We start from the raw sequence: 461,373 nt of genomic DNA, 5'->3' as shown, positions 1-461,373 counted from the left end.
GCGACGCCTCCGGGTGGGCCCCCATGGCCATGGCGCCGCCGTAAGTGCGGGCCAGCCGGCCCTGCCCGTTGAGGAGCGCCAGGTCACGGCGGATGGTGGAGGCGGTCACCTCGAAGCGGGCGGACAGCTCCTCTACGGAGGCCAAACCGGTGGTGACGGCGAGGTGGTAGATCTCCTCGCGCCTGGCATTTGCCGACAACATTCCCGGTCTCCTTCGCATGGGCGTGGTTACCATGCTAGTTCCGGCCCCCGGCAACTCGCCGGAGCCTCGCCCTGCGCGGAATGCGCAACGGCCAGTCAGCACTCTGAGCTGACCGGCCGTTCAGAGAGCTCCAACCCCGGATTCGGGTTATCTGTCCCTCAGGTTCTCTTAGACAGCTTCCTCGCGCGACGGCGCCAGGTCCACTGCCTGCCGCAATGCCTCAAGAAGAGACTCGTGATCGGCAATGTTCTTGCCCGCGATGTCGAAAGCCGTGCCGTGGTCCACCGAAGTGCGCACTACAGGGAGACCAACGGTGATATTGACGCCGTTCTCCAGGCCAAGCACCTTGACCGGGCCGTGGCCCTGGTCGTGGTACTGCGCTACCACCAGGTCGAAGTCACCGCGGCCGGCGAGGAAGAAGAGGGTGTCGGCCGGAAGGGGGCCGAATGCGTCGATCCCGTCAGCCTGGGCCTTCTCGATGCCCGGCTGGATCTTCTCCGCCTCTTCGCCGTAACCGAACAGTCCGTTCTCTCCTGCATGCGGGTTGATGGCGCACACGGCGATTCTCGGGTTTTCAATGCCCGAGGCCTGCAGAAGCTCGTGTCCACGCTTGATGGTCCGGTAGACGAGGTCCCCGTTGATCTTGGCGATCGCGTCGATAAGGCCGATGTGGGTGGTGACGTGGATGACGCGCATCTTCGGGGCAGTCAGCATCATGGAAACTTCCTCGGTGCCGGTCAGTTCGGCGAGGAGTTCGGTGTGGCCGGGGTACTTGTGTCCCGCGGCGTGCAGGGCTGCCTTGTTCAGCGGCCCGGTGCAGATCGCATCCACTCGGCGGTCCATGGCCAAGGCAACAGCCTTCTGGATGAAGAGGAATGAACCGTGCCCGGCGGCTGCTGATAGCTCGCCCCATGCGAGGTCCTCGGGAATGCAGCCGATATCAAGCACGTCGATGGTGCCTTCGTCGAACAGGGCCTCGGACGGTTCCGACACCTTGCGCAGGGTCAGCGGGCTCGAAACGATGTCCGCGGCGAGCTGCAGGCGGCGAAGGTCGCCGACGACGAGCATACGGGCCTTCGATCGGAGTTCCGCGTCGGCCAGGGCTTTGACGATGATTTCCGGGCCAATGCCGGCCGCATCGCCCATGGTGATGGCAACAATCGGGCGTCCCATTATTTGATACTCATTTCAGTCGTTGTGCAGTGAGAAATTGTGTGGTCCGGGCCAGCGTTCCGGCGTCCCCGAAGGCACCGGCCTTGGTGACCAGCAGGGGGAGAGGATCAGGCAGCAGGCTCATCACGACGCCGGGTTCGATCTCACCCAGGACGGTGAAGCTGCCGGCACCGAGGGCCTTCAGGACTGCCGTGGCCGTCTCCCCGCCGGTCATAACGAGGGCGTCGCAGTGCCCGATGCCCGCAGCGGTGGCTCGGGCCAAAGCTTCTGCAACCACCAGTGCCTGCGATTTGTCCACGGTCCCCATCGGATCCGGCGTGAGGACAACATCGTTCCGGGTCATCGCCTGGGCAACCTCGCGGGCCACCGCTGGCTCCTCCAGTAAGTCATGGTCCAGCTTGATATGTTCAGCGCCGGCAGCAAGAAGTGCTTCGGTTTGCCGCCGCGCAAGGCCTGAGTAACTGCCGATCACGGTCAAGGTCCGGTTGACGCGCCGCATCTGCGTGTTCCGCGCACTTATTCCTTCTTTCCGCGCAGCAATGTGCCCCGCCAGCCCGCCGGAACCGACCAGGAGTGCCGGGAAGTCCAGAAGGCCTGCTGCCGCTGCGATGGCTTTCAGATCCTGGTCAGAAGAGGCGTCCAGAACGACGGCGTCAATTCCGCGTGACTGCACGTCACTTAGGTGCGCTGCGAGTTCCGCCGGCGTGCGTCCGGGTTTTTCGGCCACCACTTCGGCGGTGAGACCACCGGCGGCAAGTGCGCCTGCGACGTCGCCACGGAAGCTTCCTTCAGTGTTCTGCACGCCGCCCACGTGGACGAAGCCGCCCACAGTGGTCCTTCCCGTGCCCCCATAAGCCGGAGCCACAATGGCCAGACGCTTGCCGCGGACCTGGGTGATCCCCGCCAGCGTTGCGGCGACCTCGGCGCCCACATTGCCCCGGAGCAACGAGTCGATCTTTTTGAAGACCCGTCGATCCTGGCCCAGGGCACGCCCGACGGCGGAGGCTACAGTCGAGGCTGCCTCCTCCGCGGCCAGGTAGCGGCTCTCGGTGTTGATCGACAGGATCTCAGCTTCGGGCCAGGTGGAGTCGACGTCCAGGATGACGGAACTGGTGTGCGTGGGTCCGTAGGCTGCGGCAGCATCGGCCGCTCCCGTCAGGTCGTCGGCGATGATTGCCCAGCGCGTGGCTGCGTGGGTGTTCATACTGCTGCAGGCACCTCAGATGATGTAGCGGTGGCTTCTTTGGCCTTGAGGCGCTTGGCGTACCAGGCAACGATGAGCGGGCAGCCAATGGCGGTGACCACAACGGACGCGGCAACCAGAACGGTGGCGGGTCCGGCAGCGGGGAGATACGCAGGGTTGGCTGCAGCTACCAGCATGGGGACTGTTGCAGCGTTTCCGGCGGTGGTGGCGGCAGCCAGGCCGGCGAGTCCGGTGCCCCCGCTCAGCTTGTCAGCGAAGAAAAGTACGGCGCCGCCGACGATCAGCACGAACAGGCCAAGCGCCACACCCAGAAGGCCGGCACTGAGCACCTTCTCGAGGTTCAGGCCAAAGCCCAGGGCGAGGGCGAAGAACGGAATAAGAACGGGGGCTGCAGAGGAAAGGAACTTACGCATGGCCGGGTCGAGGGTGCCCAGCAGCACTCCGAGGAGCAGGGGGATGATGGCGCCTACGAGGGCCTGCCACGGGAAGGCCGAGAGGCCGGCCACACCGAGTGTGAGCATGGTCAGGAACGGGCCCGATTCGAGCGTCATGACGGAGTAGGCAGCAACGTCCTTGGGCTTGCCGTACTGGCCCATAAGAGCCATGTACATTCCGCCGTTGGTGTCATTGAGTGCTGCCAGGATGGCCAGGACGGACAGGCCTGTAAGCAGACCGCCATCGATGGGAAGTTCGCCCAGGAACCTGCCGGCGATGATGCCGATGATTACGGCGAACAGGACCTTGGCGCCGAAAAGGACGCCGCCCTTTTTCAGGATGTAGGGCGTGGCCTTGATATCGATGCTTGCACCCATGCATACGTAGAACACGGCGAGGATGGTGGTGCCGCCGGTGAACAGCGCACCTGTAAACGAACCGAAGAATTTAGCGGAATCCGGTGCGAAGGTGGCCAGAAGGGCACCGATGAGCAGCGGAATCAACATCATGCCGCCGGGAACTTTTTCCATGCTGGCCTTGATCGGAATAGACATTAATCAACCTCATTGTTGTGGGGGAGGGGGGCTCGGCCCGGGTTCCGATTATGATTTAGATCATAGAATGCCTGCGCGCTTAGCGCAAGCACTGTTGCGCGAAACGCGCACGGCCGTGACTCCTCCGAACGCGGCGCTACGTTACGGGCGGGTAGTAGGGGATGTCCGGTTCTGCAGGATTACACAGGTCCACGACCTAACATGGCCCACATGAAGGATGCCCGGGACGCCCGCTCTGCTGCCGTTGTGATCAACACTGGTTCACGCCGGGGAGCAGCGGCACACGAACTTGCGCTGGACGCGATGCGAGGGGCCGGCGTGCCGGTCTCCTCCGTGCACCCCGTGCACTCCGGGGCGGACTTGGCCGGGGCGCTGGATCAGGTGATGGCGGACGGGCACGATCTGGTGGTTGTCGGCGGCGGTGACGGGACGGTGTCCTATGCGGCCGGCAGGGTGGCGGGCACCGACGTCGTGCTCGGCGTTCTTCCGCTGGGCACCGCCAACGATCTCGCCCGGACCCTGGAGATCCCGAACAATCTTGCCGAGGCGTGCGCTGTCATCGCCCACGGGAAGGTGGTGGATATCGATCTGGGCCGGGCCAACGGCCAGCCTTTCCTCAACGTCGCGTCCGTTGGCCTGTCGGTGGGTGTCACCGAAGCTCTCAGCCCCCGCCTGAAGCGGTATATCGGGCCGTTGGCGTACGGCATTGCTACCCTGCGCGCTTATGCCCGGCACAAGGCGTTCCGGGCACGTCTCGAGTTCCCGGAGGGGGACCACGAGCCGATGGAGCTCGAGCACCTGCTCCAGGTGGCCGTAGGCAACGGCCAGCATTACGGCGGCGGGAACATGGTCTCCCCGACGGCGGGGATCGACGACCACACCCTCGACATCTACGCCATCCCGCTGGCACCCCTCCGGGAGCACGTGAGCATTGCGCGGCTGCTCAAAGACGGCAGCTTCGTCGAACACGACAAGGTGTACCACCTGACCAGCCGCCGCGTCCGGCTGGTCACCGAGCCCCCGCTGTCCGTGAACCTCGACGGCGAAATCGCCACCACCACGCCGGCCGACTTCACCATCCAGCGCAACGCCGTCCACGTGGTGGTGCCCCAGGGAAGCACCAGCGCATTGTTCGACGGACCGGGCGCCGCATGAACATGGAGCCGTTTCAGAGGTAGTCGCCGGCCCGTTCGCGCGCAACTTCGAGCAACGTGGATTGAAAGGCGACCTCCGCCGGGGCGTAGACCTTGTCCTGCCGCTGCGCGAGCAGTATCCGCCGCAGCGGCGCGGCGGCACCGAGGCTGAGTACCCTCACATCGGGGTGCTGAAGTGACACGGCGGTCCTGGGCACCATGGCTACGCCCATTCCGACACTGACCATGGCCTGGGCCTCCTGGTAGTCGTTGGCCAGGAAGCCGATGGTCGGTTCGAACCCGGCGTCGTGGGCGGAACGCTGGAGGACCTCCACCACCGGGTGGGCCTCCGCGCGCACAATCCATGACTCGTTGCGCAGTTCGCCCATGCTGACCTCCTCCCTCTCCGCCAGCGGGTGGCCGCGGGCCACCAGGATCACCGTGCTCTCCTGGAAGACTTCCGTGACCCGGATGGACTCGTCCTGGAAGGTGTTCCAGGGGTAGTCCCAGAGCAGGCACAGCCCCGTGACGCCGGACTCCAGATCCGCAACGAGTTCGTCGAAGCGCGCGCTGCGCAGGGAGAGGCTGATGGCCGGGTAGCGCTTCTTGAACGTCCGGATGACGATGGGCAGGAAGGAACCGGCCAAGGTGGGGAAAGTGCCTACGGTCAGGGACCCCTGTTTCAGTCCGGCGATCTGGCCGAGATCGGACTGGGCTGCCTTCATCTGCCGGACGATCTTCCGCGCGTGCCCCGCAAGCACCTGGCCGGCCTCGGTGGGCACCACACCGCGGGAGCGGCGGTTGAGCAGGGGCTGCCCCACCTCCTGTTCGAGCTTGCGCAGCTGCTGGGAAACGGCCGAGGGTGTGTACATCATCAGCTCGGCTGCGGCGGTGATGGAGCCCTGTTCGACCACCTCCAGCAGCAGAGCCAGCCGCCGGATATCGAACAACGGCTGCTCTTCTTCGTGAAGCATCGCTTTACCCTTCTGCTGATTTCGTTCATTCCCTGCAGGGAGATGGAGAAACGGCGCTGTCCCGCGGCGGAATCACCGGAGCTTCTGCTATAGAAAGGACAGCTTTGCCCTTTCACCACTAATGAATGAAGAAATACTACATACCCTCTCAATTATTGAACATTGTCCTAAAGTGTGATCTGGCTCAATCTCTTCTCAGGCCCTCAACAAACTTTGAGGCGAAGGAGAGGTGGGAATCGATGAAGATCGAAGCGGAATGGATGCGCGGAGGCACCAGCAAGTGCTGGGTGTTCGAAGCAGGGCATCTTCGGGAGGGCGGCACCAGCCTGGATGTGCTGCTTCCACGGCTGTTCGGCAGCCCCGACCCCCGGCAGATCGACGGCGTGGGCGGGGCCACCTCCACCACCAGCAAGGCGATCATCGTGCACCGGCCTGCCGGCGGGGACATCGACGTCGAGTACACCTTCGCCCAGGTCGGCATCGAAGAAGCCGGCGTGGACTGGGGCAGCAACTGCGGAAACGGCTCAGCGGTTGTGGGCCTCTACGCGATCGAGAAGGGGTTGGTGGTTCCCACCGCGGACGTCACCCGGATCGTCACCCGCAACACCAACACGAACCAGGTCATCGTCCAGCGGGTGTCCACCCCGGCAGGTGCCCTTCCCCTTGTCCCGGACGGGCACATGCCAGGAGTGCCGTTCCCCGGCTACGCGGTGGGGCTGGGGTTCCAGGACCCTGCCGGAAAGACCACCGGCGCCCTGCTGCCCACCGGCGCAGCAACGGACACCATCACCGCGGGCGGATCCCGCTGGACAGTTTCAATGGTCGACGCCGGCGCCCCCGTTGTGATGGTCCGCGCAGAGGAGCTGGGCCTGGACCCGGCCCGCTACGGGAATTGGCGGCCGGGAGTCGAGCTGCAGCTGGAGACCTTGGAACAGATCCGGCGGCAGGCCGCCGTCCGGATGGGGCTGGCCGCCACGGCCGACGGCGCCGCGCGGGCAATCCCCAAGCTTGCCGTCGTCGCCGCCCCCGCGCCGGCGGACCGGAGCTGCGACGTCAACGTCATGATGCTTTCCATGGGCAAGCCCCACCCGGCGTTGGCCATCACCGGCAGTATCGCCCTCACCCTGGCCGCCCGCACTCCCGGCACCGTGCTGCACGCCATCACGGGCGGGACAGCGGGAAACACACTGCGGCTGCGTACCCCGGCCGGGGTGATTGAGACCTGGAGCGAGGAGCACAACGGAACCCTGCTCGTCGGCGTCGACCGCACCGCCCGCACCATTGCCACCACCATCATCCACCTCCCCGAGGTCTCGGCCAGCCCAACAGCTGCCGCCCTCGCGGGAGCCACTCAATGAGGAGTAAGCACCATGACTAGTACCCTGAACCGTCCCGCTGCCCCCAAGGGTGGCGCCGACGAAAACCGCCCTGAGCGTCCCAACCGCCGCCGCCGCCGTATCCTACTGATGGCGGTGGCCGGTCTAACGATCCTGGGTCTGGCTGCCCTCGTTCTGGGGGGTGGCATCCTCAACCCGGCGGCCACCCCGGAACCGGAGCAGAGCATGACCGCTATCCAGATCATCCCGCTCGTCATCCTCGTGGTGATGTTCGTGGTCGCCACAAAATGGCCGCTGAACATCGGCGTGATGGGGCTGGTGGCGTCCTTCGGCGTCGGCTACTTCATGCTCGGGATGACGGACAAGCAGATCCTCGAAGAGTTCCCGGCCAGCATCGTCCTGACGATTATCGGCGTCACCTATTTCTTCAGCATGGCCCAGCGGAACGGCACCATAGACATCATCGTGCAGACGTGTGTTCGCCTTGTCCGGGGCAAGACCCTGCTGCTGCCCTGGGTGTTCTTCCTGATGGCTGCCGCGCTGACCGCATTGGGCACCTTCTCGCCGGCCGCCGTCGCGCTGCTGGCACCCGCGGCCATCGGCTTTGCGTACGAGTCACGCATCCACCCCGTGGTGATGGGAGCCTTTGTCATCAACGGCGCCCACGCCGGCGGCTTTTCGCCGCTGTCCGTGGCCGGCGTGCTGGTGCACAACATCGCCGTGGAGAACGGCTTTCCCATCTCGCAGGGCTCACTGTTCGTTGCCAGCTTCGCCTTGAACCTCATCCTCTCCGTCCTGACCATCGTGCTGTTCGGCCTCCTGGGCAAGCTGCGCGACGGCGACGGCGGCCAGCTTGCCGACGTCGACACCGCCCGGACCGGCCGTCCCCACGGCCAGCAGATCCTCACGCTGGCCCTGATCGCCGCGATGCTGGTCTGCACCCTGGGTTTCCACATGCCCATCGGTTTCGTTGCCCTGTCCGCAGGCCTCCTGCTGGCGCTGGTCAACATCAAGGAACACCAGACGTTCATTGGCGGCGTCTCCTGGTCCACGGTCCTGCTGGTGGCCGGCATGATCACCTACGTGTCCCTGCTCCAGCACGTGGGCGTCATCGACACCCTTGCCGAGCATGCACTGGCACTGGGTGCACCGCTGCTGGTTGCACTGGTCCTCTGCTACGTCATCGGCGTGGGATCAGCCTTTGCCTCCTCCACGGCTTTGCTGACCGCCTTCATTCCGCTGGCCGGGCCGCTGCTCGCCACGAGCTCCTTGAGCGCCTCCGGGACCGTTGCGGCCCTTGGCCATCGCAGCCACGGTGGTTGATGTTTCGCCCTTCTCCACCGACGGTGCGCTGGTGGTTGCCAATGCCCCCGAACATGACCGGCAGCGCGTCTACAAGCAGCTGATGGGCTACGCCGGGGGAGTGGTGCTGGTGGCTCCTGCCCTTGCCTGGGCCATGCTGGTACCCACCGGCATCATGTAAAAGGTCCTTCACTCCTCCCGGGATGGCATTCCGCAGCAGTGTTTCCCAACACTGCCGCGGAGTGCCATCTCGCTGTTCTGGCGTCCAGGCCTTCAGCGCAGACCGGCGGTATGCCCGCCTTCTCCCGAGACCCAGTCAAAAACCGGCCCGGCGCGCGGCGTCAATGGACGCGGCCAGGAGTGACAACCGCTGCTCAACACTGGCTGCTGGTGGTGCGGAAACCTTCAGCCCCCGATAGGCGCCTGGTTCAGTGCCTTCGCGGGCGCCTTCCAGCACGGCTGCCATGGAACGGATGGCCCCTGACGTCAGCAGGGACGCTGGTTCCACCGGAGCCGGCGGGAGATGGGTATCGTCCCACGCCCCGCCGTAAGCCGTGGCCTGGGATGAGCAGCCGGAGAGAACAACACCTGCCAAGACGCCTGCCTGCAACGCCAGTTCTACATGCCGGTCCGGTGCGTTGGTATCACGGCCCTCAATGACCGAGCGGGCCCAGTTCACGGTGACACCTGCCCCCGTGCCCGCGGCAAGTACTGCTTCAATTTCCTGATCCAGCTGCAGGAAACCCTTTACCGGCGGGTAGTGGCCGGAGGCAGCGTCGCAGTGTTCCAGAACAGGCCGGGCACCGTCCCAGTCATACTCCGCCAACTGCTTAAGCGAGTCAGCCAACGCTTCAACGGATGCTGTTGTCCTGGTGAAAGTTCCGATCTCCCCAACCGAAAGACGGGGAGCGCTGTACAGGTGCACCGCGCGAACCGCTTTACGGCCCAACGTCCGGTTCAGGGTGCGTACCGCCTCAGCCGCAGCGGCAGTTCTTTCCAGTGCTGCGCGTTTTCCTTCCAGGTCGGCCGAGGCCAAGCCAAAGCCAACGGAAGCGCCGAGCCGGTCCATGGTGTCCGGAATGGTGGTGAGCACAAAGCTGAAATCGGCGGGGAGGTGGCCAATCTGCTGAACCAGCCAGTCGCCGTCGTACTTGTGCAGCTTTCCCGTGGCGTAAAACGGAATCTCCAGCCCAGTGACATGCGGCAGGGCCGCAGCGCCGGACAGAAACGCGGCCTCAGCCACCGGATCACGGCCGTCCAGGGCCGGAGCCGCGGTGTAGCTGCTCAGAATCAGCCCCGCTCGGCGGGTCACGTCAGGTTCACGGCTGAAGACTCCGGCAAGGCCACCGGATTCGTGAGCGTTCCCACGCCTTCGATGTCCACCGAAACGGTATCGCCCGGATGGAGCTCGAGGACCGTTTCGTCAGCAGCCCAGGGGGTGCCGGTGAGGATCACGTCCCCGGGGTAGAGGGTCATAAACCGGGAGCAGAACAGCAGCAGCTCCGCCACGGAAAAAACCATGCGGGAGGTCGAGGAACTTTGGACCACCCCACCGTTGATCCTTGTGACGAGGCGAAGGTCCTGAAGGTCCCTGATCTCGTCCAGTGTCACCAGTTCAGGCCCGAGCGGGCAGAACGTGTCCAGGCTCTTGCCGCGCGTGGACTGCACGTCGGCTGCCTGCAGGGTCCGCGCGGAGACGTCATTTGCCACCGTCACCCCGGCGACTGCTGCGAGCGCTTCTTCTGCGCTGTGCGCATCCTTCAGCACACGGCCTACGACGACGGCGAGTTCACCTTCGCAGAGGACGGTCCCGGCATGTGCCGGGTCAAACGTGATGGGCCCGCCGTCGCCTGCCAGGCTCCCGGGAAACTTGCCAAAGACCAGGGGGATGCGTCCCGGTGCCCGCCGGTCCGGGGCGGTGCCTCCGGCGGGCCCGGGGGACAGTGGGGGGCCGTTCTCTTCCCGGGAGCCGGGCCAGTAGTTTTCCCCAATGCCGATGAGCTGCCCGGGCAGGCGGACTCCGGGCAGCAGGGCGCAGGCCATATACGGGCGTCCCTCCGGCCCGGACTCAGCGATTTTCAGCGGAAACCGCGGCATTCAGTGGCTCAGGTGTGAGGCATAGACACGCAGGCGCGGGTGCTGGAACACCACGTCCGGCGGGCCCTCTGCCACGATGCCGCCGTGTTCCATGAAGATCACCCTGTCCGCCACCTCCCGCGCGAACTTCATTTCGTGCGTCACGATGACCATGGTCATACCGGTTTTCGCGAGCTTGGCCATGATCTCCAGGACCTCGTTCACCAGTTCCGGATCCAGTGCGGACGTGGGCTCGTCGAAAAGGATGGCCTTGGGATCCATCATGAGCGCGCGGCAGATTGCCACCCGCTGCTGTTGCCCGCCGGACAGGTCGGCGGGGTACGCGTCCGCTTTGTCCTCAAGGCCAACCGAGCGGAGCTTTTCCAAGGCACGCCCCTGCGCGTCCGCCCGCTTCTGCTTCTTGGAGATCACCGGCCCTTCCAGGAGGTTCTCCAGAACCGTGCGGTGCGGCCACAGGTTGAACTGCTGGAACACCATGGAGATTTCACGCCGCAACCACGTCAGCCGGAACTGGTCCAGGACGCCAAGCTTTCCCCGCGCGTTCGGGGTGTAGAACACCTGCCGGCCGTCCACGTGGATGCGTCCGGCGTCCGGTACCTCCAGCATGTTGATGCACCTCAGCAGGGTGCTCTTCCCGGCGCCGCTCGGGCCGATGATGGCCACCACTTCACCGGGAAGGATCCGAAGGTCTACGTCCTTCAGGACCTCGCGCGAGTTGTAGCTCTTGGTGAGCCCGGTGATGCTGATCATGCCATGCTCCTAACGGCTTCGCGCACCTGTTTGGTGGTGCCCATCTTGCGGCCCATCTTCTTTTCAATGACGATCTGAAGGACCATCAGCAGGCTGGTCATGACCAGGTACATTGCCGCCACGACCCCCAGGGTTTCCATGACGTTGTACGTGGAGTTGTAGGCCTTCTGGCCCTGCAGCATCAGGTCCGGCACTGTGATGACGGAGATCTGGGCGGACTCCTTGAGCATGATGATGCAGTTGTTGATGTACGGGGGAGTCATGAGCCGGATGCCTTCCGGAGCTGTCACCCGCACGAACTTCTGCAGCGGGTTCATGCCTACGGAGTCCGCCGCTTCCAGGTGGCCGGTATCAACCGATTTGAGCCCGGCCCTGATGATTTCCGAGAAGAACGACGCCGAGTTCAGGCTCATGGCGATCAGGCCTGCCGTGAATGCGTCCATGGTCAGTCCGAACGGCTTCGTGTAGTAGAAGAAGAACAGCGACAGCATGAGCGGCAGGCCGCGGAAGAACCAGACATAGGCAGCGGCGAAGATCCGCAGTGCGCGGACCCTGGAGAGCCGCAGGGTGGCGATGACGTAGCCCAGGACGGTGGCGCAGACGATGGCCGCAGCAACGATTCCCAGGGTTGTCAGTGCGCCGGTCAGAAAGATCGGGAAGTATTCGGCTGCAACAGAGCCGGGCTCGGAGATGTTCATGGCAAATTACGCGGCGGGGATCTCGACCGTGAAACCGAACCACTTCTGGTTCAGTTCCTCCAAGGTGCCGTCAGCCTTGAGCTCTTCGATGATCTTGTCCACTTTGGGCTTCATTTCGGTGTCGTCCTTGGGAAGGCCGACACCGGCCGGCTTCATTCCGTAGACATCACCGACGATTTTGAGCTCCGCGGCGAGCGGGGAGTTCTTCATGAAGTTCTCAGCCGCGATCCGCCCCGTGGCAAACACATCGATCCTGCCGGCGGCAACATCCGCGAAACCTTCGGGGGCGCCGGGATAGGCTTTGAGCTCTTTGAAACCGCCGATGCCCTTGACATCGGATTCGGTGCCTGAGCCGCCGATGGCGCCGACAATGAAGCCGTCCAGCTTGCTGACCTGCTCCACCGAGGTGTTGTCCTTCTTGACAACGGCAACCGCACCGTCCGCCAGGTAGGGGGTGGAGAAAGTGATGGACTGCTTGCGGGGTTCGGTCATGGTCAGTCCCGACATCACGGCGTCGAACTTTCCGCTGTTCAGTCCGGGAAGCAAGCCCGTCAGCTGGCCTTCGACAAATTCTGCTTCCATGCCCAGCTTGTCGGCGATCAGCGTGCCCACCTCGATGTCGAAGCCGGTGAGTTTTCCGGCCTCCGAGAAAGTGATGGGCCGGAAGGTGCCGCTGGTGGCGATGGTGAATTTTTCCTTCGGAGCCGTGTCCGCCGAGGCGGAGCTGCTGGCCGAGCAGCCGCTGGCGGCCAGGGTGAGGGCGGCCAGAGCCGCGACGACGGCGGCTTTGCTAGTGCGTGAAAACATGCGTTGCTTCCCACTTTCAGTAATCCGTTGCCAGTGATGGTTGCTGACAGGGAAGACGCTATGGGCTCCGTGTGTCCGGGGATCGCCTGCTTCGTTTCGACTATGTTAATTGTGAATTCTGTAGACAATTTTACAGTTAGCTGGCCGTGCGGTCCCCTGCGGGCTTCACGCTGTGCTCGAGAACCAGAGCCTCCAGCAGCTCGGCGAAGGCGAGGGCGGTCAGCTCACCTCCCGGAGGGGCTATCACCTGCACGGACAGAGGGAGCCCTTCTGCAGACAAACCCACCGGCAGTGACACCACGGGGCAGCCTGTCAAGGTCACGGCCCGGCAGGGTCCCATGACTTCCCAACCCTGCAGTTGCCGGCCGTCTACATCCAGTACGCCTTCAACGTCCGCCGCGGGGCCCCCGGCCACCGGAAGCAGGACAACGTCCACCGCATTGATCTGGCGGAGAGCCTGCCGGCGCGCAGACTCGGCGGCTGCCCACGCCAGGCCCGTGTCCGCGGCGGAGGCCCTGAGCGATTCCCGGATGGTCTCCAGGTTGCGCCCGGATACATTGTCCTCCTTGCCGGCGACGGCAGCGGCATGATCGAGCATGGGGTCAAGCGCGCGCAAGCGGTTGTAGGCAGGCAGGCACTCCGCCAGCAGGTCGGGCTGCTGCTCTACCGCGTGACCCGCCGCGGCAAGCGCAGCTGCCAGCCGCCCCATCAGCGCGCTGACTTCGCTGCGGACCGGACCAAAGACGCGGCCGTCACTCCATGCGACACGGAACGCGGCGCTTTGTCCGGTTCCCGCGCCTGCTTCCACGCCGGACATCACACGGTAGGCCACCTGCAGATCACGCACCGAGCGCGCAAGCGGGCCGATCGTCTGGAACGAGCCCTGCATTCCCGGGCTGACCGCGGGCAGCACGCCTTCAGAGCCGAAGTTTCCGCCAAGCCCCGGCACCTGCCCTTCGCCGGGCAACGCTCCAATTCCTGGACGCAATGCAACAATTCCGACGCACTGGGCCGGCCATCGCAAAGATCCGCCGAAGTCTGTTCCCACACCCAGCGCGGAGATGCCTGCCGCGATCGAGGCGGCTTCCCCGCCGCTGGAACCACCTGGGGTCGCGGCCGGAAATCGGGGGTTGCCGGTCCTGCCGTTCAGCGGACTGTCACAGGTGACCCCGAAGGCAAATTCCGGGCAGTTGGTTTTTCCGATCAGGATGGCGTCGGCGTCCAGCAGCCGTTGCACCGCGGGGGCCGTGGTTGTTGCCGTCGTGCCGGCAAACGCGAGGCTGGCAGCTGTTACCGGAAGCCCGGCAACAGCGATCACGTCCTTGACGCTGAAAGGCACTCCTGCCAGCAGGCCCAGCGGTTTGCCGGCCGCACGGCGGGCATCGAGGGAGGCGGCCGCCGCGGCCGCGCCCTCCCAGTCTTCGGTGATGAAAGCATTGAGCGCGTGTCCTTTTTCTGAGCTGGCGCTTTTTCGCGCGGCGGCCACCACCTCAGTGGCAGTCAGCACGCCCGCCTGCACCGCCTCGGCAAGGGCGGTCGCGTCCTGGTAGCCGGCGTTGATGCTGCTCAGCAGCGAGGGGCTCATTGTGCAGCGGCCAATGTGTCGCTTGCGCCCTGTCTTTCCAGGTAATCCCGTTCGCCGTGTTCTTCAAATTCACGCCGGATGCGCTTCGGGTCCCCGGAGCGGAGGCACTCCAACAGCTCCGCATGCCGGTCGCAGCCTTTGGTGAGGTCGCCTTTGGTCCGGGCCTCGTTCAGGACGTTGGCTGCCATGCAGAGCTGCATCTGTAACATCAGGGTCCGGTACGTGTCGCTGAGTCTCCGGTGCCCGGCCGCGTCCACCAGTGCCGTATGGAAGTCAACGTTCGCCTGGATGACTGCAGCCTGGTCTCCCCGTTTGGCCGCAGAACGCATGGCTTTCATGATCGGGTCGAGGGCCGCATAAGTGGACGGATCCCTTTTTGCCAGGAGGCGGTCCAAAGCGAACATTTCCAGAGCGCGCCTGAGGGAGTAGATCTCGTCGATGTCCGACTCTGTCATTGCCACCACGCGGTAGCCCCGGCGTGGCGACTGTTCCAGGAGGCCCTCGCTCTCAAGGGTGCGCAAGGCCTCTCGGAGGGGAGGGCGGGAGATCCCGAGGCGTTCGGCCAGCGGGGGCTCGTTCAGTTTGTCGCCCGGCGCCAGCTCTCCGCTCACAATCAGCTTTCGGATCTCATTGGCAGCAAGGGAGACGAGGCTTTCCTGGACAATCATGATCCAAGACTACTGTCTACACATTCACCGGATGAAGAGGGGACGGTGAGTTTACACAGGGTTTACACGCGGCGTACTTTCGTCAGATTGTCTACAGTATTCTGAAGTCCTTTACTGGAGAAGGATGTTGTGACATGGGAAAAACGGCAACTTACGCGCATTCACTCCGTCGGGGGTCTGCGTGGATAGATCCCTTTATTGTGCTGTTGCTGGCCACCCTTGTGGGGGCGGCTTTGTTTCCGCCACCCGACGCATTTGGCCCTGTCCTGTCCACCGCCGGTGGCATCGCGGTGGCCATCCAGTTTTTTCTCAGCGGGCTGCGGCTGCCGCCGTCAGTGGCACTGCAGGGGCTGAAAGCCTGGCGGTTGCACGTGGTTATCGTGTCGTTTTCGTTTGTTGTTTTTCCTCTGCTGGGTTTCGGCGTGGCCGCCGCAACATCCTGGTACCTCACCCCTGAACTCGTAGCGGGGTTGCTGTTCTTGACGATGCTTCCCACCGCAGTGCAAACAGCCACCACTTTCACCGGAATTGCAGGAGGGAACACCGCGGCGGCCATTTGCGCGGCGTCCATCTCGAACTTGCTCGGGGTGCTGGCTACGCCCCTCATGGTGGCCCTCGCCATGGGTGCATACAGCGGAATGAATGCCACGTCGGCTGTCAGGATTGGGCTGCAGATCGTGGCACCGTTCATCGTGGGCCAGCTACTCCACAAACTGACAGTCAGATGGACGGACCGCTGGGCTCCTGCGCTGAAAGTGGTGGACCGCGGCGCCATCCTCCTGGTGGTTTACGGTGCGTTTGGTGCCGCAGTGGCGGGCGGACTCTGGCAGAAGCTGGCGCCTGCCCAGCTGGTGGTGACGGGAAGCATCTGTGCAGTCATGCTGGCCCTTACACTCGTCGTCACTTCTTGTGTGGGTAGGAAGCTCGGCTTCGCCCGCGCTGATGCGACGGCCATCATGTTCTGCGGGTCAGAGAAGAGCCTTGCCGCCGGGCTCCCACTTTCGGCGATCCTCTTCCATGGGCCGCTGAGTGGAGTGGTGATCCTGCCCGTGATCATGTACCACGCCATGCAGCTGCTGGTTTGCGCCGGTGTTGCCCGCCGGCTGGCAAGACTCCAAAGCAGGACATTCACCAGCGAACCTGTTCCTGCGCGCGTTTAGAAGCTTCTTAACGAAGGAATGTCCGGGCCTCATCGGCGTTTCATTGCGGAAGCGGACGTACCATTTTGGGCATGGCTCGTTTTGGGATGAAGATGGCATGCACTTTCCTGGCGCTTTGTGGACTGTTGGTCACAGGAATGGCTCCGGTGGCAGCGGCTCCGCCACCCGGAAATACGGACCTGGTGGGCAACGACGTTTCCTGGCCCCAGTGCGGCAAGACCCTTCCCAGCGGGCAGGCGTTCGCGATCGTGGGCGTGACCGGCGGGCTGGCCAACAACACCAACCCCTGCCTCGCCGAGCAACTCACCTGGGCCGCCCACTCTACCGGTGGAACCTCGCAGCCCAAGGTTGCTTTGTACGTTAACACGGCCAATCCAGGACATGCCGGCTCCTGGTGGCCCTCGTCCAACGTCTACAAGGACGTGAAGGTGGCGAACCCCTATGGGACCTGCGCAGGCGCAGTCGACCTCGCCTGCTCATACATGTATGGGTATGCGAAGGCTTACGACGACGGCACTGACCGAGGCGTGGCGACCCCCGGCAAATATTTCTGGTGGCTGGATGTTGAGACCGGCAACAGCTGGCAGACCGGCACAGTCGGCACAGCCCTGAACCGGGCGGACCTTGAAGGGATGGTCGCCTACTTCAAGAGCATCACCGCCGGGAATGCGGGCGCCGGCGTCGGGATCTACTCCACTGGCTATCAGTGGGGAACCATCGCCGGGACCGTGCCCTCCAGCAGCTCCCTCACGGGGCTGCCAAGCTGGCTTGCAGGGGCCAAGACCCTGCGGGGAGCGAAGTCGAACTGTTCTTTGCCGGGCCTGACGCCCGGCAGCTCGGTGACAGTGACGCAGTATGTGTCGGCCGGACTCGATTATGACTTCTCCTGCCGATAGGCAGCGCCTCGATTCACGGCCGACGCCGGACTTAAGTCTCTGTTCCGGGGGGACCGCTCCGGCGTAGGTTGGGAGCGGGTCCGGAAGATCCAGGGCCCGCATCCAAGGGGGCATCATGACCAGGCCCGGAGTTTCGGCATTCAGCGTTCTGGGGGTCGGCGCACTTTTCGCGCTCGCAGGCTGCTTCGGCCCTCCTGCGCCGGCGCCCACGGGCACCTCCGCCGCCCCGACCTCGACGGCGGGCCCCACCACCTCCCCGAGTCCGACGGCGAGCCCCTCCACGCCGAGCAGCCCGTCAGTCACGCCGACCGCGACGGCGACTGTCCCGCCGTCGTCCGCGCCGCCGTCGTCCGCTCCCGCTGGCCCGACGGCGACACCGACCGCGGAGCCTACCTTCACGGGGTTCCCGGAGCAGGTTGGCCCGCTGACGGTCTACTACGTGGCCATCGGCGACAACGGCATCTCCGGGCCTTTGATCGGCTGCGGTGACAGCCTCATTGCCACGACCACAGCCCCGGTGCGCTTCACTGACCAGGTGGGCCCCAGCGTCGGGACGTTGCTCGCGAACAGGAGCCGCGACGTCGGCCTGTCAGGGCTAGTGAACGTCCTGTACCAGTCCAACCTCACGTACCTCGGCGGCGAACTGGTGGGCAGCACCATCACCATCTACCTCTCCGGGCAGTTCATGCTCGGAGGCGTGTGCGACATCCCGCGCGCCAAGGCACAGCTGGAGTACACAGCCATGGCAGCGTCCGCGGCCACGAGCGCCGAGGTGTTCGTCAACGGCCGCCCCATCGACGAGGTGCTCAGTCTCAAATAGACAGGCTGACCCTGCCGCCGTCGTGCCGTGGACCGATCGGCACGGCGGTTGGGCCCAGATGTCGCAACGTTCCCCGCGGCTACCCGGCTTCCGCCTGCTCCCAGTGCCGCCGGAGCAACTCCGCCAGCCGCTCAGGTTCAATCCGGTGTGGCGGGTCGAAGTGGTGCCGCTTCGGGAACAGCTCCAGGTGGAAGTCCGGGAAGAAGACCCTTGAGAGCCGGTTGGCAATTTCGCCGTAGTCATCGGGATTACTCAGGCCGCCAAGGGCGAAAAAGACTGGCTGCCGAAAGGCGGCCAGGCGCGCCCTGTCCAGGTCATAGGTCTTAAAGGTCCGCAGAAACGCCCTGATGCCCGCGGGACGCTTGGCCATCCACGGCGGCGGGGGATCCGGCGGCGGCGGCAGGACGACGTCGGACTTAACTCCCAGCCTCATGAAGGCGCGCATGAACTGCTCCGGCGGGAGGGTTTCCAGCTGCTCGTACTGCTTCCAGAGCTCAGTGTGGGCAGGGCTCCAATCCCAGGCTCCGGCCCACGCCGGTTCCAGCAGCGCCAGGCTCAGCAGCCGGTCCGGGTGCTTGGCCGCGAACGCCAACGCCGCCGCTCCGCCGCCTGAATAACCCACCAAATGGAACGTTTCCCATCCCTGGGCCTCGGCCTCGCGCAGCACACCGTCGATTTCGGTGTCCAGGCTCCAGTCCGGCGGGGGAGAGTCGCCGGCGTACAGCTCCAGGTCCTTGGCGACGGCCTGTACGTCCGGTCCGAGCGCCGTGATCAGCGCACCATACGCTGCTTCGGCGGGGAGCACGCTCCCGGGAAGAAGGATGGCCCGAATTGGTCCCATGGCAGGATGCTACGCCGGGCAGGGCTCTTTGGGGAGCACGCGCTTGGCGGTTCACTGTCCGGCCTCTATCCAGCTGGCGAGGATTGGCGCAATATTGCCCCTATGAAAAAACTTATTGTGGCTAGTTTCGCAGCGGCAATGATGGCGCTTGGCGGAATCACCGTGGCAGCCCCGGGTAACGCAGCGGCTGAGTCAAAACCCATCGCAGGGCAAATCATGGTCAAGTTTCGCGATAATGCCGCTGCACCCGGCGTACTGCGCCAGCATGGCCTTAGCCAGGGCCCGGCTATTGGCAGCACTGGCGCCCACCTCATCAAAGTACCGGCCGGAAAAGAATCCGGGCTTATCGCCGCCCTGAGCAGAAATCCGGCCGTTGAATATGCCGAGCCGGACGAGCTCGTGACGGCCACTACGGATTACTTCGATCGCCAGTATGCGCTGCAGAACGAGGGTAAGTCGTTCTGGAACACCGCGGGTGACACAGAGGTACCCGCAGGTACCGCGGACGCCGATGTGGATGCCGTCGAGGCGTGGACCGTCGCCAAAGGAATCGGCGTCAAGGTTGCCATCGTTGATTCAGGTGTGGCGTTCAATCACGAGGACATTTCCGAACAGGTCGTTGACCGGATCAACTTCAGCGACAAGAAGATTGAGGCAGAGGAGGACTACGACAGGTACGGCCATGGGACCCATGTGGCCGGTATTGTTGCGGCCAAACACAACAGCGTCGGGGTCTCGGGTGTGTGCCCGGAATGCGAGATTCTGGATGTTAAGGTGCTCAACGACGCCGGCACCGGTTCCAGTTCACGCATTGCCCAGGGCATCGACTGGGCGGTGGCCAATGGCGCCAAGGTGATCAACCTGAGCCTCGGGCAGCGCGTTTCATCACGCACCCTTGAAGCTGCCGTCAATAACGCATGGAATCAGGGTGTGCTGATAGTCGCCGCTGCCGGTAACGCCGGTACCCAAGCCCAGATCTATCCTGGCGCGTATTCCAAGGTTATTGCCGTGGCAGCAACCGACAACTTTGACAACAAGGCATCCTTCTCAAGCTATGGCAAATGGGTGGACATGGCGGCGCCGGGGGTCAACGTTTATTCGACTTTCCCGTACTACAACTTCGCCCTGCAAGGCCCGACGATCCCTTACAAACGCTCCCTGGACTACGACATTGCCAGTGGCACATCCATGGCCTCACCGATCGTCGCCGCGGTTGCGGCGCTCGTCTGGAGCAAGGATCTTACCGCCAGGAACGACGTGGTCCGCGGCAAGGTCGAGTCCACCACAGATAGAAAGGCTGGCACTGAAAGCTATTGGAAATACGGTCGGGTGAACGCCTGCCGCGCGGTACAAGCGTTAGGTTGTGGCGCACCCTGAAACCCTGAGCCCTCTATCACCACCCTTGCCGCGGCGACCCTGATCTTTGACCTCCTGGGGCTGATGGTGAACCGCTCCAAGGGCGCGTCCATCACAGGTGGCAAAACCCTCGAAGCCGCCGTCGTTTGAGCGCATGGGCCGGTGCACCCCGGAGGTGTACCGGCTCCGACGGCGGATCTTGCAGGGATAGAGGGTTGCCTCGAAAGGTGCGGGTAGTGATAGAGGGTTGCCCCGAACTTGCAGTTAGTGAGAGAGCGTCCTGGGGGCTTTGGGGGCTTGGGCGACTTTCGGGGCTTTGGTGGCCTTGGGAGCTTTGGGAGCTTTGGGGGCTTTCGGCGGCAGGGCGGCGACGTGGTCGTACGCCTTACTGATCCAGGCGCGGACGCGGGCGTCGTCGCCGTCGCCCTCTTCATTCCAGACTTCCGGCAGGCCGGTGTAGCCGCCCATGGGCCGCTCCGCCGGCCCGAACGGCACAGTCCGCTCGGTGCTCTCGAGGACGTCCCGGTCCTCGTCGGCAAGCTTCACGCCGATGGTGGGCCCGAACAGCCCAGCGAACATGTTGCCGTTCACGAACGCCCCGAGGTTGCCGAACATCGGCTTCACCGCCACCTCCGGATGGTCGGGGACCACCGACCGGAAGCGTTCCTTGTCGGCGTCGGACGCTTTTGGCATCTCCATGGTTCGTCTCCCGGGGGTTGGGTGCAGCGCGGATCTGTTGGCAGGATATGCCCGCGGCGCCGGGAGGTACAGCAGCGAGATACAGGACCCCCGAACGGTCGGTGGTAAATGGTCTCCGGAAACTCCTGTACAGTTGATTTTGTTGTTGTGTTTATGCAGTTGGTAGTTCAGGCAGTACGCGTGGTCGAAAGTCCACGTTCTTCTGAAGTAGCGGTTTTGAACACCCCACACCGGAGGACCCGAAAGTCGGGACTTTTCCTCCACCTTCACGAAGGACAAAAATAATGGCTACTGGTACCGTCAAATGGTTTAACGCCGAAAAGGGCTTCGGCTTCATTTCCCCCGATGACTCCTCACAGGACGTTTTCGCTCACTACTCCGCGATCGCCTCTTCCGGCTTCCGCTCACTCGAAGAGAACCAGAAGGTTTCCTTCGAAACCGAGCAGGGCCCCAAGGGTCCCCAGGCCGTCAACATCCAGGCACTCTAATTCATTAGAGATTCTGGGGCCTTAGGGTTTCATTTTCAAAAGCAGGGCCGGTCAATGACCGGCCCTGCTTTTTTGTGTCCTTTTTAACACAAGCGTGCTTATTCATCGGGGTTGGGACTGCGCACGTCCTTCTCTCCGATGTCCGCAGCGCCCAGGGCCGCTGCAGCTGCAGAGTGGACGGGTTCGTGCTCACGCACGCGGATCTCGGGGTGGTGGAGGTCCAGGGCCGGCCGTTCCGAACGGATCCGGGGCAGCGAGGTGAAGTTATGGCGCGGTGGCGGGCAGGATGTGGCCCACTCGAGGGAGGCGCCGAAGCCCCAAGGATCGTCAACTTCCACCTTCTCGCCGCGGCGCCAGGTGACGTACACGTTGAAGAGGAACGGAAGCATCGAGGCACCCAGCAGGAACGACGCGTACGTGGAGAACTGGTTCATCCACATGAAGTTGTCCTCCACCAGATAGTCGGCGTAGCGGCGGGGCATGCCCATGACGCCGAGCCAGTGCTGGATGAGGAACGTGCCGTGGAAGCCCAGGAACAGCATCCAGAAGTGGATCTTGCCGAGCCGTTCGTTCAGCATGGTGCCGGTGAACTTGGGCCACCAGAAGTAGAAGCCCGCGAACATCGCGAACACCACGGTGCCGAACACCACGTAGTGGAAGTGGGCCACCACGAAGTACGAATCGGAGACGTGGAAGTCCAGCGGCGGGGATGCCAGGATGATGCCGGTCAGCCCGCCGAACAGGAACGTGACGATGAAACCCAGGCTCCACAGCATGGGTGTCTCGAACGTCAGCGAACCGCGCCACATGGTGCCGATCCAGTTGAAGAACTTCACGCCGGTGGGCACTGCGATCAGCATGGTCATGAACGCGAAGAACGGCAGCAGGACCGAGCCGGTCACGTACATGTGGTGGGCCCACACCGTCATGGACAGGGCCGCGATAGCGATGGTTGCGTAGATCAAGCCCTTGTAGCCGAAGATCGGTTTGCGGCTGAAGACCGGGAAGATCTCCGAGACGATCCCGAAGAACGGCAGCGCGATGATGTACACCTCGGGGTGGCCGAAGAACCAGAACAGGTGCTGGTACAGGACGGGCCCGCCGTTTTCCGGATCATAGATGTGGGCGCCGAACCTGCGGTCCGCACCCAGGGCAAACAGTGCCGCGGCCAGCGGCGGGAAAGCCATGATCACCAGGATGGACGTGACCAGGGTGTTCCACGTGAAGATCGGCATCCGCCACATGGTCATGCCGGGGGCGCGCATGCAGAGAATGGTGGTGATGAAGTTGACCGCACCGAGGATGGTGCCGAAGCCGGACAGGACCAGGCCGAAGACCCACAGGTCACCGCCGACGCCGGGACTGAAAAGTGTGTTGGACAGCGGCGTGTAGGCAAACCAGCCGAAGGACGCGGCGCCCTGGGGCGTGATGAAGCCTGACATCGCGATGGTGGAACCGAAGAGGAAGAACCAGAATGCCAGCGCATTGAGCCGGGGGAAGGCCACGTCCGGGGCGCCGATCTGCAGCGGCATGACGAAATTGGCGAACCCGGCAAACAACGGTGTCGCGAACATCAGCAGCATGGCGATGCCGTGCATGGTGAACAGCTGGTTGTACTGCTCCTTGGTCTGGAGGATCTGCATGCCCGGCTGGAACAGCTCCGCACGGATCAGCAGTGCCATCACGCCGGCGAGCAGGAAGAACACAAACGATGTGATCAGGTACATGTAGCCGATGGTCTTGTGGTCCGTGGTGGTGATCCACTTGACCACAATGCTGCCTTTGCGCCGGGGTACCAAGGCCGGCGCGGCGGTATCGGCGAGACCTTCAGCTGACTGTCCGGTGATGGCCATTTTCTACCTCACAGATCCCTGTGCAGAGCACGTGGGCCGCTTTCTGAGCCCCTATATTGCAGGCTACTCCGGTAGCGGGGCGCCCGGGAAGAGTCCGTAGGAACCTACCTCACGCCGCGTGTTCAGGCACCCGGGCCCCGGACGCAGGACACCCCCGGCAGTTGCTCCTGCCGGGGGTGTCCATCGCTCAACTGAACTGCCTGGATCAGGCTGCTGCGACCGTGCGTGCGCCTTCGATGGCGTCGAAGACGCCCTTGATCTGCTCAACAACTTCGGCGTCGTCCTTCGGGTGCAGTTCGGCGAAGCGGACCATGGAGCCGGGGACGGCGAGCTTGACGTCCTCGAGGACCTGGGCGCCGGCGATGCCGACTGCCTTGCGGGCTTCGTCCTGGGCCCAGACGCCGCCGAACTGGCCGAAGGCGGTGCCGACGACGGCGGTGGGCTTGCCGGTGAGGGCGCCGGCGCCGTAGGGGCGGGACAGCCAGTCGATGGCGTTCTTCAAGGACGCGGGCACCGTGCCGTTGTGCTCGGGGGTGATCAGCAGCAGGGTGTCAGCGTCGTTGGCAGCGGCGCGCAGGGCTGCGGCGGCCGCCGGGACCTGGCCTTCGACGTCGATGTCCTCGTTGTAGAACGGGATGTTTCCGAGGCTCTCGTGGATGACAACGTCAACCTGCTCGGGAGCGTTCAGCGCGATGGCTTCGGCCAGCTTCTGGTTGGTGGACTCGGCGCGGAGGCTGCCGACAAGGGCGAGGACCGTGTTCGTGGACATGTGTACTCCTGGGTTCGGCTGCGGCCGCGCCAGCGGCCGGCGACGTGTGTAGGTTTCTTGGGGGTGTTGCTGTACGGATCGGGGCCCGCGAGTCTGCCCTAGCGGGAAACGACGGAATGTTCATGCATATGCATATAAGTTTGCAGGAGATTGGTTGAATTGTCAACCTTGGCAACCGGGTGATGCCAGCCGGTGCCTGGCGGCACGTCCACATGCCGGGGGCGTTAGTGCAGTCCCATGGCGTTCCGGACCTCGTTCAGGATGTGCTGCATGGCGGTTTCGGCGGTAACGGCGTCCCCGCTCGCCACGGCCGCAGCAACATCCTCGTGGGCCTGAAGGGCTTCGTTTTTCGGTTTGAACGGCATCAGTCCCTGCCGGGTCCGGCTGGTGAGCACCTCGGCCACCATGCCGTCCAGCGACATGAACATCTCATTGCCGCAGCTCGCCAGCAGCAGGCGGTGGAACTCGATATCGGCCGCCAGGAACGCCTCCAGTTCTCCGGCTTCGCCCAGCCGCCGCAGATCCGCCGCGAGGGAAACCAGCCTGGCGCGCTCGGCGGCGCTGGCACGGCGGGCCGCCCCGGCCGCTGCGATGGGTTCGACGGCGATGCGCAGCTCGGTGAGGCTGCTGTACTGGATCTCGCGGCGGTCACCGGCGAGGCGCCACCGCACCAGTTTGGGGTCGAATACATTCCAGAGCCGCCGCTCCTGCACCACAATGCCCACCCGACGGCGGGAGTAAACCAGGTTCATGGATTCCAGGACCTTCATGGTGTCCCGGGCAACGGTGCGGGAAATCCCGTATTCCTGCTGGAGGTCCTCCAGCGTAAGCCGGCTTCCCGGCGGGAGGCTGCCGGACGCAATGGCCAGGCCCACCGCCTCGAGAACGCGCTCGTGCATGGCAGGGGAGGCCCCGCCGTCGTGCGTGTTGTCCGCGTCCTGAAGTGTCGCCGTCGACATCTTTCCTGCCTTCCTCTGCGCTGTGCGCCCTCCCAGAATACCGAAGGAATCATCAAAGGTATGACTTGTGACACGCAAAGATAGTATCTTTGCTCACAAATGGTGATACCTTATCTCCCGGCGCACTTTCCAAGCGGTGCGCTACGAGGTTTCTTTCACTAAGCCAACGGCGTCTTCTTCGGAGGTAAAACATGCACAACCCAGCCACGCACCTGGTGGTGATGGGCGTTGCCGGTTCCGGCAAGTCCACCATCGCGGCGGCCCTCTCCCAGCAGCTCGGCTGGGCCTGTGCCGAGGCGGATGAGTTCCATCCCGAAGCCAACATCAGCAAGATGACCCAGGGGATTCCCCTGCAGGACGAGGACCGCTGGCCCTGGCTGCAGCTGATCCAGGACTGGATGACCGCCAAGGCCCAGGCCGGCGAAAGCACCGTGCTGACCTGCTCCGCCCTCAAGCAGAGCTACCGCAGCCTTCTTGCCGACGCGGAGGGCAGGGTGCTGTTCCTGCACCTGGACGGTGCGGCAGGCCTGATCGGCGAGCGGATGCAGGGCCGCGAAGGCCACTTCATGCCGCCCACGCTCCTGCCCAGCCAGTTCGCCACCCTTGAACCCCTCACCGACGACGAACTGGCCACCGGAAGCCTCCGGCTGGACATTTCCAAGTCCCCGGCGGAGCTTGTCACGGCCATCATCGCCGCACTGAAGCTCCCCTCCGCTCACGCTTCCTAATAATTCACACCCCCAACAAGTTCCAGTTTCAAAGGAGAACCATGGTCATCGAAGGATGGACCCAAACACTGGGAGCAGGCCCCCTGCTCCTGATCGCCGCGGCGTCGATTGTCGTGCTGCTGGTCCTGATCATCCGGCTGAAGATGCACGCGCTTGTCGCACTGATCCTCATCAGCCTCGCTACCGCTTTCGCCACCGGCATCCCCGCCAACCAGGTGGTCCCGGTCCTCATCAACGGCTTCGGCACCACCCTTGGCACCGTGGCACTCCTGGTGGGCCTGGGCGCCATGCTCGGCCGGATCGTTGAAACGTCCGGCGGCGCCAAGGTCCTGGCCGACTACCTGATCGGCGTCTTCGGCGAGAAGCGTGCCCCCTTCGCCCTCGGCCTGGCCTCCCTGATCTTCGGCTTCCCCATCTTCTTCGACGCCGGCCTGGTGGTCATGCTGCCCGTGGTCTTCGCCGTCGCCCACCGCCTGGGTGGAGGAGTGCTGCGCTACGGCCTTCCGGCTGCCGGCGCCTTCTCCGTCATGCACATCTTCCTGCCGCCGCACCCGGGTCCGGTCTCCGCCGCAGCCTTCTTCGACGCCAACATCGGCCTGGTCATGATCGCCGGCCTCATCACCGCCATCCCCACCTGGTACGTCACCGCCTACCTCTTCGGCCTGTGGACCGGCAAGAAGCTGGTCCTGCCCGTCCCGGAAATCCTGGGCCACGCCAGCGCCGAAGCCGAGTCCCACCCGCCGCGCTTCCGCACCATCGTGGGGCTGCTGCTCCTGCCGCTGGTCCTGATCTTCCTCAACACCGGCCTGAACACCCTGGCCTCCTCCGGCGTCCTGTCCGAGGACGTCAAGAAGGAACAGTGGTTCCAGATCCTGCGCACCATCGGTGAAACCCCGGTGGCCCTGCTCATCGCCGTACTGGTGGCTGTGTTTGTCCTGGGCAACCGCCGCGGCAAGGACGCGTCCGCCATTGAGAAGCTCCTGGAATCCTCGCTCGGCCCGGTCTGCTCGGTCATCCTCATCACCGGCGCCGGCGGCATGTTCGGCGGCGTCCTGCGCACCTCCGGTATCGGCGCCGCACTGGCCGACGTCCTGGGCAACCTGGGCATCCCGCTGATTGTGGCAGGCTTCCTGATCTCCGCGATCCTGCGTATCGCCCAGGGCTCCGCCACGGTGGCGCTGACCACCACCGCGGGCCTGATCGCCCCGGCGGTGGCACTTGCGGGACTGAACGGCATGCAGGTTGCCGCGCTGGTCATCGCCGTGGCCGCAGGTTCCGTGGTGGTCTCGCACGTCAACGACTCCGGCTTCTGGCTGGTGGGCCGCTTCTTCGGCATGGACGTCAAGACCACCCTGAAGACCTGGACCGTGATGGAAACCCTCATCGGTGTCATGGGCTTCGCCATCGCTGCGGTCATCTTCCTGCTGGCCGGGATAGCCGGTTAGCGCTCTGGCCCCAGCCAACGGCTGACAGAAGTGCTGCGCGGGGCGGCCGGTGGGAACACCGGCCGCCCCGCCGTCGTTGTGCCCAACGGCACTCCATTCGGGAACGAACCAATCAAAGGACACCCCTTGACCCCTCGCACCATTGTGATCACCGGCGCCAGCGACGGCATCGGCGCAGCAGCCGCCCGGACGCTGGCAAAGGCAGGGGAGCGGGTGGTGATCGTCGGCCGTTCCGCCGAGAAGACCCAGTCCCTCGCCAAGGAACTCAATGCCGACTACTTCGTCTGCGACTTCGCCGACCTCGCCCAGGTCCGGACCCTTGCCGCGCAGCTCGAGGAAAACTACCCGCGCATCGATGTGCTCGCCAACAACGCCGGCGGCATCATGGGCAAGCACCTGCGCACCGTGGACGGCAACGAATCCACCTTCCAGATCAACCACCTGGCGCCGTTCCTGCTCACCACGCTGCTGATGGGCACGCTCACGGCCAGCAACGCCAAGGTCATCAACACCGCCAGCGGCGCCAACAGCTTCGGCAAGCTGGACCTCTTCGACCTCAACGCCGAGCACACCTACTCCACCAACCGCGCCTACGGCACGGCCAAACTCGCCAACATCCTGTTCACGTCCGAGCTGCACCGCCGCTTCGGTGAGCAGGGAATCACGACGGCGGCGTTCCACCCGGGTGTTGTACGCACCAATTTCGCGGCAGAGTCCACCAGCCCATGGCGGCACGCCTACAAGACACTGCTGAACCGCTTTATGCTCACCCCGGACCAGGGCGCCGACACCCTGCTCTGGCTGATCAACGGCACCGCCGGCACCGACTGGATCTCCGGCGCCTACTACTACAAGCGCGCCCTCGCCAAGGCGAACAAGCAGGCCTACGACGCCGAACTCGCCCGCGGGCTGTGGGATGCGAGTGAAGAGCTGGTCAAGGTAGCCGTCTGACCGTCATCACGGCCACTAGGCGCCGGCGGCCAGGGCTTCGCCGATGATCCGGGCGCCCTCCGGAAACGCGCCCGGATTCGGGCCGGAATAGTTCAGCCTGATGTACGGTCCGGCGGGTTCGGCCGGGAACCATTCCGTGCCGGCGGCGATGATGACCCCTGCATCCTCGCAGCGGCGGGCCAGCTTCGCGGCGTCGGTCCCGTCCGGCAGGCGCAGCCACAGGTTCAGCCCGCCGTGGGGGAGGCCTTCGAGGTGGGCCTGCGGTACATGCTGGCGCAGGCTGCCGGCCAGAAGGTCCCGGCGGGACAGGAGCTGCTGGCGGAGGCTGCGCAGGTGCGTCTGCCAGCCGGGCTGGGTCACCACATCCAGGGCAGCCGCCTGCAGGAGCCCGCTGACGTACATGGACTCGGCCGCTCGCTGGGCAAGGATCCGCTCGCGGGCAGGGCCCCGTGCGATGACGGCGGCGATGCGGATCGCCGGGGACACACTCTTGGTCAGCGACCTGATGTAGACCACATGGCCGGAGTCGTCCCGCGAGGCTACGGGCACGGGGCTGGTGGAGATCCCGAAGTCGTGCGCCCAGTCGTCCTCCACCATAAAAGCTCCGTGCCGGCGCAGCAGCTCGAGGACCTCCTCGCCCCGTCCCGGAGCCCACTGGGCGCCGGTGGGGTTGGAGTAGTTGGGCTGGGCATAGAAGACCCGCGCGCCCGTCTCCTCAAAGGCGCGGGCCAGCTCGGCCGGATCGGGTCCTTCCGGGCCGCTGGGCACCGGCACCACCCGCACGCCCGTCTGGGCTGCCGCCAGGATGGCACCCCAGTACGTGGGCGACTCCATCAGCAGCGGCTGGCCGGCGCCCACCAGCGCCCGGAAGATGGAGCTGAGCCCGCTCTGGCTGCCCGGCAGCACAATGACGTCGCTCGGCGTGGGCGGAGTGATCCCGGCCGGCGTCGAGGCGCCGAGCTCGTGGGCGAACCAGGACTGCAGTTCCGGGAGCCCGGCCGCAGGGGGTCTCGACAGGGCGGCATCGCCACGTGCGGCACGCGTCAGGGCGGCCCGGACCAGCCGCTCCGGCAATAGCTCACGGTCCGGATACCCCGAATGGAACGCGATGGCGTTGTTCGGCACGTCGCGCATCGTGTTCGAACTGGAGGGCAGCACCGACTGCGGGGAGCCGAGCGCGGCAGTTTGCCAGCCGTAATCCGAAGGGCGTGCGGTTCGGACGGCGCGCATGAAAGTGCCCACGCCCGGCCTGCTCTCGATCAGGCCCTGGGCCGTCAGGGCCTGGAGGGCCTTCTGCACGGTCACCGGGCTGGCCTGGTACTCCGCCACCAGTGACCGGGTGGACGGCAGCCGGGACCCTGGGGGAGCCGCTTTCATCCACTGGTGCAGTGCCAAAACGATCCGGGAACTGCTATCGTTGTTCATGAAAGACAATAGTAGCGCTACTCTCGGCCTAAGCCCAGTGATACTGCCCCGGTCCGCCACCGGGATCTGGTGGGGACTCCTGGGAGTGGCCGCCTTCTCATTCACCGTGCCGTTCACCCGGCTGGCCGTCTCCGGCCTGTCGCCGCTGTTCATCGGGTCCGGCCGGGCAGTGGTGGCCGCGGTGCTCGCCGCCACGGCGCTGGCACTGACCCGGCAACGGCTTCCTTCACCCCGGATCTTGGCCCGGCTGGCGCTGGTGGCCGGGGGCGTCGTCGTCGGCTTTCCGCTGCTGACCTCCTTTGCCCTGACCTCAGTGGAAGCCGGCCACGGCGCCGTGGTCATCGCCCTGCTGCCCGCGGTCACCGCCACGGCTGTGGTGCTCCGTACCGGTGAGCGTCCGCCCGCAACGTTCTGGGCCGTCCTGGCCCTCGGCTCGCTGGCCGCCATCACCTTCGCCTTTGTGCAGGCAGGCGGAATCGGGCGGCTGCAGTGGGCGGACCTGCTGCTCCTGGCCGCAGTGGTTGCCGCGGCCATCGGCTACGCCGAGGGCGGGCTGCTGGCGCGGGAGCTGGGGGCATGGCAGACCGTCTCCTGGGCACTGGTCCTGGCCTCGCCGCTGATGGTGTTCCTGGCGGCACTGGCCATCGCCGACCAGCCGCAGGAGGCCTCACCCCTGCAATGGGGCGCCTTCGCCTACCTCGGCGTGGTGAGCATGTTCCTGGGCTTCTTCGCCTGGTACCGCGGCCTCGCCATGGGTCCGATGGCCCAGGTCAGCCAGATCCAGCTCGTCCAGCCGGTCCTGAGCATCTGCTGGGCGGCACTGCTGCTGGGGGAGGCCCTGACCTGGAGCACCGTCATCGGCGGCCTGGCGGTCATAGCCTGCGCCGGCGCAGCTGTCCGCGTGCGGCTTGTCCGCCCGCGCACGCCCACCGCCGAGATTCTCCCCGACCGAATCCCCACCCCCTGACAGGACCCTGCCATGTACATTCCATCCCACTTCGCTGCCGATCCCACCGACGTCCACCGGCTCCTCAGCCGCCCCGCCGCAGCCAACCTGGTCACCATGACGGCTGACGGCCTGCAGGCTACGCTGCTGCCCTTCGTTTACGATCCTTCCGTGGGCGAGCATGGTGCGCTGCATGCCCATGTGGCCCGGAACAACCCGCAGTGGGCCGCCGCGCCGATCGGCGAGGCGATGGTCATCCTGCAGGGACCGGACGCCTACATCTCGCCTTCCTGGTACGCCTCCAAAGCCGAACACGGCCGCGTGGTGCCCACCTGGAACTACTCCACGGCGCATGTCTACGGCAGGCTGGTCATTCATGACGACGCCGGCTGGCTGGACCGCCACGTCCGGCAGCTGACGGGCCTGCACGAGGCGGACAGGGACCAGCCCTGGACCGTGGACGACGCGCCGGAACGCTTCATCGCCGGGCAACTGCGCGCCGTCGTCGGCATGGAACTGGTCATCACCAGGATCGAAGCCAAGGAGAAAAACAGCCAGAACCGCTCCGACGCCGACGCGGCCGGGGTGGTGGCGGGACTTCTGGCCGGCGGGCTGGAAGCCAGCGCCGCCGCCGTCGGGCGTTGCCGCCGGAACGGTTGAACGGGAACTAGGGGGTTGCCCTGACCCGCCCGGTGGATTCGCGGAAGATGAGTTCCATGGGTGCCAGTGTGGTGCCGTCGTCGGTGGGCTGCCCGCCGCGGATCCTGGCGATCAGTTCGCCCATGCTCCGGGCGCCCAACGCCTCCACGTCCATGTTGACCGTGGAAATAGACGGGATGAAGTACTTGGATTCAGCCATGTCGTCCCAGCCGAAAACACTGACGTGGTCCGGCACCCTGATGCCGTGCTCGTGCAGCGCGCGGATCACTCCCATGGCCATGGTGTCGTTGGCGGCCACCACCGCAGTGACATCCGGCAGGGCTGCGATGTCCTGGCCGGCGGCGTAACCGGAGGCGGAGGACCAGTCACCGGCGGCGACGCCCAGCGATGTCAGGCCCAGCTGGGCAATGGTTTCCTCATAGACCGCCAGGCGGTTCCGGGCCGATGGCCAGGCTGAAGGTCCGGCCACATGGAAGAAATTCCGGTGGCCCAGGGACGCAAGGTGTTCCACGATTTTGGCCGCCGCGGTGCCGTCCGCCAGGCTGCCGCGGGCACGCATCCGGTTGTCGTACTCACCGGCCACCACCATCGGCACAGTGAGCGCCTCGTCGGGGGATGTACCGAGCTTTGCGGGCCGCGGAACAAACGAGAGGATGCCGGCGATGTCATCACCCGCGAGCAGTCCTTGCAGCCGGGTCGCGCGGGCCTGGGCCGTTCCTTCCATGGCCACCACGTCGATGCGGAAGCCGGCGGCGTGCGCCACCTCCGCGGCGCCGTTGAGCATGCGGAGGGGGAAGTACAGGGACGCCTCCGGAACCACCACCACGAGGCGGTACAGCTCGCGGGAACGCAGGGACCTTGCCGCGAGGTTCGGTGTGTAGTTGAGCTCCGCCAGCGCCTTTTCCACCCGCTCCAGCGTGGCGGGTTTGAGCGTGGCTTTGTCCTTCAGGTAGCGGGACACGGTTTGGTGCGATACGCCGGCCAGTTCCGCCACGTCGTAGATGGTGGGTGCCTTCGACCGGCCCGGTCCTATTGCTGACTGCACCATGGCGTCCCTTCAGATGTTCTTCCAGCGGCCGTCGCGGGAGGGATCCGGCTCCAGCCTAATCCCTCCCGCTCCGCCGCTGCCTACGCGGGCGTCCGTGGCTCAGGCGGGTCCGCCTGAGTCCCATTTCTGCAGCATGCCGCACATGCCGAAAACCCGTTCCGGAGTGGCCGGTGCTGTCCGGGACACGCCCGCATCCTTGAAGTGGCTGAATCCGCCGTTGGCCAGATCCGCCAGCCACTGTTCCGTCCGGGCCGCTTCCGGCGCGATCTTCTCGCTCCAGAGCTCCTGCCAGCCCGGGACACGGGACTGCACCAGCCGGACGGCGTCGCGGTGGAAGCGTTCGACGGCGGCGAGGTCGCCTGCCTGCGCCGCCTCCTTCAGCCGGTGGTAACCGGCCAGCGCCGCGTCCCGCCGGGTGCGTGCAGCGTCAGCCACGGAGTCCGATACTCGGCCCGGGCCGCCGTCGAGCGCTGCGGTCCGGGCATACCGCTCCGGATCGGCCACGATGTCCGCCTCAAAGGTCAGCACGGCGTCGCCGGCCTCGGGCAGCCCGCCGTTCTGCATGATGGCGAGGATGTCCAGGTTGCCGGTGTTGATGATCCGGTGGATGGTCCCCGGGCTGAACCACAAGAGGTCGTTGGGCGCCAGCTCGTGGGATTCACAGCCTGAGGCGGTGATGGTTTCCACCCGCCCGGTTCCGCCCAGGACCAGATAGGCCTCGGTAGAGGCGGTGTGCAGGTGCGGGGAGCCGCCGCAGACGCCGTCGGCCGCTTCCCAGTCGTAAACACCGAGCCGGGTGAGGGCCACCGCGCCGGGAAACGCCTGCCGGGTGACGGTCATGCGGTGGCCTCCACTGGCTGCTGGCGCAGTGCGTCCCCGGCCACCGCTGCGAGGGCGGCGAGCCGCCCGGCGTCCGAGTCGCCGTCGGCGATCACCACGGCGTACCGGTTCTTCATGGTGGCGCCGGCGGCGAAGGTGACTTCGGCGCTGAAGAAGGGGGCGGGACCGAAGCAGGCGAAGGGTTCGGACCGGGCGAACCATTCCGGCGGGTGCTGGGCGTTGGCGGTGTCGTCGGCGATCAGCACGGTGGAGTAACGGCAGCTGTCATCGTGCTGGCCAACGAAAGCGAGCCACGGTCCGCGGGTGCCGCGCAGCGCCTCGCCGGTGGCCCCGCCCGGGCCGGCGATCCGGCCGCCGGCGAATTCGCGGGGTCCGCGCCAGAAAAGTCCGCCGTAGCCTGCGTTCTCGCGGCCCTCGGTGGTGGGGGAGCCGATCTGGATATCGGCCCCGGAAACATTGGTCATTTCGGTGTCGAAGACAAGCGTCCAGGAGTCTCCGTCAACGTTCGGGCTGATCCGGATGCTCCGGATCTCATCCACCACGTGTTTCCCACCCTGGGTCCACCAGCTCAGCGCGTGGGTGAAACTGAACGCGCCGTCGTCGAGCCCTGCGTCGATCACCCGCTCGTGCCGCATGGCGCCGTTGTTGGGCAGCCACGTGTAGTCTTCGCCGCGGCGGAAGCTGGGGCCGCCCCAGAAGTTGTCCTCGCCGAAGTGCGGCAATGACCAGGCGATGCCCTTGTGCCACACGTGGTCCCACGGGCGGTAGACGCTGACGGTTTCCCCGGCGGTGGTGCGCAGCGGATGGAAGAACGGCCGCGGCGATTCGCGCTGTTCGTCGGTGGCGTCGTAGGTGTAGGTAGCGATCTCCAGGTCCCCCAGCGAAACGGTCAGGGACTGGTTGTCATCGCGCCAGGAAAGGGCGGTTGAGGTGTTCATGCGTTGAGTGCTTCCTCTTGTTTCCAGGGTTCCAGGTGGCCGTCCATGCGGGTATAGAACGGGCTGGCTGGGTCGATCTGGCCTCGGGCAATGGTGGTTCCGCTGACGCTGGACGCGTAGATCGCAGCGGCCAGTTCCATGGTGGCGTAGGCGTCCGTGATGGAGACCGGCGCGGCCTCGCCGCCCTGCAGACTCCGGACGATGGCGGCGTACTGCGCCACGTGCCCGCTGGGCTGGTCCGCACCCTGGGCCCAGAGTCCGACGACGGCGTCCTGGCCGGGTGCCGGGGTCACCGTCCAGTGGTGGTTGGAGTAGCCGTAGAGATGGTCGAGTTCCACTGTCGCGTTCTCGTAGTCCAGCCTCAGGTAGGAGGTCTCCCGCGGCGAAATCACGGAGTTGATGATGGTGGCGATCGCTCCGGATTCGAACCGGACCACAGCGGCGGAGGCATCCTCGGTATCGGTCTTCCGGGCGAGTTTGCCGGCGAAGGCCGTGACCTCGGCCCAGGGACCCCACAGGTGGAGGAGGAGATCGAACTGGTGGATGCCGTGGCCCAGGGTGGGGCCGCCGCCCTCCACGTCCCACAGCCCGCGCCACGGGACGTCGAAGTACGGCTGGTCACGGAACCAGAGCGTGTTGCACGTTCCGACAAGCTGCCTGCCGAGGGCGCCGGAGCGCTGCAGGGCAAGCAGCCGTTGGGCGCCGGAACCGAACCGGTGCTGGAAGACGCAACTGAGGGATCCGGCGGAGGCGGCTTCGGCGGCTTCGAGCTGCCGCATCTCGCTCAGGGACAGGGCCGGCGGCTTTTCAATGACGGCATTCAGTCCGTAGGAGAGCGCCTCAAGCGCCAGGGGGAAGTGGCTCGACGGCGGGGTGCAGATGGCCACGAGATCCAGCCCGCCGCCGTCGGCCGCCTCTGCAAGGCTGGCCGCCGTGCGGGTGATGCCCCACTTGGCCGCGAAGGCCTCCGAGCGCGACGGGTCGATGTCGATGGCCACGGCCAGCTCAACGCCCGGCTGCTGCTGCAGGGCTTCGGCATGGGCGTTGGCGATGCCCCCGGTGCCGATGAAGGCGACGCGGATGGTCTTGGTGCCTTGGGTGTCAGTCATGGTTACTTCCGGAGTGAGGATGAGAGTTCGTCGATGAAGGGCTGGGCTGCTTTTTCCGGGGTGGTGCGCTCGAAAAGGATGTCCGAGGTGTAGCGGCTGAGGATGTCCGTGATGGTGCTTCCGCCGGCAGGGGTGATGGGCGGGGCGGGCCGGACTTCGTCGGCGATGGCGTCGGTGAAGCTGATGGCGGCCTTGTCCGTGGCGTTCAGTTTGGGCGCGATCGCTTCACGGATCTTGGTGTTGGCCGGGATGCCGCGTTCGGTGAGCATGATGTCGCCGGCGGTCTGGCTGTTGGTCAGGTAGTTCAGGAACTTCTCCGCCGCCTTCTGGTGCTTGCTGCGGGAGGAGACCGACCAGAACATGGAGGGCTTGTAGTAGGCGCCGGCTTCCTTGGACGTTGATTCGCCGGGCAGGCGGAGCAGTTTGAGCTCCTGGCCGGCGGCGCCCGAGTAGGCGGTGAGCTGGGTGCTGAAGACACCGGCAAAGCCCATCTCGTTCTTGGCAAGGGCTGTCTGGTTCAGGGAGGCCGAGGCGTTTTCGATGATTGCCGAGGGCTTGGGGCCGGCGCCGGACTTTGAGAGCTCCAGGGTGTGCTTCCAGAACGAGACCAGGGTTTCAGGCTTGATGACAACCTTGCCCTCGTCGTCGTAGAGCCGGTCACCGTTCTGGCGGGCCCAGATGTAGATGTCCTGGTCGCCGTACTGGACGCCGACGCCGGTGCGTGCCCCGCTGGCGCTCACCTGCTGGCCGATCTTCCGGTAGTCCTCCCAGGACCACGTGGTGTCATCGGGCATGGCCACGCCGGCCTTGGCGAGGACGCTGGGGTTGGCCGCAATGCAGAAGGTGGCAACGCCGGTGACCAGGCCCACCAGTTCGCCGTCCACCTCACCGCTCTTCAGCGTGTCCGGATCGATGCCGGAGGTGTCCAGGCCGGTGAGCTGCTTCATGTCCAGCAGCGCGCCGCGGTCGCCGTATTCGCGGACGTACTTCTCGTCCATCTGGATGATGTCCGGCGCATCGTTGGCCGCCACCTGGGTGGCGAGCTTGTCCCAGTATCCGTTCCAGTCGCTGTATTCGCCCACCACCGTGATGTTGGGGTTTTCGGCCTGGAAGGCGTCGATGACCTTCTGTGTGGCCTTCTGGCGGGCATCGCCGCCCCACCAGGTGAACCGGATGGTGACCGGCCCGGTCTCTTCTGCGGCGGGCGTGGCGCCGCCGGCGGCGCAGCCGGACAGGGCGAGAACCGAGGCGGCGACGGCGGCTGAGAGCTTGAGGTAGGTCCGGCGGGTGGGACTGTGGTTCATGGGGTTCCTTTCGGGAGCGGCGTCGACGTCGGCGCCTTAGGTGGTGGGGGCTACTTGATACCGGTGGTGGCGATGCCCCTGACCCGGAATTTCTGGCCGGCCATCGGGATGCAGGCCCGGGAAACGGCGCAGTTTTCCCCTGGGGTAGTAGTTGGACGCATGTTGGTTCCTCACTCGGCAGGACGATCCACGGCGACGTGGGCGGTCTTCCGGTTTCAACGGCGATGTTGCCTTGGACGCGGATGGCAGTGCGTCCTGAGGGACGGTATGCCGGCTTCCGACTGGAAAGTGATCGGTAACACAATTATGGTTATCGATCACTTTTCTGTCAACAGGTGATCAGTCACATTTTTCGTCCGGGCCTTTCGGGGGCACGGCGAAGGGGCGGGTTATGGCCCGCCCCTCGTTGTGTCGATTCAGTTGTCGTCGGTGGAACGGGTTTTGTGGCGTCAGCTGGCGAGTTCCGCACAGACGTCGATCGACGGGCCGGACGTGCTTATCAAGGTAAATACGCCGTCAGTGCCGATAGTGAAGACGATTTGGCCGGTGTAGTGGGTCGTCGACGGTCCTGCAGGCATGTCGCTGGGGAACATGATCAGGCCGTTGTGTCCGGTGGCTGTCACGGTCTGCGTGCCATCGGGGTTGTACACGGTTTCCGTGACTGATCCGTCGGTCCTGATGGTGAGGGACTCGCCAGCTTCCCGCTTGCCGGGTTTGGTTCCGTAGTTCGTATAGGTGTTGACGGTGCCCTTGCCGGCAGACAGGAGGCGAACCACGTTGCCATTCTCGTCGACGAACTCCTTCGTATGAGTAATGGTGCCCGTCCACGAAAATTCGAGGTTGAAGTCGGGACATGCCAAGCCTTTTTTCAGAAAAATACTGTTCGCCTCGGCGGCTGAAGCCGGCTGAGCCGGAACCAGGGCGGCTGCGGCAAGTGCCGAGACTGCCAAGCTGCGAGTAATGCTGCTGGTCTTCATGGTATTTCCTTTCGAAAAGTAAAGCGGGTTGGTTTCTTTAGAGTGGCCCCGAGGACTTAACCGGTCCTTAATAGCCCGGGAACACTGGACCCTCTGCCTGCCCCGGGAGCATGATGGGGGTTGATGCGGCCCGGAGTTTTAGGGTGCATTGGGTGTCAGGGCGGGCGCTGCGGGGTCGCTGGTCGGATGAGCTCCGTTGTGCCGGGCAGGGTCAGGGCCGGCGTATGCGGCCGGTCGGTGAGGGGTGCTCGGCGATGAGCGCACTGTGGATCAGGGTTCTGGGCCCTTTGAAGGTCATTGCCGGCGGCACGCCCGTGTCAGTGGGCAGTGGGAAGCTGCGGATAGTCCTTGAAACTTTGGCGCTGCGGGCGAATTCGGTGGTCCCCGCCGACTTCCTGGCAGAGGCTGTCTGGGACGGCCGCCCGCCTGCGCAGCCGGGCCCGCAGCTCCAGGTCTATGTGGCAAACCTCCGGCGTCTGCTCGAACCCGATAGGCCCAAAGGCGTGGCTTCCCAACGGCTTGCAAGTAAGCCCGGCGGCTACCTGCTCGCAGTCGGCGAAGATGAACTCGACCTGCTGCAGTTCCGTGCGCGGGTCGCGGCCGGAGAGTCCGCGGTGCAGGCGGGAGACCTCACCGGGGGAGGGGAGCAGCTGCGCCAAGCCGTTGAGCTCTTCACGGGCCCGTCCTGTCCGGACCTTGCCGACGTCGAACTTCTGGGCCCGGACCTGGACGAATTGGAGGAGGCCCGGCTGGACGCGCACCAGGACCTCATCGACGTCGAGCTTGCCCTGGGCCGGCACGGCACCTTGGTAGGGGAGCTGACGCGGCTGGTGCAACAGCATCCGTACCGGGAACGGCTGTGGGCCGCGCTTGTCCTCGCCCAGTACCGCGCCGACCGGCAGGCGGATGCCCTGGCGGCCTGCCGTGAAGCGCGGACCATCTTCGCCGCGGAACTGGGCATTGATCCCGGTACCCGCCTGCGGGAGCTGGAAACGTTGGTGCTGCGGCAGGATCCTTCCTTGGCCGCCCCCGCCGCCAACGGCCACCGCAGAATCCGGCAGCGGCTGGACAACCTGCCTGCCGGGCTCACCCCATTGGTTGGCCGGGAGGCGGAACTGGCGGACGTATGCTCGCTCTACCGCTCGGAGGGCTGCCGGTTGGTGACAGTCACGGGTCCGGGCGGGACCGGCAAAACCCGGCTGGCAATGGCGGCGGCCGCGAAGCTCGGTCAACGGATGGCCGACGGCGTGGGCTGGGTCAATCTCGCCCCGCTCACTCAGCCGCAGCAGGTTGCCGGTGCCATCGCCGAGACGCTGGGACTGGCGGACCAGGCGGGTGAAGATCCCCTCACGAGCGCGTCCCGGTTTCTGCGTACACGAAGGCTCCTGTTGGTCCTGGACAACTTCGAGCACCTCGAGGAGGCCTGGCCGGTGGTACTGGACATGCTCACGGCTGCCCCCGAACTGAGGATCCTGACAACCAGCCGGCGATGCCTTGGGCTTCGTGCCGAGTACGAATACGAACTCGCGCCGCTGGCCCTGCCGCCGCTGGACCCACCCCTGCCGCCGAGCGAACTGCGGGACGTTCCGGCCGTGAACCTGCTCCTCACCCGCGGCCGGGCAGTCCGCCCGCACTTCGACGTCGACCGCGGGAACGCTGGTGTACTGTCCCGCTTGTGCCACCGCCTGGACGGCCTTCCGCTGGCCATTGAGCTGGCAGCCGCCCAATTGCGGCAACGCAGTGAGACCGAGCTCCTGGCTGACCTGGAATTCAGCCTGGCTGCTTTGCCGGCAGCGTTCCGTGACCTCCCGGACCGCCAGCGGACACTGACGGCAACCATCGCGTGGAGTTACAACATGCTGGGCATGGCTGAGCGTCTGCTCTTTGACCAGCTCGGCGTTTTTGCCGGCGATCCGACAGTGACGGCTGTCGGCGCGATTGGTGGTGCCAGGGGGGACTCCGGGCCTGTGCTCAAGGACATGCCGGCCGAGGACGTGTTGGCAGCGCTCGCGCGCCATAGCCTGCTGCGGCGGTACACCGATCCCACGGGACAAAGCCGCACGTCGATGCTGCATTCGATCCGTGAGTTTGCCCGTGAACGGCTCTGTCTGCTCGACGACCCGGCCGCGGTCCGGCGCCGGCACGCCGAGTATTATCTCGGTGTGGCTGAGCGGATGGCCCCGCAGCTGTGGGGCTCCGGCCAGGTGAAGGCCTTCCGGCTGTTGCACTCCGACGCCCTGGACCTGCGGACTGCCCTGCTGTGGGCCACCGGGTCCGGCGGCTCCGCGGACGTGGCCCTTCGTCTGCTCGGGAGCCTCTGGCACTACTGGGAGCTGACCGGGGACGTGGCCGAGCAGCACCGGATTGCCGTGGCGCTCATGGAGGAGGTTGCGGACGCTGCCCCGTCGGTTTTGGCGCCAGCATTGAGTGGGACGGCGACGTTGTGCTGGATGGTGGGCCGGTACGACCAGGCGGCCCACTTCCACCGTCGGGCGCTCCAGGCTTTCCAGTCAGCGGGGAACGGTGCCGGCATGGCCTGGACCATCATGTGCCTGGCGACGCAGGCCGCCCAGCAGGACGACTCGCTGACTGCCCACAGGCTGGCCACAGAAGCGTCGCAGCTGCCCCAGGCCAGCCCGCGCACCCGCGTTGCCGTGTTGATCATCCTGGGGCTGTTGGCCTTCTACTCTGGCGATAACGCCCGGGCGCTTGACTTGTGCCGTGAGTGCGTCGAACTGGCCAGGCCTCTCGGCGACCGGGCGCTCCTGGGGAACGCCCTGGTCAACTTCGCAGACGCCCTGGAGCAGGCGGGCGATTATGACGCCGCCGAGCAGTCCCTGTACGAGGCGCTCGGCACTGCCCTGGAGTTCGGGGCCCAGGGCTACCTCGTGGCCTTCCTCGAATCCCTCGCCGGTGTCTACACGGACCAGCACCGGATTGAAGAAGCCATCCGGGTGCTGGGCGCCGCCGCCGCATACCGCACGGACCGGGCCCTCCCGCTCGCAGAGGCTGAACGCCGGCGGATAGAGGCGATGACAGACAAAGCGCGTGCCGAAGCCGGGCCTATCCGGTTTGGACTTGCCTGGGCTTCGGGCAACGCTCTGACCCTGGCGCAGGCGGTCCAGGAGGTGCAGCGCGGCAGGCATCAGGGGGGTGGGAGCTTAGCTGCCGATCAGTCGCAGCATCCAGAGCCCACAGATCAGGAAAATGCGGTGAACCCCGCCCCATGGTGACCTGGTCTAGCCGAATTCGGCACGTTCTGCCGGGGCCTGGTAGTCGAGGTGGCGCTTGATGTCCTCGAGTTCCGCCGTGAGAACGTCTACCCGGCGCTTGTACCTGCGGAATTCACGTTTTTGCCGTTTTGCTTCCAGATATGCCCCCACCAATGAGGCCAGCCCCAGCGGCAGGGAAATAACAAAGGCCCACCCGGCTGCCACTAAGAATTCCGTCGCCACTGGAAGGGCGGCCTGGAAGTCGACCACCTGGTTGACCGTGCCAACCACTCCGCCGAGGAAAGAGTCCAGGGGCTCCATAAACTGACCCACCATGGGGGTCTCCCCCAGGGTAGGAGCATTAAAGCGGTCCTCAGCCCTGGCGCTCCAACGGGAGTCGCCCACATGGGTGAGGACGTAGATGCCTGCCCCGGCGCTGGCCACCATAAAAACGAGCACGGAACGCAGTGCAGCCAGATCGAACCGGCGCGGGTTCAAGAAGATCACCAGCAGCCCGACGGCGATGGCAGAAATCCACGTGAGGGCCTTGAGCCAGTCGAGGCTTACCCCGCTCAGTACGTCCACAGTCACCGCAATTCTCTAGAACTTCCAGTGGTGGAGCTTACCGGTCCGTGCCCGTGGGGTGGTGGAGCCAGCGGCGCGTTTTGCGGCAGGTCTGGACAATCGGCGAAATCACCTTAACCTTGAAATTGATAAGCATGCTTCCCATTCGTTTTTGAGGAGTGATTCTGATGCGCAAGACTTCAGCACTGGCGCTGGCAGCAGCGGGCTCCCTGGCTTTGGCGGCCTGTACGGGCGGTGGCACCGGACCGAGCCCGTCGCCGTCGGTCACCACCAGTGCAGCGGCCGCAGACAAGGTCTATACGGAAGACGAACTGCGCGAACTCATCGCCGGTACACGGGATGAGGAGGGCAACGAGCTGAAGCTTTACTCCCCGGAACAGGTGCAGCAAGGAGGCAACATTGCCAATCTGTTAATGAGCACTGCGAAGGTGGAGCCTGCGGACTGCAAATCGATCGCCTCCGCGGGGCTCCTGGACAAGGTTGAGGAAGGCGACGTTGCCGTGGCGCTCTCCGAAAGCGCCCAGCCACGCACCCTGTCGGCGCAATCGGGCAGCGAAGGCCCGGACGCCGTCGAACTGCTTCAGGACATCAGCGCCAAGATGGGGCAGTGCGCCAACTTCACCGTGGAGGCCCTCGGCCAGCGCTATGAGGTCTCAAGTGAAGAGCTGCGGGCGGACACCGATGGGGAGGAAACCTTCGCGACCGTCAGCACGCGGAGCAGCGGCGAGAAGCTGATGCAGGTTTCCGCTGCCGATGGCAGGCTCCTGGTGGTAGCCACCAAGGGAGGATCGGATCTGGCCGATGACGACCAGAAGGAACTCGAGGACCTGGTGAACGGAGTTCTTGCCAAGGCCAGCGGCGGGAACGGAACAGCCACCGCCTCACCCACGGGCACGTCCACAAGGACCACCAGCCCGACGTCGACTGTCACCGTTTCGCCGACTCCCACCGAGACGGACGGCACCATGACGCCCGGGCCCACTGTCACCGTCACGGCAACCACCACGCCTTAAGGGGAGGGCGACGGCGGCACCCGGGGGAGTACCGCCGTCGGCCTTTCACTGCCTTGTCACCCGCCCTGCGGTCTGCTTAGCCGCCGAACCGCGCGTAGGTGCTGATCACGTTGCCCTTGCTGGTCCGGTACTGGTCTTTCAGGCTGAGCCTGGTCAGCGGGTCGCCGTCCTGGAAAAGGTGCCGGCCGCTTCCGGCCACCACGGGGTGGGTCATCAGGGTCAGTTCATCCAGCAGCCCGGCGAACAGCAGTTGCCGCGTCACTGAGATGCTGCCCATCACGGCAATCTCGCCGCCGTCGCGTTTTTTCAGTTCTGCGACAAAGTCTTCGAGCGGGCCTTCGATCAGGTGCGAGTTCTGCCACTCCAGCGGTTCCTTCAGTGTCCTGGAGGCCACGTGCTTCCCGATCGGGTTGATGAAGCCCGCAAAGTCCTGGTCCGCGGTGGCGTTGGGCCAGTAACCCGCCCATTCCTGGTAGCTCACGCGGCCCAGCAGTACGGTGTCCACGCGCTCCATCATGCCGGTCATGCCCTTGCCCAGGTCCTCGTCGAAACTGTCGAACTGCCAGAGATTCGGCTCCGACACCACCCCGTCCACGGAGTGGAAAAGGCCAGCAGTCAGTTTGCGCATGGGGACCTCCAAAAGGTGTCAACGGCAGGTGCGGACCGGCGGCGGTGCCGGTCACTCCACGGTAGATGGAGGCCTGCCGATCGGGAAGGCCAGCCGCGTAAAAGTTAGGTTGGTCACCACCACCTGCGTGTTGCGCAAATCCACGGGCAGACAGTCGCATACTGGACTTTGATGCGGCCACCAGCCGCACCCCCCGGCCAGGCAGGAGGAAGTGCATGGAACCCCTGAAAAAGATCGTCAAGAACCAGTATTTTCCTGCTGCCGCGGTACTCGCTGCCGTGGTGCTCTTCTGGGTCATCGCCGCGTTCGGCGGACTCTCCCTGCTCCACAACAACCAGCCGCCCATGGCCACCCTCACCTGGATGCTGTTCGTCTACGCCGCCGCCGTCCTGACGCCGCTTGCCGGAGTCCTCGCAGGGATGAACCTGGTCCGCCGCTGGCTCCGGAACCGCGAGGCTGCAGCCGCCTACGCCGTTGACGAAGCCGCGTACGACGACGACGCTGAGCCAGCGCTGGAAGCGGCACCTGCCGCTGAGGTAGCCGAGGATCAGCCCGAGCCGCAGACTGCCCCCAGCCAGCACGCAACGCTCCAGCCCAAGAGTCAGGCGATCAAGAAGCCGGCGCAGTCAAAGCAGCGCAAGAAAGCCGCCTGAACCCGGCAGCCACGAATTACAGGGACAGCTCCACGCGGTTACGGCCTGCTGCCTTGGCAGCGTACAGCGCCGCGTCGGCTTCACCCAACAGGGTATTAACGTCGGCCTGATGCCCGGCTGTGAAGGCAGAGATCCCGGCACTGAGCGTCAGGCGCCCCGTCGGATCCCCTGAATGAATGATTTCCAGCCCGTGCACCGTGTCCAGTGCCCTTTCCATAAAGGCTTTGGCGCCATGCCCCGTCTGGTGAGGCAGGACCAGCAGGAACTCCTCGCCCCCGTACCGGTACACGCCATCGCTGGTGCGGGCGTTGTCAACCAAAGCGGTAGCGACTGCCCGCAGGGCGAGATCACCCGCCTGATGACCATAGATGTCGTTGTACCTTTTAAAGTTGTCCACATCGCACATGGCCACGCAGTAATGCTCGGCGTAACGCAGGCTGCGGGAGTGCAGCTGCTCGAGGTCTTCGGAGAGCTTCAGCCGGTTGTGCAGCCCGGTCAGAGGATCGGTCCTCGCCTGCTCGGACAGCACCTTCCGGTAGTGCGCCAGATCGGCGTGCAGCGTGGTCACCCGCAGGGCTACCAGCAGCCGGGCATGCAGGACGAACGGGTCCAAAGGTTTGGTGACGTAGTCATCTGCTCCCGCCTCAAGCCCGGCCAGCACGTCGTCCCGGGACCCCTGCGACGTCAGCAGCACAACATAGGTGTAGAGATCCGATTCCCGCGAGCGGATGGCCCGGCAGAGCGCAAGCCCGTCCAACCCCGGCATCATCCAGTCCGTGACCACCACATCCGGTTGGTGCTCCACGAACAGCGCCCACGCTTCGTCGCCGTCCGCCGCGGTCAGGCACTCATGACCTGAACGTTCGACGGCGGCCCTTGCCACCAACAGTGAGCCCGGATCGTCATCTGCGACCAGAACCTTCATGGCGCCACGTCCAGGGCTATGTTCAGTTCAGAATCCACGTTCACGAGTTCCGCCTCCAGCCGGCCGAGTAGTTCCTGCCCGGCATCCTGATGTCCGCTGTGTCCCATCGCCTCCAGCTGGCCGCATATGGCGGCTACGGCGGTGGCGCCAATATTGGCAGCAGCACCCTTCAGGGCGTGGGCAGCCTGAACCAGCCGCGGCCCGCCGCCGTCGTTCACGGATTCGCGCAGTGCGGCGAGCCGGGCAGGCACATCCTTCCGGAATGCCTCCGCAGCAGCAGGCAGCAGGCCGAACCCGTCGTCCGGGCCGAGGTCACGCAGGATAGCCAGCCGGTCCGCGTCCAGCGCCTGCGAAGATGCACCGGTGACAGCCAGCAATTGCGGTGGCATTGGATGTGGGGCCAGCCGGGGCACCCAGCGGGCCAGCGTGGCTTCCAGCTCCGCAGCGTCCACAGGCTTGGCGAGGTAGTCGTCCATGCCAGCGGCGAGGCAGCGTTCCCGGTCGCCGTCCAAGGCGCCGGCGGTCATGGCGATGATGGGAAGGCGGCTGTGCATCCCATCCCGCGTCCGGATGATCCGGGTGGCCTCGAACCCGTCCATCACCGGCATGTGGCAGTCCATCAGGACGGCGTCGTAACGGGTACCGGCTGTGGCAGCTACGGCTTCGGCGCCGTCGGCCACCACGTCCACCGAGTAGCCGAATTTCGACACCGTGGCGCGGGCCACCAACTGGTTGACCTCGTTATCCTCCACCACCAGGATGTTTCCCCGGGACGCTTCCTCGGGGGACAGGTTGCCGGGCGCCGGCTCCCGCGCGGCACCTGACGCCGCATGTGACGCCCCGTGCGGAGCCGGGTCGCCAGGCGTGTGCAGCTCACGCGCGGACATCAGCCGGATCAGCCGGTTGTAGAACTCGGAGCTGCGGACGGGCTTCATGAGCCATTCCCGGACGCCGGCGTCGGCGATCGAGGCTCCGTTGACCTGCATGGTGGAGGTCAGAATGATCAGCTCTATGTCCGCCAGTTTGGCGTCGGCCTTGATCGTGCGGGCCAGCTCGAGGCCATCAGTTTCAGGCATGCAGAGGTCGAGCACGGCAAGGTCGAATGGTTCCCCGGCCGCTGCAGCCTCACGTGCCCGGACCAGCGCCGACCGTGCGTCCGGAACCGCCTCCGGCACCAGCTTCCAGCCGCGCAGCTGGGATTCCAGCACCAGGCGGTTGGTGGCGTTGTCATCCACCACCAGAACCCGCAGCCCCGTGAGGAAGCCGGCCGTGGGCACCGGACCCGTTGCCGCGGGCGCAACCGGCAAAGGAATCCGGAACCAGAAGGTGCTGCCCTCGCCAGGCACACTCTCCAGCCCTATCTCGCCGTCCATGGCCTCGGTGAGCCTGCTGCAGATGGCCAGGCCCAATCCGGTTCCGCCGTAGCGGCGGGTGGTGGAGGCATCCGCCTGCGAGAACGATTCGAACAACCGCGCATGATCCGCAGGGTCAATGCCGATTCCCGTATCGCGGACTTCAAAGCAGACCACGGCCGTGGACGCGACGGCGGGGGTCCCGCCAGCCGGGTCGCCCGCTATTTTCACGCGGATGGATACCTCGCCCGTGGCGGTGAACTTCACAGCGTTGGACGCAAGATTCAGCAGGACCTGCCGGATCCGGCCGGCATCACCGTGCAGCCGGGCGGGGACCTCGGGTTCGCAGTACGCGATGAGCTCCAGGTTTTTGGCCTGGGCAGGCTCGGTGAGCAGGCCAGCCACTTCCTCCACCAGGAGCCGGGGATCAAACGGGCGGAAGTCAAGGTCAACCTTTCCCGCCTCCAGCTTTGAGAAGTCCAGGATGTCGTTAATGAGGGCCAACAGGGCCTCGCCGGCACCCTTGACGCCCTGCGCATACTGCTTCTGTGTTTCGTCCAGCGGTGTCTCCAGGAGCAGCGCGGTCAGCCCCACCACGCCGTTCATGGGAGTGCGGATCTCATGGCTCATGGTGGCCAAGAATTCGGATTTCAGGCGGCTGGATTCGAGTGCTGCCTCCCGCGCCGCCTGCAGCTCCTTTTCAGCTGCCCTGCGCAACGTGATGTCCCTGGCGATAGCTGCAATCCCGCGGATGTTCCCGCCTTCGCGGATGGGGGAGATGGTCACGGACACCGGGATAACCTCCCCGTCCTTGCGCAAATGCTCGGTTTCGAAGCTCATGGCCTGGCCACTTTCGCTGAGCTGCTCGAACACCTCGTCGTCCGCGTCGGTGCTGCCTGGCGGGAGAAGCATGCGCGCGTTGTGGCCTATCGCTTCCGAAGCCGTGTAGCCGTATTGCTGCTCGGCCCCGGGGTTCCAGCTGGTGATGATCCCGTCCGGGGTGGTGCTCAGGATGGCATCCCTGGAGGAGTTCACAATTGCGCCGAGGCCTTCCAGCTCCGCTGTCCGGACGGCGACCTCGTTCTCCAGCCCGTTGGTCAGGGAGAGGTTCTCGATGATGATCAGCACCTGGCGGACCAGGATGATGACCACGGTGACCCGGGCAACCACCAGCAGGAACGAGCTCATTTCGTCAACGTGCGGGGCGGCGATCAGGACAACGGCCACCAGGATCGGTGGGTAGGGAAGCAGTTCCTGGGCCAACGCAAACGCCCGGCGGTCCGGCAGCGGCTTCTCGGCGTAGGGGAGCAACGGCGCAAGGGCAATAAGGAGGAAAGCGCTGATCCAGCCCAGGGCAAGCGGCGAACCGGTGACTCCGGTGACGCCGTCGAACGTTAACCGCACGTAGGTGCTGTCGGTGATGGTGAGGATGAGCAGGCCGCCGCCGAAGCAGAGCCAAGGGAGCCGTTCGCCGGACTGGCGGCGCATCCCAAGCACCAGCACCAGCGACGTGATGATCACGTCAACAACCGGATAGGCCATGGTGGTGAGCCGGGTCAGGAGCTCGCCCTCCGAGCTGATGGCCGTCTCCAAGGTGGTGTACCAGCTGATCACCAGCACCGAGCCGGCGATGACCGCGGCGTCCAACACTGTCCGGAGCAGCCCCACCCGGGTGGTGCCGCCGGGCCTTCTAAAGCTGAAAAGGGCGACGGCGGCGGGGACTGAGTAGCTGATGAACAGGGCGTCCGCCAGGGACGGGAAAGGGTACATGTGGTTGTTGGCGAGGCCGAAGAACGTCCAAACGGCCATACCGGCGGCCCAGACATAGGCGGCTGCCGACATCAGGGTCCACGCCCTGGCGTTCACGCCGCCGCGCACCGCAGCCCGTCCGCAGCTGAAACCGGCAAGAAGGGCGGCCATCAGGATGGCAAAGTCACCGGCAATGACCGCCGCGGGTGTGCCGTTGGTCGCGGCGAAGAACGTTCCGAGCACGCCCTGCAGCACTGCAGCAAGCAAGATCAGCCATCCCAGCGTGGCCTTGCTCCTACCGGCGGCGGGACGTGGCTCCAGGAGACCAGTCTGAGACACGCGGATCCCTCCCCATACATGCGCCTGCACCCACATTGAGACGAGACCGGGGCCGCCCGAGACCTGGGCGGAGGCGCATCCTGATGATATCCCTTAAGACTCAAAAGCGAGCGCCTCGAGCGCCTGCCGTGCGTTCAACAATGCCTGCTCGAACCGATGGCCCGGCTCCGGTCGCGAGAACAGGTAGCCTTGCAGCGAATCGCACTCAAGCCCGATCAGGTAGTTGGCCTGCTCCCGGGTCTCGATTCCTTCCGCGGTGACGGTCAGTCCCAGGCTGTGCGCCATGTTGATCATGGAACTGAGGATGGGGAGGCGTTCGTTCCCGGTCCGCACCATGGACACAAAGGTCTTATCGATCTTGACGATGTCCACGGGCAGGTCCTGCAGCCGGCCGAGGGATGAATATCCCGTGCCGAAGTCGTCCAGGGCTACCCTGGCTCCCGCTTGCCGGAGGCTGCCCAGTTGGCGGATCACATGGCAGTCGGCGTCGAAGAACACACTCTCCGTGACCTCCAGGACCAGCTGATAAGCAGCCACCCCGCTGACCTCGGCCAGACTCAGCACCCGCTCATCAAAATCAGGTGCCAGCAGCTGCACCCCGGACACATTGACGGACAGTGAACGGGACGGATCGGCCCGTAGCCAGGGGGCCACCCGTGCCAGGCTCTGGGCCATCACCTCGGTCCCGATCTCGTTGATCAGGCCGCTCCGCTCCGCCATCGGAATGAAGACTGTGGGAGGGATCCCCTCGCCGTCGCGGTTCCAGCGCGCCAGTGCTTCAAACTTGACCACCCGGCCCATGCGCGGGGAGACGATGGGCTGGAGGTCCACGGAAATTTCGCCCCGGGCCACTGCCAGCTGCAGGGCCGCCTCCATGTCGGTGCGCTGGACCAGGGCCGTCATCATGTCCGGATGGAACCGGAGGAACCGGTTCTTCCCGGCGGCCTTGGCCGCATACATGGCGATGTCCGCCTCACGCAGCAGCTCGGATGGGACCACCGCATCTTTGCCGATGGAAGCCAGGCCCAGGCTCAGGCTGGGCCGCAGCATGGTCCCTTCTATCCACACGGGGACATTCAGGCACCGGATAATGCAGGCCGCCGTGGCCTCCACGTCCGGGCATGCAGTCAGCAGCACCACAAATTCGTCGCCGCCCAGCCGGGCCACAACATCGGCGGTAGGGGTACAGCCACGAAGCCGGCGCGCCACCTCCACCAGCATGTCGTCGCCGGCCTGGTGGCCCAGGATGTCGTTGACCTCCTTGAAGTCATCCAGATCGATCAGCAGGACGTCAACGGACTTGAGGCGTGGTTCGCGCAGGGCTACAGCGAGAGCCTCGTTGAACACCGCCCGGTTAGCCAGACCGGTCAGCGGATCCTGGAAGGCCAGCGCCCTCAGCTGCTCGGCCTGCGCCGCAAGGTCCCGCATGGCCTGCTGAGCCTGCTCCTGTGCTTCGCGGCGCGGCGTCACATCGCGGAAGCTCCACACCCGGCCCGCAATCCGGTGGCCCACTTTCTGGGGACGCGAATACCTTTCGAAGGTCCGGCCGTCCACCAGATCCACCACGTCATGACTCTCCGCTGCGGGGTTGTCCGTCACCTCGGTGATCCGGGCCATGAAAGCCGCCGGATCCTGCACTTGGGACATCACCACACCCATGGCGGCCTCGTCCGACCCGGCTTCCATATACTCGGGCGGAATGCCCCACATCTTCAGGAACTGGTCATTGAGGCCCGCCACCTTGCCCGTTGAGCTGATGACCAGGATTCCGTCGGCGGTGGATTCGAGCGTGGCCGTCAGCAGCGACAAGGCCTCGCGCAGGTCCGCGTCCTTGCGGTGCCCAGTGCCGCGGAGGGAAACGAGCAGCAGCTGCGAGCCGTCGTCGTCGATCAGGGAGCCGGCCATCTCCGCGGCGAATTCGGTGCCGTCGCAGTGCAGGCCGTAGACCTCCCGCGGCGGCAGGGGTTCATCATGCTGCGCTGTCAAATGTTTCAGCAGCTGGGAGGTTTCGTTGCGGAACCCTTCGGCGAGGAGCCACCGGTGGCTGGTCCCGACCAGCTGATCACGCGGGTAGCCGAACAGCCTGGACGAGGCCGCGTTCGCGAGTCTGATGGTGCCGTCCTGATTGAGCACCAGGAGGGCGTCAGGGCTGGCATCCAGGAGCGCGCCGAAAGCAGGTACCGCAAAATCCTTGTTCTTTTGCCGCTTGGATCCCCCCATGCGCAACCACCCCCACGCACATCATAAAGTGCCGCCGCTGGCGACGGAACGTCAAAGCGTCTTTTCCGGGCGGGCGCGGCACGTCCGGCCGCTGCAATTGGCGCCGATTGCGGCCCCGGTAATCACCGGCACGGTTAAGAGTGACGCATTGTGGCCAGGCCGGCCGCCGGATCCACCCGGACAGGGGAATGACGTGCATTGGTGCCCAGCCCGCGGACCACCCAGCCCTCGGCCTGCCAGGCCGCTGCGTCCAGTACGTTGCGCGCATCAAGCATGACCCGTCGTCGCACCAGCGCGCCCGCCGCGGCAGGGGACAGCCGGCGGTATTCGTCCCATTCCGTCAGGAGCAGCACCAGTTCGGCACCCTCCAGTGCACGCGACGTGGCGGCCTCGAACCGCAGCTGGGGAAACCGCAGCCAAGCATGGTTGATGGCCTTCGGATCCGTCACCGTCACGTGCGCCCCCGCAGCCGCCAGCTGGACCGCGACGTCCAGGGCGGGCGAATCGCGGATATCGTCGGTCTCCGGCTTGAAGGAGGCGCCCAGGATGGTGACGGCCCGCCCCGAAAGCCCGCCGCCACACAGCTCTGCTGCGCGCTCCACGGCCCGGGCCCGCTGCCGCAGGTTGATGGAATCCACCACGCCCATCCACTCGTCCACCGGGTCAACGCCCAGGGCCGCCGCCTGCGTCCGGAGGCTGCGGATGTCCTTGGGCAGGCAACCGCCGCCGAAGCCCAGCCCCGCGTGCATGTACCGGCTGCCGATCCGGGGGTCCATGCCCATGGCCTCGCTGAGTTCTGCCACATCAGCGCCCGAGGCGTCGCACAGTTCCGAGATCGCGTTGATGAAGCTGACCTTGGTGGCCAGGTATGCGTTGGCAGCCGACTTGATCAGCTCAGCAGTCGCGAAATTGCACACCAGCCGGGGAATCCCCGCATTCAGCAGCGGCTCGTAGACGGCATCCAGGGCCGCAGTCACCGCACGCGGCGCGCCGGTGCGCGGGTTGAACGCCGCGGCACGGCCGCCAGCCACGCCGTACACCAGCCGGTCCGGAACCAGCGTGTCCTTCACCGCGGTGCCCTGCCGCAGGAACTCCGGGTTCCAGCCGAGCTGCACGTCCGGCCGCCCCGCCAGGACTCCCTGAAGCATGTCCACGGTGCCTACGGGCACCGTTGATTTACCGACGACGACGGCGCCCCTCGCCAGGTGCGGGAGCAGCGCCCCGGTGGCCGAGACGAGATAGCTGAGATCGGCGCCGCCGGACGTCTTGGCCTGCGGCGTCCCGACGCACAGGAAATGGACCTGGGCCGTGGCAGCCCGGGAGAAGTTGGTGGAGAACGTCAGCCGGCCGGTGGTGCGCCCATCCGCCAGGAGTTCGTCCAGGCCCGGCTCGAAGAAGGGAGCCTGGCCACGGCCGAGCTGCTCCACCCTGGCGGCGTCCACATCGATGCCCACCACGGTGTGGCCCATCGAGGCGAGGGTGGCGGCGTGTACAGCGCCGAGGTAGCCGCAGCCGATCACGGAAATTTTCACAGGGACGCTCCATTTCCGGAGATTGAAGGCATGCTGGACAAGACCTGGCGGTAGTGCTCCTCAAGCTTGCCGCACAGTGCAGGCCACGTCCGGTCCTGGACCGAGGCGTGGGCTGCCGCTGCGAACGCACGGCGCTTGGCGTCGTCGCCTATCAGGTCCATGACGTGAGCCCGGAAGCCCGCCAGGTCGCCGGGCTGGTACAGCCAGCCGGTGCGGGAGTTTTCCACCAGGTCCAGCGGGCCGCCGCGTCCCGTGGCTACCACCGGGACCCCGGACGCCATGGCCTCCTGGATGGTCTGGCAGAACGTTTCGAACTCGCCGGGGTGGACGAAGAGGTCAAAGGATGCCACAGCCCTGGCCAGTTCCTCGCCGCCGAGGAACCCCGTAAAGACCGCGTGCGGGAGGGCTTCCTGCAGGGCCGCCCGCTGCGGGCCGTCGCCCACAACCACGAGCCTGGTGTTCGGGACGTTGGCCAGCGCAGCCAGGTCCTCCACCTGCTTCTCGATCGCCAGCCGGCCCACGTACCCGATGATCCGCTCGCCGCCGGGGGCCACGGAAGCCCGCCACCCGGCGTCGCGCTTTCCGGGCGAGAACCGTGCGGTGTCCACACCGCGGCGCCACATCTCCACCCGCGGAATCCCGCGGCCGCGCAACTGGTTCAGCGCGAAAGTGGATGGCACCAGGGTTCGGGTGGCCAGCAGGTGGATGTTCTCCACCCGGTTCCAGGCCCAGTTCTCCAGGAACGGCACACCGTACCGCGCGGCGTAGCTGGGAACCTCGGTCTGGTAGATCGCAACGGTAGGGATCCCCAGCTGGTGGGCGGCCTGGACGGCCCGCCAGCCCAGGACAAACGGCGAGGCGAGGTGGACGATCTCGGGTGCGTAATCGGCAAGGATTCGCTTGACCCGGTACACACCGCCCATCGCCACCCGCACATTCGTGTACCCGGCAAGCGGAACAGCCGGGAGCCGGTGCACGCCCGCGCCGTGGACCACCTCGGGGGTTCCCGCGAACTCGGCGACAGCATGGGGTGAGGGCGCAATGACCAGGACGTCGTGGCCCTGGCCCTCCAGGTGCTCCAGCACCCGCAGGATGGAGTGGGTCACCCCGTTCATCAGCGGCAGGAATGACTCGGCAACAATTGCGATCCTCACCCCTCCACGGTGGCCCCGCGGCCTGACGCGGCGGGGGAGGAGGTGTGACGCCGAGGGAAAGGTTGGGTGAACAGGTGGGCTGCGCACAAGGAAAGCCGGTGCAGCTGCCCGCAAAATCGCGTCAACTGCACCGGCCAGTAGGACGAATATTCAGAACTTACAGATCTTCCTCATTCGCGGCTCCTTATTCCCGGCTGATTATTTCCGGGTTTACCGCCTATCGCTGGCCATGTTCCTTGAGAACAGCCAGCCGGCACCAATCATCAGAACGCCCAGCACAAGGTGGGCCCAGTTGTCCGTCATGTTCAGCGACAGGAAATTGGCCGCCGAATCCACTCCGACACTGAGCCCGAAAATTGCGAGGACGATGTACAGCGCGCCGGCGCCGATGAGGAAGTTCCGGGCGCCGTGTTCCGTGCGGGCCATGGTCAGGCCGGTTGCGCCGATGACCAGCTGCACAATATTGAGCAGCATGGAAACCTGGAACAGGCCGAGGAACATGGCATGGGAATCAGGCCCAAGGAACGTCAATTCGCTGTACTGGGTGGTAATGCCGGGGATAAAGCCCAGGATACCCACCAATAACAGAACAATACCCACACCCATGCCGGCGTTCTGGACGTCTGCGCGCCCAAAATGTACGCCGTGTGCGTGTGGGGATGCGGTAGTCATTTTCTGCCTCCAACCACTGATTGCGGACATACCAATTTTACGGCGGACCTGTGGAAAAAGCGCCGTTGGGGCCCCACGATGAGCTTGGTCTCTTAGGCCGAATGAGCCTGTCGCAAACCGGTGGGCGGGCCCGGCCGTGAAACTATGGAACACGATGAAACTGCGCGCTGATCAGACCGGAGACCGTGGCCTTCCCATGCCCTTGTGGCTGCAGGGAGCCATCGAAACGGCCCAGGCAGCCATCATCTCGGTCCTCGTGGTGGTGGCACCCATCGTGGCGGTCTGGGCTACGGCCGGATTCCAGAACACCGGCTTCGACGCCCTGGCCCGCCTCGCCGGCCAGGCCTGGCTGCTGATCCACGGTGTGCCCCTGCAGCTGGCCGATCTCGGCTCCGGCACCGCAGGCAGTCCGGGCTCCGGCATGCTGACCCTGGTTCCGCTGGGCCTGACCCTCATTCCGTTCCTGCTGGCCTGGCGTGCCGGGCGGCGCCTTGCCCGCGCTTCCTACACCGACCAGCTCTGGCAGGCGCTCCTCGGCTCCTGGCTGGTCTACTCGGCTTTCGGGGCGGCCACCGGCTTCATCTGCCGCACCCCGGACGTGGTCATTAACATCTGGTACGCCATGGTGATCCCGCTGATCCCGTTCGCGCTGGGCATGGTGACCGGCGCCCGCCGTGAGGCAGGCTCGTGGAGCCGGCTGATCGGCGTCGACGCCGTCGACTGGATCTCGCGCACCAGCCAGCACTCCCGCTGGGCCGGTTCCTATCTCGGGTCCGCCGCCAAGGCCGGTTTCCTGGCGCTCACCTCGGCGCTTGCGCTCGCGTGCGTGCTGCTCGCTGTGGACTTCTTCATCCACTGGAACCTGGTGATTGCGGTCTATGAAGCGCTCGACGCCGGCGCGGTAGGGGGCGCGGCCCTCACCATCGCGCAGCTCGGCTACCTCCCCAACCTGGCGGTGTTTGCACTCGCCTGGGTGTCCGGTTCCGGGTTTGCCATGGGCGTCGGCTCACAGGTGGGGCCGCTGGGAACCGCCGTGGGGCCGCTGCCGTCCATCCCGGTCTTTGCAGCCATTCCGTCAGGGCCCCTGGACTACGGTTTTGTGGCTTTGGTGGTGCCGGTCCTCGCCGGGATCCTCGCCGGGTGGTGGTTCCTGCGCGAAGGGGAAAACCACTTCGATGAGTGGCTGTCCATCAAACTGCGCTTCCGCTGGTTTACGGCCTCCGCGTCCACCCTGGCGCTGGGGCTGCTGATCGGCGCCGTCTCCGGACTCCTGGCCGCCGGGCTTGCCTGGCTGGCACGCGGCTCCGCCGGCCTGGGGCGGCTCACGTCCATCGGCCCTGAGCCGTTGTGGACAGGCCTCTGGATTGCCGCGGAGGTGGGCATCGGCGTCGTGATCGGTTATGCCGCCGGACCGTGGCTGGAACGCCGCCAACAGGTGGAAGAGGAAGCGGAACTGGTCCGCTGAGCCCCGGCTGCTAGCGAAGGCCCGGCAGCGAGCTTTCAAGCTGGACGCGGCAGTTGGACAGCGCCTGGTCTGTGAGGGCCTGCCGTGAGCAGGCCTGGAAGTCCCGGACCTGTTCGAAGAACACGGCAGTCACGAGGATGACCAGCACCATGACAAGCATGACCACCAGCCCGGAAATGGTGCCGGCAAGGACGAGTTTGGATTCCTTCAGCTTCGCGGAACGGACCAGCAGGATGATTCCGATGACCAGGCTCGCGACGGTCAGGATGCTGGTGAGCCAGAGGTAGCTGACGTCGAGCTGGTAGACAAAGAAGGCGCCCAGCACGGTGACAATGAAGATGCGGAACAGGTTGCGGGTCTTGCCCAGCGAGCTTTTGGCGGCTTCGCTGAGCGGCGGTTTGGTGCGCTGCTTTTCGGCCGGTTCCATGGAGGGGTTCATGTTTTCCAGCCTACGCGAGCCTGCCCATAAGCTAGACCCATGCGCATCGTAGTCCTCGTCTCCGGAACCGGCTCCAACCTCCAGGCTGTCATTGACGCCACAAAGTCAGGGGAGCTGGACGTTGAGATCGCAGCGGTGGGTGCCGACCGGGAGGGGACCTACGGTGTCGAACGCGCTTCCGAGGCGGGGCTGGAGACGTTCGTGGTCAACTTCAACTCGTTCCCCACCCGCGCCGAATGGGACGCGGCCCTGACCGCCCGGGTGGCTTCCTATGCCCCGGACGTGGTGGTCTCCTCCGGCTTCATGCGCATCGTCAGCGCCGGCTTCATCGCTGCCTTCAACGGCAAATACCTCAACACCCACCCCGCCCTGCTGCCGGCCTTCCCCGGTGCGCATGGGGTCCGGGACGCCATGGCCTATGGCGTGAAGGTCACCGGCTGCACCGTTCACTGGGCCGACGCCGGAATGGATACCGGACCCATCATCGCCCAGGAAGCGGTGGCGATTGAGGGCTCCGATACTGAGGAAACCCTGCACGAAAAGATTAAGGTGGTGGAACGCCGGCTCCTGATCTCCACCCTGGCTTCCCTCGCCGCAGCATCATCCACCGCAGCCCGAAGCTGATCCTGCGGGGACCTGCACAGCAAAAGGCGCCGCTTCCCTTTCGGGAAACGGCGCCTTTGCTGCTTGGTGCTCTGGTGGTCAGGCGCGGGTGCGGCTGCGTCCTGTCACTGCGCCGTAAACCAGCAGGACAATAACGGAGCCCAGAATGGCCAACAGCCATGTCCGGATATCGAAGAATTCAGCCAGGCCGCCGCCAAAGATCAGCGAGCCGATCCAGCCGCCCAGCAGGGCTCCTACGACGCCAAGTACCAGCGTCATGACCCAGCCGATGCCCTGCTTTCCGGGCAGGATGAGCTTGGCGATGGCTCCCGCAATCAAGCCCAAAATGAGAAATCCGATAATGCCCATGTTGCCACTTCCTTCTCAGTAAGTTGGTGCCAAACCCCCATGCCGACCCCCTCAGTTAATCAGCGTGCTTACCGTTCCGCAAGGTTTCAATTATCACGAGATGACCGCTATTTACTCCGGCCGTCAACAACCTTAACTGCTACTCCAGGCGGCGCTGCTTGGTCTCGGGGGAGAAGAAGGCCATCCACAGCACGGCGAGCAGGACCAGGCCCCCGGCCAGCGCGAAGGACGTGGCCAGGCCCAGCTCCGGCCAGAAGTAGTTCGCGAAGATGAGCGGGCCGAGGCCCGCGCCCAGCCGGGAGAACGTTGAAGCCCAGCCGAACCCCGTGCCGCGGAGTTCGGTGGGGTACAGCTCCGACACATAGGCATAAAGAACCGGGATGGCCACCTGCACCACAAACCCGAAGACCAGCAGCCAGAACACGGCAGCGGTGGGGATATCCACCACAAAGGCCACGATCACCAGGGTCAGTGCGGACAGCGGGCCCGTGATGGCCAGGATCCACTTGCGGCCGACCCGCTCCACGAGCAGCGCGGCCACGATGACGCCCAGCAGGCCGACGGCGGCCATGGACGCCGTCGTGAGGAACGCCTTGTACTCCGCGAAGCCGGCGCCGATCAGGATCCGGGGCATCCAGGTGAGGGACAGGTAGTAGACCAGTAGAATGCTGAAGAACAGGGCCCACGCAGTGGCGGTGATCTTCCAGTTGAACTGCCAGACCAGCTTGAGCTGATGCCACGCGCTGCCGGCCGAGAGCCGGGGGACTTCCTGCGCGTCCGGGAGGCTGTAGGCACGGGGCTCTGCGCCGGTAGCTGCCACCAGCTCATCGATGACCTTCGCCGCTTCCTCGCGCCTGCCCTTGCGGATCAGGAAGAGCGGCGATTCGGGGACGCTGCGCCGGACCCAGAAGACCAGGAGCGCGGGCAGGACCATCACCAGCATGGTCAGGCGCCAGTCGCCGAAAATGCCCACCAGGGCGGCGGAAACAAAACCGGCGAGGGCCGCGCCGATAGGCCACCAGCCATCCATGGCAGTCAGGACCCTGCCGCGCTGCTTCCGCGGCGTGAACTCACCCACCAGGGCGTAGTCCACGGGAATGCAGCCGCCCAGCCCGAAGCCGGCCATGAAGCGGAAAACGCAGAACCAGATGAAGTCGGGGGAGAAAGCGCCCAGCACGGTGAACAGGGAGAAGATCAGCAGGGTGGCCGTGAAGGCTTTCTTGCGCCCGATCGTGTCCGCGATGGTGCCCCATACGAAGGCGCCGAGGGCCATGCCGATCAGGTTGGCTGTGCCCACCCAGGCCACCTCGCCCGGAGCAAGCGCCCAGTGCGTGGAAAGCAGCGGAATCAGGATGCCGTTGAGCGTGACGTCCCAGGCGTCGAACATGAAGCCGAGGCCGCCGATCAGGAAGATCCTGCCCTGCACCTTCCACCGCCACGGCAGTTCCTGCACCACCTGTTCGCCACTGGGCACAGTCGTATAAGTATTCATCTCGGCCTCCTGCCTAAATCTTAGAGGCAACCAGGGGCGGAGCCGGCTCGCTGCTGCGACGCGATAAACTGGGCCGTATCCCCACCAACCGCGGCCATTGCCCGCGAGATAAGACGGAGACTTTTGTGAGCTTGCCGCAGCCTGACCGTGTATCCATCGACCGAGTCCCCATCCGCCGGGCACTGATTTCGGTTTACGACAAGACCGGTCTGGAGGAACTCGCCACGGGCCTGCACGCAGCGGGCGTGAAGATCGTCTCCACCGGCTCCACTGCCAAGAAGATCGCCGCGGCAGGCATTCCGGTCCAGGAAGTCGAAGAAGTCACCGGCTCCCCGGAAATGCTCGACGGCCGCGTCAAGACCCTGCACCCCCGCGTCCACGGCGGCATCCTCGCGGACCGCCGCGTCCCCGCTCACATGGAAACCCTCGCCGGCATGGAGATTGAAACCTTCGACCTCGTGGTAGTGAACCTGTACCCCTTCGTCGAGACGGTCAAGTCCGGCGCACCGCAGGACGACGTCGTGGAGCAGATCGACATCGGCGGCCCCGCCATGGTGCGTTCCGCCGCGAAGAACCACGCCGCCGTCGCCATTGTTGTTGACCCCGGCTTCTACGGTGACGTGGTCACCGCCGCCGCTGAAGGCGGCTTTGACCTGAAGACCCGGCGCAGGCTCGCCGCCAAGGCGTTCGCGCACACCGCGTCCTACGACAACGCCGTGGCCTCCTGGACTGCCAGCCAGTTCCTCGACGAAGACGGCGACGGCGTCATCGACTGGCCTGCCTACGCCGGCCTGTCGCTGGAGCGCTCCGAAGTCCTCCGCTACGGCGAAAACCCGCACCAGCAGGCAGCCCTCTACGTGGACAAGGCAGCCCCCGCCGGCATCGCCCAGGCGGACCAGCTGCACGGCAAGGCCATGAGCTACAACAACTTCGTCGACGCCGACGCAGCCCTCCGCGCCGCGTTCGACTTTGCCGAGCCGGCAGTCGCCATCATCAAGCACGCCAACCCCTGCGGTGTTGCCGTCGGTGCTGCCGACGCCGAGGACCCGATCGCGGATGCGCACTCCAAGGCCCACGCCTGCGACCCGGTCTCCGCGTTCGGCGGCGTCATCGCTGCGAACCGCACTGTCACCGCCGGGATGGCACGAACCGTTGCCGGCATCTTCACCGAAGTGGTCATCGCGCCGGCCTTCGACCCCGAAGCTGTGGAGATCCTGTCCCAGAAGAAGAACATCCGCCTCCTGACCCTTCCGGAAGGCTACGGCCGCTACCCGTCCGAGATCCGCCAGGTCTCCGGCGGCGTGCTGGTCCAGGTCGCAGACAAGGTGGACGCCGACGGCGACAACCCCGCCAACTGGACCCTTGCCGCCGGCGAAGCTGCTGACGCGAAGACCCTCGCGGACCTCGCCTTCGCCTGGACCGCCTGCCGCGCCGCCAAATCGAACGCCATCCTGATCGCTGCCGACGGCGCCGCCGTGGGCATTGGCATGGGCCAGGTCAACCGGCTGGATTCCTGCCGCCTCGCCGTGGAGCGGGCCAACAAGCTCGGCGTAACGGTGGAGTCCGACGTCGACGGTGCCGGCGGCGCCTCAAACGCCGACGCTTCGGGTGCTCCGGAACGTGCACGCGGGGCTGTTGCGGCTTCGGATGCGTTCTTCCCGTTCGCTGACGGCCTGCAGATCCTGATCGACGCCGGCGTCCGCGCCGTGGTCCAGCCCGGCGGTTCGGTCCGAGATGAGGAAGTCATCGCCGCGGCCAACGCGGCCGGCGTCACCATGTACTTCACCGGCGCCCGCCACTTCTTCCACTAACCAGGTAAAACAACGACGGCGCCTGTACCCGCTGAGGGGATAGGCGCCGTCGTTGTTTGCCTGCGTTTTCCTGCAACGCGGGGTCACTAAACACCCAATATCGAGGCTCGAGAGGGTCGAAAGTGACCCCGCGTTGCGGGTTACCGGGCTGTTTCGGCCTCGTCGTAAGCTGCCTTGATCTCGGAGCCCCAGTACGGGCCGTACATCACGGGGTGGGGGTTGTAGCCGTAGCTGTTGAGGGAGTTCTGCAGGCCGGTGGCGGTGTTGAACCATGGGCCGCCGGAGGAACCGCCGGTCATGTCACACGGGATGCCCTGGGTTTCGAACTGCGCGTTGTTCGTGTCGTTGGTGGCGGTCCCGGTGCAGCTCTTCAGCGATCCACCGTCGAAGGGGCGGTCGGCCGGGTAGCCGAAGGCCTGGTAGGTGAGGCCGCGGGGAGCATTGAACTCGACTCCTGACTCATTGACGGCATCAGCAAGGAGGGGAGCGCCGTCGAGCGGTTTGACCACGGCGAACCCGGTATCGAAGGCCATGTTCCCCGATTCTTTCCATCCGGCGGGGAGGTAGTAGGAATCACCGGTCCACGCGCCGTAGGGGGATTCGCCATTGTTGTAACCGGGCACAAAAATAAACCGGGTGGGCAGTTCTGCACCGCCGAAGAGGCAGTGCCCAGCCGTGGCCACGGTGCTCCCATTCTTGGACTTGACGGCGTTGCCGGAGCAGACGTAGTCCGCGCCGTCCAGGGTAAAGAAGACCTTGCCGATATGGTCCATTCCGCTCGCAGGCTGGGCGATGGTGGGTTTGCCCGCGGTGCCCTTGACTTTGGTGGCCTTGGCTTTTTCTGCTGCGACTGTGCTGGACCTGTTGCCGCGTTCCAGCGACTTATCTGCCAGCAGATCGCCCGGGAGCGCGGCGCGCATACGGTCAGCGGTCCAGTAGTCCGCGGCGCCGGTGCTGTCCACCTTGGCGCTGAAAACGGACGGTGTTGACTTGTCATCAGACGCAGCGGGGGCTGCTGCGGCGCCGCCGGTACCAACCAGTACCAGCACGGCCGCCGCGGAAAGGCTGAGGAAGCTGGCAGCCACAGACCGGTTGCGCGTCATTATTTTCCTGTCTAAAAATTGTCGGAGAGCTCCCAGTTGGCCCGCCGTTGAACCCATGTAACCTATCGAGAGCAGCCGGTTTTGTAAATAGAAGTGATGCCGTGGTGCTGGTCAAAATGGCTGGTGGAGGGTACTTTTTCCCTATCAATGAATCGTCCGATCTGGGCTCCGGACTTTATGTGAATTGGGGCCCTGCCGTGATTGCATTCTGGAAGTCCACCAAACGTTCTGCTTTGCACGGCCGGCACGTGGCCGCCGTCGATGAAGGGTCCCCGGACCCCGAAGCCTCCGCCGCTGCCTCCCAGCTGCGCGACGTCGACCCCGTCCACTCCTTCACCTCGACGCCGTTCACCTCTACAGAGGAACTGCGGCGCAGGGACTCAAAGTATGTCCAGCTGTGGCCCAGTGATATTCCCCACAAGCGCCGCTGAGTGAACCGTCCCCCCAAGCGGTAACGCAAGGCCCTCCCGGTGTACGGGTAGGGGTCAAAGCCGCGTCCTCGGGTAAGTTAATCCATGGTGAAATAGCCGGATTCTCAAAAAATCAGCCGACCTCCAGGGAGACGCCCGCGCATGTCCAAGATTATCTATACCCACACCGACGAAGCGCCGATGCTGGCTACTTATTCGTTCTTGCCGATCATCGAGGCATTTGCTTCGACCGCAGGTGTGGAGGTGGAGACCCGTGACATTTCGCTCGCAGGCCGCATCATCTCCGTGTTCGGTGACTACCTCACCCCGGAACAGCAGATCGGTGACGCCCTTGCTGAACTCGGTGAACTGGCAAAGAAGCCCGAAGCCAACATCATCAAGCTGCCCAACATCAGCGCTTCCATCCCGCAGCTGAAGGCCGCCATCGCCGAGCTTCAGGGCCAGGGCTACAACCTGCCCGATTACCCGGACAACCCTTCTTCGGATGAAGAGACCGCTGTCCGTTCCCGGTACGACAAGATCAAGGGCTCCGCCGTGAACCCGGTCCTGCGTGAAGGCAACTCCGACCGCCGCGCGCCGCTGTCCGTCAAGAACTACGCACGCCAGAACCCGCACTCCATGGGCGCCTGGTCCGCTGACTCCAAGACCAACGTTGCCACCATGACCGCCGACGACTTCCGCTCCAACGAGAAGTCCGTGGTCATCGAAGCCGACGGCACCATCGCCATCCAGCTGGTCCGCGAAGACGGTTCGGTGAAGGTCCTCAAGAAGCCGTTCCCCGTCCTCGCCGGTGAAGTCATTGACGGCACCGTGATGCGCGCCGCCGCCCTGGACGAGTTCCTCAAGGCCCAGGTTGCCCGTGCCAAGGAAGAAGGTGTGCTCTTCTCCGCACACCTGAAGGCCACCATGATGAAGGTCTCCGATCCCATCATCTTCGGCCACGTGGTGAAGGCCTACTTCGCCGAACTCTTTGAGACCTACGGCAAGCAGCTCGCCGCCGCCGGCATCAGCCCCAACAACGGCCTTGCCGCCATCCTCAGCAGCCTCGAGGACCTGCCGGAGGATGTCCGCGAAGGCGTCCAGGCGCTCATCAAGAAGGGCCTCGACGACGGCCCGGCCTTGGCCATGGTGGACTCCGACAAGGGCATCACCACCCTGAACGTCCCGTCCGACGTCATCGTTGACGCCTCCATGCCTGCCATGATCCGCAGCTCCGGCCACATGTGGGGCCCGGACGGCAAGGAAGCCGACACACTGGCAGTCCTCCCGGACAGCTCCTACGCCGGTATCTACCAGGTCGTTCTGGACGATTGCCGTGCCCACGGCGCCTTCGATCCCACCACCATGGGCACCGTGCCGAACGTTGGCCTGATGGCCCAGGCTGCCGAGGAGTACGGCAGCCATGACAAGACCTTCGAAATCCAGGAAGCCGGAACGGTCCAGATCGTTGACGGCTCCGGCAACGTCCTGGTCGAACACCAGGCTTCCGAAGGCGATATCTGGCGTGCCTGCCAGACCAAGGACCTGCCCATCCGCGACTGGGTCAAGCTGGCCGTCACCCGTGCCCGCGCCTCAAAGATGCCTGCCGTTTTCTGGCTCGACGAGACCCGCGCACACGACGCCAACCTCATCGCCAAGGTCCGCGAATACCTCAAAGAACACGACACCGAGGGCCTGCAGATCGAAATCATGTCCCCGGAGAAGGCAACAGCCTTCACTCTGGAGCGGATCCGCAAGGGCGAAGACACCATCTCGGTTTCGGGCAACGTGCTCCGCGACTACCTCACCGACCTTTTCCCCATCCTGGAACTTGGCACCAGCGCCAAGATGCTCTCGGTGGTTCCGCTGATGAACGGCGGCGGACTCTTCGAGACCGGCGCCGGCGGTTCCGCTCCGAAGCACGTCCAGCAGCTGCTCAACGAAAACCACCTGCGGTGGGACAGCCTGGGCGAGTTCCTCGCCCTGGCCGTGAGCTTCGAGCACCTGGCCACCACCACGAACAATGCACGTGCCCAGGTTCTGGCCGACACTCTGGACAAGGCAACGGGAACCTTCCTGTTGGAGAACAAGTCCCCGAGCCGCCGCGCCGGCGAACTGGACAACCGGGGAAGCCACTACTTCCTGGCCCGTTTCTGGGCCGAGGAGCTGGCCAAGCAGACCGAGGACGCAGATCTCGCTGCTTCGTTCGCGGCCATCGCCAAGGAGCTGTCCTCCAACGAGGAAACCATCGTGGGTGAACTGGCAGCGGTCCAGGGCTCCCCGGTGGACATCGGAGGATACTACAACCCCGATGACGCCAAGGCCTCAGCCGTCATGCGCCCGTCCGCCACGCTGAACAGGGTCATCGCCACCCTGGGCTAAGAGGCTCACCCAGCCTGACGAACACACAAATGCGGCGCCCCGGGAAACCGGGGCGCCGCATTTTTTGTTTTCGGCTGCCAAATCTCCTCGACTAAAGATGAACCCGGGTTGTGGCATCGGCCATCCTTGCCTAAAGTGCTAAGTACACTTAGCATCTCGGCATTCGCCGATGACTGCTGAGGTTGCCCATCCTGAGGAGAAGAATCCGTGCCTGAAGAAAGCAACATCCAGATCCCCGGTGTTCCCGCCAGCGAACCAGCCAGCCTCGACGAACCCACCACCCCGCGTGAGCCACTGCCGCCCAAGCCTGACCAGCAGGGCCCGGAGGCGGTCTCACCCACGGGAAGCCCCACCGGAGCCCCCGCGACGGCCCGCGCCCAGTCCGGACAGTACCTGACCACCGCGCAGGGTCTGCGCCTCGGCGATACAGACCATTCCCTGAAGGCCGGGTCCCGCGGACCCATCCTGCTGCAGGACCACCACCTCCGCGAAAAGATCACGCACTTTGACCACGAGCGGATCCCTGAGCGGGTGGTGCATGCCCGGGGCGCCGGTGCCCACGGGGTCTTCCGGTCCTACGGGACGGCAGCCAACATCACCCGCGCGGGCTTCCTGGCCAAGGATGTGGAAACACCGGTGTTCGTCCGGTTCTCGACCGTCCTGGGGTCGCGCGGATCCGCGGACACGGTCCGGGATACCCGGGGCTTCTCCACCAAGTTTTACACCGATGAAGGCACGTATGACCTGGTGGGCAACAACATCCCCGTCTTCTTTATCCAGGACGGCATCAAGTTCCCGGACATTATCCACGCCGGAAAACCCCACCCGGACCGGGAGATCCCCCAGGCCCAGAGCGCCCACGATACGTTCTGGGACTTCGTCTCCCTGCATACCGAGGCTCAGGCCCACACCATGTGGAACATGTCCGACCGCGGCATTCCGCGGTCCTTCCGCACCATGGAAGGCTTTGGCGTCCACACTTTCCGCTTCCTCAATGCCGAGGGAAAGACCACGCTGGTGAAGTTCCACTGGAAGCCCAAACAGGGCGTCCATTCGCTGGTCTGGGAAGAGGCCCAGATCATCAACGGCATGGACCCGGACTTCCACCGCCGGGACCTGGCCGATTCCATTGAAGCCGGCGCCTTCCCCGAATGGGAATTGGGCGTCCAGACGTTCCCCGACAACGAGGATCAGATGTTCGAGGGCATCGACCTGCTGGACCCCACCAAGTTCGTTCCCGAGGAACTGGCGCCGGTCCAGCCCATCGGCATCATGACCCTCAACGCGAACCCCACCAATTACTTCGCTGAAACGGAGCAGGTGGCGTTCCACCCAGGGCACCTCGTTCCCGGCATCGACGTCACCAACGACCCCCTGCTCCAGGTCCGGCTCTTTTCGTACCTGGACACTCAGATCTCCAGGCTGGGTGGGCCCAACTTCGCCCAGATCCCCATCAACCGCCCGCAGGCGCCGGTGAACGATATGCTGCGCGACGGCATGCACCAACAGGCAGTCCACGGCGGTGCAGCGCCCTACCACCCCAATTCCCTGGACGGCGGCTGCCCGTTCCTTGCAGGCCAGGATGTGGGAGCCTTCATCGACGTCCCCGAAGAGTTGGCAGCGTCGATCAAGGAACGCAAGCACCCCGCGTCTTTCAGCGACCACTACAGCCAGGTGCGCCTGTTCTTCCGCAGCCTTACCCCTTCGGAGCAGGACCACATCATCCAGGCCTACACCTTTGAACTGGGCAAGTGCTATGAGAAAGCCATCCGGGAACGGCAACTGCTGGCTTTGGCCAACGTGGACACGGACCTGTGCGCAGCGGTGGCGAAGGGCCTGGGCATGCCCGCACCGGCCGCCACCGAGGACGTTCCGGACTCCGAACCGAGCCCTGCCTTGTCCCAGTTGGGGAAGACCTGGCCTGTGGCGGGCAGGGTGGTGGGCATCGTGGCAGATGAGGGCAGCGACTTTGCTGCCGTCAACGCAGCACGCAAAGCCCTGGACGCCCAAGGCATCGTGCCTCTGGTCATCGCCCCGGCAGGCGGGTACCTGGGTGAGGAGGCCGACGGCGGCGTCCCCGTACAACGGACCTACCTCACCGCGAGGTCCACGGAATTTGATGCAATCATCGTTGCCGGTGCAGCCGCACCGGCTCCGGACGCCTCACCGGGCCGTGACGCGAAAGCCGGCGAGCCATGCGCTTCCGTAGCTGACCCCCGCGTGGTGCTCATGCTCTCTGAGGCGTTCCGGCATGCCAAGGCTCTCGGCGTGTGGGGGCAGGGTTCTGCGGCTCTGGACGCGGCGGGCATTCCTCCGGGCGCGGCCGGTATTGTCTCGGCAGACGGCCCGGAGGAACTGGTTGCCCAGCTCGCCAAGCTGCTGGCGAATCATCGCGTCTGGGAACGCTTTCCGGCCGAGGCATAGACCGAAAGCAGGCTGACTGGACCGGGAACTGACCGGGCTGACAGCAGGAGGGGAGCACCGCCGTCGTACGGTACGGCCGCTCCCTTCCCTGGCTCAGTCGTCTTTGCCCTTGCCTTTACCCTCGTTGCCCTTCGCGTTGTCCGCAGGGGCGGGGGCCGGGGCCGGCGGTGCGGCGCTTTCCTGGGCGGCCTTGGCAGCTGCGTCCGCGTCCGCCTTGGCTTTTTCCTCTGCGGCTTTTGCGTCCGCTGCGGCCTTCGCCGCCGCATCGGCGGCAGCGTTGAGATCCGCCCGGACGGCGGTGATAACGGTCATGATGGTCCGGCGGCGTTCCTCGGAAACCTGGCCGTTATCGGCCGCCGTCGAAAGCTCTGATTCCAGGCCGTCCAAGGCCGACAGCGCGGCGGCGTGGTCATTGGCCGCCGCGGCCTGGCTCACTCCGAGCACCCGCTCCTGAAGCTGCCTGGCAGCATCGCGCTGCAACCCCGTTTCTGCCGGACCGCAACTGGCGAGGGACGCCGCCAGCACCAGTGCGGCGGCACCCTGGATGAGGGCGCGCGCTATGGAACGCCGGCCGTTGGGCCTGAAAACTGTCACGGTTCAACGCTCTTCTGTAGTTCCTGGAGGTGGTCGCCCAAGGTGCCGCTGACCGTGGGGTAGGGCACGACGTCGGGGGTCACTTGCGGGGAGAGGCTCGCCGTAAGTATTGCTGCACCGGCGCCCAGGGCAAGGAAGATCAGGATTGCCACCAGCCAGAGCCGCCTGCGGCGTTTCACCCGCTGAAGCCACGTCTCCCCACCGGTTGATGAGTCGGTGGGACCGGTGACCCGATCCACGGTGCCGGGGTTTTCGTCGTCCAGGTCCGCCAGGGAAAGGCCGGGGGAGGGCAACTCTGAGGTGATGGTCGGCGGCCTGAACGGCATGGCCGGCAGCACCCGCGTGGGTTCCGGGGTGAGCTCGCCCGGCGTGGACACCGGCGAGACAAGGGCCTGACGCAGTACCGTCTCAACGTCTGCTGCTGACGGACGTTCCAACGGCTCGAGTGCCGTCATGGAGCGGATCAGGTCCGCCCACTCCGAGGGGAGATCCTCCGGAATCTCCGGCGCGCGGTGCAGCCTGGCGACGGCCGATTCCACCGCGCTGCCGGGGTATTCGATGGTCTGCTTGATGCATTCGAGGAGGACCAGCCCGAACGAATAGATGTCAGTGGCCGGCGTGAGCGGCGAGCCCATGGCCTGCTCCGGGCTGAGATAGGCCGCTGTCCCCACCATGGTGCCAGTGGCAGTCAGGCGTGTTCCGTCAACGATCCGCGCAATGCCAAAGTCAGTAAGTTTTGGCCGGATCGGCTCGCCCGGGCGGATCTGGACCAGCAGGATGTTGGCGGGCTTGATATCGCGGTGGATAACTCCGAGGCTGTGGACGTATGCGAGGGCGTCAGCGATCCCGGCGCCGATAACTGCGAGTTCGTCCAGCGGGACAGGACTGTGCCTGATGCGGCTCCGGAGGTCCTGCCCCTCCACCAGTTCCATGGTGAGGAAGGGGCGGGGCTCATCCGGGATCCGGGTGTCGATGCCGGCGTCGAAGAGCGTCACCAGGCTGGGATGGTTCAGGGTGGCCAGCAGCTGGATCTCTGCTTCCTGGCGCTTAAGTTCACCCGCATCCGGTGCCTGGGGAGCGAAGAGCTTCAGCGCCACATCCCGGCCCAGATTCTCGTCCCGCGCACAATAGACCGATGACATCCCGCCGCGACCGATGACCTCACCGAGCCTGTAACGTCCGCCTATCACTTCATTCTTGATGGAGCTGGGCGATTCCGCCACCATGACCGTTCCTCCCGGTGCGCTGCGGCACTTTTACACCCCAAATTATACGGGCGGGTAGGTTCCTCTGCTGACCTCCCGCTGGAGGTAAGGTACCCAAATTTCGGCCAGCCAACGGAGCCCCGGTGGTCCGGTCGAAGCCGCCGGGGCACGCCGACGGCCCGGCTGAGAAGTCTTCAGGACCTGCTCAGCCGGACCATCTGCAACAAGGTGAGTGCTGTTGGTTGAGTTCTCCGGTACTGCACCTCCTTTCAGGAACGCTCACTGGTGCCGGCGAACGGCGGGGTATTTTTCGGTTAGGAAATCTTGCGCTTCCGGAGCATCAGCAGCCCGGCGATCAGGAGGAGAAGGGCGACGGGGACAAACGTCATGTCGACGCCGGTCTTCGCCAGGGTGGTTGTGCCGCCCTGACCGGTGGTGCTGCTCATCGCGCTGCCGGTTGTTCCAGCCGCCGGTACGGAGCCGGTGATGCTGCCGGCAGGGACAACGGTGATTCCGGTTGTAGTCGTTCCTGCGGTGCCCGTTGTTCCGGTGCCGCCGGTGCCCGTGCCTGCACCCGGAGTGTCGATGCCGCCCGTGGTGCCGGTGGTGCCGGTGCCCGGGTCCGTGGTGTCGCCGGGCGTTTCGGTGCCCGGGGTTTCGGTACCGGGAGTCGTGCCGCCGTCAGTGCCGCCGCCGATGATTACCGATGCATCGAGATCAACCGCTGAACCATCCAGAACTCCGGTGTTGCCCAGGCCAAGGTCGACGTCAACGACGGCTTCCAGGCCGTCGCCTACGCCCGTACCGGGGTTGGTACCATTCGTGCCCACGCCCAAACCCAGGTCGACGGCTGCGACGACATCGGCCGTGGTGCTGCCGTCTGTGCTGCCGAGGACGCTGTCGCCGAGTCCGAGGTTGATGTCTGCGGCGGCTGCGACGTCGGCGGTGGTTCCGCTGCCGTCTGTGCTGCCGAGGACGCTGTCGCCGAGTCCGAGGTTGATGTCTGCGGCGGCTGCGACGTCGGCGGTGGTTCCGCTGGCGTCTGTGCTGCCGAGGACGCCGTCTCCAAGTCCAAGGTTGACGTCTGCGGCGGCTGCGACGTCGGCGGTGGTTCCGCTGGCGTCTGTGCTGCCGAGGAGGCTGTCGCCGAGTCCGAGGTTGATGTCTGCGGCGGCTGCGACGTCGGCGGTGGTGTTGCCCGCGTCGGTGCCGGTGAGGAGGCTGTCGCCGAGTCCGAGGTTGATGGCTGCGGCGGCTGCGACGTCTGCGGTGGTTCCGCTGCCGTCTGTGCCGGTGAGGAGGCTGTCGCCGAGTCCGAGGTTGATGTCTGCGGCGGCTGCGACGTCGGCGGTGGTTCCGCTGCCGTCTGTGCTGCCGAGGACGCCGTCGCCGAGTCCAAGGTTGACGTCTGCGGCGGCTGCGACGTCGGCGGTGGTTCCGCTGCCGTCTGTTCTGCCGAGGACGCCGTCTCCAAGTCCAAGGTTGACGTCTGCGGCGGCTGCGACGTCGGCGGTGGTGTTGCCCGCGTCGGTGCTGCCGAGGACGCCGTCTCCAAGTCCAAGGTTGACATCTGCGGCGGCTGCGACGTCGGCGGTGGTTCCGCTGCCGTCTGTGCTGCCGAGGACGCCGTCGCCGAGTCCAAGGTTGACGTCTGCGGCGGCTGCGACGTCGGCGGTGGTTCCGCTGCCGTCTGTGCTGCCGAGGACGCCGTCTCCAAGTCCAAGGTTGACGTCTGCGACAGCGACGACATCCGCCAGTGCCGACGGCGTTGGGTCACCCAGCAGGCCCAACGACGTCGTGTCTGAAGATGCCGCCGCCGAGACCAGGGCGGTGGCGGAAAGGTCCGGTCCGGCGGTGCTGTCCGCGGCGCTTGCTGCGGTGGCGCCGAAGGCAAGTAGCCCGCCGGCAAAGAGGGTGCTGAGCAGCCCCCTGCGAAGGTTGCAATCCATGGTTTTTTCTCCTGAAAAGTTGATTTGGGGGCGCCGAAACAGCGCCTCAAGGCCGCTTTCTGCCCATCAAAAAGGGCAGCAGGGCTCAACTAATCAGGAGAGGAACCGGGGTCGAACGACACCGGTGAAGGGGAATGCTGAGGTGAGGCGCTGATCGGGGCGTTTCCCGGCAGCAGAACGTCGAGGCTGTACTCGTCCAGCCAGGCGGCCGCGCTTGTGGGGCCAGACGGCGAAGCTCCGCTCCCAGCGCCCGAGGCAGGACCTGCAGGGGCCGGGGCCGGAGGCGTTGAAGGATCGCGCGTCAGCGAACTTACCGGGCCCGCTGAACGGATGGCAGCGCTGGTCATCGACGGACCAGACCCTGTCGCCGCAAGGCCGCCCTGTGGGACGAACGAATTGTATGAGGCGGTGCCTGGATCATGTGCAGGGACAACTTCACCTGCGGCAGGGGCCAATGCGGTCTCGGCGACTGTCGAGATCCTGCCGGAACCGGCAATGTCCCCTGCAGGCAGTCCGTCCAACGCGCCAGGCAGGGCAACCGGCAGCGGCGGCACAGTGCCACCGGTCAGCTCCACCACGGGCCGCAGCACAGGCTCAAGAACCGGCAGGGCCGCAGCGAGCGGAGGGGTGACAGTCTCAACGAGGGCTGCCGTAGCGGAGTCGGCTCCTGCGGCCACGGGGACGGCCAGGGCCGAGACGGTGTCTGCCGGAACAGCCTGATTCACAACGGGCACAGTGGCTGCGAGCTGATCGGCTGCACCTGCCACAGTTCCCACCAGGGGCTCCAGGAGCCCGGCGGAACCGGATGGCTGGGTTGCGGGAGAAACGGCGTCCTGGAGCGGCGCAACCGCGCCCGTCAGGGGAGCCGGGAGTGACGAAACGGAGGATGTCAGCCCGCCCAGAAGCGAGCCGGACTCGGTGGACGAGTCTGCCATCGCGGCAGTGGAAGAAAGCGTCAGCCAGGCAACCGTTGCCGCGCCTGCAAGGGCGAAGGGCCGGAGCGCACGCCATGGCGAACGAGCTTTAGCCATGCGTACCACCCCCAGTGCCGTTGAAACGGACGATTTCTACAGCGTATGACTTTCCTGTGCAACGCGTCTAGGGAAAAAGGGAATTTAACCAGCAAACTTACTAAATAGTTTATCGGGGCGTCGATAATCATCATCGGCACGACAATCCGGTTTACCGCTTAAGTCACCGACGCTTCCAGGCTAGGGCGTGACCTTAGTGCGCATCATTCGGGTAGCTGACGCCCAGCTGGCCGCGGACCCCGTCGAAGAGCCGCATGGTCTTGATCGAATCCTCCAGGGGCATGACAGGGCTCTCGGTGAGGCCCTGCTGGATACAGCGCGTCACCTCGCGGAGTTCGTAGGTGTAGCCACGGCCGACGACGTCGAACGGCTCCGTGCGCAGCTCGCCGAGGCCGATCCCCACCACAAGTTCCCGCGGGTTGTTGATGGAACCCAGACTCTGGAGGTACCCCAGGCTTCCTGCCACGGTAGCTGTGCGTGGCCCGTGCGCGAGGAGGGAGGAGGTCAGCTGGGCCTGGGCGCCGTGGTTGTAGCCGAGCGTTAGCGCATTCTGGGCGTCCACGCCGTCGTCGTTGATGAAACCGGTGGCACTGACGGTCTGGGGGAATCCCAACGTCCCCACGGCCCACAGCAGCGGGTACACCGTGATGTCAAGGAGGGCTCCGCCGCCGTCCTGCCGGGCCCACAGCCTGGAGGTGGGGGAGTAGGGGGCGGGAAAACCCAGATCGGCGGTCACCCAGTGCACATCTCCCAGTTCACCGGAGGCCGCAATCTCGAAGGCCCGCTGCATCGACGGCAGGAACCGGCTCCACACGGCCTCCATCAGGAAGAGCTTCCGTTCACGTGCTACCGCCACGAGCTCGCTGGCTTCCCTGGCATTGATGGTGAACGCCTTTTCGCACAGGACGTGCTTGCCGGCGTTGAGCGCGGCAAGCACGATCTGGTGGTGCTGCGCGTGCGGAGTGGCGACGTAGACCACGTCCACGGCTTCATCGGCGAGCAGCCGCTGGTAGCCGTGGACGCCGTCGTCGTCCCAGTAGGACCTGCCGAAACCATAGGCGGCGGCGAAACTCTCCGCCGTGTCCCGGCCCCGCGAGCTGACGGCATAGAGCTCGGCGTCTGTGAGCAGCGCCAGGTCCTGCGACACCGACCGGGCAATCCCGCCGGTGGCGATGACACCCCAGCGAAGGGTCCTTCCGGTGGCGGACTGCGGGTCCTGATCGGACTGGCTGGACAACCACGGCGTGGGAATTAGCGCGCTCATGGTGCCCATCCTCTCATTCAGACCACTGCCGACGTCGGATCAGCAGGGATCTCAGGCCATGGCCCGGGCAGGTTCCTCCGTGAGTTTGCCTTGCTGGAGCCGGAACCGGCGGTCAGTCTTGTTGGCAAGCGCCCTGTCGTGGGTGACCACCAGGATGGTGGTGTTGTGGTCACGGCTGAGCGCGCTTAGGAGCTCGATGATGTGGTCTCCGGTCTGCTCGTCCAGGTTTCCCGTGGGCTCGTCGGCCAGGATCAGCTTGGGTTCATTGGCCAGTGCCCGTGCGATGGCCACCCGCTGCTGCTCGCCGCCGGAGAGCCGGTTAATGCGCCGGACCTGCTTGTCGGGGTCCAGTTGCACCTGGGCCAGCAGGTCCCTTGCCCGCTCCAGCCGCTGCGCCTTGCGGATGCCGGCAAACTCCATCGGAAGCATCACGTTGTCCACGGCGGACAGGTTGGGGATCAGGTTGAACTGCTGGAATACGAACCCGATGTCCCGGCGCCGGTACTCGGTCAGCTTGCCGTCCGGCATGCCGGCCAGGCTGACGCCGTTGACGACGACGTCTCCGCTGGTGGGTTTGTCCAGCGCACCCAGGAGTGACAGCAGGGTGCTCTTGCCGCTGCCGCTTTTGCCCACAATGGAGGCCAGCGTGCCCTGCTCGAGGATGAAGCTGACATCGTTGACGGGTTTGATGGTGCGGTCACCGGAGTTGAACGTGCGTACCAGGTTCTTGACTTCAATCATGGCTATTCTCCTCGCAGAACTTCGATGGGACGGATGCGGGCTGTAAGCAGCGCGGGGATGAGCGCTCCGATGATGGCCACGCCAAATACCGCGGCGATTCCGGCGGCGATGACGCCGGGGGAGGCGCTTGCTGTGACGGAGGTCAGCAGCTGGGAGGCGCCGCCAAGGGGGCCGCCGGTTCCACCCGGGAACCCTGCCCCGCCGCCCGGCATTCCGGCGCCGCCGGCCGCGCCGGCCATGGCAGCCCCGCGCCCGGTGGTGGCCGCCGTCGTCGTCGTGGTGGTGTTGGTGCTGATCAGCGCCGAGGCGATGCCCCCGCTGGCGAAGGAGGCAATGGCCGCGCCTACCGCGCTGCCCATGGCCACCAGGACCAGCGCTTCAAGAACGAACTGCAGTCCGATGGTGCGGTTGGGGGCGCCGATGGCCTTCAGCACACCGATTTCGCGGCGGCGTTCGCGGACCAGCATCACCATGATCAGGAGAATGATGAGTCCGGCGGTGCCCAGGGCCGCCACGAAAGCGATGAAGGAGATGTTCTTGACGCTGCCGAGCGAGCTGACGGCGCTCTCCAGGTTCTGGCCCTGGGTGACGTCCGCTTTGTCGGTGCCGAGGGCTGTTTCCAGCGCGGCCTTGGCTGACTGGACGTTCTCCATGCTGTCTACAGTGACGATCATGGTGGACAGCTCGTCCGGCAGCCCGGCGAGCGTCTGCGCCGTCGGCAGCGTCACGTACAGGGCGTTGTTGCCGAACGTGGTGCCCGAATCGAACAGGCCGGACACAGTGTAGGTCTGGTCGTTGACGGTGAAGGTGGACCCGACGGACAGCCCGTTCTTCTCGGCCAATGTGGTTCCCAGCAGGGCGCCGGTGGAGGCTGCCGCGTAGTCGCCCAGGCCGGTGCCGTCGGTGATGGCCAGGGCCTTGCCCGTGGAATCCACCTCGGCTCCTATTCCGGTTGCGGTGATCGGGAGCGAGCGTGCGGGCTGTGTGGTGGTGCCAGTGGTGCCGTTGGCGGCCTGGTTCCGGCCGCCCAGCGTGCCGGCGTCCACGGCTGCAGTGAGGCTGGTGGTCAGCGTTGCGGCGGACGCGCCGCCGGGGCCGCCCTGAGCGCCGGCGGGACCTCCCTGGGTGCCGGCCGCAGTCTGTGCTGCCGCCTCGACGGCGTTCCGCAGCCTGAGGGAGGTGGTCCCGACGACGGAGCTGACGTTGGGAACTGCGGCTGCGGTGGCCGCCTGCCCGGTTGTCAGCGGTTCGCCGCCGCCTTCAAATCCCTGGCCTCCGGCCGGGTTGACGGTCAGGACGGTGCCCACAGAGGAATTCAGCTCCTGGACTTTGGCCCCAACGGCCTGGTTGGCCACCAGCATGGCGAGGGCGAGGCCGATCGCGACGGCAAGGACTGCCACCACCGCTGCCGTTCGCACTTTGTTTCTGAAGGCATTGCCAACACTTCGGGCAAGGACGCTCACTGTACTCCTAGGATCCGGGGCCGGCATCTGGCCGGCGTCTGCTCCTACCCTCGTGGCACTCGCTGTGCGGGAAAGCGGCTGAAGCTGTGATTGGCCTGTGAAACCGGTCCTGGAGTGCAAGAGCGTTCGGAAATTTGTTGCAGGGAGTGCAAGAGCGTTCGGGAATTTGTTGCGGGAAGTGCAAGAGCGTTCGGGAATTGGTTGCGGGGAGTGCAAGAGCGTTGGAAACGGCAGAATGCCCCGGCTCGAGTGCGGAGCCGGGGCATTCTGGTGAGGCGGGTGTTACTTGGTGATCGGGCCCAGTGCCGGATCGTCCACGTAGGCCGTCTTCACGTTGGCTGCCGTGACGATGACCGGTTCCAGCAGGTACGCCGGAACGGTCTTCACCGTGTTGTTGTAGGACTTGTCGTCATTGATCTCAGGCGTCTTGCCTGCCTGCAGGTCCTTGACCATGACGATCGCGTGCTCAACGAGCTTGCGGGTGTCCTTGTTAATGGTGGAGTACTGCTCACCCGCAAGGATGGACTTCACAGACTCAACTTCGGAGTCCTGGCCGGTGATGACCGGGAGCGGCTTGCCGGCAGCCTTGACTGACGTCAGGACAGCGCGGGCCAGGGTGTCGTTCGGGGACAGAACGCCGTCAAGCGAAGCGGTGCCGTAGCTGCCGGTAAGCAGCGTGTCAGCGCGGCGCTGGGCGTTTTCAGCTTTCCAGCCCTGGGTGACGGCCTGTTCGAAACTGGTCTGGCCTGAGGCAACCTTGAGGGTTCCGTCATCGATCTTCGGCTTCAGGACGCTCATGGCGCCGTCGAAAAAGACCTTGGCGTTGGCATCATCCGGGGAGCCTGCGAAGAGTTCGATGTTGTACGGTCCGGCCGGCTTCTTGGCCTTCATGCCGTCCAGCAGGGCCTGGCCCTGAAGTTCACCGACCTTGAAGTTGTCGTAGGCCACGTAGTAGTCCACGTTCTCGGTGTTCAGCAACAGGCGGTCGTACGCGATGATCGTGGCGCCGGAGTCCTTGGCCTGCTTCAGCTGGGTACCCAGCTGGGCGCCGTCGATGGCACCGACGATGATGACCTTGGCGCCCTTGGTGATCATGGCGCTGATCTGGTTCTGCTGTTCGGAGACGCCGCCGTTGGCGAACTGCACATCCGGCTTGAAGCCGGCGCTGGAGAGCCCGTCGTTGAACAGCTTCTCCGCCAGGACCCAGTTCTCACTGGTCTTCTGGGGGAGTGCGACGCCGATCGAGGAGCTTTGTTCGAAGCCTGCAGCTCCGGTGCCGCCGCCGGTGGTGCCGGGCTCGGTGCGGCCGCAGGCTGTCAGCGCCAGCGCCGCGATGGCAGCAACAGCTGCAGCCTTTCCTGCTTTACCAATCATTCGCATTGTTGGGTTCTCTTTCTCTGGGGGTTTGTGAATCGGAGGGTCTCTGCGTTCATGCTTCCCGGGCGATTGTTTCCTTGGTGGAGGTGACTTCGTCAGGCTGGTTGGGGTTGCTTGGCCCGCCGGAGGGTCGGTTGAAGTTGCGGGTCAGCAGGCCGATGATCGAGGTCTTGCCCTGTGTCTTGTTGTAGACGTCAAACGCGACAGCGATCAGCAGGACCAGGCCCTTGATGATCTGGGTGAGGTCGGCGCCGACGCCCAGGAGCTGGAGGCCGTTGTTCAGGACGGCCATCACCAGGCCACCGATGATGGACCCGATGACGGTGCCCACACCGCCGGTCACCGCGGCGCCGCCGATGAAGACTGCCGCGATGGCATCCAGTTCCCAGCCCACGCCGTCGAACGGTCCCGAAGCCGTGGAACGGCCCACGAAGATCATGCCTGCCAGGCCGGCCAGGATGGACATGTTCATCATGACCAGGAAGTTGACCTTCTTGGACTGGACGCCGGACAGTTCTGCCGCGTGGCGGTTGCCACCCACTGCGTAGATGTGGCGGCCAACGACGGTCTTGGAGGAAATGAAACCGTAGATCAGGACCAGGACCGCCAGGATCAGGCCGGGGATGGGGAAGGATGTGCCGGGCCTGCCGGTTGCGAACAGGTACGTCGCATACAGGATGGCGCCGCAGATCAGGACGAGCTTGAGGATAACAACCCAGGTTTCCGGAACTTCAGCGCCCAGGGCGATGGCCGTCCGGCGGCGGCGGATTTCGGAGAAGATCACAAAGGCGACGGCCGCCAGGCCGATCAGCAGTGTCAGGTTGTTGTAGCCGAGGTTCGGCCCCACCTCGGGAAGGTAGCCGGAACCGAGGTACTGGAAGTCGCTGGGCACGGGGATGGTGTTGGATTTACCGACAAACTGGTTGAATCCACGGAACAGGAGCATACCTGCCAGGGTGACGATGAAGGCGGGGATGCCCACATAGGCTGTCCAGAGCCCTTGCCACGCTCCGATCAGAGCACCGAGGAGCAGCCCGAGCAGCACGCCTGCATACCAGGGGATGCCCCAGTCCCTGATGGCCAGGGCGACAGTGACGCCGACAAACGCGGCGACGGAGCCCACGGAGAGGTCGATGTGGCCGGCGATGATCACCAGCACCATGCCGATGGCCAGGATCAGGATGTAGGAGTTGCCGTTGAAGAGGTTGATCACGTTGCCCGGGGTGAGCGTACGGCCCTCTGTGGTGATCTGGAAGAAGACGATCAGCGCAACCAGGGCGAAGATCATCCCGAATTGGCGGGTATTGCCGCCGAAGAGCTTCTTGAGCGCGTTCATTGTTTCAGTCCTTGTTTCTGGAAGGATCTGGAGGAATCCAGAGGGTCAGGCGGCTTTGCGGGAAGAAGTCATGAGTTTCATCAGGCTTTCCTGGCTCGCTTCCTCTTTGTCCAGGACACCGGTGATGGCGCCTTCGAAGATGGTGTAGATCCGGTCCGAGAGGCCCAGCAGTTCCGGCAGTTCCGAGGAGATCACAATGACGCCTTTTCCTTGGTTGGCGAGCTGCTGGATGATGCCGTAGATCTCGTACTTTGCCCCGACGTCGATCCCGCGGGTGGGCTCGTCCAGGATCAGCAGGTCCGGGTCCGTGAACATCCACTTGGCCAGGACCACTTTCTGCTGGTTTCCGCCCGAGAGCTTGGCCACGCCTTCCTCGACTGACGGTGTCTTGGTCCGCAGTGACTTCCGGTATTGTTCGGCAACCTTGAATTCCTCGTTGGTATCCACCACGCTGTTGTGGCTGATCTTCTTCAGGTTCGCGGACACGGTGGTGGTCTTGATGTCATCGAGCAGGTTCAGGCCCAGGGACTTGCGGTCCTCGGTGACGTACCCCAATCCGGCGTCGATCGCGTGGCGGACGGACTTCAGGGTGATCTCCTTGCCGTCCTTGTAGATGTGGCCGTTGATGAACCGGCCGTAGGACCGTCCGAAGACGGAGCGGGCCAGTTCGGTCCGTCCAGCGCCCATGAGGCCGGCAAAGCCAACGATTTCGCCGCGGCGGACGTAGAAGTTCGAACCCTTGCAGACCATCCTGTCCTGGATGGCCGGATGGCCAACAGTCCAGTCCTTGACCTCGAAGAACACTTCGCCGATTTTGGGCGTGTGGTCCGGGAAGCGGGATTCCAGGGTGCGCCCCACCATGCCCTTAATGATCCGGTCCTCGTCAACGCCGTCGGCTTTCACGTCCAGAGTTTCAATGGACTTGCCGTCGCGGATGATGGTGATGGAGTCTGCGATCTGCTCGATCTCGTTCAGCTTGTGGGAAATGATGATCGAGGTGATGCCCTTGCCCTTGAGGCCGAGGATCAGATCCAGCAGGTGCTGTGAATCTGATTCGTTCAAGGCCGCGGTGGGCTCATCCAGAATCAGGATCTTGACGGACTTGTTCAGCGCCTTGGCGATCTCCACCAGCTGCTGCTTACCGACGCCGATTTCCTTGATGGGGGTGTCCGGGTCCTCCCTCAGGCCTACCCTGGCCAGCAGTTCGGTGGAGCGCATCCGGGCTTCCGCCCAGTCAATCACGCCGCGTTTGGTGGGTTCATTGCCCAGGAAGATGTTCTCCATGATGGAGAGCTCCGGGATCAGTGCCAGCTCCTGGTGGATGATCACGATTCCGGCATGTTCGCTGGCGCGGATGTCGCGGAACTGCTGGATCTGCCCCTGGTAGACGATGTCGCCGTCGTAGCTGCCGTAGGGGTATACGCCGGAAAGCACCTTCATCAGCGTGGACTTGCCCGCGCCGTTTTCGCCGCAGATGGCGTGGATTTCGCCGGCCTTGACGCGGAGGCTGACTTCCGAGAGTGCCTTGACGCCGGGAAACTCCTTGGTGATGGAGCGCATCTCCAGGATGACCGGGTCGGTGTGCGTGGTGTGGGACGTCATTTGCCCTTACGCCTCCAATGCATGACTTCTTTGTCCGCCCAGCAAAGTGCGGGGGCGTCTGATGAAAAAGTAAACTTGATCACACCGGTTGTCGTCAAGTCTTGAACGCAATTGCCGGATAACAACTTGGACTACGTGCGCCGGATCCCGGCGTGTTGGAAGACCAGGGCAGCTGCGCCCAGGGCTTCCGCACGGTCCCCCAGCGAGGACATGGTCAGGGTGGTGGTCTCGCCGATCACCGGCACGGCATGCCGGATCAGCCCCCGCCGGATGGGGTCCAGGAGCAGGTTTCCCAGGCCTGCAAGGGGTCCGCCCACCACAATGACCTCAGGGTTGATCAGGTTGGCCACGTTCCCCAGGGCGCGGCCCACCGCCAGGCCTGCGTCGTCCACTACGCGCAGTGTCGCCGAGTCCCGGGCGAGGGCCTTGGCCACGATGTCGGCGGGCGTGAGCGGCCGGTCCTCACCGCGGCTGAGCAGTTCGATCATGGTGGTGGTTGAGGCGATGGTCTCAAGGCAGCCGCGGTTGCCGCAGCGGCACACCAGCCCCTGCTCATGGATGGTGGCGTGGCCGATTTCGCCGGTGATTCCGACATGGCCGTAGTAGGGCGCGCCGTTCAGGATCAGGCCCGCACCGATACCCGAACCGATCTTGAGGAACATCAGGTTGGTCACGCCGGTGTGGGGCCCCCACGTAACCTCGGACCAGGCACCCAGATTGGCGTCATTATCAACAAAGACGGGCATTTTGAGTGTGTCCTCCAGATGCTGGAGGATGTTGATGCCCACCCACTCGGGGAGGATTGCCCCCTGCGCGACGGTCCCTGTCCTGCGGTCGATGGGACCGGGAATTCCGACGCCGGCACCTACCACGGCGGTCCGTTCCACGGCGTTTTCGCGCAGCAGTTTATCCAGCAGCACCACCGCGGCCCGGATGCCCTCCTCGGACTGATGCCCCAGCGGGAGCATCACGGATTCCTCGGCGATCACGTGGTAGCTCAGGGAGGCCAGGACCACCCGCAGATGCCGCCGGCCGAAGTCGATTCCCACGGCCACCGCGCCGTTGCTGTTGAGCCGTACATTGAGGGCCCGGCGGCCCGAGCTGGTGATCGGCTCGGTGGATGCCAGGCCGGAATCCTGCATGACTTTGACGATGTTCGAAACCGTGGCGGTGGAGAGGCCTGTCTGGCGTGCAAGTTCGGCCTGCGTGGAGGGGCCGCTCATCAGGGTCTCGATGATCCGCTGCTGGTTCAGTTGCCTGAGGGCGGACTGGGACCCCGGATTTTTCGGCTTGCTCCTCGCTGAGCGCGATGTGGCGGACATGAAAAGAAGATTGCCCTACTTTGACTGTTGTAGTCAAGAAGTTAACGCAGCGCAGGTCCGCGCCACCGTGATCGAGCCGGGTGAAACTCCGGACTAGCTGTGCAGTTCCCGGTGCGCGCGGGCCAGTTCCACATACCGCGCAGCGTTCTGCTTCACTCCGTCGAATTCTTCATCGGTGAGTTCCCGCCGGACCTTCGCCGGGACGCCGGCCACCAGCGAGCGGGGCGGCACAACCGTTCCTTCCAGGACCACGGCGCCGGCTGCAACCAGCGACCCGCTGCCGATCACCGCACCGTTGAGCACCGTGGCGCCCATGCCGATCAGGCAGTCATCCTCCACAGTGCAACCATGGACGACGGCGGCATGCCCCACGCTGACCCCGGCTCCCACGCTGCAGGGGAAGCCCGGGTCCGCGTGCAGCACTACGTTGTCCTGCAAATTGCTGCCGGCACCCACGCTGATTGCTGCCGTGTCCGCACGCACTGAGACGCCGTAAAAGGCGCTGGAGTCCTCGGCGAGCGTAGCCCTGCCGATGATTGATGCCGTGGGGGCGACAAAGGCGGATGCGTGGACGGCCGGAGTGTTGCCGGCGAAACTGTGAAGAGGAGCCATAAGCCCAGCCTAGAACAGCATCCTGACCGGACAAGGTGGGAAGGCGGCCAGACAGTCAGTTAAAGACCACGGTCCGGTTGCCGTCCAGCAGGACCCGGTGCTCGGCATGCCATTGGACCGCCTGGGTGAGGGTGCGGCCCTCCACGTCCCGTCCCATCTGGACGAACTGTTCCGGGGTGCGGGCGTGGTCCACCCGGATGACTTCCTGCTCAATGATGGGTCCCTCGTCCAGGGCTGCAGTCACATAGTGGGCTGTTGCGCCGATCAGCTTCACGCCGCGGGCATGGGCCTGGTGGTACGGCCTGGCACCCTTGAAAGAGGGGAGGAACGAGTGGTGGATGTTGATGGCCTTGCCGGTGAGTTCCGCGCACAGCTCATCTGAGATGATCTGCATGTAGCGTGCGAGCACCGTGAGTTCGATGTCGTTCTCAGCCATGATGGCGCGCAGCTTGTCTTCCGCCTGGGACTTGTTGTCCGGAGTGACGGGAATGTGATGGAACGGGATGCCGTAGAACTCAGCAAGCCCGGCCAGGTCCTGGTGGTTGGAGACAATTGCCGGGATCTCGATGGGCAACGTCCCGGAACGCTGCTGGAACAGGATGTCGTTCAGGCAGTGGGCCGACGTACTGGCCATCAGGAGCGTGCGGACCTTCCGGCCAACGGCGTTCAGGCTCCACTGCATGCCGAATGCCTCCGCCACCGGTTCCAGTGCCGCGCTGAGCTCCGACCGGGCCGCCGTCGTCGTAACCTCCACGCGCATAAAGAAGTTCCCGGTGGCCGGGCTGCCGTATTGCTGGGAATCCAGGATGTTGCCGCCGGCCACCAGCAAGGCGCCGGCTACGGCATGGACAATCCCGGGACGGTCCGGGCACGACAGGGTTACTACATACGCTTGGTTCAGCTGCTCATCAGTCACGCGTAACAGCGTACCCGCGCGGGGTGCAGGGGTTTGGTACTGTGGTGGCGTCGCAACTGGCGTTGGGTGGCTAACCACCAGGGAGCGGCAATCACGAAGACCACGGATCGTACGCCTGGGCCGAGGGTCATGTTTTGCCGGAAAAGTGCTGCAACCCTGACGGGGAGCGGCACTCTCTTGTGCGCGTCTGTGCCCGCCATCTGGTCATCTGGGGACAGTGTGCAGCGCCAGCCGGTAGCCTGACCTTGCAGTGCCCGTATCCCTAGCCAGGAGTTTTTCGTGACCACTACCGCCACCACAACAGCCGAAGTCAGCAATCAGCCGCTGGCCGAGCTCGATCCTGAAATTGCCGCAGTCCTCGCCCAGGAACTTGGCCGCCAGCGCGGCACCCTGGAAATGATTGCCTCCGAAAACTTCGCCCCGCGCGCCGTGATGGAAGCCCAGGGCTCGGTCCTGACCAACAAGTACGCCGAGGGCTACCCGGGCCGCCGCTACTACGGTGGCTGCGAATATGTGGACATCGCCGAGCAGCTGGCCATCGACCGCGTCAAGGCACTGTTCGGCGCCGAGTACGCGAACGTCCAGCCGCACTCCGGTGCACAGGCCAACGCCGCCGCCCTCTCCGCGATGATCACCCCCGGTGACAAGATCCTTGGCCTCTCGCTGGCCCACGGCGGCCACCTGACCCACGGCATGAAGCTGAACTTCTCCGGCAAGCTGTACAACGTCGCCGCCTACCAGGTGGAGCAGGACAACTTCCGCGTGGACATGGACAAACTGCGCGAGCAGGCCATCGCCGAAAAGCCCCAGGTCATCATCGCCGGCTGGTCCGCCTACCCCCGCCACCTGGACTTCGCAGCCTTCCGTTCCATCGCCGATGAAGTGGGCGCCCTGCTCTGGACCGACATGGCGCACTTCGCCGGACTGGTTGCCGCAGGACTGCACCCGAGCCCGGTGCCGTACTCCGACGTCGTTACCTCCACGGTGCACAAGACCCTCGCCGGCCCGCGCTCCGGCGTGATCCTGGCGAAGCAGGAGTGGGCCAAGAAGATCAACTCCAATGTGTTCCCGGGCCAGCAGGGCGGCCCGCTGATGCACGTCATCGCAGCCAAGGCCGTGGCCTTCAAGATCGCCGGCACCGAGGAATTCAAGGAGCGCCAGGAGCGTGTCTTGGAAGGCGCCAGGATCATCGCCGACCGCCTCAACCAGGCCGACGTCGCCGAGGCAGGCGTCTCCGTCCTCACCGGCGGCACCGATGTTCACCTGGTACTCGTTGACCTCCGCAACTCGCAGCTGGACGGCCAGCAGGCCGAGGACCTCCTGCACTCGGTGGGCATCACCGTGAACCGCAACGCCGTGCCGTTCGACCCCCGCCCGCCGATGGTCACCTCCGGCCTGCGGATCGGCACCCCCGCACTGGCAACCCGCGGCTTCGGCGCCACGGAGTTCACCGAGGTGGCCGAGATCATCGCCACCGCGCTGAAGGCAGGCTCCGCTGCGGACGTTGAGTCGCTGCAGTCCCGCGTGGACAAGCTCGCCGCCGACTTCCCGCTCTACCCGCAGCACGAGCAGTGGTGAACCCGTCCATGGCGCAGACCGCCAAGATCCTTGACGGCAAGGCAGCCGCTGCCGCCATCAAATCCGAGCTGGCTGAGCGCGTCGCAGCCCTGAAGTCCCGCGGCGTCACCCCCGGGATTGCCACTGTCCTGGTGGGTGCTGATCCCGCGTCGCAGCTGTATGTGTCGATGAAACACAAGCAGTCCGTGCAGATCGGGATGAACTCGATCCAGCGTGAGCTTCCGGCGGATGCCACCCAGGCCCAGGTTGAGGCCCTCATTGACGAACTCAATGCGGACCCCGCCTGCCACGGGTACATCGTGCAGCTGCCGCTTCCCAAGCACCTGGACACCGACGCCATCCTCGAGCGGATCGACCCCGCCAAGGATGCCGACGGACTCCACCCGACCAACCTGGGCCGGCTGGTGCTCAACGTCAGCGGCGAGATCACCACGCCGCTGCCGTGCACGCCCCGCGGCGTCATTGAGCTCCTGGAGCGCAACGGCTACAGCCTCAAGGGCAAGCACGTCGTGGTGGTGGGCCGCGGCGTGACGGTCGGGCGGACCATTGGGCTGCTGCTCACCCGGCGCGCCGTGAACGCCACCGTCACGCTCACGCACACCGGCACCGAGAACCTTTCGGAGCTGCTGCGGCAGGCTGACGTCATTGTTGGCGCCGCGGGTGCCAAGCACATCGTCAAGGCTGCTGACGTGAAGCCGGGCGCGGCCCTGCTCGACGTCGGCGTCACCCGGGAGACTGACTCGGAAACCGGCAAGAGCAAGGTTCACGGCGATATCGATCCCGCCGCTGCCGAGGTAGCGGGCTGGATTTCGCCGAACCCCGGCGGGGTCGGTCCCATGACCGTGGCGCTCCTGATGACCAACGTGGTCGAGGCTGCGGAACGCCAGGCGGGAACCGCCTGATTCCAACGGGGAACCAGTAACGCCCGACGGCGGCACGCACCTTTTTCACGAAAGGAGCCGGCCGCCGTCGGCCGTTATATGCACAGCCACACCTGACTGCACGGCCGCACCGCCGAAGTGCAAGTCCCCTTTCACATTGCCTGACGCTCCACTAGTCTGCGGAGGGTGCGCAACAAAGCCATCGTGCCCTCCAACACCTCCGGCGGCGTTCCTGCCCGCCACCAGGCGGTCATCGAGGCCAAAGACCTGCGCAAAACCTATGGCGACGTCGCCGCCGTGGACGGCATTTCCTTCAGTGTTCCGGCGGGGGAGTCCTTCGGCCTGCTGGGCCCGAACGGCGCCGGGAAATCCACCACCATGAAAATGATCGGCGCCGTCACCCAGCGAACCTCCGGGACGCTGTCCATTATGGGCCTGGATCCGGACAGCCACGGCCCCGAAGTGCGGGCGCACCTGGGCGTGGTGCCGCAGCAGGACAACCTGGACGAAGAGCTGCGGGTCCGGGACAACCTGCTGGTTTACGGCCGCTATTTCGGCCTGCCCATGAGCTACCTCCGGCCGAAAGCCGACGAACTGCTGGCGTTCGCCCAGCTCACCGACAAAGCAAAATCCAAGGTGGACGCACTGTCCGGCGGCATGAAGCGGCGCCTTACCATCGCCCGTTCGCTGATCAACGAGCCTCGCATCCTCCTGCTGGACGAACCCACCACAGGGCTGGATCCGCAGGCCCGCCACATTTTGTGGGACCGGCTGTTCCGGCTCAAGGAGCAGGGCGTTACCCTGATCCTGACCACGCATTACATGGATGAGGCGGAGCAGCTGTGCGATCGGCTGATCGTGGTGGACAAGGGAAGGATCATGGCCGAGGGGTCCCCGGCGCAGCTGATCCGGGGGCATTCCACCCGCGAGGTGCTTGAACTGCGGTTCGGCTCCGAACGCAACGCCACCATCGGCGCTGAACTCCAGGGGATCGGTGAGCGCCTCGAAGCCCTGCCGGACCGCGTGCTGATTTACGCGCACGACGGCGAGGCGGCCCTTGAACAGGTTTCTTCCCGCGGCCTGAGGCCGCTGACATCGCTGGTGCGAAGGTCATCCCTGGAGGACGTGTTCCTGCGGCTGACCGGCAGGAGCCTCGTTGACTGAGGAGGTGGCCACCGGCGCGGCGGCTGGCACCGGTTCCCGCGCCCATTCCCCGGCGGTGGCCGCCGCCAAAGCGCGCCGGTGGGGCGCGTTCTACTTTGCCGAGCAGGTCCTCAGGGTTATGAAGGGCTACGGCTGGTCCATCCTGATGTACAGCGTGGGGCAGCCCGTGGCCTACCTGTTCGCCATGGGGGTGGGGCTGGCAACGTTGGTTGAGCCTGAAGACGCCGGCGCCTTCGGCGGGGTGAGCTACCTGGTCTTCATCGCCCCTGCGCTGCTGGTGTCCGCTGCTGTGATGACCGCGGCCAATGAGTTCACGTTCCCTGTGATGGATGGCTTCAAATGGCGGCGCGTCTACTACGGGCCGCATGCTTCACCGCTCACTCCGCAGCAGATCGCAGCCGGGCAGATCATGGCGGTGACGCTCCGGCTCCTGCTGCAATCCGCCATCTACTTCGGGGCCGTGGCATTGTTTGGCGCCGCTCCTTCCGGCTGGGGCTGGGTGGGAATCGTGGTGGCCACTCTTGCAGGGTTGGCCTTTGGCCTGCCCTTGATGGCCTACTCCGCGTCCATCAAGGACGACAAAGGCCAGTTCGCGATGGTCATGCGCTTCATCGTTATGCCCCTGTTCCTTTTCTCCGGGACCTTCTTTCCGCTCGAAACACTGCCCGTGGCTGTGCGGTGGATCGGCTGGATCTCACCCATCTGGCACGGTACCGAACTGGGCAGGGTCTTCAGCTACGGCTACGAGGAACCGCCGGTCCTCACCGTGGTGCACATCGGTGTGCTGGCTGCGCTCGCCGCCATGGGGTGGATCCTCACCAAACGCCAGTTCGTCCGGCGGCTCGGGCAATGAGCATCCTGACCCGCGGTCACAGCGCCGCAGAGGAGGCCCGGAACAGGACCTTCGGGCCGTTGTATTCGCGCAACGCCAAAGCCGTGATTGAGCGGGGGCTGATGGCCACCCGCAGCACCAACTGGCTGGTGATGCTCTCAGGCTTCTTCGAGCCCGTGCTGTTCCTCATCTCCATGGGAGTGGGGCTGGGCGCCATCGTGGGCACTGTGCAGGGCCCGGACGGTACTGCGATCAGCTACGCGGCCTACATCGCGCCGGCGCTGCTGGCCGTCTCCGCCATGAACGGCGCCGTGTACGACTCCACCTGGAACGTGTTTTTCAAAATGAACTTCGCCAAGCTCTATCAGGGAATGCTTTACACCTCGCTGGGGCCACTGGATGTGGCCGTCGGTGAGATCTTCCTGGCGCTGCTCCGCGGCCTGCTGTACGCCACCGGGTTCACGGCCGTGATGGGCGTGATGGGACTGATCACCACGCCCTGGGCCATCCTGATGATCCCGGCCTCCGTGCTGATCGCCTTCGGATTCGCGAGCCTGGGCATGGGGATCACGAGCTTTCTGAAGACGTTCCAGCAGATGGACTGGATCAACTTCATCATGCTGCCCATGTTCCTGTTCAGTGCCACGTTCTACCCGCTCAGCGTCTACCCGCAGTACGTCCAATGGTTCATCCAGGCCATGCCGCTCTGGCACGGCGTGGAACTGCTGCGCCAGATCAGCGTTGGCATGTTCACCCCGGCCACCGCGGTCCACATCGGGTACTACCTGGTGATGACCGCGTTGGGCATGCTCCTCACCACGGTCCGCCTCCGCAAGCTGTTCCTGAAGTGATTCCCTCCTCCGCCGGGCTGTCCCGGCAGAGGTCCTGTTCGCCCGGGGTGGAAGGTGCGCTGGCCCGCTGCGGCGTTTGAGACAATAAACCCATGCGATCCCTGAGTAACCCTCAATCCCCGTCCGGCCGGTCCAAGGGCGGCTTCTCCATGCTCCGGATCAGCGGCCCGGGGATGATGGTCTTTGTCATCGCTTTCCTGGTTGCCGTGATCTTCGCAGCTAACCAGAACGACGTCGTGGGCTGGGTTGTTGCCATCATCGCCGGCTTCTGGCTCGCGCTCGCAGCCTTCGTGGTCTTCAGCATCCAGAAGGCCGCCAAAAAAGCCGGCGCCAAGCTGACCGAAGCCCAGAACGCGTTCAACACCGCAGCCGGCCGCGCACCGACGTCGTCCTCTGCTGACCATGGCGGCACCCGGGTGGTCTCCGAGCGCACCGAAGCCGACGAAGTACGCGACCTCAAGCTGGACCACTCGTTCAAGATCGTGCAGGTGCAGATCCGCGTGGTGGAGCAGGAACGTGCCAAGGGAGCGGCGGGCGACCAGGAGACCATCCGCCGCGCGCTGGAGACCATCGAGATCACCGCCACCAACGCCCGGGACATTATCCGCTCCGCCGGCGGAACCGGCGACCCGGTCAGCGGAACCATCATCGACTAGAGTAGAGCGGGTGAGCTCGGCATTGAAGAAGGACCACCTTCGCATCGCATCAGTCAACGTCAACGGCCTCCGGGCTGCCTATAAGAACGGCATGGCGGCATGGCTGGAGCCACGCGAGGTCGATATTCTTTGCCTCCAGGAGGTCCGCGCCCCTGACGCAATCGTCCGCCAGCTGCTCGGCGAGGGCTGGCATATCGTGCACGCCGAAGCCGAAGCCAAGGGCCGCGCCGGCGTCGCGATTGCCTCGCGTGAGGAACCCCTGGATACCCGCAACGGCATCGGCGATGACTACTTCGCCACCGCCGGCCGCTGGGTCGAGGCGGACTTCCGGGTGTATGACACTTCCGGCGCCGCCAGCCAGCTCTCCGTGGCCAGCGCCTACGTACACTCCGGTGAAGTGGGCACTCCCAAGCAGGATGACAAGTTCCGTTTCCTCGACGTCATGAGCACCCGCCTGCCGGAACTGACCAAGCACAGCGATCACGCTTTGGTGGTCGGCGACCTCAACGTGGCGCACACGCCCAAAGACATCCGGAACTCAAAGGGCAACGTCAAAAAGGCAGGTCACCTGCCCGAAGAACGCGCGTATTTCGACCGCTTCTTTGGCGAGGAAATAGGCTGGCATGATGTCCACCGCAACCTCGCCGGCGACGTAGACGGTCCCTACACCTGGTGGTCCCAGCGCGGCAAGGCCTTTGACAACGACACCGGCTGGCGCATCGACTACCACCTGGCCACCCCGGCCCTCGCCGCTGCCGCTTTCTCGGCAGTGGTGGACCGGGCGCCCTCGTGGGACACGCGCTTCTCTGACCATGCCCCGCTGGTAGTGGACTACCGGCTCTAGTTCTTAAGGTACCGAACGAATGACCAGCTCAACCACACCGCGCAAGCGCATCCTTTCCGGCGCCAAGCCCACCGCCGATTCCCTGCACCTGGGCAACTACATCGGTGCCGTCCGCAACTGGGTGGACATGCAGTCGGCCTACGACGCCGTGTTCTTTATCCCCGATCTCCACGCCATTACGGTGGACTTCGATCCGGCTGAGCTGACCAAGCGGACCCGTGTGGTTGCGGCCCAGTACATTGCGGCCGGCATTGATCCGGACAAGAGCATCTTCTTTGTCCAGTCGCACGTGCCCGAGCATGCCCAGCTGGCGTGGGCGCTGAACTGCATCACCGGCTTCGGCGAGGCTTCCCGGATGACGCAGTTCAAGGACAAGAGCCAGAAGTCCGGAACGGATGCCGCCACGCTCGGACTCTTTGCCTACCCCACCTTGATGGCGGCGGATATCCTGCTGTACCAGACTGACCTGGTGCCGGTGGGGGAGGACCAGCGCCAGCACCTGGAGCTGACCCGGAACCTCGCCCAGCGGTTCAACACCCGGTTTGGCGAGACGTTCACGGTGCCCGAGGCCACCATCCTCAAGGAAAGCGCCAAGATCTACGATCTCCAGAACCCCGGCGCCAAGATGTCCAAAACAGGTGAATCGGCCAGCGGCTCCATCCAGCTGCTGGAGGACCCCAAGCTCGCGGCCAAACGCATCAAGTCGGCCGTGACGGACGCCGGCACCGAGATCCGGTTTGATCCGGAGGAGAAGCCGGGTGTGTCCAACCTGCTGACCATCTACTCCTCGCTGACCGGCAAGTCCGTGGCGGAGCTTGAAGCCGAATACGCCGGCAGGATGTACGGCCACCTCAAGGTGGACCTCGCCGAAGTCATGGTCGACTTCATCACTCCGCTGCGGAACCGCACCAACGAACTGATGGCGGACCCGGCCGAGCTGGACCGCCTGCTGGCGCAGGGCGCGGAGCGTGCGCGGGAGATCGCTTCGGTCACCCTCGGGAAGGTCTATGACCGCATGGGCTTCCTGCCTTCCCTGAGCCTGGCGGGAGTCCGCTAAAGCAATGCCGGCCGCGAGTAAAGCCAGCGAGGGAATGAGCGTAGGCGTCATTCTGGGATTCCCCCCTGCCATCGCTGAGGAACTCCAGCGCTGGCGGGCTTCCTTCGGGGATCCCATGGCGGGGATTGTGCCTGCACACATCACGCTGGTCACCACCACGCCCACCCATGACTGGGAGGCAACCCGTGAACACGTCCGCAGCGTTGCCCGGCGCCAGGCCCCCTTCATGGTCACCGTCGCCGGGACGGGCTCCTTCCGCCCGGTCTCGCCAGTGGTCTTCATCAACGTGGAGGAGGGCTTCAACCACTGCGTTGAACTGCACGAAAAGCTCCAGACCGGTCCGCTTGAGCGTGACCTCCCGTTTTCGTACCACCCGCACGTGACCATTGCCCACGACGTTGCCCCGGAAAGCCTCGACGAAGCCGAAACGGTGCTGAAGGACTATAGGGCCACCTTCCCTGTGGTTAGCATGGGACTTTACGAGCACGATGCTGACGGCATCTGGCAGCTACGGGAAGAACTGGACTTTGGGACCGAAACTGACGAGTACGAAGGCCCCAGGGGCACCGAAACAGTCGAGGACGCAGACGCCAACGCCGGCTGAGCCCCCGCTTCCTACGGAGCAGGCACGGTTGAAGCTTGCCGTCAGCCAGAAGCGGATGGCGTGGGGCAAAGCCAGAAGGTCCGACGGCGGCCCGGTGGCGAGCCTGCTGGCGATGGTGCAGTGGCTTCTTGCGCGGCTCAATGCCTTCCGGCCCATGCGCGCCTGGCAGCACTACAACCTCCAGCACGGCCCTTTGATGAGCGCGGGCATCGGGTTCAGGATGTTCTTCTCCATCACAGGCCTGCTGGCCACCGGCTTCTCCATCGCCGGCCTGGTGCTGCGGGGCCAGCCCGCCCTGCTGGACACCATCATCGGCAGCGTGGCCCAGAGCGCACCGGGACTGCTCAAAGTGGGTGGCGGCGAAGGCCTGGTGGACCCCAAAGACCTTCTGAACCCGGACGGCCTGGGCTGGACCGCTGTCATTGCTGCCGTGGTCACCGTCGTCACGTCGCTGGGCTGGATCGACGGTCTGCGCAACGGACTCCGGGGAGTCATGCAGCTGCTGCCGTTGCGGACCAACCCCATCCTCCTCAAACTGCGCGACGCCGGCACCCTCCTGCTCCTCGGCGTCGCCCTGGTGATCAGCGCCGGAGCCTCCCTGATCTTCGGCACTGCGGCCGGCTGGGTCGCGGATTTCCTGCAGCTGGATGAGGCAGTGGCTGGCCCGCTGACCAACCTGATCAAGATCGGCGTGCCCCTGACGCTGAACTGGGTCACCGCCGTCATCATGTTCCGCCTGGCCGGCGGACTCAAGCTGAGCCGCCGGGCGCTCCTGGAAGGCACCATCCTGGCCGGTGTGGGGACGGCGGCTTTGCAGGTCTTCAGCACCGAACTGCTCGCCGGGGCGGGCCGGAACCCCATCCTGGCTCCGTTCGCCATCATCATCGGGCTGCTGATCTGGTTCAACCTCGTCAGCCAGGTCTATCTGGTCGCGGCCGCCTGGTCCGCCGTCCGCGAGGAAGACCTCAGGAGCGCACCCGCTGCCCACGACAAGGCGCTGCTGGGCGCCCGGCAGGTCCAGCCCGGGAAAGTACCGGTGGAGCGGCACGCGGATTCAGGCGTCGCCGGGGCATCAGTCAGCAGTGCCACTGCGACGACGCCGGTGACTACTGCCCGGCGTCGAGGTATTGCTCGGCCCAGGCAGAAATAATCCGGGCGGCCCGCGCCGCCTGGCCCTTGCCCGTCAACAGGTGATCGCTGCCTTCCAGGGACACGAAGTTCCGGGGGTGCCGGGCCGTCTGGAAAATGGTGCTGGCGTTCTCGATGCCCACGGTGTTATCCGTGGGGGAGTGCATCACCATCAGCGGCTTGTGAAGCTGACGGATGCAGTCGGTGAGATCTGCATTCTCCAGGTCCTCCACAAAATGCTTCCGGATTTCGACGCGCTTCCCACCGCCGAGAATGACCTCCGCGCTGCCTTCGCTCAGGATCTTGTCCAGGGCGGCATCAAAGACGTGGGCCACGTGCTTGGGCGAGAAGGGGGCACCAACTGTTGCGACGGCGTCGAGCTCCGGGATCTGGCGGGCGGCCGAGAGCACCGCGGCCCCGCCGAAGGAGTGGCCCACCAGCAGGGAGATGGCCTTGCCCTGGCCGCGCATGAACTCTGCGGCCTTGACGGTGTCCGCTACCTTGTGGCTGAACGACCCCGAAGCCCACTCGCCGGCGGATTCGCCCAGGCCCAGATTGTCGAAGCGGAGCATGCCGATCCCGGTGTCAGCCAGGGCCTTGCACATCCGTGAGGCCGACGGACTGTCCTTGCCCAGCGTGAAGCCGTGGGAGAAGACACCCCAGCCCCGGACAGTGCCCTCGGGGACATCGATGATGCCGGACAGGAGTTCCCCTGTGGAACCTTCGAAGCTGACCTTTTCGGAACGGGACACGGTTCACCTTTCAGTTAAAGCAACGCGGGGTCACTTCCGGCCCAATAACCAAGGTTTATCGGGCGCGGAGTGACCCCGCGTTGCTCAGGTTCGGTAAAAACTAGATCTTGCGGGAGAGAATTGCCTGCTTGACCTCTGCGATGGCCTGCGTGACCTGGATGCCGCGGGGGCACGCTTCGGAGCAGTTGAAGGTGGTGCGGCAGCGCCACACGCCTTCCTTGTCGTTGAGGATCTCCAGGCGCATGTCACCGGCGTCATCACGGGAATCGAAGATGAAGCGGTGTGCGTTGACGATCGCGGCCGGGCCGAAGTACTGGCCGTCGGTCCAGAACACGGGGCATGACGACGTGCACGCGGCGCAGAGGATGCACTTGGTGGTGTCGTCGAAGCGCTCACGGTCCTCGGCGGACTGCAGGCGTTCCTTGGTGGGCTCGTGGCCCTTGTTGATCAGGAACGGCATGACTTCGCGGAACGACTGGAAGAACGGCTCCATGTCCACGATCAGGTCCTTCTCCACCGGCAGGCCCTTGATCGGCTCCACCGTGATGGGCTTGGACGTGTCCAGGTCCTTCAGGAGGGTCTTGCAGGCAAGGCGGTTGCGGCCGTTGATGCGCATGGCATCGGAACCGCACACCCCGTGGGCGCACGAGCGGCGGAATGAGACGCTGCCGTCCATCTCCCACTTGACCTTGTGCAGGGCGTCCAGCACACGGTCGGTGCCGTACATGGTGACCTTGAAGTCGTCCCACGTGGCGTCCTCGGACACCTCGGGGTTGTAGCGGCGCACGCGGAGGGTGACGTCAAACGTCGGGATCTCGCCCCCGCCGCCTACGTGTGCGGGCAGTTCGATCTTGGATGCTGGCTCAGCAAGTTCGGCGGACATCTTAGTACTTCCTCACCATCGGCTCGTAGCGGGTAAAGACAACCGGTTTGGTGGCCAGGCGGATGCCGGCGATTGCCTCTGCAGAGCCGTCCGCCGGGGCGTGGTCGTCCTTGTACGCCATGGAGTGCTTCATGAATTTGTCGTCGTCGCGCTCGGGGAAGTCCTCACGGAAGTGACCGCCGCGGGACTCCTCACGGTGCAGGGCCGCCACGGTCATGACCTTGGCAAGCTCCAGCAGGAAGCCGAGCTCAACGGCTTCGAGCAGGTCCAGGTTGAACCGCTTGCCCTTGTCCTGGACGGTGATGTTCTTGTACCGGGCCTCGAAGGACTCGATGTCCCGGAGCACCTGGTTCAACGTGTCTGCAGTGCGGAACACCTGCATGTTGGCATCCATGGTGTCCTGGAGTTCCTTGCGGATCACGGCCACCTTCTCGGTGCCGGTGCCGTTGCGGGCAATGTTCAGCAGCTCGATGGTGTAAGCCTCAGGGTCCTCGGGGAGCTCCACGAAGTCAGCCGTCTTGGCGTATTCCGCCGCGGCAATACCGGCCCGCTTGCCGAACACGTTGATGTCCAGCAGCGAGTTGGTGCCCAGGCGGTTGGAGCCGTGCACGGAGACACATGCAACTTCACCGGCGGCGTAGAGGCCCGGAACGATGGTGTCGTTGTCCTGCAGGACTTCGGTGGTGATGTTGGTGGGGATGCCGCCCATGGCGTAGTGCGCCGTCGGGAAGACCGGGACCGGCTCGGTGTAGGGCTCCACGCCGAGGTAGGTGCGGGCGAACTCGGTGATGTCCGGCAGCTTGGCATCGATGTGTGCCGGCTCCAGGTGCGTCAGGTCCAGGAGGACGTAGTCCTTGTTCGGGCCGCAGCCGCGGCCTTCACGGACCTCGTTGGCCATGGAACGCGCCACGATGTCACGGGGCGCAAGGTCCTTGATGGTGGGGGCGTAGCGCTCCATGAAGCGTTCACCCTCGGAGTTACGCAGGATGGCACCTTCACCACGGGCTGCTTCGGACAACAGGATGCCCAGGCCGGCGAGGCCTGTCGGGTGGAACTGGAAGAATTCCATGTCCTCCAGCGGGATGCCCCGGCGGAAAGCGATGCCCATGCCGTCACCGGTGAGGGTGTGGGCATTGGAGGTGGTCTTGAAGACCTTGCCGGCGCCGCCGGAGGCGAACACCACGGACTTTGCCTGGAACACGTGCAGCTCGCCTGAGGCGAGGTCGTAGGAGACCACGCCGGCTACGCGCTTCTGCTTGTAGGACGTGCCGTCCTCGCGGACTGCGTCCTCTTCAACGGTCAGCAGGTCCAGGACGTAGTACTCGTTGTAGAACTCAACGTTGTGCTTAACACAGTTTTGGTACAGGGTCTGCAGGATCATGTGACCGGTGCGGTCCGCTGCATAGCAGGCGCGGCGGACAGGCGCCTTGCCGTGGTCGCGGGTGTGGCCGCCGAAGCGGCGCTGGTCGATCCGGCCCTCGGGCGTGCGGTTGAACGGCAGGCCCATCTTCTCAAGGTCCAGCACGGCGTCGATGGCTTCCTTGGCCATGACCTCGGCAGCATCCTGGTCAACGAGGTAATCGCCGCCCTTGATGGTGTCGAACGTGTGCCATTCCCAGTTGTCTTCCTCGACATTGGCAAGGGCCGCACACATGCCACCCTGCGCTGCACCGGTGTGCGAGCGGGTGGGGTAGAGCTTGGTCAGTACTGCTGTTCGCGCGCGCTGACCGGACTCGATCGCGGCGCGCATGCCAGCGCCACCGGCACCGACGATGACGACGTCGTACTTATGGACCTGCATACTTGGGCGCTCTTTCTCTCAAAATTCGCAATAAAACAACGGGCGGGCGTTGCCTGCACCGCAAAACACAGCCCGCGGCCCACCGCGCGCAACAGACGTGTGGGGGCTACGCGGGGCAGAAGCCGCCAGGCAGCGGAACACCGTCAACCATGGGGCACGGGTTGAAGGTGAAGATCACCAGGGTGCCAAGGACGATGATCACGGTGGTGGCCGCGTAGAGGACGATCTTGAGCCAGAGCCGGGTGGAATCCTTCTCGGCGTAATCGTTGATGATGGTGCGCACGCCGTTGGTGCCGTGGAGCATGGCCAGCCAGAGCATGGCCAGGTCCCAGATCTGCCAGAACGGGTCCGCCCACTTGCCGGCAACGAAACCGAAATCGATGGCGTGGATGCCTTCGCCCACCAGGAGGTTCACGAAGAGGTGGCCGAAGATCAGCACCACCAGGACCACTCCGGAGAGGCGCATGAAGAGCCACGCCAGCATTTCGAAGTTCCCCTTGTTGGCGCCGGTGCGGCGGTACTGGGGCGAAATCTTCCCGCTGCGCGGGTTTTCGATCGTTGCAGTCATGGCTTAGTGACCTCCGAGCGCAAGGGAAAGGTGGCGGATGGAGAAGCCAACCATGACGACGACCCAAAGGGCCAGTACGGTCCACAGCATCTGGCGCTGGTACTTGGCGCCCTTCTTCCAAAAATCGACGGCGATGATCCGGAGGCCATTGAAGGCGTGGAAAACAATCGCGGCAACAAGGCCCGTCTCACCCAGGGCCATCAGCGGGTTTTTGTACGCCCCGATCACAGCGGTGTAGGCCTCAGGGGATACACGCACCAATGAGGTGTCCAGTACGTGGACCAACAAGAAGAAAAAGATCACTACACCGGTAATTCGGTGTCCTACCCAGGACCACATGCCTTCACGGCCGCGGTACAAGGTGCCAGCTGGTTTTGTCGGCACTGATAAACCTCCCTGCAACACAGCGGCGCTGGCATGAGATCCACGCGGGGGGAACGCCTGCTGCGAGAGCACTCGTAGCTCAGAGCCTAAATCTAGGCTTCGCTCATAGCTTATTCAATTTAGGAACTCCTTGGTGACCCGCAATGCCCGGATTTGCCGTCAATTGAGACCAACGACACATTCGGCGGGGCATTTCGGTGTCCTTTGACCTTCACGGAGGGGGACTCTGCCCGCCGTCAGCTAAAGTAGCGGTGATGAGTACAGACAAAGTGACAAGCCCGGATTCAGCCCTTAGCCGCTTTATTGCGGTGATTCCGGCAGGCGGAGTGGGGACCCGCCTCTGGCCCCTGTCACGAGCCGCAGCTCCCAAATTCCTTCACGACCTCACCGGATCGGGCAGCACTTTGCTGCGCGCCACCTACGATCGCCTTCAGCCCCTCGCGGGCCGGCGTGTCCTGGTAGTGACCGGCACTGCACACCGGGCCGCTGTGTGCCGCCAGCTGCCCGAGGTAGAGGAACAGGACCTTGTCCTCGAGAGCGAGCCCAAGGATTCCGGCGCCGCCATCGGCCTTGCCGCTGCCATCCTGCACCAGCGTGATCCGGACACCATCATGGGGTCCTTTGCGGCTGACCAGGTCATCAGCCCGGACGATCTCTTCCAGGACGCTGTCCGCCAGGCCATCCACACGGCCGCAGCCGGCAAGATCGTCACCATCGGCATTAAGCCCACCCACCCCTCCACAGGCTTTGGCTACATCCGCGCCGGCCGGGGGCTCAACATTGAAGGGGCACCCACCGCCCAGGCAGTGGTCGAATTCGTGGAGAAGCCCGACGAGGAAGTTGCCCAGCAGTACGTGGACAGCGGCGAGTACGTCTGGAACGCGGGCATGTTCGTGGCACCCGTGGCGCTGATGCTCAAGCACCTTGAGGCCAACCAGCCGGAGCTGTTCCAGGGCCTGCAGGAGATTGCCGAGGCCTGGGACACCCCGGAGCGCGATGAAGTGACGGCCCGGGTCTGGCCCACGCTGCCCAAGATCGCCATCGACTATGCGGTGGCAGAGCCTGCGGCAGCCGCGGGCGACGTCGCCGTTGTGCCGGGCACCTTTGGCTGGGACGACGTCGGGGACTTCGCTTCCGTGGGCCGCTTGAACAGCGCACGTGAAGTCGATGACGTCACGGTCATCGGCGAGGGCGCCCGGGTCTTTACCGAAAACGCCAGCGGCGTGGTGGTTTCGGACACGAAGCGCGTCATCGCCCTGATCGGCATCAAGGACGTAGTCATCGTGGACACCGGCGATGCACTGCTGGTGACCACCAAGCAGCACGCCCAGCGGGTCAAGGGAGCGGTTGACGCACTCAAGGCCAGCGGCGACACCGACGTTCTCTAGCCTGGCGGTATTCCGGACCCCTGAGGGGGCGCGTGCCGAAAAACGCGCGGCACAATCTGTAACGAGCAGGCTGTGATGACGCTATTCCGTGGACTCTCGCTAGAGTAAATGAGTGCGAAATTACACTACTGAAGCCGAGCCCACCACATTAGTGCGGCCATGGCTGGAGCCTCTCCTCCCGGAACTGCTCACTTTCCGCCGGGACCTCCATGCGCACCCAGAGCTTTCCTTCAAGGAATTCCGCACCACTGACAAGCTGGTGGAACGCCTCGAGGCGGCCGGCCTGTCGCCCCGCAGGCTCGAAGGCACCGGGCTCACCGTGGACATCGGCGAGGGCCCCATCGCCACGGCGCTCCGCGGAGATATCGACGCCCTGCCGATCATCGAGGAAACGGGATTGCCGTTTTCGTCCAAGAACCATGGCGTGACGCACGCGTGTGGCCACGATGTCCACACGGCCACCATGCTCGGCATTGCCCTGGTGCTGCAGAGCATGCACGAGGAGTCCCCGCTGGGCGGGACCGTCCGGATTATCTTCCAGCCGGCGGAGGAGACCATGCCCGGCGGTGCCCTGTCCTGCATAGAGCAGGGCGTCCTGGACGGCGTGCCGCGCATTTTCGCGCTGCACTGTGACCCCAGGATCGACGTCGGAAAAATCGGCACGCGTATCGGTGCCATTACGTCAGCTTCAGACACGATCAGGATCGAACTGAGCGGCCGCGGCGGCCATACCTCCCGTCCGCACCTGACCGAGGACCTTGTTTTCGTCCTGGCGCAGATTGCCATCAACGTTCCCGCCGTGCTTTCACGCCGGGTGGACGTCCGAAGCGGCGTCTCGGTGGTGTGGGGCCAGATCAACGCCGGATCAGCGCCCAATGCCATCCCCGGAACGGGCTACATGGCCGGGACCATGCGTTGCCTCGACCGCGATGCGTGGCATGACGCCGGCGAACTGCTGGACGAAGTGGTCAACCAGGTCGCAGCACCGTACGGCGTGGACGTGCACCTCGAACACACCAGGGGAGTCCCTCCTGTGGTGAACTCCGAGCACGAAACCGCGCTTATTGAGGCCGCGGCCCGCGCCGAAATCGGGGAAAGTGCGGTCACGCTGACGCCGCAATCCATGGGCGGCGAGGACTTTGCCTGGTTCCTTGCGGAGCTGCCCGGCGCCATGATGCGCCTCGGCACCAAAACCCCGGGCGGAGAAGAATATGATCTGCACCGCGGTGATTACATCGTGGACGAGCGAGCCCTGGGCCTCGGCATCCAGGTCCTCACGGCAGCAGCCCTCCGGTCCATCCGCGACCTCGAAAGTCCCAGCCTCTAGTTACCGGACGGCTTCAACGGACACTTCACGCCCCCCTCGGGGACGCGGGGTGTCCGTTCCTGCTTAACCGTGGGCGTGTCACATGGGTGCTGCGGATGCTGACCTGAATCCTAGTTAAGTTGTGCACAATTGAATTGTCCACTATCGTTCAAGGCGTGACTGACGCTCCCCGCCTGAACCACCAAGTGTGCTTTGCCCTTTACTCCGCTTCCCGGGCGGCGACAGCGGTTTACCGCCCCGTGCTCGAAGATCTTGGCCTCACCTACCCGCAGTATCTGGTGATGCTGGTGCTGTGGGAAGCCGAACCGCGCGGAGTCAGGGAGCTGGGGGACGAGCTGGGCCTGGATTCCGGCACGCTGTCGCCCCTGCTCAAGCGGCTGGAAGCGATGGGGCTCGTAGAGCGCAACCGGTCCGGCGAGGACGAACGCCGTGTCGCCGTCCACCTGACGGCCGCCGGACAGGCGCTGAGCAGCAAGGCAAACGCCATTCCCCAGCGCCTGGCCGAAGCAGCCGGACTGACTTCCGACGAGCTTGAACAACTTCGCACCACCTTGGAGCGGCTCACCGAGGCCCTGCACCACTCCCATTGACCACACCGAATTCCAGTACCTACCTCCTACAGGACGGACCATCATGAAGACTCTTTACACTGCCGAGGCACTGGCCTCCGGCGAAGGCCGCAACGGCAACGCGCGCACCAAAGACGGAAAGCTTGACGTCACCCTCGCAAGCCCCGTGGAGCTGGGTGGAAACGGCCAGGGCACCAACCCTGAGCAGCTTTTCGCGGCGGGCTATGCGGCATGCTTCCACTCGGCACTGCGCCTCGTCGGCGGCAAGGAACGCGCCGACCTGACCGATTCTGCCGTGGCGGCCAAGATCCACTTCGGCGCCCTGGACGGCGGCGCGGGCTACGGCCTGGCTGCTGAGCTGGAAATCGCCGTGCCTGCACTCGACCTCGCTACGGCAGAAGCCCTGGTGGCCAAAGCGCACCAGATCTGCCCCTACTCCAACGCCACCCGCGGAAACATGACCGTAGACATCAAGATCCTGGAGTTCGCCGCATGAGCACCAACACCGCAACCCTTCCCCGTACCTCCCGGGAGATCCGGCTGGCATCGCGTCCGCACGGCCGGCCCGTCCCGGAAAACTTCCGGCTGGCCGAGTCCGACCTGCCGGAACTGCAGGACGGCCAGGTCCTGGTCCGCAACCTCTTCATCTCCGTTGACCCCTACATGCGCGGACGCATGAATGACACCAAATCGTACTCAGCGCCGTTCGCGCTGGATGCAGCGCTCGACGGCGGCGCCGTGGGTGAAGTGACAGAGTCCCGGGCCGAAGGGCGCAAGGTGGGTGACGTCGTCGTCCATCAACTGGGCTGGCGTGAATTCGCCGTTCTTGAGGCCGATGCCACGGCGGTTGCCCGCACGGACCTTGCCCCGGCGTCGGCATTCCTCGGAGCGCTGGGCATGACCGGGCTGACGGCGTACGCCGGCCTGCTCAAGGTTGCCGAGTTCAAGCCCGGCGACGTCGTGTTCGTTTCCGGTGCCGCAGGTGCCGTCGGGTCACTGGTGGGCCAGATCGCCAAGGCCATGGGTGCCTCCCGGGTCATCGGCAGCGCCGGAACGCCGGAAAAGGTGGAGCGGCTCCTGGAGCTGGGCTTCGATGCCGCCTTCAAATACCGCGATGCACCGGTCGGCGAGCAGCTCAAGGCCGCTGCGAACGGCCAGGGGATTGACGTCTACTTCGACAACGTCGGCGGGGACCACCTGGAAGCGGCCCTGGCCGAACTCAACGTCGGAGGCCGCGTCGCCATGTGCGGTGCCATCGCGCAGTACAACGCCACAGAACCTTCTCCGGCTCCCCGGAACCTCGCTGTCGCCATCGGCAAACAGCTCACCCTCCGGGGCTTCCTGGTCAGTGGCCAGCGCCAGCACCGGGCCGAGTTCTTCGAGAAGATGGCCGCCTGGCTGGCGGACGGCTCAGTCCGCTACGACGAGACGGTGGTTGACGGTCTGGAAAACGCCCCGCAGGCGTTCATGGACCTGCTGGAGGGTGTAAATACCGGCAAGATGCTGGTACGCCTCTAGCCGCCGATCCCGCAGGTGGCGCGGCTGCCTACCCGTTGGTAACAAGTTCTCAACAATCTCCAGAATCGGGCCCCGATGTGGTAGCGGCTGTGGTGCAGCCCACTAAAGTGTGGTGTATCAGTGCGCTCCGGCGCAGTGCTGCGAAGCCCTCAGTGAAAACAGAATTTCAGTGTAGAAACGGACACTCATTGAATTCGAGTCGTAGCGCCACTCTCTCCCTGGAGGAAATTTGAAGAACACACTGCGCGCCCAGTTCAAACGCGGCTCCATCGCCGGCATGGCCACCGTGGGTGCCACAGCACTCCTGGTGACCGGCTGCGGGGCGGCACCTGAGGCAGGCAGCAACGCCACCGCGACCGCCAGCGACTACACAGGCTGCATCGTTTCCGACTCCGGTGGATTCGACGACCAGTCCTTCAACCAGTCCTCATACGAAGGGCTGAAGAAGGCTGAGAAGGACCTGGGCATCAAGGTCAACGAGGCCGAGTCCAAGACCAACAACGACTTCGAACCGAACCTGCGCGCCATGGTTACGGCCGGCTGCGACCTGACCGTCACGGTGGGCTTCCTCCTGGGTGACGCCACCAAGGCCCAGGCTGCGGCCAACCCGGACAGCCACTTCGCGATCATCGATTACGGCTACACACCCGCAATTGCGAACGTCAAGCCCATCATCTACGACACCGCGCAGGCAGCCTTCCTCGCCGGCTACGTGGCGGCCGGCACCACCAAGACCGGCACCGTCGGCACCTTCGGTGGCATCAAGCTCCCCACCGTGACCATCTTCATGGACGGCTTTGTTGACGGCGTGAAGTACTACAACGAGACAAAGGGCAAGGACGTCAAGGTCCTTGGCTGGGACAAGGCTGCGCAGGACGGCTCCTTTACCGGTGACTTCGACAAGCAGGACAAGGGCAAGCAGCTGACCCAGAACTTCCTGGACCAGGGCGCCGATATCGTCATGCCAGTTGCCGGCCCCGTCGGCAAGGGCGCGGGCGCGGCCCTGAAAGAAGCCAAAGCGGCCGGCAAGGACGTCAAGCTCATCTGGGTTGACTCCGACGGCTTCCTCACCGCTCCGGAATACAAGGACCTGATGCTGACCTCGGTCATGAAGCTCATGGGCGAAGCAGTGGAGAACGTCGTGAAGGAAGACAAGGACGGCAAGTTCACCAACACGCCGTACGTTGGCACCCTCGCGAACGACGGCGTGCAGCTGGCGCCGTTCCACGATCTTGAGTCTGCGGTTCCCGCTGAGCTGAAGACCGAGCTGGAACAGATCAAGAAGGACATCGCCGGCGGCACGCTGAAGGTTGAATCCGCAGCCAGCCCGAAGGTCTAAGTCCCTCCGCTAAGCGCCACGGCCCGTCCGGTCATCCACCGCACGGGCTGTGGCGCTTTTCGTTGAGCGGACCGGCTCCGTATCAGGCCGCAGGCACTAGGCTGTTGCTGCGGCCCCATCATCCGTCCGGGCATGGCCTGCCGGGACAATTCGAGATTGGTCAGGGTTTTGAAACTTGAACTCAAGGGGATCACCAAACGCTTCGGCTCCCTGGTAGCCAACGACCACATCGACGTGGTTGTTGAACCCGGGCAGATTCACTGTCTGCTCGGCGAAAACGGCGCTGGCAAGTCCACGCTGATGAACGTCCTGTATGGACTGTACGAGCCCACCGAGGGCCAGATCCTCGTTGACGACAAACCGGTCACCTTCCGCGGGCCGGGCGACGCCATGGCCGCCGGCATCGGCATGGTGCACCAGCACTTCATGCTGGTCCCCGTCTTCACTGTCGCCGAAAACGTCGCACTGGGGGCGGAAACCACGAAGGCCGGCGGATTCCTGAACCTGGATGACACCCGCCGGAAGATCAAGGAGATCTCGGACCGCTACGGCTTCGACGTCGATCCTGATGCCCTGATCGAAGACCTGCCTGTGGGTGTGCAGCAGCGGGTGGAAATCATCAAGGCCCTCGTCCGGGACGCCAAGGTGCTCATCCTCGACGAGCCCACTGCCGTACTCACCCCGCAGGACACCGACGAACTGCTGGACATCATGCGCCAGCTCAAGAGCCACGGCACCTCCATCGTGTTCATTTCGCACAAACTCCGCGAGGTAAAGGCCGTCTCCGACACCATCACGGTGATCCGGCGCGGCAAGGTTGTCGGTACCGCCGATCCCGGCGCCTCGACTACGGAGCTGGCCTCCATGATGGTCGGACGCGCAGTGAACCTCACCCTGGACAAGGCCCCGGCCAAGCCGCAGGAGACGACGTTCCAGGTCAAGGACCTCACGGTCATCGCGCCCAGCGGCCAGCACGTGGTGGACGGTATCAGCTTCGACATCGCCCGCGGCGAGATCATGGCCATCGCCGGCGTCCAGGGCAACGGCCAGACAGAGCTGACCGAGGCCATCCTGGGACTCCAGGAACGCGTTCACGGCTCCATCCTGCTCGACGGGGAAGAGCTCCTGGGCCGCAGCGTCAAGGAAGTCCTTAACGCCGGCGTCGGCTTCGTCCCGGAAGACAGGTCCGTGGACGGCCTGATCGGCACCTTCTCGATCGCCGAAAACCTGATCCTGGACCGGTATGACCAGGCGCCGTTCGCCAAGGGCATCAGCATGAGCCCCGCCAAGGTGCTGGAGAACGCCAAAACCCGGATCGACGAATTCGACGTCCGCACCCCGTCAGGTTCGCTGGCGGCCGGCACCCTGTCCGGCGGAAACCAGCAGAAAGTCGTCATGGCCCGGGAGCTCTCCCGGCCGCTACGGCTTTTCATCGCCTCCCAGCCCACCCGCGGCGTGGATGTCGGGTCCATCGAGTTCCTGCACAAGCGCATTGTGGCCGAGCGGGACCAAGGCACGCCCGTGATGATCGTCTCCACCGAACTGGACGAGGTGATTGAGCTTGCGGACCGGATCGCCGTCCTCTACAAGGGCAAAGTCGTCGGGATCGTCCCGGCCGGCACCTCGCGCGGCGTCCTCGGCCTGATGATGGCCGGAGTGTCCCCGGAGGCCGCCCTCGCCGACGCCGCGGGCAGCCCGGCCCGCCGCTCCACGGAAGACCCCGCCGACGTTCCGGCAACCACCCCAGCCCCCGCCGCCCAGCCCGTGCAGGAGCCCCGCTCCGGTGCCGTAGGAGACGACCATGAGTGAGAACAACGAGCCGCGCCGCCCGGCCGGCCCGGATCCGGACCGTGTTCCGGGAACGAAACCCGAGGAGCCGGCTGCTCCGGCGTCCACGCAGGACACCGCCCTGGTGACCTCACTGGACACTGCCGGCGGCGCGATGCGGCCATCCGCCGTTCCCGTATCGGCCCAGAGCGGGTCCCTTCCCGGTGGGGACTCGGACTCGGTCCTGCGCAAGATCTTCACCGGCAACGGCATCGTCACCATCCTCGCCGTCATCCTGGCACTGATTCTGGGCGGGCTGCTTATTGCCAGTACGGACGAGAGGGTCGCCGCCACATCGAGCTACCTGTTTGCCCGTCCTTCTGACTTCCTCACCGCCGTCTGGTCGGCCGCGACCAGCTCCTACGTCGCGCTCTTCCAGGGCTCGGTCTTCAACCCGCGGGGGAGCGGGATCGGCGGACAGTTCGCTCCGCTGATGGAGACCCTGACCATCGCCACCCCGCTGATTACGGCAGGCCTCGGCGTTGCCCTGGCGTTCCGTGCAGGCCTGTTCAACATCGGTGCCCAGGGCCAGATCATCATGGCCGGCATTTTGGCCGCCTGGGTTGGATTCGCCCTCCACCTGCCGGTGGGGCTGCACCTGCTGCTGGTCCTCCTCGCCGGCGTTATCGCCGGCGCCGTCTGGGGCGGCCTCGTGGGCCTGCTGAAGGCCAGGACCGGTGCCCATGAGGTCATCGTGACCATCATGTTCAACTACATAGCGCTCTACCTCGTCCGGTACCTGCTTGATTCGCCGGCGTTCCAGCGGCCCGGCGAGGCCACCCCGATCTCGCCGATTCTGGACGCCACCGCCGTGTATCCGCAGATCTTCGGCACCCAGTACCGCCTGCACCTTGGGTTCCTGCTGGCCATTGCGGCAACGGTGTTTGTGTCCTGGCTGCTGAACCGCTCCACCATCGGCTTCGAGTTCCGCGCAGTGGGGGCCAACCCGAAGGCGGCGCTGACCGCCGGTATCAACGTCCCGCGTGCCACCGTCCTGGTGATGGCCATCGCCGGCGGCCTCGCCGGACTGTCCGGCGTCGCGCAGGTCGCAGGCACCGAAAAGGTCCTGACCGACGGCGTCGCCGCAACCTATGGCTTTGACGCCATCACTGTCGCACTACTGGGACGTTCGACGCCGTGGGGCACCTTCGCCGCCGGTGTGCTGTTCGGCGCCTTCCGCGCCGGCGCGGTCCAGATGCAGATCCAGACCGGAACCCCCATCGACATCGTGCTGGTGGTGCAGTCGCTCATTGTGCTGTTCATCGCCGCGCCGCCGCTGGTCCGTGCGGTCTTCGGACTCAACGCCCGTAAGAAGAAGGCCGCAACCGCCGGCAAATCCCCGAAGGCAGCAACCACCGGAGGTGCAGCATGAGCACAACAGCAACCTCACCCGTCCCGGGAAAACCCGTCAAGCCGCAGCAGGGGAAACCACAGCCGGACGGCACCGGCGCCGCGGCATACTCCGGAAAGCCCGTCACCTGGAAGCTGCCGGTCACGCTGCTCGCGCTGGCCGTGGTCGCGTTCATCTTCTTTGGCCTGATGGGTCCACAGGCAACGGCCAAATTCGGCATCTCCTCCGGCGGCGACTTCTTCCAACTGCCGGCCATTGAAGTGCCGGCCTTCGGCGCAGGGATCCTGCTCTCCGTGATCCTGCTGGGCCTCGCGGGCTACGCCATGTTCCTGAAGACCAAGAACGCCCGGCCGCCCCGCTGGCTGCCGGTCGCTTTCACTGTCCTGTTCGTGGTGGCCTTCCTGATCTGGGTCGTCGGCGGCGCAAGGACCCCCAGCATCTCGCTGGCCGGCCTCATCGCCGGGTCCGTCACCCTTGCGGTGCCGATCGTTTTCGGCTCGCTGTCAGGTGTCCTGTGCGAACGCTCCGGCGTCGTGAACATCGCCATCGAAGGCCAGCTCCTGGGGGGTGCCTTCACGGCCGCCATCGTGGCCAGCCTGACGGACAGCCCCTATCTGGGGCTGCTCGCCGCGGCCGTCGCCGGTGCCCTGGTGTCCATGGTGCTGGCAGTCTTCAGCATCAGGTATGTGGTCAACCAGATCATCGTCGGCGTCGTGCTGAACGTGCTGATCTCGGGACTCACCGGCTTCCTGTTCAGCACTGTGATGCAGGCGGACAAGGACATGTTCAACTCCCCGGGCCGGCTGCCCATCATCGAGATCCCGATCCTGTCCAGCATCCCTGTCCTCGGCCCCATCCTCTTCAAGCAGTCCGTGGTGGGCTACCTGATGTATGTGGCCGTAGCTGTGGTGTGGGTCGGACTGTTCAAGACGAAGTGGGGCCTGCGGGTCCGTTCCGTGGGCGAACACCCGCAGGCCGCCGACACCCTGGGCATCAAGGTCAACGCCACCCGTTTCTGGAACGTCACCCTCGGCGGCGCGGTAGCCGGGATCGGCGGTTCGTTCTTCACCCTCGTGGCGATCGACAGCTTCACCAAGGAAATCTCCGGTGGCCGGGGCTTCATTGCCCTAGCCGCCCTGATCCTGGGACGCTGGAACCCGATCGGTGCGTTCTTCGCGGCGCTGCTGTTCGGCTTCGCCGACAACCTGCAGAGCATCGTGACGATCATCGGCACCCCGGTGCCTAGCCAGTTCATGGCCATGCTGCCCTACCTCGTGACCGTGTTCGCCGTCGCCGGGCTCGTGGGCAGGTCCCGGCCCCCGGCGGCAAGCGGCATACCGTACGTAAAGGGTTGACGGTGAATACCGTCGACGTCGACTGGGCCGCTCTCGAGGCCGCCGCAGTAGCCGCCATGGCCCACGCGTACGCACCGTATTCGAACTTCGCGGTAGGGGCGGCAGCCCTTACCGCGGATGGCCGGATCATCAGTGGCTGCAATGTTGAAAACGCCAGTTACGGCCTATCCCTGTGCGCCGAGTGCGCCCTTATAGGCAACCTGCACATGACCGGGGGCGGACTTCTCCGCGCCTTTTACTGCGTCGACGCCGGCGGGAACATTTTGATGCCCTGCGGCCGGTGCCGGCAGTTGCTGTACGAATTCCGGGCTCCCGATATGGAGCTCATGACCACCCAGGGAATCAGGACCATGGACCAGGTCCTTCCCGATGCCTTTGGTCCCCAACACCTGGAGGAAACCCGGTGACACAAACCCCGAACAAAACTGAAGCGTTCGACGCCGTCGACATCATCCGCATCAAGCGTGACCGGGGCGTACTGACCCCGGAACAGATCGACTGGACCATCGACGCGTACACACGCGGTGCCATTGCCGACGAGCAGATGGCCGCCCTGAACATGGCCATCCTGCTCAACGGCATGGACCGGGCTGAGATCTCGCGCTGGACGGCCGCGATGATCGCCTCGGGCGAGCGGATGGACTTCTCCAGCCTGCGGCAGGCCGACGGCGGCGTGAAGGCTACCAGCGACAAACATTCCACCGGGGGAGTGGGGGACAAGATCACCCTGCCGCTGGCGCCCCTGGTGGCGGTGTTCGGCGTTGCCGTGCCGCAGCTCTCCGGCCGGGGCCTGGGACACACGGGCGGCACCCTGGACAAACTGGAATCGATCCCGGGTTGGCGGGCAGCCCTGAGCAACGAGGAGATTCTGGCCCAGCTCCAGGACGTGGGCGCCGTGATCTGCGCCGCGGGCGCGGGACTGGCGCCGGCTGACAAAAAGCTTTATGCCCTGCGCGACGTCACCGGGACGGTGGAGGCTATCCCGCTGATCGCCTCCTCGATCATGAGCAAGAAAATCGCCGAGGGAACCGGCTCGCTGGTCCTGGACGTCAAGGTGGGCAGCGGCGCGTTCATGAAGGACGAGGCCCGGGCGCGCGAACTGGCCGAAACCATGGTGGCCCTGGGCAAGGACGCCGGCGTCAACACCGTGGCGCTGCTGACCAACATGAGCACGCCCCTCGGCCTCACAGCGGGCAACGCCATCGAAGTTGAAGAGTCCGTGGAGGTCCTGGCCGGCGGCGGGCCAGAGGACGTAGTGGAGCTGACGGTGCGCCTGGCCGAGGAGATGCTGGCGTGCGCCGGTGTTCACGACGCCGATGTCCGCGCCGCTCTGAAGGACGGCAGGGCCATGGACGTGTGGAACCGGATGATCGAGGCGCAGGGCGGCGATCCCCGGGCCAAGCTGCCGGTGGCCAGGGAATCCGAAACTCTTTACGCACCGGCCGACGGTGTCCTGGTTGAGCTCGATGCCCTGGCCGTCGGCGTCGCGGCCTGGCGCCTCGGTGCCGGGCGTGCCCGCAAGGAAGACGCAGTCCAGGCCGGGGCCGGCGTCCGCCTGCACGCCAAGCCGGGCGCGGTGGTGCGCGCCGGCGAGCCGCTCATGACATTGCTCACTGACACTCCGGAGAAGTTCGCCCGTGCCAAGGAATCCCTGGAGCACGCGGTGATGATCGCTCCCGAAGGCTCACGCCCGGCCCAGCAACTCATCATCGACCGAATAGCATAGGTAAATGCAGGCCATCAACGACTTCATCCTCGCCGCCGCCGGGCAGCCCTGGGTGTTGCTCGTGGTGCTGGCCTGCTGCATGATCGATGGTTTCTTTCCGCCCATACCCAGCGAATCCGTGGTGGTGGGCCTGGCCGCAGTGGCCGCCACCGCGGATGTCCCCAACCCTTGGATGCTGATGCTCGTCGCGGGGCTGGGAGCGTTCTCGGGTGACAACATTGCGTACCTCATCGGGCGCAGGGTCGGGACCCGGCGCTGGAGTTGGATGCGGGGCCCGCGCATGCAAAGCGGGTTCCGCTGGGCGGGCCACGAGTTGCGGAAGCGGCCCGCATCGCTGATCCTCGTGGCGCGCTTCATTCCCATCGGCCGCGTCGCTGTCAACCTCACCGCAGGCGTGACCCACTACCACCACCTGCGTTTCGTGGGACTGACGGTCCTCTCCGCCACGCTCTGGGCCGGCTATTCAGTGGGAATCGGGCTGTTCTTCGGGCAGTGGTTTGAAAACAACCACCTCCTCGGCGCTGCCATCGCCATCGTCTGCGCCGTGGGCCTCGGAATCCTCGTCGATCTGGTCATCAACCGCTTCAAGGGGAAGGTTCCGGTGGTGGAGCGGCTGAAGGATCCCGAAGCCTAGGGTTACGGGGACCTGACGTAGCGGATCACGTCTGCGGCATGCGACACTGAAGAGCGATTTACGTCACTTCCGGCTGCATCATTCGTCTAGGAGCAACACCCGCGTGGAGTTTATTAATGAGGCCGTGCTCCATGCGGCGGGCCAATGGTGGATCTACCCGGTCCTGCTGATTTTCTTCTTCATTGACGGCTTCGCCATGGTGGTTCCCAGCGAGACCCTCATTGTTGCCCTCGCGGCGTTTTCCCGCCACAGCGGCGAACCAAATCTCTGGATCCTTGGCTTCACGGCACTGGTCGGCGCCATCGCCGGCGACAATATGGCCTTTATGCTGGGCCGCAGGATCGGCCTGGAACGCTGGCGCTGGATGCGGCGGCCCAAAGTCCAGAAGGCCTTCGGCTGGGCAAGGTACGAACTCGAAAAGCGCGGCGCAGTCCTGATCTTCACCGCCCGCTACATCCCGTGGGGCCGCGTCGCGGTGAATTACGTCGCGGGCAGTACCGGTTTTGCGCACCGCCGGTTCTTCCTGCTGGACGCGTTTGCCTGTGTCACCTGGGTGGGGTATTCCATCGGAATCGGCATACTGGCCAGCTCGTTCCCCTGGCTGCACAACAACCCGCTCCTGAGCGCAGGAATTGCCGTGGTGTTCGCCATCGTCCTGGGCATCCTCATCGATCACCTCCTGCGCTGGTGGCACAAGCACCTTGCCCGCAACGACGCCGAAGTTGTGGACGAATGGCTCGACGGCGGCCGGGAGGGCGCCCTTCCTTCGCACGATCAGGCCCTGCTGGCCGCAACTTCGGCGGACGGCGAGCAGCCCGCAAAGTAGCGGCTGGCATATGCTGCCTGCCGACCCTAAGGTTGGAAGGTGACTGAGCCTATTGTTGATGCTGCCCCTGCCCTCGATTTCGACTTGAGGAGCCTGCCCAAGGTCTCCCTCCACGACCACCTGGACGGTGGTCTGCGTCCCGCCACCATCATCGAACTGGCTGGGGCTGTTGGCCACACGCTTCCTTCCACCGATCCGGTTGCCCTGGGTCAGTGGTTCCGTGAATCGGCGGACTCCGGTTCGCTGGTCCGCTACCTGGAGACTTTTGACCACACGGTGGCTGTGATGCAGACCAAAGAGGGCCTGTTCCGCGTAGCCAAGGAATTCGTTGAGGACCTCGCGGACGACGGCGTGGTGTACGGCGAAGTGCGCTGGGCACCTGAGCAGCACCTCCAGAAGGGCCTGTCGCTGGACGAAACAGTGGAGGCCGTGCAGGAAGGCCTCGAAGCCGGCGTCGACGCCGTTGCCGAGACAGGCCGCGAGATCCAGGTGGGCCAGCTGATCACCGCCATGCGGCACGCCGACCGCGGCCAGGAGATCGCCGAGCTCGCCGTCCGCCACCGCAACAGGGGCGCCGTGGGCTTCGACATCGCCGGGGCTGAAGACGGCTTCCTGCCGTCCCGGTTCAAGGACGCCTTCACGTACCTGGCCCAGAACAACTTCCCCGCCACCGTCCACGCCGGCGAGGCCGCCGGACTCGAGAGCATCCAGTCCGCACTCGTGGACGGACGCGCGCTCCGCCTTGGCCACGGCGTACGCATCGCCGAGGACATCATGGTGGAGTTCGAGGACGAAGACGGAGGGGAAAGTGCCGAAGGCGAGGACGACAGCATCGGCCTGGTCACCCTGGGCGATCTGTCCAGCTGGATCCGGGACCGCGGCATCGCCCTGGAAATCTGCCCCTCCTCCAACCTCCAGACCGGAGCGATCGCCGGGTTCGGCGAGGGCATCGAGAGCCACCCGCTGGACATGCTTTACCAGCTCGGCTTCAACGTGACCATTAATACTGACAACCGGCTGATGAGCGGGGTGACCCTCACTGACGAGTTCGAGCTGCTGGTGGAGACCTTCGACTACGATCTCGATGACCTGCTTGAGCTGACCCTCAACGCCGCCGAGGCCTCCTTCCTGCCCCTTGAGGAAAAGGAAGCCCTGGTGGAGTACATCAACGACACCTACGCCAACCTTGGCTGATCAGGCCCCCGTTGATCGGCTGGTCACGGTCATCGCCCAGCTGCGTGAACACTGCCCCTGGATGGGCGCCCTGACGCATGCCTCGCTGGTGGAGTACCTCCTCGAGGAGGCGTTTGAGGTTGCCGAAACCATCGAAACCGGCACGGACGATTCCGAACTCCGGGGCGAGCTGGGAGACGTGCTGCTCCAGGTGGTGCTGCACGCCCGGCTCGCCGAGGAACGGGGCGCGTTCACCTTCGACGACGTTTCCCGCGGTCTGACCGAAAAAATGGTCCGCCGCAATCCGCACGTGTTCCGGCCCGACGGGTCACTCCAGGACAGCTTCCCGGCCACGGTCGAGGAGATCGTCAAGAAGTGGGACGCCGTCAAGACCGCGGAAAGCCCGGAGCGGAACAGCCCGTTCGACGGGATACCGGAGGCCCTGCCTGCGCTGGCCAAGGCACACAAGTTCCTTGACCGGGCGGCCCGCGCCGGAGTTGAGGTGCAGCCGCAGGACAGCGGCGCCCCGGAACACCCGGTGGTGGGGCTTGTCCAAACCGCCACATCCGAAGCGGAACTGGGCGAGCTGCTGCTCGCCGTCGTCGGCTCCGCCCGCGCAAAAGGGTTCGACGCCGAGCGTGCCCTTCGCGGTGCCCTCCGGCAGTTCCAGCAACAGCAACCCCTGCCATCATGACGTCCGGGTGCTGGATAGGTTTCCGTAACCTGCACCACTCTCGACTACGCTAGTTCCTGACCAGGACGTCCCAGACTTTCCGCTAGTTCCAGCAGTTAGATTCCCTGTAAATCGCTTCACCAAAGGAGCAAATCCATGGCGCTTATCGATGCCATCCACGCCCGCGAGATCCTCGATTCCCGCGGCAACCCGACCGTAGAAGTTGAAGTACTGCTCTCCGATGGCCAGATCGGCCGCGCGGCAGTACCTTCCGGCGCCTCCACCGGTGAGCACGAGGCTGTTGAGCTTCGTGACGGTGACAAGGGCCGTTACCTCGGCAAGGGCGTCCAGAAGGCCGTTGACGCCGTCATCGACCAGATCGCTCCGGCTTTGACCGGCTTCGACGCCACCGACCAGCGCAGCATCGACCAGGCCATGATTGACCTGGACGGCACCCCCAACAAGGGCAAGCTGGGCGCCAACGCCATCCTCGGCGTCTCCCTGGCCGTGGCCAACGCTGCCGCCGCCTCCGCAGACCTGCCGCTGTACAAGTACCTGGGCGGCCCGAACGCCCACGTTCTTCCCGTACCGCTGATGAACATCCTCAACGGCGGCTCGCACGCCGACTCCGACGTCGACATCCAGGAATTCATGGTTGTCCCGCTGGGTGCGGAGACCTTCTCCGAGGGCCTCCGCTGGGGCGTCGAGGTCTACCACGCGCTCAAGGCCGTGCTCCAGGAAAAGGGCCTGTCCACCGGCCTTGGCGATGAAGGCGGCTTTGCCCCCAACCTGCCCTCCAACCGCGCTGCCCTGGACCTGATCCAGGAAGCCATCAAGAACGCCGGCTACACCCCGGGCAAGGACATTGCCCTGGCCCTGGACGTTGCCTCCTCCGAGTTCTTCACGGACGGTGCCTACCAGTTCGAGGGCAAGGCTCTGACCTCCAGCGAAATGAGCGCGTACTACACCGAACTCGTCGCCGACTACCCGCTGGTGTCCATCGAGGACCCGCTGGACGAGAACGACTGGGACGGCTGGAAGACCCTCACCGACGCCATCGGCGACAAAGTCCAACTGGTGGGCGATGACCTCTTCGTCACCAACCCCTCTATCCTTCAGCGCGGCATCGAAACCAAAACCGCCAACTCGCTGCTGGTGAAGGTCAACCAGATCGGTTCACTGACCGAAACGCTCGACGCCGTCAGCATGGCCCAGCGTGCCGGTTACACCACCATCACCTCGCACCGCTCCGGCGAGACCGAGGACACCACCATCGCCGACATCTCGGTGGCCACCAACGCCGGCCAGATCAAAACCGGCGCCCCGGCCCGTTCCGAGCGTGTTGCCAAGTACAACCAGCTGCTGCGCATCGAAGAGGAACTCGACGACGCCGCACGCTACGCCGGCCGCAGCGCGTTCCCGCGTTTCAAGGGCTAGTAGCCGCGTAAACCACTGACCGGTGGCTATGGTTGAAAGACCATAGCCACCGGTTTTTGTTTCAGCCCGGTTTTCCGCCGGCACCTGTTCCAGCCGGCAATTGTTCCAGCCGGCATTTGTTCAGCGCAGAGAGTTGCGGCCAGAGGCAGGCCGCACGTTTCAGGAGTGTCATGGCTACCCGCCGTCCCAAAGTCCCCAAGGCCGCCGCCAGAACCCCATCGGCAGCGGATGCCGCCAAGGACGCGGCAGAAGTCATCCGTGCCGACTTCGGCGGCACTGGCGCGGCCAGCGGTGCCGGTCGTGGCACAGCAGGCGGCGCAAAGGACAAACCCGCGGCCCCGAAGGGCGCCGCGGGTGCCAAGGCCAAGGCCGGCGCCGGCGCCACCCGGGTAAGCGGTAAGGCTGCCGTTGCAGGGGCCGGAGCCAAGAAGGACGATCCAACCCACGACGACGCCCATCCGGTTCCGGCGAAGGCGTTCTCCGGGCGGATGCTTGCCCTTGCCGTGGTCATGATTGCCATCACCATCATGCTCGCGCCTACAGTCAAAATCTTCTTCGATAAGCGCGCCGAGCTTGCTGCTTTGAGTGCCGATATTGAGGCCCGCCAGGCGGAGCAGGATGTCCTGCGGCAGCAGCTCTCGCGCTGGCAGGATCCGAACTACGTGAAACAGCAGGCCCGCGACCGCATTAACATGGTTATGCCGGGTGAATCCGGCTACTGGGTCTTCGGCAGCGATCTGCCGGCCGGAACAAGCAGTAGCCAGACCGCCACGGCAGCACAAGACCCCGCCGATCTGCCGTGGGTGGATTCCCTGTGGGAGTCCATCAGGCGTGCGGCCACAGACTGAACAGCTAGAGGAAGGATGGCCGCGCCAGTGGAAGAAAACACGGCAATTGCGCCGGAGATGTCCCGCCAGCCATCAGCACATGATCTTGAGGTACTCAGCAGGCAGCTGGGACGGCCGGTCCGCGACGTTGTGGAGATCCCGGCGCGCTGCGTCTGCGGCAATCCGCTCGTGGCGGCAACGGCACCCCGGCTGAGCAACGGAACGCCGTTTCCCACCACGTTCTACCTGACGCACCCCGTCATCACCGCGGCGGTTTCGAGGCTGGAAGCTGCCGGGCTCATGAACGACATGAACGAACGCCTCACCGCTGACGAGCCGCTTGCCGCAGCCTACCGGTCCGCCCATGAGGACTATCTGACGGCCCGGGCAGGCATCGGGCAACGCTCAGGCATCGGGGCCGTCCCCGAGATTGACGGCATCTCCGCCGGCGGAATGCCCACCCGTGTGAAGTGCCTGCACGTCCTGGTAGGCCACTCGCTGGCAGCCGGACCGGGCATTAACCCGCTGGGCGACGAAGCGATCGCGGGCATCAGTGAATGGTGGACCGCGGACCGTTGCTACTGCGATGGAGCATGGGACACCGCGGGGGAGGCCCCGTCACGGGACCTCAGCCGGCACGGACCGCAGGGCCTGCCGGACATCGTGGGCCGCCCCGCTCCGGTCCGGAAGTCCTCCGGCAGCGAAGGGGCAGCACCATGACCCGCGTCGCGGCAATCGACTGCGGCACCAACTCCATCCGCCTGCTCATCGCCGACATCGACCGCAGCAACGGGACCGCTAAGCTGACGGACGTGGTCCGCGAAATGCGGGTGGTCCGGCTCGGCCAGGGCGTGGACGCCACCGGTGAACTCGCCCCCGAAGCGCTGGAGCGCACCTTCGCGGCCACAGCCGATTACGCGGACATGATCCGCGAACACGGCGCCGAGGCCGTCCGGTTTGTGGCCACCTCGGCCAGCAGGGACGCCCGCAACCGCCAGGTCTTCGTTGACGGGATCCGGGAACTGCTCGGCGTGGAGCCGGAGGTCATCTCCGGCGACGAGGAAGCTGCCCTGTCTTTCGCCGGCGCCAGCAGTGTCCTGCCCATCCTCGACGGTGACCACGTCCTGGTGGTGGACCTAGGCGGCGGAAGCACCGAATTCGTCCTGGGCACCGCCAACGGCGTCACGGCAGGTAAATCTGTGGACATCGGCTGCGTCCGTCTGACCGAACGGCATCTGAGGAATGATCCCCCCACCGCCGAACAGGTCGCCGCAGCGACGGCCGACGTCGACGCCGCCATCACCCGTGCGGGACTGGACGTTCCGCTGGAACGCGCCACCGCCGTCGTCGGGGTGGCCGGTTCGATCACCACCATCACAGCGCACGCGCTGCGGCTGCCGGAGTATTCGCCTGAGGCGATCCACGGCACCGAACTGCCCATCACGGACATCGCGGCGGCCGCCACCGATCTCCTGGAAATGCCGCGGGCCGAACGGGGAGCACTGCCGTACATGCACCCCGGCCGTGTGGACGTCATCGGCGCCGGCGGGCTGGTGTGGCGGCGCATTCTGGAGCGGATGCATGAACTCAGTGCGGGACGCATCGTGACGGCCACCGCCAGCGAACACGATATTCTTGACGGTATTGCCCTGAGCCTGAACTGAACTTAGGCTCAGCCAACAAATTACACGGGGACCCCACATGACCAGAGCAACAGCACGGTTCCGACGGACCGCCTCAGCTCTTTTGGCGGTGACCCTCGCGGGCATCAGCCTGGCCGCCGGGCTCGCCCTGGCACCTGCTGCCCAGGCGGACGCCGATCGGGACAAACAGTATTGGCTGGCCGAAGCCGGCATCACCAAGGCCTGGGACATCTCCAAGGGCGCCGGAGTAAAGATCGCGGTGATCGACAGCGGGGTCGACGCCCAACACCCTGACCTCAAGGGTGCTGTGACCGGAGGTTTCGACGCCTCCGGCGCGGGCAGCGCCAATGGACAGAAAAGCCTGGGCATCAAGCCGGAACACGGAACCCTCGTGGCCACCATGCTGGCCGGCCGGGGCCATCAGCCTGCCAGTTCCACCGCCTCTCCGAGCCCCGCTCCGGCCGGTGCGGGACCTGACGGCATGGTGGGGGTGGCGCCGGAGGCTGAGATCCTCTCCATTTCCACCTGGCTGGGATCGGCAAACCCCGCCGGCAAGAGCGATCAGGACCAGATCCCCGAAGCCGTCCGCTGGGCTGTGGACAACGGGGCCAAAGTCATCAATATCTCCCTGGGAAGCACCACTCCGCAGTGGCCGCAAAGCTGGGACGCCGCTTTCCTCTACGCCGAACAGAAGGACGTGGTCATCGTTGCCGCGGCCGGAAACAGGATCGGCGGCAACCTCCAGGTGGGAGCGCCGGCCACCATCCCCGGTGTCCTGACGGTAGCCGGCCTGGACCGCAAAGGGGTGGCGAGCGTCGATTCGTCCTCCCAAGGAATCAGCATCGGCGTAGCGGCCCCGGCGGAAAACCTGCTCGGCGGACTTCCCAGCGGCGGCTACGCCGAATGGTCCGGCACGTCCGGGGCAACGCCTATCGTCGCCGGCGTCGCCGCCCTCATCCGTTCCAAATGGCCGGAGATGAGCGCCAAACAGGTGATCAACAGGATTGTCAGCACGGCCAAGGACGCAGGTCCTGCCGGCAAGGATCCGCTGTATGGCTTTGGTGTGCTGAACGCCGAGGCCGCCCTGAAGGATTCCGTCCCCGAGGCAGCGGCCAACCCGCTGGGGTCCATTTCCGATTGGATCAGGGTCCACCGCCGCGGGAACCTTGGCACGCCCGCCCCGGTGCCCACCGATGAAGTGGCCAGCGCGGTCCCCACGCTGCCTGAGCCTTCCGTGCCCGCAGCGGAGACGCCGTCCGGGCGTGACACTGCCGTCGGCGCCGCCGTCGTGATCGGCTCGGCAGGGCTGTTTGTGGCGATCATCGGAGCCGCTGCAGTACAGCTCCGCAGGGCCGCCCGAAACCCCGGCCTGGCGCGCGAGGATCCGGACACCGGGGCCTTCCATACCGTGGATTCCGGCCGCCAAACGTAGTTAGTGAAGATTTTCACAAACTGTTGTATCCTTGAAACCATGGCAACCTCCCCTCAGCTCCAGGACCGTCCCAGGGTACTCGTCGTCGGCGGCGGGTACGTCGGCCTGTACGTAGCCCTCAAACTGCAGAACAAGATCGCGAATGCCGGTGGCATTGTCACGCTCGTTGATCCGCTGCCCTACATGACCTACCAGCCCTTCCTGCCGGAAGTGGCCGGCGGCAACATCGAGGCCCGCCACGCGGTGGTGTCCCACCGCCAGCACCTGAAGCAGACCGAACTCATCCAGGGCAGCGTTACCTCGATCGACCACGCCAACCGCACCGCCGTCGTGGCGCCCGCGGACGGCGGCGGGCACATCGAGATCCCCTACTTCGACATCGTGATCGCCGCAGGCGCCATCACCCGCACGTTCCCCATCAAGGGGCTCGCGGACAAGGGCATCGGCTTGAAGACCATCGAAGAGGCCGTGGCCCTTCGCAACAAGGTCCTGGAGCGTATCGAAGTAGCTTCCACCATGACCGATCCCGCTGCCCGCGCCAAGGCTTTGACCTTCGTGGTGGTGGGTGGCGGTTTTGCCGGCATCGAGTGCATCACGGAGATGGAGGACCTGGCCCGCGCAGCGGTCAGGAACAACCCGCGCATCAAGCAGGAGGAAGTCCGCTTCGTCCTGGTTGAGGCCATGGGACGCATCATGCCCGAGGTCACAGCACCGCAGGCTGAATGGGTTGTGGAGCACCTCCGGAGCCGCGGCATCGAGGTCCTGCTTAACACCTCGCTGGACAGCGCCGAAGGCAGCCTGAAGCTGATCAACCTCCCGGACAAGAGCTTTGCCCAGGAATTTGAAGCCGACACCCTCGTCTGGACCGCCGGTGTGCAGGCCAACCCGATGATCCGCTCCTCCGACTTCCCGCTGGAACCGCGCGGCCGCGTCCGGGTCCTCCCGGACCTCCGCATTGCCGGCGACGAAGGCATCATCGAGAACGCCTGGGCCGCCGGCGACATCGCAGCTGTGCCGGACCTCACGGGCAGCGGCCTGCCGGACGGGACCTGCGTCCCGAACGCCCAGCACGCGCTGCGCCAGGCCAAGCGCCTCGCCAAGAACCTGTGGGCTTCCCGCTGGGACAAGCCGCTGAAGGACTACAAGCACAAGAACCTTGGCGCTGTGGCGGGCTTCGGCGAGTGGAAGGGTGTTGCCAACATCAGCCTTGTGGGCCGCATCGGCCTGAAGGGCCCGCTGGCCTGGCTTGCGCACCGCGGCTACCACGGCATGGCCATGCCTACGGTTGAGCGCAAGATCCGCGTGATCTTCGGCTGGATCCTCGCCTTCTTCATGGGCCGCGACACCACCCCGCTCGTCCACCTCGACAACCCGCGTGGCGCCTTCGCCGCTGCCGCCGCCCCGCCCAAGCCGGCAGCTGCTGCTGCCCCGGCGGCGGACACGCGGGAGGTCGCCGCAGCAGCCCAGCCCGGCTCCGCTGAGGCCACCAAGGTTGACCCCAAACAGTCGGTCACCGCTGACGCCAAGTAGCAGGCCAAGCGCCCTTTTGTAACGCCCGACGGCGGCTCACCCCTTGAGGGGGTGGCCGCCGTTTGGCGTTTCCGCCTTCTAGACTGGCACCATGACTGGCGAAAAGAACCTCCAGACCCTGCTGGCTGCACTTCACCCGGAGCTGCGCGACGGTGAATACGTTTATGTGCTCTGGCCGCATGGCAGGCCGCTGGCGCCCGGCATCGAAGCCGCTGTCCGCGAAGCCGAGGGCCTCACCGTGGTCCTTCCGCGGGCGGAGGCGGACAGCCTGGGCCTGCACTACGATTTTGTGGCCGCATGGATCACGCTGAAGGTGCATTCCGAACTCGAAGCAATTGGCCTGACGTCCGCCGTTGGCAGGGCCCTGACCGACGCCCATATCAGCTGCAACGTCCTGGCCGGGTTCCACCACGATCACCTCCTGGTGCCTGTCGCTGACGCGGCCCGGGCCATTGAAGCGCTGGCCGAGCTGTCCGCTGAAAGCCGGCACCAGCCCCGCCCGGAGCTGGTGCTGCGCGACGAAACCCAGGCTGACCGCCCCGCGATCCTGAAACTGACCGCCGAGGCCTTCGCCGTGTCGCCCGCCACGGGCCTTCCTGCCGTGGGGGAGCCGGTTGAAGTAGAAGTGCTGCGCCAACTGTTCGAGTGCGAGGAATACCTGCCGCAGTTCAGCATCGTGGCGGAACTGGACGGCGAGGTGGTTGCCCATGTCATCAGCACCCGCGGCTGGGTAGAGGAGCACGAATTGCTGGGGCTGGGGCCTATCGGCGTGACCCCCCGGCTCCAACGCCACGGCATCGGCAGTGCGCTGATGAACGAGACCATCGCGCGGGCCAACGCCGCCAGGGAGAGTGGCATCGCACTCCTGGGGAGCACCGAGTACTACCCGCGCTTCGGCTTTGTGCCGGCCACTTCCCTGGGTGTGCTGCCGCCCGAAGAGGTGTGGGCGGACAACTTCCAACTCCTGCCCCTGGCAGTGTGGCCGGGGGGAGTGCACGGCCGGTTCCGGTACGCCGAGCCCTTCAACCGTCTCTGAGGAGATACCATTGACCGGGCGCCCCAGTAGCCCAATTGGCAGAGGCAGCGGACTTAAAATCCGCGTGTTGTGGGTTCGAGTCCCACCTGGGGTACAGATTCTGAGTCCGGCCAGGCCCGCGGGCGCCTCTGAGGGGCGGACGTGAACGTCGTTGGCCCCTTCGCTGACGTTGATTTCGCATATGCAACGACTGTTATAAGGATGTGACCTCAGTCACTTATATCCGCCTCTGTTATGCATTAGCTTGAGTTAACTCAGGAACACCTGATCATCCGCGTCAAAGGCCGTTCGCACCTTTCGATCCAGGAGATTGTCAATGATTTCACTCCCCCCTGTGGCACCCCGCGTCGCCAAGCTCACAGCGCTTGGCGTGGGCGTCGCCCTTCTGGCCACAGCCTGTGGTGGTACCTCCACCCCAAGCTCGACGGAAACGGCTGCTCCCACAGCAGCAGCCGGCATTTCCTGCCCAGCTCCCAGCGCTACGGCCGGAGCCTCAACGGCTGCCGCTGCCGGCGGCCCCGTTCCCGCCTCAACCACCACCACAGAGACACCACTGAAGATCGGTTCGCTGTTGCCCACCACCGGTTCGCTGGCCTTCCTCGGCCCGCCCGAAATCGCCGGCGTCAACCTGGGCATCCAGGAAGTCAACAGTGCCGGCGGCGTGCTGGGCAAGCCCGTAGAGGTTATTCACCGTGACTCCGGTGACACCAAGACGGACATCGCGACCCAGTCCACCACCGCCTTGCTCGGGTCGGGCGTCAGCGCCATTGTTGGAGCGGCCTCCTCCGGCGTCTCCAAGACGGTCATCAACCAGATCACCGGTGCCGGCGTTATCCACTTCTCACCGGCCAACACGTCCCCGGACTTCACCACATGGGATGACAAGGGCCTCTACTGGCGCACCGCGCCCTCGGACGTCCTCCAGGGCAAGGTGCTGGGCAACTACATGGCAACCTGTGGCGCGCAGACTGTGGGCATGATCGTCCTCAATGACGCCTACGGCACCGGCCTGGCGAAGAACGTCAAGTCCGCCTTTGAGGCCGCCGGCGGCAAGGTTGTAGCCGAAGAGCTCTTCAACGAAGGTGACTCCCAGTTCAGCAGCCAGGTGGACAAGGTTATTGCGGCCAAGCCGGACGCCATTGCCCTGATCACCTTCGACCAGGCCAAGAGCATCGTTCCGCTGATGACCGGCAAGGGCATCAAGGCCACCCAGATGTTCCTGGTGGACGGCAACACCTCGGACTACAGCAAGGACTTCACGGCTGGCACCCTCAAGGGCGCCCAGGGCACCATCCCGGGTACCTTCGCCAAGGAGGACTTCAAGAAGAAGCTGCTGGCCGTTGATCCGGCACTGAAGGACTACAGCTACGCAGGCGAGTCCTATGACGCCGTCAACCTGATTGCACTGGCATCCGAGGCCGCAAAGAGCACCAAGGGCACCGACATCGCTGCGCAGCTCAAGTCCGTATCTGAAGTGGGCGAGAAGTGCATGGACTACCCGTCCTGCGTGACGCTGCTCCGCAACGGTAAGGACATCGACTACGACGGCCAGTCCGGTCCGGTGACGTTCTCTGAAGCGGGCGACCCCACGGAGGCCTACATCGGTATCTACGAATACCAGGACAACAACACCTACAAGCCGTCCAAGGAAGAATTCGGCAAGCTGTAAACGCCGCTCCTCAGATAGCCCAGAAAGCCCCCGTCCAGCCGGACGGGGGCTTTTTGCTGCCTCGGCCAGTCCGTCCCGGCCATGGTGCAGGTGGTGAGGGGAGCGTCTCTCCCAGGCCAGGGTGCGGGCGGCCGGTGGACAGGTCTCAAGCGCTCCTGTGGCAGACGCAGACCGGGGGTAACAGCGGGGCAGACGGAAGGGCCGCCACCGGACGGTGACGGCCCTTCAAGGACTTCTTGTGGCGGCTTAGACTTCGTCCGCCAGCGTACCGAGGTACAGCTGGATCACCTTGGGGTCCTTCATGAGCTCCCTGCCAGTGCCTGTGTAGGCGTCCCTGCCCTGGTCAAGGACGTAGGCCCGGTCGCAGATCTGCAGGCAGCGCCGGGCGTTCTGTTCCACCATGATGACCGATACACCTGCCCGGTTGATCTCATGGACACGCAGGAAGGTCTCGTCCTGTTTCACGGGGGAGAGGCCGGCTGACGGCTCATCGAGCAGCAGCACCGCCGGTTCCATCATCAGGGCGCGTCCCATGGCCACCATCTGGCGTTCACCGCCGGAGAGTGAGCCTGCCCGCTGGGCCCGGCGTTTTCCGAGCTCAGGGAAAAGACTGGTGACGAAGTCGAACCGCTCGTTGAAGTCCTTGGGCCGCTGGAACATGCCCATCTGCATGTTCTCCTCGATGGTCAGGGTGGAGAACACGTTGTTGTTCTGCGGGACGAATCCCACACCCTTGGTCACCAGCTTGTTGGCCTTCAGCCCGGTGATGTCCTGGCCGCGGACCACGACGGTGCCGGAGTGGACTTTGACGAGCCCGAACATGGCTTTCAGCAGGGTGGACTTGCCGGCACCGTTGGGGCCGATGATGCCGATCAGCTCGCCCTTGCGGGCCTCGATACTGCAGCCGTTGAGGATGTTCACTCCGGGAAGATAGCCGGCCACGAGGTCGGTGACCTTAACAACGGAGTCACTTGCTGTGCTGCTTGCGGCGGCCGCCGCGCTGACGGCGCTCATTTGGTGTCCTTCTTCCTGGAACCGGGATCATCGGATTCAGTGCCAATGACGTCAAGGGCGATGATGCCGGCGTTGTCTGTACCGACGATGGAGGACTCATCGGCCACCAGCTCGGCCGCCAGCTCCTTGATTCCCTCTGCATCGCCCAGATCGACGTCGTGGTGCGCGCCCAGGTAGGCGTCGATCACGGCGGGGTTCTTCATCACGTCCCCGGGAGGGCCTTCCGCTACAACCTTGCCTTCTGCCATGACCACCACCCAGTCGGCAATATGGCGGACCATGTTCATGTCGTGTTCGACGAACAGTACGGTCATGCCTTCGGCTTTGAGGTTCTTGATGTGGTCCAGGAGTGACTGGGTGAGTGCAGGGTTGACGCCTGCCATCGGCTCGTCGAGCATCACCAGCTTGGGCCTGACCATCAGCGAACGCGCCATTTCGAGCAGCTTGCGTTGGCCGCCGGACAGGGAAGCTGCGTAGTCGTCCCTTTTCGCGTCGAGTTTGAACTTCTCCAGGAGGACCTCCGCCTGCGCGGTGATTTCCTTTTCGCGGCCGCCCCACAACCCCTTGAACAAGGCGTGGGACAGCCGTTCACCGGGCTGCTGCGACCCGCCGAGGCGCATGTTCTCCATGACCGTGAGCTTGCCCATGACCTTCGTCAGCTGGAACGTACGCACCATGCCCATCCTGGCCACCTTGTACGGTGAAACGCCCGCCAGGCTGTTGCCTTCAAACTGCCACTTTCCGGAATTCGGTGTATCGAACCCGGTGAGCAGGTTGAAGAGCGTGGTCTTGCCGGCACCGTTGGGGCCGATCAGGGCTGTGATCTTGTGGCGCGGAATCTCGAGGTATTCGACATCCACCGCATTGATGCCGCCAAAGGAACGGGTGACATTCTCAGCCACTACGATCGGGTCCCGCTTCTTGCACCCGGGAGCGATATCGCCGGCCGCGATCGGACGGTCGTCCGTCATGTATTCGATGGTTTCCCGGTTCTCCGCCGCGCGGGGTTCTTCGCTGTGCTTGCTCATGCGAACGCCAGCTCCTTCTTGTTGCCAAAGACGCCCTGCGGCCTGAATATCATCAGCAGCATGAGGGCGACGCCTACCAGAATGTAACGCAGCTGACCGGCCTGGACCGTGTTCAGCCAGGTCACAGCCCCGGATTCAATCAGCCCGTAAAGGATGCCCTGGGTCAGTGAAAGTACCACCCAGAAAATCATTGCACCCACCACCGGTCCGAGCACAGTGCCCAGGCCGCCCAGCAGGAGACAGGTATACAGGAAGAACGTGAGCTCCGTGCCGTAGTTGGCCGGCTGGACCGCACCACGGGGGAGGGTGAAGACCATACCCGCGAGGGCGCCGAGAACGCCACCGATGACCAGGGCCTGCATTTTGTACGCGTAGACGTTCTTGCCCAGTGAGCGGACGGCGTTCTCGTCCTCGCGGATGCCCTTGAGGACACGGCCCCACGGGCTCCGCATCAGCAGCCAGACCAGGACGCAGCAGACGATCACCAGTCCCCAGCCCACAACGCGGATGAAGAGGTCCCTGTTGTTCATGCCGAAGTACGAGCCTTCGGGGAAGGGGTTCATCGAATAGAATCCGCCCTCGAAAGCCGCCAGGCCGTTGGCCGAGCCCGTCACTCCCGTGAGCTGGTTGGTCGTCACGATGTATCGGACGATTTCGGCTGCGGCGATGGTGACGATGGCGAGGTAATCAGCCCTGAGCCGCAGGGTGGGGATACCCAGCAGGAGGGCGAAAATGGCGGAACAGATAATGGCGATCAGCAGTCCCACAAAGAAAGGAACGCCGAACGTGAGGGTTGAGATGGCGAAGCCGTAGGCTCCGACGGCCATAAAGCCTGCCTGGCCGAAGTTCAGCAGGCCTGAGTAGCCGAAGTGGACCGCAAGGCCGAGGGCGGCAAGGGCGTACGCCGCCGTCGTCGGGCTGAACAGTTCACCGGCAGCGCTGGAAAGAATAAATCCGAAGTCCATGGCTGTCTCCTAACCCACGCGCTCGCGACGGCCCAGGATGCCCTGCGGCCGGAACAAGAGGACAACAATCATGATGAACAGTGCTCCCACGTATTTGAGGTCGGCGGCGAGGCCGAACACGGTGGTCAGCTCCACGAAGATGCCGACGATGATTGACCCGATGAGTGCACCCCAAACGGTCCCGAGGCCGCCGAGGGTAACGCCGGCGAAGATCAGCAACAGGATCTGGGAGCCCATATCGAACGTGACCCCGGGGCGGTAGTAGGCCCAGAGGATACCGCCGAGGGATGCCAGCATGCCGCCGGCCACCCACACGATGCGGATCACGTTGTCCACGTCGATCCCTGAAGCAGCCGCGAGGGCCGGGTTGTCAGCCACTGCCCGGGTTGCCTTGCCGAGGCGGGTCTTGAGCAGGACGATGCCCAGGATCGCTATGACCACGGCGCTGATCACCAGGGACCAGAGGTTGTTGGGCGAGATCGAAACCGGCCCGAGCTGTATTTCGGGACTTTGGGCGAACGGCAGTTGCTGCGTGGCCCCACCGAAGAAGAACTGGATGATGTACCGCACGGCCAGGGCGAGGCCGATGCTCACAATCATCATGGGCACGAGGCCGGTGCCCTTGCGCCGCAGCGGCTTCCAGAGTCCTGCGTCCTGGACGTAGCCGAAGAGGCCGCCTCCGAGCAGCGCCAGGATAAGTGCGAGCCAGAAGGGCATGCCCACGGCATTGAACATAAAGACCAGGACTGCACCAAGGGTGACCATTTCACCGTGCGCAAAGTTGGTCAGGCCGGTGGTTCCGAAGATCAGCGAAAGGCCCACGGACGCCAGCGCGAGGAGGAGGCCGAAGCTCAGCCCTGCGACGAGGCGGTTGAGGAGGTTTTGGCCGAAGTCCTGCTGCTGGACCACGATGCCTTTACCGAAGGCGAAAATGACAGACAGGTTTGAGGTCTGGCTGAACGTGACGCTGCGGGGGTTTTCCTGGCCTTCCGCGAGCTTGATGCCTTCCGGCAGGGTTGATTCGTCCAGTTCGATCTCGTAAGTGCCCTGGACCGGGACTCCGATGTTCCACGCGCCATTGGCGCCGGAGGTGGCAGTGCCTTCGAAGTCTCCGCTTTTGGCGGTGATTTTGACGTCTGCGATCGGGGCCCGGGTATCGTCGCGGAGGAAGCCGCTGATGTTGTTCTGGAATGTCTGGTTCGACGGGGATGGTGTCGGAGACGGGGAAGTGGCTTGTGATGCCGGAGCGACCACGAGCAGAATCACTACGATGGAGGCAAAAATAGCCCCGAGCGCCTTCAGCAATCCGCCGGGCCGTCTATGCGGCAAGCCTTTGGGTGTACTTCTCAAATTGAATAACCTCCACTTGGGGGGTGGGCCAGGCTGCGCCGTTGCAGCCCCTGCGAACGTCACGGGACGGACGCCAATCTGTGATGTCCGTCACCGTGTGTGGCCAATGTTACAGCGCGTCAGGGGCAAATCCGCCGGTCCGGGAAAGCTCTGCGGTCGCGATCGCATAACAACTGGGTCAATATGGTTGGCCGCCCGGCAGGGGGCGTGCAGCGAAACTTTTGTTGAACAGCGGTATTTCCCACCAGCGGCGTGCCCTGACGGGTTCCCGCGGGCCGCAGCAGCCGGCCTGATCCGCATCACGGTTGGGTTTCAGCGCTGTTGAACAGGGAACTTATTAGAGCGCAGGCACGTGGAAATTGGTAACGTGAAACCTGAATTCACGTATCGAACCCTTATTTGGAGGACACCAGCAATGGCACTTGGCGGAAACCCGATCTTCAACGGAAAGAATTTCCGTGGAGCAACGCAGGCGCCGCCTGTCCCGCAGGCGCCCTACGGACAGGCACAGTACGGCCAGCAGCCCTACGGACAGCAGTCTTACGGCCGCGCGCCCGGCCAGGTCATGGACGGGCAGGGCGGGTGGGCCCAGCAGCAGAACATGACTGACGAGCAGCTGCGGCAGATGTACAACCAGCCGGCCGCAGGTCCCGCGGACACCGGCCGGATGACTTACGACGACGTCATCGTCAAGACTGCGGCCTGCCTCGGGGTCCTGCTCGCCGGCGCCGCCGTGACCATGTTCGTCAGCATGGGGCTCGCATCCCTGCTCATGATTGTCGGCGCGCTCGGCGGCTTCGTCCTGGCACTGGTCAACACGTTCAAAAAGCAGCCTTCCCCGGCACTGATCCTTGCCTACGCCGGTCTCGAGGGCCTCTTCCTCGGCGGCCTGACCCGCGTCCTGGACACCATGTACCCGGGAGTCGGCCTGCAGGCCGTCATCGGCACCCTGTCGGTGTTTACCGTGACGCTCCTGCTCTTCAAGAGCGGCAAGGTCCGCGCCTCGCCCAAGGCCATGAAGTTCTTTATGATCGCCTTGGTCGGCTACGCGCTGTTCTCCGTGGTGAACCTGGTCATGATGGTGACCGGCCTGACATCGGAACCGTTCGGCCTGCGCAGCGGCATCATCGGCGTAGTTATCGGCATCCTCGCTATCGGCCTCGCCGCCTTCTCCCTGGTGATGGACTTCACCAGCATTGAAGCCGGCGTTCAGGCCGGTGCACCCCAGCGCTTTTCCTGGACCGCAGCGTTTGGCCTGACGGTCACGCTGGTATGGCTCTACGTGGAGATCATCCGCGTCCTGGCCATACTCCGCGGCGAGGACTAGCGCCCAGGGCGCCTTCCGCCGTCGTCATCCCTGAATCAATACAGAGGGTCTCCGCCAGTGCTCATTGCACGGCGGGGACCCTCTGTATTTCCCGGCTAATGCCCTACTGCAGGCGCATCGCCCCGGCGGCAGGGGTCACAGTAAAGATTTCCGGAGCCTTGTAGCCTGCCTCCGCGAACGCGCGTTCGACGGCGGCCCGCACCTTTTGCTCCTCCGCCAGCGGGGTCAGGGCAATAGCCGCGCCGCCGAACCCGCCGCCGGTCATACGGGCGCCGATGGCACCATTGGCGCGTGAGGTTGCCACGGCAAGGTCGAGTTCCGGACAGGAGATTTCGAAGTCGTCCCGCATGGAGGCGTGGCTGGCATCAAGCAGTGCACCGATTGCGCCGGGACCTTCGGTAGCCAGCAGCTGCACCGTCTGGAGAACACGATCATTCTCGGTCACCACGTGGCGCACGCGCCGGTAGGTGACGTCGTCCAGGAGGCCGCGGGCTTCCGCGAGGTCGCCGCTCTTGACGTCCCGGAGCGCTTTGACGCCCAGTACCTCGGCCCCGAGTTCGCAGGAGGCACGGCGCGATGCGTAACCGCCGTCGGCATGCGAATGGGAGACCTTGGTGTCGATGACCAGCATCACCAGGCCGGCAGGCTCTGCCTCGAACGGAACCAACCGGACGCTCTGGTCGCGGCAGTCCAGGAACACGGCGTGGCACTTGGCCCCGCGCAGTGACGCGGACTGGTCCATGATGCCGGTGGGGGCGCCCACGAAGTCATTCTCGGCGCGCTGGGTGGCGAGGACCATCTCCTCAGGCTCCAGCCCGGCCCCGGTCAGGTCGTTCAGGGCCGAGATGACAGCGCACTCGATGGCGTGTGATGAGGAGAGGCCGGCGCCCAGGGGGACGGTGGAATCGAGCAGCAGGTCCAGCCCGGGAACCGCGATGCCGCGCTGCTGCAGTGCCCACATAACGCCCAGCGGGTACTTCGTCCAGCCCTTGGCGGAGGCTGCATCCAGCGCACTGACATCGGCGCTGACCATCCCGTGGTCGCCGTACGTGGACAGGAGCCGCACTACGGAGTCCGGGCGGACGGCCACCGCCACCCGGGCGGTCTTGTCGATCGCGAACGGAAGCACAAAGCCTTCGTTGTAGTCGGTGTGTTCGCCGATCAGGTTCACGCGGCCCGGTGCCTGCCAGACGCCGTCGGGAGCCGTGCCGAACTCCCGCTCAAAGCGGGCTGCAAGCTCAGCAGGGGAACGGTCCGGAGTGCCGGACTGGGCCGGTGTCACCTCCGGATGAGGGGCGTCGCTCACGCGTGTGCTCCTTCGGTCCGGGCCGCCAACGGGGCGGCAAATACGGTAGCGGGGGACAGTGTGGACTCCGGGACGGTCACGGCGCGGAGCCGTTCCGCGACGCTTTCCGGAGTGGTGTCATTGATGAACGCGCCCATCGCGGCCTCGGACCCGGCAAGGTACTTGAGTTTGTCAGCTGCCCGGCGCGGCGAGGTCAGCTGGAGGTGCAGGTAACCGGCGGGGCGCAGGAGGTCGTCGAGTGGTGCCTGGTGCCACGCGGAGATATACGGCGTGGGCGTCGGGTAAAGGGCGTCGAGCCTCTTCAGGAGGTCCAGGTACACATGTGCCAGTTCGTCCTTTTCCTCCCCGCTCAGGGCTGCAAGATCGGGCACCTGGCGGTGCGGAACCAGATGGATTTCCAGTGGCCAGCGCGCGGCGAAGGGCACGTAGGCGCTGAAGTTCTCGCCTTCCATCACCATCCGGCTCCCGTCCTCCCGCTCCGCGCGCAGCAGGGAACCCGTCAGGGTCTGCCGGCCGTCGCAGCCATCATAGAATTTCCGCGCAGCGGCCCCAAGAACACCGGCCCTGGGAGTGATGTAGGGGTAGGCGTAGATCTGGCCGTGCGGGTGGTGCAGCGTCACGCCAATGTCGGCGCCCCGGTTTTCGAAAGGAAAAACCTGCTTGATGCCCGGCAGGGCGCTGAGTGCCGCGGTGCGCTGTGCCCAGGCCTCAACAACGGTCCGCGCGCGCGCTTCGCCCAAACCGCTGAATGATCCGGTGTGTTCGGGGGTGAAGGCCACCACCTCGCAACGTCCGTATGCCGGGCCGGTGGTGCCCCACTCCGGGGCGGAGGGGATGGGACCCAGAGCGGGGCCCAGCGAGGGGAAACGGTTTTCAAACACCACGACGTCGTAGTCCGGTGCTGGTATTTCCGACGGGTTGGCGGCGGTGGTGGGGCAGATGGGGCACTGGTCCGCGGGCGGGAGGTGGGTGCGGGTCTGCCGGTGGGCGGCCACAGCCACCCATTCGTCGGTGAGGGCATCGAAGCGGACTTCGCCCGGCTCGCCACGCTCAGGCAGCGGCCTGAGGTCCGTGGTGGTTTCGGCGGTGCGCGGCATGGGGACATCGGCGTCGTCGAAATAAATCAGCTCCCGGCCGTCGGCAAGGTTGGTGCTGGTGATACTTGTCATTGCGTTCCTTCGGGTGCTGGTGCCGGTATAAGTCCGGCCTTAGTGGCTGGTGGGTCTAAGCGGCTTCCGGGGCGATACGCAGCTGGCGGACGGCGCCGCGGAGGGCCGTTGCTGCGTCTGGGCTAAGTCCTGGATCGGTGATCAGGATGTCGACGGCGGACAGCGGGGCGATGCCTGCCAGGCCCACCATGCCGTACTTGGTGGCGTCGGCAAGGACAACCAGCTTCGCGGAGCCGGCGATCATGGCGGCGTTGACCTCTGCTTCGAGCATGTTCGGGGAAGTGATTCCGGCGTCCACGTCCATGCCGTGGACGCCCATAAAGCACAGGTCGGCGGCAATGGCCTTCGCAGCCTGGGCGGCCAGCGGCCCCACCAGCGCCTCCGATGGTGTTCTCTCGCCGCCCACGATCAGGGTCCGGATGCCATGGCGGGGTTGGCCGACGCTGCCGGCCCCGGTGCCGCCGTCGGGAGCGTCCGGCTGTGCGGCTGCAAGCGAGTGGGCCACCATGATGGAGTTGGTGGCAACGGTGATCCCCAGGTTGCGGGGAAGGATCCTTGCCAGCTCAAACGTTGTGGTGCCGCCGGACAGGAATACGGTCATGCCCGGCCGGATCAGTTCAAGGGCCGCTGCGGCGATGGCTGCCTTGGCATCCAGCTCCCGTGTGGATTTGACGGCGAAGCCCGGTTCGAGCGCGCTGAAGCTGTCGGTACGGGCTGCGCCGCCATGCACACGGAGGAGCAGCCCGCCGGCGTCGAGGGCGTCAATGTCCCGGCGAACGGTCATCTCGGAAACGTCCAGGCGGGCTGCCAGGGCTGCCACCCGGACGGTACCCGCGTCCATCAGCTCCTGGAGGATCAGGTGCTGGCGTTGAGCTGCCAACATGGTGTTCCTCCTGGGTCCGGGGTTTCGTGTGGCATGTCCTCAATGATCATCCCATATTTCGCTCAAAAAGAAATAGATTAACACAAAAGATAACATTGGCGTGTGATGGCAGGACCTTCCCGTGTCCCTGTACGGTGGTGCTCATGACTTCGATTCCAAGTGCGGACACAGGCGTCGCCACGGGCTTTCAGGCCTACGCCACCGGCAGGCAGTACGAGATCCGCAGGGGTGACGCCCTTGCAGTTGTCACCGAGCTGGCAGCCGGGCTGCGGCTCTACAGCCGCGCCGGCGTGGCGTTGACGGAAACCTACGGCGATGACCAAATCGCGCCCGGCGCCGGCGGCATCACCCTCGCACCGTGGGCAAACAGGGTGGAGGACGGGGTCTGGTACCTCAACGGCAAGAAGCAGCAGCTGGACATCACGGAGGTTTCGCGGAACAACGCGAGCCATGGCCTGCTCCGCAACGCGTCCTACAACCTGGTGGATGAGTCCGAGCATTCAGTGACACTGGAGGCTACGGTCTTTCCGCAACATGGTTACCCGTTCCTGGTACGGCACCGGGTGCAGTATTCCCTGGCAGAGGATCTGGGGCTGGAGGTCCGCCAGACCCTGATCAACCATTCCACAGCCCCCGCACCATTCGTCCTCGGCGCCCATCCGTACCTGCGGCTGGGCGGGACGGCCGTGGACGATCTGATCCTGACGGTAGCTGCTGACACCCGGCTGGTGGCCGACGAGCGCCTCATTCCGCGCAGCGCGGAGCCTGTCAGCGGGGACTCTGACTTCCGTGCCGGTCTCAGGGTGGGAGACCTCGACGTCGATGTCGCCCTGACGGATCTGGCGTTCGACGGCGGCACCGCCCGCCACACGCTGAGCGCTCCGGACGGCCGCAGTGTGACGCTGTGGCAGGACGGGTCCTGCGGCTACGTCCACGTTTTTGTGACCACCGAGCTGCCCGGCAACGAACGGGCTGTAGCGATCGAGCCCATGACCGGGCCGGCGAACGCCTTCAACTCCGGTGACGGGCTGCGGTGGCTCCCGGCCGGCGAATCCTTCGGTATCTCCTGGGGAATCAGCGCGGTCCTGGACCGGGCATGATGCCTGGCCGCCGTTTCGCATAAGGGACGTTGCTGAGGAAGTATTAGGCTATGACGCCAGCCGAGGATGCCACCCCATCACCATCGACCGCCGTCCCAGCGGTTGGACTGACCCGTCCGCCGCGGGTGCGGGGGGACCGGGAGCTTGACCAGGACATTCCATACGGAGTCCGGATCGCTGCCTCGTGGGCCTGGCGGATCGGCCTGATCCTGCTGGTGGCCGGCGCTCTCGTTTGGCTGCTCAGCCGGATCAGCTTCCTGATCATTCCGGTAATGGTGGCGGCCCTCCTGGCCGGCCTGCTGAGCCCGGTGGTGGGCTGGTTGCGGCGGAGGAGCGTTCCCAACGGTGCGGCCGTAGCCATTACTGTCGTGGGATTCCTGGGCCTGATCGCGGGCTCCCTTGCGTTGGTAGGGCGCCAGCTTGTTGCCGGGTTCAGCGAGCTGTGGAGCCAGGCGCTGACCGGGATCCAGCAGATCCAAGGCTGGCTTGCCGATGGTCCGCTGCACCTGACGGCGGCCCAGATTGACCAGTATCTGCAGGAGGGAACAGCCGCCCTGCAGAACAACAGCAGCAGCATCCTCAGCGGCGCCCTGTCCTTCGGAAGCACTGCAGGGCATTTCGCCGCCGGACTGGTCCTTGCGTTATTTGTGACAATCTTCTTCCTCCTCGAAGGTGACCGGATCTGGGCGTTCCTGGTCCGGTTGCTGCCCCGGAAGGCCCGCGCCGCAACCTTCGGTGCCGGCCGCAAGGGCTGGGCATCTATGGTCAGCTACGCCCGAATCCAGATGTTCGTCGCGTTTGTTGACGCCGTGGGAATCGGCGCAGGTGCCGCCATCATCGGTGTGCCGTTGGCGCTCCCACTGGGTGTGTTGGTGTTTATTGGCTCCTTCATTCCGATTGTGGGAGCGCTGGTTACCGGAGCCGTGGCAGTCCTCCTCGCCCTGGTGGCCAACGGGCCGGTCAATGCCCTCATCATGCTGGCCATCGTCTTGCTGGTCCAGCAACTCGAGAGCCACATCCTTCAGCCCCTCGTGATGGGCAAGGCAGTAGCCCTGCATCCGGTGGCCGTTATCCTGTCCGTGGCGGCGGGCTCCTACCTCGCGGGCATCCCCGGCGCCCTTTTCTCGGTGCCCATCCTCGCCGTAGCAAACTCAGCGATTCGCTACATCGCCGCCAGAACGTGGGAACATGAACAAGTGCTGGCAACGCCCGAAGGGCCTGTGACGCATGGGCCGGACTCCGATAACACCATTAAGGAAGTCCGGTTACCCGGCATCAGGTCCGGCCGCGGCAAGGACGCCGCAACCAGTACAGAAGCATCCACCCCTGCCGCCCGGGCCGCCACCACCGGCAAGGGCGCAGGAGCCGAATCCACCCAAGGAGAATAGTCCGTGAACACCCTCGATACCCTTCCCGTCACGCTGGACGATGTCCTGGAGGCGCAGAAGCTGCTCGAGGGGATTATTATGCGGACTCCTGTGGAGTCATCGCGTGCGCTCGGTGCCATGGTGGGCGGCGACGTCTACTTCAAGTGCGAAAACCTGCAGCGGGCCGGTTCATTCAAGGTCCGCGGTGCCTACGTCCGCATGGCCAAGTTGTCGCCTGAGGAGAAAAAACGCGGTGTCGTTGCCGCATCGGCCGGCAACCACGCCCAGGGTGTTGCTGTGGCCGCCAAGAGTCTCGGCATCAAAGCCCGTATCTACATGCCGCTGGGTGTGGCCCTGCCCAAGCTCGCAGCCACCCGCAGCCACGGTGCCGAGGTGATCCTCCACGGTCACAACGTGGATGAGGCCCTCGCCGAGGCGCAACGTTATGCCGACGAATCAGGCATGGTCTTTGTGCACCCGTTCGATAACGTGGACGTGGTGTCCGGCCAGGGAACCATCGGCCTGGAGATTCTCGAGCAGATCCCCAACGTTGACACCATCCTGATGGGCGTTGGCGGCGGCGGCCTGCTGGCCGGCGTTGCCGTAGCCGTGAAGGCAAGGGCACGGGAGCTGGGCCGCGAGATCCGCATCATCGGCGTCCAGGCGGAGAACGCGGCGGCCTACCCGCCGTCGTTGGCCGCAGACGCGCTGGTCCCGCTGAAGAAGGTCTCAACAATGGCTGACGGCATCGCCGTGGGACGCCCCGGTCAGCTGCCGTTCAGCATCATCCGCGAACTCGTGGACGACGTCGTCACCGTCAGCGAAGACTCCTTGGCGCGTGCCCTGATCTTCCTGCTGGAACGCGCCAAAATGGTGGTCGAACCCGCCGGAGCTGTGGGTGTGGCGGCACTGATGGACGGCAAGATCGAGAATCCGGGCACCACTGCTGTGATCCTGTCCGGCGGCAACATCGATCCCATGCTGATGCTCAAGGTGATCCAGCGCGGCCTGTCCGCTGCCGGGCGATACATGACCGTGCGGATGATGCTGGACGACCGGCCGGGGTCCCTGGCGACCATCGCCCGCATCATTGCCGAAAATGATGCGAACGTGACCGGCCTGGACCACACCCGTGTGGGCGGCTCCATCAGCATGGGCGACGTCTCCATCACGGTAAACCTGGAAACCAAAGGACACGAGCACTGCGAACAGGTCCTGGGGGCCCTCCGTGCGGAGGGTTTCCAACCCATAGTGGTGCACTAGGAGCAGCCATGCTGGACGCGTTGGGGGACGGAAAGCCCCGGAACAGGGAAACCACGGCTTCACGGGCCCGGGGCGGGCTGCTGGTGTCAGGCGGGTTTGTTGTCCTGCTCTTCGTCATCGAAGTGTTCAACATGCTGACCCTGCATGCTCTGAACCGGACTTTTGGGCTCAGGCCGCGGTCAGCTGACGGACTGCTGGACATTCTCACGTTCCCGCTGCTGCACGCCAACCTGAACCACCTGCTCTCCAATGCACTGCCGCTGATCGTCTTCGGTTTCCTGGTGTTCCTTTCAGGCCTCCGGGTGTTCCTGACGGCCCTCGCCTTCAGCTGGCTGGGATCCGGGCTGACCGTGTGGCTGATCGGCGACGGCGGTATCACGGTGGGTGCCTCGGGCCTGGTTTTCGGGCTGTTCGCCTTCCTGCTGGTCAGGGGATTCTTCAATCACAGCTGGCGGCAGATTCTTCTCGCAGTGGTGCTGTTCATGGTTTATGGCAGCATCCTGCTGGGAGTGCTGCCCATCATGGGCAGCTTTGTTTCCTGGCAGGCGCACCTCGGCGGGGCTGTGGGCGGACTGGTAGCCGCCCTGCTGCTGCGCCCCGCAAAAGCAAAAACGCCGGCCCCCTGAGGGGTCCGGCGTTTTCAGGCTTGGGTTTTAGCCGACGTACGGCTTGGCGGAGAGGATCTCCACCGTAATATCCTTGCCGTTCGGAGCGGTGTAGCTGAGCTTCTCGCCCTCCTTGTGGCCAACGATTGCCGCACCCAGGGGTGACTTTTCGCTGAAAACGTCCAGATCTGAATCGCCGGCGATTTCGCGGGAGCCCAGCAGGAACGTCTCTTCGTCGCCGGCAATCCTCGCAACAACGAGCATGCCGGGCTCAACGATTCCGTCATCGGCCGGTGCTTCCCCTACATGGGCGTCCCGCAGAAGGGCTGTCAGCTGACGGATACGGGCTTCGATCTTTCCCTGTTCCTCTTTGGCAGCATGGTAGCCGCCGTTTTCCTTGAGGTCGCCCTCCTGCCGGGCAGATTCGATCTTCTGGACAATATCCGCACGGCCAGCGCCGGAAAGATGGTCCAGCTCTGCCTTCAGGCGGTCAAAAGCTTCCTGGGTGAGCCAGGCTGCAGGCGCGCTGTTGGTGGTAGACACGGACTTCTCCTCTAGTGGTGATACATGCAAAAGACCCCGCCACGGTGGCCACTTGTGGAACTCAGTAACCAGCTCAGCGGGGTAAAGGGTATTGATTCATTGTAGTCAATACTGTGGATTTATCCCAACGGGTAAGCGTTGCAGATCACATCTTGCCACTCGGCCGGTCACGGAATCCAGCAGCTGTCCACCACGCCGGAAACCGACAGGGACTCCGTCCGCAGTGCCACGCGCTGGGCAACTGTCCTGCCGCCGTCGGCCGTTGCGTCTGCCTCACCGGGCGGGATGTCAACCACTTTCCAGCCCACCACGGCGAATTTGGAGTCGAGGGCCTTGATGGCGCATTTGACCGCCGTTTCCGGTTCCCGGGTGACCTGGAAATCGACCTCGGCCGCTGTGGCATCGATGGTCTTGAAGCCGATGTCCTTGAAGGTCACGTCGGAGACGGCGGAGGACGTGGAGACCCAGGCCATAAAACCAATCCCGACTGCCAGTGCACCCAGGGTAATGCCACGCTTGGCCGCGCGTGGCAGGGGTTGCTTTTTACTGCCATAACGATTGGCTAGGCTAGTGTCTGCAGGCGGGGACACTGTGGGCTGATCCTGGGTAGTCACCAATCCAGTTTAGTTCGGATCCGGGCCACGGCCGGCCGGTCCGGTTCGCTCCGCTGGTGAAGGGCCGCTCCGCCGGCAGTCCGCTTCACCGAGCCTCCCGCTCAGTTCAGTCTCAGTCCTAGTTCAATGCCAGTAGTGCCATTCACCGTCAGCCCAGTGCCCGTCCCGGCGGCCACAGAAGAATAAGGAGCCGTCCTTCGATGACAGCGTCCACCCAAACTCCGGCTCCGCTCCGGCTGCTTGCCGTACACGCGCACCCGGATGACGAGTCGAGCAAGGGTGCGGCGACCATGGCCATGTACGCCGCCTCCGGCGTGGAAGTCATGGTGGCCACATGCACGGACGGAGCCCGCGGCGACATCCAGAACCCCGCCATGGAAAGCGAACCCCACCCCAAGCGGGACATGGCAGGGGCGCGGCGGCTGGAGATGGAACAGGCCGCAAAGGTCCTGGGGATCAAGCAGCGCTGGCTCGGCTTCGCTGATTCGGGGTTGCCCGAAGGGGACCCGCTGCCGCCGTTGCCCGCGGGATCCTTCGCCCTCCAGCCCCTGAATCGCGCAGCGGCACCCCTGGTGCGGTTGGTCCGGGACTTCAAGCCGCAGGTGATTATCAGCTATGACGAAAATGGGGGATACCCGCACCCGGACCACATCATGGCGCACCGGGTGGCTGTGGAGGCGTTCGAAGCTGCCGGTGACCCGGACCGCTACCCGGACGCAGGAGAGGCCTGGATACCCAGCAAGCTGTATTACGACCGCGCGTTCAGTCCGGAACGGTTCCGGGCACTGCACTTCGCCCTCGAGGAGGCCGGCCTGCAGTCGCCGTACGCAGAGCGGCTGGCCGCGTGGCTGGAAACGGATGCCGAGGGCCACACCCCGCCACCGGGCACCCATTCCACCACCACCCAGATCGACTGCGGGGACTACTTCGAGGCCCGCGATGATGCTCTCCGTGCACACCGCACCCAAGTGGATCCGCTGGGGTTCTTCTTCGCCGTCTCACCCGAGCTGCAGCGCAGGGTGTGGCCGTGGGAAGACTACTCGCTGATCGAGGCCCGGATTCCAGTTGAATTCCCCGAAAAGGACCTGTTCGCCGGGCTAAGATAGATGCGGCAGGTTGTTCTATGCCGTGTAGAAAAGCAGTTCGGTGATCCTGGTCCGGTGGGCCGGGGTCCGGAATCCGTCGCCGGCTGCCCATCAGTTTCCACAGAAGGTTTGAACCGTGCATCACTTGCTCCTCACCCTGGCCACCACGCCCTCGCCGCTTCCCACGCCAGGCCTGCGCGAAGGCATTACTGAGGACCAGATCACCCCCGGCCTGTGGGGCTTCATCATGACGGCCTTCTTCGTCCTTGCCACAACGCTGCTGATTGTCGACATGGTCCGCCGCATTCGGCGCGTCCGCTACCGCGCCCAGGTGGAGGAAGAACGGCAGGCGGCGGCGGAAGCGGCTGACATCCAGGCTGAAGAGGAGCGGCATCCGTTAGAGGGCGGCGTTGAGGGCAGCGCGCTGGACGGCTCCGACACGAACCGCCCCGGCGCAAAGGACTAGCGGGGACCGGACTCCCGGGTCACCACAGGGCAGCGGCGCCGCAGACTTCGCCGGCGTGTTGCTCAGCTACGCAGCCCTGTCCGGTTCGGCCGACCACCGCCGCCTGGCTGACCATGTCCTCGCACTCCTGCCGCCGCTGACAAGCCGGGCGTCGCGGGCGGCCGGCTGGCTCCTGGCCATCGCGCAGGCGGCCCTTGTGGGACCGGTGGAGGCTGCCGTCGTCGGGCGTGACAGTCCTGAAAGGACTGCACTGCACCGGGAGCTGCTGAACGCGGCCAGCCCGGGACTGGTGATCGCGGTGGGGGACGGCAGCGCGGAGGACTACCGAACGGAGGACGACGGCGGCGCTGGTGTCCCGCCGTCGGACCCGACTTCCGGGGCCGGCCCCGTGCCTTTGCTGGCGGGAAAGCTGCCGGCGCCTGACGGCTCACCGCTGGTTCATCTGTGCCGCAATATGGTGTGCGAACGCCCTGTGGGGTCGCTGGAAGACCTGCGGACGCGACTCCGGGAGTTCAGCCCCTGACCCTTCGGTGCTGCCGCTGTTTACAGCGAGGGAACGGCGGGGTCAGTGGGCTCCGTTATTGAGGTTGCCCTGTCAACTGAGAACGGCGATGAGGATCGCCGCGAAATGGGCTCCGAACGCGAGCACCGTCAGCGCGTGGAACAGTTCGTGGAAACCGAAGTGCTCGTAGCTGATGTTGGGCTTCTTGAGGGCATAGAAGACTGCCCCGGTGATGTAGAGGATGCCGCCTGCGCAGATGAGGATGGCGGCCGGAACGCTCGCCGCGAAGAACTCTGGGAGGTAGAACAGGGATCCGCAGCCCAGGGCGATATAGATGGGCACGTACAGCCAGCGGGGGGCTTCGGTCCAGAGCAGCCGGAACAGGACCCCCAAGATCGCTCCGGACCAGATAACCCAAAGGAGGAGGACCGCTTTGGGCCGTTCCAGCAAGGCCCACGCAAGGGGCGTGTAGCTGCCGGCGATGACCAGCATGATATTGGTGTGGTCCAGGCGTTTCAGGACAATCTTCACCCCGGGGGACCAGTTGCCGCGGTGGTAGATGGCGCTGATGCCAAAGAGCAGGACACCTGTGGCTGCATAAATCGCCGAGGTGACCTTCCGGTCAAGCGTGGGAGCCAGCACTACCAGCACGATGCCCGCTGCGAGGGCAAGAGGCGCTGTGATGGTGTGTATCCAGCCCCGCCATTTGGGCTTGATCATCAGGAGTTCGGCCAGCCGGACTGCTGCGTCATCGACAGCGCTTGGGCCGCGGTCCGATTCGGGGGCGCGGCGGCTGTCGGGAGTCTGGCTGTTCATGGCTCCAGAATATCCTCCGTTCCAGTAAGTTACCTATGAGTAACAAGAAATCGGGGTTGTCGGCGCGGGGCTTGGCACCCTCGGGCGTGCCCCGGACGGTAGCCTAGGATGTGCAATGCCGTCGAACAGCTACGGAAGGCAGGTGAATCTCCTCGTGGAATTGCCCGGGTTCCTCTATGGCTTCTACGAGAGGCGGCTGCTCAGGGACCTCGCCGGAGACCGCATTCCCAGGCATATTGGCGTGATGGTGGACGGCAACCGACGCTGGGCCAAGCAGTTCAATGCGCCCACCAGCCAGGGCCACCAGGCCGGCGCGGACAAGATCCACGAATTCCTCGGCTGGTGCCAGGAGCTGGGCGTCAAGGTTGTCACGCTCTACATGCTCTCCACGGACAACATGAGCCGCTCCTCGGAAGAGCTGGACCTCCTCATGGGGATCATCGCCAACACGCTGGACCGCCTCGACGAGGACGCCAACATTTCGGTCAACGCCATGGGTGCGCCTGAACTCCTTCCCGATTACCTGGCGGAGCGGCTGAACAAGCTGACGGCGCGGACGCCGGTGCACGAGAAGATCCACGTCAATGTGGCAGTAGGGTACGGCGGACGCCGCGAGATCGTTGATGCCGTGCGGGAACTGCTGCATGACGCCGTCGCGAAGGGTTCGGATATTTCTGCGCTCGCGGACACTCTCTCCGTGGATGACATATCCCGCTTCCTGTACACCAGGGGCCAGCCTGATCCGGACCTGGTGATCCGCACCTCCGGGGAGCAACGGCTGTCCGGGTTCCTGATGTGGCAGAGCGCGTACAGCGAGTTCTACTTCTGCGAAGCCCTGTGGCCGGCTTTCCGGAAGGTCGATTTCCTCCGCGCCTTGCGGGACTATGCCGGCAGGCAGCGCCGCTTCGGAACATGAGGCGCCGCCCGCGGTCGTTCGCCGTTGTCCTGACCAGGGTGCAGGCTCCAGGCGTCCGGCCGTGACCGCCTGACCTCGCCTCACTCCTGTCGGTGCCGTTCATCCGGAATTTACCGGCCGGCAACAAGAATCGCCGACGGATGAAAAGGGAATTTATTGGCTGTGGATTTACGTTGTAACCATCAGCAGGCAAAACCGCCGGCTGTTCGGGGAGGCCAGTACATGGAGCGGATTTTCGCACCGGTTGTATGGGAGGCCGGATCCGGCCTTCAGGCCGAACCGCCTCACCAATAACAATTCCGGGCGTGTGCCCGGGGCTGGAGTCGATGTGGCTACTTCTGAACTACTGCCCGAGGCCGTTTCCGCGGGACAGAAAGCTACCTCTCGCGCCACGCGAGCTACCCCAATAACCGGTTCAGCAGATGAACGATCTGCGGCCGGTTTTGTTGTCTCCGGAAGGGAAGCCACCATTAGCAGCTTCGTTATTGACACGTCCGTTCTGCTCTCGGATCCGCGGGCGCTGCTGCGCTTCGCCGAGCACGAAGTCATTGTTCCCATTGTTGTCATCACGGAACTTGAGGGAAAACGGCACGACCCCGAACTCGGCTACTTTGCGCGCAAGGCGCTTCGGCTGCTCGATGATCTCCGGGTCAAGCACGGCGGCCTGAGCCAGCCCATCCCCATCGGGGACGACGGCGGCACGCTCATGGTGGAACTGAACCATGTTTCCGCTGAGGTACTGCCGTTGGGGTTCCGAAGCGGCGACAACGACAGCCGCATCCTGGCTGTGGCGAAGAACCTGGCCAACGAGGGCCGCAACGTGACGGTAGTGTCCAAGGACCTGCCCATGCGCGTCAAGGCATCCGCCATGGGGCTGACAGCCGACGAGTACCGCAACGAACTGGTGAAGGACTCCGGCTGGACGGGGATCGCGGAGGTGGAGGCCACCGAGGAAGAGGTCTCCACGCTCTACGGCCACGAACCGGTCTTCATCCCCGCCGCTGCCGAAATGCCCGTCAACACCGGCCTGGTGATTCTCTCCAACCGCGGCTCCGCCCTGGGCCGGGTTGGCTCCGACAAACAGGTCCGGCTGGTCAAGGGCGACCGTGACGTCTTCGGCCTGCATGGCCGTTCCGCTGAGCAGCGGCTGGCCATCGACATGCTGATGGATCCCGCCGTCGGAATTGTTTCCCTGGGCGGCCGGGCCGGCACCGGCAAGTCCGCTCTTGCTCTGTGCGCCGGCCTGGAAGCCGTCCTGGAGCGCCGCGAGCACCGCAAGGTCATCGTGTTCCGGCCCCTGTACGCAGTGGGCGGCCAGGAACTTGGCTACCTGCCGGGTTCCGAGTCGGAAAAGATGAACCCCTGGGCACAGGCGGTCTTCGACACCCTCGGCGCCCTGGTCAGCCAGGAAGTGGTGGAGGAGGTCATGGACCGCGGGATGCTGGAAGTCATGCCGCTGACCCACATCCGCGGACGCTCCCTGCACGACGCCTTCGTGATCGTGGACGAAGCCCAGTCACTCGAGAAGAACGTCCTTCTCACCGTCATGAGCCGCATCGGCCAGAACTCCAAGATCGTCCTCACCCACGACGTCGCCCAGCGCGACAACCTGCGCGTCGGACGGCACGACGGCATCGCCGCCGTCGTCGAAACCCTGAAAGGACACCCGCTCTTCGGCCACATCACCCTGACTCGCTCCGAGCGCTCGCCCATCGCAGCCCTCGTAACGGAACTCCTGGAGGGCGCCGAGATCTAGCCTTCCCGTGGGTGCCCGGGTCAACCCTCCTCAGCGTGCTGGTTCCTTCATCGCCTTTGACGCACGCTGCCGGAAGGCTGGCCCGGGCACCTCCGGCAGCTGGAACCGCGTACTTTTCTACGCCCCGAGGAACTTGGCGGCTGCTTCGTGGCCTTCCACCTTCACGGTCCAGTCCGGGCGCTTGAAGGTTTCCGGGGTGACACGGACATTCTGGACTTCCTTCATGACGCCGCCCCACGACTTGCGGGCGACCCCGTTGAGCTCATAGCCCAGCGCGCGCGACACGCCCAGTGAGGCGGCGTTCCAGACGGCGGCTTCCGACTCCGCCACCTCTCCTCCCAGCCAGTCAAACGCGTAAAGCACGACGGCGGCCCGCATCTCCTTGCCCAGGCCCTGGCCCTGGGCGGACTGCCTGAGCCACGAGCCCGTGCTCACGGTCTTCAGCGTTGCAAAGTCCTTCGCACCGATGTCCTGGCAGCCGATGAACTCCCCGTCGAGCCAGATCCCCAGAAGCAGTGTCCAGTCCTCAGGGGTGAATCCGCCCCGGCAGCGCCAGTACCACCGTGCCATGTTGGGCCCCAACTCCTCATCCGGAAGTTCCGTCCAGGGCATGCTGAAGGGATTCCGGCCCTGGGGATGGATGCCACTCCGGGCGGCAGCGACCGCGGCAGGTATGTCGTCGTCGGTGATGGGCCGCAGCACCAGCCGGGGTGTGGTCAGCGTGAGGCCAAGGACGGGCCAGAGAGAAGTCAGCGGGGTCATCAGGGAAGCGTAGCCCACTGTTCATCAGTGCCGGCCGCAAGCCGTCCTGGTGTCGCCGGCGCCCGTGGGGGGATTCGGTCCTTCGGTGGATTCAGGCGGAGATGTCCCAACTGATGTGGCGCCGGACGTCCGTGAGGTTCATGGACTCCGCCAGGAAGAGATCGTCCAGCATGTACTCGTCGACCGCGATGATTCGAAGCCAGTGTCCGTAGTCCGGCGTTGCGGATTCCAGAGATTGGCTTGCCACACACACGGCCGTCTGCAGGTCGATCCTTACCCGGTTCCTGCCGGGCTGGCACAGCGGGGCGGCAGAATCAGCGGGGCGGTAGGAGACCGTTGGGGTGACAAGAGCCTCGAGTGCCGGCCGTCCCTCGTGCTCGATCCGCCGGACTTCGCTGATTTCCAGCGGGTTGCTGCCCGGAAATTCCAGGGGCACGGGAGCGTTGCCGGCCAGCTCCACAGGATCGAGGGCAGCCGAAAAGCGGCCGTTACCGAAGCCTGGTTCGCCGTACGCAGCCTCGGGGCGGCGCCTGACCAGCCCGCCGTCGTCGTAAACGGGCGCCACCAGATGCGGGGGAAGCAGCCACGACTTCCGCGTGGCGCTGATGTAGAGCCCGTCCTTGGAATCATTGATTCCAGTTGTGCTGTGGAGGACCAGTCCGTCCGAGGTTTCCAGCCGGAGCGCGCCCGGCCTGCGCAGCCACGCGCGGACCAGCGGCGCATCGGCGTCGGGGGCCTCGGGAAATGGTTCGTCCCAGTATTCGAAGCGAAGGCTCTGCCATTTCCAGGGTGAAGACCTGCAGAGATTCCGGAACACCGTGGTCAGGTCCGCGGCCGGTTTGCCGCTGTCCGGATCCGGCCGGCGCCTGGTGTCCCATGTCGACATATCCACAGTTTACGCGTGGGCGCTGCCGCGCGGACCGGCGGAATCCAGTAGCATCCGAGGGGTGATCCGACGACTGGACGAACTTTGGGATGTGGCCCCGCTGGCCTTCTGGCTGGTCCTGGCAGCGTGCCTCTATTTTGTGGTGATGGCTGCCTGGCTGACCGTCATCGACGTGCGTCACCACCTGTTGCCTAACCGGATCGTCTTCCCGTCCTACGCAGTGGCTGGAGTGCTGCTTGTGACGGCCGCTATCGTCCTCGTGGTGGCCGGCCCCGGGGCCCAAGGGGCTGCACTTGAGGGTGGCGCGGAGATCCTGGGCGTACCGGCACTGCGCATACTTGGCGGGGGAGCGGTCCTCTGGGTCTTTTATTTTGTCCTGCGGCTGGTCTATCCGCCAGGAATGGGATTCGGCGACGTGAAACTGGCCGGAGTTCTGGGGATGTATTTGGGCTACCTCGGCTGGGGCCACGTCTTCGCCGGCACCTTTGCAGCTTTCCTGCTGGGTGGGCTGTGGTCCATTGCCCTGCTTGCGGCACGGCGCGGCACCCTGAAGTCGTCCATACCGTTCGGCCCGTTTATGCTCGCCGGTGCGGCTGCTGCCATGTTGCTGCCCGCCTGAGGTCTGCGGTTGCCGGCAAGATTTTCCCGGAGTGAGCGGATGCTTTGCGGGGCTCACCCGAGGTGAGCCGTTCCCCAGGAAGTCCGGGGCAGGAAGTTCCCGGACCATTGGACGCCTTTACGGCGCCCGCCCGATCGCAGCCAAGCTCGCGTTCACGCGACGTGTCCACCCGTTCACCAGCTTGTTCGCTGTGCTGAAGCATCAGTTCCCGGGTTATCCACATAGGCCTTAGTCCACACCGAAATTGTCGGTGCCCCGCAGGATGATGGGGGTATGGAAAGCATGACGGCGGATGAGGTGTTGGAGCGCATCATGGCATCCGCCGCTGTCCCCGTCGTTGCCGCTGTCCCCGTCGTTGCCGCTGGCCCCTTCGTAGCCGCCGGCCGCGTCGTTGCCGCTGACTGTGCCGTTGCCCCGTCCGCGTGCCTTGGGAGTTCCGGTGGCGGTGACTGTGATGACGGAGCCAAGGATGACGTAGCCCTGGGTGAGGTGCTGTTTCTGTCGGATCCTTTGCATCGGCGGAAGGATGATTGTCTGGACCGGTTGGCCGGGATTGCCCGGCTTGAGGCCCGGACGGCGGCGGAGAAGGTCCGCGTACTCGCGGAATTAGTCGAAGTCTGCACGGCGTTGGACCCGCCGGCGCTGTCGCCGAAGGAGGCCACCGCGCAGGAAATGGCGTTGGTCGCGGAGGTCGCCTGTGTTTTGACGGTCGGCGAACGGACCGCCGGGGCCCTGCTGGCCGAATCCCACGCCCTGATCACCGATTTGCCGTTGACCCTGTCCGCACTCACGGCCGGGGAAATCTCGTGGCAGCACGCCCGGGTGATGGTGGATGAGACCAGCAACCTTGACCGCGCCGCAGCGGGGGCGTTGGAGGGGCACTTCCTGGACCCTGACGCACCTAACCCGGCCCGCGGCCCGGTCGGGGAACTGGTCGCGTCCCGGTTCCGGCATAAGGCCCGGATCTGGCGGGAACGGCACCACCCGGTCAGCATCGAAAAACGCCACACCCGGTCTGTGGCGGACCGGCGGCTGGAATACCGCCCGGACCGGGACGGCATGGCCTGGCTCTCGGCGTACCTGCCCGCGGACCAGGCCGCCGGGATCTGGAACCGGGTCACGGCCGCGGCCCGGGCGCTGCAGGGCCCGGACGAGGACCGCACCCTGACCCAGATGCGCGCCGACACCACCGCGACCCTGCTCCTCGAAGGCACAGGTGAGATTGCCGGCCAGCCGGGTGGGGGCGGAACCATGGGTGGCGGCAAGGGCGGAAGTGCCGTGGGGCGGGTCCCGGTGCCGCGGGCGCAGGTCCTGGTCACCGTGCCCGTCATGTCGCTCCTCGGTGCCACGGATGAACCGGCGATGCTGGACGGGTACGGTCCGATCCCGGTGACCATGGCGCGCAGGCTCATCGCGGACGGCGCCACCTCCTTCCACCGGGTCCTGATCGACCCCCGGGACGGTGCACCGCTGGAGATCGGACGGACCAGCTACCCGGTCACCAAAGCCCAACGCCAATGGCTCAGGCTCCGGGATGGGAAGTGCCCGTTCCCTGGTTGCAGCAACGCCTCCCTGGACAACGAAGCGGACCATCTCCTCGCCTGGGCGCACGGCGGAACCACCGGGATCAGCAACCTCGCCCAGCCGTGCCCGAAGCACCACAAGCTCAGGCACAACACCGGCTGGACACCCGGACCCGCCACCACGACCGAACCACCGGGCTGGATCTCACCCACCGGCAGACACTACGCCAGCGAACAACCCGACTGGGAACCACCATTGTTACCGGAACACCTGCTTCAGGAGCTAAGCAGTCTTCAGTCCAGCGTTGCCGAAGCACGGCCATGCCCAGATCCTTGAATCGGCATGAACCAAAATCCAGGCGGGACGCCGAACGTTCGTTGGATAGCCTGACACACAGCAGGGGCGCCGCAACCCCCAAAGATTGCGGCGCCCCTGCGGGTCTATTTGTCCTGCGGGTCTATTTGAACTGCGTGAGTCAGGGAGTCAACAGCTCAGCCGCTGAGTTGTGCCGTCCGGTCGGCCGTCCCGTCCGGCCAATCCCGTCCTGCGGTCAGCCGGTCGGCCGTCCCGTCGGGTCGGTTGCCCCGTCCGGTCAATCGGCTATCCCTGTCAGCCTCCTGGTCCGTCACCGAGGCTGGGAAACGAGTTCGCCGTCGTCGTCCTTCATGACCTCAGAGCCGTGACCAGCATCAGCCTCGGAAGTGCCGTTCTGCTCGGGAGCAGAAGCCTTCCCGGCTTGTCCGCTAAGCAGGGCCAAGTGCTCCGCCTCCAGCCGGTCGGCTTCCTCTCCGCCCACAGCTTCACCGCGGGCCACCATTCCGGCAGTGTCCGAGAGCGGGATCTGCTTGAGTGTGATGGCCAGGAGCAGCGCCGCAGCGATGAATGGAATGAGGTACCAGAACACCGGCGCCAACGACTCGGCGTAGGCGTTGACGATGGCGTCCCGCAACTGCTCCGGAAGCTGGCTCAATGCCTGCGGATCCAGGGTGCTGGTGGACTGTGACGCCTGCTCTGCTGATGCGCCGGCCCCGGTGAACGCGATGGTCAGGGACTCGGACAGCCGGTTGGTGAAGATTGCACCGAAGACCGCCACGCCCATGGCTGCGCCGACTTCGCGGAAGTAGTTGTTGGTGCTGGTGGTGGTGCCGATCTGATCGGCGGGCACCGAGTTCTGAACCACGAGGACAACTACCTGCATGATCAGGCCGAGGCCTGCACCAAAGATGAACAGCTGGACGCAGATGACCCAGATGGGGGTGGATGCCGTCAGTGTGGTCATCCAAAGCATTGCAGCCATGGTGAAGGCGGCGCCAAGAATGGGGAACATCTTGTACTTGCCGGTCTTCGAGATCCGGATTCCCGAGTAGATGGAAGTGCCCATCAGGCCTACCATCATGGGCAGCATCAACAGGCCGGACTCGGCGGCGGAAGTGCCCGAGGACATCTGCAGGAAGGTGGGCACAAAGGCGATCGCAGAAAACATGCCCAGACCCAGGGTGAATCCGATGGCAGTGGCGTTGAGGAAGATCGGGTTCTTGAAAAGGCTCAGCGGAATGATGGGATCCTCCGCGCGGCGTTCCACCATCACGAAGGCAGCAGCGGAGATCACCAGTCCCGCGCCGAAGGCCCAGGTGAGGGGTGAATCCCAGCCCTCGTCCTTCTTGCCGCCACAATCCGTGAAGAAGATCAGGCAGGTGGTCGCGGCGGACAGCAGCACAACGCCCAGGATGTCGATCCGCTTTTCAGCCTTTTTGTTCGGCAGCGTCAGGGTGAACCAGGCGATGGCGAAAGCAGCGATACCGATGGGAATGTTGATGTAGAAGGCCCACTCCCAAGTCATGTGGTCCACGAAGAAGCCGCCGAGCAGGGGGCCTGCAACGGCGGAGAGTCCGAAGATGGCGCCCAGCGGGCCCATGTACTTTCCACGGTCTTTGGCGGGGACGATGTCCGCGATGATGGCCTGTGACAGGATCATCAAGCCGCCGCCACCCAGGCCCTGGATGGCGCGGAAGATCACGAAGCCCCAGAAATTGGTAGCCAATGCGCAACCAACCGAAGCCAGCGTGAACAGGGCGATCGCAACCAGGAACAGGTTGCGCCGGCCCAGAGTGTCACCGAATTTGCCGTAGATCGGCATCACGATGGTGGTGGCCAGCAGGTAGGCGGTGGTGATCCACGCCTGGTGCTCCACGCCGCCGAGCTTGCCCACGATGGTGGGCATTGCGGTGGAAACGATGGTCTGGTCCAGGCTTGAGAGCAACATGCCGGCAATGAGCGCGGAGAATATGATCCAGATGCGTTTCTGGGTCAACAGCAGCGGTCCGGCCGCTGCCTTGGGACTGACAGTGGTGCTCATGAGTGTCCTTCTGCGGGTAAGGGTTCTTCGAAGTTTTGGGAAAAGAGCTGGCGGGCGGCGGAGATGTTCTCCAGCAGCAGCTCACGGTAGGGGCGCGTATTGCCATCGGAGAAGTAGGTCCAGCTGCTCTTGCGGGCGATGTTCCCCAGGAGGACCACGGCCATCTGGACCACCGGATGCTCCGGGGCAACGCCTTCGCGGAGGGCCAGCACACGGGCGAATTCGGCCTCGCGCTCCTCAGTGGCGCCGATGATCCTCAGCATCAGCTGGGGTTCCTTCTTGATAACGCCGATCAGCTGGCGCGTTTCCTCTTCGGAGGCGGCCATGTTCTCGGACAGTTTCAGGGAGAGGACGATCAGGTCCTGGAAAAGCGTGGGGGAGATTTCGCCGGGCGCGGATGACCCGCCACGGGCAATGAAATCCTCGATGACGTCCTGCGGAATCTCATCGTCGACATGGCCAAGGATGGCGTCTTCTTTAGTGGGGAAGTAGTTGAAGAACGTCCGTCGGGAGATGTCCGTCTGCTCGCAGACTTCTTCCACCGTGTAGCCGTTCAGTCCCCGTTCGGCGGTCAGTTTCCGCGCGACGGCGGTAATGGCAGCGCGCGTCGCCGCGCGCTTCCGCTCGCGAAGGCCGCCCTCTATAACTGCACTTTGATTCACAAAGTATATGTTTGCACTATTCAGAATTAAGTGCAATTTTAGGAAGGCGGCGGCGCCGGGAGCCCAGTAGAGGTACGTACAGACCGCCGGAACCCGGTTAACGACGTCGGCCGCCCACCTTCATGCGGAAGGTGGGCGGCCGACGTCGCGCCTAAGCGGAGCGAAGCCAGGGAGGCGGCGGGGACTCAGGCCTTGTGCGGCGGGCGCGTCATGGACATAACGTCCAGTGCGGTGTCCAGCTGCTCTTCGGTCAGCTCACCGCGCTCCAGGAAGCCCATGGCGATGACGGTCTCGCGGATGGTGAGCCCTTCGGCGACGGCCTTCTTGGCGATCTTGGCCGCGTTTTCGTAGCCGATGTGCTTGTTCAGCGGGGTCACAATCGACGGCGAAGCCTCGGCGAGGAAGCGGGCGCGCTCCACGTTGGCGGTGATGCCGTCAATCATCTTGTCGGCCATCACACGGCTGGTGTTGGACAGCAGGCGGACGGACTCGAGCAGGTTGGCGGCCATGACCGGGATGCCGACGTTCAGCTCGAAGGCGCCGTTGGTGCCGGACCAGGCGATCGCGGTGTCGTTGCCGATCACCTGGGCGCAGACCATGATGGACGCCTCGCAGATGACGGGGTTGACCTTGCCCGGCATGATCGAGGAGCCCGGCTGCAGGTCCGGGATGGCGATTTCGCCGAGGCCGGTGTTGGGGCCGGAACCCATCCAGCGGAGGTCGTTGTTGATCTTCATGAAGGAGATCGCGATGTTGCGCAGCTGGCTGGATGCTTCGATGAGGCCGTCGCGGTTTGCCTGGGCCTCGAAGTGGTCGCGGGCCTCCGTCAGGGGGAGTCCGGTGTCAGTGGCGAGCAGTTCGATGACGCGCTCCGGGAAGCCGGCGGGGGTGTTGATGCCGGTACCAACTGCCGTGCCGCCCAGCGGAACTTCAGCGACGCGGGGGAGCGAGGCGTTGATCCGCTCGATGCCGTAGCGGACCTGGGCTGCGTAGCCGCCGAACTCCTGGCCGAGGGTGACCGGGGTGGCGTCCATCAGGTGGGTGCGGCCGGACTTGACGACGTCCTTGAACTCCACGGCCTTTCGCTCCAGCGACTCGGCAAGGTAGCCAAGCGCCGGGATGAGGTCGTTGATCAGGGCCGAGGTGGCGGCAACGTGAACGGACGTGGGGAAGACGTCGTTCGAGGACTGCGAGGCGTTGACGTGGTCGTTCGGGTGGACAACTTTGTCGCTTCCGGCGGCCTTGAGGGCGCGGCTTGCCAGCTCGGCAATAACCTCGTTGGTGTTCATGTTCGAGGACGTGCCGGAACCGGTCTGGAAGACGTCGATCGGGAAGTCGCCGTCGTACTTGCCGGCAGCTACCTCATCGGCAGCGTCAGCGATTGCCTTGGCAAGCTCGCCGTCGAGCACTCCCAGTTCAGCGTTGGCCTGGGCAGCAGCCTTCTTGACGCGGGCGAGCGCCTCGATGTGGGCGCGCTCCAGGGTCTTGCCGGAAATGGGGAAGTTCTCAACTGCACGCTGCGTCTGTGCACGGTACAGGGCGTTCACGGGGACGCGGACTTCGCCCATCGTGTCGTGTTCAATGCGGAATTCTTCAGTGGAAGTCATGGGGCTAGCTTAGGGCGATTGGCGGCCCGGGCTAAAACCGTGAACCGCATGCTACGGGCGGTGCGTTGGCGAGTGCCTAGAGCTCGCCAATGCCTGAAACCACGTTCGCCCTGCCTTCGACGAGGCTGTACGAGAGGCCGATGACAGCCGCCCTGCCCTTTTCGATTGCGTCCGAAATCACACGGGAGCTGTCCACCAGGCGCTGTGAAGTCTGCTTCGTATGCTCCACCACCATGTCATTGACCTCATGCTGGTCATTCCGCATGGACGTCAGCACCGAGGGGGTGATCCGCTCCACGAGGTCCCTGATGAACCCCGTGGGCATCTGACCCGTCTCGACTGCGTCCTTGGTGGCGCTGACCGCGCCGCAGCTGTCGTGTCCGAGGATCACGATCAACGGCACGCCCAGGACACTGACGCTGTACTCCAAAGAGCCCAGCACGGCGTCGTCGATGACCTGGCCGGCCGTGCGCACCACAAAGGCGTCGCCGAGGCCCAGGTCAAAGATGATCTCGGCCGCGAGCCGGGAGTCGGAGCAGCCGAAGATCACGGCAAAGGGATGCTGGTTTTCCACCAGCGAGGAGCGGCGTGAAGCATCCTGGTTCGGGTGCGAAGACTCGCCGTTGACAAAACGTTCGTTACCTTCGCGCAGACGGCGCCAGGCAAGGGCAGGGGTCAGGTAAGTAGCCACGCGCCTACTTTACGGTGCGCTACCGGCAGAGGGTGAAAGTGTGACGGCCGGACTGCCCTCCATGGACTTCACGACGGCGGCAGCCAGGACAGCGAACTCGTCCAGCTGCGCGCTTCCCGTCAGGACAACGGTGGTTCCACGGTAATCGAGCACCATGGACTTCTCGCCTTTGCCAGTGTCCCGCAGCTCCCATTCCTGACCGCCGGCGCTGCGCGTTCCCGTGACGGGGGCGCTCTTGGTCTGCTGGACAAGCCAGGTGGGGTTGGGCTGCCGGGTCTGGACCAGGCCGATGAAGGAATCCTTAGGCGTCAGGAAGCCGACTTCCCACGTGGGAACGCCGCTGCCGCTGCCAGACTCCCAGCGGGCGTAGTTTGACGTGAAGGTGTTGCCCGTATCCGGTGCCACCGGTGTGAATCCCGCCACATCCGTTGCGTTGCGGGCCACCTCGCCGACATTGATGTCGGGCCGGAAGCCGTCGCTCTTGGGAAGCGGATTCATCAAGACGATGGGCAGGAAGGCGGCGATGCTGACCACCAGGGCGATGATCATGCCGATCACGGATGCGTTGGCCCGCTTGGCCGCGGCAGCCGGAATGACGGGGCGTACGGGGCCGGATTCGCCCGCGTTGACGTCCCCGTGCCGGCGTCCGGAGTCGGTGGGGTCTGGCCCGGGGCTGGTTTTTTCCTGCATTTCACTCACCCCTCTATAGTCGCGCATGATCGGGCTCAACCCACATTCGGGAGCGGCGGACCTGCACAGATCCCATGTTGCGGAGCCGCGTCATGGCGCACCCGGAAGATGGCGCCGCGACTATGATCAGAAGCAGAGGAATCACCGCATGGCTGAATCCGGCCGAGCGGGTCCAATGATCGCCACTCGAAGAAGAGGTTCACGTGTCACCTACGCCCATGACCCAGCAGTATTCCACGATCTCCCCGTCCCTGGCCGTGGGAATCGACGAGCCGGACCGCAACCTTGCACTCGAGCTCGTCCGCGTCACCGAAGCCGCGGCCATCGCCGGTGGCCACTGGGTGGGCTTCGGTGATAAGAACAAGGCCGACGGCGCCGCCGTCGACGCCATGCGCTCCTTCCTTGGCACGGTCCACTTCAACGGCGTTGTGGTTATCGGCGAAGGCGAAAAAGACGAAGCCCCCATGCTGTTCAACGGCGAACACGTTGGTGACGGCACAGGCCCCGAGTGCGACGTCGCCGTGGACCCCATCGACGGAACCCGCCTGACCGCGCTGGGTATCAATAACGCACTTGCTGTCCTGGCAGTGGCTGAGCGGGGTTCGATGTTCGACCCCTCCGCCGTCTTCTACATGGAGAAGCTCGTCACCGGCCCGGAAGCCGCCGACATGGTTGACCTCCGCCTGCCGGTCAAACAGAACCTGCACCTGATCGCCAAGGCCAAGGGCGTGAAGGTCAACCAGCTCAACGTCATGATCCTGGACCGCGACCGCCACCGCCCGCTGGTTGAAGAGATCCGCGAAGCCGGTGCGCGCACCAAGTTCATCATGGACGGCGACGTCGCGGGTGCTATTGCCGCAGCCCGTTCCGGTACCGGCGTTGATGCCCTGATGGGGATCGGCGGCACGCCGGAAGGCATCGTTGCAGCCTGCGCCATCAAGTCCCTGGGCGGCGTTATCCAGGGCCGCCTCTGGCCCACCAGCGACGACGAGAAGCAAAAGGCCATCGACGCCGGCCACGATCTGGACCGCGTGCTCTCCACCAACGACCTCGTCTCCAGCGACAACTGCTACTTCGCGGCCACCGGCATCACCGACGGCGACCTCCTCAAGGGCGTCCGTTACTCCAAGAACACGGTCCTGACGCAGTCCATCGTCATGCGCTCAAAGTCCGGCACCATCCGCTTCGTTGACGGTGAGCACCAGGCCAGCAAGTGGGAAGGCTACGCCCGCAAGAACTGACTGGCCCCGCACCGGTAAACGCCAGAGGCCCTGGATCCACACGGATCCAGGGCCTCTGGCGTTGGTTGGGTCGGGTGAAACCCGGCGTTACGTCGTCTTCCGGGCCCGAAGGGCTGCCCTCAGCGAGATGATCCTGTCCCGCAACTGGCGGGTCAACTGGTAAGCGCTGTAGCGGAGCTTCTTCACCGGGAGATCCCAGGTTCCCGGGTAAGCCACCTCGTAGCCGCCGAAGGACTTCTTGAACGCGGTGAAACCTGCCCATTTGTGATCGGACGCGTTCTCCGGTGCAACCCCCCACAGATCGATGTGCTTCAGTCCACGGTCCTTGGCATCGGCCATCAATGTGACCAGGAGCGGAATCCCGGCGCTGAGTTTCCGGTGGGTGTCATCGAGGGCTGCATGGGCGTAGGTGCGGGTGTCAGCGGAGTCGTAAGCCAGCGCCGCGGCAATGGGTTCGCCGTGGAGTTCGGCCACGAACAGCGTCGCCGCGCCTGCCGGCATCAGGGATGTTGCAACCTGGGTCAGGTACTCGTCGCTTTGGGGCTTGAAGCCATTGCGGCGGGCCGTCATGTGCAGGAAATTGAGCAGGATCCCTATCTCCTCCGGATCCTGCGAGGTCCGGAAAGTGACACCTTTTTTGTGGATGTTCCGGTAGAGGTTCCGGTTAACCGGCTTCATCTCCGCCAGGACTTCCTTGAAATCACGGTCAAGGTCAACGATCCACGTGAGTTCAGGCTGCTGGTTCACTGGCGCAGGCTGCAGGCCCCGCCGGCGCAGTTCCGCTGCGGCGGACGCCGGCTCAAGCCCGGCGGAAACAGGCTCGATACGGACAAACACGGCCCCGATGGAACGTGCCGTTTCCACCAGGGCGGCAAGGGCGGCGTCGAACGCGGCAGCGGACGAGGCCACCGGCCCGTAAGGGGCGTACAGCACCTTGCCCGCAGCGTTCTTCTCCTCAACGGCCAGGAAACTCCAACCGGGGCCGGATTGCTGATGGATGGTGCGGCCGAGAGAGGACAGGGTGTCCCCCCAGGCCGGCGTCTGCAGGAAATACTCCACCGGTCAGGCCTTCATGGACGTGGTCACGGCGAAGGCAATGGCCGTTTCCTCCGACCCGGTCACGGGGTGGACGTTGACGGGCGCTTCGGAAGCCGGCAGGAAGGCGCTGCCGCCGCGGGCCAACTGCAGGTCGCCCTTGGGGGAGTCCAGGTAGATCGAGCCTTGGACCACAATCACGACGGCGGCTCCCGCCTGCGCCAGCGGAACCGGAGCGCCGCCGGGGGACAGTTCGATCCGCTGAAGCTGGAACTCGCGGAAGGGAGGCTGATAGAGCTCCTGGCCGAGGCCGGAAACTTCCGGTGTGAGCATCGGAACGGCCACCGGCTTAAACTCGACGGTCCGCAGCAGCTCGGGAACATCGATGAATTTCGGTGTCAGGCCGCCGCGGAGCACGTTGTCGGACGAGGCCATGACCTCCACGCCCAGGCCATGCAGGTAGGCGTGCACGTTGCCGGCCGGGAGGTAGACAGCCTCGCCGGGTGCCAGGGAGATCCTGTTGAGCAGCAGCGAGATCAGGACGCCCGGATCCCCTGGATACTTCTCGTTCAGGCTCACTACCGTGGAAAGCTCTGCCTGGTACGGCGTGAGGGGTGCTCCGGAAATCAGGACCGAAGCCACCATGGCAGTGGCGTGCGAGACTGCCATGCCGCCGGTCATCAGCCGTTCGAAGGCCCTGCGGATGCCGTTGCCTTCGTCGGGGTCCGCAAGGTCTTCAAGCAGCTGCCCAAGCACCGGCGGAATCTCCGTCCCCGCCAGGTCAAATGCCGCGGAAAGCCGAAGCAGGATCTTCCGGGTCTCTGCTGGGGCCCGGAACCCGCACAGCGCTTCGAACGGGGTCAGCGCGAAGATCATTTCCGGCTTGTGGTTCTCATCGCGGTAGTTCCGGTGGGGTGCGTCCAGCGCGACGCCCTCTGCGTTCTCCCGGGCAAAGCCGGCTTTGGCCTGCTCAATACTGGGGTGGACCTGGAGGGACAACGGCTGGGCGGCGGCAAGGATCTTGGTCAGGAAGGGCAGCCGGGGGCCGAACTCCGCCAAGGATTCGCTGCCCAGGAAGTGCTCCGGATCCTCGGCGATGAGCTGGTCCAGCGGAATGTCAGAGCCATCCGGCCGGCGGACCAGCGAAGCGTCGCCGGGGTGGGCCCCGATCCAAAGCTCGGCTTCAGGGTTGCCGGACTCCGGGCGCCCCAGCAGGCCGGCAATAGCCGTGGTGGAGCCCCAGGCGTAATCGCGGAGGGCATTTTCGATTTCGTACACAGCCGGTGTCCATTCTGGTCTACTGGTCGTCAGGTGTATGGGGCTTGCAAGGGAGGTGGGTTGGCGGTGCGGCAGGCGGTCACCTACAGAGGCGCGCACTGGCCGTTCGTGGCTACTAACGCGCGGAGCGTCTGTTCGTCGCCCATGCTCTTGAGCTGGTTCAGCAGCTCCTCGGTGATCGGCTCGCCGTCGGGTGTTGTGGTGACGGGAGTGAAGTCCGACGACGGGGCCGGCGTTTGCTGGGCGGGGTTCCATCCCGCTGCCAGCGGGGCAGTGGCCAGCAGCAACCCTGAAGCCTGCAGGCGTCCGCCCGCTGCGGATGCCTGGACCATCGAGTCGGCCTGCAGGCCGACGGCCCGCGTTCCCCCCGCCCCTGCAGCAGCCTGGGGTCCCGACGCTGAAGCGAGCAGTTGACTTACTTTGTCGTGGATGACATCGAAGTCCGGGACAGTGGAGAAGGAGGCGTCAAAATCGGGCGGCCCGATGGTGAGGCGCTTGACGTCCTGTCCCTTGGCTTTGATGGCCAGGTCCACGAAACTCCCCAGCTGCGAGGAGGAGATGTTCGAATCCACCACCTTGGTTCCGGCACTGGCGATGTCCTCGAACTTCGACAGGAGCGTCGCCGGATCCAGCTGCTGGAGCATGGCCTGCTGGACGCACTGCTGGCGTGCGATGCGGGCGTAGTCGTCAACGAATTCGCGTGAGCGGCCGTACCAAAGGGCGTGATAGCCGTCCAGCGTATTGTCCCCGGCCGGGATCCAGCCCAGCGGCATGCCGTGGATGCCGCTGGCCTCGTCAATGGTTTCGCCGCTGATCGGGACCCAGCCGCCGGCCTTGATCCGGATGCCGCCCATGGCATCGATGAGCTTGGCGAAGCCGTCCATGTCCACCAGAACGTAGGCCTGGACCGTGATGCCGAGGCTCCCCGAGACGGCCTCCAGCGTGGCCTGCGCACCCGGGTCTGCGACGCCGGGGTAGAGATCGGCGTGTTCGTTGGTGACTTCGGTGTTGATGGCGTTGATGAGGCAGCCATCGCCGCAGTCGTAGCCGTCCGGGTAGATCTGCCGCATGGGGGAGTCCTCGCTGAACTGGGCGTTCTGGAGGTTGCGGGGCACGGAGATGATGGCAGTCTGCCCGGTCTTGGCATCCACGCTGAGGACAGAAAGGCTGTCCGGACGGCGGCCCGTACGGTCGTCACCGGCGTCACCGCCCATCATCAGGAAGTTGTAGCGGCCGTCCACAGGCTCGATCGAAGGTCCTGCAGAGAAAATACTGCCGATGGCATTGCGGCCAACATTGAGCAGGTACGCGGCATAGCCAAGCGTGCCGCTGCTCAGGATCAGCGCAAGGACCAGTGCGATGCCCACGGCGGGACGGGCTTTGTGTGCCAACAGGACCGGGCGGATCAGCCGAAGGGTATTGATGAAAAGCAGTGCCCACCCCAGTGCGAGTGCCACGAGGGCCAGGACGATCACCAGGGAAGCGAACGGGTTGGCGATGATGTTGATCAGCAGGGACCGGTTCAGGAGCAACAGCAGCCCAGTGGCTACCAGCAGGGCCCACACAGCAAGCGTGACGCGGAGGGTAATGCGGCCGATCCTTCGGTCACCGGCAACAATCTGGGCACTGCCGGGAACCAGGAGGGTCATGAGGACCAGTACGAAGCCACGCTTGGTCCGCAGAGGTTCCGAGGCCGCGGACGGATAGCGCACGGGATCGGTCATGGAGGCCCCTGCTGAGGGCTGCTGTTCGCTTCTGGACATCTTCGGGATACCTTAGCTGCTGCCCCGGAGAACACCGTTGCCGTCAGCGAAAACCTCACTGACTTTCTGCCTGAGGTTCGCTCCCTTCCGGGTGGCCGTGTCGTTCAGCTCCTGAGCAAAATCGAGGAGATCGGCGCGGAGCGACGCGGCCAGTGTGTCCGTGCCTGCCGCCAGGATGCGGACGGCCAGGAGGCCGGCGTTGCGGGCCCCGGCGATCGAAACGGTGGCCACGGGGACCCCTGCCGGCATCTGCACAATGGAGAGCAGCGAATCCATGCCGTCGAGGGTCTTCAGCGGCACCGGCACGCCAATGACAGGCAGTGGCGTGACGCTTGCCAGCATGCCGGGAAGGTGTGCAGCACCGCCGGCACCGGCAATGATGACCCGCAGCCCGCGTTCGTGGGCGCTCTGGCCGTAGCGGATCATTTCGGTGGGCATCCGGTGGGCGGAGACGACGTCGGCTTCAAAGGGAATGCCGAATTCAGCCAGCGCATCGGCTGCGGCCTCCATCACAGGCCAGTCCGAATCTGATCCCATCACCAGGCCGACAAGCGGTCTGTTCGTTGTGTCTGCAGCGCCGGACGTGGATTCGATGGTCATGCGTTCTCCTCGGAAATCCGTACTGTTTCTTCAGCCGGCACCCGGCCGTCGCGGATGATGGCGGCCACCCTGGTGGCACGTTGCCGGACTGAGTCAACATCGGCTGTGGAACTGCCCACAAGGTTGACATGGCCAATCTTCCTGCCAGGCCGGACCGACTTGCCGTAGCAGTGGACCTTGGCCGCAGGCTCGCTGGCAAGGGCGGCAGGAAAGGCGGAGAACAGGTCCTGGTTGTCGCCGCCCAGGAAGTTCTTCATGACCACCACGGGTCCCAGCACGTCGGTGGCGCCGAGCGGAAGGTCCAGGACTGCGCGCAGGTGCTGTTCAAACTGGCTGGTCACCGAACCGTCCTGGGTCCAGTGGCCGGTATTGTGTGGCCGCATGGCCAGCTCATTGATGAGGAAGCCTGCTCCGCTTCCTGGTGTTTCGAAGAGCTCCACCGCCATCACGCCGGTCACGCCGAGTTCGCTGGCGATCCGCAGCGCGGCGTCCTCGGCCGCGGCGGCAACCTCCAGTGGGACGCCAAGGGCGGGAGCGATGACCTCGTCGCACACGCCGTCCACCTGGATCGTGTGGACTACCGGCCACGCACGGGCTTCGCCGCCCGGGGTCCGTGCCACCAGCGCGGACAGCTCGCGGCTGAAGTCGACCTTCGCTTCGGCGAGGAGCGGGCTCATGGCCTCGAACCACTCAGCGGCGCCGGCGGCGTCGTCGGCGGAGTCAATGATCCGCACACCCTTGCCGTCATAGCCGCCGCGGGGCATCTTGAGAACAACCGGCCAGCCTGTCTTATCGCCGAAGGCCACCAGCGCGGCGACATCGGGAACCGAAGCCCAGGTGGGGTTCGGCAGCCCCATGCCGTCGATGGCCGCCCTCATCACCAGCTTGTCCTGTGCGTTGACAAGGGCGTCCGGGCCGGGCTGCACGTTCACTCCGGCGGCCAGAAGCTCGCGGAGGTGGTCCGTCGGGACGTGCTCGTGGTCGAACGTCATGACGTCCAGGCCATCCGCGAAGTCGAGGAGCGTCTGCAGGTCTTTGTAGTCACCCACCGGCGAAGTGGATACAGCCGACACCGCCGAAACGTCCTCCGCCTCAGCGAGGACACGGAGTTCAAAGCCGAGGGCGGTGGCGGCAGGGGCCATCATGCGCGCAAGTTGGCCGCCGCCAACCACGCCGATTACTGGAAAAGTCACATATGCCAGCCTACAGAAAAGCTCAACGGATCCCGGCTTTCAGACGTCGCGGGGGCCGGATTTCGGGTAATCCTGCCCCCTTCCTGCCGGGCGGATGGGGCGGGCAGGCCAGTTTCCGGGCTAAAATGGTCTCTGGCCGTGTGGCCCACAATCCGACGGCCTTGGAGGGTCATGCTTAGCTCACTTGCAGAACGAATACGGGGACTGGCCTCGCTCTTTTGGCGTGAGGTCGCCAAATTCGGCGCAGTCGGCGGTGTGGCATTCGTCATAGACTCGGCTGTTTTTATCTGGCTGTTCACCGGACCGATGCACAACAGCGAGGTGTGGGCCAAAGCACTGGCTACGATCGTGGCCAGCATCTTCTCCTGGGTTGCCAACCGCTACTGGACGTTCCGTCACCGCAAACAGGCCAACGTGGCCCGCGAAGCAGCGCTTTTTGCCGTGATGAACGTGGTGGGACTCCTGATCGCCTCGGGCTGTGTCTGGTTCGCCAAGTACATTCTGGACCTGAACGACAAACCGTCCCTCTTCATCGCAGGCAGCGTGGTGGGACTCGTGCTCGGCACGATCTTCAGGTTCTTTGCCTACCGCTTCTGGGTCTTCAATGAAGAACTTGACCAGGAGCCGGAGTTCTCCCACGACCACGAGCTCATCGAGTCGCACCACCATGGGAAAGCAGTTGCCCCTGTGGCCGCCCAGTACAGCGCGCCGACAGAAGAGGAAACCGAAAGGCCGCGCCAGCCTTAGCGGGGTTCGATCGCTACTCGCCGTGGATACGTTCCGCCGACATCAGCTTGTCTGTCAGTTCCACGTCGGGGTGCAGCAGAACTACTGAGCCGCCGCCGTTCCAGGCGCCGAGCGAGTCTGCCAGTGCCGTTTCGAGGCCTGTGGCGGCGGGGACCAACAGCCGGACACCCTCGTCGTGCGGAGTGGCAAAGCCCGTGATCAGGTCCCGGTGGAGGTGCCGCACGCCGTCGTGACCCTGCACCGCGCAGCCGGTCTGTGACGGGTCGCTGTGTGCCAGGAAAACATCTCCATGCATGCGGACTTCGGAGGCGAAGTCGATGACTCCGGCAGGAAGGTCGCCGGGCCACCGCATGGCAAGGGCAGGCAGCGCCACGGCGATCACGGCGTCGAACTTTCCCTCGACCGTGCCGGGACTGTCTGTCACCAGCAGTTCGGCGTCGTCACCGTTAAGTACCGTTTCCATGCCCAGCTGCCAGGCGGCAAGCGCCCAGATCAGTGACTTCCAGTGGGCCGGCAGGGAAACGCTGAGCCGCATTCCAGGCTCGGCGTCCAGCTCATCCTGCAGGAGGTTGCTGGTCTTTGCCACCCAGTTGTCCAGGACCCTGCCGGAGAGTTCAACACGCTCGGAATCCGGCCCGTACCAGGTCAGGCGGGGCGACGTGGCGTGGCCGGAACGCAGGGACGTCATCAGTTCGATAACCGGGATGCTCATGGCTATATCTTGCCACGCACGCCTGCGGCCGGTCCCTGCCGGCTGCGCCTCCGGCTGCACCCTGCCTGGACCCTCCTGCGCCATGGCAGCGGCGGCGCCGCGCCGGGAGCCTGAGTCGAATCAGGCGGACCGCCGGGAGTCGTGTGATCTTCCTCACTCTGATTCGTCATTCCATTTGTCTTATTAGCTCGCTGCCTGTATTTTCTGCCGCAAATCAAGGGAACTTGGCAGTACGGGCCATCAGGGCGGCGCTATTCCCGCCCGACGCGCCCGGCTGGCTGAAAATCCCCGGGCGTGGCGTGCCCGGGCTTGGGCCGGAAAGTTGATTATTATCCCTCCGCGGCTTGACGCGCCTGTAGTTACACACGTGTAATTAGATACATAAGGCCACTGCGTAAATACAGGCACACAACCGAGTGCCCAGGGATTCAGGCAGAGGCTGCAACTTTCAGGAGGGTCGCATGGGGCAAGCAGAGCGTATCCATGAAAATGCTGTCGTCGCCGCTGAGGCGACGGCCAAATACCGTTCACGCGGCGTTCCAAGTGACTGGTACGTGGATCCTGCCGATCCCGGCGCGGCGGACCGTTACAACCGCAACACCAGCGACTCCCGCCATGATCAGGCCACGGCCTTTCTGGCGGCGCACGAAGCTCTTCTCGACGGCGGCCACGGCCAGGACGATGACGACCTGGACCCTCCGATGGAACTGCGTATCGCAGATACCATCACGCAGCCGGCGTGGATCGGATTGCCGCTAAGGCAGGACTTCGACGACGAAGGCGAACTCGGCTGGCAGACTGACGCATTGTGCGCACAGACTGATCCTGAGGCCTTCTTCCCGGAGAAGGGCGGCTCCACTCGGGACGCCAAGAAGGTCTGTGGCGCCTGCAACGTGCGGTCCCAGTGCCTTGAATATGCGCTGGCGAATGACGAACGGTTCGGCATCTGGGGAGGCCTTTCCGAGCGCGAGCGCCGGCGGCTAAGGAAGCGGGCAGTCTAATTCTTAAGGAAGTGCATGTCACTGCCGTTGTGGTGTCCCACAACGGCAGTGCCTATCTCCCCAGAACCCTGGCTGCCCTCGCGGACCAGACCCGGCCCGCGGACTCCTTCATCGGGGTGGACACAGGATCGCGTGACGGCTCCGCAGCGCTCCTGGAGGGGGCCTTCGGCGAAGCCAGCGTGACCAGTTTTCCGCACGGAAAAAGCGGAATGGGAGGCGCTGTACGGGCAGGGCTCGATGCACTCTCGCCGTGGGAAGGCCAGCCCGAGCGTGCCGGGACGGAATGGATCTGGCTGCTTCATGACGATTCAGCCCCGGCGCCGGAGGCGCTGGCCGAACTGCTGACAGCCGTGGAGCGCGCACCATCGGTGACTGTCGCCGGCTGCAAGCAATTGGACTGGCACGCCGGGCGCCGGCTCATCGACGTCGGGCTCTCCACCAGCCGCTGGGCGGAGCGGCTCACCCTCATCGATGCAGACGAACTCGATCAGGGTCAATACAACGGCCGCACGGACACCTTCGCGGTCAATTCGGCCGGCATGTTGGTACGCCGGGATATCTGGGAGCATCTGCGGGGGTTCGACCCCGCCCTGCCCGGCACCGGAGATGACGTCGACTTCTGCTGGCGCAACCGCCTTGCCGGGCACCGCGTGGTGGTGGTCCCCACGGCCAGGATGTTCCACGTGGCGCACAGGCCCCACGGACAGGGCAACCCCTCAGCTGCCCGCAAAGCCCAGGTCCATCTCCGCCTCACGCATGCCCCGCTGTGGAAGGTTCCGTTTCACGCAGTGGGTGCGCTCCTGGGCAGCATTTTCAAACTTGTACTCAGCATTGCGGTCAAAGACCCGGGCCACGGTTTCTCCCAGCTGGTGGCCACGTTCGCTGCCCTCGCCAGGCCCCGTGCCGTTGCCAAGGCGCGGCGGACGGCGGCCCGGACACGGCGGATCCGGCGTTCGGTCATCCAGAAGCTGCAGACTCCCCGGCGCGAAGTCTGGAACCACCGCCGTTCCCTGATGGAAGCCCTGGGCGCCGACAACTCCACACCCGACGGCCTCGTCCAGGACCCCCTCGCTAACCAGCCCACCGGCGATTCAGCTGATGACTTCGCAGCTCTGACCACCAGCGAACGGGGCTGGGTGGGGACCGGCGCACTCGCGGCATTCATGATCGCCTCAGCAGCCTCCCTCCTCGCGCTCAGTGGGCTGTTCCGCGCCGAGGCAGTCTCCGGTGGCGGCCTCATTCCGGTCTCCGCCACGTTGGGCGAAATCTGGCATCACGCCTCCAGCTGGTGGATCAGCCTGGGGGCCGGCCTTCCCGGCAGGGGAGACCCGTTCGGCTACGTTCTGTGGATCCTGGGGCTGCTCGGCGGGGGAGATGCCAACGCCGCCATGGGCTGGCTGCTGCTGCTGGCAGCTCCGCTGTCCGGACTGACGGCCTGGTTCGCGGCCGGCGCCCTGACGCTCCGGCGCCGCTTCCGCTTCGTGGCTGCTCTTGTCTGGGCTGCCGCACCGGCCTTGCACGTGGCCCTGAACCAGGGACGCGTGGGAGCCCTGGTGGCCCATCTCATGATTCCGTTGCTCGGACTGGCCCTCCTGCGCGCCACCGGCTCCGCAGTGGGCCACGGCCGGTTTGCGGTGCCGGTCCCCGGTGATCGGCGTTTCACCGAGAAACCGCCTGTCCGGCCCGGAATCAACGGCATGCCCTCCTGGACGGCCGCAGCCGCCGCGGGGTTGGCGCTGGCTGTAGTGGCCGCGTCGGCGCCTTCCGTGCTGATACCGGCCGCCGTCATCATTGTCATCTGCGGACTGATGCTGGGCCGCCGGGGCCGGACGGTCTGGTGGGCGCTGTTGCCCAGTGCCGCGCTTTTCATTCCCTTTGGACTCTCAGTCATCGACCGGCCACGGGCATTGCTCGCCGATCCCGGCGTTCCGGTGGGTTTTGAAGCCGCCCCCTTATGGCAGCAGCTGCTGGGGCAGCCCCTGCTTTTCTCCCCGTCAGGGGGACTGCACGGCCTGCCGTTCTTCAGTGGCCAAACGATCCCGTGGGCACTCCTGCTGGCGATGCTGATAGCGGTACCGGTCCTGCTCCTGGCCGTCGCGGCTCTGTTCGTGCCAGGTCAGAGGACCCGGACAGCGCGCGTTCTCTGGGCGGCAGCACTGATTGTCCTGGCCGGATCCTGGCTCGCAGGGCACATCGCCACAGGTGCCAACGCCGACACCCTGGTCACCCCTTTCACCGGCCCGGCGGTCTCCGCGGCCGGATTCGCCCTGCTGGGTGCCGCGCTCATTGGGGCCGAGCGTTTGCTTGATGCCGCGGACAATGCGTCCTCATCAAGCACCAGGCGCAACGTGGCGCTCCGCTCCGCCACAGCCCTTGCCCTGGTGGTACTGCTTGCCGGACCACTGGCCGGCATGGCGGTATGGTCCGCCCAGAACATGCTCCGGTCCACCGCCGCGGCTCCCCTGACCGAGGTGCCGTCCGGCCCGGCGCTGGGGACACCGCGCCTGGTGGAGGCCGGCAGTGCGCGGACCCTCCCGGCCACCGCCATCGACCGCGGAACCGGCCCCGAGCAGACACGCACACTGCTCATCAGCACCCAGGAGAACGGCACCTTCGATGCCGCCCTGATGCGCGGTGCGGGGACCACGCTGGACAGCCTGTCGGCCATTGCGGCTTCCCGGAACATCATGGGCGCACCCGGCCAGGAGACCGTCAGGGAGGACGACGACGTCACGGCCTCCATCCGCAGCGTCGTGGCCACCCTGGTGGCCGGCCAGGGCGTGGACCCCCGGCCTGCGCTCGAGCGGATCGGGGCCGGGTTCGTGGTGCTGCGCTCAGCCGACACCGCCGCCCAGCTCACGGCCAGCAGGATGGACGCCGTGCCGGGGCTCGTTGCAGTCGGGCAGACCGATGTCGGCTGGCTGTGGCGCATCACCCCGTTGAACCAGCCCACACTTCAGCCCGCTGATGTTGCCCACCGCGTCCGGATAGTTGACGGTGCCGGAGCCACTGTTGCGTTGGTGCCCTCAAGGTACGACGACGTCGATACTGCCGTCGCCGAAGGACCGGAAGGCCGGCTGGTGGTGCTGGCCGAACGGGCCGACCCAGGCTGGAGCGCCTGGTTGGACGGACGGAAGCTCACCGCCACCACCTCCGGCTCTGCCCAGGCGTTCACCTTGCCGGCGTCGGCAGGCCAACTGACCATCCGCTACGACGTCCCCTGGGCCCTCTGGGCCGGGATCGCGCAGATCACGGTGATCGGACTTACCGTGATGCTCGCCATCCCCATGCCCGCCCGCCGGCCCAACACCGGTTTGTCCCGGGACGAGGGATCTTTGCGTAAGGAACACCGGAATGCATAACGACGCACCCGCGGCAGACGTGGCCGCGGCAGACGCGCCGCTGGCCGATGACGCCGCCGGACAACCACGTCCCCCGGCCCGCCGGACCCTCAGCCGTGAGAAGCTGGCCGGGCTGGCCTCGGCCGTGCTGATAGTGGCCGCGGCCGGCGGGATGGTTGCTGCCGGGTCGATCGTGCCTGAGCCTGCCGGGAACCGGAGCATCCCGGCCGCGCTGGCAACTGTTCCGGCCGGCGCGAGCCTGGGCGTGTGTCCCGGGCCTGCGCGCCTGCTCGAAGGGACCGAGGCCGGCACTGATCCGCAGTTCAGCCCTGATTCAGCCACAGCCAACAGCGCTGTCACCGGAGCCGTCGTCAGTGCACCCGGCGGTGTGATGCCCGGAAGCCGGCTGTCCGCGCTCGACGGAAGTACCGCCGTCGAGATCGCGAAGGGCGGCGGCCAGCCCGGAGAAGGTACAGGTCCCCAGGACCTGATCGCTGGCGTGCTGGCCGGCCGTCAAGTTGAAGGCCCCACCGTTCTGGGAGCCGATGCCTTGGGAGGCCTGAAGCCCTCAGCCGCGGGAGTCCTGAAATTCTCGGCCACGGACGGCGACCTCCAAGGGTCCGCAGCGGCCAATTGCCAGGCGCCCGCCAACGACCTCTGGCTCGCCGGTGCCAGCACCACGGTCGGCCGCACCTCCGTGCTGGTGCTCAGCAATGCCTCCAGCACGCCCGCCACGGTCAGCCTCGAACTCTTCGGCGGCCAGGGGCAGATCCAGGCCCCAGGCAGCAGGGGACTGCTGGTGGCGCCTGGAACCACGCGGTCCATTGTTTTGGCCGGCCTCGCTCCCGGCGAAGAGCAGCTCAGCGTCCATGTGCGCAGCGCCGGCGGTCCTGTAGCGGCTGCCATCCAGCAGAGTGTCCTGAGGGGACTCACGCCCGGCGGCGTCGACTTCATCGCCCCAGGGGCTGCGCCGGCGTCCCGGCAGGTCATGACCGGGGTGGATATCCAGGACGCGGCCGGAATCGCCGCCGTCACCGGGACAGGTGGCTTCGACGACGCCGGTCCAACACTCTCCCTCACGGTCCCGGGCTCCGCGGATGCTGTGGTGGAGGTCAAGCTCTTCGGCCGTGACGGCCAGAAAGCCCTTCCCAACGGAGGCGTCGTGACCGCAAAAGCCGGTTCCGTCACCGAGGTGTCGCTGGCCGGGGTCCCGGCCGGCCATTACACCGTCTCCACCAGTTCGGATGTCTCCTTCGTGGCTGCGGCCCGGGTCACGCGCGGCCTGGCCAGCGAGAAGGCCTTGGACGTTGCATGGGCTGCCTCCGGGGTCCGGCTGGGAAGCCAGCATGTGGTGCCGGTGCCGCAGGGCGGGGAGCGGATCCTCGTGTTCGGGGTCCTGGAGAACCGGGCAACGATTTCCTACGCACCCATTACCGCAGACGGCAAGATCCGGGCAGCCGCAACTGCAGACGTCGCCGGCGGCACCACCACGTCCATCAAGGTTCCGGAGAAAGTGGACGAAGCAGACGTGGTGGGCTACATCGTCTCAGCTTCGGGTGACGCCGCCTACGGAGCCCTCCTGCTGCAGCAGGATGGGCGGGAAGACGTTTCCACGCTGGCCTTCATGCCGGCGGCATCGGGCCAGGAAAAGGTGCCGGTCACTCTCGGGTACTGACCGGACGGGACCAAGCGGCCGGCAACCTGGCGGCGACTATGTGGCCGTTTCAGCCCTAAGGGAGCCGGGGGTATTCGGTCAGCTGCCGCACCATCCGCCGCACCATCCGGGGATCCGTACCAGCAGGCAGTAAGGGAGACAGTCCGGCTGTTAAACGCCCAGTAAAACCGGTCAGTACCGGCGCCGGTACACCGGGTCCAGCGTTTCAGGCGCTACGCCGAGCATCTCGGCGGTGTGCTCCACTACGACGTCGTGAACAAGGTCCTGGAGTTCCTCACGGGTGGCGCAACCCTGTTCCACCACGCGGCGGTACAGGGTGATGACCGGGCCCTCCTCCGCCGTGGCGGGGGTGTAGGCGCCCATGGGCGGCGGCGAGGCATCGGCCACCAGTTGCTCCAGCTGGGGCGGTATTTCATCAACTGCAAACCGCACGCCATCGAGGGTTTTGCCCCAGATGTCGTGGAGCCGCTGTGCTGAATCGAGCACCATGTCATCGAATCTGTCGGACCGCGTCCGATAGCCGGGGTGGGTTGGCAGCATCAGCTCGCCGCGCAGGCCCCGGCCGTGGCGGTTCCGGCGGCGCATCGCGAAGCCTCGGCCCGGCGACCCCAAACCCGTCTCTCCGTTGCGGACATCCGGGTCAGCCAACCGGACCGTAAAAGCTGATTCATGGTTCGATGACTGCATACATTGACTCTAAACCCGGCCGAAGATTTACGCGACACAATCCACAATCCCGCTCTGGCGCGGCGACAGTGCTGCAAATACGCCGAAGGTCCGGCCATAGCGAGTAGTCTGGGATGTCGTGGGAGCTATCCGTCAATGTTCGAGGTCAGCCTGCCGTCAGTCAGCGGTGGCTACTTTGACGTACGTCTATGCCGACTCCACAGCAGTCCTGGGCCCGCTGGCCACCTATGCCGAACCGCATTGTTACGATTTGTGCGAACAGCACGCCGGCTCACTGACGGTTCCGCGGGGCTGGGAAGTCCTGCGGCTTGCCATGCCAACGAGCCCGCAGCAGCCCGGTCCGGACGACCTCCTGGCGCTGGCAAACGCGGTCCGTGAAGCAGCAGCGCTGCCACCGAAGTCCCAGTCCACCCAGACCCAGCGTCCATCACATTCGGCGCTGGAGGCACCGGCCGGCACAGAAGGCACCCGGCGGGGGCATCTGCGCGTGCTGCGCGAACCTTCCTGACACCCATCTGGCGGTAGGCTGGAATCTGCTAATCAGTCAGCCACCGGCGCGAACGCGCCCCTTTCGGGAGCATCAACCCATGCCAAAGATCAGTCCTGAACTGTTGTCCGTCCTGCGGTGCCCTGTCACCGGATCAAACCTGATCCAGGAGGACGACGAGCTTGTCTCGACGGCGGCAGGGGACACCGGCGTGAAGCTGCGCTACCCGATCGAGGACGGCATCCCGCTGCTGCTGCCGCCCGAGCTTCGCCTCGCTGCGACTGCGGCGGGCTCGGACCAGCACGACTCCCGTCCGAGTGAAGCCTGAACCGTTCCACCACCCCACACAGACAAGCACGCCTCGCCCGCGTCCTCCCCACAGACGCAGCCCGACAGACGCAAGACCCCCGCGGCCGCCTCATCGCCGTCGCCGCGACCGGACAGAGCAAAGGAATCCCATGACATTTGACTACAAGGTTGCCGATATCTCGCTGGCAGAGGCCGGCCGGCACCAGATCCGCCTCGCCGAGCACGAGATGCCCGGGCTGATGTCGCTCCGCGACGAGTTCGGACCTACACAGCCGCTGAAGGGTGCCCGGATTGCCGGTTCCCTGCACATGACTGTCCAGACCGCCGTCCTGATCGAAACCCTCACGGCGCTCGGTGCGGAGGTCCGCTGGGCCTCCTGCAACATCTTCTCCACCCAGGACGAAGCCGCAGCAGCAGTTGTTGTCGGCCAGGGGACCGTTGAGGATCCGCAGGGAGTTCCCGTGTTCGCCTGGAAGGGTGAAACCCTCGAGGAATACTGGTGGACGGCCCAGCAGATCCTCGTCTGGCCCGGAGCGGACACGGATCCGGACCTGGGCCCGAACATGATCCTGGACGACGGCGGCGATGCCACCATGCTGGTCCACAAGGGCGTTGAGTTCGAGGCCCTGGGTGCTGTGCCGTCAGCAGCCGACGACGAGTCCGAGGAAGGCCGGATCTTCCTTGACGTGCTCCGTGCGTCCCTGCAGGAGGATCCAAAGCGCTGGACCCGGATCGGTTCCGGCCTCCGCGGCGTCACCGAGGAAACCACCACCGGCGTGCACCGCCTCTACCAGCTGGCAGAACAGGGCAAGCTGCTCTTCCCGGCCATCAACGTCAATGATTCGGTCACCAAGAGCAAATTCGACAACAAATACGGCATCCGACACTCGCTGCCGGACGGCATCAACCGCGCCACCGACGTCCTGATGGGCGGCAAGGTCGCCGTCGTCTGTGGCTATGGCGACGTCGGCAAGGGAGCAGCAGAAGCCTTCCGCGGCCAGGGCTCGCGGGTCATCGTCACCGAAATCGACCCCATCTGCGCCCTCCAGGCAGCCATGGACGGTTACCAGGTGGCCAAGCTGGAGTCCGTTCTCAGCGAAGGCCATATCTTCATCACCACCACGGGCAACAAGGATGTCATCCTTGCCGAGCATATGGCCGGGATGCGTGACAAGGCCATTGTGGGCAACATCGGCCACTTCGACAACGAGATCGACATGGCCGGACTGGCCAGGATCCCCGGCATCCGGAAGGTGGAGATTAAACCCCAGGTCCACGAATGGGTGTTCGAAGCGGACGCCGCCACAGGACAGGGCAGCCGCTCCATCATCGTGCTTTCGGAAGGGCGCCTGCTGAACCTGGGCAACGCCACCGGCCACCCCTCCTTCGTCATGAGCAACTCGTTCGCCAACCAGACAATCGCCCAGATCGAGCTGTGGACCAAGCGGGACCAGCCTGAGGGCGAACGTGAATACGACAACCAGGTGTACGTCCTGCCCAAGATCCTCGATGAGAAGGTTGCGCGGCTCCACCTCGACGCCCTCGACGTCGAGCTCACCGAACTGTCCAAGGACCAGGCTGGATACCTGGGCCTTGACGTCGCGGGCCCGTACAAGCCTGAGCACTATCGTTACTGACGTGTGACGCCCCGGGTGCTGACCGCACCCGGGTTTGTGACGTCCAAGCATTAAGATCGGACCATGGAGCCTGACTTAAAGCCGCGCCGCCGGGGGACCGCCAAAAAGATTCTGGTGGTGGCGGTCCTTTGCGTCCTTGCTGCCACGGGCGGCGTCTTCGCAGCCGTGGCTCCGGGTTTTGCGGGAGCCGGCCTTGAATCGGAGGCCGGCTCCGCCGTCCGGTCCGCCCCGGGAGTGGCCTCGCCCGTCGTCGCGCCCGTGAAGGTGGACGTCGTCCCTGCCGAGGGAACCAAACAGGTGAACCCGGCTGCACCGGTATCACTGAAGGTGGCCAACGGCAGGATCGAGAGCGTCACGCTGACCAGTACCTCCGGCGAAGCAGTCCAGGGGACTTTCGCCACCGACGGCAGCGGCTGGTCCGCAGCAGGCCCGCTGAAGTTCAATACCGAGTACAGCTACACCTACGTGGTCACGGACGGGGCGGGACGCGAGACCAGCACCACGCACTCGTTCAATACCGTCTCCAGCACGCACGAGGCCGACGCCGCGATCTATCCGCTGGACGGTATGAAGGTAGGCGTGGGCCAACCCCTCCAGATCATCTTCAGCGAACCGGTGGTCAACCGCGATGCCGTGGAGAAGGCCATCAAGGTCACCTCCAGCGCCGGCCAGGCCGGGGCCTTCCACTGGTTCAGTGACACGATGGTCCGTTACCGTGCGGAGGGTTTCTGGGTGGCCAACTCCACCGTCACCATGGACATGCAGCTCTTTGGAGTGGATCTTGGCAACGGGCAGATCGCCAACTTCAACAAGAAAGTCAACGTGAACTTCGGCGACAAGAAAGTAGCCATCGCCGACGCCGCCGCCCACACGTTCACCCTCAGCGTCAACGACCAGGTGGTCAAGACCCTCCCGGTCAGCATGGGCGATGAACGCTTCCCGTCAGCCCGCGGCTACGCCGTGCTGATGGAAAAGAACCGCTATGACCACTTCCGGGCCGCCAGCATCGGCCTCAAGCCCGGCGACCCCGCCTACTACGGCGAAGTGGACGTGGAGTACGCCATCCGCCTCACCCTGAGCGGGGCCTACATCCACCAGGCGCTGGAATCCGCCTACCCGTACATCGGCAACAAGAACGTCTCCCATGGCTGCATCGGTTTCGCTCCCGACGGCGCCGCCTGGGTGTTCGACAACATGACCACCGGGGATGTTGTCCAGATCATCAACACCGAGGGCGACTACGCCGCCCTTGACGACGGCTACGGGGACTGGAACATTCCCTGGGCCCAGTACGACAACTAGCGAACCGTTGCTGCACCCATCCGTGCCCGTCGGCTAAGAACTGAAGGGCAAGCGGTCCAGCCGCTCTGCTGTGGCGGTGCTGCGGCGCCGGGCCTGCCGTAATTGCGCCAGTTCGCGGTTGCGGCGTTCGGCAATAACAGCCGCCAGGTAATGCTCGGGGGTGGTACCAGGCGGAGGGGGAGGGGCCACCTGCCCCGACAGTTCGGTGGCGATGGCCTGGGCCATCCGGGCGGCCGAAAGGGGTGACATCCGCCCGGCCTGCCGGATGAACCGGGCAGCCTGCCTTGCCGTCGCATCGGGGATCCGGCCGATGTCCGCCGCTCCGGCCCAGGCGCGCAGATGCGGCGGAACCTCGACGCGGACAGCGGCCTCAACGGGCACCCTGCGCCGGAGTGCGTACGTGCCTGCGAGGATATCTCCCAGCCGTTTGGACCGGCTGTTGAAGAGTGCGACGGCGATGGCCAGGCCGCCCAGGGTCAGGTAGATTTCCAGGAATCCCGTCAGCCCGCGGATGACAGCGTGACGGAACCGGATGGCGCCGCCGTCGTCCCTGACCACGCGCAGGCCCGCAGCCAGCTTTCCGAGGGAGAGGCCCCGGGTGAGGGTCTCCACGGCCACGGGGAGAATCACAAAGCAGAAAACAATACTGACCAGCAGCAGCATCCGGAACGCCGCCTCGTCGAGGTCCTGGGCAGCAGCGGTGACGCCGAAGAGGATCAGGACCAGAAGGACCACGTTGAAGAGCACATCGAGCAACAGCCCCAGTGCCCGGGCGGCGAATGTCGCGGGGCGGAGTTCCAGGACAACGGCCTCGCCCGTGATTATTGAACTCAAGCCGGTTCCCCTTCCCGTCACCATTCCTGCGGTCAACCAACCTCCGGACGCTCACAGTCTAAGGCGGCTAGGCTGAAGCCGTGGATATGGATGCCTTCTCCGCTGTCAACGGAGACAAATGGTCGAGGCTGCACGAACTTGCGCATAAGCGGCGGCTCAGCGGGGAGGAAGCCGACGAACTGCTCAGGCTCTACCAGGCCACCTCCGCACATCTGTCCTTCATCCGGTCCGTGGCCCCGGAGGGCGGCCTGTCCGCGTCCCTCTCCGCCACCTTGGTCCAGGCCCGGACCCGCTTCACCGGGGCGCGCTCAAACTTCATGACGGACCTGGCACGTTTCTTCGTGGCCGCCCTGCCCGCAGCCCTGTACCGGCTGAGGTGGCTCACCGTTGCCTGCGGGGCCGCGTTCATCGTGGTCAGTGCCGCCTACGCGGTGTGGATCGGGACGTCGCCGGAGGCCTTGCGGGCGGTGGCCTCCGACGCCGCGGTCAGGCAGTACGTGGAGGAGGATTTCATCGACTACTACTCGGAAAACCCTGCTGCGTCCTTTGCTGGCGCCGTCTGGACGAATAACGCGTGGATCAGTGCGCAGGCGGTGGCCCTCGGCATCACCGGAATCTGGGTGCCGATGATCCTGTTCTCCAACGCGCAGGCAGTAGGGATCGCCGCAGGCATCTTTGCCGCCGTCGGCAAGCAGGATGTCTTCTTCAGCTACATCCTTCCCCACGGACTGATGGAACTGACGGCCGTCTTCATTGCCGGCGCCGCGGGGCTGCGGATCTTCTGGGCCATGGTCTCGCCCGGTCCCCGGACCCGGGGACGCGCAGTGGCCGACGAAGGCAGGTCCCTGATCACCGTCGCCCTTGGCCTGGTGCTGGTGCTGTTCATCTCTGGCCTGGTGGAGGGTTTTGTGACGCCCAGCCCGTTGCCGGTGTGGGCCAAGATCAGTATTGGCGCCGCTGTCCTGGCCGCGTACTGGATCTACGTGCTGGTATGGGGCCGGCGCGCCTATGATGCCGGTGAGCGCGGCGACCTGGGGGCGGGCGACGCCGGCTACTCCGAAATCGCCGCCTGATTCGCGCGCTTCCGGGGTGGCACCTCGCCGTTGCAGAGGAGCGGACGGTAGGCTCAACAACAGATACATGGCGCTGCCCGGACCAGAGCCGGCAGCGCGAACCCCAACGGAAGTGACGCTGCTGTGAACGACAACCCGCCGACCCCTGCCAAACGCTCGGAGCCGCAGCCGGATCCGGACCTTGATGCGTCGAAAGACTCGGATGAGCCCGCGTTTGCCTGGATGACAGGCTCCGGCTCCAGTGGCACTGATGAGTCCAGCACAGGCGGCGTCCGCGCCGGGCAAGCATCCGGGCAGCCCGAAAGCCGCGCCGACCGCAAGGCGGCGGAAGCCGCCGTCGAACCTTCTGCGGTTTCTTCGGCAGCGGAGCCCTCCGCCGCCGGAGCCCACCACACCGAAACCGCCGCCGTCGCATCCCCCGCTGCGGCAACCGCCGCCAAGGATGCCGGCCGCGAAACCCCAGGCCGCCAAACCCCAAGCGGAACCCTCAGCCGCGAAACCTCGGGCCACAACGCCTCCCACATGGGCGCGTCCCCTTCGGGCGCTGCCCATAAGGACGGCGGCCTGTTCAGCGAACCGCATCCAACGTCAGCACTGCAGGTCCGTCCTCCGCAGGAGGAAGTGGAGCGGCGCAACGCCGAGCGTGAAAGTGCCGCCAACGCCAAGCCGGTGCCGCCGCGGATCTGGCAAGTCCTGCTGGCCATTTTCTACCCCGTGATCCTCCTGGTTCTGGCCGTCCGGGCAGTGACCAGTCCTCTGTTCCTCTGGGTGGAATACAACAGGCCCGGTTTTCCCGGAGATGGCTACGGCTTCAGCACCGATGACAGGATGACCTACGGCTCCTACACCGTTGACTACCTCAGTAACTGGGCGGGTCCGCGCTATCTCGGGGACCTGGTCAACCGCAGCGGCGGGGACCTCTTCAAAGACGGCGAAGTCAGCCACATGGCAGACGTGAAGCTTGTCATCCTCTCCGCCTTCGGGGCAGGCTTGCTTCTGATCGTGCTCAGCCTCGTGGGCATCGCCTACCTGAGGCGGCGCAGCACCGGGGGAGTGCGCCGGGGACTGTTTGCAGGCTCCATCGTCGGGTTGGTCATCATCCTGGGGCTCGGGGCGCTGGCAGTTCTCGGCTGGCAGCAGTTCTTCACCGAGTTCCACCGGATCTTCTTTGCCAGCGGCACCTGGACGTTCGCCCTTGAAGACACCCTCATCAGGCTCTTCCCGGGGCAGTTCTGGATCGACGCCGGAATCGTTATTGCCGGGCTCGTGTTCCTGGCGTCACTGGTGACCCTCATTCTCACCTGGCCCACGCGGCGGCGCCGGGGAATGGTGCGGGATGACCAGGACATCAACGACGAGCAGGTTGGCGCCGGCCAGCCGTAAAGCGCTCCGCCGTAAAGAACTCAGCCGTATAGGCCGGCAATCTCGGCCTCAAATTCACGCACGACGACGGCCCTCTTGAGTTTGAGGGACGGGGTCAGGTGGCCGGATGCTTCAGTGAACTCGTTTGGCAGGATGGTGAAGTTCCGGATGGATTCTGCCTTGGAAACCATCGTGTTGGCGTGGTCCACGGCTGCCTGAACGGCAGCACGGACACGGGCATCCGTGACCGCTTCGCCGATGGAAAGCGCCGGTACCTTGTTTTCCGAGCACCAGTTTTCCAGCCCTGACGGATCGAGACTGACCAAAGCGGCAATAAAGGGCCTGCCATCGCCCACCACCACGGCGTGGCCCACGAGCTGGTGGGCGCGGATCTTTTCCTCCAGTGGCCCGGGCGCCACGTTCTTACCGCCGGCCGTCACCAGGATGTCCTTTTTCCGGCCGGTTATTTTCAGGAACCCGTCAGCGTCCAGCTCGCCCACGTCTCCGGTGCGGAAGAAGCCATCCACGAACGCTTCCTCGTTGGCAGCCGGGTTGGCGTGGTAGCCCTTGAACACACCGATCCCCTTGACCAGCACTTCGCCGTCTTCGGCCACACGGATGGTGGTGCCCGGCAGCGGGACGCCCACGGTGCCCACCCTGGTCCGGTGGGGGGTATTGGCGGTGCAGGGCGCGGTGGTCTCGGTCAGGCCGTAGCCCTCGAGCACCGGGATCCCCATCCCGCGGAAGAAGTGTGCGTCTTCAGGTGCCAGCGGGCTGGCTCCGGACACCATGTAGTTGAGCCGGCCGCCAAAGACCTGCCTGAGCTTCGGATACACCAGCCTGTCGAACAGGGCGTGCTGCATCCTGAGGGCGAGGCCGGGGCCACTTCCTTGGCCGCGGGCTGCGTTGTCCTGTTCGATGGAGAAGCGGATGGCGGTGGCGGAGGCTGCCCCGAAAATCCTTGATTTCCCGCTCATTGTTGCCTTGTGGCTGGCGCTGGCGCGGACCTTTTCGAAAATCCGGGGCACGGCCAGCAGGAAGGTGGGTTTGAAGGTTGCCAGATCCTCCACCAGGGCAGCGGGACTGGCCACATGGCCCAGCGTGGCACCGGCATGGAGGCACACCACCTGGACAGCGCGCGCCAGCACGTGGGCCAGGGGGAGGAACATCAGGGTGCGTGCGTTCTCCTGCTTGAGGAGCTCCGGAAGGAAGGCCACGACGTTGGCGGCCACGAGCGCAAAGTTGCCGTGGGTGATTTCGCAGCCTTTGGGGTGCCCGGTAGTGCCGGAGGTGTAGACCAGGGACGCGACGTCGTCCAGTCCGGCGGCAGTACGGTGCCTCTCCAGTTCGGCATCGGTGACTCCCATACCGGCGGCCGCGAGGCTGGCGAGGTCGGGGGCTTCGGCGTCGTAATCCATCCTGACTACGCTGACCAGCCGGTCCCGGAGGCGGTCGGAGGTCTCCAGTACCCGGGCGATCATCGCCACTTTGCCGCGGTCCTCGGCGAAAACCCGGCGGGCACCGGCATCGTGCAGGATCCACTCCACCTGGCTGGGGGAGGAGGTTTCATAGATGGGCACCGTCACTCCGCCCGCGAACCAGATCGCGAAATCCACCAGGGTCCACTCGTACCGCGTCGCGGACATCACTGCCACCGTGTCCCCGGGCTCCAGGCCGCCGGCGATCAGGCCTTTGGCCAGCGCGGAGACATCGTGCAGGAACTTCTGGGCCGGGATGTCTGTCCAGCCGTTGGGGGCTTTGCACGAGTAGAGGGGGTGGGAGGCGTTCCTGGCCGCCTGATCCATCAGGAGATCGGTGACATTGCTGTCCGGTTCGAGCTCCACCATGAGCTTTGTGCTTGCTTCCCGCACGGGTGTCTCCGTTCCACTGCCTTACCGGAGCGCTCCTGCGGGCGGCTCTATATCGTCAGGGTCTGATGCAATCCTGCCCTAGATCCAGGACGGCATCCACATTCTGAAGCGCCATTCCTGGTACGGGATGGTCTCCGCTGTCCACACCGGATAAAAGAAAGCGGACAGCAGGACTGCTCCGGCGACAAACAGCGCCACCAGGTAGAGTCCCGAGCGCCGCCGCCAGAGCGGGTCTGTGTCCCGGCCCATCACCAGTCCAAGGCAGTAGACCAAGGCGAGCACCAGGAATGGCTCAAAAGACACCGCGTAGAAGAAAAACATGGTGCGCTCCGGGTACAGGAACCAGGGCAGGTAGCCCGCAGCCACGCCTGCCAGGACTGCGCCTGCCCGCCAGTCCCGGCGTCCGGCCCACCAGAACAGGACCACCACCAGCGCAATGGCTGCACTCCACCAGACCATCGGATTCCCCACCGAAAGGATGGCGGAGGCGCAGTTGGGCACATCGCATCCCGGGGTGCCCTGTTCCGGTTTCTGGTAGAAGAACGACGTCGGCCTCCCCATGACCAGCCAGCTCCACGCACTTGCCTCGTAAGGATGTTCGGAACCCAGGCCCTGGTGGAACTTGTAGGCCTCCAGGTGATAGTGCGCCAGGGAACGCAGCGAATCCGGCAGCCACCCCCACTCCGCTGACGGGTTGGCCTCGGCCCAGCGCCGGTAGTAAGCGTCATCAGACCGGAACCAGCCGGTCCATGTTGCGGCATAGACCAAGGCAGCCACGGGAACCATTGCGGCGAAGGCAGGCAGCCCGTCCTTGATGACGCCGCCGCTTGCCCAGCCGCGGATACCGGCGACGCGCCGTGCATTGAGGTCCCACAGCACTGTCAGTACGCCGAAGGCTGCGAGGAAAAACAGGCCCGACCATTTGGTGCCGATGGCCAGGCCCAGGCATACGCCCGCGGCCAGCCGCCACCAGCGGATGCCAAGCCAGGGGCCTGAGAGCAGCTGCCCCGCAGAGGGCCGGCCGTTTTTCGAAGCCGCCGCCAGCCTGGCCAGCCGGTTTGCAAGGCGCCGCCGTCCGTCGTCCCGGTCAAGCAGCAAAGCACCGAAAGCCGCGAGGATCCAGAACATCAGGAACACGTCCAGGAGCGATGTCCGCGACATCACCAGGTGGTGGCCGTCGACGGCGAGGAGCAGGCCCGCGGCCGCGGCCAACGGCAGGGAGCGGAAAAGTTTCAGGGCAATCAGTGACAGCAGCAGGATGGACACGGTACCGGTCAGTGCCGCGGCGAACCGCCAGCCGTAGGGATTATCCGGCCCGAAAAGCCACATGCCGCCGGCGATCATCCATTTACCCACCGGAGGATGGACCACATATTCGGGGGTGTTCAGAATGACAGTAGGGTTGCCGGCATTGAAGGAATCGTTGGCCTTGTCCGGCCAGCTGCGCTCATAGCCGCTGATCAGGTACGAATAGGCGTCCTTGACGTAGTACGTTTCATCGAAAACAAGGCTCGCGGGGGTGTCCAGCCGAACAAAGCGGAGGATGCCACCGATCAACGCGGTCAGGATCGGGACCAGCCAGAACCAGATCCGCAGCGACGGCGGGTAATCCTGCCAACTGCGGAAGTTTCCGATCAGCCGCTCCCGGAGGACCTCTGCGGAATAGGCCTCAGCGGGCCGGCTGATCCAGGAGCGTCGCGGCTGGGAATTAGCGGCACCCGTGTTTCCGGGGGACCCGGCGGCTGGTGCCGGCGCGATGGCTTGCCCGGCCCCGGCAGGCCGCATGGAGGTCTGCGTCACCTGCCCCATGCTACCTTTTGCAGCCTGTGAAGCCGCCCAGCAGTAGGCTGGGGTAGTGGACCCTAACCCAAGCACCTTCGCCGATCCCAGCCCTGCAGACCGTTCCGGGACCGGTGAGGCGGAGCTTGCGTCAGCGCCTGATGTGGCTGCACCTGATTCGGCAGCGCCTGATACTGCGGTGCCTGATGCTGCGGAGCAGGTCCCGGCAGAGCCCGTTGCGGGTGGGCCCGGCAGGATCATCCTGGCGGCGACGCCCATCGGCAACGCCGGCGACGCCTCGGTCCGCCTGATCGGGCTGCTGGGCACGGCGGATATTGTGGCAGCCGAGGACACCAGGCGCCTGCACCGGCTGGTTCAGAATCTCGGGGTCACCGTCGGGGGCCGGGTGATCAGCTATCACGAACACAACGAGGCCACCAAGACCGCAGAACTCCTGGAGCAGGTACGGGCGGGCAAGACGCTGGTCATGGTCACCGACGCCGGAATGCCCTCCGTTTCCGATCCCGGCTTCCGCCTCGTGGAAGGTGCGGTGGCTGCGGGCCTCACCGTGACCGCAGTCCCTGGGCCGTCGGCTGTGCTGACTGCCTTGGCTTTGTCCGGCCTCCCCACTGACCGCTTCTGCTTCGAGGGCTTCCTTCCCCGGAAGGCCGGTGAACGCGCCTCGCGGCTGGCGGATCTTTCGGCCGAGCGCCGGACCATGGTCTTCTTCGAGGCCCCGCACCGCCTGGAATCGATGCTGCGTGCGCTCCGGGAGCGTTTCGGCGCCGAACGGCGGATCGCTGTGTGCCGGGAACTGACCAAAACCTACGAGGAGGTCCTCCGCGGCACCGTGGGCGAGTTGCTGCTGTGGGCGGAAAACAACGAGGTCCGGGGAGAGATCGCCGTAGTGCTGGGCGGTGCGCCCGAACAGGCACCGGGAACCCCGGAAGACCATGTGGCGGCCGTCAACGAGTTGATATCCCAGGGAATCCGGCTCAAGGAAGCGGTGGCCGCCGTCGCAGAGGACGTCCGGGTTAGTAAGCGGGAGCTCTATTCAGCGGTCCTCGCGGCGCGCTGACCGGGCCAGCGGCGGGCTGTGCAGTCGCACAATGACGGCTCGATCCTGCAGTGCTTCCGGGCGTAGACCCTCCGGCCGCCGCAGCAGTAGTCTGACAATGAATCAGCCAAACCGGCCGGTCGCCGGCCCGGGAGCGGGACCAAGAAGCCTCCGGGCAGGCGCCGGCGGGCCGCAGGCTCTTCCGACAGCCGCAAAACCTACTGACAAGGGAGTCACCCGTGACGCTCACCGCACAGCCAGCCGTAACCGCCAAGCGCGAGAGCGAGCTGCTCGCCTCTGTACCCACCGGACTGCTGATCAATGGCCAGTGGCGGCCCGCTGCGTCGGGGAAGACGTTCGACGTCGAGGACCCCGCCACGGGCAAGGTGCTGTTGAGCATCGCCGACGCCGGGGCCGGGGACGGTATGGCCGCCCTTGACGCTGCCGCTGGGGCGCAGGAGTCCTGGGCGAAGGTCGCGCCGCGCGAACGGGGCGAGATCCTGCGCCGGGCTTTTGACCTGGTGACGGAACGCGCCGAGGATTTCGCGCTGCTGATGACCCTGGAAATGGGCAAACCGCTGGCCGAAGCCCGCGGCGAAGTCACTTACGGTGCCGAGTTCCTGAGGTGGTTCTCCGAGGAAGCGGTCCGCGCGTTCGGCCGCTACTCGGTCTCCCCGGACGGGAAATCCCGCCTGCTGGTCACGAAGAAGCCGGTGGGCCCGTGCCTGCTGATCACGCCGTGGAATTTCCCGTTGGCCATGGCCACCCGCAAGATTGCCCCGGCCGTTGCCGCCGGCTGCACCATGGTGCTGAAGTCCGCCAACCTGACCCCGCTGACGTCCCAGCTGTTCGCCGCGGTGATGATGGAAGCCGGCCTGCCCGCCGGTGTACTGAATGTGATCCCCACGTCCACGGCCGGCGCCACCACCGGTCCGCTGATCAAAGACTCCCGGCTGCGGAAGCTGTCCTTCACCGGTTCCACCGAGGTGGGCCGCCGCCTGCTGGCCGACGCCTCCGAAACCGTGTTGCGGACGTCCATGGAGCTCGGCGGGAATGCCCCGTTCGTGGTCTTCGAGGACGCGGACCTGGATGCCGCCGTCGCCGGGGCGATGCTGGCGAAGCTGCGGAACATGGGTGAGGCCTGCACCGCGGCGAACCGGTTCATCGTCCACGAAGCGGTGGCGGAGGAGTTCGCGGAGAAGTTCGCCGCGAAGATGGGGGAGATGACCACCGCCCGCGGGACGGAGGAGGAGTCCAAGGTGGGTCCGCTGATTGATGCCAAGAGCCGGGACAAGGTCCACGAACTGGTCTCCGACGCCGTAGCCTCCGGCGCCAAGGCGGTCCTGGGCGGCGCTCCGGCGGAAGGCCCGGGCTACTTCTACCAGCCCACCATCCTCACCGGCGTTACCGAAGGGACCCGGATCCTGTCCGAGGAAATTTTCGGGCCCGTCGCGCCGATCATCACCTTCAACAGCGAGGACGAGGCCGTCCGGCTGGCCAACAACACCGAGTACGGGCTGGTGGCTTACGTCTTTACCCGGGACCTGAACCGCGGCCTCCGGATGGGTGAGCGGCTCGAAACGGGCATGCTGGGCCTGAACGCCGGTGTCATCTCCAACGCCGCCGCACCCTTCGGTGGCGTCAAGCAGTCCGGCCTGGGCCGCGAAGGCGGCCTCGAAGGCATCGAGGAGTACCTCTACACCCAGTACATCGGCATCGCAGACCCCTACGCCAGCTGACCAGCAGCGGCCGGCTGGAGCGGGGCCATTATTGGCTTCCGCCGTGTTATCGGTTGCCTGCGTTATTGGCTTCCGCGGGGCCGGAGCAGGCCGTCGCGCGCCCTCGACCAGGACCGGGCGGCGGCCTTCGCCGCCCGGAAAGACAGCCCGCCCATTGCCCTGAATGGCGATGCCAGAAGCCGGCCCAGCTGTCCAAGGACAGACGCCGGGAGCCAGCCGGCCCTGAAGCGCCGGAAGAAGGTGGCGTTGTCCTGCAGGGACTGTTGGACGGCGGCGATACGCGCGTCCGCCGGCTGAAGCCTCCCCGGTCCCGCCTGGTGGAGCGGGCGGCCGTAGTGCCGCCATTCGAAGTCGGCCGTCAGCGTGCGGACAGCCCGGTGCGCCGCGTCGTCCATGCCGCCCTCCTCACCGAGCAGGGCCGAACGGCGGAGCCGGGCGGAGTATGTCCGTGGCGTCTCGCTGGGCAGCGGTGGCAGGCCGTAATCGGTTCCGAGGTCGCGGAGCTCTGACCACGCCAGCGTAACTGCGTCCTCCGGGGATTCGTGGCTCCGGAGTCGTCGGGCACGCCGCCCAAGCCGGATCAGCCGCGGGGAAGCGAGAAGCAGGGACACGCCCAGCACGCCTGCTGCCGTGACCAGCAACGGCGTCAGTTGCCGGCCGACGTCGTCCGTACCGCCGCCGGCACCTGGCAGAGGGGTGGCCGTGGGGGTCGGCGTAACGGGTGCGGACGTAGCGCCGGGGAGAAGGTCCTCGTTGTTCTCAATGACACTGGGGGAGCCGGGGCTGGAGCTCTCGGTGGCGTACGTGGGCACCACACCGCGTGATGGTGTGGGTTCGAAAGGTACCCATCCCAAACCCTGGAAGTAGAGCTCCGGCCAGGCATGGGCATCACGGGAGTCCACCTCAAACTCGGGCAGCGCCCCCTGGCCCAGCACGGCGACCGTGGCCCCGGTGGGCCTGCCCTGCGCGTAGCCGACGGCGATACGGCTCGGTATTCCTTCCAGCCTGGCCATCACGGCCATGGCAGATGAGAAGTGGATGCAGTAGCCGCTCTTCTGGGTCAGGAAGTCTGCCAGGACGGACAGTCCGTTGCCGTCATAACCGTTTTGTACCGGAGACTGGAGCGAGTACGTGAACGCCCCTGAACGCAGGAAATTTTGGATGGCCATGGCCTTGGCGTAGGCAGTGCCGCTTGAACCTGTCACAGTGTCAGCGGTGGTGCGGACGATGTCCGGGACGTTGCCGGGGATCCTGGTGAAGTCTTCCGGGATGCCGCGGACCGCCGCCGAAGACTGCTGAAGCGCCTCCGCTGTGAGTTTGGGTGCTGAAGAGGACACTATATACAGCTGGTTGCGCGAGTTGGTGTTGGCCCCTTTGACGGAGAGGGTGGCCGGGTCCCACGTCCAGGCGCCACTGAGCCCGCGGATTGCCTCCGGAGCGTAGGGCAACGGCAGGTAGGGGCTGGTGAACGTGCCGGTTTCCACGGCGGTCACCTGCCGGATCTGTTCGTCGGCGAGGATCTCGTAGCCGGTTTCGATCAGCCCGCTCACCGGCCGCCGGTCACCTTCGCGGTCATCAGGACCCCAGGATTCACCGTCGAAATTATCCACCGTGACCGATCGCAGATACACGGGCGTGCCGGCGTTGGTGGCGTACGTGATCCGCCCGCTGCCTGCCGGCGTACGCAGGCTGTTTCCCAAAGTGATCATGGGGTTCAGGCCGGTTCCGGTCCCCCACGGGTTGAGCCTGGACCCCTGCGGAAACGTCCCGTGATCAAAACCGGGGATCACCGTTGGCGCTGCGAGGGTGGCCACCAGCGCCACGGTTCCGGTCAGTACAGCACGCCGCAGTTGGCCGGGATTCCGGGCGCTGTCGGCTGACGTGCGGGCGTCCGGGGCAAACCATTGGCTGCATGCCAGGATCAGCAGGTAGCCGGCCACTGTGGCGCAGAAGCCCCAGAACCCCACGCTCTGCGGTTTCACCATGGCGGGGACCACCAGAATGGCGAGCAGGCCCACTCCGGTTGTGCCAGGCATGCCCAGGGGCACTGCAAGCGCATCAATGAGGATGACTGTCAGGCCGAGAACCGCGCACGTGACCATGACGATCCCTGCATTCGGAGCCACGGGAGCGCTTTCGGCGAGCACTGTTTCACTGGCCCGCCGGATGAACCTGTCCAGTTCAGCCATGGTTTCCCCCGACGGTATAAAGCCGGCAATTCCGGTGCTCCGGAAGAAAGTGAGGGTCAGGATGGCGATCAGTGACGCGAACCCGCCGGCCGCCACCAGGAGGGGATGGGCGCGAAGCGCACGGAGGATCGCGATGGACAGGCAGACAACGAGCACCGTGGTCAGAACGGGAAGGTACCAGGCCCAGCCACGCAGCACCCCGTTGAGGGACACCGCGGCACCAGCCACGGACAAGGCAACCGCCCCAGCCATGGCCCAGGGGTAAACCCCGACCCGTGTCCGCGCACGTGTCCGTCCCGTTCCGGCCGGACCTATTCCGGCCGGCGGCTGTTCGCGGGAGGCGTTTCGTTCCGGTGCGAGTGTCATCTCCCCACCTCCGCTCCGCGGCGGACGTCGGCGGCAGCGGTGGCATGCCCGCCGCCGCCCTGGTCAAACTCGCTCCAAGCCAACGGAACCGGGACCGAGGGCTGTACTGCGACCGCCCGCCAGCCACCCCGGCGGAGGATCTCAAGTGAGTCCTCGGCGTCCGCGGGCCGGTCCACAACGATGATGGCGAAGGCATTCGCACCATAGCCGGCGCCGGGAGCCAGCGCCCTGGCTTCAGCCGGCGTGATCCTCCCCAGAACGGCAATGATCGGGCCGCGCATCCGGTGGGCGGACAGTTTGTCCATCAGGTGGTCATCAAAGACGGCAGGGCTGGACTCCTGGCCATGTTCACGGGCGGCGTGGTGCGGACCGCTGAGGTGGATGGCGGCAAGGCTTTCGGCGATTGCCTGCAGCCCTGACGCCCCCGTGAATTCCTCGGCCTCCGGTTCCGGGGCCGACGGGGAGCGGAGGAAAGCCGGTTCGCCGCGGGGGTCAAGGAGGCGCAGGGCGTAGTTCCGGTCGGAAAGGTGCGTGCAGATTGACATTGCGGCCACCACGGCCCATTCAAACGTCGGGCTGCTGGCCATCTCGTGGCCGTCCACCGACGGGTTGCCCCCATGGCCCGGGCCCGGTCCGCCCGGAAACGCCGTGAACCTTTGGTCCAGAATCAGGGTGGCCTCGGGAGTGGTCACCGATTCCTCCTGCCGCACCATCAGGACGCCGTGGCGTGCGGTGGCGGGCCAATGGACCCTGCGCATGGGATCGCCGTGGCGGTATTCGCGGGTCATGACGTCGTCGTCGCTGGGATTGGCACGGGTCCGGGTAGCTGTGATGCCGTCGTTCCCGCGGGCGCCTGCAAGCCCGGTCACGGGAAGGTCTACGGCGGCAGGCGTCACGGTGAGTGTATCGCCGTCGTCGATCGCCTGCCGGTGCAACGAGAGGCCGAACGGATCAGTGAATTCAGCCGTTACCGGGCCGATCAGGTACTGCCCGCGCTGGCCGGACCGCAGGTGGTATTCGTACCTGCTGATTCCGCCGGTGGCGGAGCGGGCGGGGAACCGGAAGGCCGGTGATTCGCCAAACCGCGGCGGCAGTCTTTCCTCCATGATCGCGTGGCCGCCGGCGTAACCCGTCCGTCCCACAGCCAGCCGCACCGTACTCGCGGCGGAGGTCTCCACGGGGGACGGATTGAACTCGCGGTATACCTGGAACCGGGGCTTGACCAGCCTGATTCCGGCGAGCGACACCAGCGGGAGGACGATCAGCAGGACAGCGAGCGTCAGGAGGTCCCGCCGGCCCATGATCTGGGCTCCCAACAGCGAGACGGCCCCTGCAGCCAGGAGCCCCCAGCCACGCTGGCTGAAGAGGTGCCGCGGCAGTCGGTCGTGCAGCGCCATGGGAGTGCCTGCCTAATGGGTGCGGCGCGATGCCGCGACCGGCGAATCCGCGGACCGGACCGCACTTCTCGCGGGGTCCTGGCTTACCGGGAGCCTGGAAAGAATACCCCTGATAATGCTGTGCGCGGTCTCACCCGCTCCGGCTGCCTTCCGGTCGAGGATGATCCGGTGGGCGAGCACGGATTCCGCGACGCTGATGACATCGTCCGGCAGAACGAAATCGCGGCCGTCCAGGGCTGCGGTCGCCTTGGCCGCGCGCAACAGCTGAAGCATGGAGCGCGGGCTGGCTCCCAGCCGGAGCAGCGGGCTTTCCCTGGTGGCCCGGCCCACCGACACGGTGTACTCCTTGACCGCCTGGGAGACATAAACCTGCTGGACGGTGGCAATCATGGCCGCGACATCGGCGGCGGTGACAACCGGGGAGACGTTGTCCAGCGGAGACGCCGCCTGATGGGTCTCCAGCATTTCAATCTCGGACTCCTTGTCCGGATATCCCATCGAGATCCGGGCCATAAAGCGGTCGCGCTGGGCTTCCGGCAGGGGATAGGTACCTTCCATCTCGATGGGGTTCTGCGTGGCCACGACCATGAATGGTTCGTCCAGTTTGTAGGAGTCCCCGTCCACCGTGACCTGATGTTCCTCCATGCACTCCAGCAGGGCCGATTGGGTCTTGGCCGAGGCGCGGTTTATTTCATCACCGATGACGATGTTGGCAAACACTGCTCCGGGCCGGAACTCAAAGAGCCGCGAGGACTGGTTGTAGATGGACACCCCCGTCACATCCGAGGGCAGGAGGTCGGGAGTGAACTGGATCCGGCTGACCGTGCAGTCAATGGTCCGGGCGAGGGTTTTGGCCAGCAGTGTCTTGCCCACGCCGGGCACGTCTTCCAGGAGGAGATGGCCCTGGGCAAGCAACACTGTCAGGGCAAGCCTTGCGGCATCGGACTTTCCATCGATCACGGTGTTGATCGATTCCAGGATCCGCCGGCTGGCTGCGTGGAACGCCTCGGCGTCCATGGCTGCAGCTTTGTGGCCATTCAGATGGCTCACGGGCTCAGTGACGGCCGTAAAATTCCTGCTGGCAGGGGCCATTTCGTTAACGGCGGTGCGGCGATGCGGGTCCATCTGCGCTCCTTTCAGCCCGGGGATCACCTGGGACGGGACAGCAGGCCTGCCTTCGACCTCGGTGGACTTTCGGATCTGTGTACCAGCCTACTAACACAACTGCACTTGCAGACAGAGAGTTCCGGGAATTCCAAGGGGATCTGACGCCGCTAGGGTGGAGGGATGTGTAATCCGCTGATTCCCGCCGCTTACCGGGCCGCCGGTCCCGACGCCGCGGCCGGGCCGGGCGGACAGGCCCGGCAGGACTTCCCGCCCGCACCGGAGCCGTTGCCGGTACCCGTGATGGACAACCATACGCACCTCGATTTTCCCAACGGCGACAGGCCCGTGGCCATCACCGCGGCGTTGGATGCCGCCGAGGCCGTCGGAGTCCAGGGAGCGGTCCAGGTGGGGTGCGACCTCGAGTCTTCCCGGTTCACGGTTCAGGCAGTTGATCTCGACAGCAGGCTGTTGGGGGCGGTGGCGCTTCACCCCAACGACGCACCGGAGTACGCCCGGCGCGGCGAACTGGAGGCGGCGTTGGCTGAGATCGAGCAGCTGGCCGGCCATCCGCGCATCCGGGCCATTGGCGAAACCGGCCTCGATTTTTACCGCACCGAGGGGGAGGGCCTGGCCCACCAGCGGTATTCCTTTCGGCGGCACATCGACATCGCCAAGCGCCTCGACCTGACCCTGCAGATCCATGACAGGGACGCGCACGAGGACGTCGTCCAGGTTTTGCGCGAGGAGGGGGCGCCGGAGCGGGTGGTCTTCCACTGCTTCTCCGGGGACGCGGCGCTCGCAAGGATCTGCAATGCGGCGGGCTGGAACATGTCGTTCGCCGGCACACTGACCTTTAAGAACGCTGCAAACCTCCGCGCCGCGCTAGCCGTGGCGGATCCGCACCTCGTGCTGGTAGAAACTGATGCGCCGTTCCTGACCCCGCACCCCCACCGTGGCCGTCCGAATGCCAGCTACATGGTGCCGTACACCGTCCGGGCCATGGCCGAATTGACAGGAACCGACCTTGCCGAACTTTGCACCAGGATCGGCGAAAATACGGTGCGGGCATACGGTTCTTGGGCGTGAGTCCGGAAGGTCCTGGAGGCTCTGGAGACATACTTCGTATGTAAATTTCTTGGCCGCTTTATAACGCTACGGTTACAGTGGAGAATTATTAGCCGGGGTCGGGGAAGGCCTTCGGATAATTTCACTTCACTCGCAGCGGGACCCGGCAAAGCTTGATCGCCGCCTGCCTGTTGCAGGGAGTGTGGCGGCGCAATGGAGGCCGGAGCTGTCCGAAGGGGCAACTGCCGGCTATTTTACTGCGTTTTTCCCCGTGCCCGGATGGTCCTAAAGATACGGGCAATCGTGGTCAAGGTCTTCACAACGGACGGCAAGTTCAGCTTTGTCAAAGTCGGCACCCAACTCGTAGTGCTCTGCGCCCTGGTGGTTGGCCTCGTGGCCTTCGTCGGAAATAACAAAACCGTTACCCTCAATGTCGACGGCAAAGTGACTTCGGTCCAGTCCTTCGGCGGCACAGTTGGCCAAGTGGTCAAGAGCGCCAATGTGGAACTGAAGCCGGCCGACCGCGTCTCGCCCTCGGCGGACGTCAAAGTGGAGAACGGCACCGTGATCAACGTCAACATGGCCAAAGCCGTGAAGGTCAGCCTGGATGGTTCCGAGAAGACCGTCAGCACCACGGCCCCTGATGTTGCCGGCCTCGTCACCGAACTCGGAGTCGCCAGCGCTTCCTCCGTTTCCGTTCCGAAGGACGCACAGCTCGCAGTGGCCGGCTCCTTCGTCTCCATCTCCACCCCCAAGACCGTCAGCATCCTGGTCGACGGCCGGGTCGCCGCTGCGACCACAACAGCAGGAACCGTTGCCCAGGTGCTCGAGGACGCCGGTATCACGCTCGGCGTCGACGACCGCACTTCCCAGCCGGGCAACGCCCACGTTGTGAACAACATGGTGGTCAAGGTGTCCCGCGTCGATACCGGCCAGACGGCGGCCACCACCGAGGACATTGACTTCGACAGCCTGACCACTGAGAGCGCCGAGCTCTTCAAGGGTGAAAAAGAGGTCACCCAGGCTGGAGTGGCCGGAAAGGTCAGCAAGACTTTCAAACTGGTGATGGTGGACGGCCGCGAAGCTTCGCGCACGCTGGTCTCCGAAACGGTTTCCGTGCAGCCCGTGACTGAGAAGGTCACCGTCGGTACCAAAGTCAAGCCTGCCGCGCCGGCTCCCGCAGCCGGCACGAACACCGGCGCCGCGGCCCCGGCCATGATGAATGAGGCCATGTGGGACAAGATCGCCCAGTGCGAATCCACCGGTAACTGGTCCATCAACTCGGGCAACGGCTATTACGGTGGCCTCCAGTTTGATATCCAGACCTGGATTGGTTCCGGCGGCGGGGCGTATGCGCCGAACGCCAGCCTCGCCACGAAGGCACAGCAGATCGACATCGCCAACCGTGTGTACGCACAGCGTGGCCTGCAGCCGTGGGGCTGTGGCTGGGCAGCCACGAGCTAGGCAGCAGCCGGAACGAAGCACCTGCGCAACTGCGCCGGCGGCAGCTGACCACAGCCGCCGGTAAGTCACAGCCGCAAGGCACGCAGGCGGAAGCACCGCACGAGACATGACCGGTCCCGGGTTCCCGGGGCCGGTCACTGCCGTTAACAGGCCACGAACAGGCCACGGCGCTGATGGGCGCCGGGATAGGATACCTAGGTGACTGAACCGACTGCCGCCGCGCCCGCACCCCTCTTCGGTGCCTCCGACATACGCCGGCTAGCGGAGGAGATCGGGATCCGGCCCACCAAAACACTTGGCCAGAACTTCGTCATTGACGGCAACACCATCCGCCGGATCGTCTCGGTTGCCAACATCGGGCCGGACGAGACAGTGCTGGAAGTCGGGCCCGGCCTCGGTTCCCTCACGCTGGGACTGCTGGACGCCGCAAAAGCAGTGGTCGCCGTCGAAATCGATCCCGTCCTGGCAGCGAAGCTGCCCGCGACCATCAAAGCCTGGCGGCCGGAAGCCGCAGACGCCTTCCACCTGGTTCAGGCCGACGCCATGAAGGTCACCGCGCTGCCGGTGGAGCCGACCGCCATCGTGGCCAATCTTCCGTACAACGTGGCTGTACCGGTGGTCCTGCATCTTCTCCAGCATTTCCCCAGCCTTCAGCACGGCCTCGTGATGGTGCAGGACGAGGTGGCTGACAGGCTGGCCGCCGGACCCGGGTCAAAGACCTACGGAGTGCCTTCGGTCAAGGCCGCCTGGTACAGCAGCATGCGCAAGGCGGGCGTGATTGGCATGAACGTTTTCTGGCCGGCGCCCAAGATCCACTCCGGCCTGGTTGCTTTCACCCGGCGGGAACCGCCCGTAACAACAGCTACCCGCGAACAGGTCTTCGCCGTGATCGACGCAGCCTTTGCGCAGCGCCGGAAAACACTCCGGGCCGCACTGGCCGGCTGGGCCGGGGGAGCCGCCGAAGCCGAGCGGTGCCTCGTCGCTGCCGGTGTCGATCCAACGGCCCGGGGCGAAGTCATAGACATCACGGCGTTCGCCCGGATCGCCGAAGCCCGCGAGGCCACCGCGTGAACGCGCTGGCGGGGCGCTTCCCGGCCCGGACCGTTCGGGTCAAGGCACCCGGAAAAGTCAACGTCTCCCTGGATGTGGGGCCACTGCGGCCGGACGGCTACCACTCGGTGGCCAGTGTTTACCTGGCGGTATCCCTCTATGAGGAAGTAGCCGCCACCAGCACCGAAACCCCGGGGATCACCGTGAGCATCAGCCCGGACAGCACCCTGGACCTGGACGGGGTGGAGATCCCCCTGGACGAGAACAACCTGGCCTACAAAGCCGCGGCCATCATGGCTGATGTGTCCGAGCACGCCACCGGCGTCCACCTGGAGATCACCAAGCGCGTACCCGTGGCAGGCGGCATGGGCGGCGGCTCCGCCGATGCAGCAGCAACGCTGCTGGCCTGCGACGCACTGTGGAACAGCGGGCTGTCCCGGGACGAGCTGGCACACCTGGCTGCCGAATTAGGTGCCGACGTCCCGTTTTCCCTGCTGGGCGGAACCGCCGTCGGGCTCGGCCTTGGCGACGAACTCTCGCCTGCGCTGGTCAAAGCGCAGACGGACTGGGTCCTGGTTGCCGCCGATTACGGGCTCCCGACCCCCGAGGTTTACCACACGCTGGACCGGCTTCGCGAGGATGAGGGGCTGGCCGCCGAGGAGCCTACCTCCGTGGATCCGAAGATCCTTGAGGCCCTCCGGAGCGGGGATGCAGATGCCCTCAGCCGCGTCCTGGTGAACGACCTCCAGCGGGCCTCCATTGAACTTGCCCCGGCGCTGCGCGATACGCTGGGTATAGGAGAATCCCACGGAGCCATCGCGGGGATCGTTTCCGGTTCCGGGCCTACAGTGGCGCTGTTGACCCACAATCCAACCGCGGCTGAAAGCCTGGCCGAGGACCTGCGGCACTACGGCCTGACCGCCCTCGCTGTCCACGGGCCCGTGCCGGGAGCCCGCATCATCTCCGACACCCTCCTCTGAACAACCACGAATCAAACACCCTAAATTTTTCAGCAGCAGCAGAAAGCAGTCCCCTTTGGCACACCTTCTTGGCGGCGAGAACCTCACGGTCTCGTACGCGACCCGCACCGTCCTGGACGGCATCACCCTCGGTCTCGAAGAGGGTGACCGGATCGGAATGGTGGGCCGGAACGGCGACGGTAAATCCACGCTGATGCGCCTGCTGGCGCTGCGGTCCACCCCCGATTCCGGCCGTGTCACCAAACGCGGCGACGTCAACATCGGGTACCTGGACCAGAGCGACGTGCTCGACGGCGACCTCACCGTGGGTGCCGCGATCGTCGGGGACCAGGCGGACTACGAATGGGCCCGCAACCCGCAGATCCGCGAGGTGATGGGCGGGCTGGTGTCCGACGTCGACTGGCACGCGAACGTCCACGCCCTCTCCGGCGGCCAGAAACGGCGCGTAGCCCTTGCCAAGCTCCTCATTGAAGACCACGACGTCATCATGCTTGACGAGCCCACCAACCACCTCGACGTCGAAGGCGTGGCCTGGCTGTCACGCCACCTGAAGACCCGCTGGCGGGCCAACCAGGGCGCGTTCCTGGTTGTCACACACGACCGCTGGTTCCTGGACGAGGTGTGCACCAAGACCTGGGAGATCCATGACGGCATCATGGATCCTTTCGACGGTGGCTACGCGGCCTACGTGCTGGCCCGTGCCGAGCGTGACCGCTCTGCTTCAGTAGTGGAGAGCAAACGCCAGCAGTTGGTCAAGAAAGAACTGGCCTGGCTCCGCCGCGGCGCTCCGGCCCGCACGGCCAAGCCCAAGTTCCGCATCGAGGCAGCCAACGCCCTGATCGCCGACGTGCCGGAACCCCGCGACTCCACAGCCCTGAGCAAGATGGCAACCGCACGCCTGGGCAAGGATGTGCTGGACCTGGAAAACGTTTCGCTGGATTTCCTGGGCGGCGACGAAGGGCAGAAACTCTTCGACAACATCACCCTGCGCCTGGCACCGGGGGAGCGGCTGGGCCTGGTGGGCGTCAACGGCGCCGGCAAGACCACCCTGCTCAAGCTTCTCAACGGTGAAATCGAGCCAAGCTCAGGCAAGGTCAAGCGCGGCAAGACGGTGGTCACCGCGGTGCTGACCCAGGAGGTTAAAGAGCTCGACGACGTCTCGGACCTGCGGGTCATCGAAGTGATCGAGCGCGAAAAGCGTTCCTTCAACGTGGGCGGCAAGGAATTTACGGCCGGCCAGCTCGTGGAGCAGCTTGGCTTCACCAACGAGAAGCAGTGGACCCCGGTCAAGGACCTCTCCGGTGGTGAGCGCCGCCGGCTCCAGCTGCTGCGCCTGCTGGTGGGGGAGCCCAACGTCCTGATGCTCGATGAGCCCACCAACGACCTCGATACCGACACTCTGGCCGCCGTCGAAGACGTCCTGGACGGCTGGCCCGGCACCCTTGTTGTGGTCAGCCACGACCGCTACCTGCTGGAGCGCGTCACCGACCACCAGATGGCACTCCTGGGCGACGGGAAAATCCGGGCACTGCCGCGCGGCGTTGACCAGTACCTCGAACTGCGCGAATCCGCCCTGGCAGGCTCCACCATCACGGGCGGCGGCAACCCCGTCACCGGCGCCAGCGGCAGCACCACCCCAGCGGCATCCGGAGCCTCCGAAGGCGAAAAGCGGGATGCCCGCAAGGCCAAGAACCGGATCGAACGCCAGCTGGGCAAGCTCGAACAGGCGGAAAAGAAGCTCCACGACCAGATGGTCAAGAGCACCAACAACAACGACTTCGACGCCCTGGCCGAACAAAACAAGAAACTCAAGGACCTCGCCGGCGAACGCGAAGCCCTCGAACTCGAATGGCTCGGAGCCCTGGAAGTCCTCGGCGAGTAAGGCTGGCCAGTAGATCTCACGGGAGCGGGACAGCTGTCCGGCAGCGTGCGTCCTAGCGACGTAGGAGCAGCACGCAGAAGACAGGTGTCCCTCTCCCGAAAACCACTCAGCCTTGCCCGCGGAGCTCCGGGTCTCTTTGGAGGCCGGTGAGGCCGTTCCAGGCGAGGTTGACCAGGTGGGCGGCGACGGTTTGTTTGTCGGGCCGGCGGCTGTCCTGCCACCATTGGCCGGTCATGGCCACCATGCCCACGAGCATCTGGGCGTACATGGCGCCGTCTTCGGCGCTGAACCCGCGGCGGTCGAACTCGTCGGACAGGATGTGTTCCACGCGCGCTGTGACCTGGGAGAGCAACGTGGAGAAAGCCCCTTCGGGCTGTGACGGCGGGGCGTCGCGCATCAGGATCCGGAACCCTTCCGTGCGCTCCTCGATGTAAGTGAGAAGGGCCAGCGCGGCGCGTTCCACCAGGACACGCGGCTTGGCTTCCTCGGTCAACGCCGTGGTGATCGAGTCCAGGAGGAGATGGAACTCGTGGTCAACAACCCGGGTGTAGAGGCCTTCCTTCGAGCCAAAGTGCTCGTAGATCACGGGTTTGGAAACGCCCGCGACGGCGGCGATTTCCTCGATGGTGGTGCCGTCGAGTCCCCGCGCCGCGAAGAGACCACGGCCGACGTCGATCAGCTGGCTGCGCCGTTGCACGGCTGTCATCCGCATGCGGCGTGGGTTCTTACTCACATTTCCATCATGCCCCAGCACTATGAAGGGGCCGGAAATTCGCGTGCGGGGCGCAGCCACGGGCCGGGATCCTTGCTCGTGTCGCGGGCTGCCCTGAACCCATGGCAAAATAAATACTTGTGCCTTGGCCTTGTGCCTTTGGCATGGTCCGCCCTGGTGTAATGGCAGCACCCCGGCCTTTGGAGCCGTGGAGTATAGGTTCGAATCCTATGGGCGGAACTGCTGTGCGACAGACCGTCCAGTAGGATGAACACGGTGCCCAGCCAGCGGTTTGGCCGGTTCGGCACCGCGCCCGGCGCAACGTGTAACCAAGCAAGGAGAGCCCGTACGTGATCCCCGAGACTACCGGCCCAGCCGCCGTCATTGTTCTGGCAGCAGGCGCCGGTACCCGGATGAAATCCCGTACGCCGAAGATCCTGCACGAGATCGGCGGCCGCTCCATGGTGGCCCACGCGCTGCTGGCGGCCCGCAGCATCAATCCGGGACGCCTGGCCCTGGTGGTCCGCCACGAACGTGACCTCGTAGCCGGCCACCTGAACGATCTGGACCCTGACGCCCTGATCGTGGACCAGGACGAGATTCCCGGCACCGGCCGCGCCGTCGAGGTGGCCCTGAACGCCCTCGACGCCGGGCAGAAGCTCGAAGGCACCGTTGTGGTGACCTACGGCGATGTCCCGCTCCTCACCGGCAGCCTCCTGGCGGAGCTCGTGGCCACCCACGAACGCGATGCCAACGCCGTCACCGTGCTGACCGCCCTCCTGGAAGATGCCACAGGCTACGGCCGGATCCTCCGCCATGAGGACGAATCCGTCACCGGTATCCGCGAGCACAAAGACGCAACGGACACCGAACGCCTGATCAACGAGGTGAATTCCGGCATTTACGCCTTCGACGCCGGTGTCCTCAGGGAGGCGCTGCAACACGTCACCACAGACAACTCCCAGGGCGAAAAGTACCTCACGGACGTGCTGGGCCTCGCGAGGCGGGCCGGCGGTCGGGTAGCCGCCGTCGTCACCGAAGACCGGTGGCAGGTTGAGGGCGCCAATGACCGCGTCCAGCTCGCTGCCCTCGGCGCCGAACTGAACCGCCGTACCGTTGAAGCCTGGATGCGTTCGGGCGTCACCGTTGTTGACCCCGCCACCACGTGGATTGATTCCACGGTCACCCTGGACGAGGACGTCCGGATTCTGCCCAACACCCAGCTGCACGGGAGCACCACCGTGGCGAGGGACGCCGTCGTCGGCCCGGACACCACCCTGACCGATGTCCGCATCGGTGAGGGAGCCAAGGTGACACGCACCCACGGTTCCGGTGCAGTGATCGGTGCCCGTGCCGCCGTCGGGCCCTTCACGTACCTGCGGCCCGGCACCGTCCTGGGTGACACCGGCAAGATCGGCGCGTTCTACGAAACCAAGAACGTCACCATCGGCCGCGGCTCCAAACTGTCCCACCTGGGCTACGCGGGCGACGCCGAAATCGGCGAGGACACCAACATCGGCTGCGGCAACATCACTGCCAATTACGACGGCGAGAAGAAGCACCGCACGGTGATCGGCTCGGGCGTCCGGACAGGTTCCAACACGGTGTTCGTCGCGCCGGTCACCGTGGGGGACGGTGCCTACAGCGGCGCCGGCGCGGTGATCCGCAACGACGTTCCGGCGGGGGCACTCGCCGTATCCGTGGCGGCCCAGCGCAACTCCGAGGGCTGGGTTCTCACCCACCGCCCCGGCACGCGCTCGGCCGAACTGGCCGCCGCCGCAGACCACCAGGCGGCCACTGAAGCTACCTCCATTACCCCGGCAACGACAGAAGAGGGCACGCAACAATGAGCGAAATTACGGCACGCGGCGAGAAGAAGCTGGTGCTTGCCGCTGGGCGGGCACACCCCGAGCTGGCACGGGAAATCGCCAAGGAGCTGGGGACCGAGCTGTTGCCCGTTGACGCCTACGACTTCGCGAACGGCGAGATCTACGTCCGCGCCGGCGAAAGCGTCCGCGGAACGGATGCCTTCGTGATCCAGGCCCACCCGGCCCCGCTGAACAACCACCTGATGGAACAGCTGATCATGATCGATTCGCTGAAACGCGCGTCCGCCAAGCGGATCACCGTGGTGTCCCCGTTCTACCCGTATGCGCGGCAGGACAAGAAGGGCCGCGGACGGGAACCCATCTCCGCCCGGCTGGTAGCTGACCTTTACAAGACCGCAGGCGCCGACCGCATTATGAGCGTTGACCTGCACACCTCCCAGATCCAGGGCTTCTTCGACGGCCCCGTCGACCACCTCATGGCCATCCCGCTGCTGGCGGACTACATCCGCACCCGCGTCGGCGCAGACGACATCACCGTTGTCTCCCCGGACACCGGCCGCGTCCGCGTCGCTGAGCAGTGGGCTGAGCGCCTGGGCGGAGCGCCGCTGGCGTTCGTGCACAAGAGCCGGGACCTCACCGTTCCCAACCAGGCCGTCTCCAAGACCGTTGTTGGCCAGGTTGAGGGCAGGACCTGCGTCCTGATCGATGACATGATCGACACCGGCGGAACCATCTCCGGCGCGGTCCAGGTCCTGAAGAACGCCGGTGCGAAGGACGTCATCATCGCCGCGACGCACGCCGTGTTCTCCGACCCCGCCGCCCAGCGACTCTCCGACTCCGGTGCCCGGGAAGTGGTGGTCACCGACACGCTTCCCATCGCCGCCCATCAGCAGTTCCCGCAGCTGACGGTGCTCTCCATCGCACCGCTCATCGCCCGCGCCATCCGGGAAGTGTTCGACGACGGCTCCGTCACCAGCCTGTTCGACGGCAACGCCTGATCACTGCCGTTTTCAGTAATCGGGTTCCGCGCTGGTAAGCTTTTTGACGATACCTTGGCGAGGGAGAGCACCGGGATCCGTTCTGCGGAAACCGGAGTGCAGGTCTCCGTTATCGACTGGGTCTGAATCTCCCTTCTGGAAGGGCCGCCTCAGGGCGCCCGGCGTTGAAGGTCGTAAACAGACCTCCGCCCTTGCTGAACACCGTTTTAGTTTCCGAGGAGATACACATGTCTGAGCAGAAGCTCGCAGCAGAAGTACGCACCGAATTCGGCAAGGGCTTTGCCCGCCGCGCGCGCATGGCCCACCTGATCCCCGCGGTCATCTACGGCCACGGCGCTGAGCCGATCCACATCACCCTGCCCAGCAAGGCCACCACGCTTGCAGTCCGCACGGCCAACGCCCTGCTGTCCCTGGACATCAATGGCGAAGAGCACCTCGCCCTGGTCAAGGACATCCAGCGCGACCCCATCAAGCAGATCATCGAGCACATCGACCTGCTGACCGTCCGCAAGGGCGAGAAGGTTACCGTGGACATCCCGGTCCACGTTGTTGGCGAACTTGCTCCGGGCAACGTCTACAACCAGGAGCTCACGGTGATCTCCCTCGAGGCAGAGGCAACCCACCTGCCCACCGCCATCGAGGTTGACATCGAGGGCCGCACCGCCGGCGAGCACATCCACGCTTCCGATCTGGTCCTCCCGAAGGGTTCGGTCCTGCTGGCCGACGCCGAGGCACTGGTTGTTCACATCTCCGAGGCCACCGAGGTCTCCGAGGAAGAAGCATCCGCTGAGACCACCGAAGGTTCTTCTGTTTCGGCCGCAGCCGAGTAAGCACGTCCAACTGGGTGTGGCCGGATCCCTGATGGGGTCCGGCCACACCTGTGTCCGGCGCACCGAACGCCGGCCCCACGTCACGGCATGCCCCTTCGAAGGTAGCGCCACTTTAGGATTGAACAATGACTGACACCTGGCTGATCGTTGGCCTCGGAAACCCGGGGGCAGAATACAAAGGCAACCGGCACAACGTCGGCCAGATGGTCCTGGACGAAATTGCCGCCCGGTTGGGCGGAAGTTTCAAAACCCACAAAGCCCGTGCGCAGGTGCTCGAGGGGCGGCTGGGAATCGGCGGCCCCCGGGTGGTGCTGTCCAAACCCATGAGTTACATGAACGTTTCCGGCGGACCCGTCGCAAGCCTCGCCAACTTCTATGGCATCCTTCCGGACCATGTTGTGGCAGTCCACGACGAGATCGACATCCCTTTTAACACCGTGAAGCTGAAATCCGGTGGCGGGGAAGGTGGGCACAACGGCCTCCGCGACATCTCCAAGGCACTTTCCACCAAGGACTACCTGCGGGTGCGGGTGGGTGTGGGCCGTCCGCCGGGCAGGATGGAAACCGCAGATTACGTCCTCCGGGATTTCGGTACCGCGGAGCGCAAGGACCTTCCGTTCCTTCTCGATGAGGCCGCCGACGCCGTCGAGATGCTCGTCAAAGAGGGGCTCACCGCGGCCCAACAGAAGTTCCACCCTGCCAAGACCGACGTCCGGTAAAAAAACTTAAAACTCTAAGTCCCTGTTTTCCTGTCTGTACCAAGGGGTAGTCTTCTTCCTAAGCGGGGGGCAAAGGGGCTTGTTCCCGCTATTAGTGGGATGTAGGGGATAAGTTCATGTCAATCGAGCCACTCAGCTGGGGACGTGGGTCATCGCTCAACGATGTTGGGCTCCGCACGGACACCACCGGCATATCTGAGCCGCAACGCTGGTCTGTGCCCGCACGCAGCGCAAACCTTGAAGCCGTCCGTGTTGCCCTGACCAGCGCAGACTCCCTTGGCGTGGTCATCACCGGCGGCCGCGGAGTAGGCAAGTCATCCCTGGCGCGGACAGCAGTGTCAGAACTCGGCCCGGATGTCTGGACTCTTCAGCTGCGCAGCGGCTCGTCGTCTGCAAAGACCCCCTACGGCTGCCTGGCGTTCCTGCTCGCGCGCCTGCCCCAGGCCTACATGGGTTCGCCCACCGCTATTCTCCGGGGTATCACCTCGCTGATCAGGAGTGACGCCGCCGGTCGCCAGTGCGTGATCACCCTGGATACGTCCGGCAGTATCGATGACATGAGTGCCGGGGTCCTGCTTAACATTCTCCTGACCGGCACCGCCCGCGTCGTCGCGGTCGCGCCGCAGATCAGCGATCTTCCGGCTGACTTCCACTGGCTCCTCACCGATCACCGCCTCACCGAGGTCAGGCTGGATAACCTCAACGAACTCCAGACCCGCCAGGTCCTGCTTTCCCTGCTGGGCCACCGGGTGTCCGCCTCGCTGGTGAGCACGTTCCACACAATGGTGGGCGGCAATCCGTTGTTGCTCAAGGCGCTCGTCACTGAGCAGCAGCACTCCGGGAACCTGGTCCTCTCCGACTCCGTCTGGACCTTGCGTGACAAGGTGGTGCTGGACGGAGCGGCCAGTCTTGACGACATCGTGCGGTCCCAGTGGACCCGGAAATCTCCGCAGGAACGCGAAGTCATCGAGATGCTCTCCTGCGCCCGGAGCGTGGAGCTGTCGCGGCTGACTGCGGTCTACGGGGCCGGCATTGTGGCTGACATGGAGGACTCCGGCATGCTGGAGATCGACGCGTCCGATTCCCGCTGGGTAACCCTGCGGGAAAAGTACCTTGGCGACGTCGTCCGTTCGTGGCTCAGCATCACCCGGCGCAGGGAGCTTCGAAGCCTGCTCCTCGACGGCAAAGACCCGGACCCCGCCACCATGACGGTGGAAGAGCTGATGGCTTTTTCGGCCTGGACCCAGGAATGCGAGGCTCAACTGAGCCCTGCCATGGCACTGGCAGCGGCTGAGGCCGCCGTTGAGCTCTTTGATCCGCATTTCGCCCTCAGGTATGCGGAGATCCTGAAGCGGAATGATCCCCAGTGGGTGCCCGGCCAACGGCAGAAGGCTGCCGCGTACCTGATGCTGGACCTCCCGGTCCAGGCCATGGCGGCGCTGGAAGACATCTCCCAGCCGCAGCTGGACAACCTTGACGTTGAGGAATTCGCCAGGGTCATCCAGGCCAAGTCAAAGGCAATGGTCTGGCTGCCGGAACATTCGGACCGGGTTCCGGCGCTGCTGCAGGCGGCAAGGAAACGGCTGGGAGTGGACCCGGGCATAGCCGAAGACTGGCCGGAGCCGTTGGCTGCCGCAGCCAACCGGATCAGCCTCAGCGAATTCGAGTACCGGGCCTTTATCGGCGACTACGCCGCTGCCATCCCGGCCCTGGAAGCGGCTGCGGACCCGGCACAGAACACCGACACCTGGTTCCGCATGAACTCTGCCATGATCCTCATGAGCGCGTTGTCCATGACCGGCCGCGAAATGGATGCGCTGGGCCTGATGCGGCAGCTGGGCGGCCAGATCTCGGACGCCGCCCAGATTGTGGGCCTGCGCGAGCAGTTCACCGGGCGGGCCTATGCGGTGTTGCTGAACGCCGGCCAGTGGCGCCGCTGCATTGATCTCCTCGATCCGCCGCCGGTTCGTGAAATCCACACCCTTCCTTATCGCAGCGCGGCCGCGGAGTTGTCAGCCGGCATAGCCTACGCTTACTCGGGCCGTGGCGCCGTCGCCCTGGATTCGCTGCTGTCCGCAACCGCGCAGCTCGAGCTCAGGCCCGTCCAGAGCATGCTTCGGGCCGCCTACGCGGCCACAGCCCTTGCATATGCCCAGATGGGCAATGCCGGGCTGTCCCGCAAATACCTGGACAAGCTTGCACGCACCGGGGGAGTCTCCGACCACACCACCAGGAGCATCACAAGCTTCTGTGCCAACGTCGCGGCCCGGTGGCTGGGGGACAACGACGCCTCCCCACGGCTGTTGCAGTCCGCCCGCGAGGACATCGCAGCAGGAAGGTTCACCCTTGCCGGCATCAGTCTGCTCGGGGCAACAGTGAACGGCACCGACGCCGATTTCAAGCTGATGGAAGAGGTGGCGGGCCGCCGCCAGGGCCCGCTGGCGGAAATCTCGCGTCTGATCGCGGTGGGCAGCAGGACCCGCGACGCCAAAACCCTGCTTTCCGGTGGAGAGTTGGCAGCCACGTTGGAACTGGACGCCGTTGAAGCCCGCTGCATGGCCCTGGCGGTCGACTACGCCAGGCAGGCCGGCGACTCTTTGTCGGCCCGGACCGCCCAGGCCCGGCTGGACATTCTGGCCGCCACAGTGGCGAGCCTTCCTATCGTGCCGAGCAGCGGCAGCCCGCTCCTGACCAGCCGGGAACGCCAGATTGCGCGGCTTGCAGGCAGGGGTTCATCCAACCGCGACATCGCACTGGAGATGGGTGTCTCCGTCCGCACCGTGGAAGGCCATCTTTACCAGGTGTTCACTAAACTGGGAGTCACATCCAGGGGTGATCTGACTGGACTCGTCTAAGGCGCACGGACCGAAACCGGGAGCCGCGTACCGTATGCTTACGGGCCGGCGTGAACCGCTGGACCGGATCTGCAACATCATCCGCAGCCGCACCAGCCTGGCTGTGTACCTGTTGGCAGGCCCGGGCATCGGCAAGACAGCGCTGACGGAAGCCATCACCGAACGGCTTGCCGGGGAAATGATCATTGTTCAGATCCACGGCAGTTCGTCGCTGGCCAGCGTTCCTTTTGGTGTCCTGGCGCCTTACACGGCCGAACTCAACGCGGAGGACTCGGTGTCCCCGGTGGCTGTCCTGAGGTCCGTGTGGAGTTACTTCGAGAAGCTTAAAGGTGGCAAGGAAACGCCGCTTCTGCTGGTGATGGATGACGCCCATCACCTTGATGAGGCAACGGCGGGCATCGTCGCTGACATGATTTCCGCTGGCTGGGCCAGCGTGGTGGCTGCAGGACGGCCGCGGCCCGGGCTGCCCCAGCCAATGGCACAACTCTGGTACGACGGCCTGGCTGACCGCGTGGATCTCCGTCCCCTCAACCGCGACCAGATCGAGGAAGTCCTCGCCCACGCCCTGGACGGAACGGTTCCGGCCGGAACCGTAGACACCATCTGGAGTGCCTCGGGAGGAAACCCCAGGATCCTCGACGCCCTCCTGCATGACGCCGCCGAGCGCGGCGTGCTCGCGAAGCGGAACGGAATCTGGATGCTCCTCGGGGCGCTGCCCTCGGACGGACCAAAACTCACCGGTGTGGTGGTCAAGGACATGCTCCGCCGCAGCGCCGAAGAGCAGGAAGCACTGAAGCTGGTGGCACTGGCAGGCCCGGTCCGGCGCAAGGTGATCGAGGACATCAGCGGCGCCGAAGTGGTCCGTGCCCTGCTGGACCAGCAGATGGTGGTCGAAAGTTCCGGTACACCAGCCGATCTCCGGATGTGGAACTCCATGTTCGGCGATGCCCTGCGCGGCAGCATCTCCGTTTCCAGGAGCCTGCAGTTGCTCGAAACCATCCGGGTGCAGCTGGACACTTCCCCTGCGGGCTCCGAAGGCCGGTTGAGGGCTGTGGAATGGGCCCTCGAATGCGGGCTGAAAATTACTGATTCAAAGCTGCTCGAGGCAGCGGGAACCGCCCTGGCCCACTTCAGGAACGGGAGCAGCCGGACCATGGCGGCGAGAGTCGCAGAGCCGGAACTGCTGCCCCGGGCGCAGGCAATCCAGGCCCGGGCATTATTCAACGACGGCGACTACGCGGGCGCGGCGAAGACTGCGGACGGATGCTGGCTGCAGCTGGAGCCAGGCGAAGGCGCTGCCCCTGCGTTGATGCTCAGCGTGTTGGCCCACCAGGCACTGGGCACGCCGTTGGAAGTGCTGGCCGCGCAGTTCCGTGACGGGCCCGGCAGCGTCGATACCACCGCGTCAGGCCGGGCGTCTCCGGACGGCGCCTCCGACGCGCCCGCCAGGCCGTGGTGGGACCACCTGCTTTGCCTCATGGAGCATGGCGAAGCGGGCAATCATGCTGCCCTGGCAGGTGAGGTCCAGCAATTGGGGAGCCCGGATTCCGGCGACGCCACCCAAAGTGCCCTTCGTGTTGTAGGAACGGCGTTGCTGGCCCACTCACTGGCGGGTGACGGCCGCGCCGTCCAAGGCCTCGATGCCGCCCTGCTGGCCGCCTCGGAACTTCCCTCCCTGCAGGGCGGAGTCTTTTTCTTCAACGAGTTCGTCCTTGGCCGCCTGGTTGCCAACTACCTGGCCCTCGGCGAGTGGGAATCGGCGGAGCGGGAGCTCGCGAACTACGCGTCGGGTGATCCACTGAGTGCCGCCGCCTTCGCTGGCAGCCTCCAGGTTCTCCGCGGCTATTCTCTGCTGCGGCAAGGCCGGATCGAACGGGCATACCAGATGCTGCTGCCGGCCGTGGAGACCCTGAGGCTCGCGGATCCCCTCCAGATGTTCCGGTTCGGTTCGGCACTGGGGTTCTATGTGGCGGCAAGGCTTGGTGACGCTGCCCAGGCCAGCCGTCTGGAGCTGGACTACAAGGATTCGCATCCGGGCCCCGCCGGCCAGGACCTCCTGGCAACCGCATACGCGGCCGCAGCCTCGGAATATGTCTCCCGTGACGGCAAGGGCCTGGCGGCGGTACACACGCTGGCGACCACCTCCGAGGTGTCCGCACGCGCGGGCATGTTGCTGGAGCTTCTGGCAGTGTGCTGGGACCTGGGCGACCATTCGGTAATTCCCCTGGTCCAATCCGTGGCCGGGAATGTTGAAGGACGCTGGGCAGCGGCCGTGCTGACGCTCGCCCGCCATTGGGAGTCCGCGGATGCCGACGCCCTGATGGACACCGCCGCAACCCTGGAAACCTCCGGATTCGTGAATCTGGCCAGGGAAGCCTACGCCCGCGCGAGCTCCGTCCTCGAGAACTCGGGGGAACGCCGCAGGGCACGCCAGGCTGTGGCCCTGCGGGAGAAATGCGATCATGAACTCGGCGAGCGGTTCCGCGAGGGCCAGTTCATCGCGGCAGCTCCCGCCGTGCATCTCACCCGGCGGGAGCAGGACATCGTGGAGCTTGCGGTCCAGGGACTGACTGACCGCGAGATCGCCCAGCGGCTTATGGTGTCGGTGCGGACTGTGGAGGGCCACCTGTACCGTACCTACGTCAAACTCGGGGTACGGAGCCGCGACGAACTGGCTACCGCGCTGCCGCGGTAGGTCCGGCTCCTCCCTGCGCTGACATATACGGCCACGCCCCCTCTGCTCCCGTTGTGCCGGCGGGCCTGCCCCGCGGCAGCTGATGCGGGTCGTAGTGACTCTCGAATCGAGGCTCAGCGCCGTCAGGACCGGGCCCCGCGCCGCCGCCAGGGAACCGTAGGGGAGCCAAGTGGTGGCAGTCACGAAATACGCGTATCAGCAGCGCGTAACCCGGAGGACCGGAGCGTAGAAGTCGAGTACCGCCTACTCGTGTTACGGGTGCCCGGAAAGGCTTAACTAGGAGAGGCAGAAAGATACGGCGGCAAACACCGGTCGGACTGCCACCAGACTTTCCAGGTCACGTCTTGAGAATGACTTCCGGCTTAGAGGCCGGACATAGACGGGGCCGGCGACGTCAGAGTCTTCTGAGACCGAGGCTCTCCCCCCAGCCGTCGCCGGCCCTCCTCTCCGCGGGTCGAAGCCCGGAGCTGCTGTGGCGGTTGGCCCTCGGACCGCCGCCATAGCGGTGCTGTGGGACAATTGAGTGTCAATCCATTGGCATCTCAAGGAGTTAGCTTTGGCCTTAGTATCAACGCCTGCCACGCTGGAACGCGCCGTGCCGGCCATGGATAATGCCGAAGTCCTCAGGATTCGAAACGACTTCCCGGTTCTGGGCCAGCAGGTAAACGGACAGCAGCTGGTCTACCTGGACTCCGGTGCCACATCCCAGAACCCGCTCAGTGTGATCGAAGCTGAGCAGGAGTTCTACGAACAGCGCAACGCCGCCGTGCACCGCGGCGCACACCACCTCGCCGTGGAAGCCACCGAAGTTTTCGAGGACGCCCGCCAGACCCTTGCGGACTTCATCGGGGCGGACTACGCCGAGACAGTGTGGACCTCGAACGCCACCGAGGGCCTTAACCTCATCAGCTATGCGCTGTCCAACGCCACCTTGTGGTCGGCGCAGGGCAGGGGGGACGCGCGGCTCAGGGAACTCGCCGTCGGCCCCGGGGACCAGATCGTGGTCACTGAAATGGAGCATCACGCCAACCTGATTCCGTGGCAGGAGCTGGCCTTCCGCACGGGCGCCACCCTCCGCTACATCCCCATCGACGACGCCGGCTCCCTGCGGCTCGACGTCGCGGCCGAAATTCTCAGCAGCAGGACCAAAGTCCTGGCTTTTACCCACGCCTCCAATGTCCTTGGAACCATCAACCCTGTGAAGGAGTTGGTGGCATTGGGCCGCAAGGCCGGGGCGTTGGTGGTCCTGGATGCGTGCCAGTCCGCGCCCCACCTGCCGTTGGACGTCAAGGACCTGGACGTTGACTTCGCCGTGTTCTCGGGCCACAAAATGCTGGCGCCCACCGGGATCGGCGTCCTGTATGGCAAACAGGACATCCTGGACACGCTGCCGCCGTTCCTTACCGGGGGTTCCATGATCACCACCGTGACCATGGAACGGGCAGAGTACCTGCCGGCTCCCCAGCGCTTCGAGGCCGGCACCCAGCGGATTTCCCAGGCCGTTGCCCTGGCGGCTGCTGCCAACTATCTCACGGAGACCGGCCTGGACCGTGTGCACCGCTGGGAAGCTGAGCTTGGCCAGCGCATGGTTGCCGGGCTGGAAGCCCTTCCGGGGATCCGGGTCCTGGGGCCCGCTGCCGGACAGGAACGAATCGGGCTGGCAGCGTTCGACGTCGAGGGTGTGCACGCGCACGACGTCGGCCAGTTCCTTGATTCGCGGGGCATCGCCGTCCGCGTGGGCCACCACTGCGCCCAGCCGCTGCACCGGCGCCTGGGCCTCACCGCCACCACACGGGCCAGCGCCTATCTCTACAACACCACCGACGACGTCGATGCGTTCCTCGATGCCGTGGCAGGCGTCCGCTCCTACTTCCGCGTCTAGCGCGCCCCACCGAAAGATGTGTCCATGAGTCTTGACCAGCTGTACCAGCAGATCATCCTTGACCATTCCAAGGCCCGCCACGGCAGCGGCCTGGCCGGGACTGAGGCGCCCCTGGGAGCCTCGACGGGCCAGTCGCACCAGCTCAACCCGGTGTGCGGCGATGAAGTCACCGTCCGGGTCGCTGTGGAAGACGGCAAGGTGGCACAGATTTCCTGGGACGGGGCGGGATGCTCCATTTCCATGGCATCGGCGTCGGTCCTCAGTGAGCTGGCCGAGGGCCTCAGCGTTGCCGAGCTGCACGGGATCATCGACAGTTTCCGCGAGGTCCTCCGCTCGCGCGGCAAGGTCCACGCCGATCCTGAAATCCTGGGCGACGCCGCCGCCTTCGAGGGCGTGGCCCGTTACGCCGCACGCGTCAAATGCGCCATGATCTCCTGGGTCGCCGCCGAAGACGCCGTGAACCAGGCGGCAGCCTGAGGCAGCCTGCGCCCTAAGCCAGTTGGAGCCTTAAGCCGGCCTGAGCCTTGCGCCAGCGAGCCGCGCCTCATCGAGGGGTGAGCTGTCGGCGCTAAGCGCGTATCAGAGCGCCGGGATCCAGCCACCCGATGGCGTGGGCTGGGGAACGTCGGCTGACGGGGGAAGGCGACGCCGGCCGGGGCGGCTTAGGCCCTGTGCTCGAAGACATCCGGGACGCCGTCGCCGTCGGCGTCCCTGCGCTCGACTTCTTCGACTGTCCGGTAATGCCGGTTCCGCAGCCGAAGCACCACCGTTGCCAGCAGTGCAGCAGCCAGTGAACCTGTCAGGATGGCCACCTTCGCATGGTCGTCGTGCGGTGAGCCGGGGCCGAAGCTGAGCTCGGCTACCAGCAACGACACCGTGAAGCCCACGCCTGCCAGCAGTGCAAGGCCGGCCACATCAACCCACGCGAGGCTGTCGTCGAGCTTTGCCCTGGTGGTCTTCGTGAGCACGTACGTGGTGCCGAAGATGCCAACAGTCTTGCCGATGACCAGGGCGGCCACGATGCCCACAGCAACGGAATCGGTCAGCGCTGAGCGGATTCCGTCAAAACCCCCGAGGGCAACGCCGGCGGAGAAGAAGGCAAACACCGGGACGGCGAAACCGGCTGACAGCGGGCGCAGGCGGTGCTCGAAGGATTCGGCCATTCCGGCGCCGGATTCGCCGCGCTTCCTGGACGCCAGGACCGGCACGGCGAACCCGAGCAGTACGCCCGCCACAGTGGCATGGATCCCGGAGGCATGGACCAGCGCCCAGGTAGCGAAGGCGAGCGGAAGCAGGAGATACCAGCTGCGGATGCGTTTCTGGACGAGAAGCGTAAACAGGCCCAGCGGAAGCAGGGCGGCCAGCAGGAAGAGCGGCTGCAGGCCGGAGGAGTAGAAGAACGCGATGATGCCGATCGCCAGGAGGTCATCCACCACGGCCAGGGTGAGCAGGAAGGTGCGGAGGGCGGCGGGCAAGTGGCTGTTGATGACAGCAAGCACCGCCAGCGCGAAGGCAATGTCGGTAGCCGTGGGGATGGCCCAGCCCCGCAGGCTTTCGGCGCCCTGGTTGAGGTTGACCAGGGTGTAGATGATGGCGGGAACAGCCACTCCGCCCACCGCAGCAGCCACCGGCACCACCGCCTTGGACATGGTCCGGAGCTCCCCGGAGACGAACTCGCGTTTAAGTTCAAGCCCGGCGATAAAGAAGAAGATGGCCAGGAGCCCGTCCGAGGCCCAATGGCCCAATGACAGCTGGAGGTGCCAGGGCTCGTAGCCGATCTTCAGGTCACGTAGGGCAAAATACCCGTCGGCGGCCGCGGAATTGGCCCAGATGAGGGCAATGGCGGTGGCTATGAGGAGCAGTGCCCCGCCCACGGTCTCGAGCCTCAGGATCTCCGAGATCCTGAGGTACTCCGGGTAACTGGATCGGCTAAGAACCCTGGCAGCAGGGGAAGGACGGGAAGGGCGCTTGGCCATAACGGCTCCTGGGGAACTGAGGGGTCGGCAAAATTGTTGCCGACCAGACTTCCCGGCGCACCTTAGACCAGTCTAGCCGAGCAGGCCCATAACTCCGATTACCGCGGTGGCAGCCCCCAACACCATCGAGATGCTGACCAGCACCACGTGGACCGTGAGGAACTTCGTGGCCTTGCCGGCAGCGTCCCTGGCGCGGGGATCCTTCATCACACGCTTCAGGAACTGCGGCCACACCACCAGGGACCAGACGCCGGCCAGGATCAGGACCCAGGCGGCGAAGAGCGGGAGCTGCATCGCCTTAGTGGCTTTCGAGCCAGGCCTGGGCCTGCTGGGACTGCAGGTTCAGCGCCTTGGCAACCATGGGCTCAGCGGCGGCCGCGATCTTGCCGCCCAGGAACGGCACCGAGGAGGTGACGCTTCCTTCCAAATCGATCCGGGTGCTGCCGCCCTCCGCAACAAGGCGCTGGACTGCGGAGACATCCACAGGGGCGCCCGCGATCTTCAGCGAGATGTTGCTTTGGCGTGAGCCGTCAGCCGACGGGGCGTCCCAGTTCTCCACCTGGGTCACCGTGAGGCTCTCACCGACGAACTTGCGGGCAATTTCGGGCAGGCGCGTGGTGGGCAGGGTCCGGACGGAGGTGGTGCTGAAGGCCCCTGCCACGTCACCGGTCACCGCGAAGGACTCCAGGGTCCCGCCGACAAGCTCACTGGTGTGTCGCTGGAAATCCTCGTTCACCAGGACAGCTGCAACGCTGTCGACGGCGTGCGGAAGGGTAGTGGTTGCACTCAGTGCCATGAATCCTCCAGTGATTCTTCAGTGTCAGAACGCTTTTTGCTCCCCACATCCTACGGGGCGGCCGGAAGGTTCTCAGAACCGCCGTCTGCCTGCGCGAGCTTCTGGGCGGCTGCGGTGATGTTCCGGGACATCGCCGGGAAGATGAGGCTGTGGAAGGGTAGTACGGCAAGCCAGTACAGTTTGCCGCTGAGGCCTTTGGGGAAGAAAATGGCGCGCTGGCGGTACAGGCTGCCGTTGCCGTCCGGTTCCACCGCGAGCTCCAGCCATGCCCGTCCGGGAGCACGCATCTCGGCCCGCAGCCGGAGCAGCCTACCGCGCTCGATCCGCTCCACCCGCCACCAGTCCACCACTTCTCCGACAGCCAAATTGCCGGGATGGCGGCGGCCGCGCAGCAGGCCTGCTCCGCCGGTGAGCTTGTCCAGCCAGCCGCGGACCTGCCAGGCCAGGGGGAGGGAATACCAGCCGTTGCGGCCGCCGATCCCTTCGATGATGGTCCATACATGGGCAGGATCAACGTCCCCGTGGAAGGTGCGCTCATCCACGTAGACCTTGTGTCCGGCCCAGTCCGGGTCGCTGGGCAGCGGATCGGCATCGGCGCCGGCATTGGCCCAGGTGGTCTCCACCTGTCCATCGCGTTCCTTGCCCAGCGCCAGGGCGACGGCGGTCCGGTAACTGGTCAGGCCGCCGTCGGGCCGGGGGATGTACTGGTCGATGTCGTGCTCGCCGGAAACGGCGTCGTCCTGGAGCGACTGGACCAGGGGGAGCGACATGGACAGCGGGATGGGCGTGGTCAGTGCCACCCACATGCCCGCAAGCTTGGGCGCGGGGATGGGCAGCGCCAGCACCACGCGGTACGGCAGTCCTGCCTCGGCGGCGTACTCCTTCATCATGCCGGCGTAGGTGAGCACCTGCCGGCAGCCGATGTCGAACGTGCGGTTGATGTGGCCTTCGAGCGAGGCGGCGGCCACGAGGTAATGGAGCACATCCCGGACGGCAATGGCTTCGATCCTGTTGCGAACCCAGCTGGGTGCCGGCATGAAGGGGAGTGTCTCGGCGAGGTGCCTGATCATCTCGAAGGATGCTGAACCGGAACCGATCACCACGCCGGCCTGGAAGACGATCGCATCCACCGGGCTGTCAAGGAAGACCTTGCCTACCGTCTCCCGGGAACGCATGTGGGTGGACAGTTTCGCATTGGCCGGATGAAGGCCGCCCATATACACAATCCGGCTGGTACCGGCGTCCGCGGCCGCCTTGGCGACGGTCTCCGCCATCGCCTTCTCCTTGGCCTCGAAACCGGCTCCGGCAGCCATGGAGTGGACCAGGTAATACAGGACGTCGACGCCGGCGAGCCCATCGCGCAGTGCATCTCCGTCGTCGAGGCTGCTCTGGATCACTTCCACCTTCGCCAGCCACGGGACCCCCGAGATTTTGTCGGGGGACCGGACCAGGACCTTTACGCGGTGCCCGGCCTCCAGGAGTTTGGGCACCAGCCGCCCGCCGATGTAGCCGGTGGCCCCGGTGACCAGAACGGTCTTGGCTGCGGCGCGCGCTGATGACTCGGATGTGCCCGTCATGAAGACTCCTTCTTCTCACTTTGCCATTCGTAGCCGCGAGGCGTCCGGATGGCCGTGGGTCCTGAAAGCTTAGTCTGGCGCGTCGCGCGGTAGGCTGGGAATACCCGGGATTCTTGCGAATTTCGGGTTTTCGTGTTGCCTGCTTTTCTCCGAACACCACAGGAGCTTCCGCCATGAGCCTCACCGGCCCGTCCCATCACGGCCCGTCACTCGACGGACTGCGCCGCGTCCTCGCCGGAGACCAGACCTTCGCCCGCGTCCGGGCCGAGGCCGGCCGGGGGTTCGACATCCGGGGCCAGGACTACCAGATCAGCGCCCCGGCCGGCCTGCGCGCCGTGCTGCTGGCTGAAATGGCTGACGGGCTCTCGCAGTCCGCCGGGGAAGCCGGCACCACCGGTGGCGGGCTGCCCCCGGTGGTGCTCGCCGTCACCGCTACAGGCCGCGAGGCGGAAGACCTGACGGCAGCCCTGCGCGCGTACCTGCCCGCCGACGCCGTTGCTGAATTCCCCAGCTGGGAGACCCTTCCGCACGAGCGGCTTTCACCGCGTTCGGACACGGTCGGCAGGCGGCTCTCTGTCCTGCGCAGGCTCGCGCATCCGGAAAGCTCGACGGCGGGACACCTGCGGGTGGTCATCGCTCCGGTGCGCGCTGTGGTCCAGCCAATCGTGGCGGGGCTGGGTGAACTGGTTCCGGTCACACTGAAAGTGGGCCAGGAAGTGCCCTTCACCGACGTGGTGCGCCGCCTGGCAGATGCCGCCTACGCCCGGGTGGACATGGTCACCCACCGTGGCGAGTTCGCTGTGCGCGGCGGCATCATCGACGTTTTCCCGCCCACGGAGGATCACCCCATCCGGGTGGAGTTCTTCGGCGACGAGGTGGACCAGATGCGCTGGTTCGCCGTCGCCGACCAGCGCTCGCTGTCCTCACCGGGCCTGCACCACCCCACCGAACTGCATGCCCCGCCCTGCCGGGAAATTCTCATCACGCCGTCGGTGATGTCCCGCGCCGCCCACTTGAAGACGCAGCTGCCGGCCGCAGCGGACATGCTGGAAAAGATCGCCGGCGGCATCGCCGTCGAAGGCATGGAATCGCTGGCCCCGGTACTGGTGGACGCCATGGTTCCGTTCGTGGACCAGTTGCCCGCCGGGTCCATCTCGGTGGTCATCGAACCGGAAAAGGTCCGCACCCGCGCGCACGACCTCGCAGCCACCAATGAGGAATTCCTGGAAGCGGCCTGGTCCACGGCGTCCGACGGCGGCACCGCACCGCTGGACCTGACATCACAGGCGTCGGAGGCCCTGCACTCCGCCAGCTTCCGGTCACTCGCTGAGACCCGCACCGCGGCCCTGGGCCACGACGTCTCGTGGTGGTCCATCACCTCCCTCGCCACCGACGAGGAACTGCTCCCCGAGATCGACGTCCTGAACCTTCACGCCAAGGAACCCCGGGGCTACCAGGGCGATGTGGCAGAGATGATGGATTTCATCGGCTCCCACGTCCGGGACCAGTGGCGGATCGTGGTGGCCACCGAAGGCCCCGGGCCCGCGCAGCGCCTGGCCGAACTCTTCCACGACGCCGATATCCCCTGCGCCAGGGTGGACACCCTGGACAAGGAACCGCAGGCGGGCATCATCGAGGTGACCACCGCCGCCGTCGGACGCGGTTTTGTCCTGGAATCCCTCAAACTGGGGCTGCTGACCGAAGCGGACCTGCTGGGCCGGACATCGGCGGGTTCCACCAAGGACATGCGGCGGATGCCGTCCAAGCGCCGGAACGCCGTGGACCCGCTGCAGCTGCTGGCGGGGGACCACGTGGTCCACGAGCAGCACGGCATAGGCCGGTTCGTGGAGCTCATCCAGCGCAAGGTTGCCGGCGGCGGAGACGGAGTGCGCGAGTACCTGGTGCTGGAATACGCCCCGTCCAAGCGCGGCGCCCCGGGGGACCGTCTGTTTGTCCCCACAGACCAGCTTGACCAGGTGACCCGCTACGTCGGCGGCGACACCCCGGTGCTCAGCAAGATGGGCGGCTCGGACTGGGCCAGCACCAAATCCAAGGCACGCAAGGCCGTCAAGGAAATCGCCGGCGAACTCATCCGGTTGTACTCGGCGCGAATGGCCTCCCGGGGCCACGCCTTCGCCCCGGACACGCCATGGCAGCGGGAGCTGGAGGAGGCGTTCCCGTATGTGGAGACGCCGGACCAGCTGACCACCATCAACGAGGTCAAGGCCGACATGGAGCGCGAGATCCCCATGGACCGCCTGGTGTCCGGTGACGTGGGCTACGGCAAGACCGAGATCGCCGTGCGCGCCGCATTCAAGGCGGTCCAGGACGGGAAACAGGTGGCGGTGCTGGTGCCCACCACCCTGCTGGCCCAGCAGCATTACGAGACCTTCACCGAGCGCTTCTCCGGCTTCCCGCTGCGGGTCAAGGCGCTCTCCCGCTTCCAGGGGACCAAGGAAACCAAGGAAACGGTGGAGGGCGTCAAGAGCGGCTCCGTTGACGTGGTGATCGGCACCCACCGCCTGCTGTCCAAGGACTTCGCGTTCAAGGACCTCGGCCTGGTGATCGTGGACGAGGAGCAGCGCTTCGGGGTGGAGCACAAGGAAGCCCTCAAGAAGATGCGCACCAACGTCGACGTGCTGGCCATGAGCGCCACGCCCATCCCGCGGACGCTCGAGATGTCCCTGACCGGCATCCGCGAGACCTCCACACTGGCCACCCCGCCGGAAGAACGGCACCCGGTCCTGACGTATGTGGGCCCGTACACGGACAAGCAGACCTCAGCGGCGATCCGCCGCGAACTGATGCGTGAAGGCCAGGTGTTCTTTGTCCACAACCGGGTGTCCACCATCGAACGCACCGCGGCGAAGATCCGCGAACTGGTTCCGGAAGCCCGGGTGGAAGTTGCCCACGGTCAGATGTCCGAAAGCCGGCTGGAGCAGATCATCGTGGACTTTTGGGAGAAGCGGTTCGATGTCCTGGTGTGCACCACCATCATCGAGACCGGCCTGGACATCTCCAACGCCAACACGCTGATTGTGGACGGGGCCGACAAATACGGACTGTCCCAGCTGCACCAGCTCCGCGGCCGCGTGGGCCGTGGCCGCGAACGGGCCTACGCCTACTTCCTGTACCCCTCGGAAAAGCCGCTGGGCGAGGTGGCGTTGGAACGGCTCAAGGCCGTGGCCACGCACAACGAGCTGGGCGCCGGCATGCAGCTGGCCATGAAGGACCTCGAAATCCGTGGCGCGGGCAACCTGCTCGGCGGCGAGCAGTCCGGCCACATCCAGGGCGTCGGCTTCGATCTCTACATCCGCCTGGTGGGTGAGGCCGTGGCTGACTACCGTGGCGATGCCGAGGAAAAGGCGGCCGAGATGAAGATCGAGCTTCCCGTCAACGCCCACCTGCCGCACGACTATGTGCCGGGGGAGCGGCTGCGCCTGGAGGCGTACCGCAAGCTCGCATCAGCGCTGACGTACGAGGCCATCGAGGAGGTCCTTGCCGAGCTGGTGGACCGCTACGGTGAGCCGCCGCTGCCCGTCCAAAACCTCATCGCCGTGGCCCGCTTCCGGGTAGGCGCCCGCGAATCCGGCCTGTCCGACGTCGCGCTCCAGGGCAACTTCATCAAGTTCTCGCCGGCGCAGCTGCCGGAGTCCAAACTGATGCGGCTGGCCCGGATGTACCCGGGCTCCCAGTCCAAGCCCGCCCTGGACGCGGTGCTGATCCCGAAGCCGAAGACCGCAAGGATCGGCGGCAGGGATCTCCAGGACGCCGAAATTCTGGAATGGGCCAACGGCGTCATCAGCAACATTTTCGCCGACGCGGCGGTTGCTGCCTCACCCACAGGTAACTGACCTTGATGGGAGGACACCACGCCGCGTCGGGAGCCGCGGCGTGGGTAGCTGTTGCCTCAACGGGGCCTTACACCCTGGGCTGGTATCCGCTGGACGCCACCGGAATCGTCATTGGAGGCATGGCGACGGCGGGTACAGCGCTGGTGTGCGACTGGGACCACCGGCACAGCACCGTTGCCCGGTCGTTGCCCCCGTTGTCCAACGTCATCGCCGTGGGGATTGAAAACGCCAGCGGCGGGCACCGGCAGGGTACCCACTCGGTCCTCGGGGCGGCGTTCTTTGTGCTGCTGGCGAGCCTGGCCGGCCAGATCCAGGTGCAGACGCAGTGGGGGCTGCTGTCCGTGGGCGCCGGGGTGCTGTGTATGTTCCTGATCAACATTGCCGCCAAAGCCCTGAAACTGTTTCCGAAGTCAGGGTTCCTCACCAACTGGATCTTCGGGCTCGTCATGGCGGGGCTGGTCACCTGGTTTGCTCCCGATCAGTGGACGTGGCTGCCCATGTCCATGCTGATCGGGGTGGTGGTGCACATCGTCGGGGACATGATCACCACCGGCGGGGTACCGCTGCTTTGGCCGATCGTCATCAAGCCGCCGAAGTTCCTCCGGAAGCTGCCGGTGCTGAACGATATCTGGCGGGCCAACGGAGCGTTCTCCCTGCCGCTGCTGGGCAGGGCCGGTTCCAAGCGTGAGTGGCTGGTGCTGATCCCGGTCAGCGCCTACGCCATGGTGGGCATGTGTGTGGCCGGCTGGTCGCTGGCGAAGGCGCATTTCCCCACTGCCATGGCGCTGGGCGGCAGCGTGGTCGGCCGGCTCTTTGGTGCGGACTGAACCGGGGCCAATGGCAAAAGGCCGGGGCCGCGGAAGAATCCGCGGCCCCGGCCTTTGACGTTCGGTGTGCTTAGTTCTCGCCGGCGGAGTCGGAGCGGCCCAGCACGGTCATCGGAATCCAGAAGGCCAGGGCAAAGAGGCCAAGGCAGACCGCCATGGGCCAGTAGTTGTCCAGCGTCAGCCAGGACAGCGAGTACACGGAGCCCAGGAACAGCGCAATCATGACCACAAAGAGGGCGATGCTCGTGACGAGGCTGTTCTCGTTCTGCGGGGTCTGGATGGTGCCCGCCTGGGCACTGCCGGCCGTGTTTGCCTGGCCGGTGATTTTGCTGGACATGCGTTCCTCCTTGGGCCCCGTGGGGCTTTACCTGTGGAAGCCCGGCTGCGCTGTCAGTATGCGGATGAACCCTGTTCACCCTTGACGATGGCAATGCCGGAGCTGGCACCAATACGTGTTGCACCTGCAGCAATCATAGCCTGAGCATCGGCGAGCGACCGCACCCCGCCGGACGCTTTGACGCCAAGGTCAGGGCCCACAGTGCGCCGCATCAGGGCGATGTCGTCGGCGGTGGCGCCGCCGCCGTTGAACCCGGTTGAGGTCTTGACAAAGTCCGCCCCGGCCTCGACAGCCGCCTGGCAGGCAAGGACCTTCTGGTCATCGCTGAGGAAGACGGTTTCGATAATGACCTTCAGGATGGCCCCGCTGGCGTGAACCGCCTCGGCCACGGCGGAGATGTCCTCCACCAGCGCGCCCTTATCGCCCGCACGGGCAGCGGCAATGTTAATGACCATGTCCACTTCATCCGCACCATCCAGGACCGCACCGCGGGCTTCGAAAGTTTTCACGTCGGTGGGGGTGGCGCCCAGCGGGAACCCGACAACGGAGCAGGTCAGCACACCGGAACCCTTGAGGGCGGTTTTCACTGTCTTGACCCAGACCGGGTTTACGCAGACCGACTTGAAGCTGTATTCGGCGGCCTCTGCGCAGACCTTCAGGACGTCGGCTTCGCTCGCTTCGGGCTTGAGCAGGGTGTGGTCGATGTAGGATGCGATGTTGCCCGGCACTGAGTCCGTGCCCGCTCCGGGGTGGTTCACAGGAGTGGCTTCGTTGCTCATGATGGTCCTTTCCATGTGGCCTTGTGGGCCGCCGGTGCCACCATGTCAGTGGCTGTTCAGGTGACCATCTTGCCATAGCACCAGCCGCCCTCGATGGTTCGTGCGTGGCACCATCGAGCGGGAACAGCCCGCGGCCACAAGGGCTCAGGCGGCGAGCCCGAGCGCTGCGCCGGCTGGAGCTGCCGTCATGAGCTGGGTGGCGCAGACCCCGGCGGCAGATGCGGCCGCCACCAGCAGTCCCAGCCGGACGCCGTCGAACGCTGCGGCATCGCCGATGGCCCAGATGCCCGGCACTGACGTCCGGAAGTCCCGGCTGATGACGATGCCGCCGCTGGCCGCAGTCTGCAGGCCGGCGCTGGCGGCCAGGCCGTCCCGCGAGATGCGTTCCTCGGCAAGCACCACCAGGTCGCCGTTCATGCTGCTGCCGTCCGCGAAGATCACTCCAGAGGAGCCCAGGGCGGAGCCGGATGAAGCCGGAACGACTGCGGCGGGGCGGACTGTGGTGCGGATCGGACGGACACCACGGGCACGGAGCACCGCTTCGGCCTGTCCGGCAGCAGCTCCGGTGCCCACCAGGATTCCCAGCGGCCGCCGGCCCAGTCCCTTGGTGATGTCCATGACGGCTTCGCCAATGCGGGCGGCGTCGTCAATCGTGGAGTAGCTCAGGCAGTGCCCGGATCCCTCGACGGGTGCGTCCAGCGGTGCGGATCCCGTGGCGATGACCAGTTGGTCGTAGCTGAATTCCATGCCATCGGCGGTGGCGACGGTGCGGGCTTCTGCGTCTATGTGGCTGGCCGGCTGGCCGAAGCGGACCGACACCTGGGGCAGCAGGGCCAGTTCCAGGAGTTCCTCGGGTGCGTCGTCACGGTTGCTGAGGACCGTCACGGTGCCGCTGAACCTGGCGCCGCTGAGCTGCCTGACCAACGCCTGGGCGGCAGGGCCGGCACCTGCAATGACGATGCGCTGTGCGGAGGAGAATGAGGTGGACGGTGCCGGAGCGGACATGTGCTGGCCCTTTCGCTGGCGGCCGCGTGAACGGCCGGAACTTCATGATGGACCCAGCGTAGGCCTCGGCTTTTTCGGTTGTGTTTCCACGTCATTGCTGCTCTTTCGGGGCCCGTTCGCCAATGTTTACCGGCCGGTAACACTTCCGGTGACCCCCGTCTCATTCACGCGTGAAACGGAAATGAAACGGGGGCGGGACGGCTTAGACGCGGAGGCGGTAACCCCGTTTGACCACGGTTTCCACCAGCCGGCCGTCCGGCAGGGAGGAGCGGAGCCGGCTGACGGTCATGTCCAGGGCGTGGACTGAACCGCGCAGTTCAAGGAGTTCGGACAGTGATTCGCGGGACAGCACAGCTCCGCCGGCCCCCAGCAGTGCACGCAGCAGCAGCAGGGGAGCAGGTGCCAGCTCAACGGGCTGCCCGTCGATGCGCAGGCTGCGTCCGCGGAGTTCAATGTGGCCGGACCGCGTGTCCAGCCGCCGCACGTGGTTCAGGGCAAGGTGCTCGCACACCAGCCGGATCAGTGCCCCCATCCGGAAGCGCTCCGGGATCAGCGGGGTCACGCCGGCGTCGAGCAGCGGCTGGGCTGTTACAGGCCCGACGACGGCTGTGGTGACCGTGGTCTGCAGGCTTTCGATGAGCTGCTTGTAGACGCCCATCTCGTGGGCTGTGCTCCACATCGCGTCCACAGCCGGGGCGCTGGTAAAGGTCAGGACGTCCAGGTTGCCGCTGCAGGCCGCTTCGATGAGGCGGGGAAGCCGGTCCTCGCCGTCGGGCTTCACCCAGCGGTAGGGGGTGACGGTCAGGACTGTGGCGCCGGACATCCGCAGACGTTCAAGCTGACGGACATCCGTGTAGCCGTGGAGCTGCACTACAACGGTCTTGCCGCGCACACCCTCGGCCAGCAGCATGTCCACCAGCGTGGCAGTGGTTTCGTCGCTGCTGATCCCGACGTCGGCAAGGCCCGCCGCGCGTACGGCACCACGGGCTTTGGGTCCGCGGACGAACATCCGGCAGTTTCCAAGGGTTTCCAGCAGCTGCTCACCGATCCCGAAGGAGTCCGCCGCTTCACACCAGCGGCGCATGCCGTAAGCGGTGGTGGCGATGCACAGGTCGGGTTTGGCGGCGATGACTGCCTTGGTGTCCTCAATGAGGCGGATGTCCTCCTGCACCGGTGCGATCTTAAGTGCGGGGGCGTGCAGCACCTCGGCGCCGCGGCGTTCCAGGGCCTCGATCAGGTCCTGGGAGCGCCGGTGGGAGGTGACGCCGATGCGGAAACCCTCAAGTGGCGAATCCGCGGACTCCCGCCCGGACGCTTCCTCAGTCTGGGCCGGGGGAGCCCCGGGAGCTTCGGTCGGTGCGAGTGCGTTCATGGGGGTCAATCCTTTCACGAGCCCAGCAGCGAGGCCGCCAGCCGGTCCAGGTCGGCGGCGGCCTCGGCATGCCCGCGGTTGGCCTCAGCCACGCGAACCACCTCGCCGATGACCAGCACAGCGGGGTTGCTGCAGCCGGCTGCAGCGGACGTGATGGTGCCCAGATCCGCGATGGTGGTGCGCTGCCCCGGACGGTAGCCGCGTTCGACGACGGCCATGGGCATGTCGTTGCGCATTCCCGCCTTGCGGAGCCCGGCTGCGAGCTGGTGCAGGGTTCCGATGCCCATCAGGACAACGATGGTGCCGCCCAGCCCGGCCAGGTGGGTGTGCTCCTTGTGGGTCAGCGGGGCGTGCCCGGAGACCACGGTGAACATGTGGCTTACTTCGCGGTGGGTCACCGGAATACCGGCCGCAGCCGGCACCGAGATGGCGCTGGTGACACCGGAGATCACGCGGACGGGGACGCCCGCCGCAACACAGGACGCCACTTCTTCGCCGCCGCGGCCGAAGACGTAGGGATCGCCGCCCTTGAGCCGGACCACGTTGTTGCCTTCCAGGGCGGAGGCAACCATCAGCTTCTCGATATCGGTCTGGCTGACTTTGTGGTGGCCGGGCTTCTTGCCGACGTCGATCAGCTCGGCCGAGGTCAGGGACGGCAGCTCCTGGTAGGGGGCCAGCCGGTCATAAAAGACGACGTCGGCATCGCGGAGTGCCTTGACGGCGGCCACGGTCAGCAGTTCAGTGGTTCCGGGGCCGCCACCCACCAGGGTGACGTGGCCCGCGGGCCCGGCGGCAGGTTCGACGGCGACCGGGATGCCGGTGGTGCGGCACCTCTCCAGCAGGGCCTCCCAGCCGGGCTGGCCGTCGTCGACCGCTGCGACCAGGAACGGGCGCTCGGGGAGCGGCCCGTCGTGGCTGGCGCCCTGCGGGGTGCTGAGGCGGGAGACTACCGCGCCTGCAGCTTCATAGCGCCGGACCGCCTGGCGGGCGGCGTAGTCGGATCCGGTGACCAGGACTTCGCGGCCGGTGAGATCAATGCTGAGCTGCATGCCTATACCTCGTTCTCGTCGCGGGGCCTCATGGGGATGGAAGCTCCGATGAGGACCTTCCCTTTTTCTTCAGCGGTGGCCGGCCGGAACTGGCCGCGTTCGTCCGACACAAAGGTGATGGAATCGTCCTTCTGGTCCGGTGCGTTGACGAAGGACCGGAACCGGCGGAGGCGGTCGGGGTCCTTCAGGGTGTCTGCCCATTCGTCCACGTAGGTGTCAACGTGCTTGGCCATGGCGGCCTCGAGGTCCTCGGCGATGCCCAGGGTGTCCTTGACCACCACATCCTCCACGTGCTTGATGCCGCCGTCGAGCTCTTCCTGCCAGCGTGCGGTGCGCTGGAGGCGGTCGGCGGTGCGGATGTAGTACATGAAGTAGCGGTCGATGTACTTGATCAGCGTCTCGTCGTCGAGGTCCTTGGCGAGCAGCTGGGCGTGGGCCGGGGTGGCGCCGCCGTTGCCGCCCACGTACAGGTTCCAGCCGTCCGCGGTGGCGATCACGCCGACGTCCTTGCCGCGGGCCTCGGCGCATTCACGGGCACAGCCGGAGACGCCCATCTTCAGTTTGTGCGGGCTGCGGAGGCCGCGGTAGCGGAGTTCAAGCTGGATGGCCATGGCCACCGAGTCCTGCACACCGAAGCGGCACCAGGTGGACCCGACACAGGACTTCACCGTGCGCAGGCTCTTGCCGTAGGCCTGGCCGGATTCAAAGCCGGCGTCCACCAGTTCCTTCCAGATTTCCGGAAGCTCCTCCAGCCGCGCACCGAACATGTCGATACGCTGGCCGCCGGTGATCTTGGTGTACAGGTTGTACTTCTCGGCCACGGCGGCGATGACGCCGAGCTTCTTCGGGGTGATCTCGCCGCCGGCGATGCGGGGGACCACCGAGTAGGTGCCGTCCTTCTGCATGTTGGCCAGGGCGCGGTCGTTGGTGTCCTGCAGGGTGCCGCGGCCGGCGTCCAGGACGTAGGCGCTGTTCTGGCTGGCCAGGATGTTGGCGATGGTCGGCTTGCAGATGTCGCAGCCGGCTCCGGTGCCGTACTTGGCCATGATTTCTTCGAAGGAGGACAGCTCGAGGACACGGATGGTCTCGAACAGTTCCTGGCGGGAGAGCTCGATGTGCTCGCAGAGAGCCTTGGAGACCTCGACGCCGGACTTGGTGAGCTCTGTTTCCAGCAGCTTCTTCAGCATCGGGACACAGGAACCGCAGCTGGTCCCGGCGCGGGTGCAGCCCTTGAGTTCGCCGAGCTCCTGGACGGGAGCGTTGCCGTCGCAGGCGCCGCAGCCGTTGACGGTGTCCCGGATGGTTCCGGCGGAGACGTTGTTGCAGGAACACAGGATGGCGTCGTCCGGGAGTTCCGTGTCCGGGGCGTCGCCGCCGCCGGCCGCCGTGAGGTATGCGCCGGGCTCGGCGCTGAGTTCGCGGCCCAGGAGGGGGCGGAGGCTGGTGTAGGGGGTCGCGTCGCCCACGAAGATGCCGCCCAGGAGGGTCTTGGCATCGTCGGTGGTGACGATCTTCTGGTAGACGCCGCGGGCCGGGTCCGCGTAGACGATTTCAAGGGAGTGCTCGGTTTTGGCGAAGCCGTCGCCGAAGCTGGCAACATCGACGCCGGACAGCTTGAGCTTGGTGGCGGTATCGAAGCCCGGGAAGGTGGCTTCGCCGCCGTGCAGTCGGTCGGCCACGATCTCGGCCATGGTGTTGGCGGGGGCAACCAGGCCCAGGCACATGCCGCCGTAGTTGGCCACCTCGCCGATGGCCCAGATGCCGGGGACTTCCGTCGCGCAGAAATCGTTGATGACCACACCGCCGCGCTGGCCCAGGCTGAAGACCTGTTCTTCGCCTTCGGCGGCGCGGAAGAGTTCATCGCGGGGCCGGACGCCGATGGCGACAATCACGAGGTCGGCGTCGATGATTCGGCCGTCTGCCATCAGGACACCGGTGACCTGGCCGTCGTCGTCGGACAATACTTCCGACGGGAAGACGCCGCCGTGGACTGCGAAGCCCTTGGCCTTGATGAGCCGGCCCATGGCCTGGCCTGCGCCCTCATCCAGCTGCGTGGCCATCAGCCACTGCGAACCGTCGATGACGATCGGGTTGGCTCCCAGCTGCTCCGTGCCGGCGGCCGATTCCAGGCCGAGGAGGCCACCACCAATGGTGACGGCGTTAACCTTGCGGCCGAGCTTTTCGGTCAGTTCGGTGATGGCCTTGTTGATGGCCCAGACGTCTTCGAGCGTGCGGTAGACGTGGGTGTGCTCCGCGCCGGGGATGGGCAGCCGGGCGGCATTCGAGCCCGTGGCGACCACGAGGTCGTCGTATTCAAAGGTGCTGCCGGCAGCGGTTTCCACCGTCTTGGCTTCGGCATTGATCTTGACCACACGCTCGCCGGTCTTCAGCGACAGGGAATCGTGGTCCCACATGGAGGCGCTGCCCAGCGTCAGGTCGACGTCGCTGTCGGTGAGGGCCTTGGAGAGGGCTACGCGGTCATACGGGAGGTGGGCCTCCTCAGTGAGGACCGTGACATGCCAGCCATCGAGCCCGCGGGAGTGCATGGCGTCCGCAAAGCGGTGGGCAGCGGGTCCGCCACCGGCGACGACGATGCGGCGCGTGTTCTCTGTGCTTGAAGTCTGTTCGGTCACTGTGGGCCTTTCGCATGGGCCGCAGACGGTTCTCTGCGACTTTCTCTGACGAGGTGTTGCTTCAACAGTAGGCAGCCGCAGTTTCGCTTCAGTTTCCCAATTGTTTCGTCACCTTAACTTCTGCATCACGAACGCGTTTCCGGCAGGGTGAGTTCTCTTTTACGCGCCGGACACATTCACTGCACGCCATCGAAACACCCGCTGCCTAGTTTGGTAGTACGGCCGCAGAGGTGGCCGGCAGCATTCAGCAACAACAGCAGACAGACAAGAACGTGGAGAGGAGCCGGACATGACGGCAACACTGGAACTTGGGGCGCTCGCCACCGAAGCTGACACCGCGGGAAACGCCGCAGCACTGGCAACAGGCTGGCACCGGGTTTGTGCGGTGGAGGACCTTGAACTGGCGTGGGGCGAAGCCGCACTGATCGCAGGCCGCCAGGTGGCCCTCTTCCGGACCGGCCCCGGCGAAGTCTTTGCCGTGGCCCACGAGGACCCCGCCACCGGCGCCCACGTCATGGCCCGCGGCATTCTGGGCTCCCGTGGCTCCCGCCCCACCATTGCCTCACCGCTCCACAAAGAGGTCTACGACCTCGAAACAGGCGAGTGCTTCGGAACCGCGGCCGTCCGCCTGGAAACATTCAGCACCCGCATCTCGGACGGGTTCGTCGAGGTCCAGGCCTAAGCAGCCTCGCTAGAGACCCAGCGCCTCCCGGACATCGGTGAGTACGTTGTCCAGCGCGGCGCGGGCGGCCTGCCGCGCCTCGGGAAGCTCAGCCGCTGATTCCACGGGGCGCAGGACTTCCAGGTAGCACTTGAGCTTGGGCTCGGTGCCGCTGGGCCTGATGATCACCCGGGTGTGGTCCTTCGTGAGATACAGCAGGCCATCGGTGGGCGGCAAATGCGCGCTCCCTTCAGCCAGGTCCACGAAGGTTTCAACGGCTGAGGAACCGAATGATTCGGGCGCGCTGACGCGGAGCCGGTTCATCATGGCATCGAGCAGGCCCAGGTCCGCTACCCGGATGCTCAGCTGGTCGCTGGCATGAAGCCCGTGCCGCAGGTAGAGCTCATCGAGCGTGTCGAAAACGGTTTTCCCTTCAGCCTTCGCGGCAGCGGCAAGTTCGGCAATGAGGACAGCCGCCGAGATCCCGTCCTTGTCCCGGACCAGGTCCGGCGCGACGCAGTAGCCCAAGGCTTCTTCGTAGCCGTAGAGCAGCCCGGGAACGCGTGAAATCCACTTGAAGCCTGTCAGTGTCTCCTCATGCGCATACCCGGCAGCTGCGGCGATGCGGGCGAGCAGGCGCGAGGAAACAATCGAGTTGGCGAATACGCCGGCTGTTTTCGCGCCTGCCTGTGGGGCAGCGGCCGGGGCCAACCCGCCTACGCCCCCGGAGACACCGGCCGCGAGCCGCGCCACAATGTGCGCACCCAGAAGGGCTCCCACCTCATCGCCGCGCAACATGCGCCACGCCCCCGTGTCCGGATCCTTCGCTGCCACGGCGGCGCGGTCCGCATCGGGATCGTTGGCCAGGACGATATCCGCATCCACCCGGGCGGCGGTTTCCAGCGCGAGGTCCAGGGCGCCCGGTTCCTCCGGGTTGGGAAAGTTCACGGTGGGAAAGTCGGGATCCGGCTCAGCCTGTTCCGCCACGAGGGTGACCTCCGCGAAACCCGCAGCATTCAGCACTGCCACGGCCGTTTCGCCGCCAACGCCGTGCATCGGCGTCAGGACGATCCGCAGGTCGCGGGCAGGAAAGCGTGCCGGATCGGCGAGTGCCGCCGTCGCGCGGTTGTAGTCCTCTGCAATGGACGGTGCGAGGACCGTCCAGCCATCCGCTGCAAGCGCGATGGATTCAAGTGCGCCCACGGTGTCGATCCGTGCGGCAATCATGGCGTCGTAGGGGGCAACGATCTGCGCACCCCGGCCGCTTTCCTCCACGGCATGGCGGCCCAGGTACACCTTGTAGCCGTTGTCCTGCGGCGGATTGTGGCTGGCGGTCACCATCACGCCGCCGTCGCACTCAAGCGCCCGCACCGCGTAGGCAAGCAGCGGGGTGGGAAGCGCTGCCGGCATCAGGAACGTATCGATCCCGGCAGCGGTGAAGATGGCGGCCGTTTCCTCGGCGAAGACGTCCGAGTTGTGCCGGGCGTCGTAGCCGACGACGGCGCGCGGCCGGGTTCCGGGGGCAGCCTCACCCACGGCGTCGGCCAGGAAAGCGGCAAGTCCGGCGGCGGCGCGGCGCACCACCACACGGTTCATCCGGTTTGGTCCTGGCCCGAGGGCGGCCCGGAGGCCGGCGGTCCCGAACTGCAACGTCCCGTTGAAGCTGTCGGTGAGTTCCTGCACGGCGGCGGGGGAGCCGTCCTCCGAGAGCCGCAGCAGGTCGGAGAGGGCTGCGGAGGTAGCTGGATCCGGGTCTTTGGCGGCCCATTCGCGGGCTCGGCTGAACAAGGAATCGGCATCGGAGGACGTCATGGTCCCACGCTATCGTCATTGCCGGCGGAACTGTTCCTTGAACACTCAAGGATGGGAGCGGAAACAGAAATCCTTGACAGCTGGATTTCTGGACAAGTAACGTCGCGAATATGAAAATGGGGCAGGGGGTTGAGTGGGGGCTGCACAGCTGCGTGAACATGTCATGGACGCCACCGGGGGAGGCCGTCAGCAGCGCACGGCTGGCTGAGTTCTACAAACTTCCGGCCGCCTACCTGAACAAGCAGCTCCAGGCCCTGGTACGCGCGGGGATCCTGAACTCTGTGTCAGGGCCCCGGGGCGGGTTTTCCCTGGCCAGGCGTCCGGAGAAGATCTCGATCCTCGATGTGGTCCTGGCCATCGAGGGAAACGACGACGCTTTCCGCTGCGAAGGGATCCTCGGGAACGCGCCGGGCGGCAATATGGATGCCGACTACGCGCGCACGTGCCTTATATCCCAGGCAATGCGCCACGCCGAGGTCACCTGGCGGACGGAGTTGTCCCGGCAAAGCGTTGCCGGGATCGCCCAGTCCATCGAGCGCCGGTTCCCTGAAGCCCGGGGGAATACGGTCAAGCAGCTGACCGGGGCCAGATCCTGACTGCCCCGTCAACCAACGCGGGGTCCCCTTCAACCAACGCGGGGTCACTTAACGCCCAAAAAAGGGCTCCGGAGGGGCGTTAAGTGACCCCGCGTTGTCCTAGAGTTTGGCGATGATTCCGGCCAGGAGTTTCGAGATGCGCGGTCCGGCGGCGTGGCCGGACTCGATGACTTCCTGGTGGCTCAGCGGCATGGGGCTGATCCCGGCGGCCAGATTGGTCACCAGCGAAATGCCGAAGACCTCCATGCCGGCGTGCCGGCCCGCGATCGCTTCCAGGGCGGTGGACATGCCCACCAGGTCTGCGCCGATCCGCTTGGCGTACTGGACCTCAGCAGGGGTTTCATAGTGTGGTCCGCTGAACTGGGCGTAGACGCCCTCGTCCAGTGAAGGATCCACTTCCAGGGCCAGGGCACGGATGCGCGGGCTGTAGAGATCTGTCAGGTCAACGAAGGTTGCGCCTTCCAGCGGGGACGTGGCGGTGAGGTTTATGTGATCTTTGATGAGGACCGGCGTCCCCGGCGCCCAGCTCTCGTTCAGGCCACCGCAGCCGTTGGTGAGGACCAGGGTCCTGCATCCGGCGGCCGCAGCGGCCCTGATGCCGTGCACCACGGCGCGGACCCCTTTGCCCTCGTAGTAGTGCGTCCGTGCGCCCAGAACCAGGGCGCGTTTGCCCTCTTTGGTCAGGACTGAGCGGATGGTACCGGTGTGTCCTTCCACGGCCGGGGCGTGGAAGCCGGGGACTTCGTCAGCAGTCAGGGTGGCGGTGGTGTCTCCAATGAGGTCAGCGGCTTCGGCCCAGCCCGAGCCCAGGACCAGGGCGACGTCGTGGCTCGCCACTCCGGTCGCCTCGGCAATGTAGTCAGCCGCTGAACGCGCGGCGAGGAAGGGGTCAGTGGCGGGGAGGTCTGTATTACTCACTGGTACAAGCTATCCTGCCGCCGCCGCTGTGCCCAGCCTCAGGTGGTGGTCCCGGTGCGGATGGGAGAGAATGGTTGATTGTGACTACGCATCCTGATTTCAGCTCACCCCGGATCGCAATCCTGGGAGGTGGCCCGGGCGGATACGAAGCCGCCATGGTGGCAGCCTCCCTGGGAGCGCAGGTCACCATCATCGAACGCGCCGGCCTGGGCGGCTCGGCGGTACTGACCGACGTCGTTCCTTCCAAAACCCTGATCGCGACGGCGGATCTGATGACCCGCGTCGGCGAGGCGGGGGAGCTGGGAGTGAAGTTCGACGTCGACGGCGGCGATTTCGTGCCCGTGATGCGCGCCGATCTGAAGCACATCAACGACAGGCTGCTGGGCCTGGCCCGCCAGCAGTCCCGTGATATCTCCGCTGGCCTTGAGCAGCACAACGTCCGCATCCTGATCGGTTCCGGCCGGCTCGTGGACACGCACACTATCGAAGTGATCACCGCGGACGGTACGGAAACCGTGGAAGCGGACACCATTCTGCTGGCCGTAGGCGCCCATCCCCGCGAACTCCCAACTGCCCGCCCTGACGGCGAACGCATCCTGAACTGGGCCCAGATCTACGATCTGGATGAACTTCCCGAGGAACTCATCGTGGTGGGCTCCGGTGTCACCGGCGCCGAATTTGCTTCCGCCTACAACGGCCTGGGCTCCAAAGTCACCCTGATCTCCAGCCGGGACCGGGTGCTGCCCGGCTCCGACACCAACGCCGCCGAGGTGCTGGAAGAAGTCTTCGAACGCCGCGGCGTCCGGGTTCTGTCCCGTGCCCGCGCGGAAACGGTCGAACGGACGGACGACGGCGTGGTGGTCACCCTTGGCGACGGATCCAAAGTCACCGGCAGCCACTGCCTGGTCTGCGTGGGCTCCATCCCCAACACCGCCGGGATCGGCCTGGAAGAAGCCGGGGTTGCGCTGACCGAGAGCGGGCACATCAAGGTGGACGGCGTCTCCCGCACCACCGCGCCCAACATCTACGCCGCCGGGGACTGCACTGGCGTTCTGGCGCTCGCCTCCGTGGCGGCGATGCAGGGCAGGATCGCGATCGCCCACTTCCTGGGCGATAGCGTCACGCCCATCAAGCTTCACCAGGTAGCGTCCAACATCTTCACCTCCCCGGAGATCGCCTCCGTGGGTGTGTCCGAGGACGAGATCCACTCCGGCAAGTACCAGGGAGATGTGATCAAGCTGTCCCTCAAGAGCAACGCCCGCGCCAAGATGCGCAACCACAAGGACGGTTTCGTCAAGATCTTTGCCCGCAAAGGCTCCGGCACCGTGATCGGCGGGGTGGTGGTGGGACCGAATGCCTCGGAACTGATCTTCGCCATTTCCATCGCCGTGAAGCAGAAACTCCACGTGGACGACGTCGCCAGCACCTTCACGGTCTACCCGTCGCTCAGCGGCTCCATCTCCGAAGCTGCCCGGCGCCTGCACGTCCACATGTAGTACCGAAGGGCCGCAGCGGCCCACTGCTACACTCTGCTCATGATCGGGCTTCCCTTTGCGGGAGATGGGCTGGTGCATGCTGGGCTTGTGGGGCTGGGAATCTTCGCAGCCCTGGTGTTTTACGCCTACGAGAAGCGCCGCAGAGGCCTCACCGATCCCCGCCTTTGGCCCATTGCAGGCTTCGCTGTTGCCTTCGGTGCCATTGGCTCAAGGTTGCTCACCTGGGACGTTTCCCGGGAGGTCTCCCTCGCGGACTGGTGGGGTAACGGGGACCGCAGCATCCTCGCGGGGCTGGTCGGCGCATGGTTCGGCGTCCATCTGGGCAAGCGGCTCACTGGTTACCGTAACCCCACCGGCGATCTGTTGGCACCCGCCGTCGCTCTGGCGCTAATTCCCGGACGGATCGGTTGCCTGCTGACGGAACTGCCGGGCACGCCAACCGGGGGAGCGTGGGGGATCGAACTCACCCCCGTGCAGGCTGCAATGCTCGGCACACAGTCCGGCGTGGGCCTCCACCCGTCGTTTGCCTACGAAATGGTGTTCCACCTTGCAGCATTCGCCGTGATGTGGCGCTTTCGTGACCGCTTGCCCCGTCCTGGCGATCTCTTTATCTGTTACGTGACCTCCTACGCCCTGTTCCGGTTCGGAGTGGAGTTCGTCCGGGGCAACGAGGTGATCCTGCTGGGCATGAGCCGGCCCCAGTGGTTCCTTCTGGTGGTTCTCCCCTTGTTGCTCTGGCGGATGCAGCGGGTATTCGGGAATCCTCTCCGCCCGCAGTTGGAAGGAACAGCGGCATGAGCGAGGACAAGCCCGGCACCCCATGGGACCCGTTCGAACAGCCCCAAGAGGGGACGCCCGCTGAACCGAAACGGGGCTCCATGGCACTTGGAATCCTGTTGGGGGCCTTGGCGCTTTATGCCCTCTATTTCGGAACAACGATGGGGATCGCTCCGGATCAGGGGTACAGGACCTTCCTCGCCGGGCCGGCAGCTTTCCTACCCATCGCGGTCTATCTGGCCGTAGCCATAGTGCTGGCGGTCAGGCCCCGCACATCCCGGTGGGGTACCGGGCTGCTGATTGGCCTGGGGGTCTTCATCCTGCTGGGTGGCGGGATCTGCGTCATGGCCCTCGGTCAGATGAGAGGCGGGGTCTGAGATGAATCCGTCACCGTTCTCTTCCCGGCAGGCACTCCCGGGCCCCGGCCAGCCGCTCCGTGGGGACCGCATCCACCGGTACGTCACCGCGTTCTGTCCCCGCTGCCACGAAGGCAACGCTCCGCTCGCGCAGGTGCGGCGGCTCTCCGGCGCGCTGCTGATCCGCGATGACCGGGTATGGCTCGAACGTGGCTGCCCCGACCATGGGCTAATCAGCACGCTGTACGACGAGTCTCCCGAAATCCTGCGCTACCTGGAGAAGTGGCAGGCGCCCACCAAACAGCACATCCCCGACCAGGCGGACAACTACCGCCAGGTGCCGGAAGCTTACGCGTACGGGCTGCCAGCCATGCAGACGCAACACACGTGCATCCTCCTGCAGGACATTATCGAGCACTGCAACCTGCGCTGCCCCACGTGCTTCACCGCCTCCGGCCCCCAGCTGCAGGGGGTGGCCCCGCTGAGCGAGGTCCTCGCGAATATCGACACCCGGCTGTCCCGCGAAAACGGGCGGCTGGACGTGCTGATGCTCTCCGGCGGCGAGCCGACGCTTTATCCCTATCTCGCCGAACTTCTGGATGAGCTCGTTGCCCGTCCGATCGTCCGGATCATGGTGAATACCAACGGCATCCTGATCGCCACCGACGACGACCTGCTGGCACTCCTGGCCGAACATCGGGACCGGGTGGAGGTGTACCTCCAGTACGACGGGCCGTCGAAGGAAGCCTCCATCCACCACCGCGGCGGAGACCTCACCCGCTTCAAGGACGCCGCTATCGCGCGCCTGTCCGAAGCGGGCATCTTCACCACCCTGACGATGACGGCCACCTTGGGCGTCAACGACGGCGAGGTGGGCGCCGTCGTCATGCGGGCCTTGGAGACCCCGTTCGTCGGCGGTGTTGCGCTTCAGCCGGTGTTCGGTTCAGGCCGCGGCCACGGCATCGACGCCAGGAACAGGCTCACCCATACGGGTGTCCTCGACCGGCTCGCGGAGCAGACCGGCGGGGTGGTCTCCTGGCACGACCTGACAGCGCTCCCGTGCTCGCATCCGCACTGCGCTTCGGTGGGCTACATGTTGAAGGACGACTCGGGGGTCTGGCGTTCGCTGACCGCCCTCATCGGGCATGATCAGTTGCTGGCCTGGCTGGAACTGAATCCTGACAGCATCGCCAACCGCATAGCCGACAGCGCGATCCCGCTGGAGCTGCGCAACCTGATGAAGTCCTCCTTGCTGGACCTCCTGAGCGAACAGTCCTCGCTGTCCCACCCGAGAACCATGGATCTCTGGAAGAACATCTGCACCCAGTGTGACCTCGGCATCGGCACGCTCACTACCCTGGCGGCCGGCAAGCTCCCGGGCCAGCAGCAACGGCTGCGCAGGCTCCTCGCCGAACGCGTAACCCGCATCATGGTCAAGCCGTTCATGGACATTTCGACCATGATCGAGGAGAGGCTCACCCAGTGCTGCGTCCACGTGGGAACAAAGAGCGACGACGGCGGGCACCAGTGCGCCCCGTTCTGCGCTGTCCAGGCGTGGCCCGCTTTGGCCAGGCAACGGATGAGCACAGCCACGGGCGCGCGGCTTCTCCCCGTCCGCCAGGTATGAGCCAGCCAGCGAAAAGGAGGAATGATGAGTTCCGCTTCTGATGCCCGGCGCATCGCCAACGGGCCGTCGCCGTCACAGCTGATGCGCGCCAAACACGCAGCCGGGCACAACCGGGCGCCTGACCTCAAGGAGGATCAGCAGCACGCGCCGCCCTTCGACCCGCTGCGGCTCTGCATCTTCGCCACCGTTGCCTTGCTGGGCTGGGTGGCCGGTCCGGTGGCACTGGCGGTGTTCGCTGCCATCGGGTTTGCCGGATATTGGAAGGCGCGCCGCAGGGGCCTCACTACATCGAACTGCTACCTGCGCGACACCAGGCTGGTGCTGGCCTATCTGGGAATCCTGCTTTTCGCCGGGTTGTGGGGGATCTACGTGTTGGCTGCGCGCTTGGTGGGGTGATGCAAGGGTTGTCCGCCGGCTGGCGCCGTGCCTTTGTACCTGCCGGTCATCAGCCTTTTCAGGTAGCGTGGCGGCATGAGTACAGCACTGGAGCGGCCGCGCAACGGAAAAATCATCGCCGGCGTGTGCGCCGCGCTCTCAGCCCGCTTCGGAATTCCGAAGTTCCTGGTCAGGCTGGGGTTTGTGATCTTTGGTGTGGTGGGGATCGGAGAGCTGGTCTACGTCGCCTTGTGGATCATGATTCCGAAAGCCCCGGCGTAAGCGTCCGGCACCGCCCGGCTACGGCCAGCACGGCTCGAGCCGGCACCAGGACGGGGACGTTCGGCCCTACTTCGGCAGCGCCCTGCACGCCCACTGTGGAGCATGGCCAATATCTATATCCCCTATGGCAGCGTTGAAGGGCAGACAGCCCGGATCGTTGAGTACATCGCCGAGCTGGTCCGTGCCCATGGACACGAGGCAGAAACGGTGGATCTTAAGCATTCCGCCGGCAGCGGTATCCCCAGCGGCCAGGACGCCGTGATCGTTGCGGCCTCGGTCCACATGGGCAAACACGAGGGCTTTGTGGTCGATTTTGTCCGGGAGAACCGCGCCGGACTGGAGCGGCTCCCGTCCGCACTGATCTCGGTGAGCCTGGCCGCCCATGGCGACGAACACGATGCTGAGGGGTTCGTCACGGAGTTCGAGGAACAGACCGGCTGGCATCCCGCCCACGTCGGGATCTTCGCCGGGGCCCTGCTTTACACCCAGTACAACTTCCTCAAACGCCAGATGATGAAGAAGATCGTCCGGGACAAGGGATCTACGGACCTCGATACGTCCCGCGATTACGTCTACACCGAGTGGGACGGCGTGAAGCGCTTTACTGAGGACTTCCTCGCGGGAATTCCTGCGCCGTCCGGTCAGGAACGGGCGTAGGGCGGGACTGCATCCCCGGGGGACAACGGCCTGAACCAGTGCTCAAAGCCGAGTTCGCCGTCGTCGGGGGATTCGTCAGCATCTTCTGAGTACAGCGCCTGGCTGTCTGCATCCTCCAGCAGGACTTCCTCAACCCGCGCCCGCCAGTCCTCCGGAAGGTCCAGCTCGTAGATGTCCTCCGTTATTTCCGCCTGGTCGAGCAGGCAGCGGACTGCCAGTTCGGCGGCAAGGCAGCCTGGTGCGGTCCAGCCGCGGCCCAGGGACGCCGTGACGTCGGAGGCGACCACGATGAACTTCCGGGTGAATGCCGCGTCATAGCTGGCTGCAAACCTGGGCGGCAGCGAGGACAGTACAGAGGTTCCTGCGATGTCGGACGGGGTGACGGCGTCCAGGCCGCTGAGCGTTCCGAGGTCGCGGAAGAGCTGGTCGAGCAGGACGGCCGACGCGTTCCAGAGCAGCCCTGCCAGCAGGAGCGCGTGGCTGACAGCTTTTTGCCGGTCTTCGGGCGGGACCGACGCCATTTCGGCCAGGTCTTCGGGCTCGAACTGGAGCCGCTGTTCCGGGGTCATGTCATCCGGGTGTGGATCAAGGCCCAGCAGTTCCAGGCTCAGACCGGTCAGCTTCCCGGCGTCAGCCAGCAGTTCGTCGGTGATGTCGTCGTCGTCGGCGCTCATGGCCCCGATGCTACCCGCCGGACGCTCCCGGCCCGACTTTCGTTACGCGCTGCGGATATCCGCCCGCCCCGGTTCTTTTGCCTCTGTGTGCCGACGCCGGTCAGCGCCAGACTGATGCCACCGACCGGGTGGACTTCATTCGTGCGGACACGAAAGGGAGTCCCATGCACCGTCGCCAGTCCTGGCCGGCTCGACTTGGCGTGACGGTGGTGGCCGTGCTCGCCACGCTCCTCGCCTCGTGCGCAGCGCCCGCGGGCCAAAGCGGGCCAGCGTCGTCGGCCGCCTCCTCCGATGTGACCACCAGCCCGGCCTGCGACCTCATTACCCCGGAGATTGCAGCCGAAGCAGTCCCAGGGATCTTGCCTGTGGGCCAGAACAGTCCGGACAGGCCGAGGGGCAGCAAAGCCTACCTGTGCACGTACTCGAGCAAGTCGCCCACAGGGATGACGGCCCTGTCGGTGGCGCTGATATCGCCGGCGTCGGCCGCAGACATCGACAAGGCGAAGTCGACGCCGGACTGCTCACCTGTCACAGGCATCGGCGACTTTGCCTGTCTGCAGTGGACAGGTTACTTCCAGGGTGAGGCCGGCGGCGCGTCCGCGAACACCGTGCTCCACGCAGTGCGGGGCGACGAGGTCCTCGAAATGCCCTACGTGACGGGACCGCCCATGGACATCAGCAGCGCGCCGGATGGCAACGCCATGGCGCATGCGCTGGTGCAGGCCGCAGCCGACGCGGGCTGGGGCAACGGCACCACTCCTAGCGTCCCTGCCGCTCCGCCGGTGGGGGCGTCAGGCTAAGCAGCGGAAGGCGTCTGGGACAGGCCGCCTTCAGTACGCACAAGTGAGGGCCTGCCGGCGTCAAGACGGCTCAGGCGACGGCCCCTTGAAAGTGTTTTTCGATGAGCCCTTTGATGTCATCATGGCAGCCGCCGCACCCGGTCCCGGCGCGGGTGGCGCCCGAAACTTCGGCCACCGTCCCGCAGCCGTCGGTCACTGCAGCGGCGATCTTCGTGCCGCTGACACCGGCGCAACGGCAGACGGTACGTTCCGGGTCCACGGCGCCGGCCGAAACCGGCTGGTCCGGGCCATCCAGGCGCAGCATCAGGGACCGGTCGGCGGGCAGTTCGGCGCTGCGTTCGAACAGTCCGACCAGTTCGGCGGCGGTGCGGGGCATGCCCACTGCCACCAGGCCTTCGAGCACACCACCGCGGGTGGTCATCTTGACGTAGCGGCCGTGCTCGGGATCAGCCCACTGCGCGATCTGCAGGCGGGGGCGGCCGTTCACAGCTCCGGCGGTCAGTGCCTCCTCGTCCCAGGGTTCGGCAGCGTTATCGCCGGCCACGGCCATGTTCAGGCCCCGCGCCTTGAGGACAATGACGCCGGCCTGTTCCTGGGGCAGCGCCGCCAGGGCATCCGCGTTTTCCTGGGAGCCGGTGGCCAGCAGCGTGAGGTATTCGGCCAGCCATTCCGCCTGGCGCCACCCCGGGCCTACCAGCCCGGACGGTCCCTTGGCGGAGCGGCACTCGGCGCAGGTGGGATCCGGGCAGCGGACTTCAGCGCAGTCGCCAATGGCGAAGATGTGCGGCTCGTGGTGGGCACGGAGGCGGTGGTCCACGAGAATCCCGGTCCCGGTGGAGAGGCCGCAGCCTTCGGCGAGTTCGGTCCGGGGACGGACACCGCAGGAGAGCACCAGGAGGTCGCCGTCGATCGCCGAACCGTCATCGAGCAGCAGGGCCGAGAATCCGCCGTCGGGCGCGTTGTGTTCCACCCCGGTGGAACGGGCGTTGCCGGCCATCCGGACGCCGCACCGGCGCAGCCCGGCGGCAAGGACTGCGCCGCCGCCGCGGTCGATGTTGCGTCCCAGCGGGTGGGGGCCGTTGTGCACCACCGTGACGGTGGCGCCTTCCTCGGCCGCCGCGAGGGCAGTCTCCAGGCCCAGGACACCGCCGCCCAGCACGACCACCCTTTTGCCGCCGTCGACCGCCTGCCGTAGCGCGGCGGCGTCGCGGAGGTCGCGGAGCGCGGTGACGCCGGCCGGGAGCACGGGGGAGGAGGGGTCCGGGTTGATGCCGGTGAGGTTGGGAATGACAGGCCGGGACCCGGTGGCAAAGACCAGCCGCTCGTAGTGGGCGGAGCTGCCGTCCGTGAGGAGTACCTGCTGGCGGGCACGGTCAACGCGGCGCACACGCACGCCGAGCCGGACATCCACGCCCTCGGCCGCGAGGGCCGCCGCGTCGGAGAGGGCCAGCGCTTCCGCGGTGGTGCGTCCCACGCCGAGATCGGCTACCAGGACGCGGTTGTACGCAGCTTCGGTTTCCTCGCCGACCACGGTGAGCTGTACGTGGCCTTCGCGGACCACGGGCAACAGCTCGTCGATCAGGCGGGCGGCTACCGGGCCGAAACCGACAATGACAACTTGCTCGCTCATGAGGCCTCCGTCATGTGGGGAACGTGGTTCTGGAGTTGGGGTGCTGCGGCAGCCCGGACCCACACCTTGTTGAACTTGAATTCGGGCATCCCGGAGATGGGGTCCGTGGCGGCTTCCGTGAGGCGGTTGGCGCTTTCAAGTTCCGGGAAATGGAAGGGCAGGAAGACTGTTTCGGGGCGGATGGCGGTGCTGAGCTCTGCCCGGCACACCACCTCCCCGCGTTCATTGGCCACTGAGACAAACGAACCCTCGGTGATCCCCATGCCGGCAGCGGCGGCCGGATGGATCTGCATCTTCGCCTCGGGCTGGGATGCGAGCAGTTCGGACACCCGCCGGGTCTGCGCGCCGGACTGGTAGTGCTCCAGCAGGCGCCCGGTGATGAGGGTCATGGTTTTGGCGGCGGGGTCAGGATTGGCAGCTGGCGTACGACGGCGGCGCGGCGTCACCGGGGTCATGACGGCTTTGCCGCCCGGGTGCGCGAACGCGTCCAGGAAGAGCCGCGGCGTTCCTGTGCTGCCGGCGGGGTAGGGCCAGTAGGCGGCCTCGCCGCGGTCCAGCATGGCGTAATCGATGCCGGAGTAATCCGCCTGCCCGCCCGCGGAAGCGAGGCGCAGCTCCTCGAACACCGTTTCCGGATCCTCGCTGTAGGTGGACGGCGCCTCGAGGGCTTCCGCCAGCCGCGCCATGATCCACAGCTCGCTGCGTGCACCGGCGGGGGGCTGCAGCGCGCGGCGGCGGCGCAGGACCCGTCCCTCCAGGTTGGTCAGCGTGCCTTCCTCTTCGGCCCACTGGAGGACCGGGAGGATGAGATCGGCTTCGGCGGCTGTCTCGGACATGAAGAAGTCGCAGACCACCAGGAAGTCCAGGCTGCGCAGGCCCGCGATGACAGCGTTGGCATCGGGGGAGGCCACCGCGATATTGGAGGCGTGCACCAAAAGGCACCGGACGCCGTCGGGCTGTCCCAGCGACTTGAGCAGCTGGACGGCGGGGAGGCCGGGACCGGGGATGGTTTCCTCAGGGACGCCCCAGACGCCGGCCATGTGGGCGCGGGCGGCGGGGTCGGTGATCTTGCGGTAGCCGGGGAGCTGATCGGCCTTCTGGCCGTGCTCGCGCCCGCCCTGGCCGTTGCCCTGGCCGGTGAGGGTGCCGTAGCCGCTGCGAAGTGAACCGGGCAGGCCCAGCAGCAGGCTCAGGTTGATGGCAGCGGTGGCGGTGTCGGTACCGTCCACATGCTGCTCCACGCCGCGGCCGGTGAGGATATAGCTGCCGCCCTTGCGTGCGCCGTCGGCCAGCCGGCGGGCGGTTTCCCGGATCAGTTCGGCGGGGACGCCGGTCAGTGACTGGACGCGTTCGGGCCAGAAGGAGTTCACGCTGCGGACCACGGCGTCGTAGCCGGCTGTCCGCTCGTTGATGTAGGCCTGATCGGTGAGACCCTCGTGGACCACCACGTGGGAGATGCCCAGCAGGAGGGTGAGGTCGGTGCCCGGCAGGGGCTGAAGGTGGAGGCCGCCGCCGTCGGCCGTGAACGCAGCCGTAGCGGAGCGGCGGGGATCAACAACGATCAGGCCGCCGGCGTCGCGGGCGCCTTTGAGGTGCTGGACAAACGGGGGCATGGTTTCGGCGACGTTGGAGCCGAGCATCAGGATGGTGCTGGCGTTGTCCAGGTCCGCCAGTGGGAAGGGGAGGCCGCGGTCCAGGCCGAAGGCCCGCATGCCCGCCGCTGCTGCGGAGGACATGCAGAAGCGGCCGTTGTAATCGATCCGGGAGGTGCCCAGGGCCAGGCGGGCGAACTTGCCCAGCATGTAGGCCTTTTCGTTGGTAAGGCCGCCGCCACCGAAAACGCCGACGGCGTCCTTCCCGTAGCGCGACTGGGCGTCCTTGACGGCCGTGGCCACCAGGGCAAGGGCCCGGTCCCAGCCGATGGGACGGTGCACCCCGTCCGCACCCTTCAGGAGCGGTTCGGTGACGCGGCCGGGGTGGTTCAGGAGCGCCGCTGAGGTCCAGCCCTTCCGGCACAGACCGCCCCGGTTGGTGGGGAAGTCCCGCCCGCTGACCTCCAGGAGGGGCACTGTCACTGCAGCGAGCGCAGCGGTTTCAGCTGTTTTGGCCGGCACGGGGACTGACCCCGGCTCGGAAGCCGGGGTCAGTCCCGATGGAGACGTGAGCGTCATGGCGCACTGCAGGGCGCAGTAAGGGCAGTGCGTGTCGGCGCTTTTGGTCATGTTAGACGTGTCCCATCGCATTTCGGTTGGCGTTGCGGATGTAGAAGGCCCAGCAGACCACCAGCATCACGACGTAGGCGCCGACGAAACCGTAGAAGGCCGGTGTGTAGGAGCCGCTGGCGGTGTTGGAGGCGTTAAGGACCTGCGGGATAACGAATCCGCCGTAGGCGCCGATGGCCGAGATGAGGCCGAGGGCGGAGGATGCAAGCCGCTGCGTTGCCACGGTGCTGGCACCGGACTTGGCTGCCCGGCTGGAGGTGGCGAAGATGATGGGGATCATGCGGTAGGTTGCGCCGTTGCCGAAGCCGCTGGCGGTGAAGAGCATCAGGAAGAGGACCAGGAACAGCCAGAAGTTCTTCAGCGGCAGCGTCCAGATCATGGTCAGGGTGATGATGGCCATGGAGGCAAAGGCGGCCACGGTCATGCGGGCGCCGCCCATGCGGTCAGCCATCCGTCCGCCGTAGGGGCGGGCCAGTGAACCGACCAGGGGGCCCAGGAAGGCGAGTGACAGGGCCACGGTGCCGACTCCGATGGAGGAGAATTCCGGGAAGTAGTCCTTGATGAGCTTTGGGAAGACACCGGCGAAGCCGATGAAGGAGCCGAAGGTGCCGATGTAGAGCAGTGCCATGATCCACAGGTGCGGTTCCTTGAGCGCTGCCACCGATCCGGCCACGTCGCCCTTGGCGCTGGTGAGGTTGTCCATGTACTTCCAGGCGCCGAACGCGGCGATCAGGATGAACGGGACCCACATCCAGCCTGCCATCGGCAGGTTGACGCTGCCCACGGCGAGCAGGGTGATCGCAATCGGGACGGCGAGTTGTGCGACGGCGGCACCCATGTTGCCGCCGGCGGCGTTCAGGCCCAGGGCCCAGCCCTTTTCGCGGGCCGGGTAGAAGAAGGTGATGTTGGCCATCGAGCTGGCGAAGTTGCCGCCGCCGAAGCCTGCGAGTGCTGCCACCAGGAGCATGACGCCGAACGGGGTTTCGGGGTTGGAGACACAGAGCCCCAGGCCGATGGCGGGGATCAGGAGGAGGAGCGCAGAGACGATGGTCCAGTTCCGGCCGCCGAAGCGGGGAACCATAAAGGTGTAGGGGATGCGGAGCGTGGCGCCTACCAGGCTGGGCATCGAGATCAGCCAGAAGATTTCCGACGTGGTGAAGGTGAAGCCGGCCGCGGGGAGCTGGACCACAACGATGGACCAGAGCTGCCACACCACAAAGCCGAGGAATTCAGCGAAGATGGACCAGTTCAGGTTGCGGCGGGCGATGGCGCGGCCAACGGATTCCCACTGCTCTTTGTTCTCGGCGTTCCAGTTTGCAATCCAGCGGCCCGGGCGGAATTCCAGCACGGCGGCGTCTGTTGTACGGGTGGAGCCGGGCTGTGCGCTGGCGGATGGGGACACGCCTTCGTGCAACGGGTCGGTGTCTATATCTACGGAATTGCCGGTGCCGGCATCTGCGCTGCGATCAACAGTCACGGTGTACCTCCTCTTGGGGGATGTTGTTCTTCCAAGGTAGAGACGATGCGTTTCGCGGACTGTCGCGGTTTGTTAACGCGCTGTGACATTTGCCTATCGGCGGCAAAAAAGCGGCGTGAGGCGATGTGAGACCATCAAGTGAGACACATCACGGAAGTCCAGATAGTGGACTATTTGTCCATTGACTGGACGCCGGGAACTAATATTGAACTCTAACTACTGCATGCCGGGTCTCCTTTTTGCCCGGCCGGTCCTCAGGAAAGTGTTTCTATGTCATCCACCCAAACCACCGCGGAGTCAGGATCCCCCAAGGCGGTGAACTCGCGCGGCCGCGTGATCGTCGCCAGCCTGATCGGCACCACGGTTGAGTTCTACGACTTCTACGTCTACGCCACAGCTGCTGTGCTGGTCTTCCCCTCGCTGTTCTTCCCCAACCAGAACGAGACCACGCAGCTGCTCAGCTCGTTCGCCGTGTTCGGTGTGGCATTCGTTGCCCGCCCGCTCGGTTCAATCGTTTTCGGCCACTTCGGTGACAAGTTCGGCCGTAAGGGCACCCTGGTGGCATCGCTGCTGACCATGGGTATCGCCACCTTCCTCATCGGCTGCCTGCCTACGGCTCTGGTGCCGGGCTGGCAGTTCTGGGCCCCGGCACTCCTGGTGGTCATGCGCTTCGCCCAGGGCCTGGCCCTCGGCGGCGAATGGAGCGGTGCAGCCCTGCTGGCCACCGAGAACGCCCCCGCGAACAAGCGCGCCATCTACGGCACGTTCCCGCAGCTTGGCGCCCCCATCGGTTTCATCATCGCCAACGTGATCTTCCTGGTGGCCAGCTACGCTCTCTCGCCCGCCGACTTCCTGGCCTGGGGCTGGCGCGTTCCGTTCCTGCTCAGCGCAGTCATGGTGATCATCGGCCTCTATGTCCGCCTGAAGCTGATCGAAACGCCTGCCTTCACCAAGGTGCTCGAATCCAACGAGGTGGCCAAGCTCCCGCTGGCCCGGGTCTTCAAGACCAGCTGGCGCCCGTTGATCCTGGGTACCTTCATCATGCTTGCCACGTACGTGCTCTTCTACCTGATGACAACGTTCACGCTGACCTACGGCACCCGGGCCTCCAGCCTGGATGCCGCCAAGGCTGCGGCCGAGAAGGCCGGCAAGCCGATGAGCGAGGCCGCCGCGGCAGCGTTCGTCCCAGGCCTGGGCTTCACCCGCAACGACTTCCTCTGGATGCTGATTGCCGGCGTCGTCTTCTTCGGTATCTTCACCCTGGTCTCCGGACCGCTCGCCGAAAAGTACGGCCGCCGCAAGATGCTGCTGGCCGTCACCGGAGGCATCTTCGTCTTCGGCCTGCTGTTCGTCCCGCTGTTCAGCGGCGGCTTTGTGGGCACCATGGCCCTGCTCATCATCGGCTTCTCACTGATGGGACTGACGTTCGGTCCCATGGGTGCGCTGCTGCCGGAACTGTTCCCCACCAACGTGCGGTACACCGGCTCAGCCGTGAGCTACAACGTGTCCAGCATCCTGGGCGCTGCAGTGGCTCCGTTCATCGCTGTGGCCCTGTGGGAACTCGCGGACGGCAGCCCCGTGCTGGTGGGCGTCTACCTCACTGCCATGTCGGTGCTGACGCTCATCGCCCTCTTCGTGAGCAAGGAAACCCGCGACCTTGACTACGAGAACAACGTAGCCTGACGCCCCGGCGTCGGACGTTCCACCCCGGCCAGTGACGGCATGCCCGGCGTGATCCCTGGAGTACCAGGGAACGCGCCGGGCTTTGCTGTGTCCGGGGGCCACCCGGTGGGGGAGTGACGGACGACGGCGGGACTCCGGTCCGCGGGGCAGTCATCAGCCGGCGTAGCGGGCCACGAAGTTGCGGAGGATCTTCATGGGCTCTGTGGCGGTGTATTTCCGGGCGGCCGCCATGAGCTCCTCGGCGGACTCCGGCGGGAAGTATCCGGCATTCCGGTAGATGTCGATCCTGGTGACCAGCCCCTCCGCATCCAGTTCCGGGTGAAACTGTGTGGCGTACAGGTTCTGCCTGATACGGAACATGTGGACAGGGCAGGCCTGGGATGATGCCAGCAACACCGCGTGCGGGGGCAATGTGGTGCATGCTTCCTTGTGCCCGGTGAAGGCGGTGAAACGGCGTGGCATGCCCTGCAGGAGCGGATCCGAGAGCCCGGCCTCTGTCAGCTCGATTTCGACGCCTCCCAGCTGTTCGCCGAAGGTTCTGTCGATCACGGCACCCTGGTGCCTGCCCAGTGTTCCCACGCCGTAGCAGGCGCCGAGGAAGGGGAAGTCCAGGTCCACCAGCCTGTCCAGCAGGGCAGCCAGCTCCCGCTCCACCCGGTGCTGGGTGGCGCTCTTCTGGTCCGGCGGGTCGCTGGAGGTGAAAGGGCTGCCGCCCACGATGACGCCCGAGTACCCGGCCAGGTCAAGGTCCGGCAGGGGAGCGGACTCCAGCCGGATGCGGCGCAGCTGCTCCGGTGCCAGCTGCCCGTACCTCAGGTAGGCGGCGTACTCGTCCTCGGCAGCGGCGTGTTCGGCCCGGGAGGCCAGGAGCAGGAAAGGCTTCACACGCTAAGTGTGCCCCGGGCCGGTTTCCCAATGCCAGAGCAGGGCCGGCGGCGGCGTGGCGGGACCGGCGCTCAGCTGCCGGCGGCGTGTGCCAGTGAGTGCCGGGACTGAGGGTGCGCTGCGGGGTCCGCGTGCCGGTGGACCAGTTTCCAGAGTCCTTCTTCCCGCCGGAAGATGCTGGTCACGCGGAGCGCGAATTCCTCGGGGGCCGGAGCTCCCTCCACCCGGGCCCTGAAGTGCTCGGTTTCCACGAGGTACGCGGTGTTCAGGGCTTTGTACGAGGTGACGGTGTCGAAGCCGAGCATCTCGCCGTCCTGGAAATACCGGGATGCCTGGTCCAGCCGGGCTTCCACCTGCGCCCAGCCGCGGGCGATGCCGCCGAACGGGTTGGCAAGGGTGACGTCGTCGAGCCTGGAGTACAGGTCCTTCACCGGCCCCGGGTTTCCGCGTGTGATCTCCGGGACCGCCAGATGGTACCGGTCCACTTCTTCTTCAAAACTTGGTGCAAGCATGGTGTGCCTCCGGCAGGTCTAGTCTTCGATCGTGGCGATGATGGCGCCGGCCGAAACCGTCTCGCCGGCGCTGGCACCCAGGCCAACGATGATCCCGGAGCGGTGCGCGGTGAGGGGCTGCTCCATCTTCATCGCTTCGAGCACCACCACCAGGTCTCCCTCGGTCACAGCATCGCCGTTGGTGACGGCTACCTTGACGATGGTGCCCTGCATCGGAGAGGTGAGGGCGTTGCCGGTGGCGGCAGCTGCCTGCCCGCCGGAGCGGAGGCGCTTCTTGGACTTGCCGGGCTTCGCGCCGGCACCGGGGCCGGTTCCGATCGAACCCAGGGTGGCCGGCAGCACAACCTCAAGCCGTTTGCCGCCTACTTCCACCGTGACGCGCTGGCGTTCGCCGGCGTCGGGCGTTTCAGCGTCGGTGCCGGTGGGCGTCCAGGCCGGGATGTCATTGACGAACGCCGTTTCGATCCACCGGGTATGGACCGTGAACGGGCCCTCCGCGGGAGCGAAGTCCGGGTTGGTGACGACGGCGAGGTCGAAGGGGATGACGGTGGGAATGCCTTCCACCACCATTTCCTCCAGGGCCCGGCGGGAACGCTGCAGGGCCTGGGTGCGGGTGGCGCCGGTGACGATCAGTTTGGAGAGCATGGAGTCGAAGTTGCCGCTGATGACATCGCCCTCCTCCACGCCGGAGTCAATGCGGATGCCGGGACCTGTGGGGTTCTTCAGGGTGGTGATGGTGCCGGGCGCGGGCATGAAGTTCCGGCCCGGGTCCTCGCCGGTGATGCGGAACTCGATGGAGTGGCCGCGGACCTCGGGGTCCCCGTAGCCAAGCGCTTCGCCGCGGGCCAGCCGGAACTGTTCGCGGACCAGGTCAATGCCGGTGACCTCTTCCGAGACGCAGTGCTCCACCTGGAGGCGGGTGTTGACCTCAAGGAAGGAAATGGTGCCGTCCTGGCCCACCAGGAATTCGCAAGTGCCGGCGCCGAGGTAGCCGGCTTCCTTCAGGATCGCCTTGGAGGATTCGTAGAGGCGGCGGTTCTGCTCTTCGGTGAGGAACGGTGCCGGGGCTTCCTCCACCAGCTTCTGGTTGCGGCGCTGCAGCGAGCAGTCACGGGTGGAGACCACCACTACGTTGCCGTGGGCATCGGCAAGGCACTGGGTTTCGACGTGGCGCGGTGCGTCCAGGAAGCGCTCAATGAAGCATTCGCCCCGGCCGAAGGCGGCGACGGCTTCGCGAACGGCGGATTCGAACAGCTCGGGGATTTCCTCACGGGTGCGGGCCACCTTGATGCCGCGGCCGCCGCCGCCGAAAGCGGCCTTGATGGCTACCGGGAGGCCGAATTTGTCCACGAATTCGAGGATTTCCTCGGCGGATTCGACCGGATCGGCTGTGCCCGGGACCTGCGGGGCGCCCACTTTTTCGGCGATGTGGCGGGCCTGGACCTTGTCGCCCAAGGCGGAGATCGCGGCGGGGGAAGGGCCGATCCAGGTGATGCCGGCGTCGATGACCTTCGCGGCAAACTCGGCGTTCTCTGCCAGGAAGCCATAACCGGGGTGGATCGCATCGGCACCGGACTGACGGGCGGCGTCGATGATTTTTTCCATCACCAGATAGGACTCGGCGGCGGTGTTCCCGCCCAGGGAGTAGGCCTCGTCGGCAAGCCGGACATGCAGTGCATCGCGGTCGGGATCCGCGTAGACAGCCACAGAGGCGATGCCTTCATCGCGGGCCGCGCGGATGATCCGGACGGCGATTTCTCCGCGGTTGGCGATCAGCACCTTGGTGAGGTTCGACTGCACGGGACTGGCGGACTGCTCCAAATTTGCTGACAAGGCGTCTCCTTCTTTCCTTCAGGGAGCCTAGCGCGATTTTGTGGGTTCCGCCGATATTACTTGCTGATTCCGCGCGTAAATGGGCAAGGCTTTGTAGGGAAGCTACAAAGACCTGCGGAAATGTCCCGCTTTAGTCCGCCAGCCACAGTTCGGTGATGCGTACGTTTGCCTGACCAAGGAGGTTCCGCAGCGTGGAAATGGAGAGCCCGACGACGGCGTGAGGGTCGCCATCGACCTTCCGGATGAAGGCACCGCCAAGGCCGTCGATCGTGAACGAGCCGGCGCAGTTCAGCGGCTCGCCGGTGGCGATGTACGCGTCGATTTCCTCCGGTGCCATGTCCATGAAGTGGACCTCCGCGGACGCCACCGCCCCGAGAGTGGCGCCCGATCCCGGTGCTGTTCCGCCGCCGTCGGACGTTCCGTCCTCCCGGTCCGAGGGCTCGTGCCCGGCGGCGGTGGCACGGCAGTCCACCAGCCAGTGGCCGGTGTGCAGGACCCCGCTGTTCCCGCTCATCCGGAGCATGCGTTCGCGGGCGACGGCGGCGGTGTACGGTTTGCCGTGCGACTCGCCGTCGAACTCGAAGACGGAGTCGCAGCCGATGACCAGCGCGCCCTCCGCCTCGGGCAGCGCTGCCACCGCCTCCGCCTTGGCCCGGGCGAGCAACAGTGCGGTATCGTGCGGATCCGTGACGCCGTAGCGGGCCTGGACTGCGTCCTCGTCCACATCGGACACCAGCACCGTGTGCCGGATGCCAGCCTCGGCGAGGAGTTTGGTGCGGGCGGGGGACTGGGAGGCAAGGATCAGGCGGGTCACGGTTTAAGCCTAGTGGACCGGCTCGCTGACCTGGGCCGTGCCGGGCGCCAGACGTTCGAGTTTGGCGCCCTCCACGTCCACGTCCGGCAGGATCCGGTCCAGCCACCCGGGCAGCCACCAGGTCTTTTCGCCGAGCAGGTACATCAGTGCCGGAACGATCGTCATGCGCACCACGAAGGCATCAAGCAGCACACCGAACGCCATGGCGAATCCCAGCGGCCGGACCATGGTCAGGTGGCTGAAGATGAAGCCGGCAAAAACGCTGACCATGATGATCGCCGCCGCGGTGACAACGGCCGCCGCGTGGCTGAAGCCGATGCGCACCGCCTTCTTTGCGGGGGCGCCGTGCATGTAGGACTCGCGCATCCCCGAGGCGATGAACACCTGGTAATCCATGGCCAGGCCGAAGAGCACACCGATCAGGATGATGGGCAGGAAGCTCAGCACTGCGCCGGGGTTGGCGACGTCGAACACCCCGCCCAGCCAGCCCCACTGGTAGACGGCCACCACAAGGCCGAACGCGGCGGCCAGCGACAAAAGGAAGCCGCCCGTTGCCAGCAGCGGAACCACAATGGAGCGGAACACCAGCAGGAGCAGGATCAGGGAAAGCCCGACGACGATTGCCAGGTAGGGCGGCAGGGCGTCGCCGAGTTTCGTGGACACATCGATGTTGCCGGCCGTCTGGCCGGTCAGGCCGATGGTCACTCCTGTTTCGGACTGGATCTGCGAGCCGCGTTCGCGGAGTTCGCTGACCACCTGCACGGTGCCTGCCTTCGCCGGCCCCTCTTCCGGAATGACCTGGAACACGGCGGTCCGGCGGTCCTCGCTGAGCGCCACCGGCACGGCGGCCACCACGTTGTCCACACCACGGATCAGGTCCGCGACGTCGTATTGCAGTTCCTGGGCCTGCGCGGCGTCCAGTCCGGCAGGGAATTCACCCACCACCACAATCGGGCCGGTGACGCCTTCGCCGAAGCTGCGGGCGGTCAGGTCGTAGGCCTGGTATGCCTCGGAGTCGACCGGTTCGGAGCCGCCGTCGGGCAGCGCGAGCTGGAGCTGCGCGGCGGGAAGGGCCAGTGTGCCCAGCAGCAGCACTCCGGCGATCAGTGCCACGACCGGATGGCGTGTCACCAGACCGCCCCAGCCGCGGGTGCTTTTCTCCTCGTCCCGCGCCTCATCCGCGACCTCATGGCCGGCTTCGGCGTTGTGGGCGTCAGCCTTTGCCCAGGCGCGTTTGGAGATGATGCGGCGTCCGATCAGGGACAGCATGGCCGGGGTCAGGGAAAGCGCCACCAGGACAGCCACCGCCACAGTACCGGCAGCTGCAAGGCCCATCACGCTGAGGAACGGCAGCCCGGGGACCACCAGGGCAGCCAGCGCAATAATGACTGTCAGGCCGGCGAAGAGCACCGCGTTGCCCGAAGTTCCGGTGGCGCGCGCCACCGACTCCTCCGGAGCCATCCCCGCCAGCAGCTGGGTACGGTGCCGGTTGACGATAAACAGCGAATAGTCGATGCCGACAGCCAGGCCGAGCATCAGCGCAAGCATGGGGGAGATGGAGCTCATGTCGAACGCGCCGGACAGGGCAAACGTGATGCCGACGCCCACTCCAACACCCATGATGGCCATCAGCAGCGGCAGGCCTGCGGCGATCAGGGTGCCGAGCATCAGGATCAGGACCATCGCGGCCACGGCGATGCCGATGAGTTCGGCCGTTCCGAAGAGCTCCGAAATGTCCTCGGTGATTTCCTTGCTGGCCAGGGCTGTCACGCCGGCCCCGGATGTTCCGTGGGCGATGTCCTGGACCTGTTGCCGGACGGCCGGGGTGAGGGCATTGATGGAGGTGTTGAACTGCACCTGTGCCACCGCGGCCTGGCCGTCCCCGGAGACGAAGCGGACGCCTTCGGACGCCTCGGCCTGGCGTTTGCCGAGCTCCAGCTTGGCCTTGGCGGCCTCAAGTTCCTGGGCGCCGGCGTCGAGCTGTGCCTGGCCTTGCGCCATCGCAGCCTTCTGCTGGCCCAGCTGCGCCTCGATCATGGCCGCAGGTGCGCCGGCGGCAGCGAGCTGCTGCTCAGCTGCGGCAAGTTGGGACTTTCCGGCGTCGAGCTGGGCGCGGGAGGCGTCCAGCCGGGCCCGGCCGGCGGCGAGCTGCTGTTCGCCCTCGGCGATGGCCGTCGAGGCCTGGTCCAGTTGCGCCTGGGTGGCGAACGGGTCCACAGTGCCCTTGACGTCAGGCAGGTCTCCGAGCTCTTTCAAGGCATCCGTGACGGCTGCCCGGCTTCCGTCCGTGAACCCGCCCGCCGGGGCTTCAAAGACGATGGTGGCGGATCCGCCGGAGGCTGAGGGCAGTTCCTGTTTCAGCTTGTCGGCGATCCGCTGGGTCTCGGTGCCCGGGATCTGGAAGTTGTTGGACAGCGTGCCATGGAAGGCGGCGGCGGACCCGCCGACGGCCACCAGCACCGCGAGCCAGAGGGAAACGACCAGCCAGCGGTGGCGGTAGGAGAACTTGCCAAGCCGGTAGAGCAACAGGGCCATGTCAGAGCCGTTCTTTGAGGAGAGTAGTGGAGGTGGCGGTGCCCGCCGCGGGGCTGCCGGGTGTGGGGCTGACGAAGCCGGTGCCGAGGTGGCCCATTGCGTCAATCAGCAGCTGGCGGAGGGTGGAGAGCGATTCGGGGGAGAGATCGGCGCCGCAGCGGATGAACCACACGTCCATGGCCGCCTTGCCGCAGGAGATGACTGATCCGGCAAGGGACCGAAGGTAGAGCTCATCCACTTCGGCGCCGGGCGATGCAGCGAAGCGTTCCCGCGCTGCGCCGATGATCTGTTCGGTGCAGTGGTCCCACGCCTCGAGTTCTGAGCGGGACAGCAGGGCGTTCTCCTGCATCAGGGTGAACAGTTCAGCGAGCGGAGCCACTGTCATGGGGTCCGCGAGCTGCATCAGGGCGGCGCGCGCGGATTCGAGGATGGGCTCGTTGGCGGGCCGCTGCCGGAACTGCTGGAGGACACTGTCCAGGAACCCGTGCGTGACAGCGGCAAGGGCCGCTTCAGTGCTGCCGAAGTAATTGAAGAACGTGCGCCGCGAAATCCCCGCTGTTTCGGCGATGTCCTCCACCGTGAAATTTCCCGGGCCTTTTCCCCGCAGCAGCGTCAGGGCAGCATCGGTGATGGCCTGGCGGGTGGCGGCCTTGTTGAGTTCACGGCGCGAAAGCGGTTCGGGCATGAAATTACACTACGTGCAAGTTTGCACGGCGCGCAAGTTAATTCACAGGAAGATGAAAGGTTCCCGACAGGTTCAGCTGAACTTGCCGCAGGAGACTGGAAAGGTCCCGTCAGGGGGCAACATGACCAGCCGTCACCGGACGGCGGATCCAGGAGACACAAATGGTACGCACGAAGAGAATTACCCTGGGCGTCACGGCCACAGCACTGGCCTTGGGCGCCGGAATCGGGATTGCCGGGATGGCGTCAGCAACCACCACACCCACCCCGGCACCCAGTGCCAGCTCAAGCGCCCCGGCGGATAGCGGCACCGGCGCCGCTCCGACCGATGGCAAGGGAGGGCGCGGCGGTCACGGCCACGGCGGCATCCGCGGCGTGGACGCTGCCGGACTGGCCACCAAGCTTGGGGTGGACGAGGCCAAGGTCACCGACGCCTTGAAGGCCGCCCGCGAGGCCAACAAGCCCACCACAAAGCCGGCTGAAGGCGAAAAGCCGGATACGGCTGCCCGGGACGCGGGCCTCGCCAAGTCCTTGGCTGAAGCACTGGGTATCGAGGAGGCCAAGGTCACCACCGCCCTGGCAGAGCTCCGCAGCGAGGCACAGGCGGAAAAGGCCGCTGCCCTGAAAACGAAGCTGGATCAGGCGGTCACTGACGGCAAACTGACCCAGGCTGAAGCGGACGCCGTCACCAAGGCTGTCGAAGCCGGAGTGATCGGGGGCGGCGGCCGCTAGCAGAGGGGGCAACGCCTGAGGGGACCAACACCCCTCAGGAGTGGCGGACCTCCCAGGTGAAAGACACAGGGAAGTCCCCGGGAAAAATTCCCGGGGACTTCCCTGTTGGTATCCGTGGTGGCCTACGGTCAGACCGTCACCTAAGGATCAGGCCTTGGTGCCGGCCAGTTCCCTGCCGGCGTCCGGCGAAGCGGTGCCTTCAGCGGCGGCGGAATCCGCGGCGGCGTCGTCCACGAACGGGGTGCCGTTGCGCGGCGCGTTGTAGAGCGTCTCGTCCAGGATGCCCTGGCGTTTGGACACGATGGTGGGGACCAGTGCCTGGCCGGCCACGTTCACCGCGGTGCGGCCCATGTCCAGGATGGGATCAATCGCCAGCAGGAGGCCGACGCCGGCCAGCGGCAGTCCCAGCGTGGAGAGCGTCAGGGTGAGCATCACCACGGCACCGGTGGTGCCCGCTGTTGCCGCAGAGCCGAGGACCGAGACCAGCGCGATCAGCAGGTACTGGGTGAAGTCGAGCTGGACGCCGAAGAACTGGGCCACGAAGATGGCAGAGATGGCCGGGTAGATCGCTGCGCAGCCGTCCATCTTGGTGGTGGCACCGAGGGGCACTGCGAACGAGGCGTAGGCGCGGGGAACGCCCAGGCTGCGTTCGGTGACCCGCTGGGTCAATGGCAGTGTGCCCACCGACGAGCGGGAGACGAACGCCAGCTGCACGGCCGGCCACACGCCGGAGAAGTACTGCTTCACGGACAGGCCGTGGGTGCGGATCAGGACCGGGTAGACCACAAACAGCACCAGGGCGAGGCCCACATAGATGGCGAAGGTGAACTTGCCCAGGGCCCCGATGGTGTCCCAGCCGTAGACGGCCACGGCGTTGCCGATCAGGCCGACGGTACCGATGGGGGCGATCCGGATGATCCACCACAGGACCTTCTGGATCACGGCGAGGGCGGAAGCATTGAGGTTCAGGAAAGGCTCGGCCGCTTTGCCCACCTTGAGCGCGGCCACGCCGACCGCGATGGCGATGACCAGGATCTGGAGCACGTTGAAGCTGACGGAGGTGCTGACCGTGGTGGCCGCATTGGCGCTTTCCGTCACGGTGGAGCTTGCGCCGAGTCCCAGGAAGTTCTTGGGGAACAGTCCAATCAGGAAGGACCACCAGTCGCCGGACTTGCCGGAGTACTTGGCCTCCTGCGTGATGCCGGTGTTGGCGCCGGGCTGCAGGAGCACACCAAGGCCAATGCCGATCAGGACGGCGATAAGGGAGGTGATAGCGAACCAGAGCAGGGTGTTCCAGGCCAGCTTGGCGGCGTTGGAGACCTGGCGCAGGTTCGAGATGGAACTGACCACAGCCGTGAAGATCAGCGGCACCACGGCAGTCTGCAGCAGCGAGACATAGCTGGAACCAATGGTCTGCAGCGTGGCGCCCAGGCCGTTGGGCTCTGCCTTGGTACTGCCCGTGTACTTGGCCAGCAGGCCGAGGCCCAGCCCCACGATGAGGGCGGCGATGATCTGGAAGCCGAACGAGCCAGCCCATTTGGGCAGCTGGAAGCCGGTCTTTCCTGCGGATTCGGGGGTGCGGGTTTGAGTGCTCACCAGAACACGCTAGGGCGGGTTCACTTAGCACAGCGAACGAACGTTGAGAAATATTACGCCGACACATACGCCGTTGCCTCTGGAATACCCCGCAAATCCGGCGTCATACAAGGCAATTGTGAAGTTATTCCCGCTCCGGCTGTGGCGAACCTCTCCCCAGTGAAACGGGAGGAGAGGGACTCGGCGGCCGCATGGCTCCCCGTCACGCCTGATACCCACAACGCGGGGTCACTTGACGCCCGATACCGCCGTCGGATTGGGCGTCAAGTGACCCCGCGTTGCTGTTTTAGGGCACGTCGGGGCGACTGGGAGCTAGGAGAGCAGCGTCCGGCGGAGGGTGTCGAGCCCTACGGAGCCGATGTTAAGGGCGCGGGTGTGGAACTCCTTGAGGTCGAAGCCGGGCCGGGCTTCAAGTTCCGCACGGATCTGCTCCCAGAGCCGCTGCCCCACTTTGTAGGACGGCGCCTGGCCGGGCCAGCCGAGGTACCGGGTGAATTCGAAGTTGAGCTGGCCCTCGCTGATGGGCAGGTTCTCCCTCAGGAATGCGTAACCCTTGTCCGGGGTCCAGGTTCCGGAGCCCCAGCGTTCAGGGACCTGCATTTCCAGGTGGATGCCGATGTCGAACACCACGCGGGCGGCCCGCATCCGTTGCATGTCCAGCATGCCCATGTGGTCGCCGGGGTCGGTGAGGTACCCGAGTTCCTGCATCAGCTTCTCCGCGTACAGTGCCCAGCCTTCGCCGTGGCCCGAGGTCCAGCAGACGTTCCGCCGCCACTTGTTGAGCAGTTCCCGCCGATAGGTGGCGGTGGCTACCTGCAGGTGGTGGCCCGGAACTCCTTCATGGAACACGGTGGTGGTCTCTGCCCAGGTGGTGAAGGTATCCTCGCCGGCCGGGACGGACCACCACATCCGGCCGGGACGGCTGAAGTCATCGGACGGGCCGGTGTAATAAATGCCGCCCTCGTCGGTGGGAGCGATCAGGCATTCGAGCTTTTTCATCACGTCGGGGATTTCGAAGTGCACTCCGGCGAGGTCTGCAACGGCCTTGTCCGAGAGTTCCTGCATCCAGGCCTTGAGCGCGTCAGTGCCCTTGAGTTGCCGTGCCGGATCATTGTTGAGGATGTCTTTGGCCTCAGCGATACCGGCCCCGGGCTTGATGGTGTCCGCCACTTTTTCCTGTTCGGCGATGAGGCGGTCGAGTTCCTGGACGCCCCACGCGTAGGTTTCCTCGAGGTCGACGGCGGCGCCCAGGAAGGAGCGCGAGGCGAGGGCATAGCGCTCCCGGCCCACCGCGTCCTTCTGCGGGGCGGCGGGAAGCAGTTCAGTGCCCAGGAACTCAGCCAGCTCCGTGTAGGCACCACGCGCGGCGCCGGCACCGGCGTCGAGCTTTTCCTGGATATTCTCCGGCAGGGGACCGGCCTCGGTCCGCGCCCCGGCCGCGAGCTTCGCGAAGAAGCCGTCCCCGGCGGCGTACTTGGTGGCCTGTTCAATGACGGTCGAGACCTGGCGCGCGGCTGCAACCCTTCCCGCTTCCTTGGCCGTCCGAAGTGCGTCGATGTAGCCGCGGACAGCACCGGGCACGTTCAGGGCCCGGCCGGCAATGTGATCCCACTGCTCCGCCGTTTCGGTGGGCATGAGGTCAAAGATGGCCCGGATGTCCTGAGCGGGCGAGGCAATGTTATTGAGGTTGGCTTCATCCCACCCGGACTCGTGGATTTCAAGCTGGAGGCCCAGCCGCTCACCCATGGCGTCCAGGGTGACGGCGTCAACATCATCCTGCGGTGCGAGGCCGGCCAGGGCAGCGAGCGCCTTCCGGGCTTCCGCCGCGAAGGCGGCGATGCCGGCCGGGGAGTAATCCGGGTACTCGGTCTCGTGGCCCGCGATGCCCAGTATGGTGGCAAACGAAGGATCCAGCCGGATCAGTGTGTCCGTGTAGTCATCCGCCACTGCATCAATGGCGGTCCGCGGACGGGTGGCGGGGGCGGTTTCGGTAGTCACCCCAAGAGCCTAACCCCGGCTCCGCCTCCAGGCGCCGGGACCCGGCGTGGGCGCAAGACGAAGTTGCTGCCGGCGGACCCAGTGCCGGACTGTGGGCTTGCCCGCCGCAGCGGCTTCCGTGCCGCTTAAGGAAAGAACGACGGCGGTGAGCGCCGCGAGCTCCTCGGCGGACGGTTGCCCCTTCACCACAGAGAACAGGGGTTCGGCGGACTCTTCCGCCGGATTGTCCTGGGCGCTCACAACGGGATGTTTCCGTGCTTCTTGGTGGGCAGGCTGGCCCGTTTGTCACGCAGTGCCCGCAGGCCCTTGATGATCTGGAGCCGGGTTTCAGACGGTGCGATCACGGCATCAATGTAACCAAGCTGGGCGGCCTGGTACGGATTGAGCAGTTCTTCCTCATACTGCCGGATGACCTCGGAGCGCCGGGCTTCAACGTCTCCGCCGGCCTCGGCAACGGACGCCAGCTCGCGGCGGTAGAGGATGTTGACCGCGCCCTGGGCGCCCATGACGCCGATCTGCGCTGTGGGCCACGCCAGGTTGAGGTCCGCGCCGAGCTTTTTGGAGCCCATCACGATGTACGCGCCGCCGTAGGCCTTGCGTGTGATGACTGTCAGCTTGGGGACGGTGGCCTCGGCGTAGGCGTACAGCAGCTTGGCGCCGCGGCGGATGATGCCCTGGAACTCCTGGTCCTTGCCGGGCAGGAAGCCGGGAACATCCACCAGGGTAATGATGGGGATGTTGAACGCATCGCAGTGGCGGACAAAGCGGGCGGCTTTCTCCGAGGCGGCGATGTCCAGTGTGCCGGCGAACTGCAGCGGCTGGTTGGCCACGATTCCCACTGTGTGGCCTTCAACGCGGCCGTAGCCGATGATCACGTTCGGGGCGTACAGGGACTGCATCTCCAGGAAGTGCGCGTCGTCCACAATCTGGCTGATGACGGAGCGCATGTCGTACGGCTGGTTCGCCGAGTCCGGGACAAGCGCGTCCAGGGCGAGGTCGTCGTCGTCGATTTCCAGGTCCTGCTGGTGCTCCAGCACAGGGGCCTCGGCCAGGTTGTTGGACGGCAGGAAGTCCAGCAGTTCGCGGACGAATTCGATGGCGTCGGTCTCATCAGAGGCCAGGTAGGTGGAGGTCCCTGTTGTGGCGTTATGCTGCCGCGCCCCACCGAGGGTTTCCATGTCCACATCTTCGCCGGTGACGGTTTTGATGACGTCAGGTCCCGTGATGAACATGTGTGAGGTCTTATCCACCATCACCACGTAATCGGTGAGGGCCGGGGAGTAGGCTGCGCCGCCGGCCGACGGGCCCATGATGAGTGAAATCTGCGGCACCACCCCCGAAGCGTGGACGTTGTTCCGGAAGATATCGGCGAACATGGCCAGCGAGGCGACGCCTTCCTGGATGCGTGCGCCGCCGCCGTCGAGGATGCCCACCACCGGGCAGCCGTTGCGCAGGGCGAATTCCTGGACCTTGACGATTTTCTCGCCGTTCACCTGGCTCAGGGAGCCGCCGAATACGGAAAAGTCCTGGCTGTAGACGGCCACCGGCCGGCCGTCCACGGTGCCGTAGCCCGAGACCAGGCCGTCGCCGAGGAACTTCTTCTTCTCCATGCCAAAGGCGGTGGAGCGGTGTACGGCAAGGGCATCGAACTCCACGAAAGAGCCCTCGTCCAGCAGGAGCTCAACGCGCTCGCGGGCTGTGTTCTTGCCCCGGGCGTGCTGCTTTTCGATGGCTTCGGGGCCGGAGGGCTGTTCTGCACGGGCCTGGCGGTCGCGGAAATCGGCGATCTTTCCCGCTGTCGTTGTCAGATCGTGGCTCATTCAGTATCTCCGGCTCTGTAGCAGATTGGTGCTGTAACAATGTGGTGTTTCCTGCGCGGTGGACTCCCGGCTGGACGCGGGAGTTAAGTGGATTCCACACAAAAAACGGACCCTGCTCGCTAGTCTAATGACGCCCTGGGCCAGGGCCGCTGTAGAAAACCTACAATTTTCGGCCTTCTTCCGCCGCGCTCCCGCATGTTACCGGTGAGTAACATAAGTCGGTTACAGTTGGTCCATGACTTCGAGCAACGACGCACGGACCGCCGCGGCCCCCTATCAGTCCACCGGTTCCCTGGAGGGCCGCACCATCCTGATGTCCGGCGGCAGCCGCGGCATCGGGCTGGCCATTGCCCTCAGGGCGGCCAAAGACGGTGCCAACATTGTCCTGCTGGCCAAGACCGGCCAGCCCCATACCAGGCTCGCCGGCACTGTCCACACCGCCGCCGCGGACATCGAAGCCGCCGGGGGCCAGGCCCTGCCGATCGTGGGTGATGTCCGCAGCGATGAAGATGTGGCCAATGCTGTGGCAGCCGCCGTCGAACGCTTCGGCGGGATAGACATCGTGCTCAACAATGCGTCCGCGATCGATCTGTCCACCACGGACCATATCGACATGAAGCGCTACGACCTGATGCAGGACATCAATGTCCGGGGAACCTTCCTGCTGTCCAAGCTGGCGTTGCCTGCCCTGCGGCAATCCGCCAACGGGCACATCCTCACGCTGTCCCCGCCGTTGAACCTTGACCCCAAGTGGGCAGGCAGGCATCTCGCCTACACCATGGCCAAGTACGGCATGAGCCTCACCACCCTGGGCCTCGCCGAGGAGCTCAAAGCCGATCGCATCAGCGTCAATTCGCTCTGGCCCTGCACGCTCATCGATACCGCAGCCATCCGGAACATGCCCGGCGGCCAGGCCATGGTCCAGGCCGCCCGCGGACCGCAGATCATGGCCGATGCCGCCCATGCCATCCTGACCGGCAGCAACTTCGCCGCAGGCGGAACGGCCAGCGGCAACTTCTACACGGATGAACAGGTCCTCGCCGCGGCAGGAGTCACCGATTTCCGGCCCTACAGCCTCGGCGTCGACGAGGAGCACCTGGTTCCGGACATCTTCCTCTGAGCTGCCGTTCCGCCGCGTCACCGTTCAGACATGTTCGCCGGGCGGACAGCCGCGGGGGAGCCGTGAGTCGATAGGATTCAACCATGGATGACTCACACGCCCCAGGCAATCCGTTGAACCGCGGAGCCCTGGCAGACCAGGATTTCCTGGCAGCCACCGGCATCGCCAAAGTGGTGGTGGTGGACTCCACAGGCTCCACCAATGCGGATCTCCTGCGGTCCGTGACGGTGGAGCCGGCGGAATGGCCCGATCTCTCGGTACTGACAGCGGAATACCAGAGTGCCGCCCGCGGACGCCTTGACCGGCGCTGGGAATCGCCACCGCTGAGTTCCCTGTCTGTGTCCCTGGTCCTGCGGCCGGCAAACGCCGACGGCAGGCCCCTGCCCACCCACACATACTCGTGGCTTTCACTGCTGGGCGCGCTGGCGCTCCGGGAGACCTTGCTGGACACGGCGGGCATCCCGGCCGAACTCAAATGGCCGAACGACATCCTGGTCCGTGGCCGGAAAATCGCCGGAATCCTCGCCCAGCTGGGGCCCATGGGTGACGGGGCCGTACCCCCGGTCATCCTCGGAACCGGCCTGAACGTGACCCTGACTGAAAAAGAGCTGCCGGTGCCTACCGCAACGTCGGTTGCCTTGGAACAGCCGCTGACCACTGACCGGACCGTGCTCCTGAAGAGTTACCTGGCCCATTTCGCCGTGCTCTACCGCGGTTTCTGCAACGCCGACGGCGATCCTGCGGCCGGGCTTGCGGGCGGGCCGTCACTCCACAAGCGGCTTGAATCCGTGATGGTGACGCTGGGCAAGCAGGTAAAGGCGCAACTCCCCGGTGACCACGAAATCATCGGGCACGCCACCAGGCTCGATGACTACGGCTCACTGCTCGTGGTGGACAAGGACTCCCGCGAGCATGTAGTGACCGCCGGCGACGTGGTTCACCTGCGCCCCTGGACCCCACCGGGCACTGAGCCTCCCCAGGGCGCGAACGGCGGATATGCGTAAAGACCTCGTTCCGGGCGAGCAGGTCATTACGACCACCCGCCCGCAGCCGAGGAAACTGGCAACTCCCGCAGCAGCTTTCGTCGCCGCCCCGGCCGCCGCGGCTTTTGTCAGTGCCTGGACAATGCGGGGAGAAACGGCCCGGCTGATTCCGGTGTTAAACGCCGACTGGACGCCCTGGATCATTCTCGCCTGCATCCTTGCCGTGGGTTGGATATGGTTGGCCTACTGCCTGCCCCGGCTCCTCCGGTGGCAGGGGACCCGTTATACGCTGACGAACCGCCGCATTGTTGCCCGCTACGGCATGATGAGGCGCCGGGATGTGCAGGTGAACCTGGCGTCGATCCGCAACGTAACGGTCCATCAGACGGTGCTGCAGCGCATATTGCGCTCAGGGAATATATCCTTGGAATCCGGGCACCACGGCGTGGTGACCATTCAGGATGCCCCGGAAGCGGCCCGGTTCAGGGACTTCGTGCTGGATGCAACGGATGAACTGCCCGAGGCCGGGGACCCAGGGACTGACGGAAGATTCGACGACACCGGCGTCATGGATTACACAGACCAGGCGATGCCGTGGGAGTTGAGAGAAGGTGGACACGATGAACGATGAGGACCAGCACCAGCTGCCGGATCCCGCCGCGCCCGGAAGTGCCCACCCGGCTACCGGAACCCTTTCGGCGGAACGCGTGGCTGCCAAAGCCCTCGAAACCAGGCTGCTTGGCGGTGAGCGGAAACTGCGCCGTCGGGAAGTGGCAGCCGGGGCAGGACTGTCGCTGCTTTCGGCACGGAAGCTCTGGCGGGCGTTGGGTTTCCCGAACTTCGGGGATGAGGATGTCGCCTTCACCGAACGCGACCAGGCGGCGCTGTCCACCGTGGTGGACCTGGTCCGCACAGGCGTACTCACCGAGGAAGCCGCCATTTCTGTGACCCGCGCCATCGGCCAGATGACGGACCGGATGGTGGTCTGGCAGATTGAAGCCCTGGTGGAGGACATGGTCCACGAGCAGGGTGTCACGGACGCCGTGGCCCGCAAGCGGTTGGTCAACGAACTGCCGATGCTGGTGGATGCGCTCGAAGAGATGCTGGTCTACTCTTGGCGCCGGCAGCTCAACGCCGGAGTCCAAAGGCTGGGTGTGCGCGCCGAAGCCGGACTGCAAGCCAGCGAAGAGGGCCGCGAGGGCGACGAAGACGACGCACCGCTGCCACTGGCGCGCGCCGTCGGCTTTGCTGACCTGGTTTCCTACACCAGCCTGTCCCGCCGGATGAATGAAAAGACCCTTGCCCGCCTGGTCCAGCGCTTTGAGAACAAATGCGCCGAGATCATCTCTGTCGGCGGCGGTCGGCTGGTCAAGACCGTTGGTGACGAAGTGCTCTACGTCGCCGAGACCCCGGCAGCGGGAGCCGAGATCTCCCTCGCCCTGGCCCAGGCGTTTACCGAGGACGAAATCCTTCCCGAAGCACGGGTGGCGATGGTGTGGGGCCGGATCCTGTCCAGGCTGGGAGATATCTACGGCCCAACGGTGAACCTCGCCGCGCGCCTCACCAGCCTGGCTGACCCGGGAACGGTGCTGATCGATTCGATGACAGCTTCAGCCCTGGACCAGGACGAACGTTTCATCCTTCTCCCGCAGCCCTCCGAAAATGTCCGCGGCTTCGGCGAAATCCACCCTGTCCTGCTGAAGCGCGGACAGGGCAAGGGCCTGATCCTGGACTAGCTTTGCCGCTGGCATTGACGCGGCGTCACGAATTTATCCACTTGATGGTGATTCGGCTATAGTCGGGTTATCCGGCTGCTGCGTGGGGAGTAGTGCCCATCACAGCCAGCTCACGGCCTTCGGGTCAATCGGTAGGCTGTTATCGGAAGTGCTGGCCTTGTCTCGGGCCGGCCCGGGGGAATCAAAATCTTGAAGGAAATCTGACGCCGTGACATCACTGCTGGGGAAGCTCGGTCTCAAGAAGCGGCACAACAAATTCATTTCGGGTACGGCTTTTGCTGTGGCCGGTGTTGCGTTGGTTGCGGGCGCCATCATTTACCCGGGGTTCAAGACCACTGAGGTGGAGCTGAACGACGGCGGTGTGTGGGTTGTCTCGAAGTCGAAGAATGCTGTGGGGCGGCTGAACTACCCCTCGCGGGTCCTTGATGGTGCGGTGACTCCGGCCAGCACCACCTTTGACATCCTGCAGGATGCCGGGAACGTCTTTGTCGATGACAACGCCGGATCCACCCTGAACCAGGTTTCACCGGCGAACATGCGCCTGGGCGGGGACAAAAAACTCCCGGGCTCGGCGAACGTGAACTTTGGCGCCGATGTCATCGCTGTGACCGACCACGCCAACGGCAAGGTCTGGGCACTCTCGCCCTCAACGCTTAGCGGATTCGATGAGGAGAACACCGAGCCGGTCCTCACCGGTTCGGCCGGAACCGTTTCGGCGGTGGGGGCGGATGACCGGATTTATTCGGCGGATCCGAAGTCCGGTGCGGTCACGGTGACTGAGGTGGATGTCAATGGTGTGGTGGTGTCGACGGATTCGAGTACGTGGGGTGAGTTGAAGGGCGCGGGTGATCTGCAGATCACGGTGGTGGGGGATCAGCCGGTGGTCCTGGATGCTGCTGCGGGGAAGTTGTTCCTGCCTGGCGGGAAGCGTCTGCAGCTTGAGGGTGCGCGGGATGCGAAGTTGCAGCAGGGTGGCCCGGCCGCGGATGCCGTTGCCATTGCGACGCCGAAGGCGTTGTTGAAGCAGCCGTTGGATGGTTCGACGGCGAAGACGGTGGGCTTCGATGGTGAGGGTGTGCCGGCGGCGCCGGTGCAGTTGGCTGGTTGTGTGCATGCGGCGTGGTCCGGGGCGAACAAGTATGTGCGTGATTGTGTCAATGATGCTGATGATAAGAACGTGGATGTGCCCAAGGCGAGTGCGTCGCCGTCGTACGTTTTCCGGGTGAACCGGGACCTGGTGGTCCTCAATGACGTGAACTCCGGGAACGTGTGGCTGGTGAACCAGAACATGCAGCTCGTCAACAACTGGGACGACGTCATCCCGCCCCAACAAACCTCCGAGGACGCGGACAAGGACTCCGCCGACGAAGTCCAGCAGACGGTGCTCCCGGACCGTACCAAACCCAACAGCGCGCCGGTCGCCAACCCGGACACTTTCGGCGTGCGCGCCGGCAAGACCACCATCCTGCCGGTGCTGGACAACGACACCGATCCCGACGGCGACATCCTCACGGTCCGCAGCCCTGACCCGCTCAAATCCGGGCTGCTCGCGCCCATCTACGGAGCCACCGGCTTTCAGGTCAGCGTCGGGGCGGACAGGGCCGGTGCGGAAACGTTCAAATACACGGTCGACGACGGGCGCGGGCTTTCCGCCAGCGCCGACGTCACGCTGAACATTGTCCCGCCGGGAGAGAACTCCGCCCCGCGTCAAAAGCCCAACCGCAACACCACGCTTGTGGTCCAGACCGGCAAGAACGTCACCCAGAACATCCTCACGGACTGGATCGACCCCGACGGCGATGACCTGTTCGTTGTGGGTGCAGTCAGCAGCGATCCCCGCGACCAGGTAAAGGTACGTCCCGATGGGCTGCTCAGCTTCCAGGACGCCGGCACGGAAGCCGCGCGCAAAACCGTCACTGTGACCGTCTCGGACGGACGGTCCTCCGCCGAGGGCAAAGTGACCGTCGACGTCCGCGCCCCCGGGGCCCTGCCGCCGATCGCCAACGCGGACCACCTCGTCGCAGTCGCCGGCGTGGACACCGTCATTGCCCCGCTGAAGAACGACTCGGACCCGCAGGGAGGTGCCCTTCGGCTCGCCCAGGTCACCGCGGACGGCAATTCAACCGCCACCATGGGTGCGGACCAGCAGACCTTTACCTTCAATTCCACGGCCGAGGGCGCACACTACGTGACCTACCTCGTCACGAACGGTCCGGCCAGCGCCCAGCAGCTGGTCCGCGTGGACGTTGTCCCCGGCGGGGGCGACGGCGCCCCGGTGGCTGTCCGCGATACCGCGCTGCTGCCCAGCGGCGGCAGCGTCCTGGTGGATGTCCTCGGCAACGACTCCGATCCGTCCGGCGGCGTGCTCGTGGTGCAGTCCGTGACGGCCGCCGACGGGCTCCCGGTCAGCGTCTCCGTGCTGGACCACTCTGTTGTCAGGATCACCGACCTCCGGGCCGAAGGCCAGCTCAGCGTCAAGTACACCATTTCCAACGGCAAGTCCTCCGCGAGCGGGGAGATCGCCGTCCTGGTGGTCCCCGCGCCCGCCAAACTCCAGGCACCGCAAGCCAAACCGGACGAGGCCACAGTGCGCGCCGGGGACGTGGTCACCATTCCCGTACTGGAAAATGACACCGACCCCAACGGCGGCCAGCTGACCCTGGAACCTGTCCTGGCCCAGCAGCCTGACGCAGCTGACGGCCGCACTTTCACGTCCGGCGGCGTGCTGCGCTTCATCGCCGGCGAGGTCCCGAAGACCGTGTACGCGATCTACAAAGTCACCAACGCGTCCGGCCAGTCAGACTCCCAGCAAGTGGCCATCCGCATCAGGGCCCGCGATGACGAGCGGAACACCCGCCCCGAACCGAGGAACCTCACCGCCCGCGTGGTGGCCGGCATGACCGTCCGGATCCCTGTTCCGCTTGACGGCGTGGACACCGACGGCGACTCCGTCCAGCTGACCGGCGTCGACAAAGCCCCTTCCATGGGAACGGCTGTGGTGAAGGACGGTTACCTCGAATTCACCGCCGCCGGCAACGCCGCCGGAACGGACACGTTCAGCTACCGCGTCCGGGACCGGATAGGCGCCGAAAACACCGGTACCGTGATCGTTGGCATCGCACCCCAGGAAGCCAACAACCAGAAACCCATCGCCATCGATGACTCCGTGGACGTCCGGCCCGGCCGCAAGATCGCCGTCGACGCCCTGACCAATGACTCGGACCCCGACGGTGATCCGATCAGCCTGGTGTCCAACGGCTTCGAATCCCGCCCCGAACTCGCCGTGGAGGCAGCCGACGGCGGCAAGGTGCTCCTCACCGCGCCGGACACCGCCGGAAACGAGAGCGTGGCCTACAAGATCCAGGACGACAAAAAAGCCCAGGGCAGTGCCGTGATCCGTGTCAGGGTCAGTCCGGACGCCGCCCTCAAGCTGCCCGTTGCCAAAGACGACGTTGTCACCCCCGCCGAAACCCTCGGCAAATCAGCTGTGGACGTCCCGGTCCTGAAGAACGATGCCGATCCCGACGGCGTTGCCGCCGAGCTCAAGATCAGCCTGCCGGACGGCAACCCGAACGCCCGTACCGGTGGCGACGGAAACGTTGTGGTGACCCTCGCCCCGAACGACCAGCTGGTCCCGTACACCGTCACGGACATCGACGGCCAAAGCGCGACGGCGGTCATCTGGGTCCCGGGCCAGGGCGAACAGCATCCCACACTGGCCAGCTCCGAGGTGGTCGAGGTGATGGCCGGCAAAGAGATCACCCTGGACCTGAACGAATACGTCCGCGTCCGGGAGGGCCGTGCGCCGCGGATCACCCAGGTGGACAAGGTCCGCGTCCAGGGAGCCGACCCGCAGAACGTGGTGCCCGGCAACGGCAGCGGGGACCAGCTGCGTTACGCCGCGCTCGAGGACTACGTGGGGCCGGGTTCGGTCACCTTCGAAGTGACGGATGGTTCCGGTCCCGAGGATCCGCAGGGCCTCAAGTCCACGCTCAGCATCATCACCAAGGTCATCCCGGATCCGGACGCCAACCACCCGCCTGTCTTCAGCGGCACCTCCCTCGACGTGCCCAAGGCCGAGTCCGCCACCCTGGAGCTGGGCAACCTGGCCAAAGACGTGGACGCCGGGGACCAGGAGAAACTCAGGTTTGAGCTGGATGGCACGCTCCCCGAAGGCTTCAACGCCACGCTGGACGGCGCCACCCTGAAAGTCACCGCGGACTCCAGCAGGGGGGCCGGCTGGAAGGGCAGCATCCCCCTCAAGGTCAGCGACGGCCGCTCCGAGCCCGCCAAAGCCACCGTCACGGCAACCGTCGTGGCATCCAACCGGCCCATGCCGGTTGCGAACGAGGACGTGATCGAGAAGGCCAACGCCGGCAAGACCGAGTCCATCAACGTCCTGGCCAACGATTTCAACCCCTTCAGCGACACCCCGCTACGGATCGTCGCCGCCACCGTGGAAACCGGCTCCGCTGCAGGCCAACCCGTGGTGGCCGGCGACTCCATTACTGTCACCCCGGCCAACGGCTTCAAGGGCGTGATGGTGATCCGCTACACCGTGATGGACAAGACCGACGACGTCTCGCGGCAGACCGACGGGCGCGTGCGCATCACGGTACGGGACAAACCGGACGCGCCGTCTGCCCCCACAGCGACGGATGTGCGCAGCCGCACCGCCGTGCTCAAGTGGACGCCGCCTTCTGACAACGGCGCCACGATCTCCAAATACACAGTGAGTTCCACCGGGTTCAGCCAGGACTGCGCCACCACAACGTGCACCCTCAACGGCCTGACCAACGATGTGAAGTACGTCTTCACCGTCACCGCCACCAACGAGGTGGGGGAGTCCGTGCAATCACAGTCCTCCAACGAGATCAGGCCGGATGAGAAGCCTTCCCCGCCCGAGGCTCCCACGGTCAAGGCCGGTGACAAGGACATGGTGATCAACTGGGCCGCCGCGAAGACCGAAGGCTCGGCAGTAAAGAACTACAACCTGGAGATCTCCCCGCCCCCTGCCAGCGGAATCGCCGTGAAGAACGGTGTGACCGGACTGACCTACACCTGGCCGGGCCTGACCAACGGCGTGCGGTACAAGGTGCGGGCCCAGGCCGTCAACGAACTGGGGCCCTCCGACTGGGGCCTGTACTCGGCCGAGGACAATCCTGCCGGGGTGCCGGCTGCGCCGGCAGCCCCGACAACGACGGTTGCGTCATCGGTCGGAAGGTCCAACCAGCTGAAGGTCAACTGGACCGAGCCGAACACCAACGGCGATGCGATCAAAAACTACTACGTCACCATGAGCGGCGGCGGCGGGGCCGCACAGACCCAACAGGTTGCCGGCACCGTCCGGACGGCGAACTTCACGGCCAACAACTCAGAGGCCTCGTATACCTTTACCGTCCAGGCCGAAAACAAGGCCGGGAAGGGTGCCGTCAGCGCGCCGTCCGCGCCGCGGCGTGCCACCGGAAAGCTCAGCCAGGTATCCGGAGTCAGTGTCACCGAGGCCAACACCGGCGGCGCAGGACGGCAGGTGACCATTAACTTCAAGGAACTCACCGCGGCCGAACGCAACGGGTCGGCGTATGGCGAGATCAGCTACACGTACTACGCCACCACCGGCCAGTCCGGGCCCGTCAGCCCGGGGGACACCAAGGGAGGCTTCGCGAACGGGGCCGCCACCACCATCACGGTCACCGCGCACTCCAGCGTGGCGCCAAGTTCCGATGCCAGCGCCGGGGCGGGCGCGAATCCTTACGGCGCCCCCGGCACGCCGTCGGCCTCCGGGCAGAACGGGGCAGAGAACCAGAAGAACCTCAGCTTCAGCTGGAGTTCGCCATCCACCTCAACCAACGACGTCGCGTACACGCAGATCAAGGTCGACAACGGTGGCTGGGAGCGGGTGGCCGCGTCCGGAAGCCGGACGATCAACACCGGTGGGTACAGCGAACCGCACTCGATCCAGGTCCAGACAGTGAACTCCCGCGGCACCGGCGGTCCGGTGGCATCTGCCTCCGCGCAGTCCGGGACGCAGAAAACCAGCTGGGCCACCCGCCTCAACACCGGAATGGACCGCAGCTGCACGGATCTTCCCGGACCTACGTCCTACGATCCGGTGGCCCACACCTGTGACGGCAAGGGCGGCTACGACAGGCCGTGGATGTCCCACATGGACTCGTTCACCGTTATGTGCTGGAAGCCGCACGGCACGACGTACGGCGGCGACGGCCAGTGGTACTACATCATGCGCGGTTCGCCGAACGCGACCCGCTGGATCAATTCCACGCACACTTCGATCGGCGCGCCCGGTCAGAGCGGCGTCCCGCTCTGCACCTTCCCGGTAGGGGCCACACCATAGCCGGGGGCGCCCGGAAGGCGGGCAGAACTGCCCATCGCCCGCCTCCGGGTCAATCGGTAGGCTGTTATCGGAAGTGCTGGCCTTGTCTCGGGCCGGCCCGGGGGAATCAAAATCTTGAAGGAAATCTGACGCCGTGACATCACTGCTGGGGAAGCTCGGTCTCAAGAAGCGGCACAACAAACTCATTTCGGGTACGGCTTTTGCTGTGGCCGGTGTTGCGTTGGTTGCGGGCGCCATCATTTACCCGGGGTTCAAGACCACTGAGGTGGAGCTGAACGACGGCGGGGTGTGGGTTGTCTCGAAGTCGAAGAATGCTGTGGGGCGGCTGAACTACCCCTCGCGGGTCCTTGATGGTGCGGTGACTCCGGCCAGCACCACCTTCGACATCCTGCAGAGCGCCGGAGATGTGTTTGTTGACGATGAAACGGGTTCGACCCTGAACCAGGTTTCGCCGGCGAACATGCGCCTGGGCGGCGATAAGCAGTTGCCGGGTTCGGCTGAGGTCAGTTTTGGCACCGACGTGATTTCGGTGACGGATCCGGCGTCGGGCAAGGTATGGGCGGTGTCGCCGTCGACAGTGAATGGTTTTGACCAGGAAGCGTCGGAGCCGGTGTTGGTGGGTTCCGAGGGCCTGGTTTCGGCGGTGGGGGCGGATGACCGGATTTATTCGGCGGATCCGAAGTCCGGTACGGTCACGGTGACTGAGGTGGATGTCAATGGTGTGGTGGTGTCAACGGATTCGAGTACGTGGGGTGAGTTGAAGGGCGCGGGGGACCTGCAGATCACGGTGGTGGGGGATCAGCCGGTGGTCCTGGATGCTGCTGCGGGGAAGTTGTTCCTGCCTGGCGGGAAGCGTCTGCAGCTTGAGGGTGCGCGGGATGCGAAGTTGCAGCAGGGTGGCCCGGCCGCGGATGCCGTTGCCATTTCGACGCCGAAGGCGTTGTTGAAGCAGCCGTTGGATGGTTCGACGGCGAAGACGGTGGGCTTCGATGGTGAGGGTGTGCCGGCTGCGCCGGTGCAGTTGGCTGGTTGTGTGCATGCGGCGTGGTCCGGGGCGAACAAGTACGTGCGGGACTGTGTCAATGATGCTGATGATAAGAACGTGGATGTGCCCAAGGCGAGTGCGTCGCCGTCGTACGTTTTCCGGGTGAACCGGGACCTGGTGGTCCTCAATGACGTGAACTCCGGGAACGTGTGGCTGGTGAACCAGAACATGCAGCTCGTCAACAACTGGGACGACGTCGTGCCGCCAAAGAACGAATCCGACGAACAGGACCAGGAATCGGCGGACAACAACACCATCAACGTCCTGCCAGACCGCACCAAACCCAACCGGCCACCGGAAACCAAACCCGACGCCGTCGGGGTCCGCCCGGGCCGCACCACCATCCTCAGCGTCCTGGACAACGATTCAGATCCCGACGGCGACGTCCTGACCGCCGCCGTCGGCGATTCCGGGCCCAAGGCCGGAACGCTGCAGAACATCTACGGCGGCACGGCATTCCAGATTTCGGTCCCCGCAGATACCAGGCCCGGCAGCGAAACGTTCAGTTACAACGCTGCCGACGGCAGGGGCCTTTCGGCGAGCGGCCAGGTGGCACTGACCGTGGTTGGACCCGACGAAAACAAGCCGCCCCTCTTCAAGCGCGGCGGCGACTCCACCACCATGCTGGTGGAGCAGGGCAAGACCGTAAGCCAGAACATCCTCACCGACTGGATGGATCCGGACGGCGACGACCTGGTGCTGATGGACGCCAAGGCGGACAACGACCAGGACCAGGTCAAAGTGCGCCGTGACGGCCTGCTGACCTACCAGGACTCCGGAGCTACCGCCGGCAAGAAGAACATCAGCGTGACCATCTGGGATGGGCGCGACACCGTGACCGGCAAGGTGGTGGTGAACGTCCAGCCGCCCGGCGCGCTGGCGCCCGTGGTGAACGCCGACCACGTCACCGCGGTGGTGGGCCAGGACCTGGTGATCGCTCCGCTGAAGAACGACGTCGACCCCAACGGCGGGGCTCTGCGCCTCGCCCAGGTTGAGGCTAACGGACCCGCCGAGCTGGGTCCGGTCACCGACGGCGGCACCTTCACGTTCAAGAGCACTACCCCCGGCCCTGTGTACCTCACCTATATCGCCAGCAACGGCCCGCAAAGCAGCCAGGGACTGATCCGTGTGGACGTGGAATCCGGCCAGGACGCCGGGGACCCCGTTGCTGTGCACGATGTTGCCCTGATGCCCACCGGCGGCAGCGTGCTGCTGGACCCGCTGGCCAACGACTCCGACCCCTCCGGCGGTGTATTGGTTCTGCAGTCCGTCAAACTTCCGGAAAACACCACCGCCTCGGTCAGCGTGATCGACCACAGCGTCCTGCGCATCACCGATGTCCTGGGCACCAAGGACCCGTTCCTTTTCGAATACACGATGTCCAACGGCAAGAAGTCAGCCACCGGCAGCGTCTCCGTGGTCCCCGTCCCGGCTCCCGCCGTCGTCGAAGCGCCCCAGCCCAAGCCTGACGAAGTTAACGTCCGCGTCGGCGACGTCGTGACCATTCCGGTGCTGCAGAACGATACGCACCCGCAGGGCCTGGAACTGAGCGTCGACCCCGTCCTTCCCCAGGCAGTCGACGAACTGGACGGCAAAAGCTTCGTCTCCGAGAACACGCTTCGCTTCATCGCCGGCCCGCAGCCCAAGACCGTGCGTGCCATTTACAACGCAGTGGACCCGCAGGGCCAAAAGAGCGCTGCCGCGGTGACCATCCACGTCCTTCCCCTCGAAGGTGCCCAGAACTCCCGTCCGCAGCCGCCGAACCTGACGGCCCGCGTGGTGGCCGCCGGAACGGTCCGGATCCCGGTACCGCTGGACGGCATTGATCCTGACGGTGACTCGGTGCAGTTGACCGGCATCGACAGCACCCCTGCCATGGGCACTGCCACGGTGGGCAGCAACTTCATCGACTTCACGGCAGCCGGTGACGGCGCAGGAACCGACACATTCCGCTACAAGGTGGTGGACCGCCAGGGCGCCGTCAATACCGGCACCGTGACGGTGGGCATCGCCCCGCGCGGCGAAACGAACCAGAACCCCACGCCCGTGGACGACGAAGTCAGGGTCCGTCCGGGCCGCCAGATCGCCGTGGACGCGACCGGCAATGACACCGACCCCGACGGCGACCAGATCCGTATCCTCACCGACGGCATCGAAGCCGATGCTGCCCTGCAGGCGACCGTCAGCCAGACCAGCGGACGCATCATCCTACAGGCCCCCGGCGCCGCCGGGACCGTCAACGTCCGCTACACGATTGCGGATGACCGCGGCGCTGCCGCCCAGGCCGCCATCCGTGTGGTGGTGGACAACGACGTGCCGCTCAAGGCACCGATTGCCCGGGACGACCGCGTAACCTCCGCCCAGACGATGGGCAAGACCGCAGTGGACGTTCCGGTCCTGAAGAACGACGAAGACCCCGACGGCGTCGGCGAAAACCTGAAGATCAGCACCGAGGCCACCACGGCCCGGCCCGGCGCGGACGGGACCGTGATCGTGGACCTCGCCGAGCAGCCGCAGCTCATCCCGTACACCGTGGAGGACGTGGATGGGCAGAAGTCCACCGCGATCATCTGGGTACCGGGCATCGGGCAGCAGGTTCCCACCCTGGCCAAGGATGAAGTCATTGAGGTGGTCTCCGGCCAGTCCGTCACCGTTGACCTGAACGAGTGGGTCAAGGTCCGGGAAGGACGCTCCCCGCGGATCACCCAGGCTGACCGGATCAAGCTCATCGGGGCCGACGGCGGTGACCCCACCGGAGGCAGCGCCACCTCGCTCAAGTACACCGCGGGGGCCGACTACGTGGGGCCCGGCTCGCTGAGCTTCGAAGTCACTGACGGCTCCGGACCGGATGACCCCCAGGGCCTGAAATCAACTCTGAGCATCCGCACCAAGGTCCTGCCCGATCCAAACCGCAACAACGCCCCCACCCTCCTGGGCGCCAACGTTGAGGTGCCCAAGGGCGAGTCTGCCGAACTGGACCTGAGCCGGCTGACGTCGGACCCGGACAGGGACGACCTCGAGAACATGAAGTACGAACTCGTCGGCGGCAGCCCTGACAGCTTCAACGCCAGGTTGGACGGGAAGACCCTCAGGACATCCGTCGACGGTTCAACGACGACGGGCACGTCAGGCGCAGTCCAGATCAAGGCGAAGGACTCCCGCGGCCTCGAAGCCACTGCTACCTACCAGCTGGCAGTGACAGCTTCCAACCGGCCCAAGCCGGTGGCCAACGATGACCTGGAGCCCAGCGCGGCTGCCGGGAAACCGGTCACCGTCAAGGTCCTGGCCAATGACTCCAACCCGTTCCCCGAGACGGCGCTGAAGATCATTTCGGCAGCGACCGAAACCGGCACCGGCAACGTGGAAGTAGCGGGCGACTCCATCGTGGTGACACCGGCTCCGGGCTTCTCGGGGTCCATGGTGGTGTCCTACACGGTGGCGGACAAAACCGGGGAAGCGTCACGGCAGGCGACAGCCCGCATCCGCCTCACCGTCAAAGACAAGCCACTGGCTCCCACCACGCCGCAGGCGCAGAGCGTGGGGGACCAGACAGCCCTGCTCAACTGGACGGCGCCGGCAGACCGCGGCTCACCCATCACCAAGTACACGGTGTATGGCGAATCCGGTTTCCGGCAGGACTGCCCCGCCAATACCTGCACGCTGAACGGTCTGGTCAACAACACGAAGTACCACTTCGAGGTGACGGCTACCAACGAGTTCGGCGAATCTGACCGGTCGCCCGCATCGGCCGAAATCAGGCCCGACGTCAAGCCGGACACCCCGCTGGCGCCAGGGCTGAAGTTCGGCGACAAGGAGTTGTCCGTGAACTGGGTGGCACCGGCCAGCAAGGGTTCCCCGGTCAAGTCCTACGACCTGGAAATTTCGCCGCCGCCGGCAGGCCAGAACGCGCAGATCCAGAACCTGACTGCGGTCAGCTACGTGTGGAAAGGCCTCCAGAACGGGGTATCCTACAAGGTCCGTGTCCTGGCCCGGAACGATGCCAAGGAGCCGTCCGAATGGAGCGCCTACTCGGCTGCTGAGGTGCCGGCAGGCATTCCCACAACGCCGGCTGCTCCTACTGCGGCCGCGGCGCCGTCCGTGGGTACCCAGAGCCAGCTCAACGTGACGTGGACGGCGCCGAACAACAACGGTGATGCCGTCTCGGCTTACACCCTGACGACGCTCAGGGGAGGGGCCGCCGTGGCGACCCAACAGGTTTCCGGAACATCGCAGAACGTCACCGTTGACAATTCGGAGTCCGGCTACACGTTTACCGTGTCGGCCACGAACAAGGCGGGTACGTCCGGCACCAGCGCACAGTCAGCGGCCGTACGGGCAGTGGGCAAGCCGGGCATGGTGGGCGCGCCCACCGCGGCCCTCGTTGATACCGGCGGCGATGGCGGGAAGATCGACGTCCGGTTCTCCCCGCTGACTGATGCCCAGCGCAATGGATCAGCACCAAGCGAAATCACCTACAGGTACAGCCTGACGTCCGGCGGCGGCAGCGGTAGCATTCCCGCCGGCGGGGCAGTGGTGGCTGCAGCCAACGGCACGGATACCGCCGTTGTGGTCTGGGCTGTCTCCTCCCGCAGTTCCACGGCGGGCGACGCCAGTCCTGCTTCCAACACCGTTAACCCCTATGGTCTGGCCTTTGCACCGACGGTGACAGGCAGCAACAGCAGCGGTGTGGGGGACAGGACGGTTTCGTGGACCTGGAACCAGCCCAGCGGCAACGGGCGACCAGTGACGGGCTACCAGTACAGCGTCGACGGCGGTGGCTGGCAGAACACCGATCAGCGGTCGTTCTCCAAGACCGTTGGCTACAGCGAGACAGTCCAGCTCCGGGTCCGTGCCATCAGCGCCAACCAGCCCGGCAGGATCGGACAGGACACCTCACGCAGCGGGGCCGAACCGCCCCCGCCGGCGCCGACGTCCTGGGACGTCTCCGCAGCCGTCCGCACGTGCACCGAACCCCGCTACGGTACGGACAGCTACCGGAACACCAACCCTGACCAGTGCGTCAGTCCGGGCATCTGGTTCAACTCCGGCTACACGGCGCAGACCGACTTCTACGTTGTCTGGTACAAGACTTCCAACAATCCGTCGGGAATCTGGTACCACCTGACCAGCGGGGCCGCCGCAGGAAACTACGCCAGGTGCGACACCGTGTCCCTTGGCTGCAACCCGCCCGGCGGCATGCCAAAACGATGATCACTGAAACCCGAACAAAAGGATCCACTCCATGACCATGACCACCGAGCAGGCCGAATGGTTTGCAGGCACTTTCGAGAAACTCGTCGCCAACGTGGGGCAGGCGGTGCTGGGCAAGGAACATGTCATCAGGCTGACCTTCACCGCGATGCTGGCCGAGGGGCACGTGCTGTTTGAGGATGCTCCCGGCACCGGCAAGACCATGCTGGCGCGTGCGATGGCGGCCACCGTTCAGGGCTCGAACAACCGTATCCAGTTCACCCCTGACCTGCTGCCCTCGGACGTCACCGGCGTCACCATCTATGACCAGAAGACGCAGAAGTTCGAGTTCCACAAGGGCCCGATCTTCAACAACATCGTCCTGGCTGATGAAATCAACCGTGCCTCGCCTAAGACGCAGTCGGCGCTGCTGGAGGTCATGGAGGAGTCCCGGGTCACCGTGGACGGCGTCACCTACGAGGCCGGCCGGCCCTTTATGGTGATGGCCACGCAGAACCCGATCGAGCAGGCGGGCACCTACCGGTTGCCTGAGGCGCAGCTGGACCGCTTCCTGATCAAGACCTCCATCGGTTATCCGGACCACGCTTCCACGGTCCGGCTGCTGGGCGGCTCCAACCTGAAGGACCGCTCCAAGGAGCTCTCCGCCGTGATCACCACCCAGGCCGTCGCGGACATGGCTGACCTGGCCGCAACAGTTCACGTGGACACTGCGGTGCTCGAGTACATCTCCCGGCTCTGCGAGGAGACCCGCAACGCGCCCGAGTCCCGGCTGGGTGTCTCCGTCCGCGGCGCCATCGCCATGGTCCGGGCCGCCAAGGTGTGGGCAGCGGGCCAGGGACGGAACTTTGTCCTGCCGGACGACGTCAAGGAACTCGCGCCGGTTGTTTGGACCCACCGCTTCGTGATGGACCCGGAGGCCGAGTTCTCCGGCGCCACCCCGGAGGCCGTCCTCGCCCGGGTCCTCTCCGACGTCGCCGCACCGCAGCAGCGCGCCAACGCCTGACGGTCCCTGCGGACCTGACGACAACCACCGACCAGCGCAAACAAAGGCACCTCTATGTCCAGCAGCACACCGTTGACTCGGCTTGCTGACCTGCTTCGGCAACCCTTCCACCGGGACGGCCGGCCAACCCGGCTGCACCCCTCGGCTGTCTGGGCCGAGGCCACAAGCACCGCAGCCCTCGCCCTGACTCCGGCGTGGCAGAAAATCCGCAGCCTCTGGCTGCGCTTCGTATGGCCGGTGGTCTCAGTGGTCAGCGTCCTGGGCTGGTCGGTCCTTGCCGCGTCCATCCTGCTGTGGAGCTTCGGCCAGGCGTTCGGGTGGCAGGAGGCGAAGGCCGCGGCGATCTCCGCGTTCGTCCTCTTCCTCATCGCCATCGGATTCATCATGGGCCGCTCCTCGTACGGTGTGATCCTGGACCTGGCCCGGACCCGGGTGGCCGTGGGCGACAGTGCAGTGGGCAGCATTTCCGTTTCCAACACCTCAACCCGCCCGCTCCTGCCGGCCGCGCTGGAACTGCCGGTGGGCAACGCCACCGCGATCTTCCACCTGCCCAGGATGAAGCCCCAGCAGGTGCATGAGGATCTCTTTACCATCCCCACAGCCCGCCGTGCCGTCATCGTGGTGGGACCGGTCCGCTCCGTCCGGGCAGACCCGCTGCACCTGCTCCGTCGCCAGGTCATGTGGACTGAGCCGGAGGACCTCTTTGTGCACCCGCGCACCGTTGCCCTGGCCGGTTCCGCGGCCGGCTTCATCCGCGACCTTGAGGGCATGCCCACCACGGACCTCTCCAGCGCCGACGTTTCCTTCCACGCCCTGCGCGACTACGTACCGGGCGATGACCGGCGGCACATCCACTGGAAGACCACGGCACGGACCAACAAGCTGATGGTGCGACAGTTTGAGGAAACCCGGCGCGCCCACCTCGCCATCTCGCTGTCCATCAACACCGACGAATACGAGTCAGAGCAGGAATTCGAAATGGCCATCTCGGCTGCCGCGTCCATCGGACGGCAGGCCATCCGGGAACAGCGCGAGCTGGACGTCCTGACCCAGAAGGGGCCGCTTCGCTGCGAAACCGGCAGGAACATGCTGGACGACATGACACGGATCGTCGGGGCACCCATGCGGCGGACCGCCGTCGACCTCGCCCGCACCTTGGCAGATACGGTTCCCAACGCGTCGGTGGTTTTCTTTGTGGTGGGCAGCAATGTCACCCCCGCCCAGCTCAGGTCAGCTGCGGCATCCGTGCCGCCCGGAGTCCGCAGCCTGGCTGTCCGCCTCCAGATGGGGGCCGCACCCACGCGCGCCAACATCGCAGACCTCACGGTGCTGACTCTCGGCGACCTCGCCGACCTGGCCATCGTCCTCAGAAAGGCCGCCGCATGAGCGCCCAACCGGGCCTCCGGCCCCGCCAGCAGCAGCGACAGACTGAATCGGCGTTTGCCGACGGCCAACCGGTCTGGCACTTTGTGCTCGACGCCGGCGCCCTCACCCTCCTGCTGGGGCTGGGTCTGCTCGCCTTCAGCCTCAGCTACGGCGGTGACCCGTACTACCTGATCTCGGGCTTCGGCGGAATTGTCCTGGGGCTGGGCATCGCTGCCGCCAACGCGCACCTCCGTCTGGGGCTGCTGATCACCTCGGCGATCACACTGGGGGCGTACCTGCTGTTCGGCACGGCGCTGGCTGTTCCCGACACGGCAGTGGCCGGCTTCCTGCCGAGCCTTGATTCCCTTAGGACCCTGCTCCTGGGCGTCGTCTTCGCCTGGAAGGACATGCTCACCGTCGGGGTGCCGGTGGGGTCAGCGGGCGGCGTTCTCATCGTGCCGTTCCTCAGCTCCCTGCTGACGGCCCTGGTGGCCGGCGTCCTCACCTGGCGTCTCAAAACCCCCTACTGGCCGCTGCTGCCGGTGCTGGCATTGTTCGTCACCGGCATTGCCTTCAGCACCAACGCCGCCTTCCTCACGGTGGAGCGCGGCATCGGGCTCACCGTTGTTGCCATCGCCTGGGCAACCTTCCGCCGCGACGCGCTGCGGCGCAGCGACACCCGTAAGGTCGCCGTCAACAGCCCCCTGACTGATACGGCTACCGCCCAAAAGGCCCGGCTGCGCAGGCTCGGCACCGCAGCCGCCGTCATCGCCGCCAGCGTGGCCATCACGTCACTCGCCGCGCCCCTGGTGACCGCCAGCTCCGACCGCAAGGTCCTGCGCAACGTGGTGGTCCCGCCGTTTGATCCCAAGGCCTACATCACCCCACTGGCCAGCTTCCGGACGTTCGTCAAGGACAAGAAAGACGACACACTGTTCGTGGTCAAGGGCCTGCCGCGCGATGCCCGGGTCCGGCTGGGCGCCCTTGATACCTTCAATGGCACCAACTACAACATGGACCCCAACGGCTCCGGCAGCTTCAGCAAGGTCGGCGACACGGAGTCCATCAACACCCTGGCCGACACGTCAAGCGTGGTGCCCACCAACGACTACTCCATCGGCATCACCATCGAGGACTACCAGGGGTACTTCGTCCCGGGCGGCAGGAAGACCACCGGCCTGGCCTTTGACCAGAGTGCCTCTGCCGCGGCCTCGGGCCTGTACTTCAACGCAGGGACGGACACTGCAGTGACCACCAAGGGCCTGTCCAAAGGTGATTCGTACAGTGTCCAGGTCTCGGATCCGGTCAAGCTCGAGCACGGGCAGCTGACCCAGTACGACTTCGCAAAGATCACCCTGCCGGACGCGGTTGAAGTCCCGCCGGTGGTGGGTTCCCAGGCCAACGACCTCTCGGCCGATGCCCCCACCGCGATCGACCGGGTGCGCCAGATCGAAGCACACTTCCAAAAGACCGGAGCCTTCAGCAACGGGCTCGTCACCGAAGGGCAGCTGCCCAGCGTCTCCGGCCACAGCTCATCGCGGATCCGGAACCTGCTGACCGCCAAGCAGATGCTGGGCGATGACGAGCAGTACGCCGTGTCCATGTCGCTGATGCTCCGCCACCTCGGGATACCGTCACGGGTGGTGATGGGGTTCTACCCCGAGCCGACGAGTCCCGAGAACGGCGCCGGCGAAGTGAAGATCACCGGCAAGGACGTCCACGCCTGGGTGGAAGTGGCCTTCGACCGGGTGGGCTGGGTCAGCTTCGACCCCACCCCGCCCAAGGACAACATCCCCATCCCGCCGGACCCGGAAAACAAGTCCAAGCCCAAGCCCCAGGTGCTCCAGCCGCCGCCCCCGCCGCAGGAGCCGGCCGACCTGCCGCCGGATTCCTCGCCGGATGCGCTGGACGCTGACCAGAAGAAGAACAATCCCTGGCTGTTCTGGGGTGCGCTGCTGGGGGCGCTGGGCATTGCCCTCATTCCGATCGCCATCCTGGCGCTGCCGCTGCTGCTCATCGCGCTGCTCAAATCACGTCGCCGGAAGGCGCGCTTCACGGACGGGCACCCTGCGCAACGTGTGGGTGGCGGCTGGAATGAAGTCCTGAGCCTGGCCACGGACATGGGGGCTGGAATCGATGCGCGGTCAACCCGGCGCGAGAGTGCTGCTGTGGTGGCCGATGCGTTCCCGGCGTCAGGGCAGACCACCACCATGCTCGCGCACCGGGCCGATGCCTCGATCTTCGGCGCGGGCCAGCCGAGCGAGGAGGAAGTCCGGGCGTACTGGGAGATCGTGGACGGTTCGCTGAAGGAAATGACCGGGACCGTGGGCTTCTGGCGCCGCCAGCAGGCCCGGTTCTCGCCCCGGTCGCTGCTTGCCGATGGCCGCAACGCCCTCAAACTGCGCGGTGCCCGGCCCGGGCTGGGACCACTGGCGGCGTCCCGGAAGGGGTCCACGGCGCAACCCCCCTCCAGCGGTAGGGTGGAGACCGGCCCGGACACCTCCGGCAGCCCTGGTCCGGTAGTTCAGGAAAACGGACCCGCGACGACGGCGGCGGCGGCCTCCGAGGCTGATGAGTCCACCGTTCTACGGAACCCCGGCAGGAAGAAACACACTGAATCATGACGTACGAGGCCGAGCGCTGCCAGCGGTGCCAGCAACTGATCCGCGGTGGCGCAACGTTCTGCACGGCCTGCGGGGCTCCGCTGCCGAACAGGTCCGCCCGCAGCGGGCGCAATGTGGATCACGCCCAGCGGGCCCTGATGGATCGGGCGGCGGAGCAGCAGCTCCAGATACCCGGTACTATCCCGGTAGTACAAAACGCTCCAGGGGGAGGAACGGGAATGGCAGCCAATCTTGAGCTTGTACCGGCCACGGCCGGGAAGCGGCTTGGCGCCGCCGTGCTCGACTGGCTGGCTCCGGTGGCCGTGCTGGTGGTGACCTTCGCGATCGGCTTTGCGGGAATCACACGCACCCAAAGCGGCGGATTCATCATCTATGACACGGCGTCGCTGGTCCTGTACGGGGGCATCGGACTGGGGCTGACCCTTGTCTATCTGTTGGTCCTCATGAGCCTGGAAGGCCGCACGGGCAATACCGTGGGCAACCGGGTCATGGGAATCCGCAGCGCGGACAAGGACGGCTACGCGCCCGGTGCCGGGGGAGTGGCTCTCCGGGGCCTGATCACCGGCGCAGGCATCATCCTGTCGATCCTGGCCGCCGTTGCCGTCATCATCTTCCAATGGTTCGACATCGCCATGTTCATCCTGGCTCCGCTGGTTTTGATCGGTGCGGTCTGGGCAGTCGTGGTAGTGGTTTCGAACACCTGGGACTCCAACGGCAGGCTCCGTGGCTGGCACGACTCCGTGGCCAAGACCCTCATGTTCGATGTGAAGGCAGGCCGTAACCCCATCACCTCGGGCGGGATCCAGGGTCCCTACAGTTTCGCCCCCCTTGATCTGCCCCCCGTCCGGCAGGTTGCCTCGCCCGTGGCGGGTGCCGTTCGGGTAAATCACGTGCCGGCAAATCAGGGGCAGGTCAGTCAAGCACAGGTGAACCAGGCACCGGTCAGCCCGACGCCGGCGAACCAGTCTTCTGCGACGCCGGCGGTACTGCCCTACCAGGGAGAGCCGCCACGGCGGCCGGGCGCAGCCCAGCAGCCGGCACCGGTGCAGCCTTATGCACCTGTCCCGCCGGCACACCAACAGCCCCACCCTGCGACGCAGGCCCATCCTGCGACCCAGCCGAACCACCCTGCCCAGCCGTACGCCGCGACGCAGCCTTACGCGGCGCCGCCGTCGGCGTTCACCCCGCCGCCGGCCCCTGGCTACCAGGTTCCGAACGCGCCCGCAGCCCCGGTGGTTCAGCCCGGCCCATCCCAGGCCTTCCAGTCCCAGCCGGCAGCCACCCAGCCAGCCCCCTCCCATCCGGACGATGACCACGACCGCACGCAGATGCGTGGCGGTGCGGCTTATTCGGCGCCGGTGGCCGTGCTGCGGATCAAGCTCGACGACGGCCGGGACTTCCAGCTCGACCGCAGTGTCCTGGTGGGCCGGAACCCGGTTGGCCAGGCAGGGGAGCAGCAGTCGCAGGTCCTGGCCATTGCCGACCCCGGACGCTCGATTTCCAAGACGCACCTCCACCTGCTGACCGATGGTGCGGGCATCTGGGTCACCGACCGTAACTCCACCAACGGCAGCGCCGTCACCACCCCGGATGGCCAGCGGACGCCGCTGCAGCCGGGCGTACCCGCCTTTGTCAGCCCGGGATCCACTGTCCATTTTGGTGACCGCTCCTTCCACCTAGGACAGGCATGAATTCACAACCGGACAGCGTCTCCACTGACGATGACCACGCCTCCGGCCTCAGCCTGAGTTACGGCTACGGGACGGACCGCGGCCTGCGGCGGGAGCTGAATGAAGACTCCTTCATTGCCTCCGATCCCGTGTTCGCTGTGGCTGACGGCATGGGCGGGCACGAGGCAGGGGAGATCGCCAGCGGGATGTGCGTCCGGGCCCTGGCCGCCATGCCGCAGCTCGCCACCGGAGAGCGTTCCGTTACAGCCTCCGTCCTCCAGCAGTACCTGCTTCGCGCCGACAGCTCCATCAGGGAAGTGACCGGTGCCCGCGCCGGGACCACCCTCACCGGCGCCGTCGTCGTCGAACAAATGGGAATGCCCTACTGGCTGGTGATGAACATCGGTGATTCGCGCACCTACCGGCTGAGCCAGGGCAACTTCGCCCAGGTCAGTGTGGATCACTCAGAGGTCCAGGAACTCGTGGATGCCGGCGAAATCACGCCTGAGCAGGCCGCCGTCCATCCCCGCCGCCACGTGGTGACGCGGGCCCTGGGAACCGGCGACGAGACCGAGGCCGATTACTGGCTGTTGCCGGTTGAGGAAGGCGACCGGATCCTCGTCTGCTCGGACGGCCTGAACGCTGAGCTGACGGACGAGCACATTTTCCGCATCCTCAGCACGGTGGGCCACCCGCAGGACGCGGTGGATGCCCTGATCCAGGCAGCGCTGCGCAACGGCGGGCGGGACAACGTGACCGTCATTGTGATTGACGCCAAGAACGTGATGAACGACGCCGGCATCGCCGTCACTGCGCCCCGCCGCACCGCGGATGCCGAACAGGAAGTCACGCTGCCCCGGGCACAGATCGTCGACGCCAGCAGGCCGGCAGACCAGGAAGACGAAAATGGGGAGCACTGACATGGCCGCCGCCAGCTACACCTCCGGTACCTGGCTTGGTGTGATCCGGTCAGGCACAGCTGTCCTGCTGGGACCCGGGTCCTCGCCGGAGCTCGCCCAGTCGTTGTGGGAGCTGCTGGGGACGACCCCGGAAGTCCATGAAGTGCTGCATGCAGTAACCAGCGGCTTCGGAGTGTCGCTGGCGCAGATCCCGTCGTTCGGGATCGTTGATTTCCACGGATCCCTCCGCGTTTTCCTCCGCGGTGACCTCGACCTGACCGTCCAGTTGGCGTCAGGTTCCGTGGAACTGAACGGGCGGGACGTCACCACCTGGACGGAGCGCCGCCTCGCCGCTCCGAAGGCGTACGTCCTCACTGTCGCCGGCGATGCCCGGCCGGGCACCGTCCTGCCGTTGGGGGAGGGCGTGGTGCTGCTCCAGTCGTTGACGGTGGCACTTGCCGGCCCCGCTGCCGAAGCAGCCGCCTCGGATCCGGCCACCGCCGCGCAAGTGCCTGAGCCTGCTGTGGCTGGACCGGCTGTGGCTGGGCCGGCTGTGACTGCCGCCGTTGTGGGGGAGACAGAGACTGCCTCGGGGCTCTACGAAACGTACTCAGAGGCGGTCGTTGAGCACGGACCTGAAGAAGAAGTGGCACCTGAAGCCGTGTCCGGACTTGGAGTTCCACTTGGTACTGGCGTTGCATCCGGCCCTGACGCTGCGGCCGCCCGTGGCACTGCCCTGGGGGCCGGACCCGGGCCGGAGCATGAATCTGGGCCGGTGCTTGCATCAGAACCTGAGCCGGCAGCGGGACCGGGCGGCAGCCGCACTGAAGACAGTGACCGGGAGGTCTCGGCCGAGACGGTCATGGGCGTGATGGACGAGGACCACGATGCCACGGACAGCCCGGACAATCAGGACAAGGCGGGCCACCCGGAAAACCCGGAAGGCCCGGAGCCTTCGCAGCCCGAAGCTCCCGCATCCTTTGCCGGCCAGGTTCCTGCCCACGAACTGACGGGCAGCGACCAGGTTCCTGCCCACGAACTGACGGGCAGCTATGACCACCTGTGGGAAAAGACCGTCGTCCGCCGCATCGAGGACGCGGCTGTCCGCGACGAGCCGGAGGAAGAAGACCCGGCGTACGCGGCGATGCCGACGGCAGAGAACCAGTCAGTAGAGAACCAGCCAGCAGAGAACCAGCCAGCGGAAAACCAGTCAGCACAAATTGCGCAGGCAGAGCCGCAGGCAAGCGGGTCCGGGTCCGGAGCGGCGGACAAATCCGCGGCAAGTGGCTCAGAGCCGGGCGGTCCGGCGGCCGCCCAAGCCTTCAGCGGTTTCTCCATGGCCCCAATGCCTGATCAGTCGGGTCCACGGCCGGCACCGCGCCCTGAGCCGGCGGTCGCACCAAGCCCCGGCGGACTGATCGATTCGGTACCGTGGCGGACCGGCGGGACCAGTTCCTCCGCTGTCCAGCCGCCGTCGCCGTTCAACCCGCCGGCGCCCGCAGCGCCAACTTCTGCCTCAATTCCAACGCCGGTCCCGGGAAATGCACACATTTCCGGGCAGGCCGCTGGTCCGGCCGACTTTGACCCGGACCATGACGGCGAGACCATCATGAAAAGCGACCTCGCCGGAGTCTCCGCGCGTCCCGCGCCGGTGCGGGAGCCCGATGCCGCCGTTGGACCCTTGGTACTGGCCCGTGTCTGCGAACGCGGGCACGCCAACCCGCCAACGCACGCGCAGTGCGCGCTCTGCCGCTCGCCGCTGCCTGCCGACGCCGTGCAGGTGGCGCGGCCGCGGCTGGGCCGGATGCGGGTATCCACCGGCGAACTGGTGGACCTGGACCAGTCCCTGGTGATCGGGCGCCAGCCTTCCGTTTCCCGCGTCCAGGGCGGCGGGATGCCGCGGCTCGTTCAGGTCGCAAGCCCGAGCGGCGACATTTCACGGTCGCACGTTGAGGTCAGGCTTGAGGGCTGGCATGTGATGCTCTGTGACCTCAAGGCCACGAACGGGACAGTCCTGGTGCGCGAGGGGCAGCAGCCCCGCCGCCTGGCCCAGAACGAAATGGCCATCCTGCTGGACGGCGACATCGCCGAACTGGGAGACGACATCTCGTTGCGTTTTGAGGAGATTCTTTGAGTTCCAAACGGCCGATCGCGCCGCCGCCCCCTATCCCGGGGTTCACGTACATCAGCCTGCTCGGCTCCGGCGGGTTCTCCGACGTCTATCTCTATGAGCAGGACCGGCCGCGCCGGAAGGTGGCAGTGAAGGTCCTGCTGTCGGACCTCAAGACCGAGGGTGCCCGGCGAAGGTTCGAGTCCGAAGCGAACCTGATGGCCCAGCTGTCCTCCCACCCGTACATCGTGACGATCTACGAGGCCGAGGTGACTGACGCCGGCCACTCCTACCTGGCGATGGAATACTGTTCGCGGCCCAGCCTCGACGTCAGGTACCGACGCCAGCGCTTCAGCGTCGACGAGGTCCTGGCCGTAGGGATCCAAGTGGCCTCCGCCGTGGAAACCGCGCACCGCGCCGGCATCGCCCACCGCGACATCAAGCCGGCAAACATCCTGGTGACGGATTACAACAGGCCCGCCCTGACGGACTTCGGTATCTCAGGAACCTTGGGGGACACAGCGGACGAGGACGCCGGGATGTCCATCCCGTGGTCGCCGCCGGAGCAGTTTGCCGACGGCCCGGTGGACGGCATCATGGTGGACGTCTGGGCCCTGGGTGCGACCCTGTACACCCTGCTGGCCGGGAGGTCCCCATTTGTTATGCCGGGCAGCGATAATTCCCAGCGTGAACTGATTTCACGGATCACGAACTCGCCCCTGCCACGGCTGGGCCGGGCGGACGTCCCGGATTCGCTCGAACGCGCACTGTCCACCGCAATGGCGAAATCCGCTGCGTCCCGGTACTCCTCGGCGCATGCGTTCGCCCTTGCCCTGCAGCGGATCCAGGCCGAACTGAACCTGTCTGTCACTCCTTTTGAGGTCCTTGAAGAACCCCATCAGGATGACAGCCACCCGGACGACGGCTTCGAGGAAACCCGCGTCCGGAGCATCGCGGCCATCGATCCCGAGCGCACCGGCAGTGCGCCCACTTTCCCGGCACGCACCCGGCCGCAGGGCCCCGGTCACGGCGCGCCGCCGTCGGGCTTTCCGCCGTCGGGTCTTCCGCCGGCCCCGGTGCAGCCGGCGGGGGCTCAGCCGCAAGTGCCGGGCAACCTTTTCGCCCGTCAGCAGTCCGGGGACCAACCCGGCGCGAACCCGGCGGGTGAGTGGGCCCATGCCACCATGCTGCGGGGGAGTGCCCCCGCCGCCACGGAGTACGGCACACCCCAGGATGCCACCGTGCAGCGCCCGGGCCTCCTTTCCCCGCAGGTGGGCCAGGGGCCCTCCGGCCGGGCAGGCTCGGCAGAACCCGCGATCGACGCGACGGTCAGCCGCCCCGCGCCTGTCAGGGAAACCGCCCCTGAAGAGGCAACTGACCACGGCAAACGGAATCTGTGGCTCGCCATCGCCGGCGGGACCCTGCTGGTCCTCGCCGTGGTCGTGGGAATCGTGCTGGCAACCTCCGCACCCGCACCAAAGGTTGCCCCCACAACTGAGATCAGCAAACCTCCGGCGGACGCCCTGGATAACGGCACCGTCCCCGACGTCGCAGACCTGGCAGGCACCGTGGACGCCACCGGCAAGGCGACATTCACCTGGACCAACCCGCAGCCAAAAGCCGGTGACAGCTACAAATGGCGGGTCTATGCCGTCGGTGGCAGCGGTGAGTACCAGTCCACCCCGGATCCGGTGGCCCAGGTGGCGCTGAATCCCACTGAGCCCACCTGCATCCAGGTGATGCTCGTCAGGACCGACGGCATGTTCTCGCCACTGGAAGAAGATTCGATCGCCTGCATCCGCAAGTGATCGCCTGGATCCGTCAGTGATCGCAGGCATACGCATCAACGCTGGCTAACGTGGGCCAGGCCCAACGAGGAGGCACGGAAAATGGGGGATCTAGCAATAGATTTCTGTGGTGAATGGTACGAACCGTCCGATGAGGAAATCTTCAACATCGGCCGCGAAGGCGACCTCGAGGTGGATGACAACCCTTACCTTCACCGTCAGTTCCTGCAGGTAGCCCGCTACGACGGGATCTGGTGGCTCAGCAACGTGGGCAGGATGCTCTCCGCCACGGTCGCGGACGGCTCCGGGGGCATGCAGGCATGGTTGTCGCCCGGTGCACGCATTCCCCTGGTGTTCAGCCACACGAATGTCATCTTTACTGCGGGCCCCACCACGTACGAGTTCGCCGTGCACCTGAAGACGCCTTCCTTCCGTCAGGAATCACGCGAAGACGACAGCAACGGGGAAACCACCATCGGCCCGGTGGTCTTCACGGATTCCCAGCGGGCACTCATCGTGGCGCTCGCCGAACCCATGCTGCGCCGCGAAGGGACCGGCTTCAGCGCCATCCCGTCCTCGGCCGCAGCAGCCAAGACCCTGGGGTGGGCCCTGACCCGCTTTAACCGGAAGCTGGACAACGTCTGCGACAAACTCGACAGGGTAGGCGTGGTGGGGCTGCGCGGCGGCGGCGGAAAGCTGGCCACCAACCGTCGTGCGAGGCTGGTCGAACACGCCGTCACCTCGCACCTGGTCACCGCGGACGATTTGTACTTGCTCGAAAAGATGAGGGGCGTGGACGAAGGATGAGGATCCGGCTGACACTCCGCCGGGATCCGGCGGAAACCAAGGACCTGGCCGTCACGGTCGACGGACTGGCCACGGTGGCGGACATCGCCACCCAACTGTGGGCCGCCGATCCCGACCGGAAGGGATCGGCCGCTCCGGAGAACCTTTCGTTGCGGATCGACGAGGCATTTGTGGCCGGCGGAATGCGCGGCAACATCCTGACCCGCACGGACAACCTCCTCGAATCGGGCCTGCGCCCGGGCTCCGTTGTTTCCTTGACCGAGGTCAGCGAACTCTTCAACGCCCCCGGCGCCAACCGCGGTCCCGCCGCTGCCACCCTGCGGATCCTTTCAGGGCCCGACGTCGGCCAGGAATTTTCGCTGCCCTCCGGCACCAGCTACATCGGCCGGGACCGGGACGTTGACATCCGCCTCTCGGACCCGATGACGTCCAAGCGCCATGCGCGCATCACCGTCGGCGAGGTCGTGGAAATCGTTGACACCAACTCGGCCAACGGGCTGCTGATGGACGGCCTCCCCGTCACCCGGGCAACGCTGAACTCCTCGGACACGGTGACCTTGGGGGACACCACGCTCACAGTGGTTCCGCTGGGCCGCAACCACGGGGCGGCACCGACGTCGCCGCTTGTCGATTTCAACCGCTCCCCGCGGGTGGTTCCCCGCTTCGATGCGCCCAAGCGCGTACCGCCGGCCGGGCCCAAAAGGCCTGACCACCAGGCTTTCCCGTACCTGATGCTGATGGCCCCGCTCCTGATGGGCGGGGTGATGTTCGCCATCACCCGGAACGTGTTGTCCGTGGTTTTCATGATGATGATGCCGCTGTTCATCGTGGGGCACTACGTGGACCACAAGATGCAGACCAGGCGCCAGCAGAAGGAACAGCTCAAGCACTTCCGTGAATCCATGGCGGCTTTCCGCCAGGACATCACCGAACTGCAGCATGTGGAACGCGCGGTACGCCTGCAGGAAGCCCCGTCAGTCAGCGACACCGTGGATTCCATCTACAAGCTGGGCCCGCTCCTGTGGACGCACCGCCCCGAGCACGTCGGCTTCCTGGGCCTCCGGTTCGGGCTCGGTACCAGCCCGTCCCGCATTATCTTCGATGAACCCGCCAGCAACGACACCGAAGTTGAGTACATGCGGGAGATCCAGGACTGCCTGAAGCAGTTCCGGGACATCGAAGGCGTCCCGGTGGTTTCCCAGCTGCGGGCCGCGGGGTCCTTCGGGGTTGCCGGGGCACGCGGCCTCGTGGACGACGTCGCGCGCGGCATGGTGCTGCAGTTCGTGGGACTGCACTCACCGGCGGAAGCCGTGGTGACTGCCATCACCTCGGCCCAGTCCCGGCAGCGCTGGGACTGGCTGCAGTGGCTGCCGCACGTTGGCTCCGGCCACAGCCCTCTCGCCGGCGACCACCTTGCCGCCGGCTCCGCCGGCGGATCCGCCCTGCTGGCCAGGCTCGAGGACCTGCTCGACGCCAGGGAGGCGATGGCCGGGCGTTCTGCCCCCGAACCGAGGGCAGCCCTGAACCCTGCCAAGGATGAGCTTCCGGCGCCAGTGCTGCCGGCCGTCCTGGTCATCGTCGAAGATGATGCCCCGGTTGACCGTGGCAGGCTGACCCGCCTCGCCGAACGGGGGCCGGATTCCGGCGTCCACGTGATGTGGGTTGCCACCGACATCCAGGCCCTCCCGGCAGCGTGCCGGGACTTTATGGTGGTGGACGGCGAGAACGGCACCACTACCGGCCAGGTCCGGCTGGGACGCCACACCTATCCCGTCAGCTGTGAAAGCCTCGACGCCGAACTGGCCGCCCAGCTCGCCAGGATGCTGGCGCCGGTGGTCGACGTCGGCAAGCCCGTCAGCGACGACTCCGACCTGCCGCGCGCAGTCTCGTACGCCACCTTGATCGGCAAGGACTTCCTGGACAATCCCCAGGCTGTCGCGGAACGCTGGGAGGAGAACAACTCCGTCCACGCCTCCGCGGTGCCCAACCGGAAGGATAACGGAACCCTGCGTGCCCTGGTGGGGTCCAAGGGCATTGAACCCCTTTACCTGGACCTGAAGAACGAGGGCCCGCACGCACTCGTGGGCGGCACCACCGGCGCCGGCAAATCCGAGTTCCTGCAGTCCTGGGTCATGGGCATGGCCGCCGCCTACAGCCCCGACAGGGTGAGCTTCCTCTTTGTCGACTACAAAGGCGGCGCGGCATTCGCCGATTGCCTGAACCTGCCCCACACTGTTGGACTGGTCACCGACCTGTCCCAGCACCTGGTCCGCCGCGCCCTGACATCCCTCCGCGCCGAACTCCACTACCGCGAACACCTGCTGAACCGGAAGAAGGCAAAGGACCTGCTGGCGCTCCAGCGCGAAGCCGATCCGGAGGCGCCGCCATACCTGATCATCGTGGTGGACGAGTTCGCTGCACTGGCCACCGAAGTACCTGAATTCGTGGACGGTGTCGTGGACGTGGCCGCCCGCGGCCGGTCCCTGGGGCTGCACCTGATCCTGGCCACGCAGCGCCCGTCCGGCGTCATCAAGGACAGCCTGCGGGCCAACACCAACCTCCGGGTTGCCCTGCGCATGGCGGACGAGGACGACGCCACCGACATCCTCGGAGTGCCTGACGCGGCCTACTTCGATCCGACCATCCCGGGCCGCGGCGCCGCAAAAACCGGCCCCGGCCGCATCCAGGGATTCCAGACCGGCTATGCCGGCGGCTGGACCACGGAGAAGCCGCAGCGTCCCCAGATCGACATTGTGGAAATGGCGTTCGGTTCCGGGCCAAGCTGGGAGGCGCCTGCCCCGGAGAAACCGGTCAAGGAAGCTCCCGCCGGCCCCAACGACATCGCCAGGATGACCACCAACATCGTGCGGGCTGCGGATTCCCTGGCCATCAGGCCGCCGCGCAAACCGTGGCTGGACGAGCTCGCCAAAACCTATGACTTCTCCAAGCTGCCCAACCCCCGCACCGACGAACGGCTGCTTCTGGGTGTGGCGGATGACCCCGCCCGCCAGGAACAGCCCACGGTCTTTTACGAGCCGGACAAAGACGGCAACATGGCCATCTACGGCACGGGCGGTTCCGGCAAGTCGGCGGCGTTGCGGGGGATTGCGATTGCCGCCGCCGTTACTCCCCGCGGCGGTCCGGTCCACATCTACGGGATCGACTGCAGTTCCTCGGGGCTGAGCATGCTCGAAGACCTGCCGCACGTGGGTGAGATCATGAGCGGCGACGACGTCGAGCGTGTGGGTCGGCTGCTGCGTATGCTCCGGGACCTGGCAGAGGAACGGTCTGCCCGGTTCGCGGACGTCAGGGCGTCAACCATCGGCGAATACCGGACCCTAGCCGACCGTCCGGATGAGAAACGCATCTTTGTGCTCGTTGACGGCATGTCGGCTTTCCGCGAGACCTACGAATACAGCAGGCTGTCTGCTCTCTGGGACATCTTCCTTCAGCTCGCCACAGACGGCCGTCCCCTCGGAATCCACCTCGTGGTTACCGGGGACCGGCCCAACTCCGTCCCGGCGTCGCTGCTCGCTTCCATCCAGCGCAGGCTGGTGCTGCGGCTTTCCTCCGAGGACGATTACATGTCCTTGGACGTCCCGAAGGACGTTCTCAACAGTTCCTCGCCGCCAGGCCGTGGCCTGTTGGGCGGCCTGGAGGTCCAGCTGGCTGTCCTGGGCGGCAACTCCAACCTGGCGCTGCAGGCCCGCGAGGTCCACAAGCTCAGCCAGGCCATGCTGCGCCAGGGCCTGGAGCAGGCACCGAAAATCCAGCGGCTTCCGGAGCAGGTGGACCTGGACATGCTCCCCGCGGGAAGCCTGGATTTGCCGGTTATCGGCGTCGACGACGAAACCCTCGAGCCGGCCGGGATCATGGCCCAGGGTTCCCTGCTTCTGGCAGGGCCTCCCGGGGCAGGCCGGACGGTTGCGCTGGTCAGTCTCGCCTACGCCCTGCGCCGGTCCAATCCGGACACGGAACTGGTCTACATCGGTTCGCGCCGCTCCGCCGTGGCATCCCTCCCGGTCTGGAACCGTTCGGTGGTGGGGGCAGACGATCTGGCCGACGTCGTCGAGGACCTGATTGAGCACTCCACCGGGAATCCCGGCAAGGTGGCGATCTTCATCGAAGGCCTGACCGAGTTCACCGATTCGATCGCCGAATCGGGCGTCTCGCAGCTGGTGACGGCGTCGCTCAAGGCCGATCAGTGGGTGGTCGGCGAGTCCGAAACCTCCACCTGGTCCTCTGCCTGGTCCTTGTCGCAGCCCTTCAAATCGGGGCGCCGAGGCCTGCTGCTCAACCCGGGTGACATCGAAGGCGACAGCCTGCTGAACACGTCGTTGGGCAGGATCAGCCCGGAGTTCATTCCAGGCCGAGGCTACATCGTGGGACGTGGCAAAGCCCGGAAACTGCAGGTCGCCTTGCCACCTGAAAACAGGGACTGACAGCGGCTACGCCGGCGGGGCCGTGAATCCTGCGGGATTTGCGGCCCCGTGGCGGCTGTAGCAGACTACGGGAAACACAAGTTTGCCGCGGTGGGGGCCGCGCGCCGTCGAAAAGGTAACCCATGACCCGATCCTCCTCTGTGCTCCGCGACGTGTCCGCGTCGGTGGCCGGTACGGTGCTGGCGCTCTCGGTAGGGCTTTCGGCGGCGGTTCCTGCGCACGCCGAAACGAATGAGCCAACCCCCACGTGCCTGCTGGCCTGCGATCTGGTCCTCGTCGACGCCGATGACCAGAAGACGCCGCCCGGCAACCCCGGAAAACCGGATCCCAGGCCCACCGAGGAGCCCCCGGCGCCCGCGCCGGCCCCGCCCGCGCCCGCGCCGGCACCAGTGACCGCAGAGCCGGCCCCCGCTCCTGTTGCCACCCTCGCTCCGGAACCCGGCGATACGCCAACTGAGGAGACGGCGTCGGCCTCTCCCACCAGCACCGCAGCCAGCGTTTCGCCGTCCGCTACCGGACCCTCCACGGAATCGAACTGGAACAAACCCATCACTAAATCGGCCACACCTACCCAGGCGGCAGCCGTGTCGCGGAACGACGGCGGCGGCCTCTTCGGCAGCGCCGGACTGCTGGCCATCATGGCCGGGGTGCTGCTGGTGGGCGCTGCCGGCCTGGCGTTCGCCTGGTGGGGCCGGAACCGGTTCGCCTCACACTAAGCCGCCGCACACTAAGCCGCCGCACACTAAGCCGCCTCACACTAAGCCGCCTCACACTAAGCCGCCTCGCACTAAGCCGCCTCGTACACGGGCCCGGCTCTTGCCCTGACCCAATTCGTGTACGGGCCCGGTACTCCTCGCGCTGACTTTATGGGGAGGACTGTATGGGCAGCGGTCCCCATCGACAGTGTTTGGGGGCCGGGATAGGTTCTAGGTGATGGATCTTCCGGATGAGCCGGAGGCCGCTGGGGATGCCGACACCGTTCGGATCCAAGAAAATGAGGAGAAAACAGATGGCTATTTGGGGCGCAGATGTAGAGCAGCTCAGGACCCTCGGCACCAAGCTGCAGAACGGTGCTGACCAGATCGAGCAGCAGCGGACCAACCTGGCCCGCCTCCTGGACAGCACCACGTGGGAAGGCCCGGACGCCAAGCACTTCCGCAGCGAATGGCACGGGACCCACACCAGTGCGCTGAACCAGGTCATCCAGGCACTGAAGGACGCCGGCCAGAAGGCCACCCAGAACGCCAACGAGCAGGACCAGGCTTCACGCTAGCCAGCAGCACCCAAGCATTCACCGCAAGGGCCCGGACACACCACAGTGTCCGGGCCCTTCGGCTTTAACCTGTCTCCGGCGTCGGGGAGGGCCGATGCAGCCGGTGAAGGCTGGAGCCGCCGGTAGTAAGGCAAGATAGGTTTGTGAGCACAGTATCGGGCCCCGCAGGGAACACTATCGCCAGCACCCAGGACTCTCCGGAGCAGGACGCCGTTCCCTCCGGGTCAGTGCGTGAGGAATACGAAAACGTCGCTGACCTGGTCAGGAAATACAGGTTCGCGTACTACCAGGAAGACGAACCCCTGGTCTCGGATGCTGAATTCGACACACTTTTCCGCCGCCTGGAGGAGATCGAGGCGCTCCACCCGGAACTGGTGTCCAACGACTCGCCCACGCAGGAGGTGGGCGGCGAAGTCTCAGCCGCGTTCGCCGCCGTCGAACATCTGCAACGCATGTACAGCCTCGAAGATGTGTTCTCGCTTGGGGAGCTGGAGGCATGGATCACCAAGGCCGAGGCATCCGTCGCGAAAATCGGGAACGGCGCCGGCCGGCCTGCCTGGCTGACGGAACTGAAGATCGACGGCCTGGCCGTCAGCCTGTTGTACCGCGACGGCAAACTGGTCCGGGCAGCCACACGCGGGGATGGCACTACGGGGGAGGACATCACCCACAATGTGCTCACCATCAAGGAAATCCCGCAGGAACTGACCGGGACCGGCTTTCCGCCGGAAATGGAAGTCCGGGGCGAGGTCTTTATTCCGTCCAAGGCGTTCGCGGAATTCAATGAGGCCCTGATCGAGGCCGGCAAGGCGCCGCTGGCCAACCCCCGGAACGCCGCCGCAGGCTCCCTCCGGCAGAAGGATCCTGCGGAAACTGCGAAACGTCCGTTGAAGATGTTTGTTCACGGCATCGGTGCACGCGAAGGGCTGGAGACGCGGAGCCAGTCCGAGACCTACGCCGTGATGCAGCAGTGGGGCCTCCCCGTCAGCCCGTATTTCGAGGTACTGGGCAGCCTGCAGGAAATCCTGGCCTTCATCAAGGGCTATGGCGATAAACGGCACAGCCTGATGCACGAAATCGACGGCATCGTGGTCAAGGTTGACGATCTGGCCACCCAACGCGCCCTGGGTTACACCACCCGCGTGCCGCGCTGGGCCGTCGCGTACAAGTACCCGCCCGAAGAGGTCCACACAAAGCTGCTCGACATCGCCGTCAACGTGGGGCGCACCGGCCGGGTGACCCCGTTCGGCGTCATGGAACCCGTCAAAGTGGCAGGGTCCACAGTAGGAATGGCAACCCTTCACAACCAGGACGTCGTCAAGGCCAAGGGCGTGAAAATCGGCGACATCGTCGTGCTGCGGAAGGCAGGCGACGTCATTCCCGAAATCGTGGGTCCCGTGCTTGCACTTCGCGATCAGCAGGATCCGCCGGTGCGGGACTTTGTCATGCCCACCGAATGCCCCTCCTGTGGAACCCCCCTTGCCCCAGGCAAGGAAGGGGACGTGGATATCCGCTGCCCCAACGCCAGGTCCTGCCCGGCGCAGCTGCGGGAACGTGTGTTCCACCTCGCCGGCCGCGGGGCGTTCGATATCGAGGCCCTTGGCTGGGAGGCCGCCATCGCACTCACCCAGCCGGCAGAGCCGGAAGTGCCGCCGCTGACCACCGAGGCAGCCCTGTTCGATATCACCCCCGAGGATCTGGCCAACGTCAGGATCCGCCGGGAGAAGCGCTCCAAGGGAGTGGCAACCGGCGAGTTCGAACTCGTGCCGTATTTCTACAGCAAGGGCACAGCCAAGTCGCCGTCAAAACCGACAGCCACCACCGTGAAGCTGTTCCAGGAACTGGAAAAGGCCAAGGCCCAGCCGCTTTGGCGCCTGCTGGTGGCGCTTTCCATCCGGCATGTTGGCCCGCGGGCCTCACGGGCGCTGGCCCAGGCCTTCGGCACCATGGATGCCATCCGGAATGCGTCGGAGGAGGACCTGGCCCATGTGGACGGGGTGGGTCCCACCATCGCCGCAGCGCTCAAGGAATGGTTCGCCGAGGACTGGCACCTGGAAATCATCGACCGCTGGGCGGCAGCCGGGGTCCGCATGGAGGACGAACGTGATGAGTCCACACCGCGCACCCTCGAAGGCCTGACCATCGTGGTGACGGGCTCGCTGCCGAACTTCAGCCGCGACGAAGCCAAGGAAGCCATCCTGGTCCGGGGAGGCAAAGCGGCCGGTTCGGTGTCGAAAAACACCAGCTATGTGGTGGCCGGTGAAAACGCCGGGACCAAGCTGGACAAGGCCGAGCAATTGGGGGTTCCCGTGCTGGACGAGGACGGTTTCCGGGAATTGCTGGCGAACGGACCGGCTGCCGCAGCTGACGCCGGTGAAGCTGCAGCCAGCCAAACGAAGCAGGAAGCCGAATGAACAATCCGGAGCCCGTCACTGGGCTGCTTGGGGTGGCCAGGAGTGCCGCTGCTGCGGGAGCCGCCGTCCTGGCCTCACGGAACGGCGATGCTTTGGAAGTCAGCAACAAAGGTGACTCAGGTGACTGGGTCACAGCCTTTGACGTGGCCGCTGAGAACGCGGTGAGGAATGCGATCACCGCTGCCAGGCCGCAGGACACCATCACCGGCGAGGAACATGGCACCACCCGCCCAACGGAACCCAGCGGCTACCGCTGGTCCATCGACCCGCTGGACGGCACCACCAACTTCATCCGCAACATCGTTTACTACGCCACCTCGGTGGCAGTGGCGGATCCCGACGGCGTCTGGCTGGCCGGCGTCGTACACGCACCTGCGCTGAACCGCATCTACTACGCTGCGCGGGGACAAGGGGCATGGCTGGAGGAAAGCGGCCGGGTGACCCGGCTGGAAGGCCCCGTAGCAGGCCGCGCGGGCCAGATCCTGGCCACCGGCTTCAGCTACGATCCCGCCATCCGTTCGGAACAGGCCGCTTTGCTGGCGAACCTGATGGACGGATTCGCGGACGTCAGGCGGCTCGGTTCGGCTGCACTGGACCTTTGCCTGGTGGCTGACGGAACCCACGACGCGTACGGTGAGCGCGGACTGAACGAGCACGATTTCTCCGCCGGCGCGCTGATCGCCGAAGAAGCCGGCTGCTGGGTCCGGCGGCCCCGCCTGACCAGTCCGCTCGATGGTGGACCCACTGACGACGACAGGCTCGCGGCCTGGACTTGCGCCGGAACACTGGAACTCTCAGGGAAGTTTCCGCTTTGACCATGCCCGGCCACTAGCATTGTCGGGTGCAGCCGCAGATAACCATCCGACCCGCCGTTGAGGCCGACTTCGATTCCATCGCCCGGATAACCCGGAACTCCTACTTGGCCGCCGGGTATTTCGACAGCCCGGACCACCCCTACATGCGGCAGGTCCAGGAGGTCGCTGAGCGTGCAGCGAAGGCTACCATCTGGGTAGCCGAACGGGCGGGGCGCGTGGTGGGCTCCGTGACCCTGGCAGTTGCCGGCGAACCATACGCCGACATCGCCCTCGCGGATGAGTTGGAGTTCCGGATGCTGGTGGTGGACCCCGCGGTTCAGCGGAGCGGGGCCGGCAGGGCCATGGTGGAAGCCATCATTGACCACGCCCGCACCCTCGCGGGAATCAAGGCCGTGGCCCTCACCACCGGCAAGACGTGGGAGAGCGCCCATGGCCTGTACCGGAAAATCGGCTTCACACGCGTCCCGGAACGTGACTGGCTGGTACCGGGTACCGACATAAAGCTGCTGGTTTATCGGCTCGACGTCTAGCCGCCCTAAAGTGGTGCCGACTCATTTTCAGCACTGAAAGGCCCACCATGCGCAAAACTTTCGGCACAGGCTCCGTCTGGGAGCAGACCCTCGGCTACTCCAGGGCTGTCCAGGTGGACAACACACTCTTCATCTCTGCCACGGCCGCCAGCGGTGAGGACGGCATTGTGGGCGACGACTTCTACACCCAGACCCGGTTCATCCTGCAGAAACTCGGGACGGTCCTGGCCCATGCCGGCTTCAGCTTCGAGGACGTGGTCCAGTCCAAGCTGTACCTCACGGACATCAGCAAATGGGAAGAAGCAGGCCGGGCGCACGGCGAGGTCTTCGGCGAGATCCGTCCCACTCTCGCGCTGGTGCACGTCCTGCCCTTCCTGGACCCCAAGATGCTTGTGGAGATCGAAATCGTGGCGCAGAAGAGCGCCAGCTAACGGCGCCAGTAGGTACTGAGGATATGACAGTCATCCACCGGGCCCAGGTTTATCCACATAGGCCTGTAGCTTCGGGGTTTTTGTCAGTGCCCGGCGGGATGATGTGGGTATGGGGAACAGGGCAGCGGTTGAGGCGGCGGAGGCTGTTTGTGCCTCCGCCGCCCTGCTGCTCGCTGCGGCCAAGCGCGGGACTGACTCTGCCGGGCTGGCGGGGTCTGGCGGCCTCACGGGGTCCGCTAGGTGTCCCGGGACCGCGGACTCTGTCGGGCTCACAGGGGCCGCTGATTCTGCCGGGCTTGCCGGCTGTGCTGATGGGGATCCGTTGCGCCGGGAGGCTGATGGCTGGCTGGATACGCTGGCCCTGACTGCTCGGATCAATGCGCAGGTCGCCGCCGTCACCGTCCACGCAGCGGCGGGCTACGCAGGCACGGCCCAGGCTCTGGCGGCTACTGATATGTCTGACCGGGCCCACGAGATGGCGGTCGTGGCTGAGGTCGCGTGTGCCCTGACGGTCGGTGAACGGACCGCCGGGGCCCTGCTGGCCGAATCCCAGGCTCTGACCACTGATTTGCCGTTGACCCTGTCCGCACTCACGGCCGGGGAAATCTCGTGGCAGCACGCCCGGGTGATGGTGGATGAGACCACCAACCTTGACCCTGCGGCCGCGAAGGCGTTGGAGGGGCACTTCCTGGACCCTGACGCGCCCAACCCCCATCGTGGCGGCCCGGTCGGGGAACTGGTCGCGTCCCGGTTCCGGCATAAGGCCCGGACTTGGCGGGAACGGCACCACCCGGTCAGCATCGAAAAACGCCACACCCGGTCTGTGGCGGACCGGCGGCTGGAATACCGCCCGGACCGGGACGGCATGGCCTGGCTCTCGGCGTACCTGCCCGCGGACCAGGCCGCCGGGATCTGGAACCGCACCACGGCCGCGGCCCGGGCGCTGCAGGGCCCGGACGAGGACCGCACCCTGACCCAGATGCGTGCCGACATCACCGCCGCCCTGCTCCTCGAAGGCACAGGTGAGATTGCCGGCCAGCCGGGTGGGGGCGGAACCATTAGTGGGGGCAAGGGCGGAAGTGCCGTGGGGCGGGTCCCGGTGCCGCGGGCGCAGGTCCTGGTCACCGTGCCCGTCATGTCGCTCCTCGGTGCCACGGATGAACCGGCGATGCTGGACGGGTACGGTCCGATCCCGGTCACCATGGCACGCAGGCTCATCGCCGACGGCGCCTCCTCCTTCCACCGGGTCCTGATCGACCCGAGGGACGGTGCGCCGCTGGAGATCGGCCGGACCAGCTACCCGGTCACCAAAGCCCAACGCCAATGGCTCAGGCTCCGGGATGGCAAGTGCCCGTTTCCCGGTTGCAGCAACGTCTCCCTGGATAACGAAGCGGACCACCTCCTCGCGTGGGCGCACGGCGGAACCACGGCCATCAGCAACCTCGCCCAGCCGTGCCCGAAGCATCACAAGCTCCGGCACACCACAGGCTGGACACCCGGACCCGCCACCACGACCGAACCACCGGGCTGGATCTCACCCACCGGCAGACACTACGCCAGCGAACAACCCGACTGGGAACCACCACATTGGCCGGAACACCTGTTGGAAGACCGGCAGGCTTACCTGCCGGAGGCGCTCCTGCCCGCCGGCACAGGGTTGCAGGCTGATTCAGGCCCGCCCGGGATGCGATGACCCGTTGATCTGTGAGGGCTGCTGCTGGTGGTCTGCCCCAGGAGTGCTTGACGGCTACGGGCCAACGCTGCTTCGTCGACGTCCGCGGGTGCTGAACGCCTCACGGCTGACCGTTCGTTTCAGCAGGTCGATAGCAGCGGTTGGCCCCTATTGGGCGGGAAGGCCGTAGCGGTGTTCGGGACGGCCGGTGGTGCCATAGCGCAGCTGGATGTCAACGGCGCCGTCGTCGGCCAGCGAGGACAGGTAGCGTTGCGCCGTGGCCCGGGATACCCCCACGCGCGTCGCGACTTCGGCAGCTGAGTATTGCTCACCGGGAACGAGTGACTCCAGGACCGCGGCCTCCGTGGCCGAGCGGGGCTTGGCCGACGGCGTCACATCACCGGGAATCAGGGCCCGTTTGGCACGTTCCACAGCTTCCTGATCCAGTACGCCCGGCTGGCCCAGAATACGGCGGTACCTTGCATAGGACCTCAATTGCTGTGAGAGGGATTCAGCGGTGAAGGGCTTCAACAGATACCCCAGGGCACCGCGACGAAAGGCAATGCGGAGGGAGGCAGCGTCCGACGCCGCGCTGAGGATCATGGTGTCCACGTCGAGCTGCTGCAGCAAATCAAGGCCGGACGCGTCGGGGAGGTACACATCGAGCAGCACCAGGTCCGGGCGCAGGCTGTGGATCGCCTGCAGAGCCAACGACGCCGAACCCACCGGTGACAGCGCGAGGAATCCCGCCACTGAATCCACATAAGCGGCGTGCAGCTTGGCGACGTGGAAGTCGTCGTCCACGATCAACACCCTGTAATCCTCAGGCATCGTTATCCTCTCCAGCTGGGTCATTTCCAACTGAGTTACTTGCGGCTGCGTCGTTTCCGGCTGCGCTGCTTCGTGCCGTGGTGCGGGGCAGCGACGCTATAAATACCGCTCCCGGTCCGCCCCGTGAGCCGGCCTCCAGCACCCTCACGTCGCCGCCGCGGCGGCGGGCCAACTGCCGGGCCAGAGCCAGTCCCAGCCCCTGGCCACCACTGGACCAGCTGAAGCCGGGAGTCCCGGATCCGGCAGCCGCCGAGCCCGCAGCCGCTGAGCCAGCGGCAGTCGTATATCCCTCGGCGAACACGGCTTCAGCGTCCGCCCCGGCGCCCAACCCGTCACCTGAGTCGGCGACGACGATGTGCAGGGTACCGCCGTCGTCGTCCGGTTCATCGAGTACCTCCAGCTCCACCCAGCGGTCAGTGGAGGAGCCGGCCACAGCGGCGTTCACCGCGTTGTCGATCAGGTTGCCCAGGACAGTGGTCACGTCCTGCGGCTCGGTGACCTGGCCGCGGACCAATGTTTCGGGGCCGATCCGCAGGGTCACGCCGCGTTCGTCCGCCTCAACACCCTTGGCGCCCACAAAGGCCTGGAGGTAGGGGTCCTGCAGCAGTTCGGCCTGGTCCACAGGGAATTTCAGTGGCCCGGTGGCGGCGAGCCCGGCCAGGTAGTCGCGGGCCTGCTGGTGCTGACCGATACTCATCAGGCCGGCGATGGTGTGCAACTGGTTGGCGAACTCGTGGCGCTGGGCGCGCAAGGCGGTGGACATGGTGCCCACGGCGTCCAACTGCCGGGTCAGCTGTTGCAGCTCGGTACGGTCGCGCAGCATGATCACCCAGCCCAGGTCTTCGCGGCGGTGCAGGGCTTTGCGCGCACTGACCACCAGCACGCGCCCCCCGGCCACGAGCTCAACGGCCTCCGCCTCCCTGGCATCCGGCAGTGTCAGGGCTTTGAGCTGCTCCGGCACCGGCGCGTCGGCCCAGGGCGCCCCGGCAAGGTCCGGCTGCGAAAGAAGACGCTGCGTGGCGGCGTTGAAGACGCTGATCCGGCCATCGGCCGAGACTCCGATGACGCCGTCGTCCACGCCCTGCAGCACGGCCACCTGATCGTGGACGAGAGTGCTGATCTCCTCCGGTTCCAGGCCCAGCGTCAGGCGTTGGAGCCTGCGCCGCAGCAGGAACGATGCCAACACCCCGGTCAGCAGGGACCCCGCGGCAGCCAGTGCCACCGGCCCAACGTCCCGCGCAACAGTCTGGCTCACGCTCTCCATGGAATACCCCACGCTGACTTCTCCCACGATGGCGTTGGTACCGGGCGCATAGACAGGGACCTTGGCGCCAGCCGACGGACCGAGGGTGCCGGTGTTGCGGGTGGTCACCTCCCGGCCGGCGAGGGCTTCGGAGGGATCGGTGCTGACCTTTTCCCCCAGCCGGGCAGGGTCCGGATGCGCCAGCCGCAGCCCGGTCTCGTCCGTAATGACCACAAAGAGGGCACCTGTCCGGGTACGCGCAGCTTCGGCGGTGGCCATCAGCGGCCCGGCGAGCAGTTCCGCGGGCGGGGGAGTGCCGGGCTTTTCGCTGATGGACAGCACGTCGGCCCGTACGGACGGGTCCGAGGCTACGGTGCGGGCCAGCGTCAGGGCCTGGTTTTCGGCTTCGTCGCCGATCCTGCCGTAGGTCAGCCATGTGTGCACGGCGGCGCTGAGCAGAACCACCAGCAGAACCACGCCCACCTGCAGCAGCAGGGTCTGGGTGGAGAACCGCATCGGCGGCCGGGGCGCGGGGCGCGGCATGATCCTCCTTTGGCTCACACATTTTTGGCTGGAAGGGGCACCCAGTGAGATCACGTCGGGGGCCTCAGGGCGTGAGCACAATGCGCAAAATGCTCTGAATAAGCAGTATGCCAATCAATTGAGCCAAAGGCACAGCCGTGACGTCCGCCACCCTAATGTCTGTAGCACGCGTCACGCCGTTGTGGCGCTGTTCACAAGAAGGAGCCGGCCGTGCTGGTATTACTTGGATTCGCAATGATCGCGGTATTCATGGTGCTGATCATGACGAAGAAGTTGACGCCAGTGCTGGCGCTGATCATCGTCCCCACCGTTTTTGGCCTCTTTGCAGGTGCAGGACTTGGCATCGGGGACATGGTCCTGGAATCGATGAAGTCCATGACCTCCACCGCGGCCCTGCTGATGTTCGCCATCATCTACTTTGGCCTGATGATCGACGTCGGGCTCTTTGACCCGCTGGTGAAATTCATCCTCCGCAAACTGGGCAATGACCCCGCCAAAGTGGTCCTGGGCACCGCCATCCTCGCGGCCGCTGTCTCCCTGGACGGCGACGGTTCCACCACCTTCATCCTGACCACCGCGGCGATGCTGCCGGTCTACCTGCGGCTGAAGATGAGCCCGGTGGTCCTGACCTGTGTGGCCGGCCTGGCCAACGGCACCATGAACATCCTGCCGTGGGGCGGACCCACCGCCCGCGCTGCGACCGCCCTGAACCTCGACGTCAACGACGTCTTTGTCCCCATGATCCCGTCCCTCATCGCCGGCCTCGTTGTGGTCTTCGCTTTCGCCTGGCTGCTGGGCATGCAGGAACGCAACCGCCTCCGCGCCACCCAACCGGAAATCTGGGGCGTACCGGATACCGCTGAAAAGTTCGACGGCGGCACCGAAGCAGGCGACGGCGGCGCCCCCGCCGGTGGTTCGGGCTCAGTCCGTGGACGCACGGGTTCCGGCACCCCGGGCCCCGGTACTCCCGCCGTCGGCGGTTCTTCGATTGCAGTGCTCGAGCGCGCTGAAACTCTGGTGGATGACAAAGACACCGCCATGGCTGACACGGCCCTTGACCCCAACCGCTCAACGCTGCGTCCCAAGCTCATCTGGTTCAACCTGGGCCTGACCATCGCAGTCATGGTCATGCTGGTGGCTGACCTCGTGCCCCTGCCGTTCGTCTTCATGGTGGGCTCCGCCATCGCGCTGGTGGTCAACTTCCCGAACGTCAAGGAGCAGGGTGCGCAACTGATCGCCCACGCACCGTCCATCGTGGCCGTGGTCAGCATGGTCATGGCAGCGGCCGTCCTGACCGGCGTCCTGACAGGCACCGGCATGGTCGAAGCGATGTCCGCCTGGCTGGTTCAGATCATCCCCACGAACATGGGCCCGTTCATGGCCGTCATCACCGGCGTCCTCAGCATCCCCATGACGTTCTTCATGAGCAACGATGCCTTCTACTTCGGGGTCCTGCCCGTGCTGAGCGAGACCGCCGGGCACTACGGAATCAGCGCTGCCGAGATGGCGCGCGCATCGATCACCGGCCAGCCGTTCCACCTGCAGAGCCCGCTGGTACCGGCCATCCTGCTGCTCGTTTCACTGGCCAAGGTTGACCTGGGCGACCACCACAAAAAGGTGCTTTGGCGCACTGCTGTGGTCTCCCTCGTCATGCTCGGCGTGGGCATGCTTACCGGAGCCATCGGAATCGGTTAGTCTTATCCTGCCTGTGGCCGGCCCCCGGGGCCGGGACCACGGCACCGAGGTGCCCGTCTGAAGCCCGCTGGGGGTCGTCAGACGGGCACCGACGTTTCCCCACTAGACTGGTTCGGAAAACAATTCAAACTTTGCAGGGGAGATCCATGGCTGCGATCAACCGTGACGACGTCGCGCACCTCGCGCGGCTCGCTCACATCGAGATGAGTGCCGAAGAGCTGGACAGGATGGCCGGCGAACTCGCCGTCATCGTTGATTCAGTCAAATCAGTCAGTGAAGCCGCCGGCGACGACGTCCCGGCCACCTCCCACCCCATCCCGTTGAGCAATGTGTTCCGCGAGGACGTCGTGGGACACACCTTTACGGCTGAGCAGGCACTCTCGGGAGCACCGGACTCGGATGACAACCGGTTCAAGGTCCCCGCAATCCTGGATGAGGCATAAAACATGACTGAACAGAACCAGAACGGGTCCATCAGCGCTGAGCGCCTGATCCGTTCCTCCGCCGCCCAGCTGGCCAGCCTGCTCGCATCCGGCCAGGTCACCTCCGTCGAGGTCACCCAGGCGTACCTTGACCGCATCGCAGCTGTTGACGGCGGCGAACGCGGCGTTAACGCCTTCCTGCACGTCAACACCGAGGAAGCGCTCGCCGTTGCCGCCGAGGTTGATGCCATCCGCGCAGCCGGCGGCGCTGCAGCAGCGGAACTCCACGAACTCGCCGGCGTGCCCATCGCCGTCAAGGACCTGATTGTCACCATCGGCCAGCCCACCACGGCCGGCTCGAAGATCCTCGAAGGCTGGCACAGCCCGTACGACGCCACAGTGGTCAAGCGGCTCCGCGCGGCCAGGATGCCCATCCTGGGCAAGACCAACCTCGACGAATTCGCCATGGGGTCCTCCACCGAGCACTCCGCCTACGGGCCCACCCGCAACCCGTGGGACCTGGACCGGATCCCCGGCGGATCCGGCGGCGGTTCGGCTGCCGCCGTCGCTGCATTCGAAGCACCGCTGGCCCTCGGCACGGACACCGGCGGCTCCATCCGCCAGCCCGGCGCAGTGACCGGAACCGTGGGCGTCAAACCCACCTACGGTGGCGTTTCCCGTTACGGTGCGATCGCCATGGCCTCCTCCCTGGACCAGATCGGACCCGTCTCACGGACCGTCCTGGACTCCGCGCTTCTGCACCAGGTCATCGGCGGGCACGATCCCCACGACTCCACCTCCCTGCCGGACCCGCTGGCGGACCTCGTGGCTGCCGCCCGGACAGGCAACGTCGAAGGCATGCGGATCGGCATCATCAAGGAACTCCACGGCGAGGGCTACCAGGCCGGCGTAGAGAACCGCTTCAACGACTCCCTCGAACTGCTGAAGCAGGCCGGCGCCGAGATCGTTGAGGTCTCCTGCCCCAACTTCCAGTACGCCCTGGGCGCCTATTACCTGATCATGCCGTCGGAGGCCTCCTCCAACCTGGCAAAGTTCGACGGCGTCCGGTACGGCCTGCGGGTCCTGCCCGAAGACGGCCCGATGACCATCGAACGGGTCATGGGCGCCACCCGTGCCGCCGGCTTCGGTGACGAGGTCAAGCGCCGCATCATCCTGGGCACCTACGCCCTGAGCGCTGGCTACTACGACGCCTACTACGGCTCCGCCCAGAAGGTCCGCACCCTGGTCCAGCGCGATTTCGATGCAGCCTTCACGGTGGCTGACGTCCTGATCTCGCCCACGGCTCCCACCACAGCGTTCAAGCTGGGGGAGAAGATCAACGATCCGCTGGCCATGTACCTCAACGACGTCGCCACCATCCCGGCCAACCTGGCCGGCGTGCCGGGGCTGACCCTGCCGGGCGGCCTGGCAGACGAGGACGGTCTGCCTGTGGGCATTCAGCTGCTCGCTCCGGCCCGGGAAGATGCCCGCCTTTACCGGGTGGGTGCAGTCCTGGAGTCACTGCTGGAGGCCAAGTGGGGCGGTCCGCTGTTGGCCCAGGCCCCTGAACTTGCGGCGCAACCGGTGGCCGGACTTGTCGGAACCCAGGAGGCAAAATAATGATCACTGAAGCAACCCTTAGCTTCGAAGAGGCGATGGAGAAGTACGATCCCGTCCTGGGGTTCGAGGTCCACGTTGAGCTCAACACCAAGACCAAGATGTTCTCCTCTGCGCCCAACGTGTTCGGCGACGAGCCCAACACCAACGTCAACGAGGTGGACCTGGGCATGCCCGGTGTCCTGCCCGTGGTGAACAAGGCCGCGATCGAGTCCTCGATCAAGATCGGCCTTGCCCTGAACTGCAAGATCGCCGAATCCTGCACCTTCGCCCGGAAGCAGTACTTCTACCCGGACACCCCCAAGAATTTCCAGACCTCACAGTACGAAGACCCGATTGCCTACGACGGCTACCTGGACATCGAACTCTCCGACGGCACCATCTTCCGCGTGGAGATCGAGCGGGCGCACATGGAAGAGGACGCCGGAAAGCTGACCCACATGGGCGGGGCCACTGGCCGCATCCAGGGTGCGGACTTCTCACTGGTGGACTATAACCGGGCCGGTGTTCCGCTCGTGGAAATCGTCACCAAGCCCATCCAGGGCGCAGGATCCCGCGCCCCCGAACTCGCCAAGGCCTACGTGGCAGCGGTTCGGGAGATCGTCAAGAACCTTGGGGTGTCCGACGCGAAGATGGAACGCGGCAACGTGCGCTGCGACGCCAACGTCTCGCTGCGCCCGCACGGCCGCGAACGCTTCGGCATCCGCTCCGAGACCAAGAACGTCAACTCGCTGCGCGCCGTCGAACACGCCGTACACTACGAAATCCGGCGGCATGCGGCCGTCCTGGACTCCGGCGTGCCGGTCACCCAGGAGACCCGCCACTGGCACGAGGACACCCGCACGACGACGTCGGGCCGGGCCAAGTCCGACGCCGATGACTACCGCTACTTCCCGGAGCCTGACCTGGTTCCGATCGTTGCCTCCCGCGAATGGGTGGAGGAACTCCGCGCCACCCTGCCCGAACCGCCCGCGGCTCGCCGCAAGCGGCTCCAGGCTGACTGGGGCTACTCCGACCTGGAATTCCGCGACGTGGTCAACGCGGGCGTGATGGACGAGATCGAAGAAACCATTGCTGCCGGAGCTTCCGCCTCCGTGGCGCGCAAGTGGTGGATGGGCGAGATCGTCGGCCGTGCCAAGAACGCCGACGTCGATCCTGGCCAGTTGGGCGTCCAGCCCGCCACCATTGTGGAGCTCAGCAAAATGGTGGAGGACGGCAAGATCAACAACAAGATGGCCACCGAGGTCCTGGACGGCGTGCTCGCCGGCGAGGGCACCCCGGCGGAAATCGTTGAGAAGCGCGGCCTGGCCGTGGTATCCGACGACGGACCCCTGCTGGAAGCCATCGACGCGACCCTGGCCGCACAGCCGGACGTTGCCGACAAGATCCGCGGCGGCAAGCTCCAGGCCATTGGGGCGATCGTGGGCGGGGTTATGAAGGCCACCCGCGGGCAGGCCGACGCCGGCCGTGTCAAACAGCTGATTCTGGAAAAACTTGGCGTAGAAGGCTGATTGGTCTGATTTAACCCAACCGGGTCGCAGTTACTGCTGCGGCCCGGTTTGGCGTTAAGCGGGATTGGGTGTGTACCCGGTTGGCGCTGCACAGTACTCAGTTTCCACATGGCCCAAAGTACCCGTGTTCAGGGGAGGTTCCCGGTCCTACACTGAAGTTCCAGGGCGCCGCGGCCCTGCGAGTGCTGTGGGAGGAATGGCCATGTCGGTCCGGGAACCGTTGAGAATCCGCAAGGCATTGCTGGCCGGTGCGGTGGCGTTGGCGCTCACAGGCACGGGAGTGGCGATCGCCTGGTCGGCCACTGACACACCGTCACCCTCCCCATCGGCCTCGCCCTCGGAGCAGGCCAAGGGAAAGAAGGACAAGTCCCAGCGGCCACAGCACCTGCACAGCGAGAGCGTGGTCAAGAAGGCCGACGGGACCTTCGAAACCGAACTGAGCCAGCAGGGCACCGTGGACGCCGTCAGCGCAACATCTGTCACCGTGAAAAGCGAGGACGGCTTCACGCAGAGCTACACCGTCAACGCGGACACCAGGGTCATCAAGTTCCCGGCACCGGCCGCAGACGGAACGCCGGCCAAGGGTGCCGACGGCAAGAGACTGGGGCCCTCAGAGGTGACCATTGCCGAAATCGCCGCCGGTGAGTCGGTCCGGGTTGCCGGGGTGAAAAATGGCAACGACGTCACTGCCCGGAACATCGTCGAAGGTGCCGGAGCCGGTCCTGGCAACGGGATCGGTAAGGGCCTGGGTAAAGCCATGGGCAAGGGCCACGGTCATGGGCTGGGCAAGCTCAAGGGCCACGGCCATGGGCTGGGCAAGCTCAAGGGCGGAACCGGCAGCTGACTGCCCACCAACAACAACCGCCACACTCAAGAAAGAGAACTCAGCTGTCCTCCACCAGCCCGGTCATGATGGCCTGCAGCGCCTCGCACACAATCATCACCGAGCGGCGCTTCAGGTTCTCCGGACGCGCCAGGATGTCGATCCGCCGTCTGGTGCTGATGCCTTCGAGCGGCCGCAGCACAATGCCGGGGTTCAGCACCGGCCGCGCCGTGTGCCGTGGCAGCAGGCCCACCACGCCGCCGGCGGCCACCAGCGCCGCCACAGTGGAGTAGTCGTTGATGCGGTGGACGATGTTCAGTTCTTTGCTGGAGACGGCCGCGACGGCGGACAGCACATCGGCAGGGGAGTAGCCGGTGTGGCTGGTCACCCATGGTTCCCCGACGACGTCGGCCGCGGTCACCGTGGCCTGGCCGGCCAGGCGGTGGTCAGCCGGAAGCGCCACGTCAAGTGGTTCATGGGCGAGAGGGATCACGGCCACCCGCTCGCGGGGCCAGCGCGGGCTGTGGTCCATCCTGTGGGCCAGCACCAGGTCGTACCGTGCCGTGAGCGCCGGGAAGTCCTGCTGGGCCACATCCTCGTCGGACAGCTGGATCCTCGGCTGGCCCGGTGCATCGAGCCTGCGCGCGAGCGGCGCGAACAGGGCCTGGCCTGCGCTGTGGAAGCCGCTGATGGTCACCGGGCCCACGGGCGAACCGTGATAGGCGCCGATCGCCGTCCGGGCATCAGCCATGGCACTGACGACGGCGGCACCGGCGTCCGCGAGCACCTGGCCTGCTTCGGTGAGCACCAGGTTCCGGCCTTCTTTGCGGGTCAGGGGAACTTCGACATTCCGCTGCAACAGTGCGAGTTGCTGGGAGACGGCGGAGGGGGTGACCATCAAAGTCTCGGCGACTGCCTTCACACTGCCCAAGGCGCCGAGCTCCCGAAGGATTTCGAGCTGGTGGATTTCCATAGGCCCAGTCTACGCATTAGCAGTCACTTCATCGTCGATTGAGAAAATACTGCTTGTGCTAATGCTTCTTTGGTGGCTCTAATGAAGGAAGAACTCCGCCTCCAGGCCGCGGGGCGTATGCCAAGAAGTTAGGAAGCCGATGAAGGCCCTCTACAAGTCCGGTGCCCGTGCCGGATTCGAGCTCGTTGACCGCCCGGAACCGGAAACCGGCCCGGACGATGTCAAGATCCGCGTGATGACCACCGGGATCTGCGGCACAGACCTCCACATCCAGTCCTGGGACACCTGGGCACAGGGCATGATCGAGGCCCCATTGATCGCCGGCCACGAGTTCTATGGCGAAGTGGTGGAGACCGGCGCCGACGTCCGCGATGTCAAAGTGGGGGACCGGGTGTCCGGCGAGGGCCACGTGGTCTGCGGAATCTGCCGGAATTGCCGGGCGGGCCGCCGCCAGATGTGCATCCACACCGTCAGCGTCGGCGTCCAGCGTGACGGCGCGTTCGCGGAGTACGTGGTGATCCCCGAGACCAACGTCTGGGTGCACCACGATCCCTCGATCACCCCCGAACTGGGCGCCATCTTCGATCCGTTCGGGAATGCCGTCCACACCGCCCTCAGCTTTCCGCTGGTGGGCGAAGACGTGCTGATCACCGGTGCCGGTCCCATCGGCCTGATGGCCATCGCCGTCGCCCGCCACGCCGGCGCACGCAAGATCGCCATCACGGACGTGTCCGGGCCGCGGCTTGACCTTGCCCGCCGGCTCGGGGTGGACCTCGCCATCGACGTCTCAAAAACCCGCATCAGGGAGGCCCAGCATGAGCTGGGCATGCGGGAGGGCTTCGACATCGGCATGGAGATGTCAGGCCACCCCACGGCCCTGCCTGAGATGATCGGGAACATGAACCACGGCGGCCGCATTGCCATGCTCGGCCTCCCCAGCCAGGACATCACCATCGACTGGGCCAAAGTGGTCACGCACATGCTGACCCTCAAGGGTATTTACGGCCGGGAGATGTACGAGACCTGGTACGCGATGAGCGCCATGCTCTCCTCCAACCCGGTGCTGCACGCCGCCATCTCCGCCGTGGTGACGGACAAGCTGCCGGCAGGGGACTGGGAAAAAGGCTTTGAGATTGCCCGCGCCGGCCTCGGTGGCAAAGTTGTCCTCGACTGGACTGAACTCTAAGGAAACGCCATGTACACCACCATCAAGGACCAGCTGCAGACCGAGCTGGATGACATCCGCACCGCCGGGCTCTTCAAAACCGAACGCGCCATCAGCTCGCCGCAGTCCAGCCATGTGACGGCCGGACAGCTGGGCGAGCCGGGGGCCCCGGTCCTGAACTTCTGCGCCAACAACTACCTGGGCCTGGCGGACCACCCGGACATCATCGCGGCCGCGAAATCCGCCATGGATTCCCGCGGCTTCGGCATGGCCAGCGTGCGCTTCATCTGCGGCACCCAGGATCTGCACCTGGAGCTCGAGGCCCGGGTATCGAAGTTCCTGGGCACCGAGGACACCATCCTCTTCTCCAGCTGCTTCGACGCCAACGGCGGCGTGTTCGAGTCACTCTTCGGACCCGAGGACGCAGTCATCTCCGACGCCCTCAACCACGCCAGCATCATCGACGGCATCCGCCTTTGCAAGGCCCAGCGGTTCCGCTACGCCAACCAGGACATGGCGGATCTGGAAGCCAGGCTGGTCGAAGCGAAGGATGCCCGGCGCAAGATCATCGTCACCGACGGCGTGTTCTCCATGGACGGCTACCTGGCTCCGTTGGAGGCCATCTGCGATCTCGCCGAGAAGCACGGCGCCATGGTGATGGTGGACGATTCCCATGCGGTGGGCTTTATGGGTGCCACCGGGGCAGGGACCCCGGAGCACGCCGGGGTGTCCCAGCGGGTGGACATCTATACCGGAACGTTCGGCAAGGCTCTCGGCGGCGCCTCGGGTGGCTATGTCTCCGGCCGGAGCGAAGCGGTGGCCATGCTCCGCCAGAAGGCGCGGCCGTACCTGTTCTCCAACTCCCTTGCCCCGGCCATCGTCGCAGCCACCATCAAAGCCCTTGACCTGGTGGAGGACTCCGGTGACCTGCGGACCAGGCTCTTCGACAACGCCGGCCTGTTCCGCCGCAGGATGACAGAGGAAGGCTTCGACCTCCTCGACGGCGAACACGCCATTGTGCCGGTGATGTTCGGGGACGCCGTGATGGCTGCCAAGGTGGCGGACCAGATGCTCCAGCACGGTGTTTTCGTCACGGCCTTCAGTTTCCCGGTGGTGCCGCGTGGTGCCGCCCGGATCCGGGTGCAGCTCTCCGCCTCACACTCGGCGGACGACGTCGAAGCCTGCGTTCGTGCCTTCGTCGCCAGCCGTGCTGCTGTAGCGGGCTGAACCCCCTTGGCTTTATCCTTGCACCCCTGGTAAAGACTTGCCGGGCGCGGCGTCTGGCAAGTCTGCGAGGATGGTGCAATGGCAGCTCATTACGATGTCCTGATTGTCGGCGGCGGAATCGCCGGCCTGTCCCTTGCGTCCGCGCTCGCCGGCAGTTGCAGCGTGGGTCTTGTCGAGGCGGAGCAGGAGTTGGCGTACCACGCGTCCTCCCGCTCGGCGCGCCAGCTGATCCCCAGCTACGGACCGGACGTGGTCCAGGAGCTGACCGTGCGGACCCTGGAACTGATGGCGGCCCGGGACGCGGACCTGCCCGAACCTGTGCTGTCGCCGCGAAGCTTTATGCTCATCGGCACCGAGGAGTCCGTCCTCGCGGAGGCCAGCGGCCACATGCAGACCATTTCCCACGCCCGGGCACTGGAGCTGTGCCCGGTGCTGGTGCCTGAGGCTTTTGTGGCAGCAGGCCTGGACACCGGGGCCTTCGGCTGCAACGCGCCCGTGCTGCTGGCCGATCACCACCGGCGGGCCGAGGCCGCGGGAGTGGACATCATCACCGGCGCCCGGGTGCACTCCGCCCAGCGGCTGGGCTCAGGGTGGGAAGTGGGGGCTGGCCAGGAGGCCTTCCAGACGGGTGTGATGGTCAACGCTGCCGGCGCCTGGGCCGACGAACTGGCCGTCATCAGCGGTGTGGAGAAGCTCGGGCTGCAGCCGTACCGGCGCACCGCCGCGATTGCCGACGTCGAACATCCCCTGCCCGAGGGCAGTCCCATGGTGGCGGCAGCGGACCACTCGTTCTACTTCCGCCGCGACGCCGATGGGGTGCTGATCTCGCCGTCGGAGTCGGTGCCCAGCGGACCGGAGGACGCCCGGCCGCGGCCCGGCGACATCGAACGCCTGATCTCACACCTCAACCAGGTGACCACCCTGGGGATCGGTGGAATCCGCAGCGCCTGGACCGGGCTCCGGACGGAGGCGGCCGACGGCATCCCGGTTGCCGGTTTCGATGCCGAGGCTGCCGGGTTCTACTGGCTCGCGGGGCAGGGCGGCTACGGCTTCCAGACCTCATCGGCCATGGCTGAGCTTGCAGCTGCACAGATCCTGGCCGGCCAGGGCGCCGGGGGCGGCCATGGAGCCGCGGGTGGTCCGGCATCCCGGACAGCGGACGCGCTCGCCGCCACGCGTTGGTCCATCCGGCGCTGAAGAATGGACTTATGAGCACCCTGATCACCAATATTGCCGAGCTGATGACCCAGGACCTGGAACACCGGGTCCTGGCTGACGCCGCCGTGGTGATCGAGGGCGAACGGATCGCGTGGCTCGGTGCCGCTGCGGCCGCACCGGCGGCGGACACGGTTGTGGACGCCGGCGGACGCGCCGTGCTGCCGGGTTGGGTGGATTCCCACACCCATCTGATATTCGCCGGGGACCGCACGGCGGAGTTCGAGGCCAGGATGGCGGGGGAGCCATACGCGGCAGGGGGTATCGCCGTGACCGTGGACGCCACGCGCCGCACCTCGGATTTCGATCTCACCCGGCTGGCGATGGCCCGGGTGTCCGAAGCCGTCTCGCAGGGAACCACCTACCTGGAGACCAAGACGGGCTACGGGCTGGACGTCGAGCACGAGGCACGCAGCGCACGGATTGCCTCCACCGTGGCCGACGAAGTCACCTACCTCGGGGCGCACCTGGTTCCGGCCGGTTCCGATGCCGGGGACTACACCGACCTGGTCTGCGGCCCCATGCTCGACGCCGTCCGGCCCTTTGCCCGCTGGGCCGACGTGTTCTGCGAGGAGGGCGCCTTCACGGCCTCGCAGTCCCGGCGCGTCCTGGAGGCCTGCCGGGATGCCGGCCTGGGGATCCGTGTGCACGGCAACCAGCTCGGTCCCGGCCCCGGAGTGCAGCTGGCAGTGGAGCTGGGGGCGGCAAGCGTTGACCACGTGAATCACTTGTCGGCCGGTGACCTGGCGGCGCTGGCGGAAAGTTGGTCCGGCTGGAATGCTGCCGCCGGAACCGGACGCAGGGGGACCGTGGCCACCTGCCTCCCGGCCTGTGACCTCTCCACCCGGGCGCCCCTTGCGCCGGGGCGTGAACTGCTTGATGCCGGCGTGCAGGTGGCGCTGGCTTCAAACTGCAACCCGGGCACCTCCTACACCAGCTCCATGGCCTTCTGCGTGGCCACTGCGGTGCTCCAGATGCGGCTCACGGTGCACGAGGCCGTCCGTGCCGCAACGTACGGCGGCGCGCTGGCGCTGCACCGCGACGCAGGGGACGACGCCGACGGCGGCCGGGCGGTGGGTTCCCTCGCCGTCGGACACCGGGCGGACCTGCACATGCTCAACGCGCCGTCGGCCACGCATCTCGCCTACCGTCCGGGCATGCCGCTGACGTACGCTGTGTGGCGGGCAGGTGTCCGGGCCAGATAGCCCGCACCGCAAATCTGACGTAATCTGCACCTTTGGCCTCTGTTATAATCAGGAAGCGTCATTTCTTGGCGAGTTCTGACTCCGAAAGGCCCGCATGACCCGCACTGACCGCCTCACGGCCATCCTGGACCTCCTTGCCAAAACCGGTCAGGTTGAGGTGGAGGAGATCGTCAGCACGCTGGAAGTGTCACCGGCCACCGCGCGGCGTGACCTGGACAGCCTGGCCAAGCGTCGCCTGCTGACCCGGACCCGCGGGGGCGCCACCACGGGAGCGCTGGCCTACGATCTCCCCGGCCGGTACAACCGCGATGACCATGCAGAGGCCAAGGAACAGATCGCGCAGGCTGCGTCGGCACTGATCTGGCCGGGAGCGGTGATCGGGATCTGCGGCGGCACCACCAGCACCGCCCTCGCCCAGATCCTTGCCACCAGGGAGGACCTCAACGCGCCGGCCAACCAGCCCACTCTGACGGTGGTCACCAACGCCATCAACATCGCCGCGCAGCTCGCGGTCCGGCCCAACATCAAAGTGATGGTGACCGGCGGGATCCTGAATCCGCGCTCCTACGAGCTGGTGGGCCCATACACGGACATCATCATGCAGAAGGTGGTTCTGGACATCGCCTTCATCGGTGTCAACGGCATCGATCCTGAGGTGGGCCCCACCAACACCGGCGAAGGCGAAGCGTCAGTTAATGCCCTGCTGGCAAGCCGGGCCAGGGTCTCCTACGTGCTGGCCGATTCGTCCAAGGTGGGGGTCCGGGCCTTTGCCACCATGGACGGCTATGTTTTCAACCGGCTGATCACCGACGCCGGCATTTCCGCCCGGGACAAAGCGGCTTTCGAAGCGAACGGCACGGAAGTGATCGTGGCGCCGCGCTGAACGGTGCGCTGGAAGATCCCGCTTCAAAACACCACCGGCGGTGCATCCAGGACGGTCTCGTCCACGCGCCGGTCCACCCACTGGCTGAACGGGACATCAAGTTCGTACTTGTCCAGGTCCGTGCGCACCAGGGTCCGCACGTCTGCGTTGTCAGGGTTGTTCAAGGACTCGAAGTACTCCACGGACCAGTGGAACCAGCGCATGCAGAACAGCCGCATCGTCAGCCCGTGGGTCACCAGCAGGGCGTTGGGGGCGTAATCCGGCTTGGACCAGTGGCGGTAAAGCGTCTCCATGAAGGATGAGATCCGGTCGTACACATCCGAGCCGGACTCGCCCTCCCGGAAGCGGTAGAAGAAGTGGCCGTACGCATTGCGGAGCTCCTTCTGGTCCTCGATGTCCCCGCTGATCTGGAAGTTTGCCCAGTCCTGCTCCCGGAGGCGTGGCTCTTCGATCACGCGTTCTGTGAGGGGGCCAAGGTTGAGGGCCTCGAGCGTCTGGTAGGCCCTGAGGTACGGGGAGACGTAAACGCAGACCTGCCGGCCGTCCAGCTCCCGCCGGATGCGTTCGCCGGCCGCGGTGGCCTGTGCCAGCCCCAGGGGAGTCAGCGGAATCCGGTAGTCCGGGACCCGGTTGTAGATGGACGTATCCGCGTTGGCGGCGGACTGGCCGTGCCGGATCATGATGATTTTGCCGGGAGCACTCATAAGCCCCAAGCATAAGGTCGTTCCCCGCCGACGCTCTCTCACTTACCGCAGGTTTTTGGCCAACGCTCCCTCACCAGCATCCGTGTAGTCCAGTGAAGAACCAGAAACTACAGGCAAGATGGAACCATGTTGGTTCCCTCCCGCCGTCGGCTGCGGATTGAAGTCTGGATTGTGCTGGGCCTGTCCCTGGGGCAGTCCGCCGTCTACTCCGTGGTGCAGCTGCTCGACAAGATGACCCGGGCGCCGCTGGCGGAGGGCACGTCCACGCTGAACCGTTCGCAGAGTACCCGCGAATATTTCGATCTCACCTACCAGCTGCTGGACATCATCTTTGCCCTGGTGCCTGTGCTTCTGGTCATCTACTTCCTCACCGACCACCGCCAGCCAGGGGCGGAGGAGGGGCCTCGCGGCACCTCGGCCTTCACCAGGCTGGGGTTCAACTTTGCCCGGCCCGGGCGAGACCTGCTGCAGGGCTTCGGGCTGGCGGCGCTGATCGGAATTCCGTCCCTGGGGCTTTACGCGGCGGGCCGTGCCCTGGGGATCACCACCGCGATCATCCCCAGCGCCCTCGACGCCTATTGGTGGACCGTTCCGGTGCTGATCCTCTCAGCAGTGCGTCATGCGGTGGTGGAGGAGGTCATCGTGGTGGGCTACCTCCTGAACCGTTTCGGAAAATTCGGCTGGAGTGTTCCGCTCGCCATCTTCACCAGCGCCATGCTGCGCGGCACCTACCACCTGTACCAGGGTTTCGGGCCGTTCATCGGCAACGCCATCATGGGTGTGATCTTTGCCTGGCTGTACACCAGGACCAAGCGTGTGATGCCGCTGGTTATCGCCCATGCCCTGCTGGACATCGTTGCCTTCGTTGGCTTCAGCCTCTTTGGCAAAGCTGTGGGCCTGGGCTGAACACGGTGCGCAGCACCCTTCGTGCACAGCCCGCTTAACGAGATTCGGCCGCCATCGGTAGGTGACATCCTTGGCACCCGCTGATGGCGGCCGAAGTATTTCCGGTCAGATAATGAATGGTCTCAGATAGTGACCGCGCCGGTGGTGGTCTCGAACGTTACCGACAGGATGCCCGGCGTTCCGTGAGGCGCAACCCATTCAACGGCCACGTCCTCAAGGGGCTTCTCCACGGGTTCGCCCAGCCACTCCGTCACGCGCTCGGCAGAGCCGGCGATGGTCAGGCAGCTCATCTTGACGTTGCTTTCGTAGGCGTTCGAGGGGTGCAGGGCGGGATCGCCCTCCCACTTGAGCATGTAGGGAACCTGCGGGTCCGCGATCAGGCCCAGGATGCCGATCTGCTTCCAGACCAGCTCGCGGCCGTCCGGGAACTTGCGGTTTCCGTTCACGGCAGCCCGGCCCAGGCGTTCTTCGAACGGGGCGAGATCGTCCACTTCGACGCACCAGCCCATCCAGCCGCCGCCGGCCTCGGACCGCGCCCGGACGGCCTGCCCGAACGGAGCCTTGTCTGACGCGGGGTGGTTGAGGACCTCCACAACTTCAAGGTACTTGTGGCCGGCCAGGGGAATAATCATGTTCCGCGTACCGAATCGGGGGTGTACTCCGCCCTTCACGGCATCGACGCCCAGGGCAGACGAAATACGTTCGGTGGTGGCAACGAGGCCATCTTGTTCACAGGCGTAAGAGACGTGATCCATGCGCATGACCTCATCTTGGCACTTTGTGATGAGCCTCTCAGCTAAGGGTATCCTTACTTGGGTTTCCGCGGTTTTCAGGGTGAACGCATGCCCCCTTGAACGGCTCCGGCAGATGGCCGGTGACCATGTTCGTCACAATGCTGTCCAGCGCACCGGACCCGTTCCTACACTGAACCGAAAGTAATGAGCGCCAGCACCACGTCAAAGGAGCCGAAAATGTCCCAGGGATGGTCTTTCGAAACACGCCAGATCCACGCAGGTCAGGAGCCTGACACCGCCACTGGTGCTCGTGCGCTGCCGATTTACCAGACGACGTCGTTCGTCTTCCCCAGCGCGGAAAGCGCCGCGAACCGCTTCGCGCTCGCAGAGCTCGCTCCCATTTACACCCGGATCGGCAACCCCACCCAGGACGCCGTGGAGCAGCGGATCGCCAGCCTGGAGGGCGGCTTGGCGGCCCTGTTGCTGAGCTCGGGACAGGCCGCCGAAACCTTTGCCATCCTTAATGTTGCCGAAGCCGGTGACCACATCGTTGCGAGCCCCAGCCTGTACGGCGGCACGTACAACCTGCTGGCGCACACACTGAAGAAGTTCGGCATCTCGGTCACGTTCGTGGCTGATCCAGACAACCTGGACCAGTGGCGGGAGGCTGTCCGGCCGAACACCAAACTGTTCTTCGGCGAGGTGGTGTCCAACCCCCGACAGGACGTACTCGACATCGAGGGAATTTCCGCGGTGGCGCATGAGGCAGGCGTCCCGCTGATCGTGGACAGCACGCTGTCCACGCCGTACCTGATCCGCCCCATTGAGTGGGGCGCGGACATTGTGGTGCACTCCGCCACCAAATACCTCGGCGGCCACGGCGCCGCAATTGCCGGCGTGATTGTGGACTCGGGCAATTTCGATTTCGGCAAGGACCCGGAGCGGTTCCCGGGCTTCAACACTCCTGACCCCACCTACAACGGCCTGGTCTACGCCCGGGATCTCGGGGCGGACGGTGCCCTGGGCGCCAACCTGTCCTACATCCTGAAGGCCCGCGTGCAACTGCTCCGGGACCTTGGATCGGCAGTATCCCCCTTCAATGCCTTCCTGATCGCCCAAGGCATCGAGACACTCAGCCTTCGCGTGGAGCGGCATGTCGCCAACGCCAACACTGTGGCGCAGTGGCTCGAGGCAAGGGACGACGTCGAATCCGTCGCCTACGCGGGGCTGCCCTCGAGCCCCTGGTACGAGCGGGGCCTGAAGTACGGGCCCAAGGGGACCGGAGCCGTGGTGGCCTTCACCGTCGCCGGGGGAGCCGAGGCCGGAAAACGCTTCGTGGACGCCCTGGAACTCCACTCGCACGTGGCCAACATCGGCGATGTGCGTTCCCTGGTGATCCACCCGGCCTCCACCACCCACAGCCAGCTCTCGGCTGAGCAGCAAGCCATTGCCGGGGTCGCCCCGGGGCTGGTCCGGTTGTCCGTGGGCATCGAGCATATCGATGACATCCTCGCCGACCTCGAAGCCGGCTTCCGTGCCGCCAAAAGCGCGGCAGAAGCGGCCATCGGGGCAGGAGGCGGCGGGCAGTGAATATCCGCGGAAGTCACAACCTGTCACAGGCTTAGCGTCCGGCGCCGGCTATTTCGTACACTCGAAGCAGGTCATGAGTGCCAGTGACAGCCCCGGCTTGCTGGCCGGCAACCCTCCTCCGCGGTGGGGTGCCCCGGGTGAGGACCTGGCCTGCCGGTCAAATGACGGCGGGCAAGCGCGTAGAAAAGGTCCTGCCATGACGATAACGATTTCCCGAACAGCGGCCCCCGGACACGGGGTTGTCCGCTATGCCTCCATCGGCGGACTGCAGCTGGAAGCCGGCGGTTACCTCCCGGATGTCACCCTGGCCTATGAAACCTGGGGCACCTTGAACGCCGATGGTTCAAACGCTGTCCTCATCGAGCACGCCCTGACCGGAAGCACCCATGTGACCCGCGGGGACAGCGACGAGGAAGGCTGGTGGGAACAGCTCGCCGGACCCGGCGCACCGGTGGACACTGACCGGTTCTTTGTGGTCTCCATCAACATCCTGGGCGGCTGCTATGGCTCAACCGGGCCGTCCTCGGAAGCCCCTGACGGGAAACCCTGGGGGTCCCGTTTCCCGCTGGTGACCCTCCGCGACACCACAGCGGCTGAGGCCCGGCTGGCAGATGCGCTGGGCATCGGCAGCTGGTTTGCCGTGCTGGGCGGCTCCATGGGCGGCGCGCGTGCGCTCGAATGGGCGGTCACCTACCCCGCGCGCGTGCAACGCTGTGCCGTTATTTCGGTCGGCGCAGCAAGCACCGCCGAACAGATCGCGTTTGCCCAGGCGCAGACCCTGGCAATCCGCCAGGACGTCAACTTCAACGACGGCGACTATTACGGTGGCCCGCTCCCCGAGGACGGACTGGCACTGGCACGGCGCATCGCGCACATCACCTACCGTTCGGCCGCTGAATTCCATGGCCGGTTCGGACGGTCAGCCCAGCTTGCCGAATCGCCGCTGCAGGCTGAAGCGCTGGGGACGCGCGGCCGCTACCAGGTGGAAAGCTACCTCGACCACCAGGGCACGAAACTCGTGCGGCGGTTCGACGCCAACAGCTACATCGCCATCACGGACGCTTTGATGAGTCACGACATCAGCCGCGGCCGCGGTTCCCTTGAGGAGGCGCTTGGCCGTGCCACCGCCAGGTTCTTTGTGGCCGCAGTGGACAGCGACCGGCTCTACTTCCCGTCCCAGTCCCGTGAGTTGGCTGATGCCCTTCCAGGCGACGTGGACGTGCACGTGATCCAGGCTCCTATCGGCCATGACGGCTTCCTCACGGAAATCGGCCAGCTCAGCGGACCGCTCCGCCGGCACCTCGCCGGCTGACGTAGCCGGCTGACGGAGCGGCCAGGCCCAGGAGGCCTGTGCATTTTTGCAGATAGGACCTGCATTTTTCGGGGTTGATGTTATCTCCCCCGCGGAACATACTCTTTGGATCCGGCGATCCGTGGTGCGCGTCGTGCCCGGCCGCCAAAGGCTGGTCCCAGTGGTGTCGAAGGTGATGCCGAAGGAGAGTTCATCATGAGCATGGAAAACCCCGCCGCAAGGCGCGTAGACGAACCCGACGTTAAGGCTTCCGGCCTGAGGAAAGTCGTTACAGCCTCCATGGCCGGCACCGTGGTGGAGTGGTATGAATTCTTCCTCTATGCCTCCGCGGCCACCCTGGTGTTCGGCAAAATGTTCTTCCCCAACTCGGGGACAGAGCTGGACGGGATCATCGCAGCCTTCGTCACCTACGCCGTCGGCTTCGTTGCCCGCCCCATCGGCGGAATCGTCTTCGGGCACTTCGGTGACAAATTCGGCCGGAAGCAACTGCTGCAGCTGAGCATCATCCTGGTGGGTGTCGCCACGTTCCTGATGGGCTGCCTGCCCACGTTCGCCCAGATTGGCTACTGGGCACCGGCACTGCTGGTGTTCCTGCGCTTTGTCCAGGGCTTCGCAGTCGGCGGTGAATGGGGCGGGGCTGTTCTGCTGGTTGCCGAACACAGCCCTGACCGGTCACGCGGCTTCTGGTCCAGCTGGCCTCAGTCCGCAGTCCCGGTAGGGAACCTGCTGGCCACCGGTGTGCTGTTCACCCTCTCTTCCACACTTTCCCAGGAAGCCTTCCTCGGCTGGGGCTGGCGCGTGGCGTTCTGGCTCTCCGCCGTGATCGTCATCATCGGCTACTACATCCGCACCAAAGTCCAGGACGCCCCCATCTTCCTGGAGGCCCGCAAGGAAGTCACCGAGGAGAAGAAGGGCTACGGTGTAGCCGAAGTCTTCCGCCGCTACCCGCGCGGCGTCTTCACCGCCATGGGCCTGCGCTTCGCCGAAAACATCCTCTACTACCTGGTGGTCACCTTCTCCATCACCTACCTGAGGATCGTCGTCGAGACCGACACCTCACGGATCCTGCTCCTGCTGCTGATCGCGCACTTCATCCACTTCCTGGCCATCCCGCTCGTCGGAAAGATGTCCGATGCCTTCGGCCGGAAGCCGGTGTACATGGCCGGTGCGATCCTGGGCGGAACCTGGGGTTTCTTCGCCTTCCCCATGATGGACACAGCGAACGACCTCATCATCCTCGCGGCAATCATCGTCGGACTGCTCTTCCACGCACTGATGTACGCCGGCCAGCCGTCGATCATGGCGGAAATGTTCCCCACCCGGATGCGCTACTCAGGCGTTTCCCTGGGCTACCAGGTGACCTCGATCGTGGCCGGTTCACTGGCTCCGATCATCGCCACCGCGCTGCTGAGCAACTTCGGCTCCTCCACGCCGGTGGCGTTCTACCTGCTGGCTGCATGTGTTGTCACGGCGGTCTCCGTGCTCTTCCTCAAGGAAACCCGGGGCATCTCACTGCACGACGTCGATGCCGCTGATGCCCAGGGCACGGCGGACCTCCTGGCTAACAAGAAGTAGGGGCCGGGCATGCGAGCAGCCGTCCTGTACTCCACGGTTCCTGCGGGCACCAGCTACACGGAAGCCAGGCCCCTGGTGGTGGAGGAACTCGACCGGCCCGCACCCCGGGCCGGCGAGCTGGGGGTGGCCATCACCTACTCCAGTCTCTGCCATTCGGACCTGTCCGTGGTTGATGGTTCCCGGGTGAGGCCGCTGCCGATGGCGCTGGGCCACGAGGCAGTGGGCCGGGTCGAAACGGTGGGTGAGGGGGTCGGGGACGTCAGGGAAGGCGACCACGTGGTGCTGGTCTTCGTCCCCAGCTGCGGCCAGTGCCGCGCCTGTGCCGCCGGCCGGCCCGCGCTGTGCCACCGGGCCGCTGAGGTCAACGGTTCTGGTGACCTGCTCCACGGGGAAGCGTTGCTGCGGACGAGGGCGGGGGAGCGCATCAACCATCACCTCGGCGTCTCCGCCTTCGCGGACTACGCGGTGGTGGCGCGGGAGTCAGTGGTGGTGATCGACGACGACGTGCCGGACACCGTTGCGGCGATGTTCGGCTGCGCTGTCCTCACCGGAATGGGCGCTGTGCTCAATACTGCAGCATTGAAGGCGGGGCAGTCCGTGGCCGTGTTCGGGCTGGGTGCCGTGGGTCTTTCCGCGGTCATGGCGGCCGCCCTTGCCGGCGCTTCGTCAGTGATTGCCATTGATCCCAATACTGACAAGCACCAACTGGCGCTGGACTGCGGGGCCACAGCCGTGGGAACGCCCGACGATGCGGCGCGGCTGATCGCCGAGGCCACGGGTGACGGCGTGGACATCGCCATCGAAGCCGTCGGGTCGGCCCGGGTGATTGCTTCGTGCCTGGAACACGTGACACGCGGCGGTGCCGTTGTTTCGGTCGGGCTGCCGCACCCATCGACCGAACTGACCGTGCCGGCACTGCAGTTCGCGGGAGCGGGCAAACGCCTGCTTGGTTCGTACATGGGGGACGCCGTGCCTGAAAGGGACATACCCCTCTACCTCCGCCACTGGCGCGAGGGACGGCTGCCGGTGGAGCTGCTGCACACGGACACCAGGCCGCTGGACGAGATCAATGAGGGCCTTGACGCCCTCAGCGCCGGAAAAGTCGTCCGGCGGCTTTTCCAGGCCTGAGGGTGCGCATCCGGTCCGTTCGGCCGGTGTGATGAATGACTCGGAAAGCCCTGGCGTACTGCCGGGCACAAAGCAAAGGAGCTTATTGATGGCTGTAGTTGGTTGGATTGGCCTGGGCAACATGGGCGGTTTTATGTCCGCAAACCTGGCGAAGGCAGGCCACGATGTCCGCGGCTTCGACCTCAACGAAGGCGCCGTCGCAGCCGCTGAAGCCAAAGGTGTGAAGCCGGCCAAGAGCATCGAGGAAGCAGTGCAGGGTGCGGATGTCGTCTTCACCATGCTGCCGAAGGGAGAGCACGCCAAGGCCGTCTACCTGGGCGAAGACGGCGTCCTGGCACATGCTGGTACGCGCACCCTCCTGGTGGACTCCTCCACCATTGACATCGCTTCCGCACAGCAACTGCACGACGCCGCTGCTGCCGCCGGCTTCCGCTTTGTGGATGCCCCGGTTTCGGGTGGAGTGAGCGGGGCCGAGGCCGGAACCTTGACCTTCATGGTGGGTGGTGAGGACAGTGCCGTCAGAGATGCCACTACCTATATCGGGCCCATGGCCGCGAACATCATCCCCACCGGCGGCGCTACCACCGGCCAGGCCGCCAAAATCTGCAACAACCTCATGCTCTTCATCAACCTGGCCTCCACCGCCGAGGGCGCCGTGCTGGCTGACCGGCTGGGCCTGGACAAGCAGGTGTTCTGGGACATCGCTTCCGTCTCTTCGGGAGACAGTTGGGCCTTGCGCACCTGGTACCCGGTGCCGGGGGTGGTTCCCACGGCAGCGTCGAACAACGGCTTCGCCCCCACGTTCACCGCAGAGCTGGCGAACAAGGACATCGGCCTGGCCATCAGTGCCGCCGAGGACACCGGTACACCGCTCGAAATCGGCCGCCACGTCCAGCAGCTCTTCCAGAAGCTCATCGATGCCGGTGAGTCCGGCAAGGACTGCTCCATGATCATCAAGGTCGTCGACGGCTCGCTGGATCCCTCCACACGGGATTAAGCAGGTTTAGCCGTCCATGATTTCGGAGCGGCGCTTCATGTACTCATCCACCGGCATCTCGCCGTTGCTGTACTGCTGGTCAAGTTCGGCAAGCTTCCGTGCACGGAAGCCCAAGGGGGCCGACGGCGGCGGGGGAGTCACGGGGGCAGCGGGGGGCTGCGGCGCTCCCGCGGACTGTCCGGGAGCCGGCTGCCCGTAAGGCGGGAACTGCTGGTCCATGGGCGGAACCGGCTGCATGGGCAGCAGCGGCTCGGCCGGGGGAAGCGGCTGGGGGCTGTTGATCTGCCGGAACCCGCCACTCATGTAATCCTGCTGGGTGTAACCGTCGCGGGGCTGCCGGCTTTGCTGTCCCGGGAACTGGCCACCACCGGGAAACTGGTCAGGGTAGCGCCCGGTGAAGCTCTGCTCCTGGTTCCGCTTGGTGACAGACTTCCGGTACATCCGCATCGCCATGGGAATCAGGAACGAGAGAATGATGATCCAGAAAAACAAGCTGTTCACGGTATAGCGCCTCTCATATGTGTCCCTCCAGCTTAGCCCCGGAGCGCACCTGGACGGTGGGGAGGCCGAGGAATGACCCGTACCTCTCCACTGCATCCTGCACGGCGCCGTCAACTGCCCTGGCCCGCGCAGGGTCCGACAGATCCCCGGCGCCGGACAGGCGGATGTCGAGTTCGCACCGGCCGGGGAACATCGTGTGCCGCCAGGAGCCGGCCATCCGCCCGTCCAGCAGCACCACGTGAAGGGGCTCACCCGCAGTGGGGTAGGCGGGGGCGGTGCCACCCAGATAGTGCCGGGTGGGGAAGTAGCCCATGATGTATTCGTCGTAGCACTGGATCAGGTCGATGCGCGGTACAGCGGCGGTAAGAGACGCGGCTGTGCCGGCTTCCGCGCGGGCGCTGGCCGCACCCTCGTCGGCGCCGCCCGCTCTACCGTTTTCCGCGCCGCTGCCGCCCGTTCCGCCGTCCAAATAATAAGCGACGCCGTCCACCACCGTTGCTGCCAGGGCATCCGGATCAGCTTCCTGTGCCGCCTGCACACCGCGCCGGACGTCCGTGGCCGTGAGCCCGGACCAGCCGGCGCAGTCCTTGACCGTGGCCGGACCGCGGCTCGTGAAGTAGCGCCGGGCCAGCCGGCCGAGGGCCTCTTCCCGTGTGATGGGTGTGGCCGGGCCAGGGGGTACACGTTCGTCGAAGAGGGCGTAGGTCTGCTTCAAGGCACCGCCCGGGCTCCGCACCGGTGCGCCGCTGACCAGGACCGAACTGACTTCGGCGTACATGATCAGGTAGGCGAGCCTCAGGCCAACCGCGTCGAACCCGGCATCCCGAAGGCGCGCTGCGAGCTGGTCCCGGGTCAGGTGCCGGCCGCCCCGGACAGCGTCGGCCAGCAGTTGCGTGCTGCGCCCGGCCGTGGCAGCGTCAATTCCCACCCTGCGGTAAGTGGTGTCATTGCCCTGGTGAAGCCGCGGCGCGGACAAAGTCATCAGCCAGCGGAGGTCGTCCCGGTGCACAAAATGCCAGGTAGGGCGGAGGATGTGGGTGCGCAGGATCCACCCCTCTGCCACGGCCTGCTCAACGTCCCCTGCGGTAACCGGGTCTGCGCCTGCGAGCCGCGTGCGCTGCGCCAGGCTCCAGCGTGCGTACGGGAATTCCTGGGCCTGGACGGCCACCAGGTGCCGTACCACGTCCTCGGGGGACGCCAGGCCGGGACCGCGAAGCAGCTGGGCGGCAAGCCGCCGCCGCACAACCTCGTCCGGGTCCATGGCTACCTGCTCTCGGGTGCTCCTGGGTCGTCTTTCGCCTGCGTCGCGCTGACCTGCGTTGCGCTGACCGGCGTTATCCGGTCCGGCGTCGCCCGATATCCGTTGTCCTCTGCGGCGTCGCGTCCGCCGGAATGGCCGCTAGCGGCGGGCGTCGGTGGTGCCCAGCGGACCCTCGCCGGAACCCAGCGGGACGCCGGGGCCGAACACGGGGCCCGGTGTCGGGCGTTTTGCCGTGATGCCGTCTCCGGAGGAGCGGTTGCGCAGCCGCCTGACCACCCATGGGACAAAGTGCGTGCGTGCCCACACCAGGTCTTCGGTCCGGGCTTCGCGCCAGGTGCGGACCGGCAGGGGCTTGGGCAGGAGCGGCTCCAGAGTGTGGCTGACGTTCAGCGAATCAAGCACCATGGCGGCGATGGTGTGGTGGCCCAGGGGCGAAAAGTGCAGGCGGTCCTCGTCCCACATCCGGGGATCATTCAGCTGCTTGAGCGACCACATGTCCGCGATGATGGCGTCATGGCGGGCGGCCACAGTGCGGAGGTTCTCGTTGTAGATTGCCACCTTGCTGCGCACCCGCCCCAGCACCGAAGAGCCTGTGTCCGGGCCGTTGAACAGGACCACTGTGGCCCCGCCCATGGAAAGGATCTGGACGACGGAATCGAGTTTCTCGGCCAGGGCATCGGGGTCACCGCCGGGCCTGATGAGATCGTTGCCGCCGGCTGAAAGCGTCACGAGGTCCGGCTTCAGCGCCAGGCACGGAGCCAGTTGCTGATCCACAATCTGCTGCAGGAGCCGCCCGCGGACTGCCAGGTTGGCGTACGCGAAATCCGTCTGGCTCCGGCCAAGCTCCTCGGCCACGCGGTCAGCCCAGCCGCGGTACCCACCGGGGCTGGTTGGCTCCTTGTCCCCGATCCCTTCCGTAAAGGAATCCCCCATGGCCACGTACCTGGTCCAGGGGTGCGCCTGCATGGCTAGGGGCGGACTCTGCCGGGCTTCTGCTTCACTCACGGTCTTATCCTGCCTCTTCGTTCTCTGGCTACGCCACCGTAGGTAGTTACCGATGGGTAACTGTAAGAATGGAAACCATGACTGAAGCCCAAGTATTTCCTGCCCCTGTTGTGATGTGGTCCCTGCCCGAGGACCAGCGTTCAGGAAAGCCGCTGCTGGTGCTGCTGCACGGCTATGGGGCCAACGAGCAGGACCTCTTGAGCCTGGCGGATCTGCTGCCTTCGGACTTTGCGGTGGCCTCGCTCCGTGCCCCGCTGCCCACCGGCCCGGGGTTTATGTGGTTCCCGCTGACGGCATCAGTGGAATACTCGCTCGACGCCGTCAAGCAGGCGGCCGGCTACGTCCAGGACTGGATCGACGCCGTCAAGGCCAACCATCCGTCGGTGACGCTTCTCGGCTTCTCCATGGGAATGGCCATGGCCACCACGCTCCTGCGGCAGCGGCCGGCGGACTACGCTGCCGTCGTCGGGCTTTCCGGCTTCGTAGTCAACGCAGACGGCGATCCGAGCTTCCGGGACGGCGAGCTGGACGGCACAGTGCCGCTGTTCTGGGGCCGGGACCAGCAGGATCCGGTGATCACACCGGACAAAATTGAATACACCATGGGCTGGGTCCGTGAGCACGTCCACCTGACCAAGGTGCTCTATACGGGGATGTGGCACGGCATCAACCAGCAGGAGATCGGGCATGTGTCCGAGTTCCTGACCCATGAGGTGCTGAACAAGTAACTGTGCTGGACACCTCACGGGCTGAACAACCGGTGCCCTGAACATGTAACGGGCGACGCCGGCCGGCGGCACAGTGCCGCCCGCACCTGCCCGGAGGGTTGGGTCAGGGTCCGCTGCGGGTCAGGCTTCCGGCGCCACGACCTTCACGGTCTGGGAGTTGACGGTGACGGTGTCGCCGTTGTGGAGTTGGCGGCCGCGGCGGTCATCGATCTCGCCGTTGACCTTCACCAGACCGTTCTTGATCAGTTCAGCCGCTTCCACGCCGTCTTCCACCAGATTGGCGAGCTTGAGGAGTTGTCCTAGGCGGATCATGCTGTCACGGATGGGGATCTCTTCGATGTCCTGATTGCTCATACAAGCCATAATGCCTGACGTAAGGTACTTTCAATGACCCCCACCCGCCGGCTGCCCCTGCCCGCAGGACTCCTGCTGGCCGTCGGAGCCGGGCTGGCCATCCCCGTCCAGGGACGGATCAACGGCGCACTCGGTGCCCGCCTGGATGACGGAATGGCCGCCGCGGTGGTCAGCTTCAGCACAGGGCTGGTGCTGATGACCGTGATTTCCCTTGGCCTGCCCGCCGGGCGCGCAGGCCTGGCCAGGGTGATACCCGCAGTCCGCAGCCGTGCCTTCCCGCCGGTGTATGTCCTGGCCGGAGGGATCGGAGCGCTCTTTGTGTTTGCCCAGTCCTTCACGGTGGGTCTGCTGGGGGTGGCCCTGTTTACGGTGGCCACGGTCACGGGCCAGACGCTGAGCGGGCTGCTCGTGGACCGGCTGGGGATCGGGCCGGCCGGCAAAAAACGCGTGACCGGCATCCGGGTCATCGGCAGCGTCCTCACAATTGCAGCCGTGGCCTGGGCGGTGTCGCCGCGCTTCGCAGACCAGGCCGGGGCGGGGCCCGGGTCGTTGCTGCTCCCACTCCTGCTGCCCGTTCTCGCCGGGTTCCTGATGAGCTTCCAGCAGGCCATGAACGGAACAGCCACGATGCACTACGGCACACCCATAGCTGCCACCCTGGTGAATTTTGTGGCGGGCGCCATCGTGCTCTGGATTGCGTGGGGCGCCAAGCTGGCGCTGTCCGGGCCGGGCAACCCGCTTCCCGCCGAGTGGTGGTACTACCTGGGCGGCCCGATGGGCTGCGTCTTCATCGGCGTGGGGGCGCTGCTGGTGCGCAGCCTGGGGGTACTTGTCACCGGACTGGGCATGATCGCCGGGCAGCTTCTTGGTTCACTGGGCCTGGACCTGCTGGTTCCGTCCCCGGGTACCGTAGTGGCCCCCGCCACCGTCCTGGGAACACTGCTGACCCTGGCCGCCATCATCCTGGCCACCTTGCCCTGGCCCAGGGGCGCCTTCAGGAGACAGGGCCGGTAGGCTAGGACACGCGACTTACGCCGCACCCTTCGTTTCCTTCGCCCCGCCCCGCCCGCACCCTGCGGTGATGCACCGACGTGCAGCGGGCCAGATAAACCGCGGACCGCACCCAGCGGCCCTGTAGAAATTGGAGTTCCACCCATGGCACCTAAATCCGTTCTCGATCAGGTCATCTCCCTCTCCAAGCGGAGGGGCTTTGTTTTCCAGGCCGGTGAAATCTATGGTGGTTCCCGTTCTGCCTGGGACTACGGGCCCCTTGGCGCGGAGCTGAAGGAAAACATCAAGCGCCAGTGGTGGCAGTCCATGGTCCGCGGCCGCGAAGACGTAGTGGGCCTGGATTCCTCCGTCATCCTGCCCCGCCAGGTCTGGGAAGCCTCCGGCCACGTGGACGTGTTCTCCGACCCGCTGGTGGAATGCCTGTCCTGCCACAAGCGCTACCGTGCCGACCACCTCGAGGAAGAGTTTGAGGAAAAGAAGGGCCGCCCCGCAGAAAACGGCCTGAAGGACATTTCCTGCGCCAACTGCGGAACCCGCGGCGAATGGACCGAACCCCAGGAATTCTCCGGCCTGCTGAAGACCTACCTGGGCCCCGTGGCAAGCGAAGAAGGGCTGCACTACCTGCGCCCCGAAACCGCCCAGGGCATCTTTGTGAACTTCAGCAACGTCCTCACTACGTCCCGCAAGAAGCCGCCGTTCGGCATCGGCCAGATCGGCAAGTCCTTCCGGAACGAGATCACGCCGGGCAACTTCATCTTCCGCACCCGCGAGTTCGAGCAGATGGAAATGGAGTTCTTCGTCGAGCCCGGCACCGATGAGGAATGGCACCAGTACTGGATGAAGGAGCGCATGTCCTGGTACACAGGCCTGGGCATCCGCGAGGAGAACCTGCGCTTCTTCGAGCACCCGCTGGAGAAGCTCAGCCACTACTCCAAGGGCACCACGGACATCGAATACCGTTTCGGTTTCCAGGGCTCCGAGTGGGGCGAGCTTGAAGGCATCGCCAACCGCACCGATTTTGACCTCTCCACCCACTCCAAGGCTTCCGGCCAGGACCTGAGCTACTTCAACCAGGCCACCAACGAGCGGTACACGCCCTACGTCATCGAGCCCGCCGCCGGGCTGACCCGCTCCTTCATGGCGTTCCTCGTGGACGCCTACACCGAGGACGAGGCACCCAACGCCAAGGGCGGCGTCGATGTCCGCACCGTGCTGCGGCTGGACCCGCGCCTGGCACCGGTCAAGGCCGCCGTGCTTCCGCTGAGCCGCAACGAGGACCTCTCCCCGAAAGCCAAGGACCTGGGCGCGCAGCTGCGCAAGAACTGGAACATCGACTTCGACGACGCCGGCGCTATCGGCCGCCGCTACCGCCGCCAGGACGAGATCGGCACCCCGTTCTGCATCACTGTGGACTTCGACACCCTCGATGACCAGGCCGTCACCATCCGCGAGCGCGACACCATGAGCCAGGAACGGGTTTCCCTGGACAAGGTGGAAGGCTACCTGGCCGCACGCCTGATCGGCGCCTGAGCGTGGCCATCGAATACCGCGCCTGGCGCGAGGGAGATGACCTGGCGCTGCTGGAGGTCTGGGGCGGACCGGAAACGGACCAGTCCCGGCAGTTCCGCGGCGCACTGACCGTCTCCTCTGCCGGGACGGACGGAACGCCGTGGCGCCGCACCATCGTGGCCGAGGACGTCATCGACGGCGTCGGCATCCCGGTGGCAGCGGGCGTGGTCTACGAGGCCTCGCTGCACCCTGAACGGCTCTGGGCCTACATCGAGGTGGCCCGGGACCACCGCCGCGCCGGCATCGGCGCCACGCTCCTGGCCATGCTGCGCCGCGAAGCTGAACAGTCCCCGTCGGGCGTCACCAGGCTCCGGGCGAAGGTGCAGCCCGGCACCCCCGGGGAGGCATTCGCCACGGCCGCCGGGCTGGCACCCATCCAGCGGTCCCGCCTTGTAGTGGTGGAGCCCGGCGCCCTGAAGCTTCCGGTGTTCCCCGCAAAGAACGACGGCGGCGGGCCGGCAAACGATGAAAACGCCGGCTCGGACGTAGTCATGGACCTCGCTACCGGGTCCGTTGAGCTGACCGACGTGGTGGGGCGTTACTACACCTCCATCCACGGCTGGGATTCGCCCGGGGTGCTGTCGGCGGGGCAGGTGCAGAAGCTTTTCCTGGACGATCTCACCGGTGCTCACGGCGCAATCGTCCTGCGGGCAGAACCGGAATCCGCCTTCGGTGCCGGCGTGGCCCCGAGCCGGAAGGGCAGGATCCGGGCGTTCGCGGTGAGCTATGCCGAGGCAGCCCAGGATCCGATGGCCGTGGCCGGTACGGCGTCCGCCACACACGGCGATGCCCAGGCCACCGATGTGTTTGTGGGCCACGAGCCCAACCTGGCGGCCGGCGACGCCGCCGCTGCGGTCCGCGACCTGCTGGCGCTTCTGGCGTACCAGCACCCCGTCATGCTGGAACTGGACGATTCCATGGCAGCCTTGCGTGCCGCCGTCGAGCCGTTGCTGGACAGTGGCCGGGCGCGCCAGATCGGTGCGGACACGCTGGTCATCTCGGACTGACATTCAGTCATTGACTGGCACTTCGGGCCAACTGAATGCCCTCCCGCCGGGGAGAGGGCTCACAGCGTCACGTGCACGGACGATTCAGGGAGCAGTTCGTCAAGGGCACGTGCCGCCGGATCCGTGGCGCCAAGGTGCTCGCAGAAGGCCTTCATCACAAAACCGGTGGACAGGGCGTGCCACAGCCGGACCCGGCGGATCATGAAGTGCCCGGCGCCTTTAATCGAGACGTACTGCATGGAGGCGGCCTCTTCGGCGGCGCGCCGCGCGAATTTCAGGGATTCCGTGGGGCTGGTCATCCGGTCCCCGGTACCGTGCACAATCAGGACCCGTCGGCCGGCAACCCTTGAAGCGGGCGTGCCGGGGTTCAGCCAGGGCGCGAGTGCAACCACGGCTTCCACCTGGGGATGATCGGCGGCGCATACTGCGGTGAGGCCGCCCATGGAGTGGCCCACCAGGTACACGGGCAGCCCCGGATGCTTCATGCTGATCTGCTGGAGGGCCCAGCGGGCATCCCTCAGCGCGGACATGTCCTGGCCGTTCCAGCCCCGGACACTGTTCCTCAGGGACCAGACCGCCAGCCCGTGGTTCTTTCCGGCCCGGTGAAGATTGCGGGCGAAGGGAACCATCCGGAGTGGGCTGAGCTGGCGGGCCTCCACCGGTTCGAAGCTGTGCGATTTGCCGCCGTGCAGCACCAGGGCCACACCCTTGGCGGGCCCCGAAGCCTCGAGGACCGTCAGGACAGCCTGCTGCCTGGCCCCGGACTCGGTGGCGGGTACATTGCGGTGCTGCTCAGTCTTGCCGTTCGTCACGCTGGTTCCTTTCGGTTCCTGCCGCCCATTTATCAACCCTATGGTGCCGGACGTAGAGTTCAAGGTATGAGGATTTACTGCTGATGGGGTCCGGTCACTCCCACGCTCCCATAGGCCATTCGGAGCCAACAGCAGAAGCGATTGCCGCGCGAAGGAAAGCAAACCGCATCCTGGCAGCCGTGCTGGTGCCGCTGACGCTTCTGACCCTTGCTGCCATGGCGATGCTGTGGCCCTCCGGTTCCAAGGAGGGGATCACCCTCGCGAGCCCGTATTCGGCCGCGCCGGGGGTCACCTTCGATACCGGGAAGATCCAGAGCGTTGTTGAGGAAAGCTGCATGCAGGGCTCCACCGGCACCCTGCCGTCGGAGACCGAAGGCGAGGCCCCCCAGGGCTCCGACTGCATGTTTGCCAATACCCAACCGGATCAGGGCGGCAGCCCGGTCAAAGTGGTGATCAACCCGGAAGTGGCCCAATCCCACGGCGTGAAGCCCGGCGACCAGATCAGGTACCTGAACCTGTCCAACGCCCCGGGCGCCGGGGCTTCTCAGGGCTCCCCAGCCTTCATCTTCGTGGACTTCGTGCGGACATTGCCCATCGTGCTGCTCTCGATCCTCTACGCAGCAGTGGTTATCGCCGTGGCGCGCTGGCGGGGATTCCGGGCGCTTGTGGGGCTGGTGGGCGCCTACTTCGTCCTGGCCGGCTTTATGCTGCCGGGCCTGGTGGAGGGCAAACCGCCGCTGCTGCTGGCGCTGGTGGGGTCAACGGTGATCATGATCGGGGTGCTCTATTTTGCCCACGGGTTCTCTGCCCGGACATCCACCGCGTTGCTGGGCACCATGTTCGGCCTGGCCATCACCGCGCTCCTGGCCGCCTGGGCCACCGACGCAGCCAACCTCGCCGGGGTGGGCAGCCACGATGCCACAACACTGATCAACACCTCGGCCAACATCTCCATTTCCGGGGTCATCCTCTGCGGCCTCATCATCTCCGGGCTGGGCGTCCTGAACGACGTGACCATCACGCAGTCCTCGGCAGTGTGGGAACTTTACGAACTGGCGCCGGGCACCAGCGCCCGGAAACTCTTCTCCTCGGCCATGCGGATCGGCCGCGACCACATCGCCTCCACGGTCTACACCATCGCGTTCGCGTACGCAGGCGCCGCGCTGCCCATCCTGATCATCGTGATGCTCTACGACCGCCCGCTGGGGGACACCCTGACCAGCGCCGAGCTTTCGGAGGAAGTCATCCGGACACTGGTTGGCTCCATCGGCCTGGTGCTCGCCATCCCGGTCACCACCCTGATCGCAGTGCTGGTGGTCAAGGCCACGGGCATCAAAGTGGCTGGAACGGCCGGCGGCGGTCCGGACGACCGGCATCGCACCGGTGCCGGTGATCCTTCGATCAACCCGGACGACGTCGTCGATACCGGTGCGCTCGCAGCGGCGGCTGCCAGCAGCCGCTCGCGACGGGCAACGAAGGGAACAATCACCGACGCCGGGACGCGCAGTGCCGATGCCGGGAACCGCAGTGCCGACCCCGACGTGCCGGAGACCCGGCGGGGACGCCGCGCAGACCGCGGCTGACGCTTTTGCTGCCCCCCCGGAGCATTCCCGTGGGCGGGCGGCCCGCCGATTTGTCCGTCTTTGAGACAATGGACGGGTGACTGTTGTAGCAACGCCTCCTGCCCCCAAGCTGGAACTCCCGCCCCTGAAGCTGGGACCCATCACGGTGGATACGCCCGTGATCCTGGCTCCTATGGCCGGCATCACCAACTCTGCGTTCCGCCGCCTCTGCCGTGAGTACGGCGGCGGTATGTATGTCGCGGAGATGGTGACCTCGCGCGCCCTCGTGGAGCGCACCCCGGAGTCCCTGCGCATCATCTCGCACGACGACGACGAAAAGGTCCGCTCAGTCCAGCTGTACGGCGTGGACCCCGTCACCGTCGGCCAGGCAGTACGCATGCTGGTGGAAGAGGACAGGGCCGACCACATCGACCTGAACTTCGGCTGCCCCGTACCGAAAGTGACTCGGCGCGGCGGCGGCTCCGCCCTGCCCTGGAAAATCGACCTGTTCACCTCGATCGTGCAGGCAGCTGTCCGGGAGGCGTCCAAGGGCAACGTCCCGCTCACCATCAAGATGCGCAAGGGCATCGACGACGACCACCTGACATACCTCGAGGCGGGCCGGATCGCCCGCGATTCCGGCGTTGCCGCCGTCGCGCTCCACGGCCGGACCGCGGCGCAGTTCTACTCCGGTGAGGCCGACTGGACTGCCATCGCCCGCCTCCGCGAGGCCCTGCCGGACATCCCGGTGCTGGGCAACGGCGATATCTGGTCCGCCGAGGATGCCGTCCGCATGGTCCAGCAGACAGGAGTGGACGGCGTGGTGGTGGGCCGCGGCTGCCAGGGGCGCCCCTGGCTCTTCGGCGACCTGATGGCCGCCTTCGAGGGAAGCGACGTCCGCCATAAGCCGGACCTGCGCAAGGTGGCCGAAAGTGTTTACCGGCACGCCGAACTGATGGTTGAAACCTTCGGCGACGAAGGCAAGGCGCTGCGTGAAATCCGTAAGCACATCGCCTGGTACTTCAAGGGCTACGTGGTGGGAGGTGAGCTGCGGACGAAGATGGCGCTGGTCACCAGCCTGGAAGAACTCCGTGGGACCCTGGGCCAGCTGGACCTGGATTCGCCGTACCCCGGTGCGGACGCCGAAGGCCCCCGGGGCCGGGCGGGCTCGCCGAAGAAGCCTGCACTGCCCAAGGACTGGCTGGAGTCCCGCTCACTGAACGAGGCGCAGTCCAAGGACATCTCCGCCGCTGAACTGGATGTCTCCGGTGGCTGAGACCCGCACTACGGCCCCGGTCCTGCCCGGCTACGAGCCCCACGACTCCGCCCGGTGGGTGGAGGAATCACCCAAGAACACGTACCGCTCCGACTTCGAGCGGGACCGCGCCCGGGTGCTCCATTCCTCGGCCCTGCGCCGCCTGGGCGCCAAAACGCAGGTGGTGGCGCCGGACACCGACGACTTCGTCCGCACCCGACTGACCCACAGCCTCGAAGTTGCCCAGGTAGGCCGGGAACTTGGCCGTGCCCTGGGCTGCGATCCGGACGTGGTGGACACCGCCTGCCTCAGCCATGACCTCGGCCACCCGCCCTTCGGCCACAACGGTGAATCGGCGCTGAACGAAGTGGCCCATGCAATCGGCGGCTTTGAAGGCAACGCCCAGACCCTCAGGCTGCTCACCCGGCTTGAACCGAAGGTCCTGGCGCCGGACGGAAGCCCTGCCGGACTGAACCTGACCCGGGCCAGCCTGGACGCCGCGGCGAAGTACCCCTGGTCCGCCCTGGAAGCACCGGTGATCCACGGCCAGCGCACCAGCAAGTTCGGGGCCTACGAGGACGATCTCCCCATCTTCAACTGGCTCCGCGAGGGCGCCCCGGTCCGCCGGTCCTGCCTGGAAGCCCAGGTCATGGACCTGGCCGACGACATCTCCTACTCGGTGCACGACGTCGAGGACGCGATCGTGGCGGGCCACTTCCAGCTCCGCTGGATGGACAACCCGGATCACCGCGCCCGCGTGGTGGGCTATGCCAAACAGTGGTACCTCCCGCACAACGACCCCGCCGCCATCGACGCCGCCCTGGCCAGGCTCGAAGCCACCGACGTCTGGGTGCGCGAGGCCGACGGCAGCCGCAAATCCATGGCAGCCCTGAAGAACATGACCAGCCAGCTCATCGGCAGGTTCTGCCAGAGCGCGCTGGAGACCACCCGCGCCCTCTACGGCCCGGAAAACCTCACCCGCTACAACGCCGAGCTGATGGTGCCGGATGAGACGGTGATGGAGATCGCCGTGATGAAGGGCCTTGCCACAACTTTCGTCATGACCACCGAACACCGGCAGCCGATCTACGAGCGCCAGCGCGAAGTGCTCCACGCCCTGGTAACCGCCCTGAACTCCACCGGGGACCGCCACCTGGAGCCCATGTTCGCCGCGGACTGGCGGGATGCAGCAGACGACGGCGCCCGGCTGAGGGTCGTGATCGATCAGGTGGCCTCGCTGACCGACGGGTCGGCGCTGGCCATGTACGAACGGCTGGTGGGCAGCCTGCCCTCGCTGTGGTGACTGGATGGTGGTGACCTTCGACGCAACTGCCCACATACGGCCGGCCCCGCTTCAACCCCTGCCCTGCGGCGGGTCTAGGATGGCTCTGTGGCTGGCCTGATCAAACGTGAAGATATTGACGAAGTACGCCAGCGCACGGACATCAAGGAAGTGGTTGACGGCTACGTCACGCTCAAGGGTGCCGGGCTGGGGACGTACAAGGGCCTGTGCCCCTTCCACGACGAGCGCTCGCCGTCGTTCACCGTCCGCCCGCAGGTGGGCAGGTACCACTGCTTCGGCTGTGGCGAAGACGGCGATGTCATCGCCTTTGTGCAGAAGCAGGACCACACTTCCTTCCATGAAGCCGTGGAAAAGCTTGCCGCCCGGATCGGCTACGAGCTGCGCTACGAAGACGGCGGAACCGGGCCCAACCGGGAAGAGGTAGGCAAACGCCAGCGCCTCCTGGATGCGCACAAGATCGCCGATGAATTCTTCCGCGCCCAGCTCCTCACCCCTGGTGCGGCCGAGGGCCGTAACTTCCTCTACAACCGGGGTTTTGACCGGGCTGCTTCGGAACAGTTCGGTGTCGGCTATGCCCCGCAAGGCTGGGACGCGCTCCTGAAGCACCTCCGTGGCCGCGGGTTCACGGACGCTGAGCTCAAGCTCACAGGAATGTTTTCCGAAGGCAACCGGGGGATCTATGACCGCTTCCGCGGCCGCCTGATCTGGCCCATCCGCGACATCGCGGGGGACACTATAGGCTTCGGCGCGCGCAAGCTCTACGAGGACGATCAAGGCCCCAAGTACCTCAACACGCCCGAAACCACGCTCTACAAGAAGTCCCAGGTCCTGTACGGGATCGACCTCGCCAAGCGGAACATCGCCAAGGACCGCCAGCTGGTGGTGGTTGAAGGCTACACGGATGTGATGGCCTGCCACCTCGCGGGAATCCCGACGGCGGTAGCCACGTGCGGTACGGCGTTCGGCACCGAGCACATCAAGATTGCCCGCCGCCTCCTTTCGGACGACGGCACCGGGGGAGAGGTCATCTTCACCTTCGACGGCGACGCCGCCGGCCAGAAGGCCGCCCTTCGCGCCTTCGAGGAGGACCAGCGCTTTACCGCCCAGACCTACGTCGCGGTGGAGCCCTCGGGAGCCGATCCATGCGAGCTGCGCCAGAACAAGGGCGATGCTGCGGTCCGCGACCTCATCAACATGCGGCGGCCGCTGTTCGAGTTTGCCATCCGCGCCACGTTGAAGCGCCACAACCTTGACACCGTAGAGGGACGGGTGGCCGCCCTGCGGGAATCGTCTCCCGTGGTGGCCCAGATCCGCGATGCCGGGATCAGGCCCGCTTATGCCCGCGAACTGGCCGGCTGGCTGGGTATGTCAGTGGAAGAGGTCTCCCGCGCCGTCGGCGCAGCCATGAAAGCGGCCAGTAGCGGCGCCCAGGCGTCCCCGGGGACGCCGTCCGGGGCCTCGGCTCCCGTGCGGACTGCACAGGCCGGCGGGCCCGGCGTAGCTGCCGGGCCGGCGTCGGGCGCTGTCCCGTCCTTCAACCGGCCGGACCCCCGGGACCCCGTGGCGTCCATGGAACGGCAGGCGCTTGAGGTTGCGTTGCAGGAGCCGGCCCTGCTCGGCGGCGGTATGTGGGAGCGGTTCGCTGCGGCCCGGTTCCTGACCCCTGCTTTCCAGGCTGTGCACGACGCCATGCGGGCGTCCGGTCCGGGGCTGATCGGCGAGCCGGTGCGCTGGGTCGAACAGATCATGAACGAGGTCCCGGAACCGCTCCGTCCGCTCGTGTCCGAACTTGCCGTGGTCCCCTTGCCGGCAAGCACCGCCGAAGCCGTCCAGAAATATTGCCGGGACATCCTGTCGCGGCTCTTCGAGCTGCAGATTACCCGGGTGAAGGCGGACAAGATGGGCCAGCTGCAGCGGCTGGACGCCGCCGCGCATCCCGAGGATTACCAGCGTCTCAACCGCGAACTGATGATGCTGGAAATGGAACGCCGGGCACTGCGCTCGGACGCCTAGGCTGTTGGCGCTGCGGTCCCGTGCCGTTGCCCGATTTCACATCCCCGCGGGGTGTTTGCTAGGCTGATACCCGCTTCATTCCTCCTTAGCTCAATTGGCAGAGCATTCGACTGTTAATCGAAGGGTTGCTGGTTCAAGTCCAGCAGGAGGAGCGCACAATCCCCGTTCCGGTCCTCCGGAGCGGGGATTTTTCTATACCCGGGGAGGGTATGCCGCCCACCGCGTCTGCCGATTTCCCATAGCCGGGAAACCTTTGCTAATGTCATACCTGCTTCATTCCTCCTTAGCTCAATTGGCAGAGCATTCGACTGTTAATCGAAGGGTTGCTGGTTCAAGTCCAGCAGGAGGAGCCAAAGGCAAAAATCCCCGTCCTCCGTGTGAGGGCGGGGATTTTTGTAGTGCTCCCGGTGGGGAAGGCCAAAGCCGCTGAATGGCCGCAGGGCGCACCGCCTGAACCAGCACGGAAATCACACCTTCCGGTTGACGCGGGGCAGGTGCATGATGTGTGTCTACCGCCGCCGTTCGGGGCGTCAGGGGATGCGGAGGCGCGCGATGACCGGGACGGCGCAACAGCGGGCAATCATCATTGGTGCCGGCATTGGCGGCCTCACGGCGGCGCTGGCCCTGGCAGGAAAAGGCTGGGACGTCCGGGTCATGGAACGGACTCCGGAGCTCAAGCCCGTCGGATATGCCCTGGCCATGGCGCCCAACGCCCAGAGAGCGCTGGATGCCATCCCTGGAGGCATCGTGGCAAAGATCCACGCACTCGCCGCGCTGCAAGGCGATGGAGGCATCAGGAACGCCCGGGGCGCCTGGTTGTCCCGCAATGACTCTGCCGTCGCCCTGGAGCGCTACGGGCATCCCTTCGTGGTGGTGCGGCGCGCGGAGCTCGTCGGGATGCTTCACTCGCTCCTGCCGGAAGGCTCCCTTCGGCTCGGCACAACGGCGACGGCCGTCAACGCCGACGACGGCGACGTCACCCTGGATACCGGCGAGGTGCTGCGCGGCGACCTGGTGGTCGCAGCCGACGGAATAAACTCCCGGATGCGCCCGGCGCTCTTTCCCGGGCACCCGGCGCCGGCGTTCGCCGGCCTGACAGCGTGGCAGGCCGTCATTGCGGCCGATGGTGTCGGCACCTACATCGGAACGACCTGGAGTTCAGGCGGCGAATTCGGCATGCTGCCGATGGCGGATGGATGGCTGTACGTCTTCGCGGAGGCGGCAGTCGATGCGCGGAAGCTGCGGGGCGGGCATGGCGATGAGAAAGCCGAACTGACGCGGCGCTTCGGGCACCTGTATGCACCGATCCCCGACGTCATCGCCCGGATCGACGGCTCATCGATCCTCCGCACGGACATCCATTCAATGCGGGTGCCGCTGCCGTCCTTTCACGTGGGCAAGGTGGCTATCCTTGGCGACGCTGCCCATGCCATGGCACCCAACCTGGGACAGGGCGCGTGCCAGGCGATCGAGGACGCAGTGACGTTGGCCTACTGTGTCAGCAGCGCCGGGACCGTAGGGGGCGGCCTGGCGGATTACACCGCAGCCAGGCTTCCGCGCACCTCACTCATGGTCCGCCGCTCGGAGGCAATGGCACGGCTCGCGACGGCACGCCACCCGCTCGCGCGGGCGCTCCGGAACGGGATGCTCCGCGCCATGGGACTCCTGGGACCCTCAGCAGCGCTTCGCCAGGCCGATTTTGTGATGCACTGGGATCACCCGGCGGTGTCCGGCACACCGCGTTCGTAGGCCCTGCCAGACCACGCTGGAGTCCCGCCTGGCTAGACGAAGTCCATTTCCACCTGCAGGAACCGCTCTGCCTCGGCGATGGCTGCCTGGAAGGCTTCCTGTTCGGTGGGGGACTTGCGCGGCTCGCGCGGATGCCATTCGTGCGGTGCCGAGTGCACACGGGCGAAGCCGGAACCTGGCGGGGCGTAGAAGATGCCGAAGCGCTGAACCGGCCACTCGGCAGACGTTTCGGGTGCCACCAAAAGGGCCGCGTTGAATGCGGGGTTGAACCACTGTGCGATGGGCCGGCGGCGGTCCACCGTGAACAGCCCGGCTGCGTAGAGAGCCGCGGACTGCTCGCCTGTCTGGGCGCACAACCGGTCCCACCACAAGGGCAGGATGCCGGAGTCGCAACGTTGCCATGTGGCCGGAAGCGGTGAGGAATACTGCCAGCTGGGCACGGAATTATTTTATCGCGGTAAGCGTCCCGGGCGGCAATGGCGGTGCCCCCATGTCGGGTGCCTCCCGGTGTCATGTCCCGTTGCCGCAGGGACTCCCGACGCACTCTCGACGAAGCGTCTCTGCGCGGCGTCTCACCGCGCAGGCCCGGTCCGCCGCTGGGTCAGGGGCGGTTCCACGGGCCAGGGTTGACCCGGTACAGCAGGGCAGCGCCGGCCAGGGCGCCGAGGATCATCCCGATGGCGGCACTGCCGAACATCCGGCCGGCAAAATAGCCCGCGACGGCGCCCAGTACCGCCCCGAGGAAGAGGCCGCGGGGGTTGCGGTGCGGTTTGCGTTTCATCAGCTCACCTTCCAGACGGGCGAATCAGGGGGAGTCAGTGGATGGAGGGGACTGTGCGCGGCCTGACAATCAACCACAGGCCCGCAATGGCCACCAGGATGCAGGCAGCCTGTACCGCGCCCATGGGCGTTGAACTGGTGATCCCCAGCCAGCCCACCACCGGCGAGATCAGGCCGGCCATGAGGAAAGTCGCGGCACCCAGGAGGGAAGCCGCCGTCCCGGCCTGGGCGCCGTGGCTGGCCAGGGCCAGGACCTGGACGCAGGGAAAGGTGAAGCCGGCCCCCATGATGTAGAACCACAGCGGAACCATGACTCCCCAGAGCCCCAGGCCGGCTTGGTCGAACGCTACGATCAGCAGGGCCATCACGAACATCCAGGCGGTGGAACACGCAATGATCCACTGCGGCGGGACGCGCTTGATGAGCCGGGAGCTGATCTGGACGCCTGCCACGATGCCCAGCGAGTTAACACCGAAGAGCAGGCCGTACTGCTGCGGCGAGAACCCGAAAATGTCCTGGAACAGGAATGGCGATGCCGACAGATAGGTGAAGAGACCGGCAAAATTCATGCCGCCCACCAGCAGGAGGCCCACGAAGATCCGGTCCGTGAAAAGAACTTTGTAGCGCTGGCCCGCCGTCATGCCTGACTGGCCGCGTTTCTCCGGCGGCAACGTTTCCCGGACCAGGAAAAGCGCGGCGATGATCACCACCGTGCCGTAACCGGCAAGGAACACAAAGATGCCGGGCCAGGGCATCACCAGCAGCAGCTGCGATCCGATGACCGGGGCCAGGATCGGTGCCAGACCGTTCACCAGGGCCATCCGCGAGAACATCCGGACCATGGCGTAGCCGGCGAACAGGTCGCGCACCATAGCCATGGCCACCACTCCGCCGCCGGCCGCGCCCACGCCCATGAGGACACGGAAGAAGCCCAACGTGCCGATGTCAGTGGACATCGCCGCTCCCACAGAGGACGCGATGTGGACAGCCGTAGCAAGAATCAGCGGGAGCCGCCGGCCGAACTTGTCGCTGAACGGTCCCACCACGAGCTGGCCCAAGGCGAAACCCACCGTGGTGCCGGCCAGCGTCAACTGGACCTGCGCCTCGGTCACTCCCAGGCTCTCTTCAAGTGCGGGGAAGGCCGGCAGGTAAAGGTCGATGGTGAAGGGACCCAGGGCGGTGAGGGCACCGAGGAGGAGGATGTACAGGAGTTTCCGGCGCCGGCTCAGAGAATCGCCCGGATTGGAGGGAATGGTCACGGAGATCAATCCTAGGCGCGGAACCGGCATCTTCACGGGGGTTGCAGGCGCGCCGCACGGCCAGCCCTGAAGTTTGCCCTGAACCTGAATGATAGTTTTGGGGCGGGACTGTGCCATCGCACGTTCCCGCAGGACCCGGAAGCCGAGCGACCAGGCCACAGACCATGCAACAAGTAAGGCGGTAACCGATGAGCGGACGTCACACTGGGCGGACCAGCCAGGGATTGCGGATCACCGCGCTTCCCAGAACGGTGAAATTACTCCTTCGCCTGGCTCCCCGCCAACTGAATGACGAGATCGCGTTCGCCAAGGTGGAGATCAAACGCAAGGGCATCCAGGTAGGAGTCGCCGCAGCGTTCCTGGGCGTCGCCCTCGTCTTCCTGGCGTTCCTGCTGGTGGGACTGATCGTGGCCGCCATTATGGGTCTGGCCACCATCATGCCGGCCTGGCTGGCCGCCCTTCTGGTGTGCGCAGCCTTCCTGGTCATTGCCCTCATCGGCGCCCTGATCGGCGTGCAGAAATTCAAGAAGGCCATGCCGTTGGTGCCGGAGGAGACCATCCGCGGGATCAAATACGATCTGGGCATGGCCAAGGAGGGTTCGGACTTCAACGCCGCCCTTCTTGATCCGGACAGCCCGGAGGCCAAGGCCGCAAAGGCCGCCAAGGACGAGGCTGCGGCCAAGGCCAAGGCGGAGAAGGAAGCAAAGGCCGAGGAGCACAAGAAGGAATTCCCACACGCGTCCGAGCCCGAGCTCCACCGCCGCCTGGAGCAACGCCGGCGCCATATCGCAGAAGTCCGCGACGAACTGGACTCCGAGCTCGACATCAAACCGCAGGTCAGGTTCCTCCTGGGTTCCGCCAAGGAAAAGCTGGGGGAGGGCCGTGCCGTTTTCGAGCACGGCCGGGAAACCGTCGGCCAGCAAGTCGGCCGGAAGTTTGCTGCCTTCTCCGAATCCACGGAGGGTAATGAGCTCCGCTGGAAGCCGCTGGCGGCCCTCGCGGCCTCGGTGACGGTCCTGGTGGTCCTGCTCCGCAAGCTGCTCCGGAACCCATAACAGCAACCCGCGCGTTCACATTCAGTTGTAGGGAGGAGGGGACGGATTGAGGTTCATTGGCGCTGGCTCGCGTCCTGGCCGCCCCCAGGTCGATCACGACCGGGTCCTGACTGTCCCCAACGTCCTCACGGTGCTGCGCTTTATGGGTGTGCCGCTCTTCATCTGGCTGGTCCTCGCACAGAAGGAGTACGGCATCGCCGTTGTGGTGCTGGCGGTGATGGCCGGCAGTGACTGGGTTGACGGTTATGTGGCCCGGCGTTTCGACCAGGCCTCCAAGCTCGGCCGGGTCATGGATCCCATGGCTGACAGGCTCGCACTCATAGCTGTAGCGGTCACCCTGGTGATCGCCGGCGTCGTCCATTGGCTGTACCTCGCGGCACTCGTGGTGCCGGACGCCGTGCTGCTGGTGATGACCCTCTCCTACTTCCACGGCCATCCTGACCTGCCGGTGAGCCGGGTCGGCAAGATCCGTACCGGCCTGTTGCTGCTGGGCACACCCTTGCTCATCCTCTCGCGCCTGGACCACCCGTACACGGGGCCGCTGTACGTGGCTGCCTGGATCGTCCTCGGACTCGGACTCGTGGGCCACTGGATTGCCGCCTACAACTATTTTTGGGCCATCCTGCGCAAAGGCAGAATGCAGTCCCAGCACGACGGCGGCACCACCTGATGGTCTGGGTGGCGGTTCTGCTGGCGGTACTTGGTGCATTCTGCCTGGCTTTAGGTGCCCAGAAACAAGGTAGCGCCGTGAAGGCTGACACAGGCGGCCTTGCCCTCAGTTCGAACGGCTTTCTCCGGCTGCTCCGCAACCCGCGATGGGTTCTGGGCCTGCTGCTGTTGTGCGTCGGGATGGGTATGAACGCCGTCGCGCTGGTATCCGCTCCGCTGACAGTGGTGCAGCCGATCGGGGCGATAGCACTGGTCATCACCACGGTGGTCAATGCCCGTGATCAAGGCATCACCATCAACAGGGCAACCACGGTCTCCATCGCTGCCTGCGTGACAGGTTCGGCGCTGTTCGTCCTCCTCGCTGTCAACGTGACGCAGGAGAACCATCACGTGAGCATGGACGACGAACTCACTATCGTCCTCCTGCTGGCCCTGGCAGTCGGAGTGTTCGGCACCCTGGCCGTGATGTTCCGGCACCGGATGAGTGCGTTCGTTTATATCCTGGGCGCCGGGGTGCTGTTCGGCTTTGTCGCCGTGCTCACACGGATCATCGGCAAGCACCTGCTGGACCCGAACGGGCTGGCTCTGCTCAACGTCCAGTGGTACTCGGTGGTTGCCATAGCGGCGGCGGGCGGCCTGGGATCCTGGTTTGTGCAGAGCGCCTACTCCGGCGGCCCGCCGGACCTGGTCATCGCCGGCCTGACCGTCATTGATCCGATCGTGGGCATAGCCATCGGCATCGTGATCCTCGGCGAACTGCGCCCGGACGTCCACGCCGTGATGGCGATTGCCATGGCTACTGCTGCTTCGCTTGCTATCGTGGGGGTGATCGCCCTTTCAAGGCACCACCCCGAGGTCACCAAGCGCAAGAAAGACGCGCGGAAGGCGGCGGGCAGGGCGGCCCCATAGCCCATTTCCATCCACCAGCCGATTTTCCCTCAGCTGTCCGGCGCCACCGTACCGGCAGCCAACCGCGGCGCCCGGCGTCAGCTGCCGCCCCGTGACCTTCAGGAGCTCTCCACGTGACAACGCCCTCTGACCAGCCACCCCTGACCGTCCTGATTGCCGCGGATACCTATCCGCCCCACATCAACGGGGCCGCGCAGTTCAGCTACCGTCTGGCGAAGGGCATGACCGGCCGTGGCCACGATGTGCATGTGCTGGCCTGCCGCGCTGACAACGGCGCGAGCTTCACGGAATTCCGCTCCGAAGCCACGGTGCACCGTCTCCGCTCCCACGGGGTATGGACCCACGAGTACTTCCGCATCTGCCTTCCGTGGGAAATCAAAAAGGAGATCAGCCTCCTGTTCGATCGCGTGAAGCCTGATGTGGTGCACATCCAGAGCCACTACATGATCGGCGAACACGTCCTGTATGAAGCCGTGAAGCGCGGCGTCAGGATTGTGGCCACCAACCACTTCATGCCGGAGAACCTGAACCCGTTCCTGCCGTTCCCGCAGTGGTTCAAGGACATCATCGGCAAGATCTCCTGGAAGGACATGGGCAAAGTCATGGGCCAGGCCGACGTCGTGACCACGCCGACGCCGCTGGCCGCGAAGGCAATGCACCAGCACGCCTTCCTGCGCAAAGTCCTGCCGCTGTCCAACGGGATCGACTCCTCCGCCTACGAACTGCAGCCCGGCGAAGTCATCGCACCCCATCCTTCCCCCACCGTGTTGTTCGTGGGCCGCCTGGCCGAGGAGAAGCACGTCGACGTGCTCATCAACGCTGTGGCCAAAACCCCCGCAGAACTTAATGTCCATCTGGAAATTGTGGGCGGGGGCGAAGTCCGCGGCGCACTCGAAGCGGAGGCTGAACGGCTCGGCCTGGGCGAACGCGTGAAGTTCCTGGGTCTGGCCAGCGATGAAGACCTTCGGGAGGCCTACATCAAGGCGGACCTGTTCTGCATGCCGGGCACCGCCGAACTGCAGTCCCTGGTGACCCTCGAAGCCATGTCTGCGTCCACGCCCGTCCTGCTCGCCGATGCCATGGCACTCCCGCATCTGGTGCGTGATGGCGAGAACGGCTACCTCTTCACCCCCAACGACAGTGACGACCTTGCCGAAAAGATCACCCGGATCCTTACGTTGCCGGCCGCTGACCGTGCGGCAATGGGCAAGGCCAGCCGCCGGTTGGTGGAGCCACACAGCATTGAGGGCACGTTGCAGACCTTCGAGGACCTCTACCGGGGCGCCAAGTTCGAAGACAAGGTTCTCTGACACCGCCGCCGGGCCTGGCAATGTGGACAGCGACCCTGCCCTGACGTCGGGACCGCGGACCGGCCGGCCTCTGGCCTGGCTTGGTCCGAAGGCACGCTGCGGTTTGCTAGAGTGTTTTTGCCCTGCTGAAGCCGAAGTCCTCCATGGATCAGGCCGGCGGTGCGCAAGGGGCTATAGCTCAGCTGGTTAGAGCGCGGGACTCATAATCCTAAGGTCCTCGGTTCAAGTCCGAGTAGCCCTACTCAAGTTCGAAAGCACCGCGGAACCGCGGCCGGCCTCATTGCCGGCCGCGGTTTCTTTCGTTAATGCCGGATCTGCGGTATGTTACTGACCAGTAACTTACCGCTGCGCGCCGACGAGTTTGCGCCTGCTGACCTTTGCGAGGGAATCCCATGTCCAAAGCTTCTGTTGACATCAACAACCTTCCATACGCCGATGGTGACTTCTTCGCCTTCGAACAGCTCCTCACCGGGAAGGAACAGGACCGCCTCGCCGAAGTCCGCGAATTCCTCACCCGTGAAGTCCGGCCGATCGCCGTGGACTGCTGGAACCGCGGGGAATTCCCGATGGACCTCATTCCCAAACTCGCCGAAATTGACCTGGTGAGCCCCGTGCGGCGGCAGGGCTACTCGAATCTCTTTGCCGGGCTGATCCACGCTGAGGCCACGCGCGCAGATACGTCCATCGCCACGTTCCTGGGCGTTCACGACGGACTTTTCACCGGCTCCATCGAATCGCTGGCCTCGCAGGAACAGCAGGATGCCTGGCTCCCCGATATCTATTCGCTCAAAAAGATCGGCGCCTTCGGACTCACCGAACCCCTGGGTGGCTCCGACGTGGCCGGCGGAACCCGCACCACCGCACAGCGGGAGGGCGATACCTGGGTCCTTAACGGAGCCAAGCGGTGGATCGGCAACGCCACGTTCTCCGACTGGGTGGTCATCTACGCCCGTGACCTCGCCGACAACCAGGTCAAAGGCTTCATGGTGGACACCTCCCTCCCCGGTTTCAGTGCCACCAAGATCGAAAACAAGATCTCCTTGCGCACTGTCCAGAACGCCGACATTGTCCTGGAGGACGTGGTGGTTCCCGACTTCTTCAAACTGGCCGGCGCCAACAGCTTCCGGGACACCAACAAGGTCCTCAAGGTCACGCGGCTCGCTGTTGCCTGGCAGGCAGTCGGCCAGCAGTTGGCGGCGTTCGATGTGGCCCGCCGTTACGCCGTGGAACGCCACCAGTTCGGCCGGCCGCTGGCGTCCTTCCAGCTGGTCCAAAGCCAGTTGGTGCAGATCCTGGGTAACGCCGTCAGTTCCATGGGCATGATGGTCCGGCTTTCGCAGCTCGAGGATGCCGGCCAGGCCAAGGATGAGCAGTCCGCCCTGGCCAAGGCATTCACCACCGCCCGGATGCGCGAAAGCGTCGCAATCGGTCGCAGCCTGCTGGGTGGCAACGGCATTGTGACCGACTTCGAGATGGCCAAGATCTTCGCGGACGCCGAAGCAATCTACTCCTACGAGGGGACCCATGAGGTCAACACCCTCGTGACAGGGCGTGCCATTACCGGGATCTCAGCCATCGTCTAGTGCCCTGAACCGATCGGGCGTCACCGGCAGGAGGATGGACGGGCGGAGATCCATCACGAAGTCCAGGGGATTGACGTAGGCGTCGCCCCGCCTGACGCCCCAGTGGACGCAGGGGAGCGGGCCGCAATGGCCGGGCTTGAGCGTGCCGATGGTTTCGCCTTTGGCCACCACATCCCCGGCCGTCAGGGTACTCTCCACAGGCTCGAAGCTGCTGCGGAGCCCGTCCCCATGATCGATCGTGATGACGGGGCGGTCCACCACCACCCCCACGAAGCTGACAGTACCGGCCTCCGGGGAGTCGACCGGAACGCCGTCGTGCGTTGCCTCAAGGTCAACGCCGCGATGGCCGCTCATCCACGGCTTGTCCGGTGGATCGAAGGCGCGCAGCACCGCCGGTCTGGGGGAAAGCGGCCAGACCCAGGACGCGTGTGGAGCCGCCGCCTGAGCCGCCGCAGCCTGGGGCCTTGGATACTGAATCCCGGCCGACGGCGGTGAGCCCGTCTGCGGGGCCGCCGCCTGCGGAACCGCTGCGGCGGCGGGCAATACCAGCACTGCGGCGAGGAGGAATGCGGCTTTCATGTCCCCAGCATTCCGGGTCCCGGCAGGGGACAACAGGGACCGTTCAGGCCATGTGGAAAACCCTTGTCCGGGGCAGATCGGCTGTCCGGTGGTGAGGGGCTCCTGTAGTACACTTGGTGGAGCAGTTTGCTGTGCCCTCAACGCTTCTGCGTCAGCACGCCTCATTCAGGAGTGCGGGGGAGCAGCAGCTGACTACGCGCATCCAGCCCTCCACATGTCGAAGCCCTGGCTTCCTGTGCGGAGGATTGTGCCTCTTGCGGTCACGGCCTCACGGTCCTGATGAGAGGCACAGGGGATGCCAGGAGCACGGCCCGCCTTGGGCCACGCTAAAACAACCGTCAACTATTGGCAGGGTAAGAGGGCCTCACGGCTTTCTCATGAATGACCTGCCGGAAGGAGCGCCGGCATGCCCGTCGTAACTATGCGCCAGCTGCTTGACAGCGGCGTCCACTTTGGACACCAGACCCGCCGTTGGAACCCGAAGATGAAGCGATTCATCTTCACGGAGCGCAACGGCATCTACATCATTGACCTTCAGCAGTCACTGTCCTACATCGACCGTGCCTACGAGTTCGTGAAGGCCACCGTTGCACACGGCGGCACCGTTCTCTTCGTCGGCACCAAGAAGCAGGCCCAGGAAGCAATTGCTGAGCAGGCAACCCGCGTGGGCCAGCCCTACGTGAACCAGCGCTGGCTCGGCGGTATGCTGACCAACTTCCAGACCGTTTCCAAGCGCATCCAGCGCATGAAGGAACTGGAAGAGATCGACTTCGACGACGTCGCCGGTTCCGCTTACACCAAGAAGGAGCTGCTGCTCCTTCGCCGTGAACTCACCAAGCTGGAAACCAACCTTGGCGGTATCCGCAACCTGACCAAGGCACCCTCCGTGCTCTGGATCGTGGACACCAAGAAGGAACACCTCGCCGTTGACGAAGCCAAGAAGCTCAACATCCCCGTTGTAGCCATCCTGGACACCAACTGCGATCCTGACGAAGTCGACTTCCCGATCCCGGGCAACGACGACGCCATCCGCTCCGTGAACCTGCTGACCCGCGTTGTCGCCGATGCCGTTGCCGAGGGCCTCATCGCCCGCAACCAGCGTGCAACCGGCACCACCGAGGCTCCGGAAGAGCCGCTGGCCGAGTGGGAGCGCGAACTCCTCGAGGGCAGCAAGGCTGAAGAGGCTGCTCCGGCCGCCGAGGAAGCTCCGGCTGCCGCCGAGGCCCCCGCCGCTGAAGCTGCTCCGGCCGCCGAGGAAGCTCCGGCTGCTGCCGAGGCTCCCGCCGCAGACGCCGACAAGTAAACACAAGTAAATCCGGATTCTCCGGTGCTGCCTGCAGCGCCGGAACAGCTGACAGGATGGCCGCTCACCAGGTGAGCTGCCGTCCTGTCAGTCCGTACACCACATACATTTTCTAGACAGAGGGGTTCACATGGCGAACTACACTGCCGCTGACATCAAGGCTCTGCGCGAGCGCACCGGCGCCGGCATGATGGACGTTAAGAAGGCTCTTGACGAAGCCAACGGTGACGCCGAGAAGGCCATCGAGATCATCCGCATCAAGGGCCTCAAGGGCGCTACCAAGCGCGAAGGCCGCTCCACCGCTGAAGGCCTGGTGGCCGCCAAGGTCAGCAACGGCGTCGGCGTGATGATCGAAGTCAACTGCGAGACCGACTTCGTGGCCAAAGCCGACAAGTTCATCCAGCTGGCCGACAAGGTCCTGGCCGTAGCTGTGGAGTCCGGCGCTGCCGATCTCGACTCCCTCCTGGCCGTCGAGGTTGACGGCAAGCCGCTCTCCGAGGTTGTCGTCGAAGAAGGCGCAGTACTGGGCGAGAAGGTTGTTGTCCGCCGGATTTCCCGCATCGAGGGCGGCACGGTTGACGCTTACCTGCACAAGACCTCCAAGGACCTCCCGGCCCAGGTCGGCGTCCTGTTCGCAGTTGACGGTGAAGGCGAAGCCGCTGCCACCGCAGCACACGACGTCGCCGTGCACATCGCAGCGATGTCTCCGAACTACCTGACCCGCGAAGACGTTCCGTCCGAGCTGGTTGAGTCCGAGCGACGCATTGCCGAAGAGACGGCAAAGGCTGAAGGCAAGCCGGAGGCCGCCATGACCAAGATCGTGGAAGGCCGCGTGACGGGCTTCTACAAGGGTGAGGTCCTGGTTGACCAGGCATTCGCCAAGGACGCCAAGAAGTCTGTGGCACAGGTCCTCGAAGAGGCCGGTGTCAAGGGAACTGCTTTCGCACGTTTCCGCGTCGGCTCCTAGCCGAAACCGCAAAGGGGTGGCCACTTCGGTGGCCGCCCCTTTTGCATGCACGGCGAATGGTCGGATGAGACCTTTGACCGCCCGGCACGATAATCTTTTCAGAGTTCACCAACGGGAAGGCACCCATGGAAGCCGTCATTACTTCAAGCCAGCCGGAGAAGAGCCGACGCCGCGTCCTCCTGAAACTCTCAGGTGAGGTCTTCGGCGGAGGGAAGCTCGGCGTCGACCCCGAAACCGTCCGCGACGTCGCCAAGCAGATCGCCGCGGCTGTCCCCGCCGTGGAAGTTGCCATCGTGGTCGGCGGCGGTAACTTCTTCCGCGGTGCGGAGCTCTCCCAGAGCGGCATGGACCGCTCGCGCGCCGACTACATGGGCATGCTCGGAACCGTCATGAACTGCCTCGCCCTGCAGGATTTCCTGGAGCAGGCAGGCGTGGAAACCCGGGTCCAGAGCGCCATCACCATGGGTCAGGTCGCCGAAGCGTATATTCCCCGCCGCGCCATCCGCCACATGGAAAAGGGCCGCGTGGTCATCTTCGGCGCCGGTGCGGGCCTGCCCTACTTCTCCACCGACACAGTGGCCGCCCAGCGCGCCCTGGAAGTCCACGCAGACGTTGTGCTGATGGCCAAGAGCGGCGTGGATGCCGTATACACCGCCGATCCAAAAAAGGACCCCAACGCCGAGCGGCTTGAGACCCTCAGCTACGACGACGCCCTCCGCCGCGACATCAGGGTCATGGACCAGACAGCGATGACCATGTGCAAGGACAACAAGCTGTCCATGGTGGTATTCGGGATGGAAGGCGAAGGCAACGTCACCCGTGCGATCCTGGGCGAAAAGCTCGGTACCCTGGTGACCCCGTAGCTACAGCTAGGATGATTTCAGGACGGTTCCACCCCCTGGCAGGGCCAGGGAGGGAACCAGTAATGCTGAACCAAGATTGTGCAGGGAACCGGAACCCGGACTGCACTGATTTCTGAGGAGAGACCGTGATCGAAGAAACCTTGCTCGAAGCCGAAGAGAAGATGGACAAGGCAGTAGAGGTAGCCAAGGACGACTTCTCCTCGATCCGTACCGGACGGGCGAACCCGGGCCTTTACAACAAGGTGTTGGTGGACTATTACGGTTCACCCACTCCGCTGCAGCAGCTCGCGTCGTTCGCCATCCCGGACGCCCGCACCATCCTGATCACGCCGTTCGACAAAACTGCGCTGCGCGATATCGAGCGGGCGCTGAGTGACTCCGAGGTAGGGGCCAACCCCTCCAACGACGGCAACGTCATCAGGATCACCATCCCTGACCTGACCCAGGAACGCCGCAAGGAATACGTCAAGATCGTCAAGACCAAGGGTGAGGACGCGAAGATTTCCATCCGCAACATCCGGCGCAAAGCCAAAGAGACGCTGGATAAGCTCGTCAAGGACGGCGAAGCCGGCGAAGACGAAGGCAGCCGGGCGGAAAAGGAACTTGATGCCCTGACCAAGGCGCACGTGGACGGCATCGACGAGCTGCTCAAGCGCAAGGAAGCAGAGCTGCTCGAAGTCTGATGAGCCAGGCAGACCAGGCCCCCGCATCAAGGGCGCGCGCCAAGCGGACCCAGCCGCGCAGCAACCCCACGCCGAAGGCCGGCCGGAACCTTCCCGCAGCAATTGTAGTGGGACTGACCATGCTGATCGGTGTGCTCGGCGGACTGATCTTCCTCCCGCTCGGCTTCGTGGCTGTCACCACCGGGTTCGCGGTTTTCGGGGTCTGGGAAATCTTCCGTGCCCTGGAAGCCAACGGCACCAGGATGCCCATCATCCCCGTGATGGTGGGCACGGTGGCCATGCCTTTTGCCGCCTACTTCGGCGGTCTCGAAAGCCTCCTTTTCGCGCTGCTCCTAAGCTGCGTGGCTGTGCTCCTCTGGCGTTCGGTGGAGAGCCCGGTCGGATCAGCCAACAGCATCTTCGCCGGGGTCTTCACTCTCGGCTGGGTACCCTTCTTCATCAGCTTCGCCGCCCTGCCGCTCCATGCTGCCGGCGTGGTCCCCCCACTGGGCCTATGGCCGGGCGGGACGGTGCCGGCCGGAGCGTGGCAGGTCGCCGTGATGCTGCTGCTGGTGGTCTCGAACGACACCTTCGGCTACCTGGTGGGCGCATCGCTGGGCAAGCACCCGATGGCTCCCAAGATCAGCCCGAAGAAATCGTGGGAGGGCTTTGCAGGATCGGTTGCCGGGGCCACGGTGATCGGAGTCCTTGCCTGCATTTTTCTCCTGGACAAACCCTGGTGGGTAGGCGTGGTCCTTGCCCTGGGTACCGTTGCGGCGTCCACCGCAGGAGACCTCGCCGAGTCCATGGTCAAGCGTGAACTGGGCATCAAGGACATGAGCAGCATCCTGCCGGGGCACGGCGGTGTGATGGACCGCCTCGACTCCATTGTTTTCGCCTCACCCGTGGCGTTCGTCCTGTTCTCGGTGGTCTCGGGTGCCTGAGCCCGTCCTGCGCCGGGACAGGCAGCTAATACACTGGTCCGCAACGTGGCCCAGCCCAAGAGCAACAAAGGAACAATAGTGGCATTGGATTTTCAACGGAAAATTCCCGCGTCGTTTGAGCGCGTGCGGGGCAACGAGTTTGGTTACAACGCCAAACAGGTGGACCAGTTCCTCCAGCGGGCCAAGGTGGCGCTGGAAACGCCAAAGGCCGCCGTCCACCCGCTCGGCAGCGCCGACGTCCGGGCCGTTTCCTTTGATCCGGTGAAGGGTGGCTATTCAGCCGCCGTGGTGGACTCCGCGCTGGACCGGCTCGAGGACGCTTTCGCCCGCCGTGAGCGGGACGAGCTGATCGCTGCCCGGGGCGAAGACGCCTGGCTGCGCGAAATCGGAAAACTTTCGGGCATCCTCCGCGGACGCCTGCACAGGCCCGATGGCGAACGTTTCCGGCGCCCGGCCAAAAAGAACGTCCGCAGCTACAACATCCTGGATGTGGACAACCTCTGCTATGACCTGATCGGCTACCTCGAAGAGGACAAGCCCCTCAGTGTGGACAACGTCCGCCGTGCCGTCTTCCGTCCCGCCACGGGCTCGGAAGGGTACGAGGAAACCCAGGTGGATGCCTTCCTGGACCGCGTGGTCGAACTGATGGCGGCCATCGACTGACGCTCCTGCCCGACGTCCCTGCGTCTGCCCGACGTCCCGCCGGCACCGGGACTTAATCATCAGTTCCAGGCGTGGGGGACAGCGGCGTAAAGCTGCGCCAGGCGGAGAAGTACATGCGGTTTCCGGAGAAGACCGAGCCTGCCATGAACGCCAGCCCGCCAAGGGCCCCGACCGGCAAGGCCAGGCCGGTCCCGGCGCCCAGAATCGTCGCACCGGTTCCCAGGATGATGGCGATCAGGGCGGCGTTTGCCATCTGGATGAAGACCATGCTGCTTCCGGCCACTTGGCTCCAGGGTCCCCGCGGACCCAGGAAAAAATAGGTTTGGCGGGAACCGGCCAGGTCATCATGGCGCCCTGCCATGAGGTACGGGGCAAGCCCGGGGTCCAGGTCAACATAGGCCGCCCGGAGCCTGTTCATCGCAATGACGTACATCAGGTCCTCCAGGCCGACGTTCATCACCCGGACCTGGGTCAGCAGTCCGATCAGCAGGTCCACGAGGAGCACAGCCATAGCCAGGATGATGAAGGCGTCCGAGAATCTGGTGGCCTGGCCCACCAGCGCCAGGCTCACCAGGCTGGCTGAGGTGAAAGTCAGGAACATGCTGATCCGCGTCAGGACCTCACCCTGCGTGGTGCTGCGGGAAGCCAGCAGGGACCAGTGCTCGGTGGCGAGCAGCTGTGCCCGGACCGACGCCGGAACTCCTTCCGGCCCGGCGGGAGTGTTTCCGTCCTGCGTGGACATGCGGTAATTGTCCACCTTTGACGGTTCCCGCGCGAGGGCGGGCCGACGACGGCGGGTCACGCCGCCGTCGTACTTCCCGGAGAACGGGTGCCCGGGTCCGCCGGCTCAGCGTTCCGTGACCAGCGGCCGTTCCGGCGTGTGCAGGCGGGTCATCACCCGTGCCATGGTCCGGGGGATCCGCTTCCTGGTGGCCCGGGAAACGAACACCATCACGGCGAACGCCGCCGGGACGGACCAGGCCGCCGGCTGGGCCAGCCAGAACGGAGTGCCTGCGGCGCCCAGGACCGAGCCGGACACCATGGCGCCGCCGCAGAGGACTCCGCCGGTGACCATCCCGGCAATCGCTCCAGTATCGGTCAGGCCGCGCCACCAGATGCCGAGCAGGAGGACAGGGCAGACTGTGGACGCCGTGAAGGCAAACACCAGGCCGACGCTGCCTGCAAGGGCCAGGGAGTCGGTCATAAAGGCAAAACCCAGGGGTACAAGTGCGGCGATCACTGCAGCCAGCCGGAAACCCCGCACGCTGCCGCCCAGGACATCCTGGCTGATCACGCCTGCCAGGGAGACCACCAGCCCGGAGGTGGTGGACAGGAAGGCGGCAAAAGCACCTGCCACTACGAGCGCCGAGAGCAGGTCCCCGGCAGTCCCGCCGATGAACTCGCCCGGCAGCAGCAAAACCACCGCATCAGCCTGGCCGGAGCGGGCGAGTTCCGGGGCGAACGTCCTCCCCAGGAGTCCGTACGCCGTGGGGAAGAGGTAGAACACCGAGAGCAGCCCGAGGACGATCAGGGTGGTGCGCCGGGCCGAGTGCCCATCCGGATTGGTGTAGAAGCGCACGAGTACATGGGGGAGGCCCAGGGTGCCGAACAGCAGGGCCACCAGGAGGGAGATGTTCTGGTAGGGACCGGCAGGAGCCAGGCCGGTGGGATTGACCGCCGCCTGGGCCACGGCGCCGCTCCCGTTTCCGGCAAGGGAGAAAATGATGAACAGCACAGGCACCGCCAGTGCCGTGAGCTTGAGCCAGTACTGGAAGGCCTGCACAAAGGTGATGGAACGCATTCCGCCGGCCACCACGGTGAGGCAGACGATGACCACCACAGCCACCGAGCCCACCCAGGCCGGCAGGCCCGTGCTGATCCGGATGGTCAGTGCCGCCCCGTGCAGTTGGGGCACGATGTACAGCCAGCCCACCACCACCACCACCAGGCTGGTCACGCGGCGCACTGCCCGCGAATCGAGCCTGGCTTCGGTGAAATCCGGGATGGTGTACGCGCCGGACCGGCGCAGCGGGGCGGCCACAAAGAGCAGCAGCATCAGGTACCCGGCGGTGTAACCCACCGGGAACCACAAGGCATCCGTTCCGGAAAGCAGGATCAGGCCGGCAACGCCCAAAAAACTGGCTGCCGACAGGTACTCGCCGCCGATGGCTGAGGCGTTCCACCACGGTTTGACTGTCCGTGAAGCGACGTAGAAATCGCCCGTGGTGCGGGAGATCCGGAGGCCGTAGAAGCCGATGACCGCAGTGGCGACGGCAACCACCACCAGGGCCACGAGGCCCACGGCGGGATTCATCGCGGCCTCACTTGTCCTCGGCCAGATCGCGGTACCGGGCCTCATTTCTTGCGGCGGCCCGGATGAACAGCCACGCACTCAGGCCGATCACGGGATAAATGCCGGCCCCCAGCAGCAGCCAGTCGAACGGTATCCCGGCCACTTGTGTGTCCGCGAGGCCGGGGACAAACGCCAGGAGCAACGGGAACGCACCCAGCACCAGCAGGAACCCGCCGGCCACCACCAGTGCCAGCCGGAGCTGGGAGCGGATCAGCGACCAGACAAAGAGCTGACCCACCACAGACTCCTCGGCAGCTTCGCTCGTCTGGGCGGCCGGCCGGGCCGCGGAAAGGGGAGCGGTGACCCGGACCCGCGTCATAGCTGCGGCCGGATCCGGGTGGCCTGAAGCTTCTCGCGGACCGTTGGCAGGTGGCGGCGGCTGATGGGAAGGTTGGCGCCCGCCACGCTGACGCTCGGCCCGTCCGCGGCCAGCTTCATGGAGGCCACATGCTTCAGCGCCACCAGGAAGGACCGGTGGGTGCGGATGAAGCCGGCGTCCGCCCACTGCTGCTCCAGATCGGCCAGCGGAACCCTGATGAGGTAGCTGGCATCCGCCGTATGGAGGCGGGCGTAATCGCCCTGGGCCTGGACGTACGTAACGTCGTCGCGCCTGATCATCCGGGTGGTGCCGCCCTGGTCCACGGTGATCATCTCCGGTGCCGGGCCTTTGCCGCCGTCGCGCAGCAGCTCGCTGATCCGTCCCACGGAACGGGCCAGCCGTTCGGCACGGACGGGCTTGAGCAGGTAATCCACCGCAGCGAGCTCGAAGGCCTCCAGCGCACAGTCCTCGTCGGCGGTGACGAACACCACTGCAGGCGGGTGGCTGCTGCGCGCGATGGCCCTGGCAATATCCAGGCCGGAGACCGCAGGCATATGGATGTCGAGGAAGACGGCGTCCACCGATTCGGTGCTCAGCGCCCGCAGCGCCTCGGAGCCGGAGGACGCCCGGTGGATGGTGCCGATCCGGTCGTCCCTGCCCAGGAGGTAGGCCAGTTCCTCCACGGCCGGTAACTCGTCGTCGGCGACGAGGACATTAATCATGGTCCTACATTAGCCGTACCCGGGAAACGTGCCGGAAGGGCTCCTCAGGCGTCGTGGCCCGGCTGGGACTTGGGCACCCGCATGGTAATCAGAGTCCCTTCCCCCGGGGCCGTCTCAATCACCAGGCCGTGTTCATCGCCGTACACCTGCCGCAGCCGGGCGTCCACATTCCGCAGGCCCACATGGTCGCCGTCGGTGTGGCCGGCCAGCATGGACTGAAGCTGCGCAGGATCCATGCCCACGCCGTCGTCCTCAATGGTCACTTCCGCGAACGCGCCGGAGTCTTCGGCGGTGATGCTGATATGGCCGGGCCCCTCCTTCGCTTCCAAGCCGTGCCGCACCGCATTTTCCACGAGCGGCTGCAGGCTCAGGAACGGGATGACGGTACCCAGCACTTCCGGTGCTATCCGGAGGCTGACCTGCACCCGGTCGCCGAACCGTGCCCGCTCCAGCAGCAGATAACGGTCAATGCAGCGCAACTCCTCGGCAAGGGTGGTGAAGTCCCCGTGCCGGCGGAAGGAGTACCGGGTGAAGTCCGCAAACTCCACCACCAGTTCGCGGGCACGGGCGGGATCAGTGTTGATGAAGGACGCGATGGCGTTGAGCGAGTTGTAGATGAAGTGCGGGCTGATCTGGGCGCGCAGGGCACGGACCTCCGCTTCCATCAGCAGCGTCCGGGACGCATCCAGCTCCGCCAGTTCCACCTGGACCGCCACCCAGTCCGCCACTTCGCCGGTGGCGCGGACCAGGCCGGCGCCTGCCGATGGTGCAAAGGCCGCAACCACTCCCACCACGCGGGAACCGGCTTTCACGGGCGCAAGAACGGCGGCAAGACTGCCCGATTTACCCGCCGCGCTGAGGTCTTTGGGTTGGATGACGGTGGTTCTGCCGCTGGCGAGCACATCGGCGGCGAGGCCCATCAGGAGGGGTTTCAGTTCCTCCGCGGCGCCGTCCCAGGCCAGCACACCCGCGGTGTCGGTGATCGCCAGGGCGTCACAGCCGAGGAGGTTGCGCAGCTGCCGGCTGGCTTTGGCAGCGCCCGCCGGATTGAGCCCGGTACGCAGATGCTGGCCCGCACGGGATGCGGCGTGCAGGGTGTTGTAGGTGGCGCGTTCGGCATCGGTGCCCAGCTCGCGGAAAGACCTCAGCACCCTGATTCCCACGCCGACGACGACGGCGATCGCCACCACGATCACGGCGACGGCGGCGGCGGTCAGGAGAGGGGAGTCCGGCATGGTGCCCAGCGTAGCGGCGGGTGCCGTTTGTCGCAGCATCGGGACCGTTGAGCGACCATTGAAGCGCATCTCTGGAATGTACGGTCCCTCACAGCGCACAGTGATTGCAGTCACATTGACGGCATCCTGTCTGCAGGCGGCGGCCGGTGTGAACCAGGCAAGTCTCAATGAGGAGGAATTATGGGTAATGATGCCCAGACTCCGGACGCAGCGGCGTCCGTGGACTTCGAACAGGTCCAGTCGACAGCGCGGTTCCAGGAACTGCGCAAACGTCACCGCAGTTTTGTATTCCCCATGGCCGCCGTCTTCCTGCTGTGGTACTTCGCGTACGTCCTGCTGGCCGATTATGCAGTCGACTTCATGTCCACCAAAGTGTGGGGCAACATCAACGTCGGCCTGATCCTGGGCCTGCTGCAGTTCATCTCCACGTTCGCCATCACCGGCTGGTACGTCAGCTACTCCAACCGCAAGCTGGACCCGATCGCGGCGGAAATCCGCCACGAAATCGAAGGCCATGAATTTGATAAGGACGGCAACATCGTGACCGGAGTGACCAAATGATCGGCATCGCCACGGCGGTAGACGTCGCCGACCTCAAGGAAACCACGCTCCTGAACATGGGGATCTTCGGCCTGTTTGTGGCCGTCACCATGGTGATCGTGCTGCGGGCCAGCCGCAACAACAAGACCGCGGCCGACTACTACGCTGCAGGCCGCTCGTTCACCGGCTCGCAGAACGGCACAGCCATTGCCGGCGACTACCTGTCAGCTGCCTCATTCCTTGGCATCACCGGTGCCATCGCCATCAACGGCTACGACGGCTTTATGTACTCGATCGGCTTCCTCGTGGCGTGGCTGGTAGCCCTGCTGCTGGTGGCCGAACTTCTCCGGAACACCGGCAAATTCACCATGGCCGATGTCCTCTCCTTCCGCCTGAAGCAGCGCCCGGTCCGGATCGCCGCGGCCATCTCCACGCTGGCCGTCTGTTTCTTCTACCTCCTGGCACAGATGGCCGGAGCCGGCAGCTTGATTTCCCTGCTCCTGGGAATCAGCGACTGGGGCGGACAGGCACTGATCATCATCGTCGTCGGCGCCCTGATGATCATGTACGTACTGATCGGCGGCATGAAGGGCACCACCTGGGTCCAGATCATCAAGGCCATCCTGCTGATCGCCGGTGCGGCCGTCATGACCTTCTGGGTCCTGGCAATCTACGGCTTCAACCTTTCCAGCCTGCTCGGCGCGGCCGTTGAGACATCCGGCAACCCGGCCGTGCTGAACCCGGGCCTGCAGTACGGCAAGACCGAAACCTCAAAGCTGGACTTCATGTCCCTGGGCCTCGCCCTGGTCCTCGGCACGGCCGCCCTGCCCCACGTGCTCATGCGCTTCTACACCGTGCCTACGGCCAAGGAAGCCCGCAAGTCCGTTGTGTGGTCGATCTGGCTGATCGGGCTCTTCTACCTGTTCACCCTGGTCCTCGGATACGGTGCCGCAGCACTCGTGGGTGCCGACACCATCAAGTCGGCTCCCGGCGGCGTCAATTCCGCAGCCCCGCTGCTGGCCTTCTACCTGGGCGGCCCGCTGCTCCTGGGCTTCATCTCCGCGGTGGCATTCGCCACCATCCTGGCAGTGGTTGCCGGCCTGACCATCACCGCTGCCGCCTCCTTCGCCCATGACATCTACGCCAGCGTCATCTCCAAGGGAAAGGCCGACGCCGACACCGAGGTCAAGGTTGCCCGCCGCACCGTGGTTGTCATTGGTGTGCTGGCCATCCTGGGCGGCATCTTTGCCAACGGCCAGAACGTGGCCTTCCTGGTTGCACTGGCGTTCGCCGTGGCAGCCTCGGCGAACCTGCCCACCATTGTCTACTCCCTGTTCTGGCGGAGGTTCACCACCCAGGGCGCAGTGTGGAGCATGTACGGCGGGCTGGGCTCTGCCATCATCCTGATCATCTTCTCGCCGGTGGTGTCCGGTGGAGCGACGTCCATGATCAAGGACGCCAACTTCGCCCTCTTCCCGCTCAGCAACCCGGGCATTGTGTCCATCCCGCTGGCGTTCCTGCTGGGCTGGCTTGGCACGATCCTCGACAAGAACCGTGAGGACACCGCCAAGCAGGCCGAAATGGAAGTCCGGTCCCTGACCGGGGTTGGCGCCGAGAAGGCTGTGGATCACTGATCCCCGATTCCGGACCCGGTCTGCGGTTTCCTGACCGGAGCTGATCACGCAAGAACCCCTGTGCCGCCCGGCACAGGGGTTCTTTGTCTTCCGCATCCCTCCGGGTCCCCGTCGTTGTGTTCCTGCGGGTGCTCCGGGGGCAGATGCCGGCGGCTAGACCTGGGGCTTGAGCTTGATGTTGACCATCTTGAGTTCCTCGCCCTCGAAGCGGTAGACGAGATCGATTTTCCTGTCACCGTCGCAGGTGATGAGGCCGGTGATATCGGCGGACTTGATGTTGTTCTCGGTGCCGGCTTTGACGTTGTTGTAGGCAGGCTTGCAGCTGCTGTCCATCTCCAGGGTTTTGACGCCGGCGATGAAGGCTTCCTTGGACAGCTGTTCCTTCAGGGCCGGGTCGAGGTAGTCATCATAGGCTGTGGAGGTGTCGCCGGAGAGCACCAGCTTGGTGAAGCCGTCCGCGAGGCCCCTGGCCTGGTTGGTGGCGGCGTTGACGATGTTGAGCAGGATGAGCAGGCCGATGGTGACCAGTACCAGCACGCCGGCCACTATCCCCAGGATGGTCCAGAGCCTGCGGTGGCCGCGGACAGGCGGTTGCTGGCCGGGGAGTCCGAACGGCCCGTCCGCAGGAAGTTGCCCGGGGGTAGGGATGTGACCGGCTGTGTGGCCTTGTCCGGGAGCAGGGAGCTGCCCGGGCGCCGGGATTTGCCCCGTAGAGGGGTAGCCCCGCTGGTACGGTTCCTGAGGATTGCTCAAGATGGAGCCTTTCCGGCAACGCACTGGCACTGCCTTATTGCTGGGAACCCGCTGAACGGCACCCATCGATTAACCATGGACAGCCTATAACCCAGCCTGCCCCCGGGCCTTAACTGCCCTTTTCCACCAGATCCTAACCATCGCCGGATCCCCGCTCCAGCAGTGGCTGGATGCGGAAGGGGATGAGCTCGCTCATGGCCAGGGCGGTGTCGGTCCTGTCCACGCCATCGCAGGCAAGGATCTTCCCGTTGATCCGAAAGAGGTCCTCGGCGTCCAGTGCGACCACGCGCAGCAGGAGGTCTGCTGAACCGGTGAGGCCGTAGCCTTCCAGGATCTCCGGAATGCCGGCGAGGTCATGCGCCAGCTGTCCAAGCTTCTGCTGCTGGACGTGCACCGAGATAAAGGCCATCAGGGGATACCCCAGCGAGGCGGGATTGATCCGCCGTTCAAAGGACAGGAAGACGTGCTTCTTCTCCAGCTGCGCCATGCGCGCCTGGACCGTATTGCGGGAGAGCCCTAGCTTCTGGGCCAGCGCCACAACAGTCCGCCGGGGGTCGCGTGCCAGTGCAGAAAGCAGGCGCGTGTCGGTGCCATCCAAAGGGTGCATGTTGCGCAACGTTAGCACGGTTACGGACGCTTAAACAGGGCATTATGCTCAGGGCGCGCGGCGGTGGTTGTACCCATTGAGCATTGTGAGTAGGGTCACAATTATCCGGGGCAACGGCGCCCGGGCGGCTGCGGCTGGCGGAACCACAAGTTCCCAGGCTGTGGTCAAAACGACGTGAAAAGGTTGCGTGCGATCGTGTCTACAGACGAAGCGGGCCAGGGCGGATCGGGCACAGGCCGCCCGGTCGAAAATGCAGGAATCCCTGCTGGCAATTCGGGAACCCCTGCCGGGCCAGGCAGGAATCTCATCCAGCTGATCACCCCGGCGGGGGAACGGGTCAGCCATCCGGAATTCGACCCCTGGGTGCAGGACATCGCGGATGAGCAGCTGACTTCCCTCTATGAGGACCTGACGGTTATCCGGCGCATTGACGTCGAGGCCACCGCGCTTCAGCGGCAGGGCGAGCTGGGACTCTGGCCGCCGTTGCTGGGGCAGGAAGCGGCCCAGGTCGGTTCAGCGAGGGCCCTGAGGGATGACGACTTTGTGTTCTCCAGCTACCGGGAAAACGGTGTGGCCTATTGCCGCGGCGTGGACCTGGCGGACATCCTTCGGGTGTGGCGCGGCACTGCGGCCTCCGGCTGGGATCCTTATACGGTCAACATGGCCACGCCGCAGATCATCATCGGAGCGCAGACGCTCCATGCCACTGGCTACGCCATGGGAATCCAGAACGACGGCGCCGATTCTGTGGCGGTGACGTACTTCGGCGACGGCGCAACGAGCGAGGGCGACGTCAACGAGGCCATGGTTTTTGCCGCCAGCTTCCAGGTGCCGGTGGTCTTCTTCTGCTCCAACAACCACTGGGCCATTTCGGAGCCGGTGCGGTTGCAGTCCCACGTCCAACTCGCGGACCGGGCCACCGGATTCGGCATCCCCAGCCTCCGCGTTGACGGGAACGACGTCCTGGCTGTCATGGCCGCCACCCGGGTGGCTTTGGACCGTGCCCGGCACGGGGGCGGGCCCACGTTTATCGAGGCCGTCACCTACCGCATGGGTCCGCACACGACGGCGGATGATCCCACCCGGTACCGGGACGCCAACGAACTGGAGGACTGGGCCGCCAAGGATCCCATCTCACGGATCAAGGCGCTCCTGGACCGTAAGGGCCTCCTCACCGACCAGCTGCAGCAGCAGGTCCAGGACAAGGCGGACGCGGTGGCACGGGAGCTGCGGGCAGGATGCATCAACATGCCCGATCCTGAACCGCTGGAAGTCTTCAAGCACGTGTACAGCTCGCCCAACTCGTGGTTGGACCGGCAACAGGACCACTACACCCGTTACCTGGCTTCCTTCGGTGATCCCGCGGAAGCCCCGTCAGAAGAAGGTGCACGCTGATGACCCAGATGACCTTTGCCCGTGCCGTCAATTCCGGCCTGCGCAAATCCCTGGAAAACGATCCCAAAGTCATCCTCATGGGCGAGGACATCGGCACCCTCGGCGGTGTCTTCCGTGTGACAGACGGCCTGCAGAAGGACTTCGGCACCCACCGCGTGGTGGACAGCCCCCTGGCCGAGTCGGCCATTATCGGCACCGCCGTCGGACTCGCCTTCCGCGGGTACCGGCCGGTGCTTGAGATCCAGTTTGACGGCTTCATCTATCCCGCGTTCGACCAGATCGTGAGCCAGGTGGCCAAAATGCACTACCGCACACGAGGCACGGTGAAACTGCCCATCACCATCCGCGTTCCTTTCGGTGGCGGCATCGGTTCGCCGGAGCACCACTCCGAGTCGCCTGAGGCATACTTCACCCACACGTCCGGCCTGCGCGTGGTCACCGTGTCCAACCCGCAGGACGCCCACACCGTGATCCAGCAGGCAATCCTCAGCGACGATCCGGTGCTGTTCTTCGAGCCCAAACGCCGCTACCACGACAAAGGCGAAGTGGACGAGGGCATTGACCCGCGGACCGCCCTGCCGATGGACACTGCGCGTGTGCTGGCCGGGGGCACGGATGTGACGCTCGTGGCCTACGGGCCGTTGGTCAAGACGGCAAGGGATGCCGCCACCGCCGCTGCGGACGAAGGGATCTCCATCGAAGTCATCGACCTGCGCTCGCTGGCCCCCGTGGACTTCGCCACCGTTGAAAAATCCGTACGCAAAACCGGCCGCCTCGTGGTCACCCATGAGGCCGGCCAGCACGGCGGGGTGGGAGCCGAGCTGGCGGCGAGCATTACCGAACGGTGCTTCCATTACCTTGAAGCGGCGCCGGTCCGGATTACCGGGTTCGACATCCCGTATCCCTCCTCAAAACTTGAAATGCACCACCTGCCGGGCCTGGACAGGATTCTTGACGGCGTGGACCGCGCACTCGGACGCCCGAACTCCCTCAGTGGGCTGGAAGGATGAGCGCCATCATGATCAAGGAATTCAGGCTCCCCGATCTTGGTGAAGGCCTGACCGAGTCCGAAATCCTCAGCTGGAAGGTGGCGGTCGGGGATACTGTCAGCCTCAACCAGGTCATCGCCGAGGTGGAAACGGCCAAAGCAGTGGTTGAACTGCCGTCGCCTTTCGCCGGGGTGGTCAAGGAACTTCACGAACAGCCGGGAACCGTGGTGGAGGTCGGCAAACCGATCGTCTCGTTCGAGGTGGCGGACGACGCCGGCGCCTCACCGTCCGGGGGCGGACTTTTCGGAGCAGCGCCCGGCGCTGCCACGACGGCGGGAGGTCCCGCCAAACGGGAACCCAACCTCGTGGGGTACGGCGCCGTCCTCGAAAGTTCAGGCCGTCCTACGCGGCGGGCCCGTAACTTCGCAGCGGCCGCGCCTGGGTCCGTGCCCGGTTCAGTTCCCGGTCCGGTGCCCGCGTCCATCCCGGCAGCCGTGAAAGCCGAAGCCCCGGCGGTGGAGCCTGTCCAGAATGCCGAAGGCGAGTCCGCCGAACGCCCCCGCTCCACTCCGCCTGTGCGGAAACTCGCCAAGGACCTGGGGGTGGAACTGTCGGCTGTGCGGGGCACGGGCACTGGCGGGCTGATCACCCGCGAGGATGTCCTGAACTTCGTAGGCAGCGACGTGAGCGCGCCGGTGCGCCATCTTTCTGCCGTGTCGGATGCGGCCGCGCCAGCGGATGAGGCCGCGCCAGCGCACGATGCTGCGCCGGCGCATGCAGCCGCAGCACGTCCGGAGCGGGAGGTCCGCACGCCGATCAAGGGCGTCCGGAAAGCCATGGCTTCGGCGATGGTGGCAAGCGCTTTCACGGCACCGCATGCTACCGAGTTCCTGACCGTTGACGTGACGCCCACCATGGACCTGCTCGCCAAGCTGAAGGCCAGCAAAGGCTTCTCCGGCCACAAGCTCACACCCCTGACCATCGTGGCGAAGGCCGTTCTGATCGCGCTCCGGCGCAATCCGGCGCTGAATTCGCGGTGGGACGAGGCCAACCGGGAAGTGGTGCAGTTCAACTACGTGAATCTTGGCATCGCCGCCGCAACTCCGCGTGGGCTCACCGTTCCGAACATCAAGGACGCGGACACGATGTCGCTGCTGGAGCTGTCGGAGGCACTCACCGGTCTGACCGGGTCGGCGCGGGCAGGCAAGACGGCTCCGGCGGAACTGTCCGGCGGGACCATCTCCATCACCAACATCGGGGTTTTCGGCATTGATGCCGGCACGCCCATCCTGAATTCGGGCGAGGCAGCCATCCTGGCCATGGGCGCCGTTCGGAAGACGCCGTGGGAATACCGGGACGAGGTGGCCCTCCGTCAGGTCATGACCCTCAGCCTGTCCTTCGACCACCGGCTGGTGGACGGGGAGCAGGGATCGCGGTTCCTCGCCGACGTGGGCGCCATCCTGGCCGAGCCCGGCATGGTGCTGACGATGGTCTAGGCTGCCGACTGTTGCTGGAGCGGCCCTGTCCCGCTTGCCCGTTGCTGCCCAGCGCCGGCCAAGCGGGACAGGGCCGCTGGCGCGCCGGGGGACATGCCTGGGCGGAACCGGAGGCTCAGGCCGGCCGAACGTCGACGGTGAGCGCAGCCAGGGCCATGCCTTCCAGCATGGGGCGGGCCGATTTCAGGGTGACTTTCCGGCCGTGGGTGCGTACGGAGTGGGGCGTGGAGTTAATCAGCCCGAAGGTGGCGTGGGCGCGCATCCTCAGTTCGGCTGCATCATCGGCCGGGTGCAGCCGTGCCAGGACTTCAACCCAGAGCTCCACGTAATTGCGCTGCAGCGTCCGGACCTCGAACTGGTCCTGTGGGGTGAGGTTGCTGAAGTCCCGGTCCTGCACGCGGATCACGTCAGGCTTACCCAGGGCAAAATCAACCTGGAAACAGACCAGCCGCCGGAGCGCTGCCAGGGGATCGGTGTTCTCAGCCACGACGCGGCGGCCGCCCTCCAGCAGGTCACGGCTGACAGTGAGCAGCAGCGCGCCCAATACCGCCTGCTTCCCGGGGAAATGACGGTAGACGGCCGGCCCGCTCACTCCCGCGGCTGCGCCCAGATCCTCCAAGGACACCCGGTTGAACCCGTTCACCGCGAAGAGCGACGCGGCAGCGCTCAGCAACGCCTGCCGCCGGTTCTCCTTCGCCTGGCTCCGTTGGGTGGCGGGAGCAGGCTGGGCCGGCGGCGCCGGCTGGGTTGACTGCACCGGTCGGCTGGTGGCCACATTTCCTCCTTGGACCAGCAAATTCTAGCAACGCCTTCCTGTGTTGGACATCACAGTTAATAAAGACTAACCTGAATTTCAGTTACTAAGCACTAACCGAGTTGGCCTTGCGCCGCTCGCGTGCGGCTCAACAGAACAGGACCGGACACCGTCGATGGAGACCCTCACCAGCCGGCTTGACCCAGCGAGTGACGCCTTTGCTGCGAACAACAGCGCACAGACCGCGCTCGCCGCCGAGCTCCGCGCCAAGCTGGCTGAAGCTGCGCTGGGCGGCCCCGTAACATCACGCGAACGCCACGTGGCGCGCGGCAAACTGCTGCCGCGCGAACGCATCGACCAACTGCTCGACGACGGCAGCCCGTTCCTGGAGATCGCCCCGCTCGCCGCCAACGGCATGTACAGCGATGAGTCGCCCGGCGCCGGGGTCATCGCCGGCATCGGACTGGTCCATGGCCGCCAGGTCCTGGTGATCTCCAATGACGCCACCGTCAAAGGCGGCACCTACTATCCGATGACCGTGAAGAAGCACCTCCGCGCCCAGGAGGTTGCCCTCGAAAACCGGCTGCCCTGCATCTATCTGGTGGACTCCGGCGGAGCGTTCCTCCCCAAACAGGACGAGGTCTTCCCGGACAAAGAGCACTTCGGTCGGATTTTTTACAACCAGGCAAGGTTGTCTGCGGCAAAAATCCCGCAGATCGCATCAGTGATGGGCTCCTGCACGGCCGGCGGCGCCTACGTTCCGGCCATGAGTGACGAGACTGTCATCGTTCGAAAGCAGGGCACCATCTTCCTCGGCGGCCCGCCCCTGGTGAAGGCGGCCATCGGCGAGATCGTCACCGCCGAGGAGTTGGGCGGCGGCGACGTCCACGCCAGGATTTCGGGCGTGACGGACCACCTCGCCGAAAACGACGAACACGCCCTGCAGATCATCCGCGACATCGTCTCCACCCTGCCCATGCCTGCCGCCCCTGCCTGGAACGTGGAAACCGCCGTCGAACCAACAACTGACCCCGCCGGGCTGTACGGCGCCGTACCAACCGACGTCAACGCGCCTTATGACGTCCACGAGGTCATCGCCCGGCTCGTGGACGGCAGCCGGTTCCATGAGTTCAAAAAGGAATACGGCGCCACCTTGGTCACCGGCTTCGCGAAGCTGCATGGCCACCCGGTCGGAATCGTGGCCAACAACGGCGTGCTCTTCAGCGAGTCCTCCCTCAAAGGCGCCCACTTCATCGAGTTGTGCGACCAACGCGGCATCCCGCTGGTGTTCCTGCAGAACATCTCCGGTTTTATGGTGGGCAAGGACTCCGAGCAGGGCGGCATCGCCAAAAACGGCGCCAAGATGGTCACGGCAGTGGCAACGGCCCGGGTGCCCAAGCTCACCGTGGTGATCGGCGGGTCCTTCGGCGCAGGCAACTACTCCATGTGCGGGCGGGCCTACTCACCGCGCTTCCTCTGGATGTGGCCGGCGAGCCGGATTTCCGTGATGGGCGGGAACCAGGCGTCCAGCGTGCTCGCCACCGTAAAGCGCGACCAGTACGACGCCCGCGGCGAGGAATGGTCCGCCGAGGACGAAGAAGCCTTTAAAGCACCGATCAGGCAGCAGTACGAGGACCAGGGCAGCCCCTACTACTCCACCGCACGCCTCTGGGACGACGGCGTGATCGACCCCGCCGACACCCGCACCGTCCTGGGACTGGCGCTCGACGTCGTCTCCCGCACCCCGCTGCCGGAGACCTCCTTCGGCCTTTTCCGGATGTGAGCCAGAAGTGACCTTCCCCGTTCCCGCCACGCCGTCACCCGCCGCTGCCGATTCGTCGCGGACCGATACCGCGCCGGCCGACACGCAGCCCAAGCCCCTCTTCGGTACCGTGCTCGTTGCCAACCGTGGCGAAATCGCCTGCCGCGTGATCCGCTCCCTGCGCTCGCTCGGCATCCGTTCCGTGGCGGTCTACAGCGACGCCGACGCCGGTGCCAGGCATGTGCGCGAGGCGGATGTGGCCGTCCGGATCGGGCCCGCCGCGGCAACCGGGAGCTACCTGAAGATCGCGGCCATCATCCAGGCCTGCCGGGACACCAAAGCCGAGGCAGTCCACCCGGGCTACGGCTTCCTCAGCGAGAACGTTGAGTTCGCCCGTGCGCTGGAACAGGCCGGCATTACCTTCATTGGCCCCGGCGTCGAGTCCCTGAACATCATGGGGGACAAGATCCGGTCCAAGAACCATGTGGCCGGTTACGGCGTTCCCGTGGTGCCCGGAATAGCCGAACCGGGTATGACCGACGCCGAGCTCATGGACGCCGCTGCCGGCGTCGGGTTCCCGCTGCTCATCAAGCCTTCCGCCGGTGGCGGCGGAAAGGGCATGCACATCGTCGAACGCCCCGAGGACCTCGAGGCCACGTTGGTAACCGCCCGCAGGGTGGCGGCGAGCGCCTTTGGCGACGACACCCTTTTCCTTGAACGCCTGGTGCGCACGCCGCGGCACATTGAGGTCCAGGTCCTGGCTGACAACCACGGCAACGTCATCCACCTGGGCGAGCGTGAATGCTCGCTGCAGCGCCGCCATCAGAAGGTCATCGAGGAAGCACCGTCGCCGTTGCTGGATTCATTGCACGACGGCGGAGCCACCCGTGCTCGGATCGGTGAGGCAGCCTGCCAGGCAGCGCGCAGTGTCCACTACAGCGGCGCCGGAACCGTGGAATTCCTTGTCTCCGACGAGGCGCCGGACGAGTTCTTCTTTATGGAAATGAATACCCGCCTCCAGGTGGAGCACCCGGTCACCGAAATGGTCACGGGTGTTGATCTTGTTCAATGGCAGGTGCGGATCGCCGCCGGCGAGGTCCTCACCGTCGCCCAGTCCGACGTCGTACTTCAGGGGCATGCGGTTGAAGCGCGTGTCTATGCGGAGATTCCGGAACGGAACTTCATGCCCTCCACCGGCATAATCCTGGCGCTGGACGAACTTCCCGGTCCCGCCCAGCGGCCCAGCGCCCCCGCCCGGGCCGAAGTGGCCGCGGGCCATGGCCGCGTACGTATCGATTCCTCGCTGCTCGAGGGGCTGGAGCTCTCGTCCAGCTACGACCCCATGATCTCCAAGGTCATCGCCTGGGGGACTGACCGCACCGCTTCCCTTGACACCCTGGACCAGGCGCTCGCCGGGTACACCGCCCTGGGGATCGACACCAACGTGGAATACCTGCGGCTGCTGATCAACGATCCTGATGTCCGCGCGGGTCATCTCGACACCGGGCTCATCGAACGGAAGATGCCGGGGTTCGCCTTCCGCCGCATCGCCGACGCCGAGCTGGTGGCTGCTGCCCTGTACGCGCTCACGCAGGAGGACCAGGACAAGACACCGGCCCCGTCCGGACCGTGGCGGAACAGCACAGGCTGGCGGCTTGGCGCCCCGGCGCCCCGGCGGATCAGCCTCGGAACGCCCGACGGCGGCGTCTCAACGGTGCGGGTATCCGGAGGCCGCATTCCGGACGGGCCCGTCCTCGTCACCGTGGACAACGGCCCTGAACGCCGGGCCTCACTGGAGTTCAGCTCACGCAGGCACGCCGTGCTGGTCCTCGATGGGCAGGAAACGCGATATTCCCTCGCGCCGGTCTACCGGGGTCCGGTAACCCCCACGTGGGACAACCCCACCCCCGCCTGGCCCACGGAACTGTTCCTGGGCAATGAGGGCTGGTCCTGCCGGCTGGAACTGCTGACGAGGGAGACGCGGCTTGCCAGGGTCCTGGCTGCCATCCACCGCGAGGAAGGCGCCGCGGACCCGGAGGTCCGCTCGCCCATGCCGGGCACGGTGGTGTCCGTTGCCGTCACCGACGGCGACACTGTCACGGCCGGCCAGCTGCTCCTCTCCGTGGAGGCCATGAAGATGGAACACCAGCTGGCAGCCGAAGTGGCCGGCACCGTCCACATCAGCGCCAAGGCCGGCGACCTCGTCAGGCTCGACCAGGTCCTCGCCACCATCCACCCGATAACTCACGACCCAATCAAGGGAGCCTAGCCATGGCAGATTTCGAACTCAGCGAGGAATACCAGGACCTCAGCAACACTGTCCGCGAATTCGCCGACGAAGTGGTGGCGCCGGTTTCCGCTAAACACGACGAGGAGCACAGCTTCCCCTACGAAGTCGTCAAGCAGATGGCGGACATGGGGCTCTTCGGCCTCCCCTTCCCGGAAGAGTTCGGCGGCATGGGCGGTGACTATTTTGCCCTGGCGCTCGCCCTCGAACAGCTGGGCAGGGTGGACCAGTCCGTGGCCATCACCCTGGAAGCCGGTGTATCGCTGGGCGCCATGCCGATCTACCGGTTTGGCTCGGATGCCCAGAAGGAGGAGTGGCTGCCGATGCTGGCCTCCGGCCAGGCGCTCGCAGGCTTCGGCCTCACAGAGCCGGAGGCCGGCTCGGACGCCGGCGGCACCAAAACACATGCCCGGCGCGAGACTGTCGGTGACAGGACGGAGTGGGTCATCAACGGCAACAAGGAGTTCATCACCAACTCCGGCACCGACATCACCCGCCTGGTCACGGTCACCGCGGTGACAGGCCAGGAAGAGCGCCCGGACGGCAGCCTGAAGAAGGAGATCTCAACGATCCTGGTACCTACCGGCACGCCGGGCTTCAAGGCCGAGAAGGCCTATAACAAGGTGGGCTGGAACGCCTCGGACACCCACCCGCTGACGCTGAAGGATGTCCGCGTGCCGGAGGAGAACCTGCTCGGCGAGGAGGGACGGGGTTACGCCAACTTCCTCTCGATCCTGGACGAAGGCCGGATTGCCATCGCCGCCCTGGCCACCGGTGCCGCCCAGGGCTGCGTGGACCTGTCGGTGAAATACGCCAAGGAGCGCAGCGCCTTCGGGCAGAACATCGGCAAGCACCAGGCCATCGCTTTCAAGATTGCCCGTATGCAGGCACGCGCGCACACCTCCCGCCTCGCCTACTACGATGCCGCCGCCAGGATGCTGGCCGGCAAGCCGTTCAAGACGCAGGCGGCCATCGCTAAGATGGTCGCAGGCGAGGCGGCCATGGACAACGCGCGGGATGCCACCCAGGTATTCGGCGGCTATGGCTTCATCAACGAATTCACAGTGGCACGGCATTACCGCGACTCTAAGATCCTCGAAGTGGGAGAGGGCACCACGGAGGTCCAGCTGATGCTGATCGCCCGCGAACTCGGACTGTAGGACCTCGACACTGTTGCCGGCCTGAAAGGATCACTGATGATTAACAAGGTTGTTGCCAGCGCCGAGGAAGCCATTGCGGACATCCCCGACGGCGCGTCGCTCGCGGTGGGAGGGTTCGGCCTGTGCGGCATACCTGTCGCCCTGATCGACGCCCTGCACCGGCACGGCACCAAGGACCTCGAAACCGTCAGCAACAACTGCGGCGTGGACGACTGGGGGCTCGGCGTCCTGCTTCGGGACGGCCGGATCCGGCGGACCATCAGCTCCTACGTCGGCGAGAACAAGGAGTTCGCCCGGCAGTACCTGTCCGGAGAGCTCGAGGTGGTGCTGACCCCGCAGGGAACACTCGCCGAGAAGCTCCGCGCCGGCGGCGCCGGGATCCCGGCCTTCTACACCAAAGCGGGCGTGGGCACCCAGGTGTCCGAAGGCGGGCTGCCCCAGAAATACGACGCCGACGGCGGCATTGCCATCGCCTCAGCGGCGAAGGAGGTGCGGCCCTTCAACGGCGTCGACTACGTACTCGAAGAGTCGCTGACTCCCGATTTCGGCTTGGTCCACGCCTGGAAGGGCGACCGCCACGGCAACCTGGTCTTCCACGCAACGGCCATGAACTTCAATCCGCTGTGCGCGATGGCCGGGCGGATCACCATCGCCGAGGTCGAGGAACTCGTTGAGCCGGGGGAGCTGGACCCGGAGCATGTCCACACACCGGGCATCTTCGTCCAGCGGGTCGTGGTGGTCCCTGCCGGCGGGAAACGGATTGAAAAGCGGACAGTGGCGCTCACGGCGGCCGCCGGATCCGCCAAGGCATCAGCACAGGCATCCGAACAGGCAGGAGCGTAGCCATGGAGTCCACCAGCCCGCAGGGGGCCCCGCCCCGCCCGGAAGCCGTCCGTCCTGAGTACCGGCGCGCCGCCGTCGGCCATCCCGAAGGCATCAACCCCGAGACCAAAGGCTGGACCCGCAACGAACTGGCCGCCCGGGTGGCCAAGGAGCTCAGCAACGGCCAATATGTCAACCTGGGGATCGGCATGCCAACCCTCATTCCCAACTACATCCCGGCGGGCGTTGAAGTGGTGCTCCACTCCGAGAACGGGATCCTCGGCGTCGGGCCCTACCCGGAAGAGGACCAGGTGGACCCCGACCTCATCAACGCCGGGAAGGAGACCGTCACCGTCAATAAAGGCGCGGCCTTCTTCGATTCCGCGTCCTCCTTCGGCATGATCCGCGGCGGGCACGTGGACGTGGCGGTGCTTGGCGCCATGGAAGTAGCGGCCAACGGGGACCTGGCCAACTGGATGATCCCCGGCAAGATGGTCAAGGGCATGGGCGGCGCCATGGACCTGGTCTTCGGCGCCAAGAAGGTGATCGTGATGATGGAACATGTGGACCGCAACGGCAAGCCCAAGATCGTGGAGCAGTGTTCCCTTCCGCTGACCGGAAAGGCCTGCGTGGACCGGATCATCACCGACCTCGCCGTTATCGACGTGGTGCGCGAGGGGGGATCTTCCCGGTTGGTGCTCCGCGAACTGGCGCCGAACGTGTCCGTGGAGGACGTGGCGGCCGCCACCGGTGCCGAGCTTTTTGAGGAAGACCAGGAACTCACCGTATGAGCGGCAGCCAGCGCATCATCGAACAACGCGGCCTCTACTTCGAGGAGCTTGAGGAGGACGTGCTCTACGCCCACCGGCCCGGACGCACGGTGACGGAAACGGACAACGTCCTCTTCACCACCCTCACCATGAACACCCAGCCGCTGCACCTGGACGCCGCCTGGAGCGCCGGCCAGCCTTTCGGCCAGAGGCTGGTTAACTCCCTGTTCACGCTGTCCACCATGGTGGGGCAGTCGGTCACCCAACTCACCCAAGGCACCATCATCGCCCAGCTGGGCCTTACCGATGTTTCCTTCCCGCACCCCCTCTACCACGGCGACACGCTCTATACCGAGACCCTGATTACGCAGAAGCGCCTTTCTGCGTCCCGCCCGGGCCAGGGACTGGTCACCATGGGGCACACCGGCCGGAACCAGGACGGCACCGTGGTGGCACTGGCCACACGGACCTGCCTGATGTGGACCCAACAGGCACATTCCGGGGAGCAAACCGGGGGCCAACAGGGGACAATGGCTGTATGACGTTTGTGATGGGACCTGCCCTGCTGTTCTGCCCTGCCGACCGTCCCGAGCGGTTCCAGAAAGCTTCTGAACGGGCGGACGCCGTTATTCTGGACCTCGAAGATGCGGTGGCACCTGCGGACAAGCAGCGGGCCCGCGGCGCGATCCTTGCACAGCTTGGGGCCGTTGGCGAGGGGCCGGAACTTGATCCCAGCCGCACCATCATCAGGATCAATCCTGCGGGCACGGATGAGTTCGAGAAGGACCTCCATTGCCTGGCCCACACGCCCTACAAGACCGTGATGCTGGCCAAAGCCGAGAGTGCCGGGCAGCTGGAAGCGCTCAGGGACTACAACGTCATTGCCCTGTGCGAGACCGCCGCCGGGATCCTCAATGCGCCCGCCATCGCTGCCGTCCCCAACGTGGTGGGCCTGATGTGGGGGGCCGAGGACCTCCTGGCGTCCCTGGGCGGTACGTCCAGCAGGAAGGACGACGGCGTTTACCGCGCTGTTGCTTTGCACGCCCGGTCCGCCGTCCTGATCGCCGCCCGTGCGTTCGGAAAGGCAGCCGTGGACGCGGTCTACGTCAACATCCCTGACCTTGAGGGGCTGGCCGCCGAAGCCGCAGACGCCGTTGCCTCCGGGTTCGGCTCCAAGGCCTGCATCCACCCCACCCAGGCGGCGGTGGTCCGGGGTGCCTACGCTCCGTCGGAGGCCGACGTCGCGGCCGCCACCGAGTTGCTCAAGGCGGCTGCCTCGGCGGGTTCGGGCGTGTTCGCGTTCAACGGGAAGATGATTGACGGCCCCATCCTCAAGCACGCCGAGGCAACCATCCGCAGGGCCGGGATCCACAGCTAGCGCGCAGGCCGGCGCCCCGGCGTCCGCCGGAGCGACAACGGCGGGATTGCCTCATGCAGCTGCGTCCTGACCCACCGCTCGCCGGTCCTCCGGAACTCTGCCCGGGTGGCGAAACGGTACAGGTAGCTGCGGGCACGCACCCAGTGCGGCGGTTCGCCGTCGAACGGGTCAGTCCGCAGGAGCCGCAGGATCCGTGGATCCGCCTCAAGCAGTTTGGCGAGGAAGGCATAGAACCACTCCTCGTGGACCGTGCGGAGCGGCAGGAACCACATCAGCCAGTCCAGCCGAAGGTGGTATGGCGCCCACTGGCGGGGGAGCCGGCGCACATCCCCTGGCTTGCCCTTGAACCCGTACTCGCGCCAGTCGGCGGACTCGTCCGGCTCCCCGTCCAGGGTGCCTGCCACCACGATCTCTATCCGCTGTTTGGTCACCGTGCCGAACGCACCGTACGTGTTGACCAGCTGCCAGCGGTTGAAGCTCGCGTTCATCAGCTGTTGCCTGGACAGGAGGTTGCGCAGCGGCCAGTAGCTCAGGACCACCAGCAGCAGCGTCGCCAGCAGGGTGATCGCGAGCCAGTACGGGGGATTCCCGCGGCTGCCTTCGAGCGGATGCCAGTCCAACGGCAGGAAGGGCAGCACCGCATGCGCTGCCTGATCGCTTACCGCGGAGAATGCCAACACAATCGCTATCCAATTCAGCCAGGCAAAGTTGCCGCTGGCCACCAGCCACAGCTGGGTGAAGATGATGATGCCTGCGGCCACGCTCGCCACGGGCTGCGGGGCGAACAGGAAAAAGGGCACCACCAGCTGCGCGAAGTGGTTGCCCAGGACTTCGAGCCGGTGGAAAGGTTTGGGCAGCAGGTGCGCATGCCGGCTGAGCGGACCGGGCATCGGCTGGGTCTCGTGGTGGTAGTAAAGGGCAGTCAGGTCACGCCATTCCCTGCCGCCGCGGATCTTGATCATCCCGGCACCGAACTCCAGCCGGAACACCAGCCACGCCACCAGGATCAGGATGGTCCGGGGCGGTTCTGTCTGGTCCGAGCCAAGGAACGCCACGGTAAAGCCGGCCTCCAGCAGCAGCATCTCCCAGCCGAAACCATAGAAGGTCTGGCCCACGTTCACGATCGACATGTACAGCAGCCACAAGGACAGGAAACCTATGAGGGGAACCCACGGCGGCCCCAGCTGGGGGACACCGGCTACCAGGAGGGCGGAAATGGCGAGCCCGGCGACGCAGACCGCCCGCAGCAGCCGGTCCGAATACCGCCACCGGAAAAGGGTGGGCCGGCGCCGGGCGCTGAAACTCTCCAGGTAATCAGGGACGGGCAGCAGGCCGCGCTCACCCAGGAGCGCCGGGAACTGGTTCAGGGTGGACAGGAACGCAACAAAGTACAACGCCGCCACGCCCCGTTGCAGCACCTGCCGGGCGAATCCGTACTCCGGAGCATCGAACCAGGCAACCCAGTCCACGCAATCCACGTTACGCCCGCCGGTCCTGCGGCTCCAGTTCCCGTTCTGGAACCGACCATACGTGCCGTGCGGGATACTTAACCCATGCAGCCACGCAGAATCGTCATCCTTGGATCCACCGGTTCCATCGGCACCCAGGCGATAGACGTCGTCGACGGCGCCCCACACCTTTTCGAGGTCGTGGCACTGAGCGCAGGCGGCGGTAACCTCGAGCTTCTGGCCCGCCAGGCCGTCCACACCGAAGTGCCCGTGGTGGGAATCGCCGCGGGGGATCCGCGGCGGCTTCAGACCCTGATCGCCGAGGCTGCACGGAGCGCGGGACGGCACGGCTACCGGCCCGAAATCATTTCCGGCCCGGACGCCTCAGCCCGGATCGCAGCGGTGGACGCCGATGTGGTCCTGAACGGCATCACCGGTTCCATCGGACTCGCCCCCACGCTGGCGGCACTGAAGTCGGGTGCAACGCTGGCCCTGGCCAACAAGGAATCACTGATTGTGGGCGGCGAGCTGGTCAAGGCCGCAGCGCGGGAGGGCCAGATCGTTCCGGTTGACTCGGAGCACTCGGCCATAGCGCAGTGCCTGCGGTCCGGTTCAGCGGAAGAGGTGGACAAACTCATCCTGACCGCATCGGGAGGGCCCTTCCGCGGCAGGACGCGGGAACAGCTCTACGACGTGTCCCCGAAAGAGGCTTTGGCGCATCCCACCTGGGACATGGGGCTGATGGTCACCACGAACTCGGCCACGCTGGTCAACAAGGGCCTGGAGCTCATCGAAGCCCATCTGCTGTTCGACGTACCCCTGGACCGGATCGAGGTAGTGGTCCACCCGCAGTCCGTGGTCCATTCCATGGTCCAGTTCGTTGACGGGTCAGTGATCGCCCAGGCCTCCCCGCCGGATATGCGCCTGCCCATCGCCCTCGGCATGGGCTGGCCGGACAGGGTCCCCCAGGCCGCAGCTGCGTGCGACTGGACCAAGGCAACCAGTTGGACGTTTGAACCCCTGGACTCCGTGGCCTTCCCGGCGGTGAACCTGGCCAAGGACGCTGCCAAGCAGGGGAGCACCTTCCCGGCCGTCTTCAACGCCGCGAACGAGGAAGCGGTCACGGCGTTCCATGCCGGGCGCATCCGGTTTACCGGGATCGTTGACACGATCGATGCTGTCCTCAGCGAACATTCAGGATCTTCCGGGCTGACACTGGAGTCGGTACTGGATGCTGAAAAATGGGCACGAGCGCGCGCCCACGAACGTTTAGCAGTCAGCAGTCTCTAGGAAGCAGCAGATCCACGCATGAGTCCCGTCATCCTTTTTATCCTCGGCGTCGTCTTCGTGGCGATCGGCATAGCCGTGTCCATCGCGCTCCACGAAGTGGGGCACCTCGTGCCCGCCAAGCTTTTCAAGGTGCGCGTCACCAAGTACATGATCGGTTTCGGCCCCACCCTTTGGTCCCGGCGGAAGGGTGAGACCGAATACGGAGTGAAGGCCATTCCGTTGGGCGGCTACGTGTCCATGATCGGCATGTACCCGCCGAACAAGGACGACGGTTCGGTCCGGCCCTCCAGCACCGGCATGTTCCAGACCCTGGCCACCGAAGCCCGGTCCATGGCCCATGAGGAGGTAGGCCCGGAGGACGGCAACCGCGTGTTCTACCGGCTGCCCGTGTGGAAGAAGATCATCGTTATGCTGGGCGGGCCCGCCATGAACCTGCTGATCGGCGTGGTGCTGACGGCGGTCCTGCTGATGGGGTTTGGCGTGGCCACGGCCACCACCACCATCTCCGATGTCTCCAAGTGCCAGGTGGCCGCAGGCGAGACGGTCGATCCGGACTCGCCCGATTGCCGGCTGACGCCGGCCGCCGCGGCCGGACTCCTGCCCAACGACGTAGTGACCGCCTTTGACGGGAAAGCAGTCACCGGCTGGGACCAGTTGACCGAATGGATCCGCGCCTCCGCCGGCCGGGAAGTCAGCATCACCGTGCAACGCGACGGCGCCCCCGTGACCACCACGGTGACACCGGTGCTGTCCGCACGGCCCGTGGTGGGCGTGGACGGCCGGCAGGCCAAGGACGACGCCGGCACCCTCCTGTACCAGGACGTCGGTTTCCTGGGCATCGGCGCGAAGACAGAACTGGTTGCCCAGCCGGCGTCGTCCGTCCTGCCCATGGCGGGCGAAAACATCAGGCAGGTAGCCGGCGTCGTGTTCAACCTGCCGGCGCGCGTGGTCGGTGTTGCCAAGGCGGCGTTCAGCGAGGAAGAGCGCGATCCCAACGGCCCCATCAGCGTGGTCGGCGTGGGCCGTGTGGCCGGCGAAGTGGCGGCCATGGAAGAGGTGCCGCTGCAGTCCCGGCTGGGCGCCCTGGTGGGTTTGCTGGCCGGGCTGAACTTTGCGCTCGCGGTCTTTAACCTCATCCCGCTGCTCCCGCTCGACGGCGGCCATGTGGCCGGTGCGCTTTATGAGGGGGCACGGCGGCGTGTGGCCAAGCTGTTCGGGAAGCCGGATCCGGGCGCGTTCGATATCGCCAAACTACTCCCCGTGACGTACGTCGTGGCGGCTTTGCTGATGGGCATGAGTGCGCTGCTGATCTACGCAGACATCGTGAAGCCAGTGAACCTGTTCGGTTAGGCGGCTGCGGGGGAGCGCAGGCGAGTCTTATGGCCCTATTGGCGTGATTGCCGCCGAAAATACGATCAGATATGGGCACGTCGAATTCCCGGATGATCGGCCGCTGGATCCAGGCAGGATTGTGGGCGCTCCCTGTCTCCTGGCTGCTGACCGCATGGTCCAGCCTGGACCCACAGCCGGACCAGGCGCAGGACCCGGAAGCCTGGGCACGCTTTGTCAGCACCGATTCCTACCAGGTCAGTCATCTGATCGGCGGCACCGGAGGCACCATCCTGGCCCTCTTCGGCGTCTTCGCCCTGGGCTGTTTCCTGGCCACCAGCCGGGCCGCGGGCCTGGCACTGGCCGGGCTCGTCCTTGCTGCCGCCGGTAATGCTTTGCTGCTGGTCCCGGCCGTGATTTCCACCTTCGCCACCCCCCGCCATCGCAAAGGCCTACCTGGCCGGAAACCGGGACGTGATGCAGCTGGAATTCCCTGACGCCCTGACCTGGGCGTTCCTGCTGGGGCTCCTGCTTGCGGTCATCGGCAGCCTGGTCCTGGGGCTCGCGGTCTGGCGATCCAACGTGCTGCCGCGCTGGGCCGGGGCCCTGTGGGCTGCCGGCACAGTGCTGTTCTATGGTCTGGGTGCAGTCCTGGGACGGGCGACTACCGGCAGCAGCCTGCCAACCCAGTCTGTGGGGGCGCTGGTCCTGGCCGTCGCGGGCGGGTGGATCGCCTGGAGCGCAGCCCGGCAGATCGCTGCGACCTCCCAACTCACGGCGACGGGTTCGGTCTGATGTCCGGCAAGTTCTTTACCGGGTGATAGTTTGAAGTCAGCCTTTTTCGGCTGATTTTAAATAATCAGCTATTTTTGATTGATTATTGCGGATCAGCTGCGTACGGTTATCCCATGTACGTTCTGACCATTGACCAGCGCGGCAGCACCCATGACATCGACAGGGTCCCTGGGTTCATCACTGCCCTGCGCAGCCTGACCTCCGCCCCGTTTGAGCGGTCCGTAGGCGATGAGCTCCAGGGCGTGGTGGAACATTCCGCCGAGGTGGTGGAGGTCGCGTTACATGCACTCCGGAGCGGTTACTGGTATGTGGGTATCGGTATTGGAACTGTGCAGCTGACGCCGGGCGGCAGCCCGCGGGAAGGATACGGTAGCGGGTTTGTGGCGGCGCGGAAGGCAGTCGAGCTGGCAAAGAGCGCGGCCAGCCAGGTTCCATTGTCAGTGGTGTCCGGCAACATGGGCCGTGGACGGGGAACCTCTCCCTCAGCCGGGGAAGGATCCATGGCCAGTGCACATGCCCAGGCGGTGCTTCGCCTGATCGGACGCGTGGTGCAGCAACGCACAGACGCCCAGTGGCGCGTAGTCGATCGGCTCCGCGCGCTCCAAAGCGCGGACGGACGGCACGGCAGCCAGAAACAGGTGGCCCTTGACCTGGGAATAACTGAGCAATCGGTGAGCCGTGCCGTGGCCCGCTCGGGCTGGCCGGAAGAATGGGCAGCCAGGCCGGCTGCAGCCATGCTCCTGGACTACGCTCAAACCCACATTGAAGGAGACCGGTGAACGCACTCTGGATCACCATTGCCCTGGTTGTGGCGGGATTCGTGGGGTGGCCCGTGACCTCCCTCGTATTCCGTCTCGCCAGGACCATCGATGACAAGGCTGACGCCGCCACGAGAACGGATCCGGACCCGGCAGCCCAGGATCCTTCAGCCGATGTCACGGTGGACACCCTCCCGGCCCCCCGGTCCGGCGGCGGTTCGGATGCAGGAGCGGGGCAGAGGGTGGACGGCGAGCTGACCACGGGGGCCAGCCAGCCGGCGTCGGACGATCCGAACCCGGTACCACCGGTCCCGGCCCAGCGGATCCTCCGGGGCGGTGCGATCATCGGGGTCCTCGAACGCCTTGGCGTCTGCCTGGCCATCCTCACCGGACAGCCCGTGGCGATTGCCTACATCGTGGCCATCAAGGGACTGGGCAGGTTTGCCGAGCTGAAGGAGACCCCGGTGGCGGCGGAACGGTTCATCATCGGAACACTTACGTCGATGCTCTGGGCTGCGGGAACAGCAGCCATCGTCAAGGTTTCCCTTCTGGGCTGAGTGCCCGCCATGGACATCAGGATCGGCGACGGGCCGCCCCTGGGGATAGGGTGTCCTTATGACTGTTTTAGCCGTTGAGTACGTTTACGCCGCCGATTCCTCCGCCGTCCGTGATGAGCACCGCCCCGCGCACCGCGCCTGGCTGGCCGGCCTCGCGGAAGACGGCCGGCTGTTGACCAGCGGGCCCTACGGTGACGGCGCCGGCGCCCTCCTGATCTTCAAGGTCCAGGACGAAGCCGCGCTGAATGAACTCCTGAAGCAGGACCCGTTCGCCGCCGCGGGAACCATCGCCGGCATCCGCAGCACTGAATGGACTCCCGTGATCGGCATCCTCGCCGCTCACGCGTCCTGATTCCTTCGGACCACTTTCACCCCCGAACACACCTACCCAAGGAGTCCACGTGACCTCGGTCAGCCTGGGAATGCCGTCAGCACCGCCGCCCGTCCTCGCCCCCCGCCGCAAGACGCGCCAGATCAAAGTGGGCTCGGTCGGAGTCGGCTCGGACTCGCCCATCAGCGTGCAGTCCATGACCACCACGCCCACCACGGACATCAACGCCACCCTCCAGCAGATTGCGGAACTCACCGCCTCCGGCTGCGACATCGTGCGCGTTGCCTGCCCGTCTGCCGATGATGCCGAGGCGCTGCCGATCATCGCCCGGAAATCCCAGATCCCCGTCATCGCCGATATCCACTTCCAGCCCAAGTACGTGTTCGCGGCCATCGAGGCCGGCTGCGCGGCAGTGCGCGTGAACCCGGGCAACATCCGCAAGTTCGATGACCAGGTCAAGGAGATCGCCCGCGCGGCGAAGGACCACGGCACCTCGATCCGGATCGGTATCAACGCAGGGTCGCTGGAGCCGGGCATCCTCAAGAAATACGGCAAGGCCACCCCGGAAGCGCTGGTGGAATCCGCCGTGTGGGAAGCATCCCTGTTCGAGGAACACGGCTTCAACGACTTCAAGATTTCGGTCAAGCACAATGACCCCGTCATCATGGTGGCCGCCTACGAAATGCTCGCCGAACAGGGCGACTGGCCGCTGCACCTGGGTGTGACCGAGGCCGGGCCGGCGTTCCAGGGCACCATCAAGTCCGCCACCGCCTTCGGGGCGCTTCTCTCGCGGGGCATCGGCGATACCATCCGCGTCTCGCTGTCAGCCCCGCCGGTGGAGGAAATCAAGGTGGGCAACCAGATTCTCCAGTCGCTGAACCTGCGCCCCCGCAAGCTCGAAATCGTATCCTGTCCCTCCTGCGGCCGCGCCCAGGTGGACGTCTACACGCTGGCAGAGCAGGTCACCGCCGGCCTGGAGGGCATGGAGATCCCGCTGCGCGTTGCCGTCATGGGCTGTGTGGTCAACGGGCCAGGGGAAGCCCGCGAAGCTGATCTTGGCGTGGCGTCCGGTAATGGCAAAGGCCAGATATTTGTGAAGGGCGAAGTCATCAAGACCGTGCCTGAAAGCGAGATTGTTGAGACACTGATCGAAGAGGCCATGCGCATAGCTGAAGAAATGGGGGAGGCCGATGGCGAAGATGCTGTCAAGGGTAGCCCCGTGGTTAGCGTCTCATAAGCCGGGCACCGCAGAAGCGGGGATTGCAGTCCGCGCCCTGTCCGGCGCTGACACCCCTGCCCTCCGGTACCTCGCGCAACAGGACCCGGTGGCCAATGTCTTCATTCTGGCCCACCTCAGGTCCGTAGGCACGGCGGCGCCCACCAGCGGCGGGGCTGCCGTCCTGGGCGTCTTCGACGACGGCATCCTCGTGGGTGCCTGCTGGACCGGAGCCAACCTGGTTCCGGTGGAGCTCGATCCCGGCTTCGCAGGCCTCGTCGCAGCCGCGGCGAGCAGTTCCGGACGCCGCTTCGCCTCGGCATTCGGGCCCGCCGAGCAGGTCCTTGCACTCCATGCCGAGCTTGCAGGGCTCGGGCACACGGCCCACGAAGTGCGGGACGAGCAGCCGCTCATGACCCTTGACCACCCGCCCGCAGTGGAACCCAATACGGACCTCGCCCTGGGCCGGCTTGCCGACTTCGACAGGATCCTCCCGGCCTGCGCGGCCATGTTCGAGGAAGAGGTGGGCTACTCGCCCTTCCTTGGCGGCAAGGAGTTCTACAGCCGCCGCGTTGAAGGCCTCATACGGCAGGGCCACTCATTGGCACACATCAACAGCACAGGCGAAGTGGTCTTCAAGGCCGAGCTGGGCGCAGTCACGGCGGACGTCACACAGATCCAGGGCGTCTGGATGAACCCGGGCTACCGCGGCCAGGGGCTGAGCGCCGGCTACATGGCAGCAGTGGTGGAGCACGCAAGGAAGCTCGCTCCGGTGACCAGCCTGTACGTGAACGGGTTCAACCTCCGGGCACGGTCCACCTACGAGCGTGTTGGCTTCCGCCAGGTGGGCACCTTCGCGACTGTTCTCTTCTAGCGCACTTGCAGCCACGGCGTCCGGTCAACCGCGTCAGCCACTGATGGTGCCGCCTCCAACTTCACATGGAAAAACCCTTGTCAACGTGTCAGCTATCACATAAGTTCGGATTAGCTGCGCTGGAGTGGGTGGGCGGTCTCACCAGTCCTCACCAGTTATCAACGGCGTAAACGGCAAGAAGAGCCACGCCCGGCCGCAATGACCAGCCCGATTTGGGGGCCAGGGGCTTTGCAGCCCGGGCGTGGCTCTTCGCCGTCCCGGTCCAGGGACATCCCCCCGGAAACGTTGCCCCTCCCTGTCCCGCGGGCATCGGCGTTGCTTGCCGGTAGATTAGTACCCAGACGAATTGCCCGGCTCTGCTTTCCAGCAGCCATTCCCCAGAAACGGATACCCGCCCGTGGTCACAAGACTGTCCCAGCTTTTCCTGCGCACCCTGCGCGAAGATCCCGTCGACGCCGAGGTGGCCAGCCACCGGCTCCTGGTGCGGGCCGGCTACATCCGGCGCGCAGCGCCCGGCATCTACACCTGGCTGCCGCTGGGGCTCAGCGTGCTCCGCAAGGTCGAAGCCGTCATCCGCGAGGAAATGGCAGCCATCGGCGCCCAGGAAGTCCACTTCCCGGCGTTGCTGCCGCGCGAGCCCTATGAGGCCACCAACCGGTGGACCGAGTATGGCGAGGGCCTGTTCCGGCTCCAGGACCGCAAGGGTGCCGACTACCTGCTGGCCCCGACCCACGAGGAAATGTTCACGCTCCTGGTCAAGGACCTGTACTCCTCCTACAAGGACCTGCCCCTGAGCCTCTACCAGATCCAGAACAAGTACCGCGACGAGGCGCGCCCCCGGGCAGGCCTGCTGCGCGGACGCGAGTTCATCATGAAGGATTCTTACTCCTTCGACGTGGACGACGCCGGCCTGGACGCCAGCTACGCAGCACACCGCGCCGCCTACATCCGCATCTTTGACCGCTTGGGCCTGGAAGTGATTCCCGTCGCCGCTACGGCCGGCGCCATGGGGGGTTCCAAGAGCGAGGAATTCCTTCACCCCACCGAGGTCGGCGAGGACACCTTCGTAAGGTCCGCGGGCGGTTACGCAGCGAACGTCGAGGCCGTCACCACGGTGGTCCCGGCAGACATCGACTTCACCGCTGCCCCTGCTGCGGAGGTCCTGGACACCCCGGACACCCCCACCATTGAGACTCTTGTGGCGGCAGCAAATGAGATCGCTCCCCGGTCAGAGGCCGACGGCGGTGCCTGGACCGGCGCCGACACCCTCAAGAACGTGGTCCTCGCCGTCACCCTGCCCACTGGTGAACGCCAACTGGTTGTCATCGGCCTGCCGGGCGACCGCGGAGTGGACCTGAAGCGCGTGGAAGCCAACATCGGGCGCTACCTGCCCATCGCCGGCGAGATCGGGCTGGAAGCAGCCAACGACGACGACCTCAAGAAGCAGCCCCTGATCGTCAAGGGTTACCTGGGCCCGGGTCTGTCACTGGCTGAACCGCTCCTCGGCAATGAGAGCGCCACCAAGCTGCTGTACCTGGTCGATCCCCGCGTTGTCAGCGGCACGGCATGGGTCACCGGCGCCAACGAGGCCGGCAAGCACGTGTTCGGCCTCGTGGCCGGCCGCGACTTCGGCTGGGACGGCGTCATCGAATGCACCGATGTCCGCGAGGGCGATCCCGCCCCGGACGGCTCGGGACCGCTGGAAATCGCGCGCGGCATCGAGATGGGCCACATCTTCCAGCTCGGCCGCAAGTACGCCGAGGCGCTGGAGCTGAAGGTCCTTGACCAGAACGGCAAACAGGTCGTGGTCACCATGGGCTCCTACGGTGTGGGCGTTACCCGGGCCGTGGCCGCCCTGGCAGAGTCGAACCACGACGACAAGGGCCTTGTCTGGCCCCGCGCCGTCGCGCCGGCCGATGTCCACGTCGTGGCGGTCGGCCGCGGCGAGGAGATCTTTGCCGCCGCCGAGAAGCTCGCAATGGATCTTGAAGCCGCGGGCCTGGACGTCATCTACGATGACCGTCCCAAGGTTTCCCCGGGTGTGAAGTTCGGCGATGCTGAACTGGTGGGGGTCCCCACCATCCTGGCCGTTGGCAGGGGCCTGGTGGACGGTGTGGTGGAGATCAAGGACCGCCGCAGCGGCGAAGCGGAAAATGTGCCTGTGGACAAGGCTGTTGACTACGTGGTCACCGCCGTCCGCGGCTGACCCGCGGCGGTGATCTCGGGGTTCGAGTCCATCCAGCTCACCACGATCATCCTGATTGTGGTGGCTGGATTTGCCGCCGGCTGGGTGGACGCCGTGGTGGGCGGCGGCGGGCTGATCCAGCTTCCCGCCCTGCTGCTGGTGCCTGGAATCACGCCGGTCCAGGCGCTGGCCACCAACAAGATGGGGTCCATTTTCGGGACCACCACCAGCGCCGTGACCTACTACGGACGGGTGAAGCCGGACCTCCGCACAGCCATCCCCATGGCGGTCATAGCCCTGGCCGGCAGCTTCGGCGGGGCGGTGCTGGCAGCCACCTTGCCGGCCAGTGTCTTCAAACCGATCATCGTTGTCGCGCTGGTCGCCGTCGCACTCTTTACCGCCCTCAAACCGAACGTCGGTGACCTCACCGTGCTGCGCCACGATGGTCGCACACATTACGTCGTGGCGTGCCTGATCGGGGCGGTGATCGGTTTCTATGACGGCCTCATCGGCCCGGGTACCGGCTCCTTCCTCATCATCGCGCTTGTCTCGACCATGGGTTACGCCTTCCTGGAGGCCAGCGCCAAGGCCAAGATCGTGAACATGGCAACCAACGCCGGGGCGCTGCTGTTCTTCCTGCCGCACGGTTCGCTGCTGTGGGGTGTGGGCCTGATGCTTGGCCTCGCCAACATGGCCGGCGGGTACCTGGGGGCGCGGACGGCCGTCAAGCAGGGAAGCAGCTTCGTCCGGGTCGTCTTCCTGCTGGTGGTGGGCTCACTGATCATCAAACTGGGCTTCGACGTCTGGGCCGAAAACTTCGCCTGACCCGTCACGGCCAGAGCCCCTCGCAGGCCGCTGCCGCCGGGCGTACCATGCTGGTATGTCCGCAGGTGGGGAACCCTATTCGGAGGCACTGTCCGTAGCGGCGGCCCGGGCCAAAGAGTGGCTGGCGAGCTTGCCGGACCGGCACGTAGGACCCCTGAAAAACGCCCACGACCTCGCAGCGGACTTCGGCGGACCCCTCCCCGAACATGGCATGCCGGCCGCGGCCGTGGTGGAGTACCTTGCGGACCGGGCCGAGCCCGGCCTGATGGCCATGCCCGCCGGCCGGTTCTTCGGCTGGGTGATCGGGGGGACGTTGCCGGCAGCCCTGGCCGCGGACTGGCTGGTCGGCGCCTGGGACCAGAACTCCTGCCTGCGCTATGCCACTCCCGCGGCGGCCGCTATTGAACAGGGGGCCGGGGAATGGCTGTTGGATCTGCTGGGGCTCCCGGCCGGGTCAGACGTCGGCTTTACCACCGGGGCCACCATGGCGAACTTCACCGGACTGGCGGCCGCGCGCTGGCGGCTGCTGGCCGACGCCGGGTGGAACCTGGACCGGGACGGGCTCGCGGGCGCCCCTCGGATCAAATGCTTCGTAGGCCAGGAGCGCCACGACACCATCGATATGGGGCTTCGCTACCTCGGCCTCGGCAGCCCCACCCTGGTCCCCACAGATGACCAGGGACGGCTGCTGGCCGACAGGCTGGACACCATGCTCTCGGAAGGATCGGGGCCCGCCATCGTCTGCCTGCAGGCCGGAAACCTGCACTCCGGAGCCTTCGACCCCTTTGAGGACGCCATCCGGATCGCCCGTCGCCACAGTGCCTGGGTTCACGTGGACGGTGCCTTCGGACTCTGGGCGGCTGCCGTCTCCGAACTCACCGGGCTGACTGCGGGCATGGCGCTGGCTGATTCGTGGGGGACAGACGCCCACAAGACGCTGAACGTCCCCTACGACTGCGGTATTGCCATCGTCAGGGACACCGGGGCGCTCCGCGGCGCGATGGGACTCGCCACGACGAGCTACATGGTCCACGATGCCGAAGGACCGGGGGACCCGTTCCAGAAAGTGCCGGAGCTGTCGCGCCGGGGACGCGGCATCCCTGTCTGGGCTGCCCTCCGTTCCCTCGGCCGTAAAGGTGTGGCCGCCCAGGTCCGCGGCCTGGCCGACGCCGCTGCCCGGATCAGCCGCCGGCTTGCGGAAGTGGATGGCATCGAGGTGCTCAACGAGGTGGACTACACGCAGGTTTCCCTCGCCTTCGGAGACGACGCCATCACACGCGCCGTAGCGGCGCGGTTGATCGAGGACGGCAAAGTCTGGATGTCCGGCTCGCACTGGCAGGGCCGGGACGTCCTGCGCGTCTCTGTCAGTAACTGGAGCACTGACGCGGACGACGTCGATAGCGCGGTTGAAGCGGTCAGCTCAGCTTTCGCAGCGGTGAAGTCAGCGGGCAACTGACTGACGTCCAAGGGCTGCACGTCCAGGGCCTGCGCCCGCCATGCAGGACGCCACCTCAGCCGGGGGACTGCCCCGGTTCAGGCAGGTCATGGGCGCCGGGCAGCCCTTCGAGGGTCCGCCCGGCCAGGGTGCTGGCAACCCACAAGGACCGGGCCAGGTCCCCCTGATGGCGGGGCAGTGAGGCGTACTGCAGGGCGTTCTCCACTTCGCGGGCGATGGCCCACTGGCGGGCCGCTTCGGCGTCGAGGCCCGCAGCGGAGCTGAAATCCGTGCAACGCTGCCTCAACCCTGCGGCCGGATCAGCGCGGGAAAGGTCGCCCAGGCGGTTCCACAGGAGTGGTGCCACAGCGAACTCGGCTTCGCCGACCATCGGCTGCGGATCGATGGCCGCAAAGCCCCCTTGCAACCGGGCAAGGATATTCAGGAAATGGAAATCCGTGTGGACCAGGACGTCGTGTCCGGAACGGCGACCGACGGCACCCCGGGTCTGGCAGACTTCCAAGGCCGCCTCGAGGAGCCAGCGCGGGAAGGGCCGGCCCTGCTGTTCCCACTCCGCGGGCAGGTCATCGCTCCACTGTTCCGCGAGGGCCGCGACGTGGTTGAACTCCTGCCATTGCGGCCTGGTGTCCGGCACCAGGCTCAACTGCCGCACGAGGCCGCCCCATATCCCCGCAGCCTCATCCAGCGGTACACCCTGCAGCGAACAGCCCCCATCGAGACGCTCCAGGAGCATGGCGCACGTTCCGGCGTCGGACTCCAATAATCGGACGGCGCCGTATCCTCCCCACAGCGCGAGCGCGTGCCGTTCAACCCGGGCTTCGTCGTGGGGGAAGGCAATCTTCAGTGCGGCAGGGGTGCCGTCCGTCCTGAGGACCGGGACCACCACGCCGCCGTGCCCGTGCCAGGGCAACGTGCCGGGTGCCAGGTCAACCGCCAACTCCCAGTGCTCCAGCCGCCCCTGGACCAGGTCAGGAAGCGAGGCAAGCCAGGCCCGTCCGGCGCTGCTGTGGCCGTAGCGCACGCTAAGGGCCGAAGGGATGGGCACCACTGTCCGCAGGCTCACATCACACCGCTCGCCCCGAGCAGGTTTCCGATGGAGAACGTCGCGATGAGGGCCAGCGCGCCACCCACCACCACCCGCACCGCGGCACGCAGCTTCGAGCCTCCGCCGATCCAGGCGCCCAGCGCCCCGGTGGCCGCGAGTGCCACGAGGACGGCGGCAAACGTCAGGGGAACCCTGATCTCCGCAGGGGGAAGGAGGATAGCCAGCATGGGCAGGACGGCGCCGATCAGGAAGGCGACGGCCGAGGCAAAGGCGGCGTGCCAGGGGCTGACGATGTCCGTCTCGTCGATGTTCAGTTCAGCGGACAGGTGGGCGCCCAGCGCATCGTGCTCGGTCAGTTCCCGGGCCACCGTGAGGGCAGTGTCCACGCTGAGGCCCTTGGCCTGGTAGATCGCAGCCAGTTCGGCGAGCTCCTCCTCAGGCTCCTCGAGCAGTTCGCGCCGTTCCTTTTCGATCAGCGCTTCCTGGCTGTCCTTCTGGCTGCTGACAGAGACGTATTCGCCCAGTGCCATGGAGATGGCACCGCCCACCACGCCCGCGGCCCCGGCCACCAGGATCGGACCCGGTTGGTTGGTCACCCCGGCAACACCGACCACGATGGCGGCCACCGAGACAATCCCGTCGTTGGCACCCAGCACACCGGCCCGCAGCCAATTAAGCCGGACCGCGATGTCGTTGTGGTGCGGCTCATCCTCATGAAGCGATGGTGCCGGTACGTTGTCCATTCCTACAGCAAATCATCAGTGCGCATGAAGGGCCAGCATTCCGTGGCCAGCTGCGTTTTCAGGTCTGCGAGGGCCCGGGGTGCAGATCATCGACGGTCGCTTCCGCGAGCGGCGGCAGCTCTGCCTCCGCCAGCACCAGGCCCGGCACCGGGCTGAGGGGGCCGCCCCAGTGAAGTGTCCTGCGTGCGGCGGCCTCCAGGGCCGAGAGTGCCCAGACCCTGACGGGTCCCTCGCCCAGGGCCACCAGATCGCCATAGGCCGGGAGGGTGGCCGCCTCCAACGTGCCGAGCGTGGTGGCCGGAGCCGCCAGGAAGGCTTCACTGAGGGCATAGCCGGCCGGCTGGGGAGCCGCGGCCGTGCAACTGGACCGGATCATTGCTTCGGCGTCGTCATGGAGCTCCTGGTGCTGTGCCAGGAAACCGGCCGCCGGGGCGGCGGATGCGGCGTCCAGCCGGGTCAGCGCGGCCTGATACGCGTAGACGAGTTCCAACTCCGCCGCCCCAGCTGCTGCCAATGCGGAACCGGGGGTGGGGCTGGCTCCTGTGGGCTCTGCCGGGCAGCTGGCCGCCGCCGATGCTGTGGGGCCGGCCAGGGACTCCCGGGCCGTGGGGGAGGGTGGAGGGCTGCCCAGGGACTCCCGGGCCGCAGGGGAGTCGGAGGTGCCGGGAGGCTCCGGGTCGGCAAGGGCGGGCAACGGCGCACCGGCGGCTTCCGCCACATCCTCAGCTGCCAGGAGCTGGGCGGTACCGGCCCCTGCCAGAAGGCGGGCCATCCCGCCGTCGGCCGTTTCTGCGTCCTTCAGCCGCCGGGCAGCACTGGTTTGGAGGGCTGCCGAGAACTCCGCAGCCGAGGCCGGGGAACCCGGCCCGGGGAACCCTGAAGCAGCAGGATCCCCTGCCAGTGCCAGAGCCCGGGCGTGGACAGTCAGCAAAGTCACAGCGCTCCCCAGGGACGACGCCTGCGGCCCTGCCGGTGCATCTCCCGCCGCACGTGCAAGGGCGAGGCCGGCGGACCTCAGGGAGAGTGCGTCCGAGTACGCTGATGCCCTTGCCTGCTCGGAAAAGGGCGGCGTTGGGGGAGCGGGAGGCTCGCGGGGGATCAGGACGAATCCCACGCTCAGGACAAGGAGGGCTGCCAGCGCGAAAACCGCATACCGGAAATAGCGTCCGCGGTGGCGGTTTTCCTGCGTGTCGTCGTTCACAACAGACCATGTTGTCACGCCCACCGGCAATCCCGGTGCACCACTGCCGCCGGAAAATCGCTAGTCTAGTAGTCACAACATCATCTATCGGGAGGCGACCGGAATCGTGAGTAATGCAGAAGCCACGACTTCATCAGAAGCCACCGGAGCGGGCAAGGCTGAGGCCCCGCCTGCCTATAATCCGGAAGCTGCCAGGCTGCGGGCCTTGTTGGAACCTGCAGTCCAGGCCAACCGCCTCTATCTTGAGGATGTCTCCATCAACGCAGGCTCGCACCGGGTGGTCCACGTCGTGGTGGACCTCCCGCAGGAGGAAACCGGCGGGGTGAACCTCGATGTCATCGCGGACATCTCCAGGGTCCTCTCCGATGTCCTGGACAACGATCCCGCAGACGACGGCCGCCCGTATGACCTTGAAGTCTCCTCACCGGGCGTCGGGCGTCCCCTGACCGAAGCCCGGCACTGGCACCGCGCCCGCGGACGCATGGTCAAGGTCAACGTTATCCAGGGTGAGAACGTCACCGGCCGGGTCCAGTCAGTGGATGACGCCGGTGTGACCCTCGTCCCGGAGATTGAGGTCAAAAAGGGCATGAAGCCCAAACAGGGAGAGCCCGTAAAACTTCCTTTCGACAGGATCCGCAACGGAAAAGTCGAGATCGAATTCAGCCACCTCGACGAGGCCGGTCTGGACACTGAACACAATGGACCTTCTGAGGAGGCCTGATGGATATTGACATGAGCGCGCTGAGACTTCTGGAGCGTGAACGGGAAATTCCGCTGGACCTCCTGATCCCCACCATTGAGCAGGCTCTCCTGGTGGCATATCACAAGTCGCCCGGAGCTTTCGAGAAAGCCCGCGCAGAGCTAGACCGCAAGAGCGGCCACGTGACCATCTGGGCAGTGGAAATCGACGACGACGGCGCCCCGATCGGCGAGTTCGAAGACACTCCTGCCGGTTTTGGCCGCATCGCTGCGAGCACTGCCCGGCAGATCATCCTCCAGCGCCTCCGCGACGTGGAGGACGACGCCGTCCTGGGTGAGTTCAAGGGACGCGAAGGCGAACTCGTCGCCGGCACTATCCAGCAGGGCACGAACCCGCACATGATCCAGGTCAACCTGGGTTCCGTGGAGGCACTGCTGCCGCCGCCCGAGCAGGTGCCGGGGGAGAAGTACACCCACGGCAACCGGCTCCGTGCCCTGGTGATCGACGTCCACCGCGGCACCAAGGGCCCGTCGGTCACACTCTCCCGGTCGCACCCGGGACTTGTCCGGAAGCTCTTCGAACTGGAAGTTCCGGAAATTGCTGACCGCTCCGTGGAGATCGTGGCGTTGGCCCGCGAGGCCGGCCACCGCACCAAGATCGCCGTCAAAGCCAACACCCAGGGCATCAATGCCAAGGGTGCCTGCATCGGCGAAATGGGTTCGCGGGTCCGGGCAGTCATGACCGAACTGAACGACGAGAAGATTGACATCGTCGACTTCAGCGAGGATCCGGCCGCTTTCATTGCCAGCGCACTGTCGCCGTCGCGTGTGAACTCCGTCACGATCACTGACGAGGCCACCCGGTCCGCACGTGTTGTGGTTCCCGACTACCAGCTGTCGCTGGCAATCGGGAAAGAAGGCCAGAACGCCCGCCTGGCAGCGAAATTGACCGGCTGGCGGATCGACATTGTCTCGGACGCTGCCGCTCCGCGCGATAACTAGGCCCCAACGGGCCCTCGCCCGGGTGTGATTGCATCGCCGCGGCTTCCGCACCGGGAGCCGCGGTTTCAGGCAGATCTGCCCGGAGGGTCTAGAATGGAACATGACCGCGCCTAACGGCCGGTATTCGTGTGCCCTGAGTATTCCTGTTCCGCTGACCAGCGGGCGGGTGTTCGGGGCCAGCAGGTAGAACGTCAGGATGATGCTCCAAGTGGCAGAAGTGCTTCACAACGGGAATCAACCGCAACGTACCTGCATCGGATGCCGAAAGAAGGGAGCGCGGTCGGAGTTACTCCGGCTCGTCGCCGACAGCACCGGTTCCACCGCAGTGCTGGTTGACGAACGACGCCGGATGGCTGGCAGGGGAGCATGGCTGCACCCCAGCGAAGCGTGCCTCGCCCTGGCGGTGAAGCGGCGTGCGTTCGGACGTGCCCTCAACGGCGCAACCGGGACCGCCGCCGTCGAACGCCGGATCATGGCAGGCAAGCAAGCCGGCCCGTTGCAGCAACCTCCGGTGGCTGCAACAAAAACCGTCCAACCTGAAAGCGGGTCAGAAAACTGATGGAAACCCGATGAGTTCCCAGCGATGAGTGCGCAACGATGACAACTTTGTTGCGCTCTGCAATGGGCCTTTCAGCTGCAACCGCGGCTGGGGCCCGCAGTAAGAAGTAGACGGTTCGTGCCTGGCTCGGTGCGGACCGAGACAGGAGAAATGTGGCCAAGGTCCGCGTACATGAGCTCGCTAAAGAGCTCGGTATTACTTCCAAAGATGCAGTGACAAAACTGCAGGAACTGGGCGAATTCGTTCGCTCCGCCTCGTCAACAATTGAGGCCCCGGTGGTGCGGAAACTCCGCAACGCCTACCCCGACGCCGCGGCAAAAGCCGCAGCTCCGGCAGCCGCGCCCAAGGCGCCTGCCCCGTCGGCAGAAACACGTCCCGCAGCACCGGCCCCCTCGGCTGATTCGCGTCCGGCTGCCCCGGCAGCTCCAGCGGCACCGGCAGCACCCGCTGCTGCAACGCCTGCTGCCGCCGCTCCGGCAGCCGCAGCTCCGGCTGCGCCTGCTGCGCCGGCCGCTCCCGCTGCCAGTGCTCCGGCCTCACCGTTCAGCGGTGCAAAGCCCGGTGCCCGTCCGGCCCCCAAGGCTGAAACCCCGGCCGCTCCCACCCGCCAGGGCTCACCGCAGGGTGGATCCCAGGGTGGTTCGGCACCGCGTCCCGGCGGTCCCCGCCCGGGCAACAACCCGTTCGCCACCTCCCAGGGCATGCCTCGCGGCCGTGGCGGCGACGGCGAACGCGCTCCGCGTCCGGGTAACAACCCGTTCGCACCGTCACAGGGCATGCCCCGGTCCGGTGGAAGCCGTCCCGACGGCGACCGTCCCGGTGGCCCGCGCCCCGCAGCCGGTGCAGGTGGCCCCCGTCCGGGTGGTCCCCGTCCTGCAGCCGGTGCAGGTGGCCCCCGTCCGGGTGGCCCGCGCCCCGCAGCCGGTGCAGGCGGCCCCCGTCCGGCAGGTGCCGGCGGAAACCGTCCTACTCCGGGCATGATGCCCAACCGCACTGAGCGTCCCGCACCGGCTGGTGCAGGACGTCCCGGTGGCGGCGCACGTGGTCCCGGACGCCCCGGTGGCGCACCCGGAACAGGCGGCGCTCCCGGTGCCGGTGGCGGCGCTCCAGCCGGCGGCGGCTTCGGCAAGGGTGGCCGCGGACGCGGTGGCACCCAGGGTGCCTTCGGCAAGGGCGGCGCAGGACGCGGCAAGCAGCGCAAGTCCAAGCGTGCCAAGCGCCAGGAACTCGAGCAGATGAGTGCTCCGTCGCTGGGTGGCGTGAGCGTACCCCGCGGCGACGGCAACACCGTAGTCCGGCTTCGCCGTGGCTCGTCCATCACGGACTTCGCCGACAAGATCGAGGCAAACCCGGCAGCACTGGTAACCGTCCTCTTCCACCTCGGCGAAATGGCTACCGCCACGCAGTCGCTGGATGAGGAAACCTTCGCACTGCTCGGCGAGGAGCTTGGCTACAAGCTCCAGGTTGTGTCCCCCGAGGATGAGGAGCGCGAGCTGCTCTCCGGGTTCGACATCGACTTCGAAGCCGAACTTGAAGCCGAAGGCGACGAAGACCTTGAGGCACGTCCTCCTGTTGTCACCGTCATGGGCCACGTCGACCACGGTAAGACCCGCCTGCTCGATGCCATCCGCAAGTCCGACGTTATGGCGGGCGAGCACGGCGGCATCACGCAGCACATCGGTGCCTACCAGGTCACGCACAACCATGAAGGCACCGATCGCAAGATCACCTTCATCGATACGCCGGGCCACGAGGCGTTCACCGCCATGCGTGCCCGTGGTGCGAAGGTCACTGACATCGCCATCCTGGTGGTCGCAGCGGACGACGGCGTGATGCCGCAGACCGTTGAAGCCCTCAACCACGCTCAGGCAGCAAACGTGCCGATCGTGGTGGCTGTGAACAAGATCGACAAGGAAGGCGCCAACCCGGAGAAGGTCCGCGGCCAGCTGACCGAGTACGGACTGGTTCCCGAAGAGTACGGTGGCGACACCATGTTCGTTGAGGTCTCTGCCCGCCAGAACCTCAACATCGACGAGCTGCTCGAGGCCGTCCTGCTCACCGCAGACGCCGCCCTGGACATGCGCGCCAACCCGAACAAGGACGCCCGCGGTATCGCGATCGAAGCCAACCTGGACAAGGGCCGCGGTTCCGTTGCCACCGTCCTGGTGCAGTCCGGTACCCTGCACGTCGGCGACACCATCGTGGCAGGCACGGCCCACGGCCGCGTCCGTGCGATGTTCGACGACGACGGCAGCGTCCTGACCGAGGCAGGCCCGTCCCGCCCCGTGCAGGTCCTGGGTCTGTCCAACGTCCCGCGCGCCGGCGACACCTTCTTCGTGACCGCTGACGAGCGCACCGCCCGCCAGATCGCCGAGAAGCGTGAAGCAGCCGACCGCAACGCAGCCCTCGCCAAGCGCCGCAAGCGCATCAGCCTCGAAGACTTCGACCAGGCTGTGGCCGACGGCAAGATCGACACCCTCAACCTCATCCTCAAGGGTGACGTGTCCGGTGCCGTGGAAGCCCTCGAAGACGCCCTGCTCAAGATCGACGTCGGCGAAGGCGTGCAGCTGCGCGTCATCCACCGCGGTGTTGGTGCCATCACGCAGAACGACGTCAACCTGGCAACAGTGGACAGCGCCGTTATCATCGGCTTCAACGTCAAGCCTGCCGAGCGGGTTGCCGAACTGGCAGACCGCGAAGGCGTGGACATGCGCTTCTACTCCGTCATCTACGCAGCAATCGATGACATCGAAGCAGCCCTTAAGGGCATGCTCAAGCCGGAGTACGAAGAAGTCCAGCTGGGTACCGCCGAGGTCCGCGAAGTCTTCCGCTCTTCCAAGTTCGGAAACATCGCCGGTTCCATCGTTCGCTCGGGCATCATCCGACGCAACACGAAGGCCCGCATCAGCCGCGACGGCAAGATCATCGGTGACAACCTCACCGTTGAGACACTCAAGCGCTTCAAGGACGACGCCACTGAGGTCCGCACGGACTTCGAGTGTGGTATCGGTCTTGGTTCGTTCAACGACATCACCGAAGGCGACATCATTGAGACCTTCGAGATGCGCGAAAAGCCGCGCGTCTAAGGCAGGGTAAGCACTATCGCGGGGAGCCTCCGAGTTTTGGGGGCGCCCCGCCCCTACGCTGGGCGGCACGGGATCTGCGATCCTGTGCCGCCCAGCTCCGGTAGGCCCGATGCCACTCCCGGGCGCCCCCAAAACTCTCCGGCATCGTCATAGACTCACCTCAGGCGCTTGGCAGCGAACTCAGCTGAAAAGCTGACCAGCCACCGCGCCGTCGTACATCCAAAGAATTTTTAGGAGTGGAAATGGCTGATCCCGCACGGGCTGCCAAGTTGGCGCAGCGGATTAAGGTTGTTGTTGCGGAGGCTCTGGGCCGGAAGGTTAAGGATCCCCGGCTGGAGGGCATTACTGTGACCGATGCCCGCGTGACCAATGATCTGCAGCACGCCACGATCTACTACACCGTTTTCGGTGACCAGGCTGTCCAGGCTGACGCTGCCAAGGGACTGGAAAAGGCCAAGGGGGTGCTGCGCCAGGAAGTTGGACGCAACATCACCGTCCGCCTGACGCCCACGCTGGAATTTGTGGCTGACCAGATCCCGGTCAACGCCTCGAACCTGGAGGAACTCCTCCGGGCCGCCAAGAAGCGGGACGCCGAGGTGGCGGCCCTGGCTGCCAGCGCCAAGCACGCCGGCGACGCCGATCCTTACAAGAGCGACATCCCCGAGGACGTCGAAATTGACGAGGATGACTTCGACGAAGAGGACATTGACCTCACGGACGACGACGAGCTCGACGAAGACGGCTCCAAGTAGAAGCTGGTTCCCAGCAGAAGGCCCGGACCGCAGTTGCGGTCCGGGCCTTCTGCTTCCCAGAAAACCTCGGTCGGCGCTATCTCCTGATGCTTGCCCTAATGACCTTGCCCAAGGATGCCGGCGGCGGTGGGGCTGCAAAGTCGGGCAGGGCATTAACCGTCGCGTAGAGGGTCCGCCCCTCAATCTCAAGCGCCCCGGGCGTTGGCTCCGCGAGGAACTGGGAATGCTTGCGGGTCCAGGCATCGATCTTGACGATCTCGTTGCCGAACATCAGGGCGGCATAAACATCACCATTGCCTGAGACTGCAATCCCAGTGGGGCCGACGAGGTTATCAGTCCAAAGGCGTGTGGCGCCGGTCCATGGGTTGATCCTGAAGATGGCCCCCCGGGCGCCGAGCGACTCATCTTCCGGGCCACCGGGCAGTGTAGACACGTACAGCCAGCCGTCAGGACCGATCTCAACATCAGTTGGCACTGCCTCGAAGGCGAATTCACTGCCAACCACGCACTCGGGAACAGTGAAGGTGCCGCCCATCATGTCGATGGGGAATGTGAGCCCGGCCGGCACTTCCGCCGGCCTGGGCGGCAAGACAGCAAGAGTGGAGACAGCGCCCGTGGCGGCGTTCACCTTCAGGATCGCATTCATGCCCGCATCGGCCACGTATACCGTATTGCCCTTAACCGCGGTGGCGTAAGGATGGGAATCCACACCGCCGGTGTACTTGGGCGGGAAGGCCCTCGGCCAGTCCTTCACGCAATCATCGGTGACTTCGGGGCCGAAGCCATAGTGTTGGCCGCCATCCGGATTGTTCTCCCGCTCATGTGCAGCCAGATCGGCGATGGTCCGGACTTCACCATCACCCTTGATGGATTTCAGGTAACCCTGCAGGTTCTCGGGGACACCTTGCCCGGCACCGACGCTTTCGACGAAGAACGTCGTGGCACCCCGGGTTTCCACACCGGCAACATCCCAGCCCGGACGCTCGTACACGTCACTGATGGAGCCGTCCCGGTCTATTGTGCTGAGTTTGCCCACAGGGGTCTCACCGAACACCGTATGGGTGAACAGGACGGACTTATTCGTCCCGACAGCGAGGCTCAAGGGCAGGCCAAGGCCCTCCGCCAACGTGTCATAGCTTCGATCCGTGGAGCCCGCAGAAGCAGGCCCAATGGGAATAACCAAGGCTGCGGCAGCGATGCATGCGACGATGGGAATCTTCTTGTTCATTGCAACTCCTGAAGTGCGCCCCGCAGGACGGGGCCGGGCAATGAGACCAAAGCAGATATGGATTTACGCAGTCCCCCTGGGCGCAAGATTAGTCCTCTGTGCCGATGGCGTCGACGTAAATTCCCCCTTCTAAGCCCCCTAATTTTGACCCTGAACTGCAGCGGCGTGGCTAGGATCTAGCTATGACCCAAGCGAGCGGGAACCACGGTGCCACCCGATACCTGGAACAGGCCGTTGAGCTGGCCATCCGGAACGTCGCCGAGGGCGGGGGACCCTTCGCGGCACTCGTGGTGACCGCCGATGGACGCTCCTACGAGGGCATCAACCGCGTCACCCGCGACAACGATCCCACGGCGCACGCCGAAGTCGTGGCCATCCGCACCGCCGCCGCGGCCAGCGCCAACTTCGACCTCAGCGGAGCCGTGCTCTACACCAGCTGCGAGCCGTGCCCGTTGTGCCTGGCGGCCGCGCTTTGGGCCCGCATCGACCGCGTGTACTTCGCCGCAGACCGTCACGGCGCAGCCGCAGCCGGCTTCGACGACGCAGTGTTCTATGAATACTTCGACGGAACCAGGCCGGAACTGCTGCCCGTGGCACACGAGCCGATTCCGACGTCGGACCTTCCGTTTGACGCCTGGCGGAACAACGCCGAACGAACCGAATACTGAACCGGAGGCGACGTGCCTGCAGCAGCCGTGGAACCAACCCTGATCACATGCCCCACGTGCGGAAAGACCAACCGGATCCCCGCCGCGGCAGCCGGCCGTCCGCGCTGTGGAAGCTGCCGGTCTGACCTGCCCTGGATCGTCAACGCCGGTGACGGCGATTTTGCCGTGGTGGCGGAACAGTCCCCGGTCCCGGCCCTCATCGACTTCTGGGCCGCCTGGTGCGGTCCCTGCCGGATGGTGAGCCCGGTCCTTGACAGGATTGCCAGGGAACGGGCTGGTCAGATCAAGCTCGTCAAGGTTGATGTTGACAGGGCTCCACAGCTGTCCCGGCGGTTCGACATCCAGGCGATTCCAACGCTGATGATCATCGACGGCGGCAAAGTGGTGGCCACCCAGACAGGCGCTGCCCCCGCCGAAGCCCTGCGCTCGTGGCTTGATCAAGCGCTCCGCTGAGCGCCGATATACTGGGAAGCGTGCTTTCTGGACTGGTGATAGTGGACAAACCGCAGGGATGGACCAGCCATGATGTGGTTGGTCGGATGCGTCGCATCGCCGGAACCCGGAAAGTGGGGCACGCCGGCACGCTCGATCCCATGGCCACCGGTGTGCTGGTGGTGGGCATCAACAAGGCCACCCGCCTCCTGACGTACATCGTGGGCACGTCCAAGACGTATACAGCCACCATCCGTTTGGGCCAATCCACCATCACGGACGACGCCGAAGGCGACGTCATTGCCTCCGTCAGCACCGCCGGGGTCACCGATGCGGCAGTCCACGACGGCGTCGCCGCCCTCACCGGGCAGATCCAGCAGGTGCCCAGCAGTGTCAGCGCCATCAAAGTCAACGGTGAACGCGCCTATGCCAGGGTCCGGTCAGGCGAGGAAGTGAAACTCGCGGCCCGGCCCGTCACCATCCACCGTTTCGAGATCCACGGCATCAGCCGGGAACCCGGCAGCGACGTCCTGGACGTCGAGGTCACAGTGGAGTGCTCATCCGGGACCTACATCCGGGCACTCGCCCGCGACCTTGGCGACGGGCTCGGAGTGCGTGGCCACCTCACGGCCCTCCGCCGGACCCACGTTGGACCTTATTCACTGGACCAGGCCCGCACCCTGGAGCAGCTTGCCGAGGAGCTTGAGGTCCTGGAAATGTCGCAGGCAGCCCGGGCGCTGATGCCCAACCGCGAACTCACGGCAGAGGAAACCACCGAGATCTCCTTTGGCCGGCGGATTGCCGCAGGAGCGGAGACAGGCAGCCTGGCGGCCACCACCGAGCACCCAGCAGCGGCGTTCGCCCCGGACGGCAGCCTGGTGGCCCTGCTCGCGGATACCGGCAGCTATGCGAAACCGGTACTTGTCTTTGCACCCGGCAATGCCAGCCAGGATTCCTGAGCATGGACGCCTATTTCTACATCATCCTGACCGTCGGCCTCATCTCAAGCGGTATCTGCCTGATGGCGGGCATCCTGAAAAAAGCTCCGAACGACGTCACCATCCTGTCAGTGGCTGCCGTCGAGCTCGCGTTGGTGGTGTATCTGGTGGGTTCCATCGTCAGGGTGATCGCGGGCGAGCCGATCGCCGGCGAAGCCTGGGAGTTCTGGGGATACCTGGCCACGGCCATGCTCCTGCCACCGGCGGCCGTCTACTGGTCCATCCTGGAACGGACCCGCTGGAGCAACTTTGTCCTGGCCGCCGTCGGCGTAACCGCCTTGGTGATGGCCGCCCGAATGAACCAGATCTGGTACTGACATGGAAGAAGCCCGCAACGTGAACGCACCGAAGACAGGCGCCACCCCTGGAACCACTGCAGTCAAAGCAAGCGGCAAGGACACCAGAAACACGGGCCCCGGACGCCTTCTCATTGCTGTCTACGCGGTGTTTGCCATTTCAGCCACCGCCCGCGCCGGCTACCAGATCCTGACCAAGTTCTCTGAGGCACCGCTGGCCTACCTGTTGTCCGCCTTCGCCGCCGTCGTATACCTGGTGGCCACAGTGTCCCTGGCCAAGCCGGGCCGCACCTGGTTCAAGGTCTCGGTGGCCGCCGTGCTGGTGGAGCTCGTAGGAGTGCTGGTGGTGGGGTCGCTGAGCGTTTTCGACCCCGTGCAGTTCCCTCACGAAACGGTGTGGTCGCTGTTCGGCCGCGGCTACGCCTTCATCCCGCTGCTGCTGCCCATACTGGGGCTGGTGTGGCTGTACCGCCGGCGGCCGGGCAAGATCCCGGCCACCGCTTAAGGGCAGGGTCCCGGCCGCCGCTTGAGGGCAGCGCTGACGGCCTCTGGCCGCCGGCCGTAGCCCTGTTGCCGCTACCTCTTGCCGAACAGGCCGCCGAGAATATCGGCCAGCCCACCGCTTTTGGTCGTTTCCGGCGCGGGCTGGTTGTCGCCGGGGAGATCCACCTGGACCACTTCGCCCGGCTGCACCGACCGTTGACCGCGCTGGCCCTGCAGGTCCGGTAACTGATTGTTGCCCGGCGCCCCCGACTGGGTTGATGCCTGCGTTGACGTCTCCGTTGATGTGGGCCCGCCGCTGCCGAGGACCCCGCCGAGGCCATCCAGGATGCTGTCCAGCACTGAACCCTGCTGGCCGGAACCCGCTCCCGCGCCGGCACCGGCTCCCGCGCCAAGCAGTCCGCCCAGGATGCTGCCGAGGTCAATTCCACCGGGGCCTGCGCCGGCCTGGGTCGGCTGGCCGGTGCCGTGGCCGCCCTGCCCAAGAATTTTCTTCGCCAGGTAGGACATGACGATCGGCGCGAGGATGGGCAGGGCCTTCCGGATCAGGTCTCCAGCGATACCACCCAGGGCTGGCGCGCCTGCGAGCTGCGCCGCCACCTGGTCCTGCTGGCCACCGAAGACGTGGCTGACGATCTTTTCGCCGTCGGCAGTGTCAACCTGGCTGGCGTCCACGCCGCCGTCCACCAGCCCGTCCTGGTGCTGGCCCAGGGCCTCCTGAAGAGAGGCCGCGCCGTCGGGAGCCTGGGCGTTATTGTGCATTCCCGCCAGCAGGGTGGGCAACGCCGCTTCGACGGCAGTCCGGGCGGACGCCGGATCTGTGTCGAGCAGGGAGGCGATCTGGTTGATGTCGATCTGGTTGAGGAGGTCGTGTAACTCGGTCATGAGGTACCCCTTGAGCGCCGCGGATCCCGCGGACATTGTCGATGCGGCGCGGCGCGCCGCCGGAGGCTGCCCTTGCATCGTAGCCCCGGCATATGGGGAGTACCAGAGAGTCCCCGGCACTTCTCCGTGGCCGGCCGGCTCCCTTGGTACCGTCCGGAACCCACCGTGAATGCAGGTAATCTTAGAGAGTTCCGGCGCCTGTGCGTTGGGAACAATGACAGTTGAAGGCAGTACAAAGGCGAGGGTGATGGTCTACATCTGGAACGATCCGTCCGAGGTCCCGGCGGACTTTGGTCCCTCCGTTGTCACGTTTGGCAACTTTGACGGCGTCCACCGCGGCCACCAGCAGGTGCTCTCCCAGCTCACCCGCACCGCCCGCCTCAACGGCGCCAAAGCCGTTGCCGTCACTTTTGACCCGCACCCCTCCCTGATCCACCGCCCTGAGTCGGCGCCCGAAATGATCATGGGCCTGCGGGACAAACTGGAGGCACTGGGGGAGCTGGGCCTCGACGCGGTTCTGGTGATGAAGTACTCCCTTAACCTCGCCAGTCTCACGCCCGAGGAGTTCGTGCGGCAGGTCTTTGTGGACAGCCTTCATGCCAGCCACGTGGTGATCGGCCACGATTCCAGGTTTGGCCGCGCCAACTCCGGCGACCTGGACACCATGAAGGAGCTCGGCGAAAAGTTCGACTTCGAAGTCCAGGTCATCAGCGAGTTTGGCTCGGAGGGCTACCCGCTGCATGACGACGGCGGCAAGGACCGCCGCTGCTCCTCCACCTGGGTGCGTGAGGCACTTCAGGAGGGCGACGTCGCCACCGCTGCCGCCGTGCTGGGCCGCCCGCACCGGATGCGCGGGGAAGTTGTCCATGGCGCGGCACGCGGACGTGCCCTGGGGTTCCCGACGGCCAACCTCGCCCACGAGGCGTCCGGCTTCATCCCCGCCGACGGCATCTACGCGGGCTGGCTGGTTGACCAGGCGGGAACTCGCTGGCCCGCTGCCATCTCGGTGGGCTCAAACCCCACGTTCGACGGCGTCAGCCGCCAAGTGGAAGCCCACGTGATCGACCGCCCGGAGGAATCCGTTGAGGACTTCGATCTGTACGGCCAGACAGTGATCGTGGAATTTGTACAGCACCTGCGCGGCATGGTGGCATACCGTGGGCCTGAGGCGCTGGTTGAGCAGATGCGGCTGGATGTCATCCAGGCACACGATCTGCTGGTGCGGCGCTGACCTAAAGCCTCCGCCACAGCCTCCGCCACGAAAAGAGTCCAGTGACCGTCCAAAAGAACACCAGGAAGCTGGACAAGGGCATCGTCCGCGACTTCAGCTCCCGGATGAGTTATGCGGCCTACCTGCAGCTGCCCACGCTCCTCAGCGCCCAGCAGCCGGTCAGCGAACCCGAGCACCACGATGAGCTCCTGTTCATCATCCAGCACCAGACCACCGAGCTGTGGCTCAAGCTCGTTCTTCACGAGCTCCGCAGCGCGGCCGCCTGGCTCCGCGCAGATGACCTTGGCTCGGCACTCAAGGGCATCGCCCGGGTCAAGCACATCCAGAAAACCCTGACGGAGCAGTGGTCCGTGCTGGCCACCCTGACGCCCACGGAATACTCGCAGTTCCGCGGCTTCCTGGGCAATTCCTCCGGCTTCCAGTCCAGCCAGTACCGGGCGGTGGAGTTTGTCCTGGGCAACAAGAACCGCAAGATGCTTCCGGTGTTCGAATCCGATCCTGAAGCACACGCCATGCTGGAAGAACTGCTCAATGCCCCCAGCATCTACGACGAATTCCTTGCGTACCTGGCACGGCAGGGCTTCGAGGTGCCCGAATCAGTCCTGGAGCGCGACGTCACCCGGGCCCATGAGTTCTGCCCCGAACTGGTGCCGCTGTTCAAGCACATTTACGAGAACGCTTCCAGCAACTGGGGCGCCTACGAAGCGTGCGAGGAACTCGTAGACCTGGAGGACAACTTCCAGCTTTGGCGGTTCCGGCACCTGCGCACCGTCCAGCGCACCATCGGCATGAAATCCGGAACCGGCGGATCCAGTGGCGCCGCTTTCCTGCAGAAGGCCCTGGAACTCACCTTCTTCCCGGAACTTTTCGCGGTGCGGACGGAGATCGGCCAGTGAGCACACACGGTGGCCCTTTGACGGAAACGTACGACGACGGTGCGCTCCTTGAGCGGGCAGCGCACCTTGATTTGAAGGACCCGCTGGCGCGCTGCCGCGAGCTCTTCATCGGTACGGAGACCGATCTGTCCTATCTCGACGGAAACTCCCTGGGCCGCCCGCTGAAGCGGACCCTCACTGACATCAGCGCTTTCATCCAGGATGGCTGGGGCGGCCGGCTCATCCGCGGCTGGGACGAGGAATGGCTGGAGCTTCCGCAGGCCATCGGCGACCAGTTGGGCAGGGCGGTGCTCGGGGCGGCTCCCGGCCAGACCGTGATCGCCGATTCCACCACGGTGGTGCTGTACAAACTGATCCGGGCTGCTCTTGCCGCAGTCACCGATCCTGCCCGGACCGAGATCGTGCTGGATACGGAAAATTTCCCCACCGACCGCTACCTGGTGGAGGGGATCGCCCGCGAGGAAGGCCTCACCCTCACATGGATAGACGCCGATCCGGCCGCTGGGGTAACCCCTGAGCAGGTCAGGGAGGCAACCGGGCCGTCCACCGCCGTCGTACTTCTCTCGCACGTGGCGTACCGCTCAGGCTTCCTGGCGGATCTTCCGGCCATCACCGCGGTTGCACACAGTGCAGGGGCGCTGGTGGTCTGGGACCTCTGCCACTCCGCCGGTTCGGTGGAAATCGACCTTGACGCCGCGGACGTGGATTTCGCTGCCGGCTGCACGTACAAGTACCTCAACGGAGGCCCGGGCTCGCCTGCCTTTGCCTACATCAACAGCCGGCACCTGCCCTCGCTTCGGCAGCCGATCTGGGGCTGGATGGGCCGCAAGGACGCCTTTGAGATGGCCGCAGGGTACGAACCGGCGGCCGGAATCAGGGGTTTCCTGAGCGGCACGCCGGCCATTTTCGGAATGCTCGCCATGCGCGGGACGCTGGATCTCATCGAAGAGACCGGCATGGCAGCAGTCCGGGCGAAATCCCTGGACCTTACCGCCTACGCTGTGGACTTGTTTGAAGCGTGGCTCGAGCCCTTAGGCGTGCAGTTGTCTTCACCGCGTGACCCGGACCGGCGGGGGAGCCACATCACCTTGGACCATCCGGCGTTCCGCAACGTGACCGCTGCGCTCTGGGAACAGGACGTCATTCCGGACTTCCGGGCACCTCAGGGAATCCGCATCGGCCTGTCGCCGCTGAGCACCGGCTTTGCCGAACTGTACCGCGGCATGGCAGCCGTCCGGGACCTGCTGCGTCGCTGAAAGCGTCCATGCCTGTTCCCCCCAGCGTCCGGGGGCTGATGACCGAAGCGTCGCTGTTGTGGTCAATGCCGCGGCTGTTTCGACAAGATTGCAGCGCTGACGGTAAACTGAACGATGGATCCGGCTGCAGTCCGTGGCGGCTGGTTCCTGCCATGTATGGCGAACCCCTGGTTTTCCGGGGATTCCTGCGCTGGCAGACCCGGCAGTGAATTACTGATTCGGGCCTCACGGCACATCTCTAGGAGTTATTGTGGCACTTGACGCCGCTGTAAAGCAGTCCATCATCAAGGAATACGCAACAGGCGAAGGCGACACCGGTTCGCCCGAGGTCCAGGTTGCAGTCCTTACCCAGCGGATCAAGGATCTGACTGAGCACATGAAGGAGCACAAGCACGATTACCACACCCAGCGCGGTCTGCTGGCCATGGTTGGTCGTCGCAAGCGCATGCTCACCTACCTCAAGAACACAGACATCGCCCGCTACCGTGCGCTCATCGAGCGCCTCGGCCTGCGTCGCTAGTCTGATTTAGGGGCGGCCCTTTCCCAGGTGGAACGGGCCGCCTTCTTCAGAAAAAACTAAACAGGAGGATCAACCGCATCACGCATTCGCGGTCCTCGGTAGTGATCCCCGGGAACGGCTTCGAAGACTGAAGCCCCTGGCCCGTGGGTCTCGATCGATGACCGGGTGCAGTGCAGGCCAGTAGACAGATGCTGGCCTGGGTTGATGCGGCTGGGCTCCGTGAAACAAGAAACGGAGGTGACTCTCTTGGAGGGTCCCGAAATCCAGTTCTCAGAAGCAGTCATTGATAATGGCCGCTTTGGCAAGCGTGTAATCCGCTTCGAAACCGGCCGCCTTGCCAAGCAGGCAGCCGGCGCAGCCATGGTGTACATCGACGAAGACACCGCGCTGCTGTCCGCAACCACCGCCGGCAAGCACCCGCGTGAAGGTTTCGACTTCTTCCCGCTCACGGTGGACGTTGAAGAGCGTATGTACGCCGCCGGCCGCATCCCGGGTTCGTTCTTCCGCCGTGAAGGCCGTCCGTCCACCGAGGCCATCCTGGCCTGCCGCCTGATGGACCGCCCGCTGCGTCCGGCGTTCGTGAAGGGCCTCCGCAACGAGGTCCAGATCGTAGTGACTGTCCTGGCGATCAACCCCGACGAGCTCTACGACGTGGTGGCCATCAACGCCTCCTCCATGTCCACCCAGCTTTCCGGCCTCCCGTTCTCCGGCCCGATCGGCGGCGTCCGCGTTGCCCTCGTAGCCGACGAACAGGGTTCACAGTGGGTTGCTTTCCCCAAGCACTCGCAGCTGGAAAACTCCGTGTTCAACATGGTCGTAGCCGGCCGCGTTGCCGGTGACGACGTCGCCATCATGATGGTCGAAGCTGAAGCGACCGACAACTCCTGGAACCTCATCAAGGAACAGGGCGCCACCGCCCCCACCGAAGAGGTTGTCTCCGAGGGCCTCGAGGCTGCCAAGCCGTTCATCAAGGCACTGTGCGACGCCCAGGCTGACCTGGCCGCCCGCGCTGCCAAGCCCACGGTCGAGTTCCCGGTCTTCCTGGACTACCAGGATGACGTCTACGCCGCTGTCGAGTCCGCTGCCGCTGAGAAGCTGGCTGCCGTCTTCCAGATCGCTGACAAGCAGGACCGCGACGTCGCAACGGATTCGCTCAAGGACGAAGTCACTTCTTCCCTCGCCGGCCAGTTCGAAGGCCGCGACAAGGAACTGTCCGCAGCATTCCGCTCGGTCACCAAGCAGGTTGTGCGCCAGCGCATCCTCAAGGACCAGATCCGCATCGACGGCCGTGGCCTGACGGACATCCGCCAGCTCACCGCCGAGGTTGAGGTTCTGCCCCGCGTACACGGTTCGGCCATCTTCGAGCGCGGCGAAACCCAGATCCTGGGCGTCACCACGCTTAACATGCTGAAGATGGAACAGCAGATCGACTCGCTGTCACCCGTCACGCGCAAGCGCTACATGCACAACTACAACTTCCCGCCGTACTCCACCGGTGAGACCGGCCGCGTGGGTTCGCCCAAGCGCCGCGAAATCGGCCACGGCGCCCTGGCAGAACGTGCACTCGTGCCCGTACTGCCGTCCCGCGAGGAATTCCCGTACGCCATCCGCCAGGTGTCTGAGGCTCTCAGCTCCAACGGTTCGACGTCGATGGGTTCTGTCTGCGCCTCCACCCTGTCGATGCTGAACGCCGGTGTGCCCCTGAAGGCCGCCGTCGCCGGTATCGCCATGGGACTGGTCTCCGACCAGGTTGACGGCCAGACCCGCTATGCAGCCCTGACCGATATCCTCGGCGCCGAAGATGCCTTCGGTGACATGGACTTCAAGGTCGCCGGTACCTCCGAGTTCGTCACGGCCATCCAGCTGGACACCAAGCTCGACGGTATCCCCGCCTCTGTGCTGGCAGCAGCACTGAAGCAAGCCCGCGAAGCCCGCCTGCACATCCTGGATGTCATCAACTCCGCGATCGACACCCCGGACGAGCTCTCCGAGTTCGCGCCACGCGTCATCGCGGTCAAGATCCCGGTTGACAAGATCGGCGAGGTCATTGGGCCCAAGGGCAAGATGATCAACCAGATCCAGGAAGACACCGGCGCCGACATCTCCATCGAGGACGACGGCACGGTCTACATTGGCGCCACCAACGGTCCGTCTGCAGACGCAGCCCGCTCCGCGATCAACGCCATTGCGAACCCGCAGGTTCCGGAAATCGGCGAGCGTTACCTGGGTACGGTCGTCAAGACCACCACCTTCGGTGCCTTCATTTCCCTCACCCCGGGCAAGGACGGCCTGCTGCACATCTCCGAGCTGCGCAAGATCGCCGGTGGCAAGCGCGTGGACAACGTTGATGACGTTGTTTCCGTCGGCCAGAAGATCCAGGTGGAAATCACCAAGATCGACGACCGCGGAAAGCTGTCCCTTTCCCCCGTAGTGGCTGAAGAGGAAGGCGCCGGCGAGACCGAGCGCGTTCACGCTTCAGTTGCCGCTGAGGGCGCCGACTCCGAGTAATCGGGTTTTCGGTACACAAGCATGAATCGGCGGGGCCGGTGGATGATCCACCGGCCCCGCCGCTGTTACGATGGCAGCCAGATCCGGCTGCCGCTTTTTGAAAGGCCTCAATGACTGTTGTACCCCTGCCGCTTGAGCAGAACCACGCTGGCGACACCCTGGTTCACGGATCCGAGGGCGGCGCCGTGGTGCGGCGATCGGTCCTCCCTGGCGGCGTGCGGGTCCTCACCGAGGCGATGCCGGGCCAGCGCTCGGCAACCATCGGGTTCTGGGTGGGGGTGGGCTCCCGCGACGAGGCGCCCGGGCAGCATGGTTCCACGCACTTCCTGGAGCACCTGCTGTTCAAGGGCACCAAGAAGCGGACGGCTTTTGAAATCGCCTCCGCCTTTGATGAGGTAGGCGGGGAATCCAATGCCGCCACCGCGAAGGAAAGCACCTGCTACTTTGCCCGCGTGCTGGACACCGACCTCCCCATGGCCATTGACGTTATCGCCGATATGATCACCGGCGCCGTCCTGGATCCGGCCGAAATGGAGCAGGAACGCGACGTCATCCTGGAAGAAATCGCCATGGACAGCGATGACCCCACTGACGTCGCACACGAAAACTTTGTGGCGGCCGTATTGGGCACCCACCCGCTGGGCCGCCCGATCGGCGGGACCCCCGCCGCAATCCGCGCCGTAGCCCGCGACTCCGTCTGGGAGCACTACCGCCGGTACTACCGTCCCGATGAGCTGGTCATCACCGCCGCCGGAGGGTTGGAGCACGACGTCGTCTGCAGCCTTGTGGTGGATGCGCTCCACGCCGCCGGGTGGTCGCTTGAGGCGGACGCCGCCCCCGTGGACCGGAGGTCCACCGAGCGGGCCGAGATCACCGGCACAGCCGGACTGCACGTGGTCAAGCGCGCGGTGGAGCAGGCCAACATCATCATGGGCTGCCCCACGATCGTGGCTACCGATGAACGCCGCTTCGTCATGAGCGTGCTCAACGCCGTACTCGGCGGCGGCATGTCGTCGCGCCTCTTCCAGGAGATCCGGGAGAAGCGGGGGCTCGTGTACTCCACGTACTCGTTTGCTTCCTCCTACGCGGATGCCGGTTACTTCGGCATGTACGCCGGGTGCACACCTTCGAAGGTGCGCCAGGTCCTGGACTTGCTGGGGTTGGAACTGGACAAACTCGCCGAAGGCGGGATTTCGGACGAAGAGCTCCGCAAAGCAGTGGGACAGTTGTGCGGCGGGATTGTCCTGGCTCTCGAGGACACAGGGTCAAGGATGTCCCGCCTGGGCCGCGCCGAGCTGGTGTCCGGGGAATACCAGGACATCGACGAAACGCTGCGCCTGATCAAGGCAGTGACGGCGCAGGAAGTCCAGGAGCTTGCCAAAGAGTTGGCTGCCGCGCCGCGGACTGTCACTGTAGTGGGCCCGTTCGAGGAAACTGAAACGTTCGGCCTCTGATTCGGGCGGCCGCGGCCTTGACGGCGCGGCTTGTTCGGGCGGGCGCTGTCTTGATGACGCGGCTTGTTCGGGCGGACGCTGTCTTGACGACGCGGCTTGTTCGGGCGGACGTTGTGGCGTGGCGGTTGAGACGACGTTCTGACAGGCGCGTTCTGACCTGACGTGAGCGGCGCTGAGCTTGCCGGCATAAGTCCGGCGATAATGTATCCATGAATGCTCCGCAGCCGGGAACAGTGCACGCCGTACTGGAAGACTTTCTGGGACATTGGCGGGGCACCACCCGGCTGGCGGCGTCAGCTTGGGGGCCCGAACGTACGGCCGCGGCCGAGGTGAGCTATACCCGGGCGGCCGGGGGCTTCGCCGTGGTGCAAAGCTACCGCCATACGGAAGCTGACGGCACCCACTTCGAAGGCCACGGCGTGTTCACCGTGGACCCGGACCGTGACGATGTTCTTTGGTACCACGTTGACAGCATGGGCCAGCCGCCCGAAGCGCCCACCCGGTGCACGTGGCAGGACGGTGTTCTCCGGGTGGAACGCCACAGTGACCGTGGGACGGCCCGGCATACTTTCCGGGTGGACGGCGGTGTGCTGACCCACACCGCCGAGCTGCGCCTTGGCGGTTCGGCAGACTACGTGCCCTTTATGGCTTCGGAGTGCCGGCGGGAATGATTGGTGCCATCCAAACGTAGGGGCAGACTCTGATGCAGATGCCGAAGCGGTGGACGTTCAGGCTCGCTGCCCGATCACCCCGGGTGCCGGTTTACCCGAAGTGTCGCTTCGGGCCGCCGATTCCAGAATTCGAGTCTGTGGCGCCCCTTGTAACGCCGGGGAGACGGCCGAAGAGTTCCAAACATTGGCTTTCAGGTTCGCCAGTAGCTGCTCAGCTTGGCTGAGATCTTCGAAGTCGAGCTCCACTACGACGTAGTGTGGGTCATCCACCGGGCGTGAAATCCGGTGGCCGACTACCCCCGACGCAGCCCGATCTACGGGGTCACGGTCGAACGCCTGCTTCCACAGGGCGAAGTCCTTGATCCCATGTTCTATGTGCAGGGTGTACATCACTGGTTCTCCTGAGCTGGATTGCGATGTGTGGATCGCGCGGTTCGGGCCTATTCCCAAAGTGGCGTTTTCCTGCGGTGCTTGTTACACCGTAGATCTCCGCTCATCCGGCGGCTATCCCAGAATTCTGGGGACTAATGGGTACGGCGGCGCTGCCCTTAGTGTGCCTCGCAATGTCTACGCCACCGGCGGGGGAGATACTGAGGGAATGACAACCGGACGGTCCTGGAACCGGAGCCTTGAGAGCATCCGGCTCCTGGTTGACACGAGTCCGGATCACCACGCTTTGCGTGCCGGCGTGCTGTCCGAGTTGGGCCGTATCATTCCGTTCAGCGCATTCGTCTGGCCAATCTCAGACCCTGTGACGGGAACCGGGATTTCCCCCATGGCCCGGATTCCGCACCCCGAGGACTTGCCGCAGCTGATCCGGCTTAAGTACCTGACGGAGACAGGCCGGTGGACAACGTTGGCCAGAAGGGCTGTGCCGGTGACGACTCTGGTGAACGAAACCGGAGGCGATTTAACGCAGAGCCTGGTCTGGGAAAGCCTCATGAAGCGCTACGAGGTGACCGATGTTCTGTATGCAGGTCTCGCGGACAAGTATGGCTATTGGGGTTGGCTTGATCTCTGGCGAACGGACGGGCAGGGCTTTTTTACCGCCGAAGAAGTCCGATTCGTGGCCACCCTAGTGAGCGCGGTGACACCGGCACTTCGTCGGTCGGTCGCCAGGCAGTTCTTCCCAGCGGCGCACACTTCCTCACCCAAGGAGGAACATCCGAAAGGGAGCGGACGCCTGCAGGCTGATTTGCCCGAACAGGCCGTACTCACCCTCGACGAGGACATGGCAGTGGTGGGTGGGACTTCATCGGTGGATGAATGGCTGGGGCTCCTCCAAGCAGGACCTCGCCCGTTTCACACAGTTCCGGCCGAGGTTCTGAACGTCGCTGCCCAACTGCTGGCCCTGGAGGCGGGGGTGGACCGCCATCCGGCGTGGTCCCGCGTGCATTTGGGGTCCGGCCAGTGGGCGATTCTCAGGGCCAGCCGAATGGGTTCCGCCGGGTCAGAGGCTACGCCACCGTTGGCGGTCACTATCCAGGCCTGCCCTCCTGAGGCGAGGCTGGATATTTTCGCGAGGAGCTTCGGAATCACACCACGGCAACGGGAGTTGCTTGAGCTGGCTGCAGCCGGTGTTGATACCGCTGCCATGGCGACGGCCTTGGGCATCAGCGCCTACACCGTCCAGGATCAGTTCAAACAGATTTTTGATGCCTGCGGCGTGCACAGCCGCGCGGCACTGCTGGCCTTGGCCCTAGGCACAGCACCATAAGGAACGGTCTGCGCGACCCGGGACGGCTCAAACTCCGAGAGGCAGGTCCGCCGGTACGTCAAACCACGCTCCGTAGAGGTCGTCCGGAGGCTCGTCGCAACCCGGAGGATCCCAGCTGATAACGGTGGGCAGGCGTGCTGGCAGTTGTGGTGGTTCCCAGTCGGGTTGTTCGCTGGCGTAGTGTCTGCCGGTGGGTGAGATCCAGCCCGGTGGTTCGGTCTTGCTGGCTTGTTCTGGTGTCCAGCCGGTGGTGTGCCTGAGCTTGTGGTGCTTCGGGCAGGGCTGGGCGAGGTTGCTGATCCCGGTGGTTCCGCCGTGCGCCCAGGCGAGGAGGTGGTCCGCTTCATTATCCAGGGAGGCGTTGCTGCAACCGGGAAACGGGCACTTCCCGTCACGCATCCTGAGCCATTGGCGTTGGGCTTTGGTGACCGGGTAGCTGGTCCGGCCGATCTCCAGCGGTACACCGTCCCTGGGGTCGATCAGGACCCGGTGGAAGGAGGAGGCGCCGTCGGCGATGAGCCTGCGTGCCATGGTGACCGGGATCGGACCGTACCCGTCCAGCATGGCCGGTTCATCCGTGGCGCCGAGGAGGGACATGACGGGCACGGTGACCAGGACCTGCGCCCGCGGCACCGGGACCCGCCCCACGGCACGTCCGCCCTTGACGCCGCTAATGGTTCCGCCCCCACCCGGTTGGCCGGCAGTCTCACCTGTGCCTTCGAGGAGCAGGGTGGCGGCGGTGTCGGCACGCATCTGGGTCAGGGTGCGGTCCTCGTCCGGGCCCTGCAGCGCCCGGGCCGCGGCTGTGGTGCGGTTCCAGATCCCGGCGGCCTGGTCCGCGGGCAGGTACGCGGAGAGCCAGGCCATGCCGTCCCGGTCCGGGCGGTATTCGAGCCGCCGGTCCGGGACGGCATGGTGTGGCGTTTTTCGATGCTGACCGGGTGGTGCCGTTCCCGCCAGATCCGGGCCTTATGCCGGAACCGGGACGCGACAAGTTCACCGACCGGGCCGCCACGGGCCGGGTTGGGTGCGTCAGGATCCAGGAAGTGCCCCTCCAACGCCGTCGCGGCGGCAGGGTCCAGGTTGGTAGTCTCGTCCACCATCACCCGGGCATGCTGCCACGACATTTTCCCGGCCGTCAGCGCGGACAGGGTCAACGGCAACGCTGTCGTCAGAGCCTGGGACTCGGCCAGCAGGGCCCCGGCGCTCCGTTCGCCGACCGTCAGGGCACAGGCGACCTCCGCGACCAACGCCATTTCCTGCGCGGTGGCCTCCTGCGGCGACAGCGCCGGCGGGTCCAACGCCCTGGAGACTTCGACCAGTTCTGCGAGTACCTTGACCTTCTCCGCCGCGGTCCGGGCCTCAAGCCGGGAAATCCCGGCCAACCGGTCCAGACAATCATCCTTCCGCCGGCGCAAAGGATCCGACGGAAAAAGCACCTCATCCTGGGACCCGTCGCCGCCGGCGCCGCCACCGGAACTCCCATGGCGTGGGGACGGGGCAACTGCACTGTCGGCGGCAACGGCACCGTCAGCGGGTTCGACGGGGACAACGGCAACGGCACGGCCGGCGGCTACGGCACAGTCAGCGGCAACGACGGGGACAGCGGCGGAGGCCATGATGCGCTCCAATACCTCGTCCGCCGTCGTGCTTTCCATACCCCCATCATCCTGCGGGGCACCGACAATTAAGGTGTGGACCAAGGCCTATGTGGATAACCCGGCGGTCCGGAACCTGCTCTCGGGAATGAACGTCCGGGCGTTCCCCGCAGCGTGAACGAACTGCGGCCAGCCCTCACGAACTGCGGTCAGCCGTGAACGTAGTGCGGCCAGAGACGGGCAAACTGCGGCCGGAGACCGGCAAACTGCGCCCAGAGAGCGGCAAACTGCGGCTAGCCCCCGGCGAACGGCGGCAGCACGTCAACCACGTCGCCCGGATTTAACACAGTCGTGTGGTCCCTGACCGCCACCTCATTGAGCAGGAAACTGCTGCGGGAAAGGATGCGCTGCAGGGGAGGGGCGCCCAGGGGAGGCTCGGCACGGTCAACGGCGAGCACGGCCTGCAGCAAATCCGCAACGGTCGCCCCGGTGGGGAGGTCGAAGCCCTCTTCCTCAACTCCCGCAGCGGCGCGCGCGGCAGCGAAGTAACGTACGTTCAAAGAATTCAGCCTCCGATGGCGCTCATGCTGCGGTCCGGCTGGACGAAGTCCGCCGCGCCGAGACCGGTGTGGTCCATGCCGTGTGCCTTGGGTTTGACCCACATGGCATCCTGCCAGCGTTCGGCCAGCGCTTCGTCGCTGGCGCCCTCGCGGAGGAGACCCAACAGATCGAATTCTTCCCGGGAGAAAAGGCAGCTCATGATCTTGCCCTCAGCGGTGATCCGGGTCCGCCTGCAGTCGGCGCAGAACGGTTCCGTGACGGACGCGATAATCCCCACCGTCCCCAGCACGGGTTCTTCAGTCTCAGAGACTTCTCCAGCAGCAGAGACTTCTGCAGCCCCGGAGACAGTACCGGCAACGGCCGCCTGCTCTTGCGGGCCCTCGGACCCGGCCGTCCGGCGTCGAGCGTCAACCCGGCGTCGTACTTCAAAGCGTTCAGCCGGGGCGCCGTCTCGGGCGCGCGGGTCAGGACTGAGCACAAAGTCGCGGGACAGCAGTTCCCGGATTTCGGCGGCTGTAATCATGTTCCGGCGCGTCCAGCCGTGGTCGGCGTCCAGTGGCATCTGTTCGATGAAGCGCAGCTCGTAGCCGCGGTCCAACGCCCAGGCGAGCAGGGACGGCGACTCGGCGTCATTGATACCGCGCATCAGCACAGCGTTGATCTTGACCGGGCCCAGCCCGGCGGCCCAGGCGGCGTCCACACCGGCCAGGACGCGGTCCAGGAAGGGGCGGCGGGTCAGCTGGGCGAAGGTCTCTTCATGCAGCGAGTCCAGGGAGACGTTGATCCGGGTCAGGCCCGCGGCTTTGAGGGCGGCAGCTTTTTTGTCCAGGCCCACGCCGTTGGTTGTCATGGAAATCGGCAGGTCCGGGTGATTGCGGCGTAGGGCAGCGATGATGTCCACCAGGTCCGCACGGACCAGCGGCTCCCCGCCGGTGAGGCGAAGTTCGCGGACGCCGAGTGAGTCAACACCGATGCGGACAATGCGCACGATCTCCTCGGCGGACATTACGGCCTGTTTCGCAAGCCACTCGAGCCCTTCGGCCGGCATGCAGTAGGTACAGCGCAGGTTGCACTTGTCCGTCAGGGACAGCCGCATGTCGGTGGCCCGCCGGCCGTAGCGGTCCAGCAGCCCGGGTGGGGCGTCGGCCGGCCGGGCCGGAGGCAGGCCGGCACCTGCACCTTCCCGGGGTTGCGGCATGCCTAGCTGAACACTCATGAATTCAGGCTACGCCAAGTTTTGCCCGCGGCATCACGTCCGCGTCGCCGGGCAGCCGCTACCCCTGCAGGGTACCGGCTAAAGCACTCCCTGAAAGCGGCATTACAAACTTTCCGGTCATGCGCTGCAGTGCCCCGGCGAACCTATGCTGGAGAGGTGAACACGCCCCAGCCTTTGCAGGAAACGGCCGACGACGGCGAGGGCTCCTCCCAGCGGCCCGGAACCGGCGCTGCCGCACGGGGCAGCCGCCGGTGGGCCGCCGCGTCGGGAGTCGTGTCCGCAGGCGCAGCCGTGGTGCTGGGCGAGCTGCTGGCCGGACTGCTCAGCCCGTCCCTGTCGCCGCTGACGGCGGTCGGCGGCGCAGTCATCGATGCTGTCCCTCCCGGGGTGAAGGACTGGGCCATCTCATTGTTCGGAACGGCGGACAAGGCGGTGTTCCTGGCCGGTATGTTGCTGGTCATTGCGGCCGTGGGCTCATTGGCCGGGATTCTGGAACGGGTCAGGCGCTTCGCGGGCACGGCTGTTATCGCCGTATTTGGGATTGTCGGACTTGCAGCCGTCCTGACCCGCGCACAAGTGTCTCCCGCTGCCGTTCCCGTACCCCTCGTGGCAGCCGCGTCAGGTGCGTTCCTCCTTGGCATGCTGGTCCGCCGTCTCCGGGAAGATGGCATTGCGGCCGCAACCGGGATGGAAGGCACGGCCAGCCCGGGCAGGCGCACCTTCCTGCAGATCCTCACTGCCGGCGCCGGGGCCACTGCCGTTGGCGGTGTTATTGCGGCCGTTTGGCGTGGAGCGGCCAGCGGAATCAATGAAGCCCGCGAAAAGCTGAGGCTTCCCGGGGCGGCATCCGCAGCGCCAGCCATTCCAGCCGGCGCCGAAGTTGGCCTGGACGGAATGCAGCCGCTGGTGACGCCGAACCGCGATTTTTATCGGATAGATACAGCCCTGATCGTCCCCTCCATCGATCCGGACACCTGGACCTTGCGCGTCACCGGGATGGTTGAGGAGGAAATCGAACTGAACCTGACCGATCTCCTGGCCAAACCCCTGACAGAGCGGCATGTGACCATCGCCTGCGTGTCCAACGAAGTCGGCGGCGACCTGATCGGCAACGCCCGCTGGCTCGGCTGGCCGGTCCGGGAACTGCTCGCCCTCGCCCGCCCGCAGGACGGCGCGGACATGGTGTTGTCGCGGAGTTCGGACGGCTGGACTGCAGGCACCCCGCTGGAGGCCCTGACGGATGACAGGGATGCCCTGCTGGCGGTGGGAATGAACGGAGATCCGCTGCCGCTGGAACACGGCTTTCCTGTGCGGCTCATAGTGCCGGGCCTCTACGGCTATGTTTCGGCGACCAAATGGCTGACAGAACTCCGGGTCACCAGGTTCGCCGACGACGTCGGCTACTGGACCCCCCGCGGCTGGTCGGACCGCGGACCGATCAAGACGTCGTCGAGGATTGACGTGCCCCGCACCGGCCGCCGGGTCAGCGCCGGAACGGTGATGTTCGGCGGTGTGGCCTGGGCCCAGCACACCGGGATCGGCACAGTGGAACTCCGGGTCAACCGGGGCCCCTGGCAGAAGGCCGAGCTTGCGCCAGGGATCTCGCTGGATACCTGGTACCAGTGGCAACTGGGCATCCAGCTGACGCCCGGACAGTATGAGGTCCAGGTACGTGCCACAGACCTCGACGGCGAGCCGCAGGCCGAGGAGAGCCGGCCGCCGGCTCCGGACGGAGCCACAGGCTTCCACACGATTAGAGTTGACGTGAATCCATGACGGCCGACACCGAAGGCAGACCCATGCACAGCAGTACCAGCCAGCACGGTGATGGCAGCCCGGGCCACGACGCTCACGCTGCCCGGTCCGTTGCCCAACACCGCAGTGCTGTAGCCGCGCTGCTGGCACCGCTCCTGCAGTCCCCGGACCGGACCGAGACCCTGGCCCTGAGGGACGCCCTCGGCAGAGGGCTGGCCCAAGATGTGCTCGCGCCGGTCAGCCTGCCGCCTTTCGCCAACTCGCAAATGGATGGTTTCGCCATCAACAGCGCAGACGTCAACGGTCTGGACGTGACCCGTGGGCAGTCTGACGGACCGGCCCCTGACGGCGGCACGCTTGGGACGAGCGGAGCGCCCGACGGCGGTGCGGAGCTGCGGGTCGTTGACCCCGTTCCGGCAGGTGCCACACCGGCAGAACTTCGCCGTGGCACCGCCGCTCCCATCATGACGGGAGCAATGATTCCTGCCGGTGCCGACGCCGTCGTGCCCGTGGAGCGTGCGGTTCCCGACCGGTTCCCGGTCCCCGGCGAGATGGGCACCGTATGGCTGCCGGTGACCGCGGCAGGGACGTTCGTCCGGTCCGTTGGCAGCGATATAGCGGCGGGGGAGTGTGCGCTGGCAAAGGGCACCTTCCTGGGGCCGGCGCAGTTGGGCCTGCTGGCCGCCCTTGGCGTCGCTGACGTCACGGTCCGCAGGCCCGTCACCGTCCTCCTGGTCACCACCGGCGACGAAGTGGTGGAACCGGGCCGGCCGTTGCCGCCGGGGAAGATCTATGACGCCAACGGCACCCTCCTCGAAAGCGCCATGAGCCAGGCGGGTCTGGCAGTCATCCGCACGGCCATAGCGTCGGACAGGCCTGAAGAACTCCAGACGCTGCTCCGTGGCCACACCGGTGCCGTGGACCTTATGGTCACCACCGGCGGGGTGAGCAAGGGGGCCTACGAGGTGGTGCGCCAGGCCATGGAAAACCAGGATGCGGAGTTCCTCCACGTGGCAATGCAGCCCGGCGGCCCGCAGGGAATCGGCACCTTCGATGGTGTGCCGTTCCTTGGCTTCCCGGGCAACCCGGTGAGCTGCCTGGTTTCGTTCGAGCTGTTTCTCCGGCCCGTCCTTTCCGGCCTTTTAGGCGTGCCGCTTCCGCGGCCATCCCTCCGCGCCCGCCTGGCCCAGAGCCTCACCTCACCTGTTCACAAGCACCAGGTCCGCCGGGGAAACTTCCGCCCGGACGGGACGGTCAGCCTTGAAGGCGGCGAAAGCTCGCATCTGGTGCGTGCCCTGGCAGGCTCGAACGCGCTGGTCCATGTGCCCGTGGGGGTCTCCGCACTCACCGAGGGTGATGAGGTGGAAGTATGGTTGCTGTGAATCCAGAACAAAGCCAGCCCGCGCTGACCCATCTCCGCCAGGACGGAAGCGCCCAGATGGTAGACGTTTCGGCGAAGGCCGAAACCACCCGCGAAGCCACTGCCACCGCCACCGTCCGCACTACGCAGGAGGTGCTGGGCCTGCTAAGCTCCGGTGGCCTTCCCAAGGGAGATGCGCTGGCTGTGGCCCGCGTCGCGGGCATCATGGCCGCCAAGAAAACGCCCGAACTCATTCCGCTGTGCCATCCACTGCCGCTGTCAAAGGTGACCGTGGATTTCGATCTCGGACCCGATTCCGTTGCGATCCTTGCCACGGTCAAGACCCGGGGTGTCACCGGAGTCGAGATGGAAGCGCTGACGGCGGCGTCGGTGGCTGCCCTGAGCGTCTACGACATGATCAAGGCTGTGGACAAGCATGCCGTGCTGACCGACATCAAGGTGCTGGCCAAAAGCGGCGGCAAGAGCGGGGACTGGGCACTGTGACCACTGAAAGCACGTACGTGCCCGATCCTCCGCGTGAACCTGAGCCGCACCGGCACGGTGAGGTGCAGGGCCGCAAGGCCGGGGTTGTCATCGCGTCCACCCGGGCCGCCGCCGGCATCTATGACGACGAAACCGGCCCGGTGATCGTCGACTGGCTGACCGAGCACGGCTTCGAAACCTACCCCGCCATGGTGGTCCCCGACGGGGAACCGGTAGGCGCAGCCATCCGGGCCCTCCTGACCCAGCACCCCGCCGTCGTTATCACCAGCGGAGGGACGGGAATCAGCCCTGATGACAGGACTCCGGACGTGACCTTGCCCCTGCTGGACCGTGAAGTTCCCGGCATCATGGAGGCCGTCCGGCGTGCCGGCGCAGCCAAGACGCCGCTGGCCGCGCTGAGCCGGGGCCACGCCGGGACTTCGGGGCGGACATTCATCATCAACCTGCCCGGATCGCCCAAGGGCGTGATGGACGGGCTCTCCGTCCTTGATCCCTTGATCGGGCACCTGTGTGACCAGCTGGAGGGCGGCCATGGGCACTGAATCAGTCTTCGAAGTGGTCCACGCGGTCCTCAGCGCAGAGCCCATCTCAGTGGACCAGGCCATCGCCGCGGTGGAATCGGACACTGCCGGGGCCGTGGTCAGCTTCAGCGGGGTTGTCAGGAACCACGACGGCGGCAAAGCAGTCGAGCGGCTCAGTTACAGTGCGCATCCCACAGCTCACCAGGTGATGGCCGACGTCGTGGCCGCACTCGTCGCCGAACACGCGGGCGATGCCTCGCTGCAGCCGGTCCGGATCTGGGCCGCACACCGCATTGGCTTGCTCGAAATCGGCGACCCCGCGCTGGTCTGCGCCGTCTCCGCAGCACACCGTGGCCAGGCCTTTTCCGTGTGTTCGGAGCTGGTGGACAGGATCAAGGAGCAGGTGCCCATCTGGAAGGAACAGTTCTTCACTGACGGCACTGTTGAGTGGGTGGGCGCGGGGGACTGAGCCCCGCTTCGTGCGTCCCATGGCGAAACCGGGATGCGCAGCTGGGTCGGGTTGTGCGAGGTAACGCACAGCCTCCGGTTTCAGTCCAGCGTGCGGCCCGACGGTAGGGTTAACGGCATGACCGAACAACACCCCGCCCGCAGCCGCGTGGCCGTCCTGGGCGCCAATGGCCGCATGGGCGCCGAAGCCGTCAAGGCTGTAGAAGCCGCCGCCGATCTGGAGCTTGTAGCCGCCTTGGGACGTGGCGACTCTTTGGACCAGCTGGCTTCCTCGGGCGCCCGGTTCGTGGTGGACCTGACCGTCCCGGAGAGCACCGAGGCGAACGTCCGGTATGCCGTCGAACATGGCATGCACGCAGTGGTGGGGACCACCGGCTGGGACGCAGCCCGGCTCGCACGGCTGGAAGCACTCCTCGCGGAGCACCCGGAAACCGGCGTGCTGATCGCCCCCAACTTTGCCCTGGGATCTGTGCTGGCGTCAGCCTTCGCCGCTAAGGCCGCCAAGTACTTCGAGTCCGTGGAAATCATCGAACTGCACCACCCGGACAAGGTGGACGCGCCCTCCGGGACGGCTGTCCGTACTGCCCAGCTCATCGCGGCCGAACGCCGGGCCGCCGGCGTTCCTGCCAGCCCTGACGCCACCACCACCGAACTGCCTGGAGCGCGGGGCTGCGACGTGGACGGCGTGCGTGTGCACAGCGTTCGACTCCGCGGGCTGGTGGCCCACCAGGAGGTGCTGCTCGGCGGTCCGGGGGAGCAATTGACGTTCCGGCACGATTCCTTTGACCGGGTTTCCTTTATGCCGGGCGTGTTGCTCGGCGTCCGCAACGTCGCTGCCCATCCCGGACTGACGGTGGGCCTGGACGGCTACCTGGACCTGGGGATCTAGGCCGTGGGCGATTTCCTGGCGGCGTTCCGCAAAAACCGCACCAAGATCTGGGTGGGTGCCGTGACGCTCCTCCTCGTCTTTTACCTGGTGGTCTCCTTCCAGCGGTCCGTCCTGCTGCTGACAGACAGCAACCCGGCCGCGAAAGCCATCGGCGCCGCCTACCTGGTGCTGCCTATCGTCGGGGCATGGGCCATGATCCGGGAACTGATGTTTGGCGCGCGCACGGAACAGATGGCGAAGGTCCTCGAAGCCGAGGGCGGGCTTCCCGTGGATGAACTGCCGCGCACACCGGCGGGCCGTATCGTCCGTTCCGCGGCGGACCTGGAGTTCGAAAAGTACAAGGCAGAGGCCGAGGCGGCTCCCGGAGACTGGCGCTCCTGGTTCCGGCTCAGCTGTGCCTACGATGCCGCAGGGGACCGCAAGCGCGCCCGCGCCTCCATGCGCGATGCCGTCCGGCTGTTCCGCGGCAAGGTCCCGGCCTAACTGCCACAAACGCTCTTGGAGACTGTGCCGGTTACGGCTGGCCGATCCGTTCGCCGCGCCCGATCCTGTTGGCGGTGTGGCCAACCCATTCCAATGGTCCCCGCCACTTCAACAGGACAAACGCCGTGCCCACGATGACGGCTGTCGCGGCGTGGGCAAAGTACATGCCGTCCTCTGTCCAGCCCGCAGGCAGCGGCTTGAGGTAGAACCCCGAAACCACCCAAACATGGACGGTGTAGAGCGTCAGCGTCATGGCTCCGGCGCCCCGCAGGGGCAACAACAGGTCGAGGTCCAGCCATTCAGCGAGCCTCCCGAACAGCAGGCACGCGCCCACGACGGCGGCAGCCACACCGGAGGTGTGGGCCAGGTCCAATGCAGTGGCGGAGTGCGGCGCGGCGGCTGCGAGCCACCACCAGGATCCTTCCTGGCGGATTCCGGTGAGGTTGACCTGGAGCACGCTGTCGAGCGGATAGCCGGGTGCATTCAGGACGTCCTCGAGCGCCGCCCGGCCACCCCAGTTCTCCATCGCGGCCGTGCCAATGGCCTTGGCCAAGGCGGCCACTGCGATGCCGCCTGTCAGCAGTACCACCGGAATCATCGCCTTGGTGAGGGCAAGCCGGCCGATGACCAGGCCCACCAGCAGATACGCCAGCCACTGGAAAACCGGGTAGTAGCCGGTGAGGAAGAGGTCACCCAGCAGGGGGAAGGGCGTCCCCAGGTCTTCCCAGGACGGGTTGTGCCCCAGGTTCAAGGGCGGATCTGACGCCATCAGCCAAGGCCTCAGCAAGTAGGCCAGGACCGGCGAAAGCACGATCCAGCCAACGGCCCAGGCGCACAGGGCCTTGAGCTTCAGCCCCAGGAACGGCAGGACGCAGAGGAACAACAAGGCGTAGTGGACCAGAATGATGGCAAGGTTGACCTCCAGCCCGCCCAGTGAGAGCCCGACGGCGGCGATCACCAGTGCACGCAGCGCGATTCCACGGCGGGCAGCATTCAGGGCAGCCCCTTCGGGAGGCACCTGTTTGCCGGTCGAGAGGGCGAGGCCCACTCCCGCCAATACAGCGAACAGGGCTGCTGCCCGGCCGGAGAAGGTCAAACCGATCCACGTGGGCGTGAGGTCCGCATTTGCCTCGAATGTGGGAAGCAGATGCGTGGCCATCATGCCCAGGAGCGCAAGCCCCCGGGCCGCGTCAATGCCACGGAGGCGGCCTGTGGGCCGCGAGGGCCGGGGGACCCTTGAGGATCTTGCGGTGGCACGGGACGTCATGAGGCGATGGTCTCACACCCGCCTTGGGGGCGGCAGTCAAGTGACGCGGTAAGGGGCCCTTGTTTTCGAATATATGTTCGAATAGCATAGGCGGCATGCAGACACCTTCCCAGCCCCCACAGTTTCCGGATTCTCCGGCTGGCCACAGCCCCCTGCGGCCGGGCCCCGATGCCGGCGTTCCGGCACGGCCTGCGGGTCTGATGAAAGCCATGAGTCCGGGCGTAGTGGATTTCCTCTTCCGTCAGCTCGTGGCCGGAAGATCCGCAGAGGACGTCCAGTGGCAGGAGGAAGGCATCACCCTCAGTGCGCAGCCTGCGGGAGCGGAGCTGGCGCGCAGGCTTGCAGAAGTCGATCTGGAAGCGCTGACCCCCACCGAACTCTTCCACTACGTCAGGGCCGCCCAAAAGATGGCAGCCTGGGCCGAGGACCTGCGCCAGGCGGCGCTGGAAAGGTACTGCCAGCCGGTGAACCTGAACCCGGCCCGGTTTTTGGACCCGCCTGATGTCCCGCAAGAAGGCCAGGTGAGGGCCACGTTTCAGGGAGCGCGGCAAGGGGTGCCGAATGGCCGGCAGTCTGGCGGTATGCAGCGCCCTGTGAATCTGCAGCACGGTCCCTAGGATGAAAGGGTGACTGAAGCCCTGACTGTCTCCGCCATCCAGTACCAGGCGCTGGACGGCGGGATCATCCCCAACGCCCAGGAACATGTCCGGCTCATCGAGGATGCGGAGTCCCATGGCGCCCGGCTGGTGGTGTTCCCGGGGCTGTCCCTGACTGGCCACAACTTTGCCCAGTTGGCGGCGGAAGACTCCTGGCTCAGGCCGGATGATGCCAGGCTGGATGACCTCCATGAAATCTGCCGGCGCAGCGGCATCACGGCCGTGGCAGGGGCCGCGTACAGGGAACCGGATGGCACCCCACGCATGGCCTGCCTGGCTATCCATCCTGACGGCACCACGGAGACCGGCTTCAAGGCACGCCTTAGCGGTGTCGAAGAGCAGCACTTCACGGCCGGTGCAGGTTCCAGCGTTCTTGAACTGGACGGTTGGAGAATAGCCCTGGCCATCTGCTCCGAAGCAGAAGATCCTGTCCACTGCACGGCCGCCGGACTGGCCGGAGTGGATATCTGCGCCGTGTCAGCTGTCTATGCGCAGCATGACAAACTGCGGCTGGCGCTGCACCTTGAAGCCCTCGCCTCTGACAACCGGATCTTCGGACTCCTGGCAAACCTGGCAGGCTCCACGCCTTCAGGACCATCGTCGGGACTGAGCAGATTCTGGGGACCGGATGGACTCCAGCTCAGAACAGCAGCCGGGACGGGCGCAGAAGTGGTCACAGCCATCCTGCAGCGCAGCGCCCTGCGGAAGTTCCGCTGACAGTCCCCTATTTGACGTGGATCACGCCCCTGCCATTGTCCTAACCGGAGGGGGACAGGGTAACGTTTTTTCCATGCCTCACACATCCGCGCACATTCCTGCCCTTGGTACGCTCCTGACCGCCATGGTCACGCCCTTCACCAAGGATGGCAAAGTGGACTACGCGCAGGCGGCCGAGTTGGCTGCCAGGCTCGTGGACGATGGCTGCGACGGCCTGGTCGTCACCGGAACCACCGGCGAAACCTCCACCCTCACAGACGAGGAAAACCTCGGCATGTTCCGTGCCGTGAAGGAGGCCGTGGGAGACCGCGCCGCCATCATCGCCGGCACCGGGACCAACGACACCGCACACTCCGTGCACCTTTCCCGGCAGGCCGCCGCGCTCGGCGTCGACGGCCTTCTGCTCGTCACGCCGTACTACAACAAGCCCAGCCAAGCCGGCGTCCGCGCCCACTTTGAGACCGTTGCGTCCGCAGTGGATGTACCGGTCATGCTCTATGACATCCCGGGCCGCTCGTCGATCGCCATTGAGCCTGAAACCATGATCCGCCTGGCGCAGCACCCCAACATCGTCGCCGTCAAGGACGCGAAGGCCGATTTCACCGCAGCCAGCCGTGTGATGGCGGAAACTGATCTGCTCTTCTACTCCGGCGACGACGGACTGACCCTCCCGTGGATGGCTCTGGGCGCCGTTGGACTGGTGGGCGTCACCACCCACGTTGCCACCCGCCGCTTCCGGGAGCTGATCGACGCCGTCAACGCCAATGACCTCAGCACCGCCCGCAAGATCAATTTCGAACTCGTGCCCGTGGTGCGCGCAACGATGACACGCGTCCAGGGTGCTGTAGCCGCCAAACAAATTCTTAAATGGCAGGGAGTCCTGCCCAACTCGATTGTCCGTTTGCCCCTCGTGGAGCCGGACGAAGCCGAGATCGAATCCATCCGCGAGGACTTGGCGGAAGCGGGGCTGGTCTTTCCCTAAGGGCTAAGACCGGCACCCTTCCGCCTGGAAAGTAGTGCACTATGACCCAAACCGCCCTTCCCGGCCTTGTCACGCCTCCACGCCTGCCGCAAGGCACCCTGCGGATCGTTCCGCTTGGTGGCCTCGGGGAAATCGGCCGGAACATGGCCGTGTTCGAAATCGACGGCAAGCTGCTCGTCGTGGACTGCGGCGTCCTCTTCCCGGAGGAGACCCAGCCCGGCGTCGACCTGATCCTGCCTGATTTCTCCTACATCCAGGACCGCGTGGACGACATCGTCGCCGTTGTCCTGACCCACGGCCACGAGGACCACATCGGCGCCATCCCGTACCTCCTGCGGCTCAGGGCGGACATTCCGCTGGTCGGTTCACAGCTGACCCTTGCCCTCATCGAGGCCAAGCTGCAGGAACACCGGATCCGCCCGTACACCCTGACTGTGGAAGAAGGACAGGTCGAAAAATTCGGCCCCTTCGAATGCGAATTCGTCGCGGTCAACCACTCCATTCCCGATGCCCTGGCTGTCTTCATCCGCACCGCCGCCGGCACCGTCCTGCACACGGGCGACTTCAAGATGGACCAGCTGCCCCTGGACGGCCGGATCACCGACCTCCGCCACTTTGCCAAGCTGGGCGAAGAGGGCGTGGACCTCTTCATGTCCGACTCCACCAACGCTGACGTGCCCGGCTTCACCACCGCGGAAAAGGAGATCGGCCCCACGCTGGAACGGCTCTTCGGCCAGGCCACCAAGCGGATCATCGTCGCGTCCTTCTCCTCGCACGTGCACCGTGTCCAGCAGGTGCTGGACGCCGCCGCCAAGCACAACCGGAAAGTCGCCTTCGTTGGCCGCTCGATGGTCCGCAACATGGCCATCGCGGAAAAGCTCGGCTACCTTGACGTGCCCCCGGGCCTGGTCGTGGACATCAAGAACATCGACAACCTCCCGGACAACCGCGTGGTGCTGATGTCCACCGGCTCCCAGGGTGAACCGATGGCCGCGCTGTCCCGCATGGCCAACGGAGACCACCGTGTGGTGGTGGGCCAAGGGGACACCGTCATCCTTGCCTCCAGCCTCATCCCGGGCAACGAAAACGCGGTCTTCCGCATCATCAACGGCCTGCTGAAGCTCGGCGCCGATGTCATCCACAAGGGCAACGCCAAGGTCCACGTCTCGGGCCACGCCGCAGCCGGCGAACTGCTCTACTGCTACAACATCCTTGAGCCGCTCAATGCCATGCCGGTCCACGGCGAGACCCGCCACCTCATTGCCAATGGCAAGATCGCCATCGAATCCGGTGTGCCGGAAGCCAGCGTCATCCTCTCTGACAACGGCACGGTCATCGACCTCAAGGATCACCGCGCAGACGTCGTGGGCCAGATCGAGGTCGGCTTCGTGTACGTCGACGGCTCCAGCGTCGGTGAGGTCACCGAGGCCGATCTGAAGGACCGCCAGACGCTCGGTGATGAAGGCTTCATCTCGATCATCACCGTCATCCACCGCGCCACCGGCAAGGTGGTTTCCGGACCGGAAATCCACGCCCGCGGCGTGGCTGAGGATGATTCAGTTTTCGACGAGATCATCCCCAAGATCAACGCCGCTCTGGAAGAGGCTGTGCTGAACCGGACCGACCACACCACGCACCAGCTCCAGCAGGTTGTGCGGCGCGTGGTAGGCACCTGGGTCAACCGCAAGCTCCGCCGCAAGCCCATGATCATCCCGGTGGTCCTCGAGGCGTAACAGCGTCGAACCGCCAGCGGATTCAAAAGGCCCGGTTCTTCGGAACCGGGCCTTTTCGTGCAGCAACATGGGGCCAGGAATGCCCGTAAATCCGCGGAAAACCGCATCAGTTCGGGTACCGTGGCACGTATGGCCACTCGTACTACTTCCGCGCCCCGAGGCAATTCCGGCGGCAACACTGGCCGCAGTTCCGGCACCAAGACGGGCGGTACAGCGGGCCGCGGCGCGGGCACCACAGCGTCCAAATCCAGTGGCCGCGGCGGAACATCCTCCGGTGCCACCCGCCGGCTGCCCGTCGTTGAACAGCGGCAGCCCTGGCTCCTGCGCGTCGTGGCCGGCGCGTGGCTGGGGCTGGGCCACCTGGTCGGCGGGGGAGTCCGCCGGATCGGCTCCGATGTCAGCGACCTCCCTCCGGAGGAGCGCCGTGATGGGGCCGCCCTTTTCAACCTGGCCCTCGGCGTGTTCATCGCCACGTTTGCCTGGTGGGGATTGACAGGCTGGTTCCCGGACGCCGTGTACAACGTGGTCAACGGTACCTTCGGCTGGATGTCCCTGCTGCTGCCGCTGATGCTCTTCGTCTGCGCCTTCCGTCTGTTCCGGACGCCCGACGACGGCCGGGGAAACAACCGGGTGGGCATTGGTTTCCTCATCATGACCTTCGCAGGCTGCGGGTTGGCCCACGTCGTGGCCGGGCAGCCTACTGTTGCCCAGGGTTTCGACGGGCTGCGCCAGGCGGGCGGCATGCTCGGATTCCTGGCTGCCTCGCCTCTTGCAGCCATCCACGCGGCGGTGCCCCTGGTGCTGTACGGCCTCCTGGCCTTCGTCTCGCTGCTTATCATTACCGCCACGCCGTTTGGGGCCATTCCCCGCCGCCTGCGTACGGCGTACGAGCACCTGATGGGCATCGACCTGCAGGAGCCCCGTGAGGCAGTGGACAGCCACGACCGCAGCTACCTCGAGGAAACCCGCGCAGCCGCTGCGCCTAAGAAGAAGAAGCGGCGGTTCTTTGGCAAAGACGATGAGGCCGATCCCAAACTTGAAGGCTACGTGGGTGATGAAGCCTTCGAACACGCCGTTATTGATGACGAGGAGACCGAAACCGGGCCCTCGGGCTCAGGGAACAGGCCCGCTCCCGGCGTGCGCCGCCCCACACAGGCGGAGATCGCCGTCGAGAAGATCAAAGCCGCCCAGGGCCTCGGCACCGCCGGGCAGGGGGCGGGGGAGAACGCCACTGAAGCCATCCCGCTGGTGACACCGGGCATGGTCGCCGCGGGTTCACTCAATCCGGCACCGGCGGTCCTTCCGCAGGTGCCGGCCAAGCCCGTCACCCCCATGCCCCTTCCTACGCCGATTCCGCAGCGGACCGAGCAACTCTCCCTGGCGGGCGACGTCACCTACACCCTGCCGCCGTCGGACGTTCTGACCCCGGGATCCATCCCCAAGGAGCGCACCGAAGCCAACGACGCCATCGTCGCTTCCCTGACGGAAACCCTCAACCAGTTCAATGTGGAGGCCCAGGTCACCGGCTTCAGCCGCGGTCCCACGGTCACCCGCTACGAGATCGAACTCTCGCCCGGGACCAAGGTGGAGCGCGTCACGGCGCTGTCCAAAAACATTTCCTACGCAGTGGCCTCCAGCGATGTCCGGATCCTCAGCCCCATCCCCGGCAAGTCCGCCATCGGCATCGAAATCCCCAACACGGACCGCGAAACAGTCTCCCTCGGTGACGTGCTCCGCAGCCAGAACGCCCGCCGCACCGACCACCCGATGGTCATGGGTGTGGGCAAGGACGTCGAGGGCGGCTACGTGGTGGCGAACCTCGCCAAGATGCCCCACCTGCTCGTCGCCGGCGCCACGGGTGCCGGCAAGTCCTCGTTCGTGAACTCGATGATCACCTCCATCCTCATGCGCGCCACCCCGGACGAGGTCCGCATGGTCATGGTGGACCCCAAGCGCGTGGAGCTGACCGCGTACGAGGGCGTCCCGCACCTCATCACCCCCATCATCACCAACCCCAAGAAAGCCGCCGAGGCGCTGCAATGGGTGGTCCGGGAGATGGACGCCCGCTACGACGACCTCGCCAACTACGGTTTCAAGCACATCGACGACTTCAACAAAGCAGTCCGGGCAGGGAAAGTACACCCGCCGGTCGACTCCAAACGCGTCATCCGGCCCTACCCCTACCTGCTGGTGATCGTTGACGAGCTCGCTGACCTCATGATGGTGGCTCCGCGCGACGTCGAGGACTCGATTGTCCGCATCACCCAGCTGGCACGCGCGGCAGGCATCCACCTGGTGCTCGCCACGCAGCGGCCCTCGGTGGACGTGGTGACCGGCCTGATCAAGGCAAACGTGCCGTCCCGCATGGCGTTCGCGACTTCCTCCGTGACCGACTCCCGCGTGGTCCTCGATCAGCCGGGAGCGGAGAAGCTGATCGGCCAGGGCGACGCGCTGTTCCTGCCGATGGGCGCGTCCAAGGCCATGCGTGTGCAGGGTGCCTGGGTTACCGAGTCCGAAATCCACAAGGTGGTCGAGCACGTCAAGGGCCAGCTCAAGGCCGTCTACCGCGACGACGTTGCACCCGAGGCGCAGAAGAAGCAGATCGACGACGACATCGGGGACGACCTCGAGGTGCTGCTGCAGGCCACCGAGCTGGTGGTCACCACGCAGTTCGGTTCGACGTCGATGCTCCAGCGCAAGCTCCGCGTCGGTTTTGCCAAGGCCGGGCGCCTGATGGACCTGCTGGAGTCCAGGGGAGTGGTTGGTCCGTCGGAAGGATCCAAGGCCCGCGACGTCCTGGTCAAGCCGGACGACCTCGCGCAGGTCCTTGCCGCCATGAAGGGCCAGGAGGCTCCGGTGGTCGCCGACTCGCAGACTGCGGCCCTGAGCGAGAACGCCAACGCCAACATCGCCCAGGGCGGTTACGCCGAGGACCTGGTCCAGGCGGACCTGGACCAGCGGAGCCAGAACGTTGAATATTACGACGGTGCCGACTCACCTCCCGGTTCCCGCGGGGATGATGAAGACGGATCTGAGGACGCCTGGTCGCTCACCGGACGGTAGCCTAGGAAGGTGACTAGCACCGAAGCAACCGCCGCAGGCTCCAGCAGTGCAGGAATCTGGAATCTTCCCAACATCCTGACTATGGTGCGCATCGCTTTGGTGCCGTTCTTCGTCTGGTTCCTCCTGGCTGATGCTCCAGGGCTGAAGAGTGAGTCCGGCCTCTGGCGCTGGGCCGCGGTGGTGGCGTTCGCCGTCGCGATCTACACGGACAAGCTCGACGGCGACATCGCCAGGAGCCGCGGACTCATCACTAATTTCGGCAAAATCGCCGACCCGATTGCGGACAAGCTCCTGATCGGCTCCGCACTCGTGATGCTCTCCATCCTCAACGAGCTGCCGTGGTGGGTCACCATTCTGATCCTCGTCAGGGAGTGGGGGGTCACCGCCCTCCGCTTCTTTGTCATCCGGTACGGTGTTATCCCGGCGTCGCGGGGCGGCAAACTCAAGACGGTCGTCCAGACCGCAGCGATCTTCCTGTACCTCCTCCCACTGGCAGCGCTTGCGCCCTGGCTGGTATGGGTGGCCTTCGCGGTCATGATGGTGGCGGTGCTGATCACGGTGTGGACCGGCGTCGAGTACGTTGTCGAGGCCCTCCGGCTCCGTGCGCGCGGCAAGAAAGCCCAAAAAAAGACCAGCTAACCAGGGAGTTGACGTGACTAATCTTCACCACCTCGCGGAACAGGCCGTCAAAACGGCTCTGGAGGCCAGCCGGACCGTAGCCACAGCGGAGTCGCTCACAGCGGGCATGGTGGCTGCCGTTCTGGCAGACACTGCCGGAGCATCCGGCATGTTGCAGGGCGGCGTCGTGGCCTACCAGAACACGGTCAAGTCAGGGGTACTGAAGGTGTCACGGGAACTTCTGGACGCCGTCGGCTCGGTTGACGGGGACGTCGCCGCAGCCATGGCGGACGGAGCCCGGACAGTGCTTGGCGCTGACATCGGGATCGCCACTACGGGAGTGGCCGGCCCGGAGGAACATGACGGCAAACCGGTCGGAACGGTGTTTATCGGCGTTGCCACCGCGGGCGGCACAACCTACGCCGAGTACGGATTTTCAGGAAACCGGGCAGAGATCCGCGGCCAGGCCTGCGGGGCCGCATTGGAAAGTCTGCTCGCAGCCCTGTCATCCTGAAGTTACCGGGCGTAAAGTTGCCGGGAACAAATCCCGGTATCCATTAGTTATTACATTGTGTCGCTTCCGGACTCCGGAGGCGCCTAGGATGATTAAACCACCACGGTTCGCTCCACGGCGGACCGCACTTATGAGGGAGCAAGGCGATACAGATGGTAAAGCAGCCCGTATCCGTAAACGGCGTTGTCCGCTGGAAGGATGTGGGCCTCGCCGATCAGGCTAAGAGCGAACAGAAGGAGCGCAAGATGGTTGTACTTCGTCACGAAATCGGTGATGTCCTGCGCGATGTCCGCCAGCGCCAGGGACGTACGCTCCGCGAAGTTTCGCACAGTGCCCGGGTTTCCCTGGGTTACCTCAGCGAAGTGGAGCGCGGCCAGAAGGAAGCCTCGTCAGAGCTCCTTTCATCAATCTGCTCCGCCTTGGACGTGCCGCTCTCCAGCATGCTCCGCGAAGTCAGCGACCGCGTTGCCGTCGCCGAGGGCGTAGCCGTTCCGGACACCGTTCCCCAGGAATTCTCACAGCGTTACGGCCGCGATCTTGAACGCGACCTGAACGCTGAACTCAACAGCGAACTCTCCACGGGCCTGCTTTCCGGCGCACGCTAGGCCGCCGGCAGCACCCAAACGCAACTAAAACGACAAGCCTCCGGCCCTTCGGCCGGAGGCTTTGTCGTGTTGGCGCCACCCTTCGGGGCCGCCTCAGGCCGGAGTGTCCTTCGCAAAACCGTCGCGCTCATAAATCGTATTGAGCTTGGCCACATATTCGGCGAGCGTCTGCAGCTCCCCGACCGGCCATTCGCCGAGCCGCTCGCGGAAAACCTGGCGCCGCGCATCCTGGACCTGGTGCATCTTTTCCTCGCCCTTCGCAGTCAGCCGGATCGCCTGCGCCCTGCCGTCCAGGGGATCTGCTTCCTTGGAAACCAGGCCGAGGCTCTCCAGGAAGGCGATCTGGCGGCTCACGGACGGCTTGCCCACACCGATGCTCAGGGCAAGATCGGTGAGGCGGATGGGGCCTTCCCGCCGGATGACAGTCAGCAATCCATACGCTGCCGGTTCCATATCGGGGTGGACCTGGCGGGAAAGCTGTTGTGACACGGAGCGCGCACGGCGCCAGAGGAGGCTGATCTGGTGTTCCACGTTGTTCAGGGCTGCGTCCAGGGTGTCCTCTCCCGGGTCACTCTCCGCAGGACCTGGCTCCGCAGCACCGGACTCCGCAGGACCGGGCGACGGGGTTGTTTCAGCCATGTTGCTCATGGCAACAATTCTAGGCGCCGGGATCATGAGAGACTCTATTGGTGCGGATCAGTGACTATTGGCGGCTTATGGACGACGAATTTGGAGCCGGGTACTCGCGGGTCCTGAGCAGTACCCTGGTCCTGGCCGGAGTGGGCGGGCGCACCGCTGACCAGGCCCTCGCGGCCGGTGTGAGCCCCCGGCAGGTATGGCTGGCAGTCTGCGACATCCAGGATGTGCCGCCGGAGCGCCGGCTGGGCCGCGACGTCCACCCGCGCCGCGACTGATCTCCAGGCAAACAACGCTGACCGGTGCCTCCGGGCAGGCAAAGAGGCGCTCTTTCCACTGACACGCCGCCGGCGTTGTTCGAATATCTGTTCGGGTATAGCTATGCTTTTCGTAGTGGGTTATCCACATAGGCGATGTCATCCGGCCTGATTGTCAGTGGGTGCCATTAGCGTCAGAGATGACCAATAAACGGCCGCTCAGGCCACTCCAAAGCGAGAAAGCATTAGAGGTGTGAACCATGGCGGCAGCCCCGGATCGTGAAAAAGCGTTGGAAGCAGCGCTGGCCCAGATTGACAAGCAGTTCGGCAAGGGCTCCGTCATGCGGCTGGGTGACGAGGTGCGCGCCCCTATCGAGGTAATCCCCACCGGATCCATCGCACTGGACGTCGCCTTGGGGATTGGCGGCCTGCCCCGCGGCCGTGTCGTGGAGATCTACGGCCCGGAATCTTCAGGTAAGACCACTGTTGCGCTCCACGCCGTGGCCAACGCCCAGCGCCTCGGCGGCATCGCTGCCTTCATTGACGCCGAGCACGCCCTGGACCCGGAGTATGCCGCCAAGCTAGGCGTGGACACTGACGCACTCCTGGTCTCGCAGCCGGACACCGGCGAGCAGGCCCTGGAAATCATGGACATGCTGATCGGCTCCGGCTCGCTGGACGTCATCGTCATCGACTCCGTCGCAGCCCTCGTTCCGCGCGCCGAAATCGAAGGCGACATGGGCGACAGCCACGTGGGTCTTCAGGCCCGCCTGATGAGCCAGGCGCTGCGTAAGATCACCGGCCGCCTGAGCCAGACCAAGACCACCGCCATCTTCATTAACCAGCTCCGTGAAAAGATCGGCGTGTTCTTCGGCTCCCCGGAGACCACCACCGGTGGTAAGGCGCTGAAGTTCTACGCGTCCATCCGCATCGATGTCCGCCGGATCCAGACGCTGAAGGAAGGCGCGGATTCCGTCGGTAACCGCACCAAGGCCAAGATCGTCAAGAACAAGATGGCCCCGCCCTTCAAGATCGCCGAATTCGACATCATCTACGGCCTGGGCATCTCCCGTGAGGGCGGCATCATCGACATGGGCGTTGAACACGGCATCATCAAAAAGTCCGGTTCATGGTTTACCTACGACGGCGACCAGCTGGGCCAGGGCATGGAGAACTCCCGCAGGTTCCTGCGCGACAACCCCGAGCTCGCAACGGAACTTGAGCGTCTTATCAAGGAGAAGCTAGGAGTCGGGGTCAAACCTGCAGCTGACGAGTCCAAGGACACACCCAAGCTGAAGGCCGTTGACGGCTTCTAAGGGGTCTGTGGATTCAATGGAGGAGCGGGAGCGGGAGCCGGGGCCGGAACGCAGACGCCGCAGAAGCGGCGGGCACAAGAGTTTCGGGCAGGCCGGGCACCGGGGTTCAGGGCCGGACGGGCCCGCTCCTGACTCGTCACTCGCTGCGGACCCGGAACCGGATCCCGCCTCCGTTGCCTGCGCTATTGTCCTGCGGCAGCTGACCAGCTCGGCCAAAAGCCGGCTGCAGCTGTCGCGGAAGCTGGCGGAGCGGAACATTCCCGAGGATGTGGCTGAGGCCGTCCTGGACCGGTTCCAGGAGGTCCGCCTCATTGACGATGCCGAGTTTGCGGACATGTGGGTGCGTAGCCGCTCCCAGTCACGGAAGCTGGCCAAGGGGGCCCTGCGCCGGGAGCTGTCGGATAAGGGCATCGATCCGGAGACAGCCGCCACAGCACTGGAACAGCTCTCCGACGAGGACGAGGAAGAGGCCGCACGCCGCCTCGTGGAACGGAAACTCCGGTCCGGAACTGACCTGTCGGACCGGACGGAGCGGGACAAAATCACCCGGCGCCTGGCCTCCATGCTTGCGCGGAAGGGATACCAGCCGTCGCAGGCATTCAGGGTGGTTGGCGAGGTCATCGACGCGCAGGTCGAGCAGGAATCGGACCAGAGCGCGGATAGCTAGGCGCGCGGTGATTGCTGTCCCACGGCAGATCGGCGGCGCCCCCGCCAACCCGGTACCCTTAACAGGTGAGTTTGACCATTCCTTCCCCCGCATCCGGTACCGTTCCTTCTTCAGATTCTGCTGTGCCGCAGCCGCGCACCTACCAGGTGCGAACCTTCGGCTGCCAGATGAACGTGCATGACTCGGAGCGGATGGCAGGCATGCTGGAGGACGCCGGCTACGTGCCGGCTGACGGTGAGCAGGCCGACGTCGTGGTTTTCAACACCTGCGCGGTCCGCGAAAATGCCGACAACAAGCTCTACGGAAACCTGGGCATGCTGGCTCCGGTCAAGGCGGCCAACCCCGGAATGCAGATCGCCGTGGGTGGTTGCCTGGCACAGAAGGACCGCGAGACCATCCTCAAAAAAGCCCCCTGGGTGGATGCTGTCTTTGGCACCCACAATGTGGGCGCACTGCCCGCATTGCTGGACCGGGCGCGGCACAACAACGAGGCCCAGCTCGAAATCCTGGAGTCCCTCGACGTCTTCCCCTCCACCCTGCCCACCAAGCGTGATTCGGTCTACTCGGGTTGGGTTTCCATCTCTGTGGGCTGCAACAACACCTGCACGTTCTGCATCGTCCCGGCCCTCCGCGGCAAGGAGAAAGACCGCCGGCCCGGCGATATCCTGGCGGAAATCCAGGCGTTGGTGGATGACGGTGCCATCGAAGTCACGCTTCTGGGGCAGAACGTCAACTCCTACGGGGTGGAATTCGGCGACCGGCAGGCTTTCTCCAAACTTCTGCGGGCGTGCGGGGACATCGAGGGCCTCGAACGGGTCCGCTTCACCAGCCCCCACCCGGCCGCTTTCACTGACGACGTCATCGACGCCATGGCCGAGACCCCCAATGTGATGCCGCAGCTCCACATGCCACTGCAGTCCGGTTCGGACAAAGTCCTCCGGGACATGAAGCGTTCTTACCGGTCCACCAAGTTCCTGGGCATCCTGGACAAGGTCCGGGAGCGGATCCCGCACGCAGCGATCTCCACCGACATCATCGTGGGGTTCCCGGGCGAGACCGAGGAAGACTTCCAGGCCACTTTGGACGTTGTGGAAAAGTCCAGGTTCGCCACTGCGTTTACATTCCAGTATTCGAAGCGGCCCGGCACCCCCGCCGCCGATCTGCCGGACCAGCTGCCCAAAGCTGTGGTTCAGGAGCGCTTCGAACGGCTGACCGCACTGCAGGACAGGATCGCAGCGGAAGAAAACGCGAAACAGCTCGGCCGCCGCGTGGAGGTCATGGTGACAGCCCACTCTGGACGCAAGGCCGAGGAGACCCACCGGTTGTCCGGCCGTACCCAGGACCAGCGCCTGGTGCATTTCTCTGTTCCCGAGGGTGCAGGGACGCCCCGCCCGGGGGATCTTGTCACAGTGACCATCACCGAAGCCGCAGCCTTCCACCTCGTCGCAGACCCCGAACTGAACGACTACAGCCTCCGGCGCTCCCGCGCCGGCGATGCCTGGGACAGGTCGCAGGCCGATTCGTGCGGCGCGCCCGCTCCCGGTGCAGGAGGCTCCGGAGCCGGCCGGACCGGTGTCTCGCTGGGCATGCCCTCGCTGCCGGTCCGGAGCCGCTGACCGTTGGCGCAGCCTCCGGTCATCGCTGTCGTCGGTCCCACGGGGTCAGGCAAGTCGGACCTCGCCGTCAGCCTGGCACTCGAACTGGGTGGTGAGGTCATCAACGCCGATGCCATGCAGTTCTACCGCGGCATGGACATCGGCACCGCCAAAATCACCGTGCCGGAACGCAGAGGCGTGCCGCACCACCTGCTGGACACCCTGGATGTCACCCAGGAGGCCAGCGTTTCCGACTTCCAGCAGCAGGCCCGGGACATCATCAGGGATGTCCACGCCCGCGGGAAGCGGGCCATCCTGGCGGGCGGTTCAGGTTTGTATGTGAGGGCAGCGCTCGACATCCTGGAATTCCCCGGAACGGACCCGGAACTGCGGAGGCAGTTGGAGGCCGAACTTGAGGAAACCGGCCAGGAAGCCCTTCTGGCGCGGCTCCGTGAGGTGGACCCGGTGTCCGCGGGCCGGGTGGCAGATGCGCGCCGGATCGTCCGGGCGCTGGAAGTGCACCGGCTCACCGGACGGCCCTTCAGCTCCTTTATGCCCCGCCGCGAGTACTTCAGGCCCGCCATCCAGATCGGCCTGGCAGTGGACCGGGCCGTACTCCGCGAGCGGCTGGCCCTGCGGGTGGAAGCCATGCTGCAGCGGGGCCTGCTGGACGAGGTGCGCCGCCTTGACGGGGCAGGACTCCGCAGCGGCAAAACCGCCCCGCGGGCACTGGGCTATGCGCAGTTCCTCAAAGTCATCGACGGCGGATTTACGGTCGACGAGGCGGTAGAGGACACTGTCGTGGCAACCAGGCAGTTCGCCAGGCGGCAGCTGACGTGGTTCCGGGCAGATCCGCGGATCACCTGGCTGGACTGGGATGCTCCGGACCTCGCCGCCCAGGCGGCCAAACTCGCGCGGTGAGCGCCGCCGTCGGCCGTTTCAACTGATCCTCTGCTGGCCGGTAACCTAGGAGCATGCACGCAACTTCCGGAGAGACCGCAGAATCCGCCTTCCGCACCTTGGGCGGACTCCGCTTCTCCAAGGGTCACGGCACGGGCAACGACTTCGTGCTCATCGCTGACCCGGAGGGCGTCCACACCATCGACGCTGACCAGGTTTCCGCGCTCTGCGACCGGCATCGCGGCATCGGCGGAGATGGCCTGATCCGCGCCGTCCCGTCCCGGTATCTGTCCGAAGGGCGGGAACTGCTCGGAACCAACCCCGAGGCGGAGTGGTTCATGGACTACCGCAATGGCGACGGCTCCCTCTCGGAAATGTGCGGCAACGGGGTTCGCGTTTTCGTGCACTTTCTCCGCGCAGAAGGCCTTGTAGACCTCCCCGACGGCGCAGCACTCACCATCGGCACCCGCGGCGGGGTCAAGACCGTGGTCCGGACGGGGGACAATTACGCGGTGGACATGGGGCCCTGGGAGTTCATTTTCCCCGGGGAAGCCAGCGCCAAAGCCATGGATTCCCTGGTTACAGCGGAAGGCCTGGAAGTTCCCCGTCCCGCGCTGTCTGTGAGCATGGGTAATCCCCACACCGTTGTGGCCCTGGCGGAACTGTCCGAACTGGCGGCAACCAGGCTGTTTGAGGCCCCCCACGTTGATCCCGTGCCGGCGAAAGGCACCAACGTCGAGTTCGTTGTGCCCTCAGAGCCCCTGGTCCACGACGGGGTCGGCACCGTGACCATGCGGGTCCATGAGCGTGGCGTGGGCGAAACCCAGTCCTGCGGGACCGGGGCCTGCGCAGCGGCGGTGGCGACCAGGCACTGGGCTGGAGCGGAAGCGCCGGACAGTTGGCAGGTCAGGGTACCCGGCGGCGTCGTCGGCGTTAAATTCTTTGCCGGGGCCGCCGGCCACGAGCACGTCGAGCTCAGCGGACCCGCGGTGATTGTGGCTAGCGGGACGCTTTCCTGACGCGGAGGATCCGGAAGGACTTCGACGTGGACTCCCGGGTCACGGTGAACGATGCGTCCAGTTCGGCCGTAAGCCAGCGCTGAAGCGAATCGGAGCCCAGGTTTTTCTGGACCACCAGCCAGGCCGAACCGCCCGGCGCGAGGCGGGGCAGCCACAGCTTCAGCAGGCCGTGGAGTTCGTCCTTGCCGATCCGGATGGGCGGGTTGGACCAGATGGTGTCGAAGCGCAGTTCAGGGTCCACCTGGTCCGGGGTGCTGGCCACCACGTTGCCCAGTCCGAGCAGGGCAGCGTTTTCGTTGGTGAGCGTGATGCAGCGTTCGTTCACGTCCACGGCGTAGACCTTCGCGTGGGGCGCCCGGAGGGCCAGCGTGAGCGCGATAGGACCCCAGCCGCACCCGATGTCCAGGAGGTTGCCGGTGGGCGAGGGAGCCGGGGCCTCCGCCAGGAGCACGGCAGTTCCCTTGTCAATGCCATCAGGGCTGAAGATTCCGGCGGAGGTCTGCAGCCTACGCGGTTCCCCGGCCAGTTCCACAGTGAGTGGCTTGCGGGTGAACGGCCCGGCGGGCGATGCGCTGAAATAGTGTGCGGACTCCATAACTGGCCAGATTAGTGGGCCGCGGCGGACAACGCGAAACTGCGGCCGCCTGTTCTGCTAATCTAAGACCCATGTTCCTGATCTTCGAGTAGTCCCGTACGGGCGCCAGCCCGTCCGGCAGCCGTGCCCCGCAGCGATGCAGGTTGTCAACCTTCCGCACGGGCGCCACAGGACAGGCATCCGGCCGTGTCCTTCCGACCGGCAGTACTCGAGTGATCAGCTTCGCCGCCGCTCACTTAACCCTGCTGCCTGCGCCCCCTTTCGACACTTAAGGCATCCCCAGGATGCGAATTCACTTTGCGCGCGGCATCGGATCGACCGGCCCGCGCGGCAGCCCAGGAGGCCCGGATGACCGCAAGCCGTCAGCCCAGCGCGAATACTTCACCACTGAACAACAATCAGCACTATTCTGAAAATGCCGAATCTTCAAAGGAGACCATGACCAGCCAGCCCAATACCGGTTCCGATCCAGCAGCCCAGGACATGAGTCCCGAGGAAATCCAAGCTGTGATCGACCGGATACTTGCCAAGGACGTCCCGGCCAGGAATGCCGCCACTGACGGCGACAAGGCCGTGTTCGGCAGGGCCCAGGCCATCTCCCGCCTGGATGACGAGCACACAACGTACGACGGCGACCAACAGGACCTCGAGGAACGCCGGGCATTGCGGCGCGTGGCAGGCCTGTCCACCGAGCTTGAAGACGTCACCGAAGTCGAATACCGGCAGCTGCGGCTCGAGCGTGTGGTCCTTGCCGGCTTGTGGTCCGAGGGCACCTTGGCGGACGCAGAGAACTCACTGCGTGAGCTCGCTGCCCTTGCCGAGACGGCCGGTTCCGAGGTTCTGGACGGTCTGGTCCAGCGCCGGGCCAAGCCGGACCCGGGCACCTTCCTGGGTTCGGGCAAAGCGCTTGAACTCAAGGAAATCGTGATGGCCACCGGAGCCGATACGGTGGTGGTGGATGCCGAACTGGCACCTTCCCAACGGCGTGGCCTCGAGGACATCGTCAAGGTCAAGGTCATTGACCGTACGGCCTTGATCCTGGACATCTTCGCCCAGCACGCCAAGAGCCGCGAGGGCAAGGCCCAGGTGGAACTGGCCCAGCTCGAATACCTCCTTCCGCGCCTGCGCGGCTGGGGCGAATCGATGTCCCGCCAGGCCGGTGGCCAGGTGGGCGGGGCCGGCGCTGGTATGGGTTCGCGCGGCCCCGGTGAAACGAAGATTGAGCTGGACCGCCGGCGCATCCGCACACGGATGGCCAAGCTCCGGCGCGAGATCGCCGCGATGAAGCCGGCCCGCGAAACAAAGCGGGCCAACCGCCGTCGTAATTCCGTGCCTTCGGTTGCCATCGCCGGGTACACCAACGCCGGAAAGTCATCGCTGCTGAACAGGCTGACTGACGCCGGCGTGCTGGTGGAGAACGCGCTCTTCGCCACGCTGGATCCGACGGTGCGCAAGGCTGAGACCTCGGACGGCCTGGGCTACACCCTGGCTGACACCGTTGGATTCGTCCGTTCCCTGCCCACCCAGTTGGTGGAGGCGTTCCGGTCAACCCTGGAGGAAGTGGCTGACGCCGATCTCATCCTGCACGTCGTGGACGTTTCCCACCCGGATCCGGAAGGCCAGATTGCGGCTGTCCGCAAGGTCTTCAGTGAAGTGGACGCCCGCAAGGTGCCCGAGATCATTGTGCTGAACAAAGCCGACGCCGCGGATCCGTTTGTGGTGGAACGCCTGAAGCAGCGCGAACCCCGCCATGTGGTGGTCTCCGCCCGCACCGGCCAGGGAATCGCAGAGCTGCTGCGGGCCATCAGTGACAGCATTCCGCGGCCCAGCGTCAAGCTTGAGCTCCTCATCCCGTACAACCGGGGTGATCTGATCAGCAAACTGCACGAGACGGATGCTGAAATCCTGACCCTGGATCACGGCGAGGACGGTACGCGTGCAGTGGTGATGGTCCGTGAGGGCCTGGCGGCTGAACTGGAATCCTTCATCAACCATGACTGAGGTTGTCGCGGGGGAAATCAAGGGCACGGCCGGCGAGCAGTTTGTCATCGAACTGCTCGACCGCGCCGTCGCCGGCATGGGCGGTCAAAGCAGAAGCGGGCAGCACGAGATGGCCCGGCAGGTGGCGAAGGCCATTGAAACCGGCGACCACCTTCTCGTCCAGGCAGGAACGGGCACCGGGAAGTCGCTGGCTTACCTCATCCCGCTGATTGCGCACTCGCTGGTCAGCCACAAGCCCACGCTCGTTTCCACCGCCACCCTTGCCCTGCAGACCCAGATTGTGGGCCGCGACCTTCCCCGGCTGCTCAAAAGCATCACTCCGGCCCTGGAGCGCCCGGTCAAGGTTGCGCTGGTCAAGGGCCGTTCCAACTACGTGTGCAGGCATAAGCTCGAAGGCGGGTTCCCCTCCGAGGAACCCGCCGAGGGCCAGCTTTTCTCCCTGGGCGAGGACACCAGCGTCCCGCATTTCGCCGCCGCGCTGGGCGGGCCGTCGTCCCAGTTGGGGAAGGAAGTGGTCCGCCTTCGCGAGTGGGCCGAAAAGACAAGTACCGGGGACCGCGACGAACTGCTTCCCGGCGTCACGGACCGTGCGTGGCGGCAGGTCTCCGTGACCTCGATGGAGTGTCTCGGCGCGCAGAAGTGCCCGATGGCGGAGGAATGCTTCAGCGAACTGGCACGCCACGACGCTGCCGAAGCCGACGTCGTGGTCACCAACCATGCCATGCTCGCCGTCAGCGCCTTTGAAGGCCTTGCCGTGCTTCCCGAATACGACGTCGTGGTGGTGGACGAGGCCCACGAACTCCAGGACCGGGTCACCGGCGCGGTCTCCGGGCAGCTCTCCGTGGCGATGGTTCACGCTGCCGCTTCAGGGGCACGTAAGCACACGGCCATCACGGTGGACGCCCTCAACGCGGCCGCCGCCAACCTCGAACTTGCCCTGGCCGGGGTGCCCAACGGGCTGCTCCCGAACAGCCTCAACGACGAACAGCTGGACTGCGTGGACCAGTTGCGCGAAGCGTGCCGGGCCGCGCTTTCCGATTCCAAGGGTGAGGGTGGGCAAACGGCCGACGGCGGGCGGCAGCTTGCCCGTTCGCGGCTGATGCTCATCCTTGAACTCTGCGAACGGCTGATTGTCGCCAAGGAAAACCGCGAAGTGGTCTGGTTCTCGCGCGCCAGCACTTTCGATCCACAGCAGGGCTACGGGCAGCCGGATGACACCGCGCCGGTACTGATCAACATTGCGCCCCTCAGCGTCGCCGGGAAGCTCCGCGAAGGGCTCTTCGCCGGCCACACCGTGGTGCTGACCTCGGCCACCCTGGCTATCGGATCGGCCTTCGAACCGGCCGCCGGCGGGCTCGGGCTGGTAGGGGAGGGGGCGCCAAGCTGGACCGGCATCGATGTCGGTTCGCCCTTTGACTACCCCAAGCAGGGAATCCTGTATGTAGCCGGGCACCTGCCCAAACCCGGTCGGGGGGCCTCACCGGAAGCCCTCGACGAACTCGAAGCGCTGATCCGTGCGTCAGGGGGCGGTGCACTGTGCCTGTTTTCATCCCGCCGTGCCGCCGAGGAAGCAGCCGAGGCGATGCGTCCACGGCTGGGGCTCAGCATCCTCTGCCAGGGCGACTCCACCATGACGGCCCTGGTAAAGCAGTTCGCTGATGAGCCTGACACCTGCCTCTTCGGGACCATGTCCCTGTGGCAGGGCGTCGACGTTCCGGGCGGATCGTGCCGCCTGGTGGTGATTGACCGCATTCCGTTCCCAAGGCCGGACGATCCCCTGATGACAGCACGCTCCCGTGCCGTGGCACAGGCCGGCGGTAACGGGTTCATGGCGGTTTCGGCCACCCATGCGGCCATCCGGCTGGCACAGGGGGCGGGCCGGCTGATCCGTTCAACCGGCGACAAAGGTGTGGTGGCGGTCCTGGATTCGCGGCTTGCCACTGAGCGGTACGCCGGATTCCTTCGCGCCGCACTTCCGCCGTTCTGGCCCACCACAGACCGCAAAACCGCATTCGCGGCCCTGGAAAGGCTGGCGAAAGACGGCTCTTGATCCGCAGGATCCGGACCGGATCCGGTCCGGGGGAGCGAGCGTGCCTTTCCTGACCACCAACAACGCGGGGTCATTTAACGTCCCTCGGAGTCCTTCCGAGGGACGTTAAATGACCCCGCGTTGCTTTTACCCGAACGGTTTTAGAGTGAGCGCAGGACCGAGACGACCTTGCCCATAATGGTGGCGTGGTCCCCAAGGATGGGCTCGTACTGGGTGTTCTGGGGCAGAAGCCAGGTGTGGCCGTCCCGCTGCCGGAAAGTCTTCACGGTGGCTTCGTCATCCAGGAGTGCGGCCACAATATCGCCATTGACGGCGTCGGCCTGCCTGCGGACAACCACCCAGTCGCCGTCGCAGATGGCGGCGTCCACCATGGAGTCGCCGGCCACGCGCAGCATAAACAGTTCACCCTGCCCCACGAGCTGGCGTGGCAGGGGCATAACATCTTCCACCACCTGATCGGCAAGGATCGGTCCGCCGGCTGCAATCCGGCCCACCAGCGGCACCATTGCCGTGTCCATCGCGGTGGGAAGTTCCGTGACGGTTCCCCCGATTCCGTGCATTACCGCGGGCTTTCCTGAGCCGCTGGGCTTGGTGGACCCGCCGTCCAGGGTGAGGGGCATCAGAACTTCCATGGCGCGCGGACGCTTCGGGTCCCGGCGAAGATACCCCAGCTTCTCCAGCTGTGAGAGCTGGTGCGTGACGCTCGAGAGACTAGCCAGTCCTACGGTGTCGCCGATTTCCCGCATGGATGGGGGATAGCCGTTGTCGTTGACGGAACGCTGGATGGTTTCGAGGATCTTCTTCTGGCGCGCGGTGAGCCCTTTCGGGGTCCGTTGGGGCTGGCGGCCCTGCGGGTTCGCCTTGCCCTCGGCGGCTGGTGCTGCCATGTTCGCCATTGCCTTTCGGTTGCCCGGGTGCTTGTCCGGAGTAATTGTCAGACCCTCCTGATCAACTACTGAGGTGGTTGTTCTTTGATCCAAACGTAGGCCAGCCACAGGGCTTTTTCAAACATTTGTTCTAGCGAGTCTCGACAATGTTCGTTGATAAGTGCTAAAACTAAGAAGGCAAAGTTCGAACATGTGTTCTATTCGCTGATGCGGGATTCGAAACCGGGTCCATTCGGCTCAAGCCGGACACCGCAGGCGGAAGCGCAGAACACACCGGGCAGCACAGTATGGTCCAGGAGGGCTCATTTCATGTCAGCTACATCTGCTTCACACGACTCCCGTCCGCAGTTCGTTTCGGTCCAGCACATCACTGCCGGGCAGGAGAGCAGCAAGTCATTGCCGCCGCTCCGCCTGACCCGCCGCGGCCGGATCGTCCTCTTTGGCATCCCGCTGGTCATCCTGGCCGCCATCCTGCTTTCCCTGGCAGGTTTCCTGAATGCCCCCGCCAAGGCGGCCGATTCCGCTGCAGACCTCACGCTCACTCCGACGGTCTCCGTCACGGTTCAGTCGGGCCAGTCTCTGTGGGCCATTGCCGGTTCGGCGGCGCCCGAACGCGATCCCCGCGATGTCATCGCGGATATAGTCCAGCTGAACAACCTCTCTGCAGGCGGAGTTGTGCCCGGGCAGCAACTGTTCGTTCCCACCAAGTAGGCCTCGGCGCGGCCCGGTTTGCCTTGGACCGGCCCCCGCCGGTCCGTCACATTTTTCGGCGGTCACCGCCGGAACTAAACTGTTCAGGTGAATGACCAGCTAGCGCGTCTGAATCGACTTCCCCTCCGGACCAATCTCCGCGGACTGACACCGTACGGTGCCCCGCAACTCGATGTTCCCATCCTGCTGAACGTCAACGAGAACACCCATGGTGTGCCGGCCGACGTACGGGCCGCCATCAGCGCAGCGGTGACAGAGGCTGCGGCAGGACTCAACCGCTACCCGGACCGGGAGTTCACCGAACTCCGCGAAGCACTGGCCGAGTACCTCGGCCATGGCCTGGACGCCACCAACATCTGGGCTGCCAACGGTTCCAATGAGGTCCTCCAGCAGATCCTCCAGGCTTTCGGCGGTCCGGGCCGCACGGCCCTGGGATTCCCGCCCACGTATTCCATGTACCCCCTCCTCGCCAGCGGCACCGACACCGGATACATCACCGGGCAGCGGTCAGGGGACTACGGGCTGAGTGCAGAATCCGCAGCGCTGCAGGTCAAGGAACTGCAGCCGAACATCGTTTTCCTGTGCTCGCCGAACAACCCCACCGGCACCGGTCTGGGCCTGGACGTTGTCGAGGCCGTCTATGAAGCGGGCGAAGCCAGCCAGACCATCGTGATCGTGGACGAGGCCTACCACGAGTTCGCCCACGACGGTACGCCCAGTGCCCTGACGCTGCTGCCTGGCAGGGAGCGGCTCATTGTTTCCCGCACCATGAGCAAGGCCTTTGCCCTTGCAGGTGCGCGGCTTGGCTACATGGCCGCGGCTCCCGAAGTGACGGATGCCCTCCGCCTGGTCCGGCTGCCGTACCACCTCTCGGCCATCACCCAGGCGACCGGCCTCGCAGCGCTCCGTCACCGGGTTGCCCTGATGGCCGATGTCCAGGACATCAAAGAACAGCGGGACCGAATCGTGACGGAACTGACCCGGATGGGCCTCAAGCCGGCCGCCTCGGATTCGAACTATGTATTCTTCGGCGGCCTGGAGAATCCGCACGAGGTCTGGCAGCAGCTCCTGGACGCAGGCGTACTGGTCCGGGACGTCGGGATCCCCGGCCATCTGCGGGTCACAGCGGGAACTGAGACTGAGACCACAGCCTTCCTGACCTCGCTGGAAGCCATCCTGGCCACCCAGGCCGGGCTGCCCGCCTAAACTTGGAGTACCGGCGCCTTACGGTGCCGCACCACTGACTTCGCCAAAAAGGACATATGACCATGACTTCCACCGGATCGAACGCTGCCGATCGGACCGCGCGCATGGAACGCGCTACCAGTGAATCGTCAGTGCTCGTGGAGATCAACCTTGACGGCACGGGTGTCTCAGACATCGACACGTCTGTCCCGTTCTACGACCACATGTTGACGGCGCTGTGCAAGCACTCGCTCATCGACATGACGGTCAAGGCCACCGGTGACATCCACATCGACGTCCACCACACCGTGGAGGACGTCGCCATCACGTTCGGTGAAGTCCTGCGCACAGCCCTGGGCAACAAAGCCGGGATCCGCAGGTTCGGGGAAGCCACAGTTCCCCTGGACGAGGCACTGGCCCACGCCGTGGTTGATGTCTCCGGCCGCCCATACCTGGTCCACGGGGGCGAGCCCGCCGGGCAGGAATACCACCTGATCGGCGGCCACTTCACAGGGTCACTCACCCGCCACGTCTTCGAGGCCATCACCTTGCACGCCGGCATCTGCCTGCACATGAACGTCATTGCCGGGCGGGATCCCCACCACATCGTCGAGGCCCAGTTCAAGGCTTTCGCGCGCGCCCTGCGCGCCGCCGTCGAGCCTGATCCGCGCGTGGAGGGAATTCCGTCCACCAAGGGTGCCCTGTGAGTGGCCAGATCCTCCGGGACGGCGCCGTGATCGATCCTGCTGCCGGTAAGAAGCCCGTTTCGCCTGAAGGTAAGCCCACTGTCACGGTGCTTGACTACGGATCCGGCAACGTCCGTTCAGCCGTGCGTGCGCTGGAGCGGGCCGGCGCCGAGGTTCTCCTCAGTTCCAAACCCGAGGACGTCCTGAACGCTGACGGGCTCGTAGTTCCCGGCGTGGGAGCCTTCGAGACCGTCATGCGCGAGCTCAAGGCAGTGGACGGCATCCGCCTGATCGGCAGGCGCGTGGCCGGAGGCCGCCCCGTCCTGGCGATCTGCGTCGGCCTGCAGGTGCTGTTTGAGGCCGGCGTGGAACACGGGACCGAAGCTGAGGGAATGGGGGAGTGGCCCGGCAAGGTGGAACTGCTTCCCGCCGACGTTGTGCCGCACATGGGCTGGAACACCGTGGACGTCCCGCAGGGGTCCAAGCTGTTCGCCGGCGTGGAGCAGGAACGCTTCTACTTCGTACATTCCTACGGCGTCCAGGAATGGGACTTCGACGTTATCCAGCCAAGGATGACCGCGCCGCAGGTGACCTGGTCAGAGCATGGTGCCCGTTTCATCGCCGCGGTGGAGAACGGGCCGCTCTGCGCCACCCAGTTCCACCCCGAAAAATCCGGGGACGCCGGTGCCCGCCTGCTGCGGAACTGGGTGGATGGCCTCCGCAAGAAGGGGCCCACGGAAACGGCACCTACGGAAAAAGCACCCGCGGATGGCGACTCCTGAATGTGGTCGATTATCCTCATGGGCCTCGCCGGCCTCCTGGTAGGCGGCGCGCTGTCCTTCCGGCAGCAGCACAAACCGCTGTGGACCCAGATCAGCTTCTACGTCCTGGCCGGAATGTCGTTGCTGGCCGCGTACCTGCTGACACTTCCCGGCGCCTGACGCCGCCTGGCTGACGCCCGCCTGCCCGGAGCGGCCAGGAACACACCAAGGCACCAACCAGCCAAGCTCTTTCCAGTAACACCACACCGAAGAGGATTTGAGATGACCACCGCAACCGATCTGCCGGTTCTCGAACTGCTGCCCGCCGTCGACGTCGTCAATGGCCAGGCCGTAAGGCTGGTCCAGGGGGAAGCCGGCAGCGAAACCAGCTATGGGACCCCGCTCGACGCTGCCCTCAACTGGCAGGAGCAAGGCGCGGAATGGGTCCACCTGGTGGACCTTGACGCTGCCTTCGGCCGCGGCTCCAACGCAGACCTGCTCCGCGAAGTAGTGGGCCGGCTGGACATCAAGGTGGAGCTGTCCGGTGGGCTCCGGGACGACGAATCGCTGGAGGCGGCACTGGATCTGGGCGTGGCCCGGGTCAACCTCGGCACCGCAGCGCTGGAAAACCCGGAGTGGACCCGGCGGGCCATCGAACGCTTCGGCGACAAAATCGCCGTCGGGCTCGACGTCCGCGGGACTACCCTGGCCGGCCGGGGCTGGACCAAGGAAGGTGGCGACCTCTGGGAGGTCCTGGGGCGGCTTGAAGAAGCCGGCTGCGCCCGCTACGTGGTCACGGACGTCACCAAGGACGGAACCCTTCAGGGGCCTAACGTCGAGCTGCTGCGCCGGATGGTGGAAAAGACCGGCAAGCCGGTGGTGGCTTCAGGCGGCATCTCCAGCCTGGATGACCTTAAGGTGCTCCGGTCCCTCGTCCCGCTGGGCGTGGAGGGCGCCATCGTGGGCAAGGCCCTGTACGCAGGTGCATTCACGCTGCCCGAAGCGCTTGACGTCGCCGGACGCCGCTAGCCGGCCCCGTGGACACCACCCCCAGCCAGGCGGCCGCGGGAGACACGCCGGCGCGCCACCTTCCCGGCCATATCGCCGCCGCGCTGGCGGGCGCGGGCGGCCCCACTGATTCGGCCGGCCGGCCGTGGGAGGGCCGCAGCCTCGCCGGAGACGATTCGAAGATCCACAATTTCGAGAACGACGACGGCACCGCCGATGCCGGATACCTCGCGGCCGTTGCGGCCCTGGTCCAAGGCAGCGGCGACGAAGCGGCAGTGGTGGCTTCGCTGGCAACCAGCCGTGTCTTCATTCCGATCATCGCCCAGCTCGGTGCTGAGGCTGCCGGCGTGGACGGCCTCACGGCCGACAAGCAGGCGGACATGGCCCTGGTGATGTTGAAGGCGGCCGACGGCAGGACCGCCATGCCGGCCTTCACCTCGGCCCAGGCCCTGGCTTCCTGGCACCCTGACGCCCGCCCGGTGGCGGTTTATGCTGCCAGGGCCGCCCTCTCTGCAGTGTCGGAACAGGCGGAACTGATGGTGCTTGATCCCGGCTCGGACGTCACCCTGGTGGTCCGCCGGCCCGCACTCTGGGCGCTGGCCCAGCAACAGCAGTGGGTCCCCTCCTACGCTGATCCCGCATTGGCCGCGGAAATGACCGCGGCAGCTGCAGGTTTCCCTGCGGTCCGCAGCATCTCCCTGCGCCCGGGCTCCGGGATCGCTGCCGTCACCGGCACAGGGGCGCAGCTTGCAGGGGGAGGGGCAGGACCTGAACTTCAAGTGGTGCTCTACCTCGCCGACGGACTCGATGCCCCGGCAGTCCAGGAGCTGGTTTCCGGTCTCCAGCAGGAGTGGTCCCGGAATGTATTGTTTGGAGAGCGCGTTGACTCCCTGGAGATCAAGTTGCGGCGCGCGTCGCACTAGCTGACCGTCGGCACGGAGATCCCGGGCTGCCGTCAGCAGACCCAAAGGATTCTTGTGAACTTCGCCCTTTACCGGGAGCTGCTGGCCGTTCAGCGCATCCGGCGCCTGCTTATTGTGGGCATGATCGCCCGCATCCCCCATTCGGCGGCCGGCGTTCTACTCACCCTGCACATCGTCCTCACCCTGGACAAGGGTTATGCCGCTGCCGGCGCTGCAGCGGCGGTGATGACCATCGGCATCGCCGTGGGAGCCCCTTGGCGCGGCCGGCGAGTGGACACAGTGGGCCTGCGCAGGGCGCTGATCCCGTCGGTGGTCTCCGAAACCATCATCTGGTCCGTTGTGCCGCACGTGTCCTACGAGTGGCTGCTGCCACTGGTGTTCGTCGGTGGCCTGCTGACCCTGCCGATCTTCAGCGTGGTGAGGCAGTCCTTGGGCGTCCTTGCCGACGGCAACCAGCGGCGTACGGCGTTCGCCCTCGATGCCATCACCACCGAAGTGGTCTTCATGATCGGTCCGGCGGCCGGAGCCGTGGTTGCCACGAGCGGCTTCACTGTCGCGGGGCTCACCGTGGTGGGGGTGTCCACTTCCTTGGCGGGGCTGTTCCTCATGTGGTTCAACCCGCCCACCCGGAGCGCGGTCCCCTCGGCCGAGGGCGCGTCGGACCAGCGCCATGCAGCCGAAATGGCCGTGGTCTCAGCCGCCCCTGCCCACCTCCAGGAGGCCGCGGCCGATCTTGTTCCCGCCGGCACGCCACAGGGCCCGGCCAGGCGCCCGGGCCTGCGGGGCAGAGTCTCGGGAAGCTTCACCTGGTTTACAGCGACAGTGGCCGCCGTTTTTGCAGTGGCAGCAGGGGCGGGAATGGTCCTGAGTGGCTCGGACGTGGGCATTGTTGCGGCGCTGGAAATTGGTGGCCACCAAGGCGAAATAGGAATTGTTTTCCTGTTCTGGTGTGCCGCATCGGTCGTGGGCGGCCTGGTGTATGGAGCCATGCACCGGCCGGTGTCGCCCATCGTCCTGCTGCTGGGAATGGCCGCACTGACCATCCCCATGGGGTTCGCCCAGGACACCTGGACCCTGGCAGCCCTGTCGGTGCTCCCGGGACTCCTGTGCGCGCCCGTGCTGTCAGCGGCTTCCGAGAAGGTCGCCGAACTCGTGCCCGAGGACCGTCGTGGCGAGGCGATGGGCTGGTACGGCTCCGCCCTGACCGGCGGCGTGGCCCTGGGTGCCCCGCTGGCCGGGGTCTTCATCGACGGCGTGGGTCCTGCCGGCGGATTCATCTCCGTGGGTGTGGGCGGAGTTGCACTGTGCCTGGTGGGCCTGCTGCTCCAGGCGGTGCGACGCCGCCGCGCGGCTGTCTGACATCCACAAGGACCTCAAGCACGACGGCGGCGGACGGACCGTGTGGTCCGTCCGCCGCCGTCGTCGTACTTCTTTGTGCCGGCCCCCTTTGCCTCGGGGCAGTGCGCGCCTAGTTGACGGCGCCGGTGTATTTCTCGCCGGGGCCCTTGCCCGGGGCGTCCGGAATGATGGACTCTTCGCGGAAGGCGAGCTGAAGAGACCGCAGGCCATCGCGCAACGGGCCGGCGTGCTGGGAGCCGATTTCGGGTGCCGCTGAGGTCACCAGGCCGGCCAGGGCCGTAATGAGTTTACGTGCCTCGTCCAGGTCCTTGAGTTCCTCGGCGTTGTCCTCGGCGGCAAGGCCCAGTTTCACGGCGGCGGCGCTCATGAGGTGGACGGCGGCCGTGGTGATGACCTCGATGGCCGGCACCTCCGAGATGTCGCGGATTTGCTGGGTCACGTCAGCCTTGGCATCAGGGGCCTCGAAAACGTGTGAATTACTGTCTGGAGTGCTCATACTGGTAAGCTTGTCACAGACCGACTGGATGTCGTTATTTTGCTGTGTAAGGTCCCACCGGCGCCAAGCTGCGCTGAGCGGGATTCTTTCTGTAGAATGGCATGCAGTTTGCAAGCGGAGTTCTCTCCCACCCGCGTCAGCCGTTTTCCCGCCGGAAGAAATTTCCTGGGAAGCAAGGTTGCCGGGTACCTGGTCGGGCATTTCCTGAGGCATTGCGCCGCAGGTTGTGCGCACAGCCCTCTTGGAGGAGCGTGCATCCGATCTTCGAGGCCTTCGATTGCTCCGGCAATTGGGGGCCTTCTCTATTTGCCGGTGGAATACCACATCAATCACAGGAGCTTTAACATTAGCGAGCCAAGAATCAATGAGCGTATCCGCGTCCCCGAGGTGCGGCTGGTCGGCCCTGCAGGTGAACAGGTAGGAATCGTCCGTATTGATGATGCCCTGCGTTTGGCTGCCGAGTCCGATCTTGATCTCGTTGAAGTTGCACCGCAGGCCAAGCCTCCGGTGTGCAAGCTGATGGACTTCGGCAAGTACAAGTACGAGGCCGCTGTCAAGGCACGTGAAGCCCGGAAGAACCAGACCAACACTGTTCTGAAGGAAATCCGCTTCCGCCTGAAGATCGACACCCACGATTACGAGACCAAGCGCGGCCATGCACTGCGCTTCCTCGGCGCCGGTGACAAGGTCAAGGCCATGATCCAGTTCCGTGGCCGTGAGCAGCAGCGTCCTGAGATGGGCATCCGCCTGCTTCAGCGCTTCGCCGACGACGTCGCCGAAGTGGGCGTTGTTGAGTCCAGCCCGCGTATCGATGGCCGCAACATGGTCATGGTGGTGGGCCCGCTCAAGAACAAGGCTGAAGCCAAAGCTGAAGCACGCCGTGCTACGCAGCGTGCAGAGGCCAAGGCCCAGAACGAAGCCAAGGCAACAGGCGGCGGGCGGGTCGACGTCTCCGGCGACGACCAGGCACCGTTCACGCAGTCGCTGGCCGACCTTCTGCCCGAAGGTTTCGCCATCACCACCGAGCCGGAAACGGAAGCGCAGGACACTGAGTCTGAAGCTGCCGGGACTGTTGCTGAAGAGTCTGAAGAAACGCAGGCTCCGGTAACCGAGGAAGCGCCGGCAAAGGCTGAGGCGCCCGTTGCGGCTTCCCCCGAGGCTTCCGCCACGGAGGCACCAGTGAAGGAAGCCGTCGCTGAGGCGGCTCCGAAGCAGGCAGCCCCGAAGCAGGCCGCGCCTAAGGCAGCTCCCAAGGCTGCCGCTCCCCGGCGTGAGGCTCCGAAGGCTGCCCCGGCAGCCGCTGCCAAGGCACCTGTGGCGGCGAAGCCTGCCGAAGCTGCGAAGCCTGCGGAAGCTGCCGCGCCGGCAGCTGCTCCGGCTCCGGCCGCTCCGAGGCCTCCGGTCCCGATGCCCAAGCCGGTAGCCCGGCCGGCAGCGCCGAAGCCTGCTGCAAGGCCTGCCCCTAAGGCAGCGCCGAAACCCGCCGGCAAGAAGACCACCTAGTTCAAAACTGTTGGAGGTTGTCCTCCCGCAGTACGCAACCAGCACGCCGCCTGCAGGGGTGGCTGCTCGAAGAACTGCAGACTATGTCTGTGGACACGTAAGGAGATCGGTTCCCATGCCGAAGATGAAGACCCACAGTGGTGCTAAGAAGCGCTTCAAGCTGACCGGCAGCGGCAAGCTGCGCCGCCAGCAGGCCAACCGCCGCCACTACCTCGAGCACAAGTCCTCCAGGCTGACTCGTCGCCTCGCCGGCGACAAGATCGTCTTCAAGGGTGACGCAAAGGTCATCCGGAAGATGCTCGGCATCTAAGTTCCAAGTTCTCTGACTGATGCCACCTGGCAGCAGTCAACTACCAAAAAGGCTTCTCAGGCCAGCCGGTCCTTTCCGGCAGTAGATGCTTGGGATCAGATTTTCGAAGGAGTACGCACGTGGCACGTGTGAAGAGGGCGGTCAACGCCCACAAGAAGCGCCGGGTTATCCTTGAACGCGCAAAGGGCTACCGTGGACAGCGTTCACGCCTGTACCGCAAGGCCAAAGAGCAGCTGCTGCACTCGTTTGTGTACAGCTACGGCGACCGCAAAAAGAAGAAGGGCGACTTCCGCCGCCTGTGGATCCAGCGTATCAACGCTGCATCCCGCGCCAACGGCCTGACGTACAACCGCCTGATCCAGGGCCTGAAGGCCGCTGAGGTCGAGGTTGACCGCCGTATGCTCGCTGAGCTGGCTGTCTCGGATGCCAACGCATTCGCCGCCCTGGTCAAGATTGCCAAGGACTCCCTGCCTGCTGACACGTCCGCTCCGGCCGTCCAGGCTGCGGCTCCCAAGGCTGCCAAGGCACCCAAGGCGAAGGCTGCAAAGCCGGCCGCTGAAGTGGCTGCCAAGTAGTTCCTGTTCGTCGTTCAAGCTCTGGTGGCTCCAGCCACTAAGGTTCTTGTATGAACGAAACCGGGCGCCCGCAAGATGATTCACTCTCCAACCCCCGAGCTGATCGGGTGAGGAAGGTGGCACAGCTTGCAGGGCGCCCGGCCCGTTTAAAGCGGGAGCAGTTCCTGGCTGAGGGGCCCCAGGCTGTGCGCGAAGCGCTGACGCTCCACCGGAAGCGGCTGGCGGCGGGGGAGCAGGGGATTGTCGAAGAGGTCTACGCGAGCGAGTCCTGCCTGGACCGGTACCCCGAATTCGAAGAGCTGGCGGAGGGAACCCCTGCCTATATCGCCACCGATGAAGTACTCGCCGCGATGGCGGATACGGTCACCCCGCAGGGCATCTTGGCTGTTTGCCGTTTCCTGGATGTCGGCATTGAAGAAGTGCTCGACGGCGGACCTCGCCTGATTGCCGTTCTGTGCCAGGTCAGGGACCCCGGAAACGCCGGTACTGTGCTGCGGGCTGCCGATGCCGCCGGGGCCGACGCCGTGGTGCTGACAGGTTCCAGCGTGGACATTTACAACCCCAAAGCGGTCCGTTCCACCGCGGGATCCATCTTCCACCTTCCGGTGGTCCTCGGCGCAGACGCTGCGGAAGTGGCCGCAGCCTGCCGCGCCCGGGGCATCGGGGTGCTGGCCGCTGACGGCTACGGGGACCTCAACCTGGACACCCTTCAGGACGAAAACGCCGCCCGCAGGACGGCAGGCCCAGCCGTCGAGTCGGTGTATGGGCTGGAGCGACCCACCGTTTGGCTGTTCGGAAACGAAGCCCAGGGGCTCTCGGAGGAAGAACTGGCCCTCGCTGACCACCGGGTGGCAGTGCCCGTCTACGGAGCCGCCGAGAGCCTCAACCTCGGGACAGCGGCGACGGTGTGCCTCTACGCCAGCGCCAGGGCCCAGAACGAAACCCATGCCGGCAGCCAGATAACCACTGGTTAGGACATCACCATTAAAAGGCAGGGCCCCGGATAAATCTCCGGGGCCCTTGCTGTATGAATAGGTGAGATGCCGGGAATCAGGGTGCGCGTGTGGTCTTGCCGCGTCCCGTGACGGCGCCATAGATGCCAACAACGAGCAGGCCACCTACGATCGCCAGAAGCCATGTACCGAGGTCGAAGAAGGACTCGACGCCCCTGCCAAACAGGAGGCTGCCAATCCAGCCGCCGACGATAGCACCAACGACGCCAAGGACGAGGCTGGTAACCCATCCGCCGCCCACCCTGCCGGGCATTACGGCTTTAACGATGGCCCCGACAATGAGGCCGAGAATAATCCAAGCAAGAAAACCCATGTCTCCTCCTTATTATTCGTCGGGAGTATTTGTCCCGATTGTGTTCAAGCTAACATAAGGCGACTTGGTTGTCAGCAGGCTTTGGGCCTGGCCGACCCGTGTTCTTCGAGCCTGAAAGGTACGGTGTTCATGAGCGAAGCCTTCACCGGCCCGGCAATGGTTTCTGCAGGTTTTCCAAACCCTGCACGCCAGTTCTTCCAACTCTGAAGAGGAGAGCCTCCGTGGCTGCAAATGGCGGTACCAATGCGATCGTGGCGGCTCTCGCAGCAAACCTGACGATCGCCGCCCTCAAGTTCGTTGCCTTTTTCCTGACGGCTTCCTCGTCGATGCTCGCAGAAGCCATCCATTCCATTGCCGACTCGGGGAACCAGTTGCTGCTGTTGATCGGCGGCAAGAGGGCCCGCAAGGAGGCAAGCGCGGAGCACCCCTTCGGGTACGGGCGCGAACGCTACATCTATGCATTCATCGTCTCGATAGTGCTTTTCAGCGTTGGCGGACTGTTTGCGCTGTATGAGGCCTGGGAGAAGATTCAGCATCCCCACGCGATCGAGGGCGACTTCTGGTGGGTTCCCCTGGCTGTTTTGATGGGGGCCATTGCGGCCGAGTCCTTCTCCTTCCGGACGGCAATCATCGAATCCAATCACGTTCGTGGGAAGCAGGGCTGGGTCAGTTTCGTGCGCACGGCCAAGCAGCCCGAACTGCCGGTCATTCTGTTGGAGGACCTCGGAGCACTTCTGGGCCTGATGTTCGCGCTGATCGGTGTGGGGATGACGCTGATCACCGGCAACGGGATCTGGGACGCTTTGGGTACTGCAATGATCGGCTTCCTGCTCGTGGCGATCGCCATCGTGCTGGCTATCGAAACCAAATCCCTGCTGCTGGGGGAATCAGCCACCCGCAACGACGTGGCCCGGATCAGCGAGGCTATCGAGGCAGGCGGAACAAACCGCATCATCCATCTGAAGACCCTCCACCTCGGACCGGAAGAGTTGCTCGTGGCAGCCAAAATTTCCGTGGGCGCTGCCGACACCGGCCGCGATATTGCTGCAGCCATCGACGAAGCGGAGGTCAGGATCCGGACGGCGGTTCCGATGGCCCAGGTGATCTATCTCGAACCCGATCTGCACCGGCACGAAAAGCAGGACAGCGGGCAGCGTCAGGCGGATGCGGGGCCCCAGGACGTCCTTCCCTGATGAGCCCTGGTGCTTCCCTGATTGGCCCTGGTCAAGACGCTGACGCATGCAGGATGACCGCCCATGCGGGCAGGGCAGCCCTACGCTGCGGTTGTGAAGCTCCTGGCCACGTGGTCCGGGATCAGGTGGCCAGCGGCTTTTTGCGTTCGAGGAGGCCGCTGATGACTGCCACGGCCAGGCCCAGGATGGCCAGCACCGCACCAACAAGCGCGGGTGCCACGAAGCCCCAACCCCAGGCGATCACCAGACCGCCGAGGAAGGCACCCAACGCGTTGGCCACGTTCAGTGCAGCATGGTTCAGCGAAGAGGCAAGGGACGGGGCGTCCGGTGAGGCGTCCAGCAGGCGGGTCTGGAGGGCCGGGATCAGCAGGGAGCCGGAGGCCCCCACCACAAAGACCATCACCAACGCGGACCACGGCCAGTGCGCGGCGATAGCGTAGACAACGAGGGCAACAGCGATTCCAGGCAGTACCCAATACAACGTCCCCATCACGGACTTGTCAGCCAGCCTGCCGCCCACCACGGTGCCGGCCACCATGCCGAGTCCATACAGCGCCACCACAACGGGAAGCAACCAGGCGGGGATGCCTGCCACCAGGGTCATGGTGTGCGCAATGTAGGTGTACGTGGCGAAGAAGCCGCCAAAGCCCACGATGCCGATCAGGATGGCCAGCCAGACCTGAAGACGCTTAAGGGCACCGAGTTCGCGGCGGATGCTCGCGTCCGGGTGGGCGGGCTGGAAGGGGACATACCTCCAGAGCAGGAAAAGCGTGAGCAGGCCGATGGCGCCCACGAGCAGGAAAAGCAGCCGCCAGCCAAAGGTCTGGCCTACCCAGGTGGCAGCTGGAACGCCGACGACGTTTGAGACCGACAGGCCGGCCATCACCATCGAAATGGCCCAGCCGCGCCGGTTTGCGGGAACGAGCGACGCTGCAATCACCGCCGCAACACCGAAGAAGGCTCCATGCGGCAGGCCGGCCGCGAACCGGGAAACGAGCATCATCCCGTAATCCGGGGCGATGTAAGACAGCAGGTTCGCCAGCGTGAAGAAGAGCATCAGCCCCAGCGCGAGGTGCTTCCGCGGGAGCCGGGCCCCTACGGCGGCAAGAAGCGGCGCACCCACCACCACGCCCAGTGCGTACGCGGAGATAAGGTGTCCGGCTTCGGGAGTGCTGATGTTCAGCCCCTGTTCGACCTCCCGGAGCAGACCCATCATGGTGAACTCCGTGACCCCGATCCCGACGCCGCCCATCGCCAGCGCGAAAATGGCGGCCGCGATCCTGGGAGTGCCCTTCTGGGGAATAGTGGGAGTCTGGACGATGCTGCTCATGTGCCTGCTTTTCAAAGGATTCCGGAATGTCTCTCCATGAAATTGTCCCTTATGGCCGTGTGGGCACCGGACCGCCCTCCCTGCGCCGGCAGCCCCTCCGCCATAGAATGATGAAGTGACTGGACTGATACAGGTAGTTGGCGGCGCCGTGGTGGATTCCCTGACGGAGCCCGCCCGAATGCTGGTGGCCCGGCGCAGTGCTCCCGAACAGTTCGCCGGGATGTGGGAATTTCCGGGTGGAAAGATTGAGCCCGGCGAAGCCCCTGAGGCCGCACTCCACCGGGAGCTCCGGGAAGAGCTCGGGATCGGAGTCCGGCTCGGATCCGAGCTGCCGGGCGAAACAGAGGCAGGGTGGCCACTGAACGCCCGTGCCACCATGCGGGTCTGGCTGGCCGAGATCACTGACGGCGAACCGCACCCCCTTGAGGACCACGACGAATTACGGTGGGTAGGGCTGGCGGACCATGCCGGCGTGCTGGGCCTTCCGTGGATCCCCGCCGATTACCCGATCGTCCAGGCCCTGCTCCGCTCCATCAGCCCTGAGGCACTGACGTCCCGGACACCTTGAGCCGGCAAGCGCAGGAAGAGCACGGCCGCTGACGCCGCCGTCATGCCAGGCCGGCGCGGCCAAGGCACACAGTTCAGAAAAGCGTTGGCTGCCGGCGGAGCCCTTCCGCCGGATGATCCGAGGCCACCTCTGCTGTGTTGGAGTCACCGTTCCAGGAGTTCGGCAGGCTTCCGGCGGGGTAGTGCGCTTCCTCGCCGCGGGGATCGTCCTCCAGATCACGGTGGCTGAAGCCGTGGGAACCTGAGAAGCCGTGCCGTTGCTTGAAGTACCGCACCTTCGCGGCAAGCCACGCTCGGTATTCCTTGGAGGCATATGATCCGGTTCCGTAGAGTCGCCGGTAGCGGCCTGCGAGTTCCGGGTGGTTTTTGGCGACCCACTGCATGAACCATTCCCGCGTGCCGGGCTTCAGGTACAGGGCCCCCGCCGTTACGCCGGTGGCGCCGGCCGCTGCCAGGGAACTGAAAAGGGAATCAAGTGCTTCGTCGCTGTCCGAAAGCCACGGCAGGATGGGCATGGCCATCACGCCGCAGGGAAGTCCGGCCTCCCTCAGCCGGGAGACCAGCTTGAGCCTGGCGCGTGGACCGGGGGTGCCGGGCTCCACCGCCTCGGACAGGGCCTCGTCCGTCATGGCCAGCGAAATGCCCACTCCCACGGGAACCTGTGCGGCGGCCCGCTTCAGGAGGGGAATATCGCGGGCGAGCAAGGTTCCCTTGGTGAGGATGGACAGCGGTGTGCCGGAGTCGGCAAGCGCCGTGATGATGCCCGGCATCAGCTGGTAACGTCCCTCGGCGCGCTGGTATGGGTCCGTGTTGGTGCCCAGTGCCACCTGGTGGCGGCCCCAGGACGGCTTGGCCAGCTCTTTCCGGAGGACCTCCGCAGCGTTGACCTTGACCACCACCTGGCTGTCGAAATCCAGCCCGGCGTCGAAGTCGAGGTAGGTGTGGCTTTTCCGGGCGAAACAGTAGACGCAGGCGTGGCTGCAGCCGCGGTACGGGTTGACGGTCCACTCGAACGGCATCTTTGAACCGGCAACCACCTTGTTGAGCACCGATTTGGCGGTGACCTCATGGAAGGTGATTCCGGCGAACTCGGGAGTGGTGACGGAGCGGACCAGGCCGGCCAGGGGGAGCAGCGCAGGCACGGGTCCGGTTCCGGCCCCTTCGGCGGACGGCGGCAACAGTGCTTGTGCATCCCATCTCATGCCTCTATTCGAAGATATGTTCGAATGAATGTCAAGGACCGACGCACCCCTGTCCGCCAGTGGAGTGGCCTGCCTCGGCCACCAGGACCCGTTGGCAGGGCCCTGGGCGCGAACCCTAGCCCAGGAGCTCCCACACCACAGTGATGGTGGCGGCGATGTTTGCCTGCCCTGCTTCTACGCTGAGGGCTTCGGTTGCGGCGGCCCGCTTGATCCGCGCCACGGGAACGGCGCCTGGCAGATCGGCGTGTTCGGCAACAGAGACCACGGCGCCAAGCCGGGCCGAGGCAAGCGAGGCAAACTGTTCGGCAGCGGCAACCGCATCCTCCCAGGCAGCCGCACGGGCAAGCGCCACCACCGCGGACTCATCCGAGAAACCGAGTTCGAGACCGTTCAGCCGGACGTCGTCGCCGCCGGCCTCAATCACGTCCCCAATCACCGCGGAGGCCGAAGCAACCTGCCGCAAACGCACTGACAGCATGCTCGATGCCACGTACCCGGCGACCCGCTGGCCTTCGCCATCGCGCCAGATGAGCTCAGGCCGCACGTTCAGCCCGGACGTCCGGATGTCAGCATCACCCACCCCGTGCTGCCGCAGGACGCCGGACACGGCCGAGGATGCCGTTCCTGCCTCCGAATACGCGGCACCCACGCTGTCCCGCCGGCATTCGACCCCCACAGACATGGTCAGCAGGTCAGGTGGCGCCTCGGCAGTTCCTGTTCCCGTTACCGTGATGGTCCTGGCGCTGGGCTGGTCCGGCATGGCTAAACCTCAATTCCGCCGGCATCGCGGGGAGCCGGCCTTGGTGTCCTCCTGTCAGGGTAGCCGCCGGCCGCCAGGCCCGCCTGCCGCTCGAAGAAATTCGCCGACGCCGGATCACCGGTCCGGAGGATAGACCAGCCGGCGGCCAGGAAATAGAGCGGAAGGAACGGCGCCCCCAGGCAGCAGGCGTACTGGCTGCAGTGTTTTTCCTCGTGTCCAAGGAGTTCCCTGTTAGAGATGAGCTGTTCGGTCCTGATCCGGGAGAGGATCACGTTGCCCAACGTGAACGCGCCCGCATACGGCAGCCGCCACCGGTATCCGGAAGCGATGATGAGCCCCCTCGGGCCCTGGCTGATGGACGTTCCGGCCGCCAAGGCAACTGCCAGGCCCAGGAGAGTTGTGCCATTGACCACGTTGGCAACCTGCCTGGCCCGCTGCCGTGCCGTCAGGTGCCCCTGCGTTACACGCTGGAGTCCAGCCGTCCGCTCTGCTGCCCGGCGCCGCCGTTGTGTCATGAGGACATGGTAACCGGGGCATTCAATTAGACTGGACGATAGTGGCCGCCGGTAGTTCCAGTGGCCCTGACCTGGTCACCGGGTGCCTCCATCGCACATGGATCCGCATTCGTGACCTGCCAGTGACGGATGCGCTGCCGGGAAACCGCTCGCGGCTGTGCTGGCCATTGAGGAAATTCATCAGCCCCGACTCGTAGCTAAGAACAGTAGATGTCTGAAACTTTGCCGGGCGCCGCCATCCCGAACCCAACGGATGAAGCCGCCATCACTGCCGCTGTAGACCAGGCCATCGCCGCCATTGCCGGCGCCGGCACCCTCGACGAACTCAAGGCGGTGAGGCTGGCCCATACCGGTGAGAAGTCACCGCTCAGCCTGGCCAACCGTGAAATCGGTGGCCTGCCGAAGGACCGGAAAGCCATAGCCGGCAAGCTGATGGGTTCGTCCCGTGGCCGGGTCAACAAGGCGCTCGCGGACCGCACGGCCGAGCTGGAAGCCGAAAACGACGCCCGGATCCTGCTCGAAGAGACAGTGGACGTCACGGCCGCCCCCCGCCGTCGTCGGGCAGGCGCCCGGCACCCGCTGTCCACGCTCCAGGACCGCGTGGCGGACATCTTTGTCGGCATGGGCTGGGAAATTGCCGAAGGGCCCGAGGTGGAATCCGAGTGGTTCAACTTTGACGCCCTGAACTTCAAGCCCGATCACCCGGCCCGCGAAATGCAGGACACCTTCTTTGTGGAGCCTCCTGAAGCGCACCTGCTGATGCGTACCCACACTTCCCCGGTGCAGGTCCGCTCCATGCTGGAACGCGAACTGCCCATCTACGTCCTGTGCCCGGGCAAGGTGTTCCGCACCGACGAACTCGACGCCACCCACACACCGGTGTTCCACCAGTTCGAAGGCCTTGCCATCGACAAAAAGCTCAGCATGGCCGACCTCCGCGGCACGCTGGAGCACTTCGCCCGGCAGATGTTCGGCGACGAAGCCCAGATCCGCCTGCGCCCCAACTACTTCCCGTTCACCGAGCCATCGGCCGAGCTGGACATCTGGCACCCCGGCGCCAAGGGCGGCCCGCGCTGGATCGAGTGGGGCGGCTGCGGCATGGTCAACCCCAACGTGCTCCGCGCGGCGGGCATCGACCCCGACATCTATTCAGGTTTTGCTTTCGGCATGGGCATTGAACGCACCCTTATGTTCCGCAACGAGGTGGGCGACATGCGCGACATGATCGAAGGCGACGTACGTTTCAGCGAGCACTTCGGGATGGAGATCTAACAGTGCGTATTCCAATTTCATGGCTGCGTGAATTCGCAGAGGTACCGGCCGGAGCAACGGCCGAAGAGGTCATGGCAGAACTGGTCAAGGTCGGTTTTGAAGAGGAGGACGTCCACCGCCCCACGGACGCCCTGCAGGGTCCGATTGTGGTGGGCCAGGTACTCAGCCTGGTCAAGGAGCCGCAGTCCAACGGCAAGACCATTAACTGGTGCCAGGTCCGCGTTGTCCCCGAAGGCCAGGAACAGACCCTCACCGGCGATGGCATCGACCCCTCCGGTGTGCAGGGGATCATCTGCGGCGCCCACAACTTCGTCGAAGGCGACAAAGTGGTGGTCACCCTCCCCGGCGCCGTGCTGCCCGGCGATTTCCGCATCTCCGCACGCAAGACCTACGGCCACCTGTCCGCCGGCATGATCGCCTCCGTGCGGGAGCTCGGGATCGGCGAGGACCACGACGGTATCCTGGTGCTGTCCCGCATCGGGCTGGACCCGGAAATCGGCATCGACGCCATGGACCTGCTGGGCCTGTATGACGAAGCGGCCGAGATCAACGTGACCCCGGACCGCGGCTACGCCTTCTCCATCCGCGGCGTTGCCCGCGAATACGCCCACGCCACCGGAACGTCCTTCACGGATCCCGCCGCCAAGGTCAACGCGCCGGCGGAGCTCTCCGGCGGCTACGGCGTCAAGCTCAACGACGACGCCCCCATCTACGGCAAGCCCGGCTGCGACCGCTTTGTGGCCCGCACCGTCCGCGGCGTGGACGCCACCCGGCCCACTCCACCGTGGATGACCTCCCGGCTCCGCCTCGCAGGGATCCGCTCCATCTCCCTGCCGGTGGACATTTCCAACTACGTCATGCTGGAGCTCGGCCAGCCCACGCACTGCTACGACCAGGACAAGCTGTCCGGCGACATCGTGGTGCGTCGGGCAATCGCGGGGGAGAAGATCACCACCCTTGATGACAAGGAACGCGCGCTTGACGTCGAGGACCTCCTGATCACCGACGGCTCCGGTGCGATCGGCATCGCCGGCGTGATGGGCGGCGCGGCAACAGAGGTGAGCGATTCGACGTCGAACGTCCTGGTTGAAGCAGCACATTTCGACGAGGTATCCATCGGCCGCTCCCGCCGCCGCCACAAGCTGCCCTCCGAGGCCTCCAAGCGCTTCGAACGGGGCGTCGACTGGCAGGTTGCCGGTATTGCTGCGCAGCGGGTCGTTGACCTCCTCGTGGAGCTCGCCGGCGGTGTCGCTGACGAGGCAGGGACCGACGTCGGGACGTCCCCGGACGCCGTAACCATCACCCTGCCTGCGGCCTTCGCCGCCCAACGGATCGGCATCGATTTCACCGAGGAGCAGATAGTCACCTCCCTGGAAGACCTCGGCGCCACCGTGGAGAAGAACGACGGCGGCTGGACGGTGACGGCGCCCAGCTGGCGCAACGACCTGGAGACCAAGGAAGACCTCTCCGAGGAAATCGCCCGCCTGGTTGGCTACGACAACATCCCCGCCACGCTTCCTGTGGCCCCTCCGGGACGGGGCCTGACCCGCGTACAGCAGCAGCGCCGCCGGCTGATCCAGGCGCTCGCGGACGCGGGGCTCACCGAGGTCCTGGCCTACCCGTTCGTCTCCAAGGCTGCCAACGACACGTTCGGCGTTGCCGGGCAGGGGGCTGAACGGAGCGCGGTCAAGCTGGCCAACCCGATCAGCGAGGAGCACGGCTACCTGCGGACGTCCATCCTGCCCGGACTCATCGAGGTGGCCAAGCGCAACCACTCCCGCGGTTTCCGCGACCTGGCGCTTTTTGAAGCGGGCCTGGTCTTCCTGCCCGGTGGAACCGTGGGAACGGCGTCCATCCCGCCGCTGGGCGTCAGGCCTTCCGACGAGGTGCTGGATGCCCTGTACGACGGCGTTCCGGACCAGCCGCTCTACGTCGCCGCGGTCCTGACCGGCCACGATTCCCCTGCCGCAGCCAACCACGCCCCCCGCGTATGGGACTGGGCGGATGCGCTGGATATCGCCCGGCTGGCAGGTGACGTCCTTGGTGTTGAGGTAGTGGCCAGCCAAGGCGCCCACCAGGCGTTCCACCCGGGCCGCGCCGCGCAACTGTCCCTGCGCACCGGCGAAGTGATCGGTTACGCCGGCGAGCTGCACCCGAAACTCCTGGCTGCGCACGACATGCCTGCCCGCTCGGTGGCACTGGAGTTCAACGCGGACGCCCTGTTCGAAGCAGCAGCGGATGTCATCGTGGCCCGCCACATCTCCACGTTCCCGGTGGCCACCCAGGATGTGGCCCTGGTAGTGCCGCAGGATGTTCCGGCCGCGCACGTCCTGGAGGCGCTTCGCGAAGGTGCCGGCGAGCTGCTGGAAGACGTTGCGCTGTTCGACGTCTACGTGGGCAAAGGCATCGAAGAAGGCAGGAAGTCGCTCGCGTTCGGCCTGCGCTTCCGGGCAACGGACCGGACGCTGACAGCGGACGAGGCATCGGCTGCACGGGCGGGCGCCGTGGCCCTGGCCGCCGAGCGCTTCGGTGCCGTCCAGCGCTAGGAGCGGGACGGATATGACGGGGACGCTGCCACCGGTTCCCGTCCTGCGCGCCTGCCCTCCCGGCTCCACGGGAGGGCAGGACCCGACGCCGGCTCTGCCGCCATTGCTGGACCCGGTTGAGCTTGAGCGCGCCGCCGCCCTCGCTCCCGGGCCGCGGGCCGGGTTTATGGCGGGCCGGCTGGCCCTGCGACGGTTCGCCGCAGAGCTTCTCGACGTCCCGGCGCCGGACCTCACAACCCATTTCAGTTGTCCCCGCTGCGGAGCGGGCCCCGCGCTGGCACATGGCCGGCCCGGCTACACGCTGCGGGGGGAGCCGCTGCCGCTGGCGCTGAGCCTGTCCCGGAGTTCGGGATGGATCCTGCTGGGCGCGGTGGTCGATCCACCACCCGGAACCGACATCGGAGTGGACCTGGAGGACCCGTCCCGGCTCGATTTTGACGGGTTCGACGCGGTGGCCCTGACAGCCTGTGAAAGGGCGCACGTGGCCGGGCTGGCCGGACGGACCCTGCTGCAGGAACGTGCCCGCTTATGGGCCCGCAAGGAAGCCTGGCTCAAAATGACGGGCGTGGGGCTCAGTACGGCTCCGGAAACCCTGGATGTTCTCTTCCGCCCGGAAATCCGGGACCTGCTGCCAGGGGAGGCGGGCCTCCCGCCGTACCTCCGGGCCGCCGTCGCGTTGTCCGGCCCCGTGCTGTGATGGCTACTGCGGGCTGACCGGCAGCGGCGGGAGTGCTGTTTCATGCAGCCACGGGTGCAACAGGGCCTCTGAGTCCAGGCCTGTGGTCCGGTCAGCGGCGAGAATGAATCCTGCGGTGGAGACGGAACTGTGGCGGTTGGCGCTCGTCCAGTCCTGCAGCAGGGCAAAAAAGGCCAGGTCGCCGCACCGAAGCCGCAGGGCGTGGAGGGCCAGGGCTCCCCGCTTGTAGACGCGGTCATCGAACATCAGCTCCGGCCCCGGATCGCCAACGGTGATGTCCTGCCGGCCGGCGGCCAGCTTCCGCCAGGCCGCGGCAGCGCGCTGCGCGACCGGTAGGACGCCTGCTTCCTCGGACCAGATCCACTCCGCGTAGCAGGCGAACCCCTCATGAAGCCAGATATCAGCCCAGGACGCCGCGGTCAGCGAGTTCCCGAACCACTGGTGCGCCAGCTCGTGGGCGATCAGCCGCTGGGATTCCCAATCCTGCTCCAGATGGTTCCGGCCGAAGATGGAAAGGGTCTGCGCCTCAAGCGGAATCTCTAGTTCGTCCTCGGTGACCACCACCGTGTATTCAGGGAAAGGGTAGGGCCCGAAACAGTTGGTGAAGGTGAGCATCATCTCCCGCTGCCTTGCCAGGCCCTGGCGGGCCGAATCGGCCAGCATTGCCGGCACAGCTACGAACTGCGGCACATGTCCGTCCAAAGAGGGGCCAGCCAGGGTCAGAAATTCGTAGCGGCCGATCTGGACGGTTGCAAGGTAAGTGGCCATGGGCTCGGCCTGCTCGTAGACCCAGGTCTCGCGGCTTGCCCGGCTGGTGTGCGAGATCAGCTCTCCGTTACAGACAGCGCGGTAGTTGGCGTCGGTGGTGACACTGATCCGGTAGCTGGCCTTATCCCGCGGGTGGTCGTTGCAGGGGAACCACGACGCGGCGCCGTTGGGCTGGCCGGCCACCAGGACGCCGTCGGTAAGCTCCTCCCAGCCCACTTCTCCCCAGAGCCCGCGGCGGGGAGCGGGGCTGCCTTCATACCGGATGTCCAGGGTGAAGTGTTCGCCGGCCGGCAGGGCGGCATCAGGGACGATCACCAGCTGTTCGGCGCGCTGGCTGAACTTGCGCACCCTCCGGCCGCCGAGCTGGATCTTGGTGGCGCGGAGTCCGGCCAGGTCCAGCACCAGTGCAGCGGTGGGGTACTGGGTGACGGCGTGCAGGACCGCGCGCCCGCTCAGGCGGTTGGTGCTGAGCTTGTAATCAAGGTCCAGCTCATAACGGCTGACGCGGTACGCATTCGTGCCATGGCCGGGCATGTAGGGATCAGGTGCGGCGGCCGCTTGCTCCGGGGTGAAGACTGGGCCCGCCGCCGTACTCGGGCTTGGTGCAGTGGAACTCATAAGACTGTCTTTCCTTGCAGGAATGGCGGGGCAGTTGGAATGCTATTTTGGCTTCGCGGCAGGGGACGCGGGGCCGCTCCAGGGGCTCACCGGGTTGCCCATCCAGTACGTGGAGGCAGGAACGGATTCACCCCGCATGACCAGCGACGCGGGGCCCACTGTTCCACCGCTGCCAATGCTTGCCTGCGGAAGGATAATGCCGTGAGGACCCATGGTGGCTCCATCTTCGAGCGTAACAGTGTCCAGGCTCATCACCCGGTCATGGAACAGATGGGTCTGGACCACGCAGCCCCGGTTGACCGTGGAGTTCCGTCCCAGGCTCACCAGATCCGCTTCGGGAAGCCAGTAGCTTTCGCACCAGGTACCGCGGCCGATCCGTGCGCCGAGCGCCCGGAGCCACCAGACCAGGGCCGGCGTGCCGCTGGCGGCGCGGGCAAACCAGTAGGCGCTGACCATCTCGATGAAGGTGTCCACCACTTCATTGCGCCAGATAAATGAACTCCACAGCGGGTGCTCCCCGGCACGGATCCTGCCCACCAGGATCCATTTCGCGACGACGGCGCTGACGGCAGCGGCTGCCCCGGCCACGAGCATCACCACGCCGCCCAGGGCTGCGGCAGCCCAGTAGCTGTAGGTGGCAGCCAGCCAGTCCAGGGCCAGCATCACGCCGACGGCGACCGATACCGTGACCACCACCGGAATGAAACGGCCCAGCTCCCACAGGCTGCGGGCGAATTTGAGCCGCAACGGCGGCTGGTAAGTGCGGGTGTCGTCTGAGGCGATGGCCGTGCGCCGGAGCCGCACCGGCGGGCTGCCAAGCCATGATGTCCCCGCCTTGGCTTTGGCCGGCGTCGCCGACAGTACAGCCACCAGAGAATTCTTGGGGACGTTCCGGCCGGCTGCAGTCATGCCGGAGTTGCCCAGGAAGGAACGCTTGCCGATCTTCGCCGGCGCAATCCGCAACCATCCGCCGTCGAGCTCGTAGGATGCCACCATGGTGTCGTCCGCCAGGAAGGCTCCCTCGCCCACGGTGGTCATCTTGGGAATCAGCAGCACTGTGGAGGCCTCGACGTTCCTGCCGATCCTGGCACCCAGCAGGCGAAGCCAGACAGGGGTGAAAAGGCTCGCGTAGATCGGGAACAGCAGGTCGCGGGCCAGGTCCAGGACCCGTTCGGTGGCCCAGATCTGCCAGCCGATCCGGCTGCGCACGCGGTAGTAGCCCTCGGCGAGGCCGATTCCCAGCAGCCGGGTGGTGACCAGGATGAGCACAAGGTTGACCAGGAACCAGGCCAGGGCCGCAGGAGGGAGGGCGAGCAGGATCTGTGGCACCGCCGAGGACAGCGATTCCCTGCCACGGATGAAGGAGAAGATGACCATCGCCGCCGCCGCGGCGGATAGGTAAGGAATGAGTGCCAGGACGGCTGAGGCAAGGGCGAAGCCCACGAACCACAGACGGCTTATCAGCGGGTGTTCTACCGCAGTGTCCGGCCATGAATGTTTGGCCTTGCCGCGGCGCTCGGCCGGTGACCCGGCGACCTGGTGTCCGGCCTTCACCTTCCCGAGCACCGCGGAACCCGGCTCAACATGGGCGCCCGCGCCGATCGAGGCGCCGGGCATCAAGGTGCTGCGCGCCCCCACGCTGGCCCCTGCACCGATGTGGATGGCTCCGATGTGGACTACGTCCCCGTCGATCCACCAGCCGGAGAGATCCACCTCGGGCTCGACGTTGCAGCCGCTGCCCAATGAAAGCAGGCCAGTGACCGGCGGCATGGAGTGCAGCTGGACGTTGTTGCCTATCCTGGCGCCCAGGGCCCGGGCGTAATACGGCACCCACGGCGCGCTGGCCAGGCTGACGGCGCCCGCCAGATCCTGGATCTGCTCTGTCAGCCAGAGGCTCAGGTGGACCTTCCCGGAACGCGGATACGTTCCCGGCGTGACCTTCCGCAGCAGGATCCGGGCCGCCGCCACGGAAATGAGCATCCGGCCAATGGGCGAGACGAAAACCAGCCATGATGCGCCCACCCACCACCAGGACACCGTGGGTGCGGCACTGAAACCGGCGAACGCGGACAGCATGTTGTTTGCCGTCATCAGGTAGGTCAGCCAGCGCATCCCCACGAGGATATGAAGGGGAATGCCCATCAGGGTCTGGAAGATCTGGGACTTCAGCGTCGTGGGGCGGACCGTCCTGACCGGGACGGGTCCCGGGGCCATGCCCTCCGGAAGGGAGAGGCGGGCCGTGTCAATCAGCGCCCCGATTCTGGGCGTCGCGTAGATATCGGCGACTGTGATGGTGGGGTAGCGCACCCTGAGCGCGGAGACGAGTTGTGCTGCAGACAGCGAGCCGCCGCCGTAAGCGAAGAAATCGGCGTCGAGGCTGGTCACCTGACTGCCCAGGACGGCCGCCCATTGTTCGGCCACCCAGGCAGCGTCCTCGGGGAGGTTCAGGGGTGCAGCGTCAGCTTCGGCGGCGCCCGTCCCGGTCAGGGGCCAGGGGAGTGAGTGGCGGTCAACCTTGCCGCTGGTCTTGGTGGGCAGCGACTCGACCACGGTCAGCAGCGGAATGAGCGGGGCGGGCAGGCTGGCTGTGAGGAGCCCGCGGGCGGCCACAAGGTCCAGGTCCGCGTCCGCTGCCGCGAGGTAGCCGACGAGGATCTGGTTGCCCGCTGCGGTCGTCCTGACCGCCGCGGCGGCGCCGGCCACGTGGGGCAGGGACTGCAGGGCGGCGTCTATTTCACCCAGTTCGATCCGGCGGCCACCCAGTTTGACCTGTTCGTCGGCGCGGCCCATAAAAATCAGGCCCGCAGGCTCGTAGCGGACGAGGTCGCCGGAACGGTAGGCGCGGTCCCAGCCGAAAGCGGGCATCGGGGCGTACTTCTCGCGGTCCTTGCCAGCATCCAGGTAGCGGGCCAGCCCGACGCCGCCAATGATCAGTTCGCCTATCCCGCCCTCTCCGACGGGCAGCCCCTCAGTGTCAACCACTGCCAGGTCCCACCCGTCGAGCGGCAAACCGATGCGGACCGGACCGGTGCCGCCCAGGGGTGCGGCGCAGGCCACCACGGTGGCCTCGGTGGGCCCATAGGTGTTCCAGACTTCGCGGCCGGGAACGGCGAGCCGTTCCGCGAGTTCCGGCGGGCACGCCTCACCGCCGAAAATCAGCAGGCGGACGCTCTCCAAGGACTCTGCCGGCCAGAGGGCTGCGAGGGTGGGGACTGTGGACACGGCGGTGATGCCGTGGTTGATGAGCCATGGGCCGAGGTCCGTGCCCGTCCTGACCAGCGCACGCGGTGCGGGCACGAGGCAGGCTCCATGCCGCCATGCGAGCCACATTTCCTCACAGGACGCATCAAAAGCGACCGAAAGCCCGGCCAGTACCCGGTCCTGCGGGCCGAGGGGTTCATCCGCGAGGAAAATCCTGGCTTCGGCATCCACGAAGGCCGCGGCGGAGCGGTGCTGAACGGCCACGCCCTTCGGGGTACCGGTGGATCCGGAGGTAAAAATCACCCACGCGTCATCATCCGGCAGGGCAGACCGGCGCTCGGCAGTGCGGTACTGGGTGGAAGCACGCTGGATGGAATCACGCTCAGCGCCGCGGCGCTCGCTTCCCGGCCCGGGACCGGGCCCATCTAAGTTTCCGGGCGCGGGCCCGGAAACAGTGACGGTGTCCGCACCAGTCAGGACGGCTGCCACCCGGGCCTCGCCAAAAACGAGCCGGGCACGTTCCTCGGGATCGTCCGCATCCACGGGCACGTAGGCGGCGCCGATGTGGAGGATGGCAAGGATGGAGATGTAGAGCCCGGCGGTGCCGGAAGGAATCCGGACGCCGATTTTGTCCCCGGCACCGAGCCCGGCTGCCTGCAGCTCCCGCCCCTTGGCCCTGACAGCGGCCAGGAGCTCGGCATAACTCAGGGAACGCCGGCCGTCGTCGAGCGCCGAAGCTTCAGGGAACCGGGCGGCCGTGTCCTCAAGGATGGCCATCAGCGTCCGCTCGGGAGGAGCCAGGGGGGAACCGGCAAGCTGCGGGCGGTACAGGACTTCCGGCGGGGATGCGACGACGTTCGACAGGTGCTCACTCACCGTCAAATCCTGCCTGAGTAAGGTGAACGGCAGGTGTCTGGAATTGGTTGAAGGTTCATGTTGCGTTCACCTTGGTGCCCGTGGGCTTAGGGAACAAGGAGAACCTTGCCTGTGGTGCGCCGCCCTTCCAGGTCCTCGTGCGCCTTCCCGGCGTCGGCAAGAGAATACGTGGCACCGATCCGCACCTTGAGATGACCCTTTTCTGCGGCAGCGAAAACCTCACTGGAGCGCCAGCGGCGCTCCTGTTCGTTGAGCAGGAAGTGGGCCAGGGAGGGGCGGGTCAGTGT

The 461,373-nt window shown here is 65.6% G+C and carries 402 protein-coding genes, 5 tRNA genes, 2 pseudogenes and 2 riboswitches (2 of these 411 running past the window's edge); of the genes and pseudogenes, 252 read left to right on the top strand and 157 right to left on the bottom strand.

All coding sequences use genetic code 11. The features are described from left to right. The 4 genes from AC1MCA_RS04840 to AC1MCA_RS04825 all read right to left on the bottom strand — a co-directional run. Positions 1-202, bottom strand: partial view of a DeoR/GlpR family DNA-binding transcription regulator gene (locus AC1MCA_RS04840; RefSeq protein WP_479801556.1) — the start only. 578 nt of this gene lie to the left of the window's left edge; only the first 202 of its 780 coding nucleotides appear in the window; the start codon lies at positions 200-202; its stop codon lies beyond the left edge, outside the window. A 168-nt stretch (positions 203-370) separates the two neighbouring features. Further along, the gene (gene pdxA, locus AC1MCA_RS04835; RefSeq protein WP_479801555.1) at positions 371-1,375 is read right to left on the bottom strand and encodes a 4-hydroxythreonine-4-phosphate dehydrogenase PdxA; all 1,005 of its coding nucleotides are present in this window, start codon (positions 1,373-1,375) and stop codon (positions 371-373) included. A gap of 10 nt (positions 1,376-1,385) precedes the next feature. Then, complete coding sequence (locus AC1MCA_RS04830) at positions 1,386-2,579, bottom strand: four-carbon acid sugar kinase family protein (RefSeq protein WP_479801554.1); 1,194 nt, start codon at positions 2,577-2,579, stop codon at positions 1,386-1,388. Then, on the bottom strand, positions 2,576-3,568 hold the full coding sequence (locus tag AC1MCA_RS04825) for a 2-keto-3-deoxygluconate permease (protein ID WP_479801553.1): 993 nt from the start codon (positions 3,566-3,568) through the stop codon (positions 2,576-2,578). Before AC1MCA_RS04825 ends, AC1MCA_RS04830 begins: the two co-directional genes overlap by 4 nt. Before the next feature lie 210 nt (positions 3,569-3,778). Here AC1MCA_RS04825 and AC1MCA_RS04820 point away from each other — a divergent pair, with 210 nt between their 5' ends. Then, entirely contained in the window at positions 3,779-4,723 is a 945-nt protein-coding gene (locus AC1MCA_RS04820) for a lipid kinase (protein WP_479801552.1), read from the top strand. Between the two features lie 13 nt (positions 4,724-4,736). Here AC1MCA_RS04820 and AC1MCA_RS04815 read toward each other — a convergent pair whose 3' ends face one another. Beyond that, positions 4,737-5,675, bottom strand: a complete 939-nt coding sequence (locus AC1MCA_RS04815) for a LysR substrate-binding domain-containing protein (protein ID WP_479801551.1) — start codon at positions 5,673-5,675, stop codon at positions 4,737-4,739. A 239-nt stretch (positions 5,676-5,914) separates the two neighbouring features. On the opposite strand from AC1MCA_RS04815, the gene AC1MCA_RS04810 reads away from it, so the two are divergent. Together AC1MCA_RS04810 and AC1MCA_RS04805 are read left to right on the top strand one after the other, a co-directional pair. Continuing rightward, on the top strand, positions 5,915-7,033 hold the full coding sequence (locus tag AC1MCA_RS04810; protein WP_479801550.1) for a PrpF domain-containing protein: 1,119 nt from the start codon (positions 5,915-5,917) through the stop codon (positions 7,031-7,033). 12 nt (positions 7,034-7,045) lie between these two features. Then, positions 7,046-8,495: pseudogene (locus AC1MCA_RS04805) on the top strand (SLC13 family permease). 135 nt (positions 8,496-8,630) lie between these two features. Here AC1MCA_RS04805 and AC1MCA_RS04800 read toward each other — a convergent pair. The 7 genes from AC1MCA_RS04800 to AC1MCA_RS04770 form a co-directional block, all read right to left on the bottom strand. Next, positions 8,631-9,626, bottom strand: coding sequence for a DUF4862 family protein (locus AC1MCA_RS04800; RefSeq protein WP_479801549.1), 996 nt, complete (start codon positions 9,624-9,626; stop codon positions 8,631-8,633). Then, positions 9,623-10,411: a fumarylacetoacetate hydrolase family protein gene (locus AC1MCA_RS04795; RefSeq protein WP_479801548.1), complete on the bottom strand. Its 789-nt coding sequence runs from the start codon at positions 10,409-10,411 to the stop codon at positions 9,623-9,625. Before AC1MCA_RS04795 ends, AC1MCA_RS04800 begins: the two co-directional genes overlap by 4 nt. Next, entirely contained in the window at positions 10,412-11,161 is a 750-nt protein-coding gene (locus AC1MCA_RS04790; protein ID WP_479801547.1) for an amino acid ABC transporter ATP-binding protein, read from the bottom strand. Continuing rightward, the gene (locus tag AC1MCA_RS04785) at positions 11,158-11,859 is read right to left on the bottom strand and encodes an amino acid ABC transporter permease (protein ID WP_479801546.1); all 702 of its coding nucleotides are present in this window, start codon (positions 11,857-11,859) and stop codon (positions 11,158-11,160) included. The genes AC1MCA_RS04790 and AC1MCA_RS04785 overlap by 4 nt, the downstream gene beginning before the upstream one ends. A 6-nt stretch (positions 11,860-11,865) precedes the next feature. Further along, positions 11,866-12,666 carry a transporter substrate-binding domain-containing protein gene (locus AC1MCA_RS04780; protein WP_479801545.1) on the bottom strand — a complete coding sequence of 267 codons (801 nt, stop codon included), beginning with the start codon at positions 12,664-12,666 and terminating at the stop codon, positions 11,866-11,868. Between the two features lie 136 nt (positions 12,667-12,802). Further along, positions 12,803-14,251, bottom strand: a complete 1,449-nt coding sequence (locus AC1MCA_RS04775) for an amidase (protein ID WP_479801544.1) — start codon at positions 14,249-14,251, stop codon at positions 12,803-12,805. Continuing rightward, positions 14,248-14,919: a GntR family transcriptional regulator gene (locus tag AC1MCA_RS04770; RefSeq protein ID WP_479801543.1), complete on the bottom strand. Its 672-nt coding sequence runs from the start codon at positions 14,917-14,919 to the stop codon at positions 14,248-14,250. Before AC1MCA_RS04770 ends, AC1MCA_RS04775 begins: the two co-directional genes overlap by 4 nt. Before the next feature lie 134 nt (positions 14,920-15,053). Between AC1MCA_RS04770 and AC1MCA_RS04765 the strand changes: the two genes are divergently transcribed. From AC1MCA_RS04765 to AC1MCA_RS04755, 3 genes are all read left to right on the top strand, one after another. Next, positions 15,054-16,079: a bile acid:sodium symporter family protein gene (locus AC1MCA_RS04765; RefSeq protein ID WP_479801542.1), complete on the top strand. Its 1,026-nt coding sequence runs from the start codon at positions 15,054-15,056 to the stop codon at positions 16,077-16,079. Positions 16,080-16,150: 71 nt separating this feature from the next. Continuing rightward, a complete protein-coding gene (locus tag AC1MCA_RS04760) occupies positions 16,151-16,975 on the top strand; it encodes a glycoside hydrolase family 25 domain-containing protein (protein ID WP_479801541.1) in 825 nt (274 codons plus the stop codon). A 115-nt stretch (positions 16,976-17,090) separates the two neighbouring features. Next, complete coding sequence (locus AC1MCA_RS04755) at positions 17,091-17,795, top strand: hypothetical protein (protein ID WP_479801540.1); 705 nt, start codon at positions 17,091-17,093, stop codon at positions 17,793-17,795. Between the two features lie 79 nt (positions 17,796-17,874). Here the strand turns inward: AC1MCA_RS04755 and AC1MCA_RS04750 are convergent, their stop codons facing one another. After that, complete coding sequence (locus tag AC1MCA_RS04750) at positions 17,875-18,636, bottom strand: alpha/beta fold hydrolase (protein ID WP_479801539.1); 762 nt, start codon at positions 18,634-18,636, stop codon at positions 17,875-17,877. Between the two features lie 102 nt (positions 18,637-18,738). On the opposite strand from AC1MCA_RS04750, the gene AC1MCA_RS04745 reads away from it, so the two are divergent. Next, positions 18,739-20,013 (top strand): S8 family peptidase, encoded by a 1,275-nt coding sequence (locus AC1MCA_RS04745; RefSeq protein WP_479801538.1) that lies wholly within the window; start codon positions 18,739-18,741, stop codon positions 20,011-20,013. A 243-nt stretch (positions 20,014-20,256) separates the two neighbouring features. On the opposite strand, the gene AC1MCA_RS04740 is transcribed toward AC1MCA_RS04745, so the two are convergent. Continuing rightward, the gene (locus AC1MCA_RS04740; protein ID WP_479801537.1) at positions 20,257-20,691 is read right to left on the bottom strand and encodes a TfoX/Sxy family protein; all 435 of its coding nucleotides are present in this window, start codon (positions 20,689-20,691) and stop codon (positions 20,257-20,259) included. Positions 20,692-20,975: 284 nt separating this feature from the next. Here AC1MCA_RS04740 and AC1MCA_RS04735 point away from each other — a divergent pair, with 284 nt between their 5' ends. Then, positions 20,976-21,179 (top strand): cold-shock protein, encoded by a 204-nt coding sequence (locus tag AC1MCA_RS04735; protein ID WP_024365339.1) that lies wholly within the window; start codon positions 20,976-20,978, stop codon positions 21,177-21,179. 98 nt (positions 21,180-21,277) lie between these two features. Here the strand turns inward: AC1MCA_RS04735 and ctaD are convergent, their stop codons facing one another. The 3 genes from ctaD to AC1MCA_RS04720 all read right to left on the bottom strand — a co-directional run bounded on the left by ctaD (position 21,278) and on the right by AC1MCA_RS04720 (position 24,760). Then, positions 21,278-23,032, bottom strand: a complete 1,755-nt coding sequence (gene ctaD, locus AC1MCA_RS04730) for an aa3-type cytochrome oxidase subunit I (protein ID WP_479801536.1) — start codon at positions 23,030-23,032, stop codon at positions 21,278-21,280. Positions 23,033-23,237: 205 nt separating this feature from the next. Continuing rightward, the gene (locus tag AC1MCA_RS04725; RefSeq protein WP_479801535.1) at positions 23,238-23,801 is read right to left on the bottom strand and encodes an NAD(P)H-dependent oxidoreductase; all 564 of its coding nucleotides are present in this window, start codon (positions 23,799-23,801) and stop codon (positions 23,238-23,240) included. Positions 23,802-24,025: 224 nt separating this feature from the next. After that, positions 24,026-24,760, bottom strand: coding sequence for a FadR/GntR family transcriptional regulator (locus AC1MCA_RS04720; RefSeq protein ID WP_479801534.1), 735 nt, complete (start codon positions 24,758-24,760; stop codon positions 24,026-24,028). Between the two features lie 191 nt (positions 24,761-24,951). Here AC1MCA_RS04720 and AC1MCA_RS04715 point away from each other — a divergent pair, with 191 nt between their 5' ends. From AC1MCA_RS04715 to AC1MCA_RS04705, 3 genes are all read left to right on the top strand, one after another. Next, positions 24,952-25,488, top strand: a complete 537-nt coding sequence (locus AC1MCA_RS04715; protein ID WP_479801533.1) for a gluconokinase — start codon at positions 24,952-24,954, stop codon at positions 25,486-25,488. Positions 25,489-25,529: 41 nt separating this feature from the next. Further along, positions 25,530-26,933, top strand: coding sequence for a GntP family permease (locus AC1MCA_RS04710; protein WP_479801532.1), 1,404 nt, complete (start codon positions 25,530-25,532; stop codon positions 26,931-26,933). Between the two features lie 126 nt (positions 26,934-27,059). Beyond that, positions 27,060-27,884, top strand: a complete 825-nt coding sequence (locus AC1MCA_RS04705) for an SDR family NAD(P)-dependent oxidoreductase (protein WP_479801531.1) — start codon at positions 27,060-27,062, stop codon at positions 27,882-27,884. Positions 27,885-27,899: 15 nt separating this feature from the next. Here the strand turns inward: AC1MCA_RS04705 and AC1MCA_RS04700 are convergent, their stop codons facing one another. After that, positions 27,900-29,309 carry an aminotransferase-like domain-containing protein gene (locus tag AC1MCA_RS04700; protein ID WP_479801530.1) on the bottom strand — a complete coding sequence of 470 codons (1,410 nt, stop codon included), beginning with the start codon at positions 29,307-29,309 and terminating at the stop codon, positions 27,900-27,902. On the opposite strand from AC1MCA_RS04700, the gene AC1MCA_RS04695 reads away from it, so the two are divergent. Together AC1MCA_RS04695 and AC1MCA_RS04690 are read left to right on the top strand one after the other, a co-directional pair. Next, positions 29,308-30,276 carry a DMT family transporter gene (locus AC1MCA_RS04695; RefSeq protein WP_479801529.1) on the top strand — a complete coding sequence of 323 codons (969 nt, stop codon included), beginning with the start codon at positions 29,308-29,310 and terminating at the stop codon, positions 30,274-30,276. The genes AC1MCA_RS04700 and AC1MCA_RS04695 overlap by 2 nt on opposite strands. Before the next feature lie 12 nt (positions 30,277-30,288). Continuing rightward, the gene (locus AC1MCA_RS04690) at positions 30,289-30,915 is read left to right on the top strand and encodes an FMN-binding negative transcriptional regulator (protein ID WP_479801528.1); all 627 of its coding nucleotides are present in this window, start codon (positions 30,289-30,291) and stop codon (positions 30,913-30,915) included. Between the two features lie 7 nt (positions 30,916-30,922). Here the strand turns inward: AC1MCA_RS04690 and AC1MCA_RS04685 are convergent, their stop codons facing one another. The 6 genes from AC1MCA_RS04685 to AC1MCA_RS04660 form a co-directional block, all read right to left on the bottom strand. Then, positions 30,923-31,963: a LacI family DNA-binding transcriptional regulator gene (locus tag AC1MCA_RS04685; protein ID WP_479801527.1), complete on the bottom strand. Its 1,041-nt coding sequence runs from the start codon at positions 31,961-31,963 to the stop codon at positions 30,923-30,925. A gap of 99 nt (positions 31,964-32,062) precedes the next feature. Beyond that, the gene (locus AC1MCA_RS04680) at positions 32,063-32,803 is read right to left on the bottom strand and encodes a cupin domain-containing protein (protein WP_479801526.1); all 741 of its coding nucleotides are present in this window, start codon (positions 32,801-32,803) and stop codon (positions 32,063-32,065) included. Next, positions 32,800-33,741, bottom strand: a complete 942-nt coding sequence (locus tag AC1MCA_RS04675; protein WP_479801525.1) for a DUF6807 domain-containing protein — start codon at positions 33,739-33,741, stop codon at positions 32,800-32,802. The genes AC1MCA_RS04680 and AC1MCA_RS04675 overlap by 4 nt, the downstream gene beginning before the upstream one ends. Next, positions 33,738-34,850, bottom strand: coding sequence for a Gfo/Idh/MocA family protein (locus AC1MCA_RS04670; protein WP_479801524.1), 1,113 nt, complete (start codon positions 34,848-34,850; stop codon positions 33,738-33,740). The genes AC1MCA_RS04675 and AC1MCA_RS04670 overlap by 4 nt, the downstream gene beginning before the upstream one ends. Before the next feature lie 2 nt (positions 34,851-34,852). Beyond that, positions 34,853-36,154: an ABC transporter substrate-binding protein gene (locus AC1MCA_RS04665; RefSeq protein WP_479801523.1), complete on the bottom strand. Its 1,302-nt coding sequence runs from the start codon at positions 36,152-36,154 to the stop codon at positions 34,853-34,855. A gap of 449 nt (positions 36,155-36,603) precedes the next feature. Next, the gene (locus AC1MCA_RS04660; protein WP_479801522.1) at positions 36,604-37,131 is read right to left on the bottom strand and encodes a hypothetical protein; all 528 of its coding nucleotides are present in this window, start codon (positions 37,129-37,131) and stop codon (positions 36,604-36,606) included. A gap of 254 nt (positions 37,132-37,385) precedes the next feature. Here AC1MCA_RS04660 and AC1MCA_RS04655 point away from each other — a divergent pair, with 254 nt between their 5' ends. Next, entirely contained in the window at positions 37,386-40,364 is a 2,979-nt protein-coding gene (locus AC1MCA_RS04655) for an AfsR/SARP family transcriptional regulator (protein ID WP_479801521.1), read from the top strand. A gap of 6 nt (positions 40,365-40,370) precedes the next feature. Here AC1MCA_RS04655 and AC1MCA_RS04650 read toward each other — a convergent pair whose 3' ends face one another. After that, entirely contained in the window at positions 40,371-40,934 is a 564-nt protein-coding gene (locus AC1MCA_RS04650; protein WP_479801520.1) for a hypothetical protein, read from the bottom strand. A 161-nt stretch (positions 40,935-41,095) separates the two neighbouring features. Here AC1MCA_RS04650 and AC1MCA_RS04645 point away from each other — a divergent pair, with 161 nt between their 5' ends. Beyond that, on the top strand, positions 41,096-41,941 hold the full coding sequence (locus AC1MCA_RS04645) for a hypothetical protein (RefSeq protein WP_479801519.1): 846 nt from the start codon (positions 41,096-41,098) through the stop codon (positions 41,939-41,941). A 76-nt stretch (positions 41,942-42,017) separates the two neighbouring features. Here the strand turns inward: AC1MCA_RS04645 and AC1MCA_RS04640 are convergent, their stop codons facing one another. Then, positions 42,018-42,569, bottom strand: a complete 552-nt coding sequence (locus AC1MCA_RS04640; protein ID WP_479801518.1) for a dihydrofolate reductase family protein — start codon at positions 42,567-42,569, stop codon at positions 42,018-42,020. Positions 42,570-42,784: 215 nt separating this feature from the next. Between AC1MCA_RS04640 and AC1MCA_RS04635 the strand changes: the two genes are divergently transcribed. Next, on the top strand, positions 42,785-43,222 hold the full coding sequence (locus AC1MCA_RS04635; RefSeq protein WP_479801517.1) for a hypothetical protein: 438 nt from the start codon (positions 42,785-42,787) through the stop codon (positions 43,220-43,222). A gap of 16 nt (positions 43,223-43,238) precedes the next feature. Here AC1MCA_RS04635 and AC1MCA_RS04630 read toward each other — a convergent pair whose 3' ends face one another. The 6 genes from AC1MCA_RS04630 to AC1MCA_RS04605 all read right to left on the bottom strand — a co-directional run bounded on the left by AC1MCA_RS04630 (position 43,239) and on the right by AC1MCA_RS04605 (position 53,165). Continuing rightward, entirely contained in the window at positions 43,239-44,147 is a 909-nt protein-coding gene (locus AC1MCA_RS04630; RefSeq protein WP_479801516.1) for a GGDEF domain-containing response regulator, read from the bottom strand. Then, on the bottom strand, positions 44,144-47,587 hold the full coding sequence (locus AC1MCA_RS04625; protein ID WP_479801515.1) for a response regulator: 3,444 nt from the start codon (positions 47,585-47,587) through the stop codon (positions 44,144-44,146). Before AC1MCA_RS04625 ends, AC1MCA_RS04630 begins: the two co-directional genes overlap by 4 nt. Positions 47,588-47,680: 93 nt before the next feature. Next, positions 47,681-49,807: a putative bifunctional diguanylate cyclase/phosphodiesterase gene (locus AC1MCA_RS04620; protein ID WP_479801514.1), complete on the bottom strand. Its 2,127-nt coding sequence runs from the start codon at positions 49,805-49,807 to the stop codon at positions 47,681-47,683. Positions 49,808-49,941: 134 nt separating this feature from the next. Then, complete coding sequence (locus tag AC1MCA_RS04615; protein WP_479801513.1) at positions 49,942-51,339, bottom strand: UDP-glucose dehydrogenase family protein; 1,398 nt, start codon at positions 51,337-51,339, stop codon at positions 49,942-49,944. Next, the gene (locus AC1MCA_RS04610; protein ID WP_479801512.1) at positions 51,336-52,493 is read right to left on the bottom strand and encodes a glycosyltransferase family 4 protein; all 1,158 of its coding nucleotides are present in this window, start codon (positions 52,491-52,493) and stop codon (positions 51,336-51,338) included. The genes AC1MCA_RS04615 and AC1MCA_RS04610 overlap by 4 nt, the downstream gene beginning before the upstream one ends. 210 nt (positions 52,494-52,703) lie before the next feature. Next, positions 52,704-53,165 (bottom strand): DUF4383 domain-containing protein, encoded by a 462-nt coding sequence (locus AC1MCA_RS04605; RefSeq protein WP_108600132.1) that lies wholly within the window; start codon positions 53,163-53,165, stop codon positions 52,704-52,706. 154 nt (positions 53,166-53,319) lie between these two features. Between AC1MCA_RS04605 and AC1MCA_RS04600 the strand changes: the two genes are divergently transcribed. Continuing rightward, positions 53,320-54,630, top strand: a complete 1,311-nt coding sequence (locus AC1MCA_RS04600) for a cell division protein PerM (RefSeq protein WP_479801511.1) — start codon at positions 53,320-53,322, stop codon at positions 54,628-54,630. Positions 54,631-54,640: 10 nt separating this feature from the next. Here the strand turns inward: AC1MCA_RS04600 and AC1MCA_RS04595 are convergent, their stop codons facing one another. Beyond that, positions 54,641-55,069 (bottom strand): hypothetical protein, encoded by a 429-nt coding sequence (locus AC1MCA_RS04595; protein ID WP_479801510.1) that lies wholly within the window; start codon positions 55,067-55,069, stop codon positions 54,641-54,643. A gap of 39 nt (positions 55,070-55,108) precedes the next feature. On the opposite strand from AC1MCA_RS04595, the gene purN reads away from it, so the two are divergent. Beyond that, positions 55,109-55,693 (top strand): phosphoribosylglycinamide formyltransferase, encoded by a 585-nt coding sequence (gene purN, locus AC1MCA_RS04590; RefSeq protein ID WP_479801509.1) that lies wholly within the window; start codon positions 55,109-55,111, stop codon positions 55,691-55,693. A 78-nt stretch (positions 55,694-55,771) separates the two neighbouring features. On the opposite strand, the gene AC1MCA_RS04585 is transcribed toward purN, so the two are convergent. Further along, positions 55,772-56,041 carry a GlsB/YeaQ/YmgE family stress response membrane protein gene (locus tag AC1MCA_RS04585; protein ID WP_108600136.1) on the bottom strand — a complete coding sequence of 90 codons (270 nt, stop codon included), beginning with the start codon at positions 56,039-56,041 and terminating at the stop codon, positions 55,772-55,774. A gap of 139 nt (positions 56,042-56,180) precedes the next feature. Beyond that, positions 56,181-57,533, bottom strand: coding sequence for an MFS transporter (locus AC1MCA_RS04580; protein ID WP_108600137.1), 1,353 nt, complete (start codon positions 57,531-57,533; stop codon positions 56,181-56,183). Positions 57,534-57,658: 125 nt separating this feature from the next. On the opposite strand from AC1MCA_RS04580, the gene purH reads away from it, so the two are divergent. Continuing rightward, on the top strand, positions 57,659-59,344 hold the full coding sequence (gene purH, locus AC1MCA_RS04575; RefSeq protein ID WP_479801508.1) for a bifunctional phosphoribosylaminoimidazolecarboxamide formyltransferase/IMP cyclohydrolase: 1,686 nt from the start codon (positions 57,659-57,661) through the stop codon (positions 59,342-59,344). A gap of 140 nt (positions 59,345-59,484) precedes the next feature. Here purH and AC1MCA_RS04570 read toward each other — a convergent pair whose 3' ends face one another. Then, positions 59,485-60,447 (bottom strand): trypsin-like serine peptidase, encoded by a 963-nt coding sequence (locus tag AC1MCA_RS04570; protein ID WP_479801507.1) that lies wholly within the window; start codon positions 60,445-60,447, stop codon positions 59,485-59,487. A gap of 197 nt (positions 60,448-60,644) precedes the next feature. Here AC1MCA_RS04570 and AC1MCA_RS04565 point away from each other — a divergent pair, with 197 nt between their 5' ends. The 3 genes from AC1MCA_RS04565 (at position 60,645) to AC1MCA_RS04555 (ending at position 65,663) form a co-directional block, all read left to right on the top strand. Further along, the gene (locus tag AC1MCA_RS04565) at positions 60,645-60,878 is read left to right on the top strand and encodes a hypothetical protein (protein WP_479801506.1); all 234 of its coding nucleotides are present in this window, start codon (positions 60,645-60,647) and stop codon (positions 60,876-60,878) included. Between the two features lie 141 nt (positions 60,879-61,019). After that, on the top strand, positions 61,020-63,239 hold the full coding sequence (locus AC1MCA_RS04560; RefSeq protein ID WP_479801505.1) for an NADP-dependent isocitrate dehydrogenase: 2,220 nt from the start codon (positions 61,020-61,022) through the stop codon (positions 63,237-63,239). A gap of 207 nt (positions 63,240-63,446) precedes the next feature. Then, positions 63,447-65,663, top strand: coding sequence for a catalase (locus AC1MCA_RS04555; protein WP_479801504.1), 2,217 nt, complete (start codon positions 63,447-63,449; stop codon positions 65,661-65,663). 93 nt (positions 65,664-65,756) lie between these two features. Here the strand turns inward: AC1MCA_RS04555 and AC1MCA_RS04550 are convergent, their stop codons facing one another. From AC1MCA_RS04550 to purU, 13 genes are all read right to left on the bottom strand, one after another. Beyond that, positions 65,757-66,257, bottom strand: a complete 501-nt coding sequence (locus tag AC1MCA_RS04550) for a hypothetical protein (RefSeq protein ID WP_479801503.1) — start codon at positions 66,255-66,257, stop codon at positions 65,757-65,759. Further along, positions 66,254-67,483, bottom strand: a complete 1,230-nt coding sequence (locus AC1MCA_RS04545; RefSeq protein WP_479801502.1) for a serine/threonine-protein kinase — start codon at positions 67,481-67,483, stop codon at positions 66,254-66,256. Before AC1MCA_RS04545 ends, AC1MCA_RS04550 begins: the two co-directional genes overlap by 4 nt. Before the next feature lie 293 nt (positions 67,484-67,776). Beyond that, positions 67,777-69,411, bottom strand: a complete 1,635-nt coding sequence (locus AC1MCA_RS04540; protein ID WP_479801501.1) for a hypothetical protein — start codon at positions 69,409-69,411, stop codon at positions 67,777-67,779. 89 nt (positions 69,412-69,500) lie between these two features. Continuing rightward, the gene (locus AC1MCA_RS04535; protein WP_479801500.1) at positions 69,501-70,442 is read right to left on the bottom strand and encodes a hypothetical protein; all 942 of its coding nucleotides are present in this window, start codon (positions 70,440-70,442) and stop codon (positions 69,501-69,503) included. A gap of 193 nt (positions 70,443-70,635) precedes the next feature. Beyond that, entirely contained in the window at positions 70,636-71,706 is a 1,071-nt protein-coding gene (locus tag AC1MCA_RS04530; protein ID WP_479801499.1) for a Gfo/Idh/MocA family protein, read from the bottom strand. A 51-nt stretch (positions 71,707-71,757) separates the two neighbouring features. Continuing rightward, positions 71,758-72,447 (bottom strand): ABC transporter ATP-binding protein, encoded by a 690-nt coding sequence (locus AC1MCA_RS04525; protein ID WP_479801498.1) that lies wholly within the window; start codon positions 72,445-72,447, stop codon positions 71,758-71,760. Positions 72,448-72,449: 2 nt separating this feature from the next. Continuing rightward, positions 72,450-73,910: an ABC transporter permease gene (locus AC1MCA_RS04520; RefSeq protein ID WP_479801497.1), complete on the bottom strand. Its 1,461-nt coding sequence runs from the start codon at positions 73,908-73,910 to the stop codon at positions 72,450-72,452. Positions 73,911-74,192: 282 nt separating this feature from the next. Next, positions 74,193-75,290 (bottom strand): substrate-binding domain-containing protein, encoded by a 1,098-nt coding sequence (locus AC1MCA_RS04515; RefSeq protein WP_479801496.1) that lies wholly within the window; start codon positions 75,288-75,290, stop codon positions 74,193-74,195. A 49-nt stretch (positions 75,291-75,339) separates the two neighbouring features. Continuing rightward, positions 75,340-76,623 (bottom strand): multiple monosaccharide ABC transporter permease, encoded by a 1,284-nt coding sequence (mmsB, locus tag AC1MCA_RS04510; RefSeq protein WP_108598787.1) that lies wholly within the window; start codon positions 76,621-76,623, stop codon positions 75,340-75,342. A 45-nt stretch (positions 76,624-76,668) separates the two neighbouring features. After that, entirely contained in the window at positions 76,669-78,225 is a 1,557-nt protein-coding gene (gene mmsA, locus AC1MCA_RS04505; protein ID WP_479801495.1) for a multiple monosaccharide ABC transporter ATP-binding protein, read from the bottom strand. A gap of 131 nt (positions 78,226-78,356) precedes the next feature. Next, positions 78,357-79,547, bottom strand: a complete 1,191-nt coding sequence (locus AC1MCA_RS04500; protein ID WP_479801494.1) for an ROK family transcriptional regulator — start codon at positions 79,545-79,547, stop codon at positions 78,357-78,359. Positions 79,548-79,640: 93 nt separating this feature from the next. After that, a complete protein-coding gene (locus AC1MCA_RS04495; RefSeq protein ID WP_479801493.1) occupies positions 79,641-80,159 on the bottom strand; it encodes a gamma carbonic anhydrase family protein in 519 nt (172 codons plus the stop codon). Positions 80,160-80,214: 55 nt separating this feature from the next. Next, positions 80,215-81,075 carry a formyltetrahydrofolate deformylase gene (gene purU, locus AC1MCA_RS04490; protein ID WP_108598783.1) on the bottom strand — a complete coding sequence of 287 codons (861 nt, stop codon included), beginning with the start codon at positions 81,073-81,075 and terminating at the stop codon, positions 80,215-80,217. Between the two features lie 42 nt (positions 81,076-81,117). Then, positions 81,118-81,203, top strand: a riboswitch (ZMP/ZTP riboswitch). 151 nt (positions 81,204-81,354) lie between these two features. Between purU and glyA the strand changes: the two genes are divergently transcribed. The 10 genes from glyA (at position 81,355) to AC1MCA_RS04440 (ending at position 90,692) form a co-directional block, all read left to right on the top strand. Next, a complete protein-coding gene (gene glyA / locus AC1MCA_RS04485) occupies positions 81,355-82,653 on the top strand; it encodes a serine hydroxymethyltransferase (RefSeq protein WP_479801492.1) in 1,299 nt (432 codons plus the stop codon). 8 nt (positions 82,654-82,661) lie between these two features. Further along, positions 82,662-83,555 (top strand): bifunctional methylenetetrahydrofolate dehydrogenase/methenyltetrahydrofolate cyclohydrolase, encoded by an 894-nt coding sequence (locus AC1MCA_RS04480; RefSeq protein ID WP_108598792.1) that lies wholly within the window; start codon positions 82,662-82,664, stop codon positions 83,553-83,555. 183 nt (positions 83,556-83,738) lie between these two features. Beyond that, positions 83,739-84,698 carry an ABC transporter ATP-binding protein gene (locus AC1MCA_RS04475; protein WP_479803290.1) on the top strand — a complete coding sequence of 320 codons (960 nt, stop codon included), beginning with the start codon at positions 83,739-83,741 and terminating at the stop codon, positions 84,696-84,698. Next, complete coding sequence (locus AC1MCA_RS04470; protein WP_479801491.1) at positions 84,691-85,551, top strand: ABC transporter permease; 861 nt, start codon at positions 84,691-84,693, stop codon at positions 85,549-85,551. The genes AC1MCA_RS04475 and AC1MCA_RS04470 overlap by 8 nt, the downstream gene beginning before the upstream one ends. After that, positions 85,548-86,381 carry an ABC transporter permease gene (locus AC1MCA_RS04465; protein ID WP_479801490.1) on the top strand — a complete coding sequence of 278 codons (834 nt, stop codon included), beginning with the start codon at positions 85,548-85,550 and terminating at the stop codon, positions 86,379-86,381. The genes AC1MCA_RS04470 and AC1MCA_RS04465 overlap by 4 nt, the downstream gene beginning before the upstream one ends. A 92-nt stretch (positions 86,382-86,473) precedes the next feature. Next, entirely contained in the window at positions 86,474-87,037 is a 564-nt protein-coding gene (locus AC1MCA_RS04460; protein ID WP_479801489.1) for a hypothetical protein, read from the top strand. 10 nt (positions 87,038-87,047) lie between these two features. Further along, on the top strand, positions 87,048-87,881 hold the full coding sequence (locus AC1MCA_RS04455; protein ID WP_479801488.1) for an exodeoxyribonuclease III: 834 nt from the start codon (positions 87,048-87,050) through the stop codon (positions 87,879-87,881). 19 nt (positions 87,882-87,900) lie between these two features. Continuing rightward, entirely contained in the window at positions 87,901-88,938 is a 1,038-nt protein-coding gene (trpS, locus tag AC1MCA_RS04450) for a tryptophan--tRNA ligase (protein WP_108598778.1), read from the top strand. Positions 88,939-88,942: 4 nt separating this feature from the next. Then, positions 88,943-89,542 carry a 2'-5' RNA ligase family protein gene (locus AC1MCA_RS04445; RefSeq protein WP_108598777.1) on the top strand — a complete coding sequence of 200 codons (600 nt, stop codon included), beginning with the start codon at positions 88,943-88,945 and terminating at the stop codon, positions 89,540-89,542. A gap of 55 nt (positions 89,543-89,597) precedes the next feature. Further along, positions 89,598-90,692: a YihY/virulence factor BrkB family protein gene (locus tag AC1MCA_RS04440; protein ID WP_108598789.1), complete on the top strand. Its 1,095-nt coding sequence runs from the start codon at positions 89,598-89,600 to the stop codon at positions 90,690-90,692. Here the strand turns inward: AC1MCA_RS04440 and AC1MCA_RS04435 are convergent. The 5 genes from AC1MCA_RS04435 to sdhC all read right to left on the bottom strand — a co-directional run bounded on the left by AC1MCA_RS04435 (position 90,649) and on the right by sdhC (position 95,058). After that, positions 90,649-91,422: an alpha/beta hydrolase family protein gene (locus AC1MCA_RS04435; RefSeq protein ID WP_479801487.1), complete on the bottom strand. Its 774-nt coding sequence runs from the start codon at positions 91,420-91,422 to the stop codon at positions 90,649-90,651. The genes AC1MCA_RS04440 and AC1MCA_RS04435 overlap by 44 nt on opposite strands. Before the next feature lie 100 nt (positions 91,423-91,522). After that, on the bottom strand, positions 91,523-92,305 hold the full coding sequence (locus AC1MCA_RS04430) for a succinate dehydrogenase iron-sulfur subunit (RefSeq protein WP_108598775.1): 783 nt from the start codon (positions 92,303-92,305) through the stop codon (positions 91,523-91,525). Position 92,306: 1 nt separating this feature from the next. Continuing rightward, positions 92,307-94,106, bottom strand: a complete 1,800-nt coding sequence (gene sdhA, locus AC1MCA_RS04425) for a succinate dehydrogenase flavoprotein subunit (protein WP_479801486.1) — start codon at positions 94,104-94,106, stop codon at positions 92,307-92,309. 106 nt (positions 94,107-94,212) lie between these two features. After that, the gene (locus AC1MCA_RS04420; RefSeq protein WP_108597630.1) at positions 94,213-94,674 is read right to left on the bottom strand and encodes a succinate dehydrogenase hydrophobic membrane anchor subunit; all 462 of its coding nucleotides are present in this window, start codon (positions 94,672-94,674) and stop codon (positions 94,213-94,215) included. Positions 94,675-94,677: 3 nt separating this feature from the next. Further along, positions 94,678-95,058, bottom strand: coding sequence for a succinate dehydrogenase, cytochrome b556 subunit (gene sdhC / locus AC1MCA_RS04415; RefSeq protein WP_082576094.1), 381 nt, complete (start codon positions 95,056-95,058; stop codon positions 94,678-94,680). Between the two features lie 254 nt (positions 95,059-95,312). Between sdhC and AC1MCA_RS04410 the strand changes: the two genes are divergently transcribed. The 24 genes from AC1MCA_RS04410 to AC1MCA_RS04295 all read left to right on the top strand — a co-directional run bounded on the left by AC1MCA_RS04410 (position 95,313) and on the right by AC1MCA_RS04295 (position 120,338). Then, positions 95,313-96,446, top strand: a complete 1,134-nt coding sequence (locus AC1MCA_RS04410) for a mannose-1-phosphate guanylyltransferase (protein WP_479801485.1) — start codon at positions 95,313-95,315, stop codon at positions 96,444-96,446. 112 nt (positions 96,447-96,558) lie between these two features. After that, entirely contained in the window at positions 96,559-97,773 is a 1,215-nt protein-coding gene (locus tag AC1MCA_RS04405) for an amidohydrolase (RefSeq protein ID WP_479801484.1), read from the top strand. Positions 97,774-97,928: 155 nt separating this feature from the next. Then, positions 97,929-98,363: a MarR family winged helix-turn-helix transcriptional regulator gene (locus AC1MCA_RS04400; protein ID WP_479801483.1), complete on the top strand. Its 435-nt coding sequence runs from the start codon at positions 97,929-97,931 to the stop codon at positions 98,361-98,363. Positions 98,364-98,406: 43 nt separating this feature from the next. After that, on the top strand, positions 98,407-98,838 hold the full coding sequence (locus AC1MCA_RS04395) for an organic hydroperoxide resistance protein (protein WP_479801482.1): 432 nt from the start codon (positions 98,407-98,409) through the stop codon (positions 98,836-98,838). Next, a complete protein-coding gene (locus AC1MCA_RS04390; protein WP_479801481.1) occupies positions 98,835-99,860 on the top strand; it encodes an NADP-dependent oxidoreductase in 1,026 nt (341 codons plus the stop codon). Before AC1MCA_RS04395 ends, AC1MCA_RS04390 begins: the two co-directional genes overlap by 4 nt. Positions 99,861-100,089: 229 nt before the next feature. After that, complete coding sequence (locus tag AC1MCA_RS04385; protein WP_479801480.1) at positions 100,090-101,199, top strand: BMP family lipoprotein; 1,110 nt, start codon at positions 100,090-100,092, stop codon at positions 101,197-101,199. A gap of 168 nt (positions 101,200-101,367) precedes the next feature. Continuing rightward, positions 101,368-103,008, top strand: a complete 1,641-nt coding sequence (locus AC1MCA_RS04380) for an ABC transporter ATP-binding protein (RefSeq protein WP_479801479.1) — start codon at positions 101,368-101,370, stop codon at positions 103,006-103,008. After that, the gene (locus tag AC1MCA_RS04375; protein ID WP_479801478.1) at positions 103,001-104,398 is read left to right on the top strand and encodes an ABC transporter permease; all 1,398 of its coding nucleotides are present in this window, start codon (positions 103,001-103,003) and stop codon (positions 104,396-104,398) included. The genes AC1MCA_RS04380 and AC1MCA_RS04375 overlap by 8 nt, the downstream gene beginning before the upstream one ends. After that, positions 104,395-105,732, top strand: coding sequence for an ABC transporter permease (locus AC1MCA_RS04370; protein WP_479801477.1), 1,338 nt, complete (start codon positions 104,395-104,397; stop codon positions 105,730-105,732). Before AC1MCA_RS04375 ends, AC1MCA_RS04370 begins: the two co-directional genes overlap by 4 nt. Before the next feature lie 2 nt (positions 105,733-105,734). Further along, the gene (locus AC1MCA_RS04365; RefSeq protein WP_479801476.1) at positions 105,735-106,139 is read left to right on the top strand and encodes a cytidine deaminase; all 405 of its coding nucleotides are present in this window, start codon (positions 105,735-105,737) and stop codon (positions 106,137-106,139) included. Further along, positions 106,136-107,458 (top strand): thymidine phosphorylase, encoded by a 1,323-nt coding sequence (locus tag AC1MCA_RS04360; RefSeq protein ID WP_479801475.1) that lies wholly within the window; start codon positions 106,136-106,138, stop codon positions 107,456-107,458. Before AC1MCA_RS04365 ends, AC1MCA_RS04360 begins: the two co-directional genes overlap by 4 nt. Before the next feature lie 4 nt (positions 107,459-107,462). Then, positions 107,463-108,092, top strand: a complete 630-nt coding sequence (locus AC1MCA_RS04355) for a DedA family protein (protein ID WP_108600471.1) — start codon at positions 107,463-107,465, stop codon at positions 108,090-108,092. A 103-nt stretch (positions 108,093-108,195) separates the two neighbouring features. Beyond that, complete coding sequence (locus tag AC1MCA_RS04350) at positions 108,196-108,918, top strand: DedA family protein (RefSeq protein WP_479801474.1); 723 nt, start codon at positions 108,196-108,198, stop codon at positions 108,916-108,918. 39 nt (positions 108,919-108,957) lie between these two features. Further along, positions 108,958-110,112 carry an adenosine deaminase gene (locus AC1MCA_RS04345; RefSeq protein WP_479801473.1) on the top strand — a complete coding sequence of 385 codons (1,155 nt, stop codon included), beginning with the start codon at positions 108,958-108,960 and terminating at the stop codon, positions 110,110-110,112. A gap of 61 nt (positions 110,113-110,173) precedes the next feature. Further along, entirely contained in the window at positions 110,174-110,785 is a 612-nt protein-coding gene (locus AC1MCA_RS04340; RefSeq protein WP_479803288.1) for a MazG nucleotide pyrophosphohydrolase domain-containing protein, read from the top strand. Between the two features lie 135 nt (positions 110,786-110,920). Beyond that, the gene (gene eno / locus AC1MCA_RS04335; RefSeq protein WP_108598691.1) at positions 110,921-112,201 is read left to right on the top strand and encodes a phosphopyruvate hydratase; all 1,281 of its coding nucleotides are present in this window, start codon (positions 110,921-110,923) and stop codon (positions 112,199-112,201) included. 170 nt (positions 112,202-112,371) lie between these two features. Continuing rightward, entirely contained in the window at positions 112,372-113,049 is a 678-nt protein-coding gene (locus AC1MCA_RS04330) for an FtsB family cell division protein (RefSeq protein ID WP_479801472.1), read from the top strand. Positions 113,050-113,076: 27 nt separating this feature from the next. Next, positions 113,077-113,748 carry a DUF501 domain-containing protein gene (locus AC1MCA_RS04325; RefSeq protein ID WP_479801471.1) on the top strand — a complete coding sequence of 224 codons (672 nt, stop codon included), beginning with the start codon at positions 113,077-113,079 and terminating at the stop codon, positions 113,746-113,748. Then, the gene (locus AC1MCA_RS04320) at positions 113,745-114,692 is read left to right on the top strand and encodes a Ppx/GppA phosphatase family protein (RefSeq protein WP_479801470.1); all 948 of its coding nucleotides are present in this window, start codon (positions 113,745-113,747) and stop codon (positions 114,690-114,692) included. Before AC1MCA_RS04325 ends, AC1MCA_RS04320 begins: the two co-directional genes overlap by 4 nt. Before the next feature lie 37 nt (positions 114,693-114,729). Next, on the top strand, positions 114,730-116,103 hold the full coding sequence (locus AC1MCA_RS04315) for a S8 family serine peptidase (RefSeq protein WP_479801469.1): 1,374 nt from the start codon (positions 114,730-114,732) through the stop codon (positions 116,101-116,103). 39 nt (positions 116,104-116,142) lie between these two features. Beyond that, positions 116,143-117,633, top strand: a complete 1,491-nt coding sequence (locus AC1MCA_RS04310) for an NAD(P)/FAD-dependent oxidoreductase (protein WP_479801468.1) — start codon at positions 116,143-116,145, stop codon at positions 117,631-117,633. A gap of 91 nt (positions 117,634-117,724) precedes the next feature. Continuing rightward, positions 117,725-118,669, top strand: coding sequence for an N-acetyltransferase (locus AC1MCA_RS04305; protein WP_479801467.1), 945 nt, complete (start codon positions 117,725-117,727; stop codon positions 118,667-118,669). A gap of 20 nt (positions 118,670-118,689) precedes the next feature. Next, positions 118,690-118,763 (top strand) — tRNA-Leu (locus tag AC1MCA_RS04300). Positions 118,764-118,985: 222 nt separating this feature from the next. Further along, positions 118,986-120,338 carry an ABC transporter substrate-binding protein gene (locus AC1MCA_RS04295; protein ID WP_479801466.1) on the top strand — a complete coding sequence of 451 codons (1,353 nt, stop codon included), beginning with the start codon at positions 118,986-118,988 and terminating at the stop codon, positions 120,336-120,338. Between the two features lie 246 nt (positions 120,339-120,584). Here the strand turns inward: AC1MCA_RS04295 and AC1MCA_RS04290 are convergent, their stop codons facing one another. The 4 genes from AC1MCA_RS04290 to AC1MCA_RS04275 are packed head-to-tail and all read right to left on the bottom strand — an operon-like array spanning position 120,585 to position 124,650. Beyond that, positions 120,585-121,352: an ABC transporter ATP-binding protein gene (locus AC1MCA_RS04290; RefSeq protein ID WP_108598683.1), complete on the bottom strand. Its 768-nt coding sequence runs from the start codon at positions 121,350-121,352 to the stop codon at positions 120,585-120,587. Next, positions 121,349-122,380 carry an ABC transporter ATP-binding protein gene (locus AC1MCA_RS04285; RefSeq protein WP_479801465.1) on the bottom strand — a complete coding sequence of 344 codons (1,032 nt, stop codon included), beginning with the start codon at positions 122,378-122,380 and terminating at the stop codon, positions 121,349-121,351. The genes AC1MCA_RS04290 and AC1MCA_RS04285 overlap by 4 nt, the downstream gene beginning before the upstream one ends. Continuing rightward, positions 122,377-123,345, bottom strand: coding sequence for a branched-chain amino acid ABC transporter permease (locus AC1MCA_RS04280; RefSeq protein ID WP_108598681.1), 969 nt, complete (start codon positions 123,343-123,345; stop codon positions 122,377-122,379). Before AC1MCA_RS04280 ends, AC1MCA_RS04285 begins: the two co-directional genes overlap by 4 nt. Positions 123,346-123,354: 9 nt before the next feature. Further along, on the bottom strand, positions 123,355-124,650 hold the full coding sequence (locus AC1MCA_RS04275) for a branched-chain amino acid ABC transporter permease (RefSeq protein WP_108598680.1): 1,296 nt from the start codon (positions 124,648-124,650) through the stop codon (positions 123,355-123,357). Between the two features lie 460 nt (positions 124,651-125,110). Here AC1MCA_RS04275 and AC1MCA_RS04270 point away from each other — a divergent pair, with 460 nt between their 5' ends. After that, positions 125,111-126,022: a Bax inhibitor-1/YccA family protein gene (locus AC1MCA_RS04270; RefSeq protein ID WP_479801464.1), complete on the top strand. Its 912-nt coding sequence runs from the start codon at positions 125,111-125,113 to the stop codon at positions 126,020-126,022. Between the two features lie 103 nt (positions 126,023-126,125). On the opposite strand, the gene galK is transcribed toward AC1MCA_RS04270, so the two are convergent. Genes galK through AC1MCA_RS04255 form a run of 3 tightly spaced genes read right to left on the bottom strand, consistent with a single transcriptional unit; the run spans position 126,126 to position 129,380 of the window. After that, positions 126,126-127,304: a galactokinase gene (gene galK, locus AC1MCA_RS04265; RefSeq protein WP_479803286.1), complete on the bottom strand. Its 1,179-nt coding sequence runs from the start codon at positions 127,302-127,304 to the stop codon at positions 126,126-126,128. Between the two features lie 20 nt (positions 127,305-127,324). After that, positions 127,325-128,497 carry a galactose-1-phosphate uridylyltransferase gene (gene galT, locus AC1MCA_RS04260; RefSeq protein WP_479801463.1) on the bottom strand — a complete coding sequence of 391 codons (1,173 nt, stop codon included), beginning with the start codon at positions 128,495-128,497 and terminating at the stop codon, positions 127,325-127,327. A 55-nt stretch (positions 128,498-128,552) separates the two neighbouring features. Further along, the gene (locus AC1MCA_RS04255; protein WP_479801462.1) at positions 128,553-129,380 is read right to left on the bottom strand and encodes a DeoR/GlpR family DNA-binding transcription regulator; all 828 of its coding nucleotides are present in this window, start codon (positions 129,378-129,380) and stop codon (positions 128,553-128,555) included. A gap of 143 nt (positions 129,381-129,523) precedes the next feature. Here AC1MCA_RS04255 and AC1MCA_RS04250 point away from each other — a divergent pair, with 143 nt between their 5' ends. The 4 genes from AC1MCA_RS04250 to AC1MCA_RS04235 are packed head-to-tail and all read left to right on the top strand — an operon-like array spanning position 129,524 to position 133,736. Beyond that, positions 129,524-130,480: an aldose 1-epimerase family protein gene (locus AC1MCA_RS04250; protein WP_479801461.1), complete on the top strand. Its 957-nt coding sequence runs from the start codon at positions 129,524-129,526 to the stop codon at positions 130,478-130,480. A gap of 50 nt (positions 130,481-130,530) precedes the next feature. After that, positions 130,531-131,868 (top strand): AI-2E family transporter, encoded by a 1,338-nt coding sequence (locus tag AC1MCA_RS04245; RefSeq protein WP_479801460.1) that lies wholly within the window; start codon positions 130,531-130,533, stop codon positions 131,866-131,868. A gap of 3 nt (positions 131,869-131,871) precedes the next feature. Then, positions 131,872-133,110, top strand: a complete 1,239-nt coding sequence (ilvA, locus tag AC1MCA_RS04240; RefSeq protein ID WP_108599140.1) for a threonine ammonia-lyase — start codon at positions 131,872-131,874, stop codon at positions 133,108-133,110. 8 nt (positions 133,111-133,118) lie between these two features. Next, on the top strand, positions 133,119-133,736 hold the full coding sequence (locus AC1MCA_RS04235; protein WP_479801459.1) for a rhomboid family intramembrane serine protease: 618 nt from the start codon (positions 133,119-133,121) through the stop codon (positions 133,734-133,736). 27 nt (positions 133,737-133,763) lie between these two features. Here the strand turns inward: AC1MCA_RS04235 and greA are convergent, their stop codons facing one another. Beyond that, the gene (gene greA, locus AC1MCA_RS04230; protein ID WP_108599142.1) at positions 133,764-134,258 is read right to left on the bottom strand and encodes a transcription elongation factor GreA; all 495 of its coding nucleotides are present in this window, start codon (positions 134,256-134,258) and stop codon (positions 133,764-133,766) included. Between the two features lie 167 nt (positions 134,259-134,425). Then, positions 134,426-134,872 carry a DUF4307 domain-containing protein gene (locus tag AC1MCA_RS04225; protein WP_479801458.1) on the bottom strand — a complete coding sequence of 149 codons (447 nt, stop codon included), beginning with the start codon at positions 134,870-134,872 and terminating at the stop codon, positions 134,426-134,428. 200 nt (positions 134,873-135,072) lie between these two features. Here AC1MCA_RS04225 and mca point away from each other — a divergent pair, with 200 nt between their 5' ends. The 3 genes from mca to AC1MCA_RS04210 all read left to right on the top strand — a co-directional run bounded on the left by mca (position 135,073) and on the right by AC1MCA_RS04210 (position 136,946). Then, positions 135,073-135,978 carry a mycothiol conjugate amidase Mca gene (gene mca / locus AC1MCA_RS04220; protein WP_479801457.1) on the top strand — a complete coding sequence of 302 codons (906 nt, stop codon included), beginning with the start codon at positions 135,073-135,075 and terminating at the stop codon, positions 135,976-135,978. A gap of 115 nt (positions 135,979-136,093) precedes the next feature. Beyond that, positions 136,094-136,423 (top strand): hypothetical protein, encoded by a 330-nt coding sequence (locus AC1MCA_RS04215; RefSeq protein ID WP_479801456.1) that lies wholly within the window; start codon positions 136,094-136,096, stop codon positions 136,421-136,423. Positions 136,424-136,478: 55 nt separating this feature from the next. Continuing rightward, positions 136,479-136,946 carry a hypothetical protein gene (locus AC1MCA_RS04210; protein ID WP_479801455.1) on the top strand — a complete coding sequence of 156 codons (468 nt, stop codon included), beginning with the start codon at positions 136,479-136,481 and terminating at the stop codon, positions 136,944-136,946. Between the two features lie 72 nt (positions 136,947-137,018). Here AC1MCA_RS04210 and trhA read toward each other — a convergent pair whose 3' ends face one another. Then, positions 137,019-137,741: a PAQR family membrane homeostasis protein TrhA gene (trhA, locus tag AC1MCA_RS04205; RefSeq protein ID WP_479801454.1), complete on the bottom strand. Its 723-nt coding sequence runs from the start codon at positions 137,739-137,741 to the stop codon at positions 137,019-137,021. Positions 137,742-137,895: 154 nt separating this feature from the next. Here trhA and AC1MCA_RS04200 point away from each other — a divergent pair, with 154 nt between their 5' ends. Then, positions 137,896-138,657 (top strand): isoprenyl transferase, encoded by a 762-nt coding sequence (locus AC1MCA_RS04200; RefSeq protein ID WP_354147340.1) that lies wholly within the window; start codon positions 137,896-137,898, stop codon positions 138,655-138,657. A 328-nt stretch (positions 138,658-138,985) separates the two neighbouring features. Continuing rightward, positions 138,986-140,413, top strand: a complete 1,428-nt coding sequence (locus AC1MCA_RS04195; RefSeq protein ID WP_108600257.1) for a PhoH family protein — start codon at positions 138,986-138,988, stop codon at positions 140,411-140,413. A 117-nt stretch (positions 140,414-140,530) separates the two neighbouring features. Here AC1MCA_RS04195 and AC1MCA_RS04190 read toward each other — a convergent pair whose 3' ends face one another. Beyond that, complete coding sequence (locus tag AC1MCA_RS04190) at positions 140,531-141,175, bottom strand: GNAT family N-acetyltransferase (RefSeq protein WP_479801453.1); 645 nt, start codon at positions 141,173-141,175, stop codon at positions 140,531-140,533. A gap of 91 nt (positions 141,176-141,266) precedes the next feature. Then, complete coding sequence (locus AC1MCA_RS04185) at positions 141,267-142,061, bottom strand: hypothetical protein (RefSeq protein WP_479801452.1); 795 nt, start codon at positions 142,059-142,061, stop codon at positions 141,267-141,269. Positions 142,062-142,122: 61 nt separating this feature from the next. Between AC1MCA_RS04185 and AC1MCA_RS04180 the strand changes: the two genes are divergently transcribed. Then, on the top strand, positions 142,123-142,680 hold the full coding sequence (locus AC1MCA_RS04180; protein ID WP_479801451.1) for a prepilin peptidase: 558 nt from the start codon (positions 142,123-142,125) through the stop codon (positions 142,678-142,680). Positions 142,681-142,908: 228 nt separating this feature from the next. Here AC1MCA_RS04180 and AC1MCA_RS04175 read toward each other — a convergent pair whose 3' ends face one another. Further along, positions 142,909-143,196, bottom strand: a complete 288-nt coding sequence (locus AC1MCA_RS04175; RefSeq protein WP_479803511.1) for a hypothetical protein — start codon at positions 143,194-143,196, stop codon at positions 142,909-142,911. On the opposite strand from AC1MCA_RS04175, the gene AC1MCA_RS04170 reads away from it, so the two are divergent. Beyond that, positions 143,161-144,540, top strand: a complete 1,380-nt coding sequence (locus tag AC1MCA_RS04170) for an HNH endonuclease signature motif containing protein (RefSeq protein WP_479803284.1) — start codon at positions 143,161-143,163, stop codon at positions 144,538-144,540. The two genes, AC1MCA_RS04175 and AC1MCA_RS04170, sit on opposite strands and share 36 nt — an antisense overlap. Positions 144,541-144,829: 289 nt before the next feature. Here AC1MCA_RS04170 and AC1MCA_RS04165 read toward each other — a convergent pair whose 3' ends face one another. From AC1MCA_RS04165 to AC1MCA_RS04145, 5 genes are all read right to left on the bottom strand, one after another. Then, the gene (locus tag AC1MCA_RS04165) at positions 144,830-146,560 is read right to left on the bottom strand and encodes an MDR family MFS transporter (protein WP_479801450.1); all 1,731 of its coding nucleotides are present in this window, start codon (positions 146,558-146,560) and stop codon (positions 144,830-144,832) included. Beyond that, on the bottom strand, positions 146,557-147,222 hold the full coding sequence (locus AC1MCA_RS04160; RefSeq protein WP_479801449.1) for a TetR/AcrR family transcriptional regulator: 666 nt from the start codon (positions 147,220-147,222) through the stop codon (positions 146,557-146,559). Before AC1MCA_RS04160 ends, AC1MCA_RS04165 begins: the two co-directional genes overlap by 4 nt. Before the next feature lie 185 nt (positions 147,223-147,407). After that, on the bottom strand, positions 147,408-148,829 hold the full coding sequence (locus tag AC1MCA_RS04155; protein WP_108600863.1) for a class II fumarate hydratase: 1,422 nt from the start codon (positions 148,827-148,829) through the stop codon (positions 147,408-147,410). A gap of 76 nt (positions 148,830-148,905) precedes the next feature. Next, positions 148,906-149,520 carry a carbonic anhydrase gene (locus AC1MCA_RS04150; protein WP_479801448.1) on the bottom strand — a complete coding sequence of 205 codons (615 nt, stop codon included), beginning with the start codon at positions 149,518-149,520 and terminating at the stop codon, positions 148,906-148,908. Positions 149,521-149,529: 9 nt separating this feature from the next. Next, positions 149,530-150,210, bottom strand: a complete 681-nt coding sequence (locus tag AC1MCA_RS04145) for a DUF4245 domain-containing protein (protein WP_479803282.1) — start codon at positions 150,208-150,210, stop codon at positions 149,530-149,532. Between the two features lie 218 nt (positions 150,211-150,428). Between AC1MCA_RS04145 and glpX the strand changes: the two genes are divergently transcribed. Then, positions 150,429-151,451: a class II fructose-bisphosphatase gene (gene glpX / locus AC1MCA_RS04140; protein WP_181365305.1), complete on the top strand. Its 1,023-nt coding sequence runs from the start codon at positions 150,429-150,431 to the stop codon at positions 151,449-151,451. Positions 151,452-151,538: 87 nt separating this feature from the next. On the opposite strand, the gene AC1MCA_RS04135 is transcribed toward glpX, so the two are convergent. From AC1MCA_RS04135 to AC1MCA_RS04115, 5 genes are all read right to left on the bottom strand, one after another. Further along, entirely contained in the window at positions 151,539-152,510 is a 972-nt protein-coding gene (locus tag AC1MCA_RS04135; protein WP_479801447.1) for a lipid II:glycine glycyltransferase FemX, read from the bottom strand. 3 nt (positions 152,511-152,513) lie between these two features. Next, on the bottom strand, positions 152,514-153,764 hold the full coding sequence (gene manA, locus AC1MCA_RS04130) for a mannose-6-phosphate isomerase, class I (RefSeq protein ID WP_479801446.1): 1,251 nt from the start codon (positions 153,762-153,764) through the stop codon (positions 152,514-152,516). An 83-nt stretch (positions 153,765-153,847) separates the two neighbouring features. Next, positions 153,848-155,527, bottom strand: a complete 1,680-nt coding sequence (locus AC1MCA_RS04125; RefSeq protein WP_479801445.1) for an LCP family protein — start codon at positions 155,525-155,527, stop codon at positions 153,848-153,850. 12 nt (positions 155,528-155,539) lie between these two features. Continuing rightward, a complete protein-coding gene (purE, locus tag AC1MCA_RS04120; protein ID WP_479801444.1) occupies positions 155,540-156,127 on the bottom strand; it encodes a 5-(carboxyamino)imidazole ribonucleotide mutase in 588 nt (195 codons plus the stop codon). Beyond that, positions 156,124-157,320 (bottom strand): 5-(carboxyamino)imidazole ribonucleotide synthase, encoded by a 1,197-nt coding sequence (locus AC1MCA_RS04115; RefSeq protein ID WP_479801443.1) that lies wholly within the window; start codon positions 157,318-157,320, stop codon positions 156,124-156,126. The genes purE and AC1MCA_RS04115 overlap by 4 nt, the downstream gene beginning before the upstream one ends. A 171-nt stretch (positions 157,321-157,491) precedes the next feature. On the opposite strand from AC1MCA_RS04115, the gene AC1MCA_RS04110 reads away from it, so the two are divergent. Continuing rightward, positions 157,492-158,067 carry a GtrA family protein gene (locus AC1MCA_RS04110; RefSeq protein WP_479801442.1) on the top strand — a complete coding sequence of 192 codons (576 nt, stop codon included), beginning with the start codon at positions 157,492-157,494 and terminating at the stop codon, positions 158,065-158,067. 13 nt (positions 158,068-158,080) lie between these two features. Here AC1MCA_RS04110 and AC1MCA_RS04105 read toward each other — a convergent pair whose 3' ends face one another. Further along, a complete protein-coding gene (locus AC1MCA_RS04105) occupies positions 158,081-158,779 on the bottom strand; it encodes a TIGR03089 family protein (protein WP_479801441.1) in 699 nt (232 codons plus the stop codon). Between the two features lie 461 nt (positions 158,780-159,240). Between AC1MCA_RS04105 and AC1MCA_RS04100 the strand changes: the two genes are divergently transcribed. Genes AC1MCA_RS04100 through AC1MCA_RS04090 form a run of 3 tightly spaced genes read left to right on the top strand, consistent with a single transcriptional unit; the run spans position 159,241 to position 164,796 of the window. Next, positions 159,241-159,780 (top strand): WhiB family transcriptional regulator, encoded by a 540-nt coding sequence (locus tag AC1MCA_RS04100; protein WP_479801440.1) that lies wholly within the window; start codon positions 159,241-159,243, stop codon positions 159,778-159,780. An 11-nt stretch (positions 159,781-159,791) separates the two neighbouring features. Further along, positions 159,792-163,142: a glycosyltransferase family 2 protein gene (locus tag AC1MCA_RS04095; protein WP_479801437.1), complete on the top strand. Its 3,351-nt coding sequence runs from the start codon at positions 159,792-159,794 to the stop codon at positions 163,140-163,142. Continuing rightward, the gene (locus AC1MCA_RS04090) at positions 163,135-164,796 is read left to right on the top strand and encodes a DUF5719 family protein (RefSeq protein WP_479801434.1); all 1,662 of its coding nucleotides are present in this window, start codon (positions 163,135-163,137) and stop codon (positions 164,794-164,796) included. Before AC1MCA_RS04095 ends, AC1MCA_RS04090 begins: the two co-directional genes overlap by 8 nt. Before the next feature lie 171 nt (positions 164,797-164,967). On the opposite strand, the gene AC1MCA_RS04085 is transcribed toward AC1MCA_RS04090, so the two are convergent. Continuing rightward, positions 164,968-165,483, bottom strand: a complete 516-nt coding sequence (locus tag AC1MCA_RS04085; RefSeq protein WP_479801433.1) for a metallopeptidase family protein — start codon at positions 165,481-165,483, stop codon at positions 164,968-164,970. A gap of 118 nt (positions 165,484-165,601) precedes the next feature. On the opposite strand from AC1MCA_RS04085, the gene AC1MCA_RS04080 reads away from it, so the two are divergent. The 4 genes from AC1MCA_RS04080 (at position 165,602) to AC1MCA_RS04065 (ending at position 169,218) form a co-directional block, all read left to right on the top strand. Further along, positions 165,602-165,991: a DUF3499 domain-containing protein gene (locus AC1MCA_RS04080; protein WP_479801430.1), complete on the top strand. Its 390-nt coding sequence runs from the start codon at positions 165,602-165,604 to the stop codon at positions 165,989-165,991. A gap of 79 nt (positions 165,992-166,070) precedes the next feature. Further along, positions 166,071-166,298, top strand: coding sequence for a Trm112 family protein (locus tag AC1MCA_RS04075; RefSeq protein WP_479801429.1), 228 nt, complete (start codon positions 166,071-166,073; stop codon positions 166,296-166,298). 130 nt (positions 166,299-166,428) lie between these two features. After that, positions 166,429-167,916, top strand: coding sequence for an adenosylhomocysteinase (gene ahcY, locus AC1MCA_RS04070; RefSeq protein ID WP_479801425.1), 1,488 nt, complete (start codon positions 166,429-166,431; stop codon positions 167,914-167,916). A 63-nt stretch (positions 167,917-167,979) separates the two neighbouring features. Further along, on the top strand, positions 167,980-169,218 hold the full coding sequence (locus AC1MCA_RS04065) for a L,D-transpeptidase (protein WP_479801423.1): 1,239 nt from the start codon (positions 167,980-167,982) through the stop codon (positions 169,216-169,218). A 33-nt stretch (positions 169,219-169,251) separates the two neighbouring features. On the opposite strand, the gene AC1MCA_RS04060 is transcribed toward AC1MCA_RS04065, so the two are convergent. Beyond that, positions 169,252-170,052: an RDD family protein gene (locus AC1MCA_RS04060; RefSeq protein WP_479801422.1), complete on the bottom strand. Its 801-nt coding sequence runs from the start codon at positions 170,050-170,052 to the stop codon at positions 169,252-169,254. 80 nt (positions 170,053-170,132) lie between these two features. On the opposite strand from AC1MCA_RS04060, the gene AC1MCA_RS04055 reads away from it, so the two are divergent. Both AC1MCA_RS04055 and AC1MCA_RS04050 read left to right on the top strand, forming a co-directional pair. Then, positions 170,133-171,125 (top strand): stage II sporulation protein M, encoded by a 993-nt coding sequence (locus tag AC1MCA_RS04055; RefSeq protein ID WP_479801421.1) that lies wholly within the window; start codon positions 170,133-170,135, stop codon positions 171,123-171,125. 123 nt (positions 171,126-171,248) lie between these two features. Further along, positions 171,249-172,508 carry a TIGR01906 family membrane protein gene (locus AC1MCA_RS04050; RefSeq protein ID WP_479801419.1) on the top strand — a complete coding sequence of 420 codons (1,260 nt, stop codon included), beginning with the start codon at positions 171,249-171,251 and terminating at the stop codon, positions 172,506-172,508. Positions 172,509-172,528: 20 nt separating this feature from the next. On the opposite strand, the gene AC1MCA_RS04045 is transcribed toward AC1MCA_RS04050, so the two are convergent. Further along, a complete protein-coding gene (locus tag AC1MCA_RS04045; RefSeq protein ID WP_479801417.1) occupies positions 172,529-174,358 on the bottom strand; it encodes an AMP-dependent synthetase/ligase in 1,830 nt (609 codons plus the stop codon). Positions 174,359-174,436: 78 nt separating this feature from the next. Continuing rightward, on the bottom strand, positions 174,437-176,167 hold the full coding sequence (locus AC1MCA_RS04040; RefSeq protein ID WP_479801416.1) for a dolichyl-phosphate-mannose--protein mannosyltransferase: 1,731 nt from the start codon (positions 176,165-176,167) through the stop codon (positions 174,437-174,439). A gap of 169 nt (positions 176,168-176,336) precedes the next feature. On the opposite strand from AC1MCA_RS04040, the gene rsmI reads away from it, so the two are divergent. Then, positions 176,337-177,215 (top strand): 16S rRNA (cytidine(1402)-2'-O)-methyltransferase, encoded by an 879-nt coding sequence (gene rsmI, locus AC1MCA_RS04035; protein WP_479803281.1) that lies wholly within the window; start codon positions 176,337-176,339, stop codon positions 177,213-177,215. 218 nt (positions 177,216-177,433) lie between these two features. Further along, entirely contained in the window at positions 177,434-178,933 is a 1,500-nt protein-coding gene (locus AC1MCA_RS04030) for an NAD-dependent succinate-semialdehyde dehydrogenase (protein WP_479801414.1), read from the top strand. A 62-nt stretch (positions 178,934-178,995) separates the two neighbouring features. On the opposite strand, the gene AC1MCA_RS04025 is transcribed toward AC1MCA_RS04030, so the two are convergent. Genes AC1MCA_RS04025 through AC1MCA_RS04015 form a run of 3 tightly spaced genes read right to left on the bottom strand, consistent with a single transcriptional unit; the run spans position 178,996 to position 184,010 of the window. Next, entirely contained in the window at positions 178,996-181,488 is a 2,493-nt protein-coding gene (locus tag AC1MCA_RS04025) for a transglutaminase TgpA family protein (protein ID WP_479801412.1), read from the bottom strand. Then, the gene (locus tag AC1MCA_RS04020) at positions 181,485-182,885 is read right to left on the bottom strand and encodes a DUF58 domain-containing protein (protein WP_479801410.1); all 1,401 of its coding nucleotides are present in this window, start codon (positions 182,883-182,885) and stop codon (positions 181,485-181,487) included. Before AC1MCA_RS04020 ends, AC1MCA_RS04025 begins: the two co-directional genes overlap by 4 nt. A gap of 12 nt (positions 182,886-182,897) precedes the next feature. Then, complete coding sequence (locus tag AC1MCA_RS04015) at positions 182,898-184,010, bottom strand: AAA family ATPase (RefSeq protein WP_479801408.1); 1,113 nt, start codon at positions 184,008-184,010, stop codon at positions 182,898-182,900. A gap of 162 nt (positions 184,011-184,172) precedes the next feature. Here AC1MCA_RS04015 and AC1MCA_RS04010 point away from each other — a divergent pair, with 162 nt between their 5' ends. The 5 genes from AC1MCA_RS04010 (at position 184,173) to AC1MCA_RS03990 (ending at position 190,433) form a co-directional block, all read left to right on the top strand. After that, a complete protein-coding gene (locus AC1MCA_RS04010; RefSeq protein WP_479801406.1) occupies positions 184,173-185,078 on the top strand; it encodes a TatD family hydrolase in 906 nt (301 codons plus the stop codon). Positions 185,079-185,336: 258 nt separating this feature from the next. After that, positions 185,337-186,521, top strand: a complete 1,185-nt coding sequence (locus tag AC1MCA_RS04005; protein WP_479801405.1) for a ubiquitin-like domain-containing protein — start codon at positions 185,337-185,339, stop codon at positions 186,519-186,521. A gap of 198 nt (positions 186,522-186,719) precedes the next feature. After that, entirely contained in the window at positions 186,720-187,592 is an 873-nt protein-coding gene (gene rsmA / locus AC1MCA_RS04000; RefSeq protein WP_479801403.1) for a 16S rRNA (adenine(1518)-N(6)/adenine(1519)-N(6))-dimethyltransferase RsmA, read from the top strand. Further along, entirely contained in the window at positions 187,589-188,551 is a 963-nt protein-coding gene (locus AC1MCA_RS03995; protein ID WP_108598016.1) for a 4-(cytidine 5'-diphospho)-2-C-methyl-D-erythritol kinase, read from the top strand. The genes rsmA and AC1MCA_RS03995 overlap by 4 nt, the downstream gene beginning before the upstream one ends. Before the next feature lie 55 nt (positions 188,552-188,606). Further along, entirely contained in the window at positions 188,607-190,433 is a 1,827-nt protein-coding gene (locus AC1MCA_RS03990) for an ABC-F family ATP-binding cassette domain-containing protein (protein ID WP_479801401.1), read from the top strand. Between the two features lie 106 nt (positions 190,434-190,539). Here AC1MCA_RS03990 and AC1MCA_RS03985 read toward each other — a convergent pair whose 3' ends face one another. Continuing rightward, positions 190,540-191,166: a TetR/AcrR family transcriptional regulator gene (locus tag AC1MCA_RS03985; RefSeq protein ID WP_479801399.1), complete on the bottom strand. Its 627-nt coding sequence runs from the start codon at positions 191,164-191,166 to the stop codon at positions 190,540-190,542. A gap of 147 nt (positions 191,167-191,313) precedes the next feature. Between AC1MCA_RS03985 and AC1MCA_RS03980 the strand changes: the two genes are divergently transcribed. The 9 genes from AC1MCA_RS03980 (at position 191,314) to sufU (ending at position 203,430) form a co-directional block, all read left to right on the top strand. Further along, positions 191,314-191,385, top strand: a tRNA-Gln gene (locus AC1MCA_RS03980). Between the two features lie 110 nt (positions 191,386-191,495). After that, complete coding sequence (gene glmU, locus AC1MCA_RS03975; RefSeq protein ID WP_479801397.1) at positions 191,496-192,995, top strand: bifunctional UDP-N-acetylglucosamine diphosphorylase/glucosamine-1-phosphate N-acetyltransferase GlmU; 1,500 nt, start codon at positions 191,496-191,498, stop codon at positions 192,993-192,995. Then, positions 192,992-193,972, top strand: a complete 981-nt coding sequence (locus AC1MCA_RS03970) for a ribose-phosphate diphosphokinase (protein WP_108598012.1) — start codon at positions 192,992-192,994, stop codon at positions 193,970-193,972. The genes glmU and AC1MCA_RS03970 overlap by 4 nt, the downstream gene beginning before the upstream one ends. A gap of 227 nt (positions 193,973-194,199) precedes the next feature. Next, positions 194,200-194,802, top strand: a complete 603-nt coding sequence (locus AC1MCA_RS03965) for a 50S ribosomal protein L25/general stress protein Ctc (protein ID WP_108598011.1) — start codon at positions 194,200-194,202, stop codon at positions 194,800-194,802. Between the two features lie 125 nt (positions 194,803-194,927). Next, on the top strand, positions 194,928-195,521 hold the full coding sequence (gene pth / locus AC1MCA_RS03960) for an aminoacyl-tRNA hydrolase (protein WP_479801395.1): 594 nt from the start codon (positions 194,928-194,930) through the stop codon (positions 195,519-195,521). Between the two features lie 116 nt (positions 195,522-195,637). Beyond that, entirely contained in the window at positions 195,638-198,376 is a 2,739-nt protein-coding gene (locus AC1MCA_RS03955) for a LuxR C-terminal-related transcriptional regulator (protein WP_479801393.1), read from the top strand. Between the two features lie 34 nt (positions 198,377-198,410). After that, complete coding sequence (locus tag AC1MCA_RS03950; RefSeq protein WP_479801391.1) at positions 198,411-201,071, top strand: helix-turn-helix transcriptional regulator; 2,661 nt, start codon at positions 198,411-198,413, stop codon at positions 201,069-201,071. Positions 201,072-201,627: 556 nt separating this feature from the next. Continuing rightward, complete coding sequence (locus AC1MCA_RS03945; RefSeq protein WP_479801389.1) at positions 201,628-202,953, top strand: SufS family cysteine desulfurase; 1,326 nt, start codon at positions 201,628-201,630, stop codon at positions 202,951-202,953. Between the two features lie 24 nt (positions 202,954-202,977). After that, positions 202,978-203,430 (top strand): Fe-S cluster assembly sulfur transfer protein SufU, encoded by a 453-nt coding sequence (gene sufU / locus AC1MCA_RS03940; RefSeq protein WP_108599812.1) that lies wholly within the window; start codon positions 202,978-202,980, stop codon positions 203,428-203,430. A 185-nt stretch (positions 203,431-203,615) separates the two neighbouring features. On the opposite strand, the gene nhaA is transcribed toward sufU, so the two are convergent. From nhaA to AC1MCA_RS03920, 4 genes are all read right to left on the bottom strand, one after another. Beyond that, positions 203,616-204,929, bottom strand: a complete 1,314-nt coding sequence (gene nhaA, locus AC1MCA_RS03935) for a Na+/H+ antiporter NhaA (RefSeq protein WP_479801387.1) — start codon at positions 204,927-204,929, stop codon at positions 203,616-203,618. A gap of 72 nt (positions 204,930-205,001) precedes the next feature. After that, positions 205,002-205,223 (bottom strand): SCO4848 family membrane protein, encoded by a 222-nt coding sequence (locus AC1MCA_RS03930; protein ID WP_108599814.1) that lies wholly within the window; start codon positions 205,221-205,223, stop codon positions 205,002-205,004. 4 nt (positions 205,224-205,227) lie between these two features. After that, positions 205,228-205,725 carry a DUF2505 domain-containing protein gene (locus AC1MCA_RS03925; protein WP_479801385.1) on the bottom strand — a complete coding sequence of 166 codons (498 nt, stop codon included), beginning with the start codon at positions 205,723-205,725 and terminating at the stop codon, positions 205,228-205,230. 50 nt (positions 205,726-205,775) lie between these two features. Next, positions 205,776-207,302: an SDR family oxidoreductase gene (locus AC1MCA_RS03920; protein WP_479801383.1), complete on the bottom strand. Its 1,527-nt coding sequence runs from the start codon at positions 207,300-207,302 to the stop codon at positions 205,776-205,778. A gap of 173 nt (positions 207,303-207,475) precedes the next feature. Here AC1MCA_RS03920 and mfd point away from each other — a divergent pair, with 173 nt between their 5' ends. Then, entirely contained in the window at positions 207,476-211,156 is a 3,681-nt protein-coding gene (mfd, locus tag AC1MCA_RS03915; RefSeq protein ID WP_479801381.1) for a transcription-repair coupling factor, read from the top strand. Between the two features lie 5 nt (positions 211,157-211,161). Then, positions 211,162-211,983 carry a metal-dependent hydrolase gene (locus AC1MCA_RS03910; protein ID WP_479801379.1) on the top strand — a complete coding sequence of 274 codons (822 nt, stop codon included), beginning with the start codon at positions 211,162-211,164 and terminating at the stop codon, positions 211,981-211,983. 70 nt (positions 211,984-212,053) lie between these two features. Here AC1MCA_RS03910 and AC1MCA_RS03905 read toward each other — a convergent pair whose 3' ends face one another. The 6 genes from AC1MCA_RS03905 to nirB all read right to left on the bottom strand — a co-directional run bounded on the left by AC1MCA_RS03905 (position 212,054) and on the right by nirB (position 219,158). Then, positions 212,054-212,320, bottom strand: coding sequence for a hypothetical protein (locus tag AC1MCA_RS03905; RefSeq protein ID WP_181365193.1), 267 nt, complete (start codon positions 212,318-212,320; stop codon positions 212,054-212,056). 53 nt (positions 212,321-212,373) lie between these two features. Further along, the gene (gene deoC, locus AC1MCA_RS03900) at positions 212,374-213,099 is read right to left on the bottom strand and encodes a deoxyribose-phosphate aldolase (RefSeq protein ID WP_479801377.1); all 726 of its coding nucleotides are present in this window, start codon (positions 213,097-213,099) and stop codon (positions 212,374-212,376) included. 144 nt (positions 213,100-213,243) lie between these two features. Continuing rightward, positions 213,244-214,104, bottom strand: coding sequence for an FAD-dependent oxidoreductase (locus tag AC1MCA_RS03895; protein WP_108599582.1), 861 nt, complete (start codon positions 214,102-214,104; stop codon positions 213,244-213,246). Between the two features lie 202 nt (positions 214,105-214,306). Continuing rightward, on the bottom strand, positions 214,307-215,476 hold the full coding sequence (locus AC1MCA_RS03890; RefSeq protein WP_479801375.1) for a uroporphyrinogen-III synthase: 1,170 nt from the start codon (positions 215,474-215,476) through the stop codon (positions 214,307-214,309). 14 nt (positions 215,477-215,490) lie between these two features. Then, positions 215,491-216,525 (bottom strand): uroporphyrinogen-III C-methyltransferase, encoded by a 1,035-nt coding sequence (gene cobA, locus AC1MCA_RS03885; RefSeq protein WP_479801373.1) that lies wholly within the window; start codon positions 216,523-216,525, stop codon positions 215,491-215,493. A gap of 2 nt (positions 216,526-216,527) precedes the next feature. Further along, positions 216,528-219,158 (bottom strand): nitrite reductase large subunit NirB, encoded by a 2,631-nt coding sequence (gene nirB / locus AC1MCA_RS03880; RefSeq protein WP_479801371.1) that lies wholly within the window; start codon positions 219,156-219,158, stop codon positions 216,528-216,530. Between the two features lie 289 nt (positions 219,159-219,447). Here nirB and nirD point away from each other — a divergent pair, with 289 nt between their 5' ends. Beyond that, positions 219,448-219,840 (top strand): nitrite reductase small subunit NirD, encoded by a 393-nt coding sequence (nirD, locus tag AC1MCA_RS03875; RefSeq protein WP_108598771.1) that lies wholly within the window; start codon positions 219,448-219,450, stop codon positions 219,838-219,840. Positions 219,841-219,849: 9 nt separating this feature from the next. Here the strand turns inward: nirD and AC1MCA_RS03870 are convergent, their stop codons facing one another. Further along, positions 219,850-221,631: a phospho-sugar mutase gene (locus tag AC1MCA_RS03870; RefSeq protein ID WP_479801369.1), complete on the bottom strand. Its 1,782-nt coding sequence runs from the start codon at positions 221,629-221,631 to the stop codon at positions 219,850-219,852. A 110-nt stretch (positions 221,632-221,741) separates the two neighbouring features. Here AC1MCA_RS03870 and AC1MCA_RS03865 point away from each other — a divergent pair, with 110 nt between their 5' ends. Next, entirely contained in the window at positions 221,742-222,227 is a 486-nt protein-coding gene (locus tag AC1MCA_RS03865; protein ID WP_479801367.1) for an RrF2 family transcriptional regulator, read from the top strand. Between the two features lie 99 nt (positions 222,228-222,326). Here AC1MCA_RS03865 and AC1MCA_RS03860 read toward each other — a convergent pair whose 3' ends face one another. Next, positions 222,327-223,145 carry a purine-nucleoside phosphorylase gene (locus AC1MCA_RS03860; protein ID WP_479801365.1) on the bottom strand — a complete coding sequence of 273 codons (819 nt, stop codon included), beginning with the start codon at positions 223,143-223,145 and terminating at the stop codon, positions 222,327-222,329. A gap of 80 nt (positions 223,146-223,225) precedes the next feature. Here AC1MCA_RS03860 and AC1MCA_RS03855 point away from each other — a divergent pair, with 80 nt between their 5' ends. The 7 genes from AC1MCA_RS03855 (at position 223,226) to AC1MCA_RS03825 (ending at position 228,715) form a co-directional block, all read left to right on the top strand. Next, positions 223,226-224,641, top strand: a complete 1,416-nt coding sequence (locus AC1MCA_RS03855; RefSeq protein ID WP_479801363.1) for an NAD(P)H-quinone dehydrogenase — start codon at positions 223,226-223,228, stop codon at positions 224,639-224,641. A 39-nt stretch (positions 224,642-224,680) separates the two neighbouring features. Beyond that, the gene (locus AC1MCA_RS03850) at positions 224,681-225,439 is read left to right on the top strand and encodes a prolipoprotein diacylglyceryl transferase (RefSeq protein WP_479801361.1); all 759 of its coding nucleotides are present in this window, start codon (positions 224,681-224,683) and stop codon (positions 225,437-225,439) included. Next, positions 225,436-225,795 (top strand): hypothetical protein, encoded by a 360-nt coding sequence (locus AC1MCA_RS03845; protein ID WP_479801359.1) that lies wholly within the window; start codon positions 225,436-225,438, stop codon positions 225,793-225,795. The genes AC1MCA_RS03850 and AC1MCA_RS03845 overlap by 4 nt, the downstream gene beginning before the upstream one ends. Position 225,796: 1 nt before the next feature. Continuing rightward, positions 225,797-227,401, top strand: coding sequence for a radical SAM protein (locus AC1MCA_RS03840; RefSeq protein WP_479801357.1), 1,605 nt, complete (start codon positions 225,797-225,799; stop codon positions 227,399-227,401). Between the two features lie 24 nt (positions 227,402-227,425). Further along, a complete protein-coding gene (locus tag AC1MCA_RS03835; protein WP_479801355.1) occupies positions 227,426-227,797 on the top strand; it encodes a hypothetical protein in 372 nt (123 codons plus the stop codon). A gap of 75 nt (positions 227,798-227,872) precedes the next feature. Then, positions 227,873-228,058: a PspC domain-containing protein gene (locus AC1MCA_RS03830; protein WP_108600783.1), complete on the top strand. Its 186-nt coding sequence runs from the start codon at positions 227,873-227,875 to the stop codon at positions 228,056-228,058. A 102-nt stretch (positions 228,059-228,160) separates the two neighbouring features. Then, the gene (locus AC1MCA_RS03825; protein ID WP_108600782.1) at positions 228,161-228,715 is read left to right on the top strand and encodes a flavodoxin domain-containing protein; all 555 of its coding nucleotides are present in this window, start codon (positions 228,161-228,163) and stop codon (positions 228,713-228,715) included. On the opposite strand, the gene AC1MCA_RS03820 is transcribed toward AC1MCA_RS03825, so the two are convergent. Continuing rightward, positions 228,700-229,389: a hypothetical protein gene (locus AC1MCA_RS03820; protein ID WP_479801353.1), complete on the bottom strand. Its 690-nt coding sequence runs from the start codon at positions 229,387-229,389 to the stop codon at positions 228,700-228,702. The two genes, AC1MCA_RS03825 and AC1MCA_RS03820, sit on opposite strands and share 16 nt — an antisense overlap. A gap of 164 nt (positions 229,390-229,553) precedes the next feature. Between AC1MCA_RS03820 and AC1MCA_RS03815 the strand changes: the two genes are divergently transcribed. After that, the gene (locus tag AC1MCA_RS03815; protein ID WP_479801351.1) at positions 229,554-230,189 is read left to right on the top strand and encodes a hypothetical protein; all 636 of its coding nucleotides are present in this window, start codon (positions 229,554-229,556) and stop codon (positions 230,187-230,189) included. A 70-nt stretch (positions 230,190-230,259) separates the two neighbouring features. Here the strand turns inward: AC1MCA_RS03815 and AC1MCA_RS03810 are convergent, their stop codons facing one another. Genes AC1MCA_RS03810 through AC1MCA_RS03800 form a run of 3 tightly spaced genes read right to left on the bottom strand, consistent with a single transcriptional unit; the run spans position 230,260 to position 235,518 of the window. Next, positions 230,260-231,819, bottom strand: a complete 1,560-nt coding sequence (locus AC1MCA_RS03810; RefSeq protein WP_479801349.1) for an FAD-dependent oxidoreductase — start codon at positions 231,817-231,819, stop codon at positions 230,260-230,262. Next, positions 231,816-234,041: a molybdopterin oxidoreductase family protein gene (locus AC1MCA_RS03805; RefSeq protein ID WP_479801347.1), complete on the bottom strand. Its 2,226-nt coding sequence runs from the start codon at positions 234,039-234,041 to the stop codon at positions 231,816-231,818. The genes AC1MCA_RS03810 and AC1MCA_RS03805 overlap by 4 nt, the downstream gene beginning before the upstream one ends. A gap of 1 nt (position 234,042) precedes the next feature. Next, positions 234,043-235,518 carry an MFS transporter gene (locus tag AC1MCA_RS03800; protein WP_479801345.1) on the bottom strand — a complete coding sequence of 492 codons (1,476 nt, stop codon included), beginning with the start codon at positions 235,516-235,518 and terminating at the stop codon, positions 234,043-234,045. Positions 235,519-235,788: 270 nt separating this feature from the next. Here AC1MCA_RS03800 and AC1MCA_RS03795 point away from each other — a divergent pair, with 270 nt between their 5' ends. Continuing rightward, the gene (locus tag AC1MCA_RS03795) at positions 235,789-237,201 is read left to right on the top strand and encodes an MFS transporter (protein WP_479801343.1); all 1,413 of its coding nucleotides are present in this window, start codon (positions 235,789-235,791) and stop codon (positions 237,199-237,201) included. 153 nt (positions 237,202-237,354) lie between these two features. Here the strand turns inward: AC1MCA_RS03795 and AC1MCA_RS03790 are convergent, their stop codons facing one another. The 6 genes from AC1MCA_RS03790 to AC1MCA_RS03765 form a co-directional block, all read right to left on the bottom strand. Continuing rightward, positions 237,355-238,086 (bottom strand): glutamine amidotransferase, encoded by a 732-nt coding sequence (locus AC1MCA_RS03790; protein ID WP_479801341.1) that lies wholly within the window; start codon positions 238,084-238,086, stop codon positions 237,355-237,357. A gap of 71 nt (positions 238,087-238,157) precedes the next feature. Next, positions 238,158-238,598, bottom strand: coding sequence for a YybH family protein (locus tag AC1MCA_RS03785; protein ID WP_479801339.1), 441 nt, complete (start codon positions 238,596-238,598; stop codon positions 238,158-238,160). Positions 238,599-238,616: 18 nt separating this feature from the next. Then, positions 238,617-240,431, bottom strand: coding sequence for an acetyl/propionyl/methylcrotonyl-CoA carboxylase subunit alpha (locus tag AC1MCA_RS03780; RefSeq protein ID WP_479801337.1), 1,815 nt, complete (start codon positions 240,429-240,431; stop codon positions 238,617-238,619). Between the two features lie 130 nt (positions 240,432-240,561). Then, a complete protein-coding gene (locus tag AC1MCA_RS03775) occupies positions 240,562-241,245 on the bottom strand; it encodes a Maf family protein (RefSeq protein WP_479801335.1) in 684 nt (227 codons plus the stop codon). Positions 241,246-241,254: 9 nt separating this feature from the next. Continuing rightward, positions 241,255-243,780, bottom strand: coding sequence for an MMPL family transporter (locus AC1MCA_RS03770; protein ID WP_479801333.1), 2,526 nt, complete (start codon positions 243,778-243,780; stop codon positions 241,255-241,257). Position 243,781: 1 nt separating this feature from the next. Then, the gene (locus AC1MCA_RS03765) at positions 243,782-244,465 is read right to left on the bottom strand and encodes a TetR/AcrR family transcriptional regulator (RefSeq protein ID WP_479801331.1); all 684 of its coding nucleotides are present in this window, start codon (positions 244,463-244,465) and stop codon (positions 243,782-243,784) included. Positions 244,466-244,626: 161 nt separating this feature from the next. Here AC1MCA_RS03765 and AC1MCA_RS03760 point away from each other — a divergent pair, with 161 nt between their 5' ends. Beyond that, positions 244,627-245,196 carry a hypothetical protein gene (locus tag AC1MCA_RS03760; RefSeq protein ID WP_479801329.1) on the top strand — a complete coding sequence of 190 codons (570 nt, stop codon included), beginning with the start codon at positions 244,627-244,629 and terminating at the stop codon, positions 245,194-245,196. Positions 245,197-245,343: 147 nt separating this feature from the next. On the opposite strand, the gene AC1MCA_RS03755 is transcribed toward AC1MCA_RS03760, so the two are convergent. From AC1MCA_RS03755 to AC1MCA_RS03740, 4 genes are all read right to left on the bottom strand, one after another. After that, complete coding sequence (locus AC1MCA_RS03755; protein WP_479801327.1) at positions 245,344-246,792, bottom strand: dicarboxylate/amino acid:cation symporter; 1,449 nt, start codon at positions 246,790-246,792, stop codon at positions 245,344-245,346. A 312-nt stretch (positions 246,793-247,104) separates the two neighbouring features. Next, positions 247,105-248,790 (bottom strand): DUF885 domain-containing protein, encoded by a 1,686-nt coding sequence (locus tag AC1MCA_RS03750; protein WP_479801325.1) that lies wholly within the window; start codon positions 248,788-248,790, stop codon positions 247,105-247,107. Between the two features lie 9 nt (positions 248,791-248,799). Continuing rightward, positions 248,800-249,030, bottom strand: a complete 231-nt coding sequence (locus AC1MCA_RS03745) for an acyl-CoA carboxylase subunit epsilon (RefSeq protein WP_479801323.1) — start codon at positions 249,028-249,030, stop codon at positions 248,800-248,802. Next, the gene (locus tag AC1MCA_RS03740; RefSeq protein WP_479801322.1) at positions 249,027-250,610 is read right to left on the bottom strand and encodes an acyl-CoA carboxylase subunit beta; all 1,584 of its coding nucleotides are present in this window, start codon (positions 250,608-250,610) and stop codon (positions 249,027-249,029) included. Before AC1MCA_RS03740 ends, AC1MCA_RS03745 begins: the two co-directional genes overlap by 4 nt. A 235-nt stretch (positions 250,611-250,845) precedes the next feature. On the opposite strand from AC1MCA_RS03740, the gene AC1MCA_RS03735 reads away from it, so the two are divergent. The 22 genes from AC1MCA_RS03735 to AC1MCA_RS03630 all read left to right on the top strand — a co-directional run bounded on the left by AC1MCA_RS03735 (position 250,846) and on the right by AC1MCA_RS03630 (position 290,923). Next, complete coding sequence (locus tag AC1MCA_RS03735; protein ID WP_479801320.1) at positions 250,846-251,730, top strand: SDR family oxidoreductase; 885 nt, start codon at positions 250,846-250,848, stop codon at positions 251,728-251,730. 83 nt (positions 251,731-251,813) lie between these two features. Then, positions 251,814-252,734 carry a biotin--[acetyl-CoA-carboxylase] ligase gene (locus AC1MCA_RS03730; RefSeq protein ID WP_479801318.1) on the top strand — a complete coding sequence of 307 codons (921 nt, stop codon included), beginning with the start codon at positions 251,814-251,816 and terminating at the stop codon, positions 252,732-252,734. Next, on the top strand, positions 252,727-253,344 hold the full coding sequence (locus AC1MCA_RS03725) for a PH domain-containing protein (protein ID WP_479801316.1): 618 nt from the start codon (positions 252,727-252,729) through the stop codon (positions 253,342-253,344). Before AC1MCA_RS03730 ends, AC1MCA_RS03725 begins: the two co-directional genes overlap by 8 nt. Beyond that, on the top strand, positions 253,334-254,449 hold the full coding sequence (locus tag AC1MCA_RS03720) for an adenylate/guanylate cyclase domain-containing protein (RefSeq protein WP_479801314.1): 1,116 nt from the start codon (positions 253,334-253,336) through the stop codon (positions 254,447-254,449). Before AC1MCA_RS03725 ends, AC1MCA_RS03720 begins: the two co-directional genes overlap by 11 nt. Before the next feature lie 208 nt (positions 254,450-254,657). Further along, positions 254,658-260,804 carry an Ig-like domain-containing protein gene (locus AC1MCA_RS03715; RefSeq protein ID WP_479801312.1) on the top strand — a complete coding sequence of 2,049 codons (6,147 nt, stop codon included), beginning with the start codon at positions 254,658-254,660 and terminating at the stop codon, positions 260,802-260,804. A gap of 133 nt (positions 260,805-260,937) precedes the next feature. Beyond that, positions 260,938-267,060 carry an Ig-like domain-containing protein gene (locus tag AC1MCA_RS03710; protein WP_479801310.1) on the top strand — a complete coding sequence of 2,041 codons (6,123 nt, stop codon included), beginning with the start codon at positions 260,938-260,940 and terminating at the stop codon, positions 267,058-267,060. Between the two features lie 31 nt (positions 267,061-267,091). Beyond that, positions 267,092-268,063 carry an AAA family ATPase gene (locus AC1MCA_RS03705; protein WP_131682023.1) on the top strand — a complete coding sequence of 324 codons (972 nt, stop codon included), beginning with the start codon at positions 267,092-267,094 and terminating at the stop codon, positions 268,061-268,063. A 54-nt stretch (positions 268,064-268,117) separates the two neighbouring features. After that, the gene (locus AC1MCA_RS03700) at positions 268,118-269,449 is read left to right on the top strand and encodes a DUF58 domain-containing protein (protein WP_479801308.1); all 1,332 of its coding nucleotides are present in this window, start codon (positions 268,118-268,120) and stop codon (positions 269,447-269,449) included. Next, on the top strand, positions 269,446-272,052 hold the full coding sequence (locus tag AC1MCA_RS03695; protein WP_479801306.1) for a transglutaminase TgpA family protein: 2,607 nt from the start codon (positions 269,446-269,448) through the stop codon (positions 272,050-272,052). Before AC1MCA_RS03700 ends, AC1MCA_RS03695 begins: the two co-directional genes overlap by 4 nt. A gap of 218 nt (positions 272,053-272,270) precedes the next feature. Then, positions 272,271-273,743 (top strand): RDD family protein, encoded by a 1,473-nt coding sequence (locus tag AC1MCA_RS03690; RefSeq protein WP_479801304.1) that lies wholly within the window; start codon positions 272,271-272,273, stop codon positions 273,741-273,743. Continuing rightward, entirely contained in the window at positions 273,740-274,642 is a 903-nt protein-coding gene (locus tag AC1MCA_RS03685) for a PP2C family protein-serine/threonine phosphatase (RefSeq protein WP_479801302.1), read from the top strand. The genes AC1MCA_RS03690 and AC1MCA_RS03685 overlap by 4 nt, the downstream gene beginning before the upstream one ends. Further along, positions 274,629-276,755 carry an FHA domain-containing protein gene (locus tag AC1MCA_RS03680; protein WP_479801300.1) on the top strand — a complete coding sequence of 709 codons (2,127 nt, stop codon included), beginning with the start codon at positions 274,629-274,631 and terminating at the stop codon, positions 276,753-276,755. Before AC1MCA_RS03685 ends, AC1MCA_RS03680 begins: the two co-directional genes overlap by 14 nt. Then, positions 276,752-278,539: a serine/threonine-protein kinase gene (locus AC1MCA_RS03675; protein ID WP_479801298.1), complete on the top strand. Its 1,788-nt coding sequence runs from the start codon at positions 276,752-276,754 to the stop codon at positions 278,537-278,539. The genes AC1MCA_RS03680 and AC1MCA_RS03675 overlap by 4 nt, the downstream gene beginning before the upstream one ends. Before the next feature lie 81 nt (positions 278,540-278,620). Then, on the top strand, positions 278,621-279,325 hold the full coding sequence (locus AC1MCA_RS03670; protein WP_131682018.1) for a hypothetical protein: 705 nt from the start codon (positions 278,621-278,623) through the stop codon (positions 279,323-279,325). Then, complete coding sequence (locus AC1MCA_RS03665; RefSeq protein WP_479801296.1) at positions 279,322-283,767, top strand: FtsK/SpoIIIE domain-containing protein; 4,446 nt, start codon at positions 279,322-279,324, stop codon at positions 283,765-283,767. The genes AC1MCA_RS03670 and AC1MCA_RS03665 overlap by 4 nt, the downstream gene beginning before the upstream one ends. 122 nt (positions 283,768-283,889) lie before the next feature. Continuing rightward, positions 283,890-284,483 (top strand): hypothetical protein, encoded by a 594-nt coding sequence (locus AC1MCA_RS03660; RefSeq protein ID WP_479801294.1) that lies wholly within the window; start codon positions 283,890-283,892, stop codon positions 284,481-284,483. Between the two features lie 293 nt (positions 284,484-284,776). Beyond that, positions 284,777-285,040 (top strand): WXG100 family type VII secretion target, encoded by a 264-nt coding sequence (locus AC1MCA_RS03655; RefSeq protein WP_108598805.1) that lies wholly within the window; start codon positions 284,777-284,779, stop codon positions 285,038-285,040. 176 nt (positions 285,041-285,216) lie between these two features. Further along, positions 285,217-287,454 (top strand): NAD-dependent DNA ligase LigA, encoded by a 2,238-nt coding sequence (ligA, locus tag AC1MCA_RS03650; RefSeq protein ID WP_479803279.1) that lies wholly within the window; start codon positions 285,217-285,219, stop codon positions 287,452-287,454. Then, positions 287,451-288,269 (top strand): inositol monophosphatase family protein, encoded by an 819-nt coding sequence (locus AC1MCA_RS03645; protein WP_479801291.1) that lies wholly within the window; start codon positions 287,451-287,453, stop codon positions 288,267-288,269. Before ligA ends, AC1MCA_RS03645 begins: the two co-directional genes overlap by 4 nt. Positions 288,270-288,295: 26 nt before the next feature. Next, positions 288,296-288,799, top strand: a complete 504-nt coding sequence (locus tag AC1MCA_RS03640) for a GNAT family N-acetyltransferase (protein WP_479801287.1) — start codon at positions 288,296-288,298, stop codon at positions 288,797-288,799. Positions 288,800-288,846: 47 nt separating this feature from the next. Further along, positions 288,847-289,230 carry a RidA family protein gene (locus AC1MCA_RS03635; RefSeq protein ID WP_479801285.1) on the top strand — a complete coding sequence of 128 codons (384 nt, stop codon included), beginning with the start codon at positions 288,847-288,849 and terminating at the stop codon, positions 289,228-289,230. Between the two features lie 109 nt (positions 289,231-289,339). Continuing rightward, entirely contained in the window at positions 289,340-290,923 is a 1,584-nt protein-coding gene (locus AC1MCA_RS03630; RefSeq protein ID WP_479801283.1) for an HNH endonuclease signature motif containing protein, read from the top strand. Positions 290,924-291,070: 147 nt separating this feature from the next. Here AC1MCA_RS03630 and AC1MCA_RS03625 read toward each other — a convergent pair whose 3' ends face one another. Both AC1MCA_RS03625 and AC1MCA_RS03620 read right to left on the bottom strand, forming a co-directional pair. Then, positions 291,071-291,733 carry a response regulator gene (locus tag AC1MCA_RS03625; protein WP_108600199.1) on the bottom strand — a complete coding sequence of 221 codons (663 nt, stop codon included), beginning with the start codon at positions 291,731-291,733 and terminating at the stop codon, positions 291,071-291,073. Then, the gene (locus AC1MCA_RS03620) at positions 291,726-293,519 is read right to left on the bottom strand and encodes a sensor histidine kinase (protein ID WP_479801281.1); all 1,794 of its coding nucleotides are present in this window, start codon (positions 293,517-293,519) and stop codon (positions 291,726-291,728) included. Before AC1MCA_RS03620 ends, AC1MCA_RS03625 begins: the two co-directional genes overlap by 8 nt. Positions 293,520-293,729: 210 nt before the next feature. On the opposite strand from AC1MCA_RS03620, the gene AC1MCA_RS03615 reads away from it, so the two are divergent. From AC1MCA_RS03615 to AC1MCA_RS03595, 5 genes are all read left to right on the top strand, one after another. After that, positions 293,730-295,214 (top strand): CitMHS family transporter, encoded by a 1,485-nt coding sequence (locus tag AC1MCA_RS03615; RefSeq protein WP_479801277.1) that lies wholly within the window; start codon positions 293,730-293,732, stop codon positions 295,212-295,214. A gap of 146 nt (positions 295,215-295,360) precedes the next feature. After that, complete coding sequence (gatC, locus tag AC1MCA_RS03610) at positions 295,361-295,657, top strand: Asp-tRNA(Asn)/Glu-tRNA(Gln) amidotransferase subunit GatC (protein WP_108598482.1); 297 nt, start codon at positions 295,361-295,363, stop codon at positions 295,655-295,657. A gap of 3 nt (positions 295,658-295,660) precedes the next feature. After that, complete coding sequence (gene gatA, locus AC1MCA_RS03605; RefSeq protein WP_479801275.1) at positions 295,661-297,256, top strand: Asp-tRNA(Asn)/Glu-tRNA(Gln) amidotransferase subunit GatA; 1,596 nt, start codon at positions 295,661-295,663, stop codon at positions 297,254-297,256. Beyond that, positions 297,256-298,764 carry an Asp-tRNA(Asn)/Glu-tRNA(Gln) amidotransferase subunit GatB gene (gene gatB / locus AC1MCA_RS03600; RefSeq protein WP_479801273.1) on the top strand — a complete coding sequence of 503 codons (1,509 nt, stop codon included), beginning with the start codon at positions 297,256-297,258 and terminating at the stop codon, positions 298,762-298,764. The genes gatA and gatB overlap by 1 nt, the downstream gene beginning before the upstream one ends. Before the next feature lie 202 nt (positions 298,765-298,966). Next, positions 298,967-299,608 carry a hypothetical protein gene (locus tag AC1MCA_RS03595; RefSeq protein WP_479801271.1) on the top strand — a complete coding sequence of 214 codons (642 nt, stop codon included), beginning with the start codon at positions 298,967-298,969 and terminating at the stop codon, positions 299,606-299,608. A gap of 40 nt (positions 299,609-299,648) precedes the next feature. Here AC1MCA_RS03595 and AC1MCA_RS03590 read toward each other — a convergent pair whose 3' ends face one another. Continuing rightward, on the bottom strand, positions 299,649-300,560 hold the full coding sequence (locus AC1MCA_RS03590; RefSeq protein WP_479801269.1) for a LysR family transcriptional regulator: 912 nt from the start codon (positions 300,558-300,560) through the stop codon (positions 299,649-299,651). A 139-nt stretch (positions 300,561-300,699) separates the two neighbouring features. On the opposite strand from AC1MCA_RS03590, the gene tdh reads away from it, so the two are divergent. From tdh to AC1MCA_RS03565, 5 genes are all read left to right on the top strand, one after another. Then, positions 300,700-301,746 carry an L-threonine 3-dehydrogenase gene (gene tdh, locus AC1MCA_RS03585; protein ID WP_479801268.1) on the top strand — a complete coding sequence of 349 codons (1,047 nt, stop codon included), beginning with the start codon at positions 300,700-300,702 and terminating at the stop codon, positions 301,744-301,746. A 9-nt stretch (positions 301,747-301,755) separates the two neighbouring features. Further along, the gene (locus AC1MCA_RS03580) at positions 301,756-302,952 is read left to right on the top strand and encodes a glycine C-acetyltransferase (protein ID WP_479801266.1); all 1,197 of its coding nucleotides are present in this window, start codon (positions 301,756-301,758) and stop codon (positions 302,950-302,952) included. A gap of 78 nt (positions 302,953-303,030) precedes the next feature. Beyond that, on the top strand, positions 303,031-304,149 hold the full coding sequence (locus tag AC1MCA_RS03575; RefSeq protein WP_479801264.1) for an NAD(P)/FAD-dependent oxidoreductase: 1,119 nt from the start codon (positions 303,031-303,033) through the stop codon (positions 304,147-304,149). Positions 304,150-304,160: 11 nt separating this feature from the next. After that, positions 304,161-305,372: an imidazolonepropionase gene (hutI, locus tag AC1MCA_RS03570; RefSeq protein ID WP_479801260.1), complete on the top strand. Its 1,212-nt coding sequence runs from the start codon at positions 304,161-304,163 to the stop codon at positions 305,370-305,372. A 94-nt stretch (positions 305,373-305,466) separates the two neighbouring features. Beyond that, entirely contained in the window at positions 305,467-306,255 is a 789-nt protein-coding gene (locus AC1MCA_RS03565) for a DeoR/GlpR family DNA-binding transcription regulator (RefSeq protein WP_479801256.1), read from the top strand. Positions 306,256-306,278: 23 nt separating this feature from the next. On the opposite strand, the gene AC1MCA_RS03560 is transcribed toward AC1MCA_RS03565, so the two are convergent. Next, on the bottom strand, positions 306,279-306,959 hold the full coding sequence (locus AC1MCA_RS03560) for a histidine phosphatase family protein (RefSeq protein WP_479801254.1): 681 nt from the start codon (positions 306,957-306,959) through the stop codon (positions 306,279-306,281). A gap of 126 nt (positions 306,960-307,085) precedes the next feature. Between AC1MCA_RS03560 and AC1MCA_RS03555 the strand changes: the two genes are divergently transcribed. After that, positions 307,086-307,865 (top strand): CPBP family intramembrane glutamic endopeptidase, encoded by a 780-nt coding sequence (locus AC1MCA_RS03555; protein ID WP_479801250.1) that lies wholly within the window; start codon positions 307,086-307,088, stop codon positions 307,863-307,865. 122 nt (positions 307,866-307,987) lie between these two features. Here the strand turns inward: AC1MCA_RS03555 and AC1MCA_RS03550 are convergent, their stop codons facing one another. Further along, entirely contained in the window at positions 307,988-308,626 is a 639-nt protein-coding gene (locus AC1MCA_RS03550) for a VOC family protein (RefSeq protein WP_479801248.1), read from the bottom strand. A gap of 177 nt (positions 308,627-308,803) precedes the next feature. On the opposite strand from AC1MCA_RS03550, the gene AC1MCA_RS03545 reads away from it, so the two are divergent. The 5 genes from AC1MCA_RS03545 to mmsB (AC1MCA_RS03525) all read left to right on the top strand — a co-directional run bounded on the left by AC1MCA_RS03545 (position 308,804) and on the right by mmsB (AC1MCA_RS03525) (position 315,201). After that, complete coding sequence (locus tag AC1MCA_RS03545) at positions 308,804-310,189, top strand: bifunctional o-acetylhomoserine/o-acetylserine sulfhydrylase (RefSeq protein WP_479801246.1); 1,386 nt, start codon at positions 308,804-308,806, stop codon at positions 310,187-310,189. A 69-nt stretch (positions 310,190-310,258) separates the two neighbouring features. After that, a riboswitch (SAM riboswitch) is annotated at positions 310,259-310,373 on the top strand. A gap of 12 nt (positions 310,374-310,385) precedes the next feature. Next, complete coding sequence (metX, locus tag AC1MCA_RS03540; RefSeq protein ID WP_479801244.1) at positions 310,386-311,501, top strand: homoserine O-acetyltransferase MetX; 1,116 nt, start codon at positions 310,386-310,388, stop codon at positions 311,499-311,501. Positions 311,502-311,696: 195 nt separating this feature from the next. After that, a complete protein-coding gene (locus tag AC1MCA_RS03535) occupies positions 311,697-313,076 on the top strand; it encodes an MFS transporter (protein ID WP_479801241.1) in 1,380 nt (459 codons plus the stop codon). A 9-nt stretch (positions 313,077-313,085) separates the two neighbouring features. After that, positions 313,086-314,204 (top strand): zinc-binding dehydrogenase, encoded by a 1,119-nt coding sequence (locus AC1MCA_RS03530; RefSeq protein ID WP_479801236.1) that lies wholly within the window; start codon positions 313,086-313,088, stop codon positions 314,202-314,204. Between the two features lie 88 nt (positions 314,205-314,292). Further along, the gene (mmsB, locus tag AC1MCA_RS03525; protein WP_479801232.1) at positions 314,293-315,201 is read left to right on the top strand and encodes a 3-hydroxyisobutyrate dehydrogenase; all 909 of its coding nucleotides are present in this window, start codon (positions 314,293-314,295) and stop codon (positions 315,199-315,201) included. Positions 315,202-315,207: 6 nt separating this feature from the next. On the opposite strand, the gene AC1MCA_RS03520 is transcribed toward mmsB (AC1MCA_RS03525), so the two are convergent. The 3 genes from AC1MCA_RS03520 to AC1MCA_RS03510 all read right to left on the bottom strand — a co-directional run bounded on the left by AC1MCA_RS03520 (position 315,208) and on the right by AC1MCA_RS03510 (position 317,929). Then, a complete protein-coding gene (locus AC1MCA_RS03520; protein ID WP_479801228.1) occupies positions 315,208-315,702 on the bottom strand; it encodes a hypothetical protein in 495 nt (164 codons plus the stop codon). Between the two features lie 13 nt (positions 315,703-315,715). Further along, positions 315,716-316,963: a winged helix DNA-binding domain-containing protein gene (locus tag AC1MCA_RS03515; RefSeq protein ID WP_479801226.1), complete on the bottom strand. Its 1,248-nt coding sequence runs from the start codon at positions 316,961-316,963 to the stop codon at positions 315,716-315,718. 138 nt (positions 316,964-317,101) lie between these two features. Beyond that, positions 317,102-317,929, bottom strand: a complete 828-nt coding sequence (locus AC1MCA_RS03510) for an SGNH/GDSL hydrolase family protein (RefSeq protein ID WP_479803277.1) — start codon at positions 317,927-317,929, stop codon at positions 317,102-317,104. A gap of 116 nt (positions 317,930-318,045) precedes the next feature. Between AC1MCA_RS03510 and AC1MCA_RS03505 the strand changes: the two genes are divergently transcribed. Beyond that, entirely contained in the window at positions 318,046-318,696 is a 651-nt protein-coding gene (locus AC1MCA_RS03505) for an alpha/beta hydrolase (RefSeq protein WP_479801224.1), read from the top strand. A gap of 120 nt (positions 318,697-318,816) precedes the next feature. Here AC1MCA_RS03505 and AC1MCA_RS03500 read toward each other — a convergent pair whose 3' ends face one another. After that, positions 318,817-319,050: an RNA-binding S4 domain-containing protein gene (locus tag AC1MCA_RS03500; protein WP_108599939.1), complete on the bottom strand. Its 234-nt coding sequence runs from the start codon at positions 319,048-319,050 to the stop codon at positions 318,817-318,819. Between the two features lie 33 nt (positions 319,051-319,083). Here AC1MCA_RS03500 and AC1MCA_RS03495 point away from each other — a divergent pair, with 33 nt between their 5' ends. The 3 genes from AC1MCA_RS03495 (at position 319,084) to AC1MCA_RS03485 (ending at position 322,637) form a co-directional block, all read left to right on the top strand. Continuing rightward, complete coding sequence (locus tag AC1MCA_RS03495; protein WP_479801222.1) at positions 319,084-320,064, top strand: DMT family transporter; 981 nt, start codon at positions 319,084-319,086, stop codon at positions 320,062-320,064. A gap of 141 nt (positions 320,065-320,205) precedes the next feature. After that, positions 320,206-321,591, top strand: a complete 1,386-nt coding sequence (locus tag AC1MCA_RS03490; protein ID WP_479801220.1) for a glycine--tRNA ligase — start codon at positions 320,206-320,208, stop codon at positions 321,589-321,591. A gap of 2 nt (positions 321,592-321,593) precedes the next feature. After that, positions 321,594-322,637, top strand: a complete 1,044-nt coding sequence (locus AC1MCA_RS03485) for a GNAT family N-acetyltransferase (RefSeq protein ID WP_479801218.1) — start codon at positions 321,594-321,596, stop codon at positions 322,635-322,637. A gap of 59 nt (positions 322,638-322,696) precedes the next feature. Here AC1MCA_RS03485 and AC1MCA_RS03480 read toward each other — a convergent pair whose 3' ends face one another. After that, the gene (locus tag AC1MCA_RS03480; RefSeq protein ID WP_479801216.1) at positions 322,697-323,449 is read right to left on the bottom strand and encodes an alpha/beta hydrolase; all 753 of its coding nucleotides are present in this window, start codon (positions 323,447-323,449) and stop codon (positions 322,697-322,699) included. An 83-nt stretch (positions 323,450-323,532) separates the two neighbouring features. On the opposite strand from AC1MCA_RS03480, the gene AC1MCA_RS03475 reads away from it, so the two are divergent. From AC1MCA_RS03475 to AC1MCA_RS03445, 7 genes are all read left to right on the top strand, one after another. Then, complete coding sequence (locus AC1MCA_RS03475) at positions 323,533-325,032, top strand: YibE/F family protein (RefSeq protein WP_479801214.1); 1,500 nt, start codon at positions 323,533-323,535, stop codon at positions 325,030-325,032. Positions 325,033-325,108: 76 nt separating this feature from the next. Beyond that, entirely contained in the window at positions 325,109-326,287 is a 1,179-nt protein-coding gene (gene dusB, locus AC1MCA_RS03470; RefSeq protein ID WP_108599963.1) for a tRNA dihydrouridine synthase DusB, read from the top strand. Beyond that, the gene (locus AC1MCA_RS03465) at positions 326,271-327,569 is read left to right on the top strand and encodes a deoxyguanosinetriphosphate triphosphohydrolase (RefSeq protein ID WP_108599964.1); all 1,299 of its coding nucleotides are present in this window, start codon (positions 326,271-326,273) and stop codon (positions 327,567-327,569) included. The genes dusB and AC1MCA_RS03465 overlap by 17 nt, the downstream gene beginning before the upstream one ends. Positions 327,570-327,656: 87 nt before the next feature. Then, on the top strand, positions 327,657-329,582 hold the full coding sequence (gene dnaG / locus AC1MCA_RS03460; RefSeq protein WP_479801211.1) for a DNA primase: 1,926 nt from the start codon (positions 327,657-327,659) through the stop codon (positions 329,580-329,582). 79 nt (positions 329,583-329,661) lie between these two features. Beyond that, positions 329,662-329,734, top strand: a tRNA-Asn gene (locus AC1MCA_RS03455). A gap of 125 nt (positions 329,735-329,859) precedes the next feature. Then, positions 329,860-329,935 (top strand) — tRNA-Asn (locus AC1MCA_RS03450). 199 nt (positions 329,936-330,134) lie between these two features. Continuing rightward, the gene (locus AC1MCA_RS03445) at positions 330,135-331,331 is read left to right on the top strand and encodes an FAD-dependent monooxygenase (RefSeq protein WP_479801209.1); all 1,197 of its coding nucleotides are present in this window, start codon (positions 330,135-330,137) and stop codon (positions 331,329-331,331) included. A gap of 32 nt (positions 331,332-331,363) precedes the next feature. Here the strand turns inward: AC1MCA_RS03445 and AC1MCA_RS03440 are convergent, their stop codons facing one another. From AC1MCA_RS03440 to AC1MCA_RS03430, 3 genes are all read right to left on the bottom strand, one after another. After that, complete coding sequence (locus AC1MCA_RS03440; protein WP_108598143.1) at positions 331,364-331,771, bottom strand: hypothetical protein; 408 nt, start codon at positions 331,769-331,771, stop codon at positions 331,364-331,366. Between the two features lie 161 nt (positions 331,772-331,932). Further along, on the bottom strand, positions 331,933-332,112 hold the full coding sequence (locus tag AC1MCA_RS03435) for a hypothetical protein (RefSeq protein WP_479801207.1): 180 nt from the start codon (positions 332,110-332,112) through the stop codon (positions 331,933-331,935). Positions 332,113-332,146: 34 nt separating this feature from the next. Further along, on the bottom strand, positions 332,147-333,400 hold the full coding sequence (locus AC1MCA_RS03430; protein WP_479803275.1) for a multidrug effflux MFS transporter: 1,254 nt from the start codon (positions 333,398-333,400) through the stop codon (positions 332,147-332,149). A gap of 158 nt (positions 333,401-333,558) precedes the next feature. On the opposite strand from AC1MCA_RS03430, the gene AC1MCA_RS03425 reads away from it, so the two are divergent. The 6 genes from AC1MCA_RS03425 (at position 333,559) to AC1MCA_RS03400 (ending at position 338,896) form a co-directional block, all read left to right on the top strand. Beyond that, on the top strand, positions 333,559-334,425 hold the full coding sequence (locus tag AC1MCA_RS03425; protein ID WP_479801205.1) for a phage holin family protein: 867 nt from the start codon (positions 333,559-333,561) through the stop codon (positions 334,423-334,425). Positions 334,426-334,471: 46 nt separating this feature from the next. Then, positions 334,472-335,095 (top strand): CDP-alcohol phosphatidyltransferase family protein, encoded by a 624-nt coding sequence (locus AC1MCA_RS03420; protein WP_479801203.1) that lies wholly within the window; start codon positions 334,472-334,474, stop codon positions 335,093-335,095. After that, positions 335,095-336,003, top strand: a complete 909-nt coding sequence (locus tag AC1MCA_RS03415) for a DMT family transporter (RefSeq protein WP_479801201.1) — start codon at positions 335,095-335,097, stop codon at positions 336,001-336,003. Before AC1MCA_RS03420 ends, AC1MCA_RS03415 begins: the two co-directional genes overlap by 1 nt. A gap of 113 nt (positions 336,004-336,116) precedes the next feature. Continuing rightward, on the top strand, positions 336,117-337,313 hold the full coding sequence (locus AC1MCA_RS03410) for a glycosyltransferase (protein WP_479801199.1): 1,197 nt from the start codon (positions 336,117-336,119) through the stop codon (positions 337,311-337,313). 167 nt (positions 337,314-337,480) lie between these two features. Further along, a tRNA-Ile gene (locus AC1MCA_RS03405) sits at positions 337,481-337,554 on the top strand. Positions 337,555-337,705: 151 nt separating this feature from the next. After that, positions 337,706-338,896, top strand: a complete 1,191-nt coding sequence (locus AC1MCA_RS03400; protein ID WP_479801197.1) for an acyl-CoA dehydrogenase family protein — start codon at positions 337,706-337,708, stop codon at positions 338,894-338,896. On the opposite strand, the gene AC1MCA_RS03395 is transcribed toward AC1MCA_RS03400, so the two are convergent. Beyond that, positions 338,882-339,475 carry a M23 family metallopeptidase gene (locus AC1MCA_RS03395; protein ID WP_479801195.1) on the bottom strand — a complete coding sequence of 198 codons (594 nt, stop codon included), beginning with the start codon at positions 339,473-339,475 and terminating at the stop codon, positions 338,882-338,884. The genes AC1MCA_RS03400 and AC1MCA_RS03395 overlap by 15 nt on opposite strands. Positions 339,476-339,881: 406 nt before the next feature. On the opposite strand from AC1MCA_RS03395, the gene rpsB reads away from it, so the two are divergent. The 6 genes from rpsB (at position 339,882) to AC1MCA_RS03365 (ending at position 344,877) form a co-directional block, all read left to right on the top strand. After that, a complete protein-coding gene (gene rpsB, locus AC1MCA_RS03390) occupies positions 339,882-340,778 on the top strand; it encodes a 30S ribosomal protein S2 (RefSeq protein WP_479801193.1) in 897 nt (298 codons plus the stop codon). 130 nt (positions 340,779-340,908) lie between these two features. Next, on the top strand, positions 340,909-341,745 hold the full coding sequence (tsf, locus tag AC1MCA_RS03385; protein ID WP_479801191.1) for a translation elongation factor Ts: 837 nt from the start codon (positions 340,909-340,911) through the stop codon (positions 341,743-341,745). Positions 341,746-341,870: 125 nt separating this feature from the next. Next, positions 341,871-342,608: a UMP kinase gene (pyrH, locus tag AC1MCA_RS03380; protein ID WP_108597736.1), complete on the top strand. Its 738-nt coding sequence runs from the start codon at positions 341,871-341,873 to the stop codon at positions 342,606-342,608. 125 nt (positions 342,609-342,733) lie between these two features. Then, on the top strand, positions 342,734-343,291 hold the full coding sequence (frr, locus tag AC1MCA_RS03375; RefSeq protein WP_108597735.1) for a ribosome recycling factor: 558 nt from the start codon (positions 342,734-342,736) through the stop codon (positions 343,289-343,291). Continuing rightward, positions 343,291-344,214, top strand: a complete 924-nt coding sequence (locus AC1MCA_RS03370; RefSeq protein WP_108597734.1) for a phosphatidate cytidylyltransferase — start codon at positions 343,291-343,293, stop codon at positions 344,212-344,214. Before frr ends, AC1MCA_RS03370 begins: the two co-directional genes overlap by 1 nt. Before the next feature lie 78 nt (positions 344,215-344,292). Next, positions 344,293-344,877, top strand: coding sequence for a DivIVA domain-containing protein (locus AC1MCA_RS03365; RefSeq protein ID WP_479801189.1), 585 nt, complete (start codon positions 344,293-344,295; stop codon positions 344,875-344,877). Between the two features lie 52 nt (positions 344,878-344,929). Here the strand turns inward: AC1MCA_RS03365 and AC1MCA_RS03360 are convergent, their stop codons facing one another. The 5 genes from AC1MCA_RS03360 to AC1MCA_RS03340 form a co-directional block, all read right to left on the bottom strand. Continuing rightward, positions 344,930-345,619, bottom strand: a complete 690-nt coding sequence (locus AC1MCA_RS03360) for a hypothetical protein (protein ID WP_479801188.1) — start codon at positions 345,617-345,619, stop codon at positions 344,930-344,932. Between the two features lie 105 nt (positions 345,620-345,724). Further along, positions 345,725-347,191 carry a sodium/solute symporter gene (locus AC1MCA_RS03355; RefSeq protein ID WP_479801187.1) on the bottom strand — a complete coding sequence of 489 codons (1,467 nt, stop codon included), beginning with the start codon at positions 347,189-347,191 and terminating at the stop codon, positions 345,725-345,727. Between the two features lie 7 nt (positions 347,192-347,198). Beyond that, a complete protein-coding gene (locus tag AC1MCA_RS03350; RefSeq protein WP_108599549.1) occupies positions 347,199-347,549 on the bottom strand; it encodes a DUF485 domain-containing protein in 351 nt (116 codons plus the stop codon). Next, a complete protein-coding gene (locus tag AC1MCA_RS03345; RefSeq protein ID WP_108599548.1) occupies positions 347,546-348,271 on the bottom strand; it encodes a LytR/AlgR family response regulator transcription factor in 726 nt (241 codons plus the stop codon). Before AC1MCA_RS03345 ends, AC1MCA_RS03350 begins: the two co-directional genes overlap by 4 nt. Before the next feature lie 44 nt (positions 348,272-348,315). Next, positions 348,316-349,506 (bottom strand): sensor histidine kinase, encoded by a 1,191-nt coding sequence (locus AC1MCA_RS03340; RefSeq protein ID WP_479801186.1) that lies wholly within the window; start codon positions 349,504-349,506, stop codon positions 348,316-348,318. Between the two features lie 180 nt (positions 349,507-349,686). On the opposite strand from AC1MCA_RS03340, the gene AC1MCA_RS03335 reads away from it, so the two are divergent. Together AC1MCA_RS03335 and AC1MCA_RS03330 are read left to right on the top strand one after the other, a co-directional pair. Beyond that, a complete protein-coding gene (locus tag AC1MCA_RS03335) occupies positions 349,687-350,067 on the top strand; it encodes a DUF485 domain-containing protein (RefSeq protein ID WP_108599546.1) in 381 nt (126 codons plus the stop codon). Next, the gene (locus AC1MCA_RS03330) at positions 350,064-351,680 is read left to right on the top strand and encodes a solute symporter family protein (RefSeq protein ID WP_479801185.1); all 1,617 of its coding nucleotides are present in this window, start codon (positions 350,064-350,066) and stop codon (positions 351,678-351,680) included. Before AC1MCA_RS03335 ends, AC1MCA_RS03330 begins: the two co-directional genes overlap by 4 nt. 153 nt (positions 351,681-351,833) lie before the next feature. Here AC1MCA_RS03330 and AC1MCA_RS03325 read toward each other — a convergent pair whose 3' ends face one another. Both AC1MCA_RS03325 and AC1MCA_RS03320 read right to left on the bottom strand, forming a co-directional pair. Further along, positions 351,834-352,433, bottom strand: a complete 600-nt coding sequence (locus AC1MCA_RS03325) for a hypothetical protein (RefSeq protein ID WP_479801184.1) — start codon at positions 352,431-352,433, stop codon at positions 351,834-351,836. 133 nt (positions 352,434-352,566) lie between these two features. Beyond that, positions 352,567-353,040: an Lrp/AsnC family transcriptional regulator gene (locus AC1MCA_RS03320; protein WP_108599544.1), complete on the bottom strand. Its 474-nt coding sequence runs from the start codon at positions 353,038-353,040 to the stop codon at positions 352,567-352,569. Positions 353,041-353,235: 195 nt separating this feature from the next. Here AC1MCA_RS03320 and pdhA point away from each other — a divergent pair, with 195 nt between their 5' ends. The 3 genes from pdhA to AC1MCA_RS03305 are packed head-to-tail and all read left to right on the top strand — an operon-like array spanning position 353,236 to position 356,920. After that, on the top strand, positions 353,236-354,435 hold the full coding sequence (gene pdhA / locus AC1MCA_RS03315) for a pyruvate dehydrogenase (acetyl-transferring) E1 component subunit alpha (protein ID WP_479801183.1): 1,200 nt from the start codon (positions 353,236-353,238) through the stop codon (positions 354,433-354,435). After that, positions 354,435-355,445, top strand: a complete 1,011-nt coding sequence (locus AC1MCA_RS03310) for an alpha-ketoacid dehydrogenase subunit beta (RefSeq protein ID WP_479801182.1) — start codon at positions 354,435-354,437, stop codon at positions 355,443-355,445. The genes pdhA and AC1MCA_RS03310 overlap by 1 nt, the downstream gene beginning before the upstream one ends. Beyond that, positions 355,442-356,920: a dihydrolipoamide acetyltransferase family protein gene (locus AC1MCA_RS03305; protein ID WP_479801181.1), complete on the top strand. Its 1,479-nt coding sequence runs from the start codon at positions 355,442-355,444 to the stop codon at positions 356,918-356,920. The genes AC1MCA_RS03310 and AC1MCA_RS03305 overlap by 4 nt, the downstream gene beginning before the upstream one ends. A gap of 115 nt (positions 356,921-357,035) precedes the next feature. On the opposite strand, the gene AC1MCA_RS03300 is transcribed toward AC1MCA_RS03305, so the two are convergent. Then, positions 357,036-357,695, bottom strand: coding sequence for an SACE_7040 family transcriptional regulator (locus AC1MCA_RS03300; protein ID WP_479801180.1), 660 nt, complete (start codon positions 357,693-357,695; stop codon positions 357,036-357,038). A 154-nt stretch (positions 357,696-357,849) separates the two neighbouring features. On the opposite strand from AC1MCA_RS03300, the gene AC1MCA_RS03295 reads away from it, so the two are divergent. The 7 genes from AC1MCA_RS03295 to AC1MCA_RS03265 are packed head-to-tail and all read left to right on the top strand — an operon-like array spanning position 357,850 to position 365,853. Continuing rightward, positions 357,850-359,457, top strand: a complete 1,608-nt coding sequence (locus AC1MCA_RS03295; protein ID WP_479801179.1) for a carboxyl transferase domain-containing protein — start codon at positions 357,850-357,852, stop codon at positions 359,455-359,457. 7 nt (positions 359,458-359,464) lie between these two features. After that, positions 359,465-361,705: an acetyl/propionyl/methylcrotonyl-CoA carboxylase subunit alpha gene (locus AC1MCA_RS03290; protein ID WP_479801178.1), complete on the top strand. Its 2,241-nt coding sequence runs from the start codon at positions 359,465-359,467 to the stop codon at positions 361,703-361,705. Between the two features lie 2 nt (positions 361,706-361,707). Next, positions 361,708-362,883 carry an acyl-CoA dehydrogenase family protein gene (locus AC1MCA_RS03285; RefSeq protein ID WP_479801177.1) on the top strand — a complete coding sequence of 392 codons (1,176 nt, stop codon included), beginning with the start codon at positions 361,708-361,710 and terminating at the stop codon, positions 362,881-362,883. A 36-nt stretch (positions 362,884-362,919) separates the two neighbouring features. Continuing rightward, the gene (locus tag AC1MCA_RS03280) at positions 362,920-363,726 is read left to right on the top strand and encodes a CoA transferase subunit A (RefSeq protein ID WP_479801176.1); all 807 of its coding nucleotides are present in this window, start codon (positions 362,920-362,922) and stop codon (positions 363,724-363,726) included. A 2-nt stretch (positions 363,727-363,728) separates the two neighbouring features. Next, complete coding sequence (locus AC1MCA_RS03275; RefSeq protein ID WP_479801175.1) at positions 363,729-364,496, top strand: CoA transferase subunit B; 768 nt, start codon at positions 363,729-363,731, stop codon at positions 364,494-364,496. Next, positions 364,493-365,017 (top strand): MaoC family dehydratase, encoded by a 525-nt coding sequence (locus AC1MCA_RS03270; protein WP_479801174.1) that lies wholly within the window; start codon positions 364,493-364,495, stop codon positions 365,015-365,017. The genes AC1MCA_RS03275 and AC1MCA_RS03270 overlap by 4 nt, the downstream gene beginning before the upstream one ends. After that, positions 365,014-365,853, top strand: a complete 840-nt coding sequence (locus tag AC1MCA_RS03265; RefSeq protein WP_479801173.1) for an HpcH/HpaI aldolase/citrate lyase family protein — start codon at positions 365,014-365,016, stop codon at positions 365,851-365,853. The genes AC1MCA_RS03270 and AC1MCA_RS03265 overlap by 4 nt, the downstream gene beginning before the upstream one ends. Here AC1MCA_RS03265 and AC1MCA_RS03260 read toward each other — a convergent pair. Then, positions 365,850-367,322: a lipase maturation factor family protein gene (locus tag AC1MCA_RS03260; RefSeq protein WP_479801172.1), complete on the bottom strand. Its 1,473-nt coding sequence runs from the start codon at positions 367,320-367,322 to the stop codon at positions 365,850-365,852. The genes AC1MCA_RS03265 and AC1MCA_RS03260 overlap by 4 nt on opposite strands. 84 nt (positions 367,323-367,406) lie before the next feature. On the opposite strand from AC1MCA_RS03260, the gene dxr reads away from it, so the two are divergent. From dxr to AC1MCA_RS03200, 12 genes are all read left to right on the top strand, one after another. Further along, the gene (gene dxr / locus AC1MCA_RS03255) at positions 367,407-368,591 is read left to right on the top strand and encodes a 1-deoxy-D-xylulose-5-phosphate reductoisomerase (RefSeq protein WP_479801171.1); all 1,185 of its coding nucleotides are present in this window, start codon (positions 367,407-367,409) and stop codon (positions 368,589-368,591) included. Between the two features lie 18 nt (positions 368,592-368,609). Beyond that, positions 368,610-369,941 (top strand): M50 family metallopeptidase, encoded by a 1,332-nt coding sequence (locus AC1MCA_RS03250; RefSeq protein WP_108600647.1) that lies wholly within the window; start codon positions 368,610-368,612, stop codon positions 369,939-369,941. 71 nt (positions 369,942-370,012) lie between these two features. Beyond that, positions 370,013-370,417 carry a hypothetical protein gene (locus AC1MCA_RS03245; RefSeq protein ID WP_479801170.1) on the top strand — a complete coding sequence of 135 codons (405 nt, stop codon included), beginning with the start codon at positions 370,013-370,015 and terminating at the stop codon, positions 370,415-370,417. Continuing rightward, positions 370,398-370,715, top strand: coding sequence for a DUF4386 family protein (locus AC1MCA_RS03240; protein WP_479803273.1), 318 nt, complete (start codon positions 370,398-370,400; stop codon positions 370,713-370,715). The genes AC1MCA_RS03245 and AC1MCA_RS03240 overlap by 20 nt, the downstream gene beginning before the upstream one ends. A 113-nt stretch (positions 370,716-370,828) precedes the next feature. Beyond that, a complete protein-coding gene (locus tag AC1MCA_RS03235; RefSeq protein ID WP_479801169.1) occupies positions 370,829-371,494 on the top strand; it encodes a MarR family transcriptional regulator in 666 nt (221 codons plus the stop codon). Then, a complete protein-coding gene (locus tag AC1MCA_RS03230) occupies positions 371,491-372,030 on the top strand; it encodes a hypothetical protein (protein WP_479801168.1) in 540 nt (179 codons plus the stop codon). Before AC1MCA_RS03235 ends, AC1MCA_RS03230 begins: the two co-directional genes overlap by 4 nt. Positions 372,031-372,088: 58 nt before the next feature. Next, positions 372,089-372,382 (top strand): YciI family protein, encoded by a 294-nt coding sequence (locus AC1MCA_RS03225; RefSeq protein ID WP_479801167.1) that lies wholly within the window; start codon positions 372,089-372,091, stop codon positions 372,380-372,382. Between the two features lie 49 nt (positions 372,383-372,431). Then, positions 372,432-373,598 carry a flavodoxin-dependent (E)-4-hydroxy-3-methylbut-2-enyl-diphosphate synthase gene (gene ispG, locus AC1MCA_RS03220; protein ID WP_108600185.1) on the top strand — a complete coding sequence of 389 codons (1,167 nt, stop codon included), beginning with the start codon at positions 372,432-372,434 and terminating at the stop codon, positions 373,596-373,598. Further along, positions 373,561-374,451 carry a GNAT family N-acetyltransferase gene (locus AC1MCA_RS03215; protein ID WP_479803272.1) on the top strand — a complete coding sequence of 297 codons (891 nt, stop codon included), beginning with the start codon at positions 373,561-373,563 and terminating at the stop codon, positions 374,449-374,451. The genes ispG and AC1MCA_RS03215 overlap by 38 nt, the downstream gene beginning before the upstream one ends. Before the next feature lie 397 nt (positions 374,452-374,848). Further along, complete coding sequence (locus AC1MCA_RS03210) at positions 374,849-376,657, top strand: proline--tRNA ligase (RefSeq protein ID WP_479801166.1); 1,809 nt, start codon at positions 374,849-374,851, stop codon at positions 376,655-376,657. 9 nt (positions 376,658-376,666) lie between these two features. Then, on the top strand, positions 376,667-377,461 hold the full coding sequence (locus AC1MCA_RS03205) for a sulfite exporter TauE/SafE family protein (RefSeq protein WP_479801165.1): 795 nt from the start codon (positions 376,667-376,669) through the stop codon (positions 377,459-377,461). A gap of 55 nt (positions 377,462-377,516) precedes the next feature. After that, positions 377,517-378,917 (top strand): pyridoxal phosphate-dependent decarboxylase family protein, encoded by a 1,401-nt coding sequence (locus AC1MCA_RS03200; RefSeq protein WP_479801164.1) that lies wholly within the window; start codon positions 377,517-377,519, stop codon positions 378,915-378,917. Positions 378,918-378,972: 55 nt separating this feature from the next. Here AC1MCA_RS03200 and AC1MCA_RS03195 read toward each other — a convergent pair whose 3' ends face one another. The 3 genes from AC1MCA_RS03195 to AC1MCA_RS03185 are packed head-to-tail and all read right to left on the bottom strand — an operon-like array spanning position 378,973 to position 381,906. After that, the gene (locus tag AC1MCA_RS03195) at positions 378,973-379,965 is read right to left on the bottom strand and encodes an aminoglycoside phosphotransferase family protein (protein WP_479801163.1); all 993 of its coding nucleotides are present in this window, start codon (positions 379,963-379,965) and stop codon (positions 378,973-378,975) included. Positions 379,966-379,976: 11 nt separating this feature from the next. After that, on the bottom strand, positions 379,977-380,705 hold the full coding sequence (locus tag AC1MCA_RS03190) for a VIT1/CCC1 transporter family protein (RefSeq protein WP_108599949.1): 729 nt from the start codon (positions 380,703-380,705) through the stop codon (positions 379,977-379,979). A 58-nt stretch (positions 380,706-380,763) separates the two neighbouring features. Then, on the bottom strand, positions 380,764-381,906 hold the full coding sequence (locus tag AC1MCA_RS03185) for a DUF4439 domain-containing protein (protein ID WP_479801162.1): 1,143 nt from the start codon (positions 381,904-381,906) through the stop codon (positions 380,764-380,766). Between the two features lie 106 nt (positions 381,907-382,012). Between AC1MCA_RS03185 and AC1MCA_RS03180 the strand changes: the two genes are divergently transcribed. From AC1MCA_RS03180 to rbfA, 5 genes are all read left to right on the top strand, one after another. Beyond that, on the top strand, positions 382,013-382,627 hold the full coding sequence (locus AC1MCA_RS03180; protein ID WP_108599491.1) for a ribosome maturation factor RimP: 615 nt from the start codon (positions 382,013-382,015) through the stop codon (positions 382,625-382,627). After that, positions 382,627-383,607: a transcription termination factor NusA gene (nusA, locus tag AC1MCA_RS03175; protein ID WP_479801161.1), complete on the top strand. Its 981-nt coding sequence runs from the start codon at positions 382,627-382,629 to the stop codon at positions 383,605-383,607. The genes AC1MCA_RS03180 and nusA overlap by 1 nt, the downstream gene beginning before the upstream one ends. A 199-nt stretch (positions 383,608-383,806) precedes the next feature. Further along, positions 383,807-384,166, top strand: a complete 360-nt coding sequence (locus tag AC1MCA_RS03170; protein WP_479803270.1) for a YlxR family protein — start codon at positions 383,807-383,809, stop codon at positions 384,164-384,166. A gap of 152 nt (positions 384,167-384,318) precedes the next feature. Further along, positions 384,319-387,252, top strand: a complete 2,934-nt coding sequence (gene infB / locus AC1MCA_RS03165; protein ID WP_479801160.1) for a translation initiation factor IF-2 — start codon at positions 384,319-384,321, stop codon at positions 387,250-387,252. A 242-nt stretch (positions 387,253-387,494) separates the two neighbouring features. Then, positions 387,495-388,004, top strand: coding sequence for a 30S ribosome-binding factor RbfA (gene rbfA, locus AC1MCA_RS03160; RefSeq protein ID WP_479801158.1), 510 nt, complete (start codon positions 387,495-387,497; stop codon positions 388,002-388,004). A gap of 76 nt (positions 388,005-388,080) precedes the next feature. On the opposite strand, the gene AC1MCA_RS03155 is transcribed toward rbfA, so the two are convergent. Further along, entirely contained in the window at positions 388,081-389,232 is a 1,152-nt protein-coding gene (locus AC1MCA_RS03155) for a ScyD/ScyE family protein (protein ID WP_479801156.1), read from the bottom strand. 182 nt (positions 389,233-389,414) lie between these two features. On the opposite strand from AC1MCA_RS03155, the gene AC1MCA_RS03150 reads away from it, so the two are divergent. From AC1MCA_RS03150 to AC1MCA_RS03130, 5 genes are read left to right on the top strand one after another with little or no spacing between them, the layout of a single operon-like run. Continuing rightward, positions 389,415-389,900: a nucleoside deaminase gene (locus tag AC1MCA_RS03150; RefSeq protein WP_479801154.1), complete on the top strand. Its 486-nt coding sequence runs from the start codon at positions 389,415-389,417 to the stop codon at positions 389,898-389,900. A gap of 27 nt (positions 389,901-389,927) precedes the next feature. Further along, entirely contained in the window at positions 389,928-390,353 is a 426-nt protein-coding gene (trxA, locus tag AC1MCA_RS03145; RefSeq protein ID WP_479803268.1) for a thioredoxin, read from the top strand. Between the two features lie 20 nt (positions 390,354-390,373). Then, positions 390,374-391,291, top strand: coding sequence for a tRNA pseudouridine(55) synthase TruB (gene truB / locus AC1MCA_RS03140; RefSeq protein WP_479801152.1), 918 nt, complete (start codon positions 390,374-390,376; stop codon positions 391,289-391,291). A gap of 2 nt (positions 391,292-391,293) precedes the next feature. After that, positions 391,294-391,647 carry a hypothetical protein gene (locus tag AC1MCA_RS03135; protein WP_108597935.1) on the top strand — a complete coding sequence of 118 codons (354 nt, stop codon included), beginning with the start codon at positions 391,294-391,296 and terminating at the stop codon, positions 391,645-391,647. Position 391,648: 1 nt separating this feature from the next. Then, on the top strand, positions 391,649-392,131 hold the full coding sequence (locus AC1MCA_RS03130; RefSeq protein ID WP_479801150.1) for a hypothetical protein: 483 nt from the start codon (positions 391,649-391,651) through the stop codon (positions 392,129-392,131). Between the two features lie 71 nt (positions 392,132-392,202). On the opposite strand, the gene AC1MCA_RS03125 is transcribed toward AC1MCA_RS03130, so the two are convergent. After that, positions 392,203-393,012 (bottom strand): DUF937 domain-containing protein, encoded by an 810-nt coding sequence (locus AC1MCA_RS03125; RefSeq protein WP_479801148.1) that lies wholly within the window; start codon positions 393,010-393,012, stop codon positions 392,203-392,205. Positions 393,013-393,259: 247 nt separating this feature from the next. On the opposite strand from AC1MCA_RS03125, the gene AC1MCA_RS03120 reads away from it, so the two are divergent. The 7 genes from AC1MCA_RS03120 (at position 393,260) to AC1MCA_RS03090 (ending at position 401,548) form a co-directional block, all read left to right on the top strand. Continuing rightward, positions 393,260-394,243: a bifunctional riboflavin kinase/FAD synthetase gene (locus AC1MCA_RS03120; RefSeq protein ID WP_479801146.1), complete on the top strand. Its 984-nt coding sequence runs from the start codon at positions 393,260-393,262 to the stop codon at positions 394,241-394,243. Positions 394,244-394,284: 41 nt separating this feature from the next. Further along, positions 394,285-395,139, top strand: coding sequence for a tryptophan 2,3-dioxygenase (gene kynA, locus AC1MCA_RS03115; RefSeq protein WP_479801145.1), 855 nt, complete (start codon positions 394,285-394,287; stop codon positions 395,137-395,139). Next, positions 395,136-396,395, top strand: a complete 1,260-nt coding sequence (gene kynU, locus AC1MCA_RS03110) for a kynureninase (RefSeq protein WP_479801144.1) — start codon at positions 395,136-395,138, stop codon at positions 396,393-396,395. Before kynA ends, kynU begins: the two co-directional genes overlap by 4 nt. A 250-nt stretch (positions 396,396-396,645) precedes the next feature. Continuing rightward, positions 396,646-396,915 (top strand): 30S ribosomal protein S15, encoded by a 270-nt coding sequence (gene rpsO, locus AC1MCA_RS03105; RefSeq protein ID WP_108597943.1) that lies wholly within the window; start codon positions 396,646-396,648, stop codon positions 396,913-396,915. A gap of 246 nt (positions 396,916-397,161) precedes the next feature. Next, positions 397,162-399,423 carry a polyribonucleotide nucleotidyltransferase gene (locus tag AC1MCA_RS03100; protein ID WP_479803266.1) on the top strand — a complete coding sequence of 754 codons (2,262 nt, stop codon included), beginning with the start codon at positions 397,162-397,164 and terminating at the stop codon, positions 399,421-399,423. A gap of 110 nt (positions 399,424-399,533) precedes the next feature. Further along, positions 399,534-400,877, top strand: coding sequence for a M16 family metallopeptidase (locus AC1MCA_RS03095; RefSeq protein WP_479801140.1), 1,344 nt, complete (start codon positions 399,534-399,536; stop codon positions 400,875-400,877). A 209-nt stretch (positions 400,878-401,086) separates the two neighbouring features. Further along, the gene (locus AC1MCA_RS03090) at positions 401,087-401,548 is read left to right on the top strand and encodes a DUF1579 family protein (RefSeq protein WP_479801138.1); all 462 of its coding nucleotides are present in this window, start codon (positions 401,087-401,089) and stop codon (positions 401,546-401,548) included. 57 nt (positions 401,549-401,605) lie between these two features. On the opposite strand, the gene AC1MCA_RS03085 is transcribed toward AC1MCA_RS03090, so the two are convergent. Beyond that, positions 401,606-401,941 (bottom strand): hypothetical protein, encoded by a 336-nt coding sequence (locus AC1MCA_RS03085; RefSeq protein ID WP_479801136.1) that lies wholly within the window; start codon positions 401,939-401,941, stop codon positions 401,606-401,608. Between the two features lie 409 nt (positions 401,942-402,350). Here AC1MCA_RS03085 and AC1MCA_RS03080 point away from each other — a divergent pair, with 409 nt between their 5' ends. Then, positions 402,351-403,265, top strand: coding sequence for a helix-turn-helix transcriptional regulator (locus AC1MCA_RS03080; protein ID WP_479801134.1), 915 nt, complete (start codon positions 402,351-402,353; stop codon positions 403,263-403,265). 27 nt (positions 403,266-403,292) lie between these two features. Here AC1MCA_RS03080 and AC1MCA_RS03075 read toward each other — a convergent pair. The 3 genes and pseudogenes from AC1MCA_RS03075 to moaA all read right to left on the bottom strand — a co-directional run bounded on the left by AC1MCA_RS03075 (position 403,293) and on the right by moaA (position 406,640). After that, positions 403,293-404,884 (bottom strand): annotated as a pseudogene (locus AC1MCA_RS03075) (HNH endonuclease signature motif containing protein). Between the two features lie 272 nt (positions 404,885-405,156). Next, complete coding sequence (locus AC1MCA_RS03070) at positions 405,157-405,423, bottom strand: MoaD/ThiS family protein (RefSeq protein WP_108600237.1); 267 nt, start codon at positions 405,421-405,423, stop codon at positions 405,157-405,159. 5 nt (positions 405,424-405,428) lie between these two features. Beyond that, entirely contained in the window at positions 405,429-406,640 is a 1,212-nt protein-coding gene (gene moaA / locus AC1MCA_RS03065; protein WP_479801132.1) for a GTP 3',8-cyclase MoaA, read from the bottom strand. A gap of 273 nt (positions 406,641-406,913) precedes the next feature. Here moaA and AC1MCA_RS03060 point away from each other — a divergent pair, with 273 nt between their 5' ends. The 7 genes from AC1MCA_RS03060 to AC1MCA_RS03030 all read left to right on the top strand — a co-directional run bounded on the left by AC1MCA_RS03060 (position 406,914) and on the right by AC1MCA_RS03030 (position 412,620). Continuing rightward, positions 406,914-408,416: a molybdopterin-dependent oxidoreductase gene (locus AC1MCA_RS03060; RefSeq protein WP_479803264.1), complete on the top strand. Its 1,503-nt coding sequence runs from the start codon at positions 406,914-406,916 to the stop codon at positions 408,414-408,416. A gap of 23 nt (positions 408,417-408,439) precedes the next feature. Beyond that, entirely contained in the window at positions 408,440-409,777 is a 1,338-nt protein-coding gene (locus AC1MCA_RS03055) for a molybdopterin molybdotransferase MoeA (RefSeq protein ID WP_479801131.1), read from the top strand. Beyond that, positions 409,765-410,259, top strand: coding sequence for a cyclic pyranopterin monophosphate synthase MoaC (gene moaC, locus AC1MCA_RS03050; RefSeq protein WP_479801130.1), 495 nt, complete (start codon positions 409,765-409,767; stop codon positions 410,257-410,259). Before AC1MCA_RS03055 ends, moaC begins: the two co-directional genes overlap by 13 nt. Next, positions 410,256-410,801, top strand: coding sequence for a MogA/MoaB family molybdenum cofactor biosynthesis protein (locus tag AC1MCA_RS03045; RefSeq protein ID WP_479801128.1), 546 nt, complete (start codon positions 410,256-410,258; stop codon positions 410,799-410,801). Before moaC ends, AC1MCA_RS03045 begins: the two co-directional genes overlap by 4 nt. Next, positions 410,791-411,249 (top strand): molybdenum cofactor biosynthesis protein MoaE, encoded by a 459-nt coding sequence (locus tag AC1MCA_RS03040; protein WP_108600226.1) that lies wholly within the window; start codon positions 410,791-410,793, stop codon positions 411,247-411,249. Before AC1MCA_RS03045 ends, AC1MCA_RS03040 begins: the two co-directional genes overlap by 11 nt. Before the next feature lie 117 nt (positions 411,250-411,366). Further along, a complete protein-coding gene (gene dapB, locus AC1MCA_RS03035) occupies positions 411,367-412,137 on the top strand; it encodes a 4-hydroxy-tetrahydrodipicolinate reductase (RefSeq protein WP_479801126.1) in 771 nt (256 codons plus the stop codon). Positions 412,138-412,140: 3 nt separating this feature from the next. Beyond that, positions 412,141-412,620, top strand: a complete 480-nt coding sequence (locus AC1MCA_RS03030) for a hypothetical protein (RefSeq protein ID WP_108600227.1) — start codon at positions 412,141-412,143, stop codon at positions 412,618-412,620. A gap of 31 nt (positions 412,621-412,651) precedes the next feature. Here AC1MCA_RS03030 and AC1MCA_RS03025 read toward each other — a convergent pair whose 3' ends face one another. After that, positions 412,652-413,887, bottom strand: a complete 1,236-nt coding sequence (locus AC1MCA_RS03025) for a heparan-alpha-glucosaminide N-acetyltransferase domain-containing protein (RefSeq protein ID WP_479801123.1) — start codon at positions 413,885-413,887, stop codon at positions 412,652-412,654. Positions 413,888-413,982: 95 nt separating this feature from the next. On the opposite strand from AC1MCA_RS03025, the gene AC1MCA_RS03020 reads away from it, so the two are divergent. From AC1MCA_RS03020 to AC1MCA_RS02985, 8 genes are all read left to right on the top strand, one after another. Then, positions 413,983-414,504: a hypothetical protein gene (locus AC1MCA_RS03020; RefSeq protein ID WP_479801121.1), complete on the top strand. Its 522-nt coding sequence runs from the start codon at positions 413,983-413,985 to the stop codon at positions 414,502-414,504. 9 nt (positions 414,505-414,513) lie between these two features. After that, complete coding sequence (locus AC1MCA_RS03015) at positions 414,514-415,260, top strand: carbon-nitrogen hydrolase family protein (protein WP_479801120.1); 747 nt, start codon at positions 414,514-414,516, stop codon at positions 415,258-415,260. A gap of 73 nt (positions 415,261-415,333) precedes the next feature. Beyond that, entirely contained in the window at positions 415,334-416,242 is a 909-nt protein-coding gene (gene dapA, locus AC1MCA_RS03010; RefSeq protein WP_108600229.1) for a 4-hydroxy-tetrahydrodipicolinate synthase, read from the top strand. Positions 416,243-416,283: 41 nt separating this feature from the next. Further along, positions 416,284-417,975 (top strand): ribonuclease J, encoded by a 1,692-nt coding sequence (locus AC1MCA_RS03005; protein WP_479801118.1) that lies wholly within the window; start codon positions 416,284-416,286, stop codon positions 417,973-417,975. Positions 417,976-418,104: 129 nt separating this feature from the next. After that, positions 418,105-421,038 carry an FtsK/SpoIIIE family DNA translocase gene (locus AC1MCA_RS03000; RefSeq protein WP_479801116.1) on the top strand — a complete coding sequence of 978 codons (2,934 nt, stop codon included), beginning with the start codon at positions 418,105-418,107 and terminating at the stop codon, positions 421,036-421,038. A 9-nt stretch (positions 421,039-421,047) separates the two neighbouring features. Continuing rightward, positions 421,048-421,677 (top strand): CDP-diacylglycerol--glycerol-3-phosphate 3-phosphatidyltransferase, encoded by a 630-nt coding sequence (gene pgsA / locus AC1MCA_RS02995; protein WP_479801115.1) that lies wholly within the window; start codon positions 421,048-421,050, stop codon positions 421,675-421,677. A gap of 13 nt (positions 421,678-421,690) precedes the next feature. Next, a complete protein-coding gene (locus AC1MCA_RS02990; RefSeq protein ID WP_479801113.1) occupies positions 421,691-422,170 on the top strand; it encodes a CinA family protein in 480 nt (159 codons plus the stop codon). Positions 422,171-422,322: 152 nt separating this feature from the next. Next, positions 422,323-422,775: a helix-turn-helix domain-containing protein gene (locus tag AC1MCA_RS02985; RefSeq protein WP_108598488.1), complete on the top strand. Its 453-nt coding sequence runs from the start codon at positions 422,323-422,325 to the stop codon at positions 422,773-422,775. A gap of 93 nt (positions 422,776-422,868) precedes the next feature. On the opposite strand, the gene AC1MCA_RS02980 is transcribed toward AC1MCA_RS02985, so the two are convergent. Further along, positions 422,869-423,423, bottom strand: coding sequence for a MarR family winged helix-turn-helix transcriptional regulator (locus AC1MCA_RS02980; protein ID WP_479801111.1), 555 nt, complete (start codon positions 423,421-423,423; stop codon positions 422,869-422,871). Between the two features lie 41 nt (positions 423,424-423,464). Between AC1MCA_RS02980 and AC1MCA_RS02975 the strand changes: the two genes are divergently transcribed. The 6 genes from AC1MCA_RS02975 (at position 423,465) to dapF (ending at position 429,165) form a co-directional block, all read left to right on the top strand. Continuing rightward, positions 423,465-423,689 (top strand): DUF3046 domain-containing protein, encoded by a 225-nt coding sequence (locus tag AC1MCA_RS02975; RefSeq protein ID WP_479801109.1) that lies wholly within the window; start codon positions 423,465-423,467, stop codon positions 423,687-423,689. 239 nt (positions 423,690-423,928) lie between these two features. Then, positions 423,929-424,984: a recombinase RecA gene (gene recA / locus AC1MCA_RS02970; RefSeq protein ID WP_108598485.1), complete on the top strand. Its 1,056-nt coding sequence runs from the start codon at positions 423,929-423,931 to the stop codon at positions 424,982-424,984. Positions 424,985-425,000: 16 nt separating this feature from the next. Then, positions 425,001-425,651: a regulatory protein RecX gene (locus AC1MCA_RS02965; protein ID WP_479803262.1), complete on the top strand. Its 651-nt coding sequence runs from the start codon at positions 425,001-425,003 to the stop codon at positions 425,649-425,651. A gap of 65 nt (positions 425,652-425,716) precedes the next feature. Next, positions 425,717-427,267 (top strand): tRNA (N6-isopentenyl adenosine(37)-C2)-methylthiotransferase MiaB, encoded by a 1,551-nt coding sequence (miaB, locus tag AC1MCA_RS02960; RefSeq protein ID WP_479801108.1) that lies wholly within the window; start codon positions 425,717-425,719, stop codon positions 427,265-427,267. 3 nt (positions 427,268-427,270) lie between these two features. After that, a complete protein-coding gene (gene miaA, locus AC1MCA_RS02955) occupies positions 427,271-428,167 on the top strand; it encodes a tRNA (adenosine(37)-N6)-dimethylallyltransferase MiaA (protein ID WP_479801107.1) in 897 nt (298 codons plus the stop codon). A gap of 53 nt (positions 428,168-428,220) precedes the next feature. Continuing rightward, positions 428,221-429,165, top strand: a complete 945-nt coding sequence (gene dapF, locus AC1MCA_RS02950; protein WP_479801106.1) for a diaminopimelate epimerase — start codon at positions 428,221-428,223, stop codon at positions 429,163-429,165. Here the strand turns inward: dapF and AC1MCA_RS02945 are convergent. Further along, positions 429,146-429,760, bottom strand: a complete 615-nt coding sequence (locus tag AC1MCA_RS02945; RefSeq protein ID WP_479801104.1) for a class I SAM-dependent methyltransferase — start codon at positions 429,758-429,760, stop codon at positions 429,146-429,148. The two genes, dapF and AC1MCA_RS02945, sit on opposite strands and share 20 nt — an antisense overlap. Positions 429,761-430,198: 438 nt before the next feature. Between AC1MCA_RS02945 and hflX the strand changes: the two genes are divergently transcribed. Together hflX and AC1MCA_RS02935 are read left to right on the top strand one after the other, a co-directional pair. Then, positions 430,199-431,761 (top strand): GTPase HflX, encoded by a 1,563-nt coding sequence (hflX, locus tag AC1MCA_RS02940; protein ID WP_479801103.1) that lies wholly within the window; start codon positions 430,199-430,201, stop codon positions 431,759-431,761. Next, positions 431,754-433,811: an ATP-dependent DNA helicase gene (locus tag AC1MCA_RS02935; RefSeq protein WP_479801101.1), complete on the top strand. Its 2,058-nt coding sequence runs from the start codon at positions 431,754-431,756 to the stop codon at positions 433,809-433,811. The genes hflX and AC1MCA_RS02935 overlap by 8 nt, the downstream gene beginning before the upstream one ends. Positions 433,812-433,951: 140 nt before the next feature. Here the strand turns inward: AC1MCA_RS02935 and lexA are convergent, their stop codons facing one another. Continuing rightward, the gene (gene lexA / locus AC1MCA_RS02930) at positions 433,952-434,698 is read right to left on the bottom strand and encodes a transcriptional repressor LexA (protein ID WP_108600128.1); all 747 of its coding nucleotides are present in this window, start codon (positions 434,696-434,698) and stop codon (positions 433,952-433,954) included. A gap of 309 nt (positions 434,699-435,007) precedes the next feature. Between lexA and AC1MCA_RS02925 the strand changes: the two genes are divergently transcribed. From AC1MCA_RS02925 to AC1MCA_RS02890, 8 genes are all read left to right on the top strand, one after another. Then, positions 435,008-435,409 carry a LysM peptidoglycan-binding domain-containing protein gene (locus AC1MCA_RS02925; protein ID WP_479801099.1) on the top strand — a complete coding sequence of 134 codons (402 nt, stop codon included), beginning with the start codon at positions 435,008-435,010 and terminating at the stop codon, positions 435,407-435,409. A gap of 87 nt (positions 435,410-435,496) precedes the next feature. Continuing rightward, positions 435,497-436,615 carry a histidinol-phosphate transaminase gene (locus AC1MCA_RS02920; RefSeq protein WP_479801097.1) on the top strand — a complete coding sequence of 373 codons (1,119 nt, stop codon included), beginning with the start codon at positions 435,497-435,499 and terminating at the stop codon, positions 436,613-436,615. Positions 436,616-436,677: 62 nt separating this feature from the next. Further along, on the top strand, positions 436,678-437,301 hold the full coding sequence (gene hisB / locus AC1MCA_RS02915) for an imidazoleglycerol-phosphate dehydratase HisB (RefSeq protein WP_108600641.1): 624 nt from the start codon (positions 436,678-436,680) through the stop codon (positions 437,299-437,301). Continuing rightward, complete coding sequence (gene hisH, locus AC1MCA_RS02910) at positions 437,298-438,062, top strand: imidazole glycerol phosphate synthase subunit HisH (RefSeq protein ID WP_479801095.1); 765 nt, start codon at positions 437,298-437,300, stop codon at positions 438,060-438,062. The genes hisB and hisH overlap by 4 nt, the downstream gene beginning before the upstream one ends. Next, positions 438,063-438,221: a hypothetical protein gene (locus AC1MCA_RS02905; RefSeq protein ID WP_479801093.1), complete on the top strand. Its 159-nt coding sequence runs from the start codon at positions 438,063-438,065 to the stop codon at positions 438,219-438,221. It abuts the gene before it with no gap. Between the two features lie 102 nt (positions 438,222-438,323). Then, complete coding sequence (gene priA / locus AC1MCA_RS02900; protein ID WP_479801091.1) at positions 438,324-439,070, top strand: bifunctional 1-(5-phosphoribosyl)-5-((5-phosphoribosylamino)methylideneamino)imidazole-4-carboxamide isomerase/phosphoribosylanthranilate isomerase PriA; 747 nt, start codon at positions 438,324-438,326, stop codon at positions 439,068-439,070. A gap of 8 nt (positions 439,071-439,078) precedes the next feature. Continuing rightward, the gene (locus AC1MCA_RS02895) at positions 439,079-439,972 is read left to right on the top strand and encodes an SseB family protein (protein ID WP_479801089.1); all 894 of its coding nucleotides are present in this window, start codon (positions 439,079-439,081) and stop codon (positions 439,970-439,972) included. Between the two features lie 54 nt (positions 439,973-440,026). Further along, positions 440,027-441,331, top strand: a complete 1,305-nt coding sequence (locus AC1MCA_RS02890) for an MFS transporter (RefSeq protein WP_479801087.1) — start codon at positions 440,027-440,029, stop codon at positions 441,329-441,331. Positions 441,332-441,440: 109 nt separating this feature from the next. On the opposite strand, the gene AC1MCA_RS02885 is transcribed toward AC1MCA_RS02890, so the two are convergent. Beyond that, entirely contained in the window at positions 441,441-441,827 is a 387-nt protein-coding gene (locus tag AC1MCA_RS02885; RefSeq protein ID WP_058929458.1) for a DUF1844 domain-containing protein, read from the bottom strand. 387 nt (positions 441,828-442,214) lie between these two features. Between AC1MCA_RS02885 and infC the strand changes: the two genes are divergently transcribed. The 4 genes from infC (at position 442,215) to AC1MCA_RS02865 (ending at position 445,189) form a co-directional block, all read left to right on the top strand. Next, on the top strand, positions 442,215-443,330 hold the full coding sequence (gene infC, locus AC1MCA_RS02880; RefSeq protein WP_479801085.1) for a translation initiation factor IF-3: 1,116 nt from the start codon (positions 442,215-442,217) through the stop codon (positions 443,328-443,330). 115 nt (positions 443,331-443,445) lie between these two features. After that, a complete protein-coding gene (gene rpmI, locus AC1MCA_RS02875; protein ID WP_009358635.1) occupies positions 443,446-443,640 on the top strand; it encodes a 50S ribosomal protein L35 in 195 nt (64 codons plus the stop codon). 119 nt (positions 443,641-443,759) lie between these two features. Further along, on the top strand, positions 443,760-444,215 hold the full coding sequence (gene rplT / locus AC1MCA_RS02870) for a 50S ribosomal protein L20 (protein ID WP_108599178.1): 456 nt from the start codon (positions 443,760-443,762) through the stop codon (positions 444,213-444,215). Between the two features lie 50 nt (positions 444,216-444,265). Then, positions 444,266-445,189, top strand: coding sequence for a TrmH family RNA methyltransferase (locus AC1MCA_RS02865; RefSeq protein WP_479801083.1), 924 nt, complete (start codon positions 444,266-444,268; stop codon positions 445,187-445,189). A 76-nt stretch (positions 445,190-445,265) separates the two neighbouring features. Here AC1MCA_RS02865 and AC1MCA_RS02860 read toward each other — a convergent pair whose 3' ends face one another. Next, on the bottom strand, positions 445,266-445,541 hold the full coding sequence (locus AC1MCA_RS02860; RefSeq protein WP_108599180.1) for a GlsB/YeaQ/YmgE family stress response membrane protein: 276 nt from the start codon (positions 445,539-445,541) through the stop codon (positions 445,266-445,268). Between the two features lie 221 nt (positions 445,542-445,762). On the opposite strand from AC1MCA_RS02860, the gene AC1MCA_RS02855 reads away from it, so the two are divergent. Further along, positions 445,763-446,734, top strand: coding sequence for a cation diffusion facilitator family transporter (locus tag AC1MCA_RS02855; RefSeq protein WP_479801081.1), 972 nt, complete (start codon positions 445,763-445,765; stop codon positions 446,732-446,734). 121 nt (positions 446,735-446,855) lie between these two features. Here the strand turns inward: AC1MCA_RS02855 and AC1MCA_RS02850 are convergent, their stop codons facing one another. Next, the gene (locus tag AC1MCA_RS02850) at positions 446,856-448,064 is read right to left on the bottom strand and encodes an MFS transporter (RefSeq protein WP_479801079.1); all 1,209 of its coding nucleotides are present in this window, start codon (positions 448,062-448,064) and stop codon (positions 446,856-446,858) included. A gap of 115 nt (positions 448,065-448,179) precedes the next feature. On the opposite strand from AC1MCA_RS02850, the gene AC1MCA_RS02845 reads away from it, so the two are divergent. Then, on the top strand, positions 448,180-448,632 hold the full coding sequence (locus AC1MCA_RS02845) for a (deoxy)nucleoside triphosphate pyrophosphohydrolase (RefSeq protein ID WP_479801077.1): 453 nt from the start codon (positions 448,180-448,182) through the stop codon (positions 448,630-448,632). A gap of 73 nt (positions 448,633-448,705) precedes the next feature. Here the strand turns inward: AC1MCA_RS02845 and AC1MCA_RS02840 are convergent, their stop codons facing one another. The 3 genes from AC1MCA_RS02840 to AC1MCA_RS02830 all read right to left on the bottom strand — a co-directional run bounded on the left by AC1MCA_RS02840 (position 448,706) and on the right by AC1MCA_RS02830 (position 451,042). Further along, positions 448,706-449,833 carry an Rv2578c family radical SAM protein gene (locus AC1MCA_RS02840; protein ID WP_479801075.1) on the bottom strand — a complete coding sequence of 376 codons (1,128 nt, stop codon included), beginning with the start codon at positions 449,831-449,833 and terminating at the stop codon, positions 448,706-448,708. Positions 449,834-449,948: 115 nt separating this feature from the next. Next, positions 449,949-450,593 (bottom strand): SIMPL domain-containing protein, encoded by a 645-nt coding sequence (locus tag AC1MCA_RS02835; RefSeq protein WP_479801073.1) that lies wholly within the window; start codon positions 450,591-450,593, stop codon positions 449,949-449,951. Positions 450,594-450,595: 2 nt separating this feature from the next. Then, positions 450,596-451,042 carry a hypothetical protein gene (locus tag AC1MCA_RS02830; RefSeq protein WP_108599524.1) on the bottom strand — a complete coding sequence of 149 codons (447 nt, stop codon included), beginning with the start codon at positions 451,040-451,042 and terminating at the stop codon, positions 450,596-450,598. 276 nt (positions 451,043-451,318) lie between these two features. Between AC1MCA_RS02830 and pheS the strand changes: the two genes are divergently transcribed. From pheS to AC1MCA_RS02815, 3 genes are read left to right on the top strand one after another with little or no spacing between them, the layout of a single operon-like run. Then, the gene (pheS, locus tag AC1MCA_RS02825) at positions 451,319-452,380 is read left to right on the top strand and encodes a phenylalanine--tRNA ligase subunit alpha (RefSeq protein ID WP_479801071.1); all 1,062 of its coding nucleotides are present in this window, start codon (positions 451,319-451,321) and stop codon (positions 452,378-452,380) included. Positions 452,381-452,382: 2 nt separating this feature from the next. Beyond that, positions 452,383-454,926 carry a phenylalanine--tRNA ligase subunit beta gene (gene pheT / locus AC1MCA_RS02820; protein ID WP_479801069.1) on the top strand — a complete coding sequence of 848 codons (2,544 nt, stop codon included), beginning with the start codon at positions 452,383-452,385 and terminating at the stop codon, positions 454,924-454,926. A gap of 13 nt (positions 454,927-454,939) precedes the next feature. Further along, complete coding sequence (locus AC1MCA_RS02815; RefSeq protein WP_479801066.1) at positions 454,940-455,623, top strand: 4'-phosphopantetheinyl transferase family protein; 684 nt, start codon at positions 454,940-454,942, stop codon at positions 455,621-455,623. 3 nt (positions 455,624-455,626) lie between these two features. Here AC1MCA_RS02815 and AC1MCA_RS02810 read toward each other — a convergent pair whose 3' ends face one another. From AC1MCA_RS02810 to AC1MCA_RS02800, 3 genes are all read right to left on the bottom strand, one after another. Then, the gene (locus AC1MCA_RS02810) at positions 455,627-457,009 is read right to left on the bottom strand and encodes a M1 family metallopeptidase (RefSeq protein ID WP_479801064.1); all 1,383 of its coding nucleotides are present in this window, start codon (positions 457,007-457,009) and stop codon (positions 455,627-455,629) included. A gap of 42 nt (positions 457,010-457,051) precedes the next feature. Beyond that, positions 457,052-460,987, bottom strand: coding sequence for a Pls/PosA family non-ribosomal peptide synthetase (locus AC1MCA_RS02805; RefSeq protein ID WP_479803260.1), 3,936 nt, complete (start codon positions 460,985-460,987; stop codon positions 457,052-457,054). Positions 460,988-461,172: 185 nt separating this feature from the next. Then, on the bottom strand, positions 461,173-461,373 hold the 3' end of the coding sequence (locus tag AC1MCA_RS02800; RefSeq protein ID WP_479801062.1) for a quinone oxidoreductase family protein. The gene runs 765 nt beyond the window's last position; only the last 201 of its 966 coding nucleotides appear in the window; the start codon falls outside the window, past its right edge; the stop codon is at positions 461,173-461,175.

The sequence above is a fragment of the Arthrobacter sp. BK1 genome, assembly GCF_056680055.1.
This window is presented reverse-complemented; position numbering and strand designations above follow the sequence as displayed.

Coding starts and splice junctions, on each gene's coding strand:
- AC1MCA_RS04430 (WP_108598775.1), bottom strand. CDS start 92,305: ATGTCCGCCGAACTTGCTGAGCCAGCATCCAAGATCGAACTGCCCGCA.
- AC1MCA_RS02815 (WP_479801066.1), top strand. CDS start 454,940: ATGACGGGGACGCTGCCACCGGTTCCCGTCCTGCGCGCCTGCCCTCCC.
- AC1MCA_RS03275 (WP_479801175.1), top strand. CDS start 363,729: ATGGAGTCCACCAGCCCGCAGGGGGCCCCGCCCCGCCCGGAAGCCGTC.
- nusA (WP_479801161.1), top strand. CDS start 382,627: ATGGATATTGACATGAGCGCGCTGAGACTTCTGGAGCGTGAACGGGAA.
- AC1MCA_RS03095 (WP_479801140.1), top strand. CDS start 399,534: ATGACTGTTGTACCCCTGCCGCTTGAGCAGAACCACGCTGGCGACACC.
- dxr (WP_479801171.1), top strand. CDS start 367,407: ATGCAGCCACGCAGAATCGTCATCCTTGGATCCACCGGTTCCATCGGC.
- AC1MCA_RS03725 (WP_479801316.1), top strand. CDS start 252,727: ATGCGTAAAGACCTCGTTCCGGGCGAGCAGGTCATTACGACCACCCGC.
- AC1MCA_RS03490 (WP_479801220.1), top strand. CDS start 320,206: ATGGCACCTAAATCCGTTCTCGATCAGGTCATCTCCCTCTCCAAGCGG.
- AC1MCA_RS04025 (WP_479801412.1), bottom strand. CDS start 181,488: ATGACACTCGCACCGGAACGAAACGCCTCCCGCGAACAGCCGCCGGCC.
- AC1MCA_RS03680 (WP_479801300.1), top strand. CDS start 274,629: ATGGGGAGCACTGACATGGCCGCCGCCAGCTACACCTCCGGTACCTGG.
- AC1MCA_RS03435 (WP_479801207.1), bottom strand. CDS start 332,112: ATGAAACGCAAACCGCACCGCAACCCCCGCGGCCTCTTCCTCGGGGCG.
- AC1MCA_RS03925 (WP_479801385.1), bottom strand. CDS start 205,725: ATGGCACTGAGTGCAACCACTACCCTTCCGCACGCCGTCGACAGCGTT.
- AC1MCA_RS04105 (WP_479801441.1), bottom strand. CDS start 158,779: ATGAGCATCCCGGTTATCGAACTGATGACGTCCCTGCGTTCCGGCCAC.
- AC1MCA_RS03130 (WP_479801150.1), top strand. CDS start 391,649: ATGGAAGAAGCCCGCAACGTGAACGCACCGAAGACAGGCGCCACCCCT.
- AC1MCA_RS03635 (WP_479801285.1), top strand. CDS start 288,847: ATGCGCAAAACTTTCGGCACAGGCTCCGTCTGGGAGCAGACCCTCGGC.
- AC1MCA_RS03345 (WP_108599548.1), bottom strand. CDS start 348,271: ATGATTAATGTCCTCGTCGCCGACGACGAGTTACCGGCCGTGGAGGAA.
- AC1MCA_RS03240 (WP_479803273.1), top strand. CDS start 370,398: ATGCAGCTGGAATTCCCTGACGCCCTGACCTGGGCGTTCCTGCTGGGG.
- AC1MCA_RS04560 (WP_479801505.1), top strand. CDS start 61,020: ATGTCCAAGATTATCTATACCCACACCGACGAAGCGCCGATGCTGGCT.
- AC1MCA_RS04395 (WP_479801482.1), top strand. CDS start 98,407: ATGAAGACTCTTTACACTGCCGAGGCACTGGCCTCCGGCGAAGGCCGC.
- AC1MCA_RS04100 (WP_479801440.1), top strand. CDS start 159,241: ATGGGGCAAGCAGAGCGTATCCATGAAAATGCTGTCGTCGCCGCTGAG.
- AC1MCA_RS04370 (WP_479801477.1), top strand. CDS start 104,395: ATGAGCACAACAGCAACCTCACCCGTCCCGGGAAAACCCGTCAAGCCG.
- AC1MCA_RS04295 (WP_479801466.1), top strand. CDS start 118,986: ATGATTTCACTCCCCCCTGTGGCACCCCGCGTCGCCAAGCTCACAGCG.
- AC1MCA_RS03425 (WP_479801205.1), top strand. CDS start 333,559: ATGAGCGGACGTCACACTGGGCGGACCAGCCAGGGATTGCGGATCACC.
- AC1MCA_RS04655 (WP_479801521.1), top strand. CDS start 37,386: ATGAGCGCACTGTGGATCAGGGTTCTGGGCCCTTTGAAGGTCATTGCC.
- AC1MCA_RS04740 (WP_479801537.1), bottom strand. CDS start 20,691: ATGGAGATGCCAAAAGCGTCCGACGCCGACAAGGAACGCTTCCGGTCG.
- AC1MCA_RS02835 (WP_479801073.1), bottom strand. CDS start 450,593: ATGCCGGACCAGCCCAGCGCCAGGACCATCACGGTAACGGGAACAGGA.
- AC1MCA_RS04675 (WP_479801525.1), bottom strand. CDS start 33,741: ATGAACACCTCAACCGCCCTTTCCTGGCGCGATGACAACCAGTCCCTG.
- dapF (WP_479801106.1), top strand. CDS start 428,221: ATGCACGCAACTTCCGGAGAGACCGCAGAATCCGCCTTCCGCACCTTG.
- AC1MCA_RS02805 (WP_479803260.1), bottom strand. CDS start 460,987: ATGGCCATCCTTGAGGACACGGCCGCCCGGTTCCCTGAAGCTTCGGCG.
- AC1MCA_RS04355 (WP_108600471.1), top strand. CDS start 107,463: ATGCAGGCCATCAACGACTTCATCCTCGCCGCCGCCGGGCAGCCCTGG.
- AC1MCA_RS04315 (WP_479801469.1), top strand. CDS start 114,730: ATGACCAGAGCAACAGCACGGTTCCGACGGACCGCCTCAGCTCTTTTG.
- AC1MCA_RS04065 (WP_479801423.1), top strand. CDS start 167,980: ATGGAGCCTGACTTAAAGCCGCGCCGCCGGGGGACCGCCAAAAAGATT.
- AC1MCA_RS02810 (WP_479801064.1), bottom strand. CDS start 457,009: ATGAGTTCCACTGCACCAAGCCCGAGTACGGCGGCGGGCCCAGTCTTC.
- AC1MCA_RS03580 (WP_479801266.1), top strand. CDS start 301,756: ATGTACACCACCATCAAGGACCAGCTGCAGACCGAGCTGGATGACATC.
- AC1MCA_RS03770 (WP_479801333.1), bottom strand. CDS start 243,780: ATGGCCCTGTTGCTCTACCGGCTTGGCAAGTTCTCCTACCGCCACCGC.
- AC1MCA_RS03330 (WP_479801185.1), top strand. CDS start 350,064: ATGATCGGCATCGCCACGGCGGTAGACGTCGCCGACCTCAAGGAAACC.
- AC1MCA_RS03835 (WP_479801355.1), top strand. CDS start 227,426: ATGAGTTCCGCTTCTGATGCCCGGCGCATCGCCAACGGGCCGTCGCCG.
- deoC (WP_479801377.1), bottom strand. CDS start 213,099: ATGAGCAACGAAGCCACTCCTGTGAACCACCCCGGAGCGGGCACGGAC.
- AC1MCA_RS02925 (WP_479801099.1), top strand. CDS start 435,008: ATGTCAGCTACATCTGCTTCACACGACTCCCGTCCGCAGTTCGTTTCG.
- AC1MCA_RS03620 (WP_479801281.1), bottom strand. CDS start 293,519: ATGCCGCGCCCCGCGCCCCGGCCGCCGATGCGGTTCTCCACCCAGACC.
- AC1MCA_RS04640 (WP_479801518.1), bottom strand. CDS start 42,569: ATGCGCAAACTGACTGCTGGCCTTTTCCACTCCGTGGACGGGGTGGTG.
- AC1MCA_RS03670 (WP_131682018.1), top strand. CDS start 278,621: ATGGGGGATCTAGCAATAGATTTCTGTGGTGAATGGTACGAACCGTCC.
- AC1MCA_RS04190 (WP_479801453.1), bottom strand. CDS start 141,175: ATGACCCCGCTGACTTCTCTCTGGCCCGTCCTTGGCCTCACGCTGACC.
- AC1MCA_RS04605 (WP_108600132.1), bottom strand. CDS start 53,165: ATGACTACCGCATCCCCACACGCACACGGCGTACATTTTGGGCGCGCA.
- AC1MCA_RS03965 (WP_108598011.1), top strand. CDS start 194,200: ATGTCTGAGCAGAAGCTCGCAGCAGAAGTACGCACCGAATTCGGCAAG.
- AC1MCA_RS04710 (WP_479801532.1), top strand. CDS start 25,530: ATGGTCATCGAAGGATGGACCCAAACACTGGGAGCAGGCCCCCTGCTC.
- AC1MCA_RS04825 (WP_479801553.1), bottom strand. CDS start 3,568: ATGTCTATTCCGATCAAGGCCAGCATGGAAAAAGTTCCCGGCGGCATG.
- AC1MCA_RS03395 (WP_479801195.1), bottom strand. CDS start 339,475: ATGAAAGCCGCATTCCTCCTCGCCGCAGTGCTGGTATTGCCCGCCGCC.
- tdh (WP_479801268.1), top strand. CDS start 300,700: ATGAAGGCCCTCTACAAGTCCGGTGCCCGTGCCGGATTCGAGCTCGTT.
- AC1MCA_RS03280 (WP_479801176.1), top strand. CDS start 362,920: ATGATTAACAAGGTTGTTGCCAGCGCCGAGGAAGCCATTGCGGACATC.
- AC1MCA_RS03930 (WP_108599814.1), bottom strand. CDS start 205,223: ATGCAGCTCCCGCTCTTCGCCGCCTGGGTCCTGATCCTGGCCGGCGTC.
- tsf (WP_479801191.1), top strand. CDS start 340,909: ATGGCGAACTACACTGCCGCTGACATCAAGGCTCTGCGCGAGCGCACC.
- AC1MCA_RS04500 (WP_479801494.1), bottom strand. CDS start 79,547: ATGTCCGCCACATCGCGCTCAGCGAGGAGCAAGCCGAAAAATCCGGGG.
- AC1MCA_RS03545 (WP_479801246.1), top strand. CDS start 308,804: ATGAGCGCCAGCACCACGTCAAAGGAGCCGAAAATGTCCCAGGGATGG.
- AC1MCA_RS04530 (WP_479801499.1), bottom strand. CDS start 71,706: ATGAGCGCGCTAATTCCCACGCCGTGGTTGTCCAGCCAGTCCGATCAG.
- AC1MCA_RS03910 (WP_479801379.1), top strand. CDS start 211,162: ATGGGAGGACACCACGCCGCGTCGGGAGCCGCGGCGTGGGTAGCTGTT.
- AC1MCA_RS03690 (WP_479801304.1), top strand. CDS start 272,271: ATGGCAGCCAATCTTGAGCTTGTACCGGCCACGGCCGGGAAGCGGCTT.
- AC1MCA_RS03950 (WP_479801391.1), top strand. CDS start 198,411: ATGCTTACGGGCCGGCGTGAACCGCTGGACCGGATCTGCAACATCATC.
- AC1MCA_RS02850 (WP_479801079.1), bottom strand. CDS start 448,064: ATGAGCAGCATCGTCCAGACTCCCACTATTCCCCAGAAGGGCACTCCC.
- mmsB (WP_479801232.1), top strand. CDS start 314,293: ATGGCTGTAGTTGGTTGGATTGGCCTGGGCAACATGGGCGGTTTTATG.
- AC1MCA_RS03685 (WP_479801302.1), top strand. CDS start 273,740: ATGAATTCACAACCGGACAGCGTCTCCACTGACGATGACCACGCCTCC.
- purE (WP_479801444.1), bottom strand. CDS start 156,127: ATGACCATCGAATCCACGTCCGGCGCTGCAGACACAACGAACAGACCG.
- AC1MCA_RS04760 (WP_479801541.1), top strand. CDS start 16,151: ATGGCTCGTTTTGGGATGAAGATGGCATGCACTTTCCTGGCGCTTTGT.
- AC1MCA_RS04745 (WP_479801538.1), top strand. CDS start 18,739: ATGAAAAAACTTATTGTGGCTAGTTTCGCAGCGGCAATGATGGCGCTT.
- AC1MCA_RS03760 (WP_479801329.1), top strand. CDS start 244,627: ATGGTACGCACGAAGAGAATTACCCTGGGCGTCACGGCCACAGCACTG.
- AC1MCA_RS03505 (WP_479801224.1), top strand. CDS start 318,046: ATGACTGAAGCCCAAGTATTTCCTGCCCCTGTTGTGATGTGGTCCCTG.
- AC1MCA_RS03655 (WP_108598805.1), top strand. CDS start 284,777: ATGGCTATTTGGGGCGCAGATGTAGAGCAGCTCAGGACCCTCGGCACC.
- AC1MCA_RS03430 (WP_479803275.1), bottom strand. CDS start 333,400: ATGCCGGTTCCGCGCCTAGGATTGATCTCCGTGACCATTCCCTCCAAT.
- AC1MCA_RS04165 (WP_479801450.1), bottom strand. CDS start 146,560: ATGAGCACCACTGTCAGTCCCAAGGCAGCGGCCGGACCGCTGCTGTTG.
- AC1MCA_RS04375 (WP_479801478.1), top strand. CDS start 103,001: ATGAGTGAGAACAACGAGCCGCGCCGCCCGGCCGGCCCGGATCCGGAC.
- AC1MCA_RS03150 (WP_479801154.1), top strand. CDS start 389,415: ATGACCCAAGCGAGCGGGAACCACGGTGCCACCCGATACCTGGAACAG.
- AC1MCA_RS03845 (WP_479801359.1), top strand. CDS start 225,436: ATGAGCGAGGACAAGCCCGGCACCCCATGGGACCCGTTCGAACAGCCC.
- moaC (WP_479801130.1), top strand. CDS start 409,765: ATGGTTGCTGTGAATCCAGAACAAAGCCAGCCCGCGCTGACCCATCTC.
- AC1MCA_RS04755 (WP_479801540.1), top strand. CDS start 17,091: ATGACCAGGCCCGGAGTTTCGGCATTCAGCGTTCTGGGGGTCGGCGCA.
- AC1MCA_RS03020 (WP_479801121.1), top strand. CDS start 413,983: ATGCAGACACCTTCCCAGCCCCCACAGTTTCCGGATTCTCCGGCTGGC.
- AC1MCA_RS03890 (WP_479801375.1), bottom strand. CDS start 215,476: ATGAACGCACTCGCACCGACCGAAGCTCCCGGGGCTCCCCCGGCCCAG.
- AC1MCA_RS02985 (WP_108598488.1), top strand. CDS start 422,323: ATGGTAAAGCAGCCCGTATCCGTAAACGGCGTTGTCCGCTGGAAGGAT.
- AC1MCA_RS03850 (WP_479801361.1), top strand. CDS start 224,681: ATGATCGGGCTTCCCTTTGCGGGAGATGGGCTGGTGCATGCTGGGCTT.
- pyrH (WP_108597736.1), top strand. CDS start 341,871: ATGGAAGCCGTCATTACTTCAAGCCAGCCGGAGAAGAGCCGACGCCGC.
- AC1MCA_RS04665 (WP_479801523.1), bottom strand. CDS start 36,154: ATGAACCACAGTCCCACCCGCCGGACCTACCTCAAGCTCTCAGCCGCC.
- AC1MCA_RS04305 (WP_479801467.1), top strand. CDS start 117,725: ATGACTGGCGAAAAGAACCTCCAGACCCTGCTGGCTGCACTTCACCCG.
- rpmI (WP_009358635.1), top strand. CDS start 443,446: ATGCCGAAGATGAAGACCCACAGTGGTGCTAAGAAGCGCTTCAAGCTG.
- AC1MCA_RS04420 (WP_108597630.1), bottom strand. CDS start 94,674: ATGACTGCAACGATCGAAAACCCGCGCAGCGGGAAGATTTCGCCCCAG.
- mmsA (WP_479801495.1), bottom strand. CDS start 78,225: ATGACGTCCCACACCACGCACACCGACCCGGTCATCCTGGAGATGCGC.
- AC1MCA_RS02980 (WP_479801111.1), bottom strand. CDS start 423,423: ATGAGCAACATGGCTGAAACAACCCCGTCGCCCGGTCCTGCGGAGTCC.
- AC1MCA_RS04620 (WP_479801514.1), bottom strand. CDS start 49,807: ATGGGGGGATCCAAGCGGCAAAAGAACAAGGATTTTGCGGTACCTGCT.
- AC1MCA_RS03695 (WP_479801306.1), top strand. CDS start 269,446: ATGAGCGCCCAACCGGGCCTCCGGCCCCGCCAGCAGCAGCGACAGACT.
- purN (WP_479801509.1), top strand. CDS start 55,109: ATGCGCATCGTAGTCCTCGTCTCCGGAACCGGCTCCAACCTCCAGGCT.
- AC1MCA_RS04005 (WP_479801405.1), top strand. CDS start 185,337: ATGGTCCTAAAGATACGGGCAATCGTGGTCAAGGTCTTCACAACGGAC.
- AC1MCA_RS03370 (WP_108597734.1), top strand. CDS start 343,291: ATGAGCCAGGCAGACCAGGCCCCCGCATCAAGGGCGCGCGCCAAGCGG.
- AC1MCA_RS03550 (WP_479801248.1), bottom strand. CDS start 308,626: ATGCGCATGGATCACGTCTCTTACGCCTGTGAACAAGATGGCCTCGTT.
- priA (WP_479801091.1), top strand. CDS start 438,324: ATGACCACCGCAACCGATCTGCCGGTTCTCGAACTGCTGCCCGCCGTC.
- AC1MCA_RS03530 (WP_479801236.1), top strand. CDS start 313,086: ATGCGAGCAGCCGTCCTGTACTCCACGGTTCCTGCGGGCACCAGCTAC.
- AC1MCA_RS03055 (WP_479801131.1), top strand. CDS start 408,440: ATGCACAGCAGTACCAGCCAGCACGGTGATGGCAGCCCGGGCCACGAC.
- AC1MCA_RS03500 (WP_108599939.1), bottom strand. CDS start 319,050: ATGAGCAATCAGGACATCGAAGAGATCCCCATCCGTGACAGCATGATC.
- AC1MCA_RS04390 (WP_479801481.1), top strand. CDS start 98,835: ATGAGCACCAACACCGCAACCCTTCCCCGTACCTCCCGGGAGATCCGG.
- eno (WP_108598691.1), top strand. CDS start 110,921: ATGGCGCTTATCGATGCCATCCACGCCCGCGAGATCCTCGATTCCCGC.
- AC1MCA_RS04735 (WP_024365339.1), top strand. CDS start 20,976: ATGGCTACTGGTACCGTCAAATGGTTTAACGCCGAAAAGGGCTTCGGC.
- cobA (WP_479801373.1), bottom strand. CDS start 216,525: ATGCAGCTCAGCATTGATCTCACCGGCCGCGAAGTCCTGGTCACCGGA.
- AC1MCA_RS04715 (WP_479801533.1), top strand. CDS start 24,952: ATGCACAACCCAGCCACGCACCTGGTGGTGATGGGCGTTGCCGGTTCC.
- AC1MCA_RS04440 (WP_108598789.1), top strand. CDS start 89,598: ATGGCGTGGGGCAAAGCCAGAAGGTCCGACGGCGGCCCGGTGGCGAGC.
- AC1MCA_RS04600 (WP_479801511.1), top strand. CDS start 53,320: ATGAAACTGCGCGCTGATCAGACCGGAGACCGTGGCCTTCCCATGCCC.
- AC1MCA_RS04310 (WP_479801468.1), top strand. CDS start 116,143: ATGGCAACCTCCCCTCAGCTCCAGGACCGTCCCAGGGTACTCGTCGTC.
- AC1MCA_RS03630 (WP_479801283.1), top strand. CDS start 289,340: ATGGGGAACAGGGCAGCGGTTGAGGCGGCGGAGGCTGTTTGTGCCTCC.
- AC1MCA_RS03360 (WP_479801188.1), bottom strand. CDS start 345,619: ATGTCCACGCAGGACGGAAACACTCCCGCCGGGCCGGAAGGAGTTCCG.
- AC1MCA_RS02885 (WP_058929458.1), bottom strand. CDS start 441,827: ATGAGCACTCCAGACAGTAATTCACACGTTTTCGAGGCCCCTGATGCC.
- AC1MCA_RS03340 (WP_479801186.1), bottom strand. CDS start 349,506: ATGCCGGACTCCCCTCTCCTGACCGCCGCCGCCGTCGCCGTGATCGTG.
- AC1MCA_RS02905 (WP_479801093.1), top strand. CDS start 438,063: ATGTGGTCGATTATCCTCATGGGCCTCGCCGGCCTCCTGGTAGGCGGC.
- gatC (WP_108598482.1), top strand. CDS start 295,361: ATGGCTGCGATCAACCGTGACGACGTCGCGCACCTCGCGCGGCTCGCT.
- AC1MCA_RS03810 (WP_479801349.1), bottom strand. CDS start 231,819: ATGAGCGAGCAAGTTGTCATTGTCGGTTTCGGCCCGGTAGCCGCCCGC.
- AC1MCA_RS03740 (WP_479801322.1), bottom strand. CDS start 250,610: ATGAGCCACGATCTGACAACGACAGCGGGAAAGATCGCCGATTTCCGC.
- AC1MCA_RS03905 (WP_181365193.1), bottom strand. CDS start 212,320: ATGTCCAGCAAAATCACCGGCCAGGCAAACACGGCCGGCAGTGCCCAG.
- AC1MCA_RS03720 (WP_479801314.1), top strand. CDS start 253,334: ATGAACGATGAGGACCAGCACCAGCTGCCGGATCCCGCCGCGCCCGGA.
- gatB (WP_479801273.1), top strand. CDS start 297,256: ATGATCACTGAAGCAACCCTTAGCTTCGAAGAGGCGATGGAGAAGTAC.
- AC1MCA_RS04410 (WP_479801485.1), top strand. CDS start 95,313: ATGAGTACAGACAAAGTGACAAGCCCGGATTCAGCCCTTAGCCGCTTT.
- AC1MCA_RS03895 (WP_108599582.1), bottom strand. CDS start 214,104: ATGTCCGCTCCGGCACCGTCCACCTCATTCTCCTCCGCACAGCGCATC.
- nhaA (WP_479801387.1), bottom strand. CDS start 204,929: ATGGCCAAGCGCCCTTCCCGTCCTTCCCCTGCTGCCAGGGTTCTTAGC.
- recA (WP_108598485.1), top strand. CDS start 423,929: ATGGCGGCAGCCCCGGATCGTGAAAAAGCGTTGGAAGCAGCGCTGGCC.
- AC1MCA_RS04695 (WP_479801529.1), top strand. CDS start 29,308: ATGAAAGACAATAGTAGCGCTACTCTCGGCCTAAGCCCAGTGATACTG.
- AC1MCA_RS03595 (WP_479801271.1), top strand. CDS start 298,967: ATGTCGGTCCGGGAACCGTTGAGAATCCGCAAGGCATTGCTGGCCGGT.
- AC1MCA_RS04270 (WP_479801464.1), top strand. CDS start 125,111: ATGGCACTTGGCGGAAACCCGATCTTCAACGGAAAGAATTTCCGTGGA.
- AC1MCA_RS04340 (WP_479803288.1), top strand. CDS start 110,174: ATGGGCGCCCTGACGCATGCCTCGCTGGTGGAGTACCTCCTCGAGGAG.
- AC1MCA_RS04685 (WP_479801527.1), bottom strand. CDS start 31,963: ATGGTGCAGTCAGCAATAGGACCGGGCCGGTCGAAGGCACCCACCATC.
- AC1MCA_RS04290 (WP_108598683.1), bottom strand. CDS start 121,352: ATGAGCGCCGTCAGCGCGGCGGCCGCCGCAAGCAGCACAGCAAGTGAC.
- AC1MCA_RS04125 (WP_479801445.1), bottom strand. CDS start 155,527: ATGTCCAGAAGCGAACAGCAGCCCTCAGCAGGGGCCTCCATGACCGAT.
- mca (WP_479801457.1), top strand. CDS start 135,073: ATGACAGCGTCCACCCAAACTCCGGCTCCGCTCCGGCTGCTTGCCGTA.
- AC1MCA_RS03245 (WP_479801170.1), top strand. CDS start 370,013: ATGGGCACGTCGAATTCCCGGATGATCGGCCGCTGGATCCAGGCAGGA.
- AC1MCA_RS04185 (WP_479801452.1), bottom strand. CDS start 142,061: ATGTCGACATGGGACACCAGGCGCCGGCCGGATCCGGACAGCGGCAAA.
- AC1MCA_RS04670 (WP_479801524.1), bottom strand. CDS start 34,850: ATGACTGACACCCAAGGCACCAAGACCATCCGCGTCGCCTTCATCGGC.
- AC1MCA_RS04775 (WP_479801544.1), bottom strand. CDS start 14,251: ATGAGCCCCTCGCTGCTGAGCAGCATCAACGCCGGCTACCAGGACGCG.
- AC1MCA_RS04725 (WP_479801535.1), bottom strand. CDS start 23,801: ATGTCCACGAACACGGTCCTCGCCCTTGTCGGCAGCCTCCGCGCCGAG.
- metX (WP_479801244.1), top strand. CDS start 310,386: ATGACGATAACGATTTCCCGAACAGCGGCCCCCGGACACGGGGTTGTC.
- rpsB (WP_479801193.1), top strand. CDS start 339,882: ATGCCCGTCGTAACTATGCGCCAGCTGCTTGACAGCGGCGTCCACTTT.
- AC1MCA_RS03465 (WP_108599964.1), top strand. CDS start 326,271: ATGTCTCCGGTGGCTGAGACCCGCACTACGGCCCCGGTCCTGCCCGGC.
- AC1MCA_RS02860 (WP_108599180.1), bottom strand. CDS start 445,541: ATGGGTTTTCTTGCTTGGATTATTCTCGGCCTCATTGTCGGGGCCATC.
- AC1MCA_RS04255 (WP_479801462.1), bottom strand. CDS start 129,380: ATGTTGGCAGCTCAACGCCAGCACCTGATCCTCCAGGAGCTGATGGAC.
- AC1MCA_RS03250 (WP_108600647.1), top strand. CDS start 368,610: ATGAGTCCCGTCATCCTTTTTATCCTCGGCGTCGTCTTCGTGGCGATC.
- AC1MCA_RS03000 (WP_479801116.1), top strand. CDS start 418,105: ATGGCCACTCGTACTACTTCCGCGCCCCGAGGCAATTCCGGCGGCAAC.
- AC1MCA_RS04535 (WP_479801500.1), bottom strand. CDS start 70,442: ATGGCTAAAGCTCGTTCGCCATGGCGTGCGCTCCGGCCCTTCGCCCTT.
- AC1MCA_RS03660 (WP_479801294.1), top strand. CDS start 283,890: ATGACCCGATCCTCCTCTGTGCTCCGCGACGTGTCCGCGTCGGTGGCC.
- AC1MCA_RS03215 (WP_479803272.1), top strand. CDS start 373,561: ATGCTGTCAAGGGTAGCCCCGTGGTTAGCGTCTCATAAGCCGGGCACC.
- ctaD (WP_479801536.1), bottom strand. CDS start 23,032: ATGGCCATCACCGGACAGTCAGCTGAAGGTCTCGCCGATACCGCCGCG.
- AC1MCA_RS03225 (WP_479801167.1), top strand. CDS start 372,089: ATGACTGTTTTAGCCGTTGAGTACGTTTACGCCGCCGATTCCTCCGCC.
- AC1MCA_RS03825 (WP_108600782.1), top strand. CDS start 228,161: ATGGCCAATATCTATATCCCCTATGGCAGCGTTGAAGGGCAGACAGCC.
- AC1MCA_RS03285 (WP_479801177.1), top strand. CDS start 361,708: ATGGCAGATTTCGAACTCAGCGAGGAATACCAGGACCTCAGCAACACT.
- pth (WP_479801395.1), top strand. CDS start 194,928: ATGACTGACACCTGGCTGATCGTTGGCCTCGGAAACCCGGGGGCAGAA.
- AC1MCA_RS04765 (WP_479801542.1), top strand. CDS start 15,054: ATGGGAAAAACGGCAACTTACGCGCATTCACTCCGTCGGGGGTCTGCG.
- AC1MCA_RS04720 (WP_479801534.1), bottom strand. CDS start 24,760: ATGTCGACGGCGACACTTCAGGACGCGGACAACACGCACGACGGCGGG.
- dapB (WP_479801126.1), top strand. CDS start 411,367: ATGACCGAACAACACCCCGCCCGCAGCCGCGTGGCCGTCCTGGGCGCC.
- hutI (WP_479801260.1), top strand. CDS start 304,161: ATGAGCACCCTGATCACCAATATTGCCGAGCTGATGACCCAGGACCTG.
- AC1MCA_RS03870 (WP_479801369.1), bottom strand. CDS start 221,631: ATGACGTCCTCCGATGCCGATTCCTTGTTCAGCCGAGCCCGCGAATGG.
- ahcY (WP_479801425.1), top strand. CDS start 166,429: ATGACATTTGACTACAAGGTTGCCGATATCTCGCTGGCAGAGGCCGGC.
- AC1MCA_RS03970 (WP_108598012.1), top strand. CDS start 192,992: ATGAGCGAAATTACGGCACGCGGCGAGAAGAAGCTGGTGCTTGCCGCT.
- trpS (WP_108598778.1), top strand. CDS start 87,901: ATGACCAGCTCAACCACACCGCGCAAGCGCATCCTTTCCGGCGCCAAG.
- AC1MCA_RS03400 (WP_479801197.1), top strand. CDS start 337,706: ATGTCCAAAGCTTCTGTTGACATCAACAACCTTCCATACGCCGATGGT.
- AC1MCA_RS03515 (WP_479801226.1), bottom strand. CDS start 316,963: ATGGACCCGGACGAGGTTGTGCGGCGGCGGCTTGCCGCCCAGCTGCTT.
- AC1MCA_RS03805 (WP_479801347.1), bottom strand. CDS start 234,041: ATGACCAAAAGCGCCGACACGCACTGCCCTTACTGCGCCCTGCAGTGC.
- AC1MCA_RS03785 (WP_479801339.1), bottom strand. CDS start 238,598: ATGCTTGCACCAAGTTTTGAAGAAGAAGTGGACCGGTACCATCTGGCG.
- AC1MCA_RS03645 (WP_479801291.1), top strand. CDS start 287,451: ATGAACAATCCGGAGCCCGTCACTGGGCTGCTTGGGGTGGCCAGGAGT.
- sdhA (WP_479801486.1), bottom strand. CDS start 94,106: ATGCAGGTCCATAAGTACGACGTCGTCATCGTCGGTGCCGGTGGCGCT.
- AC1MCA_RS03155 (WP_479801156.1), bottom strand. CDS start 389,232: ATGAACAAGAAGATTCCCATCGTCGCATGCATCGCTGCCGCAGCCTTG.
- AC1MCA_RS03575 (WP_479801264.1), top strand. CDS start 303,031: ATGGCAGCTCATTACGATGTCCTGATTGTCGGCGGCGGAATCGCCGGC.
- AC1MCA_RS03475 (WP_479801214.1), top strand. CDS start 323,533: ATGGGGTCCGGTCACTCCCACGCTCCCATAGGCCATTCGGAGCCAACA.
- moaA (WP_479801132.1), bottom strand. CDS start 406,640: ATGAGTGTTCAGCTAGGCATGCCGCAACCCCGGGAAGGTGCAGGTGCC.
- pdxA (WP_479801555.1), bottom strand. CDS start 1,375: ATGGGACGCCCGATTGTTGCCATCACCATGGGCGATGCGGCCGGCATT.
- AC1MCA_RS04090 (WP_479801434.1), top strand. CDS start 163,135: ATGCATAACGACGCACCCGCGGCAGACGTGGCCGCGGCAGACGCGCCG.
- AC1MCA_RS03270 (WP_479801174.1), top strand. CDS start 364,493: ATGAGCGGCAGCCAGCGCATCATCGAACAACGCGGCCTCTACTTCGAG.
- AC1MCA_RS04250 (WP_479801461.1), top strand. CDS start 129,524: ATGACTTCGATTCCAAGTGCGGACACAGGCGTCGCCACGGGCTTTCAG.
- mmsB (WP_108598787.1), bottom strand. CDS start 76,623: ATGAACGCGCTCAAGAAGCTCTTCGGCGGCAATACCCGCCAATTCGGG.
- AC1MCA_RS03355 (WP_479801187.1), bottom strand. CDS start 347,191: ATGAATCCCGCCGTGGGCCTCGTGGCCCTGGTGGTGGTTGCCGTCGCC.
- nirD (WP_108598771.1), top strand. CDS start 219,448: ATGACGGCAACACTGGAACTTGGGGCGCTCGCCACCGAAGCTGACACC.
- AC1MCA_RS03125 (WP_479801148.1), bottom strand. CDS start 393,012: ATGACCGAGTTACACGACCTCCTCAACCAGATCGACATCAACCAGATC.
- AC1MCA_RS04235 (WP_479801459.1), top strand. CDS start 133,119: ATGCTGGACGCGTTGGGGGACGGAAAGCCCCGGAACAGGGAAACCACG.
- AC1MCA_RS02865 (WP_479801083.1), top strand. CDS start 444,266: ATGAACGAAACCGGGCGCCCGCAAGATGATTCACTCTCCAACCCCCGA.
- hflX (WP_479801103.1), top strand. CDS start 430,199: ATGACCAGCCAGCCCAATACCGGTTCCGATCCAGCAGCCCAGGACATG.
- AC1MCA_RS04635 (WP_479801517.1), top strand. CDS start 42,785: ATGGAACCCCTGAAAAAGATCGTCAAGAACCAGTATTTTCCTGCTGCC.
- AC1MCA_RS04785 (WP_479801546.1), bottom strand. CDS start 11,859: ATGAACATCTCCGAGCCCGGCTCTGTTGCAGCCGAATACTTCCCGATC.
- AC1MCA_RS03590 (WP_479801269.1), bottom strand. CDS start 300,560: ATGGAAATCCACCAGCTCGAAATCCTTCGGGAGCTCGGCGCCTTGGGC.
- AC1MCA_RS04545 (WP_479801502.1), bottom strand. CDS start 67,483: ATGGTGGCGGAATCGCCCAGCTCCATCAAGAATGAAGTGATAGGCGGA.
- AC1MCA_RS04495 (WP_479801493.1), bottom strand. CDS start 80,159: ATGGCTCCTCTTCACAGTTTCGCCGGCAACACTCCGGCCGTCCACGCA.
- AC1MCA_RS03815 (WP_479801351.1), top strand. CDS start 229,554: ATGCACCGTCGCCAGTCCTGGCCGGCTCGACTTGGCGTGACGGTGGTG.
- hisB (WP_108600641.1), top strand. CDS start 436,678: ATGACTTCCACCGGATCGAACGCTGCCGATCGGACCGCGCGCATGGAA.
- AC1MCA_RS04660 (WP_479801522.1), bottom strand. CDS start 37,131: ATGAAGACCAGCAGCATTACTCGCAGCTTGGCAGTCTCGGCACTTGCC.
- AC1MCA_RS03170 (WP_479803270.1), top strand. CDS start 383,807: ATGCTCCAAGTGGCAGAAGTGCTTCACAACGGGAATCAACCGCAACGT.
- AC1MCA_RS02945 (WP_479801104.1), bottom strand. CDS start 429,760: ATGGAGTCCGCACACTATTTCAGCGCATCGCCCGCCGGGCCGTTCACC.
- AC1MCA_RS03265 (WP_479801173.1), top strand. CDS start 365,014: ATGACGTTTGTGATGGGACCTGCCCTGCTGTTCTGCCCTGCCGACCGT.
- AC1MCA_RS03535 (WP_479801241.1), top strand. CDS start 311,697: ATGAGCATGGAAAACCCCGCCGCAAGGCGCGTAGACGAACCCGACGTT.
- AC1MCA_RS04010 (WP_479801406.1), top strand. CDS start 184,173: ATGTGTAATCCGCTGATTCCCGCCGCTTACCGGGCCGCCGGTCCCGAC.
- AC1MCA_RS04040 (WP_479801416.1), bottom strand. CDS start 176,167: ATGGGGCAGGTGACGCAGACCTCCATGCGGCCTGCCGGGGCCGGGCAA.
- AC1MCA_RS04480 (WP_108598792.1), top strand. CDS start 82,662: ATGGCGCAGACCGCCAAGATCCTTGACGGCAAGGCAGCCGCTGCCGCC.
- AC1MCA_RS03235 (WP_479801169.1), top strand. CDS start 370,829: ATGTACGTTCTGACCATTGACCAGCGCGGCAGCACCCATGACATCGAC.
- AC1MCA_RS03510 (WP_479803277.1), bottom strand. CDS start 317,929: ATGCAGGCGCACCCCTGGACCAGGTACGTGGCCATGGGGGATTCCTTT.
- AC1MCA_RS04330 (WP_479801472.1), top strand. CDS start 112,372: ATGGCTACCCGCCGTCCCAAAGTCCCCAAGGCCGCCGCCAGAACCCCA.
- AC1MCA_RS04020 (WP_479801410.1), bottom strand. CDS start 182,885: ATGGCGCTGCACGACCGACTGCCGCGGCACCTCTTCAGCCAGCGTGGC.
- AC1MCA_RS02965 (WP_479803262.1), top strand. CDS start 425,001: ATGGAGGAGCGGGAGCGGGAGCCGGGGCCGGAACGCAGACGCCGCAGA.
- AC1MCA_RS04810 (WP_479801550.1), top strand. CDS start 5,915: ATGAAGATCGAAGCGGAATGGATGCGCGGAGGCACCAGCAAGTGCTGG.
- AC1MCA_RS03625 (WP_108600199.1), bottom strand. CDS start 291,733: ATGCCTGAGGATTACAGGGTGTTGATCGTGGACGACGACTTCCACGTC.
- AC1MCA_RS03040 (WP_108600226.1), top strand. CDS start 410,791: ATGGGCACTGAATCAGTCTTCGAAGTGGTCCACGCGGTCCTCAGCGCA.
- AC1MCA_RS03955 (WP_479801393.1), top strand. CDS start 195,638: ATGTCAATCGAGCCACTCAGCTGGGGACGTGGGTCATCGCTCAACGAT.
- AC1MCA_RS04790 (WP_479801547.1), bottom strand. CDS start 11,161: ATGATCAGCATCACCGGGCTCACCAAGAGCTACAACTCGCGCGAGGTC.
- AC1MCA_RS03295 (WP_479801179.1), top strand. CDS start 357,850: ATGGAGACCCTCACCAGCCGGCTTGACCCAGCGAGTGACGCCTTTGCT.
- AC1MCA_RS03865 (WP_479801367.1), top strand. CDS start 221,742: ATGAAAATGGGGCAGGGGGTTGAGTGGGGGCTGCACAGCTGCGTGAAC.
- AC1MCA_RS04320 (WP_479801470.1), top strand. CDS start 113,745: ATGACCCGCGTCGCGGCAATCGACTGCGGCACCAACTCCATCCGCCTG.
- AC1MCA_RS04445 (WP_108598777.1), top strand. CDS start 88,943: ATGCCGGCCGCGAGTAAAGCCAGCGAGGGAATGAGCGTAGGCGTCATT.
- AC1MCA_RS03705 (WP_131682023.1), top strand. CDS start 267,092: ATGACCATGACCACCGAGCAGGCCGAATGGTTTGCAGGCACTTTCGAG.
- trhA (WP_479801454.1), bottom strand. CDS start 137,741: ATGAACAGCCAGACTCCCGACAGCCGCCGCGCCCCCGAATCGGACCGC.
- AC1MCA_RS04570 (WP_479801507.1), bottom strand. CDS start 60,447: ATGACGCGCAACCGGTCTGTGGCTGCCAGCTTCCTCAGCCTTTCCGCG.
- AC1MCA_RS03555 (WP_479801250.1), top strand. CDS start 307,086: ATGTTGGTTCCCTCCCGCCGTCGGCTGCGGATTGAAGTCTGGATTGTG.
- AC1MCA_RS03120 (WP_479801146.1), top strand. CDS start 393,260: ATGGTCTACATCTGGAACGATCCGTCCGAGGTCCCGGCGGACTTTGGT.
- AC1MCA_RS04595 (WP_479801510.1), bottom strand. CDS start 55,069: ATGAACCCCTCCATGGAACCGGCCGAAAAGCAGCGCACCAAACCGCCG.
- AC1MCA_RS04770 (WP_479801543.1), bottom strand. CDS start 14,919: ATGATTGTCCAGGAAAGCCTCGTCTCCCTTGCTGCCAATGAGATCCGA.
- AC1MCA_RS03840 (WP_479801357.1), top strand. CDS start 225,797: ATGAATCCGTCACCGTTCTCTTCCCGGCAGGCACTCCCGGGCCCCGGC.
- AC1MCA_RS04110 (WP_479801442.1), top strand. CDS start 157,492: ATGCTTAGCTCACTTGCAGAACGAATACGGGGACTGGCCTCGCTCTTT.
- AC1MCA_RS04085 (WP_479801433.1), bottom strand. CDS start 165,483: ATGCAGTCATCGAACCATGAATCAGCTTTTACGGTCCGGTTGGCTGAC.
- glpX (WP_181365305.1), top strand. CDS start 150,429: ATGACCCAGCAGTATTCCACGATCTCCCCGTCCCTGGCCGTGGGAATC.
- AC1MCA_RS04525 (WP_479801498.1), bottom strand. CDS start 72,447: ATGATTGAAGTCAAGAACCTGGTACGCACGTTCAACTCCGGTGACCGC.
- sufU (WP_108599812.1), top strand. CDS start 202,978: ATGAGTCTTGACCAGCTGTACCAGCAGATCATCCTTGACCATTCCAAG.
- AC1MCA_RS04700 (WP_479801530.1), bottom strand. CDS start 29,309: ATGAACAACGATAGCAGTTCCCGGATCGTTTTGGCACTGCACCAGTGG.
- AC1MCA_RS03335 (WP_108599546.1), top strand. CDS start 349,687: ATGGGTAATGATGCCCAGACTCCGGACGCAGCGGCGTCCGTGGACTTC.
- AC1MCA_RS04280 (WP_108598681.1), bottom strand. CDS start 123,345: ATGGACTTCGGATTTATTCTTTCCAGCGCTGCCGGTGAACTGTTCAGC.
- AC1MCA_RS03190 (WP_108599949.1), bottom strand. CDS start 380,705: ATGGACAACGTACCGGCACCATCGCTTCATGAGGATGAGCCGCACCAC.
- AC1MCA_RS03200 (WP_479801164.1), top strand. CDS start 377,517: ATGTCCGCAGGTGGGGAACCCTATTCGGAGGCACTGTCCGTAGCGGCG.
- AC1MCA_RS03305 (WP_479801181.1), top strand. CDS start 355,442: ATGAGCGCCATCATGATCAAGGAATTCAGGCTCCCCGATCTTGGTGAA.
- AC1MCA_RS04015 (WP_479801408.1), bottom strand. CDS start 184,010: ATGGACCCGCATCGCCGCACCGCCGTTAACGAAATGGCCCCTGCCAGC.
- AC1MCA_RS02840 (WP_479801075.1), bottom strand. CDS start 449,833: ATGAGATGGGATGCACAAGCACTGTTGCCGCCGTCCGCCGAAGGGGCC.
- AC1MCA_RS03090 (WP_479801138.1), top strand. CDS start 401,087: ATGAATGCTCCGCAGCCGGGAACAGTGCACGCCGTACTGGAAGACTTT.
- AC1MCA_RS03135 (WP_108597935.1), top strand. CDS start 391,294: ATGGACGCCTATTTCTACATCATCCTGACCGTCGGCCTCATCTCAAGC.
- AC1MCA_RS04795 (WP_479801548.1), bottom strand. CDS start 10,411: ATGCCGCGGTTTCCGCTGAAAATCGCTGAGTCCGGGCCGGAGGGACGC.
- AC1MCA_RS02935 (WP_479801101.1), top strand. CDS start 431,754: ATGACTGAGGTTGTCGCGGGGGAAATCAAGGGCACGGCCGGCGAGCAG.
- AC1MCA_RS04815 (WP_479801551.1), bottom strand. CDS start 5,675: ATGCTTCACGAAGAAGAGCAGCCGTTGTTCGATATCCGGCGGCTGGCT.
- AC1MCA_RS04175 (WP_479803511.1), bottom strand. CDS start 143,196: ATGCAAAGGATCCGACAGAAACAGCACCTCACCCAGGGCTACGTCATC.
- AC1MCA_RS04820 (WP_479801552.1), top strand. CDS start 3,779: ATGAAGGATGCCCGGGACGCCCGCTCTGCTGCCGTTGTGATCAACACT.
- AC1MCA_RS03560 (WP_479801254.1), bottom strand. CDS start 306,959: ATGAGTGCTCCCGGCAAAATCATCATGATCCGGCACGGCCAGTCCGCC.
- AC1MCA_RS03495 (WP_479801222.1), top strand. CDS start 319,084: ATGACCCCCACCCGCCGGCTGCCCCTGCCCGCAGGACTCCTGCTGGCC.
- AC1MCA_RS04515 (WP_479801496.1), bottom strand. CDS start 75,290: ATGCGAATGATTGGTAAAGCAGGAAAGGCTGCAGCTGTTGCTGCCATC.
- lexA (WP_108600128.1), bottom strand. CDS start 434,698: ATGGCAGCACCAGCCGCCGAGGGCAAGGCGAACCCGCAGGGCCGCCAG.
- AC1MCA_RS04245 (WP_479801460.1), top strand. CDS start 130,531: ATGACGCCAGCCGAGGATGCCACCCCATCACCATCGACCGCCGTCCCA.
- AC1MCA_RS03795 (WP_479801343.1), top strand. CDS start 235,789: ATGTCATCCACCCAAACCACCGCGGAGTCAGGATCCCCCAAGGCGGTG.
- AC1MCA_RS04155 (WP_108600863.1), bottom strand. CDS start 148,829: ATGACTTCCACTGAAGAATTCCGCATTGAACACGACACGATGGGCGAA.
- AC1MCA_RS04580 (WP_108600137.1), bottom strand. CDS start 57,533: ATGAATACTTATACGACTGTGCCCAGTGGCGAACAGGTGGTGCAGGAA.
- AC1MCA_RS04750 (WP_479801539.1), bottom strand. CDS start 18,636: ATGGGACCAATTCGGGCCATCCTTCTTCCCGGGAGCGTGCTCCCCGCC.
- AC1MCA_RS03350 (WP_108599549.1), bottom strand. CDS start 347,549: ATGACGCGGGTCCGGGTCACCGCTCCCCTTTCCGCGGCCCGGCCGGCC.
- dapA (WP_108600229.1), top strand. CDS start 415,334: ATGCCTCACACATCCGCGCACATTCCTGCCCTTGGTACGCTCCTGACC.
- AC1MCA_RS03830 (WP_108600783.1), top strand. CDS start 227,873: ATGAGTACAGCACTGGAGCGGCCGCGCAACGGAAAAATCATCGCCGGC.
- AC1MCA_RS03920 (WP_479801383.1), bottom strand. CDS start 207,302: ATGACGGGCACATCCGAGTCATCAGCGCGCGCCGCAGCCAAGACCGTT.
- AC1MCA_RS04780 (WP_479801545.1), bottom strand. CDS start 12,666: ATGTTTTCACGCACTAGCAAAGCCGCCGTCGTCGCGGCTCTGGCCGCC.
- AC1MCA_RS04145 (WP_479803282.1), bottom strand. CDS start 150,210: ATGCAGGAAAAAACCAGCCCCGGGCCAGACCCCACCGACTCCGGACGC.
- AC1MCA_RS03730 (WP_479801318.1), top strand. CDS start 251,814: ATGGATGACTCACACGCCCCAGGCAATCCGTTGAACCGCGGAGCCCTG.
- AC1MCA_RS03310 (WP_479801182.1), top strand. CDS start 354,435: ATGACCCAGATGACCTTTGCCCGTGCCGTCAATTCCGGCCTGCGCAAA.
- AC1MCA_RS04630 (WP_479801516.1), bottom strand. CDS start 44,147: ATGAAGGTTCTGGTCGCAGATGACGATCCGGGCTCACTGTTGGTGGCA.
- gatA (WP_479801275.1), top strand. CDS start 295,661: ATGACTGAACAGAACCAGAACGGGTCCATCAGCGCTGAGCGCCTGATC.
- AC1MCA_RS03820 (WP_479801353.1), bottom strand. CDS start 229,389: ATGAGCGCCGACGACGACGACATCACCGACGAACTGCTGGCTGACGCC.
- galT (WP_479801463.1), bottom strand. CDS start 128,497: ATGACAAGTATCACCAGCACCAACCTTGCCGACGGCCGGGAGCTGATT.
- AC1MCA_RS03025 (WP_479801123.1), bottom strand. CDS start 413,887: ATGACGTCCCGTGCCACCGCAAGATCCTCAAGGGTCCCCCGGCCCTCG.
- AC1MCA_RS04285 (WP_479801465.1), bottom strand. CDS start 122,380: ATGAGCAAGCACAGCGAAGAACCCCGCGCGGCGGAGAACCGGGAAACC.
- pheS (WP_479801071.1), top strand. CDS start 451,319: ATGTCTGAAACTTTGCCGGGCGCCGCCATCCCGAACCCAACGGATGAA.
- AC1MCA_RS03765 (WP_479801331.1), bottom strand. CDS start 244,465: ATGCCCGAACCGCTTTCGCGCCGTGAACTCAACAAGGCCGCCACCCGC.
- AC1MCA_RS04680 (WP_479801526.1), bottom strand. CDS start 32,803: ATGACCGTCACCCGGCAGGCGTTTCCCGGCGCGGTGGCCCTCACCCGG.
- AC1MCA_RS04585 (WP_108600136.1), bottom strand. CDS start 56,041: ATGGGCATTATCGGATTTCTCATTTTGGGCTTGATTGCGGGAGCCATC.
- AC1MCA_RS04075 (WP_479801429.1), top strand. CDS start 166,071: ATGCCAAAGATCAGTCCTGAACTGTTGTCCGTCCTGCGGTGCCCTGTC.
- AC1MCA_RS03415 (WP_479801201.1), top strand. CDS start 335,095: ATGGTCTGGGTGGCGGTTCTGCTGGCGGTACTTGGTGCATTCTGCCTG.
- rbfA (WP_479801158.1), top strand. CDS start 387,495: ATGGCTGATCCCGCACGGGCTGCCAAGTTGGCGCAGCGGATTAAGGTT.
- AC1MCA_RS03320 (WP_108599544.1), bottom strand. CDS start 353,040: ATGCACCCTTTGGATGGCACCGACACGCGCCTGCTTTCTGCACTGGCA.
- AC1MCA_RS03700 (WP_479801308.1), top strand. CDS start 268,118: ATGTCCAGCAGCACACCGTTGACTCGGCTTGCTGACCTGCTTCGGCAA.
- AC1MCA_RS03735 (WP_479801320.1), top strand. CDS start 250,846: ATGACTTCGAGCAACGACGCACGGACCGCCGCGGCCCCCTATCAGTCC.
- AC1MCA_RS03005 (WP_479801118.1), top strand. CDS start 416,284: ATGACCCAAACCGCCCTTCCCGGCCTTGTCACGCCTCCACGCCTGCCG.
- AC1MCA_RS04645 (WP_479801519.1), top strand. CDS start 41,096: ATGCGCAAGACTTCAGCACTGGCGCTGGCAGCAGCGGGCTCCCTGGCT.
- AC1MCA_RS04540 (WP_479801501.1), bottom strand. CDS start 69,411: ATGGATTGCAACCTTCGCAGGGGGCTGCTCAGCACCCTCTTTGCCGGC.
- AC1MCA_RS03565 (WP_479801256.1), top strand. CDS start 305,467: ATGACCCGCACTGACCGCCTCACGGCCATCCTGGACCTCCTTGCCAAA.
- AC1MCA_RS03445 (WP_479801209.1), top strand. CDS start 330,135: ATGACCGGGACGGCGCAACAGCGGGCAATCATCATTGGTGCCGGCATT.
- AC1MCA_RS04690 (WP_479801528.1), top strand. CDS start 30,289: ATGTACATTCCATCCCACTTCGCTGCCGATCCCACCGACGTCCACCGG.
- AC1MCA_RS03665 (WP_479801296.1), top strand. CDS start 279,322: ATGAGGATCCGGCTGACACTCCGCCGGGATCCGGCGGAAACCAAGGAC.
- AC1MCA_RS04460 (WP_479801489.1), top strand. CDS start 86,474: ATGCGATCCCTGAGTAACCCTCAATCCCCGTCCGGCCGGTCCAAGGGC.
- mfd (WP_479801381.1), top strand. CDS start 207,476: ATGAGCCTCACCGGCCCGTCCCATCACGGCCCGTCACTCGACGGACTG.
- AC1MCA_RS04830 (WP_479801554.1), bottom strand. CDS start 2,579: ATGAACACCCACGCAGCCACGCGCTGGGCAATCATCGCCGACGACCTG.
- AC1MCA_RS04465 (WP_479801490.1), top strand. CDS start 85,548: ATGAGCATCCTGACCCGCGGTCACAGCGCCGCAGAGGAGGCCCGGAAC.